Annotated in this window: 397 protein-coding genes, 7 tRNA genes, 6 pseudogenes and 2 riboswitches (2 of these 412 only partly in view); of the genes and pseudogenes, 193 read left to right on the top strand and 217 right to left on the bottom strand. The window is 65.2% G+C overall.

What is annotated here, in order from left to right; translation table 11 throughout:
• The 4 genes from AB4Z44_RS15890 to AB4Z44_RS15905 form a co-directional block, all read left to right on the top strand.
• On the top strand, positions 1-99 hold the end of the coding sequence (locus AB4Z44_RS15890; protein ID WP_404710662.1) for a YbgF trimerization domain-containing protein. 918 nt of this gene lie to the left of the window's left edge; 99 of the gene's 1,017 nt are visible here — the last part of the coding sequence; the start codon falls outside the window, past its left edge; it ends in the stop codon at positions 97-99.
• 19 nt (positions 100-118) lie between these two features.
• Entirely contained in the window at positions 119-1,072 is a 954-nt protein-coding gene (gene tilS, locus AB4Z44_RS15895; protein ID WP_404710663.1) for a tRNA lysidine(34) synthetase TilS, read from the top strand.
• 72 nt (positions 1,073-1,144) lie between these two features.
• Positions 1,145-3,091, top strand: coding sequence for an ATP-dependent zinc metalloprotease FtsH (gene ftsH, locus AB4Z44_RS15900; protein WP_404710664.1), 1,947 nt, complete (start codon positions 1,145-1,147; stop codon positions 3,089-3,091).
• A 66-nt stretch (positions 3,092-3,157) separates the two neighbouring features.
• Positions 3,158-3,490 (top strand): (2Fe-2S) ferredoxin domain-containing protein, encoded by a 333-nt coding sequence (locus tag AB4Z44_RS15905; protein WP_404710665.1) that lies wholly within the window; start codon positions 3,158-3,160, stop codon positions 3,488-3,490.
• Between the two features lie 339 nt (positions 3,491-3,829).
• On the opposite strand, the gene AB4Z44_RS15910 is transcribed toward AB4Z44_RS15905, so the two are convergent.
• From AB4Z44_RS15910 to AB4Z44_RS15920, 3 genes are all read right to left on the bottom strand, one after another.
• Positions 3,830-7,096 carry a TonB-dependent receptor domain-containing protein gene (locus AB4Z44_RS15910; RefSeq protein ID WP_404710666.1) on the bottom strand — a complete coding sequence of 1,089 codons (3,267 nt, stop codon included), beginning with the start codon at positions 7,094-7,096 and terminating at the stop codon, positions 3,830-3,832.
• 748 nt (positions 7,097-7,844) lie between these two features.
• Positions 7,845-8,057 carry a hypothetical protein gene (locus tag AB4Z44_RS15915; protein ID WP_404710667.1) on the bottom strand — a complete coding sequence of 71 codons (213 nt, stop codon included), beginning with the start codon at positions 8,055-8,057 and terminating at the stop codon, positions 7,845-7,847.
• Between the two features lie 154 nt (positions 8,058-8,211).
• Complete coding sequence (locus tag AB4Z44_RS15920; protein ID WP_404710668.1) at positions 8,212-8,403, bottom strand: hypothetical protein; 192 nt, start codon at positions 8,401-8,403, stop codon at positions 8,212-8,214.
• 262 nt (positions 8,404-8,665) lie between these two features.
• Here AB4Z44_RS15920 and AB4Z44_RS15925 point away from each other — a divergent pair, with 262 nt between their 5' ends.
• Complete coding sequence (locus AB4Z44_RS15925) at positions 8,666-10,102, top strand: MarR family transcriptional regulator (protein ID WP_404710669.1); 1,437 nt, start codon at positions 8,666-8,668, stop codon at positions 10,100-10,102.
• Positions 10,103-10,156: 54 nt separating this feature from the next.
• Here AB4Z44_RS15925 and AB4Z44_RS15930 read toward each other — a convergent pair whose 3' ends face one another.
• Positions 10,157-11,806 carry an ATP-binding protein gene (locus AB4Z44_RS15930; RefSeq protein ID WP_404710670.1) on the bottom strand — a complete coding sequence of 550 codons (1,650 nt, stop codon included), beginning with the start codon at positions 11,804-11,806 and terminating at the stop codon, positions 10,157-10,159.
• 199 nt (positions 11,807-12,005) lie between these two features.
• Between AB4Z44_RS15930 and AB4Z44_RS15935 the strand changes: the two genes are divergently transcribed.
• The gene (locus AB4Z44_RS15935) at positions 12,006-13,466 is read left to right on the top strand and encodes an MDR family MFS transporter (RefSeq protein ID WP_404710671.1); all 1,461 of its coding nucleotides are present in this window, start codon (positions 12,006-12,008) and stop codon (positions 13,464-13,466) included.
• Between the two features lie 39 nt (positions 13,467-13,505).
• On the opposite strand, the gene rpoZ is transcribed toward AB4Z44_RS15935, so the two are convergent.
• Positions 13,506-13,847: a DNA-directed RNA polymerase subunit omega gene (gene rpoZ / locus AB4Z44_RS15940; RefSeq protein ID WP_404710672.1), complete on the bottom strand. Its 342-nt coding sequence runs from the start codon at positions 13,845-13,847 to the stop codon at positions 13,506-13,508.
• A gap of 64 nt (positions 13,848-13,911) precedes the next feature.
• Between rpoZ and AB4Z44_RS15945 the strand changes: the two genes are divergently transcribed.
• Positions 13,912-15,078 carry a phosphatidylserine/phosphatidylglycerophosphate/cardiolipin synthase family protein gene (locus AB4Z44_RS15945; protein ID WP_404710673.1) on the top strand — a complete coding sequence of 389 codons (1,167 nt, stop codon included), beginning with the start codon at positions 13,912-13,914 and terminating at the stop codon, positions 15,076-15,078.
• Between the two features lie 29 nt (positions 15,079-15,107).
• On the opposite strand, the gene AB4Z44_RS15950 is transcribed toward AB4Z44_RS15945, so the two are convergent.
• Together AB4Z44_RS15950 and AB4Z44_RS15955 are read right to left on the bottom strand one after the other, a co-directional pair.
• Entirely contained in the window at positions 15,108-15,731 is a 624-nt protein-coding gene (locus AB4Z44_RS15950) for a class I SAM-dependent methyltransferase (protein ID WP_404710674.1), read from the bottom strand.
• A gap of 151 nt (positions 15,732-15,882) precedes the next feature.
• Positions 15,883-18,180: a CDC48 family AAA ATPase gene (locus AB4Z44_RS15955; protein WP_404710675.1), complete on the bottom strand. Its 2,298-nt coding sequence runs from the start codon at positions 18,178-18,180 to the stop codon at positions 15,883-15,885.
• 291 nt (positions 18,181-18,471) lie between these two features.
• Here AB4Z44_RS15955 and AB4Z44_RS15960 point away from each other — a divergent pair, with 291 nt between their 5' ends.
• Positions 18,472-19,353 (top strand): LysR substrate-binding domain-containing protein, encoded by an 882-nt coding sequence (locus AB4Z44_RS15960; protein ID WP_404710676.1) that lies wholly within the window; start codon positions 18,472-18,474, stop codon positions 19,351-19,353.
• Positions 19,354-19,389: 36 nt separating this feature from the next.
• On the opposite strand, the gene AB4Z44_RS15965 is transcribed toward AB4Z44_RS15960, so the two are convergent.
• Complete coding sequence (locus AB4Z44_RS15965; protein ID WP_404710677.1) at positions 19,390-19,842, bottom strand: peptidylprolyl isomerase; 453 nt, start codon at positions 19,840-19,842, stop codon at positions 19,390-19,392.
• A gap of 69 nt (positions 19,843-19,911) precedes the next feature.
• Positions 19,912-20,931, bottom strand: coding sequence for an LLM class flavin-dependent oxidoreductase (locus AB4Z44_RS15970; RefSeq protein WP_404710678.1), 1,020 nt, complete (start codon positions 20,929-20,931; stop codon positions 19,912-19,914).
• 87 nt (positions 20,932-21,018) lie between these two features.
• Here AB4Z44_RS15970 and mgtE point away from each other — a divergent pair, with 87 nt between their 5' ends.
• Positions 21,019-22,434 carry a magnesium transporter gene (mgtE, locus tag AB4Z44_RS15975; RefSeq protein ID WP_404710679.1) on the top strand — a complete coding sequence of 472 codons (1,416 nt, stop codon included), beginning with the start codon at positions 21,019-21,021 and terminating at the stop codon, positions 22,432-22,434.
• A 31-nt stretch (positions 22,435-22,465) separates the two neighbouring features.
• Positions 22,466-22,861 carry a DUF1489 family protein gene (locus tag AB4Z44_RS15980; RefSeq protein WP_404714252.1) on the top strand — a complete coding sequence of 132 codons (396 nt, stop codon included), beginning with the start codon at positions 22,466-22,468 and terminating at the stop codon, positions 22,859-22,861.
• Positions 22,862-22,867: 6 nt separating this feature from the next.
• Here AB4Z44_RS15980 and AB4Z44_RS15985 read toward each other — a convergent pair whose 3' ends face one another.
• The 6 genes and pseudogenes from AB4Z44_RS15985 to AB4Z44_RS16010 form a co-directional block, all read right to left on the bottom strand.
• Positions 22,868-23,566, bottom strand: coding sequence for a head GIN domain-containing protein (locus AB4Z44_RS15985; protein ID WP_404710680.1), 699 nt, complete (start codon positions 23,564-23,566; stop codon positions 22,868-22,870).
• A gap of 23 nt (positions 23,567-23,589) precedes the next feature.
• Positions 23,590-24,297 (bottom strand): GIN domain-containing protein, encoded by a 708-nt coding sequence (locus AB4Z44_RS15990; protein WP_404710681.1) that lies wholly within the window; start codon positions 24,295-24,297, stop codon positions 23,590-23,592.
• Positions 24,298-24,567: 270 nt separating this feature from the next.
• Positions 24,568-25,089 (bottom strand): CarD family transcriptional regulator, encoded by a 522-nt coding sequence (locus AB4Z44_RS15995; protein ID WP_404710682.1) that lies wholly within the window; start codon positions 25,087-25,089, stop codon positions 24,568-24,570.
• 215 nt (positions 25,090-25,304) lie between these two features.
• Positions 25,305-25,643, bottom strand: a complete 339-nt coding sequence (gene fdxA / locus AB4Z44_RS16000) for a ferredoxin FdxA (protein WP_404710683.1) — start codon at positions 25,641-25,643, stop codon at positions 25,305-25,307.
• 74 nt (positions 25,644-25,717) lie between these two features.
• Positions 25,718-25,978 carry an RNA-binding S4 domain-containing protein gene (locus AB4Z44_RS16005; protein WP_404710684.1) on the bottom strand — a complete coding sequence of 87 codons (261 nt, stop codon included), beginning with the start codon at positions 25,976-25,978 and terminating at the stop codon, positions 25,718-25,720.
• A 10-nt stretch (positions 25,979-25,988) separates the two neighbouring features.
• Positions 25,989-28,540, bottom strand: a pseudogene (locus AB4Z44_RS16010) (helicase-related protein).
• Positions 28,541-28,740: 200 nt separating this feature from the next.
• On the opposite strand from AB4Z44_RS16010, the gene AB4Z44_RS16015 reads away from it, so the two are divergent.
• The 4 genes from AB4Z44_RS16015 (at position 28,741) to AB4Z44_RS16030 (ending at position 33,106) form a co-directional block, all read left to right on the top strand.
• On the top strand, positions 28,741-30,207 hold the full coding sequence (locus AB4Z44_RS16015; protein ID WP_404710685.1) for a M23 family metallopeptidase: 1,467 nt from the start codon (positions 28,741-28,743) through the stop codon (positions 30,205-30,207).
• Between the two features lie 48 nt (positions 30,208-30,255).
• Positions 30,256-32,079 carry an ABCB family ABC transporter ATP-binding protein/permease gene (locus AB4Z44_RS16020; protein ID WP_404710686.1) on the top strand — a complete coding sequence of 608 codons (1,824 nt, stop codon included), beginning with the start codon at positions 30,256-30,258 and terminating at the stop codon, positions 32,077-32,079.
• A 44-nt stretch (positions 32,080-32,123) separates the two neighbouring features.
• A tRNA-Glu gene (locus tag AB4Z44_RS16025) sits at positions 32,124-32,199 on the top strand.
• 664 nt (positions 32,200-32,863) lie between these two features.
• The gene (locus AB4Z44_RS16030; RefSeq protein ID WP_404710687.1) at positions 32,864-33,106 is read left to right on the top strand and encodes a hypothetical protein; all 243 of its coding nucleotides are present in this window, start codon (positions 32,864-32,866) and stop codon (positions 33,104-33,106) included.
• Between the two features lie 394 nt (positions 33,107-33,500).
• Here AB4Z44_RS16030 and AB4Z44_RS16035 read toward each other — a convergent pair whose 3' ends face one another.
• The 5 genes from AB4Z44_RS16035 to AB4Z44_RS16055 are packed head-to-tail and all read right to left on the bottom strand — an operon-like array spanning position 33,501 to position 39,768.
• Positions 33,501-33,779, bottom strand: coding sequence for a helix-turn-helix domain-containing protein (locus AB4Z44_RS16035; RefSeq protein WP_404710688.1), 279 nt, complete (start codon positions 33,777-33,779; stop codon positions 33,501-33,503).
• 12 nt (positions 33,780-33,791) lie between these two features.
• Positions 33,792-35,006, bottom strand: a complete 1,215-nt coding sequence (locus AB4Z44_RS16040) for a hypothetical protein (protein WP_404710689.1) — start codon at positions 35,004-35,006, stop codon at positions 33,792-33,794.
• Positions 35,000-35,794, bottom strand: coding sequence for a hypothetical protein (locus AB4Z44_RS16045; RefSeq protein WP_404710690.1), 795 nt, complete (start codon positions 35,792-35,794; stop codon positions 35,000-35,002). Before AB4Z44_RS16045 ends, AB4Z44_RS16040 begins: the two co-directional genes overlap by 7 nt.
• Positions 35,787-37,919, bottom strand: a complete 2,133-nt coding sequence (locus AB4Z44_RS16050) for an HlyD family efflux transporter periplasmic adaptor subunit (RefSeq protein WP_404710691.1) — start codon at positions 37,917-37,919, stop codon at positions 35,787-35,789. The genes AB4Z44_RS16045 and AB4Z44_RS16050 overlap by 8 nt, the downstream gene beginning before the upstream one ends.
• Before the next feature lie 28 nt (positions 37,920-37,947).
• Positions 37,948-39,768: an efflux RND transporter periplasmic adaptor subunit gene (locus AB4Z44_RS16055; RefSeq protein WP_404710692.1), complete on the bottom strand. Its 1,821-nt coding sequence runs from the start codon at positions 39,766-39,768 to the stop codon at positions 37,948-37,950.
• Between the two features lie 366 nt (positions 39,769-40,134).
• Here AB4Z44_RS16055 and AB4Z44_RS16060 point away from each other — a divergent pair, with 366 nt between their 5' ends.
• Complete coding sequence (locus AB4Z44_RS16060) at positions 40,135-40,890, top strand: efflux RND transporter periplasmic adaptor subunit (RefSeq protein ID WP_404710693.1); 756 nt, start codon at positions 40,135-40,137, stop codon at positions 40,888-40,890.
• A gap of 66 nt (positions 40,891-40,956) precedes the next feature.
• On the opposite strand, the gene AB4Z44_RS16065 is transcribed toward AB4Z44_RS16060, so the two are convergent.
• Complete coding sequence (locus AB4Z44_RS16065) at positions 40,957-60,270, bottom strand: Ig-like domain-containing protein (RefSeq protein ID WP_404710694.1); 19,314 nt, start codon at positions 60,268-60,270, stop codon at positions 40,957-40,959.
• A 407-nt stretch (positions 60,271-60,677) separates the two neighbouring features.
• Between AB4Z44_RS16065 and AB4Z44_RS16070 the strand changes: the two genes are divergently transcribed.
• Positions 60,678-69,626, top strand: a complete 8,949-nt coding sequence (locus AB4Z44_RS16070; RefSeq protein WP_404710695.1) for a YDG domain-containing protein — start codon at positions 60,678-60,680, stop codon at positions 69,624-69,626.
• 20 nt (positions 69,627-69,646) lie between these two features.
• Positions 69,647-71,416, top strand: a complete 1,770-nt coding sequence (locus tag AB4Z44_RS16075; RefSeq protein WP_404710696.1) for a ShlB/FhaC/HecB family hemolysin secretion/activation protein — start codon at positions 69,647-69,649, stop codon at positions 71,414-71,416.
• A 428-nt stretch (positions 71,417-71,844) separates the two neighbouring features.
• Here the strand turns inward: AB4Z44_RS16075 and AB4Z44_RS16080 are convergent, their stop codons facing one another.
• The gene (locus tag AB4Z44_RS16080; protein ID WP_404710697.1) at positions 71,845-73,536 is read right to left on the bottom strand and encodes a SulP family inorganic anion transporter; all 1,692 of its coding nucleotides are present in this window, start codon (positions 73,534-73,536) and stop codon (positions 71,845-71,847) included.
• Positions 73,526-73,861: a helix-turn-helix domain-containing protein gene (locus tag AB4Z44_RS16085; protein ID WP_404710698.1), complete on the bottom strand. Its 336-nt coding sequence runs from the start codon at positions 73,859-73,861 to the stop codon at positions 73,526-73,528. Before AB4Z44_RS16085 ends, AB4Z44_RS16080 begins: the two co-directional genes overlap by 11 nt.
• 125 nt (positions 73,862-73,986) lie before the next feature.
• On the opposite strand from AB4Z44_RS16085, the gene AB4Z44_RS16090 reads away from it, so the two are divergent.
• The gene (locus AB4Z44_RS16090; RefSeq protein ID WP_404710699.1) at positions 73,987-75,570 is read left to right on the top strand and encodes a phosphoenolpyruvate carboxykinase; all 1,584 of its coding nucleotides are present in this window, start codon (positions 73,987-73,989) and stop codon (positions 75,568-75,570) included.
• A gap of 4 nt (positions 75,571-75,574) precedes the next feature.
• Positions 75,575-76,582, top strand: a complete 1,008-nt coding sequence (locus tag AB4Z44_RS16095; protein ID WP_404710700.1) for a fused MFS/spermidine synthase — start codon at positions 75,575-75,577, stop codon at positions 76,580-76,582.
• A 248-nt stretch (positions 76,583-76,830) separates the two neighbouring features.
• Here the strand turns inward: AB4Z44_RS16095 and AB4Z44_RS16100 are convergent, their stop codons facing one another.
• From AB4Z44_RS16100 to AB4Z44_RS16130, 7 genes are all read right to left on the bottom strand, one after another.
• Positions 76,831-77,226: a DUF6118 family protein gene (locus AB4Z44_RS16100; RefSeq protein ID WP_404710701.1), complete on the bottom strand. Its 396-nt coding sequence runs from the start codon at positions 77,224-77,226 to the stop codon at positions 76,831-76,833.
• Between the two features lie 164 nt (positions 77,227-77,390).
• Positions 77,391-78,026 (bottom strand): hypothetical protein, encoded by a 636-nt coding sequence (locus tag AB4Z44_RS16105; RefSeq protein ID WP_404710702.1) that lies wholly within the window; start codon positions 78,024-78,026, stop codon positions 77,391-77,393.
• A gap of 131 nt (positions 78,027-78,157) precedes the next feature.
• Positions 78,158-78,685, bottom strand: coding sequence for a BLUF domain-containing protein (locus tag AB4Z44_RS16110; protein WP_404710703.1), 528 nt, complete (start codon positions 78,683-78,685; stop codon positions 78,158-78,160).
• Between the two features lie 149 nt (positions 78,686-78,834).
• Positions 78,835-80,022, bottom strand: coding sequence for an MFS transporter (locus AB4Z44_RS16115; protein ID WP_404710704.1), 1,188 nt, complete (start codon positions 80,020-80,022; stop codon positions 78,835-78,837).
• A 140-nt stretch (positions 80,023-80,162) separates the two neighbouring features.
• Positions 80,163-80,825, bottom strand: a complete 663-nt coding sequence (locus AB4Z44_RS16120; protein ID WP_404710705.1) for an FABP family protein — start codon at positions 80,823-80,825, stop codon at positions 80,163-80,165.
• Between the two features lie 28 nt (positions 80,826-80,853).
• Entirely contained in the window at positions 80,854-81,291 is a 438-nt protein-coding gene (locus AB4Z44_RS16125) for an RrF2 family transcriptional regulator (protein ID WP_404710706.1), read from the bottom strand.
• Positions 81,292-81,342: 51 nt separating this feature from the next.
• Entirely contained in the window at positions 81,343-82,074 is a 732-nt protein-coding gene (locus AB4Z44_RS16130) for an SDR family oxidoreductase (RefSeq protein ID WP_404710707.1), read from the bottom strand.
• Positions 82,075-82,485: 411 nt separating this feature from the next.
• Here AB4Z44_RS16130 and ctrA point away from each other — a divergent pair, with 411 nt between their 5' ends.
• The 4 genes from ctrA to AB4Z44_RS16150 all read left to right on the top strand — a co-directional run bounded on the left by ctrA (position 82,486) and on the right by AB4Z44_RS16150 (position 85,144).
• The gene (gene ctrA, locus AB4Z44_RS16135; RefSeq protein WP_404710708.1) at positions 82,486-83,187 is read left to right on the top strand and encodes a response regulator transcription factor CtrA; all 702 of its coding nucleotides are present in this window, start codon (positions 82,486-82,488) and stop codon (positions 83,185-83,187) included.
• 157 nt (positions 83,188-83,344) lie between these two features.
• The gene (locus AB4Z44_RS16140; RefSeq protein ID WP_404710709.1) at positions 83,345-83,776 is read left to right on the top strand and encodes a DUF3574 domain-containing protein; all 432 of its coding nucleotides are present in this window, start codon (positions 83,345-83,347) and stop codon (positions 83,774-83,776) included.
• 47 nt (positions 83,777-83,823) lie between these two features.
• Entirely contained in the window at positions 83,824-84,534 is a 711-nt protein-coding gene (locus tag AB4Z44_RS16145) for an NTP transferase domain-containing protein (protein ID WP_404710710.1), read from the top strand.
• Positions 84,535-84,943: 409 nt separating this feature from the next.
• Positions 84,944-85,144: a PspC domain-containing protein gene (locus tag AB4Z44_RS16150; protein ID WP_404710711.1), complete on the top strand. Its 201-nt coding sequence runs from the start codon at positions 84,944-84,946 to the stop codon at positions 85,142-85,144.
• Positions 85,145-85,154: 10 nt separating this feature from the next.
• Here the strand turns inward: AB4Z44_RS16150 and AB4Z44_RS16155 are convergent, their stop codons facing one another.
• From AB4Z44_RS16155 to AB4Z44_RS16170, 4 genes are all read right to left on the bottom strand, one after another.
• Positions 85,155-86,426 (bottom strand): dipeptidase, encoded by a 1,272-nt coding sequence (locus AB4Z44_RS16155; protein WP_404710712.1) that lies wholly within the window; start codon positions 86,424-86,426, stop codon positions 85,155-85,157.
• A 77-nt stretch (positions 86,427-86,503) separates the two neighbouring features.
• Complete coding sequence (locus tag AB4Z44_RS16160; RefSeq protein WP_404710713.1) at positions 86,504-87,511, bottom strand: glycosyltransferase family 4 protein; 1,008 nt, start codon at positions 87,509-87,511, stop codon at positions 86,504-86,506.
• Positions 87,512-87,519: 8 nt separating this feature from the next.
• Positions 87,520-89,175, bottom strand: coding sequence for an alpha-amylase family glycosyl hydrolase (locus AB4Z44_RS16165; protein ID WP_404710714.1), 1,656 nt, complete (start codon positions 89,173-89,175; stop codon positions 87,520-87,522).
• Positions 89,172-90,293, bottom strand: coding sequence for a glycosidase (locus tag AB4Z44_RS16170; RefSeq protein WP_404710715.1), 1,122 nt, complete (start codon positions 90,291-90,293; stop codon positions 89,172-89,174). The genes AB4Z44_RS16165 and AB4Z44_RS16170 overlap by 4 nt, the downstream gene beginning before the upstream one ends.
• 81 nt (positions 90,294-90,374) lie before the next feature.
• Between AB4Z44_RS16170 and AB4Z44_RS16175 the strand changes: the two genes are divergently transcribed.
• From AB4Z44_RS16175 to AB4Z44_RS16185, 3 genes are all read left to right on the top strand, one after another.
• Entirely contained in the window at positions 90,375-90,578 is a 204-nt protein-coding gene (locus AB4Z44_RS16175; protein WP_404710716.1) for a DUF2945 domain-containing protein, read from the top strand.
• Positions 90,579-90,670: 92 nt separating this feature from the next.
• Positions 90,671-90,943, top strand: a complete 273-nt coding sequence (locus AB4Z44_RS16180; RefSeq protein ID WP_404710717.1) for an SWIB/MDM2 domain-containing protein — start codon at positions 90,671-90,673, stop codon at positions 90,941-90,943.
• A 282-nt stretch (positions 90,944-91,225) separates the two neighbouring features.
• On the top strand, positions 91,226-91,678 hold the full coding sequence (locus tag AB4Z44_RS16185) for a MucR family transcriptional regulator (protein ID WP_404710718.1): 453 nt from the start codon (positions 91,226-91,228) through the stop codon (positions 91,676-91,678).
• 58 nt (positions 91,679-91,736) lie between these two features.
• Here AB4Z44_RS16185 and AB4Z44_RS16190 read toward each other — a convergent pair whose 3' ends face one another.
• Together AB4Z44_RS16190 and AB4Z44_RS16195 are read right to left on the bottom strand one after the other, a co-directional pair.
• Complete coding sequence (locus AB4Z44_RS16190; protein ID WP_404710719.1) at positions 91,737-92,363, bottom strand: flavin reductase family protein; 627 nt, start codon at positions 92,361-92,363, stop codon at positions 91,737-91,739.
• Entirely contained in the window at positions 92,360-94,264 is a 1,905-nt protein-coding gene (locus AB4Z44_RS16195) for a prolyl oligopeptidase family serine peptidase (RefSeq protein ID WP_404710720.1), read from the bottom strand. Before AB4Z44_RS16195 ends, AB4Z44_RS16190 begins: the two co-directional genes overlap by 4 nt.
• 101 nt (positions 94,265-94,365) lie before the next feature.
• On the opposite strand from AB4Z44_RS16195, the gene AB4Z44_RS16200 reads away from it, so the two are divergent.
• Together AB4Z44_RS16200 and AB4Z44_RS16205 are read left to right on the top strand one after the other, a co-directional pair.
• Positions 94,366-94,743, top strand: coding sequence for an MmcQ/YjbR family DNA-binding protein (locus tag AB4Z44_RS16200; RefSeq protein WP_404710721.1), 378 nt, complete (start codon positions 94,366-94,368; stop codon positions 94,741-94,743).
• Positions 94,744-94,900: 157 nt separating this feature from the next.
• Positions 94,901-96,139 (top strand): TCR/Tet family MFS transporter, encoded by a 1,239-nt coding sequence (locus tag AB4Z44_RS16205; RefSeq protein ID WP_404710722.1) that lies wholly within the window; start codon positions 94,901-94,903, stop codon positions 96,137-96,139.
• Here AB4Z44_RS16205 and AB4Z44_RS16210 read toward each other — a convergent pair.
• Positions 96,112-96,873 carry a competence/damage-inducible protein A gene (locus AB4Z44_RS16210; protein ID WP_404710723.1) on the bottom strand — a complete coding sequence of 254 codons (762 nt, stop codon included), beginning with the start codon at positions 96,871-96,873 and terminating at the stop codon, positions 96,112-96,114. The genes AB4Z44_RS16205 and AB4Z44_RS16210 overlap by 28 nt on opposite strands.
• Positions 96,874-96,935: 62 nt before the next feature.
• Between AB4Z44_RS16210 and map the strand changes: the two genes are divergently transcribed.
• On the top strand, positions 96,936-97,766 hold the full coding sequence (gene map / locus AB4Z44_RS16215; RefSeq protein ID WP_404710724.1) for a type I methionyl aminopeptidase: 831 nt from the start codon (positions 96,936-96,938) through the stop codon (positions 97,764-97,766).
• Positions 97,767-98,279: 513 nt separating this feature from the next.
• Here map and rpsI read toward each other — a convergent pair.
• The 3 genes from rpsI to AB4Z44_RS16230 all read right to left on the bottom strand — a co-directional run bounded on the left by rpsI (position 98,280) and on the right by AB4Z44_RS16230 (position 100,505).
• Positions 98,280-98,834 (bottom strand): 30S ribosomal protein S9, encoded by a 555-nt coding sequence (gene rpsI / locus AB4Z44_RS16220; RefSeq protein ID WP_404710725.1) that lies wholly within the window; start codon positions 98,832-98,834, stop codon positions 98,280-98,282.
• A complete protein-coding gene (gene rplM, locus AB4Z44_RS16225) occupies positions 98,834-99,313 on the bottom strand; it encodes a 50S ribosomal protein L13 (RefSeq protein ID WP_404710726.1) in 480 nt (159 codons plus the stop codon). Before rplM ends, rpsI begins: the two co-directional genes overlap by 1 nt.
• Positions 99,314-99,479: 166 nt before the next feature.
• Complete coding sequence (locus AB4Z44_RS16230; RefSeq protein WP_404710727.1) at positions 99,480-100,505, bottom strand: COX15/CtaA family protein; 1,026 nt, start codon at positions 100,503-100,505, stop codon at positions 99,480-99,482.
• A 111-nt stretch (positions 100,506-100,616) separates the two neighbouring features.
• On the opposite strand from AB4Z44_RS16230, the gene AB4Z44_RS16235 reads away from it, so the two are divergent.
• Positions 100,617-102,224 carry a M20/M25/M40 family metallo-hydrolase gene (locus AB4Z44_RS16235; protein WP_404710728.1) on the top strand — a complete coding sequence of 536 codons (1,608 nt, stop codon included), beginning with the start codon at positions 100,617-100,619 and terminating at the stop codon, positions 102,222-102,224.
• Positions 102,225-102,267: 43 nt separating this feature from the next.
• Positions 102,268-103,185 carry a M14 family metallocarboxypeptidase gene (locus tag AB4Z44_RS16240; protein WP_404710729.1) on the top strand — a complete coding sequence of 306 codons (918 nt, stop codon included), beginning with the start codon at positions 102,268-102,270 and terminating at the stop codon, positions 103,183-103,185.
• Between the two features lie 26 nt (positions 103,186-103,211).
• Here the strand turns inward: AB4Z44_RS16240 and AB4Z44_RS16245 are convergent, their stop codons facing one another.
• A complete protein-coding gene (locus AB4Z44_RS16245) occupies positions 103,212-103,724 on the bottom strand; it encodes a TetR/AcrR family transcriptional regulator (RefSeq protein ID WP_404710730.1) in 513 nt (170 codons plus the stop codon).
• A gap of 162 nt (positions 103,725-103,886) precedes the next feature.
• On the opposite strand from AB4Z44_RS16245, the gene AB4Z44_RS16250 reads away from it, so the two are divergent.
• The 3 genes from AB4Z44_RS16250 (at position 103,887) to AB4Z44_RS16260 (ending at position 107,005) form a co-directional block, all read left to right on the top strand.
• A complete protein-coding gene (locus AB4Z44_RS16250) occupies positions 103,887-104,810 on the top strand; it encodes an SDR family oxidoreductase (protein ID WP_404710731.1) in 924 nt (307 codons plus the stop codon).
• Positions 104,811-104,834: 24 nt separating this feature from the next.
• Positions 104,835-105,956: a metallophosphoesterase gene (locus AB4Z44_RS16255; protein ID WP_404710732.1), complete on the top strand. Its 1,122-nt coding sequence runs from the start codon at positions 104,835-104,837 to the stop codon at positions 105,954-105,956.
• A 182-nt stretch (positions 105,957-106,138) separates the two neighbouring features.
• On the top strand, positions 106,139-107,005 hold the full coding sequence (locus AB4Z44_RS16260) for an OmpA family protein (RefSeq protein ID WP_404714253.1): 867 nt from the start codon (positions 106,139-106,141) through the stop codon (positions 107,003-107,005).
• 72 nt (positions 107,006-107,077) lie between these two features.
• On the opposite strand, the gene AB4Z44_RS16265 is transcribed toward AB4Z44_RS16260, so the two are convergent.
• Positions 107,078-107,863 carry a UTRA domain-containing protein gene (locus AB4Z44_RS16265; RefSeq protein WP_404710733.1) on the bottom strand — a complete coding sequence of 262 codons (786 nt, stop codon included), beginning with the start codon at positions 107,861-107,863 and terminating at the stop codon, positions 107,078-107,080.
• A 190-nt stretch (positions 107,864-108,053) separates the two neighbouring features.
• On the opposite strand from AB4Z44_RS16265, the gene AB4Z44_RS16270 reads away from it, so the two are divergent.
• From AB4Z44_RS16270 to AB4Z44_RS16300, 7 genes and pseudogenes are all read left to right on the top strand, one after another.
• Positions 108,054-110,255, top strand: coding sequence for a TonB-dependent receptor (locus tag AB4Z44_RS16270; protein WP_404710734.1), 2,202 nt, complete (start codon positions 108,054-108,056; stop codon positions 110,253-110,255).
• Positions 110,256-110,277: 22 nt separating this feature from the next.
• A complete protein-coding gene (locus AB4Z44_RS16275) occupies positions 110,278-111,726 on the top strand; it encodes a PepSY domain-containing protein (protein ID WP_404710735.1) in 1,449 nt (482 codons plus the stop codon).
• 17 nt (positions 111,727-111,743) lie between these two features.
• On the top strand, positions 111,744-112,061 hold the full coding sequence (locus AB4Z44_RS16280) for a DUF3088 family protein (RefSeq protein ID WP_404710736.1): 318 nt from the start codon (positions 111,744-111,746) through the stop codon (positions 112,059-112,061).
• Positions 112,062-112,177: 116 nt separating this feature from the next.
• Positions 112,178-112,639 carry a Fur family transcriptional regulator gene (locus AB4Z44_RS16285; RefSeq protein ID WP_404710737.1) on the top strand — a complete coding sequence of 154 codons (462 nt, stop codon included), beginning with the start codon at positions 112,178-112,180 and terminating at the stop codon, positions 112,637-112,639.
• 117 nt (positions 112,640-112,756) lie between these two features.
• Positions 112,757-114,676 (top strand): 1-deoxy-D-xylulose-5-phosphate synthase, encoded by a 1,920-nt coding sequence (dxs, locus tag AB4Z44_RS16290; RefSeq protein ID WP_404710738.1) that lies wholly within the window; start codon positions 112,757-112,759, stop codon positions 114,674-114,676.
• Positions 114,673-115,101 (top strand): DUF2141 domain-containing protein, encoded by a 429-nt coding sequence (locus tag AB4Z44_RS16295; protein ID WP_404710739.1) that lies wholly within the window; start codon positions 114,673-114,675, stop codon positions 115,099-115,101. Before dxs ends, AB4Z44_RS16295 begins: the two co-directional genes overlap by 4 nt.
• 7 nt (positions 115,102-115,108) lie before the next feature.
• A pseudogene (locus AB4Z44_RS16300) lies at positions 115,109-117,678 on the top strand (MMPL family transporter).
• A 117-nt stretch (positions 117,679-117,795) separates the two neighbouring features.
• On the opposite strand, the gene AB4Z44_RS16305 reads toward AB4Z44_RS16300, so the two are convergent.
• On the bottom strand, positions 117,796-119,013 hold the full coding sequence (locus AB4Z44_RS16305; protein ID WP_404710740.1) for an argininosuccinate synthase: 1,218 nt from the start codon (positions 119,011-119,013) through the stop codon (positions 117,796-117,798).
• A 172-nt stretch (positions 119,014-119,185) separates the two neighbouring features.
• On the opposite strand from AB4Z44_RS16305, the gene AB4Z44_RS16310 reads away from it, so the two are divergent.
• On the top strand, positions 119,186-119,590 hold the full coding sequence (locus tag AB4Z44_RS16310; protein WP_404710741.1) for an EF-hand domain-containing protein: 405 nt from the start codon (positions 119,186-119,188) through the stop codon (positions 119,588-119,590).
• 34 nt (positions 119,591-119,624) lie between these two features.
• The gene (locus AB4Z44_RS16315; protein WP_404710742.1) at positions 119,625-120,455 is read left to right on the top strand and encodes an EF-hand domain-containing protein; all 831 of its coding nucleotides are present in this window, start codon (positions 119,625-119,627) and stop codon (positions 120,453-120,455) included.
• Positions 120,456-120,649: 194 nt separating this feature from the next.
• Here AB4Z44_RS16315 and AB4Z44_RS16320 read toward each other — a convergent pair whose 3' ends face one another.
• The 4 genes from AB4Z44_RS16320 to AB4Z44_RS16335 all read right to left on the bottom strand — a co-directional run bounded on the left by AB4Z44_RS16320 (position 120,650) and on the right by AB4Z44_RS16335 (position 125,206).
• The gene (locus AB4Z44_RS16320) at positions 120,650-121,894 is read right to left on the bottom strand and encodes a class I SAM-dependent methyltransferase (RefSeq protein WP_404710743.1); all 1,245 of its coding nucleotides are present in this window, start codon (positions 121,892-121,894) and stop codon (positions 120,650-120,652) included.
• Positions 121,895-121,915: 21 nt separating this feature from the next.
• Entirely contained in the window at positions 121,916-123,103 is a 1,188-nt protein-coding gene (gene rlmN / locus AB4Z44_RS16325; RefSeq protein WP_404714254.1) for a 23S rRNA (adenine(2503)-C(2))-methyltransferase RlmN, read from the bottom strand.
• 134 nt (positions 123,104-123,237) lie between these two features.
• Positions 123,238-124,866 (bottom strand): cisplatin damage response ATP-dependent DNA ligase, encoded by a 1,629-nt coding sequence (locus tag AB4Z44_RS16330; RefSeq protein WP_404710744.1) that lies wholly within the window; start codon positions 124,864-124,866, stop codon positions 123,238-123,240.
• A 37-nt stretch (positions 124,867-124,903) separates the two neighbouring features.
• Entirely contained in the window at positions 124,904-125,206 is a 303-nt protein-coding gene (locus AB4Z44_RS16335) for an acylphosphatase (protein WP_404710745.1), read from the bottom strand.
• Here AB4Z44_RS16335 and AB4Z44_RS16340 point away from each other — a divergent pair.
• The 5 genes from AB4Z44_RS16340 (at position 125,205) to AB4Z44_RS16360 (ending at position 131,065) form a co-directional block, all read left to right on the top strand.
• Positions 125,205-126,104, top strand: coding sequence for an aldose 1-epimerase family protein (locus tag AB4Z44_RS16340; RefSeq protein ID WP_404710746.1), 900 nt, complete (start codon positions 125,205-125,207; stop codon positions 126,102-126,104). The two genes, AB4Z44_RS16335 and AB4Z44_RS16340, sit on opposite strands and share 2 nt — an antisense overlap.
• Positions 126,105-127,154 carry a type III polyketide synthase gene (locus tag AB4Z44_RS16345; RefSeq protein ID WP_404710747.1) on the top strand — a complete coding sequence of 350 codons (1,050 nt, stop codon included), beginning with the start codon at positions 126,105-126,107 and terminating at the stop codon, positions 127,152-127,154.
• On the top strand, positions 127,154-127,849 hold the full coding sequence (locus AB4Z44_RS16350; protein WP_404714255.1) for a methyltransferase domain-containing protein: 696 nt from the start codon (positions 127,154-127,156) through the stop codon (positions 127,847-127,849). Before AB4Z44_RS16345 ends, AB4Z44_RS16350 begins: the two co-directional genes overlap by 1 nt.
• Positions 127,828-128,895: an NAD(P)/FAD-dependent oxidoreductase gene (locus AB4Z44_RS16355; RefSeq protein ID WP_404710748.1), complete on the top strand. Its 1,068-nt coding sequence runs from the start codon at positions 127,828-127,830 to the stop codon at positions 128,893-128,895. Before AB4Z44_RS16350 ends, AB4Z44_RS16355 begins: the two co-directional genes overlap by 22 nt.
• Positions 128,896-128,971: 76 nt before the next feature.
• Positions 128,972-131,065 carry a PBP1A family penicillin-binding protein gene (locus AB4Z44_RS16360; protein WP_404710749.1) on the top strand — a complete coding sequence of 698 codons (2,094 nt, stop codon included), beginning with the start codon at positions 128,972-128,974 and terminating at the stop codon, positions 131,063-131,065.
• A 33-nt stretch (positions 131,066-131,098) separates the two neighbouring features.
• On the opposite strand, the gene AB4Z44_RS16365 is transcribed toward AB4Z44_RS16360, so the two are convergent.
• From AB4Z44_RS16365 to AB4Z44_RS16375, 3 genes are read right to left on the bottom strand one after another with little or no spacing between them, the layout of a single operon-like run.
• A complete protein-coding gene (locus AB4Z44_RS16365; RefSeq protein WP_404710750.1) occupies positions 131,099-131,812 on the bottom strand; it encodes a M48 family metallopeptidase in 714 nt (237 codons plus the stop codon).
• Positions 131,793-132,233 (bottom strand): YcgN family cysteine cluster protein, encoded by a 441-nt coding sequence (locus AB4Z44_RS16370; RefSeq protein ID WP_404710751.1) that lies wholly within the window; start codon positions 132,231-132,233, stop codon positions 131,793-131,795. The genes AB4Z44_RS16365 and AB4Z44_RS16370 overlap by 20 nt, the downstream gene beginning before the upstream one ends.
• Positions 132,221-132,826, bottom strand: coding sequence for an SCO family protein (locus tag AB4Z44_RS16375; RefSeq protein WP_404710752.1), 606 nt, complete (start codon positions 132,824-132,826; stop codon positions 132,221-132,223). Before AB4Z44_RS16375 ends, AB4Z44_RS16370 begins: the two co-directional genes overlap by 13 nt.
• Positions 132,827-132,903: 77 nt before the next feature.
• Here AB4Z44_RS16375 and AB4Z44_RS16380 point away from each other — a divergent pair, with 77 nt between their 5' ends.
• On the top strand, positions 132,904-133,515 hold the full coding sequence (locus AB4Z44_RS16380) for an ankyrin repeat domain-containing protein (protein ID WP_404710753.1): 612 nt from the start codon (positions 132,904-132,906) through the stop codon (positions 133,513-133,515).
• Positions 133,516-133,521: 6 nt separating this feature from the next.
• On the opposite strand, the gene AB4Z44_RS16385 is transcribed toward AB4Z44_RS16380, so the two are convergent.
• Complete coding sequence (locus AB4Z44_RS16385; protein WP_404710754.1) at positions 133,522-134,004, bottom strand: MmcB family DNA repair protein; 483 nt, start codon at positions 134,002-134,004, stop codon at positions 133,522-133,524.
• Positions 134,005-134,094: 90 nt separating this feature from the next.
• Here AB4Z44_RS16385 and AB4Z44_RS16390 point away from each other — a divergent pair, with 90 nt between their 5' ends.
• Entirely contained in the window at positions 134,095-135,837 is a 1,743-nt protein-coding gene (locus AB4Z44_RS16390) for a DUF885 domain-containing protein (protein WP_404710755.1), read from the top strand.
• 10 nt (positions 135,838-135,847) lie between these two features.
• Here AB4Z44_RS16390 and AB4Z44_RS16395 read toward each other — a convergent pair whose 3' ends face one another.
• The 3 genes from AB4Z44_RS16395 to ppc all read right to left on the bottom strand — a co-directional run bounded on the left by AB4Z44_RS16395 (position 135,848) and on the right by ppc (position 143,414).
• On the bottom strand, positions 135,848-138,766 hold the full coding sequence (locus AB4Z44_RS16395; protein WP_404710756.1) for a PAS domain S-box protein: 2,919 nt from the start codon (positions 138,764-138,766) through the stop codon (positions 135,848-135,850).
• Positions 138,767-138,834: 68 nt separating this feature from the next.
• A complete protein-coding gene (locus AB4Z44_RS16400) occupies positions 138,835-140,652 on the bottom strand; it encodes a diguanylate cyclase (protein ID WP_404710757.1) in 1,818 nt (605 codons plus the stop codon).
• An 89-nt stretch (positions 140,653-140,741) separates the two neighbouring features.
• A complete protein-coding gene (ppc, locus tag AB4Z44_RS16405; protein WP_404710758.1) occupies positions 140,742-143,414 on the bottom strand; it encodes a phosphoenolpyruvate carboxylase in 2,673 nt (890 codons plus the stop codon).
• 136 nt (positions 143,415-143,550) lie between these two features.
• Here ppc and AB4Z44_RS16410 point away from each other — a divergent pair, with 136 nt between their 5' ends.
• A complete protein-coding gene (locus tag AB4Z44_RS16410) occupies positions 143,551-144,978 on the top strand; it encodes a phospholipase D-like domain-containing protein (protein WP_404710759.1) in 1,428 nt (475 codons plus the stop codon).
• On the opposite strand, the gene rutA is transcribed toward AB4Z44_RS16410, so the two are convergent.
• The 4 genes from rutA to rutB form a co-directional block, all read right to left on the bottom strand.
• Complete coding sequence (gene rutA, locus AB4Z44_RS16415) at positions 144,970-146,037, bottom strand: pyrimidine utilization protein A (RefSeq protein ID WP_404710760.1); 1,068 nt, start codon at positions 146,035-146,037, stop codon at positions 144,970-144,972. The two genes, AB4Z44_RS16410 and rutA, sit on opposite strands and share 9 nt — an antisense overlap.
• Positions 146,038-146,042: 5 nt before the next feature.
• Complete coding sequence (gene rutD, locus AB4Z44_RS16420) at positions 146,043-146,828, bottom strand: pyrimidine utilization protein D (RefSeq protein ID WP_404710761.1); 786 nt, start codon at positions 146,826-146,828, stop codon at positions 146,043-146,045.
• A 152-nt stretch (positions 146,829-146,980) separates the two neighbouring features.
• Positions 146,981-147,364 (bottom strand): pyrimidine utilization protein C, encoded by a 384-nt coding sequence (rutC, locus tag AB4Z44_RS16425; protein WP_404710762.1) that lies wholly within the window; start codon positions 147,362-147,364, stop codon positions 146,981-146,983.
• 4 nt (positions 147,365-147,368) lie between these two features.
• Positions 147,369-148,091, bottom strand: coding sequence for a pyrimidine utilization protein B (gene rutB / locus AB4Z44_RS16430; RefSeq protein ID WP_404714256.1), 723 nt, complete (start codon positions 148,089-148,091; stop codon positions 147,369-147,371).
• 119 nt (positions 148,092-148,210) lie between these two features.
• On the opposite strand from rutB, the gene AB4Z44_RS16435 reads away from it, so the two are divergent.
• From AB4Z44_RS16435 to recN, 3 genes are all read left to right on the top strand, one after another.
• Complete coding sequence (locus AB4Z44_RS16435; protein WP_404710763.1) at positions 148,211-149,251, top strand: aldo/keto reductase; 1,041 nt, start codon at positions 148,211-148,213, stop codon at positions 149,249-149,251.
• A gap of 65 nt (positions 149,252-149,316) precedes the next feature.
• Positions 149,317-150,120: an outer membrane protein assembly factor BamD gene (locus AB4Z44_RS16440; protein ID WP_404710764.1), complete on the top strand. Its 804-nt coding sequence runs from the start codon at positions 149,317-149,319 to the stop codon at positions 150,118-150,120.
• Between the two features lie 53 nt (positions 150,121-150,173).
• A complete protein-coding gene (gene recN, locus AB4Z44_RS16445) occupies positions 150,174-151,835 on the top strand; it encodes a DNA repair protein RecN (RefSeq protein WP_404714257.1) in 1,662 nt (553 codons plus the stop codon).
• 15 nt (positions 151,836-151,850) lie between these two features.
• On the opposite strand, the gene AB4Z44_RS16450 is transcribed toward recN, so the two are convergent.
• The 3 genes from AB4Z44_RS16450 to rpmG form a co-directional block, all read right to left on the bottom strand.
• A complete protein-coding gene (locus AB4Z44_RS16450) occupies positions 151,851-153,650 on the bottom strand; it encodes an ABC transporter ATP-binding protein (protein ID WP_404710765.1) in 1,800 nt (599 codons plus the stop codon).
• Between the two features lie 82 nt (positions 153,651-153,732).
• On the bottom strand, positions 153,733-155,532 hold the full coding sequence (locus AB4Z44_RS16455) for an ABC transporter ATP-binding protein (RefSeq protein ID WP_404710766.1): 1,800 nt from the start codon (positions 155,530-155,532) through the stop codon (positions 153,733-153,735).
• A 272-nt stretch (positions 155,533-155,804) separates the two neighbouring features.
• Positions 155,805-155,972, bottom strand: a complete 168-nt coding sequence (rpmG, locus tag AB4Z44_RS16460) for a 50S ribosomal protein L33 (protein ID WP_404710767.1) — start codon at positions 155,970-155,972, stop codon at positions 155,805-155,807.
• 250 nt (positions 155,973-156,222) lie between these two features.
• Here rpmG and AB4Z44_RS16465 point away from each other — a divergent pair, with 250 nt between their 5' ends.
• Both AB4Z44_RS16465 and AB4Z44_RS16470 read left to right on the top strand, forming a co-directional pair.
• A complete protein-coding gene (locus AB4Z44_RS16465) occupies positions 156,223-156,723 on the top strand; it encodes a Dps family protein (protein WP_404710768.1) in 501 nt (166 codons plus the stop codon).
• A gap of 81 nt (positions 156,724-156,804) precedes the next feature.
• Positions 156,805-157,095 (top strand): hypothetical protein, encoded by a 291-nt coding sequence (locus tag AB4Z44_RS16470; protein WP_404710769.1) that lies wholly within the window; start codon positions 156,805-156,807, stop codon positions 157,093-157,095.
• Positions 157,096-157,184: 89 nt separating this feature from the next.
• Here AB4Z44_RS16470 and AB4Z44_RS16475 read toward each other — a convergent pair whose 3' ends face one another.
• Together AB4Z44_RS16475 and AB4Z44_RS16480 are read right to left on the bottom strand one after the other, a co-directional pair.
• Positions 157,185-157,412, bottom strand: coding sequence for a hypothetical protein (locus AB4Z44_RS16475; RefSeq protein ID WP_404710770.1), 228 nt, complete (start codon positions 157,410-157,412; stop codon positions 157,185-157,187).
• Positions 157,412-157,639 carry a hypothetical protein gene (locus AB4Z44_RS16480; RefSeq protein WP_404710771.1) on the bottom strand — a complete coding sequence of 76 codons (228 nt, stop codon included), beginning with the start codon at positions 157,637-157,639 and terminating at the stop codon, positions 157,412-157,414. Before AB4Z44_RS16480 ends, AB4Z44_RS16475 begins: the two co-directional genes overlap by 1 nt.
• 162 nt (positions 157,640-157,801) lie before the next feature.
• Here AB4Z44_RS16480 and AB4Z44_RS16485 point away from each other — a divergent pair, with 162 nt between their 5' ends.
• Positions 157,802-159,094: a homoserine dehydrogenase gene (locus tag AB4Z44_RS16485; protein WP_404710772.1), complete on the top strand. Its 1,293-nt coding sequence runs from the start codon at positions 157,802-157,804 to the stop codon at positions 159,092-159,094.
• A gap of 22 nt (positions 159,095-159,116) precedes the next feature.
• Here AB4Z44_RS16485 and AB4Z44_RS16490 read toward each other — a convergent pair whose 3' ends face one another.
• Complete coding sequence (locus AB4Z44_RS16490) at positions 159,117-159,584, bottom strand: hypothetical protein (protein WP_404710773.1); 468 nt, start codon at positions 159,582-159,584, stop codon at positions 159,117-159,119.
• Positions 159,585-159,594: 10 nt separating this feature from the next.
• Entirely contained in the window at positions 159,595-160,032 is a 438-nt protein-coding gene (locus AB4Z44_RS16495) for a hypothetical protein (RefSeq protein WP_404710774.1), read from the bottom strand.
• A 278-nt stretch (positions 160,033-160,310) separates the two neighbouring features.
• Between AB4Z44_RS16495 and glpX the strand changes: the two genes are divergently transcribed.
• The 8 genes from glpX (at position 160,311) to AB4Z44_RS16535 (ending at position 169,040) form a co-directional block, all read left to right on the top strand.
• The gene (gene glpX / locus AB4Z44_RS16500) at positions 160,311-161,279 is read left to right on the top strand and encodes a class II fructose-bisphosphatase (protein ID WP_404710775.1); all 969 of its coding nucleotides are present in this window, start codon (positions 160,311-160,313) and stop codon (positions 161,277-161,279) included.
• A 118-nt stretch (positions 161,280-161,397) separates the two neighbouring features.
• On the top strand, positions 161,398-162,381 hold the full coding sequence (gene hpnA, locus AB4Z44_RS16505) for a hopanoid-associated sugar epimerase (RefSeq protein WP_404714258.1): 984 nt from the start codon (positions 161,398-161,400) through the stop codon (positions 162,379-162,381).
• Complete coding sequence (locus AB4Z44_RS16510; RefSeq protein WP_404710776.1) at positions 162,378-163,511, top strand: glycosyltransferase; 1,134 nt, start codon at positions 162,378-162,380, stop codon at positions 163,509-163,511. The genes hpnA and AB4Z44_RS16510 overlap by 4 nt, the downstream gene beginning before the upstream one ends.
• Positions 163,508-164,344: a squalene synthase HpnC gene (gene hpnC / locus AB4Z44_RS16515; protein ID WP_404710777.1), complete on the top strand. Its 837-nt coding sequence runs from the start codon at positions 163,508-163,510 to the stop codon at positions 164,342-164,344. Before AB4Z44_RS16510 ends, hpnC begins: the two co-directional genes overlap by 4 nt.
• Positions 164,341-165,171 carry a presqualene diphosphate synthase HpnD gene (hpnD, locus tag AB4Z44_RS16520; protein ID WP_404710778.1) on the top strand — a complete coding sequence of 277 codons (831 nt, stop codon included), beginning with the start codon at positions 164,341-164,343 and terminating at the stop codon, positions 165,169-165,171. The genes hpnC and hpnD overlap by 4 nt, the downstream gene beginning before the upstream one ends.
• On the top strand, positions 165,168-166,397 hold the full coding sequence (hpnE, locus tag AB4Z44_RS16525) for a hydroxysqualene dehydroxylase HpnE (protein ID WP_404710779.1): 1,230 nt from the start codon (positions 165,168-165,170) through the stop codon (positions 166,395-166,397). Before hpnD ends, hpnE begins: the two co-directional genes overlap by 4 nt.
• 55 nt (positions 166,398-166,452) lie before the next feature.
• Positions 166,453-168,381 (top strand): squalene--hopene cyclase, encoded by a 1,929-nt coding sequence (shc, locus tag AB4Z44_RS16530; protein ID WP_404710780.1) that lies wholly within the window; start codon positions 166,453-166,455, stop codon positions 168,379-168,381.
• Entirely contained in the window at positions 168,378-169,040 is a 663-nt protein-coding gene (locus AB4Z44_RS16535; RefSeq protein WP_404710781.1) for a hypothetical protein, read from the top strand. The genes shc and AB4Z44_RS16535 overlap by 4 nt, the downstream gene beginning before the upstream one ends.
• Before the next feature lie 46 nt (positions 169,041-169,086).
• Here AB4Z44_RS16535 and AB4Z44_RS16540 read toward each other — a convergent pair whose 3' ends face one another.
• From AB4Z44_RS16540 to ispH, 4 genes are read right to left on the bottom strand one after another with little or no spacing between them, the layout of a single operon-like run.
• On the bottom strand, positions 169,087-170,094 hold the full coding sequence (locus AB4Z44_RS16540) for a L,D-transpeptidase (RefSeq protein WP_404710782.1): 1,008 nt from the start codon (positions 170,092-170,094) through the stop codon (positions 169,087-169,089).
• A complete protein-coding gene (locus AB4Z44_RS16545) occupies positions 170,063-171,589 on the bottom strand; it encodes a M20/M25/M40 family metallo-hydrolase (protein ID WP_404710783.1) in 1,527 nt (508 codons plus the stop codon). The genes AB4Z44_RS16540 and AB4Z44_RS16545 overlap by 32 nt, the downstream gene beginning before the upstream one ends.
• A gap of 43 nt (positions 171,590-171,632) precedes the next feature.
• A complete protein-coding gene (gene hpnH, locus AB4Z44_RS16550; RefSeq protein ID WP_404710784.1) occupies positions 171,633-172,769 on the bottom strand; it encodes an adenosyl-hopene transferase HpnH in 1,137 nt (378 codons plus the stop codon).
• 9 nt (positions 172,770-172,778) lie between these two features.
• The gene (ispH, locus tag AB4Z44_RS16555; RefSeq protein WP_404710785.1) at positions 172,779-173,741 is read right to left on the bottom strand and encodes a 4-hydroxy-3-methylbut-2-enyl diphosphate reductase; all 963 of its coding nucleotides are present in this window, start codon (positions 173,739-173,741) and stop codon (positions 172,779-172,781) included.
• Positions 173,742-173,944: 203 nt separating this feature from the next.
• Here ispH and AB4Z44_RS16560 point away from each other — a divergent pair, with 203 nt between their 5' ends.
• Entirely contained in the window at positions 173,945-174,520 is a 576-nt protein-coding gene (locus AB4Z44_RS16560) for an ABC transporter substrate-binding protein (protein WP_404710786.1), read from the top strand.
• A 21-nt stretch (positions 174,521-174,541) separates the two neighbouring features.
• Here AB4Z44_RS16560 and AB4Z44_RS16565 read toward each other — a convergent pair.
• Positions 174,542-174,627, bottom strand: a tRNA-Tyr gene (locus tag AB4Z44_RS16565).
• Positions 174,628-174,778: 151 nt separating this feature from the next.
• Between AB4Z44_RS16565 and nhaA the strand changes: the two genes are divergently transcribed.
• Positions 174,779-175,951 carry a Na+/H+ antiporter NhaA gene (nhaA, locus tag AB4Z44_RS16570; RefSeq protein ID WP_404710787.1) on the top strand — a complete coding sequence of 391 codons (1,173 nt, stop codon included), beginning with the start codon at positions 174,779-174,781 and terminating at the stop codon, positions 175,949-175,951.
• Between the two features lies 1 nt (position 175,952).
• Here the strand turns inward: nhaA and AB4Z44_RS16575 are convergent, their stop codons facing one another.
• The 3 genes from AB4Z44_RS16575 to AB4Z44_RS16585 form a co-directional block, all read right to left on the bottom strand.
• The gene (locus tag AB4Z44_RS16575) at positions 175,953-176,294 is read right to left on the bottom strand and encodes a GatB/YqeY domain-containing protein (protein ID WP_404710788.1); all 342 of its coding nucleotides are present in this window, start codon (positions 176,292-176,294) and stop codon (positions 175,953-175,955) included.
• An 18-nt stretch (positions 176,295-176,312) separates the two neighbouring features.
• Positions 176,313-177,320: a phosphotransferase enzyme family protein gene (locus AB4Z44_RS16580; protein WP_404710789.1), complete on the bottom strand. Its 1,008-nt coding sequence runs from the start codon at positions 177,318-177,320 to the stop codon at positions 176,313-176,315.
• Between the two features lie 96 nt (positions 177,321-177,416).
• Entirely contained in the window at positions 177,417-178,907 is a 1,491-nt protein-coding gene (locus AB4Z44_RS16585; RefSeq protein WP_404710790.1) for a hypothetical protein, read from the bottom strand.
• 279 nt (positions 178,908-179,186) lie between these two features.
• On the opposite strand from AB4Z44_RS16585, the gene AB4Z44_RS16590 reads away from it, so the two are divergent.
• The gene (locus AB4Z44_RS16590; protein ID WP_404710791.1) at positions 179,187-181,604 is read left to right on the top strand and encodes a TonB-dependent receptor; all 2,418 of its coding nucleotides are present in this window, start codon (positions 179,187-179,189) and stop codon (positions 181,602-181,604) included.
• Between the two features lie 64 nt (positions 181,605-181,668).
• On the opposite strand, the gene AB4Z44_RS16595 is transcribed toward AB4Z44_RS16590, so the two are convergent.
• Positions 181,669-182,520: a diacylglycerol/lipid kinase family protein gene (locus AB4Z44_RS16595; protein WP_404710792.1), complete on the bottom strand. Its 852-nt coding sequence runs from the start codon at positions 182,518-182,520 to the stop codon at positions 181,669-181,671.
• Positions 182,521-182,657: 137 nt separating this feature from the next.
• Between AB4Z44_RS16595 and AB4Z44_RS16600 the strand changes: the two genes are divergently transcribed.
• A complete protein-coding gene (locus tag AB4Z44_RS16600) occupies positions 182,658-182,873 on the top strand; it encodes a hypothetical protein (RefSeq protein WP_404710793.1) in 216 nt (71 codons plus the stop codon).
• A 22-nt stretch (positions 182,874-182,895) separates the two neighbouring features.
• Here AB4Z44_RS16600 and AB4Z44_RS16605 read toward each other — a convergent pair whose 3' ends face one another.
• The 5 genes from AB4Z44_RS16605 to AB4Z44_RS16625 form a co-directional block, all read right to left on the bottom strand.
• On the bottom strand, positions 182,896-183,750 hold the full coding sequence (locus AB4Z44_RS16605; RefSeq protein WP_404710794.1) for a class I mannose-6-phosphate isomerase: 855 nt from the start codon (positions 183,748-183,750) through the stop codon (positions 182,896-182,898).
• A 139-nt stretch (positions 183,751-183,889) separates the two neighbouring features.
• A complete protein-coding gene (locus AB4Z44_RS16610) occupies positions 183,890-184,438 on the bottom strand; it encodes a hypothetical protein (RefSeq protein ID WP_404710795.1) in 549 nt (182 codons plus the stop codon).
• 181 nt (positions 184,439-184,619) lie between these two features.
• Positions 184,620-186,320: a heparinase II/III family protein gene (locus tag AB4Z44_RS16615; RefSeq protein WP_404710796.1), complete on the bottom strand. Its 1,701-nt coding sequence runs from the start codon at positions 186,318-186,320 to the stop codon at positions 184,620-184,622.
• A complete protein-coding gene (rpe, locus tag AB4Z44_RS16620) occupies positions 186,320-186,985 on the bottom strand; it encodes a ribulose-phosphate 3-epimerase (RefSeq protein WP_404710797.1) in 666 nt (221 codons plus the stop codon). Before rpe ends, AB4Z44_RS16615 begins: the two co-directional genes overlap by 1 nt.
• Positions 186,986-187,045: 60 nt before the next feature.
• Positions 187,046-188,323, bottom strand: coding sequence for an RsmB/NOP family class I SAM-dependent RNA methyltransferase (locus AB4Z44_RS16625; protein ID WP_404710798.1), 1,278 nt, complete (start codon positions 188,321-188,323; stop codon positions 187,046-187,048).
• Between the two features lie 52 nt (positions 188,324-188,375).
• On the opposite strand from AB4Z44_RS16625, the gene AB4Z44_RS16630 reads away from it, so the two are divergent.
• Positions 188,376-188,543, top strand: coding sequence for a DUF1674 domain-containing protein (locus AB4Z44_RS16630; RefSeq protein ID WP_404710799.1), 168 nt, complete (start codon positions 188,376-188,378; stop codon positions 188,541-188,543).
• Between the two features lie 118 nt (positions 188,544-188,661).
• Here AB4Z44_RS16630 and AB4Z44_RS16635 read toward each other — a convergent pair whose 3' ends face one another.
• Together AB4Z44_RS16635 and tsaD are read right to left on the bottom strand one after the other, a co-directional pair.
• A complete protein-coding gene (locus tag AB4Z44_RS16635) occupies positions 188,662-189,639 on the bottom strand; it encodes an NAD(P)H-dependent glycerol-3-phosphate dehydrogenase (RefSeq protein ID WP_404710800.1) in 978 nt (325 codons plus the stop codon).
• Complete coding sequence (gene tsaD / locus AB4Z44_RS16640; protein WP_404710801.1) at positions 189,636-190,667, bottom strand: tRNA (adenosine(37)-N6)-threonylcarbamoyltransferase complex transferase subunit TsaD; 1,032 nt, start codon at positions 190,665-190,667, stop codon at positions 189,636-189,638. The genes AB4Z44_RS16635 and tsaD overlap by 4 nt, the downstream gene beginning before the upstream one ends.
• A gap of 765 nt (positions 190,668-191,432) precedes the next feature.
• On the opposite strand from tsaD, the gene AB4Z44_RS16645 reads away from it, so the two are divergent.
• From AB4Z44_RS16645 to AB4Z44_RS16685, 9 genes are all read left to right on the top strand, one after another.
• Positions 191,433-192,329 carry a DUF5681 domain-containing protein gene (locus tag AB4Z44_RS16645; RefSeq protein WP_404710802.1) on the top strand — a complete coding sequence of 299 codons (897 nt, stop codon included), beginning with the start codon at positions 191,433-191,435 and terminating at the stop codon, positions 192,327-192,329.
• Between the two features lie 330 nt (positions 192,330-192,659).
• The gene (locus tag AB4Z44_RS16650; RefSeq protein WP_404710803.1) at positions 192,660-193,856 is read left to right on the top strand and encodes an AAA family ATPase; all 1,197 of its coding nucleotides are present in this window, start codon (positions 192,660-192,662) and stop codon (positions 193,854-193,856) included.
• 13 nt (positions 193,857-193,869) lie between these two features.
• Positions 193,870-196,386, top strand: coding sequence for a S8 family peptidase (locus tag AB4Z44_RS16655; RefSeq protein WP_404710804.1), 2,517 nt, complete (start codon positions 193,870-193,872; stop codon positions 196,384-196,386).
• Between the two features lie 269 nt (positions 196,387-196,655).
• Positions 196,656-197,345: a hypothetical protein gene (locus AB4Z44_RS16660; protein ID WP_404710805.1), complete on the top strand. Its 690-nt coding sequence runs from the start codon at positions 196,656-196,658 to the stop codon at positions 197,343-197,345.
• A gap of 108 nt (positions 197,346-197,453) precedes the next feature.
• A complete protein-coding gene (locus AB4Z44_RS16665) occupies positions 197,454-197,906 on the top strand; it encodes a tRNA (cytidine(34)-2'-O)-methyltransferase (protein ID WP_404710806.1) in 453 nt (150 codons plus the stop codon).
• Positions 197,907-197,953: 47 nt separating this feature from the next.
• On the top strand, positions 197,954-198,871 hold the full coding sequence (hemC, locus tag AB4Z44_RS16670; RefSeq protein WP_404710807.1) for a hydroxymethylbilane synthase: 918 nt from the start codon (positions 197,954-197,956) through the stop codon (positions 198,869-198,871).
• A 115-nt stretch (positions 198,872-198,986) separates the two neighbouring features.
• Positions 198,987-199,667: a uroporphyrinogen-III synthase gene (locus tag AB4Z44_RS16675; RefSeq protein WP_404710808.1), complete on the top strand. Its 681-nt coding sequence runs from the start codon at positions 198,987-198,989 to the stop codon at positions 199,665-199,667.
• A complete protein-coding gene (locus AB4Z44_RS16680; protein ID WP_404710809.1) occupies positions 199,664-200,590 on the top strand; it encodes an EamA family transporter in 927 nt (308 codons plus the stop codon). The genes AB4Z44_RS16675 and AB4Z44_RS16680 overlap by 4 nt, the downstream gene beginning before the upstream one ends.
• A gap of 67 nt (positions 200,591-200,657) precedes the next feature.
• The gene (locus AB4Z44_RS16685) at positions 200,658-201,500 is read left to right on the top strand and encodes a COG4223 family protein (RefSeq protein WP_404710810.1); all 843 of its coding nucleotides are present in this window, start codon (positions 200,658-200,660) and stop codon (positions 201,498-201,500) included.
• A gap of 5 nt (positions 201,501-201,505) precedes the next feature.
• Here AB4Z44_RS16685 and AB4Z44_RS16690 read toward each other — a convergent pair whose 3' ends face one another.
• Complete coding sequence (locus tag AB4Z44_RS16690) at positions 201,506-201,895, bottom strand: glycine zipper 2TM domain-containing protein (protein WP_404710811.1); 390 nt, start codon at positions 201,893-201,895, stop codon at positions 201,506-201,508.
• 107 nt (positions 201,896-202,002) lie between these two features.
• A riboswitch (TPP riboswitch) is annotated at positions 202,003-202,110 on the top strand.
• A 38-nt stretch (positions 202,111-202,148) separates the two neighbouring features.
• On the opposite strand from AB4Z44_RS16690, the gene thiC reads away from it, so the two are divergent.
• The 6 genes from thiC to AB4Z44_RS16720 all read left to right on the top strand — a co-directional run bounded on the left by thiC (position 202,149) and on the right by AB4Z44_RS16720 (position 207,304).
• A complete protein-coding gene (gene thiC / locus AB4Z44_RS16695; protein WP_404710812.1) occupies positions 202,149-203,996 on the top strand; it encodes a phosphomethylpyrimidine synthase ThiC in 1,848 nt (615 codons plus the stop codon).
• 87 nt (positions 203,997-204,083) lie between these two features.
• Positions 204,084-204,257 (top strand): hypothetical protein, encoded by a 174-nt coding sequence (locus AB4Z44_RS16700; protein WP_404710813.1) that lies wholly within the window; start codon positions 204,084-204,086, stop codon positions 204,255-204,257.
• Positions 204,258-204,947: a Fic family protein gene (locus AB4Z44_RS16705; protein ID WP_404710814.1), complete on the top strand. Its 690-nt coding sequence runs from the start codon at positions 204,258-204,260 to the stop codon at positions 204,945-204,947. It abuts the gene before it with no gap.
• A 90-nt stretch (positions 204,948-205,037) separates the two neighbouring features.
• The gene (locus AB4Z44_RS16710) at positions 205,038-206,105 is read left to right on the top strand and encodes an NAD(P)H-dependent flavin oxidoreductase (protein WP_404710815.1); all 1,068 of its coding nucleotides are present in this window, start codon (positions 205,038-205,040) and stop codon (positions 206,103-206,105) included.
• Between the two features lie 10 nt (positions 206,106-206,115).
• The gene (gloB, locus tag AB4Z44_RS16715; RefSeq protein ID WP_404710816.1) at positions 206,116-206,844 is read left to right on the top strand and encodes a hydroxyacylglutathione hydrolase; all 729 of its coding nucleotides are present in this window, start codon (positions 206,116-206,118) and stop codon (positions 206,842-206,844) included.
• A gap of 52 nt (positions 206,845-206,896) precedes the next feature.
• A complete protein-coding gene (locus AB4Z44_RS16720) occupies positions 206,897-207,304 on the top strand; it encodes a hypothetical protein (RefSeq protein ID WP_404710817.1) in 408 nt (135 codons plus the stop codon).
• Between the two features lie 100 nt (positions 207,305-207,404).
• On the opposite strand, the gene AB4Z44_RS16725 is transcribed toward AB4Z44_RS16720, so the two are convergent.
• The 7 genes from AB4Z44_RS16725 to AB4Z44_RS16755 all read right to left on the bottom strand — a co-directional run bounded on the left by AB4Z44_RS16725 (position 207,405) and on the right by AB4Z44_RS16755 (position 213,149).
• Positions 207,405-209,108: an AMP-dependent synthetase/ligase gene (locus tag AB4Z44_RS16725; RefSeq protein WP_404714259.1), complete on the bottom strand. Its 1,704-nt coding sequence runs from the start codon at positions 209,106-209,108 to the stop codon at positions 207,405-207,407.
• A 224-nt stretch (positions 209,109-209,332) separates the two neighbouring features.
• A complete protein-coding gene (locus tag AB4Z44_RS16730; protein WP_404710818.1) occupies positions 209,333-209,986 on the bottom strand; it encodes a glutathione S-transferase family protein in 654 nt (217 codons plus the stop codon).
• Positions 209,987-209,990: 4 nt separating this feature from the next.
• Positions 209,991-210,470 (bottom strand): VOC family protein, encoded by a 480-nt coding sequence (locus AB4Z44_RS16735; protein ID WP_404710819.1) that lies wholly within the window; start codon positions 210,468-210,470, stop codon positions 209,991-209,993.
• Between the two features lie 114 nt (positions 210,471-210,584).
• Positions 210,585-211,364 (bottom strand): VOC family protein, encoded by a 780-nt coding sequence (locus tag AB4Z44_RS16740; RefSeq protein WP_404710820.1) that lies wholly within the window; start codon positions 211,362-211,364, stop codon positions 210,585-210,587.
• 28 nt (positions 211,365-211,392) lie between these two features.
• Complete coding sequence (locus AB4Z44_RS16745; RefSeq protein WP_404710821.1) at positions 211,393-211,803, bottom strand: DoxX family protein; 411 nt, start codon at positions 211,801-211,803, stop codon at positions 211,393-211,395.
• Between the two features lie 157 nt (positions 211,804-211,960).
• The gene (locus AB4Z44_RS16750; protein WP_404710822.1) at positions 211,961-212,326 is read right to left on the bottom strand and encodes a DUF1428 domain-containing protein; all 366 of its coding nucleotides are present in this window, start codon (positions 212,324-212,326) and stop codon (positions 211,961-211,963) included.
• Positions 212,327-212,489: 163 nt separating this feature from the next.
• On the bottom strand, positions 212,490-213,149 hold the full coding sequence (locus AB4Z44_RS16755) for a glutathione S-transferase family protein (protein WP_404710823.1): 660 nt from the start codon (positions 213,147-213,149) through the stop codon (positions 212,490-212,492).
• Between the two features lie 67 nt (positions 213,150-213,216).
• On the opposite strand from AB4Z44_RS16755, the gene AB4Z44_RS16760 reads away from it, so the two are divergent.
• Both AB4Z44_RS16760 and cobS read left to right on the top strand, forming a co-directional pair.
• The gene (locus AB4Z44_RS16760; RefSeq protein ID WP_404710824.1) at positions 213,217-213,909 is read left to right on the top strand and encodes a winged helix-turn-helix transcriptional regulator; all 693 of its coding nucleotides are present in this window, start codon (positions 213,217-213,219) and stop codon (positions 213,907-213,909) included.
• 71 nt (positions 213,910-213,980) lie between these two features.
• The gene (gene cobS, locus AB4Z44_RS16765; RefSeq protein WP_404710825.1) at positions 213,981-214,985 is read left to right on the top strand and encodes a cobaltochelatase subunit CobS; all 1,005 of its coding nucleotides are present in this window, start codon (positions 213,981-213,983) and stop codon (positions 214,983-214,985) included.
• Positions 214,986-215,114: 129 nt separating this feature from the next.
• On the opposite strand, the gene AB4Z44_RS16770 is transcribed toward cobS, so the two are convergent.
• The gene (locus tag AB4Z44_RS16770) at positions 215,115-215,798 is read right to left on the bottom strand and encodes a PEPxxWA-CTERM sorting domain-containing protein (RefSeq protein WP_404710826.1); all 684 of its coding nucleotides are present in this window, start codon (positions 215,796-215,798) and stop codon (positions 215,115-215,117) included.
• 252 nt (positions 215,799-216,050) lie between these two features.
• Here AB4Z44_RS16770 and cobT point away from each other — a divergent pair, with 252 nt between their 5' ends.
• Positions 216,051-217,883 carry a cobaltochelatase subunit CobT gene (gene cobT / locus AB4Z44_RS16775; protein ID WP_404710827.1) on the top strand — a complete coding sequence of 611 codons (1,833 nt, stop codon included), beginning with the start codon at positions 216,051-216,053 and terminating at the stop codon, positions 217,881-217,883.
• A gap of 56 nt (positions 217,884-217,939) precedes the next feature.
• Here the strand turns inward: cobT and AB4Z44_RS16780 are convergent, their stop codons facing one another.
• Together AB4Z44_RS16780 and rpmB are read right to left on the bottom strand one after the other, a co-directional pair.
• A complete protein-coding gene (locus tag AB4Z44_RS16780; protein WP_404710828.1) occupies positions 217,940-218,236 on the bottom strand; it encodes a glycine zipper 2TM domain-containing protein in 297 nt (98 codons plus the stop codon).
• 200 nt (positions 218,237-218,436) lie between these two features.
• Positions 218,437-218,730, bottom strand: coding sequence for a 50S ribosomal protein L28 (gene rpmB / locus AB4Z44_RS16785; protein WP_404710829.1), 294 nt, complete (start codon positions 218,728-218,730; stop codon positions 218,437-218,439).
• Positions 218,731-218,873: 143 nt separating this feature from the next.
• Here rpmB and AB4Z44_RS16790 point away from each other — a divergent pair, with 143 nt between their 5' ends.
• Genes AB4Z44_RS16790 through AB4Z44_RS16800 form a run of 3 tightly spaced genes read left to right on the top strand, consistent with a single transcriptional unit; the run spans position 218,874 to position 219,806 of the window.
• Positions 218,874-219,137, top strand: coding sequence for a hypothetical protein (locus tag AB4Z44_RS16790; protein WP_404710830.1), 264 nt, complete (start codon positions 218,874-218,876; stop codon positions 219,135-219,137).
• A gap of 1 nt (position 219,138) precedes the next feature.
• The gene (locus AB4Z44_RS16795; RefSeq protein ID WP_404710831.1) at positions 219,139-219,327 is read left to right on the top strand and encodes a YqaE/Pmp3 family membrane protein; all 189 of its coding nucleotides are present in this window, start codon (positions 219,139-219,141) and stop codon (positions 219,325-219,327) included.
• Between the two features lie 26 nt (positions 219,328-219,353).
• Positions 219,354-219,806: a nucleoside deaminase gene (locus AB4Z44_RS16800; RefSeq protein ID WP_404710832.1), complete on the top strand. Its 453-nt coding sequence runs from the start codon at positions 219,354-219,356 to the stop codon at positions 219,804-219,806.
• A 180-nt stretch (positions 219,807-219,986) separates the two neighbouring features.
• Here AB4Z44_RS16800 and AB4Z44_RS16805 read toward each other — a convergent pair whose 3' ends face one another.
• From AB4Z44_RS16805 to AB4Z44_RS16830, 6 genes are all read right to left on the bottom strand, one after another.
• Entirely contained in the window at positions 219,987-221,480 is a 1,494-nt protein-coding gene (locus AB4Z44_RS16805) for an OprO/OprP family phosphate-selective porin (protein ID WP_404710833.1), read from the bottom strand.
• 65 nt (positions 221,481-221,545) lie between these two features.
• Positions 221,546-222,517, bottom strand: a complete 972-nt coding sequence (locus tag AB4Z44_RS16810; protein ID WP_404714260.1) for a sulfate ABC transporter substrate-binding protein — start codon at positions 222,515-222,517, stop codon at positions 221,546-221,548.
• A gap of 344 nt (positions 222,518-222,861) precedes the next feature.
• Positions 222,862-223,251, bottom strand: a complete 390-nt coding sequence (locus tag AB4Z44_RS16815) for a response regulator (RefSeq protein ID WP_404710834.1) — start codon at positions 223,249-223,251, stop codon at positions 222,862-222,864.
• Positions 223,252-223,275: 24 nt separating this feature from the next.
• On the bottom strand, positions 223,276-225,597 hold the full coding sequence (locus tag AB4Z44_RS16820) for an ATP-binding protein (RefSeq protein ID WP_404710835.1): 2,322 nt from the start codon (positions 225,595-225,597) through the stop codon (positions 223,276-223,278).
• A gap of 317 nt (positions 225,598-225,914) precedes the next feature.
• On the bottom strand, positions 225,915-226,169 hold the full coding sequence (locus AB4Z44_RS16825; RefSeq protein WP_404710836.1) for a hypothetical protein: 255 nt from the start codon (positions 226,167-226,169) through the stop codon (positions 225,915-225,917).
• A gap of 145 nt (positions 226,170-226,314) precedes the next feature.
• The gene (locus tag AB4Z44_RS16830) at positions 226,315-227,097 is read right to left on the bottom strand and encodes an EAL domain-containing protein (RefSeq protein WP_404710837.1); all 783 of its coding nucleotides are present in this window, start codon (positions 227,095-227,097) and stop codon (positions 226,315-226,317) included.
• Between the two features lie 445 nt (positions 227,098-227,542).
• Here AB4Z44_RS16830 and AB4Z44_RS16835 point away from each other — a divergent pair, with 445 nt between their 5' ends.
• A complete protein-coding gene (locus tag AB4Z44_RS16835; protein WP_404710838.1) occupies positions 227,543-228,406 on the top strand; it encodes a methylenetetrahydrofolate reductase in 864 nt (287 codons plus the stop codon).
• 123 nt (positions 228,407-228,529) lie between these two features.
• Positions 228,530-229,681, top strand: a complete 1,152-nt coding sequence (locus AB4Z44_RS16840) for an epoxyalkane--coenzyme M transferase (protein WP_404710839.1) — start codon at positions 228,530-228,532, stop codon at positions 229,679-229,681.
• A gap of 114 nt (positions 229,682-229,795) precedes the next feature.
• Here AB4Z44_RS16840 and AB4Z44_RS16845 read toward each other — a convergent pair whose 3' ends face one another.
• Together AB4Z44_RS16845 and AB4Z44_RS16850 are read right to left on the bottom strand one after the other, a co-directional pair.
• A complete protein-coding gene (locus tag AB4Z44_RS16845) occupies positions 229,796-231,613 on the bottom strand; it encodes a DUF885 domain-containing protein (RefSeq protein WP_404710840.1) in 1,818 nt (605 codons plus the stop codon).
• A gap of 122 nt (positions 231,614-231,735) precedes the next feature.
• Positions 231,736-233,148, bottom strand: coding sequence for an aminomethyl transferase family protein (locus AB4Z44_RS16850; protein WP_404710841.1), 1,413 nt, complete (start codon positions 233,146-233,148; stop codon positions 231,736-231,738).
• Positions 233,149-233,385: 237 nt separating this feature from the next.
• On the opposite strand from AB4Z44_RS16850, the gene purU reads away from it, so the two are divergent.
• The 3 genes and pseudogenes from purU to AB4Z44_RS16865 all read left to right on the top strand — a co-directional run.
• Positions 233,386-234,243 (top strand): formyltetrahydrofolate deformylase, encoded by an 858-nt coding sequence (purU, locus tag AB4Z44_RS16855; protein ID WP_404710842.1) that lies wholly within the window; start codon positions 233,386-233,388, stop codon positions 234,241-234,243.
• A gap of 128 nt (positions 234,244-234,371) precedes the next feature.
• Positions 234,372-235,355 (top strand): annotated as a pseudogene (locus AB4Z44_RS16860) (gallate dioxygenase); the annotation flags it as partial.
• Positions 235,356-235,425: 70 nt separating this feature from the next.
• Positions 235,426-235,518 (top strand): annotated as a pseudogene (locus AB4Z44_RS16865) (hypothetical protein); the annotation flags it as partial.
• 288 nt (positions 235,519-235,806) lie between these two features.
• On the opposite strand, the gene AB4Z44_RS16870 reads toward AB4Z44_RS16865, so the two are convergent.
• From AB4Z44_RS16870 to AB4Z44_RS16885, 4 genes are all read right to left on the bottom strand, one after another.
• The gene (locus AB4Z44_RS16870; protein WP_404710843.1) at positions 235,807-236,190 is read right to left on the bottom strand and encodes a response regulator; all 384 of its coding nucleotides are present in this window, start codon (positions 236,188-236,190) and stop codon (positions 235,807-235,809) included.
• Positions 236,191-236,282: 92 nt separating this feature from the next.
• Complete coding sequence (locus AB4Z44_RS16875; protein ID WP_404710844.1) at positions 236,283-237,527, bottom strand: EAL domain-containing protein; 1,245 nt, start codon at positions 237,525-237,527, stop codon at positions 236,283-236,285.
• Between the two features lie 136 nt (positions 237,528-237,663).
• Positions 237,664-239,739 carry a nuclear transport factor 2 family protein gene (locus AB4Z44_RS16880; RefSeq protein ID WP_404710845.1) on the bottom strand — a complete coding sequence of 692 codons (2,076 nt, stop codon included), beginning with the start codon at positions 239,737-239,739 and terminating at the stop codon, positions 237,664-237,666.
• A gap of 213 nt (positions 239,740-239,952) precedes the next feature.
• On the bottom strand, positions 239,953-241,011 hold the full coding sequence (locus AB4Z44_RS16885) for a purine nucleoside permease (protein ID WP_404710846.1): 1,059 nt from the start codon (positions 241,009-241,011) through the stop codon (positions 239,953-239,955).
• A gap of 244 nt (positions 241,012-241,255) precedes the next feature.
• Here AB4Z44_RS16885 and AB4Z44_RS16890 point away from each other — a divergent pair, with 244 nt between their 5' ends.
• Together AB4Z44_RS16890 and AB4Z44_RS16895 are read left to right on the top strand one after the other, a co-directional pair.
• Positions 241,256-242,164, top strand: coding sequence for a 5'-methylthioadenosine/S-adenosylhomocysteine nucleosidase (locus tag AB4Z44_RS16890; protein ID WP_404710847.1), 909 nt, complete (start codon positions 241,256-241,258; stop codon positions 242,162-242,164).
• 61 nt (positions 242,165-242,225) lie between these two features.
• Positions 242,226-242,492, top strand: a complete 267-nt coding sequence (locus AB4Z44_RS16895) for a hypothetical protein (protein WP_404710848.1) — start codon at positions 242,226-242,228, stop codon at positions 242,490-242,492.
• 10 nt (positions 242,493-242,502) lie between these two features.
• Here AB4Z44_RS16895 and AB4Z44_RS16900 read toward each other — a convergent pair.
• The 9 genes from AB4Z44_RS16900 to AB4Z44_RS16940 all read right to left on the bottom strand — a co-directional run bounded on the left by AB4Z44_RS16900 (position 242,503) and on the right by AB4Z44_RS16940 (position 248,945).
• Positions 242,503-242,578: transfer RNA gene (locus AB4Z44_RS16900), tRNA-Thr, on the bottom strand.
• A gap of 36 nt (positions 242,579-242,614) precedes the next feature.
• On the bottom strand, positions 242,615-242,968 hold the full coding sequence (locus AB4Z44_RS16905) for a HesB/IscA family protein (RefSeq protein WP_404710849.1): 354 nt from the start codon (positions 242,966-242,968) through the stop codon (positions 242,615-242,617).
• The gene (locus tag AB4Z44_RS16910; RefSeq protein ID WP_404710850.1) at positions 242,968-243,435 is read right to left on the bottom strand and encodes an SUF system Fe-S cluster assembly protein; all 468 of its coding nucleotides are present in this window, start codon (positions 243,433-243,435) and stop codon (positions 242,968-242,970) included. Before AB4Z44_RS16910 ends, AB4Z44_RS16905 begins: the two co-directional genes overlap by 1 nt.
• Entirely contained in the window at positions 243,432-244,646 is a 1,215-nt protein-coding gene (locus AB4Z44_RS16915) for a cysteine desulfurase (RefSeq protein WP_404710851.1), read from the bottom strand. The genes AB4Z44_RS16910 and AB4Z44_RS16915 overlap by 4 nt, the downstream gene beginning before the upstream one ends.
• 109 nt (positions 244,647-244,755) lie before the next feature.
• Positions 244,756-245,838 (bottom strand): SufB/SufD family protein, encoded by a 1,083-nt coding sequence (locus AB4Z44_RS16920; RefSeq protein ID WP_404710852.1) that lies wholly within the window; start codon positions 245,836-245,838, stop codon positions 244,756-244,758.
• A 142-nt stretch (positions 245,839-245,980) separates the two neighbouring features.
• Entirely contained in the window at positions 245,981-246,724 is a 744-nt protein-coding gene (gene sufC / locus AB4Z44_RS16925; protein ID WP_404710853.1) for a Fe-S cluster assembly ATPase SufC, read from the bottom strand.
• A complete protein-coding gene (locus AB4Z44_RS16930) occupies positions 246,725-247,033 on the bottom strand; it encodes a hypothetical protein (RefSeq protein WP_404710854.1) in 309 nt (102 codons plus the stop codon). It lies immediately after the preceding gene.
• Positions 247,030-248,502 (bottom strand): Fe-S cluster assembly protein SufB, encoded by a 1,473-nt coding sequence (gene sufB / locus AB4Z44_RS16935; RefSeq protein WP_404710855.1) that lies wholly within the window; start codon positions 248,500-248,502, stop codon positions 247,030-247,032. The genes AB4Z44_RS16930 and sufB overlap by 4 nt, the downstream gene beginning before the upstream one ends.
• The gene (locus tag AB4Z44_RS16940) at positions 248,502-248,945 is read right to left on the bottom strand and encodes an SUF system Fe-S cluster assembly regulator (RefSeq protein WP_404710856.1); all 444 of its coding nucleotides are present in this window, start codon (positions 248,943-248,945) and stop codon (positions 248,502-248,504) included. Before AB4Z44_RS16940 ends, sufB begins: the two co-directional genes overlap by 1 nt.
• A gap of 216 nt (positions 248,946-249,161) precedes the next feature.
• Between AB4Z44_RS16940 and AB4Z44_RS16945 the strand changes: the two genes are divergently transcribed.
• The 5 genes from AB4Z44_RS16945 to acnA all read left to right on the top strand — a co-directional run bounded on the left by AB4Z44_RS16945 (position 249,162) and on the right by acnA (position 255,476).
• Positions 249,162-250,196: a quinone-dependent dihydroorotate dehydrogenase gene (locus tag AB4Z44_RS16945; protein WP_404710857.1), complete on the top strand. Its 1,035-nt coding sequence runs from the start codon at positions 249,162-249,164 to the stop codon at positions 250,194-250,196.
• Positions 250,197-250,239: 43 nt separating this feature from the next.
• Positions 250,240-250,446: a hypothetical protein gene (locus tag AB4Z44_RS16950; RefSeq protein WP_404710858.1), complete on the top strand. Its 207-nt coding sequence runs from the start codon at positions 250,240-250,242 to the stop codon at positions 250,444-250,446.
• A 58-nt stretch (positions 250,447-250,504) separates the two neighbouring features.
• Positions 250,505-252,244, top strand: a complete 1,740-nt coding sequence (gene ggt / locus AB4Z44_RS16955) for a gamma-glutamyltransferase (protein ID WP_404710859.1) — start codon at positions 250,505-250,507, stop codon at positions 252,242-252,244.
• 78 nt (positions 252,245-252,322) lie between these two features.
• The gene (locus AB4Z44_RS16960) at positions 252,323-252,559 is read left to right on the top strand and encodes a hypothetical protein (protein ID WP_404710860.1); all 237 of its coding nucleotides are present in this window, start codon (positions 252,323-252,325) and stop codon (positions 252,557-252,559) included.
• Positions 252,560-252,791: 232 nt separating this feature from the next.
• Complete coding sequence (gene acnA, locus AB4Z44_RS16965) at positions 252,792-255,476, top strand: aconitate hydratase AcnA (RefSeq protein WP_404710861.1); 2,685 nt, start codon at positions 252,792-252,794, stop codon at positions 255,474-255,476.
• Positions 255,477-255,754: 278 nt separating this feature from the next.
• Here the strand turns inward: acnA and AB4Z44_RS16970 are convergent, their stop codons facing one another.
• Complete coding sequence (locus AB4Z44_RS16970; RefSeq protein ID WP_404710862.1) at positions 255,755-257,635, bottom strand: TonB-dependent receptor plug domain-containing protein; 1,881 nt, start codon at positions 257,633-257,635, stop codon at positions 255,755-255,757.
• A gap of 76 nt (positions 257,636-257,711) precedes the next feature.
• Positions 257,712-257,924, bottom strand: a riboswitch (cobalamin riboswitch).
• Positions 257,925-258,138: 214 nt separating this feature from the next.
• Here AB4Z44_RS16970 and AB4Z44_RS16975 point away from each other — a divergent pair.
• The gene (locus tag AB4Z44_RS16975; protein ID WP_404710863.1) at positions 258,139-259,422 is read left to right on the top strand and encodes a spinster family MFS transporter; all 1,284 of its coding nucleotides are present in this window, start codon (positions 258,139-258,141) and stop codon (positions 259,420-259,422) included.
• 39 nt (positions 259,423-259,461) lie between these two features.
• A tRNA-Gly gene (locus AB4Z44_RS16980) sits at positions 259,462-259,535 on the top strand.
• Between the two features lie 492 nt (positions 259,536-260,027).
• On the opposite strand, the gene AB4Z44_RS16985 is transcribed toward AB4Z44_RS16980, so the two are convergent.
• The 3 genes from AB4Z44_RS16985 to AB4Z44_RS16995 all read right to left on the bottom strand — a co-directional run bounded on the left by AB4Z44_RS16985 (position 260,028) and on the right by AB4Z44_RS16995 (position 261,008).
• The gene (locus AB4Z44_RS16985) at positions 260,028-260,447 is read right to left on the bottom strand and encodes a DUF805 domain-containing protein (RefSeq protein WP_404714261.1); all 420 of its coding nucleotides are present in this window, start codon (positions 260,445-260,447) and stop codon (positions 260,028-260,030) included.
• A 12-nt stretch (positions 260,448-260,459) separates the two neighbouring features.
• Entirely contained in the window at positions 260,460-260,612 is a 153-nt protein-coding gene (locus AB4Z44_RS16990) for a hypothetical protein (RefSeq protein WP_404710864.1), read from the bottom strand.
• A gap of 75 nt (positions 260,613-260,687) precedes the next feature.
• The gene (locus tag AB4Z44_RS16995; RefSeq protein WP_404710865.1) at positions 260,688-261,008 is read right to left on the bottom strand and encodes a hypothetical protein; all 321 of its coding nucleotides are present in this window, start codon (positions 261,006-261,008) and stop codon (positions 260,688-260,690) included.
• Positions 261,009-261,824: 816 nt separating this feature from the next.
• Here AB4Z44_RS16995 and AB4Z44_RS17000 point away from each other — a divergent pair.
• From AB4Z44_RS17000 to AB4Z44_RS17010, 3 genes are all read left to right on the top strand, one after another.
• Positions 261,825-262,493 (top strand): CPBP family intramembrane glutamic endopeptidase, encoded by a 669-nt coding sequence (locus AB4Z44_RS17000; protein ID WP_404710866.1) that lies wholly within the window; start codon positions 261,825-261,827, stop codon positions 262,491-262,493.
• A 91-nt stretch (positions 262,494-262,584) separates the two neighbouring features.
• Positions 262,585-263,457: a hypothetical protein gene (locus AB4Z44_RS17005; protein WP_404710867.1), complete on the top strand. Its 873-nt coding sequence runs from the start codon at positions 262,585-262,587 to the stop codon at positions 263,455-263,457.
• 66 nt (positions 263,458-263,523) lie between these two features.
• Entirely contained in the window at positions 263,524-264,201 is a 678-nt protein-coding gene (locus tag AB4Z44_RS17010) for an HAD family hydrolase (RefSeq protein WP_404710868.1), read from the top strand.
• Positions 264,202-264,352: 151 nt separating this feature from the next.
• Here the strand turns inward: AB4Z44_RS17010 and AB4Z44_RS17015 are convergent, their stop codons facing one another.
• Complete coding sequence (locus AB4Z44_RS17015; protein WP_404710869.1) at positions 264,353-264,859, bottom strand: hypothetical protein; 507 nt, start codon at positions 264,857-264,859, stop codon at positions 264,353-264,355.
• A 103-nt stretch (positions 264,860-264,962) separates the two neighbouring features.
• Here AB4Z44_RS17015 and rlmB point away from each other — a divergent pair, with 103 nt between their 5' ends.
• Positions 264,963-265,709: a 23S rRNA (guanosine(2251)-2'-O)-methyltransferase RlmB gene (gene rlmB, locus AB4Z44_RS17020; RefSeq protein WP_404710870.1), complete on the top strand. Its 747-nt coding sequence runs from the start codon at positions 264,963-264,965 to the stop codon at positions 265,707-265,709.
• A 99-nt stretch (positions 265,710-265,808) separates the two neighbouring features.
• Here the strand turns inward: rlmB and AB4Z44_RS17025 are convergent, their stop codons facing one another.
• Positions 265,809-266,126 carry a 2Fe-2S iron-sulfur cluster-binding protein gene (locus AB4Z44_RS17025; protein WP_404710871.1) on the bottom strand — a complete coding sequence of 106 codons (318 nt, stop codon included), beginning with the start codon at positions 266,124-266,126 and terminating at the stop codon, positions 265,809-265,811.
• 78 nt (positions 266,127-266,204) lie between these two features.
• Between AB4Z44_RS17025 and AB4Z44_RS17030 the strand changes: the two genes are divergently transcribed.
• Entirely contained in the window at positions 266,205-266,849 is a 645-nt protein-coding gene (locus AB4Z44_RS17030; RefSeq protein WP_404710872.1) for a DNA-3-methyladenine glycosylase family protein, read from the top strand.
• Between the two features lie 33 nt (positions 266,850-266,882).
• Here AB4Z44_RS17030 and AB4Z44_RS17035 read toward each other — a convergent pair whose 3' ends face one another.
• Positions 266,883-267,140 carry a hypothetical protein gene (locus AB4Z44_RS17035; RefSeq protein WP_404710873.1) on the bottom strand — a complete coding sequence of 86 codons (258 nt, stop codon included), beginning with the start codon at positions 267,138-267,140 and terminating at the stop codon, positions 266,883-266,885.
• A 119-nt stretch (positions 267,141-267,259) separates the two neighbouring features.
• Between AB4Z44_RS17035 and AB4Z44_RS17040 the strand changes: the two genes are divergently transcribed.
• Positions 267,260-268,735, top strand: coding sequence for a S10 family peptidase (locus AB4Z44_RS17040; RefSeq protein WP_404710874.1), 1,476 nt, complete (start codon positions 267,260-267,262; stop codon positions 268,733-268,735).
• A gap of 39 nt (positions 268,736-268,774) precedes the next feature.
• Here the strand turns inward: AB4Z44_RS17040 and ppa are convergent, their stop codons facing one another.
• Positions 268,775-269,317, bottom strand: coding sequence for an inorganic diphosphatase (ppa, locus tag AB4Z44_RS17045; RefSeq protein WP_404710875.1), 543 nt, complete (start codon positions 269,315-269,317; stop codon positions 268,775-268,777).
• 64 nt (positions 269,318-269,381) lie between these two features.
• A complete protein-coding gene (locus AB4Z44_RS17050; protein ID WP_404710876.1) occupies positions 269,382-269,888 on the bottom strand; it encodes a MarR family winged helix-turn-helix transcriptional regulator in 507 nt (168 codons plus the stop codon).
• Between the two features lie 67 nt (positions 269,889-269,955).
• Here AB4Z44_RS17050 and AB4Z44_RS17055 point away from each other — a divergent pair, with 67 nt between their 5' ends.
• From AB4Z44_RS17055 to AB4Z44_RS17065, 3 genes are all read left to right on the top strand, one after another.
• Positions 269,956-271,056 carry a branched-chain amino acid aminotransferase gene (locus AB4Z44_RS17055; protein WP_404710877.1) on the top strand — a complete coding sequence of 367 codons (1,101 nt, stop codon included), beginning with the start codon at positions 269,956-269,958 and terminating at the stop codon, positions 271,054-271,056.
• 60 nt (positions 271,057-271,116) lie between these two features.
• Positions 271,117-271,191, top strand: a tRNA-Gln gene (locus tag AB4Z44_RS17060).
• 371 nt (positions 271,192-271,562) lie between these two features.
• Complete coding sequence (locus tag AB4Z44_RS17065) at positions 271,563-272,585, top strand: amidohydrolase family protein (RefSeq protein WP_404710878.1); 1,023 nt, start codon at positions 271,563-271,565, stop codon at positions 272,583-272,585.
• Between the two features lie 151 nt (positions 272,586-272,736).
• Here the strand turns inward: AB4Z44_RS17065 and AB4Z44_RS17070 are convergent, their stop codons facing one another.
• Entirely contained in the window at positions 272,737-273,384 is a 648-nt protein-coding gene (locus tag AB4Z44_RS17070; protein WP_404710879.1) for a GntR family transcriptional regulator, read from the bottom strand.
• A 289-nt stretch (positions 273,385-273,673) separates the two neighbouring features.
• Here AB4Z44_RS17070 and AB4Z44_RS17075 point away from each other — a divergent pair, with 289 nt between their 5' ends.
• From AB4Z44_RS17075 to AB4Z44_RS17085, 3 genes are read left to right on the top strand one after another with little or no spacing between them, the layout of a single operon-like run.
• Positions 273,674-276,604: a TonB-dependent receptor plug domain-containing protein gene (locus AB4Z44_RS17075; protein WP_404710880.1), complete on the top strand. Its 2,931-nt coding sequence runs from the start codon at positions 273,674-273,676 to the stop codon at positions 276,602-276,604.
• 36 nt (positions 276,605-276,640) lie between these two features.
• Positions 276,641-278,023, top strand: a complete 1,383-nt coding sequence (locus AB4Z44_RS17080) for an MFS transporter (protein WP_404710881.1) — start codon at positions 276,641-276,643, stop codon at positions 278,021-278,023.
• 2 nt (positions 278,024-278,025) lie between these two features.
• Complete coding sequence (locus AB4Z44_RS17085; protein WP_404710882.1) at positions 278,026-279,363, top strand: MFS transporter; 1,338 nt, start codon at positions 278,026-278,028, stop codon at positions 279,361-279,363.
• A gap of 145 nt (positions 279,364-279,508) precedes the next feature.
• Here AB4Z44_RS17085 and AB4Z44_RS17090 read toward each other — a convergent pair whose 3' ends face one another.
• The 7 genes from AB4Z44_RS17090 to AB4Z44_RS17120 form a co-directional block, all read right to left on the bottom strand.
• Positions 279,509-280,708 carry an MmgE/PrpD family protein gene (locus tag AB4Z44_RS17090; protein ID WP_404710883.1) on the bottom strand — a complete coding sequence of 400 codons (1,200 nt, stop codon included), beginning with the start codon at positions 280,706-280,708 and terminating at the stop codon, positions 279,509-279,511.
• Between the two features lie 65 nt (positions 280,709-280,773).
• Positions 280,774-281,868: a M24 family metallopeptidase gene (locus AB4Z44_RS17095; RefSeq protein ID WP_404710884.1), complete on the bottom strand. Its 1,095-nt coding sequence runs from the start codon at positions 281,866-281,868 to the stop codon at positions 280,774-280,776.
• A gap of 13 nt (positions 281,869-281,881) precedes the next feature.
• Positions 281,882-283,039, bottom strand: coding sequence for a M24 family metallopeptidase (locus AB4Z44_RS17100; RefSeq protein WP_404710885.1), 1,158 nt, complete (start codon positions 283,037-283,039; stop codon positions 281,882-281,884).
• Positions 283,036-284,799 (bottom strand): hydantoinase B/oxoprolinase family protein, encoded by a 1,764-nt coding sequence (locus AB4Z44_RS17105; protein WP_404710886.1) that lies wholly within the window; start codon positions 284,797-284,799, stop codon positions 283,036-283,038. Before AB4Z44_RS17105 ends, AB4Z44_RS17100 begins: the two co-directional genes overlap by 4 nt.
• A complete protein-coding gene (locus AB4Z44_RS17110; protein ID WP_404710887.1) occupies positions 284,796-286,844 on the bottom strand; it encodes a hydantoinase/oxoprolinase family protein in 2,049 nt (682 codons plus the stop codon). Before AB4Z44_RS17110 ends, AB4Z44_RS17105 begins: the two co-directional genes overlap by 4 nt.
• A 456-nt stretch (positions 286,845-287,300) precedes the next feature.
• A complete protein-coding gene (locus AB4Z44_RS17115) occupies positions 287,301-287,765 on the bottom strand; it encodes a hypothetical protein (protein WP_404714262.1) in 465 nt (154 codons plus the stop codon).
• A complete protein-coding gene (locus AB4Z44_RS17120; protein WP_404710888.1) occupies positions 287,765-288,220 on the bottom strand; it encodes a globin domain-containing protein in 456 nt (151 codons plus the stop codon). The genes AB4Z44_RS17115 and AB4Z44_RS17120 overlap by 1 nt, the downstream gene beginning before the upstream one ends.
• A 273-nt stretch (positions 288,221-288,493) precedes the next feature.
• On the opposite strand from AB4Z44_RS17120, the pseudogene AB4Z44_RS17125 reads away from it, so the two are divergent.
• Positions 288,494-288,909, top strand: a pseudogene (locus AB4Z44_RS17125) (RrF2 family transcriptional regulator).
• 243 nt (positions 288,910-289,152) lie between these two features.
• Here AB4Z44_RS17125 and AB4Z44_RS17130 read toward each other — a convergent pair.
• Positions 289,153-289,755 carry an outer membrane protein gene (locus AB4Z44_RS17130; RefSeq protein ID WP_404710889.1) on the bottom strand — a complete coding sequence of 201 codons (603 nt, stop codon included), beginning with the start codon at positions 289,753-289,755 and terminating at the stop codon, positions 289,153-289,155.
• Between the two features lie 170 nt (positions 289,756-289,925).
• Here AB4Z44_RS17130 and AB4Z44_RS17135 point away from each other — a divergent pair, with 170 nt between their 5' ends.
• From AB4Z44_RS17135 to AB4Z44_RS17155, 5 genes are all read left to right on the top strand, one after another.
• Positions 289,926-291,266 carry an MATE family efflux transporter gene (locus AB4Z44_RS17135; RefSeq protein WP_404710890.1) on the top strand — a complete coding sequence of 447 codons (1,341 nt, stop codon included), beginning with the start codon at positions 289,926-289,928 and terminating at the stop codon, positions 291,264-291,266.
• 276 nt (positions 291,267-291,542) lie between these two features.
• Positions 291,543-291,695 carry a hypothetical protein gene (locus AB4Z44_RS17140; protein WP_404710891.1) on the top strand — a complete coding sequence of 51 codons (153 nt, stop codon included), beginning with the start codon at positions 291,543-291,545 and terminating at the stop codon, positions 291,693-291,695.
• Positions 291,692-292,966, top strand: a complete 1,275-nt coding sequence (locus AB4Z44_RS17145; protein ID WP_404710892.1) for an efflux RND transporter periplasmic adaptor subunit — start codon at positions 291,692-291,694, stop codon at positions 292,964-292,966. Before AB4Z44_RS17140 ends, AB4Z44_RS17145 begins: the two co-directional genes overlap by 4 nt.
• Before the next feature lie 69 nt (positions 292,967-293,035).
• Complete coding sequence (locus AB4Z44_RS17150; RefSeq protein WP_404710893.1) at positions 293,036-296,212, top strand: efflux RND transporter permease subunit; 3,177 nt, start codon at positions 293,036-293,038, stop codon at positions 296,210-296,212.
• An 11-nt stretch (positions 296,213-296,223) separates the two neighbouring features.
• Positions 296,224-297,630 carry an efflux transporter outer membrane subunit gene (locus AB4Z44_RS17155; RefSeq protein WP_404710894.1) on the top strand — a complete coding sequence of 469 codons (1,407 nt, stop codon included), beginning with the start codon at positions 296,224-296,226 and terminating at the stop codon, positions 297,628-297,630.
• A 29-nt stretch (positions 297,631-297,659) separates the two neighbouring features.
• On the opposite strand, the gene AB4Z44_RS17160 is transcribed toward AB4Z44_RS17155, so the two are convergent.
• Complete coding sequence (locus tag AB4Z44_RS17160; protein WP_404710895.1) at positions 297,660-298,829, bottom strand: N-acetyltransferase; 1,170 nt, start codon at positions 298,827-298,829, stop codon at positions 297,660-297,662.
• Between the two features lie 186 nt (positions 298,830-299,015).
• Positions 299,016-299,726 carry a sterol desaturase family protein gene (locus AB4Z44_RS17165; RefSeq protein ID WP_404714263.1) on the bottom strand — a complete coding sequence of 237 codons (711 nt, stop codon included), beginning with the start codon at positions 299,724-299,726 and terminating at the stop codon, positions 299,016-299,018.
• A gap of 261 nt (positions 299,727-299,987) precedes the next feature.
• Between AB4Z44_RS17165 and AB4Z44_RS17170 the strand changes: the two genes are divergently transcribed.
• Entirely contained in the window at positions 299,988-301,277 is a 1,290-nt protein-coding gene (locus AB4Z44_RS17170; RefSeq protein ID WP_404710896.1) for a spinster family MFS transporter, read from the top strand.
• A 114-nt stretch (positions 301,278-301,391) separates the two neighbouring features.
• On the opposite strand, the gene AB4Z44_RS17175 is transcribed toward AB4Z44_RS17170, so the two are convergent.
• Together AB4Z44_RS17175 and AB4Z44_RS17180 are read right to left on the bottom strand one after the other, a co-directional pair.
• Positions 301,392-301,850, bottom strand: a complete 459-nt coding sequence (locus AB4Z44_RS17175; protein ID WP_404710897.1) for a VOC family protein — start codon at positions 301,848-301,850, stop codon at positions 301,392-301,394.
• Between the two features lie 50 nt (positions 301,851-301,900).
• Positions 301,901-302,257: a hypothetical protein gene (locus AB4Z44_RS17180; RefSeq protein WP_404710898.1), complete on the bottom strand. Its 357-nt coding sequence runs from the start codon at positions 302,255-302,257 to the stop codon at positions 301,901-301,903.
• Positions 302,258-302,442: 185 nt separating this feature from the next.
• Between AB4Z44_RS17180 and AB4Z44_RS17185 the strand changes: the two genes are divergently transcribed.
• The 6 genes from AB4Z44_RS17185 (at position 302,443) to AB4Z44_RS17210 (ending at position 308,462) form a co-directional block, all read left to right on the top strand.
• Complete coding sequence (locus AB4Z44_RS17185) at positions 302,443-302,823, top strand: VOC family protein (protein WP_404710899.1); 381 nt, start codon at positions 302,443-302,445, stop codon at positions 302,821-302,823.
• A 38-nt stretch (positions 302,824-302,861) separates the two neighbouring features.
• A complete protein-coding gene (hpnI, locus tag AB4Z44_RS17190) occupies positions 302,862-303,989 on the top strand; it encodes a bacteriohopanetetrol glucosamine biosynthesis glycosyltransferase HpnI (RefSeq protein ID WP_404710900.1) in 1,128 nt (375 codons plus the stop codon).
• Positions 303,986-305,431: a hopanoid biosynthesis associated radical SAM protein HpnJ gene (gene hpnJ / locus AB4Z44_RS17195; protein ID WP_404710901.1), complete on the top strand. Its 1,446-nt coding sequence runs from the start codon at positions 303,986-303,988 to the stop codon at positions 305,429-305,431. Before hpnI ends, hpnJ begins: the two co-directional genes overlap by 4 nt.
• 194 nt (positions 305,432-305,625) lie before the next feature.
• Positions 305,626-306,483 (top strand): hopanoid biosynthesis-associated protein HpnK, encoded by an 858-nt coding sequence (gene hpnK / locus AB4Z44_RS17200; protein ID WP_404714264.1) that lies wholly within the window; start codon positions 305,626-305,628, stop codon positions 306,481-306,483.
• Complete coding sequence (locus AB4Z44_RS17205) at positions 306,480-307,370, top strand: ferritin-like domain-containing protein (RefSeq protein WP_404710902.1); 891 nt, start codon at positions 306,480-306,482, stop codon at positions 307,368-307,370. The genes hpnK and AB4Z44_RS17205 overlap by 4 nt, the downstream gene beginning before the upstream one ends.
• Before the next feature lie 60 nt (positions 307,371-307,430).
• Complete coding sequence (locus AB4Z44_RS17210; RefSeq protein ID WP_404710903.1) at positions 307,431-308,462, top strand: lysylphosphatidylglycerol synthase domain-containing protein; 1,032 nt, start codon at positions 307,431-307,433, stop codon at positions 308,460-308,462.
• Between the two features lie 103 nt (positions 308,463-308,565).
• Here AB4Z44_RS17210 and AB4Z44_RS17215 read toward each other — a convergent pair whose 3' ends face one another.
• The 8 genes from AB4Z44_RS17215 to rpiA form a co-directional block, all read right to left on the bottom strand.
• Positions 308,566-309,315, bottom strand: coding sequence for an HAD-IIB family hydrolase (locus AB4Z44_RS17215; protein ID WP_404710904.1), 750 nt, complete (start codon positions 309,313-309,315; stop codon positions 308,566-308,568).
• Positions 309,312-310,127, bottom strand: coding sequence for a Cof-type HAD-IIB family hydrolase (locus tag AB4Z44_RS17220; protein ID WP_404710905.1), 816 nt, complete (start codon positions 310,125-310,127; stop codon positions 309,312-309,314). Before AB4Z44_RS17220 ends, AB4Z44_RS17215 begins: the two co-directional genes overlap by 4 nt.
• Complete coding sequence (gene zwf, locus AB4Z44_RS17225; RefSeq protein ID WP_404710906.1) at positions 310,124-311,578, bottom strand: glucose-6-phosphate dehydrogenase; 1,455 nt, start codon at positions 311,576-311,578, stop codon at positions 310,124-310,126. Before zwf ends, AB4Z44_RS17220 begins: the two co-directional genes overlap by 4 nt.
• 10 nt (positions 311,579-311,588) lie before the next feature.
• On the bottom strand, positions 311,589-312,575 hold the full coding sequence (gnd, locus tag AB4Z44_RS17230; protein ID WP_404710907.1) for a phosphogluconate dehydrogenase (NAD(+)-dependent, decarboxylating): 987 nt from the start codon (positions 312,573-312,575) through the stop codon (positions 311,589-311,591).
• 16 nt (positions 312,576-312,591) lie between these two features.
• Positions 312,592-314,262, bottom strand: coding sequence for a hypothetical protein (locus AB4Z44_RS17235; protein WP_404710908.1), 1,671 nt, complete (start codon positions 314,260-314,262; stop codon positions 312,592-312,594).
• Positions 314,262-315,395: a transaldolase gene (gene tal / locus AB4Z44_RS17240; protein WP_404710909.1), complete on the bottom strand. Its 1,134-nt coding sequence runs from the start codon at positions 315,393-315,395 to the stop codon at positions 314,262-314,264. The genes AB4Z44_RS17235 and tal overlap by 1 nt, the downstream gene beginning before the upstream one ends.
• A 5-nt stretch (positions 315,396-315,400) precedes the next feature.
• Positions 315,401-317,476, bottom strand: coding sequence for a transketolase (gene tkt / locus AB4Z44_RS17245; protein WP_404710910.1), 2,076 nt, complete (start codon positions 317,474-317,476; stop codon positions 315,401-315,403).
• Between the two features lie 103 nt (positions 317,477-317,579).
• The gene (gene rpiA, locus AB4Z44_RS17250) at positions 317,580-318,272 is read right to left on the bottom strand and encodes a ribose-5-phosphate isomerase RpiA (protein WP_404710911.1); all 693 of its coding nucleotides are present in this window, start codon (positions 318,270-318,272) and stop codon (positions 317,580-317,582) included.
• Between the two features lie 155 nt (positions 318,273-318,427).
• Between rpiA and arfB the strand changes: the two genes are divergently transcribed.
• The gene (arfB, locus tag AB4Z44_RS17255; RefSeq protein ID WP_404710912.1) at positions 318,428-318,853 is read left to right on the top strand and encodes an alternative ribosome rescue aminoacyl-tRNA hydrolase ArfB; all 426 of its coding nucleotides are present in this window, start codon (positions 318,428-318,430) and stop codon (positions 318,851-318,853) included.
• Positions 318,854-318,983: 130 nt separating this feature from the next.
• On the opposite strand, the gene AB4Z44_RS17260 is transcribed toward arfB, so the two are convergent.
• The 3 genes from AB4Z44_RS17260 to AB4Z44_RS17270 are packed head-to-tail and all read right to left on the bottom strand — an operon-like array spanning position 318,984 to position 323,100.
• Complete coding sequence (locus AB4Z44_RS17260; RefSeq protein ID WP_404710913.1) at positions 318,984-320,516, bottom strand: DHA2 family efflux MFS transporter permease subunit; 1,533 nt, start codon at positions 320,514-320,516, stop codon at positions 318,984-318,986.
• A 3-nt stretch (positions 320,517-320,519) separates the two neighbouring features.
• On the bottom strand, positions 320,520-321,668 hold the full coding sequence (locus tag AB4Z44_RS17265; protein WP_404710914.1) for an HlyD family efflux transporter periplasmic adaptor subunit: 1,149 nt from the start codon (positions 321,666-321,668) through the stop codon (positions 320,520-320,522).
• 19 nt (positions 321,669-321,687) lie between these two features.
• Positions 321,688-323,100 carry an efflux transporter outer membrane subunit gene (locus tag AB4Z44_RS17270; protein WP_404710915.1) on the bottom strand — a complete coding sequence of 471 codons (1,413 nt, stop codon included), beginning with the start codon at positions 323,098-323,100 and terminating at the stop codon, positions 321,688-321,690.
• A 165-nt stretch (positions 323,101-323,265) separates the two neighbouring features.
• Between AB4Z44_RS17270 and AB4Z44_RS17275 the strand changes: the two genes are divergently transcribed.
• Genes AB4Z44_RS17275 through AB4Z44_RS17285 form a run of 3 tightly spaced genes read left to right on the top strand, consistent with a single transcriptional unit; the run spans position 323,266 to position 325,681 of the window.
• A complete protein-coding gene (locus tag AB4Z44_RS17275) occupies positions 323,266-323,832 on the top strand; it encodes a TetR/AcrR family transcriptional regulator (protein WP_404710916.1) in 567 nt (188 codons plus the stop codon).
• Complete coding sequence (locus AB4Z44_RS17280; RefSeq protein ID WP_404710917.1) at positions 323,829-324,899, top strand: CDP-alcohol phosphatidyltransferase family protein; 1,071 nt, start codon at positions 323,829-323,831, stop codon at positions 324,897-324,899. The genes AB4Z44_RS17275 and AB4Z44_RS17280 overlap by 4 nt, the downstream gene beginning before the upstream one ends.
• Positions 324,896-325,681 carry a nucleotidyltransferase family protein gene (locus AB4Z44_RS17285; RefSeq protein ID WP_404710918.1) on the top strand — a complete coding sequence of 262 codons (786 nt, stop codon included), beginning with the start codon at positions 324,896-324,898 and terminating at the stop codon, positions 325,679-325,681. The genes AB4Z44_RS17280 and AB4Z44_RS17285 overlap by 4 nt, the downstream gene beginning before the upstream one ends.
• Positions 325,682-325,687: 6 nt before the next feature.
• Here AB4Z44_RS17285 and AB4Z44_RS17290 read toward each other — a convergent pair whose 3' ends face one another.
• The gene (locus tag AB4Z44_RS17290; RefSeq protein ID WP_404710919.1) at positions 325,688-330,337 is read right to left on the bottom strand and encodes an NAD-glutamate dehydrogenase; all 4,650 of its coding nucleotides are present in this window, start codon (positions 330,335-330,337) and stop codon (positions 325,688-325,690) included.
• Positions 330,338-330,791: 454 nt separating this feature from the next.
• On the opposite strand from AB4Z44_RS17290, the gene AB4Z44_RS17295 reads away from it, so the two are divergent.
• Positions 330,792-330,867, top strand: a tRNA-Thr gene (locus AB4Z44_RS17295).
• Positions 330,868-331,409: 542 nt separating this feature from the next.
• Here the strand turns inward: AB4Z44_RS17295 and AB4Z44_RS17300 are convergent.
• Entirely contained in the window at positions 331,410-331,982 is a 573-nt protein-coding gene (locus tag AB4Z44_RS17300) for an HdeD family acid-resistance protein (RefSeq protein ID WP_404710920.1), read from the bottom strand.
• Positions 331,983-332,143: 161 nt separating this feature from the next.
• Here AB4Z44_RS17300 and AB4Z44_RS17305 point away from each other — a divergent pair, with 161 nt between their 5' ends.
• The 9 genes from AB4Z44_RS17305 (at position 332,144) to AB4Z44_RS17345 (ending at position 343,153) form a co-directional block, all read left to right on the top strand.
• Positions 332,144-333,766, top strand: coding sequence for an oleate hydratase (locus tag AB4Z44_RS17305; protein WP_404710921.1), 1,623 nt, complete (start codon positions 332,144-332,146; stop codon positions 333,764-333,766).
• Positions 333,767-333,955: 189 nt separating this feature from the next.
• Positions 333,956-335,347, top strand: a complete 1,392-nt coding sequence (locus tag AB4Z44_RS17310; protein WP_404710922.1) for an NAD-dependent succinate-semialdehyde dehydrogenase — start codon at positions 333,956-333,958, stop codon at positions 335,345-335,347.
• 25 nt (positions 335,348-335,372) lie between these two features.
• Entirely contained in the window at positions 335,373-336,440 is a 1,068-nt protein-coding gene (gene adhP / locus AB4Z44_RS17315) for an alcohol dehydrogenase AdhP (RefSeq protein WP_404710923.1), read from the top strand.
• Between the two features lie 121 nt (positions 336,441-336,561).
• A complete protein-coding gene (locus AB4Z44_RS17320) occupies positions 336,562-337,020 on the top strand; it encodes a MarR family winged helix-turn-helix transcriptional regulator (RefSeq protein ID WP_404710924.1) in 459 nt (152 codons plus the stop codon).
• A complete protein-coding gene (locus tag AB4Z44_RS17325) occupies positions 337,017-339,068 on the top strand; it encodes an FUSC family protein (RefSeq protein ID WP_404710925.1) in 2,052 nt (683 codons plus the stop codon). Before AB4Z44_RS17320 ends, AB4Z44_RS17325 begins: the two co-directional genes overlap by 4 nt.
• Positions 339,065-339,280, top strand: coding sequence for a DUF1656 domain-containing protein (locus AB4Z44_RS17330; protein WP_404710926.1), 216 nt, complete (start codon positions 339,065-339,067; stop codon positions 339,278-339,280). The genes AB4Z44_RS17325 and AB4Z44_RS17330 overlap by 4 nt, the downstream gene beginning before the upstream one ends.
• Positions 339,277-340,197: an efflux RND transporter periplasmic adaptor subunit gene (locus tag AB4Z44_RS17335; protein ID WP_404710927.1), complete on the top strand. Its 921-nt coding sequence runs from the start codon at positions 339,277-339,279 to the stop codon at positions 340,195-340,197. Before AB4Z44_RS17330 ends, AB4Z44_RS17335 begins: the two co-directional genes overlap by 4 nt.
• A 14-nt stretch (positions 340,198-340,211) precedes the next feature.
• The gene (locus AB4Z44_RS17340) at positions 340,212-341,639 is read left to right on the top strand and encodes a TolC family protein (RefSeq protein ID WP_404710928.1); all 1,428 of its coding nucleotides are present in this window, start codon (positions 340,212-340,214) and stop codon (positions 341,637-341,639) included.
• A complete protein-coding gene (locus tag AB4Z44_RS17345) occupies positions 341,636-343,153 on the top strand; it encodes an acetyl-CoA hydrolase/transferase family protein (protein ID WP_404710929.1) in 1,518 nt (505 codons plus the stop codon). The genes AB4Z44_RS17340 and AB4Z44_RS17345 overlap by 4 nt, the downstream gene beginning before the upstream one ends.
• 327 nt (positions 343,154-343,480) lie before the next feature.
• Here the strand turns inward: AB4Z44_RS17345 and AB4Z44_RS17350 are convergent, their stop codons facing one another.
• Complete coding sequence (locus AB4Z44_RS17350; protein WP_404710930.1) at positions 343,481-344,686, bottom strand: MFS transporter; 1,206 nt, start codon at positions 344,684-344,686, stop codon at positions 343,481-343,483.
• A 7-nt stretch (positions 344,687-344,693) separates the two neighbouring features.
• Positions 344,694-345,728: an aldo/keto reductase gene (locus AB4Z44_RS17355; protein ID WP_404710931.1), complete on the bottom strand. Its 1,035-nt coding sequence runs from the start codon at positions 345,726-345,728 to the stop codon at positions 344,694-344,696.
• An 87-nt stretch (positions 345,729-345,815) separates the two neighbouring features.
• Between AB4Z44_RS17355 and AB4Z44_RS17360 the strand changes: the two genes are divergently transcribed.
• Complete coding sequence (locus tag AB4Z44_RS17360; RefSeq protein ID WP_404710932.1) at positions 345,816-346,721, top strand: LysR family transcriptional regulator; 906 nt, start codon at positions 345,816-345,818, stop codon at positions 346,719-346,721.
• A gap of 144 nt (positions 346,722-346,865) precedes the next feature.
• Here the strand turns inward: AB4Z44_RS17360 and AB4Z44_RS17365 are convergent, their stop codons facing one another.
• The 6 genes from AB4Z44_RS17365 to AB4Z44_RS17390 all read right to left on the bottom strand — a co-directional run bounded on the left by AB4Z44_RS17365 (position 346,866) and on the right by AB4Z44_RS17390 (position 352,218).
• On the bottom strand, positions 346,866-347,429 hold the full coding sequence (locus AB4Z44_RS17365; RefSeq protein WP_404710933.1) for a fasciclin domain-containing protein: 564 nt from the start codon (positions 347,427-347,429) through the stop codon (positions 346,866-346,868).
• Positions 347,430-347,606: 177 nt separating this feature from the next.
• Positions 347,607-347,858 (bottom strand): hypothetical protein, encoded by a 252-nt coding sequence (locus AB4Z44_RS17370; RefSeq protein ID WP_404710934.1) that lies wholly within the window; start codon positions 347,856-347,858, stop codon positions 347,607-347,609.
• A gap of 67 nt (positions 347,859-347,925) precedes the next feature.
• Complete coding sequence (locus AB4Z44_RS17375; protein WP_404710935.1) at positions 347,926-348,078, bottom strand: hypothetical protein; 153 nt, start codon at positions 348,076-348,078, stop codon at positions 347,926-347,928.
• Between the two features lie 276 nt (positions 348,079-348,354).
• Positions 348,355-348,900, bottom strand: a complete 546-nt coding sequence (locus AB4Z44_RS17380; RefSeq protein WP_404710936.1) for a SixA phosphatase family protein — start codon at positions 348,898-348,900, stop codon at positions 348,355-348,357.
• A gap of 3 nt (positions 348,901-348,903) precedes the next feature.
• Positions 348,904-351,633 (bottom strand): ATP-dependent DNA helicase, encoded by a 2,730-nt coding sequence (locus AB4Z44_RS17385; protein ID WP_404710937.1) that lies wholly within the window; start codon positions 351,631-351,633, stop codon positions 348,904-348,906.
• Between the two features lie 18 nt (positions 351,634-351,651).
• Positions 351,652-352,218, bottom strand: coding sequence for a hypothetical protein (locus tag AB4Z44_RS17390; protein ID WP_404710938.1), 567 nt, complete (start codon positions 352,216-352,218; stop codon positions 351,652-351,654).
• A 97-nt stretch (positions 352,219-352,315) separates the two neighbouring features.
• Here AB4Z44_RS17390 and AB4Z44_RS17395 point away from each other — a divergent pair, with 97 nt between their 5' ends.
• Both AB4Z44_RS17395 and AB4Z44_RS17400 read left to right on the top strand, forming a co-directional pair.
• On the top strand, positions 352,316-353,905 hold the full coding sequence (locus AB4Z44_RS17395) for a lysine--tRNA ligase (RefSeq protein WP_404710939.1): 1,590 nt from the start codon (positions 352,316-352,318) through the stop codon (positions 353,903-353,905).
• A gap of 58 nt (positions 353,906-353,963) precedes the next feature.
• Positions 353,964-354,644, top strand: a complete 681-nt coding sequence (locus AB4Z44_RS17400) for a hypothetical protein (RefSeq protein ID WP_404710940.1) — start codon at positions 353,964-353,966, stop codon at positions 354,642-354,644.
• Positions 354,645-354,746: 102 nt separating this feature from the next.
• Here AB4Z44_RS17400 and AB4Z44_RS17405 read toward each other — a convergent pair whose 3' ends face one another.
• The 3 genes from AB4Z44_RS17405 to AB4Z44_RS17415 form a co-directional block, all read right to left on the bottom strand.
• On the bottom strand, positions 354,747-355,220 hold the full coding sequence (locus tag AB4Z44_RS17405; RefSeq protein WP_404710941.1) for an RcnB family protein: 474 nt from the start codon (positions 355,218-355,220) through the stop codon (positions 354,747-354,749).
• Positions 355,221-355,352: 132 nt separating this feature from the next.
• Entirely contained in the window at positions 355,353-356,291 is a 939-nt protein-coding gene (locus AB4Z44_RS17410; protein WP_404710942.1) for an RcnB family protein, read from the bottom strand.
• A 128-nt stretch (positions 356,292-356,419) separates the two neighbouring features.
• Complete coding sequence (locus tag AB4Z44_RS17415; protein ID WP_404710943.1) at positions 356,420-356,974, bottom strand: (2Fe-2S)-binding protein; 555 nt, start codon at positions 356,972-356,974, stop codon at positions 356,420-356,422.
• 140 nt (positions 356,975-357,114) lie between these two features.
• Between AB4Z44_RS17415 and rpsU the strand changes: the two genes are divergently transcribed.
• Together rpsU and AB4Z44_RS17425 are read left to right on the top strand one after the other, a co-directional pair.
• A complete protein-coding gene (gene rpsU, locus AB4Z44_RS17420; RefSeq protein ID WP_223797934.1) occupies positions 357,115-357,321 on the top strand; it encodes a 30S ribosomal protein S21 in 207 nt (68 codons plus the stop codon).
• 14 nt (positions 357,322-357,335) lie between these two features.
• Entirely contained in the window at positions 357,336-357,893 is a 558-nt protein-coding gene (locus AB4Z44_RS17425; RefSeq protein ID WP_404710944.1) for an FKBP-type peptidyl-prolyl cis-trans isomerase, read from the top strand.
• 26 nt (positions 357,894-357,919) lie between these two features.
• Here the strand turns inward: AB4Z44_RS17425 and AB4Z44_RS17430 are convergent, their stop codons facing one another.
• From AB4Z44_RS17430 to AB4Z44_RS17440, 3 genes are read right to left on the bottom strand one after another with little or no spacing between them, the layout of a single operon-like run.
• Positions 357,920-358,192 carry a hypothetical protein gene (locus AB4Z44_RS17430; protein WP_404710945.1) on the bottom strand — a complete coding sequence of 91 codons (273 nt, stop codon included), beginning with the start codon at positions 358,190-358,192 and terminating at the stop codon, positions 357,920-357,922.
• 2 nt (positions 358,193-358,194) lie between these two features.
• Entirely contained in the window at positions 358,195-359,700 is a 1,506-nt protein-coding gene (locus tag AB4Z44_RS17435; RefSeq protein WP_404710946.1) for a DUF4139 domain-containing protein, read from the bottom strand.
• Positions 359,700-361,112 carry a DUF4139 domain-containing protein gene (locus AB4Z44_RS17440; protein ID WP_404710947.1) on the bottom strand — a complete coding sequence of 471 codons (1,413 nt, stop codon included), beginning with the start codon at positions 361,110-361,112 and terminating at the stop codon, positions 359,700-359,702. Before AB4Z44_RS17440 ends, AB4Z44_RS17435 begins: the two co-directional genes overlap by 1 nt.
• A 143-nt stretch (positions 361,113-361,255) precedes the next feature.
• Here AB4Z44_RS17440 and AB4Z44_RS17445 point away from each other — a divergent pair, with 143 nt between their 5' ends.
• Complete coding sequence (locus AB4Z44_RS17445) at positions 361,256-362,479, top strand: rhodanese-like domain-containing protein (protein ID WP_404714265.1); 1,224 nt, start codon at positions 361,256-361,258, stop codon at positions 362,477-362,479.
• Between the two features lie 44 nt (positions 362,480-362,523).
• Here AB4Z44_RS17445 and AB4Z44_RS17450 read toward each other — a convergent pair whose 3' ends face one another.
• The 5 genes from AB4Z44_RS17450 to AB4Z44_RS17470 form a co-directional block, all read right to left on the bottom strand.
• Complete coding sequence (locus AB4Z44_RS17450; RefSeq protein WP_404710948.1) at positions 362,524-363,873, bottom strand: LLM class flavin-dependent oxidoreductase; 1,350 nt, start codon at positions 363,871-363,873, stop codon at positions 362,524-362,526.
• A 30-nt stretch (positions 363,874-363,903) separates the two neighbouring features.
• Positions 363,904-364,842 (bottom strand): aliphatic sulfonate ABC transporter substrate-binding protein, encoded by a 939-nt coding sequence (locus tag AB4Z44_RS17455; RefSeq protein WP_404710949.1) that lies wholly within the window; start codon positions 364,840-364,842, stop codon positions 363,904-363,906.
• An 8-nt stretch (positions 364,843-364,850) separates the two neighbouring features.
• Positions 364,851-365,534 (bottom strand): peroxiredoxin-like family protein, encoded by a 684-nt coding sequence (locus tag AB4Z44_RS17460; RefSeq protein WP_404710950.1) that lies wholly within the window; start codon positions 365,532-365,534, stop codon positions 364,851-364,853.
• 111 nt (positions 365,535-365,645) lie between these two features.
• Positions 365,646-366,497, bottom strand: a complete 852-nt coding sequence (locus AB4Z44_RS17465) for a LysR substrate-binding domain-containing protein (RefSeq protein ID WP_404714266.1) — start codon at positions 366,495-366,497, stop codon at positions 365,646-365,648.
• Between the two features lie 392 nt (positions 366,498-366,889).
• Positions 366,890-367,747, bottom strand: a complete 858-nt coding sequence (locus tag AB4Z44_RS17470) for an SMP-30/gluconolactonase/LRE family protein (protein ID WP_404710951.1) — start codon at positions 367,745-367,747, stop codon at positions 366,890-366,892.
• A gap of 89 nt (positions 367,748-367,836) precedes the next feature.
• Between AB4Z44_RS17470 and AB4Z44_RS17475 the strand changes: the two genes are divergently transcribed.
• The 11 genes from AB4Z44_RS17475 (at position 367,837) to AB4Z44_RS17525 (ending at position 379,595) form a co-directional block, all read left to right on the top strand.
• On the top strand, positions 367,837-368,766 hold the full coding sequence (locus AB4Z44_RS17475; protein WP_404710952.1) for a Gfo/Idh/MocA family protein: 930 nt from the start codon (positions 367,837-367,839) through the stop codon (positions 368,764-368,766).
• A 261-nt stretch (positions 368,767-369,027) separates the two neighbouring features.
• A complete protein-coding gene (locus AB4Z44_RS17480) occupies positions 369,028-369,417 on the top strand; it encodes a hypothetical protein (RefSeq protein ID WP_404710953.1) in 390 nt (129 codons plus the stop codon).
• A 117-nt stretch (positions 369,418-369,534) separates the two neighbouring features.
• Positions 369,535-370,932, top strand: coding sequence for a hypothetical protein (locus AB4Z44_RS17485; RefSeq protein ID WP_404710954.1), 1,398 nt, complete (start codon positions 369,535-369,537; stop codon positions 370,930-370,932).
• A gap of 115 nt (positions 370,933-371,047) precedes the next feature.
• Positions 371,048-371,788 carry a sulfotransferase domain-containing protein gene (locus AB4Z44_RS17490; RefSeq protein ID WP_404710955.1) on the top strand — a complete coding sequence of 247 codons (741 nt, stop codon included), beginning with the start codon at positions 371,048-371,050 and terminating at the stop codon, positions 371,786-371,788.
• Between the two features lie 43 nt (positions 371,789-371,831).
• Complete coding sequence (locus tag AB4Z44_RS17495) at positions 371,832-373,493, top strand: hypothetical protein (RefSeq protein WP_404710956.1); 1,662 nt, start codon at positions 371,832-371,834, stop codon at positions 373,491-373,493.
• A 196-nt stretch (positions 373,494-373,689) separates the two neighbouring features.
• Positions 373,690-374,751 carry a GDP-mannose 4,6-dehydratase gene (gmd, locus tag AB4Z44_RS17500; protein ID WP_404710957.1) on the top strand — a complete coding sequence of 354 codons (1,062 nt, stop codon included), beginning with the start codon at positions 373,690-373,692 and terminating at the stop codon, positions 374,749-374,751.
• On the top strand, positions 374,741-375,703 hold the full coding sequence (locus AB4Z44_RS17505) for a GDP-L-fucose synthase family protein (protein ID WP_404710958.1): 963 nt from the start codon (positions 374,741-374,743) through the stop codon (positions 375,701-375,703). Before gmd ends, AB4Z44_RS17505 begins: the two co-directional genes overlap by 11 nt.
• A gap of 76 nt (positions 375,704-375,779) precedes the next feature.
• Positions 375,780-376,694, top strand: coding sequence for a WcbI family polysaccharide biosynthesis putative acetyltransferase (locus tag AB4Z44_RS17510; protein WP_404710959.1), 915 nt, complete (start codon positions 375,780-375,782; stop codon positions 376,692-376,694).
• 170 nt (positions 376,695-376,864) lie between these two features.
• Positions 376,865-377,329: a WcbI family polysaccharide biosynthesis putative acetyltransferase gene (locus AB4Z44_RS17515; protein WP_404710960.1), complete on the top strand. Its 465-nt coding sequence runs from the start codon at positions 376,865-376,867 to the stop codon at positions 377,327-377,329.
• A complete protein-coding gene (locus tag AB4Z44_RS17520; protein ID WP_404710961.1) occupies positions 377,326-377,838 on the top strand; it encodes a hypothetical protein in 513 nt (170 codons plus the stop codon). The genes AB4Z44_RS17515 and AB4Z44_RS17520 overlap by 4 nt, the downstream gene beginning before the upstream one ends.
• A gap of 74 nt (positions 377,839-377,912) precedes the next feature.
• A complete protein-coding gene (locus tag AB4Z44_RS17525) occupies positions 377,913-379,595 on the top strand; it encodes an acyltransferase (protein WP_404710962.1) in 1,683 nt (560 codons plus the stop codon).
• Between the two features lie 17 nt (positions 379,596-379,612).
• On the opposite strand, the gene AB4Z44_RS17530 is transcribed toward AB4Z44_RS17525, so the two are convergent.
• From AB4Z44_RS17530 to AB4Z44_RS17550, 5 genes are all read right to left on the bottom strand, one after another.
• Positions 379,613-381,952: a glycosyltransferase gene (locus tag AB4Z44_RS17530; protein WP_404710963.1), complete on the bottom strand. Its 2,340-nt coding sequence runs from the start codon at positions 381,950-381,952 to the stop codon at positions 379,613-379,615.
• A 103-nt stretch (positions 381,953-382,055) separates the two neighbouring features.
• The gene (locus tag AB4Z44_RS17535; RefSeq protein ID WP_404710964.1) at positions 382,056-383,003 is read right to left on the bottom strand and encodes a phosphoglycerate dehydrogenase; all 948 of its coding nucleotides are present in this window, start codon (positions 383,001-383,003) and stop codon (positions 382,056-382,058) included.
• 2 nt (positions 383,004-383,005) lie between these two features.
• Positions 383,006-383,710: an acylneuraminate cytidylyltransferase family protein gene (locus tag AB4Z44_RS17540; protein ID WP_404710965.1), complete on the bottom strand. Its 705-nt coding sequence runs from the start codon at positions 383,708-383,710 to the stop codon at positions 383,006-383,008.
• The gene (locus AB4Z44_RS17545; protein ID WP_404710966.1) at positions 383,707-384,690 is read right to left on the bottom strand and encodes a glycosyltransferase family 2 protein; all 984 of its coding nucleotides are present in this window, start codon (positions 384,688-384,690) and stop codon (positions 383,707-383,709) included. The genes AB4Z44_RS17540 and AB4Z44_RS17545 overlap by 4 nt, the downstream gene beginning before the upstream one ends.
• An 85-nt stretch (positions 384,691-384,775) precedes the next feature.
• Positions 384,776-385,300: a hypothetical protein gene (locus AB4Z44_RS17550; RefSeq protein WP_404710967.1), complete on the bottom strand. Its 525-nt coding sequence runs from the start codon at positions 385,298-385,300 to the stop codon at positions 384,776-384,778.
• Positions 385,301-385,365: 65 nt separating this feature from the next.
• Here AB4Z44_RS17550 and AB4Z44_RS17555 point away from each other — a divergent pair, with 65 nt between their 5' ends.
• Genes AB4Z44_RS17555 through AB4Z44_RS17565 form a run of 3 tightly spaced genes read left to right on the top strand, consistent with a single transcriptional unit; the run spans position 385,366 to position 389,241 of the window.
• Entirely contained in the window at positions 385,366-387,480 is a 2,115-nt protein-coding gene (locus AB4Z44_RS17555) for a hypothetical protein (RefSeq protein ID WP_404710968.1), read from the top strand.
• A 5-nt stretch (positions 387,481-387,485) separates the two neighbouring features.
• A complete protein-coding gene (locus tag AB4Z44_RS17560) occupies positions 387,486-388,397 on the top strand; it encodes a hypothetical protein (protein WP_404710969.1) in 912 nt (303 codons plus the stop codon).
• A gap of 7 nt (positions 388,398-388,404) precedes the next feature.
• Positions 388,405-389,241 (top strand): FkbM family methyltransferase, encoded by an 837-nt coding sequence (locus tag AB4Z44_RS17565; RefSeq protein ID WP_404710970.1) that lies wholly within the window; start codon positions 388,405-388,407, stop codon positions 389,239-389,241.
• Here the strand turns inward: AB4Z44_RS17565 and AB4Z44_RS17570 are convergent.
• The 4 genes from AB4Z44_RS17570 to AB4Z44_RS17585 form a co-directional block, all read right to left on the bottom strand.
• Positions 389,238-390,401 carry a glycosyltransferase gene (locus tag AB4Z44_RS17570; RefSeq protein WP_404710971.1) on the bottom strand — a complete coding sequence of 388 codons (1,164 nt, stop codon included), beginning with the start codon at positions 390,399-390,401 and terminating at the stop codon, positions 389,238-389,240. The genes AB4Z44_RS17565 and AB4Z44_RS17570 overlap by 4 nt on opposite strands.
• 54 nt (positions 390,402-390,455) lie before the next feature.
• Positions 390,456-392,258 carry a glycosyltransferase gene (locus AB4Z44_RS17575; RefSeq protein ID WP_404710972.1) on the bottom strand — a complete coding sequence of 601 codons (1,803 nt, stop codon included), beginning with the start codon at positions 392,256-392,258 and terminating at the stop codon, positions 390,456-390,458.
• A gap of 88 nt (positions 392,259-392,346) precedes the next feature.
• Entirely contained in the window at positions 392,347-393,417 is a 1,071-nt protein-coding gene (locus tag AB4Z44_RS17580) for a glycosyltransferase (RefSeq protein ID WP_404710973.1), read from the bottom strand.
• A gap of 54 nt (positions 393,418-393,471) precedes the next feature.
• Positions 393,472-394,656 (bottom strand): hypothetical protein, encoded by a 1,185-nt coding sequence (locus AB4Z44_RS17585; RefSeq protein WP_404710974.1) that lies wholly within the window; start codon positions 394,654-394,656, stop codon positions 393,472-393,474.
• Positions 394,657-394,837: 181 nt separating this feature from the next.
• Here AB4Z44_RS17585 and AB4Z44_RS17590 point away from each other — a divergent pair, with 181 nt between their 5' ends.
• Positions 394,838-395,542: a hypothetical protein gene (locus AB4Z44_RS17590; RefSeq protein WP_404710975.1), complete on the top strand. Its 705-nt coding sequence runs from the start codon at positions 394,838-394,840 to the stop codon at positions 395,540-395,542.
• 5 nt (positions 395,543-395,547) lie between these two features.
• Here AB4Z44_RS17590 and AB4Z44_RS17595 read toward each other — a convergent pair whose 3' ends face one another.
• Together AB4Z44_RS17595 and AB4Z44_RS17600 are read right to left on the bottom strand one after the other, a co-directional pair.
• Positions 395,548-395,763 carry a DUF5818 domain-containing protein gene (locus AB4Z44_RS17595; protein ID WP_404710976.1) on the bottom strand — a complete coding sequence of 72 codons (216 nt, stop codon included), beginning with the start codon at positions 395,761-395,763 and terminating at the stop codon, positions 395,548-395,550.
• A gap of 85 nt (positions 395,764-395,848) precedes the next feature.
• Entirely contained in the window at positions 395,849-396,301 is a 453-nt protein-coding gene (locus AB4Z44_RS17600) for a hypothetical protein (RefSeq protein ID WP_404710977.1), read from the bottom strand.
• 120 nt (positions 396,302-396,421) lie between these two features.
• Here AB4Z44_RS17600 and dnaN point away from each other — a divergent pair, with 120 nt between their 5' ends.
• From dnaN to AB4Z44_RS17615, 3 genes are all read left to right on the top strand, one after another.
• Positions 396,422-397,531 (top strand): DNA polymerase III subunit beta, encoded by a 1,110-nt coding sequence (gene dnaN / locus AB4Z44_RS17605; protein WP_404710978.1) that lies wholly within the window; start codon positions 396,422-396,424, stop codon positions 397,529-397,531.
• A 34-nt stretch (positions 397,532-397,565) separates the two neighbouring features.
• Complete coding sequence (recF, locus tag AB4Z44_RS17610) at positions 397,566-398,642, top strand: DNA replication/repair protein RecF (protein ID WP_404710979.1); 1,077 nt, start codon at positions 397,566-397,568, stop codon at positions 398,640-398,642.
• Positions 398,643-398,733: 91 nt separating this feature from the next.
• On the top strand, positions 398,734-399,519 hold the full coding sequence (locus AB4Z44_RS17615) for an OmpA family protein (protein ID WP_404710980.1): 786 nt from the start codon (positions 398,734-398,736) through the stop codon (positions 399,517-399,519).
• A 50-nt stretch (positions 399,520-399,569) separates the two neighbouring features.
• On the opposite strand, the gene AB4Z44_RS17620 is transcribed toward AB4Z44_RS17615, so the two are convergent.
• Positions 399,570-400,976, bottom strand: coding sequence for a M20/M25/M40 family metallo-hydrolase (locus tag AB4Z44_RS17620; protein WP_404710981.1), 1,407 nt, complete (start codon positions 400,974-400,976; stop codon positions 399,570-399,572).
• Positions 400,977-401,110: 134 nt separating this feature from the next.
• On the opposite strand from AB4Z44_RS17620, the gene gyrB reads away from it, so the two are divergent.
• The 6 genes and pseudogenes from gyrB to AB4Z44_RS17650 all read left to right on the top strand — a co-directional run bounded on the left by gyrB (position 401,111) and on the right by AB4Z44_RS17650 (position 409,360).
• Positions 401,111-403,576, top strand: coding sequence for a DNA topoisomerase (ATP-hydrolyzing) subunit B (gyrB, locus tag AB4Z44_RS17625; RefSeq protein ID WP_404710982.1), 2,466 nt, complete (start codon positions 401,111-401,113; stop codon positions 403,574-403,576).
• Between the two features lie 47 nt (positions 403,577-403,623).
• Positions 403,624-405,735, top strand: coding sequence for a prolyl oligopeptidase family serine peptidase (locus tag AB4Z44_RS17630; protein ID WP_404710983.1), 2,112 nt, complete (start codon positions 403,624-403,626; stop codon positions 405,733-405,735).
• A 103-nt stretch (positions 405,736-405,838) separates the two neighbouring features.
• Positions 405,839-406,936, top strand: a complete 1,098-nt coding sequence (locus tag AB4Z44_RS17635) for an ABC transporter permease (RefSeq protein WP_404710984.1) — start codon at positions 405,839-405,841, stop codon at positions 406,934-406,936.
• Positions 406,933-407,829 (top strand): annotated as a pseudogene (locus tag AB4Z44_RS17640) (ABC transporter ATP-binding protein). Before AB4Z44_RS17635 ends, AB4Z44_RS17640 begins: the two are co-directional and overlap by 4 nt.
• On the top strand, positions 407,829-408,767 hold the full coding sequence (locus tag AB4Z44_RS17645) for an MlaD family protein (RefSeq protein WP_404710985.1): 939 nt from the start codon (positions 407,829-407,831) through the stop codon (positions 408,765-408,767). The pseudogene AB4Z44_RS17640 and the gene AB4Z44_RS17645 overlap by 1 nt, the downstream one beginning before the upstream one ends.
• The gene (locus tag AB4Z44_RS17650; protein ID WP_404710986.1) at positions 408,764-409,360 is read left to right on the top strand and encodes an ABC-type transport auxiliary lipoprotein family protein; all 597 of its coding nucleotides are present in this window, start codon (positions 408,764-408,766) and stop codon (positions 409,358-409,360) included. The genes AB4Z44_RS17645 and AB4Z44_RS17650 overlap by 4 nt, the downstream gene beginning before the upstream one ends.
• Here AB4Z44_RS17650 and pepN read toward each other — a convergent pair.
• The 11 genes from pepN to AB4Z44_RS17705 form a co-directional block, all read right to left on the bottom strand.
• Complete coding sequence (gene pepN, locus AB4Z44_RS17655) at positions 409,357-411,957, bottom strand: aminopeptidase N (protein WP_404710987.1); 2,601 nt, start codon at positions 411,955-411,957, stop codon at positions 409,357-409,359. The genes AB4Z44_RS17650 and pepN overlap by 4 nt on opposite strands.
• A gap of 39 nt (positions 411,958-411,996) precedes the next feature.
• Positions 411,997-412,914: a DMT family transporter gene (locus tag AB4Z44_RS17660; RefSeq protein ID WP_404710988.1), complete on the bottom strand. Its 918-nt coding sequence runs from the start codon at positions 412,912-412,914 to the stop codon at positions 411,997-411,999.
• A 7-nt stretch (positions 412,915-412,921) separates the two neighbouring features.
• Positions 412,922-413,917 carry a threonine aldolase family protein gene (locus tag AB4Z44_RS17665; protein ID WP_404710989.1) on the bottom strand — a complete coding sequence of 332 codons (996 nt, stop codon included), beginning with the start codon at positions 413,915-413,917 and terminating at the stop codon, positions 412,922-412,924.
• An 85-nt stretch (positions 413,918-414,002) separates the two neighbouring features.
• On the bottom strand, positions 414,003-414,332 hold the full coding sequence (locus tag AB4Z44_RS17670) for a DUF1491 family protein (protein WP_404710990.1): 330 nt from the start codon (positions 414,330-414,332) through the stop codon (positions 414,003-414,005).
• A 1-nt stretch (position 414,333) separates the two neighbouring features.
• Positions 414,334-414,801: a PTS sugar transporter subunit IIA gene (locus tag AB4Z44_RS17675; RefSeq protein ID WP_404710991.1), complete on the bottom strand. Its 468-nt coding sequence runs from the start codon at positions 414,799-414,801 to the stop codon at positions 414,334-414,336.
• 65 nt (positions 414,802-414,866) lie between these two features.
• Complete coding sequence (gene hpf / locus AB4Z44_RS17680) at positions 414,867-415,448, bottom strand: ribosome hibernation-promoting factor, HPF/YfiA family (protein ID WP_404710992.1); 582 nt, start codon at positions 415,446-415,448, stop codon at positions 414,867-414,869.
• 65 nt (positions 415,449-415,513) lie between these two features.
• Positions 415,514-416,218 carry a DNA polymerase III subunit epsilon gene (gene dnaQ / locus AB4Z44_RS17685; RefSeq protein ID WP_404710993.1) on the bottom strand — a complete coding sequence of 235 codons (705 nt, stop codon included), beginning with the start codon at positions 416,216-416,218 and terminating at the stop codon, positions 415,514-415,516.
• The gene (coaE, locus tag AB4Z44_RS17690; RefSeq protein ID WP_404710994.1) at positions 416,211-416,822 is read right to left on the bottom strand and encodes a dephospho-CoA kinase; all 612 of its coding nucleotides are present in this window, start codon (positions 416,820-416,822) and stop codon (positions 416,211-416,213) included. The genes dnaQ and coaE overlap by 8 nt, the downstream gene beginning before the upstream one ends.
• Positions 416,819-417,670: a shikimate dehydrogenase family protein gene (locus AB4Z44_RS17695; protein WP_404710995.1), complete on the bottom strand. Its 852-nt coding sequence runs from the start codon at positions 417,668-417,670 to the stop codon at positions 416,819-416,821. Before AB4Z44_RS17695 ends, coaE begins: the two co-directional genes overlap by 4 nt.
• Entirely contained in the window at positions 417,667-418,215 is a 549-nt protein-coding gene (locus AB4Z44_RS17700; protein WP_404714267.1) for a Maf family protein, read from the bottom strand. The genes AB4Z44_RS17695 and AB4Z44_RS17700 overlap by 4 nt, the downstream gene beginning before the upstream one ends.
• A 41-nt stretch (positions 418,216-418,256) precedes the next feature.
• Positions 418,257-419,078, bottom strand: a complete 822-nt coding sequence (locus AB4Z44_RS17705; protein ID WP_404714268.1) for a pyruvate, water dikinase regulatory protein — start codon at positions 419,076-419,078, stop codon at positions 418,257-418,259.
• A 309-nt stretch (positions 419,079-419,387) separates the two neighbouring features.
• On the opposite strand from AB4Z44_RS17705, the gene hemE reads away from it, so the two are divergent.
• The 5 genes from hemE (at position 419,388) to AB4Z44_RS17730 (ending at position 423,356) form a co-directional block, all read left to right on the top strand.
• Positions 419,388-420,440 carry a uroporphyrinogen decarboxylase gene (gene hemE / locus AB4Z44_RS17710; RefSeq protein WP_404710996.1) on the top strand — a complete coding sequence of 351 codons (1,053 nt, stop codon included), beginning with the start codon at positions 419,388-419,390 and terminating at the stop codon, positions 420,438-420,440.
• Complete coding sequence (locus AB4Z44_RS17715; protein WP_404710997.1) at positions 420,437-420,907, top strand: CopD family protein; 471 nt, start codon at positions 420,437-420,439, stop codon at positions 420,905-420,907. Before hemE ends, AB4Z44_RS17715 begins: the two co-directional genes overlap by 4 nt.
• Before the next feature lie 217 nt (positions 420,908-421,124).
• The gene (gene rho / locus AB4Z44_RS17720) at positions 421,125-422,381 is read left to right on the top strand and encodes a transcription termination factor Rho (RefSeq protein WP_404710998.1); all 1,257 of its coding nucleotides are present in this window, start codon (positions 421,125-421,127) and stop codon (positions 422,379-422,381) included.
• 6 nt (positions 422,382-422,387) lie between these two features.
• The gene (locus AB4Z44_RS17725) at positions 422,388-422,702 is read left to right on the top strand and encodes an antibiotic biosynthesis monooxygenase family protein (RefSeq protein ID WP_404710999.1); all 315 of its coding nucleotides are present in this window, start codon (positions 422,388-422,390) and stop codon (positions 422,700-422,702) included.
• 9 nt (positions 422,703-422,711) lie between these two features.
• On the top strand, positions 422,712-423,356 hold the full coding sequence (locus AB4Z44_RS17730; protein ID WP_404711000.1) for a TerC family protein: 645 nt from the start codon (positions 422,712-422,714) through the stop codon (positions 423,354-423,356).
• Positions 423,357-423,383: 27 nt separating this feature from the next.
• Here the strand turns inward: AB4Z44_RS17730 and AB4Z44_RS17735 are convergent, their stop codons facing one another.
• The 3 genes from AB4Z44_RS17735 to AB4Z44_RS17745 are packed head-to-tail and all read right to left on the bottom strand — an operon-like array spanning position 423,384 to position 425,514.
• Positions 423,384-424,361 carry a quinone oxidoreductase family protein gene (locus AB4Z44_RS17735; protein ID WP_404711001.1) on the bottom strand — a complete coding sequence of 326 codons (978 nt, stop codon included), beginning with the start codon at positions 424,359-424,361 and terminating at the stop codon, positions 423,384-423,386.
• On the bottom strand, positions 424,358-425,056 hold the full coding sequence (locus AB4Z44_RS17740; RefSeq protein ID WP_404711002.1) for a dienelactone hydrolase family protein: 699 nt from the start codon (positions 425,054-425,056) through the stop codon (positions 424,358-424,360). Before AB4Z44_RS17740 ends, AB4Z44_RS17735 begins: the two co-directional genes overlap by 4 nt.
• Positions 425,044-425,514: a methylated-DNA--[protein]-cysteine S-methyltransferase gene (locus tag AB4Z44_RS17745; protein WP_404711003.1), complete on the bottom strand. Its 471-nt coding sequence runs from the start codon at positions 425,512-425,514 to the stop codon at positions 425,044-425,046. The genes AB4Z44_RS17740 and AB4Z44_RS17745 overlap by 13 nt, the downstream gene beginning before the upstream one ends.
• Before the next feature lie 66 nt (positions 425,515-425,580).
• Between AB4Z44_RS17745 and AB4Z44_RS17750 the strand changes: the two genes are divergently transcribed.
• The 7 genes from AB4Z44_RS17750 (at position 425,581) to AB4Z44_RS17780 (ending at position 431,983) form a co-directional block, all read left to right on the top strand.
• The gene (locus AB4Z44_RS17750; protein WP_404711004.1) at positions 425,581-425,820 is read left to right on the top strand and encodes a DUF6489 family protein; all 240 of its coding nucleotides are present in this window, start codon (positions 425,581-425,583) and stop codon (positions 425,818-425,820) included.
• Between the two features lie 11 nt (positions 425,821-425,831).
• Positions 425,832-427,115, top strand: a complete 1,284-nt coding sequence (gene mnmE, locus AB4Z44_RS17755; RefSeq protein ID WP_404711005.1) for a tRNA uridine-5-carboxymethylaminomethyl(34) synthesis GTPase MnmE — start codon at positions 425,832-425,834, stop codon at positions 427,113-427,115.
• 73 nt (positions 427,116-427,188) lie between these two features.
• Positions 427,189-429,009 carry a tRNA uridine-5-carboxymethylaminomethyl(34) synthesis enzyme MnmG gene (gene mnmG, locus AB4Z44_RS17760; protein ID WP_404711006.1) on the top strand — a complete coding sequence of 607 codons (1,821 nt, stop codon included), beginning with the start codon at positions 427,189-427,191 and terminating at the stop codon, positions 429,007-429,009.
• Positions 429,006-429,626 carry a 16S rRNA (guanine(527)-N(7))-methyltransferase RsmG gene (gene rsmG / locus AB4Z44_RS17765; RefSeq protein WP_404711007.1) on the top strand — a complete coding sequence of 207 codons (621 nt, stop codon included), beginning with the start codon at positions 429,006-429,008 and terminating at the stop codon, positions 429,624-429,626. The genes mnmG and rsmG overlap by 4 nt, the downstream gene beginning before the upstream one ends.
• Positions 429,626-430,405 carry a ParA family protein gene (locus tag AB4Z44_RS17770; RefSeq protein ID WP_404711008.1) on the top strand — a complete coding sequence of 260 codons (780 nt, stop codon included), beginning with the start codon at positions 429,626-429,628 and terminating at the stop codon, positions 430,403-430,405. The genes rsmG and AB4Z44_RS17770 overlap by 1 nt, the downstream gene beginning before the upstream one ends.
• The gene (locus AB4Z44_RS17775) at positions 430,402-431,277 is read left to right on the top strand and encodes a ParB/RepB/Spo0J family partition protein (protein WP_404711009.1); all 876 of its coding nucleotides are present in this window, start codon (positions 430,402-430,404) and stop codon (positions 431,275-431,277) included. Before AB4Z44_RS17770 ends, AB4Z44_RS17775 begins: the two co-directional genes overlap by 4 nt.
• Positions 431,278-431,299: 22 nt before the next feature.
• Entirely contained in the window at positions 431,300-431,983 is a 684-nt protein-coding gene (locus AB4Z44_RS17780; protein ID WP_404711010.1) for an alpha/beta fold hydrolase, read from the top strand.
• A 29-nt stretch (positions 431,984-432,012) separates the two neighbouring features.
• On the opposite strand, the gene AB4Z44_RS17785 is transcribed toward AB4Z44_RS17780, so the two are convergent.
• From AB4Z44_RS17785 to infA, 10 genes are all read right to left on the bottom strand, one after another.
• Positions 432,013-432,915, bottom strand: coding sequence for an FAD:protein FMN transferase (locus AB4Z44_RS17785; protein ID WP_404711011.1), 903 nt, complete (start codon positions 432,913-432,915; stop codon positions 432,013-432,015).
• A 77-nt stretch (positions 432,916-432,992) separates the two neighbouring features.
• The gene (locus AB4Z44_RS17790; protein WP_404711012.1) at positions 432,993-433,859 is read right to left on the bottom strand and encodes a DUF4198 domain-containing protein; all 867 of its coding nucleotides are present in this window, start codon (positions 433,857-433,859) and stop codon (positions 432,993-432,995) included.
• Positions 433,860-433,870: 11 nt separating this feature from the next.
• A complete protein-coding gene (locus AB4Z44_RS17795; protein WP_404711013.1) occupies positions 433,871-434,350 on the bottom strand; it encodes a DUF2271 domain-containing protein in 480 nt (159 codons plus the stop codon).
• Positions 434,351-434,363: 13 nt separating this feature from the next.
• Complete coding sequence (locus tag AB4Z44_RS17800; protein WP_404711014.1) at positions 434,364-435,017, bottom strand: PepSY-associated TM helix domain-containing protein; 654 nt, start codon at positions 435,015-435,017, stop codon at positions 434,364-434,366.
• Positions 435,014-435,685, bottom strand: a complete 672-nt coding sequence (locus tag AB4Z44_RS17805; RefSeq protein ID WP_404711015.1) for a Fe2+-dependent dioxygenase — start codon at positions 435,683-435,685, stop codon at positions 435,014-435,016. Before AB4Z44_RS17805 ends, AB4Z44_RS17800 begins: the two co-directional genes overlap by 4 nt.
• A 99-nt stretch (positions 435,686-435,784) precedes the next feature.
• Positions 435,785-435,860, bottom strand: a tRNA-Phe gene (locus AB4Z44_RS17810).
• Between the two features lie 45 nt (positions 435,861-435,905).
• Positions 435,906-436,118 (bottom strand): DNA gyrase inhibitor YacG, encoded by a 213-nt coding sequence (locus AB4Z44_RS17815; RefSeq protein ID WP_404711016.1) that lies wholly within the window; start codon positions 436,116-436,118, stop codon positions 435,906-435,908.
• Positions 436,096-437,097 (bottom strand): ribonuclease, encoded by a 1,002-nt coding sequence (locus AB4Z44_RS17820; protein ID WP_404711017.1) that lies wholly within the window; start codon positions 437,095-437,097, stop codon positions 436,096-436,098. Before AB4Z44_RS17820 ends, AB4Z44_RS17815 begins: the two co-directional genes overlap by 23 nt.
• Positions 437,090-437,662: a Maf family protein gene (locus AB4Z44_RS17825; RefSeq protein ID WP_404711018.1), complete on the bottom strand. Its 573-nt coding sequence runs from the start codon at positions 437,660-437,662 to the stop codon at positions 437,090-437,092. Before AB4Z44_RS17825 ends, AB4Z44_RS17820 begins: the two co-directional genes overlap by 8 nt.
• Positions 437,663-437,725: 63 nt before the next feature.
• Positions 437,726-437,944, bottom strand: a complete 219-nt coding sequence (infA, locus tag AB4Z44_RS17830) for a translation initiation factor IF-1 (RefSeq protein WP_404711019.1) — start codon at positions 437,942-437,944, stop codon at positions 437,726-437,728.
• 153 nt (positions 437,945-438,097) lie between these two features.
• On the opposite strand from infA, the gene pdeM reads away from it, so the two are divergent.
• The gene (pdeM, locus tag AB4Z44_RS17835) at positions 438,098-438,760 is read left to right on the top strand and encodes a ligase-associated DNA damage response endonuclease PdeM (protein WP_404711020.1); all 663 of its coding nucleotides are present in this window, start codon (positions 438,098-438,100) and stop codon (positions 438,758-438,760) included.
• Between the two features lie 17 nt (positions 438,761-438,777).
• Here pdeM and msrA read toward each other — a convergent pair whose 3' ends face one another.
• The 3 genes from msrA to pabB form a co-directional block, all read right to left on the bottom strand.
• Entirely contained in the window at positions 438,778-439,476 is a 699-nt protein-coding gene (gene msrA / locus AB4Z44_RS17840) for a peptide-methionine (S)-S-oxide reductase MsrA (protein ID WP_404711021.1), read from the bottom strand.
• 87 nt (positions 439,477-439,563) lie between these two features.
• Positions 439,564-440,766 carry a pyridoxal phosphate-dependent aminotransferase gene (locus tag AB4Z44_RS17845; protein ID WP_404711022.1) on the bottom strand — a complete coding sequence of 401 codons (1,203 nt, stop codon included), beginning with the start codon at positions 440,764-440,766 and terminating at the stop codon, positions 439,564-439,566.
• A 62-nt stretch (positions 440,767-440,828) separates the two neighbouring features.
• The gene (pabB, locus tag AB4Z44_RS17850) at positions 440,829-442,592 is read right to left on the bottom strand and encodes an aminodeoxychorismate synthase component I (protein ID WP_404711023.1); all 1,764 of its coding nucleotides are present in this window, start codon (positions 442,590-442,592) and stop codon (positions 440,829-440,831) included.
• Positions 442,593-442,687: 95 nt separating this feature from the next.
• On the opposite strand from pabB, the gene AB4Z44_RS17855 reads away from it, so the two are divergent.
• The 3 genes from AB4Z44_RS17855 to AB4Z44_RS17865 all read left to right on the top strand — a co-directional run bounded on the left by AB4Z44_RS17855 (position 442,688) and on the right by AB4Z44_RS17865 (position 445,360).
• Positions 442,688-443,359 (top strand): MBL fold metallo-hydrolase, encoded by a 672-nt coding sequence (locus AB4Z44_RS17855; RefSeq protein WP_404711024.1) that lies wholly within the window; start codon positions 442,688-442,690, stop codon positions 443,357-443,359.
• Between the two features lie 79 nt (positions 443,360-443,438).
• Positions 443,439-444,653, top strand: coding sequence for a toxic anion resistance protein (locus AB4Z44_RS17860; RefSeq protein WP_404711025.1), 1,215 nt, complete (start codon positions 443,439-443,441; stop codon positions 444,651-444,653).
• A complete protein-coding gene (locus AB4Z44_RS17865) occupies positions 444,653-445,360 on the top strand; it encodes a hypothetical protein (protein ID WP_404711026.1) in 708 nt (235 codons plus the stop codon). The genes AB4Z44_RS17860 and AB4Z44_RS17865 overlap by 1 nt, the downstream gene beginning before the upstream one ends.
• A gap of 148 nt (positions 445,361-445,508) precedes the next feature.
• Here the strand turns inward: AB4Z44_RS17865 and AB4Z44_RS17870 are convergent, their stop codons facing one another.
• From AB4Z44_RS17870 to AB4Z44_RS17890, 5 genes are all read right to left on the bottom strand, one after another.
• The gene (locus AB4Z44_RS17870) at positions 445,509-446,306 is read right to left on the bottom strand and encodes a CmcJ/NvfI family oxidoreductase (RefSeq protein ID WP_404711027.1); all 798 of its coding nucleotides are present in this window, start codon (positions 446,304-446,306) and stop codon (positions 445,509-445,511) included.
• Positions 446,307-446,388: 82 nt separating this feature from the next.
• The gene (gene holA, locus AB4Z44_RS17875) at positions 446,389-447,414 is read right to left on the bottom strand and encodes a DNA polymerase III subunit delta (protein ID WP_404711028.1); all 1,026 of its coding nucleotides are present in this window, start codon (positions 447,412-447,414) and stop codon (positions 446,389-446,391) included.
• On the bottom strand, positions 447,411-447,929 hold the full coding sequence (gene lptE / locus AB4Z44_RS17880; RefSeq protein WP_404711029.1) for an LPS assembly lipoprotein LptE: 519 nt from the start codon (positions 447,927-447,929) through the stop codon (positions 447,411-447,413). The genes holA and lptE overlap by 4 nt, the downstream gene beginning before the upstream one ends.
• Complete coding sequence (gene leuS / locus AB4Z44_RS17885) at positions 447,926-450,529, bottom strand: leucine--tRNA ligase (RefSeq protein ID WP_404711030.1); 2,604 nt, start codon at positions 450,527-450,529, stop codon at positions 447,926-447,928. The genes lptE and leuS overlap by 4 nt, the downstream gene beginning before the upstream one ends.
• 10 nt (positions 450,530-450,539) lie before the next feature.
• Entirely contained in the window at positions 450,540-450,974 is a 435-nt protein-coding gene (locus AB4Z44_RS17890) for a DUF3576 domain-containing protein (RefSeq protein ID WP_404711031.1), read from the bottom strand.
• Between the two features lie 194 nt (positions 450,975-451,168).
• Here AB4Z44_RS17890 and AB4Z44_RS17895 point away from each other — a divergent pair, with 194 nt between their 5' ends.
• A complete protein-coding gene (locus AB4Z44_RS17895; protein ID WP_404711032.1) occupies positions 451,169-451,906 on the top strand; it encodes a hypothetical protein in 738 nt (245 codons plus the stop codon).
• A 56-nt stretch (positions 451,907-451,962) separates the two neighbouring features.
• Here the strand turns inward: AB4Z44_RS17895 and AB4Z44_RS17900 are convergent, their stop codons facing one another.
• Positions 451,963-452,556 carry a thiamine phosphate synthase gene (locus tag AB4Z44_RS17900; protein ID WP_404711033.1) on the bottom strand — a complete coding sequence of 198 codons (594 nt, stop codon included), beginning with the start codon at positions 452,554-452,556 and terminating at the stop codon, positions 451,963-451,965.
• 22 nt (positions 452,557-452,578) lie between these two features.
• On the opposite strand from AB4Z44_RS17900, the gene AB4Z44_RS17905 reads away from it, so the two are divergent.
• The gene (locus tag AB4Z44_RS17905) at positions 452,579-453,256 is read left to right on the top strand and encodes a YggS family pyridoxal phosphate-dependent enzyme (protein WP_404714269.1); all 678 of its coding nucleotides are present in this window, start codon (positions 452,579-452,581) and stop codon (positions 453,254-453,256) included.
• Complete coding sequence (locus AB4Z44_RS17910) at positions 453,253-453,933, top strand: HAD family hydrolase (protein ID WP_404711034.1); 681 nt, start codon at positions 453,253-453,255, stop codon at positions 453,931-453,933. Before AB4Z44_RS17905 ends, AB4Z44_RS17910 begins: the two co-directional genes overlap by 4 nt.
• Here AB4Z44_RS17910 and AB4Z44_RS17915 read toward each other — a convergent pair.
• From AB4Z44_RS17915 to AB4Z44_RS17935, 5 genes are all read right to left on the bottom strand, one after another.
• Positions 453,897-454,367, bottom strand: a complete 471-nt coding sequence (locus AB4Z44_RS17915) for a L,D-transpeptidase (RefSeq protein WP_404714270.1) — start codon at positions 454,365-454,367, stop codon at positions 453,897-453,899. The two genes, AB4Z44_RS17910 and AB4Z44_RS17915, sit on opposite strands and share 37 nt — an antisense overlap.
• Positions 454,368-454,396: 29 nt before the next feature.
• Complete coding sequence (gene ribA, locus AB4Z44_RS17920; RefSeq protein ID WP_404711035.1) at positions 454,397-455,458, bottom strand: GTP cyclohydrolase II; 1,062 nt, start codon at positions 455,456-455,458, stop codon at positions 454,397-454,399.
• Positions 455,455-456,258, bottom strand: coding sequence for an exodeoxyribonuclease III (locus AB4Z44_RS17925; protein WP_404711036.1), 804 nt, complete (start codon positions 456,256-456,258; stop codon positions 455,455-455,457). The genes ribA and AB4Z44_RS17925 overlap by 4 nt, the downstream gene beginning before the upstream one ends.
• 234 nt (positions 456,259-456,492) lie before the next feature.
• On the bottom strand, positions 456,493-457,098 hold the full coding sequence (locus AB4Z44_RS17930; RefSeq protein ID WP_404711037.1) for an outer membrane lipoprotein carrier protein LolA: 606 nt from the start codon (positions 457,096-457,098) through the stop codon (positions 456,493-456,495).
• Positions 457,099-457,141: 43 nt separating this feature from the next.
• On the bottom strand, positions 457,142-457,316 hold the 3' portion of the coding sequence (locus tag AB4Z44_RS17935) for a hypothetical protein (protein ID WP_404711038.1). 140 nt of this gene lie beyond the right edge of the window; the window shows 175 of its 315 coding nt (coding positions 141-315); its start codon lies beyond the right edge, outside the window — the gene reads right to left on this strand; its stop codon occupies positions 457,142-457,144.

A 457,316-nucleotide genomic window follows, 5' to 3' on the forward strand; every position in this document is an offset into this window, starting at 1 on the left:
CGGGTCTATACCGAAATCGACGACGCTTATGGCGACAAGGTGCAGGATAATCTGAAGCCGCGCATCGCCGCCGCGCGGAAGGAAGCGAAGTGCAAATGAGCCGACGGCCGCGCCGTTCGTGCTAGGGGGACGCCAGCTCGTCCGTTTTCGCGCGGCGCTCGACTTGCTTGCGCCGGCCGGCCGGATCGCCCTTGCCGTGTCGGGGGGGCCAGACAGCCTGGCGCTGCTGCTGCTCGCGCATGCCGCGCGGCCCGCAATGATCGTCGCGGCGACAGTCGATCACCGGCTGCGGCTCGAATCGCGCGAGGAAGCCCGCATGGTGGCCCACTTGTGCGAGAAGTTGCGGATCCGCCATGCGATTCTCGACGTCGACGTCGCCGACGATCCCGCCGGATTGCAGGCCGCCGCCCGCATGGCGCGCTATGCCGCACTCACGCGCTTCGCGCAGAATGAAGGCGCGATCTTCCTCGCAACCGCGCACCACCTCGACGACCAGGCCGAGACGCTGCTGATGCGACTGGCTCGCGGATCGGGCGTTGCCGGCCTTTCCGGCGTGCGGCGCGCCCGGCCGCTGGACGACGCGCCCGGCATCACCTTGATCCGCCCGCTGCTCGACTGGCGCAAGGCCGAGCTCGAGGAGATCGTTGCCGAGGCGCGGTTGCGGCCGGTGCGCGATCCATCCAACCACAATCCCCGCTTCGATCGCACGCGTGCGCGGGAATGGCTGGCGCAGGGCTGGCCGAAGCCTGAGCAACTCGCCGCCGTCGCCAATCGGCTCGCCGATGCCGAGGAAGCACTGGCCTGGACGACCCGGGCATTGGCAGTCGACCGGCTCCGGATCGACCAGCGGATTGCGACGCTCGACACGTCCGGGCTGCCGCATGAATATCGCCGCCGGCTGGTGCTCGCGGTCTTCGCCGGTCTCGTGCCCGGCGTGATCCCGCGCGGCGAAGCGCTGGATCACCTGATCGGTGCGCTCGACCAGGGCGAGATCGCGACCCTGGGGGGATTGCGTGCGCATCCCGGGCCGCCCTGGCAATTCTCGCTCGAAGGGCCGCGCCGATCAGTCTGATTGGCCCTGTTCCATTGCCATTAACGATCCAGCCCCTACATTCCCGAATCAGAAAGGCTGGGCTGCACCGCAATGAAGGACGACAAGGAGCCGCAAGGCAATCCGTTGATGAAGAACCTGGCGATCTGGTTGGGCATATTGCTCGCCATCGTCCTGTTCATCTCGCTGTTCGAAGGCGGCAGCACCAAGTCTGCGGGCGAGAGCGTCGCATATTCGGATTTCCTCCAGGCGGTCGATGCGGGATCGGTCAAGGAGGCGGATATCGGCCCCGGCATGATCGTCGGCAAATACGCCAATGGTGGCGCTTTCAAGACCTATGCGCCGCCGAACGACACCACGCTGATCCCTCGCCTCACCGCCAAGAACGTGACCTTCCGCGCGCGGCCTGAGGAGCAGGCGAGCCTGTGGCAATATATCCTGGTCCAGGCGATGCCGTTCCTGATCATCGTCGGCATCGGCTATCTGGTGATGCGCCAGATGCAGAAGAATGCCGGTTCGGGCGCGATGGGCTTCGGCAAGAGCCGCGCCAAGATGCTGACCGAGAAGCAAGGCCGCGTCACGTTCGACGACGTCGCCGGCATCGACGAAGCGCGCGAGGAATTGCAGGAGATCGTCGATTTCCTGAAGGACCCGTCCAAATTCGCCCGCCTCGGCGGCAAGATCCCAAAGGGCGCGTTGCTGGTCGGCTCGCCCGGCACCGGCAAGACTTTGCTCGCCCGCGCGATCGCGGGTGAGGCGAAGGTGCCGTTCTTCACGATTTCGGGTTCGGACTTCGTCGAGATGTTCGTCGGCGTCGGCGCGAGCCGCGTGCGCGACATGTTCGAGCAGGCCAAGAAATCCGCGCCCTGCATCGTCTTCATCGACGAAATCGACGCGGTCGGCCGCCATCGCGGCGCAGGCCTCGGCAATGGCAATGACGAGCGCGAGCAGACGCTCAACCAGCTGCTGGTCGAGATGGACGGCTTCGAGGCGAACGAAGGCATCATCATTATCGCCGCCACCAACCGCCCCGACGTGCTCGATCCCGCCTTGCTGCGTCCGGGCCGTTTCGATCGCCAGGTGGTTGTCCCGCGCCCCGACATCGAGGGCCGCGAGAAAATTCTGGCCGTCCATATGAAGAAGCTTCCGCTCGCGCCGGACGTCGATCCGCGCACGATCGCCCGCGGCACGCCGGGTTTCTCGGGCGCCGATCTCGCCAACCTCGCCAACGAGGCCGCTCTGCTGGCTGCACGCAAGGGCAAGCGCCTGATCGCGATGCGCGAGTTCGAGGAGGCCAAGGACAAGGTGATGATGGGCGCCGAACGCAAGTCCATGGTCATGACCGAGGACGAGAAGCGCGCGACCGCCTATCACGAGGCCGGCCATGCGCTCGTATCGCTGCATGTTCCCGGCTGCGATCCGCTCCACAAGGTGACGATCATCCCGCGCGGTCGTGCCTTGGGCGTGACGTGGAACCTGCCCGAGCGTGATCGTTACTCGATGACGATGAAGCAGATGAAGGCGCGCCTTGCGCTCTGCTTCGGCGGGCGCATTGCCGAGCAGCTCATCTATGGTCCGGAGGAATTGAACACCGGCGCGTCCAACGACATCCAGCAGGCGACCAACATGGCTCGCTCGATGGTGATGGAATATGGGATGAGCGAGAAGCTCGGCTGGCTGCGCTACCGCGACAATCAGGACGAGGTGTTCCTCGGCCATTCGGTCTCGCGCAACCAGCATATGAGCGAGGATACCGCCCGCCTGATCGACAGCGAGGTTCGCCGTCTGGTCGAAGAGGGTGAAGGCCGCGCACGCCAGGTCCTGTCCGACAATCTCGACGAATTGCATCGGCTGGCGACCGCTCTGCTCGAATTCGAGACGCTGAACGGCGAAGAAGCCAAGAAGGCGATCAAGGGCGAGGATATCGGCCGCGAGGATCCCAAGGATCGGCAGCCGCGCTCGCTCGCGCTCGGCGGATCCTCAATCCCCAAGAGCCGCCGCCCCGGCGGCTGGGGCGAGCCGACACCCGCCGGCGCCTGACACTGCATATGGCCCCGCCGATTACGGCGGGGCCATTTTCTTTCCGATTCCCGAGAGACCGCGATCGTGGCCAAGCAAATGGTCAAGGCCGATTGGCAGGCTGCCATCATCGTCTGCGCCAAATGCACCCGCCGGATCGGCGGCGGCTTCGGGGAAAAGGAGCGCACCTCGCTGATCAAGGCGCTGCGCAAGCTCGGCAATCGCAAGAAAGGCCGCAAGGCGAATTTGGGGCTGGTCGAGACCGGGTGCCTGAAGATCTGTCCGAAGAATGCCGTCGTCGCCATCAACGGCGCCCGCCCTCGAGACTGGATCATCATCCCGCGGGGCACCAGCACATCCGATGCCGCCGCTATGCTCGGCCTGTCGCCGCAAGAAGCGAAGGCGGAGCACCAGGCGTAGCTCCGTTCGACCGCTGACCCGCCTGAGGTGCGCAAAGGGGCCCCCCGGGGCTCGGAGCATGAACCTTCCGAACGATGGGCCGGTATCGACACGGTTCCACGACCGCGCCCACTTCGGCCATGTCGGTCACGGATTCCCTCATCAGGCCGATGCGCCCGAGGCAACGGAAATGAGTGTCGGCCCTGATGAGCGCGGCACCGGCGGCCAATAGCTACGACCGATGCGGTGACCGCCGGGCTTAATCAGCGATTCCCTTACCACGGCTGAACCCCGCAAAGCCCATTCGACAAAAAAAGGCGGCCCATCGGGGCCGCCCTTCAGGTTGGTCTTGAGGTTAGATTAGAACTTCGCGTTCACACCGAAGTAGAAGCGGCGGCCGATCGCGTCGTAATTGGCCGTATTGATGCCGGCGCCAGTGCCACCAGGCAAGGCGGGGGCGACAGCAACCGTATTGAAGTTGCCCGACACGGGTGCCTTGTCGAACAGATTGTCCACACCCGCCCGGACCGTGAAGGTCGAGGTCAGAGCATAGCTGCCGCTGAGCTGGAACACGTCGTAGGCCTTGTAGCCGGTGTTCGTCGTGCCCGAAGCGATGCTCGGCAGATGCTGCCATTGCAGGCCGATACGTGCACCCTCGAGCGAGTAGCTGAGCGTGGTGAACAGCTTCCAGCGATACTGGCCGTTCGCGCTCAGGCCCGAATCAGGTGCCGCGAACGTGCCCGCATATTCCTTGAACGGAGTCTGCGAAGCCGTCGGAACGCCCGAATAGAAAGGCGAGGACTTGAACGTGAACAGATAGTTCATCACCGTGTTGAAGCCGAGATTGCCGGGCAAGCCGACTGTCTCCTTCAGCGGGATGTTCCAATCGACCTGCGCGTCGAGGCCCTTGGTCTTGAACGCGCCTGTGTTGGTGTAGGCCAATTGGACGGCGCCGATGCCGCCGCCGGTACCACGCTGGAAGTTGTTACAGTAGAAGGTGTTCGGATCGAACGTCGGGTTGAACGCCTTGTCGAGGCAGAGCTGCTGGAGCGTCTGTCCGGACTGGAGCCCGATCGCGTTCTTTACCGAGATGCTATAGAAATCGAGCGACAGACGGAGACGCCGCGCAAGCGGTGTATCGAATGGCGACGAGATCACTGCACCGACCGTGAAGGTGCGCGCATCTTCCGGCTTCAGGTTCGGATTGCCGACGAAGTAGGGGAAGGCGAAGCCGGGCGCGGTGGACGTGCTGGTCGAACCAGCGGACGGGGCCTGATAGAGCGGATCGCTCGGCGCCAAGCCGTTACCGTAGAAGGTCACCGAGTTCGCGGGCTGACCCGGAATGTTGGTCTTGTCCATCAGCAGCTTGCAGAGCGCCTTCACGGCATTGCCGTTCGCATTTGCCGGATTGGCCGAATAGCTGAACGGGTTACCGGTCGAGCAGGCGTCACCGCCGGTCAGAAGACCGAAATTCTGGGTGAACGAATAGAGTTCGCCCAGGTTCGGTGCGCGCTGCGCCTTGTTGTAGGTCGCACGGAAGCGAAGGAAATCGGTCGCTTCCCAGCTGCCTTCCACCTTCCAGGTGGTGGAACCGCCTGTAATGTTGGAATCCGCGTAACGGATACCGGCATCGAGCTCGAGCAGCTTGATGAAGGGCAGGTCCCTCAGCAGCGGGATCGAGATTTCGCCATAGGCTTCCTTGCTCGACGTCTTCGCGCGGATATTGTTCGCAGGATAGATGCCGAGCGCCTGATCCTGGAACGATTCGCCCGACGTCTTCAGCGTGTCTTCGAGGAAGGTGTACTGGTTGCGGCGATAGGTCGCACCGGCCGAAGCGCGCAGATCACCCGCCCACAGGGTGATCAGCTTGCCCTGGACGTTGGCTTCCCAGATCGTCTGGTGCATCGTCGCCTGTTCCTTCAGGTCGGCGTTGATGGCAGCGATACAGTCGGCTGACGGCGTGGCGCCGGTGAACGGATTGAGGCCGGTGGTGCAGGTGGCCGAGCTGGCCCCGAAGCCGCCGCCGGTCGCATTGCCCTTGGTGCTGAAACCGGCGCCGAAATTCGGTGCTGACATCACCGCACGCAGGCGTTCGAGCGAAGCCACGCCCGTCGTCAGCGCGTTGGTGACCGATTCACCTTGCGAACCCGTGATATCCCAGGTCCAGTCGGTGCCCGGGATTTTCCCGTTCAGGCCGGCGACCATGTTGTAGGTATAGACGTCGCTATACACGCGACGGTTGCCGAGACCCGGAACATAGCCGGTGACCGACCAGGGATCCGCCGCAGCGGAAACGACAGTAGGCAACTTGGTGACGGGGTCCGTAACGGTTTTGGTACGTAAGTTGAGCAGAGTCACGAGGTTCGCAGGCAGGTAGCTGGGATCGTTGGCGTACCGCGGAATGACGACATTCCAGCCGCCGACGATCGGGCCGGGCTGCTGAACCGTGTCGGTGTGGGATTTGTTGAAGATGCCCTGCGCGAAAACGCTGATCCAGTCGTTAACTTCGTAGGTACCGCGCGTGTAAAAGTTGAAGCGCCTCAGCGGCAGGTTGACATAATCGTCGGGGAAATTCTGCCAAAGGCCGCCATATTCGTCCTTTTTCGTGATATAACCATCGATCAGGTTGGACGGGAAGTTGGAAACGCCCGAGTTGTTCGCAACCGAGCCGCCGCCGAACGTGAATGGCGTGTTGCCCAGGAAGTAGAGGGTGCCGGTGGCGGACACATTGGTTCCCGCCGGACGATTCGGGAACATGTTGTTCAGCGCAGCTTGATAGGCCGGGTTGGCGCCGGTCTGCGAAATGCCCGAATAGATCGGGAAGAAGTAGTTGCCCTGGATCGTCGGGTCGTTCCACTGCTTCTTGAACCAGGGACGGTCGATGCGCAGCGACTTGCCGCGATTGTTGGTCTCCAGCGCCATGCTGATATTGCCGCGGCCTTCGGCAAAATCGGTGCCCATGATGCCGCTGACTTTATATTCCTTGGCATCGCCGCGCTGCGAGATGCCGTACTGACCGTCGAGTTGGAGGCCCTTGACGTTCTTCTTCAGGATGAAGTTGACGACGCCGCCGACAGCATCGGCACCGTAGGTCGAGGACGCACCGCCGGAGATGATTTCGACGCGCTCGATCGCAGCCGAGGGGATGGTGTTGATATCGACCGCCATGCTGGCGTTGGCCGGCGTCGCGCGACGGCCGTCGATCAGGACGAGGTTGCGGTTCGAACCGATACCACGCAGCGAGACCGTCGCCGAACCCGGCGTGTTGGTCGGGGTCGCCTGAATGTCGCCGCCCAGCGTCGGCGTCTTTTCCGGCGTGAACTCGGGCAGCTTGTTGAGATTGGTTTCAACCGCCGACGTACCGGAATTCTGGAACAGATCCTGGTTGACCGTCGTGATCGGGCTGTTCGAGGTGAAGTCCGGCCGCGCGATACGCGATCCGGTAACGACGATTTCGTCGGCCTTGGGCGCGGGTGCTGCGGCATCGCCTCCGACAGGAGCCGGTGCAGCTTCCTGCGCAAGCGCAGCGGACGCGAACACGAACGCGCTCAGCCCCGCCGTACCGGCGAGCAGCGCCAATCGGATCTTGCGGGCAACTGCAACGTTGTCCCCTTTACGTAATTCCATTGAGATCTCCTCTCTGAGTTTATGCAGATGACTGTCCAGTCGACGTTAATTGTCGATCTTGCGCGTAGAATCCTGCGCCGAAGCGCATAGTTTTAAGCTATTGGCGAAGCCCCCTTCCCCAAGATGCACAAGACATTCACGCGCTCGTCCAAGCGCGAGCGATCAACATCTTTACATGGCTGATATACCCATGAAGCGCACGGATCGAAGGGCCCCGTTGACTACAACGAGACACATGCGGTGCTGATTAATCTTCAGGGGTTACGCACGGTATCGTGCAACACTCATTCCTGGCTCCTCCCGTTTTGACGGTGCTTCCGAATGCCCCTCGGAAGCCCGCTTTTGTTAGCTTCCTATGCTTGTTGATTGACTATGTCTAGTCGATCGCCGGCATGAAAAATGAGGTGGACTGGTACAAGTCATTGTTTTTACGCTAAAATAATTGTGGATGTTCCAAATCTGCAAAAATCGAGGCTGCGTGTTGCTCTTTTGACACGCTCTGGCGGGACCGAATCAATCAAGCCCGCGCCCATCTGGATCGCGATGCCGCCCGAACGGCACGCTTATACGTAAGTAAATTACCCGATTTTTGATCGATGGCTTCGCCGAACGACCGCGATGATCGCTGCCGGAATCGGACAAACGAATTGAGTTTGCGGAGTTTGAAGCACGCTCGCGCCAGGGTCCACAACGCGTCGAAGATGTTGCGCGCGGTATGGACAAGCCGCGCGCAATGCCCGCTCGCCGATTATTCGACGCGGTCGACGCGTACCCCGGCCTGGTGATTGACGTCCATCAGATAACCGCCGAGCGCACCCTTGCGAATGCGGACCTCGTCCCCCGGGCGCGGCGGTGCGAAGGAAGGCACGCTTTCGGTCATCTTCCACGACTGGCCATTATCCAGCGTCACAAGCCAATGACCGATGCCATTATCGGTCGCCGCGGTTGCATGTGCGATCATCTGCGTGACTTCGCGCGTACGCTCGGTCCTGGTCTTGCGGGGCTTCGGGTCCCCGAATGCGGGCTGCCGCGCAAGCGGGGCAACCGCTGGAGGAGGGAGCGGCGCAGCCACCACGCCCGCGGCGGGGGCGGGCTCGAATCCGCGCGGCGGACCGCTACGCGGCCGCGCCGCCCCCCTGCGCCTGGGCGTCGTAGCAGGCGAGCCGCGCCGACTTCTTGTCGATCGTTGCGCATGCAAGGACCGCGTTCAACCGCGCCGAATCGCTGTCCTGCGCCGGAGCCCGTGTCGCCAGCATCCCGCCGCACAGCATGACCGCAGCCGCCAACGTCGATCGCCTTGCCATCATTCCCACTCTCCGCTCCGTCCCTGTTTGTTCAATCCCTGCATCACCGACTCGCAGCCGACGCGCGAGCGTGGTAGCTAACATGTTTATCAAGGCCCAGTGAGGATCGCTGGTTGCGTATGTCCGAAGTCTGCGACCAAATGCAGAAAGGGGATTGAATGGCCGAAGGAGATGCGATCACGCCACTTCCGGCGAGCCCCCTGTCAGCCGCGTCACGCTGATCGCCGCCGCGTTCGACATGCTCGAAGAAAAAGGATTCGAGCGATTGAGCCTGCGCCGGCTCGCGGAACAGCTGGCGATCAATTCGGCGTCGATCCGCCGCCATTTCGTCCGCCGCCGCGATCTGATCGAGGCGATGGCCATGGCGATGCTCAAACATGTCGAGACGCCGCTGCCAGCCAATGCCGGCTGGTGCGATGTGCTGCGCCATCGGGCGGTCATGGTACGGCGCGCGATGCTATCGCACCGGGACGGTTCGCTTGTAATGGCGCGCGGCGCGCCGCAATCATGGGATGATGCCGGCAGCGCCGCCTTGCTCGCAGCCGGTTTTACCGAAGCGCAGGCCGAAAGCGCGCTTGAACTGATCGACCGCTTCGTTTTGGGCTGGGTGTTGAGCGAGCAGGTCCGCGGACCAGTGCCATGCGATGCCGATGCGCGCTTCGTGGCCCGTATCGACACGATCCTTGCGGCCGTCGCCCCGAAAGAGGCAGCAGCACTGCTGACCAGGCCGGCCCAACCGCACTTTCTTACCTTGCGGCTATGGAAGGTTCTGCACGCCGCGCGCGAGAGCGCCGACATCGCTTATTCGCGCACGATCAAGCTGATCGAACTCGATCGGCAAATCCTGCTCTTGCTCGAATCGCACGGCGATCTCGTCCCGGCGGAGGTTTCCGCCTCGATGGGCGTCGACAAGGCCCAGGTCAGCCGATCGGTCAAACGCCTGGAGGAGTTGGGGATGATCCGCCGCGACGGCGTGCGCAGTCCGCTCGCACTCACGCCGGCCGGCCACAACCTGACCGAACGGATGATGCGGTTGGCGGAACTCCGCAATCGCGAGCTGACCTTCGGGATCAACGACGAACAGCTGGTCGGCTTCTTCGCAGTGCTCGAGCATCTGATGGCGCGCGCCGTGCTGCTGCTCGATCAGGAGCGCAAGCTGATGGCCGCCAACCGGCCCGAAGTCTCGCTCGGCTATGACGATCTCGAAGACGAAGACGTTTCCAATGGCAACATGGTGGTTGAGCGCGCGCGCATCCTGCCGCCGATGATAACCTTGTCTTCTTATGCGATGCGCAGCGCGGCGCTTGCCTTCAAGCGGTTGACCGGGCTTTCGAATTTCGAATCCTGGGTATTGAACGAGATTGCGCGCGATCCGCCGATGGAATGGAACCGGCTGGTCCAGACGGTCAACCGCGACCAGAGCCAGGCCGGCCGCACCGTCAAGCGCCTGATGGAAATGGGCCTCGTCGAGCGCAACGGGCCGCCGGAACGCCGCCACGGCACCTTCCTGCCGACCGCCGAGGGAGCCCGGCTGCACTCGCTGCTCGAACATGCCGGCCGCCAGCGTAGCGAATTTCTGGTGCAAAACCTGTCCGAGGCGCAACTCGATAGCTTCTTCGTCGTGTTCGATATCATCGCCCACAATGCCGAGGCGCAGTTGAACCGCGAGCGGGCGCTGGACGAGGTCGAACGCGCGGCCTGACACCTCGAATGCAGTAGCGACCATTGGCATGTAGAATGCGCGATGCCGCGAACCTTACGCCCCCGCCTCGATCTCCATCAGCTGCGCGATGCTGACGGCAAGATCGGCCTGGCGGAACGGCTTTTCGAGGCGGGGCAGGTCGGGCGTGATCCCGATCGCATCCGAATAGCCCGAGACGATGAGCACGCGCATGTCAGGCCAGCGGATACGGGTTGCCGCCGCAAGTTCGGTTCCTGTCATCTGCGGCATCAGATGATCGGTTACGAGCAGATCGATCGGTCCACGCGTCGCGAGCATCGTCAGCGCCTCCGCGCCCGACGAAGCCTCATGCACGACAAAGCCGAGCTCGATCAGCATATCCGCCGTACTGGCGCGAACGAGCGGCTCGTCATCTACCACCAGCGCGATCCCACTGCGCGGCGTAGCCGCCTCGCGCACGATCGGCGTGGCGATCAGCAGTTCGGCGGTGGCAGGCAGCCAAACATGGATCGCGGTGCCGATCCCTTCGCTGCTGTCGATCAGCAGCGAACCGCCTAGTTGCAAAGCCAGCCCGTGAACCATCGAAAGACCGAGCCCCGTCCCCTGCCCCACGCCCTTGGTCGAAAAGAAGGGCTCGATCGCGCGCTCAACCGTTTTCGCATTCATGCCGATGCCGGTGTCGACTACGCCGATCCGCACATATTCGCCCGGAATGAGCCCGGCGCGATGCGCGCCGGACACCACCTCATGATGCGCTTCGAGCCGCAGCCGGCCGCCATCCGGCATCGCGTCGCGCGCATTCACGACCAGGTTGATCAGCGCCATTTCGACCTGATTCTGCTCACCGCGCGCGAGCGGCAGCCCTTCGGCAATATCGAGACTGAGTTCGATGCGCGGGCCGATCGTGCTGCCGATCAACGGGCTCAATTCCAGCATGATCGCCGCCAGATCGATTGCGGTCGGCGTCAGGGGCTGCCGGCGCGCGAAGGCGAGCAGCCGCTGGACTAGCGCGCGCGCCCGTTCGGCCGATTGCAGCGCACCGCTTATCAGCCGCTGCTCGCGCGCGTCGCCGGTTCCGCGCCGCGCGAGCATGTCGAGCCCGCCGAGGATGGGCACCAGCAGATTGTTGAAATCATGCGCCACGCCGCCCGTCAGCTGGCCCATCGCCTCCAGTTTCTGCGATTGGCGTAGCACCTCCTGCGCCTTCATCAGATCCTGCGTCCGCTCGACCACGCGCGCTTCGAACGTCGCTGCCAATTCGCGTAGGCGCCCTTCGCTTTCGCGCAGGCTTTCGATGAGCCGCGCATTCTCGATCGCCACCGCGGCCGATCGCGCCAGCGCCTCGACCTTGGCAATCGTAACCGCATCATGGTCGCGGTTTTCGGCCCAATAAGCACCGAGCGCGGCGATCGGTGCCGGCGCCCCGATCGGCGTCATGATCAGGCTGCGCACGAAGGTTTCCCGATAGAGCTCGTAGGGGATGCGCTCATCCTGCGCGATATCGGGAACGATCGCCGTCTCGCGATGGAGCATCGCCCAGCCGGAAACACAGGTCGCCATCGGAAAGCGCGCGCCTTGCCAGAGCGGGAGGATCGCATCCTCGGCCGCGTAAAAGCATGTGTCGCCATCGCGAACGACGACCGCGATGCCATCGGCGCCGACCACCTCGCGTGCGGTCTGGCGCAGGATATCGACGATGTCCTCAAGCGACCGCGCGCTCGCCATGCGTTCGCTTGCGGCCGCCAGGCGCATCCATGGAATCGAGGGATCTTTTTGATGCATCATCCCGCTCATTCTCGCCGCGCGCCCAATCGCCGGAAGGGCAATATCAGGTAAATGCCCGCGCAGGCGACTATTCTCGACCCGCGCCTTATCGGCCAGACCGCAGGTTTCGCGTCGCTAGACGATCGTCTAGCGCACGCCCATGCGCGCCGACATCCAACTCAACCGACCCGCGATTCTCGCCTCGATCATGCTCACGAGCTTCATGATCGCGATCGAAGCAACGATCGTGTCGACCGCGATGCCACAGATCGTAAGCCACCTCGGCAATCTCAAACTCTATTCGTGGATCTTCGCATCGTTCCTGCTGACCCAGACGGCGACGACGGTCGTGTTCGGCAAGCTCGCCGATCTCTACGGCCGCAAGCATATCGTTCTGATCGGCATCGCGATCTTCCTGCTTGGGTCGCTGGCGTGCGGCTTCGCCTGGTCGATGCCGGCTCTGATCGTCTTCCGCGCGCTGCAGGGGCTGGGCGCGGGCGCGATGATGCCGATCACCGCAACCCTGATCGGCGATCTCTACCCCGCGGCCGAGCGCGGCAAGGTCCAGGGTTGGCTCGCCAGCGTCTGGGGCATCTCGTCGGTGCTGGGTCCGCTCGCAGGCGCGCTCGTTATCAAGCATCTGAGTTGGGCGTGGGTGTTCTGGATCAACGTACCGCTCTGCCTGGCGGCGGCGGCCGGCTTCATCATCTATCTGCGCGAGGACCTGGAGCACCAGCAGCGTAGCGTCGACGTCACTGGCGCGCTGCTGTTCACGATCGCGATTACCGGGCTGATGCTGGCACTGACCGAGATCGGATCGACCCACCGGACCACCATGATGTGCGGCCTGATCGCCTTCGTGGTCGCCGGCATCCTATTCGCGGTGCAGGAGAAGCGCGCGAGCGATCCGATGGTCTCGCTCAAGGTGTGGGCGCATCGCCCGATCGCGGTGAGCAACGCCGTCTCGCTGTTCTCGGGCATGACGACGATCGGGCTGACCACCTTCCTGCCGATGTATGTCCAGGCGGTGCTCGGTCGCTCGGCTGTGATTGCGGGGCTGACCCTGACGGTGATGGTGCTCGGCTGGCCGATCACCGCCACCTATGCCGCGCGCAATCTGGTGCGCTTCGGGCTGCGGCCGATCCTGATCACGGGCTGCCTGCTCATGCCGATTGGCGCCTCGCTCTTCCTGTTCCTCCACGCCGGCGGCAGCCCCTGGCTGGCGGGGACCGCGTCCTTGATCATGGGGTTCGGGATGGGCTGTCTCAGCACCGCGGGCATGGTGATCGTACAGAATGCGGTCGGCTGGACCGAACGCGGCGCGGCGACCGCCTCGCAGATGTTCGCCCGCAGTCTCGGCAGCACGGTCGGCGCGGCGTTGCTGGGCGGCGTGCTCAATATCAGCCTCGCAGCGCACGGATCGACCGTCAAATCGGATCAGATCCGCGATCTGCTCGACAAGGTCGGCGGTGGCGGGGGCATGGACGCGGTCCGCACGACGCTCGATAGAGCGCTTCACATCACCTTCTGGGGCGTGTTCGTGCTGGCCTTGCTGACCTTCGTGGCCTCGCTGGCGATACCGGCCGTGCGGATCGATACCGCGGGGACCAGAGAAGATTAGACGATCGCCATCCCGACACGTGCCGGGATGGCGCCTCGCTCATTCGTAATCGGGGCCGAGATTCTGGGTGCGTGGCGGGGCGGCGGCGGTAAGGCGCAACGCCTCCGCCGACTGGGCCAGCGAACCGATCGCGTCGGGCATGTCCTCCTCGTCGACCTGCACGCGCTGCAGGCCCGAGATGACCGCCTCGTTCAGTTCTGCGGGAAGGACCAGTTCTTCGGCGATCTCGCGCAGCGCGACCACCGGATTTTTATCACGATCGCGATCGATCAGGAGTTCGGCACCGCCGGAAATCTGGCGCGCACGCTGCGCTGCCAGCAAAACCAGATCGAACCGGTTGGGGATCTTGTCGACGCAATCCTCGACGGTAACGCGCGCCATATTGAACGCTCCGCTTGACCAAGCATTTGGTGGGGAAGAAGGGTGCGTCAGATAAGGTGAGGATGTGGAAAAGTCAACGAAGCCGATTACGAGCCGCACCTTCACCGTCGAAGGCAATCATCTCCAGATCCTGGCCGAAGGAAAGGAACGGTTGGCGACGCTGATCGACCTGATCGATGGCGCGCAATCGAGCCTGCGGCTGCTCTACTACATCTACGCCGCCGACGAAGCCGGCCAGAAAGTGCGCGACGCGCTCGACCGCGCATTGAAGCGTGGGGTTACGGTGGCGTTAATCGTCGACGGGTTCGGCAGTTCGGCGCCACCCGAATTCTTTGCCGGCATCCACGCCGACGGCGCCGATGTCTGTCGCTTCCTGCCCAAGCTCGGGCGCCGCTACCTGCTCCGCAATCATCAGAAGCTGGCGCTCGCCGACGAGCGGGTCGCGATCATCGGCGGCTTCAACATCGAAAACGACTATTTCGATGACAAGGATGGGTGGCGCGATCTCGGCTTGCGCATCGAGGGACGCGCGGCCGCGCGCCTGGTCGGCTATTTCGATGCGCTCAAACGCTGGACGCACCGCGACGGCGCGCGCCTGCGCGATCTGCGGCGCGCGCTATCGCATTGGAGCCAGAGCGATGGCGGCGGCAAGGCCTGCTGGCTGCTTGGCGGCCCGATGCGACGGCTGAGCCCCTGGGCCAAAGCAATTCGCGGCGAGATCGCCAAAGCCACGCGGATCGACATGATCGCCGCTTACTTCGCACCGACCCCGCATATGCTTCGCGCGATCGAGCGCGTCGGCAAACGCGGTGGCGAGGCCCGGATCGTCACCGCGGCCAAATCCGACAACAACGCCACGATCGCGGCGGCACGGCACACCTATCACCGGCTGTTGCGCAGGAGGGTCAGCATATTCGAATATCAGCGCACCAAGCTGCACACGAAGTTGTTCGTGATCGACGATGCCGTCCATATCGGATCGGCCAATTTCGACGTGCGCAGCCTGTTCCTCAACCTGGAGGTGATGCTGCGGATCGAGGATAAGGCCTTCGCGGATTATATGCGCGCTTATGTCGATCACGAGATCGCGGGTTCGCGGGCGATCACGCGCGCGGCGCACGAAAAAGCGACATGGTGGGACCGCGTCCGCTGGAGCTGGGCCTACTGGCTTGTGGCAGTGGTGGACGGAAAGGTCACGCGCCGCCTGAGCTTTGGGGTGGACCGACCATAAAGCTGTTCCCGGCAAAGCCGGGGAGACTGTCAGTCCTTCCAGGCCCAGTAGAGCTGGGCCGGGGGGATGTTGATCAGTTCGAAACCGTGATCGATCCGCTCGAAGCTCATCGCCAGGAAATCGCGGACCTTGGGCGAAAATTGATAGACCAGGAAGGCGCCGCCGGGGCGGAGCGCGGCGTTGGTTTCAGCCGAAATCTTGGGGCCGAGGCCGGGGGGCAGGGTCGAGAAAGGCAGGCCCGAGAGGACGTAATCGGCATGCTCATGGCCGTGATCGGCGATGATCTGGCGAACGTCGGCCGCCGAGCCAAGGACCGGGAAAAAGCGGGGATCGACGAACTGGCGGCCGAGATAGTCGATGAACTCGCGATTGGTATCGATCGCGATATAGCTCGCGTCCGGACCCATCTTATCGAGAATCGCCTGGCAGAAGGTGCCCACGCCCGGGCCATATTCGACGAACAGCTTCGTATTCGCCCAATCGGTACGCGACAGCATGTGCTCGATCAGCTTGCCCGATGAGGGGATGATCGATCCAACCATGACCGGATGACGGACGAATTCGCGGAAGAACATGCCGAGCGGGCCAGGTCCGGTGCTGCCGCGGCGGCAATTCTCGCGCTTGAGCACCTGCTCGCCGGATGGTGAAGTCATGCGTCCCGAACCCCTGTGAAACCTATACGTCTTGAAATGTTCGCAAATGCGCAACGATTGCGCAAGCCGCACGGGCCCATCGCCCAGCCTCCCTCCGCAATGACGCGGAGGGAGGCTACGACGAAACGTTCTACAGGCACGACAGTCCGGATCAGCTTCCCTTGGGTCCGCGCGGATTCAGCATGCCCGGCGCGATGAATCCGATCGGATCGATCGCCAGTGCATCCTGTTTCAACCGCGCCGACATCTGCTCATATTCGCGTTCCATCTCCTGCGTCACGCTGGCACGGGTCTCGTCGAGCGCGCGCTCGAAGTCGGCCGCGGTCACCTGCGTCGCTTCAAGGCTGCCGCGCAACGCGAACAGGCCCGCGCGCCGTACCAGGTCCTCCAGGTCGGCGCCGGTGAAACGCGGCGTACGCTCGGCCAAGCTGCCGAGATCCACATCGTCGGCGAGCGGCATCGATTCGGTGTGGATACCCAGGATCCGCCTGCGCCCACCCTCGTCGGGCACGGAGACGTAGATCAACTCGTCGAACCGCCCCGGCCGCAGCAGGGCGGGATCGACCAGGTTGGGGCGGTTGGTCGCGCCGATCACCACCACCGATTGCAGTTCCTCGAGCCCATCCATTTCCGACAGGATCGTATTGACGACGCGCTCGGTCACCTGCGGTTCGCCCAGCCCGCCACCGCGGGCGGGGACAAGGCTGTCGAGCTCGTCGATGAAGATCACGCACGGCGCCACCTGACGGGCGCGGGCGAACAGCCGGGCGATCTGCTGCTCGCTCTCGCCATACCATTTTGACAGCAGGTCTGACGATTTGGTGGCGATGAAATTCGCCTCCGCCTCGCGCGCAACCGCCTTGGCGAGCAAAGTCTTGCCCGTGCCGGGCGGGCCGTAGAGCAAAAAGCCCTTGGCCGGGCGGATGCCCAGCCGACGGAACGCCTCGGGCTGCTTGAGCGGCAGCTCGACGCCCTCGCGCAGGCGTTCCCGCGCGTCGTCGAGGCCCCCGACATCGTCCCAGCCCACATTGGGTGCCTGCACCATCACCTCGCGCATGGCGCTCGGCTGGACGCGCTTCAGCGCCTCTATGAAATTCTCACGGCTGACATGGAGCGTATCGAGCACTTCGGGCGGGATCGTCTTTTCCTGCAGATCCAGCTTCGGCATGATCTGACGCACGGCCTCGATCGCCGCCTCGCGCGCCAGAGCGGCAAGATCGGCGCCGACGAAACCATAAGTCTGGCGGGCCAGCTCGTCGAGATCGACCGTGTCGCCGATCGGCATGCCGCGCGTATGGATGCCCAAGATCTCACGCCGGCCGCGCTCGTCCGGCACGCCGATCACGATTTCCCGATCGAACCTGCCCGGGCGGCGCAGCGCTTCGTCGATCGCCTCGGGGCGATTGGTCGCGGCGATGATGACCGTATTCTGGCGCGGCTCGAGCCCATCCATCAGGGTCAGCAACTGGGCGACGAGGCGCTTCTCCGCCTCGCCCGTCGTCTGGCCGCGCTTGGGCGCGATCGAATCGATCTCGTCGATGAAAATAATCGAAGGCGCATCGGCCGCCGCCTGCTCGAACACTTCGCGCAGGCGCTTCTCGCTCTCGCCATAGGCCGAGCCCATAATTTCCGGACCGTTGATCAGGAAGAAGTGGGCATGGCTCTCGTTGGCGACCGCACGTGCCAGCCGGGTCTTGCCGGTGCCGGGCGGCCCGTAGAGCAGCACGCCCTTCGGCGGATCGACGCCGAGCCGCTGGAACAGCTCCGGATAACGAAGCGGCAGCTCGACCATCTCCCGCACCTGATCGACCGTCGCGCCGAGCCCGCCGATATCGTCATAGGTAACGTCGGCGCGCCGGCCGCCATCCTCGACCGGCGCCTGATATTCGGCGCGCAGTTCGACCTCGGTATCCTGATCGATATGGACGATGCCGCGCGGCGTGGTGGAAACCACGGTCAGCCGGATCTCCTGCAACGAAAATGCCGGCGCATTGAGCATCGTGCGCAACGCCGGAGGCATGTTACCATGCTCGATCCGCTGCTGGCCGGTGGTGGCGACGACATCGCCTTCGGTCAGCGGACGCATGCCGAAGCTGCGCTTCAGCGCCTCACCCGATCCCTGCAGCCTTAGATTCTGCTGCGCCGGCGCCAGCACGACACGCTGCGCCGGCGTGCTTGCCGCCTTGCGCACGTCGACGAAGTCGCCCGAACCTACGCCGGCATTGGCGCGCTGGAGGCCATCCAGCCGCAGGATCTCGAGCCCCTCATCCTCGCCATAGGGCAAAACCGCGCGTGCCGGGGTCGATCGCTTTCCGACAATCTCAACGACGTCGCCCTCGGTCAGCCCCAAGGCCGCCATCGAAGCGCGTGACAACCGTGCCAGCCCACGCCCGGAATCCTCGGGCCTTGCGTTAGCAACCTGGAGCTTGCGCCCCTCACTATCAGCCATTCCTCGCTCTCCTCGCGTCACGAGATAGGAGCGGTTTTGCGGGTTACGAGGGGGGCGGCAGCAGCATGGCCTCCAAACGCATCCAGACAAAAAAAGGGCCGATCTTTCGACCGGCCCTGAAGTCTAGGAGAGGATGCCTGAAAGGCACGCTCTTTATGTCGTTTTGGATGATATTGTGCAAGTGCGAAGAACTTTGGCGCGGTTGCGAATTGCGCAATTAGCATCTATAAGCGGAACGGTTATCCTCCAGTGCGTTCCGGCCCTCCCCGACCGGACCAGAAGGAGAAGTAGGTGCGTCGCCTGCCGCCCCTTACCGCCGTTGAGGCATTCGTCCAGGTTGCCCGTCTTGGTTCTGTCAAGGCGGCCGCCGAGCAACTCGCCCTGTCTTCGCCAGCGTTAAGCCGGCGGATCCAGGCGTTGGAACGTTTCGTGGGCCGTTCGCTGTTCGAGCGTCGCCATCAGGCGATGATGCTGAACAGCGATGGCGAGCAATTGTTGGCGCGCGTCGCGCCCGCGCTCGACGCTCTCGCTGTTGCAATCGACGCAACGCTAGGGGAGACCGAGCTGCTCCGCCTTCGGCTGAACGTCCCGCCACTTTTTGCATCGCAGCGGCTGATCAACCGCCTGCCGGAATTGCGCGCGCGCCACCCTTCCCTCCACATCGATCTCGATACCCAGCCGCATCCATTGGCCCGCTTGGGCGAGGGGCTCGACGCCGCAATCGTGATAACGCGGGAGGTGGACCCCGCTTTCTACAGCCGCCGGATCGCCCAGAGCCGCATCGCTGCGATCGGATCGCCACAGCTCCGCGAAGGCCCGGACGCGATCCGCACGCCATCGGACATCCGCAACGCCACGATCTTCGTCCACCGCGATATGCCGGAATTGTTCAACATCTGGCGAGAGGCGATCGGCGAGCCCGATCTCGAGCCGGCCGCGGTCGACCATTTCGATTCGGGGCCTTTAATTCTCGACGCCGCCGCGCAGGGGTTGGGCGTCGCCTTCATGCTGGACGAGCATGTGCTCGACAGTTCGGGCACGCGATTGGTGAAGCTGTTCGATCGCGATGTCGATTCGAGCTACAGCTATTGGTTCGCCGCCCGGCGCACCGCGCTTTCGAGCCGATCGGTGCGGATATTCCACGACTGGTTGTTCGAGTCGGTGGCTTCGTAGAAATCCTCCCCAGCAAGGCTGGGGAGGATCTTTTGATCAGGCCACCGTCGCCTTGACGATCTTCCCCGGCGTGCGCGGCGGCTCGCCCTTGGGCAGCGCGTCCACGAACTCCATGCCTGACGTCACTTCGCCCCACACCGTATATTGGCGATCAAGGAAGGTCGCGTCGTCGAAGCAGATGAAGAACTGGCTGTTGGCGCTGTTCGGATTGGACGAGCGCGCCATCGAGCAAACGCCACGGACGTGGGGCTCGGACGAGAATTCGGCCTTGAGGTCGGGCTTCTTCGACCCGCCCATGCCGGTGCCTGTCGGATCGCCGCCCTGCGCCATGAAGCCGGGGATGACGCGGTGGAACACCACGCCGTCATAGAAGCCTTCGTTCGCCAGCTCGACGATCCGGGCAACGTGACCGGGTGCGAGATCGGGGCGCAACTTGATGACGACGTCGCCGCCGCTGTCGAGATTGAGAGTCAGCGTATCATCGGCCATGTATCTTCTCCTGCAGAAATGGAATTCCCGCTCGTCCTTGGCGAGCCGGGATAGGATTGGGGAGCGCCCTTAAGCAGCCTGACCCACGCGCGCCAGCCCATATTCCTCGGCGACCAACTCGTAAGAGCGCCGCCGCGAGCCATGATCATGGAGGATATTGACCAGCATCAGTTCGTCCGCGCGGTACTCCTCGGCCACCGCATTAAGCCCGCGCCGCACTTCAGCGGGGGTACCGACCACGGTTCGCCGGTTCCGGCGCGATGCATGCGGGTTGGTCGCGGCCCATGCCAGCGCCTCCTCGACGCTCGGCACCGCGATCGGCGTTCCGGCGACGAGATGCGCAAACATCATCCTGGCGGGCGCGGCGAGGCGCTCGGCCTCTTCGCTCGTCTCGGCGGCGATCGTCCAGGTCGCGACCATCACCCGCGGTTCGGGCCAGCGCGCCGACGGGCGGAAGGCATGGCGATAGGCGCGCGCCAGACCCGACCCATCCGAATTAATGAAATCGGCAAAGCAATAAGGCAGCCCGCGTTCAGCCGCCCAGTGCGCCGAATTGGGCGAAGAGCCGAGCAGCCACAATTCGGGCGAGCCCTGCCCGCCGCTGGGCAACGTATCCTGCAACACGGCGAAGGCATGGTCTTCAGGGAGGCTGTGATCCAGATAGCCGCTCAATTCGGCCAGCCCGACCGGGAAGTCATGCGGCATCAGCCGGCTGCGATCACGCTGAAGCGCGAAGGCGGTGCGCTGATCGCTTCCCGGCGCGCGGCCAACGCCGAGATCGATCCGGCCCGGCGCGAGTGCGGCAAGCATGCGGAACGTCTCGGCCACCTTGAAGGGCGAATAATGCGGCAGCATGATCCCGCCCGATCCGACCCGGATCCGCTTCGTGGCCAGCGCCACCGGGCCGATCAGCGCCTCGGGCGCGACCCCGGCGAGCGCTGGCGATGCATGATGCTCGGCCAGCCAGTAGCGCTCATAACCCAGTGCGTCGCAGGCGCGCGCCAGATCGAGCGTGTTCATGAGCGCTTGCGTCGCCGTCGATCCTTGCGCGATCGGCGACTGATCCAGGACGGAAAGCGTATAAGGCATCGCCTGCCATATGGGCGCGCGGAAGGGGCTGACAAGCGCCTGCGCCCCGCCTAAGCCGCCCCGGCGGGCGCAATCGGGAGAGACCATATGAGCGAAACGGAGACCGAGATCGCCGTTCCGCTTCCCGAAGACGTCCGCGACCCGACCCATGATGCGGACGACCGGCTGACGCACGAGTTCGTGCGGCTGGTGGTCGATCATGTCGAGGCGGGCGAGCTCGATGAAGCCCGCGCCGAGGTCGAGCGGCTCCACCCCGCTGATATCGCCGACTTGCTCGAGCTGGCGCCCGCCGACAGCCGCATGGCGCTGGCCGCCGCGCTCGCCGACCTGCTCGACGGCGACGTCCTCGCGGAGATGAACGACTGGGTCCGCGACGAGGTCATGGAAGCCTTGTCCGCGCAGCAGGTCGCCGACCTGACCTCCGAACTCGATACCGACGATGCCGTCGCGATCATCGGCGACATGGACGATGCCGATCAGCGCGCCGTCCTCCATGCGATGGAGCCCGAAGATCGCGCCGCGATCGAGGAAGCGCTTTCCTATCCGGAGGAATCGGCCGGCCGCCTGATGCAGCGCGACCTGATCGCGGTGCCCGAGCATTGGTCGGTGGGAGACGTGCGCGCTTACCTGCAGGGCAATGACGATCTCACCACCGATTTCTGGGAGGTGTTCGTCGTCGATGTCGCGCACAAGCCCGTCGGTACCTGCAAGGTCAGCTGGCTGATGCGCGCGGCAGACGCAACGCCGGTCAGAGACATCATGCAGGATGAGCAGACGCTGATCCCGGCCGAAATGGATCAGGAGGAGGTCGCGCTCCGCTTCCAGAAATATGCGCTCATTTCGGCCGCCGTGGTCGACAAGGCCGGGCGCCTCGTCGGCATGATCACGGTCGACGACATCGTCCACATCATCCAGGAGGAAGCCGGCGAAGACGCTCTGTTGCTCTCCGGCGCGGGCGACGGCGACATCAATGAGCCGATCCACCTGACGGTGCGGACCCGATTGATCTGGCTGGTGGTCAATCTCGGCACCGCGATCGTGGCGTCGTCGGTGGTGGGGGTGTTCCAGGGCGAGATTGCGCGCTTCGCCCTGCTCGCGGTGCTGATGCCGATCGTATCGGGCATGGGAGGTAATGCCGGCACCCAGACCTTGGCGGTCGTGGTGCGCGCGCTCGCGACCAACCAGCTCACGAGTTCCAACACGTTGCGCATGATCGGTCGCGAATTCCGCATCGCACTCGCCAACGGATTTTCACTCGGCCTGCTGATCGGGCTCGGCACCTTCCTGATCTATCATAATTCCAATCTCGCGATCGTGATCGGCATGGCGATGATCATCAACAATATGGTTGCAGGGCTGGCCGGCGTGCTGATCCCGCTCTGCCTCGATCGTGCCAAAGTCGATCCGGCAGTGTCGTCGGCGGTATTCGTGACGATGGCGACCGACGTGATGGGCTTCTTCACCTTCCTCGGGCTGGCCTCATTGTTCGGGCTGGGGGCATAGCGGCGCAGCGGATGCGTCCCATATTGGCGTGATGCTCCATATCACCAAGGTCGCCGTCGGCTGCACCGATGCCGACATGCTTGCCGAACGCCTGAGCAGCCGTGCGATCGGCGGCGAAAGCTGGGTGCCGACCCGCTATCGCCCGACCCGGCACGAGGAATTGATCGGCGGTTCGCTCTACTGGATCGTCAAACACCAACTGATCGCGCGCAGCCGCATCGTCGGCTTCGACGAGGTCGAGGGGCGCTGCCATATCCGCATCGACGCCGATCTCGTGCCGGTCCGTATCAGGCCCCGCCGCGCGCACCAGGGCTGGCGCTATCTCGCTGCCGATGATGCGCCGGGCGACCTGAATGGCGCAGTGGACGATCTGGCCGCCCTGCCGCCCGGTTTGATGAGCGAGCTGGCAGCGCTGCGGTTGATCTGAGCCGCCTTAACGGCAGCTCACATCGCCCGGCCCGTGCTTGCTGATCTGGCACCGCGCACCGCCGTGGATGGCGATGTCGCCGGGCCCCGACAGGGCGCCGTTGACCACCCCGGTCGCGCCGAGCGCAACATCGCCAGGGCCGGTAAGATTGACTGTGGCATCGCGCACCGTAAGCCCGCTCGCGCGAACGTCGCCGGGGCCACGCAGGGTGATATGCGCGGTCGCGGCGCGGCCCTTGACGGTGAGGTCGCCGGGTCCATCGAGCGTAAGGGTGGCATCGCCGGTATCGATCGCATCGATCGTCAGATCGCCGGGCCCGCGCAACGTGGCGTTGAAGTCGCGCGTACGGATCTGGTCGATCGTCAGGTCGCCGGGCCCCGACAGGGTCGCCGCGGTCAGCATCGGCACGGTCACGTCGATGAATGCGCGCTCACGATGCCAATTCCAGGCCGACCACCAGCTGCCCGGCTTGCTGCGAATGACGAGTTCGCCATTCACCACGTCCACGATCAGCCGGTCGAGCGCGTCCTGCGGCCCCTGCGCGCGCGCCGAGGGCGCGGCACCCGTATGGACGTGAACCGTGAACGGCACATTGCTCTGGATCCGGGAGAAGCCTCCGATGGGGAAGTTCCGCGCGGCAGCCTCGGCACTGGTCGCGCCGAACATGGTGGCGGACGCGAGAATGACAAACAGAAAGCGCGACATGGTCTCTCTCCTCATAATTCAGATCAGCCGCAGTGGACGCTGCCCCAGCCGCTCTTGTGGACAATGCATTTGGGCTGACCGAGCACGCTGACCGAGCCGAGCCCGCTCAATTTCACCTCAACCGGCCCGTTGACGCGCGCGACGACGCTGCCGGTACCCGACATGTCGATCAGCGCGGCGCGCGCGGCGAGGCCGCCTGCCTTGATCGAACCTACGCCGCTGAGATGGACCACGAGCCGATCGGTCCCACCCGTCGCTTCGAGCGTCCCGGTGCCGCCGACATCGAGCGAGGTCTGGCCGGCCTTGAGCGCGCCGACCTTCAGCGTCCCAGCACCACCGACCCGGCCGGCAAAGCCCGGCCCTTCCGCGCGATCGACGTCGACCGTGCCCGCGCCCGTCACCGCCGCACCAGCCACGCGCGGCATCGTCACGAAGATGTGCAGATGCTCGTCATGAACATCGTGCGGCTCCTGCCCCGGCAGCCACCGGATGACGAGCGTGCCGTCACGGACCTGCAGATCGAGACGATTGACCAGATCGGCGTCGCCGTCGGCATGCACCGCAAAGGCGCCACCCGTACGAACCTGAACCGCTGCGGCCGCGGCGAGATCGACCTTGTCGAAACCGGCAATCTTCCAGTCACGAACCGCGGCGGGGGCGGAGGTGGCGGTCAGACCGAGGCCGGCACATCCTGCCAGCACGGCAAGGCGAAGCCTGTTGGGAAGGGTCATCGGGGCACGACTCCTACTGTGTTGCTCTAGCAATACAGTTCCGATTCGCGGAGCGCAAGCGCTTTTTGACTACAGATGTGGTCGACACGCGAGCCGTGCCCACCCATGTCGTCACCGCAGCGAAGGCTGGGGTCTCGGGAGAGTAGAGCGCGCTCATGTCCTCCTGAGATCCCAGCTTCCGCTGGGATGACGGTTTTTGGGTCACCGGACGCGCCCGAAACAAAAAGGGCGGCCGAAGCCGCCCTTTCCGCACCCGAATCGCTTGCGCGATCAGGCCTTGTTGTGGATCGCCGCCGCAGCGCGGAGGATGTCGAGGATCTTCACCTGCGCGGTGGGCTCGTCGACCGCTTCCATCGCCGCCAGTTCGCGGGCGAGACGGCTGCAGGCCGCTTCGAAAATCTGCCGTTCGGAATAGCTCTGCTCGGGCTGATCGTCGGCCCGGAAGAGATCGCGCACCACTTCGGCGATCGAGACGAGATCGCCCGAATTGATCTTGGCTTCATATTCCTGCGCACGGCGCGACCACATCGTGCGCTTGATCTTCGGCTTGCCCTTCAGCGTCGTCAGCGCCTCGTTCATGGTGAGGTTCGACGCCAGCTTGCGCATGCCGACCAATTCGGCCTTGTTGGTGGGCACGCGGAGCGTCATGCGCTCCTTTTCGAATCGAAGGACATAGAGTTCGAGCTTGGTGCCGGCAATTTCCTGGCTTTGCAGTTCGACCACGCGTCCGACCCCGTGCTTGGGATAAACAACATAATCGCCGACGACGAAGCTCAGCGCCTTTGCAGCCATTTAGAGACCTTCCTGCTCAAGCGGACCGCGGGCCCCGGCGAGTCCGCAACTGAAGGGCGGCTCGGCGGCAGCAATAAGGCGGCCGGATACGGTTCCGTTACCGCGGGCGCCCGGACGACGACCGCTTCTTGTCGACGCTTGTAACAGAATTACAACGCTTATGCCAGCTTTCCGTGCAAGTTTCCGGGCTTAGCGGCTGCCGCTCACGGATTCTCTCAGTCGCCCCGGCCGGGTTCGGGCGAGAATTCATTTTCATATTTGTCCGGCACGCCCTTCCACGCGTCGGCATCCGCCGGCGCTTCGCGCTTGCGCGTGATGTTGGGCCATTGCGCCGAGAAGGTGGTGTTCACCTCGAGCCATTTTTCGAGCCCGTTCTCGGTATCGGGCAAAATCGCCTCGGCCGGGCATTCGGGCTCGCACACACCGCAATCGATGCATTCGCTCGGATTGATGACGAGCATATTGTCGCCTTCGTAGAAGCAGTCGACCGGACAGACCTCAACGCAATCCATATACTTGCAGCGGATGCAGGCATCGGTAACGACGTAGGTCATCTGTGGTAAGCTCCTCGCCCGGACCACCCGGGCCTATTCGGCGTGCGCCGCATATGGCGCAGTCGAGGCATCCGTCAACCGGTGGGCGCCGAAAGGTCGGTATAGCAGGCCCGCGCCTCGGGCGCCGGGCCGCGCCGCTCAGGGAGTGCCTCGACTCGCAGCACGCGCACATGATCGTTGAGGGGGAAGGTGAGCACCGTGCCGACCTTGACCTCCGCGGAGGCGCGCGTCGTCGGCTTGCCATCGACACGCAGATGGCCCTGCTCGATCAGTTGCTGGGCGAGGCCGCGTGTCTTCACCAGTCGCACGAAGCACAGAAATTTGTCGATCCTCAATCGGCCGACCTCAGTGGCGAAGCGCCGCAAGCGCGCCGAAGGCATTGCCCGGCCTGAGCCGCGTCTCGGCGGGCTTGGGCGCCGGGCGCTTGCCCTTCCACACCCAGACTTGCTCGGCGTTCCGGAAGCCGAGTGCCAGCATCAATTGAGTGAAGCTGGGGCTGGCCAGCCCCAACGATGTCGCCAGGCCAGGATCCGGCGCAAACGGCGCGCGCGCGGCCCCGCCCTCGGTGCGCACATCGTGCGCGTTGCGCGCCAGCCGCTCGACCTGATCGACCCGCAGCATCTGCGCGCCCAACGGCCGGAAGCCCGCCATGATGAAGGCCGCGCAGGCCTGCGCGTCGGCGGGTGTCGCGACCGAGACCGCGCCGATCGGCGGCAAGAGCGGCATCACCTGCCCATCCTGCGCGGCCGCCAGCGCGACCCGCCAGCGCGCGGGCTCGGGCTTGATCAAAGCGGGGACATAAAGATCGAGCGTGCCGAGCCGTACCCCCAAACGGTTGACCGCGGGGCGAAGATCGCGACCCAATCCTTCCAGCACATTTTCCAGCACCCGCCGCTCGACCACGCCGCCAGCCTCGCCGAGCGGGGCGAGAAAGGCGCGGACCGGGCCCGGCTGGGCCGAATCGCGCGCCGCCGCCATGATATCGGCGAGCGGGCTGAGATGGCGCGCGACGCCATGGTCGAGCCAGGTCTGCAACCGTACCACCACCGCCTGGCGTTCGGCCGGCGACAGCGCATCCAGCGCCCTGTGAAGCTCGATCCGCGGGCTCAGCAACGTCTTGCCCTTGCTGAGCCGCGCGACGACATCGCCGCGCCAGAACAAGGCGACCGGCCGACCCGGGTCGGTCGCGAGGCTGAATGCCGCGTCCTCATCACCGGTCAAAGCCAAAGCGCGCCGGGTCAATTCCTCGCCCAGCCGCCGGTCGGCCGCCGCCATCAGCCGCTTCATGTCGCCGTGGCGCGCAGACGCGTCGGCCTTGAAGCGGAAACCGATCAATTGCCCGATCGCCTCGCCATCGACGGTGACGGTGCCGTCCTCCGCCACCTTCATCGGCAGGATATCCGCGCCGCGCGCGCCGAGATCGCGCATCAGCACCGACGTGCGCCGATCGACGAAGCGCTGCGTCAGCCGCTGGTGGAGCGCGTCCGACAATTTTTCTTCGAGGACACGCGTGCGTTCGGCCCAATGGGCGGGCTCGGCCAGCCAATCGGGCCGGTGCGCGATATAGGCCCAGGTCCGCACCGCCGCGAGCCGGCCGGCAAGCGTCTCGACATCGCCCTGGACCGAGTCGAGCTGCGCCAGCTCGGCCGCGAACCAGGCAACCGGCAGATGGCCCTTATCCTCCGACAGATGCTGGAAGATGCGCCCGACCAGCCGCGAATGCGGCTCGGCCCCGGTCTTGCGGAAATCGGGGAGCCCACAGGCATCCCACAGGCGACCGACCATCCTTTGGCCTTTGGTCCGTTCGCGCACCCAGGTATCGTCGGCCAACCGCTTGAGCACCGCCAGGTCGATCGCCTGGGGGGCCGCACGAAGCGCGGGCGAAGTCGGCTTGCGCTCTAGGTCGCCGATCAGCGTATCGATCGAAGCGAGGCTGGGCTTGCCCTCCCGCCAATAGAGATGATCGAGCGGGGGAAGACATGCTCCTCGATCGCGAGCACCTCGTCATCCTCGAACTGAGCCTTCTGCCCTTCGAGGCTGAGCGTCCCGAACGTGCCGTCGCGCTGGTGCCGCCCGGCGCGGCCGGCGATCTGCGCCATTTCCGAAATGGTCAGCCGGCGCGATTTACGCCCGTCGAACTTGCGCAGCGAGGCGAAGGCGACATGCGCCACATCCATGTTGAGGCCCATGCCGATCGCGTCGGTCGCGACCAGATAATCCACCTCGCCTGCCTGGAACATCGCGACCTGCGCGTTGCGGGTGCGCGGGCTCAACGAGCCCATCACCACCGCCGCCCCGCCGCGCAGACGACGCAACATTTCTGCCACGGCATAGACCTCCTCGGCCGAGAAGGCGACGATCACCGATCGTTTGGGCAAACGCGACGGCTTGGCCGGGCCGGCATAAGTGAGCGTCGAGAAACGCGGCCGGGTGATGATCTGGGCCTTGGGGACGAGTTCGCGCAGCATCGGCCGCAGCGTCTCGGAGCCGAGGATCATCGTCTCCTCGCGACCGCGTGCGCGCAGCAGCCGATCGGTGAAGACATGGCCGCGCTCGGGATCGGCGCCCAATTGCGCCTCGTCGAGCCCGACGAACGCAAAATCGCGCGCGCCGATGGCACCCGCCTCGCGCCCGCCGCCGAGCGGCATGCTTTCGGCGGTGGTGAGGAAGTAGCGCGCCTTGTCCGGCACGATCTTCTCCTCGCCCGTCACCAGCGCGACCGACGCCGCCCCCTTGATCGCGACCACCCGATCATAGACTTCGCGCGCCAGCAGCCGCAGCGGAAAGCCGATGAGACCGGAGGAATGGCCACACATGCGCTCGACCGCGAGATGGGTCTTGCCCGTGTTGGTCGGCCCAAGCACCGCGATCAGCGGTTCGGCTGCGAAACGCGTCATGTCAGGACCCAAGATGGCGCAAGCGGGGACAAAAGCAAGCGCGGTTCTATGACTCGACTCACCCGAAAAACGATTCGGCTCATCGCAGTTCGTGGCGCCAAATATGTGGATTAGTTTGACTTTAACCTGTCTTATCCACAGTCCTCCGGCCCGGCCGACTTGATGAGATCGGCAGCGAGGGAGCCTGCCCAGGGGGTTCGATGTATTTGCGTGACACAGGGGGATTTACCGAGAGCGGTGGCGCGGTAGCGCTGACGCTGCCGCGCAAGCCCCGCCTGATCGATCGCGCGACGATCCGCCGTGGGCTGGAGCATGCCCAGTCGATCGATCTGGTCGTCGATCTCGGCGCGCGCATCGGCAGCCGCGAATGGTGGCGCGGGCTCGCCACCTGCACCGCGCTCTGCGCCTCCGCCATCGCCGCTGCACCCGGCTTTCACCCCTTGCTCGGCCCGGTGGCCGCACCGATGGGCGGCACTCAGGCCGAAGAGATGCGCGTCTCGGCCATCGCCCCGACGGCTTATGGCGCCGATACCGGCAAGAAGGTGGCGCCGACCGCTTTGGTCGAGCGGCTCGCGGATACGCCCGAGCGTCCGCAGATCAGCCTCACCGCTGCATTGGGGAGCGGCGACGGCTTTGGCCGCACGCTCACCCGCGCCGGGGTCGGCGCGGACGAAGCAAGACAAGTGACGAATCTCGTTGCCGATGCCACCCGGCTCGGCGACATCAAATCGGGCACCAAACTCGACATCACGCTAGGCCGGCGCCCCAACAAGGATGTTGCGCGGCCGCTCGATCACCTCGCCTTCCGCGCCAAATTCGAGCTCGCGCTCGAGATCAATCGGATCGACGGGCGCCTTCAGCTCAAGGAGATCCCGATCGCGGTCGATGATACACCCTTGCGCGTGACCGGCCGGGTCGGATCGAGCCTGCTCTCCGCCGCGCGCGCGGCCGGCGCGCCGGCAAAGGCGATCGAGACCTATCTGCGTGCGATGGCGCAGCATGTGGCGATCGGCGCAATCAAAGCGAACGACCGCTTCGATCTGATCATCGAGCATCGCCGCGCCGCCACCGGCGAGACCGAGACGGGCGGGCTGTTGCTGGGCGGACTCGAGCAGGGCAGGAAGACGCTGCGGTTGCTCAAGTGGACGCAGGACGGACGCGAGCAATGGTTCGACGCGGCGGGCACCGGCGAATTGCATGGCAACATGAAGATGCCGGTCCAGGGCGCTCACCAGACCTCCAGCTTCGGCATGCGCTTCCACCCGATTCTCGGCTATAGCCGGATGCACCAGGGCATCGATTATGGCGCCCCGATGGGTGCGCCGATCGTGGCGGCGACCGACGGCACGGTCAGCTTCTCGGGCTGGCATGGCGGGCACGGCAATTACGTCCAGATCCGGCACGCCGGCAACATGGGCACCGGCTATGCGCATATGAGCCGGATCATCGCGCATATCGGCGAGCATGTCCGCGCGGGGCAGTTGATCGGCTACGTCGGATCGACCGGGCTCTCGACGGGCCCTCACCTCCATTTCGAGGTGTTCAAGGATAACAAGGCGATCAACCCCGCCGGCGTGAAATTCGCGCAGGCGGCGCAATTGGGCGGCTCGGAGCTGTCACGTTTCAAGGCGACCCTGGCGCGGCTGTTGGCAGTTCACGCCTCATAGCGATCCGAAAGGTAGCGGATCGCCGCAACCGCACTATGTTGTCGGGCAATGCCTCCGACCGCCACCGAAAAAACCCCCAATCCCGAAAATGGCTTTGCGGCCCTGCGCCGCTTCCTGCCTTACCTGTGGCCCGCCGACCGGCCGGCACTGCGCCTGCGCGTGGTGGCCGCGATGCTGCTGGTGGTCGCGGCAAAGGTCGTCGTCCTCTACGCGCCGTTCGCCTACAAGGCGGTGATCGATCATATGGCGCCGGGCCACCAGGATACGGTGGCGCTCGCGCTGGCTCTGGTCGTCGCCTATATCGGCGCGCGCTTCGCCACGACCTTCTTCGACAATCTGCGCAACGCGATCTTCGAGCGCGTGGGGCAGGAGGCCGCACGCCGCCTGTCGATGGAGGTGTTCGCACATCTCCATCGCCTGTCGCTGCGCTTCCATCTCGAGCGCCGCACCGGCGCGCTGACGCGCGTGATCGAGCGCGGCACCAAGAGCATCGATACGATGCTCTATTTCCTGCTGTTCAATATCGTGCCGACGATCTTCGAACTGCTGGCGGTTTGCGTGATCTTCTTCGCCAAGTTCGGCCCGGGGCTGGTGGTGGCGACCGCGGTGATGGTGGTGATCTACATCGCCTTCACCCAGCGCATGACCAACTGGCGCATCTCGCTCCGGCGCATCTGGACGCAAAGCGACAGCGAGGCGACGCAAAAAGCTGTCGATTCGCTGCTCAATTACGAGACGGTCAAATATTTCGGCGCCGAGAGCGTCGAGCAGCGCCGCTATGGCGAGAGCGTCCGCCTGCTGGTCGATACCACCACCAAGGTCGAGACCAGCCTCGCCTGGATGAATATCGGCCAGGCCTTCATCACCAATGTCATGATGGCCGGCGCGATGGCGTACAGCGTGTGGGGATGGAGCGTAGGGCGCTTCACCGTCGGCGACGTCGTGTTCGTGAACACGATGCTCGCGCAGCTTTTCCGCCCGCTCGATTTCCTCGGCATGGTCTACCGCGAGATCCGCCAGGGGCTGATCGACATGGAGGCGATGTTCAACCTCGTCGATACGAACGAGGAAGTGACCGACATCGCTGACGCTCCCGCGCTCGTCCCCATGGGCGGCGGCGTGCGCTTCGAGCATGTCGATTTCGCGTACGATCCCGAGCGGCAGATCCTGCACGATGTCGATTTCACCTTGCCCGCCGGCGGCACGCTTGCGGTGGTGGGCCATTCGGGCGCCGGCAAGTCGACGATCGCGCGGCTGCTATTCCGCTTCTACGACGTGACCGGCGGCCGCATCCTGATCGACGGCCAGGATATCGCCCGCGTCAGCCAGACTTCGCTGCGGCGGGCGATCGGGATCGTCCCGCAGGATACGGTGCTGTTCAACGACACGATCGGCTACAATATCGCTTATGGCCGCGACGGCGCGGGCCATGACGAGGTGGTGGCGGCCGCACGCGGTGCGGCGATCCACGATTTCATCGAGAGCCTGCCCGATGGCTACAATACGCGCGTAGGCGAGCGTGGCCTGAAGCTTTCCGGCGGCGAGAAGCAACGCGTCGCGATCGCGCGTACCCTGCTCAAGGATCCGCAGCTGCTGATCCTCGACGAGGCCACCTCTGCGCTCGACAGCCGGACCGAGGCCGAGATCCAGGAGACGCTGCGCCGTGTCGCCGAACGCCGATCGACGATCATCGTCGCGCACCGGCTCTCGACCATCGTCCATGCCGACGAGATCGTGGTGCTCGAGCAGGGCCGCATCGTCGAGCGCGGGACGCACGCTCAGCTGATCGCGCGCGCCGGCCTCTATGCCGACATGTGGGCAAGACAGGCATCGGAGGCGGAAGAGGCACAGGAAGAAGCAGAGGCGGCTTGACGCCGCCCGGCGCGTCCCATAATGGCCCCGCTTCCGCGAGCATTGGCCCCTTCGTCTAGCGGTCTAGGACGTCGCCCTCTCACGGCGAAAACACGGGTTCGAGTCCCGTAGGGGTCACCAGATTGAAAACATTGAATTTTTTTCAATCTGGTGACAATATCGTGGGGGAACTCCTCTTCCGTTCCGTCGCGTGGCCAAGTCATCGTGACGCTCAGGTGGTGAATGTCCGAAGCTGGGGGATAGGCGAAATGGCAGCTTTCAACGCTGACCGTCAGAAACTGCTCGTTCGGGTGACCCTTAGCCTGCCATTACCGAGATAGGTGATCACGCATTGCGGGCCGGGATCGCAAACGGCATGAAGCCGGGCCATGTTGTCCGGCTCGACATGCTTCCACCGATTTCCGTCCTCCACTCGAATGTCGCTCATGTTGCGGAAGGGCGCTCGCAGGAGAGCTTGCGGGCGATCGGACGGAATTCTGAACGCGGCCGACCAGCCAGCTTCGTCCTTATCATGCCACCGGAACATGACGTCATGTGATGATCTGCTGATGACCCCCGTCGACAGATCGTCGCAACCGGCGACGCACAAGCCGGCAAGCATGGAAGCCCAAACGCCAATGGAGTTTCTCGCCCGCATTCAGGCATGATGCGAGCGAGCAAGAACGACCGCAAGTGGGCGCGAGCGGACCGACAACTCCTGCCATCCGCTCCGCCGGCCCGGAAGGTCCGGCCGTGGGCGGTTAGCTGCCGTTGCGCCGAAGCACCGCGTCGCTAAGCCATCAGCATGATCTGCAATATCGTCGACAGGCGCACTAGGCCATATCGCTGGCGCGAGGTGAACGCGATCATCGAAGCAACCTCGCATGACAACGCCTGCAAGGATGCAGACCAGCAGCCGCCGACGGATGACGACCTTACCTATGACCAGCGCGAGAATGTCACGCTGGCGGAGGCCGTCGCGTGGGCTAACGCAGAGTCATCCGCGGTGACGTTGTACCTTTACGACAAGGGTGCGGGAACAACCTGAGGAAGGTCCGCAAGTGGGCGAGAGCCGACAGGCCGCCCTCTCGCCGACCAACAGCGGACAGCGACCTTATCGGCACCCCGCAGTCACCGCCGTGCCTTCAGCATCAACACCGTGCACCTGGAACACGTTCTTCGCGAGATCGAGACCTATAGTCGTGACGTTCCCTATCGTGGCTCTCCCTTCCGGCTCTCTGCAGATCATTCTGAGGGAGGGTTGGAGAGCCGTCCACGTCATCAATGTCGGACACTCAGGACGCCGTTTTGCCTTTTCAACTTCCGCCGTTCATTCATGTAGGTTCAGCGGCCGCTTCAACGACCTGAATGAGACGCGCGAATGGTTTGGAACCGTGAAAAGCGCTCTTACGGCAAACACATAAGTCGCTCCCAAGAGGCGATTATAAGTTGGTCCGCGCTTCGGCTTTCTGACGCACCTTCCGCGGCGAGTCGTCATAGGCCCGCCGGAAAGCGCGCCGCATCCGCTCGAGATCGCCAAAACCGGTTTCGTTCGCGATTGTATCGATTAGAAGGCGGCCCTGCGAAATCAACAACCGCGCTGCCTCGAGACGAAGTTTCTCGGCCGCACGCGTCGGAGAAACACCGGTCTTCTCTCCGAATACGCGCGTGAACTGACGCGGGCTGAGGCACGCAGCTAAACTTCTAGAATAGATCTGCAACCCGTCGCCGAATCATTCGCCCGGTCCGGCAAACGATAGCGCCCGATCAAGTTCATGATCTTGGCGGATCGTGTTCAGACGTATCCGCCGATTGTGTTTTTCCGCTGCATTCTGCGCCAATCGTCGGAGTATAAAAGCAATCAACCCATTCGCCTTCGGGCCAACAAATCGAACCACACTGCTCACAGCCTGAGCCATTCCCAAGAAGCGTACGAAAAGCTCATCGTCGAGCGCTACGATCGCCTCATACGATCCCGGATCTCCTTGCCGTGCGCTGCGTCCAAACAATTGCCGATCGATGCGGGCAGACTCGTGAAATTCGGTAAGGATGACGTGAAGACCGCCGGCCGCACGCGCCGACGCCGTGAGCTTGATGTCGGTGCCTCGGCCAGCCATGTTGGTCGCCACCGTAACTCGTCCAGAATTGCCAGCCGTCGCGATCACCGCTGCCTCGTCGCTATCCTGTCGGGCGTTGAGCACGACATGGTCGATTTGGTACTCGGCCAGAACTTGGCTCAACTCTTCTGAAGCCCCGACCGAACGCGTGCCCACCAGCACAGGCCGCCCCAAGTCCTGCGACTGATAACGGGCTGCATGCGCCACCGCGCGCCATTTCTCGTCGGCGCCTTCGAGCAGGACTGTGCCAAGATTCTGCCGGCGCAGCGGATAATTGGTATCGATCCGCATCGTGCGCATCCCCAGTGTCGAGCCGATCTCCCCTGCAGCCTCCTGGATCGTGCCGGTCATGCCCGCGAGATGGAGATAGCGACTGAAGAAGCGCTGATAGGTAATGCGCGCGATCGTTTGACGTTGCGCGGTCGGCGGGCAGCCCTCCTTGACCTCGACCATTTGGTGTAGCCCGTTTTCCCATGATCGATCTGGCATGACGCGGCCGGTATATTCGTCGATGATCGCGACCTTCTCGTCCGCGACGATATAATTGACGTCGCGTTTGTATAGGTGGAGCGCCATCAGCGCCTGGACGATCAGTTCGTTGCGCGCACGCCGCGCGATCCAGATGCCGGGCAGGCCTTTCGCAGCTTCGGTCAGTTTCTCCTCGCCGGCGGGCAAGAGCTGAATGTCCCGGGTGCGCGGTACGAGCTTGAAGTCGAGATTGCGGGTCAGGGTACTCGCGATCTCGAGCGCGCGCGCGCGCAATTCGGCCTGCCCCGCCGTATCCTCGCTCGCCGACAGGATCAGCGGTGTGCGCGCCTCGTCGATCAGCACGCTGTCGGCCTCATCGATGATCGCGAAGTGGAGTCCGCGCAGCAGCAGATCGTTGCCGCTGCCCCCCGCCCCCTCAGGCTGCGGAGCAGCCGCCGTGCCGCGCCGCGTTTCTGTCCGGTCGAAAGCTGATCGCGCAGATAATCGAACACCAGATCCTTGTTGGTGCAATAGGTGACGTCGCACCGGTAAGCGCCACGCCGCTCGTCGGGCTCCAGCCCCTCCGCCACCAGCCCGACCGATAGGCCGAGCAGCGCATAGACCGGTCGCAATTCGCAGGCATCGCGATCGGCCAGATAATCGTTGACAGTCACGACATGGACCGGCGTGCCCGCGAGTGCCGCCGCCGCCGCGGGCAGCATGGCGGTGATCGTCTTGCCCTCCCCCGTTTCCATTTCGGCCAGCCGGCCGGCGAGCATCGCCAGGCCGCCGATCACCTGCACGCGATGATGGCAGAACCCCATCACCCGGTGCGTCGCCTCACGCGTCAACGCGAAAGCCTCGACGACATTGTCATCCGACAGGCCGTCGATCATCAATCGTGCGCGGCAGCGCGTGACCGCATCGGCAAAATCGATCTCGGCGATATCGGCGAGCCGATCCGCCTCGGCCAGCACGCGATCAGCCAGCGCGGCCAGTGGCCTGTGCCCGATTCCAGCCATCCCCGACGATCTGGCGATAAGGCCGGTCACGAAGCCGTCGAGCGCCGAGGGCGGCGCGGATCGGTCGCGCTTTTCGGCATAAGGCGCGGCGTTACTGCCGCCGCTGCGCAGGATGTCCGTATCAAGCATTGAGGCGCGCCAGCAGCAACTGGCGGAAGCGACGGAAAATCTGTTCGGCCGGCGGCTCCCAGCGGTGCGTGAAGCGGACATAGACGCGGCTGCCGAGCGCGCTCGTCGGCGCATCGGCGGGCAGGCGCAGATCGAGCTGGAACAGCCGCTTGATCGCGCGCGTGCGCTGCGGATCCTGCGGATCGACCGCGACTGCGCCGCCGCCCTGCACGCCCAGCGCGCGGCTCGGCAGTTCGGTGTCGGCCGCCGGCACTTCGCGGATAACCGACGCATCGTAAGCGATGCGCGGATCGCTCGCCATCAGCACGCGCACCTTGCCGCCGCTATCGCGCACCAGCCCGATATCGTCCTGATCGACTGTCGCGCGCACGATCAGCGAGGCGGGCGGCACGACGAAGGCGAGGATCTCCCCCTGTCTGGCATAGCCACCGGAAAGCTCTTCGGGTTTGGCCCTGATCAGCAAGCCATCGACATTCGCGCGCGTCGTCAGGCCATCGGCGCGATCGAGCTGGCGGGCGAGGCTGGCGCGTGCCTGCGCCAGTTCGATCTCGGTCAGCCGTTCATGGACGCGGTCGGTCTCGCGATCGATCGCCTCCTGCACCTCCAGTTCCTCGACGCGCCCGCGCAGGCGGCCGATCTCGGCGGTCAACTCGGGATCATGCGCCTGAGTCAGCACCGTATTGCGCTGCACCGCGCTCCCGTCGGGCAATGCCAGCCGATCGATGAAGCCGTCGGCCCCCGCCCGCACGATGGCACTTTCGGGGAGCCACACCACCCCCTCGGCGCGGGTGTGCAAGGGCATCGGCACGACGATGAGGAAGAGGGCAGCTCCGCCGACGATCAAGGCTACCCGCCGGATCGTCTGCGGGCGCGACCGGCCATATTTGGGGTTGGTCGCCAGATTGCGGATCGCGCGCCAGATCGGCAGGACGACGCCCGAGGCGATCGACCACAAGGCCATCACCACGCCGACGATCAGATATTCGTTGGCGATGTAGAGCGCGATGCCGATCATCACGATCTGGCGATAGAAGAACGAGGCCGGCGCATAGGCCGCCAGCCAGAAACGCTCCCACTCGCTCTCTGCCGGAGAGACCAGAGCCGGCACCGACAGGATGTAGCGATCGACCAGATAGCCCCAGTAACTATTCGCGCGCGCCGCCAGGTTCGGCACCTCGATCACGTCGGTCAGGATATAATAACCGTCGTAGCGCAGCAGCGGATTGCCGTTGAATAACAGGGTCGAGACGCTGGCGACGACGGTGATGTTGAAGGCGATCGCGCGGACGTTCCCGGGCTCGACCAGCAGCCACACATCGAGCGCGATCGCGGCGATGAACAATTCGGTGAGCATCCCCGCCGCACCGACCAGCGCGCGCTGCCATTTGTCGCGCAACTGGATCGAGGCCGACGCATCGACATAAGGCGAGGGGAAGAAGACGAGCAGCATCAGCCCGAGCTCATGAACCGCCCCGCCCAGCACCTTGACAGCATAGCCATGGCCGAGTTCGTGGACGAGCTTTATACCGAGGAATGCGATCGTCAGCAGCGGCAGGTTGCTGGCAGCAAGGATATGATCCGAACTGGCCGCCGTGAGGTCGGTCCAGTGGCTGCCCGCGAGTAGCAAGGCTTGGCCGATGACGATCAGCCAGATGAGCGCGCCGAAGCGGGTGAACAGCCAACGCACCCATTTGTTCGTCCGGTCGAGGAAGGCATCCGGATCCCAGATCGGGAATTTGAGCGACATCGGATTGGTGAGCATCTGCAGCACCTTGCTGCGGCGCTTCTGCTCGATCCGGGTTACCAGTTCGCGCGCATCTGGGGGCATATTGGTCTGCAGCAATTCTGAATTGTGCAGCCGTGCGAGCAGCCGGATGACGTCGTCCTGCGTCGGCGCGGCATCACCCATGCGCTGCGCGGTCTCCAGCCACAGAGCATGGAGATCGCGACGCCCGTCCATCAGCGACACGATCTGATAGGCGGCGGCGCCAAGCCGGTGCGTCTGATTGTTGAGATCGTCCTGCAGGACGTACCAGATCTTCTTCTGGTAACGGTGGATGCGCACCTGGACGTGGCCGCGCAGCGCCGGCTGCAGCCTTGCGACGCGATACCAGGATGAGCTCATGAAGGATTGGATCATCGCCCCGCCGCCCTCAGGGGAGCCATTTCCACAGCGAGATCCGGATCCAGTCGATCGCGCTGCGCGTCCAGATCCAGAGCAACGGCCGATAGCCGACGTCGACCCGCGCCACCCCCTCCATGCCGGGACGCAGGCGGTTGTCGGCGTTGGCGAGCGTGCCTTCGACCCGGAAATAGTTGCGCCCGTCCTCCGATGTCGCCAGCGGCGTGATCTTGGCAACGGTGATCGGCAGCGCTTCTGAGGGCATGCCGGCAAGGACAACCCGGCCGGTCGCGCCGACCTTGATGTAGCGGATGTCGCGCTCGTCGACCTGGACGATCACACGATAGCGATCGAGCGGCGCGATCGTGAACAGGGTCTTGCCCTTCTCGACCGGCGATCCGAGCACCTGACTGAGATCGCCCGAAACGACGATACCGGTGAACGGCGCGGTTACCCGCGTGCGCGCCAACCGGTCCTGCGCGAGCGACAATTGGGCATCGGCCTGCTCGATCTGGGCCGACAGGATCGTCAGCCCCGATCGATCGTGCCGCGCCAGCGCATCCGAATATCTGGCAACGAGCGTCTCGCGCTCGCTCGTCCAGCGCGCCTGTTCAAGCGTCGCATCGCGATCGTCGAGCCGCGCCAGCATATCGCCGGCATGGACGATGTCGCCCGCCCGCACCGGCGCGCTCGCAATGAAGCCATCGAACGGCGCGACCAGATTGCGCTGGATCTTGCCCTCGATCAGCGATCGCGATCCGATCCTGAAATGGCCGGGTACGATCAGCGAGAGCAGCAGCAACGATCCGATCGCGGCTGCCACCAGCTTGAAGGTCGGATGGTTGGGCCCGAACAGCCGGTTGCGATAATCGTTGAACAAGGCCGCCGACCGGCCGGCGATCCAGCGCTCGCTCTGGATATGTAGTTCCAGCACCGGGCCAATCAGGGCGGCAGCGGTTTCCAGCATCCGGAGTTCCTGCTCGCTGAAGCCGGTGGCGGCCTCCCGCTCGAGCGTGATCGCGCCCGCCGACGTCTCACGCCCCGGCAGGATCACCGATGCCACCGATCCCGCGCCTGAACGCTTGATCAATTCCTTGTGTGCGATGATCACGGCACCGTCCCCGGCCGCGACCACGGGCTCGGCGATCGTCCGCTTCTGGTGCAGCGCCTCGTCCATCGCGTTCTCGATCGCCGAGACGAGCTGGCTGCGGCGATCGAACGCGGCCGCATGCGACAAGGCGGTCAGCTGCAGATGATCGCGCCGCCGCGTGCCGATGGCGACACGGCTGCACGCGAAATGCGTGGCGAGTTCGTTGGCGAGCGCCAGCGCATAGCCATCGAGCCGCGCCTGCTCACCGCCGACCGCGATCAGTTCGAGCGCCTCCGCGAGGCGAACGCTTTCCGCCTGATTGTCTTGCGCGACGCGGCGCCATTCCATCGCCTCGATCCAACCCGCCCCCCAATGAAGCTGCTGCGCGATCTTGGGATGGCCAGCCTGCGCGGCAGCGCGCTCGTCGATCGCGAGGACGATCGCACCGAGCGGGAATTGCCGTTCGGCGGCGCCGATCGGCTGGGCGAAAATGATGTGCGGGCGAACGCGAACGGTCCCGTCCTCGGGCGCCGCACTTTCGTCGATGATGATCGTCGTGCGTTCGTTGAGCGCGCGTTCGGCCGCTGCGGCCAGCGCGGTCATGTTGGGAGGGATGGTCGGCCAGGCGGCAAAGGGTTGATAGGCCGAGGTTTTCGATTGCTGCAGGACGAGCAGGCCGGCATGCGCGCCGGCGATCAGTTCGCACTGCAGACGAAGCCAGGTGACATAGAGTGCCTCCGGCCCCGTATCGGCGAGCCGCAAGGACAGCGCAAAGTCCGTGCTTTGCCCTGCAATCCCGACAGTCGCACTTGTGGCCTTTTCCGCCCCCGACATATGGCCTGATCAATCCCCCGCAACATCGTTGCCCATCCTGTCAGCCCCCGACAAGAGAAACGATTCGTTCGTCACGTCAAAAAAAGGTGGCCCCGAATCTTTCCGGATGCAACTTGGTATTTATCGAGGGGTCACTAATTGGGCGGGGTCATGGCGGGTTCGAAGAATAAGTTGTTCGCAACAGGATTTCGTTGGGGTGGCGTACTGATCGGCAGCGGGTGTTTCATTTGCGTTGCATTACAGGCCGATGCTGCAAATCCTGTTCCGATCCGGCGGCCGCTGCCGGCACCAGTGGTGCCCGCGGCCGCCGGTGGGCGCACGTTCGATTGCATAATCGAGGCTTTTCAGATCGTTAAGCTTGCCAGCCCGGTCGTCGGCGTGGTCGGCAAAATGTATGTCGAACGCGGCGATGTCGTCCACAGGGGCCAGATCGTCGGCAAGCTCGAGGATAGGGTCGAGGCCGCCAACCTTGCGCTGGCGAAGGCCAAAGCGCTCGACGAGTATAATTCGGGCGCGATTCGGGCGCATCTCGATTTCCTGCGGTCGCGCCAGGCGCGGACCGAGCAACTGGCGCAGCGCAATTTCGTCACCAAGGCGGCGCGCGACGAAGCCATATCGGACACGCATGTGGCAGAACAGCAACTGGCCGGGGCCGATCTCAGCCGGCGCGTGGCGCAGATCGAGGTAAGGCATGCGCAGAGCCTGCTCGATCAGAAATTGCTGCGCAGCCCGGTCGACGGGGTCGTCACCGAAATCCTGCTGCGCCCCGGTGAATATCGCAACGAGCAATCGCCGATCCTGACCATCGCGCAGGTCAATCCGCTGCGCGTCGAGGTGTTCGTGCCGACGCGCTATTACGGCCAGATCATGCCGAAGATGGCGGCCACGGTGATGCCCGAAGCCCCCGTCGGCGGCACCCATCCGGCAACCGTGTCGATCGTCGATCGCGTGATCGATGCCGCCAGCGGTACGTTCGGTGTGCGCCTGCTGATGCCCAATGGCGCACGCGAGGTGCCCGCCGGGCTGAAGTGCAAGGTGCGGTTCGGGTAGGCGCGTCATGCCGGAACGCAGACGCCGGTTTCGGGGCGCCTTGCGTTCCTGGGGCGATTGGCATCGTCAGCTCACATCGACGCGCCTGATCATCCCGTAATTATTGATCACCAGCAGCTTGTTATTGGCATCGAATGCGAGGCCATTGACCCCGTTGTTGATGCCCTGGGCCGTCAGATCGACCTGCTTGATGAGCTTGCCAGTCTTGTCGAGCAGCGCGACGCTATTGTTATAATTCGATCCGAACCACAGATTGCCCGTGACCGGATCGATCGCCAGCGCGGCCTCGTCGAACCCGTACGGAGCCGCGAACGCCGCAATCTGCGCCCCCGTCGTCGGGTTCAACTCGACGATGCGCGCAAGGTTGCGCGATACCACGAACAGGTGGCCGCTGGCCGGATCGTACAGCCCGGCGTTCAGATCGTAATTATCCGCCAGGGTGAGCGTCGCGATGACCGCACCCGTGGCGGGGTTGATCGCCACCACCTGATCCTTCGGATAGGCATAGCCGTTGAACAGCAGCAGACTGCCTTTCGCCACCGCCGTCCCGCCCAGCGTGAGCGCCGCCGGTGCCACCTGCAGCCCGCCATATTGGGCATAGGTGTTGCCGAACGTAGCGGTCGGCAGTGCGATGGTCTTCACCGTGGCGCCGGTCGCAAGGTTGATCTGCTCGAGCGCCGCCTGGCCGTTCGTGCCCGATATCACCCATGTCGTGCCCGCACCCGTGTCCGTCGCGACATCGCCGAGATAGCCGAGGCCCGGATTTGCCTCGTTGAGCACTGCTGCCGCACTGGTACCGCCCGCCGTCGTCACCGTCAGCGAGCCGGTGCCATGCACCGGTTCGGCGATGTTCACCCGCATATTGTCGTCGGTATAACCATAGACATCCGGCCCGTCGTTCGTCGTCGTATCAACCACGGTCGCATTGCCGATATGATAGGTCGACGCCGCCTCGACGAACCCGGCGCCGGACAGGATCGTCGTGCCGCCGCTATTGGCGATTGCCGTCACCACCGGCACGATTTGCAGCACCGGCATCGCACTCGATCCGAATACCTGCAGCCCGAATATGCCGTTGGCCCAATTGCCGATCGCGAGCGTCGCGCTCGTGCCGTCCGCCTTCGCCGTGGCCGGTAGCAGGACCACCTGATGCTGGACCGCGTCAGAACCGATATAGGTCACGACCACCGGCGTCGCTGTCGTCAACCCGGTGCCGGTGAGCGTCACTGTCTGGCCGGGATTGGCGGACGCCTTTGAGGCATCCGCCGGCGTCCCGGTTGCCGCGATGCTGGTAATGCCGGTCAGACCAACGCTGTAGGATGCGCTCGTTCCGCCACTCGTGGTGACGCTGATCGCGCCGGTCGAGACCGCTCCGAACGGCACGCGCAAGGACACGGCCCCGTTGACGATATAGCCGTTCCGGTAATCCTGATAGACGTCGGCGCCGCTGCTGACGCCCGGATCGGCAATGCTCGTCGCGCCGAAGTGGTAGACGCTGTCATTGCCCTCGACGAAGCCATAGCCCGCGAGAACCACCGTCGCGGTGCCGTCGTTATTGCTCGACACGCTTGTCACGCCGGTGACGACCGGCACGATCTGCAGGGCGACGCTGCTGTTGGTCGTGTCCCCCACCACGCGCACCGTGCCAGTGATCGCATTGAGGGGCACCACCACCGTACCCGATTTGCCGTCCGCCGCGACCGTCGCCGGATTGACGATCACTTCGCTCTTCGTGCCGTTGGCATCGATCGTCTGGAACAGGATCGACGTCGTGGTGGTAAGATTGGTGCCCTTGAGGGTGATCGTCTGGCCCGGATTGGCCGAAGCCTTGCTCGTATCGGCCGCGGCTCCGCTGGTGGCAGCTGCAGTCAGGCCGGTGAAGGTGCGCTGGAACACGGCACTCGTCCCGCCCGCCGTGGTCACGCTGATCGGCCCGGTCGCAGCGCCATTCGGTACCGTCACGACCATCTGGGTGGTGCCGTAATAGTAATAATAGCCGTTTTGCGGGCTGAGCGTCGCGCCACCGATATGGGCGCTCTGTGCCCCATACTCAAATCCTGTTCCGGTCAGGGTCAGCGTATTGCCAACGTACGTCGAGAGACCGTTGGTAGCGACGTCACTCAAGGTTGGCACGACCTGCAGGAACAGGCCCGCCTGCTCGCGCGCCAGCCTGACCGTGCCGGTCACGGCATTGGCCGGCACCACCACGGTCAGGCTCTTGCCGTCGCTCGTCACGCTCGCCACCTGCAAGGTCGTCTGGTTGAGCGAACCATCGCTATATTCGAACACCACCTGATCATTCGCCGTAAGCCCAGTGCCGGTCAACGTGATCGTCTGCCCTGTGTTGGCCGATGCCACCCCGCTCTTCGCGGGCGTGCCCGAAGCCGCGGTCGCCGTGATACCCGTCAGCGATGTCGCCCCCTGGGCGCGCCGATCGAGGGTCAGCTGATAACTGCCGGTATAGCTGCCATTACCGCTGCCGGTGCCGGTGCCGGCCTTTGTCGGGTCGTAGCCAAAATTGTAGTAACCGCTGACGCCCAGATAATATGTGCCTGCGGCCGGAGCGCTCCACAGGTGCGATGACGTATCGCCATAGCTGAAATATTGGCTCGAAAGTTCCGTTCCGGCTGCGTCAAAGATACGCAAGTGACTATAATTGCTCGAATTGAGTGTCAGATTGAGCTGATCGCCCGCGCCGAGCACGACCTTGTACAGATCGATGTCCAGCGCGCCCTGCGTGCCGTCGCCGACCGACGCGCTGACCGTCTGCTTCTGATTGAGACCGATCGCGAGCGCCGTTGCAGTAGCGATCGTGTCACCGACGTCGCTTGCCGGATTCAGGGCGGTCAGCACGGCCGAAGCTCCGACCCCCGTCTTGATCGCGGCGCTGCCGCCCTTCGTGCTGATCGTGACCGCCCCCGCGCCCACGCCGGTCGGCACCGTCACCGTCAGAATCTGCTGATCGAGATAAGAGCTGCCGATGCTATTATCGGTATTGTCGAACAGGGTTTTGACCCCGAATGCGCCCACCGCGATCCCGTCGATCTTGATCTGCAACTCGGCCGGGTTGAGACCGGTGCCTTCTAGCTCGATCACATTGCCTGCCGCGATCGTGCCGCCGACGCCACGCAGCAGCGGCACCACCTGCAAATTGTACGCACTGTCGCTGCCGAGCACATGAACCAGCCCGGTCTTCGCGAGTGCCGGCACGATTACCGTCAACGTCGTACCATTGTTGCCGACCTGACCGGTGCGCGTCAGCACACCCGACACACCGGCATCGTCGGTAGCGCTGAACTGCACCAGAGTATTCGAGGTAAAGCCCTGACCGACAAGGGTGATTGCCTGCCCCGCATTGGCCGAGGCCTGCGCCCCGTCGGCTGCGGCCCCGGCTGCCGCGCTCGCCTGGATGCCGCCAAACAGGACAGGTGGCTGCGCCCCGAACACCGGCCCCGACACTTCGGCATAACCACCGTCGGTGGTGATCCGCACCGGCCCTTCGAGCGTCAGTCCGGTCGTCACCCGGTAATCGCTGTTGGCATTGCCGCTGACCTGGTTGTTCGACTGGTTGCCATAAAGCTCCGGTATGGCCACGCCCCCGACCGTGATCGTGCTCGCACCCGCCATGAAACCTGACCCGATCAGGTCATACGTGCCCGTCTCGCTCGTGCCGGGCCGCCCGTTGGTAATCGCGGTCAGGGTCGGCACGATTTGCAGACGCTTGCCCGCACTCGCGTTGAAGGTCTGCACCTCGTTGGTCGAATAATTGGCGAACGCATCGCGCATCAGCACAGTACCGTCGGCCGAGACTTCGAACTTGTCGGACCCGTTCAGTCCGTCCCAGCTGTCGAGCACGTAAAGATCGAAGGTCAGCGTATAGGTCAGGCCCGCGGGCAGTCCGGTCAGATTGAGTTTCTGTTCGCCATTGCTGAAGCGGCCCGAAAACTGGCTGAACACGCCTGCTGCAGCATTGTCGGTGGTCGCGTTGCTCCAGTTGGCCTTGGCCCCGCCCTCGAAATTATCCTGGAAGACGGTCGTACCACCCTTCGACACCGATACATTGTCGATGCCCCAGCTTTCATTGCCGACACCTTCCAGCCCGTCATCGGCAAAACGAAGCACCGAACTCGACGCGGTCGGCGTGAAGGTGAGCGTCACCTTGCGGTAGATCGCGTCGGCATAGCTGGAATAGCCCAGATTCTTGTTGCCGATGTTGACGACCTGGATGTTGCCGGTCGCCGCCACACCCGGCACCACCACCTGCAGCATCGTACCGTCAGCGCTGATCAGGCTGGGGGTTACCGCCGCCGACCCCAAATTGCCCAGAGCGTCGCGCGTCTGGAACACCACTTCGGTTCCGATACCGAAATTGCTGCCGGTGAGCGTGATCGTCTGCCCGACATTGGCCGAGGCCGTGCCCGCCTGCAGCGCCACACCGTCGGTTGCGGTCGCGGTGACTGATGCCAGTACCGGCTTCACGATCGCCGGATCATAGCCCAGATCGAGTTTCGCCATCTCGCCGTTGGACGTGGTGGCGATCAGCGTGTTGGTCGCATCGAAAGCGAGGCCATTGACTCCGTTGCCGAACCCTTGCTTCGAAAGATCGACCTGCCTCAGCACCTTGCCGGTCCGGTCGAGCAGGGCGATCACGCTCGTATAGTTCGAACCGAACCACAGATTGCCACTGACCGGATCGATCGCCAGCGCGGCTTCGTCCGCGCTGAAGGGGATCGCGAAGGTCGATATCTCCGCACCGGTCGCCGGGTTGAGCTCGACGATATGCGCGCCGCCATTGCGCGCCACCACGAACAGGTGGCCGCTGGTCGGATCGAACAGACCGGCACTCAAATCGTAATTGTCGGCGAGGTTGAGCGTCGCGATCACCGCACCGGTGGCCGGATTGATCGCAATGACCTGATCCTTCGGATAGGCATAACCGTTGAACAGCAACAGGCTGCCCTTTGCCACCGCGGTTCCGCCCAGCGTCAGCGCCGTCGGTGCCACCTGCAGCCCGCTATATTGGGCATAGGTGTTGCTGAACGTAGCGTTGGGCAAGGCGATCGTCTTGATCGTCGCGCCGGTGGCGAGATTGATCTGCTCGAGCGCCGCCTGGCCGTTGGTGCCCGACACCACCCATGTCGTGCCCGCGCCGGTGTCGATCGCGACGTCGCCGAGATAGCCGAGCCCCGGATCGGCCACATTGAGCAAGGCTGCCGCGCTCGTGCCGCCCGCCGTCGTGACAGTCACCGTGCCGGTGCCGTGCACCGGTTCTGTCAGATTCGCACCCGCATTGTCGTAGTAATTCTGATAATAATTGCCGTTATAGGCGCCGGTGTAGCCGCCGGTGACATTCGGACCGTCATTGATCTGCGCATCCACCACGCTCGCATTGGCGATCTTGTAGGTCGTCGCCCCCTCGACGAAACCGCCGCCATTCAGGCTCAGCGTATTACCGCTGCTGTTGACCGAACTGATCACCGGTACGATCTGGAGCACCGGCAACGCGCTCGATCCGAACACCTGCAGGCCGAATGCCCCATTGGCGAAGCCGGGTATCGTCAGGGTCGCGCTCGTCCCGTCGGCCTTCGCGGCGCTCGGGAACAGCGTCGTCCATATCTGTACGCCCTGGCTATCGAGATAGCTCAGCACGACCGGCGTCGAGGTGGTCAGCCCGGTGCCGGTGAGGGTCACCGCCTGTCCGGGATTGGCCGACGCCTTCGCCCCATCGGCTGGCGTCCCGCTCAGCGCCACGCCGGTGATGCCCGTCAAACCCGCCGTATAGGCCGCACTCGTCCCGCCCCCGGTGGTGACGCTGATCGCACCTGCCGAAATCGCGCCCAGCGGCACGCGCAGCGACACCGCGCCATTGCTGATATAGCCGTTGCCATAGTCCTGATAAACATCCGGGCCCGCATTGATGCCCGGATCGGTGACGCTCATCGCACCGAAGTGATAGACGCTGTCATTGCCCTCGACGAAGCCATAGCCCGAAAGGACGATGGTGGCAGTGCCGTCGCTGCTGATATTCGTCACGCTTTCGATACCGGTGACGACCGGCACGATCTGCAGGGCGATGCTGCTGTTGGTGGTATCCCCCACCACGCGCACCGTGCCGCTGATCGCCTCGAGCGGCACCACCACCTGGGCCGATTTGCCATCGGCCGCGACGATCGCCGGATTGACGATCACATCGCTCTTCGTGCCGCCGGCATCGATCGTCTGGAACAGGATCGCCGTCGTGGTGGTGAGGTTGGTGCCCTTGAGCGTGATCGTCTGGCCCGGATTGGCCGAGGCCTTGCCCGTATCGGTCGCACTACCGCTGGTGGCACTTGCGGTGAGCCCGGTGAAGGTGCGCTGGAACGTGGCGCTGGTGCCGCCCGCCGTCGTCACACTGATCGGGCCGGTCGGGGCCCCGTTCGGCACGGTCACGCTGGCCTGCGTGTTGCTGTAATAATAATTTTGCACGCCGAACGACAAACTGCCGAGTTGGATGCTTTCGGCGGCAGGCGCGAAGCCGCTGCCGGTCAAGATCAGCGTATTACCGGCATAGCGGCTGCCGGTGTTGATGCTGATATCGCCCAGCGTCGGCACGATTTGCAGGAACAGGCCGGTCTGCTCGCGCGCCAGCCGGACCGTGCCGGTCGCCGCTGCAACCGGCACCACCACTGTCAGGCTCTTGCCGTCGCTCGCCACGCTGGCCGGCGCAACGGCCGTCTGGGTCAGTGTACCGCTATTGTCATATTCGAACAACACCTGGTCATTCGCGGTGAGCCCGGTGCCGGTAAGCGTGATCGTCTGTCCGGTATTGGCCGAGGGCACCCCGCTCTTCGCCGGCGTGCCCGATGTCGCGGTGGCCGTGATCCCGGTCAGCGATGTGGCACCCTGCGCGCGGCGTTCGAGCGTCAGCTGGTAATTGCCGGTAAAGGCACCATTGCTACCGCTCCCCGCCGTTAGTGGATTGTAGCTGAGATTGTAGTAGCCGCTGACACCGACGTAATAAGTACCTGCAGCGGGCGCGAACCAAGGATGCTGCGACGTATCGCCATAACCGATATACTGGCTCGACAACTCCTTGCCGGTCGCGTCGAATATGCGCAGGTGGCTGTTGGGCCCGTTGAGCGTCAGGTTCAGCTGATCGCCCACGCCGAGCACGACCTTGTACAGATCGACGTCGAGCGTGCCCTGCGTGCCGTCGCCGACCGATGCGCTGACCGACTGCTTCTGATTGAGACCGATCGTCAGGGCGATTGCTGTCGTGATCGTGTCACCGACATCGCTCGCCGGGGCGAGCGCAGTCAGCGCCGCCGACGTCACGCCGGTTTTGATCGCGCTGCTGCCGCCCTTCGTGCTGACCGTGATCGCGCCCGCGCTCACGCCGGTCGGCACCGTCACCGTCAGGATCTGCTGATCGCTATAGCTGACGCCATTGTCGGTGTTGTCGAACAGGGTTTTAACCCCAAACGCCCCGACCCCGATCCCGTCGATCTTGATCTGCAACTCGGCCGGATTGAGCCCGGTGCCATCAAGCTCGATCACATTGCCCGCAGCTATCGTGCCACCGACGCCGCGCAGCAACGGTACGACCTGCAGATTCCAGGCGCTGGTGCTGCCGAGCACATGCACCAACCCGGTCTTCGCCAGCGCCGGCACGATCACCGTCAAGGTCGTGCCATTGTTGCCGACCTGGCCGGTGCGCGTGAGCACACCCGAGGCGCCGGTATCGTCGGTGGCGCTGAACTGCACCAGCGTGTTCGAGGTGAAGCCCTGGCCGACAAGGGTGATCGCCTGCCCCGCATTGGCCGAGGCCTGCGCCGGATCGGCCGCGGCCCCACCCGTCGCACTGGCCTGAATGCCGGTGAACGCCACCGCCGGCTGCGCCCCGAACACCGGGCCCGACAGTTCGGCGTAGCCGCCATCGGTGGTGATCCGCACCGGCCCCTCGAGCGTCAGCCCGGTCGTCACCCGGTAATCGCTGTTGGCGTTGCCGCTCACATAATTGTTCGGCTGGTTGGTCAGCGTTTGGGGTGTCGCGACCCCACCGACCGTGACCGTGCTCGCGCCCGCCATGAAGCCTGAGCCAATCAGATCGTAGGTGCTCAGTTCGCTCGTACCGGGTCGCCCGTTGGTAATCGCGGTCAGGGTCGGTACGATTTGCAGACGCTTCGCCGCGCTGGCGTTGAAGGTTTGCACCTCGTTGGTCGAATAATTGGCGAAGGCGTCGCGCATCAACAAATTGCCGTCGGCCGATACTTCGAACTTGTCCGGCCCGTTCTGCCCGTCCCAGCTGTCGAGCACATACAGATCGAAGGTCAGCGTATAGGTCTGGCCCGCGGTCAATCCGGTCAGATTGAGTTTCTGTTCGCCATTGCTGAAGCGGCCCGAAAACTGGCTGAACACGCCTGCTGCAGCATTGTCGGTGGTCGCGTTGCTCCAGTTGGCCTTGGCCCCGCCCTCGAAATTATCCTGGAAGACGGTCGTACCACCCTTCGACACCGATACATTGTCGATGCCCCAGCTTTCATTGCCGACACCTTCCAGCCCGTCATCGGCAAAACGAAGCACCGAACTCGACGCGGTCGGCGTGAAGGTGAGCGTCACCTTGCGGTAGATCGCATCGGTATAGCTGGAATAGCCCAGATTCTTGTTGCCGATGTTGACGACCTGGATGTTACCGGTCGTCGCCAGCGACGGCACCACCACCTGCATCACCGTCCCGTCGGCATTGATCGCGTTGGGCGCGACCGCCACCGAGCCGGGCGTGCCGTCATTGGCGCGCGTCTGGAACACCACCTGCGTGCCCGAGCCGAAATTGCTGCCAGTAAGCGTGATCGTCTGCCCGACATTGGCCGAGGCCGTACCCGTCTGCAGCGCGACGCCATCGGTCGCGGTCGCGGCGACCGATGCCAGCACGGGCTTCACCATCGCCGGATCATAGCCCAGATCCAGCTTCGCCATCTCGCCGTTGGACGTGGTGGCGATCAGCTTGTTGGTCGCATCGAAGGCGAGGCCGTTGACGCCGACCTTGAAGCCCTGTGCCGCAAGATCGACCTGCCTCAGCACCTTGCCGGTCCGGTCGAGCAGAGCGATCGTGCTCGTATAGTTCGAACCGAACCACAGATTGCCGCTGACCGGATCGATCGCCAGCGCGGCTTCGTCCGTGCTGAAGGGGGGTGCGAACGTCGAGATCTGCGCGCCGGTCGCCGGGTTGATCTCAATGATGCGCGCGCCGCCATTGCGCGCCACCACGAACAGGTGGCCGCTGGTCGGATCGAACAGACCGGCGCTCAGATCGTAATTGTCGGCGAGGTTGAGCGTCGCGATCACCGCGCCGGTGGCCGGATTGATCGCGATGACCTGATCGTTCGGATAGGCATAGCCGTTGAACAGCAGCAGGCTACCCTTCGCAACAGCGGTACTGCCGAGCGTCAGCGCCGTCGGTGCCACCTGCAGCCCGCTATATTGGGCATAGGTGTTGCTGAACGTAGCGTTGGGCAAGGCGATCGTCTTGATCGTCGCGCCGGTGGCGAGATTGATCTGCTCGAGCGCCGCCTGGCCGTTGGTGCCCGACACCACCCATGTCGTGCCGGCATTTGCATCGGTCGCCACGTCACCGAGATAACCGAGCCCCGGATCGGCCACGTTGAGCAAGGCCGCCGCGCTCGTGCCGCCCGCCGTCGTCACGGTCACCGTGCCGGTGCCGTGCACCGGTTCGGTCAGGTTCGCGCGGGCATTGTCGTAGTAATTCTGATAATAATTGCCGTTGTAGGCATAACCGCCGGTGACATCCGGCCCGTCATTCGCCGTTGAATCGATCACGCTGGCGTTGGCGATCTTGTAGGTCGATGCGCCCTCGACGAAGCCGCCGCCGGACAATTGCAATGTACTGCTACTGCTGTTGGCTGCCGTCACCACCGGCACGATCTGCAGGGTCGGGAAGGCGCTCGATCCGAACACCTGCAGACCGAATGCACCATTGGCATAGCCCGGCACTGTCAGCGTCGCGCTCGTTCCGTCGGCCTTCGCGACACTCGGGGTCAGCACGACCCAGCGCTGGGTGCCGCCGCTGTCGAGATAGCTTAGCACGACCGGCGTCGACGTGGTCAGCCCCGTGCCGGTCAGCGTCACCGTCTGGCCCGGATTGGCCGATGCCTTCGACGCGTCCGCCGGCGTCCCGCTCAGCGCCACGCCGGTGATTCCGCTCAGCCCGGACGTATAGGCCGCGCTGGTGCCGCCACCTGTCGTCACGCTGATCGCGCCGGCCGATACAGCCCCGAGCGGCACGCGCAGCGACACTGCGCCGTTCGGCGTATAAGCGGGATAATAACCCTGATAGACGTCGGGACCGGAATTGGCGCTGGTATCGGCGATCACGCTCGATCCGACCGTGTAGCTCGAACCATTGGCCTCGACGAAGCCATAGCCCGACAGAACGATCGTCGCGGTGCCGTCATTGTTGCTCGAGACGCTCTGGATGCCGGTGACGACCGGCACGATCTGGAGCAGGAAGGTGCCGTCATCATACGGCGTCTTCGTGCTGCCGACCTGCGAATAGATCTGGGTATCGCCGGTCACCGCATCGAGCGGCACCGTGAAGGTCGCGATGCCCTTGCTCGCATCGTACGAGGTCACCTGGACATTGCGCGTCGACATCGTGCCGTTGGCGTCGACGATATGGAAGGTCGCGTAGGCGATCGACGGATCGAACGGCACCGGGATGCTGATCTGCTGGCCCGGATTGGCCGACGGCGCCTGCGTGATCGCGGGCGCGCCGCTGGCGGCCTTGATGTTGCTCGCCGGGCGGATCGTGAAATCGAGCGTGACCGGCGCGGTCGCGACATTGCCCGAATGATCGACGATCGCCGATCCATCGATGGTGAGTTTATAGACTCCGGGCAGCAGATAGGAATTCGGCCGCACCGACACGATCTGGCCGTTGGCGCGCGTATCCACGCTGAACGCGACCGTCGTGTCGTCGGCAGTGCCGGGCTTGCCGTCGGCACCGATATTGACGAGCTTGATCTTCGCCGGATCGAGCTTGGTCAGATCGAGCGTGCTGTCGAACGTGAAATCGACCGACTTGACGAAGAACAGTTTCGCATTTTCGGCGACGCTGCTCTTCTGCAGCACCGGCGGGAACGTATCCTTGACGATATCGATCGTGATCGGATCGGTGAGCGTGGCATTGCCGCCGGTATCGGTGGCGCGCAATTGCACGGTCATCGTCTTGCCGCCCGACGCAATCGTCGGCGCGAGCGTCGAGAAACTGAACGGATAGGAGGGATCGTTGGCGACGACCTGCCCGTTCACGAACAGCTCGACATTGCGCACCTGGACATCGTCGGTGACGGTCGGTGTCACATGGATGACGTCGCCCTCGACCACCTGGATCCCGGCCTTGGTGGAATCGCGATCGAGCGCCGCGACATTGGCCGAGACCGCGGGCGCCTTGCCCTTGGTATCGAAGCCCAGATAATTGACGACCTGCAGGCCTGCATCATCGGCGACGAAGGCGATACCGTTGGCGATCGCGATATCGTTGGGCGTGCCCGGCATGGTGATGCGGGTGATGAAATTGCCGGTGTTGGTGGGATCGGAGACGTTGAGGACGTCGAGTACCGGCCTGCCGGTCAATCGACCGACGGCTATGCCGAGGCCCGAACCATTGAGCGCCATCGCGCCACCCGCGATACCGGCTTTCTGAACGTCAGCGGACAGTTTCAGATGATCGAGATCGCTGGCGTTGACCGTCTGGTAACCACCTGCAAAATCGTTCTCAGTCTCGACATAGACCTCGCCGCCGCCCGCCGCGATCCTTCCCGCACCATAAGTAATCGGGAAGCTGCCATCGGCATTGCCGCTGGCCGGCAGATCAAGCTTGCCACGCGCGGTCAGTGTCTCGCCGGTCAGCGAGAAAGCCCGGAGAGTGTGGTTGGTGTCGAAAGCGAACAGCGTGTCGCCGTCGAAGGTGAGATCGGTGAGCGTTGAGCCGCCGGAACCGGAAAGGTCAACTTGCTGCAGAATGTCGCCAGTGAGAACATTGACAGTATAAATGCTCGACCCAGCGGCGACATAGGCTATACCATCGTGCAGACCCACGCGCGTGACTGAATCTGCAAATACCACCGTCTGCGTGAACTTTGGCGCTACTGGATCGGAGATATCGACCAGACTGAGACCCGCGTCACCGCCAACGACTGCCACTCCTCGGTCGATATCAACGGCGATGTCTGTTGCGTTGCCGGGCAAGGCGGTCTGAGAAAGTATCTGCGGCGTGGCCGGTTTTGAAACATCAACAACAGCCATTCCAGCGGAACCTTCCGCGATATACGCAGTAAGTTTCGTGGGATCTTTCGCCGATCCAGCGATTGCGATGGAAAGTGCCGCTCCCTTTAACGTCGTAGAAGAGATGGTACCGGTCGTCGAAGCAAGCGCGGTATTGCCGACCAAATTGGCCTGCAAAGCGGCCAAATCGGTCATTCCCTTTACGATGTTATCGGAAATATTAGGATTAAGCCCCAACGTTTGAACGACCAAATCGGGTAAACCATCCGCATCTATGTTATTCAATGACGACAGAGATGTCATCAAGATGGGGTTGGCGCCGCCCAGAACCGCCGAGACATCAATTTGCTGACCAGATGCCGGCGTAACAAACGACATCTCTCCATACGTCATTTGCGTTTGGTCAAATAACTGCACTCGCAGCGTTGCATTTGTCGGAAGAAATGGGCTAAATACTCCAGTATTTTCTTTCCCAGATAAGATTAGATTTCCATTTGAATCGGTTATTTTATAATATAAATTATCGGTTCCCGGACTTTGAGCGATTACTTCTTGCGAAACTGCATTATAAACAGTCGAAAAATTATCAGATATTTCTTGGAAGTCTGAAACAGTTTCGCTGAGAAAATTTGCGAGCGAATCAGAATATTTTTGCGTTGCAGAACCATAATTTGAAAGAAGTTGTTTATTGTCTTCATTATCAAAAAATGAATCATCAAAAATCTGACTTGAAGATACCTGAAGCTGCTTTCCCGTATTTTGATCTATATATGGCTTTCCATCGATATCAAAAGCTAAAATTAAGTTTCCAATACCCGTCCAAATGAGTGAGTCACTTGTTCCAGATAAATCTTTTAATCTTGTACCAATGAGCGCCCCCTCCGCATCTGCAAGATAATCGTTTGCCGATTCAAGTGAATCCAGTTGGGATTGCATCTTTGTTACTAGATCATTTATACTTGTATTTTCTCCATTTATGTTCAGAACTGTAGCCAGATCTGAGCGCAGTTTATCGACATTTTCTTTCATGCCAGCGCCACTCCCGGTGGCGCAGGCATACAAATTTACTAGATCCTTCCCGATTTCCATTCCACCAAAAAACGATCCAAATACACTCGATAATTTTTCACCAGCCTCCGCCAGACCCTTAGCGGCGCTACTTAATAAAGACGATGCATTTTTAGCGATGTAGGAATCAATTTCGGTTTGAATGGCAAATGAATTGCCCTTACTTAGAAGGGTTGTTGCCAAAGGAGACGCTTTAAAAGCAGGTGCACTTTCTGGCCCGAATTTTTCTAAAACCTTACTGGTTCCGGTGAATATTTTTTCGGCAAGATCATTTAGCTTCCCAAGGCCTTCCAGAGTATCGGCTTTATATTCATCCCAATGCTGATAAATATCGATCCCAAGCTTGCCGACGCCATATACTCCGGCGACTACCGCACCGGCGAGCGCGATAGGTCCGGACGCAGCGCCTCCAGCCGCCAACACGAGGATTGGAAGCGCTGTTGATGAAGTATCAAGTAATAGTTGACCAAGTATTGGACCACAGTCGGTCAATATGGGAGCAATTTTATCAAATAATTTTGCTACAATCCCCGCCGGCGTCACGCCATGCCACCCCGGCGCGGTCACCCCTTGTCCCGGATCGCTGGTCACCGTCTTGCCATCGGCCGATACCGTCGCGGTACCGTCGATCACCAGCTTGCCCGTCGTGTGATCGAACGACAGAATGTAGGTCTTCTGCCCCGGTGCCAGCCCGAACACGTTGGGCATCGTCAGGGTCGCTGGCGTCGTGAACACGGAAGCCCCCGGCGCCTGGATCGTGATGTCGAACGTATGCTGCATCAGCCCGTCGGGCAGCATGTCCTTCACGAGAGCCGCCGGCACCGTGCTGATGCCCACCTGGGCGTTGTCGAGTGGGTTGCCGTTAGCGTCGAGGATGCTGCCTGGCTGGATGGTGAGCTGGATCTGCTGGCGCTGTTCGTCGGTGATCGGCACGCGCGTCGCCGCCGACGCGCCCTGCTGCGCGGTGATCGTCGTCACGTCGGTCGCGCTGACATTCTGCAGGATATTGGACTGGACGCGCGGCAGATAGGCGACCGGATAGGTGGCATTGTCCGCCTGCTCGGCGTCCGTGCCCATCGATCCCATCAAGGTATTGGTGATGCCGGGCCGGATGGTGGTGTCCATCACCATCGACGGGAAGAAATAGCCCGCAGGCGCATTGGTGGCGGTGGTGCCGTCGACCTCGACCTTGACGTCGCCGGTCGGCACGTTGGTCAGCGTGAAATTGCCCTTGGCGTCGGTATAGACCGCCTGATCCTCATGGCCGAGGATGAAGACCTTCACATGCGCGATCGGTAGCAGATAGACGTCGTCGGCAGTGTGGAGCCGCTGATCGGGGCCGGCGCGGACGTCGTCGAACGTCATCGGCTGGAGATCGGTGCCGGGATCGAGGATCGTGCCGGTCAGAATCGTGTTGGCGACGGTCGAGGTGCTGACGCTGACGAAACTGGAGGTCAGCGTGGATCCGGCGGTGCCGTTGTTCGCCGCGTCGAGGAAGGTGCCGTCGGTGTCGCCGCGGATCTTCGATCCATCGACATGGAGCGTGATCGTCGAGGAACCGGGCAGCGGATTGGTGAAGAACAGATAGGCATATTTATGATCGTCGGAGAGGACGACCTTCGATTGCACGACATTGCCGGCTGAATTGGTCGCGTAGAAATCGTCGCTGTTGAGCGACGCCGCATTGATCGCGCGCGAGAAGGTGATTTTCGGACGATAGGTGACGCCGATATCGGCCGCGCCATCGACCGGCGTCAGGCTGGTGATGGTGAGCGGCACCAGGCTCGCCAGCGAGACGTTGAGCGTTTTGGTGGTGACGTTGCCCGCCAGATCGGTCGCCGAAAGCTTGACGACATGATTGCCGACCGCAGCCTTCGACAGATCGAGCGCCTGGGTGAAATTGCCCCCGGCATCGTAGCTGATCGGATTGGCGATCCCGCCATCGAGCGTATAGCTCAACCCCGCAAGCGTGCCGCCGCCGGTTTTGGCGGTACCGATCAGATAGGACCCGGTCGCGTCGAGCGCGGCGCCATCGACGATGCTGCCGGTCGCCAGCGTGATCGTCGGCGCTTTGGTCAGCAGGGTCAGCCCGAAAGTGACCGGGTTGATCGCGTTGCCCGCCGCATCGACCGCTTTGAAGACGAGCGTGTGCGCACCATCGGCGGTACCGTCGACCTTGAGCCCGGTCGGGACCGAGAAGGCGCCGGTCTTCGCATCGAACGTAACCGCCATGGCGGTGCCGCCGTCGATCGACACGGTCAGGCCGGCGACACCCGACAATTGATCGCTGATCGTCCCCGTGACGGTGAGCGACTTGTTGGTGGTGAGCCCGCTCGTCTGATCGATCACCAGCTTCGGCGGCTGCTTGTCCTCCGCCAGATTGAACGACTGGAGCGCCCAGTCGCCGACCTTCTTGCCCAGCGCCTGGCCATCCTGGTTCGAGAATTCGAAGTGGATGCCGCCATAGATACGGCTCTCGCCCGCTTCCTGCACCGCCTGGGTGAAGCTGGTGAAGCTGCGCGTGACGTTGGGCAGGCTGGTCGATTGCGTCGAGAAGCTGACATTGTCGCCGAACGCGGCGATCAGCACCTCGGCAGCGGCCGCGCTGAAGGTCGAGTGGCCGGACACATATTCGGGGTGCGCCGGATCGATCAGCAAGGGCTGCCAACTGGTGTCTTCGGTGATGGCGGCGTTGCCGATCTTCGAGGCATTGTTGATCGCAGTATCGGGGCGCCACGCGCCGTAGGTGAATTTAGCGTCCCACGCCGCGATGGCGGCGTCCGCCACCGCGACGCCGAGTTCGGCGAACAGCTTCACGTTCTGGGCCAAGCTGTCGCCCTTCGCTACCGCCACCTCGGTCGCGATCTCGGCCCACGCCCCAGGCGGGGTATAGGTGCCGACGCCGTCGGCCCAGAAGCGCGCGATCTGGGTCTGATCGGCAGTGCGCGTCGTGCTGTTGGCGGCGCCCAGCGATTTGGTCTTGTTGATCGCATCCGCATAAGCCTGGCTATCCATCGCCGGCGGGCCGCCGGGGCGGAACTGATCGGGGCTGGTCAGCGAGAAGGGCGTCAGTGTCGCCCATTGCGGGTTGGTCGCAATGTCGTAGACCGGCCCGGTCGGGCGCCATTTGCCGGTATCGGTGCTACCCGGATAGGTGACGAACTTGTCGAAGCCGTCGGTCGATCGGATCGCGATCACCTTGTCGGCGATCGCCTTGCCCAGCACCATGCCATCGATCTTCGCCTGCCCATCGGGGATGCCGTTGAGCGATTGCGCATAGAGCGCATCCAGCGAGGCCTGCTGGCCCGGATAGAGATAGGTCAGGATATCGTAGGCAGCCGCCGCGATCGCCGCGTCGGCCGAAGCGCCGGTCGGCGCGGTCATGCTGACGAGATAGCCGGGCACGCCGTTGATGGCGTTGATCACATCATAGGCGGCGATGCCTTCCATCGCCAGCGCGCGCGACGCGAATTCGGGCAGCGAACCATCGTTGGCAACCGCCTTGAGCGCGATCCGGACCCACTGGACCGACATATCCGCCGTGACCGTCGCATCGAGGCGCGTCACGGTCAGCGCGCTTGCCTTGCTGTTGCCGGCGGAGTCCGTGGCGGTCACCGTGAGCACATTGTCGCCCACCGCCAGTGCCACACCGTTGAACTGGAACACACCCTGATTGTTGGCGACGGTGGTGGCGCCGCCGAGGGTCAGCGTCGCGCCGGCATCGGCCGTGCCGGTGATGGTGACCGCCGCCGATTTGGTCTGGTGGCCCGATGTCCCGACCTTGTCGATCGCCGAGAGATCGAAGGCAGGCGCGGCCGGCCCGGCGCTGTCGAGGGTGAAGGCGATATCCTGCGTGGTGGTGCCGCCGCCGCTGTCGGTGACGATTAGGTGGAGGATATGCGCGCCATCGGCGAGCGTGCCGCCGGCAACCGCATTGAGCTTCGCCCGATCGAGCGTGAACGCGCCGCTGGAAAGCGTCGACAGCACATTGGTGTAGGTATTTGTCGCCGCTCCGTCGAAACCCGCCTTGAAGCCGGTGACGGTGGTGCTGCCTTTTGGCGCGATCGTGCCCGAGATGGTCGGATCGCTGGTGACCTTGTCGGTCGCGCTGCTGCCCGTGTCGTGCGCGAGCGCCGAGGTGATGACGACCCCGTTGACGACGCGCGTGATGGTGAGGCCGAAGGTCGCGCTGTTGCCGGCGGCGTCGGTCGCGGTCGCGGTGAAGGCGTTGGCGCCTTCGGTCAGCGCGATATTGGCGAACGAGAATTTGCCCTGCGCATCCGCGGTGGTGCCGAGGCTGCCGAGCGTCACCGTCGCGTTCGCGCTCGTGGTGCCGGCCAGCGTCACGGTGGCGAGGCTGGTCGCATGATCGCCGACCGTGCCGTCGTCGGACGCGGTATCGAGATCGAATCCCGGCGCGGTCGGTGCGATCGTATCGAGCGTGAAGCTCAAATCGAACGTCGAACTGATGCCGGCATGATTGGTGGCGACGAAGTGCAGGACATGCGCGCCATCCGCCAGCGTGCCGCCGGCAAGCGCACTCATCGCGCTCTTGCTGATCTGGAAATGGCCGTCGCTGCCGACCATCGTCAGGATATCGATATAGCCGGCGGTCGCGGTCGCATCGAGGCCCGCACGCAACGTCGCGATCCCCTGCCCGCCCGGGCTGTCGATCGCGGTGCCGGCAATGGCGGGATTGTTGGTGAGCCCGTCGGTGGCGCTGACGCCCGAATCGACTGCGAGCGCGCCGGTGATCTGCACACCTTCGAGGTGGAGCGGCTTCGTCTTGAAATGGCTGTCGGTCGTCGGATCGATCGTCTTGCCGTTGACGCGCACCGTCGTCGGCAGCGACGTGGCCTCGATCAGGCTGGCCGCATCCATCGCCCCGCCGACGAAGATCTGCTGGATCTGGCTGCCCGTGGCCGAGAAGACGTCGTCGCCATCCTCATAGGAGCCATTCTTCGGATCGACGCCGACCCGGATCGTAGATCCGGTCACGCTGCCCGTCACGCGCACGCTCGCCAGCACGCCCTGGCCGAACGTATCGGCATTGGCGCCGGTCCCGCCGATCTTCGCATCCTGCCCGAGATCCGCACCGATCGCGATCGACGCATTGTTCAGGCTGCCGCCGACCGCGAGGCTGTTGAGTACGGCTGCAGCCAGCTGGCCGTCGAAATCGCCGCTGGTGACGAACTGGCTGGCCGCGCCGACGATATTGCCGCGCCAGCCCTGCGCCACCGAACGCGCCGAGATCTGGCCGACGCCGCCCTTCACATACCAGGTGCCCGCACCGAGCGCGCCGTCGATCGAGGCGCTGGTGAGGACGCGGCCCGCCGCACCGACCCCGGACAGATTGAGCGAGGCGTCGAAATCCCCCGCGCTCTGGAGCAGGCCGATCGAGGCGCCGCTGACCCCGTTGGCGATGCCCGCCGTCGCCTCCCAATCCTGGACCGAGAGCGTACCGATCGAGGCCGGCGTGCTGATCGTCGCGTCCTTGACCGTGCCGAACACCAGTTTGGCGATCGCGCCGGTGCCACCGACGGTGATCGCGGCGTTCGAGACATTGCCCAGCACCGACGAGCCGAGCGCGCCCGAGACCGACAGATTGCCGCCGAGATCGACCTTCGCGCCGGTGATCGCCTTGATCGAGCCCTGCACGTCGATCGCCCCGAGCCCGAAGCGCCCGTCGCCATCCGTCGAGGTCAGGAGCGTCAGGGTCGAGGTCGCGGCGGTCCCGGTGACGGTGAGGATCGGGTTGTGGCCGGGATCACCCTGGGTCAGCTGCCAATGGCCGGCGCCGGTCAGGACGATCTGGAGCGAGGTGCCGTCGGCATCCTTGATCGTGCCCGGATTCTGATCGCTTGCGAGCACCGTTCCGAACGGCGTGTCGCTGAGCAGAACGCGCGGCTCGAACTGTTCGAGCACCATCGTCGAGACCTGCGCGCGCAACTGCGCCCGCCGCTCCCGTCGCGTCTTGCCCCGCTGAACCGAAACATCGCCCGTACGCGCACCGCCCCATGGCCAAGCCATTCGATTCGCCCCTCACCCGTTACAGGGGGGACCACAAGCAGCCACAATTCGACGAAACAGGAAGCCCCCCGACCCCTGCAACATTTCGTAACGTTTCAGATAAACGGCGGCAAGATTGTTCATCTATCGTAAACTTTTTTTTCGACCCACTTTGGGAGTCAATGGAACTTTTCGTGTAATTTAGCCAAAATCATATAGTTAGCATCGGCTTGGCGGGCTTTGCCGGTCAAGTTGGCAATTTGCCATTTTCTTTCAGCACGTTAATCTTGGCGCGGGGAAAAGGGGGGTTCCGCGCCGGGATTCGGTTGCGCGCCCGCCACACGGGGGGCGACAAGGTGTCCGAGCGTAACAGCGGCGGCTTGCTTTCTTTGACTGCATTGCGGCGGCGGACTGCCAGTTCTGCATCTATGCTGGCGCTTGTCGCCGGCCTTGGACTGTCGGTCTCGGCCGCGACTCCACTCCGGGCGCAGACTGCTGCGCTTCAACTTCCGACCGGCGGCAAGTTCGCGGCCGGCAGCGGTAGCATCAGCCAGTCCGGCGCCGGCATGCAGGTCAACCAATCGACCACGCGCGCGATCATCAACTGGAACAGCTTCTCGATCGGCAGCGCCGCCGCCGTCACGATCAACAATGGAGCGGGCGCGACGCTCAACCGCGTTACCGGCGGCGTCAGCAGCGAATTGCTGGGCACGCTCAGCGCGACCGGCAGCGTCTATCTGATCAATCCATCGGGCATTCTGATCGGCAAGGATGCGAAGGTGAATGTCGGCGGGAGCTTCCTCGCCTCCACGCTGGCGCTGACCGACGATTCCTTCATGACCGGGGGATCGTTCCTCTTCTCGGGCAATTCATCGGCGCAGATCGTCAATCTCGGCACGATCTCCGCGCAAGGCGGCGACGTCTTCCTGATCGCGCGACAGGTCACCAATCAGGGCGCGATCGCGGCGGCGCAGGGCACGGTGGGGCTCGCGACCGGATCGTCGGTGCTGTTGAAGGACAGCGGCAGCGATCAACGCGTCTACGTCCAGATCGGCGGCGGCGATCTCACCAACAGCGGCACGATCAGCGCGGCACAAGCCGAATTGCGATCGGCAGACGGCAATATCTATGCGCTTGCCGGCAACGACGGCGGCGCGATCAGCGCCACCGGGACCGAATATCGCGACGGGCATATCTGGCTCACGAGCGAAACCGGTTCGATCAAGGCCGAAGCGACCCTGACAGCGCGCGGAACCGGCGGAGCGGGCGGCCAGATCGAAACCTCCGCTCAGTCGCTCGATCTCGGCAGGGCGAAGATCGACGCGGGGGTCGGCGGCACATGGACGCTCGATCCCGACAGCCTCACCATTGATGCCGCGCTGGCGGGCACGATCCAGACCAGCCTGGCCGTGGGCAGCAACGTCCTGCAGTTGACCAGAGTAACCGGGACCGGCGGCACCGGCGACCTGACCGTCGCCAGCAACATCGCATGGAACACCGGCGCCAACCTGACGCTGAGCGCCTATCGTGACATCATCGTCGGCAATGGCGTCACGATCGCCAACGGGTCGACCGGCCATGTCGTTGCCGGCAGCCTCAACCTGCTCGCCGACAATAGCGGCACCGGCACCGGCACGGTGGTCTTCCAGGGCAGCGGCATCGTCGATTTCCGCAACAGTTCGGGCATCGTACGCATCGGCTATAACCCGCTCGATGGCGCCTCCCACGCGACCGTCAACGCGACGCGCTACACGAGCAGCGTCGGTTATACGGGTGGCAGTGCTGGTTATACCGCACAGGTCCTGGCCGGCAGTAACGGCGCGACCCTGTCGGCATCGATGCTGGTCAACAGCCTGACCGACCTGCAGAATGTCCATAACGACTTGTCCGGCAATTATCTGCTGGGCGCGCTGGTGCTGGATGCAAGCACATCGGCGACGCTGGATGGCGGTGCCGGCTTCACTCCGATCGGCAGTGCGGCGACACCCTTCACCGGCACGTTTCACGGTGGCGGCAGGGCGATCGACCAACTCACCATAAACCGGCCGCTGGCCGATAATGTCGGCCTGTTCGGCAACCTCGGCGCGACGGCGGTTGTCGACAATCTTTCCCTGACCAACGCCAGCATCACCGGTGGCAACTTCGTCGGCGGCATCGCCGGGCGCAGTCGCGGCACGATCAGTGGCGGGCTGGTCAGCGGCACGGTCGCGGGCGCTTTCTTTGTCGGCGGCGTGGTCGGCAGCCTCGATACGGCGGCGGCCAGTATCACCAACCTGATCGGCGCAGTCGACGTAACCGCCACGAACTTCGTCGGCGGTATCGCGGGCAGCAGCGACGGTACGATCAGCGGGACGCAGCAGAGCGGCGCGATCGCCGGCGACAGTTTCGTCGGCGGTATCGCCGGCCAGAGCTATGGCAGCCTCTCGGCGGTCACCAACACCGGCATCATCACCGGCGATGCGGCCAGCGTCAGCCTCGGGGGTATCGTCGGCGTCAATACCGGCTCGCTCACCAAGGCATCGAGCTCGGGTGCGGTCAGCGGCAGCTATGCGATCGGTGGCCTTGCCGGCGAGAATGACGGCACGATCACCCTGTCGAACGCGACCGCCACCGTCACCGGTGCCGCGATCGGCAACAGCGCGGGTGGTCTGGTCGGCCTCAACGCCAATGGCGCGACGATCAGCCAGTCCTTCAGCAACGGCATCACCACCAGCGCGGCGAGCTTCACCAGCATCGGCGGTCTCGTCGGCGAAAATGACGGCACGATCAGCTTATCCTACAGCGCCAACGCCGTTCAGGCAGGATCGGACAACGTCAAGATCGGCGGTCTCGCGGGCAGCAATCTCGGTCAGATCAGCCAGTCCTACAATATGGCCACGATCGCGACCGGATCGGGCGCGGCGCGCGCCGGCGGGGTCGCCGGCGACAATAGCGGCACGATCACCGCGGCGTTCAGCACGGCAGCGATGACGCCCGGCAGTGGCGCCACCCTCGTCGGCGGCCTCGTCGGTACCAATAGCGGCACGGTCTCGACCTCGTCCTTCTGGGACAAGGCGGCGTCGGGGCAGGCCAATGGCACCGGGGGAGGCACCGCCATCGCAGCAGGCCAGGGGCTCACCACCGCGCAGGCGCAGGACAAAGCGACGCTCGCGACCTTGGGCTTCAACGCCGCGGACACGACCTTCGCGATCCTCGACGGCAAATCCTATCCCTATCTGCTGTGGCGCTATCCGACCGCGCCGCAGGTGATCGCCGGCACCGCCTTCCGCGATTCCGCCGGCACGCTCGCGTCGGCCGGCAGCGCCGTCGGCATCGCGGTCAACGGCAATCTGCAGCTGCACGGGCTGACCTCGCAGAGCGGCTATTATTATTTCCTGCTCGACAGCGGCACGATCGCGGCAGGATCGCAGATCTTCGCCGAGCTGGTCGGCAATACGGTCAAGGCCAATGCGGCCGAAACGCTGACGGGCGGGACGGCGACGGGCCTGAACCTGCTCGCCAATACGGTCACGCTGGTCGGCAATGGCGGGACGACGGCGCTGTCGCAGCTCGCCACCGCTGCCGGCTCGCTCTCGGGCGCGGATCTCCTTTACTCGACCACCGGCACCAGCGTTACGCTGGGAGCCGGCCGCTCGCTCGCAATAACGGGCGGGACCAGCGCGATCGAGTTCGATCGCAGCGTCATCACCAGCGGCACCGGCACCATCGCCGCGAGCACCGCCGGCGCGATCAAGATCGACAGCGGCATCACGCTCTCGAGCGCCGCCAGCGGCAATGCGATCACGCTTTCGACCGGCACGAGCTTCGTCAATCAGGGCGGCGTTTCGGCGCTGTCGGCCGCCGGCGGGCGCTGGCTGGTCTATTCGGCCAATCCGGCGGCGGACAATGCCGGCGGCCTGACCCCGGGCTTCCTGCAATATGCAGCCGCCCCGGGCACGACGCCTGCGGCCAGCGGCAACGCCTTCCTCTACGCGCTGGCGCCGGTGGTCACGATCGGCCTGACCGGAACAGTCGAGAAGACCTACGACACCAGCGACAGCGCGACGCTGACGGGCGCGAACCTCTCGATTTCGGGCCAGGTCAACAGCGATACGGTGACGCCGGCCATCACCGGCACCACCCGCTACGACAGCAAGACGGCCGCCGACACCAAAACGGTGACCGCAAGCGGATTGCAGATCACGGTCACGCACGGCGCCCTGCCCGTCTACGGCTATCAGCTCGCCTCGACGATGGCCTCGGCGACGATCGGCAAGATCGATCAGGCGACCTTGACCGCCGGCCTGACCGGATCGGTCGTCAAGATCTATGACAGCACGAAGACCGCGACGCTCACCGCCGACAATTACACGCTCGGCGGTGTGATCGGCACCGATACGGTTACGCTCAACGATCCGGCCAGCGGGCTTTACGATACGAAGAATGCCGGCAGCGGCAAGACCGTCAGCGTCGCCGGTCTCGCACTCGGCGGCACCGATGCCGCCAACTACAGGCTCGCCGCAAGCTCGCTCTCGGCAAAGATAGGCCAGATCGACACACGCACGCTCGTCGCCACGCTCATCGGCAGCGCCACCAAGACCTATGACGGCACCAAGACCGCGACGCTCTCGGCCGGCAACTATAATCTGGCGGGCGTTCTGGCCGACGACACCGTCGCAATCGTCAATACCACCGGCACCTACGACACCAGGGACGCCGGCAGCGGCAAGACCGTGACCATCGCCCAGGTCGTTCTTGGCGGGGCGGATGCCAGCAACTACCACATGGCCCCGGATTTCCTGTCGATCAGCGGCAAGATCGGGCAGATCGATCAGGCCACCTTGACCGCCGGCCTGACCGGCACCGTCACCAAAACCTACGACACGACCAAAACCGCGACACTTGCGGCGGGTAATTATACGCTCGGCGGCGTAATCGGCACCGACACGGTCACGCTCAACGATCCGACGAACGGCCTCTACGACACGAAGAATGCCGGCAGCGGCAAGACCGTCAGCGTCAGCGGCCTCGCGCTCGGCGGCACCGATGCCGCCAATTACAAGCTGGCATCGGACACGCTGTCGGCAAAGGTCGGCCAGATCGATCAGGCGACGCTCACCGCGGGCCTGTCCGGCACCGTCACCAAAACCTACGACGGATCGAAGACCGCGACGCTGGCCACCGGCAATTACACGCTCGGCGGCGTGATCGGCACCGACGCCGTCACCCTCAACGATCCGGCGAGCGGCCTCTACGACACGAAGAATGCCGGCAGCGGCAAGACAATCAGCGTCGCCGGGCTCGCGCTCGGTGGCACCGACGCGGGTAACTACAAGCTCGCGTCGGACACGCTGTCGGCGATGATCGGCAGGATCGATCAGGCGACGCTCGCCGCCAGCCTTACCGGGACTGTCACCAAGACCTACGACACGACCAAAACCGCGACGCTCACCGCTGCCAATTACACGCTTGGCGGGGTGATCGGCACCGATGCGGTGACCGTGACCACCACCGCCGGTCTCTACGACACGAAGAATGCTGGGAGCAGCAAGACCGTCAGCGTCGCCGACCTGACGCTCGGCGGCACCGATGCCTCCAATTACAAGCTCGCTTCGACCTCCGTTTCGGCGATGATCGGCCAGATCGATCAGGCGACCCTGACCGCCGGTCTGGCCGGATCGGTCACCAAAACCTATGACGGCAACAAGACGGCAACGCTCACAGCCGGCAATTACACGCTCGGCGGCGTGATCGGCACCGACACCGTTTCGCTTAACGATCCGGCAAGCGGCCTCTACGACAGCAAGAATGCCGGGACCGGCAAGACCGTCAGCGTCGCCGGCCTCGCGCTGAACGGCACCGATGCCGCCAACTACAAGCTCGCCTCGGACACGCTGTCGGCGATGATTGGCAAGATCGATCAGGCGACCTTGACGCCGGGCCTCACCGGCACCGTCACGAAGACCTATGACGGCACGAAGACCGCAACGCTCGCAGCCGACAATTACACACTTGGCGGCGTGATCGGCGGCGATGCGGTCGCGATCACCGCCACCGGTGGCCTCTACCTCACCAAAACGGCTGGCAGCGGCAAGACCGTTACCGTCACCGATCTTGCGATCGGTGGCGCGGATGCCGCCAATTACAAATTGTCCACGATATCGCTCTCGGCGACGATCGGCCGGATCGATCAGGCCACCCTTACCGCAGGCCTGACCGGCACCGTCACCAAAGCTTACGACGCGAGCAAAACCGCCACGCTCGCCGCCGGCAATTACACATTGGGCGGCGTGATCGGTACCGACGCCGTCACACTGAACGATCCGACGAACGGGCTCTACGACAGCAAGAATGCCGGCACCGGCAAGACCGTCAGCGTCTCGGGGCTCGCCCTGAACGGCACCGATGCCGCCAACTACAAGCTCGCATCGGACACGCTGTCGGCGAAGATCGGCCAGATCGATCAGGCGACGCTCACCGCCGCCCTCACCGGCACCGTCACCAAAACCTACGACGGCAGCAAGACCGCGACGCTTGCAGCGGGCAATTACACGCTCGGCGGCGTCATCGGCGAAGACGCGGTCACCCTCAATGATCCGACCGCCGGGCTTTACGACACGAAGAATGCCGGCACCGGCAAGACCGTCAGTGTCGCCGGCCTCGCCCTGAACGGCACCGATGCCGCCAATTACAAGCTGGCATCGGACACGTTATCGGCAAAGATCGGCCAGATCGATCAGGCGACGCTCACCGCCGCCCTCACCGGCAGCGTCACCAAAACCTATGATGGCGGAAAGGCGGCGACGCTCACGGCGGGTAATTACACGCTAGGCGGCGTAATCGGCACCGATGCGGTTGCGGTCACCACCACTGCCGGCCTCTACGACACGAAGAACGCCGGGTCGGGCAAGACCGTCAGCGTCAGCGATATCGCGCTCGGCGGGGCCGATGCGGCGAATTACAAGCTCGCTTCGACCTCGCTTTCGGCAAAGGTCGGCCAGATCGATCAGGCAACGCTCACCGCCGGCCTCACCGGCACCGTCACCAAAACCTATGACGGCGGAAAGACCGCCAGCCTTGCAGCGGGCAATTATACGCTCGGCGGCGTGATCGGCACCGATGCCGTCGCGCTCAACGATCCGGCAAGCGGGCTCTACGACACGAAGAATGCCGGCAGCGGCAAAACCGTCAGCGTCGCCGGGCTCGCGCTCGGCGGCACCGACGCAGGTAACTACAAGCTCGCTTCGACCTCGCTTTCGGCAATGGTCGGCCAGATCGATCAGGCGACGCTCACCGCCGGCCTCACCGGCACCGTCACCAAAACCTACGACACGACCAGGACCGCCACGCTCGCAGCGGGCAATTATACGCTCGGCGGCGTGATCGGCACCGACGCGGTCACCATCACCACCACTGCCGGCCTCTACGACACGAAGGATGCCGGCACCGGCAAGACCGTTAGCGTCACGAACCTGATGCTCGGCGGCGGCGATGCCGGCAATTACAAGCTGGCTGCGACCTCGCTTTCGGCAAAGATCGGCCAGATCGATCAGGCCACGCTCACCGCGGGCCTCACCGGCACGGTCGACAAGACCTATGATGGCACGAAGACCGCCACGCTGGCGGCGGGCAATTACACGCTCGCAGGCGTGCTCGGCACCGATGTTGTCGCGCTAAGCGATCCGGCCGCCGGTCTCTACGACAGCAAGGATGCCGGCACCGGCAAGGCGGTCAGCGTCGCCGGCCTCGCGCTGAACGGCGGCGATGCCGCCAATTACAAACTGGCCTCCTCCTCGCTCTCGGCGGCGATCGGTCAGATCGATCAGGCCACGCTCACGGCGGGCCTCACCGGCACTATCGGCAAGACCTATGACGGCACCACCGCCGCCGCGCTCGCCGCCGGCAATTACACGCTGGCCGGCGTGGTCGGCACCGACACGGTCACCCTCAACGATCCGGCCGCCGGGCTCTACGACACGAAGAATGCCGGCACCGGCAAGACCGTCAGCGTCACCGGGCTCGCACTCGGCGGCAGCGATGCGGCCAATTACAAGCTCACCGCGACCTCGCTCTCGGCCGCGATCGGCACGATCGGCCAGGTGACGCTCACCGCCGGCCTGACCGGTGCCGTCACGAAGACCTATGACGGCACCACCGCCGCCACGCTCGCCGCCGGCAATTATGCGCTGACCGGCGCGATCGCGAGCGACACCGTCGCGATCGCCACCACGGCAGGCAGCTACGACAGCAAGAATGCCGGCACGGGCAAGACCGTCAGCGTCACCGGGCTGACGCTAAGCGGGGCGGACGCCGCCAACTACCAGCTGGCATCGACGTCGGCGTCGGCGAAGATCGGCACGATCAACCAGGCGACGCTTACCGCCGGCCTGACCGGCACCGTCGGCAAGACCTATGACGGCACCACCACCGCCACGCTCGCCGCCGGCAATTACACGCTGGCCGGCGCGATCGCGGGCGACACGATCACGGTCGCCGGCACCTCGGCCAGCTACGACAGCAAGAATGCCGGCAGCGGCAAGACCGTCAGCGCCACCGGGCTGGCGCTGGGCGGTGCCGATGCGGCCAATTACCAGCTTGGCGCGACCACGGCATCGGCGAAGATCGGCACGATCGATCAGGCACTGCTGACCGTCGGCCTGACCGGCATGGTGACCAAAACCTATGACAGCACCACCGTCGCGACGCTGGCGGCGGGCAACTACACGATCGGCGGTGCGGTGGCGGGCGATACGGTCAACGTCGCCACCACGACCGGCAGCTACGATACGAAGGATGCCGGCAGCGGCAAGACCGTGAGTGTCGCCGCGCTCGCGCTCGGCGGCGCGGACGCCGCCAATTACAAGCTGGCGTCGTCGTCGGTGTCGGCGGCGATCGGCCTCATCAACCGCGCTGCACTGACGGTGACGGTCAACGATGCATCGCGCCTGCCCAACACCGGCAACCCGGCCTTTACCGTGCGGTATAGCGGCTTTGCCGGCACCGATGGCGCGACATCGCTTGGTGGCACGCTCGCCTACGCGACCACGGCAACGCAGCTCAGTCCACCCGGGACCTACGGCGTCACGGCCAGCGGCCAGACGTCGATCAATTACACGATCGCCTATGTCCCCGGCACGCTGACCATCCTGCCCACGACGCAGCAGAACAGCCAGGACAGCTCGACGCCGATCAATTTCGTGACCAACTTCATCTACAACAATCCCGATCCCGCCTATCGAACGGAGCCGGATACCGGGCCTTCCTATGTCTCGGGAGGTGCGCCTGCCGACAGGACACCTAAAGCGGGTGGTGACTGGTCTTCTGCCCCCACCGGCGCCTCCCAGGGCACCGATCTCGACGCGAGCGGCCCTGCCCCGCTCGCCGCCCCGCAACGCTAAAGCCCGCAAGGAGCATATCGGTGAGACAGCTTCCTTTCGCGAGCCGGACCGCTTTGGGCCTCCTGGCCGCCTGCGCCGTGACGACGCCGCTATCGGCGCAGAATTTCGATCGCATCGCGCCCAAGCCGGTGCCGACCACCCCGGCCCCTACGGCCGGCACTCCCGCCTTGCCCGACGCGACGGCCGCACAGCATGGCGGCGCGATCGTGGTCCCGTCGCTCCACGGTCTGGTCTTCGTGCCGGGCCGCGAGGCGGTGAAGCCAAACGGGGTAAGCGGCGACGGCATCAGTGCGGCCGGGCTCGATCCGCTCGCCGATCCCGCCTTCCGCACGACGGCAGGCGCATATCTCGGCAAGCCGCTGAGCTTCGATGGCCTGCATGCGATCACCCAGGCGGTGGTCGCGGCCTATGCCGCGCAGGGCCGGCCTTTGGTCAGGGCGATCGTGCCGCAGCAGAATGTCGACAGCGGCACGATCCAGATCGTGGTGATGGAATATCGCGTCGGCACGCTTTCGGTCGAGGGCAATCGCTGGTTCACCGCGCAGCAGATCGAGGCGCCGTTCGATCTTCATCATGGCGATATCGTCGAGGCGCAACAGGTCAGCGACGCGCTCGACGAGGTCAATGCCAATCCGTTCCGGCGGGTCGAGCTGGTCTATCGACCGAGCGCCGAGGTCGGCTACACCGATCTGGTGCTGGAAACGCGCGATCGTTTTCCGTTCCGTCCCTATGCCGGCTACGAGAATTCGGGGCCGAAGGTCACCGGGCGCGATCGCTGGATCATCGGCTTCAACTGGGGCAAGGCGTTCGGCGCCGACCAACAGCTCTCCTACCAGTTCACCACCAGCAGCAATTTCTGGACCGGCCACAAGAACGACAACGGCACCGATCGCGCCAATTTCGTGGGGCATTCGCTGATCTGGTCGACCCGGCTGGCATGGGGCGATCACATCACCGCGTTCGGCGTCTATGAGCGCAGCGTGCCCAATATCGGCGCCGATTTCGGGCTAGTCGGCAAGGCCGGCCAGGCGAGCATCCGCTACGATCATGCCTTCAGCCGGATCGGCGCGATCAAGCAGGATCTGCAGATCGGCTTCGATTTCAAAAGCACCAACAACAATCTCGATTTCGGCGGCCAGCGCGTCTCGCACGCGCAGACCGAGATCGATCAGTTCCTCGCAACCTACACCGCAGTGCGGCCCGATGCCTGGGGATCGACCGGCCTGACGGCGACCCTTACCTACAGCCCCGGCGGCATATCGGGCGCCAACCATGACGCCGATTTCCAGCCGACCCTCACCAAGGCGGGTCGCCTCGGCGCGAAGGCCAATTATCTCTATTTCCGCGCCGAACTCGATCGCCAGACTGCACTGCCGCTCAACGCGACCTGGTCGTTGCGACTGATCGGGCAGGTCAGCAACCGACCGCTGCTCGAGACCGAGCAATTGAGCGTCGGCGGGGTCGATTTGCTGCGCGGCTATGAACCCAATGCGATCAACGGCGATCAGGGCATCGTCATCGCCAACGAACTGCGCACCCCCGATCTGATCGGCAAGGGCGACGCCCATTTGCGCTTGGTGGCCTTCCTCGATTACGCCAGTCTGTCGAACAAGGAACCCGACACCGGCCAGTCGACCCACGTCCGCGCGACCAGCGCCGGCGTCGGTCTGCGCTTCAACCGGGCGTCCCATCTGACAGTCAAGGCCGATTACGGCTGGCAGCTGCAGCATCTGCCCGATCAGAAGAAGCTATCAAATTTAGCTTCAATAAGCATTGTAGCAGGCTATTGAGAACACTCGCCGGGTTAAGCTCCCGATTTATACGTTGCTCAAAATATCGGTTTTCGATTGGCTCGGGCGCTCCAAGCTTCGGACATTGCTTCAGGTCATCCCCTAGCGCCGAAAATGACCGTTTGCGGCCCGGCAATTTTTGTTCAGCCGAGGGCAATTAGCGAACTTCGCCAAGCTAACCGCCGCAGCCGAAAAGACCCATAACCGGACAGTCGCGAGACAATCCGCGCGACCCTGGAGCGGACATCCGTTCATCGTGCGTCACCGGGCTTGCAATAGAATGGACGGTCCGCGCTAAACGGCGAGGTTTGGGACGATGCTGCCGTTCCGACCGGATCGCAAAATGTCAGTTTCTCAAAGGAGCTGACATTCTCGCTCTTACCACGCCAAACTCCCAGGCGGGCATTCGGCTCTTGGTATAGGACCGATCACACCGGTATCTCGGCCTGCTTTACGATCGAGTCTGCGATCCGGAGCGCTTCTGCAAAGTCGGCGGCGTAGATCAAGTGTTCATCTCTCGGCCCCATTTTGGCGCGAGTAAGCATGGCTCGGGGCTGGTCGGCAGCGCCCGAAGCGATGACCCGCACACCTGTCGCCCGTGCCTGATGCACGAACTCGACGAAGCCCGCGACACCGCTCGCATCAAGGAACGGCACGCGTCGCATCCTGAGGATGATTACGTGCGGGTTCTGACCGATCCGTCGCAGCGCATCGAGCAATTCGCCCGCGACGCCGAAGAAAAAGGGGCCGTCGATGCGGATCACCTCGACGCCAGGCGGGAGCGCGTCGCGCTGGCCGATCTCTTCGGCTTCGTCGTCGCCTTCGCTCACCAGATGCCCCTGAGCGTCGACGCGCACGGTTCCGCTCATCCGCGCCATGAACAGCAGCGAGGCAACGGTCACGCCGACCCCGATCGCAACCGTCAGATCAACCAGCGCGGTGAGGCCGAACGTCAGCAGCAGAACTGCGCGATCACCGTTGAGCATGCGCAACAGCGCAAAGAACCGCCGGTACTCGCTCATGCCCCATGCCACCATGAACAGGATCGCGGCGAGCGCTGCCATCGGGATGTAGGCCATCAGGCCGCCAGCGGCGAGCATGAACACCAGCAGGAACGCGGCGTGCAGCATTCCCGCGACCGGCGTCACCGCACCCGACTTGACGTTGGTTGCGGTGCGCGCAATCGCGCCGGTCGCCGGCAGCCCGCCGAACAGCGCGGATGCGATGTTCGCGATGCCCTGGCCGACAAGCTCCTGATTCGAGCGGTGCTTCGACCCGATCATGCCGTCGGCGACCACCGCCGAGAGCAGCGCCTCGATCCCGGCGAGGAACGCGATGGTGAACGCGGAGGGCAGCACCGCCTGCACCTTGGCCAGCGACAGCGTCGGCAGCGCTGGCACGGGTAGCCCATTGGGTAAATGCGGGAAACGCGATCCGATCGTATCGACCGGTAGATGCAGCAGTGCGACGCAGAGCGCGGCCAATATCACGGCCACAAGATATCCAGGCAGCCGCGGCGCCACTCGGCGCAACGCCAATATCACCGCAAGCGAGCCCAGCCCGACCGTGAGCGTCCAGGGCTGGATCGTCCCGATGGCGCTCAGATAAGCCTGCCACTTGGGCACGAAGTCTGTCGGAACCTTGTCGATCGCCAGTCCGAGAAAGTCCTTCACCTGGCTCGACGCGATGATGACCGCAATTCCCGCCGTAAAGCCGGTGACGACGGGATGCGGGATGAACTTCACGAACTGCCCGAACCGGGCATAGCCGGCGATGACCAGAATCACCCCAGCCATCAGCGTCGCAAGCACCAGCCCGTCATAGCCGTGCGTCGCGATGACGTTGAATACGACGACGACGAACGCGCCGGTGGGTCCGCCGACCTGGACGCGCGACCCGCCGAGCGCAGAGATCAGGAAGCCGGCGATCACCGCCGTGATCAGGCCCTTGTCGGGCGAGGCGCCGCTGGCGATCCCGAGCGCCATCGCGAGCGGCAGCGCGACAACAGCGACGGTCAGTCCCGCGATGGCGTCCCTGCTGAAACGGTCGAAGCCATAGCCTTCGCGGACCGTGGTAATCAGCTTGGGGGTGAAGGCCGTCAGGCGCGCATCATGCAGCATTGTCGTCGTCACTCGCATCGGGCTTGCGATCGAACAGCACCGTCACGTTGGTTCGCGGGCCCCGGCCCCTGCCGGCCGCGGTTTCGCGCAGCCGCACGCCGCGGCCGAGCCCACTGCTCGCGGCGTTCTCGCCGAGCAGCTCGATTCCCGCCGCTTCGAGCGCAGAGACCACTTTCACGAGCGTATCAACCACGCCACGCACTTGTCCGCCCGATGCCTCCATCCGCTGGATCGTCGGAAGCGAAACGCCGGCGAGCTCGGCGAGCTGGCGCTGGTCGAGCCCGAGAAGTGCACGTGCGGCACGCAGCTGTTGCGAGGTGATCATCGCGCCACTCTGATGTATAAGACATCAAATTGCAATCTTAACAATGCTTATGCCCGTATGATATGGCAATTCTCCTATAGCAACCATGGATGGGAGATCGCTTCTCCCGCGCGACAGGAGAGACGATGGCATCCGACAGCACGGGCGAAGGGGACGGAACGAACTTCGCAAATCTCGGTGTGGCCGAACTGGTCGAGCACGCCATGCAGCGTGGCGAGGGATTGCTCTCGCGCGACGGCGCGCTGGTAGTCGCGACGGGCAAGCACACCGGCCGATCCGCGCGCGACAAGTTCATCGTTCGGGATGCCGAGACCGAGACGAGCGTCTGGTGGGGGACGACCAACACCCCAATGACACCCGAGCATTTCGCGGCGCTCCGCGACGACTTCATGGTGCATCTGAAGCGAACGCCGGCGCTGTTCGTGCAGGACCTGTTCGGCGGATCGCAGCGCGAGCATCGCATCAAGGTGCGCGTCTATACCGAGCTCGCCTGGCACAGCCTGTTCGCGCGCACATTGCTCGTCCGTCCTGGCGCGGACGAACTTCCCGGGTTCGTCCCGGACTATACGATCATCGACTTCCCGAGCTTCCAGGCCGACCCCGAGCGGCACGGCTGTCGCAGTGAGACGGTGATCGCGGTCAATTTCACCGACAAGCTGATCCTGATCGGCGGCACCGCTTATGCCGGAGAAATGAAGAAGTCGGTGTTCAGCATCCTCAACTATCTGCTTCCCCAGGCCGGCGTGATGCCGATGCACTGCTCGGCGAACATTGGCCGCGGCGGCGACACCGCGATCTTCTTCGGCCTCTCGGGAACCGGCAAGACCACGCTTTCGGCCGATCCCGGCCGCACGCTTATCGGCGACGACGAACATGGCTGGTCGGACACCGCGGTATTCAACTTCGAGGGTGGCTGCTACGCCAAGACGATCCGGCTTTCTGAGGAGGCGGAGCCGGCGATCTATGCCACGACGCGGCGCTTCGGCACCGTGCTCGAAAATGTCGTGATCGATCCGACGACCCGCGCGATCGACCTCGACGACGACAGCTTGGCCGAGAACAGCCGCGCTTCCTATCCGATCGACTTCATCCCCAACGCATCGCGCGACAATCTGGGGGAAGTGCCACGGAATGTCGTCTTCCTGACCGCGGACGCCTATGGCGTGCTTCCGCCGATCGCCAAGCTCACGCCGGAGCAGGCGATGTATCATTTCCTGTCGGGCTACACTGCGCGGGTCGCGGGAACCGAGATTGGCGTGACCGAACCGAGCGCCACTTTCTCGACCTGCTTCGGCGCGCCCTTCATGCCCCGCCATCCCTCGGTTTATGGCAATCTGCTCAAGGAGCGCATCGCGCTCGGCCGGGCCAAGTGCTGGCTGGTCAATACCGGCTGGACCGGCGGCCCCTATGGCACCGGCGAACGCATGCCGATCAAGGTGACGCGCGCGCTGCTCGGCGCGGCGCTCGCAGGCGAGCTGGACTTCGTCACGTGCAGGACCGATCCGGTATTCGGCTTTGCGGTCCCCGTAGCCGCGCCCGGGGTTGACGATACGATCCTCGACCCGCGCGAGACCTGGTCCGACAAGCAGGCTTATGACGCTGCGGCGGCGAAGCTCGCACGGCTGTTCGTCGACAATTTCCGGCAGTTCGAGGACGCCGTCGATGCCGCGGTCACTGCATCGGGGCCGCGACCGCTTGCACATGCCTGACGGCATGACCTACCCATTCGACGGAATTGCGATGGCTGAGGCGTCGCGCGTCGGCGATTCCGGATCAGCCGCGTCGGTGCTGCGTCGATCGCAAAGCGACGCGGATGCGGCGCAGTGGCGCCGCGATCACGCCGAGTTGAACCTGTTGCTTGATGCCGCGGCAGCGCTCGACCACGGACGGTTGGCAGTCGTCGAGTGTTTGCGCGAGCATCGCGTGACGCCGACGGACTTTCCCCTTGTGCTCGACGCGCCGTTCGGCATCGACGGGCCGACGCTGGTTGAGCTGGGTGACTTGCGCGCGCTGCTGCTCAGCCCAGCGATGACGCAGAGCGCGATGCGCATCAGCGACCCGGACCGGCTGATCGTCGACTACACGCGCGTCATGATGGGGTTCCTGCTACTGCGCTCAGCGCCCCGGCGCATCGAGATGATCGGACTCGGTGGCGGATCGCTGGCCAAATTCTGTCGTCGCCATCTTCCCACCGCGGCCGTCACCGTTGTCGAGATCGACTCGCGCGTCATTGCGCTGCGCGACCGTTTCGGCGTCCCGCGCGACGACGGTCACTTTCGCGTGATCAACGCCGACGGCGCCGATTTCGTGCGCGAGGATCACGGCCGTCCAGACGTCATCCTGGTCGATGGCTTCGACGCGCGCGGCCAGGCACAGCGCCTGACTTCGCTCGCATTCTACGAGGCCTGCCGCGACCGGCTCGACGACGAGGGCGTGCTGGTCGTCAATCTCTGCGACAATCTGGTTGCCCGCCGGATCGCAAAATCCCGCCTGCGGCGCGTGTTCGGGTCGGGAATTGTCATCGTACCGATCGAGCACGAACAAAACCGGCAGGTCTTCGCATCGAAACATCCCGCCTTTCCGCCGCGTGCCGACCAGCTTCTCGCCGCCGCCGCCGCACTCGGCTCGCGCGACGGCGTCGATTTCCGCAGCCTTGCCAGGCGCCTGGCGAAGCGGCGCAACGCGGTTCGAGCGGAAATTGATCCCATCGAGTCGACTTGATCACTTCGCGTCAATCGGATCGGAAGTTTCACAGCGCTTCTGGATTTGACGAACGCTTGGGCACGCGTAGAACTTAGGCAGTTGGCTCCCATATGACGCCAACGACCGCAGCTGTTGCAACGGTGCCGACCACGATGTTGGTCGCCTTGTCCGTGAATTGATCCGCCGTCGGAACGAATGTCGGCTTTTGGGATCGCAGGATGGTGGCCTGAACGGCCGAGATTGGGGCGCATTCTCGACCGATCGCCTTACTTTGCGATGGGAGCGCCGACCTCAATCCGGCATTTCACGCTATCCTGGGATTTTGCCGCCCGGCTGCGACAATCCTCCAGCACCTCTGCATTATCTTTCACGAGCCGAGCCGCGTCGTCCAACGCGCGCAACCGCGCCGGATCGGCAAGCTGTAACAGCCGCATCCCGGCGTCCCATTCGCCACGCAGGAGCAAGTCTGCCGCCCCCTGCTCCGGCCAGTGCCAACTCCCGAACGCAAATCCCACCACCAGCGCTGTGATCGCCGCCCCGATGATCCAGTGCTTCTGCGCCTCGGCCTTCATCGCGGATGCCACCACGCCGTTGAGCGATTGGATCGCCGCGCCAAGCTCCCGATTGGCGTTACCCCAAGCCTGATGATCGGCCGCGCGCACGCGCTCGCCAGCCTCTGGCTGGCGGGGTCTCCGCTAGATCGTCGATTTAGTTTCCCGGGCCAGAGCCTCGGTCCTGAACCTGGGATAGGCAGCCGTCGAGGATGGCACTGAACTGGCGGCTTTCGGGCGATCGCGAGCTGCGAAGGGTCACAAACGGTTAAGAGTCATCGCAAGCTATCGTCCGGATACGACGGGGCCGAGGTGCGTGCGGACATCACCACGCCGGTCACATCGATTGCATTGTGGAGAAGGAAGGCGAGTTCGCCGTTCTGGCGGAAGAGAGGAATATTCCTTGTCTGCCAATAACGTTCAACGAACGTACCGTGATCGTCACGAATATCGTACCTCTGAATCGCCATTGCGTGGGGTTCGCGTGAATCTCCGGCGATTTTTAGGGATGCAAATAAATTTGCCACTCCGGAGGCTGTCATATCCGTGGGATTATCAGGAAAGATGTCGAACAGGCGCTGGCCCGAGATCCTGCCACCCTGAGTCATCGTTGCGATTTCATATGCGCCATTGACTTCGATTATATGTAAACCAGGGCGCGGATCGATGATGAGGCACGGCGCATCGACTTTCCGCATCTCTGCTTCAAAAATGCGCTCTTCCTGCTTTGCCGTCTCAGACCAACGCGGCGAGGACAGAGCTCCCGTCGCCGAAGCGTCGAGCAAGGCCAATTCGCGCTGCGCATCAGCGAGGAGGCGGCCGAAGTGCTGCCGTTCAGACAGAGGCAAATCGCCATCGTGCAAAATTTCGCGGAATTGCAATATGTTACGAGTAAGAATAAATCTCTTCATCGCGCCGCTCCGCGAATAATCTTATCGTAGTAAAACGGAAACGGATAGGTCTTAACAGCACTTATTGACCGCAGCTTCAGCGGGCGACGATGCAGCCTCTTAAGCCTATCATCGCAGGGTCCGGGTCGCGACTAAAAAGTAGAGGGCTGTTTTCCGGCGGGTATGATCGTTTTGATAAAGCTGATCAGCTCCACAGCCTTACGTGGCGACATGGATCCGTGGCACCGCATAATCGCCGGCTCGATCTGCCGACTCGTGAAACTATCCGGTCCGAAGCACGCCATGCTCCAATGGCGAAAGCTGCGTCCTTCCAAGCCGTTGGGTCCATCCTCGTCGATTTCAACGTGCCGCGCGTCGGCCCTGATACTTCGCATCACGCCGGTGAGAGATCCAATCGGGCCCTCAAGAATTTGAGCGAAAAACACGGGTGTCGCAATCAGGACCCCCGTAAGATCGCATTCCGAGTTTCGCGCAAGCGACGTGTACTGAATATCAGCAAGCTCCTTGGCCAAACCAGAGGCCGGGACCGTACTACGGCTAACGTACAACAGAGATGAAACCACATCGCTCAATTGGAGATCCCTTTCTTCTGATACCATACGGGAGCTTACGGATGTTGGAGCGCTTGCTGAAGCCTCGTTGTAGCGTTGCAGCCGCATTATGCGGTCTCCAAACTGTAATGCCGAAGCGATCGGCGCGCGTCACGGGCCCAAGGAGGCAGCTTTCGGATAGTCGTCCCATGGAATCGGACGGCTGAACGTAAGCGTTTATCCGGTAGGGGCGCATCCGATGCCGGAGCGGGGGCCCGTCAGAGGGCGGCGCGTCGGCGTGCATCCCACAGCGTCATCGCCCAGACACCGAGCCCGGACAGCGCCAGCACGGCGCCGACCGGGCCGGTCGAACTCCAGCCGAGCCCGGCATCGATCGCCAGCCCGCCGGCGAATGGCCCGATCGCGTTGGCGGTGTTGAACGCCGAATGGTTGAGCGCGGCGGCGAGCGCCTGGGCATCGCCGGCCACGTCCATCAATCGGGTCTGGAGCACGCTGCCGAGCGATCCGCCGATGCCGATCGCGAAGACATCGAGCGTGATCCATAATGGATGCGGTGCCGCCAGCGGAAAAAACGCCAAAACCACCGCCGAGAAGAGCAGCAATCCGCCGCCCGTCGGCATCAGCGCTCGATCGGCGAGCCAGGGCACGATCACGTTGCCGAGCGTCATGCCGATCCCGAACACGCACAACACCACCGGCACGAAGCCGGGCGAAACATGGGTCACCTCGACCAGCGTGGTGGCGAGATAGGCATAGACCGAAAACAATCCCCCGAAACCGATCGCGCCAATCGCCAGCGTCAGCCAAACCTGTCCTCGCTTGAGCGCGCCAAGCTCTCGCAACGGGCTGGCGTTCGACGCGGCCCTGTCGCGCGGGGCAAACAGCGCGATCAGGATCATGGTGAGCAGCGCCAGCATCGCCACGATCGCGAAGCCCGATCGCCATCCGATCGCCTGCCCGATCCAGCTTGCCGCCGGAACGCCCAGCACGGTGGCGATCGTCAGCCCCAGCATCACCCGGCCGATCGCTGTGGTCCGCCTGTTGGCAGGCACCAGCGAAGCCGCGACCAGCGCCGCCAGCCCGAAATAGGCGCCGTGCGGCAGGCCGGAAAGGAACCGGAAGGCGAGCATCCAGCCATAAGTCGGCGCCAGGGCCGACAGGCCGTTGCCGAGCGCAAACAACGCCATCAGCGCGAACAATTGCGTCCGTCGCGCGATCCTGGCGCCGATCACCGCCATCAACGGCGCACCGATCACCACGCCGAGGGCGTAGGCCGAAATGACATGGCCCGCAGTCGGCTCGTCGATGCCCAGGCCTTTGGCAAAATAAGGAAGCAGGCTCATCGTCGCGAATTCGGTCGTGCCGATCGCGAAGCCGCCCATCGCCAGCGCGAACATGACGAGGCCGGGATGATGCACGCGCGGTGGCGCGGCGATGTCGCTCATGGTGGCTTTCGGCTGTTGCTGCACCGCAGCATCTAAGGCCGCGGCGCCGATGTGCAAGTCAGTCGGTGCCCATTACGTGCCGCGCGAACCGGGCAGGCTGCTCGTATGACATCGCCGGATCGCTCGCGACCGGCCACTCGTCATCCGGATGCGGCCGCCTTGCGTTTCGCCAGGATCGCCGCCAGCGGGTTGAGCTTGGGCTCCGCGACCTTTCTCAGGGTGTTCTCGTCGCGATGCGAGAACGGCACATCCCGGCCGTGCACCATCAGGACGGTATCGGTGATATAGCTCCAGCTGCCGTCGGGATTATATACGATCTCGATCTGGTAGCTGTCGGTGCGAAACGCATATTCGAGGAAGGCGGTCGAACAGACGCCATAGCCGGTCTCGCCGCGTTTGGCCGATACGGTGAAGCGATCTGCATCGGGCGCCGCCTGGCCGGAAGCGAGCGCCACCTGCCCGCGCGGAATCGCGACCGTCTGCATGACCAGCCCGGTCGCGGGCTCCCACAGCCAATAGCCGACCTGATCATGGAAGGTGATATCCTCTTCCTCGGTCGTGATGTGGATATGGTAACGCAGCCCGTAGAGGAGTTGCGGGCCGTTCGCCTGTGGATCGATCGGATCGAAATCGATCCGCTCGATGAACGTGCGGCGCTCGGGACCGTCCGCCTTGGGGTTCAGATCGACGCCCTTGCGCGCGCGCCAATGCCCCGCCAGCCGCCGCAGCGGGCCGAGATTGGCAAGCGTATCGGGATCGACATCGCTCGGCTCGGTGAAGACATCTTCGGGAAAGGTCGTCATCAAAAACACCCCCTTGCTTGCCGTACCCTCAGGCGTAAGGCGCCGCGCCCTCCGCCCCCTTCTCTGCCGCCGCAGCAAGCGTCGTCCCTTCCAGCACCTTCGCCATGCTCTCGCGCGCGGATGCGAGCACGCGTCGCAGGGTGCAGGTCTCGACATTGCAGTCGGGGCAAGGCCGATAGAAGTTCACGCTTGCACACGGAAACAGCGCGAGCGGCCCCTCACTTGCGCGAATGATCCGGGCGAAGCTGATCTGTTCGGCCGGCAGCGCCAGACGATAGCCGCCGAGCTTGCCGCGCGCGCTATCGACCAAGCCTTCGCGCTTCAGGTCGTTGAGGATCGCCTCGAGGAACTTGCGCGAAACCCCGGTCGATTGCGCGATATTGCCGATGGAGACCGGATCATCATGCTCCACCGTCGCGAGGTGGAGCAGCGCCTTTAGCGCATAACGGCTTCGTTGCGATAACATGACGCGGCCATGTAGGCGCGAAGATCACGAAGCGCCATCGTACGAACGCCCCTATCCGCGCCCTAAATAAGGCTGCGCGATCGGCAGGATCGTCGCAGTGAGCAGATTGGCCTCGAACGGCATCGATGCCATCAGCGCAATCACCTGCGCGGTGGTATCCGCCTCCATCAGCATCGGCCCGGGGGTGCGTGCGGCGGAGTCGGCGGCGAGGTCGCTCATCGTCAATCCCGGATGGACGATCGACGCGGTGATACCGAATTCGCGCCCGTCGAGCGCGAGGCTGCGGGTCATCCCCTCCATCCCATATTTGGAGGTCGCATAGGCGATCGTCTCTGCCCGCGGCATCTGGGCCGAGAGGCTGCCGATATTGATGATCTTCCCGCGCCCGCGCGGTTTCATCACGCGCATCGCTTCACGCGCGCAGAGGAACGCGGCGGTAAGGTTGAGCGCGATCAACTGGTTCCACTCGTCCAGCCCGAGATCGAGCGTCGCCCGGTGCGAAACCATGCCGGCATTGTTGACGAGGATATCGACCTCGCCGAACGCCTCGGCATCGGCGTAGAGGCCAAGCACCTCATCCTCCCTGGTCACATCAGTCGGGCGAGCCAGCACCTCGGCACCCAGCCCGCGCAATTCATCGGCCAGCGCATCGAGCCGATCGGCACGCCGTGCGGCCAGCACCAGCTTCGCCCCCTCACGCGCGAAGCGGCGCGCGACGCCTGCGCCGATGCCCGAACTCGCGCCGGTGATCAGCGCCATTCGCCCGTTCAAGCTGCCCGTCACCGCTCTCGCTCTCCTTGTTCGAGACCCGCATAGCCGTGCGCCCGCGACGCTGCAATTCGCGGCAGCCATGTTGCTGATGGTTAGCGGCCGGCGGCCCGATGCCGCATCGGTGGCCGGATCCGGCAAGGAACCGTCGGGCCGCCACGCCGAGAGGCGACTCGTCTTTACGATTCTGCGTCCGGCGACAAAGATTGGGGTCCGCCCGCAATCCATTCGGTTTGGCGCGAAAAAATTCGGCGGCGCCCCTTTGAGCCATACTTGCGTACGCAAAAAATGTTCACATTAGGGGAATTCCTGAGAGGCATTTAAATCCGCGTTAACCTTTCACCTTCATCTACGTATACGTTAACCACTCATCTTCAGGATTCGGGCGGGGCGACCGATCCAGTACGGAAAAACAGGGGTTTGATCATGCGTGTTTTGTTGATCGAAGACGATCCCACGACCGCCCGCAGTATCGAGTTGATGCTGTCGGCCGAAGGCATCAATGTCTACACGACCGACCTTGGCGAGGAGGGTTTGGACCTCGGCAAGCTGTACGATTACGATCTGATCGCGCTCGATCTCAACCTGCCCGACATGACCGGCTATGACGTGCTCAAGAAGTTGCGCACCAGCCGGGTACAGACACCGGTGCTGATCCTGTCCGGCATTTCGGAGATGGACGCCAAGGTCCGGGCGCTCGGCTTCGGCGCCGACGACTACGTCACCAAGCCGTTCCACCGCGAGGAACTGATCGCGCGCATCCACGCCATCGTCCGCCGTTCGAAGGGCCATTCGCAGTCGGTGATCAAGACCGGCAAGCTTTCGGTCAATCTCGATGCCAAGACGGTCGAGGTCGACAGCGCCCGCGTCCATCTGACCGGCAAGGAATATGCGATGCTGGAGCTGCTGTCGCTCCGCAAGGGCACGACGCTGACCAAGGAGATGTTCCTGAACCATCTCTATGGCGGCATGGACGAACCCGAACTCAAGATCATCGACGTATTCATCTGCAAGCTGCGCAAGAAGCTCAGCCTCGCCTGCGGCGGCGAAAATTATATCGAGACGGTGTGGGGCCGCGGCTATGTCCTGCGCGAACCGAACGAAGCAACGCTGGCCGAGGTCGCCTGAAGAGTTCTCTCCCTGTAACCTAAGATGCCTGCCGCCGTCCTGCTCCCCTCGCAGGACGGCGGTTTTGTGTCTGCTGCCGGATCCGGCCGGTCGCCTTGCCACGCAGCGGGCAATCCATCACCTTGGGGCCCATGCGGAGCTCGCGGGGAGCGGTGGAATGGGTTTACTCAAATGCGCGGGCGGCTTGCTGCTCGCGTCTCTCTGTCTGGCGAGCCCGGTGGCGGCCGGCGTTGCCTCGCCTGCCAGACGCTTCGCCTGCGCCTCGCCCGATGAAGCCTTCATCCGCACGACGCTCTATTTCGGGCTCGGCCAGCGGCTGGGCTGGATCAGCGCGCGCCAATGGCGATCTTTCCTGCGCCACGAGGTGACCGTCCGCTTCCCGCAAGGCTTCACTGTGCTCGACGCGCAGGGCCAGTGGCGCGGCGAGAGCGGCATGATCATGCGCGAACGATCTAAGGTGCTGTTGATCATCCATCGCGACACGCCCGAATCATGGAACGACATCCACGCGCTGATCGCGCTGTATCGCGCGCGTTACGATCAGGAATTGGTTCTGCAGGAAGACGCCGAGGTCTGCGCGACGTTCTAGCGGTGAGTGACTTCCGATGACAGACCTGTACCGCTAGGGCCTTTACGATGAAGGCGATCATCCTAGCAGCCGGCCAGGGCACGCGGCTGCTCCCGTTCACGCGCGACCATCCCAAGTGCCTCGTGCCGGTCGGCGGCAAGGCGATTCTCGATCACCAGCTCGATGCGCTCGCCGCCGCGGGCGTCGAGGATGTGCTGGTGGTCGGCGGCTACCTGATCAAACGGCTGGAACAGCATCTTTCGCAATTGCCCGCGCGGACGCGGCCGGGGCTGATCTGCAACCCCTTCTGGTCGGTCGCGAACAGCATAGGCAGCGTCTGGACCGCGCGCTGGCATCTGGCCGGCCCATTCCTCCTGATGAACGGCGATACGATCCTGGCGACGGACCTGATCGGCGACGCGCTCCGCGCGGCGCAGCCGGGGGTCAACCTGGTGGTCGAGCGTGCGACGACATTCGCGCTCGACGATATGCGGGTCGCGGTGTCGGACGGGCGGATCAGCCGCGTCGGCAAGGATCTGGACGACGCGGCGTCCGGGCATCGCTCGCTCGGGATGATCATCGCGACCGGGGGTGGCGGTGCCGAATATGCGGATGCGCTCGATGCGGTGATCTGCGCACAGGGTGGCGCGCAGCGCTTCCACCACGCGGTGATCGATCATCTCGCGGTGAACGGCCAGGTCAGCGCGATCGAAACAGGATCGCCGACCTGGATCGAGATCGACCGACCCGAGGATATCGAGCGGTGGCAGGCGCGCTGAAGCGGCGGTGAACCGCGGAGATGATATTGTCGGATTGAACGCTTTTGAGTGTGCGTAACCGGACAGTCCGAACGTTGGCCACTCGCGCGATCAAAAATCCGCCACTCTACGGCGAAATTCCCGATCTCTTGGTAAATCTCACAGCCGAAACGACCAGCCTACCCTTGATCCGCCTCGTAACGGCATTTGGCACGCTCCCTGCATTTCTTTGAGCATCGCCGGAATGGTCCGGTGACCAAAAATCAGGGAACTTCAAAATGGCCAATCTTTCGTCTTCGCTGCTGACCCAGGTCGGTGTCGGCTTCGTCTCTTTCCTCATCAGCGCGGCGTGCATCGTTTCGGCTGCCGGCCCCGTCCGCCTGGTTGGTTGATCGCATTGCGTTCCCCACATCAGGAGAGGATCGGGACCATGCGGATCCGGGACTATCAAGACAGGGCGCCGGGCAGTGGCAAGCTGCTCGGCACCTGCGCCGCCCTCGAGGATCGCACCGGTGTGCCGGCGATCGCCTGGCGGATCGGCGTGATCGCCGCTCTGTTCTGCGTTTCTTTCAAACTGACGATCGTGGCCTACTGCCTGACCGCGCTCGTCCTGCGGCTGTCGCGGCGCTGATCCGGTCGGGCTATTTGGCCTGATCGAGCGCCGCGATGGTGGCGGTAGCCGGCAACTCGTTCTTCATCGACGCCGCGACCTTTTCCGCCGCTTCCATCACGCGCAGCACGTTGCCGCCCGCCAGCTTGGCGGCATCGGCGTCGCTCCAGCCACGCCGCAGCATCTCGCCGATCAAAGCCGGATAGGTCGAAACGTCGCCCAGCCCCTCGGGCAGTTCGTTGCCGACACCGTCGAAATCCGATCCGATGCCGACATGATCGACACCCGCCACCTTGGCGATATGATCGATATGATCGGCCACCATCGCCAGCGTGACCTTGGGCGCGGGATGCGCCTTGTCCCACGCCGCCATCGCCGCCGCCGCGCGCTCGGGCTGGCCGATATAGAGGCCGCCGAACGGTGGCGCGTTGTAGCGCCCCTTCTCGGCATTGCGATCGGCCGACCAGCGACGATAATCGTCCGAGACATAGGCCAGCGCGTAATTGACCATCACGACGCCGCCATTCCTGGCAACCATCTTCAACACCTCGTCCGAGACGTCGCGCGGCGTATCGTCGAGGGCGCGGGCGGACGAGTGCGAGAAGATCACCGGCGCCTTCGAGACGCGCAGCGCATCCTTCATCACATTCTCGTTCACATGGGCCAGATCGACCAGCATGCCGATCCGGTTGAGCTCATGCACCACGGCCTTGCCGAACGGCGTGAGCCCGCCATGTTTGGGATTGTCGGTGGCGCTGTCCGCCCAGTCGATCGTCTTGCTGTGGGTGAGTGTCAGATAGCCGGCGCCGAGGATCTTGTAGGCGCGCAGCACGGCGAAACGCTCGTCGATCTGACCGCCGCCCTCGACCCCCATCATCGACGCGATCTTGCCGGCCTTATGGATACGCCGCACATCGGCTGCGGTGGTGGCGAGTTCGAACGTATCGGGATAGCGCGCGACGATATTGCGGATGAGATCGATCTCCTCCAGCGTCTCGATCACCTGATCTTCCTCGGGCTGGTTGGCCGAGACGTAGACCGACCAGAATTGTCCACCGACCATGCCCTTGCGCAGCATGGCGATGTCGGTGTTGTAGCCTTTTTTCGCGAGCTCCTTCGTCAGGTCGAGCGTCCAGCGCCCCTCGCCCTCCTTGCCGCGCAGCGTTTCGGCCCAATCGTTGTGGCCATCGATCAGCGGCGTCGCCTTCAGAATCTTCGCGACACGCGCTTCGATCGTATCGGGCGGCGTGGCGGCGAACGCCGAGGTGGAGAGAAAGGCGGCGGCGAGGAGGATTTTGCGCATTGCAGCACGATAGCCGCACGCGACGGGGCCGCAACAATTTCCTGACGACTAATCCTTCTCTCGTCAGACGAGGATCTTCATGCGAGGATCCTCCGGTACAAATCCATATATCGCTCCGCCATCCGCTCGACCGTGAAACGCGCCTCCACCGCACGACGGCACGCCGCGCGATCGATCTCGCCGATCCGTCCGATCGCCTCGACCGCTTCGTCGAATGTCTCGACCAGGAAGCCGGTGACGCCATGATCAATCAGTTCGGGCATCGATCCGCGATTGTAAGCGATTACCGGCGTGCCGCAGGCCATCGCCTCGATCACCGAAAGTCCGAACGGCTCCTCGAAGCCGATCAGGTGGAGCAGGGCCTTGGCGCCGCCCAGCGCCTGCGTGCGCCGCGCACCGCCGACCGGGCCGAGATAAATGATCTGATCGCCATCGATATGCGGCTCGACCTCGCGCGCATGATAGCCCTCATCCTGGATGATTCCCGCCATCACCAGCCGGTCGCCGGTCGCCTGCGCCGCCTTGATCGCGTCCGCGGCCCCCTTGTCCGGGTGGATGCGGCCAAAGAAGAGCAGATCGTCGCTGCCGACAGGATCGAACGGGAAATCCTCGATCGGGATGCCGTGGTGGATGGTGTCGGCATAAGCGAGGCTCGGGTGGCGATCGGCATCGCTGATCGCGACATAATGGACGATATCGTCATAGCGCTTGAACACCGGCACGATCCGCTCGGACGAGAAACCGTGGATCGTGGTGACGAGCGGCGTCTGGACCAGCCGCGAAAACGTCAGCGGCACGAAATCCGCCTGGTTGTGGATGATGTCGAACTCGCCGGCATGTTCGAACACATGGCTGACGTGCAGCATCTCCATCACCTTGGCATCGAGGCTGCGATCCTCCGAATAGCCCGCCGGCACGACCGCAGCGAGCGTGCCGGCCGTCTCGCTGTCGGCGGTGGCGAACAAAGTAACGTCGACACCCTTCGCGATGAGCGCCTCGGTGAGGAGCGAGGTGACCAATTCCCACGGGCCATAATGGCGCGGCGGCGTGCGCCAGGAGATCGGGGCGAGCATGGCAATGCGCATATGTGGGGTCAGTCCTGTGCGTGGAGGATGAGGCCCTCGTTGGGGCCTATAACCTTCAGAGTTGGAGAATATGGATCCCCACCTTCGCGGGGATGACGCAGTGTGGAGAAAAGTGGCTGGAACGTTCCGTCGAGGGCAGGCATTCGCTGCATCTCGCCACCCAAATTCAAAACTATTGCGACCCGCTCGTTGCTATTCACTCGTTCGTAGGCGAGCACATCACCCTCGGCCTCGATCAAGCGCACGTCACCGATCGAAAGCACCTCGTGAGCCCGCCGGAGCCGCAGCAGTTCGCGATACAGCGCCAGCATCGAGCCCGCATCCTCGCGCTCCACCGCGACATTCCGGGTCGGCCAGTCAGAATTGAGCGGCAACCACGGTTCACCGGTGGTGAAACCGGCATTCGCGGACGTATCCCACGGCATCGGCGTGCGCACCGGATCGCGGCCGAAACCGAGCCCCGGCTCGCGCAGTTCGCGCGGATCCTGCACTTTGGCTGGCGGGATCTCGACCGGACCAATCCCCAGTTCATCGCCATAATAAAGGGTCGGGGTGCCGCGCAGGGTCAACAGGAGCATCGCCGCCACCCGCGCCTGTGCCACGCCCACCCGCGCGGCGATGCGCGGGCGATCATGGTTGCCGAGCACCCAATTGGGCCAGCCGCCAGGGGGCAAGGCCGCCTCATAGTCCGCGATCATCCGGTGAAGCGCGCGCGCGTCCCACGGCGCCTCGATCAGCTGGAAGTTAAAGGGCAGATGCACGCCCTCCCGATCCTTGCCGTAATACGCCATCAGCCGTTCGATCGGCAGGTAGATCTCCCCCACCAGCACGCGTTCGCGCCCCTTTGCGCTATAGGCATCCGCCAGCGCGCGCATCTCGGCGGCGATGGCGAACACCTCGGGCTGGTCGGTCGAGTGGAGCTGGAGCACCTTATGCATGTCGGCCATGCCGGGATGCCAGTGCGGATTGGCCGGATTGTCCGGAAAATCCGCCGCCTTGATCATGTGCCACAGGATATCGACGCGGAAACCATCGACCCCCTTGTCGAACCAGAAGCGCATCGCATCCAGCATCGCCGCCTTGAGGCCGGGATTGCGCCAGTTGAGATCGGGCTGCTCTACTAGCATGGCGTGGTAATAATATTGGCCGGTGGCGGCATCCCATTGCCACGCCGATCCGCCGAAATCGCTGATCCAGTTGTTGGGCGGGCCGCCATCGGGCGCGGGATCGCGCCATATATACCAGTCGCGCTTCGGGTTATCGCGCGATGCCCGGCTTTCGAGAAACCAGGGATGCCGATCCGACGAATGGTTTGGCACGAAATCGAGCAGCAACCGCAAACCCCGATCGTGCGCGGCGGCGAGCAGGCGATCGAAATCGGCCATCGTACCGAACATCGGATGGACGCCGATATAATCGGACACGTCGTAGCCAAAATCGACCATCGGCGACGGATAGATCGGCGAGATCCATAGCGCATCGACACCGAGTGCGACCAGATGGTCGAGCCGGCGCTCGATGCCCGCGAGATCGCCGATCCCGTCCCCGTTCGTGTCCTGAAACGAGCGGGGATAGATCTGGTAGATCACCCCGGCCTGCCACCATGCGGGATCGGCGATCCCTGTCGCCCGCTCGGGACGAACGGCATTCGGGGCGGACGTCATGAGAAACGCGTCTTCGGAATATGCGTGATCCGGCAGGCCAGATCCGCCTCGCCGCTCGCGATCACATAATGATCGCCTGCATCCGCCACCCCGGTCGTGAACACCACCTCGGTCGGCAAATACAGCTGGTGCGCGATCGGGGCGGTCAGTGCCGGGTTGGCTTCCATCAGCGGCACTTCGTCCTCCAGGCGCAACACGCGCCAGGGTTCGTCGCGATCGAGCAACGCCCAGAAGCTGCGATAGACACCCACTTTCGCGCGCGTCTCGACGCCATGGTAGATCATCAGCCAGCCCGCTTCGGTCAGGATCGGCTGGCTGCCGCCGCCCAGCTTCGTCGAGGCGATCGATCCCTTGCGCGGACGCAGAAAAGGATAGTCGACCGGCCTCCAGTGGAGTGCGTCCGGCGATTGGGCGAGGTTGATGGACGGGCCGCCGAGATGTGGATCATCGGCAGGATAAGCGAAATAAAGCTCACCCAACGGACGGGTGAGCGCCATGAATTTATTGCCGACCTTGCCCTCGAACAGGATCATGTCCTTGTTCTGGTGATCGAGCACCACGCCCTGCAGCGTGTAATCGAGCCCGTTGGTGGAGGTGTGGAGGGTGGTGCAATGCCGCTCGGCCGAGACCGCGCAGGTGGTCATGTACCAGATGTCGCCGACCTCGGTGATACGCGCATCCTCGATCCCATAATGTTCGAATGGAGCGGTCGGCGCGATCGCCTTTTCGTAATGGACCGCGACGATGCTGCGCCCGTCGGCATCGAGCTCGACCGGGAGCAGCCAGGAGAGCGACGTCAGGGCAAGCTGGCGGTACGCGCTGCCGCTGACGTCGAACTGGCGCGGATCGCTCATGTTGACCCCAGCCAGCAGATGCGCGTCGAGCACATAGCCCGCTTCGGTCCAGCGGATCGCGCGGACATGATCCCCCGCGATCGGCTCCTTCAACGCCTCCGCCACCCGCACCATCAGCAGCAGGTTGCCGTTCGGCAAACGCGTGAGCCCCGGATTGAAAGCCCCCAGCACGTAGGTCGGCGCGTCGAGCGAGGCCCTGAGCGGCGAGCGCGCGAGATCGACATCGTCGGGGGTGAAGATCAGGTAATCGTCCGTCTGGTTCATTCCGTCCCCGCAATGCCGCTTCGCCGCAACCAATTCCCGTCGGCGCGATTGGGTCCCTGCACGATACGAAGGAGATGGGACATGAGCGCGCTGCACAAGGGTGACAAGGTCAGCTGGAAGAGCCATGGCGGAACTGCGCACGGTGTGGTCGAGGCGAAACTGACCAGCCCGACCCGCATCAAAAGCCACAAGGTGGCGGCCTCTAACGCCAATCCGGAGTATCTTGTCCGCACGAAGGAGGGCAAAAAGGCCGCTCACAAGCCCTCAGCCCTTGCCAAGGACTGATTTCCCCTCTCTGTTGGGCCTTGCCAAACGCAGGTGCTAGCGGAATAGCGGCACACGCCTTGGAGAGGGGGCGACTTAGGAGGATATCAAATATGGCAAAAGCAGCAACAACAGCACCAAAAACCGGTGGCATCCACGCTCCCGTCAAGCCTTCAGCCGAACTGAGCGCAATTGTTGGCGCCGGCCCGATGCCGCGCAGCGAGATCGTCAGCAAGCTGTGGGACTATATCAAGAAGAACGGTCTGCAGGACAGCAAGGACAAGCGCCAGATCAACGCGGACGACAAGCTGGAGAAGATCTTCGGCAAGAAGAGCGTCAGCATGTTCGAGATGAACAAGCACGTCTCGGCGCACGTTACCAAGTAAGCAACTCTCGTTCGGGCGGTGACGGCTTGAAGGCCGCGCCGCCCGAATTGCATCGGGCGCGCCCAACGAGCGCAGCGACGCCGCCCCACCCATAATCGATACGGTAACCTGTTAGCGGACGGTGGTGCTGGCCGGGAGACGGGTGCGTCCCGTTACCAATATTTCGCACCGCGAACATTTTGATGGCTCGGCACGGCGCGGCGCGGGTTTTGGTTAGAAAAAGCTCGCACCTCCTGAAACAATCTGCTATTCATTTCGGACCTATTGTCCAAGAGGACATCTATGTCTGAAGATAACGATAACGAACTTTTGTCGCTGACCACAGAGATCGTGGCGGCGCATGTGGCCCATAATCGGGTGGCAGTTGGAGAATTACCCGATCTGATCGGGAAGGTTCATGCTGCATTGGCGGGACTTGGCAGCGTCCCGGAGCCGGTGGCACCGGCCGAACAAAAACCGGCGGTTTCGGTCCGGTCTTCGGTCAAGGCAGATCACATCGTCTGTCTCGAAGACGGCAAGAAACTGACGATGCTCAAGCGCTATTTGCAAACCAACTATGGCATGTCGCCCCAGCAATATCGCGCCAAGTGGAAGCTGCCGGCCGACTACCCGATGGTCGCGCCCAACTATGCCGAAAAGCGCCGCACACTTGCCAAGGCGATCGGCCTCGGCCGCAAGAAGGCACCGGAGGCTCCGCCACCCAAGCCGACGCGGCGCCGCACCGCCAAGGCGTAAGGCACCAACCTCGTCATTCCTGCGGGGGCGGGGATGACGGGATCGGCGTTCCTCAGGCCTAAGCCGGCCGGCGCATCTGGAATTTGGCCGCTTCGGTAATTTCGAAATAATCCGCCGGCCCGCCGCCGCGCGTGATCGGTCGCGCCGCCGCAGTCTGATAAACGCCATCGACGATCACATTTTCGTCGAGATGGATCGCCACCACCTCCCCGATCACGAACCAATTGTTCATGTCGACGCCGGCGGCCGTGCGCAGCCGGACGATATCGCTGACGCGGCATTCGAAGGCGGCCGGGCTTTCGAGCACCAGGGGGGCTGCGACCACCTGTCCCTCGATCGCGGCAATTCCCGCCAGCTCGATCTCGTCGACATGCGGCGGCACCATCGCGCTGGTCGCGTTCATCCGCTCGGCAAGGCGACGCGTCGCGAGGTTCCAGGTGAACACGCCGGTGGCCTCGACATTGGCGAGCGTGTCCTTGCGCCCCTCGCTCGAGAACCCGATCGTCGGTGGGCGATAGGCGAGTGCGTTGAAGAAGCTGTAGGGGGCGAGATTGGCAATGCCGTCCGCCGATCGGGTCCCGATCCAGCCGATCGGGCGCGGTGCCACGATCGCGTTGAAGGGATCGTGCGCGAGGCGGTGCCCTTCGGCGGGCCGATAGCTATGCTTGCCCTCGAACGGTGTCATGGGCGGTGCACTCCCAGCCATTTGTCGAACCAGCCGATCATGCGGGTCTCCCGATCGAGCAGATGCTCGGGTTTGCGGATGCCATGGCCCTCATCCTGATAGATGACGAGTTCGGTCGGAACCCCCATCGCCTTCAGGGCATGCCAATATTCGAGGCTCTGCGCGGGCGGACATTCGACATCGCGTTCGCCGACATAGAGCAACGTCGGCGTCTTCGCGCCCTTGACGTAGCGGATCGGCGACAATTTGTCGTAGATCGCAGGGTCGTCATAAGCCGAGGCGCCGAAGAAGGGGATCATCCACTGATCGATCCCGTTCTGGCCATAATAAGAGATCCAGTTGGCGATGCCCGCCCCCGCCACCGCACCCTTGAAGCGGTTTGTCGCGGTGACCGCCCACATCGTCATGAACCCGCCATAGCTGTGGCCGTAGATACCGAGCCGTGCATCGTCGATCGGCGCCTTTTTCTCGACCGCGTCGATCCCGGCGAGGATGTCGCGCAGATCGCCGCCGCCGAAATCGCGGACGTTGGCCATGGTGAAGGCCTCGCCCTGGCCAAAGCTGCCGCGCGGATTGGGGAGGAATATCCAATAGCCATTGCGGCTGAGCAGATCGGGCTCGTCGCCCCACGGGAAGCGGGGGGTGCTGGCCGAGGATGGCCCGCCATGGACGATCGTGATCATCGGTTGTTTCGATGTCGCCACCGCGCCCGCGGGCCGCAGCAGCCAGCCCTGCACATTCAGCGCGTCATTGGTCCAATGGATGTCCTGCGCCGCGACACCCGATAGCAAAGCGTCGTTGTCATGCGTGATCGGGCGCCCCTTGCCGAGCGGGCCGAAGGCGATGCGCGGCGCGCTGGTGAAGCTTTCGACCACATACGCGGCCTTCGAGGCAGTGCGATCGGGCGCAACGACGACTTCGGTCCGGCCTCCCATCGTATCGGGCGCGACCGATGCGACCACTTTGCCGGTAGCGGGATCGATCGTCGCCACTCCGGTCGATCCGCCCTGCGTCACGCCGGCGATCAACCGCGGCCCGTTCCAGATCAGCGAGGTGAAGGTCGCCTTGTAGCCCGGCGTCAGATTGACCGCTTCGCTGCCGCCCAGGCCGACCGTGTAGATGTCGCCACCCGAGACCGGATAGTCGCTCATGAGCCCGCCGATGAACGCGACCGTCCGCCCATCGGGCGAGATGCGCGGCCAGTTCATCTGCATTTTCGGCGCGGCGATGACGCGCATCGCGCCATCGATCGGGAAGGCGCGCAGGCTCGCCACCCACCATCGATTGTCGCCATTGCCCTCGGCCGCGGTGCCGACGAAGCCCTTGCCGTCGGGGGTCCAATCATATTCGTAGACGAAGGTCCCTGCCGGCGAGATCAGCCGATACTCCCCGCCGGATGTCGGCACGATCGCGATCCGCTTGCTGTCTTCCTTGTCGCCGATCACCCCCACCTGGCGCGCGCCCGGCTGGGTCGCCCCAGTCTCCTTGGTCGCGTCAGGCGTGGCGAGGAAGGCGATCGTACCGCCGTCGGGCGACCAGCGCGGCGCGGCGGCAAGCCCCTTGAGGCTCGCGACCTTGCGATTCTGCCCGTCCGCCAGCACGTAGAGGGTGGCGACGCCCCCGCCGCTCGCGACATAGGCAAGGCTCCTGCCATCGGGCGACCACGCCGGACCAGCATAGTTGCAGGACGTGCAAGGATCGTAACGCGCGGTTATCCGGCCTGCGGTATCGCGGATGACGAGCACGCCATGTCGCGCGACCGGCGCGCCTTTCACCTGCTCGCTATCGATCGTCGCGATCCGCTTCCCCGCAGGATCGAGCGCGATGCCGGCATATCTGACCAGAACCGGGGCGGGAGGCGCTGCCGCAAGCGCGGCGGCAGCGACGAAGGTGAGGTGCATAGGATACTCGCACAGGGACAATTGCCTTCCTTGCAACCGACCGGCAACACAGGCAACCCGAGAAGATTGCTGGGCCCCGCCCGCCGGTTTACGCTGCCCTCATGGACGGGGGTGACGAAGACAGCGAAGCCATCGCCACGCTGCGGGGCCATCTGGCGGCGATGCCGGGCGCGGCCGGCACGCTTTTGCCTTCGGCGCGTGGGGTCACGCTCTACAAGGTGATGGGCAAGATGTTCGCGATCCTGTTCACCCGCCCGAGCGACGGCGTGATCCTGAAATGCGATCCCTACCGCGCGGAGATGCTGCGCGAACAATATAAGGGCGTCGGCCACCGCAGCCATCTCGACCCGCGCCACTGGATCGCGATCGATCTCCATGCCGATGTGCCGGTGGACGAGATCGAAGATCTGGCGCGGCATTCCTACGATCTGGTTTGTGCCGGGCTCACGCGGAAGCAGCGAGCGGAATTGGCCGGTTAGAGCAGGTAACGCGAGATCAGCCCGGCCGACCTTTCCCAATCAAAGCCAAGCCCGGATCTGCGACCTCGACCGAGCAGCACCTCGACAGTTAGCTCCGATCCAGCGACATGACGGGATGAGGGGAATCGATGGCCAGTGTCATGAAGGGGAGCCGGGCATGAGCGCCGCCCACAATCGCAACGCGATACGCTTCGTCGTGCTGACGGTGCTGATCGATGCGATCGGCTTCGGGATCATCATGCCGGTGCTGCCGAGCGTGGTGATGCGGTTGGGCCATATCGGGCTCGCGCAGGCGACCGAGATCGGCGGCTGGCTCGGCATGGTCTATGCCGCTGTGCAGTTCGTGACCGGGCCGCTGGTCGGCAATCTCGGCGATCGTTTCGGGCGGCGGCCGGTGCTGCTCGGATCGCTCGCGGGGTTCGCGGTCGATTATGCCTTGATGGGGTTCGCGCCGACGCTCGGCTGGCTGTTCCTGGGACGTGCGCTCGCGGGTTTCTTCGGCGCTTCCTACGGCCCAGCCGGTGCCGCGCTGGCGGACGTGTCCACGCCCGAGGATCGCGCGAAACTGTTCGGGATGATCGGCGCAGCGTTCGGGGTGGGCTTCATCGTCGGCCCGGCGCTGGGCGGGTTGCTGGGCGAGTTCGGCGACAAGGCGCCGTTCCACGCCGCCGCCGTGCTCGCGGCCTGCAATCTGATCCTGGGGCTCGTCGCCTTCCCCGAGACACTGAGTGCCGACAAGCGCCGGCCCTTCCAATGGCGCCGTGCCAATCCGGTCGGCGCGCTGATGGCGCTCGCGAAATTGCCCGGGCTGTTGCCGGTCGCGTTCGCGCTCTTCTGGTGGAACCTCGCGGGCATGGTCTACCCCGTCGCCTGGTCGTGGTTCACGATCGCCGCCTTCGACTGGTCGCCAGGCCAGATCGGCGCCTCGCTCACCTGGGTCGGCGCGATCATGGCGCTGAGCCAGATCTTCGTCGTCGGCCGGCTGGTCAAACGCTTCGGCGAACGCCGCGCTGCCGAGATCGGGATTCTCGTCGCGACGCTCGGTTTCGTCATCGACGCGATCGTACCCAAAGGCTGGATGCTCTATCCGGCGATGCTGGTGATCGCTTTCCAGGCGGCGGTGATGCCGGCGATGAGCGGGCTGATGTCCCGCCGCGTGCCGCCGACCCAGCAGGGTGAGTTGCAGGGCTTCACCGGCAGCGTCGCGGCGATCGGATCGATCATCGCGCCCGCACTCTACAATCCGGCTCTGGCCTGGTTCACCGGCCCCGCCGCGCCATTTCGCTTTCCGGGAATCGTATTCGCTCTGTCGACGGTGATGGGGATGATCGCGTTGTTCACGCTGATCGTGCTGCGGCCGGCCCCGGCTCAGATCCCGCCCGCAACCGGTTCGTAACCCATATCGATCAGCCGGGTCGCGAGATCGTCCTCGCATGCCTTCAGCCGATCGACATCGGTCGAGCGGATCACGAAATTGGCGCCCGTCTGCCCGTCGCGGAAGAAGGGGTAGGAGCCGATCTGGCAGCCGTCATGCGCGCGTTCGGTCGCGGCGAGCATGTCGGCCACCTCGCTTTCGGGCACGTTGCAGCCGATCGTCGCCGATACGACCGGGCGGCCGCCCTCGAGCGTGCCGGTGAGGCTGTCGAGCATCATCGCGGCGATATGCGGCACGCCCGCCAGGATCATGATGTTGCCGATATGGATGCCGGGCGCGCCCGACATGGGATTCTCGATCAGGCCGGCACCTTGGGGCACGCGCGCCATCCGCAGTCGCGCCTCGGTGACGCCGCCGCGGGCGGCGTAATGCGCCTCGAGAATCGCGCGCGCGCCTTCGTGGATCACAACCGGAAGGCCCAACGCGGCGGCGACCGCATCGACCGTGATATCGTCGTGCGTCGGGCCGATGCCGCCGGTTGTGAAGAGATAGTCGTTCGCCGCCCGTAGCGCGTTCACCGCATCGCCGATCGCTGCCATATCGTCCGCGACGACGCGGACTTCGCGCAGGCGGATGCCCTGGATGTTGAGCCATAGCGCGATCTGCGCGACATTCTTGTCCTGCGTGCGGCCGGAGAGGATTTCGTCTCCGATGACCAACAGGGCTGCGGTCCAGATGCGTTCGGGTTCGGCCATGCGCCCCCATAGCCGCGCGCCGGGCTCTCGCAAAGCGGCACGCAAATCGCTATATCGCCGGGATGACACAGTATCAGACGATCGTGGCGGGTGATCCCGTCTCCCGCACCGGCGCCATCAAGCTGTACGGCCCCGAGGGCTTCGAGGGCATGCGACGCGCCGGCCGGCTGGCGGCCGAGATACTCGACGCCCTCGGCCCGCATATCGTCCCCGGCGCCACCACGGAAGAGATCGACCGCATCGTCTATGACATGACAATCGCGGGCGGGGCGGTGCCGGCGACGCTCGGCTATCGCGGTTATACGCATAGCTGCTGCATCAGCGTGAACCATGTCGTCTGCCACGGCATTCCGGGCCCTAAGACGATCCGCGACGGTGATATCGTCAATGTCGACGTCACACCGCTGCTCGATGGCTGGCATGGCGATTCCAACCGCACCTACCTCGCCGGCAACGTCGCGCTAAAGGCGAAGAAGCTGGTCGAGGTGACATACGAGTGCATGATGCTCGGCATCGAAGCCGCCAGGCCGGGCAACCGGCTGGGCGATATCGGCCATGCGATCCAGTCGCATGCCGAGAAATTTCGCTACGGCGTGGTGCGCGATTTCTGCGGGCATGGCGTCGGCCGCCTGTTCCATGATGCGCCCGAGGTGGTCCATGTCGGCCGCCCCGGCACCGGGCCCGAGCTGAAGCCGGGCATGTTCTTCACGATCGAGCCGATGATCAATATCGGCCGCCCCGACGTGAAGGTGCTCGACGACGGCTGGACCGCGGTCACGCGCGACCGTTCGCTCTCGGCGCAGTTCGAACATTCAATCGGGATCACCGAGACGGGCGCGGAGATTTTCACCAAGAGCCCGGCCGGGCTGGATTTGCCGCACGCGGCTTCATGAAGCGCTCCCATCATCTCGAATTCGGCCTGTGCTTTCTGGCCCTGGCACTGTTCGGCCTCGGGCAGTGGCTCTTCAGGGCGCACGATCCTTTCAAGTTGTTCTTTGCAATTTGCTGTGGCGTGCTGAGCGCTCGACAGCTGTGGGTATACCGTTCGCTCAAAGCAGAGAGTCGGGAGTGACGATCGGTGCTGGCGTCGCGCTTGTTCTGATCGCCGGGCTCTATATCGGCTTCGAATTGGGCGCTCTTCATCTGCTTAAGCACGGATTTCGCTGGATTACCGATAGGATGGACGGCCGGTAGCGTAGGATGAGATGGGGTTAGGCCCCCACCGTCATTCCCGCGAAGGCGGGAATCCATATGCTCTGAAGCTCAAGAATCACTCGGAACGTTGGGGTATATGGATCCCCGCCTGCGCGGGGATGACGAGTAATTTGATCACCCGCGGCAAACAAAAAGGCGGTCCCGGCATCCCGGAACCGCCCTTTTCGTACCTCGCAAGAGGCGCGTAGCGCTTAGCGCTTCGAGAACTGGAAGCTACGACGTGCCTTGGCACGGCCATACTTCTTACGCTCGACCGTACGGCTGTCGCGGGTCAGGAAGCCTGCCGCCTTCACCGGCGCGCGCAGGATCGGCTCATACTTGGTGAGCGCCTGGGCGATGCCGTGCTTGACCGCGCCGGCCTGGCCCGAAAGGCCGCCGCCGGTGACCGTGGCGATCACGTCGTACGCACCATCACGCTCGGCAACGCCGAACGGCTGGTTGATGACGAGACGCAAGGTCGGACGTGCGAAATAGACTTCCTGATCGCGGCCATTGACCGTGATCTTGCCGCTGCCGGGCTTGATCCAGACGCGGGCGACCGCATCCTTACGACGGCCGGTGGCATAAGCGCGGCCCTGCTTGTCGATCTGCTGCTCGCGCAGCGGAGTCGTCGGCAGAACGGGCGCCACATATTGCGGAGCGTCATCGCCCACATCGGTGGTGATGGCGGGAGCCGCGGCCTGGACCGGCGCTGCCTGGCCGGTGAGCGCCGCGAGATCGGCGAGAGACTGGCGATTGTCGGACATTATGCGCCCACCTTGTTCTTGCGGTTCAGCCCGGCGATATCCATCGGCTCGGGGTTCTGCGCAGCGTGATCATGCTCTGCGCCCTTGAAGATGCGCAGGTTGCGCATCTGCTGGCGGCCGAGCGGGCCGCGCGGGACCATCCGCTCGACGGCCTTTTCCAGCACGCGCTCGGGGAAATGCCCCTCGAGCACCTTGGCGGCCGTTACGCCCTTGATGCCGCCGGCATAACCGGTGTGCTTGTAATAGATCTTCTGCCCGAGCTTCTTGCCGGTGAAGCGCACCTTGTCCGCGTTGATGACGATGACATTGTCACCGCAATCGATGAACGGGGTGAAGCTCGGCTTGTGCTTGCCGCGCAGGATGTTGGCGATGATCGAGGCCACGCGGCCGACGACCAGTCCATCGGCATCGATCAGATGCCATTTCTTCTCCACCGTGGCCGGCGTGGCCACCTTGGTGGTCTTGGTGAGCGCCCTCATGGACATGACCCTTGATTAGATGGGCGGTCCCGACGGGCCTGCCCTGAAAACAATCGCGCCGCCCATTTGCAGGGGCGGCGCCGACGGCGGGCAATTGCGTCAGGGAGCCCAGAAAGTCAAGAAAAACAGCCCTAAATTCGTGAGGTATCATATTACCGCATGAATTTCAGGCCCGGCTGCGCCCGATCGCGTGCGCCGCCCACACCATCGCGGCGAGCAGCAAGGCGGCCACCGCCTGATGCGTGACGGCCACGTGAAGGTCGACTCCGGACAGCAAGGTGGCGATGCCGAGCCCGATCTGAACCGCGACCAGCAGCACGAGGGTCACAGCGGCGCGCCCCTCCCCGGCCCGCCATGCGCGCATCGCGAGCAGCACCGCTGCAAGCGCCACAACCCACGCCCACCAGCGATGGGTGAATTGCACGACGATCGGGTTCGAAACGAGATTGTGGACCAGCCCCTGCCCGCTCGACCATCCGCCTTGCGGGAAGAGATCGTCCCCCATCATCGGCCACGACGCGAAGGCATAACCGGCGCGCAGGCCGGCGGTGAAAGCGCCCAGGATCAACTGGATCACCAATGCGAGGATCGCCAGCGCCGGCCCCGACTTCAGCCGCGCGCGCCGCCCGCCGAGCGCCAACAGATCGAGCGCGGTCCAGATCAGCACGCTGTAGATCAGCAACGCCGCGATCAGATGAGTGGCGAGCCGGATATGGCTCACCTCGGTGCGATATTGCAGGCCCGAGGCGACCATCCACCAGCCGATCACACCTTGCAGCCCGCCGAGCGCGAGGATCAGTAAAGTCCGCCAGCCATAGCCAGTGGGAATCCAGCGCCGCCACCAGAAGACCAACAGCACGAGACCCAGCACCGTGCCGATCCCGCGCGCCAGCAGCCGGTGCAGATATTCCCAGAAATAGATGTGCTTGAAGCCGTCGAGCGTCATATGCGCGTTGAAGGCCGCATATTGCGGGATCGCCTTGTAGCCGGCGAATTCGGCCTGCCACTCGGCTTCGTTCAACGGCGGGATGACGCCGCGAATCGGTTTCCACTCGGTAATCGACAGCCCCGATTCGGTCAGGCGCGTGATCCCGCCGACGACCACGATCGCGAAGACGAGGGCCGCCACCACGAACAACCAGAAACCCAACGCGTAAGGGCGGGGGCGCGCGAATTTGGGACGGCCTAACATCGGGCCGCTATGGCCCCGCCCGGCGCGAGGTTCAACTTTCGGGCAGGTGCTTGCGAAATCGTCGCGGCGCAGCATAGCTTCGCTTCAACTCGTCGCGAAAGATCCCCGCCCATGCGTCTCGCCCGCTTTGCTGCTCTCGTCTTTGCCTGTTCGACCGCGGTCACCGCCGCCCCGCCGGTCGATCCCGACATGCTCGCGAAGATCAGCGATCAGGGCTTCAACCATGGCGAGGTGATCGAGACAGCCGCTTACCTTGCCGACCAGATCGGCGGGCGGATGACCAACTCGCCCGCGATGCGGAAGGCCGAAAGCTGGACGCAGGACCGCTTCCGCAGTTGGGGCCTCGCCAACGTCCACAAGGAGGGCTTCGAATTCGGGCGCGGCTGGTGGATCGAAGCGGCGAGCGTACAGATGGTGGCGCCGCGCCCGATCATGCTGCGATCGATCCCGGTCGCCTGGACCCCGCCGACCGCGGGCGCGCTGACCGCGCCGATCATCGTCGCCCCGCTGCGGCGCGAGCGCGATTTCGCGCTGTGGCATGGCAAGCTCGCCGGCAAGATCGTGCTCGTCACCTTGCCGACCGATCCGAAGGACGCGACCACGCCCTCCTTCCGCCGCGCCAGCGACGAGGATCTCCGGAAGCTCAACGATTATCGCCAGCCGAGCTTCGACCCCGGCGCAGCCGACCGGACGCTCAAGCGACGCAAATTCGCCGAACAGCTCGATCAGTTCCTCAAGGCCGAGGGCGCGGTCGCCTGGGCGCGCATGTCATACCGGGAAAACAGCCTCGTGACCGGCGAAGGCAGCCTGTACAAGGTCGGGCACACGCCGGCCCTGCCCGGGGTGGAGCTCGCGGCTGAGGATTATCGCCGGCTCGCGCGGCTCGCCAAGATCGGTCCGGTGACGCTGCGCATCGACAGCAACGTCCATTATGACGACAGCGACACCAAGGCCTACAATATCATTGCCGAAATCCCCGGCAGCGATCCCAAGGCCGGCTATGTCATGGCCGGCGCGCATCTCGATAGCTGGGTGGCCGGCGATGGTGCTGCCGACAATGGCGCCGGATCGTCGATGATCATGGAGGCGGCGCGCATCCTGGCGCGCTCCGGGGTCAAGCCGAAGCGTACGATCCGCTTCGTGCTGTGGGCGGGCGAGGAGGAAGGGCTGCTGGGCTCCGCCGCCTATATCGCACAGCATTTTGTCACGCGACCGCCCGAAACCGACCCCGACAAGCTGGCGTTTCTTACCCCCTCTTCGATCGAGACCTGGCCGGTGACACCTTTGCCGGGCTTCAAGGACCTTGCCGCCTATTTCAACATCGACAATGGATCGGGCAAATTGCGCGGCCTCTATGCCGAGGGCAATTTCGGCGTCGTGCCGATCTTCAAGGAATGGCTCGCCCCCTTCGCCAGCATGGGCGCCAATACGGTGGTGGCCGAACCGACCGGCGGCACCGATCATGTGCTGATGCAGCGGATCGGCCTGCCCGGCTTCCAGTTCATCCAGGACGATCTCGACTACAGCTCGACCGTGCACCATTCGAACGTCGACACGTTCGATCATCTGCGCGCCGCCGATATGCGGCAGGGATCGGTGATCCTCGCCACGTTGCTGCTCGACGCCGCCAATGCGGAGAAGCCGCTGCCGAGGCTCCAGCTGCCGACGCTACCCAGGCCGACCAATCCGTTTCAGTATGACGATCCGGACCAGAATTGAGGCAGGGTCGCCGGATTTCCGGCGATCGGCTAACGTAAGCGATATGACCGACATCCCATACCCCGTGGGCGTTCCGGGCCAGCCTTGGGGCAACGCCGAACGAGATCGATGGCGCGCGCTGCAGATACGGCAACGCCGCTATGACGAGGACGTCGTGCCGCGTATCCATGCGCTGGCCGATCGCTTCGAGAAGGTCGCTTATGGCCGGCTCGATTATGGCGGCGAAATCTATGCGCTGCTGGCCTTGCGCAACAGCGTCTTCGATCCGGCGCTGCCAACCGCGCTGATAACCGGCGGCGTGCATGGCTACGAAACCAGCGGCGTCCTGGGCGTGCTGGAATTCCTCGAGACGCGCGCAGCCGATTATGCCGGGCGGATCAATCTGCTGGCCGTGCCGTGCGTCAGTCCCTGGGGCTATGAGCGCATCCATCGCTGGAATTACGATGCGATCGATCCCAACCGGAATTTCCGCGCCGATGGCCCGGCGGGCGAGGCGGTCGCGCTGATCGAGCTCGTGCGTTCGGCAGGGACCGACTTCCTTCTCCACATCGATCTGCACGAGACGACCGACAGCGACGAAAGCGAGTTCCGCCCCGCGCTCGCCGCGCGCGACGGCAAGGCGTACGAACCGGGGGAGATTCCCGACGGCTTCTATCTGGTCGACGACAGCGAAAATCCGCAGCCTGCGTTCCAGCAGGCGATCATCGCCGCAGTCGAACAGGTGACCCACATCGCCCCGCCGGACGCGAAAGGCGAGATCATCGGCTCGCCCGTCGTCGCACATGGCGTAATCGAATATCCACTGACGGCGTTGGCGCTCTGCACATCGATCACCGGCGCGCATTACACCGCGACGACCGAAGTCTATCCGGACAGCGTACGCACCACTTCCGCCGAATGCGTCGATGCGCAGGTGGCGGCGGTATGTGCGGCGCTGGATTATGCGCTCGCGCATCGCTGACATGGGTTTGATGCCGGAAGAGGCTGCTAGCCCACCACATCCCGCAACGCCGCGAAGGCCGCTTTGCCGAATATCTCCGGCCCCGCATCGGCCCCCGCCAGCCAGGCTTCGGTCGCCAGCTTGAGGATCCCGATCGCGGCCGCAGCGGTAACGCGGCAGGCGATGTCCGTTTCGGGAAGCCCTTTGCGATCCGCCAGCGCCTTCGCCAACACGCGTTCGACCTTCTCATATTTGGCCTGATCGCCGGCGCTGAGCGCAGGCGTATCGTGGATGAGTTTGGCCAGCGCTCGCGTTTCCGCCGACTGGAACCGCGTCGCCAGATCGACCAGCGCATTTTCGACCATGTCGAGCAAAGGCTCTTCGGCCGGCCGCCGCCCGATCGCCTGGGCGATCAGGTCGGGGAAATCGGCCTTGGTCGAAAAGACGATCTCTTCCTTGGAGGCGAAATAATGAAACAGGCTGCGGCGCGAGACGTCCGCCGCGGTGGCGATATCGTCCAGCGTCGTTTCCTCGAAGCCGCGCTCGAGGAACAAGCGCATGGCTTCGGCCTGGATGCGGGCATGCGTCTCCTCCCGCTTGCGCCCACGCAGACCTGCCGACAGTGGTTTTTTGTTTTCTTGCACTGCTTGTATAATTGCACCGAGTGCATATTAACGCAATCGGTCCCCTCCGGTGGCCCATCGACGCGAAGGATAGCGAATATGACGGCCTGGACCACCCGGGATATTCCCGATCAATCGGGCAAGCTCGCGATCGTCACCGGCGCGACCGGCGGGCTTGGGCTGGAGACAGCGCTGGCGCTCGCGGGTGCCGGTGCGGACGTGATCCTCGCCGGCCGCAACCCGGCCAAGGGACGCGCCGCCGAAGCACTGATCCGCAGTCGCCATGCCAAGGCGAATGTGCGGTTCGAACTGATCGATCTTGCAAATCTCGCATCGGTGGCAGCGTTTGCGGGGCGGATGCTGGCGGCAAGCCGGCGGATCGATATCCTCGTCAACAATGCGGGCGTCATGGCCTTGCCGAAGCGCGAGACGACCGTCGACGGGTTCGAGATGCAGTTCGGCACCAATTACCTGTCGCACTTCGCACTGACCGGGCGGCTGCTACCGCTGCTCAGCGTAGCGAAGGCGCGGGTCGTGCAGCTTTCCAGCATCGCGCACCGCGGCGGTACGATCCGGCTCGACGATCTGAACTACGTTCAGGGCTACAAGCCGTTCAAGGTCTATGCACAAACCAAGCTCGCCATGCTGATGTTCGCGCTCGAACTCGACCGGCGGAGCGGCGCGAACGGCTGGGGCCTGACCAGCGTGGCGGCACATCCTGGCGTGGCGAGCACCGATCTGATCGCGAATGGTCAAGGCGCGGGGAGCGGCGGCCTGGTGGGATGGATCAGCACGCTGGCGGTCGGCGTGATCGGCCAATCGGCGGCTGCGGGCGCGCTGCCCCAATTGATGGCGGCGACCATGCCTGGCGTGCGGGGCGGCCAGTATTTCGGGCCGCGGGGCTGGAAGGAATTGAAGGGACCTCCTGGGCCGGGCAAGATCGAACCGCAGGCGCTTGATGCCAACGTCGCCGCGAGGCTCTGGGCCGCATCCGAAACGCTGACGGGCGTGGCTTTCGGCTAACCTCTGCCGGAAGAATCAGGCGCGATGTTCCATTTCATATTCACCTTGCCGTGGCTGTACGTCGTCAGCCGCACGATCGTGCCGTTGCCGTGGGCGATGACGGTCAAGATCGCGGTCGCGCTCGTTCTCCTGATCGCCTCCCAATTCCATTTCTGGAGCCGCCTCTCCTCCGGTTCGGTGTTCGCGCCGGAATTTCCGCGGCCGGTCGTGATCCTGTTCAATTGGGCCTTCGGTGCGATCGTCCTGCTGGCCGCGTTTCAGATCACGCTCGATCTGGCCGGGTTGCTCGCCATGATCGGGGGAATCGGAGGAGCCGGCGCATGGATCGGGGCGCGCTATGCCATCGCCATCGCCGCCTTCGCTCTATCCGCCTGGGGCGTACGGCAAGCCATCGGCATTCCCCGATTGAAGGATGTGGCGGTCGCGATCCCGAACCTGCCCGCGGCATTCGACGGCTACAGGCTCATTCAGCTGACCGATCTGCACATCAGCCGCATGTTTCCGGCAAGCTGGACCCGCGCCGTGGTCGACGCCACCAATCGGCTGGGCGCGGACCTGATCGTCGTGACGGGCGACGTCATCGACGGCAACGTCGCCACCCGCCGGGCCGACGTCGAATCCTTGCGCGATCTGCGGGCCCCCGACGGCGTCTATCTGAGCCCCGGCAACCATGAATATCTGTCAGGCTACGATACTTGGATGGCGCATTTCGCCGGGCTCGGCATGAGCCTGCTGCCCAATGCCCACGCGGTCATCGCGCGCGGGGCCGACAGGCTCGTCCTGGCCGGCGTCACCGATCCGTCCGCGCGCGGGGTCAACCGTCCGCTCCCCGACCTCGGCAAGGCGCTGGCCGGCGCCCCGCCGCACGCCCCGATCCTGCTGCTCGATCACGAGCCGCGGCGGGCGCGAGAAGCTGCCGAGCGCGGCGTGGCGCTCCAACTGTCGGGACACACCCATGGTGGGATGATCGTCGGGCTCGACCGGATCGTTGCGCGCGCCAATGGCGGCTTCGTGTCTGGCCGCTATGCGGTCGGCGGCATGACGCTCTACGTCAATAACGGCACCGGCATCTGGCCCGGTTTCGCCCTGCGGTTGGGCCGCCCGTCCGAATTGACGCGCATCACCCTGTGCAGGATCGATGATTAGCCCCCACCGGAAGCGCCGATTCTTACGTAGAGGCGCAGTGTATCGATCGCACGATCTGCAACGGTTCGTCGCACGACACACTCTCATCACCCGCTCGACACCCTGACCGGCCGGCTATTCATCCAGCGGACAGGTTGTTCTGGACAGGCTTGGGCATTGGGATAGTCTCAGAGGAGTGCTCGATGCGTGTCATATCCACAAGATCAGGCGTTCATTTGCTGCTCGCCACGCTGACGATCGCTGCATCGGGCAGCGTTTACGCACAGCAGCAGGCCCCATCCGACCCCGGCATCGTCGTCGAGGGCGCGCAAACCCCGGGACCGGAGATCAAGGGCGTCATATCGGCGCGCCATGGCGACCGGCTGAAAGTCACCAGCACGGATGGCACCAACACGATCGTCGCCATCAACGATGCCACCCGCATCAAGGCATCGGCAGGCTTTTTCGGCGGCAGTCGCAAGCTGGCCGAGGATTCGCTGCTGAACGGACTGCCGGTGACCGTCAAAACGGTTCAGTTTGGTGGCGGGCAGGCGGGGGGCGATCTCGTTGCGAGCCAGATCAGTTTCCGCAACACCGACCTCAAGACCGCCGCGATGATCCGCAACGGCACATCGCAGCGCTTCGAGGAGCAGACCGCAGCAACGGAAGCTCTGCGCGGCCGCGTAGGCGATATCGACAAATATAACATCAAGGGCACGACCAACGTGCACTTCGACGTCGGCAAGACGGATTTGTCTGTGGAGGACAAGGCCCAGCTCTGCAGCACGGCAACCAGCGCGCAGAGCACGGAGAACGCTTTGCTTCTGGTGGTGGGGTATACCGATTCGACCGGCGGCGACGATTTCAACCAGACGCTGAGCGAGAAGCGGGCCGCCAAGGTCATCAACTATCTCCAGCAGGCTTGCGGCTGGAAGCCCTATCGCGTGCTCACCCCGACCGGGATGGCCAAGGCCGACCCGCTGGCAAGCAACGACACGCCCGAAGGCAAGGCACAGAATCGCCGCGTGGCGGTGAATATCCTGGTCAGCAAGGCGGCCGACGGCCTCTAACTTTGCGCTGCCGGGAGCGGGTTGGCCGCTCCCGGCCCGATCTGTCAGCAATCCAGCGCGAGAGCGAACGCTTCACCAGGAGGGCTTGAAGTTGCCCTCCACCCGATGATCGTCGCCAGGATGCCAGAGCCGCACGAACGTCACCGGGACGTCTCCATTCCAGGTCCGGCGCTCGATGATCAGGCAGGCTTCGCCAACATTGATCGCAAGATGGCGGGCAATGACTTCATCAGCCCCACGGGCACTTATGCTGTGGCGGGCGTTCGTCCACGGGACGTGCGCAAGGAGCCAGGCACCCGGGCTGACCGTCTCCAGCGGCTGGCACGCGATCTGGGGCGCCGCATCGACGTTGACCAGGCGCTCCTCCAGCTGGAACGGGCGGTCATCGGCATTGTGCAGGCATAGCATGCGGACGAGCGGCACCGAGTCCGGAACGTCGAGCGACGCACGGACGTGGGACGGACCGCGGACCATTTCGCATTCCAGCAATTTGTAGCTGTAACGGCGCCCGCTCTGGCGGATACTGTCCGCAGCGTCCCAGATCTCCATCACCGGCCGTTCGCGCGCGCGCGCGGTCACGACCGTTCCGACCTTGGTACGTCGCTGGAGCAAGCCCTCCGTGGCCAAACTCTGGACAGCCTTGTTCACGGTCATGCGGGATGTGTTGTAGTGCTCGGTAAGAACCATCTCGGCAGGGATTCGGGTGCCCGCGGGCCAATCCCCATTAAGGATCGCCAGCGCGATCGAACGCCGGATCTGCAGCCAGAGCGGACCGTCGCCATCGAGCGGCGGTATGTCCTCGGGATGCTTGCATCCGGAGGGACAGCCTGTGGCGAGGCGACCGAGAGCAATGTTCAAACGACCTCCTCGCGCCGATCGACGCCCTCATGCCGTGTCCTGCCGACATACACCATTTCCGCACACCTGCGCCAAGCCGGAAGAGTGCGACGATTTCTCGCTTGACGACGTGTCCAGGAACGGCAACCTATATTTGACTATACAAAATAATGGCAGGGGTAGGACGCGGCTCGAACAAGGGGAGACGATCATGTCCAACAGACTTTCGCGCTTTCGCATTCATTCGTCTCTCGTCGTTGCGGGGGCTCTGTTCGCGGGCGCGGCGCACGCGCAGGGGGTGCCTGTGCCGGACGCTTCCGCCCCATCCGATACCGCACAGTCCGAGGGCGACGTCATCACGGTGACCGGCTGGCGCCTGCGCCAGCTCGACGTTGCCGCGCCGACCGCCAGCCGCCTCAACCTCTCGGTGCGCCAGACGCCGGCGACGATCGACCAGATCACGTCGGCGGAAATCCTGACGCGCGGTTTCCGCACGGTCGAGGAGGCCACCGACAGCCTCCCCGGCGTGATCTCCGGCGGATCGCCGGGCGACCCCGCATTGTTCTCGCTGCGCGGTTTCAGCGGCGACGAGGTCACCATCCTGCACAACGGCATCTATGTCGGGCCGGGGGACATGGTGAACCGCCCGGGCAACACCTTCAACATCGCCAGCATCGACGTGCTGCAGGGCCCGGCCTCGGTCCTCTACGGCCAGGGCGCGGTCGGGGGCGCGGTCAACATCGTCGGCAAGCATCCCGATTTTACCCGCGACAGCTTCCAGGCGCTCGGCTCCTACGGCACGTTCGAAACCGTGAGCACCGGCTTCGGCGGCAACAAGGTGCTCGGCGACAGCTGGGCGGTGCAGGGCGACGCCAGTTATCACCGCACCGGCGGCTACGTCCACGATGCCCCATCGGACTCGCTCAATCTGACCGGCGCCATCGCCTACAAGCCGACTGATGCGCTGTCGGTCGAGCTCAGCATGGATTTCCTCAAGGACAATCTGTCGCCTTACTACGGAACGCCGCTGGTGCCCGCGTCGTACGGCACCGATCCGATCAAGGGGGTGCTGTCGACCACGGACGGACTCGTCGTCGACAAACGCATGCGCGATATCAGCTACAACGTCGCCGATCATAAGACCCATTCGACCCAATATTGGCCGAAGCTGGTGCTCAACTGGTCGCCGAACAGCTGGATGACCGTCAGCAACACGGCTTACTATTTCCATGCCGATCGCCGCTGGATCAATGCCGAGCAATATGTCTTCAACAGCACGACCAAGCTGATCGATCGCGACCGCTTCTTCGTGTTCCACCGTCAGGACATCGAAGGCGACCAGCTGTCGGTGAGCTTCAACACGCCCGTGTTCGGTCTCGAGAACAAGGCGGTGCTCGGCGCCGACTACAGCCACCTCAACTTCCGCCGCGCCCGCGGCTTCCCCGACGGCGACAGCGTCGATCCCCTCAACCCCAATCCGGGCCTGTTCGGCCCGATCCAGGAGCGGGTCAGCCCGACGCGCTGGGATACCGGCTCGATCTTCGGCGAGGACGTGCTGACGATCGCCAAGGGACTGCATCTCGTCACCGGCGTGCGCGCCGAGCGCATCTACCTGACACGCGAAAATTACAACGTCGACGGCAGCTTCAACGCGGCGACGAGTTTCAACCGGACCTACAAACTGTTCAATTGGCGTGCCGGCCTGACCTACGATCTGGCCAAATCGACCACCGCCTATGTTTCCTATTCGACCGGCAAGGATCCGGTGAATTCCAACATCTTCCTCGTCAATGCGGGTGAGAATTTCCCGCTTTCGAGCGCGCGCCAGTTCGAAGCAGGGCTCAAGACCGATCTGGCCGGCGGCCGCGGCTCGCTGACGCTCGCGCTCTACGACATCAAGCGCAAGAATTTGCTGACCCAGATCGCGATCGACGTCGTCAGCAACGTCGGCGAGCAGACCTCGCGCGGGATTGAGTTTTCGGGCCAATACAAGGTCACGCACAACTGGACGGTGATCGGCAGCGCCACATACACCGACGCCAAATATCGGAACTTCGTCGATCCGAACTATGGGGTGAACGCGTCGGGCAACCGGCCGGCCAACGTGCCCGACTTCACCGGCAATGTGTGGACGGCATTCCAGCACGTGGCCGGGCTTCCGCTCGAAATCGGCGGCGGCGTGAAATATGTCGGCAATCGCTTCGGCAATACGTCGAACACGCTGCGGTTGAAGGATTATGCCACCGGCATCGTCTATGCGACCTACTCGATCCAGAAAGGCATCGACCTGACGCTGCGGGTCAACAACGTCTGGAACAAGGACTTCGTGCAGTGGGCCGACATCTTCTACCCGGCACAGGTGCAGCTCGGCGAGCCGCGGCGCATCGAGGGAAGCGTGCTTGTCCACTTCTAGGCGACGACGAAATGGCGCGGTCGTGCGCACGCTGGTCTGGTTTCACCGCTGGCTCGGGATCGCGACCTGCGTCATCTTCGCGCTCTGGTTCGCGAGCGGCGCGGTCCTGCTGCTCGTGCCCTTCCCGTCGCTGGCGAAATCCGACGCCCAGAAGCTCGGCCAGCTGGTCGATGTCGCCGCCGTCCGGATAGCGCCGGACCGCGCGCTGGCACTGACCGGCGGCTCTGGCCTTCGCTTGCGGCAGCGTGCCGGCGTGCCGGTCTATATCGCCGGCGGGACGAACGGCTTCGTTACGATCGACGCGCGTACCGGCCGGCGGCTCAGCCTGCTCAGCCCCGCAGGCGCCGCCGCGATGCTCGCCGATCGCGCGGGTGGCCCGATAACGAGCGTCGAAGGACCGATCACCTATGATCAATGGGTCGTTCACGATGGCTTCGACGCATTGCGCCCATTCTACCGCGTGTCGATCGGCGATGGCCGTGGCACCCGCATCTACGTCTCGGCGCAAACCGGCGAGATCGTGCAGCGCACGACCACGCGGGAACGCGCGTGGAACTGGGTCGGCGCAGTGCTGCACTGGGTCTATTTCACGCCGCTCAGGGCGAGTTTCTCGGCGTGGGACCGGACCGTGTGGATCCTGTCGTTCGTCGCCATGCTCGTTGCCGGCGCAGGCATGATCGTCGGCATCGTCCGCACCGTGGCGGTGCGCAGGGCACGCCGCCCGGGCCTCACCTATTTCAAGCCGCAGTGGATGCGCTGGCACCATCTGACCGGGCTCTTCGTCGGCATCTTCGTGATGACATGGATCCTCAGCGGGTGGCTGTCGATGGACCATGGACGCCTTTTCTCGCGCGGGCGGGCGACGCCGGCGGAGCTGGCGAATTATGCCGGGCTGACCGACCAGGGGATGACAGCCGCGACGCCGCTGGCGGCGTTGCAGCGCCTGCCGGCCAGTCATGAAATACGCCTGACCGCTGCTGCGGGAACGCCGCTTCTGTCCGTCGTCGGGCGCGACGGCCTTTCGCGGCTATGGACCAATGCCGGCGCACCTTTGACCTCGCAACAGGCCGCATCCCTGTATGCTGTCGCCGTGCAAAGAGCCTGGCCGCGCCCGGCAATGCCCGTCGCGACCCCGGTAGCGCCGGACGATCTCTACGTGCTGGCGGAGGGGATGCCCGCCTCGGCAGTGCGGTTCGAGGGCGGCCCGGATCAGCCCGATATCTATATCGATCGCGCCGACGGCCAGATCCTGACGGTGATGAGCACCAGCCGGGCGGCGTATGCGTGGATCTATTATGGGCTGCACAGCTTCAACTTCCCCGGCCTCGCGCGGCATCAGATCGTGCGCGATGCGATCGTCCTGGCATTGATGCTCGCCGGATTTCTCTTCAGCGTGACCGGCGTCGTGCTGGGTTGGCAGCGCCTGCGTAAAACGATCGCGCCACGCATCCCGAAGGAGGTTCTGCGGTGACCGACAGACTGTTCCTTATGAAACCGGGCTTCACCAACGCCGGCATGGGCCCTTTCTATTGCGGGGATTCGGTGAGTGTCGAAGGGTTCCTGAGCTTTTTCCCCGAACTTCGCGCGAAGGTGGACGTGGCCTATGTCGAATTTCCGCGCCCCCGGTTGCCGATCGCCGACCTGCTCGGCGAAGAGAACCAGTCCATCCCGGTTCTGGTTCTTGCCGGAAAGCCAAGCAGTGATCGGGTGAGCGTCAAGCAGGCCAACGGGGTATCGTTCATCACCAACGAGCGCGATATCCGGCGATATCTTTCGGCAAAGTTCGATCTGCCGGAGGCGGGCTAGAGCCTCTCGCCCTATGCCACTTTCCGTCATTCGGCTCGGTGCCTGCAATCATCCAGGCGCCGCGCCTTCGGGTGGCGGCGCTTGTACCGGCGCCCCCACGGGACTAGATCCCCAGGATGGCACACACGCATACGATGCACGAAGGCACCGCGCTGACCAGCGAGGCCAAGGCCGCGCTGGAGGCGTCGGGCGAGCAGTGGACACCGATGCGCGCCACCGTGTTCGACGCGCTTGCCGGCTTCGATCGCCCCGCATCGGCCTACGATATCGCCGATCGGATCAGCCGTAGCGAGGATCGCCGGGTCGCCGCCAACAGCGTCTATCGCATCCTCGATCTGTTCGTGGCCAAGAACCTCGCCCAACGGGTCGAAACCGCCAATGCCTATGTCGTCAACGCGCATCCCGCCTGCCACCACGACTGCATCTTCCTGGTGTGCGAGCAATGCGGGCAGACGACCCATATCGACGATGACGCGCTGACCGAGCGCGTTCGCGCATCCGCACGCGGTGCGGGCTTCACCCCGGTCCGTCCGGTGATCGAGGTAAAAGGGCGCTGTGCCAATTGCGTTTCGGCCTGATCCGCGACGTCTGTTCAGCATAGCGCAACCGATCCGGTCCGACCTGTTGCCGCCGTGCTGCTTTACGCGATGCAGCAAAGCCGCCTAGACGGGAAAAAGGAGGAGATTCCCCGCTTTATGTCTGACCGTCCGTCTACCCCGTTGCTCGATACGATCTCCACGCCGAAGGTATTGCGCACCCTCAAGGAAGCCCAGCTCCGCCAGGTCGCGGACGAGCTGCGCGCGGAGATGATTTCGGCAGTGTCGGTGACGGGCGGCCATCTCGGCGCCGGGCTGGGCGTAGTCGAGCTGACCGTGGCGCTCCATTATGTGTTCAACACGCCCGACGACGTGCTGATCTGGGACGTCGGCCACCAGGCTTATCCGCACAAGATCCTGACCGGCCGCCGCGATCGTATTCGCACCCTGCGTACAGGTGGCGGCCTCTCGGGCTTCACCAAGCGGTCCGAGAGCGAATATGATCCGTTCGGGGCGGCGCACAGCTCGACCTCGATCTCCGCCGCCTTGGGCTTCGCCGTCGCCAACAAGCTGGCGGACAAGCCCGGCAAGGCTATCGCCGTGATCGGCGACGGCGCGATGTCGGCCGGCATGGCATATGAGGCGATGAACAATGCCGAGGCCGCGGGCAACCGACTGGTCGTTATCCTCAACGACAACGACATGTCGATCGCGCCGCCCGTCGGTGGGCTGTCGGCCTACCTGGCATGGCTGGTCTCGTCCAAGCCGTTCCTGTCGCTGCGCGATCTGGCCAAACGCTTCGCGCGCCATCTGCCGCGCCCGCTGCAGGATGCGGCGCGCAAGAGCGACGAATTCGCGCGCGGCATGGCGATGGGCGGCACGCTCTTCGAACAGCTCGGTTTCTATTATGTCGGCCCGATCGACGGCCATAATCTCGAGCACCTGATCCCGGTGCTGGAGAATGTGCGCGACGCGAGCGAGGGTCCGTGCCTGATCCACGTCGTGACCAAGAAGGGCAAGGGCTATGGCCCGGCCGAGGCTTCGGCCGACAAATATCATGGCGTGCAGAAGTTCGACGTCGTCTCGGGCGTGCAGGCCAAGGCGCCGCCGGGGCCGCCCGCTTACCAGAACGTGTTCGCGGCGCAGCTGATCAAGGAGGCCGAGGCCGACGATCGCGTCTGCGCGATCACCGCGGCGATGCCGTCGGGCACCGGGCTCGACAAGTTCCAGAAGGCGTTCCCAGACCGGACGTTCGACGTCGGTATCGCCGAGCAGCATGCGGTGACCTTCGCTGCCGGCCTTGCAGCGCAGGGGATGCGGCCCTTCTGCGCGATCTATTCGACCTTCCTGCAGCGCGCCTACGATCAGATCGTCCATGACGTCGCGATCCAGAATCTGCCGGTGCGCTTCGCGATGGATCGGGCAGGCCTGGTCGGCGCGGATGGTGCGACCCATGCCGGCTCGTTCGACATCGCCTATCTCGCCACCTTGCCCAATTTCGTGGTGATGGCGGCGGCCGACGAGGCCGAACTGACCCACATGGTCCATACCATGACGCTGTATGACGACGGCCCGAGCGCGGTGCGCTATCCGAGAGGATCGGGCACCGGCGTCGCTATTCCGGAGGTTCCGCAGCAGCTCGAGATCGGCAAGGGCCGGCTGGTGCGCGAAGGCAAGAAGGTCGCGATCCTGTCGCTCGGCACGCGGCTGGCCGACGCGCTCAAGGCGGCCGATCAGCTCGACGCGATGGGGCTCTCCACCTCGGTCGCCGATCTGCGCTTCGCCAAGCCGCTCGACGAGGAACTGATCCGTCATCTGCTGTCGACGCACGAAGTGGCGATCACGGTCGAGGAAGGTGCTGTCGGCGGGTTCGGCGCGCATGTGCTGACGCTCGCCTCCGATCAGGGCCTGATCGACAGCGGGCTGAAGCTGCGGACCTTACGTCTGCCCGATCGCTTCCAGGATCACGACAAGCCCGAAAATCAATATGCCGAGGCCGGGCTCGACGCCGATGCGATGGTCGCGACCGTGCTGGCCGCGCTGCGGCGCAATTCGGTCGGGCTGGGCGTCGCCGGGTGACATTATCGATCCTGGCGGCGACATTGCTGTTGCAGGCGCAGAGCGCGGTTGCTGCCGGCAATGGCGTGATCGAGGTGGTGGTTTCGGGTATCCGTTCGAACCAGGGCCTGATCCATGTCGATGTCTGCCCCGAGGCACGCTTCCTCAATTCGTGCCCTTATACGACCGAAGTGCCCGCGCAGGCCGGTACGATGACCGTGACCCTGCGCGGCGTGCCGCCCGGCCGCTACGCGGTGCAGGCGTTCCACGACGCCAACGCCAATCACGATCTCGACCAGAATTTCATCGGCATCCCGAAAGAAGGGATCGGCTTTTCCAACGATGCGATGGCGCATCTGATGAAGCCGAAATGGAAGGTCGCCGCGTTCGATCACGGCACCGAAGCACAGCGCATCCCGGTGACGCTGCGCTATTTCCTGGGGTGAGGCAGGCATGATCGGCCGCGTCGTCGCGTTTGCCACCCATCGTCCGCTGCTGATCCTCGTCGCGGCGCTGGCGCTGACGATCGCCGCGATTGGCTTTGCCGCCGGGCGGTTCGCGATGACGACCGATGCGGTCGCGCTCATCTCGCCCGACGTGCCGTGGCGGTTGGCCGAGCGGAAGATGGACGCCGCCTTCCCCGCCAACGGCGACACGATCCTCGTCGTGGTCGATGGCCGGACGCCCGAACTGGCCGAAGCGGGTGCAGCGGCGCTGGCAGCGAAGCTTGCCCCGACACCAGGCATTATCATCGGGTCACCCGCCCCGATGGCGGCGATTATCTGGCGCGCGAAGGCTTGCTGCTGGGATCGACCAAGGATGTCGAGAATGCTGCCCAACGCATGATCGAGGCGCAGCCCTTCCTAGGGCCGCTCGCGAGCGATCCGAGCCTGCGCGGCATTGCCGGCGCGGTCGGCACGATGCTGGAGGGGGTGTCGCGCGGGGATGCCAAGCTCACGCAGATCGACAAGCCGATGACCGCCTTGGCCGATGCGCTGGCGTCGCAGCGCGCGGGCAAGCCGACCTTCTTCTCGTGGCAGGCGTTGCTCGGTGACAAGACAGCCCCCACCCGACGGCTGATTCTCGTCAAGCCGGTGCTTGATTACACCTCGCTGATGCCGGGCGAAGCGAGCGGCAACGCGATCCGCGCGGCGGCCGCCGCGCTCACGCTCGATGCGGCGCATGGCGTCAGCGTGCGGCTGACCGGATCGGTGCCCTTGTCCGACGAGGAGTTTGCAAGCCTCGCCGATCATGCCTGGCTGGTCGGCGCGGTCATGATCGCGGCGATGCTGCTGACCTTGCGGCTGGCGACCCGATCGTGGCGAATCGTCGCAGCGATCCTGGTCACCACTATCGCCGGGCTTGCCATTACCAGCGCGCTCGGGCTGGCGATGGTCGGGCGCTTCAACCTGATCTCGGTCGCTTTCATTCCGCTGTTCGTCGGGCTCGGCGTCGATTTCGGCATTCAGCTCGGCGTGCGTTTCCAGCATGAGCGGCTGACGCTCGATCCTCCCGCGGCAATCCGCGCGGCGGCGGTCGCGCTCGGGCCATCGCTCTTGCTCGCCGCTGGCGCGGTCTGCCTGGGTTTCCTCGCTTTCCTGCCGACCGATTATGTCGGTGTCGCGGAGCTCGGGCTGATCGCCGGTGTCGGCATGATCGTAGCGCTGGCGATGAGTGCGACCATGCTCCCTGCGTTGCTGGTACTGCTCCCTTCCGGCCGCCCGAGTGCTGAGATCGGATCGGTGGCAATGGCCCCGCTCGATGCTTTGCTGCTGCGCCGGCGCAAGGCCGTTCTCGGCTGGTTCGCGGTCTCGATGGTCGCGAGCATCGCGATCCTCCCGCTGGTGCAGTTCGATTTCAACCCGATGCACCTGCGCAATCCGCGCTTCGAGGCGATGGCGACGCTCAACGATCTGATGCGCGATCCGGATCGCAATCCGAACGTGATCGACATCCTCGCGCCCGATATGGCCGCCGCGCAGCGCCTCGCCGCACGGCTGGAGAAACTGCCCGAGGTCGGCGGCGTCATCACCGCCGCCACCTTCGTACCGACCGATCAGGCACCAAAGCTCGCCGCGATCGGGAACGCCCAGATCCTGCTCGATCTGACGCTCAACCCGATCCTGCCCGCGGCCGCACCGAGCGATGCCGAATTGATTGCGGCGCTGCGAAAAACGGCCGCCTCGCTCCGGAACGCGGCATCGTCGCCCACCGATCCCGCAGCGATCCATGCCAAGCGGCTTGCGGCCGAATTCGAGGTCCTCGCAGCCGGCAGCCCGGCTGAGCGTGCGCGGGCACAGGCGCTGCTGGTCCAGCCACTCGGTGTGATGCTCGATCAGCTTCGCGCCGCCATCGCGGCCCAGCCGGTGACCCTCGCCAATCTGCCCGCCGACATCCGCGCCGATTGGATCGCACCCGACGGCAAGGCCAAGGTCGAGGTGCTGCCACACGCAGGCACCACCGATAATGCCGCCCTCGCTGGCTTCACCCATGCCGTGACCGCGATCGCCCCCGACGCCACCGGCACCGCCGTATCGATGCAGGGCGCCGCCACGACGATCGCGCGCGCCTTCGTTATCGCCGGCATCCTCGCCTTCGCGGTGGTGAGCCTGCTGTTGCTGGCGGTGCTGCGCAACGTGAAGGAGGTGGCCTTCACTCTCGCGCCAGTGATCCTCTCGATCTTCCTGACGCTCGGCACCTGCGTGCTGATCCGCCAGCCGATCAACTTCGCCAATATCATCGCCTTCCCTTTGCTGTTCGGGGTCGGCGTGGCGTTCCACATCTATTTCGTGATGGCGTGGCGGGCAGGCGCGTCGAACCTGCTTCAGTCGGCACTCGCCCGCGCAATCTTCTTCTCGGCGCTGGCGACGGGAAGCGCGTTCGGCTCGCTCTGGCTATCGCGCCATCCCGGCACGGCGAGCATGGGCAAGATCCTCATGATCTCGCTGATCTGGACCTTGGTGTGCGCGCTGATCTTCGAGCCGGCTCTGTTGGGGCCGGCGCGGAAGATGGAGCGCGGCTGACCCCCTCTCCCATTTTGGGAGAGGGGTGGGGTGAGGGTGCGAGGGCGAAGCCCGAGCATGCCACCTCGAGGTTGGTCACCCTCACCCAACCCTCTCCCAGAGGGAGAGGGCTTACCCTCAGCGCCCGTCGCGGCGCCCAAGCAACCGCAGGCGCAGCGCATTCAGCTTGATGAAGCCCGCCGCATCGCGCTGATCATACGCACCCTGATCGTCCTCGAAGGTCACGACCTTCTCGGAATAGAGCGTGTTCGGTGATTTGCGGCCGGTGACGATCACCGAGCCTTTGTACAGCTTGAGGCGCACCGTGCCGGTGACCTTGGTCTGGCTGTGGTCGATCGCGGCCTGCAGCATCTCGCGCTCGGGCGAGAACCAGAAACCATTATAGATCAGCTCGGCATAGCGCGGCGCGAGCTCGTCCTTGAGGTGCGCGGCACCACGGTCGAGCGTGATTTGCTCGATCCCGCGATGGGCAAGGTGATAGATCGCGCCGCCCGGCGTCTCGTACATGCCGCGGCTCTTCATGCCAACGAAGCGGTTCTCGACCAAGTCGAGCCGGCCGATGCCGTGGATCTTGCCGTACTCGTTGAGCTTGGCAAGCAGGGCTGCCGGGCCATAGCCCTCGCCGTTGATCGCGACCGCGTCACCCTTCTCGAAATCGATCGTGATGATCTCGGGGGTGTTCGGCGCATCCTCGGGATTGTCGGTGCGCGAATAGACGTAATCGGGCACCTCCTCCCACGGATCCTCGAGCACCTTGCCCTCGGATGAAGTGTGCAGAAGATTGGCGTCGGTCGAGAACGGGCTTTCGCCGCGCTTGTCCTTGGGCACGGGGATCTGGTGCGCCTCGGCATATTCGATCAGCCGGGTACGGCTGGTGAGATCCCATTCGCGCCACGGCGCGATCACGCGGATATCGGGCGCGAGCGCATAATAGCCGAGTTCGAAGCGGACCTGATCGTTGCCCTTGCCGGTCGCGCCATGGCTGACCGCGTCGGCGCCGACCATTTTGGCGATCTCGATCTGGCGCTTGGCGATCAGCGGCCGTGCGATCGAGGTGCCGAGCAGATACAGCCCTTCATAGAGCGCATTGCCGCGCATCATCGGCATCACGTAATCGCGCACGAATTCGTCGCGCAGATCGTCGATGAAGATATGCTCGTCCTTGACGCCCATGAGCTTGGCCTTGGCGCGCGCCGGTTCCAGCTCCTCGCCCTGGCCGAGATCGGCGGTGAAGGTGACGACCTCGCAATTGTAGGTCTCCTTCAGCCATTTCAGGATGACGCTCGTATCGAGCCCACCCGAATAGGCCAGCACCACGCGCTTGACGTCGCTCATTCCCGCACTCCGATGTCTTGATCGGGCGCGCCATTGCCACACCAAGCGCGCGGGTCCAACCCCGATAGACTCATGTCAGTAGCGAAATATCGCTGCCAACTCGAACTACGGAAGCAACATCGGCCGGCCAAAGGGGCGAACGTGCGGGATCCCGCACCCACGGGAGAGTCGAATGAGGACCCAATTTTTCGTGAGCGCGGGCCTGATGGCGATCGCGGCATGCGTACCCGCCCTGGCGCAGCGCATGCAGGAGCCGGTGACGCGCGACCAATATATCGCGTCGCAGAAGGAGCGCTTCACCAGGATGGACGCCAATGGCGACGGCGTCGTCACCAAGGACGAGATCAGCGCGCAAATGGCCAAACGGATGGGCAATGCCCCGCCGTCCGAGATGATCGATGCCCTGTTCAAGCGGATCGACACCGACGGCGATGGCAAGGCCACGCTCGCCGAGGCGACCGCGGCGGCCGGCGCGCAATTCGATGCGTGGGACACGAACAAGGACGGCACGCTGACGCCCGAAGAGCGGCGCGCCGGGCAGATGGGCATGATGCAGGGCATGCAACGGCCGCAGTGACGCGGCGAGAGCGAAGGACAGGATTATGCGGACAATGCAGTTTCTCGCCGGCGCCGGTCTTGTGGTGCTGATCGCCTGCGCGCCGGCCATGGCGCAGGACATGCCGCCACCTCCGGGCGGGCCCGGCACGGGCAGCCCTGGCATGCCTCATTCCGGCATGGGCGGCCCCGGCATGCACGAAGCCCCTGCCCCGATCACGCGCGCGGCGGTGGAGAAGATGGTCGCCGATCACTTCGCGTTGCTCGATGCCAACAAGGACGGCGTCGTCACCCGCGCCGAACTCGACGCCTTCCGCGACAAGCGCCGCAGCGAGATCAGGACCGCCATGGAAGCGCGGATGAAGGAGCATCAGGCGAGGGCGTTCGATCGGCTCGATACCAATCATGACGGCACGATCTCCCGCGAGGAATTCGCCGCCGCCACGGCGCCTCGCGCGAGCGCACCCGGCGAGGGCGTACCCCCGCCTCCCTGGGCCATGGCTGGACCTGACGGGCCCGGACCGGTGGGTCACGGACCGATGGGTCACGATCGCATGGAGCATCACGCCATGCTTGATCACATGCATGGGCCCATGGGCGGCCCGGAGATGATGATGGGTGCGCGCTGGTTCGATCTGGTGGTCGACGATCATGGCGGCAAGGTCACGCTGGCCGAGGCGAAGACGGGCGCGCTGACCCTGTTCGACCGGCTGGACGTCAACCATGACGGCACGATCACCCCGGATGAGCGACGCATGGCTTTCCGCGGCATGCGCTGGCACGGCGGCTTCGGCCGCGACCGGCAAACGCCGGCGAAGGGGCGAGGTGGACGAAGTCCTCTTTCCTTCGCCGGTGAGGACTTCGCCTTTGTTTTCTCCAAATGCTGACTTTTTCGACCTCCACCGGACAAAGCGCGCAGACGGCACGGTCTGGTCGGGTTCTGAAACAAGTTCAGGGCGACCGGTGGATTGATCGGATCGTTGCCCGCGACCGCCAGAATGCGGCCGCGCTAGAGTCTTTCCGACTTAAGTAGACCCGAGTAACCGTCGAGCTTGTCGAGACAATCCAACTCGGATGCACTCTAACCCTGGCTTACCGCGCCATCCTGTAGCGCCCGTTCCGCCGCAACCATATAATCGCGCGTGATCGGCAGAGCGCGCCGGTTGCGCACATATTGCAGCTGGTAATTGACCATATGCCCGTGCGTGAAACCGGTTGCCGAACCGGCAAGGTAGAATTCCCACATGCGGTAGAAACGCGCGTCGTACATCGTCTCGATCTCTGCCCGGTTCGCCTGCGTGCGCCGCAACCATTGCTCCAGCGTATAGGCATAATGCAGCCGCAGCGTCTCGACGTCGCTGCACAGGATGTTCGCCTGTTCGGCCGCGCGCGCGATTTCCGACAGGCTCGGCACATAGCCGCCAGGAAAGATATATTTGGTGGTCCAGGCGTCGGTCGGTCGCGGGGTCCCGATCCGGCCGATCGTATGGAGCAGCATCACCCCGTCCTCGGCCAGGAGCGAGCGGCATTTGGCGAAGAAGCTATGGAAATGCGCGGGGCCGACATGCTCGAACATGCCGACCGAGACGATCCGATCGAACGTGCCGGTCATCTTGCGATAGTCGATCAACTCGAACCGCACCTTGTCGGCGACACCGAGATCGGCCGCGCGCTTGCGGGCGAGCGCCAATTGCTCTTCCGACAGGGTGATGCCCAGCACTTCGGCGCCGGTCTTGGCATGGATGTAGAGCGCCATCCCGCCCCAGCCGCAGCCGATGTCGAGCACTTTGTGGCCGGGCCGCAGATCGAGCTTGGCGACGATATGCGCCTTCTTGTCGAGCTGGGCCTGTTCCAGGCTGTTGGCCGGATCGGTGAAATAGGCGCAGCTATATTGCCGGTCGCGGTCCAGGAAGAGATCGTAGAGCCTGGCCGACAGATCGTAATGATGCGCGACGTTGCGCTTCGAACGACGCTCCTGGTTGAACGTGCGCAGCCAGCCGAATGGATCGCCGGGAAAGCGTACCCGCGACTCCAGCCTCGTGTCGTTGCCGCCCTTTTCGAACCGGGTATTCCAGGTGACGATGTTCAGGAGGTCGTAAATATCCCCCCGTTCCACCACCAGCCGCCCGTCCATATAGGCCTCGCCCGCGGCGAGCGACGGGTTGAGGATGATCTTGCGCGGCGTGCCCGCATCGGTGAAGCGGACCGTGACGGGATTCAGATGGGATGATGGCGTGCCGTAGGAATAATGCTTGCCCGCGGCATCGATCGCAGCCAGTTCGCCTTCCCGGATGAGCTTGGTGAAGACCCGGTTAAACAGCTTCATCCGTCATATACCCTTTAGTCATTAATCCACCGCAACCGCCGCAAGCGCCGCCGCCTCGCGATCGCGATCGGCGCGCTTCTTCTTTTCGGCCGACGTTTTGAGCTGCCCGCACGCGGCATCGATGTCACGCCCACGCGGCGTGCGCACCGGTGCCGATATTCCGCCTTCGAACACGATGTTCGAGAAGCGCCGGATCCGATCCGGATCGGAACACAGATAGGGCGCCCCCGGCCACGGATTGAACGGAATGAGATTCACCTTGGCGGGCAGCTTGTACTTGCGCAGCAACCGGACGAGCTCGCGTGCGTCGTCGTCGCTGTCATTCTTGTCCTTCAGCATCACATATTCGAACGTGATGCGGCGCGCATTGTTGGCACCAGGATAAGCCGCACACGCCTCGAGCAACGCTTCGATGCCGTATTTCTTGTTGATCGGCACCAGTTCGTCACGAACGTCCTTGGTCACGCCATGGAGCGAGACAGCAAGATTGACGCCGATCTCCACCCCCGCGCGCTCCATCATCGGAACGATGCCCGAAGTGGACAAGGTGATGCGGCGCTTGCTGAGTGCAAGGCCATCGCCGTCCATCACCAGCTTCAGCGCATCGCGGACATTATCGAAATTGTAGAGCGGCTCCCCCATACCCATCATCACGATGTTGGTGAGCAGCCGGCCCTCGGGCTGGCTCGGCCATTCGGACAAAGCGTCGCGCGCCAGCATCACCTGGCCGACAATCTCGCCCGCGGTGAGGTTACGCACAAGCCGCATCGTGCCGGTGTGGCAGAAGCTGCAGGTGAGCGTGCATCCGACCTGACTCGATACGCACAGCGTGCCGCGATCGGCGTCAGGGATGAACACCATCTCATAATCATGGCCGTCGTCGGACTTGAGGAGCCATTTGCGCGTGCCGTCGGTCGATTGCTGCGCCTCGACCACGCCGGGACGGCCGATCACGAAGCGTTCGGCCAGCCACGGATGCATCGTCTTGGCGATGTCGGTCATCGCGGCGAATTCGGTCGCGCCGCGATTGTAGATCCAGTGCCACAATTGCTTGGCGCGCAGCTTCGCCTGCTTGGCATCCAGTCCGGCGCCCGCAAGCGTCTCGCGCAACTGATCGCGCGTCAGGCCGATCAGGTCGATCCGCCCATCAGCGCGCACCGGCACGTCCCGGGGCACGGGCACCGGATCGATATGGCCGGGAATGGGCATGGACACGTTCATCATCCGTAAATTAGGTGGGTAAGGCTGCCTTTTTCAAGCATCGCGCGCAGCCATACAGGCAGCGATCGCATCGGCGGCGGTGCGCGCCATCCATCATCGCAGTCACGAGCGCAACGGAATTGTCATTCGGAGCGGTCGGGCACGGCCGCCATCCGCTGCAGGGTCGCGATCAGATCGGCCTCGTGCGCCGGCTTGTCGCGGCGGATGCGCGCGATGCGCGGGAAGCGCATCGCCAGCCCCGATTTGTGGCGCTTCGAGGCATGGATCGAATCGAACGCGACCTCTAGCACCAACGTTTTCTCGACCTCGCGCACCGGGCCGAAGCGCTGGACGGTATGGGTGCGCACGAACTGATCGAGCCACTTCAGTTCCTCGTCGGTGAAGCCCGAATAAGCCTTGCCGACGGGGAGCAATTCGCCGCCCTCCTCGGGCGGGGCGGTCCAGCAGCCGAACGTGTAATCCGAATAAAAGCTCGATCGTTTGCCGTGGCCGCGCTGGGCATACATCATCACGCAATCGGCATTGAGCGGATCGCGCTTCCACTTGTACCACAAGCCCACGCGACGCCCGGCAACGTAAGGCGCATCGCGCCGCTTGAGCATGACGCCCTCGATCGCCGCATCGCGCGCGCCGATCCGAATCTCGCCCAGCGCCTCGAAATCCTTGGCGTCGATCACCGCCGACAGATCGAAGCGGGCCGGATCGAGCCGGGCGGCGAAGGCATCGAGCCGGGCCCGCCGATCGCTCCAGCCGAGCGCGCGCAGGTCCTCCGTGCCGTCGAACAGGATGTCGTAGAGGCGGACGAAGGCCGGGAAGTCCGCCTGCATCTTGGCCGACACCTGCTTGCGGCCGAGCCGTTGCTGGAGCGCGTTGAAGCTGGCCGCGCCTTCATGCTCGATCCCGCCGCCCTGCGCCTCGCCCTTCACCAGCAATTCGCCGTCGAGCACGCCCTCGGTCGCGAAAGCGGCCGCCACATCCGGGAAGCTGCCGGTGATATCGTCGCCGGCGCGGCTGTAGAGCCGGGTCTGCCCGCCGGCATGGACGAGCTGGACGCGAATTCCGTCCCATTTCCACTCCGCCGCATAATCGGCCAGATCGACCACGCCGTCTTCGAGCGGATGGGCGAGCATGAACGGGCGGAAGACCGGCGTATTGGCCGATGTCGGCCGTTCGCCTTTTCCTTCCGCCCAGTCGAACAGCGCCAGATAAGGCGGCCTCAGCCCGTGCCAGACCTCTTCGACATCGTCGACGTCGAGCCCGAACGCCTGCGCCAGCCCGGTCTTGGCGAGCCGTGCCGAAATGCCGACGCGCAGCCCGCCGGTCGCGAGCTTGAGCAAGGCGAAACGGCCCGACGCATCGAGCTGATCGAGCATCGCCGCCAGTGCACGCGGCGCCTCGGCGCGGCCGAGCGTGGTCAGGCGATCGACGATGGTGGAGAGGCGCAGCGCGCCCGTATCGACTTCGGCCGGCATTCCCGGCGGTTTCGGCCAGAGCAAGGAGACGGTCTCGGCCAGATCGCCGACGTAATCGCGGCTCATCGCAAACAGCACCGGGTCGACCCGCTCCGCCACCAGCGCGCCGATCGCCGATGCCTTGACCCCGGGAAGGTCGATCGCGCCGGTCAACGCCGCCATCGCCCAGCCGCGATCGGGATCGGGCGTCGCGCGAACATAATCGGCGATCAGCTTCAGCTTGGCGTTGCGCGAGCGGGTGTAGACGAGGCGCTCGAGCAGCTGGGAGAATTCGCGCATGGTGGCAGAATAACAGAAAGCCGGCCGGATTGTGCCCTCAGGCGTCGGGGCGGCGCCCAAAGGCCGTAAAAGTCGCTATCTCGCCTCTTCGGCCGTCACGCGATCGAACTCGCGCCAGGTCCGGGCCGGCATGGCATGCGATGATCAATTGCTCGACCGCAGTGCCCTCGCCGATTGCGAAGGCCTCGACGCTGCCGTCACGACAATTCCGCACCCAGCCGGTCAGGCTAAGCCGCGACGCGGTCGCGATCGTCCAGTCGCGGAAGAAGACGCCCTGAACGCGTCCTTCGATGCGGATACGGCGTGCGATCGTCATGGAGCCCGTGTAGACATGCGTCATGGCCGATCCCACCCCGCTCGTCAGCATCGCCGGCGCAAGCCTGTCCGCCGAGATCAATCCGCTCGGCGCCGAACTCCACAGCCTGCGCGATGGCGAAGGCCGCGACCTGCTGTGGGATGGCGACCCTGCCTTCTGGACCGGGCGCGCGCCGATCCTCTTTCCGGTGGTGGGCGCGGTCGCGGGTGGCGTGATCCGGGTCGACGGCCGCGGATATCCCATGGCCAAGCACGGCTTTGCGCGGCGGAAGACATGGACATTGGTGGAGCATGATGCTGCCGCTGCCACCTTCCGCCTCCTGCCCGACGAAGAGACACGTTCGGCCTATCCGTTCGACTTTCGGCTCGAACTGCGCTTCGTGATCGACGACAAGGGCTTGTCGCTGTCGGCGACGCTTACCAATCCTGGTCAAGCGCCGTTGCCGGCGAGCTTCGGCTTCCATCCGGCCTTGCGCTGGCCGCTGCCGGGCGGCGCGCCACGCGATCGGCACATCGTGCGCTTCGCCGAACCCGAACCCGATCCGATCCGCCGGATCGATCGCGACGGCCTCCTCCGCCCAGCGCCCGAGCCTAGCCCGGTCGAGGGCCGCGCCATTCTGGTGCGCGATGCGATGTTCGAGGATGACGCGATGATCTTCGATTCGCTCTCCTCACGCGCACTCAGCTTCGGTGCCGCCGGAGGGACGATCCTCGACATTGCCTTCCCGAACATGCCCTTCCTGGGCATCTGGACCAAGCCGGGTGCACCCTATCTGTGTATCGAGCCGTGGCACGGGATCGCCGATCCGGAAGACTTCGCCGGTGAATATCGAGACAAACCCGGTGTCATCGAAGTCGCCCCCGGCCGCGATCATATCTTTGCCATGCGGATCGATATCGGAAGCGCGACGTTGCTGGGCTGAATGCCCTCCCAAATCGCCCATATCAACCGCATCGGCACGGCCGTGCCGGATCACGACGTTCACCAGATCTTTCAGGATTGGGCATCGTCACGTCTTCCCGCAGGCCGCGACGCGGCGTTGTTCTTGCGCATGGCGCAGCGGTGCGGGATCGAACATCGCTGGTCGGTGCTGCCGCCTTCGGTACGAAAGGCGCGCCAGATGACCGAATTCTATGCCGGCACCATGCCGAGCACGGCTGCCCGCATGGCGATCTACGCGCGCGAAGCGCCCGTGCTGGCCCTCGCGGCGATCGGAGCGTTGGGGGATCTCGGCACGATCAGCCACCTGGTCGTGGCAAGTTGTACCGGCTTCGTCGCACCGGGGATCGACCAGATCATCGCGCGCGAGCTCGGCCTCGATGGCAGCGTCGAGCGGACGTTGGTGGGGTTCATGGGCTGCTACGCCGCCGTCGCGGCGCTGCGCGTGGCGCATCACATCGTCCGGTCGGAGCCCGCTGCCCGGGTCCTGGTCGTAACGGTCGAACTGTCTACCCTTCATCTTCAGGGAACGTGCGAGATCGAAGCCCTGCTGGCGCAGCTCCAGTTCGGCGACGGCGCCGCGGCCGCGATCGTCAGTGGGGAAAAGACCGGGCTGGCGCTCGATCGCTTCGTCGCGGCGACCTTGCCCGACAGCGCCGATCTGATCCGCTGGACGATCGGCGACGAGGGCTTCCGCATGCACCTGTCGGGCGCCGTTCCGAACCGGATCGCCGAAGCGCTCGGCGATCCCGCGACACGCGCTGCGCTGATCGGCGATAAAGTGATCGACGGCTGGGCGGTCCATACCGGCGGACGATCCGTACTCGACGCCGTCGAGCGCGCGATCGACCTTCCGCCCGAAGCGTTGGGGCATTCGCGGGCCGTGCTGGCCGACAACGGGAACATGTCGTCGGCGACCCTCATGTTCGTGCTGGAACGCTTCCTGAAGGGTCCGCCGATCGAGAACGGGATCGCGCTCGCCTTTGGGCCCGGTCTCGCGGCAGAGGGCTTCCGCTTCCGGGGCACGGCGTGATCTCGCTCGACCAGCGCGCATCCGGGCCCGAACGGATGGATGCCGAGGACCTCGACCCCGAAGTCTATGCCCGGGTGCTGGCCGATCTGGCGCAGGTCAATGCGCTGACGCTGGCGCGGCGACCGACGATCAACTTCATCGCCCGCGCCCTCGGCGACCGACGCAGTTTCCGCTTGCTGGACGTCGGGTTCGGCCATGGCGACATGCTGCGGACCATCGCCCGTTGGGCCCGCAGGCGCGGCATCGCGGCGGATCTGGTGGGCGTCGACCTCAATCCCCATTCCGCGCCAGCGGCTTATGCGGCCACCCCGCCCGATTGGGCGATCGATTATCGCACCGGCGATTATGCGGCTTTCGCCGGCGAAGGCTTCGACCTGATCGTCTCCAGCATCGTCGCCCACCATATGAGCGATGATCAATTGCGCACCTTCCTGCGCTTCATGGAGGCCGAAGCCGCGCTCGGCTGGCTGGTCAACGATCTCCACCGGCATCGTTTCGCTCATATCGGCTTCCCGATCCTCGCCCGCCTGATGCGCTGGCACGAGATCGTGCGCAGCGATGGCCAGCTTTCGATCGCACGCAGCTTCCGCGCCGCCGAATGGCGCGCCATTCTGGCCGAAGCCGGGATCGCGCCCGATGCGGCGCATATCGTCCGGCGCTTTCCGTTTCGCCTGTGCGTCGAACGGATCCGCTGATCGTCGGCGGCGGGCCGGCCGGGTCCGCTGCGGCGATCGCGCTCGCGCTGGGCGGTGCCAGCCCGTTGCTGATCGAGCGCCATGCCGAACCGCGCGACACCGTCTGCGGCGGGTTTCTCGGCTGGGATGCGCTGGCGGCGCTGCAAAGGCTGGGAATGGATCCCTGGGCGCTGGGCGCACAGCCGATCCGATCCGTTCGTATTATCGCGGGTCATCGGGTGATCGAACGCCCGCTGCCCGCCTTGGCCGCCGGCCTCTCACGCCACACGCTCGATCGCGCCTTGCTGGAGCGCACGGCCGCGCTCGGCGTCGAGATCAGGCGAGGCGTCGCGGTACGACGCATCGAGGGCGACATGCTCCATCTGGCCGACAGCCAAACGCTGATAGCCGAGGCGATCTTCCTGGCCACCGGCAAACATGCCCTGCGCGGCAGCCCGCGCGAGGATGTGCCGCGCGAAACCCGGCTCGGTCTGCGCAGCACGCTGCCGGATTGTCCCGATCTGGCAGGCTGGATCGAGTTGCATCTGATCGACGGCGGCTATGTCGGGCTGCTCAGGCAAGAGGATGGCCGTATCAATCTCTCGCTGTCGATAGCCGCCGATCGCCTGAGCCGGGCCGGCGGGACGCCCGATGCCCTGATGACGATGCTGGCCGATGAAGCCCCGCGCCTTGCCGAGCGGGTCGGCGGTGCCGCCGATTGGACGGCGGTGGCGGCGGTTCCTTATGGCTGGCGCGCGAGGACCACCGCCCCGGGTCTGTTTCGGCTGGGCGATCAGGCGGCGGTAATCGCCTCGGTCGTCGGCGACGGCATCGCTATCGCTCTGGCGAGCGGCCGCGCCGCCGCCGGAGCGTGGCTTCAAGGCGGCGCGGCCGCGGCTCCCGCCTTCCAGCGGGGTTTCGCGGCGCGAGCCCATCGCCCGATCGCCATCGCCGAACTCGCCCGCACCGCCGCCGAACGGCCACGGATCGCGGCGGCGGTGCTGGCCATATTGCAGATACCGGGAATGGTGGGCGCGGTTGCACGGCTTACCCGGATCGGCCCCTGATAGCTCTCGTTTCGTCGTGCACCGGTGTGGTGGGCTTGTAGTACAGCGACGAAGCGGATAATCCCGGCCCCGGTCCATGCCCTCACCCTCCAGAAAATTCGCGCCCAGCCGGGCCAAACGCATCGGAAGCCTCGTGCTGCGTATCGTCCTGTTCGGCGGGCTCGCCGCTTTGGCCGCGTTGATTGTCGCCGTGCTCGTGACGATGGCGTCGCTCCCGGCATTCTCCAGCCTGATGCAAAAGCCTGCCGGGCAGACGGTGCGCGTTCATGCCGCTGACGGGTCCGTGCTGGTCACGCTGGGGCCGAGCTATGGCGATTGGCTGCCCTACGATCGCATCCCGCAGGTGATGCGCGATTCGATCGTCGCGGTCGAGGATCGCCGTTTCTACAGTCACCCTGGCGTCGATCCGATCGGGGTCGCGCGCATGTTCTATGTCGCCAAGCGGCTGCATGACGAGGGCCGTCGCCTGCAGGGCGGATCGACGATCACCCAACAGCTCGCGCGCAACATCTTCCTGACCAACGCCTACAGCTATGGCCGGAAGGTTCGGGAGATCATCCTCGCGCTGGCGATGGAGCGCAAATTCTCCAAGCAGCAGATTCTCGAGCTCTATCTCAACCGGGTCTATTTCGGCGGTGGCGCTTATGGCGTCGATGCCGCGAGCCGCAAATTCTTCGGCCACCCCGGCAGCCAGATGAACCTTGCCGAGGCCGCGATCGTCGCCGGTCTGGTCAAGGCGCCCTCGCATTACTCGCCATCGGCCGACGCCGTCGCCGCGATCGATCGCGCGAAGGTGGTGCTGGAGGTGATGCAGGACGCCGATATGCTCACCCCGGGGCAGGCCGCGCAGGCGCACCTCGAGCGGGTCGTGTTCGCGCCCGAGCCCAAGCAGAACAGCGTGCGCTACTTCACCGATTGGGCACTCGCCCAGCTCGATCAGCTGGTCGACGAGCAGAATGCGCCGATCGATGTGTGGACCACGCTCGATCTGAGGATGCAGAAGGCGGCCGACAACGCGATTCGCCACGCGACACCCAGCGGTTTGCAAGGTGCGCTCGTCTCGATGGAGAATGACGGGGCGGTGCGCGCGATGGTCGGCGGCACCGATTATGTCACCTCGATCTACAATCGCGCGGTCCAGTCGCAACGCCAGCCGGGCTCCGCTTTCAAACTGTTCGTCTATCTGTCGGCGATGGAGGCCGGCATGAAGCCGTCCGATCCGGTGGTGGACCAGCCGATCACGATCGACGGCTGGAGCCCGCGCAACTCCTCGCGGCGCTTTTTGGGCCAGATCGATATCCGCAACGCCTTCGCATTCTCGATCAATACGGTCGCGGCGCAGGTCGGGCAGAAGGTCGGCTTCGATACCGTCGCCAACATGGCGCACCGCTTCGGCATCAGCACGCCGATCAACACCCACCCGTCGATGGTATTGGGCACTTCGGACGTGAAGCTGATCGATATGACGCGCGCCTTCGCCGCCATCTCGAACAACGGCGTGGCGGTGACGCCCTATGGCATCATCAAGGTCAGCACGACCGACGGCAATGTCCTCTACGAACATCAGGCCGAGCAGCCGCGCGTGCTGGTGGCGCCCTATGTCGCGGCGGAGATGACCGATATGCTGCAGACCGCTGTCAACACCGGCACGGCGCGCGCAGCGCAGATCGGCCGGCCTGTCGCGGGCAAGACCGGCACCACCTCATCTAACAAGGATGGCTGGTTCCTGGGCTTCTCCTCGGGCCTCACCACCGGGGTGTGGATGGGCCGCGACGATGCCAAGCCGATCCCGGGCCTCCAAGGCGGCCGCAATCCGGCGCAGGCCTTCTCGGCTTATATGCAAGCCGCGTTGCGCACGCGGCCGGTGCAGAATTTCGACACGCAGGTGACCCTGCCCGAATGGCAGATCGAACCGGACGAGGAAGCCTATTACGGCGATCCCGACCAGCAGTTTGGCAATGAACAGACGCCGCCGCAAACCGACGAGGGCGCGCCGCCACCACAGGGCCATGACGATGCGATCGCGGTGCCCGACGAGACCGCTCCGCAGCCCGCCGGCCCACCCCGACGCGGACCGTCGGATCGCCGCCCGCCGGCGAATGACGACGTGGTCAACAGCGTGCTGCGCGATTTACGGGCCCAAGGCCAGCAAGCGAGACCGCCGCGGTAGAATCTGCACCGCGGGCGGGGCTCGGAATGCGGACTATTCGCTTCGCCCCACGTTATGGATTTGCGCGCCATTGGCCCTGAGCCAAGCTCGCTCGGCCTTGGGATCGCGGCCCAGTAGCTTCGCGACCACGTCATGAAATTCCGGCCCGTGGTGCATGTGCAGGCGATGCGCCACCTCGTGCGCCACGGTCGCCTCGCGCACGGCGGGCGGCATCAGAATCAAACGCCAGCTATAAGCGATGTCGCCGTTGCTCGAGCAGCTGCCCCAGCGCGTGCGCGGATCACCGACCCGCACCCGGCCGATCGTCACGCCCGCACGCGCGCCGAACATCCGCGTCTCGATCTCCAGGATGCGCGCCGCTTCGGCACGCATCCAGCGCAGCGCGCGTCCGGCGGCCAGCGCCTCGGGCCCGCCGACAACCATGCGATCGTCCTCAATCCGGATCGTGCGCGGACCGGGCGTCCACCGCAAGGTCAGCATCCTGCCCTCGTACGGGAAGCTGGCGCCGGGCGCGAAGACCTGCGGGGCGGGCAACGCGGCCAGTGCCGCCTCGATCCAGCTTCGCTGGCTTTCCGCCCACGCCATCGCTTGCTTGAGCCCGGCGCGGCGCGGCAGGGTCAACCTGACACTGCCGTCGCGCGGATCGACTGCGATCCGCATGCGCCGCGCCTGCGCCGATCGTTTGACCATGAGCGCGCGCGTGCGGCCGCCGCCGGTGAAGACCGGCTCAGAGGGTGCGGTCGACAATGTGATATTCCAGCTCGCCGGCCTCATCCTCGGACACGGTCCAGCCGCGCACCGAGACGCCGGCTTCGTGCACCGTTTCCCGGCTGCCGCTGATCAGGTGATGCCATTCGGGCAAGGGCTCGCCGTGCGCGACCAGCCGATAGGCGCAGGTCGTGGGCAGCCATTCGAGCTCGTCGAGCTTGGCGGGCGTCAGCTGGATGCAATCGGGGACGTAGCGCTTGCGATGCTTGTAGTCGCTGCATTGCCCGCTCTTGCGGTCGAGCAGACGGCAGGCGACGTTGGTCGGGAAAATCTCCCCCGTCTCCTCGTCCTCCAGTTTGTGCAGGCAGCATTTGCCGCAGCCGTCGCACAAGGCCTCCCACTCGCCACGATCGAGCTGGGCCAGGGATTTCTCCTCCCAGAAGCGGCTCATTTCACCCATTTCTCGATCGCCGCGACGACCTGATCCTTGTCGGCATCGACCGGGAGCATCGCGATCGGCTTGCCGTCGGGCCCGAACAGCAACGCCTCGCGCGAATGGTTCATCAGATAGCCGGTGCCGCCATCGCTGGCCGGTGCCTTCTGGTAGAAGATCGCATAATCCTTGGCGACCTTGGCAATCTCGGCCGGGCTGCCCGTGAGCCCCATCAGCCGGGGCGAGAAGGCGGCAACATAGGTCTTCAGCACCGCGGGCGTATCGCGTTCGGGATCGACTGTGACGAAGATCGGCTGGACCTTAGCCGCCGTCGCCGGATCCTTCGCCTCGAGCGCCTTGAGCGCTTGCCCCAGCACCTGCATGTCGAGCGGGCAGATATCCGGGCAGAAGGTGTAACCGAAATAGAGGATCGGGTAGCGTCCGGCGAGGCTGGCGCTGTCGAACCTTTTACCGTCCTGATCGGTCAGCACGAAATGCCCGCCGATCGCCGCACCGGCCAGCGGTGGCTGCTCGACCGGCCCATGGCAGGCGGCAGGGGCCAGCAGCAGAAGCGGCGCCCACAGCGAGAGAAAGGCTTTGTTCATGGTGCGCTTAGCCATGCTTTGCTATTGGCTCGCTGACAAGACGCGCCCCTGGGAGGCGCTGCAGCGATACATGTGATCACAGGGAGCAAGATATGGGTTCGGTGCGTGGCATTTCCAGGACGATGGCAGCTGCCGCGTTTGCGGCGCTCGCTTTCGCCGCGCCGGCACCTGCGCAGTTTTCGGACAGCTATAATTTCATCAAGGCGGTGCGCGATGCGGACGGCGCCAAGGCGATGGAGTTTCTCAACAAGCCCGGCGCGCCCGCGCTCAACACGCGCGACCCCAACACCGGCGAGACCGCGCTCCACATCGTCGTAAAGCGTCATGACCAGACCTGGCTCACCTATCTGCTGTCGCTCGGCGCGCAGACCGAACTCAAGGATCGCAACGGCAACACCGCGCTGATGACGGCCGCGCAATTGTCCGATTCCGATTCGGCGCGCGTGCTGCTGCAATATGGCGCCAAGGTGAATACGACCAATACCGGCGGCGAGACGCCTTTGATCATCGCGGTCCAGCGGCGCGATCTCGCCTCGATCCGCACGCTGATCCAGAATGGCGCCGATCCCAAGATCGCCGACCATGTCACCGGCAAGAATGCGCGCGATTATGCGACTGAGGATTCGCGCGGTGCCGCCGCGCTCAAGATTCTCGACGACGCCAAGCCAAAGCCCGCGACCGTGATGGGGCCTACCAAGCCGTAAATGAATTCAGTCGAGACCGGCCAGCCCGGGATCGAGCGAGCCCAGTACCCGCTGCGCCGCGCGCCGCGCGAAGCGCAGCGTCTCGGCCTTGCGCCGTGCTCCTGCGAGCGGACGAGTCGCGGGTGAGCGCAACAGTTCCGCATCGTAGCGATCGGCGACGATCAAACCGGCGATATCGGGGCGGAAATAGGCTTCCTCGAACGGATCGAGGTTGAAGCCCGCCGGCACCGCCCAGCAGAAGCGATCGCAATAATCGAGATAGTCCTGCCACTTCATGTCGCCGCGCAGATCGGCGCGCGAGCATTTGATCTCGACGATGGTGACGCAGCCCTTGGCATCCAGCGCCATGATATCGGCACGCCGGCCGTTGCCGAGCGGCACCTCGCACAGTGAAACGCAATCCTGACGCCACAGCAGCCGCGCGACACCCCGCGCGACGTCGGCCGCGATCAGGGGGGCATTATCGAAGCAATTGGGCTGGCTCGCCATCCCGCGAGACTAGAACAGGAGAGGAACACAAGGAAGCGATTCCTTGCCGCAAGCGATTGGCTTAGGCTGGCGGCGCCATTCCAGGAGAAAATGATGCGCCGTCCGGCCATGTTGCTTTTGATCGCGTCGCTCGCCGCTCCGGCCTGGGCAGCCTCCCCCGCGGACAAGGCGTTCAAGGCACTGATCGATCAGGAATGGGCATGGCGCGAAAAGCAGGGTGCCGGCGGCGAGGGTGACGAACGGATCCGCGCCCATCTGCCCGACGTAACACCAGCGGCTCAAGCCGGACGCCTCGCCTATCTGCAGGGCATCCGGCGCCAGCTCGACGCGATCAGGCCGGCTTCGCTTTCGGACGATGGGCAGGTCGATTATGCGATCTACCGCTACGAACTCGACACGCGGATCGCGCAGCTCACCTTCCGTAACTGGGAGATGCCCGCCAATTCGGACAGCAGCTTCTGGAGCGAGCTCGGCTACACTGCCCGCGCGACCTACAAGACCGAAAGCGATTATCGCCACTGGATCGCCCAGCTTCACGAAGTCCCGCGTTATTTCGACGATCAGATCGCCAATATGCGCGCCGGCGAGGCACGCGGCTTCACCCCGCCCAAGGTGACGCTGACAGGGCGCGAACAATCGGTGGCGGTGGTACTCGACGCCAAGACGCCCGAAGACAGTTCGCTCTATACGCCGTTCAAGACGATGCCCGCATCGATCCCGGCGGCAACACAGGCCGCACTCCGCGCCGAAGCACGCAAGGCGATCGTAGAGGAGGTCTTGCCCGCCTATCGCCACCTGCTCGCCTTCTTGCGCGACGATTATATCCCGCACGCCCGCGCGTCGCTTGCCGCCGAGGCGCTACCCGGCGGCAAAGCCTGGTATGCGGCCCAGATCCGCGAATATGCGACCGTCGAGCAGACGCCCGATCAGATCCACGCGATCGGGCTGGCCGAGGTCGCGAAAATCCGGGCCGAGATGGATACGGTGATGAGGGAGAGCGGGTTCAAGGGTGACTTCCCGGCCTTCCTCGCCTTCCTGCGCACCGATCCGCGCTTCTACGCCAAGTCACCCGACGAACTGCTCAAGGATGCCGCCTGGATCGCCAAGCAGGTCGACGGCAAGGTCGGCGCCTGGATCGGCCATCTTCCCCGCCGCCGCTTCGCGATCGTCCCCGTGCCCGCCGATATCGCGCCTTTCTATACCGCCGGGCGCGGCGGGCCGGGCCAATATCTGGTCAACACCTATGACCTGCCCTCGCGCCCATTGTTCCAGCTTCCCGCCCTGACCCTGCACGAATCCGCCCCCGGTCACGCGATGCAGATCCCGCTCGCGGCCGAGAACAAGGATCAGCCGGCGTTCCGCCGCAATCTCTATATCTCGGCGTTCGGCGAGGGCTGGGCGCTCTATTGCGAGCGGCTGGGCGATGAGATGGGGATCTACCAGACACCCTACGAACAATTCGGCATGCTATCCTACCAGATGTGGCGCACGGCGCGGCTCGTGGTCGATACCGGGGTTCATTCCAAGGGTTGGAGCCGCGATCGGGCGATCGCCTTCCTCCACGACAACACTGCCTTGTCGCAACACGAAATCGAGACCGAGGTCGATCGCTATATCAGCTGGCCGGGCCAGGCTCTGTCCTACTATCTCGGCGAGATGGCGATCCGGCATGCACGAGCGCGCGCCGAAGCCGCGCTCGGACCGAAGTTCAATATCCGGGCGTTTCACGACATGGTGCTGGCGCTGGGATCGGTGCCGTTGCCGGTGCTGGATGCACGGGTCACGAAGTTCATCACGGAGGGCGGAAAAGGGCCCTATCCGGAGGAAGAATAGCCTCTCCCGGCTATGCCTTCGCCAGCAACCGCACCGCCTTGCGCTGAAGCTCGTCGCGCCGGAACGGCTTCTGGACGATCCGATCGGCGCTTACGTTCGCGATCGCGGTCAGATCGGCATAGCCGGTCACGAACAGAGCCGGCAGATCGGGCCAGCGCGCACCCACCGCGGCCACCAACTCTGCCCCGTTCATCCCCGGCATCGCGAAATCGACCACCATCAGGTCGAACGCGCCATCCTCGCGTTCGACCAGCTCCAGCGCCGCGCCGCCGCTGTCGCGCTCGATCACGTCGGCGCCCATCGCGCGCAGCATGTTGGCGGTCACCTCGCGCACCGGCTGATCGTCGTCGACCAGCAGGATGCGCTTGCCGCTGGCGTCGGCGGCGCGGGCGCGATCGTGCGGCTGATCGACCGGCCGGGGCATGCTGCGCCGTTCGACCGCGCGCGGCAGATAGACGCGCACGGTGGTGCCGACGCCCAATTCGGTTTCGATCGCGACCCCGCCACCCGATTGCTTGGCGAAGCCGAAGACCTGCGCCAGCCCCAGCCCCGATCCCTTGCCGACCTCCTTGGTGGTGAAAAAGGGCTCGAAGGCCTTGGCGCGCACTTCGGGGGTCATGCCGGTGCCGCTGTCGGCGACAGCGATCATGACATATTCGCCCGGCGCCGGCTCCTCGGGGTAGGCCGGCTCGCCCAGTACGACATTGCCGGTCGCGACCGTCAGCGCGCCGCCCACCGCCATCGCATCACGGGCATTGATCGCGAGGTTGAGAATGATCAGCTCGATCTGGGTGGGGTCGACCATCGCCGGCCACAATTCGGACTGGAGATCGATTTCCATGCGCACCGATCCGCCCATCGAGCTCTGCATGAGATCGCGCATGCCGGCGACGGTATCGTTGAGGTCGACCGGCCGTGCCTCAAGCCGCTGGCGGCGTGAGAAAGCGAGCAATTGCGCGGTCAGGGTCGCGCCGCGCTCAGCGGCCGCACGGATGTAGGAAAGACGCTTGATCGACCGCTCGTCGAGCGGGCCGTCGGGTGCGACCCGGGCGATCATGTCGATATTGCCGAGCACGACCGTCAGCAGATTGTTGAAGTCATGGGCGACGCCCGAGGTAAGCTGCCCGATCGCCTCGAGCCGCTGCATCTGGCGCAAGGTCGCTTCGACCCGCTCGCGCTCCTCGATCTGGGTGGAAAGCTGGCGGTTGGTGGCGGCCAACTCCCCGGTGCGCTCGGCGATACCGCGCTCGAGTTGCTCGGACACGCGATGGACCTCGGTGATATCGACGTCGCACCCGACATAGCCGACGAACCGGCCCTCGGCATGGCGCGGGCGCGCCTCGCTATGCAGCCAGCGCGTCACGCCGCGCCGGTCGATCACCCGTACATCGCGGCTGAACGGAGCGCGAATGGCGAAGGCGTTATCGAAATCGGAGCAGAAGCTCTCGACGTCGTCAGGATGCAGAATCGCCTGCCAGCCGCCACCAAGCAACTCGCGCGCCGGCACCCCGAACGTTTCCTCATGCCATTGGTTGGCAAAGACCAGTTGGCCGGTCTCGTCGCACAACCAGATCAGCGCCGGGGCCGAATCGGCGATAGTGCGGAAACGCTGCTCGCTTTCACGCAAGGCCTCCTGGGCGAGCTTGCGCGCGGTGATATCGAGTGCGGTGCCGATCGCGCGGACGCAGACGCCCTCGGCATCGAACAGACCACGCCCCTTGGCGGCGACCCAGCGGACGCGGCCATCCTCCTTGCCGACCGTGCGATATTCGACATCGTAGGTGGCGCGTATCGCCGGATCGAGCGCCGCGGCGAAGGCGCGGGTCGTGGCGTCCCGATCATCGGGATGAAGCCCGTCGTAAAATTCCTGGATCGTCGAGTTCACTGTCGGCGACATGCCGAACATCGCCTTGGTCTGGTCGTCCCAGGCAAGCGTATCGTTGACCAGATCATAATCCCACGTGCCGATCTCGGCAACCTCGATCGCCAGCCGCAGAGCATTCTCGCTGAGCGCAAGCCTTTCCTGCGTCCGCACGCGTTCGGTCACGTCTATGCCTTCGACGAAGATGCCCGAGACCTGACCATCCTCATCGAACACCGGCTGATAGACGAAATCGAGCAGGAACTGTCCGTCGCTGCCGTCCGAATGCCGCAGGGCGACGGGCACCGAATGGCCGCGATAGGGCGCACCGCTTTCAGCGACGCGATCGAGCAGCGCGATGAAACCCTGCTCGGCAATTTCCGGGAGAGCCTCGGCGATCGGCATGCCGACGACGGCACGATTGTCGGTAAGCTGCTGATAGCCGGCATTGGCGAGCTCGATCACGTGACCCGGTTCACGCAGCAGCGCCATGAAGCTCGGCGCCTGTTCGAACATCTGCGACAGGCGCTCACGCTCGGCAGTCGCCGCGCGGGTAGCGCGCACCCGATCGCTGGTCTCGTAAGCGATCGCCAGCACGCCGCCGATCGATCCATCGGCTTCGCGCACCGCGGAGAAACTGATGTCGAAGAAGGTTTCGGTCGGCACGCCGCCGCGGATCGCCATCAAGCTCTGGTCGCGCCGCGACATCGCCTCGCCGGTGGTGAAGGCCTGGGTCAGCGGAGGCCCCATCTGATGCCAGATATGCGCCCAGCGGTCGCGTGCTCGGGCACCCAGCGAGGCGGGATGGCGATCGCCGATCGCACCGGCATAAGCGTCATTGTAGAGCGCGATATGTTCCAGACCCCAGAAGAGGATCATCGGCACCGGCGCCTCGAGCAGCAAGCTGACCGCGCAACGCAGGCTGGACGGCCAGGCTTCGATCGGGCCGAGTGGCGTAGCCGACCAGTCGCGCGCCGCGATCAACACCCCGACGGCACTGCCGGCCGGCAATGGCGGCACGGCGCAGGGGTCGACCTTCGGTTCCTGACCCGTCTCGCCCCCACTCATGGCGCCAACTTATCCTCTGTTCGCCTCAGGCGGAAGACGTGGAAATAACGAACTTTCCCAAGCCCGGGTCAGGCGGCGAGCTGAACCCGGTTACGCCCCGCTCCCTTGGCGGCATACAGTGCGGCATCGGCGACGGCGAGCAGCTGCGCCGAGTCTCGCTGATCCTCGCGGGCAGCGATGCCGATGCTGACGGTCACGGCGGGCAGATCGCGATCGCCGATGCGCGGCATTTCGATCGCCAGGCGGACCCGCTCGGCGACCATCCGCGCATCCTCGGCCGTAGCGCCAGGCATGAGGATACCGAACTCCTCCCCGCCCAGACGCCCGACCAGATCTCCACCGCGCACCGCGGCTACGGCGCGCGCCGCGATCAGCTGCAGCACCTTGTCACCGACCGGATGGCCGTGGCGATCATTGACCCGCTTGAAATGATCGACATCGAACATCGCCACCGCGAGCGGCCAGCCAAATTCGGCCGCGCCCGCCGTCTCGCGATCGAGCTGGCGCATGAAGGCGCGACGGTTGGCGATGCCGGTCAACTCATCGGTCGAGGCTAGCTGGGTCGCCTCACGCGCGCGCTGCTCGGCTCGGCGCTTGGCGGTCATGACATGCTGCTCGAGCCGCTTGCGATCGTCGATATCGCGCAGCGTACCGGTCGCCCCCAACACCACTCCGTCCGGATCACGCAGGCCCTGGAAATACACCTCCATCCAGCGCACACCGGCGGCGGTTCCGAACTGCACGACCTGGCGGGCGCCCGTATCCCCGCCCGCCAGCATCGATTGCAGGCGATCGTCGAGCTCCGTCCGGTCGGTCGCCCCGACGCGATCGAGCCAGCCGGTGCCAAGACTATCGGCGAGCGCGAAGCCGGTCAGCGCCTCCCACGCGGGATTGAGATAGGCCCAGCGGCCGTTGCGATCGACGCGGAAGATCACCTCGCCGATATTCTCGACCACCGCCTTGAAGCGATCGCCCATCTGGCGCGCCTGTTCGGCGCGCAGATCATGCTCGGTCAGCATCGCCGCGACGGGCAAGGCCGTAAGGAAGCAACAGGCGACGAACAGCTGAAGCAGCAAGGACCGGGTTGCCGGATCCGGCGAGGCCGCCAAGATCGGGCCATAACCGAGCTCGGACGCATAGCCAGCGATGACCGCGACGATGCCGACCGCAGCCACTGCGCCCAAGGCCCGCAGCCGGAATGTCGCGAACAGGACCATCGGCGTGATGAGAAAGAGCAAAGGCAGCGCGCTCCAGATAAAGATCGCCGCCGTGACCATAGCGACCGATCCAAGCACGAGGATCAGTTCGGCGATTGGCTGCGCCGCCATCCTGCGCATGCGGCGGCGATCGCGGATTTGCGCCAAGATCACGACCACCGGCGCGATGACGAGCTGGCTCAATACGCCCGTGACATACCATTGGCCGAAGCCGGCGGCGAAATCGGTCCGGTCCAGCATGGCCAGCGCGAAGCCGCCTATCGACGCCGAGACCAATGTCGATACCACCGCCGCGAAGACCAGGGCGAGCACGTCGCTCACCCGATCGAACAACTCGCCCGGCCGGCACAGGCGCCGCAGCACCAATAACGCGAGCAGCCCTTCGACGAGATTGGCGACACAGAACAGCACGGTGATCATCGCGGGGTCGCCACGCCCGAGATGGAAGGCCAGGCTACCGACCAACCCGCCAGCGACGATCGCGCCCATATCCCGCCACGAGCGCCTCCGCGCGATCAGGATACCCAGCAGCAGCGCATTGCACGGCCAGATCGCCTGCAGCCCGCTGGAGCGGCGAGCCAACTCGCTCAATATGGCGACCAGCAAGAACAGGACCCCGGTCCCGCCGGCCAGCCGAAGCCGGCGGCGGAGTGCCCTCCAATCTCCCATTCTCACCCCCGGGGAGCCCCCCCAAATCCAATGGATTGGCTCTGCCCGTAATGATTTAAATCTTGCTTAACAGCACGTTGAACAATTGATCAGCCGCTGTTGCGCAGCGCGGTGGCGATGGCGTTGATCGAGAGTTGGATCCCATCGGCGACGCGCGGATCGGTCTCGCCACCGCGATAGCGACGGATAAGCTCGATCTGGAGCAGGTTGAGCGGCTCGATATAGGGAAGGCGCAACCGCACCGACGCATCGAGCTGCGGATTGTTTTCGAGCAGCCGCGACTCGCCTGTGGCGGCGAGCACCCCCTCGCAGGTCTGGTACCAGCCCGCGCGGATGCGATCGAAGATCGCGTTGCCCGCGTCCCGATCCTCGACCAGCGCCAGATAGCGCTCGGCGATCGCCATGTCCGATTTGGCGAGCACCATCTCCAGATTGGCGATCGTCGCCTGGAAGAAGGGCCAGCCTTGCACCATCGCGCGCAGCAGGCCCTTGTCGGCGAACGCATCGAGCGCATGGCCGACCCCGTACCAGCCGGGCAGCATCACCCGCGTCTGCGCCCACGAGAACACCCATGGGATCGCGCGCAGGTCCTCGATCCGATCGGATTTGGTCCGGCTGGCGGGGCGCGACCCGATCTTAAGCCCCGAAATCTCCGCGATCGGGGTGAATTGGCGGAAGAAGCGGCGGAAGCCTTCGGTATCGTAGACCAGCCCGCGATAGGATTTGAACGCCGTCGCCGACAATTCCACCATCGCGTCGACAAAACGCGCGCGATCCGCATCCTCGACCTCGGGCGCCTCGAGGCCGGCGAGCAAGGTGGCGGCGGTGATCGCCTCAAGGTTGATCTTGGCCGCGTCCACCGTGCCATATTTGGCGGCGATGACCTCTCCCTGTTCGGTGATGCGGATGCGGCCCTGGACGGTGCCGGTCGGCTGCGCGCGGATCGCGGCGAAGGACGAACCGCCTCCGCGCCCGACCGCGCCGCCGCGGCCATGGAACAGTTGCATCGCGGCGCCGGCTTGCTCGAACACCGGCTTCAGCGCCCGGCTCGCCTGATGCAGGCTCCAGACCGAAGTGAGATAACCGCCATCCTTATTCGAGTCCGAGTAGCCGACCATGACCTCCTGATAACCGCGCGCGGTGGTGATCGCGGCGATCTCGGGCAAAGCGAAATAGGCAGTCATCACGTCGGGGCCGCGTTCGAGATCCTCGATCGTCTCGAACAGGGGCACGACCATGATCTCGCACGAAGGCGGATTGCCCGGCCGGTACAGGCCGGCCTCCTTGAGCAGGATCATCACCTCCAGCATGTCGGATACCGTCGCCGCCTTGGAGATGATGTAGGCGGTGATCACTTCGCGACCATATCGGGCGTGCGCCGTCGCCGCGGCCCGCGCGATCGCAAGTTCCGATTGGGTCTCTTCGGAATATTCGGCGAAAGCGCTGGCCAGCGGGCGCGCGTTGGACAGTTCACGCCGCAGCAGCGCGACGCGATCCTCTTCGGCCAGCCCAAGATAATCGGGCTCGACGCCGGCCACCTTGAGCAGATCGGCGATCACGCGCTCGTGGACATCGGCGTTCTGGCGCAGATCGAGCGTGGCGAGGTGGAAGCCGAACGTCTCGACCGCGCGGATCAGGCGCCCGAGCGCGCCGCCCGACGCAAGCGCCCCGCCGCCGCCCTCCGCCAGCCCCTTGGCGAGCGTGGCGAGATCACGCCGGAAGTCGCGCGGGCTCGCGTAAGGATCGGCGACATGATCGGCCGGGCGCGGCGGAGCCTTGCCGACGATATCGCGATAGGTGGCGGCGAGGCGCGCATAGATGCCGGTGAGCGCGCGGCGATAGGGTTCGTCGGCCCGCGCCGGCGAAGCATCCTTGCCTGCTTCGGCCAGCGCACCGATCTCGTCGCTGACGGGAGCGAATTCGCTGGAGATCGAAAGCTCGGCGCCGAGCGCATGGATCCGGGCGAGATAATGGCCCAAGACCGTCTCGGCCGCGCGCCCGGTCGCATATTTGAGTGCCTCGGCGACGACGAACGGATTGCCGTCGCGATCGCCACCGATCCAGCTGCCCGCACGCAGGAAGCTTTTCGGACGCGCGCCCAGCACCCGTTCCCAGCGCGCGTAGAGCGCGGGCAATACGGGCAGGAAGATATCGCTGAGATAGGACAAAGCGGTCTCGATCTCGTCCTTCACGAACAGCCGTTCGCGCCGCAGCGGACGCGTCTGCCAGAGCAGGGCGATCTGGCGGTAGATCGCCTCGTCGACCAGATCGCCTTCCGGCGTCTCGACATTGCTGCCGTCGCGCCGCTCCATCAATTCGGCGATGCGATTGCGGTGATCGATCATGCTCTTGCGCCGCACTTCGGTCGGGTGCGCGGTCAGCACGGGCACGATCAGGCCATGATCGAGCAGGTCCATCACCTGCGCGCGATCGACGCCCTCCTTGTCGAGCTGCGCGATCGCCGCTGCGACATCGGCACCCGGCTCGGCGGCGACGCCCTGCCGATCCTCGACCAGATTGGCGAGCATCGAGAAGAGCATGAAACCGCGCGTGAAAGCGATCACGTCGTCCAGCCCGAGCGCAGCCAGCCCGGCATCCGTTTCGCCGACGCTGGCGCCGCGCGCGCGATCGACCGAGGCGGAGCGGACATATTCGATCCGCCGGAACATCGCCTCCCCGTCGTAAGCGCGGATCACGTCCCCGAGCAGCCTCCCCAGGAAGCGCATGTCGGAGTGTTGGGCGACGGGTGGAGGAGTGGCCATATGCCGATGCTGCGCTGCAACGAAGAGTCGGTCAACCGCTCTTCGACGGGAGCGCCGCTCCGAAAGTCGTTCGATCATTTCGAAGGGGCGGAAGAGCGGTTTCCCTGCCGCCGTCCTGTCTCTACGAAGAGTGGCGATGCACAGTCTGCTCGCCCAACTCGCCCCCAGCTATGGCCAGATCTACTACATCATCGAATGGGTGGTACGGATCGCCGCGCTGGCGGTTTTACCGTGGCGGCGGTCACCGGCGGCCGTGCGGAGCTGGCTGCTGCTGATCTTCTTCCTGCCCGTTCCCGGCATCGTCCTGTTCTTCCTGATCGGTCGACCGCGCTTCCCGAGCTGGCGGCGCGAGCGCTTCGCAAAAATACACCCCTTCATCGCCGAAACCACGCGCCGCCTGACCGCAGAAGCCCCCGTTTCGCTCGCACCGACCGAATGGGAGATCGCCGATCTGACCGCACGGCTCGGCCGCCTCCCGGCCGTGGGTGGCAACCAGATCGAACTGATCGACGATTATGACGGGGTGATCGACCGGCTGATCGAGGATATCGATGGTGCGCAGCTCCACGTCCGTCTGCTGGCATACATCTTCGCCGACGACGATGTCGGCTGCCGGGTAATCGATGCGCTCGCCCGCGCCGTACAGCGCGGGGTCGAAACCCACGTCATCCTCGATCCGGTCGGATCGCGACCGTGGGTGCGCGGTACCATGCGGCGATTGGCCGAGGCGAAGGTCGAGACGCGCGCGGCCCTGCCCTTCCGCCTGCTGCGCGGCCGCACGCGACGCGACATGCGCAACCATCGCAAATTGTTCCTGATCGACGGACGCATCGGCTATGCCGGCTCGCAGAACATCGTCGCGCGCGATTTCCGGCCCGGCGTGGTCAACCGCGAGCTTGTCGCGCGCACGACCGGGCCGATCGTGGCCGAGATGGAGAGTGTTTTCATCGGCGACTGGTTTCTCGAAACCGAAGAGATGCTCGATAGCGCGCCGGCGATCGCCGCTCCGACGGGATCGGCGGTCGCCCAGTTGCTGCCGAGCGGCGCCGATTTCGCGCTGCATGGCTTCGAGACCTTGCTCGTCTGGCAAATCCACGAGGCACGCCGGCGCGCGATCATCGTGACCCCCTACCTGATCCCCGACGACGATCTGCTCGCCGCGATGCGAACCGCCGTGGTGCGTGGGGTCGAGATCGATCTGGTGGTGTCGAAGGTGGTCGACCAGCGCTTGGTGAACCTCGCCCAATCCTCCTATTATCTTGAATTGATGCGGTGCGGGGTGCGCATCTTCCGCTATCCCGACGAACTCCTCCACGCGAAGAATGTGAGCATCGACGGGCGGCTCGGCATCGCCGGATCGAGCAATGTCGACATCCGCTCATTCCAGCTCAACGAGGAAGTGAGCCTGCTTCTGTTCGATCCCGACAGTATCGCCCGGCTGGAAGAGATCCAGCGCGGCTATCTGGCCCGCGGCGAACGGCTCGATCTCGACCGTTGGCAGCAGCGCGGGCGACTGCGCCGCATCGGCGAGGCGACAGCGCGATTGGTCAGCCCGCTACTTTGAGGCTGACCGGCTCTTCATCAGCGGCTGGATGCGCGTTCCGAACATCTCCACGCCCTCGATGAAATCGTCGAAGGTGAGCAGCACGCCGCCGGTGTTCGGCACCTCGGCCATCTCGTCAAGCATCCGCGCCACGCTCTCGTAGCTGCCGACGAGCGTACCCATGTTGATGTTCACGGCGCCCTCGGGTGCAGCCAGCTGGCGGACATTGGTGGTAGTATTATACTTGTCGGCGGCGCCCTGGTTCATCAGCCACGCGATCGCTTCCATATCGACGCCGTCATTGTAGCTCCGCCACTTGGCCATCGCCGCCTCGTCGGTCTCGTCCGCAATCACCATCACGAGCACGAATACCGATACATCGCGCCCGGTCTTGGCGGTGGCGGAGGCGAGGCGTTCGTTGTTGAACGCAAAGGCCTTGGGCGTGTTGACCCCCTTGCCCAGGCAGAAGGCATAATCCGCCCACTTGGCCGAGAAGGCCAAACCATCGTCGGACGAGCCGGCGCAGATGATCTTCATGTCGCCGCCAGGCTTGGGCCGCACCAGGCAATCGTCCATCTGGTAATAGGTGCCCTTGAAATCGCTTCGTCCGGTCTCCCACAACTCGCGCAATATGCCGGCATATTCGTCGAGCATCTGGTAGCGGTTGCGGAAATGCTCGTCGCCGGGCCACAGCCCCATCTGGCTATATTCGGGCTTCTGCCAGCCGGTGATCAGATTGAGCCCGAAGCGCCCATGGCTGATCGAATCGATCGTGTTGCACATCCGTGCCGCGAAGGCCGGCGGGATGATCAATGTCGGGCAGGTGGCGTAGATCTTGATCTTCTCGGTGACGGCGGCGAGGCCCGCCATCAGGGTGAAGCTCTCCAGCCCATATTCCCAGAATTCGGTCGCCCCGCCGAAGCCGCGCAGCTTGATCATCGAGAGCAGGAAATCGAGCCCGTATTTCTCGGCGCGCAGCGCGATCTCCTTGTTGAGATCGAACGACGGCAGATATTGCGGCGCGTTCTTCGAGATCAGCCAGCCATTGTTGTTGATGGGGACGAAGACACCGACCTGCATATCATTCAGCTCCGCAGAAATTTGATCACGGGGGCGGCGAAACCGGCGGGATCGGTGACGTTGCAGGCATGCCCGCCCCACGCCATCATCGCCAGCGTCGCGCCTGGGATATGCGCGGCAAGATGCTCCGAACAGAAAGCCGGCACGAGCATGTCGTCCCCCGCCGCCAAGGCAAGCGTCGGCACGGTGATGGCGCCGAGCTGCGCATCGATATCAAAGGCCCGCAACGCGGCGATCCGGCTTTCGACCGTCGCGATCGCCGGGAAATGCGCGACATGGGCTGCGGCTTCGGCATCGATCGCGAGGCTGTGGCGCGAGATCCAGGCGGCCGGGTAGAGGAAGATCGGCTGTGCGGCGACATAGGCCTCGACCCCGCTGTCGCGCAGCAGGTGCAACCGCGCGGCGAAACAGCGCGCGAAATGCGGATCGAGCTTCGACCAGCCGTTGACGACGATCAATTTGTCGAGCCGCTCGGGTGCCTTGAGCGCGAGCGCGAGGCCGGCGACGCCGCCGGCGGCGTGGCCGATCACGCTGGCCTTTGCGGCACCGATCGCGTCGATCAGGATCAGAAGGTCGTCGACCCACGCCTCGACGGTGACGGGTTCGGACAAAGTGCGATCGCTGCGCCCGGTCCCGCGGTGATCGTAGAGCACCACCTGGTGATCGCGGGTCAATACATCGAGGTTGGGTTTCCAGTAATTGCCCGAGCCGCCGAGCCCGGGCGACATGATCACCACCGGCGCACCGGCGGGCCCGTGGAGTTCATAGTAAAGACCCGAGGCGAGCGGCACCTAAAGATTCTCCCGGCACGGGGAGGGGGACCGCGACGCGCAGCGGCGTGGTGGAGCCCCCCCGGCAAGGGATTCGCTTGCGGTGGGCCCCCTCCACCATTTCTGCGAAATGGTCCCCCTCCCCGTGCCGGGGAGGATCTTCAGGTCACCCCTCATCCGATGTGCGCCACCGAGGCGATCTCGACCAGGCAATCCGGCTTCACCAGTTCGCACTTGATGCAGTAGCGCGCCGGCTTCGCGCCCGGAAAATATTCGGCATAGACCTGATTGAAGGCGGCATAATCGACCAGATCCTTCAGGAAGATATGGTTCATCGCCACATCCTCCAGCGTCGCGCCCGCCGCCTCCAGCGTGACCTTGATGACGTCGAGCACATGCCGCGTCTGCGCCGCCACGTCACCGACATGGAGCACCACCCCACCCTCGCCCAGCGCCAGCACGCCAGAGACATAGACCGTGTCCCCCGCCTTCGCGGCGGCCGAATAAGGCGCGATCGGGGTCGGGAATTGCGGCGGGTTGATCGGTTCGAACGGCATTTACCTACTCCCTGGGAATCTGCCCGAAGCTGCCGCAGAAATCGGCCACGGTCGAAACCCAGCCGAAGAATTTCTCGACATTGTAGACCGTCGCCGCCTGCATGAAATCGGGGCCGAGATGGTGGGTCGCATCCTCCAGCATCACCCCGAAATATTCGAGGTGGAAACCGTCGCGCAGCGTGCTTTCGACGCAGACGTTCGTGGCGATGCCGACGAAGACGAGGTTGCGGATACCGCGCGCGCGGAGCGTCGAATCGAGCTGCGAGTTGAAGAAGGCCGAATAGCGCGTCTTGTGGAGGCGAATGTCGCCCGGCTGCGGCTTGAGCGCATCGACCAGTTCATAATCCCAGCCGCCGCGCGCCAGCAGTTGCCCCTTGAGATCGGGCCGCGCACGCATCGTCTTGAGCGCATTGGACTTGTGCCAATTGGGCGATCCTGGCCCGCCCGCCTCGACATAATCCGGATCCCAGCCATTCTGCAGGTAGATCACCTGCACGCCCGCCGCGCGCGCGGTTTCGAGCACCTTGGCGATCTGACCGATCGCGCCGGCAGCTCCTTCGATGTCGAACCCCGCCAGATCGACATAGCCGCCGGGCGAAGCATAGGCATTCTGCATGTCGATCACGACGACCGCGGTCTGATCGGCGGCGACCCTGAGCGGCTCGGGCCGGGCAGGCAGGGTCACCATGCGCGGCGTGGAAGCGGGGGCAGTTTCGACAGGCTGCATGAAGGCGATGGTGATCGCTTCGTCCTGCAAGAGCAAGCCGTCGCCTGATCGCGCTGGCGGGTCGTTGCATCCGCGATTAGATAGGGCACAACCGAATCCCCGCCCTGGAGAGGCTTCCCATGCGCTATAATCGTCTCGGCCGTACCGGCCTGCTCGTGTCCGAACTGTGCCTCGGCACGATGACCTTCGGCGAGAGCGAGGGCCGCTTCAAGGATATCGCAGGACTGGGCCAGGGGGCCGCCGACGAGATCGTCAAGGCGTCGTTCGATGCGGGCATCAACTTCTTCGACACCGCCAACGTCTATTCGCTCGGCAAGTCCGAGCAGATTCTCGGCCAGTCGCTGCGCAATCTCGGGCTCAAGCGCGACGAGGTGGTGGTCGCGACCAAGGCGATGGGCACGATGGGCGATGCGCCCAACAGCAAGGGCGCGTCGCGCTTCCACATCATGGCGGCGGTCGAGGCGAGCCTCGAACGGCTCCAGCTTGACCATATCGATCTCTACCAGATCCACGGCTTTGACGTGCTGACGCCGATCGAGGAGACGGTGCGCGCGCTCGACAATCTCGTGAGCCGGGGGCTGGTGCGCTATGTCGGCGTCTCCAACTGGTCGGCCTGGGCGATCATGAAGGCGCTGGGGATTTCGGAGCGGCTGAACCTCGCCCGGTTCGAGAGCCTGCAGGCTTATTACACCGTCGCCGGGCGCGATCTGGAGCGCGAACTGGTGCCGATGATGCAGTCCGAACAGGTCGGCCTGATGGTGTGGAGCCCGCTCGCCGGCGGATTGCTGTCAGGGAAATATAGCCGCGCGGGCGAGGGCCAGGGCCGTCGCGCCAATTTCGACTTTCCCCCGGTCGACAAGGATCGCGCATTCGACCTGATCGATCTGATGCGCCCGATGGCGGAGAGCCGCGGCGTCACGGTGGCGCAGATCGCGCTGTCGTGGCTGCTCCACCAGCCGGTCGTCAGCAGCGTGATCATCGGCGCCAAAAGGCTCGACCAGCTCACCGACAATATCGCGGCGTGCGACGTCAGCCTGACCGGCGACGAGCTCGCGCAATTGGGCGACGCGAGCAAGCTGCCGCCCGAATATCCCGGCTGGATGCTGCAGATGCAGGGCAGCTATCGGGCCGGCGCGGTGCAGAAGCCGCGGGTGGGGTGAAGCCTGTTTCGCCCCACCGCATTACGCTTTGCGCCGTTCCGCCTCCTCGGCTAAGGCCGCGCGCTATGCGCTTTTCCCGGGTTCGCTCCTCCGTTCTTCTCGCCGCCATCGCTCTGGCTCTTCCGCTGGCCGGATGTTCGAGCGTCAGCGGCGCCAAGAAGGGAAAGGAGAATAATCGCTACGTCGCACGCGACGTCGACACGCTCTACAATGCCGCCAAGGACCGGCTCGACCAGCGCCGTTTCGCCGAAGCCGCCGCTCTGTTCGACGAGGTCGAGCGCCAGCATCCTTATTCGGTGTGGGCGCGCCGCGCACAGCTGATGAGCGCGTTCAGCTATTACATGTCGCATAATTATCCCGATTCGATCCAGGCGGCGCAGCGCTTCCTGTCGATCCACCCGGGCAACAAGGATGCCCCCTACGCGCTCTATCTCGTCGCAGTCGATTATTACGAGCAGATCGGCGACGTGAACCGCGACCAGAAGATCAGCCTGCAGGCGCTGGATGCGATGGGCGAGGTGATCCGCCGTTATCCCGATTCGCGCTACGCCACCGATGCACGCCTCAAGACCGATCTGATCAACGATCACCTTGCCGGCAAGGAAATGGAGGTCGGGCGCTTCTATCAGCGTCGCCACGATTGGCTCGCCTCGGTCATCCGCTTCCGCAAGGTGATCGATACCTATCAGACAACCAGCCATGTGCCCGAGGCGCTGATGCGGCTGACCGAAAGCTATCTGGAACTGGGCATACTCGACGAAGCGCGCCGCTCGACCGCGGTGCTGGGCGCCAATTATCCCGGCAGCGACTGGTACAAGCATGCCTACGAGCTGATCCAGAAGAAGGATCCCGATCTCAAGCCGAGCTGATCGGCTTCCACGCGGGGATGACGAAGTAAAACGGGTCGCCTAGAGAGCAGATGATGCTCACCGCGCTCGCCATTCGCGACGTCGTTCTGATCGAGGCGCTCGATCTGGAATTCGGCCCCGGCCTCGGCGCGCTTACGGGCGAGACCGGGGCGGGCAAATCGATCCTGCTCGATGCGCTCGGCCTTGCGCTCGGCGCGCGCGCGGATGCCGGCCTCGTCCGCCAGGGCGCCATGCACGCGGGGGTTACCGCGAGTTTCGATCTGCCGCCCGATCACGCCGCCTTTGCCATTCTTGCCGAAGGCGGGCTCGATGCGGATCCGGGCGAACCCCTCGTGATCCGCCGGCAGGTCCGCGCCGATGGTGGCAGCCGGGCCTATGTCAACAATCAGGCGGCCTCGGCCGGGCTGCTGCGGCTGCTCGGTACGAGCCTCGTCGAGATCCATGGTCAGCATGACGATCGCGGGCTGCTCAATCCGCGTGGGCATCGCGCCTTGCTCGATGCGTTCGGCCGACTGGACACGGCATCGGTCGCCGCGCTCCATGAACGCTGGCGCGATGCCGAAAGCCGGCTCGACCAGGCCGCGACCGAACTGGAGGAAGCCGATCGCGATCGCGAGTGGCTCGAGCATGCAGTCGCCGAACTGACTGCGTTCGCGCCTGAGCCCGGCGAGGAAGCGATGCTGGCCGAGGCGCGCGCGACGATGCAGAAGGGCGCGCGGCTGGCGGGGGAACTGGCGGCGGTGACCGAGCAACTCGAAGGATCGGAAGGCGCGCTCGCGCTGCTCCGGCAGGCCGCGCGGCGGCTCGACCGGCTGGCATCCGAACATGATACGCTGGCACAGGCGCTGGCGGCGATCGATCGTGCGGTCAACGAGGCATCGGAGGCCGAGGATCGGCTCGCCGAAGCAGGCGAGGCCTTCGCCTTCGACCCGGCCAGGCTGGAAGCGATGGAAACGCGCCTGTTCGATCTGCGCGCGCTCGCCCGCAAGCATCGCGTCGAGCCGGACGCGCTCGCCGCGCTGGCGCAGGAGCTGGCGGGCCGGCTAGGGCGAATCGAGGCCGGCGGTGCCGGCCTTGCGGCGCTGGAGAAACAGGCCGCTGCGGCGCGAGCATCTTACGATGCAGCGGCCGCCGCCCTGTCTTCCTCGCGCCAAGCCGCCGCAAGGCGGCTCGACGCCGCGGTCGCCATTGAACTCGCACCGCTCAAACTCGACACTGCCCGCTTCCGCACCGTGATCGAGGCGCTGCCCGAGGCCCAATGGGGTCCGGCCGGGCGCGATCGGGTCGAGTTCGAGATCTCGACCAACCCCGGCGCGCCGTTTGCACCGTTGGTCAAGATCGCCAGCGGCGGCGAATTGTCGCGCTTCATCCTCGCGCTCAAGGTCGCGCTGGCAGAGGAAGGCGGCGCCGGGACGATGATCTTCGACGAGGTCGATCGCGGCGTCGGCGGCGCGGTGGCGGCGGCGATCGGCGATCGACTCGCACGGCTGGCCGCGCGGGCGCAGATCCTGGTCGTCACCCACAGCCCACAGGTCGCAGCGCGTGCCGCGCGCCATTGGCTGATCGCCAAGCGTTCCGACGGCATCGTCGCGCGCACCGGCGTCCACGTGCTCGATCAGGGGGCGCGCCGCGAGGAGATTGCGCGGATGCTGTCGGGAGCGGAGGTTACCGATGAGGCGCGGGCACAGGCAGCGCGACTCCTGGGGGTGGGCTGAACCGCCTATCAGGCGCTACGACCCGCGCGTGTCGGGCGCGGTTTCGCTCGGCAATTGCGACTGGTCGAGCTGCCAGTAATGGCCTTTCCGTGCGATCAGGTCTTCGTGGGTGCCCTGCTCGACGACGTTGCCGTTCTCCATATAGACGATCAGGTCCGCGTCGCGGATCGTCGAGAGGCGGTGCGCAATCACGAAGCTGGTGCGACCGGTGCGCAGCAGCGCCATCGCGCGCTGCACCAGCACTTCGGTGCGCGTGTCGACCGAGCTCGTCGCCTCGTCGAGGATCAGCACCACCGGCTTGGCAATGAACGCACGCGCGATCGTCAGCAGCTGGCGCTGGCCCAGACTGAGCCCGCTGCCATTTTCGTCGAGCACCGTGTCATAGCCCTGCGGCAGCGCCCGGACGAAATCGTCGACGTGGCAGGCGCGCGCCGCCTCCATGATCTCCGCTTCGGTCGCATCGGTCCGGCCATAGGCGATATTATCGCGGACGCTGCCCCCGAACAGCCAGGCATCCTGCAATACCATGCCGAAATGGCGGCGCAGCCCCTCGCGCGCCATGGTGGCGATGTCGATACCGTCGAAGCGGATCGTGCCGCCATCGATCTCGTAGAAGCGCATCAGCAGGTTGACGAGCGTCGTCTTGCCCGCACCGGTGGGACCGACGATCGCGATGGTCTGGCCGGGCAGCGCTTCCAGGCTGACATCCTCGAACAGCGGCCGCGCCGGATCGTAGCGGAAGCGAACATGCTCGAACCTGATATGACCGCGCGGCCTGGCGACGTCCGCGGGTTGCGCCGGCTCGGGGCTCAGCTCGGGGGCATCGAGCAGTTCGAAGATCCGCTCGGCCGAGGCCGCCGCCGACTGGACGATCGCCGCCATTCCCGAAATCTGTGACATCGGCTGGTTGAGCTGACGGACATATTGGATGAAGGATTGCAGCGCGCCGATCGTCATCGCTCCGCTCGCCACGCGCAAGCCTCCGCCGATCACGACCGAGATATAGGCAAGGTTGCCGACCGCCATGATCGCGGGCTGGATCACGCCCGCCAGGAACTGCGCGCGGAAGGCATTGTCGCTGAGGGAACGATTGCTTTTCTCGAATTCCGCCCGGGCGCGCTGCTGATGGCCGAACACCTTCATCAGGCTGTGCCCGGTGTAATTCTCCTCGACCTCGCCGTTGAGTACTCCTGTCCAGCGCCATTGCTCTATGAAATGCGGCTGCGCGCGTCCGGCGAGCAATCGCGCCAGCCCGAACGACAGGCCGAGACTGAGCGCCGCGGCGAGCGTGAGCAGCGGCGAGAGAATCAGCATCATCACCACCACGCCGACCAGATGGAGCAGCGACATCAGGAGCTGGCTCAGGAGCTGCTGGAGCCCCTGCGTGACATTGTCGATATCGTTCGTGACGCGGCTCAGCACCTCGCCGTGCGGCTGGCGATCGAACCATGGCAGCGGCAGCCGGCCGAGCTTCTCCTCGGCCTCGCGCCGCATCGCACGACTGAGCGTCTGGACAAGGCCATTGATCAGCCACGCCTGTTGCCAATTGAGCGCCGCGGCAGCGGCCTGGAGCGCGCCGATGATCAGCAGCATCCGCCCCAGCGTCCCGAAATCGATCGCCCGCCGGACGTTCACCGCATTGACGATCAGGTCGGTCGCATGGCCGAGCATCCAGGGCCCGAGCGAGCTCGCGGTCACGCTGATCACGGTGCACAGCAATGCAAGCCAGAGCCGCAACCGCGCCGTGCCGAACATACCGGCGAGGCGGCGCAGCGTCGCGCCGGTATTGCGCGCCTTGCCGACCGCGATCGGCATCGGCCCGCCGCGTCCCCCGGCGCCGGCATGCGCGGCCCCGTGAAGGGCGCGGGCCCGCGCGACTGGGAGAGATCGGCCGAGCTCAAGCCGCCGCCTCGCTGGCGCGCTGGGACTCGACGATCTCGCGATAGGCGGCGGAGCTCGCCACCAGCTCGTCATGCGTGCCAGAGCCCACGATCTCCCCTTTGTCGAGAACGAGGATGCGATTGGCGTGGCGCAGCGAATTGACGCGCTGGCCGACGATCAGCACCGCTGCACCCGGCGCCATCTCGCGCGCGAGCGCGGCGCGCAGGCGCGCGTCGGTGGCATAATCGAGCGCCGAGGAACTGTCGTCGAACAGGTAGATTGGCGGACGGCGAACGATCGCGCGTGCGATGGCGAGCCGCTGGCGCTGGCCACCCGAAAAATTGTCGCCGCCTTGCGCCACCGGCGCTGCGAGCCCCTCCGGCAGGGCCACGACGAAATCCTTCGCCTGCGCCGTCTCGAGCGCATGCCAGAGCTGCCCGTCGTCCGCGTCGGGCTGGCCGTAGCGCAAATTGTCGGCGATCGTGCCCGAGAACAGGAAGGTCTCCTGCGGCACCAGCCCGATCAGGCTCCACAACATGTCGAGCGGGAGCGACCGAACGTCCACGCCACCGACCAGCACGCTCCCCGACGTCGCGTCGAACAGGCGCGGGATGAGATTGATCAGCGTGCTCTTGCCCGAGCCCGTGCCACCGATCACCGCTACGGTCTCGCCGGGAGCGATACGAAAGCTGACGTCGCGCACCACGGGCTGCGTGGTGCCCGGATAGTGAAAGCTGACGTCGCGGAATTCGATCTCGCCGCGTTCGCGGGCGGATGCGGGAAGCGCGACGGGATGCTCAGGCTCGGCCACGGAGGACGGCGTCGCCAATATCTCGGCGATCCGCCGGCCGCTCACCAGCGCGCGCGGGGCCACGGTGAACAGCATCGAGGCGATCATCACCGCGATGAGGATCTGAACGATATAGGTGAGGAAGGCGACCAGCGATCCCACCTGCATCTCGCCCAGCGCGATGCGGTGCGCGGCGAACCAGACCATCGCCACGCTGGTGATCTGCATGATGAGGTTGGCTGCGGGGATTTGCAGCGCCATCAGCCGGCCGACGCGCAGCGTGGTGTCGGTCAGCGCATCGTTGCCCTCGCCGAACCGCGCGCGCTCCGAAGCGTCACGGACGAAGGCGCGGATCACCCGCAGCCCGGTGATCTGCTCGCGCAGGATAAGATTGAGCCGGTCGATCTGGCCCTGCATCCGCGTGAAGAGGGGGAGAGTGCGCGCGGTAACGATACCGATGATCAGCGCCAGCAGCGGCACGCTGATGCACAAGAGCAGCGAGAGATGAGCGTCCTGACGCACAGCCATCACCACGCCGCCGATCGCCATGATCGGCGCGGTCATTACCATGGTCAGCACCATCACCAGCACGGTCTGGAGCTGCTGCACATCATTGGTGGTGCGCGTGATCAGCGTAGGCGCCCCGAAGCTGCGCACCTCGGTCAGCGAGAAGAGTTGCACGCGCTCAAATATCGCCGAGCGAAGGTCGCGGCCGATCCCCATCGCGATGCGCGCGCCGAACCATGCGGTGCCGATCGAAAACAGGATTTGGCAGACCGCTACCCCGATCATGACCGCGATCATGTGGAGGATGTAGAGCGTATCATCGCGCAGCACGCCCCGGTCGATCACGTCGGCGCTCAGCGTCGGGAGGCTCAGCGCCGCGATCGCCTGTCCCACCTGACAGGCCAGCAACAGCAGCAGGATCGGACCATAGGGTGCAAGCAATGCGCGCCATGACACGAACGCGCGGGATCTGGATTGGCCGGCGCTGGAATAAGAAGCGCTGTGTCGGCCGCTGGTCACATCGACTCCACCAACCGGGCCGGGTGCCCGCTCGGAAGCGCTATCGGTTTTCCCATGGTCTCGCCAGTGCATGCCGCCATATCCGTCACGGCTGGCAACGATGACGGCTGTTCCCCGTCTCGACTGGAAGGGGCGCCGCGCAGCCTTTGCTCGATCAGCTGGGGACAAGCGGGAAAGGCACGCGCCCAAACGCAGATCGCCCCGGCAAATGCCAGGGCGACAGCAGATAGCACAACGAGCGATCAGCGGCGCGGATCACCCGCGCCGGCGAATCACTTGATCTTGGCTTCCTTGAACGCGACGTGCTTGCGCACGACGGGGTCGTACTTGTTGAAGCTCAGCTTCTCGGTCTGGTTGCGCGGATTCTTCTTCGTGACGTAGAAGAAGCCGGTGTCGGCCGAGCTGACGAGCTTGATCTTGACGGTGGTCGGCTTCGCCATGACCGCAAATCCCTTGTCTCATGATATGGCCGGCCGATCATGGCGCGAGCCCCAAAAAATAAAGCGGCGTCGCCGCCGCTCGATCGGCGGGCGTTCTGCCGCCGGCAGAGCGAAAAGTCAAGTGTGCGAACTACCAATGGCACTGAGCGACATCGGTGATCAGGCTGATCAAGAAAATCAGGCTGACTTGTGCCACCAAAAGCGCAATTGACCGTTAGCGAAACGAATCCCTTCCTTCAGGAGAAAGCCCATGGCGGATACCCCCGCGCCCAAGCTCGCCACGCCCACCGATCTCCCCTCGAACGAATTGTCGAACGTGGCCGACGCGCTCAACGCCTCGCTGGCGGATTGCTTCGCGCTCTACCTCAAGACCAAGAATTTCCACTGGCATGTCTCGGGCCCGCATTTCCGCGATTACCATCTGCTGATGGACGACCAGGCGGCACAGATTTACGGCATCACCGATGCGATCGCCGAGCGCGTCCGCAAGACCGGCAACGTCACGCTCCGCTCCATCGGCGACATCTCGCGCCACCAGTCGATCAAGGACAATAACGAGGAGTTCGTCAGCGCCGCCGACATGCTGGCCGAGCTGCGCGACGACAATCTCAAGCTGGTCGAAGGCTTCCGCAAGGTGAAGGAGCTGGCCGAGGAGGCCAAGGACAATGCCACCAGCGGTATCGTCGACGAATGGACCGATCAGGCGGAGGAGCGCGCCTGGTTCCTGTTCGAGGCCAGCCGCAAGGCCTGAGCTTGAGGATAGACGAACGAGCCCGCCCGTCCCGAACCTTGGGATGGGCGGAGGCGTTTGGATCGGTAGCCCGAGGATAATATGACCGAAGACGAAGCCCCGCCGACACCGCTGCCGCCCGCGGCGGAGCCGCCTTATCCGGCCCATCCCGCGCCGGCCGCCAACAATGACGAACCCGCCGCTACGCCCGAGGATGTCGCTCCAGCCGCCGGTGCCGGGCTGGGTCCGCTCGGCATGACCTTGATCGGGGGAGCGGTCGCGGCCGTCGGGCTCGCCATTGCTATGCCATTCTTGCGCCGGCGCATGAAAAAAGCAGCGAAGCCGGGGCGCACGCCACGCAAACGGACGAAAGCGCCCAAAAGCGAGGCTTGAACGATACGTCACCTCGGCGAAGGCCGGGGGCTCGGGAGAGACGACGCTCTTATCCCCGAGATCCCAGCCTCCGCCGAGGTGTAGAAATCCTAACGGCTACCGTGTTTCGGCGCGTCGGCACCGATCGCTGGGCTGGGGCTCGCCTTCGGCTCCTCATCCGCACCACCGCCGGCAGTCGAATCCGAATCGATGTCCTCCGGCGCTCCACCGCCGCCCGCCCCGGCACCCGAGCCCCTGACGCTGCCGTCAGGAGCCACGGACGCCGGCGCGCCGCGATTGTCCGCGCCGGGATCGCCATCGCGCGTGGTCGCGCTCATCAGCTGGGCAGATCGCTGCTATTGCCGGGGCGCGGCTCGCTCTGGCCGGCGAGGTCGGGGCCCATGCTGCCGCTTGCACCCGCGCCGCCCATATGGCCGATGCCCGGATCGATCCTGCCGCCGCGCGCCTTGGCATATTGACCGCTCTTGGCATAATCCTCCGCCTCCTGGGCAGTCATCTTATGCTCTTCGGCCAGCTCGACCGGGTCGATTTTCTGATCGCTCATCGTCACTCTCCTCAAACGCTACGCCAGCTAAAACAAACCGATAGCAACAAGCGTTCCGGCCGATGCGACAGCCCGCCGGACGATCGCGGCGATATGCACAGCCTTGCAACGCCTTCGCGAGGCTCTAGGAGCGACAGCCAATCGAGAAAGGAACGAGAGCAAATGGCGGAAAAGCTGCGTATCGCGCTGGCCGGGCTCGGCACCGTCGGCGGCGGCGTGGTCAAGCTGCTGGCGGACAATGCCGATCTGATCGAACGGCGCGCCGGGCGCGGGATCGAGATCGTCGCCGTGTCCGCGCGCGATCGCAGCCGGGATCGCGGCATCGATCTGTCGCGCTTCGCCTGGGTGGACGACACCGCCGCTCTGGCCGCGCGCGACGACGTCGATGCTGTGGTCGAACTGATCGGCGGTTCGGACGGCCCCGCCCTCACGCTCGCGCGCGCGACGCTCGGCCGGGGCAAGGCCCTGGTCACCGCCAACAAGGCGATGCTGGCACATCATGGGCTCGAACTGGCCAATGCCGCGGAGGCCGCCAACACCGCGCTCAAATATGAGGCTGCGGTCGCGGGTGGCATCCCGGTAATCAAGGGGCTACGCGAGGGCGCCGCCGCCAACGTGATCCAGCATGTCTACGGCATCCTCAACGGCACCTGTAATTATATCCTGACGACGATGGAGAGCGCCGGGCGCGACTTCGCCGACGTGCTCCATGAGGCGCAGGCTTTGGGCTATGCCGAGGCTGACCCAAGCTTCGACATCGATGGCATCGACGCCGCGCACAAGCTGTCGCTCCTCTCGAGCCTGGCCTTCGGCGCCGAGATCGACTTCGACGGCATCGCGATCACCGGCATCCGCCATGTCATCGCCGCCGATATCGCCGAGGCGGCCGCGCTCGGCTACCGTATCCGTCTGGTCGGGCTGGGCGAGGCGAACGCCAAGGGGCTGTTCCAGCGCGTCCATCCCTGCCTGGTGCCGCTCGATCACCCGCTTGCGCATGTCACCGGATCGCTCAATGCGGTGGTAGCGGAGGGCAATTATGTCGGTCGCCTGCTGTTCCAGGGGCGCGGCGCGGGCGAAGGGCCGACCGCGAGCGCGGTGGTCGCCGACCTGATCGATGTCGCGCGCGGCGAATATGGCCCCGCTTTCGGCATGCCGGTGCGCAATCTGGCCAAGCTCGGCGTGGCGCCGGCGGGCGAGCGGCGCGGGCGCGCCTACCTGCGCTTCACCGTCGCCGACAGGCCGGGCGTGCTCGCCGAGCTGACCGCGGCGATGCGCGATGCCGGCGTCTCGATCGAAAGCCTGATCCAGCGCGGCGTCGGCACCGACGGCAGCGTACTGATCGTGATGGTGACGCACGAGGGGCCCGAGCGCAGCGTGACGCACGCGCTGGAGAAGCTGGAAGGGTCACCCAGCCTGACCGGCAAACCGATGCTGCTCCATATTCTGGGGGCTTGAGGCGCCGCCTGCGCCCGGTCGCTCAAGGGTGATGCGGAGCGCTGGCGTCCGCCGCGTCGGATGCCCCTTCCGGGTCGACCAGGGCGCGCACGATCTGCACGCCGGCCAGCGCCGCGCCGACGATGCTGATGCCGCCGACGCAATGCTCCCCCTGATCCTGCGTCCCGCAGCTGCCCGTGCGGACCGGCGACGCATCGGCCGGCGCGGGCTCGTTGAGCGCAGTGCGCGCATGATCGGGCGGGCCGCGTTCGTCGGGAAGCGGCAGGCGATCGGCCGATCCGCCGCGCCCGCCGACGCCGCATACGACGACCTCGTTACCCTTGGGCCGAACGCACGGCTGGGGAAGCGGCACGGCGGCGAAATTGCGCCTGTAATTGGCCATCGCCTGTTGTGCGGCCGTGACCTTCACGACCACCGGCGCGGGCGGCCCGGCCGGCTCCGCCGACGCCGGGCCCGATAGGAGCAACAGGGTCGCCAGCTTCACGCGCATCGGCAGCTTCTCAGAAGGGCAAGGGCTGGAGATCAGGCTCCACCCAGGCGCGGCGCGCGTCAACCGCAAACAGTCGTCCGCGCGACCAATAGGCAAGCGGCCAGTCCGACGCGCCCAACATGCTTTTCATTAGCGCGTCGACCGCCTCATGCAGCGGCTCGTCGGCCGGACGGGTGGCCATGAAAGCGCGCGCCGCGCGGAGCGACGCCTGGGTGATCGTCTCGTGATAGCCGGCCGTGTCGCTGTTCACGCCGCCGACCGACTCGTTGTACGCCCGGATCAGCCCGGGCATCGCGTGTGGCAAATCGCGGCCGGGTGCATTCCGCATCAGCCAAAGCGTGGTCGCGAAATGCGCGGCATGCGTCCATTCCGCCTTGGGCAAGGTGCAGCCTAGAAAATCACGGGACAACCTCGCGATTGCGGCATCGGATTCATAGTAAGTCGTCATCATCGTCTCCGGAGAAAGGCCCGGCGGAGGCGCGCGACCGCATCCGCCGGCAAGGCGGGCATGTCGCGGCGAATCGGGGTGGAAGAGCGGCTAGACCGGTTCCGGATCCGCGCGGACTCCCGCGGCGTGTCGACGCTGCGATTGTTGCAAGGCGGCTATCCGGATCATAGCCGCGACGGATGCTCAAATCGGCCGCCCTGGTCAAGCGCACCCATTCTCGACAATGTCATCCGGCCGCCCTATCGACATTTCCTCCAGGTGGGGGCGAGGATTAGAGCATGGCAGTGAAGGCTTCGAAGGCACTCGATCGCGTGCTGGTGCTTGAGATGGTCCGAGTGACCGAAGCTGCGGCCATCGCCGCTTCCAAACTGGTCGGGCGGGGTGACGAGAAGGCGGCGGATGCCGCAGCGGTCGAAGCGATGCGCGGCGCCTTCAACGAACTCGATTTCGACGGCACCGTCGTGATCGGCGAGGGCGAACGCGACGAGGCCCCGATGCTCTATATCGGCGAGAAGGTCGGCAAGTGCAGCCCGGGTGCGCCGAAGATCGACATCGCGCTCGATCCGCTCGAGGGCACGACGCTCACCGCCAAGGCGAGCCCCAATGCGCTCGCCGTGCTGGCGATCGCCGAGGAAGGCGGCCTGCTCAACGCGCCCGACGTCTATATGGAAAAGCTCGCGATCGGCCCCGGCTATGAGCGCGGCATCGTCAGCCTGACCAAGACCCCGACCGAGAATGTCTGTGCGATCGCCAAGGCCAAGGGCGTCCGCCCCGACCAGATCATCGCCTGCGTGCTCGATCGCCCGCGCCACGACAAGATGATCGCAGAGCTGCGGGCGACCGGGTGCGGCGTGATGCTGATCCCCGATGGCGATGTCGCGGGCGTGATCGCGGTGACCGATCCCGATACGACGATCGACATCTACATGGGTTCGGGCGGCGCCCCCGAGGGCGTGCTGGCGGCGGCGGCGCTGGCCTGCGTCGGCGGCTATTTCGAAGGTAAGTTGCTGTTCCGCAACGATGACGAGCGCGCGCGCGCCAAGAAATGGGGCGTGACCGATCTCGATCGAATCTATCAGCTCGAGGATCTGGTGAAGGGCGACGCGATCTTCGCCGCAACCGGCGTCACCGACGGTTCGCTGCTGAAGGGCGTGAAACGCCGCAAGGGCATGATGACGACCGAGAGCATCGTCATGCGCGCCAGTTCCGGCACCGTCCGCCGCGTTTCCGGCGAGCATCGCCGCTAAGGCTTGCCTATCGGCTGTTCCCCGGCGAAAGCCGGCGCGATGCGATTGATTGCGCCTGTATCACCTGCGGGTCCCGGTTTCGGCCGGGCGCTGCGCTGACGTGACCGATACCAAAGGCATGATCCTCGTAACCGGCGTGTCCGGGTTCGTCGGCTCGGCCGTCGCACGTGCCTTTGCCGACGCAGGGTACCGGATACGCGGCCTCGCGCGGGCAAGCAGCGACACAACCAACCTTGCCGATTTTCCCGGCGAGATCCGGACTGGCGACATGCGCGACCAGGCGAGCGTCGAGCATGCGCTGGCGGGGGCCGACTTCCTCGCCCATGTCGCCGCCGATTACCGGCTATGGGCGCGCGATCCCGAGGAGATCGTGCGCAACAACCGCGCCGGCACGCTCGCGGTGATGCGGGCGGCACTGGCGGCGGGCACGAAGCGGATCGTCTATACGAGCAGCGTCGCCACCATCGCCCCCGATCCCGCCGGCCCGGCGACCGAGAACCGCCCCCTCACCGAGGCCGGGGCGATCGGCGCTTATAAACGCAGCAAGGTCGTCGCCGAACGGCTGGTCGAGCAGATGGTGGCCGAGCAGGGCCTGCCCGCGGTGATCGTCAACCCATCCACCCCGATCGGCCCGCGCGACGTGAAGCCTACGCCGACCGGGCGCATTTTGGTCGAGGCCGCGACCGGCCGCATGCCCGCCTTCGTCGATACCGGGCTCAACCTCGTCCATGTCGACGATGTCGCACAGGGGCATCTGCTCGCGCTGGAAAAGGGCCAGATCGGGCGCCGTTACATTTTGGGCGGCGAGGATGTGAGCCTTGCCACTTTGCTCGCCGATATCGCCGCCCTGGTGGGCCGCAAGCCACCACGGATCAGCCTGCCGATCGCACCGCTGGTGCCGCTTGCATGGATATCCGAAGCGATCGCGCAAATCACCGGCCGCGAACCGATGCTGACGCGCGATGCGCTCAAGATGGCGCATCACCACATGTTTTTCAGTTCGGATCGCGCCAAAGCCGAATTGGGCTATGCGCCGCGCGCATACCAGGCAGCGGTGGCCGAAGCGCTCGACTGGTTTCGTGCCAAGGGCATGCTCGCATGATCCTGATCGCCGGCCTGTCGCTCATCATCTGGGTCTATCTGCTCCTTGCACACGGCCGTTTCTGGCTTGCGCGCGATACCGACGAAGCGCTGGTCGACGCCCCCGCGATCTGGCCCGCCATCACCGCGATCGTTCCCGCACGCGACGAGGCGGTGGTGATCGGGCAATCGATCGGTTCCTTGCTGGCACAGGATTATCCCGGCCTCTTCCGGATCGTCCTGGTCGACGATGGCAGCAGCGACGGCACCGCCGCGATCGCCCGCGCCGCCGCCGGACACAGCGAGCGGCTCGACATCATCGGCGGAAGCACCCCGCCCGCAGGCTGGACCGGCAAGCTCTGGGCACTCGAACAGGGCACGCGTCATGCCGGCGAAGCGCCCGCCTATCTCTGGCTGACCGATGCCGACATCGTCCACGCGCCCGACACGCTACGCAGCCTCGCGGCGCGGTCCGAGGCCGAGGGGCTGACCCTCAACTCGCTGATGGCGCGGCTCGAAACCGGCGGATTCGCCGAACGCGCCTTGATCCCGGCCTTCGTCTTCTTCTTCCAGATGCTCTACCCGTTTGCGCGCGTGAACGATGTGCACGATCGCCGCACCGCTGCTGCCGCCGGCGGCTGCCTGTTGGTGCAGCGCGAGGCGTTCGTCCGCGCCGGCGGCCATGCGCGCATCGCGCATGCCATCATCGACGATTGCGCGATGGGACGGGTGATGAAGGAGCAGGGGCCGATCCGTCTTAGCCTCACCCGCCGTTCGCAGAGCATCCGGCCTTATGGGGGCTGGCGCGAGATCGGAGCGATGATCGCGCGATCGGCTTATGCCCAGCTCAATTATTCGCCGTTGCTGCTGATCGGCACGCTTTTCGGCATGGCATTGGTCTATCTGGCTCCCCCGGCGATCGGCTTGTTCGGCCACGGGCTGGCGCAGGGCCTCGCGCTCGCTACATGGGCGATGATGACGATCGCCTTCCAGCCGATGCTGCGCTTCTACCGGCGCTCGCCTTTGTGGGGCGTCGTGCTGCCCGTGATCGCGGCTTTCTATGCCGGCGCGACCTTCGCCTCGGCATGGCGCCACTGGCAGGGCAAAGGCGGCATGTGGAAAGGCCGTGCGCAGGCGGGTCTCGGCGCATGAGCGCGGCCGCCGAGCTCGCCTCGGGCAAGGGGCACAAAGACGAGAATTTTCCCGTCGCTTCGCATCTGATCCGCCCGCGCCATCGAGCGCCGATCATGGCCTTCTACCATTTCGCCCGCGCCGCCGACGATATCGCCGACAATGAAAGCGCGTCGGCCGACGAGAAACTCGCCGGGCTGGAGGCGATGCGCCGGACGCTGCTCGGCCAGGCCGACAGCGAACCCACCGCCGAAGGACTGCGCGCCGCGCTCACCGAATGCCGGCTCGATCCGACCCATCCGCTCAATCTGCTCGAAGCGTTCCGGCGCGACGTCACCAAGACCCGCTACCAGAGCTGGGACGCGCTGATCGATTATTGCCGTTACTCGGCGATGCCGGTCGGGCGCTTCGTGCTCGACGTCCATGGCGAGGATCGCGCGCTGTGGCCGGCCAATGACGCGCTCTGTGCCGCGCTTCAGATCATCAACCACCTGCAGGATTGCGGCGACGATTATCGCACGATCGATCGCGTCTATCTGCCGCAGGACATGCTCGCCGGATATGGCGCGCGCACCGAGGATATCGGTGCCGCCAGCGCCTCTCCCGCGCTTCGTAGCGTCATCGTCGACATGGCATCGCGCTGCGAGCAATTGCTGGCGCAATCCGCCGCCTTCGCCCGCAGCATCAGGGACGGTCGGCTGGCGCTCGAAGTGGCGGTGATCCAGCGGCTCGCGATCGATCTCAGCGCGCGGTTACGCACCCGCGATCCGCTGTCCGAACGGATCGTTCACCGCAAGACGGAGGCGCTGGGGCTTGCCTTGCGCGCCGTGATCGGGCGATGGCTCGGCCGATGAGCGCCCCCGCCGCCCCAGCCCAAGCTGCGTCGCGCAGTTCGTTCTACGCGGGCATGCGCGTGCTGCCCAAGCGCGAGCGCGAAGCGATGTATGCGATCTACGGCTTCTGCCGCATCGTCGACGACATCGCCGACGACCAGCAGGGCGACCGCGCGCTACGCGCGGCCCAGCTCGACCAGTGGCGCGCCGATCTCGCGGAGCTTTATGCTGGCGGCAATGGCGGGCAAGCCGCCTTCCTCGCCGCGGCGATCGAGCGGTTCGGGCTGGCACGCGCCGATTTCGAGGCGGTGATCGACGGCATGGCAATGGACGTCGCGCGCGATATCCGCTGGCCGAGCCATGCCGAGCTCGATCTCTATTGCGATCGCGTGGCGAGCGCGGTTGGACGGCTGTCGGTGCGCGTGTTCGGAATGGAGGAACGGCCCGGGCTCGCTCTGGCGCATCATCTCGGCCGCGCGCTCCAGCTCACGAACATCCTGCGTGACATCGACGAGGATGCGGCGATCGGGCGAGTCTATCTGCCGCGCGAGGCGATCGAGGCGGCGGGAATCCGTACCGGCGATATCGCGACGGTGATCAACGATCCGCGCATCGATCAGGTCGCGCAGGGGCTGGCGGCGGAGGCGCGCGTTCATTTCGATCAGTCGGCGAAGATCCTGAAGGGCCGCCCGCGCGGCCATCTGATCGCCCCGCGACTGATGGCGGGCGCTTATGCCGAATTGCTGCGGCGAATGGTCCGGGCGGGCTGGAAGCCGCCGCGCCGGCGGGTGCGCCACAACCGGATCAAGCTGCTGTGGATGCTGTTGCGGCTGCGGCTCGGCGGGTGAGACGCGCGCATGTGATCGGTGCGGGGCTGGCCGGGCTCAGCGCCGCGATCCGGCTGACCGAGGCGGGTTTTCGGGTCACCCTCTCCGAAGCAGCCGGCCAGGCGGGCGGACGCTGCCGCTCCTATCGCGATCCCCAGCTTGGCATGGAGATCGACAACGGCAACCATCTGGTGCTGAGCGGCAATCGTGCGGTCAACGCCTATCTCGCGACGATCGGCGCAAGCGCGCGGCTGAGCGGGCCGAAGGAGGCCTATTTCCCGTTCGTCGATCTGCGTGACGGAACGCGCTGGACCTTGCGGCCCAATGCCGGCCGGCTCCCGTGGTGGATCCTGTCGACCGCGCGCCGCGTGCCGGATACACGGGCGCGCGACTATCTCGCCTTCGCCCGGCTCGCCGGTGCGCAGCGGATCGGTGACATCATCCCGGCGCAAGGGGTGCTTTGGGATCGCCTGATTGCGCCGCTGATGATCTCTGCTTTGAACACGCCTGCCGCCGACGGATCGGCCGAACTGGCAGGCGCGATCGTCCGCGAAACGCTGGCCAAGGGCGGCCACGCCTGCATGCCGCGCATCGCCGAGCCGAGCCTTGCGGCGGCGTTCGTCGAACCGGCTTTGGCATGGCTCGATCTGCATGGCGCCGAAATCCGCCTCGGCCGGCGCCTGCGCGCACTGGAACGCTCGGCCGGGCGGATCGCCAAAATGGTCTTCGCCGATGGCGAGGAATTGGCCGACGGCCCGGTGGTGCTCGCCGTTCCGAGCTGGGTGGCGGCCGATCTGCTCCCCGGCCTGACCGCACCGACCGAGCATCACGCGATCCTCAACGCTCATTTCCGCGTCTCCGCGCCCGCGCGTGACCCGATCGTCGGCGTCATCGGCGGCACCGCGGAATGGATCTTCGCCTTTCCCGATCGGATTTCCACCACGACCAGCGCGGCCGATCCTCTCGACGGCGAGGATCGCGAGGTGCTCTCGCGCAGGATCTGGGCCGATGTCATGCAGGTTCATGGCATCGAAAGCCCAATGCCCGCATGGCAGATCGTCCGCGAAAAGCGCGCGACCTTCGCCGCGACGCCGGAGCAGGATCGCCTGCGCCCGGGCGCGAAGACGGCGTTCGCCAATTTGTGGCTTGCCGGAGACTGGACGCAGACCGGCCTGCCCGCCACGATAGAGGGGGCGATCCGATCGGGAGAGACGGCCGCGCGCCTCGCCAGGGACTTTGTGAAGTGAATCGATTCGCTATTTCGAACGCCACCGAAAGCCCTCTCCCGATGGGAGATGGGTGATGGTGGCTATGCTCGACGTCGAAGCCGAGATCGCCCGCGCCTCCTCCGCGCTCGGCTCCGCCCAGCGCGGCGACGGCCATTGGGTGTTCGAACTCGAAGCCGACGCAACCATCCCGGCCGAATATATCCTGCTGCGCCACTATCTCGGCGAGCCCGACGATCTCGATCTCGAAGCCGGAATCGGCCGTTACCTCCGCCGCATTCAGGCGCCGCATGGCGGGTGGAGCCTCTATCATGAGGGCGGGTTCGATCTCTCCGCGACGGTGAAGGCTTATTACGCGCTCAAGATGATCGGCGACCCGATCGATGCGCCGCATATGGTCCGCGCGCGCGAGGCGGTGCTGGCGCATGGCGGAGCCGGATCGGTCAACGTCTTCACGCGGATCCAGCTCGCTCTGTTCGGGGCGGGGCCGTGGAAAGCGGTACCGAACATGCCGCCCGAGATCATCCTGCTGCCGCGGCGCTTCCCGATCCACCTGTCGAAGATGTCCTATTGGGCACGCACCGTGATCGTGCCTTTGCTGGTGCTGATGGCGCACAAGCCGGTCGCGCGGAATCGGCGCGGGGTGAAGGTGGATGAACTCTACGTCCCCGGCCGGGCGAAGTTCACCCGTGCGTCGAAGGGCAAGTTCCTGTGGACGCACGGCTTCAATGCGCTCGACAAGGGGCTGAAGACGTTCGACGGGCTGTGGCCGAAGAAATTGCGCGCACGCGCCATCAAGGCTTGCGTCGATTTCGTGGTCGAGCGGCTCAATGGCGAGGACGGGCTCGGCGCGATCTATCCGGCGATGGCGAACAGCGTGATGATGTTCGATTGCCTGGGCTATCCGGAAGATCATCCTCACCGCGCGATCGCGCGGGCGTCGGTGGAGAAACTGCTCGTCCGCCGCAGCGATGGCGAGATCTACTGCCAGCCCTGCGTCTCGCCGGTCTGGGATACCGCGCTGGCGGCACAGGCGATGCTGGAGGTGCGCGGCGACGTCGCGGAGGGCATGGCGGCGACCGCGATGGACTGGCTCAAGCCGCTCCAGGTGCTCGACGTGAAGGGCGATTGGGCCGACGAGCGACCGAACGTCCGCCCCGGCGGCTGGGCCTTCCAGTATCGCAACGATCATTATCCCGATCTCGACGACACCGCCGTCGTCGTCATGGCGATGGACCAGGCGCAACGTCGCGGCGAGGCGTCGGGCCTCGACGAGGCGATCGCCCGCGGGCGCGAATGGGTGCTCGGGCTGCAATCGAAGGATGGCGGCTGGGGCGCGTTCGATGCCGACAACGCTTATTATTATCTGAACGACATCCCGTTCGCCGATCATGGCGCGCTGCTCGATCCACCGACCGCCGACGTCACCGCGCGCTGCGTCTCGATGCTCGCCCAATTGGGCCATCCCGAGGACAGGCCGGCGATCGAGCGCGGGCTCGCCTGGCTCGAGCGCGACCAGCATCCCGAGGGCAGCTGGTGGGGCCGCTGGGGGGTCAATTACATCTACGGCACGTGGTCGGTGCTGTGCGCTCTCAATGCCGCTGGCGTGCCGCCCGAAGCGCCGACGATGCGGCGTGCGGTCGCGTGGCTGGAGACGATCCAGAATGAAGACGGCGGCTGGGGCGAAAGCTGCGACAGCTATGATCTCGATCGCAAGGGGCATGAGCCGGCCCCCTCGATCGCATCGCAGACCGGCTGGGCCTTGCTGGCCTTGATGGCCGCGGGCGAGGTGGACGGCACGGCGGTCGAGCGCGGCGTCGCCTGGTTGCAGGCACATCAGGAAAAAGACGGCCTGTGGGGACAGGAGCATTATACCGGCGGCGGTTTCCCGCGCGTCTTCTACCTGCGCTACCACGGCTACCCCAAATATTTCCCGCTGTGGGCGCTCGCCCGCTACCGCAACCTCAAGCGCGGCAATCTGCGCCGCACGACGGAGGGAATGTGAAGCCCGTCATCGTCGCGACCGGCTTCACCCGCGAGGCGCGCACGATCGTGGATAAAGGTGTCGTCGCGATCACCGGCGGCGGGGTAGCCGCCAATCTGGAGAAGGCCCTGATCGCGGCGACGGCGCATGGTGCGGCCGGCATCGTCAGCTATGGCCTCACCGGCGGCCTCGCCGATGGCCTGAAGATCGGCGACTGGATCATCGCCGATCGCCTGGCAGGCGCGATCGAGATCGAAACCGACGCTGCCTGGCGTGCGGCGCTCCACAGGCGGCTGCCCAAAGCGCGGATCGGCGCTTTCTTCGCCGATGGCCGCATGATCGACACCGTCGCGGAGAAACGCGCGCTCGGCATTCGCCACGATGCGCTGGCAGTCGACATGGAGAGCCATGTCGCGGCCAAGGTCGCGCGGGCGCTCGATATTCCCTTCGCGATCGTCCGCATCGTTTCGGACGAGGTGGGCCATCTGCTGCCGCATGCGATCACCGTCAGCATGCGCCCGGACGGGGGGCTGCACACGGCCGCGATGGTGAAGAGCCTCGCCGGCAACCCGGGCCAGATCGGCGACGTGACCAAGACCATGGCGAATTTCATGCGCGGCTTTGCCGGTTTGAAGGCCGGCGCGCGGCTGCTTCATCCGAGGATGGCGTTTCCGGATTGAGGTTCGGGTCGCGCCAACCAAATGTCCCGGGATGGTCGGGTGCGGACTATGGCTGCGGAACGACCGCATCGAAGATCGTGATCTTCTGCCCCATCGCGCCACCGCCGACGCTCGACTGGGTGACGAGGATCGATGCACCGGGCTTCAACGCGGCTTTCAGCGCCGCGTAGAAGGGCCGCGGCAGACGCACGCGGTTGATCGTCGCTTCGTCGAGCTCACGGCCGGCATCTTCGGCATGCCCCGGCAGCCCGACATAGACCCAGCGCGGCTTGCCGTCCTTGCCGGTCATGAGCGTGATGACATGACTGCCGGGATCATCATCGTCGATCTGCGCCACGCTGCGCCCGATCTCCTTGCCGTTACGCAGGGCGACGATCGTTTGATCACGCTTCGAGATGATGATCGTCAGCGGGCCTGCCGGCGCGAGATCGGGATTCCAGCGATACTGGCTCGCATCCAACTGCAGCTGGGTCGCGGTCTCCTTCGCCCCGAATGTGGGCGCGAGCAGACTCGCTTCGGTCGTGCGGACGTGATTGATCGCGTCGCCTTCGATCACCACGGTCGCACCCAGCGAGGTGATATTGAACAAGGCCCTGGCGAAACCGATCGGCAGATGCACGCAGCCATGGCTTTCGGGATAACCCGGCAGGCCACCGGCATGGAGTGCGACGCCATCCCATGTCAGCCGTTGCTGAAACGGCATCGGCGCGCTGTTGTAGACGTTCGACTTGTGATCGGCGTCCTTCTGCAGGATCGTGAACACGCCCGTCGGCGTCGCATACCCTTCGCGACCGGACGAGATGGTCGAAACGCCGATGCGTACGCCGTTGCGATAAACCGTGGCGCGCTGTTTCGAGAGGTCGACATAGATCAGGATCGGGCCGAGCGGCGCGACGCTCGGCGCCCACACCCACTCGCCCGGCTTGAGCTGTTCGGCCACGCGCGCCAGCTCCGGTGGCGAACTGGCCTTGGCGCCCTGCGCATAGGCCGGCGCAGCGGCCGCCAGCAGCAGGAGCGCGGCGCTACCAGTCCAGATCGGCGAGCAAACCCGCATAGACTTCGATCCCATCCCACAAATTGCCGATCCGCAGATTCTCGTTCCGCGCATGCTGGTTATCGTCATAATTGGCGACGCTGATGCCGACCATCGGCGCCTTGAGCTGGTTGACCGCCTCATCGATCGAGGAGCTGCCACCCATCAGCGGGAGCTTGATCACCGGATAGCCGACCGTGCGTCCGACCGAGCCGGCCACCGCGACCGCCGATGGCGTATCGAGCGGGGTCTTCGTGGCAGCCGACGAGCCCGGATCCCAGACGAGCCGCAGGACCTTCGGATGCGCCATGCGGATCGCCGCGTCGGGCGCATCGCGCACGATCGTCCAGCCCTTGGTGGCGAGATAATCCTCGGTGATCCGCTGGACCAGCTTCGGGTCTTCGCCCGGCGCCATCCTGATATCGACCGACAAAGTACCGTCAGTCGCGATCGCGTTGGCGGCGCTCGGGCCCTCATCGCCGGCGTGGATCGCGCGCACGTTGAGGGTCGGCGCCAGATAGCCCTCGGCGAGGCGCGCCGGCCCGATATTGCGGCCGAGCGCCAGCGCCTGCTTCAGATCGCCCTCGACCGGCGGCAACGCATCCAGCGCCGCGCGATCGGCCGCGCTGATCGGGGTCACGTCGTCGTAGATTCCGGGGATCAGGATATGGCCCTGCTCGTCGCGCAGGCTCATCACCAGATCGGCCAGCATAACCGTCGGGCTCGGCGCCCAGCTGCCATAATGGCCGTCATGGAGCGGCTTGGCCGGGCCGTAGACCGTCGCCGAGAAGCCGATGATGCCGCGATTGCCGCCGTTGATCTGTTGCTTGCCCGATTGGTGCATCGGGCCATCGCCCATGATCAAAAGATCAGTCCGCAGGAGATCGCGATTCTGGCCGATGATCGCGCCGAAATGCGGCGATCCCGCTTCCTCCTCGCCCTCGTACAGCAATTTGATGTTGACCGATGGCTTGATGCCTTGGGCCTTGAGCGCATCGAATGCGCTGATCAGAACCTGGATCGAGGCCTTGTCGTCGCCGGCGCCGCGCGCATAGATCCGCCAATCGGGATCGAGCTTCGTCGCTGCGGTCGCGGGATCGACCGGCGCCGTAGCAGGTGGCGCGGTGCGCAGGGTCGGCTGGAAGGGCGGATTGAGCCAGCCCTGCTGGTTGATCGGCTGGCCGTCATAATGGGCGTAGAACAGCACCGTCCGCTTGGCGCCGGGCACCTTGAGTTCGGCGAATATCGATCCCGGCGTGCCAGGTGCCGCGCGCAGCAAACGGGTGGTGAAGCCCCGCGCCTCGAGCAGGCCCTGGATATAGGCCGCGTTGGCATCGACATCGGCAAGCTTGCTCGCGACGTTCGGCATCGCGAGCAATTTCGTGAAATCGGCGTAGATCTGCTGCTCGTGCGCCTGCCGCCAAGCGCGGACCTTGTCACGCGGCGAGACTGTGTTCGCCTGCACCGATCCCGCAAGCAGGGCGACCGCAACCGCAGCCATGACGAGACGGCGCATTCTCATTCTCCCAATTCCCCGCGGACGGGGTGGGAGCCGGCCCTCAGTGGACCTCGACCCGGTTCCCCGCCTTCTTCATCCGCCCAAGCTGCTGATCGACGTTGAGCGAAAACACGTCCTTGGCACGGCGCTGATTTTCCAGGCTGATGTCCTGTGCCATCGGCCCGTCGGTGCGCACGCCCTTCATGAACACCATCGCCGCCTTGATCGGGTGGCGAACGGTGTCCGACACCGCGGTCGCCTCGAAGCCCGAATGGACCATGCAATCCTGGCACTTCTCGTAATTGCCGACGCCGTATTGATCCCATTCGGTGCTGTCCATCAGCTCCTGGTAGGTGTCGACATAGCCTTCGCCGAGCAAATAGCAGGGCTTCTGCCAGCCGAAGACGGTACGGGTCGGGTTGCCCCACGGCGTGCAGGCATAGGCCTCGTTGCCGGCGAGGAAGTTGAGGAAGGCGGTCGACTGGCTGAACGGCCACTTCTTGCCGCCATTGCCGCGGCTGAGGATGCCGCGGAACAGTTCCTTGGTGCGGGTACGGTTGAGGAAGCTTTCCTGATCGGGCGCACGCTCATAGCTGTAGCCGGGCGAAACGGTAATGCCGTCGATGCCGAGCGCGGTGACGCTGTCGAAGAAGCGTGCCGAGCGCTCCGGATCGGCATCGTTGAACAGGGTGCAGTTGATCGAAACGCGGAAACCCCGGGACTTAGCGAGCTTGATCGCCTCGACCGCGACCTCATAGACGCCGTCCTGGCTGACCGCCTTGTCATGCATACCGAGATCGCCATCGAGATGGATCGACCAGGTGAAGCCGTCATGCGGCTTGTAATCGTCGATCTTCTTCTTGAGCAGCAAGGCGTTGGTGCAGAGGATGACGTATTTCTTGCGATCGAGGAAGCCGCGCACGATCTTCGGCATGTCGCGATGGAGCAGAGGCTCGCCGCCCGCGATCGAGATGACCGGCGCGCCGCATTCGTCGATCGCCGCCATGCACTGATCGTAGGACAGGCGCTGGTTGAGAATCGAATCGGGATAGTCGATCTTGCCGCAGCCCTTGCAGGCGAGATTGCAGCGAAACAGAGGCTCGAGCATCAGCACGAGCGGGTAGCGCTTGACCCCCGACAGCTCCTTGCCGACGATATAGGCGCCGATCCGCGCCACCTGACTCATTGGTATGCCCATGAAATTTCCCTAGGCCGCCTGGTTGCGCGGCGGCAAGCGATTGAGGGCGGGAGGCAGCCGGAACTGGAGCTTCTCCTCGATCCCGTCGAGTGTTTCTACCGTGACGTCGTGAATGGCGCGGATCGCATCGATCACGCTCTGCACCAGTTCCTCGGGCGCAGACGCACCCGCCGTGAGCCCGATCGTCTGGATGCCTTCCAGCCAGGCCGGATCGATCGCCGCCCCGTCGGCGACCAGATAGGCGGTGCGCCCCATCTCGTCGCCGATCTCGCGCAGCCGGTTCGAATTGGAGCTGTTGGGCGATCCCACCACCAGCAGCAATTCGGCCTGCTGGCATAGATCGCGGACCGCATTCTGGCGGTTCTGCGTCGCATAGCAGATATCGGCCGTCCCAGGGCCGGTGACGTCGCTGAAGCGTTCCTTGAGCGCATCGATCACGTTGCGCGTGTCATCGACCGACAAGGTGGTCTGGGTGATGTACGCGACCGGCTCGCTGTCGGGCAGATCGAGCGCGGCGACATCCTCGACCGTCGCCACCAGATGGATCGGTCCGTCGATCTGGCCGAGCGTGCCCTCGACCTCGGGATGGCCCGCATGGCCGATCAGGACGAGGTGGCGGCCCGATGCGACATAACGCCGGCCCTGCGCATGCACCTTGCTGACCAGCGGACAGGTGGCATCGAGCACGGGCAGGCCGCGATCCACCGCCGCCTGCTGCACCGCACGCGAAACGCCATGCGCGCTGAACACCGTCGCGGCGCCGGTCGGCACCTCATCGAGTTCCTCGACGAAAATCGCACCCTTGGCCTTCAGCGTATCGACGACATGGCGGTTATGGACGATTTCGTGCCGGACGTAGACCGGCGCGCCGACCCGCTCCAGCGCGCGATCGACCGTATCGATCGCGCGCACGACGCCGGCGCAGAAGCCGCGCGGTTGCGCCAGGATCAATCGGATCGGCTGTGCATTCATGATATTAGGGTAGCCTCCCTGCCATGTTCCATCTTCGCATTTGCGGAATATGTTCCGCAAGACAATTATACCGATCGGTATAGCAATCAGATTTTAGACGGTGCCCAGCGGTGAAACCCTTACCCGCCGGCCGCCGTTCAGGCCCCATTCGCCTTGGTTGGGCGAACTGCCGCTGAACGAAAAGAGATAGAGGTTCCTGACGCATGCATTTCAAGATCGCCGCTGCCGTTTTTGCCGGCGCTGTGTTGTCTGCGCCCGCATGGGCCGATCCGGCGGCCGATCGGCTGCAAGCCTATGACGATCAGGTGATCGCGATCATGAAGGCCAAACTGCCGCTCGCCACGCGCGTCACGCGCTTCGAAAGCGTCGTTGCGGCCTATTATGACATGCCGACGATCGCGTCTCTGGTGGTCGGGCCGGCCTGGGCCAGCACCTCGGCCGCCGACAAGAATGCCGCAATCGCAGCGCTCACGCGCCATTCCGCGGTCAGCCTTGCCCGCAATTTCGGATCCTACGGCGGCGAACGCTTCACGATCGATCCCAATGTCACCGCGCGCGGCGCCAGCCGGGTGGTCAAGGTGACGATCTCGTCGGGCAGCAGCACCAACGTGCTGCTCTACCAGATGCGCGACAGTGGCGGCTGGCGCATCGTCGATGTGGTGTCCGACGGAGTGAGTCAGCTGGCGGTGCAGCGGTCGGATCTGGCGAGCACGGTCGCAAGCGGGGGGGCTGCCGGTTTGGCGAAGCGGCTGGGAGAGGTCGACGCCAAAGCGAAGTGAAGCCATTTCTGCTTGGGCGGATGGTGGACAGGGCTGGATTCGAACCAGCGTACGCTTGCACGGGCAGATTTACAGTCTGCTGCCTTTAACCACTCGGCCACCTGTCCAAAGGCGCCTCCCGATCGGGAGGCGCGTCTTTGGCGAAGCGGGGCGAGGCTGTCAATGCGGGGAAAGCGCGGTCGCGCGGAACCGGATTGCGTTGAATTGTTACGCCATGCCGGCTTAGGGATGCCATCTCGATCGCCGCTGGAGCCGCTTATGTCCAAACCCGCGCGCCGCGGCGCTTCCTCGACGCTGCGCGGCCTGCTGAAAAGCGAAGCGGGCGGCGGCATATTGCTGATGATCGCCGCCGCTCTGGGTCTGGCCGTCGCCAACAGCCCGGCGAGCGACACCTATTTCCACACGCTGGAGGCCCATGTCGGGCCACTGTCTCTGCTTCACTGGACCAACGACGCCCTGATGGCGATCTTCTTCCTGCTCGTCGGGCTGGAGATCAAGCGCGAGTGGCTCGACGGCAATCTCGCGACCTGGGCCGATCGGCGCCTGCCAGTGATCGCGGCGGCAGCGGGGATGATCCTGCCGGCCATCGTGTATCTCTCGATCGCTTCGGCGCAGCCCGGGCTGGCATATGGCTGGGCGGTTCCGGCGGCGACCGACATCGCGTTCGCGATCGGGGTACTCGCCTTGTTGGGGAGGCGCGCGCCGGCTTCGCTCAAACTGTTCCTGACGACGGTGGCGATCGTCGACGATATGGGCGCGGTCGCGATCATCGCGATCGGCTACACGACGGGGCTGAACTTCGTCGCGCTGGGCGGCGCCGGACTCATCCTCCTCGCGATGATCGGGCTCAACAAGGCGGGCGTAATGCGCCTGTGGCCCTATTTGCTGCTGGCCACGGCGCTGTGGGTCGCGGTCTTCCTGTCCGGCGTCCACGCGACCGTTGCCGGCGTGCTCGCCGCGCTGACCATCCCGATCGTCCCCAGCCCCGGCCGGCCCGATAGGCCCGACTGCCCGCTGCATCGGCTCGAGCATGGGCTGCAACCTTGGGTCGCCTACGGGATCGTTCCGGTATTCGGCTTCGCCAATGCCGGTGTCGCGCTCGGCGGACTGCGACTGGCGGACGTGCTGGCGCCGCTGCCGCTGGCGATCGCGGCCGGCCTGTTCGCGGGCAAGCAGATCGGTATTTTCGCGAGCATGCGTCTGGCGGTCGCACTCAGGCTGGCGGCCCGGCCGAGCAGGGCGAACTGGGTGCAGATCTATGGCGTCGCCTTGCTCTGCGGGATCGGCTTCACGATGAGCCTGTTCATCGGTGGCCTCGCCTTCACCGATCCGCTGCTGCTGGCCGAGGTCAAGGTCGGGGTGCTCGGCGGTTCGATCGCCTCGGCGATCGCCGGATACCTCGTGCTCCGGTTCGCGCCACGTCGGCGATAACCTACCCGCCTATGTAGCGGGTCACGATGCCGCCCTCGACCCGCAGCATTTCGGCGCGATCGTCGCAGCCGAGCCGTTGCATCTCGTCGGCCGCTTTTGCGCGGTCCCCGGCCTCGCGGAGCAACAAGGCCTGCAATTCGGCATCCGACAGGGCCATGCGCGGCATCTCGGTCGCGCCATCGCCACCATTGCCGCGCTGTTCGGCAATCGGAACCGCCTCGGCATTGTCGATCGCCGCGAGCAGGTTTCGAATCGCCTGGGTCTCGGCCGCATGCTTCGCCTGCATCGCGATCTTGAGGTCCGCGCGCAGCCGCGCTTTCATCATCTTGGCCGGATCGGTCATCGAGCGTTTCTATAGCGGCTATAGCCAATCGGGCCTATCGTCGAGAACGCACTCCCACGCCGCCAGCCATGCCATCAGGCGCGCGACATAGGGCTTGCCGAACGAGGCCGTGCCCCAACGATGATCACGCCCGTCCAGGTGGAGCGAGGCCATCCACAGGCGCTGCACCAACAGGAAGACCGGCAATGCCGCGCGATCGACCGGCGCGATCGAGCGAACCGCCTCATACCCCGCCAGATAGGCCCGGATCAGCGCGGAAGCCTCAGCGCCCGGCATGCGCGCGAGCGTCACGCCCCGCGCGAAGGCGGCGATATCGTTGGCGCGCCACCCCCAGCCGCAGCAATCGAAATCGATGACCGTCGCGCCACCATCGGTGAAATGAATGTTGGAACTATTGAGATCGCCATGCGCGAAGCCCTGGCTGAGCCCGGGGTCGATCCGGGCCAGCAGTCCATCGACAAGGCGATCGAGCAGCATCCTGTCCTTCGCTTCCACGGCCCGCGCGATTACCGCATGGGGCACCTCGATCATCGCCAGGCGATCCAGTATCGGTCGATCGGGATGCCGCGTCATGCCATCGGCCGCATTGTGCAGCGCGGCCGCGGCCCGGCCATAACGGGCTGCATTGGCAGCACCGTCCACGTCGCTGAAATTCAGATCGTCTCCCGGCGCGTCTTCGAACAGCACCGCAGGCCGGACAAGATCGCCGCAGCGGATCGCAATCACGAACCCGCCGCCATCGCGTCGCGCGACCGGCCGCGCCACCGCCGCACCGGCCGCCGCGAGCGCCTCGATGATCGCCATTTCGGCCGCCGCGGCGCGCTCGTCGCGCCAGCCCGCCTGATAGACGCGCAGATAAAAGCGCCGCCCGCCTGCCTCCGCCCGGTAGGTATCGTTGATGAAGCTGCGATGGAGCATCGCTCGCTCGATCGGCGGCACGGCGAAGCGCCCCGCGATCGCGCGCGCCAGATCCGTCGGATCGAGCAACGCGTGCGCCGCCTTCACCGCGATCAGGCCATTGTCCATCCGCCTGCTCCCAAAAGAAAACGGCCCCGGCATCGCGCCGGGGCCGCCTCTTAGGCAAAACGTCTGACGATTGTCAGCCGGCCCTCTGCTTTTGGCTTAGAAGCGCAGCTGGCCGAACAGGCCGAACTCGTCGTAGGTGCCCTCGCCACCGGTGATCAGGCCAGCGGCATTGGCACCGCCGATCGTGCCGTTCTGGGTGCCGAAGGTGCCGTTCTTGACCTTGTCACGCTTGTAGACGAGCGCGAGGTCGACGATCTTGACCGGCTCCCACTGGAGACCGACATTGAAATAATCGTCCTTCAGCTCGGGCGTGGCGTTGCCGATTTCCTTGCTGGGGCGCAGATGGTCGTAACGACCGAACAGGCTCCAGGTCTTGTAGAAATTGACGTTGCCATAGACCGAGAAGCCGTCGGCCTTGTCCTCGACGTTCGACGCCACGTTGTTCCAGTTCTTCGCCCAGAAATATTCGGCGCCGATGTTGAACATGGCATTCTTGTAGCCGGCCATCGCGTCGAAGCGAGTCGCGGTGCGCAGATCGCCGCCGTTCGGCAGGACGGCATCCTGCGTATCGTTGCCACGCTTGCCGCTATAGCCGCCGACGCCGGCATAGAAGCCCTTATACTGGGTCGAGATCCGGCCTTCGACGTCGACCGACTTGGTCACCTTGACGTTGCGATAGCCGCCGCCGTCGATCACCGAGACCTGATAGCTCAGCAGGCCGCCGGCAAGATCGCCGAGGACGTGGATACCCCAGTCGGCCGAGGTGCCGAAATTGGTGCGGTCGATCAGCGTATTCTCGATGTGACGATAGCCATAGAGACCCTCGTCATAGGGAACCCACGGCATATCGGCCGCACCGATGCGGATGATGAAGGCCGGGTTGAGCTTCGCCTGCAGATAGGCCTTCTTGATGTAGAAGCCCTTGCCGACCAGAGCCGGCAGGTTCGAGCCGGCGGGCGAGCCGGTCGAGGTGAAGTTGGTGTTGCTCGTCTGGCCGACGACGTTCGAGGCGTCCATCGTCAGGTTTGCCGAGAAGATCGGGCTGAACGTGTGATCGATACCCAGATACATGCGCTTGATGTTCAAGCCGACGCCGTTGAGCGAGCCGGCGCCGGTCGCCTTCGCACCGTTCGACTTGGTGTCGAGCGTCGAGAAGTTGAAATACATGCGGCCCGAAACGCTGGTCGAATCCCACCACTTGCCCTTCGAATAGGAGGCAAGCTGCGACTTGACCTCGGCCGGGACGGCCTTGGTGGCGGTGGTCTGGGCGGTAGCGGCAGCGACCTTGGCGTCGGCCGCGGCGGTCTGCGCAGCAGCAGCCTGGGTCGATGCGGTGACAGCCGCGGTCTGCGCGCTGTTGATGCTCGCCACGCTCTCGCGCGACGTGGCTTCCTGGACGGCGATACGGCCGCTCAGATCTTCGACCTGTTCCTTCAGCGCCTTGATCTCCTCGAGGAGCTGGGCGTTGGCGGACGAAGCCGCGGCGGGCTTCTTGTGATGGACGGGCTTCTTGGCGGAAGCCGGCGCGCTGATGAGCGCGAGCCCACCGAGGGCAACCCCGGCGAGCAGGTGGTGACGGACGATCATGCGGAATTTCCCCTTCCGAGCGGCCCTGAGGGGCCTGCGGGGATTCGCCTAGGCGCGTGGTGTGACACTTATGTGAAATGATGTGGCACGCCCGCTACGCTTGCCACGGAATTCGCCATCCCAGCCGTTTATCACGGAACAGAAAGGGCGTTTGTTACAAATCATTGCTGACGTTTCAAATATGGCATGACAACCGCCCAATGTAACAAAGCTGTCGCATCGCGAACCTAGCGGATTGCCCGAACGGGACACGCGGGGTCCCCCAAAAAGGGCAATATCATGCGACATTTCACAGGCTTACGCCTGCAATTCCTGCTGGGCGGCGCACTTCTGGCGAGCTTTGCCGCCACGTCCGCAGCGGCGGCCGATGCGCCGATCGAGGGGGATTCGGGCTCGCTCGACGAAATCGTCGTCACCGCGACCAAGCGCGAGACCAATCTCCAGAAAACCCCGATCGCGATCAACGTGCTCAGCAGCGCCGCGCTGACCGATCGCCACGTCCAGAGCCTGTACGATCTGGCCGACGGCGCGATTCCGAGCCTGCGCGTCGCCACGTTCGAAGCGCGCCAGACCGCGCTGACGATCGGCATTCGCGGCATCGTCCCGCTCGACGCCAACCAGCCCGCGCGCGAACAGGGCGTCGGCATCTATGTCGACGGCGTCTATCTCGGCCGCCAGCACGGCCTGAATGCCGCGTTGTTCGACGTCGAGCGGATCGAGGTGCTCAAGGGGCCGCAGGGCACATTGTTCGGCCGGAACACCGAGGGCGGCGCGCTCAGCATCGTCGCCAAGGCGCCGAGCGGCGAATTCGCTTTCCGCGGTACCGCCGGCATTGCCAACTACGGTGGCTATAACGGCGACGTGCACGTCGATCTGCCGGCATGGCACGATATCGCGATCAAGGCCGACGGCGTCGTTCAATATCAGGGCGCCACGACCAAGAACCCGCTCGCCGGCCAGACCGGCTGGAACTATTTCGACCGCCGCGGGCTGCGCGTCGCCGCCCGCTATAGCGGCATCGACCGGCTGACCGTCGATCTGTCCTACGACAATGGCTATGATTCGAATTCAGCTTTCTACAGCCAGCTGCTGAACACCAATCCCAACCGCTGCGTTGCCGGGGTCGCCACCGCGGCCTGCACCCTGCCCGGCACCGCGCCGGCCACACTCACCGGCGCGGTCAAGCCGCTGTCGCCGCTCGTCCAGGTCAACGGCTCCGGCCGCATGTCCGTCGCCGACATCGGCGTGCCGCAGCAGCCGAGCGTCGACAAGACCCACGGCTACACCGCCAAGCTCGCCTACAAGCTCTCGCCCGCGATCGAGCTGCGCTCGATCACCGCGTGGCGCGGCGTCAGCTCGCGCCAATGGGACAATAGCGGCGGCGCGCACCGCCCGCCGCTCGTCACCGCAGGCTGCACCGGCAATGCCTGCAATTTCAGCCGCTACAGCCTTGCCGATCTGTTCCAGACCCAGTTCAGCCAGGAATTCCAGGCGGTCGGCAGCGTCGGGCCGGTCGATTACGTCGGCGGCCTCTATTATTTCAACGAGCATGTCAGTGATGACGCCGCCACCCCAAACTCCGTCGCGTTCAACTCCACGCTGACCTCGGTCACCGTGCTGGATCCGTGCACCGGTTCGGCCGGATTCGGTTCGGCTTACGGCTGCCGCTCGATCGACCGCGCCAGCCGCGCCAATGCCAAGAGCTATGCGGTGTTCGGGCAGGCGACCTATAATCTCGATGCGCTGCACTTCACTCTGGGCGGCCGCAACACCTGGGATCGCCGCAACGGCGCCTTGTTCGTCGTCAACAACATCGCGCGGCCCTATACCTACGAGCAGAACACCAGCCGCTTCGATCCGCTTGCGATCATCGCCTGGGATGCGGCGCAGGGCGTCAACCTCTACGCCAAATTCTCGACCGGCTATCGCTCGGGCGGTGCCAGTTCGCGCTCGGTGACCTATCGTTCGTTCGGGCCGGAGAAGGTGAAAGCCTATGAGATCGGGGCGAAGACCGAGTTCCTCGATCATCGCGTCCGCCTCAACCTGGCCGGCTACATGATGGACCGCACCGGCAGCCAGATCGACTTCAGTTCGGTGTCGTTCGATCAGATCACCGGTTCGAACCGCAACACGGTCGAAACGATCAATGCCCCCGGCACCACGAAGATTCGCGGTATCGAGGCGGATTTGACGGTCAATCCGCTCGAGGGGCTGACGCTCACCGGCAGCTATGCCTACACCTACACCAAGATCCCGCCGGTACTGAACCCGTTCACCAACGTGATCCAGAACGCCTATATCGTGTTCACCCCGCGCAACGCGGCGAGCGGTGCGATCGATTATACGGTACCGGTCAAGGGCGATACCAAGCTCAAGCTCCACCTCGACGGCAATTATGCCCAGGCGACCCAGACCTTCGACCAGTTCGCGACCAAGAACGACGCGTCGTTCATCGTCAACGGCCGCCTCTCGCTGGCGGATATCGATATGCTGAAGGGCGGCGCCAAGCTGACCCTGTCGGTGTGGACGCGCAACCTGTTCAACGAAGCGCATGTCTATCGCCGCGATCCGTCGAACAGCCTGGGCGCCCTGCCCGCGGCCGGCAGCACGGCATCGAGCATCGCCAACGTGCTGGGCGACTATGGCAATTTCAACGCACCGCGCACATTCGGTGGGGAAGCAACGGTCCGCTTCTGATCGAGCCACGCATCAAGAGTAACCGCCGGGCGCAAGCCCGGTGGTTACCCGGAGCGGGATAAGTTCATACGAAGCGTATCGGATCTGCCTCCATGCCGATCGTCACCGGCAGGTACGCCACCACGTCGCCATCGCCTTGCAGCGGCACGGTGGGCGGCCCGCTGATCACCAGTTCGCGGCAGGTAAAGCTATGGGCATCCGCGAGATCGGGAACGCGATTGCGGAACATCGCCCACACGAACCGCAGGAACGCCCGGCGCGTCGCGACCGGCAGCGCGACGACATGCAATGACGGATCGGCTCCTGTGGCGTCCGGCGCAAAGCTCCATGGGCCGGCAAAATACGGTCCCTTGGCGATATAGACCGCCTCGCATTCGGTGACAGCGCCGTCATGGTGCAGCACCAGCTTCGGCCGCGGCCAGCGCGCCAATACCCGCAGGAAGGCCGCGACATAAGCGTAGCGGCCGAGCCGTGCCTTCATCGCCGACGACACTCCGGCGACGGCATGACTGTCCGGCCCGGCGCTGGCGCAGGCGAGCAGGGGCAACCCGGCGATGCTGGCGAAATGGCGGACATTCGGCAGGCCTTCGAGCAAGCGGCGCGCAAATGCCTCGGGTTTGGCCGGGCAGCGATATTCCATCGCGACGAGATTGACCGTGCCGCCCGGATACACGCTGACGGCGACCGGCCTGTCGAGCTTGCGGGCGGCATCGACGACGTAGCGCAACGTTCCGTCCCCGCCGACCGCGCAGACATGGTCTGCCCTCGGGTCGATCGCCAGCGGTGCGTAGCCGCTATCGGTCAGCAGGACCTCCGTCCCCCGCGCCTCCAGCGTCCGGCACAAAGCCGCTGCCCGTGCACGCAACCGCGCGCCGGGCGTGGGGGTGAGGAAAAGCTGAATGAAGCGATGTGGCATTCGGCGGCAGATAGGGGGAAACACCTGTCGCGCAAAGCACATTTCACACGGCGTATGTTGGCCCAACGCCTCGGGCTGGGTAGATGTCAATTCGGACCGGGCCGGGCTAAGCCCGAAGCATGTGGGAGCGACCTGCCGTGGCCGACGATTCCAAGATCACCCCTATACGGCGAACGGAGCCGCGCCTCGGCAAAGCGGCCACGGTTTCGATCAGGATCGGGGAGCGGGCCACCTTCGATGCCGGCATTAGCAGCACCGGCTTGCTCGCGGTCGCCGCGCTCGTATCGGGCATCCTGCTGTCGAGCGCGGTGATCGTTCTGGCAGCCGGACGGAGAAAGCCCCCACTCCGCTGAACTCGCTCTTCCGACGAACCTTTTACTCCCAGATCGACGCGATCACGCCACTCTTCGGATAGGCCACCAGCAGGTCCGCGCCCTCATCGAGGGTGAGCGCCGATTCGCCCTCGGCCATCCAGGCCTCGCCCGCCTGCCAGGTCTGGCCGTCGATCGTGCCGGTGCCGGTGATCGGCACCAGCCACATCGGCCGACCGTCGCCTTTGAGCGTGCCCGATCCCGCCTTGGTCCAGCGTTCGAGCACGAACGCCGGGCCATCGGCGAGGATCGCACGCCCCTCCGCGATCTCGTGCGCCTTGTACGGTGCGACATAGGGGACGGGGTTGCTGACCGCGACGCCATCCTTGAGGTGCAGTTCACGCGAACTACCGTAATCATAGAGGCGGTAGGTGAGATCCACATTCTGCTGGACCTCGATCACGGTCAGCCCCGGCCCGATCGCATGGACCGTGCCGGCGGGCGTATAATAGGAATCGTCCTTCTTGACCGCCTTCCAGTCGAGCAATTGCTCGATCGAGCCATCGAGCGCCGATTCGCGCAGTTGCTCCTTGGTCATCACCTGGAGCGTGCCGATCGCGATCGAGGCATGCGGCTCGGCATCGAGCACCACCCATGCCTCGTCCTTGCCGCGGGGATAGCCGCGCGCCTGCGCGTCCTTGTCGTCGGGGTGGACCTGGACCGACAATTTGTCGCTGGTGAACAGATATTTGATCAGTAGCTCAGGCCCGCCGGTGGTGCCGTCCTTCTCGCCCGGCACTTCGAACCAGACCTCGCCGACCGGCTCGCCGCCGGGGGCGACGTCGGGGAAACCGGGCCAGAGCGTGTCGCGGCCCCACGGCTTCTCGACGCGTTTGGTGGTGAGACGAATGGCGGACATCACAATCTCCGGAATAGCGCGGAAGGCACCCTTGCCGCCGAACGTCGGGAAAGGCGATGGCGTTCCTGCCCGAAGCGAAACGATTTGGAGTAAAATGCCCTGCACCTCCCCGAGCATGCCCGGGGAGGATCCTTGGAGGTCAGTTCGCGAGCGTCGTATCGACCTTGTCGACCCACTCCGGGTAGAAGCAGGGCTGCCGGTTCGACCAGCCGGGCGCGGTCGCGGCGGCTTCGCTGATCGACTGGAGCAGGGTCCGGCGCTTTTCCGGGTGCAGATGCGGCAGCGCCGCCGCTGCGCAGAAGGCGCCGGGAAGCCACGGCCGCACGCCGCCGCCGACGAGGCGTTCGTAGAGGAAGCGGTAGGCGGCGAAATTGCTCAGCCGCCCCTGCCCCAGATCGAACGCCGAGATCGTCACCAGCGGCGCGAAGAAGGGTTCCATCTGATCGAGCCCGCTATCGTCGGGCAGATGTTCGCGAATGTGATCGAGCCGGCAGTAGATGCGGGCCTGCGCCTTGATGCTGGCAGCTTCCACCACATCGCGCGACCAGCGCGCCATCGCATCGGTGCGGCCGAGCCCGACATCCAGCGCGCGTCGGATATAACGCTGGGTTGCTGCGGGAAAACCCGCAAACTCCTTCATTTCGGCCAGTGCCATCGCTCCGTCGGCCGGCCTCATCTGCACGCCCATACTCGCTCGCCCTCCACCCCAGAGACGCCCGAAACTAAGCACGGCATACTTGCCGAGAGCTTAACCCTGGCATTCGCTCGAATACGGAAGGAATCATAGTTCGTGCTGCAATGCAACATAGCAATCGCGCAACAAACTCATGAAATATGTGGATATGTTCGGCGGCAGCCAGGAGCGCCGGTCAGCCGACCTTCCGCAGCGACCACGGCATCGTAACGCCTTCGGGCGGCACCTCGCCCGCCACCACCAGAGCATGCGCCGGGCGCGGTCGGCCGGCGGGATCGACCCACAGGCTCGGCTCGATCTGCAGCGTTCCGCCGCGGGTGCGAAACTGCCACGCCGGCCCTTCCTCGACCCGCAGCAACGCGCCCTGCCCATCGGCGGTCAGCACCGTCTCGATGCCCGGCGCGAGATGAAACCGGATCGCGAACCCCAGCGCGCCGCCGGGCCGCCTGCGCGCCGCGGGCTCGAGCCGGTCCTCGCCCTCCAGCATGCGCCCGTTGGCTTCCAGCAACAGCCGGCGGCGGTGGACCAGCCCGAAGCGGCGGACATAGCCGTCATGGCTGCTTTCGATCCGCGTGCCCGCCTCGCTCGTCCCGCGGGTCAGCGATACTTCGGTGACGCCGCGCCCGAGCGTGCCATCGTCGTTGAGCGACGTCGAATTGGTATCGGCCAGCACCAGCGTCGAGTGCGCCGCGGTGGTGCGCAAGCCCTCGGCCAGTTCCTTGGGCTGACCGCGCCCGCCACCGCAATTGACGATCAGCCGCTGCGGACCGTCCGACATCTCGAAAGCCAGGGTCGAGGCGCAGCCGCCCTTGGTGAGCGCGGCGCCCGGCGGGGGGCCGGCATCCATCACCAGCACGACCTGTCCCCCGGTCAACCGCTGATAGCCCCAGTCGCGGGCATCGTCATGGGGCCCGGTCCGCACGCCCGCGGCCGCCACCGCCGCCGCAACGCGGCCCCCGGAGGTCGGACGACCGCCCTGCCAGCTCGAAAGGCCGCCGTCGCCCATCGTCGCGCTCATCAGGATCGGCACGCCGCTGTTGAGCGCGCGCGCCACAGCGCCCGATGGCGGCCGCGCCCGCACCTCGTAGACCGAACGCAGCTGCGCCAGCAACTCGATCAGCGCCAGTTGCTCGGCCGGCACGCGCGAGCACAGCCCGCCATCGTCATGCATCGCCAGCGCCAGCGCCTTGGCGATCCCGCCCTCGCCCTGCCCCGCGCGCGCATCGCCGCCGGGAATCAGCAGGCCTGCCGCGATCACCCCCGACCAGGCCGCGACCCGCGGCAGGCCCTGTGCCGCGCCGTCCGCGGTGCGATCGAGGTGGCGGGCACCCCGGGCCAATGCGTGGAGCACCTCCTTGCGATACTCCACGTCGTAGGTGTCGAGGATGAAGGGGGCATAGGCCGCCCAGAACAGGATGCGCCGCCCCCACAGATCGGGGCGCCAGGCGGGCTCGCTGACGATGCGGGCGTGGCGATCGAGCCAGCGCCGCATCAGATCCTGCGCCACCGGCGCGCCGTCGCGTCGCGCGGTTGCAGCCGCCAGATCGCGCAGCCAGGCGAAGCTGTGGAGGTAATCGGCGAATGCGGGCGAGAAGCCGCCGCGCCCGAGCGCCTCGATCGCGACCGATTCGCCGCTGTGGAGCATCCGCCCCTCAAGCAGGGCACGCCCCGCGCGCGGGCTCCCCGGAATCGGATCGGCCGGCACGTCGAGCAACTGCACCGGATAGCGCCCGCGCAGCCGCAGGCCGTGCAGGGGCGTGCGCCACGACAGGCGATTGAGTCCGTTCGCCAGACGCTCGGCCAGACTGGAGCCGCGTGCGCCCCCCGCCCGCAACTTCTGCGTCTTGTCGTCGCCCGCGCCGGGCTCGTCGCTCATCAGGCGTGGCCGCGCAGCGCCGCGATATTGGCGGCATATTGCGAGGGACCGCCCTTGAAGGTCGCCGTACCCGCCACCAGCGCATCGGCGCCCGCCGCGATCGCCTTCGCCGCCGTCACCGGATCGATCCCGCCATCGACCTCGAGGTCGATCGGCCGCCCGGTCGCGTCGATCCGAGCGCGGATCGCCTCGATCTTGCGGAGCTGGCTGTCGATGAAATGCTGCCCGCCGAAACCCGGATTGACGCTCATCACCAGCACCAGATCGACCAGATCGATCAGGTAATCGAGCACGCTCTCCGGCGTCCCCGGGTTGAGCACCACGCCCGCGCGCTTGCCGAGCGACTTGATGTGCTGGAGCGTGCGGTGGATATGCGGGCCGGCCTCGGGATGGACCGTCAGCGTGTCCGCGCCGGCCTCGGCAAAGGCATCGAGATAGAGGTCGATCGGCGAGATCATCAGGTGGACGTCGAGCAGCTTCTGCGTGTGCGGGCGGATCGCCTTCACCACCGCCGGGCCGATCGTGATGTTGGGGACGTAATGGCCGTCCATCACGTCGACATGGATCCAGTCGGCCCCCGCCTTGTCGACCGCCGCGACCTCCTCGCCCAGCTTGGCGAAATCGGCGGACAGGATCGAGGGGGCGATGCGGACGGGGCGGGCCATGGTCTCCGTCCTAGAGCAGCTTGCGACGCTGGGGAATCCGGTTTCGGAGACGCTGCGGCATCACCCAGCCCGCCGGAACCGCGCGACAAAGAAGCCGTCCGCATCGGCCGTCACCCCGGGCAGGACCCGCACGCGGCCGGCCTCGTCGGGCGCGAAACCCGCGGGCAACTCCGCCGCCGCGACCGGATCCGCGACGAAGCCAGCATGGCTGGCGAGGAACGCGTCGGCCACAGCCTCGCCCTCCTCGGGCTCGAGCGAGCAGACCGAATAGACCAGCCGCCCGCCGGGCTTCACCCAGCTCGCCGCGCGCGCCAGCATCGCGCGCTGCTTCTCGGCCAGCCCCGCGATCGCGCGCGGGCGGACGCGGTGGAGGACGTCGGGATGGCGGCGGAAGATGCCCGTCGCCGAGCAGGGCGCGTCGAGCAGCACCGCATCGGCGGGTCCGGCGGGCGTGAAGGTCAGCGCATCGCCGACCAGCAGCTTCGCCTTGAGCCCGGTCCGCCTGAGGTTCTCGCCGACGCGCTTGAGCCGCGAGTCGGACAGATCGATCGCCGTGACGTCCCAGCCGGCCGCGGCAAGCTGCATCGTCTTGCCCCCCGGCGCGGCGCACAGATCGAGCGCATGCCCGGACCCCGCGCCCAGCAAGCGGGCCGGCAGCGACGCCGACAGGTCCTGTACCCACCACGCTCCCTCGGCGAAGCCGGGCAGTTCGGTGACCCGCGCCGCGGCGAGCCGGACATGGCCGGGCGCGAGGCTCTCGCCGCCAAGGGTCTCGGCCCATGCGGCCGTCGCCGCGGGATCGCGCAGCGTCAGGTCGAGCGGCGGCGGCACGGCGATCATCCGCGCCGCGGCCTCGACCATCGCCTCGCCCCAGGTCCGCGCCCAGCGCTCGCCGACTTCGCCCGGCAGCGAGGGCGGATCGGGCATGGTCACGCCCTTGCGCATCAGCGCCCCGAACACGCCATGGACCAGCCGCTTCGGCCCGCCATCGACGAGCGGCAGCACGGTCGCGATGGCGGCATGCGGCGGGGTGCCGAGCCGGATCGCCTGCACCAGCGCGATCCGCAGCACGAAGCGCGCCTTGGCGTCGTCGGGCAGCGGCTTCGCGGTCGCGCTGTCGATCAGCGCATCGAGATCGGTGAGGTGGCGCAGCACCTCGGCCACGATCGCGTGCGCCAGCGCGCGATCCTCGGCCCGCTCCAAGCCTTGTGCCGCACGATCGAGCGCGCTCTCCAGCGGCAGCCCGCGCCGCAGCACCGCGTCGAGCAGCTTCAGCGCCGCCGCACGCGCGGGCACGCCGACCACAGACCGCTCGGGGGCCTTCTCGGTCTCACTCATCTTGTCTGAACCATCATCGCGGCCCATGTGGACGCGTGGAGGCCCTGCCGCAATGACCACCGAACCATCCCGCCGCCCGCCGCACCTGAAGCCCCCCGCGCACCTCTCGCCCAACACTCCCGTGCCCGCGCCCTCGGCCGAGCCGCCCAAGCCCGAGGACGGCCTGTCGCCGACCCGCTATGGCGACTGGGAGCGCAAGGGCATCGCGGTCGACTTTTAGGTTTCGTTTCAACCACTTGTTTCGTCACCCCGGGCTTGACCCGGGGTCCCGCTGCCTTTCTGCGGAACGGAAGAAGCGGGACCCCGGCTCAAGGCCGGGATGACGGGTGTGGGAATACTCACAACGCCTCGCTCCTGAGCGGGCGGGCGAGCAGGGTGCCGATCACGTCGGCCACCCGGCTGGTGCCCGAGAGCAGTTCCGCCACCGCCTCCGAGATCGGCATCTCGACGCCCACCGCGCGCGCCGCCTGAACCAGCACCGGCGCGGTGAAGGCGCCCTCGGCCACCGTCCGCCGATCGGCCAGCAACGCCTGCGCCGCCGCCCCGCGCCCGAGCCCCAGCCCGAGCGAGAAGTTGCGCGATTGTTCGGACGAGCAGGTCAGCACCAGATCGCCCAACCCCGACAGCCCCGCCAAAGTCTCGGCCTTGGCCCCGCGCGCCAGCCCGAACCGCGTCATCTCGGCAAAGCCGCGCGCGATCAGCGCCGCCCGCGCATTGCGCCCGAGCCCCGCCCCTTCGACCACCCCGCACGCGATCGCGAGCACGTTCTTGACCGCCCCGCCGATCTCGGCGCCGACCACGTCGGTCGATCGATAGGGGCGGAACGCGGGTTGTGCGATCCGCTCGGCCAGCCGCCCGGCGACATCCTCGTCGGCGCAGGCGAGGGTCACCGCGGTCGGCAGCCCCTGCGCCACCTCGCTCGCGAAGGTCGGCCCGGACAGCACCGCCACCGGCGCCTCGGGACACACTTCAGCCGCCGCCTCGGACATCAAGGCCATCGTCCCCGCCTCGATCCCCTTCGCGCACAGCAGCAACGGCGTCGTCCCCACCGGCGTCCGCGCGAGGATGCCGCGCATATGCTGGGCGGGCGTCACCACCAGCAACGCCTCGCACCCCGCCAGATCGGCGAGCGAGGCGGTCGCCCGCACGCCGGCGGCCAGATCGACGCCGGGCAGATAGAGCGGGTTGGCGTGGGCATCGTTGATCGCCTCGGCCACTTCGGGCTCGTGCGCCCACAGCAGCACGTCGCCCCCTTGCGCCGCCACCTGCGCCAGGGCCGTGCCCCACGCGCCCGCGCCGATCACCCCGATCGTCATGCCTTCACTCCCGCGCCGCGCGCTTTCTCCGCCGTCGGATCGAGCGGCCAGCGCGCGCGCGCCGGCACGTCGAGCGGATCGGTCAGCCCGGCGGCGAAGCGCTCGGCCCCGGCCCAGGCGATCATCGCGGCATTGTCGGTGCACAGCCAGCCCGGCGGGGCGACGAAGGGCAGATCATGCTGCGCCGCCAGCGCGGTCAGCGCGCCGCGCACCGCCGCATTGGCCGCGACCCCACCCGCCACCACCAGAGCGGTCGGCCGATCGGCACGGCGCAGCGCCAGCCGGGTGCGATCGATCAGGCAATCGACCACCGCCTGCTGGAACGAGGCGGCGATATCCTCGGCGCTATGGATGCCGGCCTCATGCGCGCGCAGGACGGCGCTCTTGAGCCCGGCGAAGGAGAAATGCGGCTCGCCCGATCCCACCAAAGGCCGCGGCAACGGCACCGCGCGCGGATCGCCGAGCGCCGCCGCCCGCTCGACCGCCGGCCCGCCGGGAAAGCCCAAGCCCAGCACCTTGGCGCTCTTGTCGAACGCCTCGCCCGCGGCATCGTCGATCGTCGTCGCCAGCCGGCGATAGTCACCGACGCCGCGCACCTCGAGCAACTGGCAATGCCCGCCCGAGACGAGCAGCAGCAGATAGGGGTAGGCCAGATCGGGATCGGCCAGCCGCGGCGAGAGCGCATGCCCCTCCAGATGGTTGACCGCGACCATCGGCTTGCCCGCCGCGAGCGCCAGCGCCTTGGCGGTGACGAGCCCGACCATCACCCCGCCGATCAGCCCCGGCCCCGCCGTCGCCGCGATCGCATCGACGTCACGCAGGCTCACCCCCGCATCCGCCATCGCACCTTCGACCAGCGGCATCAGCGCCTCGACATGCGCCCGCGCCGCAATCTCGGGCACGACGCCGCCATAGGGCGTATGCGCCGCCTCCTGCCCCGCCAGCCGATGCGCCAGGATGCGCCGATCGCCGGTGACGAGCGCGGCGGCGGTTTCATCGCACGAGGATTCGAGACCGAGGATCAGCATGGGCCGAGCGCCTTACCCCCACGACGCGGGCACGTCATCCCTCGGCCGGCTTCCCTGTTTTTCCCTGTTATTGCGCCCGGAACAGGGAAAATCGGTGTTTTTGGTTGGTGGCGGGGGCCCCGATCGGGCTGATCGCCGAGGGAAGAGGCGGCGTTTTCCCTGTCCGTCCGAACAGGGAACAAAATACCGGCAAAGTCACCCAAACAGCGCAGCAAGATGTCGATAAATCCGCATTGTTCGGGGGAAGACGGGGAGTATAAAAGATCATCGTCAAAGCTGTGTCCTCCACCTCCTCATTATAACATTCAAGATCCTCCCCGGCACGGGGAGGGGGACCATGCGTAGCATGGTGGAGGGGGCCCACCGCGAGCGATTTATTTCACCCAAAAAAGAAGAAAGTGGTTCGCGCAGAGGCGCGGAGCCGCGGAGATTTCCGTCATCCCCGCGAAGGGCACCCCACAAAGTACTACTTTGTGGGGACCCGGAAGGCGGGGATCCATAAACTCCGAACCTTTGAGAATATGGATCCCCGCCTTCGCGGGGATGACGGATCACCCTGAAGTCATCACGCTCCAGCTTCGCTGAACTGCGCTGTGCGCCCCGTCACCCGTCACCCCGGGCGAAGACCCGGGGTCCCGCTTCTATGCAGAACAAGCGGGACCCCGCATCACGTGCGGGGTGACGATCGAAGAATGAGCGCGGCGAACCGCACCCTCCCCGCACCTCTGCGCGAACCCCTGATTTTCCGTCTTCCCGGAGGGCAAGATGACCCCCACCCCCGCCTACGAGGTCGGCCGCAACCGCCCGCCGGTCGAGCATCGCTTCCAGCCCGGCCGATCGGGCAACCCGCGCGGCCGCCCGCGCAGGCCGAAGCGCGATTATCGCGGCACCTATGGCGCGTCCTGGCTCGACGATGTCGTGCTCGACGAGGTCTATCGCCATGTGCCGATCGAGGCGGACGGCCGCATCGTCTACCTCACCACGCTCCAGGCCGCCGTCCGCGCGATCGGGGCGGCGGCGGCGCAGGGGAGCCGGCTCCACGCCCGCCTCCTGTTCGAGCTGACCGACCGCATCGAGACCCGCCGCGCCGCCCAGCGCACCGCGATCCTCAGGGACGCGCTCGACGCCAAGACCGGCTGGGCCGAGCTCTGCGCGCTGGCCGAGCAGCAGGACCAGCCCCTCCCCGAGCCGCCCCACCCCCACCCCGACACGCTCCACATCGACCCGCGCACCGGCCTGGTCGCGACCGACGAAGTGCTGTGGGAGGGCACAGTGCCCGAGGCCGAACCGGCAGAACCGACCCAACCCGAAGCCGACCCCGCCGCGACGCCGACGCCCGCCTGTGCCCTGAACCCAGCCTCGGCCGAAGCCCCCACCGACACACCGGCGGAGCCCACTCCTCAAACGACCGGCGCGCCCGACGCGGAGCCCGACGAAACACCCCCACTGCGCCCCACCGTGCGCGCCCTCCCACCCGGCATCGCCTTCACCACGCTCCGCACCGTGCTGGCCCACAACCGCCGCTGGTACCGCACGACGACCGAACGCCTCGCCCATATCGAACCGGAACCGCTGCCGCCCCCGCCGCCGGAAAGGCCATGGTCCGATTATAGCGAGGAGGAGAAAGCGGAGGTCATGCGGAAGCTGGACGAGATGTATTGATGGCGGACGATCTTATCCATCGCGAGAGCATCAGCCACGAGGATCTGGTCGCGATCAGATGCGTACGGGCAAGATACTAACCTTCATCGTCGCCACAGTATTGCTCGACGAGTTGCGCGTGCTGCTAACCGCGGCCGGCGCGAGCCGACTCGTGATCGCGCGGGCACATGAGTGGGACGGCTACCCGAGTGGCGAGGGCACGTTATCCTCGGCATTCCCCGCCGCTTCCGCACCCCGCCCGTCAAAAAACACGGTAAATGCACTTTTCGGTTGAATTTATGCATTTATCAGTCGATACAATGCGTCAAATCATAGGGCTATGCACGCAACGTGGAACATCTTGCAGTAATTCAGTCACTTTGCCGGGTGGGACTTGCGAGCGGAGACGAAAAGTTTCGCAAGCAAGTCGAGCGCTTACGTGACCGCTTAAAAAAGGGCGGAGACGGAGAAGCGGCCGAAACAATCGAGTTGCTACTCCAAGCCGGTGAGAGGATCGCGACGCTTCAGCCGAGTCGGGTTGAGTTGTCGCGGAGCATGGTCGGAGACCAGCTTAGTTCATTGACAAACCCGCCTTTTGACAAGGAAAGCGGCGCGCCGCTCGCCCAGTTGATCTTCGATGCAGCGCTGACCAACCTTCCGCCCGTGCTGACCGATGAGTTGGAACAGGCGCTTGCTGCCATGCTGCGTGAATGGGCCGATTACGACAGTCTGCGAAGGCTTGGAATCGCGCCCACACACAGCGCGTTGATATTTGGAGCGCCGGGCACCGGCAAGACTGTTACCGCAATGCACATAGCAGCCCAACTCGGCTTGCCGGTGGTGCTGGCCCGCCTCGACGGCATAATGAGTTCGTTCTTAGGCACGACGGCTCGCAACATCGGCACCCTGTTCGAGTTCGCCAACCGCTATCGCTGCGTCCTGCTGCTGGATGAATTCGACGCACTGGCGAAGCTGCGCGACGACCCTCAGGAGGTTGGGGAAATCAAGCGTGTAGTGAACAGTCTTCTGCAGTGTCTCGACGTGCGGGCGCCCTTAGGACTCACGGTTGCCGTGACTAATCATCCAAATTTGCTCGACCCAGCAATCTGGCGACGCTTTGAAGTAAAGATCGAAATGCCCTTTCCGCCCGCTACCGCGCGCGAGCGACTGATCGCGGAATTCCTTTCACCGTTGAAGGTTCAAGATAGCGCCCTGCATTTGCTGGCTTGGGCTTCCGATGGCGCCAGCGGAGCGGACATCCGCGGGATGGCTCATGCAATAAAGCGCTACTACGTTTTGGAGAGGGCCGACTCTGACGACCTGCATCTCGATGCGAACGAAGTCCTCGCCGCTTTACAGCGCTATCAGATTACAAGCGCCGACCTCCGGGACCGGCCAAGGCTTGCAGTACTAAGGGAAGAACCTCGCATAATAGCGAAGTCGCTGCTGGGGAACGTTGGCGGAATATTTACTCAGGTTTCGGTGGCACAGCTTCTTGGCAGAGATCAGGGAACGATCAGCCGATGGATGAAGGAGGAGCCGGCATAACCGGCTGTGGCAAATGGCTAACAATCCCGTCCAGATCGTATTGAACGATAACGACTACGTGGTGCCGCCGGAACCGGGAAAGGGTGGGCCGCCGCACGACTTCTTTGCCGGCCGAGATGAAGAGTTCGCTAAACACAAAGCCAAGCTGGCGGGCAGCATCCAGCGCTTAGCCAGCCAACTGGATGCTGAGATAACGGGCAGAGCAGGTTATGTGCGAGTCAAGCTGCGCGATCGCGCCTTGGCGAAGTCTCATCGGCCCGTCCGGGCGCTGTTCAGGCCCGATCTTTTCCCTAGCGTAGGCGCCGCCGGGCTAGGCGAAATTTACTACTTTGCTGAAGCGAATAAGCTGGCCGACTTGGTGAATGTCGTTTCAGAAGCCGAGCCGCAAACTAACTGGGTGGAGAAAGAAGATGGAAGCTTCGAAGCGCGTCCGTCGGTAATCCGCTCGGAGGTGGGAGCAGTAGAGGACATCTCAATCCCAGATCCAGTTGCTAAGCGACGGTTTGACGCCCAGACTGCAGTTGCTTGGCTTTCCGATGCGCGCACCGGTGGCTACTATCTCCTTGAACTATTTGAGAATCCGCGCGACGCCGAACGCCGCGACCCTCAAATGGCCGCGGTTCCTGGAGAGCGGTCGTTATCCGGCAGCCTTGAAGCGCTGCTGAGAAACCTTGGCCGCGGTATCGTGGCGTGGCGCCTTCCGGAAGCTGGCGGAGAGACACCGATCGCGCTCAAGCTCACCGCACGCCAAGCGCCGGCGCTGCTATCCGCCACTCGGCCGCCCGACACGATATCAAGTGAAATCGACGTGGATCTTAACCGCCATGAAGAGGCGCTTAATCGACTAGTGCAGCATCCGTCGGTTCGCCGCATTTCTTTGCCCTTACGAGTGGAACTATCGGAAGCTGAAGGAATGCCGAGCGACAGAGTGGGTGCACTCCCAGCGCGAATGCCTAATATACGCTATCCGAAGGTCGGCGTAATAGACTCGGGCCTTGGTCCTGCGCTTGAACAATGGATTCTTGGGCGGCACGACTACCTCGATGAGGATGAGGTCGACCGCGAGCACGGATCATTTGTCGGTGGATTAATCGTCGGTGCGGCCGGCATGAACCCCGAGCTACCCGGGCTGGAGGCCGATGGCTGCGAGTTAGTCGACCTCGCTCTTTATCCCAAAGGTGAGTTTCTCGACAGCTACCGCAATGGTTTCGACGACTTCTTGGCAGAGATGGATCAAGCGATCGGAGAAGCAGTTCGAAACCACGGTATCCGTGTCGTCAATCTAAGTATCAACGCGGTTTCGCCAGTCGAAGCTGACAACTACAGCTATTATGCTGCACGCCTCGATAAAATTGCGGATAAGCACGACGTAGTAATTGTAAACTCTGCTGGCAACCTTTCGGGAAACTCCCTACGGGCCCCTTGGCCAAAACGACCAAGTGATGCCGTCCGATATTTTGCCGCGCGAACTGATCCGGATACGATATTCAAGCCAACCGAAAGCGTGCGATGCATCTCGGTAGGAGCGATCAATCCGCCGGGCTGCAATCTCCATCGCGAAGGATTACCCACGACATACACCCGGCGAGGCCCTGGCCTCCGCGTTGGGTGCAAGCCAGATGTGGCGCACTTTGGCGGCAACGATGGATCCGGGCCGTCGGCTAACCACCTCCTAGCCTCGCTATCACCGGAAGGTGACGTACTGACAAATTGCGGAACGAGCTTCGCGGCACCGCTGGTTTCAAAGGCGCTTGCATCGCTTGAGAGCGTGATCGAAGGGTATCTGCCCGCCCACGCACTCCGCGCACTCCTGATCCACAATTGCGTCAATCCGTCCGCATTGACCGCGCGTGGGCTTTCTACGTTATCGCGCCAGTTTGTCGGGTTTGGAATGCCCGTGCTCACGAGCGAAATGCTGGTCACGGATGACCATTCAATTACCTTGGTGTTTCAAAGTGTGATACCTAACGATGTCGTAAGGCCGAAGGTGTTGCGCTTCGACTTCGACTGGCCTCAAGCCTTGGTCGACCCGGCAACCGGATCTTGTAGGGGCGACGCTACGGCCACGCTGGTATATCAGCCTCCAATCGACGGGGCATTTGGCGCGGAATTCGTCCGGGTGAACCTCGACGCCAAGCTTCAGCAGCGCCAGCGCGCCACACGCAAAGACGGCTCGCCGAGCTATCGGGATCGTTTCGACCAGTCGTTCTTACCCAAGACGGCGGGACAGCCCGTTCCGGAAAAGGAACTGATCAATCAAGGCCTAAAGTGGTGGCCGACGAAGCGCTATCATGCGCGCCTTAGCGAAGCAGGGGTTGGTGAGAGTTCACAGTGGAGGCTGGAAGTATCCGCGACGCGACGCGCGGAAACACGGTTTCCTGCGACGGGCGTGCCCTTCACTCTGGTTGTCACAATACGCGATCCAGAGGGTATCGCCCCCATCTTCCAGCAGATGAAGCGGACGTTGCAGGCGGGTCGAGTCCAGTTAAGCGAATTGACGACCCATCAGCGGATACAGGCGAGGCGCTAAATTCGGGCAGCAGCATTCCTCTTTAGCATCGACTACATCATATTTGGCGGCGTTCTTGTTTTCACGAGCGCATCTGGCAGGGGAGAGGCGTGAGTTTAGCAAACCCACCCCGCCGCCTCATTCCCGAACCATTCAGGCACACCCCCGCAGGAGCACGCCCTTCAGGCCGTTGCCGAGTCCCGGAGTCAGCTTCATTGAACGGCCTTGTCAGGCGCTTCTCATTCGAATGGGCCACGCCATCGCGCCGGCTCGCGGCATTCGGGGCCGCCATGCTGGTCGAGCTCGTGCTGCTGCTCGTCCTGCTCGGGCTGACGCCGCATTTCGGCCCGAAGCCCGATCGCAAGAGCCTGACGGTGCTGAGCATCACGCCCGAGCCGGTGGCGCATCCGAAGACCGAGCCCGTCGTGCCGCAGCCGAAGCGGGCGGCGACGCAGCCCAGCCATAGCCAGCCACCGGCGCCGGTGACGATGCCGACGGTGACCGCCCCGCCGCCGCCAATCGTCCAGACGCCGCAGCCGGCGCCCGTCCCGACACCGCCGCCGACCCCGGCACCGGCCGCGCCCGCCGCCCCCAAGGCGGTCTACGGGCCGCCCGCGCCGGGGCCCGATCCCAACGATTCGGCCATCGTCGGCACCGCGCCCAATGGCGAGCCGCTTTATGCCGCCGCCTGGTTCCGCGAGCCCTATCCGGACGAGCTGCGCGGCTATCTCTCGACCGCGCAGGGGCCGGGCTGGGCGATGATCGCCTGCCGCACGGCGCCGGAGTGGCGGGTCGAGGATTGCGTCGGGCTGGGGGAATCGCCCGAAGGATCGAATATCGAGCGATCGGTGCTCGCCGCCGCGTGGCAGTTCAAGGTGCGGCCGCCGCGTTACAAGGGCCGGTCGCTGGTGGGATCGTGGGTGCGGATCCGGATCACCTATGGGGAGCGGGTGGAGGGCTTGGGGCCTTCGCGGCGATAGGCGGCCCGGTCGCGCCGTGCGCGTTTCCGTGCGGCGGCGATCCGGATTCCGCGCCGCGGGATCGGCCGCGGGCTTGCATGGCGCCGTCGCCGGCGCCAATCAGCCGCGATGCGCATCGCTTTGTTCGAGCCCGAAATCGCCGGCAATGTCGGCGCCGTCCTGCGGCTCGGCGCCTGCATGGGCGCGGCGGTGGACCTGATCGAGCCGATGGGGTTCGCCTGGGACGACAAGCGCGTGCGCCGCACCGCGATGGATTATATCGATCATGTCGCGATCGCGCGCCACGCCGGCTTCGATGCGTTCCGCGCGACGATCGGCGCGAGCCGGCTGGTGCTGTTCACCACCAAGGCGCGGCAATCGCCCTACACGTTCGCCTTCCGGCCCGACGATATCCTGCTGTTCGGCAAGGAGAGCGCGGGCGTGCCGGCGGCGGTGGCCGATGCCTGCGACGAGAAATTGCGCATCCCGATGCGGCCGCAGGTGCGATCGATGAACCTGGCGACATCGGCCGCGCTCGCGCTGGGCGAGGCGCTGCGCCAGACCGCGACCTTGCCGGCGTGACCGGCCCGGCTTGGCATTTGGCGCCGCGCGGCTAAGACGCGCGCATCATGACACGTCACCTTCGTCTCGGCACCCGGGGCTCCCCGCTCGCGCTCTGGCAGGCCAGCATGGTCGCCGATGCGATCCGCCTGGCGCATGGGCTCGGGCCCGAGGCGATCGAGATCGTGCCCATCCGCACCACCGGCGACAAGGTGCAGGATCGCGCGCTGGCCGAGGTCGGCGGCAAGGCGGTGTGGACCAAGGAGCTCGATCGCGCCTTGCTCGACGGCGAGATCGATCTGGCGGTCCATTCGATGAAGGATGTCGAGACGATCCGCCCGGCGGCCATCGTCATCGCCGCGATCCCGCCGCGCGCCGACGTGCGCGACCGGCTGATCGGGGCGGAGAGCCTTGCCGCCCTGCCGGCCAACCCGCGGGTCGGCACCTCCTCCCCGCGCCGCGCCGCGCAGGTGCGCCGCGCGCGGCCCGATGCGGCGATCCTGCTGTTCCGGGGCAATGTCGATACGCGGCTGCGGAAGCTGGCCGAGGGCGAGGCGGATGCCACCCTGCTCGCCGCGGCCGGGCTCGACCGGCTGGGGCGCGAGGGCGTCGGCAGCGCGATCGCGGTCGAGGCGATGCTGCCCGCTCCGGCGCAGGGCGCAGTCGGGGTGGAGGCGCGCGCGGACGACGCCGAGCTGCTCGCGCTGCTCGCGGCGATCGACCATCCGGTGACGAGCGCGTGCGTGCGGGCCGAGCGCGCGTTCCTCGCGGCGCTGGGGGCGGATTGCCGCTCGCCGGTGGCGGCGCTGGCCGAGATGGCGACGCGCGATGCGATCCACCTGCGCGCCGAGATATTGAGCGAGGATGGCGCATTGTGCGAGGCGGGGGCGGTGACGTTCGCGCTGGACGATGGCGAAGGGCCCGCACGGCTGGCGCGCATCCTGCTGGAGCGCGCGCCGCCGGGCTTGCGCGCGTTGTTCGGGTGACCTCCTCCCAATCCCGTCATGCTGAACGCGTTCCAGGATCCACCAGGCAATTGGCACGGACGGTGCGGCACGCATGGTGGACCCTGAAACGAGTTCAGGGTGACGATCTCTTGTTATGAAGGCTGAGGCCGAAGCGCGCCGGGTGCTGGTGTTGCGGCCGGGGCCCGGCGATGCCGCGACGGTCGCGCGCGCCGCGGCGATGGGCTTCGCCGCCACCGCAGCCCCCCTGTTCACCATCGGCCCCGTCGCCTGGACGCCATCCGCGGCGCGCCACGACGCGCTGATGCTCACCAGCGCCAATGCGCTGCGCCATGCCGGCGACGCGCTGGCCCGCTACCGGCCCCTGCCCGCTTATGCGGTCGGCGCGGCGACCGCCGCCGCCGCGCGCGCCGCCGGCTTCGCCGACATCCGCATCGGCACCAGCGACGCCCCCGCCTTGCTCGCGCAAATGGCCGCCGACGGGATCGCCCGCCCGCTCCACCTCGCCGGGCGCGAGCATCGCGATGCGGGCCACCCGGCGCTCACGATCACGCGCCGCATCGTCTACGCCGCCGATCCGGTCGTCGAACTGCCCGAAGCGGCCCGCGCGGCGCTGGCCGACGGCGCGATCGCCTTGCTCCATTCGCCCCGGGCCGCGGCTTTGTTCGCCGGGCTGATCGCCAATCCGTCCGCGATCCGCATCGCCGCGATCAGCCACGCCACCGCGCAGGCGGCGGGGCCGGGCTGGGCAGCGGTCGCGATCGCCGCCTCCCCCACCGACACGGCCTTGCTCCAGGCGGCCGCCGCGCTGGCATGATCATCGCCACCCCGATCTGGCTGCCGGCCGCCCTGCTCGCGGGGCTGTTCCAGGCGTGGCGCACCGCGCTCCAGCAGCGCCTGCGCGGCAAACTTTCGGTCAGCGGCGCCGGGCTGATCCGCTATGCCTATGGCGCGCCCTTCGCGATCCTGTTCGCGGGCCTCTATCTCGGCATTGCCGGCATCGCCGTTCCCCGCCTCTCGCCGGCCTATCTGGGGCTCGCGGCGGCGGCCGGCCTCGCCCAGATCCTCGGCACCGCCTTGCTGATCCTGTCCTTCGGGCATCGCGGCTTCGTCGTCGGCACCGCTTTCTCCAAGACCGAGGCGCTGATGGCGGCACTCGCCGCGGCCGTCTTCTTCGGCGAGGGGCTGCCCTGGCTCGCCTGGGTGGGGATCGGCACCGGCGTGGCGGGCATCCTGATCCTCTCGCTGTTCGGCCAGGCGACGAGCGCGCGCGATCTGGCGCGCGCCGCGGTGCAGCCGGCCGCTCTGTGCGGGCTCGGCGCGGCGGCGCTGTTCGCGCTCACCGGCCTGCTGGTGAAGCGCGCGACCGGCCATCTCGCGCTCGCCGACGAGCCCGCCACCGCTCTGATCACCCTCGTGATCGTGATGCTGATGCAGACCGCGATGCACGGCAGCTACGTGGCCTTGCGCGAGCCCGCGACGCTCCGCGCCATGGCCGAGAACTGGCGCAATTCGGGGCTGGTGGGGCTGCTGGCGGCGTGCGGATCGGCCTGCTGGTTCACCGGCTTCGCGACCGCGCCGGTGGCGCTGGTGCGCGTCGTCGGCCAGATCGAGGTGATCTTCACGATCGGCTTCGCGCATCTCTACCTGAAGGAGGTGCTGAAGCCGCACGAGGTGGCCGGGCTGGTACTGGTCGCGCTCGGCGTCATCCTCGCGCTGATCGGCGCGGGCATCGGCTAGGGCCGATCCGGCCAGCCTCTACTCATAACGAAGCGGCGCGGCTAAGAAGGGTGCAGAAGGGGAGCCGATGAAGGACGATCTCTACGGAACGCGGCCGAAGCGCGGCATGGCCGGACCGCTGATCGCCATGCTCGTCGCGTTCGCGCTCGGCATCGCGCTCACCGCTTATGCGGTCAGCCGGTGGGACAAGATCGCGATCTGGCTCCATCCGGCGATCGTCAAACCCGTGCCGGTTCCCACGCCGGTCGCGGCCGCAAGACCGCTCGCGTCCCAGCCCGCGCCGGCGGGGACGCCCGGCCTCCCCGACACCGAACTGACCGACCGGGTCGACACGATCGAGGCGCGGATCGATGCGATCGACCAGCGCGCGCGCACCGCCAGCGGCGATGCCGATCGTGCCGAGGCGATGCTGACCGCCTTCGCGGCGCGGCGCGCGCTCGATCGCGGCCAGCCGCTCGGTTACCTCGAAGGGCTGTTGCGCCAGCATTTCGGATCGACCGACGCGCCCTCGGTCGCGCTGATTATCGCCAGCGCCCAGCGCCCCGTCACCCTCAACCAGCTCCAGGACGGTTTCGATACCCTCCGCCCCGCGCTCGCGACCGCCGCGCCCAACGAAAGCTGGTGGACGGGCGTGCGCCGCGAGATGGGCAACCTGTTCGTCGTCCGCCATGCCTCCGCACCCTCGAATGTGCCGAGCGACCGGCTGGCGCGCGCCGATCACGCGCTCGCGCAGGGCCAGGTCGATGTCGCCGCCACCGAAGTCGCGCGCCTGCCCGGATCGGCACGCGCGAGCGAATGGCTCGCGTCGGCGCGCCGCTACGTGCTGGCGCGGGGCGCGCTCGACAAGGTGGAGACCGCCGCCTTGCTCAAGGCGCCGGCCTCACCGATGGCGGCCCCCGCCGGCCGATAAGCGGCTCAGCGGCAGCGGACATTGTCCTTGTCGATGCTGGTGCCGACCGCCGCGCCGCCGGCCGCGCCGAGCAGGGTGCCCAGCGTTTTCGATCCGCCCGGCGCGATGATATTGCCGAGCAGGCCGCCCGCGATGCCGCCGACGATCAGGCCCGTGCTGCCGTCCGAACGCTTGCAATAATAGCGCCCGTCGCGGCCCTGATAGACCATGTCGTTGCGGCGCAGCCGGTGCTCGCGATAGCGCGGATCGTCGCGATAATATTGATCGGCATAATAAGGCTCGCCCGGGGGCGGCCCATAATGCGACGGGCCGCCATAGCCGTAGCCGTCGCCCATGCAGGCGCTCAGCGGCAGCAGCAGCGCTGCGCTCATGGCGAGATTGCGAATCGAGGGCATCTTTCTCTCCTTGGTCGGATCGGCGGGGCCGACGGACATCCGGTGAACGCAGACCGGCCGGCGTGCGTTCCGCGCCGCTTGCCCGGGTCGACCGACGCGCCTAGGATGGCGCCTCCCCGGGGGACCGCGCGTGCGGTTGAGAGGCGGCAATCGGCCGCGACCCGTCGAACCTGATCCGGCTAACACCGGCGGAGGGAAGGGAGTTCCTGGCCCAAGGGAACGCCCGTCCCTCCCTCAAGAGGACTGAGCGCATATGGCCGATATCCCCGCCCGCACCGAGCTTGCCGTCACCACCGGCCCGATCCGGGGCAGCCGCAAGATCCATGTCGGCCCCTACAAGGTGGCGATGCGCGAGATTTCGCTGGAGCCGTCCTCGGGCGAGGCACCCGTGCGCGTCTACGATACGTCGGGCCCCTACACCGATCCCAATGCCCGCATCGACATCATGGCAGGCCTGCCCGAGCTGCGCCGCGACTGGATTCGCGAGCGCGGCGATGTCGAGGAGGTGCTCCAGCGCGAGGTTCGCCCTGAGGATAACGGCCAGCTCGGCCCCGATCGCTCGGGCGGCGTCCAGGCGTTCCCCAACGTGCGCCGCACGGTGCTGCGCGCGAAGCCGGGCATGAACGTCAGCCAGATGCATTATGCCCGCAAGGGCATCATCACCCCCGAGATGGAATATGTGGCGGAGCGCGAGAATCTCGGCCGTGCCCGCCTCGCCGAATATGTTCGCGACGGGCAGGATTGGGGCGCCTCGATCCCCGATTACGTCACGCCGGAATTCGTGCGCGAGGAGGTGGCGCGCGGCCGCGCGATCATCCCCAACAATATCAACCACCCCGAATCCGAGCCGATGGCGATCGGCCGCAACTTCCTGGTCAAGATCAACGCCAATATCGGCAACAGCGCGGTCGCCTCCAACGTCGCGCAGGAGGTCGACAAGATGGTCTGGTCGATCCGCTGGGGCGCGGACACGGTGATGGACCTCTCCACCGGGCGCAACATCCACGACACGCGCGAATGGATCGTGCGAAACTCACCCGTTCCGATCGGCACGGTGCCGATCTACCAGGCGCTGGAGAAGGTCGGCGGCATCGCCGAGGACCTGACCTGGGAAATCTTCCGCGACACCTTGATCGAGCAGGCCGAGCAGGGCGTCGACTATTTCACGATCCATGCCGGCGTGCGCCTGCCCTACATCCCGATGACCGCCAAGCGGGTCACGGGCATCGTCAGCCGCGGCGGATCGATCATGGCGAAATGGTGCCTGTCGCACCACAAGGAGAGCTTCCTCTACGAGCGTTTCGACGAGATCACCGAGATCATGAAGGCGTACGACATCGCCTATTCATTGGGCGACGGCCTGCGCCCCGGATCGATCGCCGACGCCAATGACGAGGCGCAGTTCGCCGAACTTTATACGCTGGGCGAGCTGACCAAGCGCGCCTGGGCGCAGGACGTCCAGGTGATGATCGAGGGCCCCGGCCATGTGCCGATGCACAAGATCAAGCAGAATATGGAAAAGCAGCTCGAGGCGTGCGGCGAGGCCCCCTTCTACACGCTCGGGCCGCTCACCACCGATATCGCGCCGGGCTACGATCATATCACCAGCGGCATCGGCGCCGCGATGATCGGCTGGTACGGCACGGCGATGCTCTGCTACGTGACGCCCAAGGAGCATCTCGGCCTGCCCGATCGCGACGACGTCAAGGTCGGCGTGGTCACCTACAAGCTCGCCGCCCACGCCGCCGATCTCGCCAAGGGCCACCCGGCGGCGAAGGTGCGCGACGATGCGCTGTCCCGCGCGCGCTTCGAATTCCGCTGGCGCGATCAGTTCAACCTCAGCCTCGATCCCGACACGGCCGAGCAATATCACGACCAGACGCTCCCGGCCGAAGGCGCCAAGACCGCGCATTTCTGTTCGATGTGCGGGCCCAAATTCTGCAGCATGAAGATCACGCAGGAGGTCCGCGATTTCGCGGCCAAGCAGAATGCGCCGGCGGATACGTTCATCGCGGCCGGGAATGCCGAGGAGGGCATGGCCGAGATGAGCGAGATCTTCCGCGAGAAGGGTGGGGAGATTTATCTTCCGGCGGCGGAGTGATGAGAACATATCCTGAACCATTTTGTCGCAATGCCGTTGACGGAAGAGGATGCCGGGCCAAAATGGCATGCTTGGCGAGGAGCGTTTATGAGTGAGCAGTTGAAAGAATTGATGGAGGCGGCGCGTCGAAAGTCGATGTCGGTTGAGGAAAAGGAAGCCCAGCGCCGCAGCTTCGCTTACGGAAATGCGCATATCGAAAACGCGCGCGTGACGAGAGAGATGGTGGCTGCAGCCGCGGAGAAAATCGGGAAACGCGGCTAAATGGGCGACGAGCAACAGCGACATAGTATCGCTGCGGAGCCGTCGCTGGTGACCGATGCGGATGAGGTTGCGCGTCGGGAATCCGAGAACGCCGTCGCTCAATTCGATCGGATGCTCGATATGGTGGACGAGATAGCGAGAGGGTCCCGGCCCTTTCGCTTGCGGACCTCCATGATCCTTGAGTTGCACAGAATCGCCTTGGACGGACTTTCCGCTTACGCTGGAAATTTCAGACCGAGCGATATTGAGATTGGCGAGAGTAAGCACACTCCGCCAAAGGCGCATCTCGTCCCCGGGTTAATCGACGAGATGTGTGACTATGTAATGGATCAGGCCGACAAGTCTGAGCCTCTCCATTTGTGTGCCTATGTGATGTGGCGACTAAACTGGATACATCCATTTACCGACGGAAATGGAAGAACATCAAGAGCCTTGGCTTATTATGTTCTGTGCGGTAGACTTGGATATTTACTGCCGGGCAGTGAGACCGTGCCCGAACAAATTGCTGCAGATCGCACGCCATATTACGAGGCGCTAGAAGATGCTGATCGTCATTGGGCGGAAAAGCGGCTTGACCTATCTGCCTTGGAACAACTGCTTGATCGATGCTTAGCGACCCAATTACTGTCGGCCTATAACGATGCCAAAAACCCCGCCGCCGGATCACCAAGAGATCGAAAATTGCATTGAAGGAACGAGGGCGGGCACAGGTGCGGGGCATTGCTGCCCGGTAAAGAAATAGTCATTTCTGCGATACCATGCAGGTCGGGAGGCGAGATCGTGGCAGGTTGGCGCAGCCGGCGGCTGATCGAGCGGTTCGGGATCACCACGCCGATCGTGCAGGCACCGATGGCGGCTGCCGGCGGCGAGGCGCTGGCGATCGCGGCGATGCGCGGCGGGGCGCTCGGCTCCCTGCCCTGCGCGAGTATCTCGCCCGATCAGGTGCGCGCGCAGGTGGCGGCGGTGCGGATCGCCGTGAGCGGGCCGATCAATCTCAACTTCTTCTGCCACGTCATGCCCGATGCGGTCGACGACGCGGCGTGGCGAGCGGCGCTGCAGCCTTATTATGACGAATATCGGGTCGGGCCGCCGGCCGTTCCGCCGGTCGCGCGGCGGCCGTTCGACGACTTTTATTGCGCGGCGGTCGAGGACACAAAGCCCGAGGTGGTGAGCTTCCATTTCGGCCTCCCGCCCGAACCCCTGCTCGATCGCGTGCGCGCGACCGGCGCCCTGATCCTGTCGAGCGCGACCAGCCCGGCCGAGGCGCGCTGGCTCGCCGAACGCGGGGTCGATGCGGTGATCGCGCAGGGGTGGGAGGCGGGCGGGCATGCCGCGCGCTTCCTGCCGGCCGATCCGGCGAGCCATATGGGGACGATCGCGCTCGTGCCGCAGATCGTCGATGCGATCGATCGGCCGGTGATCGCCGCGGGCGGAATCGCCGACGGGCGCGGCGTGGCGGCGGCGTTGCTACTGGGGGCGGGGGCAGTGCAGATCGGCACGGCCTATCTCGCCTGCCCGGAAAGTCTGATCGGGCCGGTCCATCGCCAATTGCTCACAGGCGAAGCGGCCGAGGAAACGGTCTTCACCAATGTCTTCACGGGCCGGCTGGCACGCGGCTTCGTGACGCGATTGGTGCGCGAGCGCGGGCCGATCAGCCCGGTCGCCCCACCCTTCCCGCATGCCGGCGATGCGCTGGCCGAATTGCGCAAGGCCGATCCCGCCGCCTTCGCCAATATGTGGGCCGGGCAGGCGGCGCGGCTCGCCCACGCCGAAGGTGCCGAGGCGCTGACCCGGCGGCTCGCGGCGGACGCGCTGGCTCTGCTCGACGGCGGATCGGCTCCGGCGTAAGGCGCTGCGCATGATCGAAGTCATCCGCATCCCCGCGCTCCAGGACAATTATATCTGGATGGCGCACGATCCCGACAGCGGCGAGACCGTCGTGATCGATCCGGCCGAGGCCGCGCCCGTACTGGCCGAAGCCGAGAAACGCGGCTGGACGATCGGCCAGATCTGGAACACCCACTGGCATGGCGATCATATCGGCGGGAATGCCGCGATCAAGGCAGCGACCGGCGCGACCGTGAGCGCACCCGCGGCCGAGGCCGCCAAGATCGCCACGCTCGATGTCGCGGTCGGCGAGGGCGACACGGTGCATATCGGCAAGTTCGCGGCGCGCGTGATCGAGGTGCCGGCGCATACCGCCGGCCATGTCGCTTATTATCTGCCCGAGGCAGGGATCGCCTTCGTCGGCGATACCTTGTTCGCGATGGGCTGCGGCCGGCTGTTCGAGGGGACGGCGGCGCAGATGTGGCGCAACATGGAGCGGCTCGCCGCACTCCCGCCCGAAACGAAAATCTATTGCGCGCACGAATATACCCAGTCGAACGGACGCTATGCGCGGGTGGCCGAGCCCGACAACGACGCGATCGCCGCGCGCATGCGCGACGTCGATGCCGCCCGTGCGCGCGGCGAGGCGACGGTGCCGACCACGATCGCGCTGGAACGCGCGACCAACCCCTTCATGCGCGCGGGCAGCGCGGAAGAGCTCGGCCGGCGGCGCGCCGAAAAGGACGCGTTCCGCGGCTGAACTGCGGCACGGAACCGTGCTACAGGTGTTTGAAACGGCAAAGGAGTCGGCCATGCGCCTGCGAACCGCCATCATGTCCGTCGTCTGGCTCGCTGGATTGGCGTCGGTCCCGATCGCCGCGCGCGACAGGCCGGGCCAGGACCCCGAGGCGGAACTGGCCAGGATGCTCGCCGGCCGGACGGCGGGGCCGCCCGCCGAATGCATATCGCGCTACCCCACCATGTCGTCGACCACGATCGAGCGCACCGGGATCGTCTATAAGATCGGCAACACGCTCTATGTCAGCCGCTTCGAAGGCGGTTGTCCCCAACTCAGCAGCTTCCGCGTGCTGGTGATCAAGACGCCGAGCAACCAGCTCTGCCGCGGCGACGTGGCCGACGTCATCGAGACCCCGCCCGCGGGATCGTGGGTGGGGAGTTGTACGTTCGGGAAGTTCGTGCCCTATACCAAGGCGAAGTAGGCCGATCGTCACCCTGAACTTGTTTCAGGGTCCACCGTGTATGCAGCCCTGTCCGAGAGGATGCTTGGTGGATGCTGAAACAAGTTCAGCATGACGGGCCTCACCGCCCGTATAGCGCGTCGAGCCTCTCCCCATAGCGCTCGCGCAACACATGCCGCCGCACCTTCAGCGACGGCGTCAGCGATCCATTCTCGATCGTGAAGGGCTCGTCGGCGATCAGCACCCGGCGCACCTTCTCGATCACCGACAGGCCAGCATTGACCCGATCGACCGCCGCCAGCACCGCGCGATCGAGATCCGCCCCCGCGGGCAGCGACGCCGCCCATTCCTTGTCGGGCACGACCAGCCCGACCAGATAAGGCCGCCGGTCTCCCACCACCATCGCCTGCGCGATTTCGGGCTCGAGCGTCAGGATGCCCTCGACCCGCTGGGGCGAGACATTGTCGCCCTTGTCGTTGACGATCAGGTCCTTCTTGCGATCGGTGATGTGGAGCCGGCCGCCATCGTCGATCAGGCCGATGTCGCCGGTGCGGAGCCAGCCGTCGATCAGCACGCGCGCGCTTTCGGCCTCATTCTCCCAATAGCCGTGCATCACATTCTCGCCGCGGACGAGGATCTCGCCATCTTCGGCGATGCGCACCTCGGTATCGGGAAGCGGCGGGCCAACCGATTCCATCGTGATGCCGGCGGCCGGGCGATTGACCGAGACGATCGGCCCCGATTCGGTCTGGCCATAGCCCTGCAGCAGGGTCAGCCCGAGCGCGCGGAAGAAGCGGCCGACCTCGGGGTTGAGCGGGGCGCCGCCCGAGACGAGCGCCTTCATCCGCCCGCCGAAGCGCTTGCGCACCGATTTGCGGATCGTCCGCTCGAGGAGGAAATCGAGCGGACGATCGATCAGGCGCTTCGGCCGCGCGTCGAGCTCGAGCGCGCGAGCCAGCAGCCAGAGCGGGAAACGCCCCTGTTTCTCGATCCCCTTCATGATCCGCGCGCGCAGCAGCTCGAACAGGCGCGGCACGACGATCATGATCGTCGGGCGGGTCTCCTCGATATTGGCGCCGAGCTTCTCCAGCCCCTCGGCATAATAGACCTGCGCGCCGAGGGCGATCGGGAGGTAGAGCCCGGCCGAATGCTCGTAGGAATGGCTCATCGGCAGGAAACTGAGGAAGACCGCATCGCCGGGCGGGAAATCGCCGCCGATGATCGCGGTCGCGCCGGCCGCATTGTGCAGGATCGCGCCATGGTGCTGGCGCACGCCGCGCGGCGCGCCGCCCGTGCCGCTGGTGTAGATCAGACAGGCGAGATCGCCGCGCCCGAAGGTCGCCGCTTTGGCACAGGCTTCGACATCGGCGGGATGCGATGCGAGCAAGGCATGCCAGTCATGGACGCGCAACGCGCCGATGGCTTCGCGTGCCAGCGGCTCGATGCCGATGACGAGATCGCAACTGCCGGATTCGACCAATGCCGGCAGCAGCGGCGTGGCGAGTTTGGCAGTCGAAACGATCGCGGCCCTGGCGCCGCTATTCTCGACGATATGGCTATGATCGCGCTGGGTATTGCTGGTGTAGGCTGGCACCGTCACGCAGCCCGCTGCCATGATCGCCAGATCGGCTATCGCCCATTCGGGCCGGTTCTCCGACACCAGCATCACCCGGTCGCCCGGCTGGAGCCCGAGATCGCGCAGCGCCGCGGCGAGGCCCGCGACATCGCGCGCGATCGCATCCCAGCCGATCGGCTGCCACGCGCCGTCGGCCTTGTGCCACAGAAACGGCGCCCCGCCTTTGGCGCGGGCGCGCGTGAAGAACATTTCGACCAGATTGGAAAAATGTTCGAGCTGCAAGCGTCTCTCCCTAGATCCTCCCCATGCAGAGCATGGGGAGGGGGACCATCGCGCAGCGATGGTGGAGGGGCGTCGCCGCTTGCGCTGCGTCCAGCCGAGGGCCCCCTCCACCACGCCGCTTCGCGTCGCGGTCCCCCTCCCCGTTCCGGGGAGGATCTTCTGCGTATAGGCGAACGGCTGGAAGAAACAGATCAATCGCGATCGGGCGCGCCCAGCGGGAAGTAAGTGCGGTACGGACGCGCCTCATCCACGGCACGGGCGATCGAGGGCCGGGCGAGCAGCCGCGCGCGATAGGCCTTGAGCGTCGGGAACGCGTCCGGAATCGGGTGCGCCCAATCGGCGTAGAAGAGCGATGGCGCGGCCGCGCAATCGGCGAGCGAAAAAGCGTCGGTTGCCCATTCGTGCCCGGCCAGGCGATGATCGAGCCAGGCATAAGCCCGATCGAGCATGGCGCGCGCCTGATCGACCCCGTACGGATCGCGCGACTCTTCGGGGCGCAACTGATTACCGACGATCTGCTGCATGGGATGCATGACATAATTGTCGAACAGGCGATCGAGCATCCGCACCTCGATCGCCGCCGCCGGATCGGCCGGGATCAGCGCGACCGGGCCCGGGCGATGGACGGCCAGATATTCGATGATGCTCGTCGCCTCCCAGATCGACCGATCGCCATCGATCAGCAGCGGGAATTTGCCGAGTGGCGAATGCGCCATCAACGTGGCGCCGTTATCCGGATGATCGGGGCCGAGCATCCGGAATTCGAACGGGATCGCATTCTCGTAGAGCGCGATTTCGGCCTTCTGCGTGTAGGACGAGAAGGGATGGCCGAAGAGCTGGACCATCGGCTCAATCCCCGCGGAATGCAGCTTCGAGGGTGGCGATGTCGATCTTGTGCATCGTCATCATGGCCTCCATCGCGCGCTTGGAAGCCGCCTTGTCGGTGCTCGTCATCATGTCGAGCAGGGCCTGCGGCGTGATCTGCCACGACAGGCCGAACCGGTCCTTGCACCAGCCGCACGCCAATTCCTGGCCGCCGTTCGAGACGATCGCATTCCAGTAACGATCGGTCTCTTCCTGATCCTTCGTATGGACCATGAAGGACACCGCCTCGTCGAACTTGAACATCGGCCCGCCATTGAGGCCGAGGAATTTCATGCCGAGCACGGTGAACTCCACCGTCAGGACATTGCCGGCCTGGCCGTTGGGGTAGTCGGCCGGCGCGCGATGGACCGCATCGACCGAGGAATTGGGGAAGGTGGCGGCGTAGAAATTGGCGGCGTCCTCGGCGGTGCCGTCATACCACAGGCAGGGGGCTATTCGGGTCATTATCTCTCTCCTTTGTGCCAAGTGACATACACCTGGCCCGTTCGTGTCGAGCGTAGTCGAGACACGTTTGCTCTTGGCACGTCCCTCGACTTCGCTCGGGACGAACGGCGTTTGCTAAGGCCGCGCGACGAAGCCCACGCCCGCACCCTGCGGATCGCGGCAGATCGCGACGCGATCGCCACCGGGCACCTCATGCGGGCCGTTCAGCACCTGGCCGCCGCCGGCCTTCACCTTCTCCAGCGCCGCATCGACATGGGCCACGCGGAAATAATGGAGCCAGTGCGGCGGCTGTTCGGCGGTCGCCCCGCCCATCGCCGCGCCGAGGCGATCCTCTTCATGCTTGAGGAATTTATAATCGCCCATCGGGCCCATCGACATCGTGCCCGCATGCTCCCAGCCGAAGATCTTCCGATAGAAATCGACCGCGGGATCGAGATCGGCGGCGCGCAGTTCGTTCCACGTGCAATGGCCGAGCAGGGTCGAGCTGAACGCCCGGCTCTCGCCGCCGCCCTCCGGCGGGATCGGCGTCATGATGTAGAAGGGCGCCCCCTGCGGATCGGCGAGCATCGCGAAGCGTCCGATGCCGGGAATGTCGGCGGGCGCGAGCCAGACCTTGCCGCCTTCCGCCTCGATCGCGGCCGCGGTCGCATCGACATCGTCGACCCCGATATACATCAGCCAGGTCGGCTTCGCGCCATGATCGAGCATATGCTGGTTCAGCGGCAGCAGGCCGGCCAGCGCGCTATCGGGCGAAGATATGCTGCGATAATCCCCATGCGCCCCGCCCATAGGGGCGATCGTCCAGCCGGTGATCGGCTCGTAAAATGCCTTGGCACCATCGGGATCGGTGGTCATCAATTCGTACCAGATCAGGCTTCCGTGCAATGCGGACATCGTCCTTCTCCTTTGGTGTGATTGGTTTTCAGGCGTCGATGATCGGTAGCAAGGCGCGCACCCGGGCATCGCGCAGCCACAGGCCGAGCCACAATGCGATGCCGAGATAGACGCCGAACAATATGTGGCTGAAGAGCGGGCTGCCGATCCGCACATGGGTGGCGACCGCGCCGCCGAGATAGCCGGTCATCAGGATCGCGCCGAGCGGGGCGGTGCGCGGCCAGGCGTAGAGCGCGGTCGGCACGAGCGCGAGGATGCCGAGCAGGTGGAGCGTCGCCGGATCGACCGGCCAGCCGAGCGCCGCGGTCGTCTCGGTCACCTGCGGCGGCATCACGAACTTCATCACGCCGTCCATGACGAAGAACAGGATGACGAGCCCGCTCAGCACCCAGCCGGCGCGGGCCGCATTCTTGCCCGGCGCATTCGATAAACTGGCCATGTTCCTCTCCCCACGTTGAATTGGATCAGGTCGACCACCCAGAATCGTCACCCCGGGCTTGACCCGGGGTCCCGCTTCTCCCGTACCGCCGGAAAGGCAGCGGGACCCCGGCTCGAGGCCGGGGTGACGGAAAAGGAAGGCGCTCGGTTGCAGCCCATTACGCGGCGTTCATGTCGACGATCGTCTCGAACCCGCCATAGATGATGCGCTTGCCGTCGAACGGCGCGTCGGGCGCCTGCTTCATGCGCTCGTCCTCCATCGCCTTGCCCCAGCCGGCGTTGCGCGCCTCCTTCGACGGCCAGACGATCCACGAGAAGACCAACCCCTCGCCGCCGGCCTTGTCGCCCTGCACCGCGCGCCACATGTCGGTCATCTTGCCCTCGGGCACGTCGTCGCCGAACGCCTCGACGACCTGGAGCGCGCCGTGATCGAGGAAGATCTGCGCGGATCTGGTCGCAACCTCGCGATACGCCTCGCGCCGGCCGGGCAGGACGGGCGCGAGGAAGCCATCGATATAGGTCATCACTCTTCTCCTGTATTTTGCCCTAATTCGTCATCCCCGCGCAGGCGGGGATCCATATTCTCCGGCGTTTCGAGTTATATACGCAGCTTCAGAGCATATGGATTAGCTTCGCTGGACTGCGTCTCCCGCCTTCGCCGGAATGACGAGACGGTTCGACGAACGGTCAGGCCGCTTTGGCGTCCGCGTAGACGGCGAGGTGATCGGCCATCGCCTTGACGTGCGCCGGGCGCGCCTCGCCGCGCGCGACAAAATCGGTCAATTTGGGGAAATCGGCGAGCAAATCGGTTTCGCGCAGGCCGCCCAGCACGCTGATCATCATCAGATCGCCGACGGTGAAGGTCTCGCCGTCGAGCCATGGCTTGTCGCCGAGCGCGGCCTCGAGATCGGCGAGCCGGCTCTTGATGTCTGCCACCACCCGATCGTGCCGCATCGGCGACCATGGGCAGTCCGCCTCGAACAGGGTGACGACCGCATGCTGCATCACCATCGGCTCGACCGAGTTGAGCGCCGCGATCACCCACTGGATCGCGCGCAAACGGCCATTGGTATCGGTCGGGAGCAGATGGCTTCCCTGCTCGGCGATGCGGATCGCGATCGCGCCCGATTCGAAGATCTCGACCTCGTCGTCGCGATAGGTCGGGATCTGGCCGAACGGCTGGAAATGACGGTGCGCCGCGCTCTTCGCATAAGGCCCGTCGATCAGATCGACCGCATAAGCCTGCCCCTCCTCCTCGAACGCCCAGCGGGCGCGCAGATCGCGGACATAGCCCCGCGCGAATTCGGGAACCCAGCGAAAGGTGGTGATGGTCGGAAGCCCGGACATGGCATTCTCTCCCTCATGCGAATCACTTGCTTGCTGTTGATGCGCGCCGGAGTTACAAAAGACAACCATGACGTTAGAAAAAGTAACCGATCCTGCCGAAATTCCCAAACGCTGGTATGACGATGCCTGCGGGATGGCCTTCGCGCTCGAGCTGATCGGCGAGCGCTGGGCGCCTTTGATCCTGCGCGAACTGATGTACGGCCCGCGCCGCTTCAGCGAGATCAGGCGCGGTGTACCCGGGATCAGTGCCAATGTTTTGACACAGCGGCTCGAGGGGCTGGAGGCGGGCGGCGTGCTGATCCGCCGCAAGCTGCCGCCGCCGGCTTCGGTCCAGGTCTACGAGCTCACGCCATGGGGCTATGAGAGCGAGGCGGCGATGTCGGCGCTCGGCCGCTGGGCGGTGCGATCGCCGCTCCACGATCCGCGCCTGCCGCTGAGCGGGGCGTCGCTGATGATGTCGTTCCGCACGATGCTCGATCCGCCGCGCGCGGAGGGACTCGATCTGCGGATCGGCTTCCGCATCGGCGAGGATGCGTTCGACACGCATCTCCATGACAACCGCTTCGACGTCGCGCGCGCCGAGCCGGGCATGGTCGACCTGATGTTCAGGACCAACGAAGCGCGCAATATCGCCGCCGCAGTCTATGCGAAGCAGCCGCTCGCCATGCTGCAGGAGGCGGGCGCGCTCCGGATCGAGGGCGATCAGGCGATGGCCGAACGGTTCGTGACCCTGTTCCCGCTGCCACCCAAGGTCGGCTGATCGGTTGCAGCGCGCGCGCCAAGCCTCTACCGACTCAGCACTCCCAAGGATTGCGATAGCCGAGACAGAAGATGGTCGATCTGCCCAACATCCAACCCGACAGCCGCACCGATACGGTGATGGATGCGCCCGATCAGATGCGGAAGGTGCGCGACCTGTTCGGCATCGATTCGGACATGGAGGTGCCGGCCTTCTCCGAAGCCGATGAGCGCGTGCCCGATCTCGATCCGGCCTATGTGTTCGATCCGGACACGACGCTCGCAATCTGCGCGGGTTTCGCGTTCAACCGCCGCGTGATGATCCAGGGCTATCACGGCACCGGCAAGTCATCGCATATCGAGCAGGTGGCGGCGCGGCTCAACTGGCCGACGATCCGGATCAACCTCGACGCGCATATCAGCCGCATCGATCTGGTCGGCCGCGACGCGATCGTGCTGCGCGACGGCCAGCAGGTCACCGAATTCCGCGAAGGCCTGCTGCCCTGGGCGTTGCAGACGCCGTCGGCTTTGGTGTTCGACGAATATGATGCCGGCCGCCCCGACGTGATGTTCGTGATCCAGCGCGTGCTGGAGACCGAGGGCAAGCTGACGTTGCTGGACCAGAACCGCGTGATCCGGCCCAACCCCTGGTTCCGCCTGTTCGCGACCGCCAACACGGTCGGCCTGGGCGATACGACCGGGCTCTATCACGGCACCCAGCAGATCAATCAGGGCCAGATGGATCGCTGGAACATCGTGATGACGCTCAACTATCTGCCGGCCGCTACGGAAGCGCAGATCGTGCTCGCCAAATCGGGCGAATATGACAAGCCCGACGGCAAGAAGACGGTCGACGCCATGGTCAAGGTCGCCGATCTCACCCGCCAGGGCTTCATGGCGGGCGATATCTCGACCGTGATGAGCCCGCGCACCGTGATCAGCTGGGCGCAGAACGCCCTGATCTTCGGCGATATCGGCTTCGCCTTCCGCCTGTCGTTCCTCAACAAGTGCGACGAGGCCGAGCGGCCGCTGGTGGCGGAATATTATCAGCGCGTCTTCGGCAAGGATCTGCCGGAGAGCGTGGTGGGGAAGGCGTAAAGCCCGCTTCCCCACCCGTCACCCTGACGAATAAGGAAACCCCGAAACGCAAAAGGGCGGTGGCCCCCCAGCCACCGCCCTTCCGCCCCAAGCGCCTCGTGTCAAAGGCACTCGCTCAGAGAGCTATGCTCAGGCGAAGGTAAGGCTCAGCTTGCGACGGCGCATCGCCGCGCCCATCGCGCCGAAACCGACCAGCATCATCGCCCAGCTCGCCGGCTCGGGCACTGCGCCACCGATGGTGAGATTGTCGAATTCGAAGCCGCCACCGGTCTGGTGGAACGCGATCGTGTCGAACGGGGTCGAGCTCAGGAAATTGACGAAGGCGAACTTCTCGCCGCCATCCTGGCCGTTGTTCGGGTTGCCGTAATAAGCGCTGCTCAAGGCACCGATCGTGTTGACGAGGTTGAACGAGCCGAGGCTGGTCGTGCCGTTCAGCAGTTCGATCGTGTTGTTGCTGTCGAGCGCGGCCGCCCACAGCCCGAAATAGGTCACGGCCGAGCTGAGCTTGATCGTCGCGTCGCCATGAACGACGCCATATTGCTCGGAGCCGAACGCACCGCCGTAGAAATAGCCGACGCCGCCATAGCTGGCGCTGTTGCCGAGCTCGAAGCCGGTCAGCGTGCCGGTGACCGGCGATCCGCCGAACGTGGTGGTGACCGTCGGCAGCGCCAGCGTGCCGTTGCCGCTGCTCGTGTTGCTCGAATAGGACGAGAAGTCTTCGACGTAGGTCGGCGGGGTCATCGTCGTCGCCTGGACGCCGGCTGCCTCGACGTTAACCGTAACGGCGGCCTCGGCGGTCCCCCCGAATGCCATCGCGGTAACCATAAGCGAAAGTACAGTGCTGCCCCACGTCATATCTCTGCTCCCGATAAATTCTGTTGAAATCACGGATTTCGATTTCGTTAAGGGCCGCGTAACAGCGATGTTCATCCGGCAGCAAACTTATTGATAGTTAAGACAATGTCGTTAACTATCAATGATAGTTAACGGTCGCGACGGCGGCGCGCGGGCTGCGGCGCCAACCAAACTATGGCGATAGCGCGCGATCCGATCTAACCAGCCTCCATGGCTGCCCAATCCCCCCTCGACGCCCTGCGTGCGGTGCTGGCCGGCACGGCACGCGCGCTCGCGCATGAGCCCGAACTCGATCTCAGCTTCACCGCGGACGCGCCCTCGGCCTCGCTCAAGCAGCTGCGCGTGCCGATGCCGGGCCGTAACCTGCCGCGCGAGCAGGTGGCGGAGGCGCGCGGCTTCGCCGACGGCTTCGCGCTGCGCCAGCGCCACCACGACGCCACGCTTCACGGCCGCGCCGCCCCGGCCGACGCATCGGCACGCGCAGTGTTCGACGCGGTCGAGCAGGCGCGCGTCGAGGCGATCGGCGCGCGATCGATGGCCGGCGTGCGCGCCAACCTGTCGCATTCGCTCGAGATGCGGCTGCGTTCCGATCCGCTGACCCGCGCACGCACCCGGGCCGAGGTGCCGCTCGCGTCCGCGCTCGGGCTGATCGTGCGCGAACGGCTGACCGGCGACGCTCCCCCGATGATCGCGCAGCCGGGCATGGCGTTGATTCGCGACTGGATCGAGGAGAAAGCAGGCAGCGATCTCGATGCGCTCGGCCTCGCGCTCGACGATCAGCGGAGTTTCGCCCGGCTCGCGACCAAGTTGCTCGAGGATCTCGAACTGATCGAGATCCAGCCCGAAGCGACCGAACCCGAGGAGGACGAGGGCGGCGAAGGCGAGGAGCAGCAGGAAGGCGAGCAGGACGGCGAGACCGACGAGGACCAGCCCGGCGGCCAGAGCGATTCGCAGATGGAGGTCCGTTCCGAGACCAGCGCGGACAGCGACACCGAGGGCGAGACGCGCGAGTCCGAGGACGGCGATTTCGAGGGCGACGGCGAGGAAGGCGACGATGGCGACGACGGGGTCCAGCCCGCACGCCCGAACCGGCCGATGGCCGATACGCCCGGCTTCCTCGACTACAAGGCCTATACGACCCGGTTCGACGAGGTGGTCGAGGCCGCCGAGCTGTGCGACGAAGAGGAGCTGACGCGGCTGCGCGCCTATCTCGACCAGCAGCTCACCCATCTCCAGGGGGCGGTCACCAAGCTGGCCAACCGCCTCCAGCGCCGGCTGATGGCGCAGCAGAGCCGGTCATGGGATTTCGACCAGGAGGAAGGGCTGCTCGACGCCGCGCGGCTGGCGCGCGTGGTGGTGAGCCCGGGCCATTCGCTGTCCTACAAGATCGAGCGCGAAACCGATTTCCGCGACACCGTCGTCACCCTGCTGATCGACAATTCGGGGTCGATGCGCGGTCGCCCGATCTCGATCGCCGCGATCTCGGCCGACATCATGGCACGCACGCTCGAGCGGTGCGGGGTCAAGGTCGAGATATTGGGCTTCACCACGCGCGCCTGGAAAGGCGGGCAATCGCGCGAGGCGTGGCTGCAGGCCGGGCGGCCGCCGACGCCGGGGCGGCTCAACGATCTGCGCCACATCGTCTACAAGCGCGCCGACGAGCCCTATCGCCGCGCGCGCAAGCATCTCGGCCTGATGATGCGCGAGGGGCTGCTCAAGGAGAATATCGACGGCGAGGCGCTGTTATGGGCCCACACCCGACTGATCGGGCGGCCGGAAGAGCGCAAGATTTTGATGGTGATCTCGGACGGTGCGCCGGTCGACGATTCGACCCTGTCGGTGAATTCCGGATCCTATCTGGAAAAGCATCTGCGCCAGGTGATCGCATGGATCGAGAATCGCTCGCCGGTCGAGCTGATCGCGATCGGCATCGGCCATGACGTGACGCGCTATTACCAGAAGGCGGTGACGATCATGGACGCCGAGCAACTGGGGGGCACGATGGTCGAACAACTCGCCGGGCTGTTCGATCTGGAGCAATAGCCGCCCGGTCCCGACCCGGAAACGTTCGGCATGACGAAGCGGGCACGGTTGCGCCCTCAGCAGTCGCGATCGATCGCCCGTCCCGCCAGTGCGCCGACGCCGGCGCCGACGACCGTACCGGCACCGCGATCCCCGCGGCCGGCGGCGGCATTGCCGATCAGGCCGCCTGCGATCGCGCCGAGAATCGTCCCGCCCGTTCCGCGGTCGCACCGGCGATTCGGGCGGTCGTTGCGACGATCGCGCGGGGGCGCCCGCCCGTAACCGGCACGATCGTAATAGCGGCCATCGTCGAAAGCGGGGGGGCGGCGGAGGCGGTGCCGTCCAGCCGCGATCGCCATAAGGAGGCGCGCCATAATGCTGGGCGCTCACCACCGTCGGCGCAAGGGTCGCCATGCCGATCAGGGCGGCGACACCGAGCTTGAGCGTCCGGGCCAACATCGCAAACTCCTCATACACATGAGCTTGAGGCCCATGGATGAGGATTTACGCGCATTGCCCTGAGACCAGCCTGAATGAGGCTGTTAGCCGCCGTTCACCACGGCGGCGGAGCAGATCAGGCTGCAGCCGTCTCGGCAGCCTTCTGGACCTTGCGCTTCAGACGACGCGCGCGGAGCGAGAGATCCTCGCTGCGGGTCTTCAGCAGCCAATTGTCCAGACCGCCGACATGCTCGACCGAGCGCAGGCCGTGCGTCGAGACGCGCAGCTTGACGCTTTCGCCGAGCGAGTCGGAAATCAAGGTCACGTTCTGCAGGTTGGGCAGAAAGGTCCGCTTGGTCTTGTTGTTGGCGTGGGAAACATTGTGACCCACCTGACGGCCCTTGCCGGTCAGCTCGCAAATACGCGACATGCGCTAAAATCCTGAATTCGGTTGTCCGGAAAGAGGGCGCCGATAACGGTACCCCGGAGATTCGTCAAGTTGCGAACCCGACCCACGTGCAACCGGAAAGCCACACGCACGTTACGCGGCTACAACAAAGGGAGTCGGATTTTATGCGTGCGATCGTTTCGATCTTCGTGATCGTCGTCGTCGTGGCCATCATTGCCGTAGCCACCGGCTTCGTCAACCTGCACGGCACGACCGGATCGTTGCCACAGGTATCGGTACAGGGCGGCGCGCTGCCCGCCGTAAAGGCGGATGTGGGCAGCATCGACGTCGGTACGAAGAATACCAGCGTCGACGTGCCCAAGGTGGACGTGGGCACCGTGGAGAAGAAGGTCGAGGTTCCGACCGTCGCGGTCCACAAGCCGAACTGAGATGATCCGGCAGGCCAGCCCGGGCGCGATCGTCGCCGCAATCCTGTTGCCGCCGCTGGGCATATTCCTGGCGCGCGGCCTGGGACCGGAATTCTGGATCGGAACCGTGCTGACACTGTTCGGCTGGCTGCCGGGCGTCGTGTTCGCACTCGTGACGATCCTGCGGCCACGGGCGATCGCTACCGCCTAGCGCTTGCGATGGTGTAGGGCAGCGGGATGGCCTTTCCGCTGCCCGCCCCCATGCGCCTCGCGCTCGATCTCTCCGCCGCGGCGGCCGAGGTGGGCGAGGTGCCGGTCGGCGCGGTGGTGACGCGCCACGGCGAAGTCATCGCCACGTCGGCCAATATGATGATCAAAAGCACCGATCCCACCGCCCATGCCGAGATGGTCGCGATCCGGCGTGCCGCCGAGGCGATCGGCCAGCCACGTCTCGACGGCTGCGATCTGTGGGTGACGCTCGAGCCCTGCGCGATGTGCGCCGGCGCGATCGCGCTCGCGCGGCTGCAGCGGCTTTATTACGCGGCGGAAGATCCGAAGGGCGGCGCGGTCGCGCATGGCCCGCGGCTGTTCGGACAGCCGACCTGCCATCATCGGCCGGAGGTTTATGCGGGGATCGGCGAGGCCGAAGCGGCTGGACAGTTACGGGCGTTCTTTGCGGTGAGGCGCTGAATCTCCCCTCCCGCTTGCGGGAGGGGCGTAAGAAAAGGGTGCCGCCTGGGGCAAGCAGGCGGCACCCCCACCACGCGTCAGACGCGTAGTTTCCTCCTTGTCCAGGGGAGGAAGCGAGCTCCGAGCATTCTCAAGTCAGGTGGAGCACCTGACGGCTCGGAGAATGCGTAAGACAAAGAGCTAGAAATCGAACTGCATGCGCATCGCATAAGCATCGCCCTTGCCGGTGGTGCCATTGAGCGTCGCCGGCGCCACCGCGAGCGGCGAGTTGGTGCCCTTGAAGCGGATATAGTTGAAGAAATAGCGCAGGTTCGAATTGAGGTACCAATTGATGCCGGCGGTATAGGTCTGCGCCTTGTGCGGCGTGGCCGACAGATCGAGATCGGTCAGGTTGAGCTGGTCGTAGCGTACCGCCAGTTCGAACGCGCCCCAATGGCCGTGGCCATAATCGAAATCGTTGAACGGCTTCACCCGATCGACGACCCCGCCCTTGAAGTTGCGCAATTCGCCGGTGATGAAGAAGGTCGCGAAGCCGTAATAACCCGAGAAGTCGAGATCGGGCACGAAGCCGTAGCGATCGACATGCAGGTGATCATATTCGCCCTGCACCGAGAATGGCCCGAACACGCCCGCCGCCTCGCCGCCAATGAAGGTCGCCGAGCGGACGCCGCGGGTCTGGCTGCCGATCGGGCCGGTCGTGATCGGCCCGAGCGCGACCGATTCGATATTGCCGCCGTCGACGCGTGTGTTGGGACGATCGGCGAGCGTGATCGCCTTCCCGGCGAAGTTGCTGACATGATAGGCGGAGGTGCCGAGGTGGAGCACGCGGCCGGTATCGTTGATCGGCTCCCACGTGACGCGGCCGTTGACGCCATAGACCTCACCCGGCGTCTGCGTGTTGCGCTGGACCGCCTCGCCCGCGCCGAAGATGCCGACCGTCGCGATCAGCTTGGGCGTCGGTGCGAAGGCGACCGTCGCGCCGACGCGGCGTTCCGCCCCGACCGCGCCGAACGCATTGTTCGCCATGCCGCGCTCGAGGAAGGTGTTGAGCGCATCGGTCGTGTTGGCCTCGAGCCCGTAGGGCGCCTTTTGCTGGCCGATCGTGAAGGTCAGCTTGGGGATGCCGGTATATTGGATATAGGCGTCGAGCAGGTTGACCGTGTTCTTCACATATTCGGCTTCGATCCGATATTTGAACACGCGGAAGGCGGTGCCGTCGAAACCGAAGCGGGCGCGGCGGATATCGGTGCCGTTGTTATAGTCGTAGCCGCCGGCGCGCTCGTGATAGGCGGCATAATCGATCTGGAACGTGCCGCGCGGGTGGAAGCTGAACGAGTCGGTCACGTCGGCGAAGGTCGGCGCGACACCCGGCTGGACGCCCTTGGCGGCGCGCACCTCGACCTTCTGAACGCGGGTCGCGGTCTCGGCGGCCTGCGTCTCGAGCTCCTTGTTGCGCGCTTCGAGCGCGTTGACCTTGGCCTCCAGCTCGTTGAGCCGATCGAGCACCGCATCGCCGGTCCTGGTAGGCGCGGTGGCAGGACCATTGTCCGCGGGTACCAGCGTATCGAGGCCCGACGACGCCGCAGTCGCAGCAGGCGGTGTCGATGTCTGGGCGAAAAGCGGCGTGGCAAAGGCGAGCGCCGAGGCGCCGCCAAGCAAAAGCTGGCGAATCATTGTTTTCCCCTTCGAGTCTTCAGGCGGTGGCCGGGCGGCTCATGCGGTCGCCCGGCCGCGCGCCGTCACTTCTTCGCGTCTTCGAACACCTGATCGAACAGCCCGCCATCGTTAAAGTGGGCTGCCTGGGCACGCTTCCAACCGCCGAAATTGCGGTCGATCGTCAGCAGCGGCACGCTCGGGAACTGCGCCTTGTACTTGGCGGCGACGTTGGGATCGCGCGGGCGGTAATAATTGCGCGCGATGATATCCTGGCCCTCGGGCGTGTAGAGGAATTTGAGATACGCCTCGGCGACCTTGCGCGTGCCCTTCTTGTCGACCACCTTGTCGACCACGGCGACCGGCGGTTCGGCGAGGATCGAGATCGACGGCACGACGATCTCGAACTTGCCCTTGCCAAGCTGGTTGACCGCGAGGAATGCCTCATTCTCCCACGCGAGCAGGACATCGCCCTGGCCGCGCTGGACGAAGGTGGTGGTCGCGCCGCGCGCGCCGCTGTCGAGGATGGGCACGTTGCGGAACAATTTGGTCATGTAATCGCGCGCGCCCTGGACGGTGCCCGTCTTGCGCTGCGCATAGCCCCACGCCGCCAGATAGTTCCAGCGCGCGCCGCCGCTGGTCTTGGGGTTGGGCGTGATCACCTGGACGCCCGGCTTGATCAGATCGTCCCAATCCTTGATCGCCTTGGGATTGCCCTTGCGAACGAGGAAGACGATCGTCGAATAATAAGGCGTCGAATTCTGCGGCAGCCGCGCCTGCCAATTGGCCGGCAGCGCCTTCGCCCGGTCGGCGATCGCATCGATATCGGCGGCGAGCGCGAGCGTGACGACATCGGCCTGAAGCCCGTCGATCACCGAGCGCGACTGCGCGCCGGAGCCGCCATGGCTCTGCTTGATGACGACGGTGTCGCCGGTCTGCGCTTTCCACTGCTTCGCGAAGGCCGCGTCGACGTCGCGATAAAGCTCGCGCGTCGGATCGTAGGAAACGTTCAACAGCTCGACGTTTGCCGCCGACGCCGCGACGCTGGTGATCGCCATTGCCCCGGCCACCAGCGCACCCAAACCCCTGGACACGAATCGCACCCTTATTCTCCTATTCCCATCAGAGTGATAGGAAATATAACATTACAAAGGCGAAAGCCCAGGGAAATCGTGCGCGCGCGGCCAAGCTTTCCTGCGGGGGCAGGAAAGGTGGGGTTTAGGGAGGGGGCCGGTTCGTTTTGGCTGGATGACGGCAGCCGCTCGCTTCATCCACCCGTCACCCCGAACTTGTTTCAGGGTCCACCATGCGTGCCGCACTGTCCGTGCAACTTGCCTGGTGGATGCTGAAACACGTTCAGCATGACGAAAAATGCCTTCTCGGCGAGAGGGCCAAAAAGGTTTTAGTTCAGCAGCATCGATGTGCTGCCGCGCGCGATCAGGCGGCCGATCGCGTCGAACAGTTTGTTCATCGCAACCGGCTTCAGGATCACCTCGTCGGCGCCCTGATCGATACAGTCGCGGCAGATATCGAGCGCAGTATCGGCGGTCACCACGATCACCGGCACCGCGGCCTTGGCATCGGCGCGCGCGCGGATGTGGCGGATCGCGGTAAGGCCATCCATCCCGGGCATGCGCAGATCCATCAGCACGATATCATATTCGCGCTCCTCGATCATGCGCAGGCCGGTCTCGGCATCCTCCGCCTCGTCCATGCTGGCACCCGCGACCGTCAGCATGTCGCGCACGACCCGCCAATTCATCGCATCATCCTCGACAAACAGGATGTTCACTTCAGCAGGCTCCAAGGATGCGCGTCAGGCGGCGATATCATGGCTGGCGGCCTCCCGGTGATAAATCAATTCGAGTGCATTCAAAAGTTCAGGCGCCGCGATCGGTTTGGCGATGAGTTGGGCACCGAGCGCGCCCAATGCTTCGATGACGGCAGCATCGGGCGTGGGCCACAGGATCGAAAGACGCGCGCGTTGCGCATTCGCGGCTTGGGCCAGCCGGCCGACCACCGCCAGATCGAGCTTGAGCGAGGCGGCATCGGCCAGGATGTGATCGATCGCACCATCCGCGATCAGCGGCAGCGCCTCGTCGAGCTCCATCACGACCTGCAGCTGGCGGACGCGCGGCGTGAGCAAGGCGCGGAAGATGCCCTGGCTCAGCGGGTTGGCCTCGATCAGCATCAGCCGGGCACGCGCGAGGCTATCGATGTCGCTGCGTTCCTCGACCTCGATTTCGACCGGCACGACCGACCTCTCGAGCGGGATATCGATCGTGAAGATCGATCCGGCACCAAGCGTACTCGTCACGTCGATATCGCCGCCCATCGCACGCGCGAGATTGCGGCAGATGGTGAGCCCCAACCCGGTGCCACCGTGGCGGCGCGTGGTGCCGCCGTCGACCTGGCGGAAGGATTCGAAAATCTCCTCCAGCCGATCGGGCGGGATGCCGATGCCGGTGTCGAGTATCTCGATCTGGAGATGCTCGGCCGCACCGCGCTCGACCGCCTTCGCCGACAGCCGCACCTTGCCGCGATCGGTGAACTTGATCGCGTTCGACATGAGATTGAATACGATCTGCCGCAACCGCACCTCGTCGGCAATGATTGCGGCCGGCGCCCCCTCGAGATCGAGAACGATCGCGATCTGCTTGGTCTTCGCCTGCCCTTCCCAGACGGTGGCGGCATCCTCCAGCAAGCGCTTCAGGTTCATCTCGGCGGGATGGATCCGCAATTCTCCGGTCTCCATCTTGGCGACGTCGAGGATATCGTCGACCAAGGCCCGCATCGTCTGCCCGGCACCATGGACCAGCTCGATCCGCGAACGCACCACCGCATCGGTGGTCTTGTCCGCCAGCAGCACCTGCGTCATGCCCAGAATACCGTTCAGCGGCGTCCGGATTTCGTGGCTGGTGGTGGCGAGGAATTCGGTCTTGGCGGCGAGCGCCTTGGCCAGATCATCGTTGGTCGTGCGCAAGGTGGCGTTCGCCGCGCGCACCTGATCGCGGCTGCGCCGAATTGAGATGATGCCGATCACCAGCAGAACGAGCACGATCACGGTCGCAAGCAAGAGCAGCACGAACAGGCGCACGCGGGCGTTGGCGGCATTGGCCTGCGCCTGGGCCTCGCTCGCCTGGAGCTGGTTGATCTTGACGTTCTGATTGGCGAAATCGAAGCGCGCGCCGAGCAAGGCCGCACTTGCCGATGCGGTCAGCGCGCGGCGCTGGTCGTCGAGCTTCTTGAAGGCCTCGAGATGCTGCAACGCCTTCGATTCTTCACCGCGGGCGCGGAATATATCGTAGGCGGTCTGGTGAAAATCCTGCAGCGGCATGCTCGCGCTGACCGCGTCGGCATCGGCGAAGGTCTTGTCGATCAGCGAAGCGGCGCGATCGAGCTGATGCTGGCGGAACGCGATCAGCGCCGCCGTCCCGTAAAGCGCCGGCCGCCATTGTGCCGCGGGCTGGGTCCGCGCGAGCGCGAAGCCGCGATCGAGCGTCTCGGACGCCGCGCGATAATTGCCCGCCTTGGCCTGTGCCTGCGCCAGATTCTGGAGGATGCGGGTCTGGAGCACCGGGCTGTCGAGCTTGACGGCGGCATCGAGCGCGCGGCGATAGGCTGCCTCCGCCTGGGGAAAGCGCCCGAGCTCGAAAAGTGCATTGCCCTGATTATTGTAGGCCGACAGGAGCAGCCCGGGTTCGGCCGAATAGGCATCGATCGATTGCTGGCCATAGCGCAGCGCGTTGTCGAAATCGCCCGCCTCGAAATACATGGCCGAGATATGCTGGAGCGCGACCGCCTGCCCGCGTGGCTGCTTCACGATGCGGAAGATGTTGTAGGCGCGCTGATAATCCTCGAGCGCACGCTGGATATGCCCGGTCATCACCGCGGCGTTGCCGTGCGCGGTCACGAGCTCGCCAAGCAGCGCCGAATCGGGAAAATCCCTGCGTACGCGGGGGAGCGCATTCTCCAACGTCACGAGCGCATCGCGTGGCCGGTTGAGGCTGATCAGTGCTGCGGCCTGTAGCCAATCGGCCATGCCCAGGCCGTAAAGACGATCGCGCGAATCGGGCTTCGCGGCCATTTCCGCTTGAAGCGCCTGCCCTTGCTTCAAGGCAGCGTCGGGATTCGCCATCAGTTGCGCCCTGGCAACGGCGACCCGTTTGTCGATCTGTGCATTTTGCGCCGCAAGGGGCGAAAGGGCGATGATCAATCCCAAAAAGGCCAAAAGGCGCCTGATCATCGTCATCCTGCCTGCACGGGGACCGTATCTAGCCAAAAAAGGTTAACGCTTTTTTGCGATTCGGCCGTTCAGGCATTATCGGCGGGCTTTGCGCTTGCGCCAACCCATCCGTTGAAAAAGAAAAGAACCACACCTCACGGTTGGTTCTGTAATTTCAGATCCATGAGCGAACGGCGGCCGCACGGAACGGCCGCCGTTTCGACTAAAGCTTACTGAGCCTTCCAGGGGCGAATCTCATCGAACTGGGTGCTCCAAGGACGGATTTCGTCGAACTGGGTGCTCCAGGGACGAATCTCATCGAACTGAGCCTTCCACGGGCGGATTTCGTCGAACTGCGCCTTCCACGGGCGGATCTCATCGAAACTGGCCTTCTTGGCAGGCGCCGCCGCCATCGCAGGCATCGCGCCGAGACCGATCGTTGCAACCGCTACGCCGAGCACCAGATTCTTCACCACCTTGAACATCAACGCCTCCGTGTGCGCGCATGCCAAAGGGCCGCGCTCATCACGTAGATAGCGCGTAAGAATGGTTACTGCAAGTTAAGATTAATTCATTATTAACCAAATCTGGTGCGGATTACTCGATAAGTGACCGCGTCACTTGTCAACGTTAACCTTTTTCGGTCCGCTTTCCTAACCAATTGAATCCTGTAGGGATACGGTCGACGGCGCCGTTCTCCCGTGCGTCGAGGAATGCCCGAAGCTCGCCCAACAGCATCGGCATCGCGAGCAGAAATCCCTGCACGACATCGCAGCCCATAACCTTGAGCAGTGCCATTGCTGCCGGCGAATCAACACCTTCGGCGGTGACCTCCATATCCAGCGCGTGCGCCAGATCGATTGTCGAGCGCACCAGCAACGGATCGCGATGGCTACTCGACAGCCCCGAAATGAACATCCGGTCGATTTTCAACTCGTGCGCGGGCAATTGCTTGAGATACGCAAGACTTGATAGTCCCGCGCCGTAATCATCGATCGCGATCTTGATTCCTGCATCGGCAAATAGATGAAGATTGCGCAGAGCACCGTGCGGGTCCGCAATCATGGCAGTCTCGGTAATCTCGAACCCGATCGGTCCCGCAGCTTCGCGCACCGTCGCCAGCGCCCAATCGGCGAAGTCGCGGTCGGCCAGAACCTTGGCCGACAGGTTGACGTTGAATGCCAGCGCGTGGCCGCACGCCGCCAGACTCTTCTGTTCGCGGATCGTCTGACGAATCACCCATTCGGTGATACGCCGCATCTCGCCGCGTTCTTCGGCGAGACCGATGAAATCATTGGGGCCCACCAATCCACGCGTCGGATGCTGCCAGCGCACCAGGGTCTCGACCGCCGTGATCTCGCCGGTGCGCGCGCGCATCTTCGGCTGATGGACGATGAACAGCTCGTTGCGCACGATCGCCGCATCGAGATCCTCCGCCAGACTGGATGCGGTTGCGGGCGTGCCCGGTGCGCCGGGCAGCCGCGCGATCGTGCGCCATGCCCCCTTCCAGATCGTCTTGAAATTGTCGCGCCAGCGGTTGCCAAGGCGCGCACCGATCCACCCGCCAACAGCCAGCGCAGCCAGCTCGGCGACGATCAGCAGGAGGATTAGGATCCAGAAGTTGATGGTCGGCACCTCGTCAGTTGCACACGGAGCTGTAAAAAAGGCGTTAAGCTTCTTTTGACGAGCGAGGGCAACGGAAATCCGCTTCCACCAGAATGGAAATCGGTACCACTCGGGAAAATCACGGTGGTCGGACGCGCCTCACGCGCCGCTGCTGGATCAGCGGCGCGAGTGTCGCTAAGGGAAGAATCGGACGCAACACATACAATCTTCGACATGAAGAGGAGGCCTTGAAGTGAGCACGACGACGCAGACCACGGCAGCCGCGAAGGACCTGCTGGGCCTCTATTCGGTCGAGGTTACCGGACGCGACAAGAAGGGCATCGAGGCGGCGCAGCAAATGGCGCCCAAGGGCACCGAGGTATTCGTCGCCAATCTGCCAAACGACAATATGGACCGGCTGGTCGCCGCCTGCACCGTGCTCGGCAAGGCCGGGCTCACCCCGGTGCCGCACATGGTCGCGCGCAATACCGCCAGCAAGGAAGAACTCGACGATACGCTTGCGCGCCTGGTCGGCGAGGCCGGTATCACCCGCGCGCTGATTCTCGGCGGTGACCGCGATACGCCGGTCGGTCCGTTCGACGCCTCGATCCAGCTGATCCAGACCGGCCTGTTCGAAAAGCACGGCCTCAAGAAGGTCGCGATCGGCATCCATCCCGAAACCCATCCGCGCGTGCCCGACGAGATCATGCACGCCGCGCAGCCGATCAAGGTACGCGAAGCCGAATCGCGCGGGCTCGAAGTCTATCTGGTCAGCCAGTTCGCATTCGAATCGCAGCCCTTCATCGACATGGCACGCCGCCTGCGCGCCGCCGGCCTGACCAACCCGATTCGCCCCGGTGTCGCCGGCCCGACCAGCACTGCCAAGCTGATCAAGTTCGCGCTGATGTGCGGTGTCGGCGCGTCGCTGCGCGCGCTGCGCGAAAAGGAGAATCTGGCGGGCAACATGCTCTCGGGCGAGACGCCGGAAGCGCTGATCGCCGAATTGGCCGCGGCGCAGGCGGCCGAGCCGAGCCTCGGCTTCGACAGCATCCACTTCTTCACGTTCGGCGCGCTCGACAAGTCGGTCGAGCTGGCGGAGCAGCTCAAGCGCGCCTGATCGCTCGCTTGGGTGACCGAAAAGGAGGGCGGGGCGTGCCGAGCGTCCCGCCCTTTTTCGTCGCTTGCTCCCGATCGGCGACGCGGCCTATCCCGGCATCATAACGATAGCCGGAGAGGGCCCATGAAACGCAGCGTCGACCGCATCCTCACCACGCATGTCGGCAGCATCCCGCGCCCGCCCGAATTGCTCGAACTCGGCGGCACCGCCACAGGCGAGCCGGTCGACCAGGCCGAATATGACCGGCGGCTGGCGGCGGCGATCGCCGATGTGGTGCGCCGGCAGGTCGAGGTGGGCATCGACGTCGTCAACGATGGCGAGTTCGGCAAATCGAGTTGGGCGAGCTACATCCTCGAACGGATCACCGGCTTCGAACATCGTCCGAACGACCGGCGCGTCCCCGAATGGATCGGCGCCGATGCCGAACGCTTCCCCGAGCATATGAAGATCGCTTTCCCGGGCGCGATCGACGGCATGCCCGTCGATGCCTGCATCGGCCCGATCGAATATCGCGGGCAGGATGCGATCGGCCGCGCGATCGCGGATCTCAAGGCCGCGATCGCCATCACCCCGCCGCTGGAAGCCTTCATGACCGCGGTGGCACCGGCCAGCTCGGCCTATGACGGCATCGACGAATATTATGCGAACGAGCGCGATTATGTCTTCGCGATCGCCGATGCGCTGCGCGAGGAATATCTGGCGATCCACGAAGCGGGCCTCGTGATCCAGGTCGACGATGCGGTGCTTGCCAACATGTACGACGCGCTCGTCCGCAAGAGCCCCGAAAAATACCGGCAATGGGCCGAACTGCGGATCGACGCGCTCAATTACGCGCTCGAGGGCATTCCGGAGGATCGGGTGCGCTATCATATCTGCTTCGGCAGCTGGCACGTGCCGCACACCTCCGACGCGCCGCTCGAGAAGATCGTCGACCTGATCCTGCGCGTGAATGCCGGCGCTTATTCGATCGAAGCGGCGAATCCGCGCCACGAGCACGAATGGCGCGTGTGGGAGCGGGTGAAACTGCCGAACGACCGCATCCTCATTCCCGGGGTGGTCACGCACCACACGGTGACGGTCGAGCATCCGCAATTGGTGGCGGACCGGCTCGTCCGATTCGCAAGGCTGGTCGGGCGCGAGAATCTGATCGCGGGCAGCGATTGCGGCTTCGCCCAGGTCGACTGGGTCCAGCGTACGCACCCCAAGATCATGTGGGCGAAATATGAATTGCTGGTCGAAGGCGCGCGGATCGCGAGCAAGCTGTTGTGGGGGTGACCACTATTCGTCACCCCGGGCTTGACCCGGGGTCCCGCTTCTTCTGTTTTGCCGAATGGTAGCGGGACCCCGGCTCAAGGCCGGGGTGACAAATGATTTTGATTGGGGACGGGGCTACGCCTTCCGCGCCGCGATATGCCGGTCGAGCACGCGCGCCAGCACCGTCATCGGCACATTGCCGCCCATCACGACCGCGTCGTTGAACGCCTTGAAATCATAACGCGGGCCGAGCGCCGCCTTCACGCGATCGCGCTCGCGGTTGATGATCGTGTGGCCGACCTTGTAGCCGCAGGCCTGCCCCGGCCACGAACAATAGCGATCGATCTCGCCGGTGACCTCGTCGAGTGACGAGCCGTTGGCATCGGCCAGCCACTGGATCGCCTGACGCCGCGTCCAGCGCTTGGCATGGATGCCGGTATCGACCACCAGCCGCCCCGCGCGGAAGGCGAGGCTCTGGAGGTAGCCGAGCCGCTCGATCGGATGGGCGTCATAGGCGCCGAGCTCGTCGGCCAGTTGCTCGGCATAGAGTCCCCAGCCCTCGTTATAGGCGTTGAAGCGCAGCAGGGTGCGCGCGAGCGGCTGGGTGAAGACATATTGGCCCTGCCAGCCATGACCGGGGATCGCCTCGTGATAGGCGAGGTCGGGCAGCGAGTAGGTGGTCCAGCGATGCGGGGTGAGCAGGTTGATCCACAGCCGTGCCGGCACCTTGCCGTCGATGCTGCCCGCGCCGCCATAGGCGCCCGCCGCCCCGGGCTCCTCGGCGAGCGGCAGGCGCTTGACCTCGACATCGCCACGCACGAGCGTGTTGAACGCGCGCGGCATCTGCGTCCTGATATGGTCGATGCGGTCGCGCAGCAGCGCGACGATCCGGTCGCGGCCGGTATCGTCATCGGGGAAGGTGAAGCGCGGATCCTTGCCGAGTGCGGCCAGCCGCGCGCCGACCGGTCCGCCTGCATAGCCGAGCCCCTTCAGGATGACGTCCATCCGCCCCTGCAGATCGGCCATCTGATCGAGCCCCATGCGGTGGACCTCGTCGGGGCTGAGCCGGGTGGTCGTGCCCGCGCGCAAAGCCCAGGCATAATAAGCCTCGCCCTGCGGCAGCTTCCACACGCCGGCATCGGCAGTGGCCTGCGCGCGGTGGCGTTCCATCTCGGCAATCTGGCGTGCAAGCGCGGGCGCGACCTTGTCCCGGGCGATCGCGGCCGCGCGCGCGGCATAATCGCCGGGCATGTCCTTGGTGCGCCGCACGAGCGAGGTGACGAGACCCCAGCGCGCGACATCCCCCGACGCCGTGCCGCGCAATTGGCCAAGCGCCGTATCGAGCAGGAAATCCGGGGCGGTCACGCGTTGCCCGCGCGCCGATTCGAGCCGGCCGGTCTCGCCGTCGAGCTGTCCGGCATAAGCCTCCATCCGCGCGAGATAGGCGTCGGCATCGGCCGGCGTCGCGATCAGGTGGTTGCTGTCGAGCAATTTGGGCGTGTCGAGGAAGGCGCCGACATTCTGGACCACGACGTACGGCGAGTTGCGATAGCCGCCGATCGCGACATCGCCGTACGGAAAGGCGAACCCGTCGAGCGCCAACCCATAGGCCTCCTGCACCACCTCGACATGGGTGCGTACCTCGCCGCTCAGCCGATCGAGCGGGACCGCCCGCAACTGCTGGAGCGCATCGCGCAGATGCCCCGCGACCGCCTGCTGCCCCGATGCACTCTTGTCGCCCAGCTGCGATTTGAGCGCGACGCGCGCGCCCTTGTCGAGCCCGAGCTGGGTCGCGTCGGCCGGATGATCGGCCAGCAGGCGTTCGGCGACGCGATCGAGGATGGCGAGCGCCTGCGCGTCGGCGGGGCCGGGCGTTTCGGCAGCGGCCGGAAAGACCGCGAGGGCGGCAACGCCGACGGTTGCGGTCAGCAGGTCCCGGCGTGTCATGTCCATTCGCTTCGCCCTTTCGACTCGACTGGCCGGCGCTTAACCACCGCGGCCGCATAAAAGAAAAGGGGCGGATGTCGCCATCCGCCCCTTCCTTACCGGTTCGGCGAGAGCCGAAGATCGAACGCTTAGGCGGCGTTGACCTTCAGGCGCCAGCCGCCCTCATACTCCTCGCGAGCGACCTTGGAGTAGGGGATCGGGCTGACGATCGCCGGGACGTCGATCTGCTGGTGCGGCTCGACCGTGGTCTTCTTGGTGCCGCCATTCTCTTCGCCCCACACGACCTTCACGTCGTCGCCGATCTTGATGTCGGGGTTGACGGTGGCGAGGCTGAGCGCCGCCTTCTCGTTCCAGCTGTAGCCGGTGAACATCGAGACGCCGACCGTGTCGCCGTTCGCGTTGACGACCGCATCGTAGTTCGAGTTGGCATAGTTGGCGAGCGGCAGATCGAAGAACTTGTAGGTCTTGCCATGCTCGGCGGTGAACAGCGAGCTGTAGATCTTGCCCATCGTCGCGCCGTCCCAGGCCAGCGTCACCTTGTGGCGCTGCGTGCTCTTGTCGAGCGCTTCCAGGGCCTCGCGGCCGTGGAAATCATGGTCGAACTTGACGAACGGGCCGTAGCCGATCTCGTACGGGTTGACGTAATAGTCTTCGATATTCTCGGAGACGAACGAGCCGCCGAGCGCGCCGGTGGCTTCGTACGAGGTGGCGGGCAGCCACTCGCGATAGGCCTTCAGCTTCTCGCCGGTGTAGATGGCGGGGAGCGGCGAGGGGATCCAGCCCGACTCGAGCGTGTTCGACGGATAGGCGCGCGAACCGACCGGGATCAGGCCGAATTCCTTGCCGGCCTCGAGGATCGCGGCGCGAATCTCTTCGGCTTCCTCGTACGGACCCCAGATTTCGAGGCCCGGCGCGCCGGCCATGCCGTGGCGGAGCGTGCGCACCGTCTTGCCGGCAATGTTCATGGTCGCCATGTTGAAGAAGCGGAGCTGCTCGACGGGGCCGCCGTTGAGCTTCTCGATCACGTTCCAGGCCTGCGGGCCCTGGATCTGGAAGCGCCAGCTGATGCGCTTCACCGGCTTGCCCATCGGGCGGCCCGGCGAACGATCGTCATAGACCAGATCGACGTCGTAGCCGCCGGTCTCGGCATGGAACTTCAGCCAGTTGGCGGCCGGCGCGCGGCCGACATAGACGAGCTCTTCCGGCGCGAGATAGAAGAGGATGCCGTCGCCGATCACATGGCCGTAGGGCGTGGTCGGGACATATTGCTTGGCCTGGTTGACCTTGAAGTTGGCCATCGAGTTGATCGCGGTGTCGCTGCAGAGCTTCAGCGCGTCCTTGCCGCGGATGTAGACGTCGACCATGTGGTGGGTCTGGTCGAACAGGACGGCGCTATGCTGCCATGCCCATTGCTCGTCGCGCCAGTTGGAAAATTCGCCGGCGACGACGGGATAGATGTACGCACCGACCTGCGAATTGCGCAGCATGTGGACCGGGTTACCGGCGGCCTGAAGCACTTCCTCAAGATTCGTAGCAGCCATGATCTAGGCATCCTCCAGATAGTGTCACCAACCCCCCCGAAGCCTGTGCTGCCGGTGAGAGAATAACGGCCCGGGTCCTATTGGGTTCGCGGACAACTTGCAAGGCGCTGGCGACCGAAATATGTATGTGTTGCGTACAATTTCATGAATGCGTGACGGGGGGCTGGAAGCCCGCTATGCGCATCGCCTATGTGAAGAATCGCGCACGCGAAGTTTCAGTGCGCAGAGAGGGAGCCCGTGGATAACATTTTCATCCTTACCCTGTCGTGCGAGGACAAGCCCGGAATCGTCGCGGCCGTCGCCGGCGCGCTGGCCGATGCCGGTGGCAACATCAACGACGCACAGCAGTTCGACGCGCCCCAGTCGGGCCTCTTCTTCATGCGCGTGGTCTTCACGATGGACGCCGACAAGATCGAGGCGTTCAAGACCGGCTTCGTGTCGGTCGCCGATACGTTCGGCCTGAAGTGGGAGATTCTCGCCAAGGGGCATCGCCGCAAGGTTCTGCTGATGGTCTCCAAGTTCGATCACTGCCTGATCGACCTGCTCTATCGCAACCGCATCGGCGAGCTCGAGATGGACGTGGTCGCGATCGTCTCGAACCATCCCAAGGAATCGATCCGCGCCGACATGATCGGCAACGACATCCCGTTCCATTATTTCCCGATGGAGAAGGGCAAGAAGGCCGAGCAGGAGGCCGAGATCAAGCGCGTGGTCAACGAGACCGGCGCCGAGCTGATCGTGCTGGCGCGCTACATGCAGATCCTGTCGGACGATCTCGCGACCTTCCTGTCGGGCCGCTGCATCAACATCCACCACAGCTTCCTGCCGGGCTTCAAGGGCGCCAAGCCCTATCACCAGGCGCACACGCGCGGCGTGAAGATGATCGGTGCGACCGGCCATTACGTCACCGCCGATCTCGACGAAGGTCCGATCATCAGCCAGGACGTCGAACATATCAGCCACGCCGATACGCCCGAAGACCTGGTTTGCAAGGGCCGCGACATCGAGCGTCGCGTGCTCGCGCGCGCGGTGCGCTGGCATCTCGAGGGCCGCGTGTTCGTCGCGGGCAATCGGACAGTCGTGTTCCGGGATTAAACGTATATCACCCACCTTCCGCTACCCCGCACAAGACGGGCTGCGGAAGGTGGGCGCTTCGGCAAATCGACATCCGGCGCCTGCCGGAATCAGAATGGAGAAGGATTCCCATGGCACGCATCGTCGGCATGATCGCCACCTCGCATACGCCCACGATCGGCTTCGCCTTCGACGGCAAGAAGCAGCAGGATCCGGTGTGGAAGCCGATCTTCGACGCCTATGAGCCGATCAAGGCGTGGCTCGCCGAGGTGAAGCCCGACGTGCTGTTCATGACGTACAACGATCATGTCACGTCCTTCTTCTTCGATCATTATTCGGCCTTCTGCCTCGGCATCGGCGAGGACTATGCGGTCGCCGACGAAGGCGGCGGCGTGCGCGGCCTGCCGCCGATCAAGGGGCATTCGGCGCTCGCCCGCCATATCGGCGAGCATCTCGTCGCGAACGAGTTCGACATGTCCTTCTTCCAGGGCAAACCGCTCGACCATGGCTGCTTCTCACCCTTGTCGGTGCTGCTCGACCAGGACGGCGAAACATGGTCGCTGCCGATCATCCCGCTGCAGATGGGCGTGCTGCAATTCCCGGTGCCGTCGGCCAAGCGCTGCTGGAAGCTCGGCCAGGAACTGCGCACCGCGATCGAGAGCTACCCCGAGGATCTGAAGGTCGCGGTGCTCACCACCGGCGGCCTGTCGCATCAGGTCCATGGCGAACGTTCGGGCTTCAATAACCCGCCATGGGACGCGAAGTTCATGGAGCTGCTGGAGAAGGATCCGGTGGCGCTGACGCACATGACGCACGCCGATCATGCGACTTTGGGCGGCATGGAAAGCTCCGAGGTCATCATGTGGCTGGTGGGGCGCGGCATGCTGTCGGCCTCGGTCAAGTCGCTCCACCGCAGCTATTACCTGCCGTCGATGACCGCGATCGCGACGATGGTGCTGGAGAACCAGGCCGAGCCCCTGTCCGAACGCGAGGCCGCCGCGGCGCGCGCAAAGGCGGCGGAACAGCTGGCCGGTGCCGAGGCGCTCGAGGGCACCTATCCGTTCACGCTCGAACGCTCGGTCAAGCATTACAAGCTCAACAAATTCCTCCACGATCTCGTCATCCCCGCGCATCGCGAGGCGTTCCTCGCCGATCCGGAAGCCCTGTTCGAAGTCATGGGGCCTGCCCGAGAACGAGCGCGCGATGATCCGAAACCGCGACTGGATCGGGCTCAACCGCTATGGCGCGATCTTCTTCGTGCTGGAGAAACTCGCGGCGGTGGTCGGCACACCCAATCCGGCGATCTACGCCAATTTCAACGGCATGAGCCTGCCCGACTTCCTCGCGACCCGTAACAGCCAGGTCGTCTATGGCGTCGGCGGCAAGGACACCCACGACAAGGTCGACGCCACGGTCAACTGAGGTGCATTAAATCCTCCCCATGCGCAGCATGGGGAGGGGGACCAATTCTCAGAATTGGTGGAGGGGCCGCCGTCAAAGACGGCGGTCTGCGATCGCCGCCCCTCCACCACCAGCCTGCGGCTGGCGGTCCCCCTCCCCGAGCTTCGCTCAGGGAGGATTTAGTCAGAGAATCACATGCCCCTCATTATCGATCGCCTCGCCCAGCGCATCGAACAGGGCATTCATCGCCACCGGCTTCTGCAGCACCTGATCGGCGCCCGCCGCGAGGCTGCGTTCGCGCAGATCGATCGCGGTATCGGCGGTGATGACGATGATGGGGATCGTAGCCTTGGCATCGGCGCGCGCGCGAATGCAGCGGATCGCCGATAACCCGTCCATTCCCGGCATGCGCAGATCCATCAGCACGACGTCGTAATGCGATTCGTCGATCATGCGCAGCCCGGTCTCGGCATCCTCCGCCTCGGCCATATCGACGCCAGCGATCGTCAGCATGTCCTTGACCACGCGCCAATTCATCGGGTCGTCTTCGACGAAAAGCACTTGCATAGATCCGGCAACTCCCGAGCCGAGCTCTAGCGGGCCTTGGTTAAGGCTTAATTGTCATCCCTATCGATCAGTCATGCATGATTTCGGAATATTCAGCGAAGTGCGCCACGCTCCGCGCGGCGGCGCACTCGGTCACGAAGCGCCTGCGCTACGACCGGTCCCTCGTCGCGCACCTTACGCTTGACGAAATCGACCAACGCCCCCAGCTCCAGCGGGCGGGCAAGATAGAAGCCCTGCACCAGATCGCAGCCCATCACCTGCAGCAAGGCCAGCGCCTCGGGTGTCTCCACCCCCTCCGCCGTGACCTCCATCTCCAGCGCATGCGCCAGATCGATCGTCGAGCGCACCAGCAACGGATCGCGCTGCCCGCTGGCGAGCCGCGAGATGAAGATCTTGTCGATCTTGAGCTCCTGCACGGGCAGCCGTTGGAGATAAGCGAGCGACGAGAAGCCCGATCCGTAATCGTCGATCGACAGCCGGATGCCGGCGGCCGAGAACGCCTCGAGATTGGCGAGCGCGCCTTCTGGATCGTGCATCATCGCGGTTTCGGTGATCTCGAACCCGATCGTGCCGTTGGCGGCGGCGATCCGCGCCAGCGCCATGTCGCGAAACTGACGATCGGCCACCAGCACGCCCGAAATATTGATGTCGATCGCCAGATCGACCCCGATCCGCGCGAGCAGCGCCTGATCGGCGATGGCATGGCCGAGCACCCATTCGGTAAGCGCGGCGATATTACCCGATTCCTCCGCCAGGGAAATGAACTGGTCGGGCGGGATCATCCCGAGCGTCGGGTGAGGCCAGCGGAGCAGTGCCTCGGCCGACGCGACCTCACCGCTGCGGCTCCGGATCTTGGGCTGATAATGGAGCGTCAGCGCGTCATCGCGGATCGCCTGTTGCAGATCGCGCATCAGATGCAACCCATCGAGCGCCGGGCGGAAATCCTCTTCGTCGGCCAGGAGATAGGGCGCCCGCGCCTCGCGCGCCTGCTCGAGTGCCTGTTCGGCCATCTCGACCAGCTCGTCCGAAATCGGCAGATCGCCCGCATCGATCGCGCCGATCGTAACCGTGCGGCGGAAGACATAGCCTGCGATCGTCGTCTCGGCGGCGAGATCGGCCGAGAGCTGCATCAACAGATGCTCGGCTTCGGCCGCGGTTTCGCACGAGAAACTCAACTCTACCGCATTTCGCCCGGGCCAGGCCGCGCTCGGCACGGGCAACAAAGCACGGATGTCGGTTGCCAATCCTTCGAGCAGCCCAACCGCGCGCGAATAGCCGATCGTCCGCTTGAGCGCGGCGAACCGGTCGATCGCGACGATGGCGAAGATTGCGCGCACGTGCTGGTCCAGGGCTCCCGACGCGCCGCTTCGCATGCGACGCAAGGAACGGCCCTATCGTGAAGGTATTCCCGCGACGTTAACGCGTCTCATCCGAACGGTCGGCGATATGCTCGATTCATCGATCCTGGTGGCGCTAATGCCCGATTTCGACGCCGTCAGCCTGAGGCCCGCGCGGCGGTAGCTGATAGCCGTTGCGGGTCATGCTCGCTTCGGGCCGTTTCTCGCACGGGACGCAATCGGGCCAGTAGAGCGGGGGCGTGCGGCCGCTCACCGGATTGCGATAATCGAACCACATCGGCACGATGCCCGGCCAAGTGATGGTGGTGCCGACCCCGCCGCGGAAACCTTCCTCGCGCCGGCCGAGATCGGTGATCGGGATATCGGGCGGATAACGCTGCATCAGCGGGCTCGCGGGCGGGCGTTCGCCCGCGGGCGGCTCTTTGGCGCCAGACCAGCTTTCCTGCCAGCTCGGCATCACGAAATAGGGTTCGTCGATCGTGAGCGACCACATCCGCCAGGCGCCATCCTCCCACACCACCTGATCGTTGGGATACATGCCGGTCTGGATCGTGCCGGCGCGATTGGGCTTGCCTCCGGCCTTGTCATATTTGCCGGTATTGGGGTGGAACAGATAGGTGCGCAGCGTGCTCGATCGCCCGTCGTGCGACACCAGCACCACCGGCTGGATGCGCCAGTGAAAGGCGATGAAGGCGCGCTTGACCGTCTTCGGATCCTTGGCCGCGCCATAGGTGGCGGTCGCCGCCCCCGCGATCCGGTCGCGCCCGAAATAATATCCGGCGAACGGCGACTGCTTGTTGCCCTTGATCGCGAAGATCCGCGCCATTTCGGGCCACTGGCTGTCGTCGAGATAATAACCGTAGGCGGCCGAGACGTTCTCGGTGCCGTCGAAGGCGTAGGAGCGCATGTAGCGGCGGCGCAGATCCGTCAGGCGCGCTGGCGGCAGCGCGCCTGGGGCGATCGCACCGGTCAGCGGCCGTGCGGCGAAGAGCGTCCGGCCGGGCGCCGCGACCGCCTTGCCGGTGACGGGATTGGGCCCGAGAAACGGCGGCAGCGCAGCCAGCTTCGGGCCGCCGATCCCGCCTTCGCCCCAACCGGCCTTGTAATCGGCCTTCACCAGCGGCTGGATACGCAGCTCGCGGATTTTCCAGACCCCGCCGTCGCGCACGAAGCGATTGCGGAACACGCCGATCTCCCAACCCGCCTCGCCCTTGTCTGCTGCGCCCAGGAGGCCGAGTTCGGTGCCGCGCGCAAGGGCTTCGCCGCCGCCGGCTGAGACCCTCACGATCGCGTCGAAGATCAGCCGATCGTTGAGATCGCCATGGCCGAGCCCGGGCGGCCCCATCCGTTCGAGCGCCTTGCGAATGCCGGCCGGCCCCTTGAACGTGCCGACCCCGGCAATCTCGATCACGCCGTTCGCGGCGAACAGATCGACGACATCGTCCCACATCCGGCGCTGGACGTAATAACCATAAGCATGCTGCAGATTGCGGACATCGTCCTCCGCATTCAGCGCCGCGATGCGCCTGCCGAGCGCAGCCAGCGTCGCTCCGCTCTTCGGCGCCGCGCCCGATGCCGCCGGGATCGGCGTGCCGACCGTCTCTGGGGTGAAGTGGAAGGGTATGATCGGCAGGTCCTGCTGGCCGACATTGCTCCACCCGTCCGCATACGTGCCTTCATATTGCGGATAATAATGGAGCGTCGCGATCGTCCAGCGCCCGCCTTCGCGGACATAGTCGTTCTCGAAAATGCCGCCTTCCATCCAGGTCCTGCCCTTGCCGTCGCCGGTAAGCGCCATGTTGCCCCAGCGCGCCTTGGCGGCAGTGCCATCGGGGGAGAGATTGACCAGGGCATTCTCGGTCAGCACGGTGTTGAGCGCGCCGGGGGTGAGGCCGGCCGGGCCGCCGCGTTCCTCCAGCCACCTGCAAATCGCCGCACGGCCGACGATTTCCCGATCGCCCCACAGGATGCGGCCGCGCGTACCGAACAGATCCGCCATCTCGCCCCACAGGCCGAACTGGGCATATTGCGCGTAGGAGCGCTGCAGATCCTTGACCGCGCGCACCAATTCCAGGCTGCCGACATCGCGCGCAAGGCGATCGATCGAATCGGGCTGTGCGGGGGGTGCCGGCTGCGCCCCCGTCGCGACCAGCAAGGCCGCCAGCATCCCCACGAGCGTGCGCGCGATCATCCGCCATCCTCTCACGATGTATTTGATCGTCCGCTTCGCGCGGCACGGCACGCTTTGGCAACCGGCCGTTCGGCCAGAGCCGCTCCGGCCTCAAGTGAGAGCCTGTTCAGGCAAATCGCGGCCACCAACGCCGTTCGTGTCGAGCGAAGTCGAGACACGTTAGCGCGGAACATCCCTCGACTGCGCTCGGGACGAACGGGTCAGCGTACGGCTCTAATGCGCCGCATGCCCCGCGATCGTGTCGCGATAAAGGGGCCAGTTGCCGCTGATCGTGTCGACGACGCGTGATCCGACCATGAACGCCGCGTCGAGCGAGGCCTGCATCGCCGACAGGCCCTTCAATTCGGCGGTCAGGCTCGTCGCCGCGTCGGGGCCGCCGGGCGGCGGCATCGTATAATTGCTGGCGGTGCGCAGCACGAGCAGGCGTTTGGGATCGGCTTTCCCCATCCGGCCGAGCGTCGCCAGCGCATTGGCGACTCCCGTATCCTCCATGCCCGTCATCACGAACGGCTCGCCATTATCAGTCCAGTAGGCGACCCATTTCTCGGCATGCGCGGTGAGCAAGGCGCCATGCCAGAAGGTCTGCCCGGTCGCCTCGGCGCCTTTCAGCACGGCCGGCGGCGTCTGCGCGGCCGGGAAGCCCGGATAGGTGGCGCGGATCGTCTTCAGCGCATCGCGGTCGGGCAAGGCGACATCCTTGGTCAGCGCGAACGCCCAGTCGCGCAGCGGCTTGTCGAGCGCATACAGATTATACTGCGGATCGCCGCGCGGCGCCTGATAGGGTTGGGCGCGATCGCGCGGGAAGGTGCCGGTGGGCCAACCCGCGGGCGCCTCGCGCGGATCGACCCCATAGCTGTAATCGGTATCGACGACATCGCCGATCCACGCCGCCGATCCGACCGATCCCGCCTTGGGATCGACCCCGGCGATCGCCGCGACCATCCAGTAAGCGTGGCGCAGATCGAAGCGCGGATCGAGCCCGAGCGCCATCGTCGATACCGCTGCGCGATTGGTGCCCATGCCGGTCGACAGCAGCAGCATATGCCGTTTCGGATCGTAGCGCAGATGGCGATAGCCGGCCGGGAACGGCATCACCTGCGGTGCCACCCCCGCCCACGCCTGATATTCGCCGGGCCGATCGCCGATATCCTTGCCGATCTCGAACGCGGTGACGACCACGATGCGAACTTCGATCGGACGCGCCGCGGCGGGCGCCAGGCCCGCGAGGAGCGCGATCAGGCCCAGAAGTGAGAAGCGCCGAAAGAATCCCAAAATTGCCCCCACCCCCGTCTTGTCATGCTGAACTCGTTTCAGCATCCACTAGGCGGCTTGCACGGACGGTGCGGCACGCACGGTGGACCTCGAACACGTTCCGGATGACAATGGGGAGGCTATCATATTGCTGCAGCTGCGCAAGCGGATGGCCGCTCGCTTTCAAGAGTAGACGGGGGGCTCGCATTGCGTCACCTTGGCCCGGCTTCGCTGCGGCGCAGTATGACTTTTGGGGACCCCTGTGATGCGCCTGCTTGCCCTGTTCGCCTTGCTGTTGCTCACGCCATTCCACGCCCTCGCGCAGAGCAAGCTCGACACGGCGCCACGCACCGCGATCATCTCGGCGTTCGAGCCCGAATGGATCGCGCTTGGCCGTACGGTCACGGGCAAGCAGGAATGGAGCGTCAACGGCGTCCGCTTCATCGCAGGCACGATGGCGGGCAAGCCGGTGCTCCTGTTCCTGAGCGGTGTCAGCATGGTCAATGCGGCGATGACGACCCAGCTCGCGCTCGATCGCTTCACGATCCGGCGGATCGTCTTTTCGGGTGTCGCCGGCGGAGTCGATCCGGGGCTCGATGTCGGCGATGTCGTCGTGCCCGATCGCTGGGGCCAATATCTGGAATCGGTCTTCGCGCGCGCCGACGGCAAGGGCTACGCCCCGACCGAAGGCCTGCTCGATCAACCGGCCTTCACCCCGCACGGCATGATCTATCCGCGGTCGGTGCTGGTCCGCCGTGACGGTACCCTGCAGCCCGAGCGCCGGTTCTGGTTCGACGCCGATCCGGGCCTGCTCGCCGTCGCCCGCAAGGTCGCGAGGACAACGGCGCTCGCGCGCTGCCGCGAAACGCTCTGTTTCGCCAGGCAGCCCAAGGTGGTGGTTGGCGGCAACGGCATATCCGGCCCGGTGTTCATGGATAATGCCGAATTTCGCCAATATGCCTTCGCCGCCTTCAAGGCGCAGGCGACGGACATGGAGACGGCGGCGGTGGCGCAGGTCGCTTACGCGAACAGCATTCCCTACATCGCCTTTCGCAGCCTCTCCGATCTGGCAGGCGGCGATCCCGGCAAGAATCAGGCGCACGCTTTCTACCGCATCGCCTCCGACAATTCGGCGGATGTGGTCACCCGCTTCATCGACGCGCTCGATCCCTGACTGACGGATTGTCAAACGCCGCCGGCCGCGCGATGGGCGACGGAGCGGAGGATTTGCGACCATGACTGTCGACGAACTGAAGAATGCGGCCGAACTTGCCGACAGCCTGTCGCGCTCCCGCCACAAGAAGGTCCGGCTGGTTCTCACCAGCGCCGGCATCCTGATCGACGGCGAACTGATCCGGGCCGACGACGTGGTGATCCAGCGCTATCGCGCCGAGCAGCCCTGGGGCGCGCTCGATGTCGCCTCACTCGAGACGCTGGTCCGCGATGTCGACAGCAAGCTCGTCTACGACTGGACCAATGCGGGGCCGGCCAAGGAGCCCTGAGCGGGAATGATGGTGCCGGCTACAGGGATCGAACCCGTGGCCCCCTGATTACAAATCAGGTGCTCTACCATCTGAGCTAAGCCGGCACGCATTCGCCCCATGCGTCAGGGGCGTGAAAAATGCTAGACGGTGAAGCTCTCGCCGCAGCCGCAACTGCCCTTGGCGTTGGGATTGTTGAAGACGAAGCCGGCGGTGAAGTCGTCTTCCTCCCACGCCATGGTCGAGCCGACCAGATAGAGGATCGAGCCGCCATCGACATAGAAGTCGCCGCCGGGGGTGACGATCTTCTCGTCGAACGGATCGACCTCGGTCACGTAATCGACCGAATAAGCGAGGCCCGAGCAGCCGCGGCGCGGGGTCGAGAGCTTGACCCCGACCGCACCCTCCGGCGCGCGCGCCATCAGATCGGCGATGCGCGCCTCGGCCGACGGCGTCAGGTTGAGCGCTGCGGGACGGATGCGGGTGGTGGTGGCCATTACAGCATCCCTAGTTCGAGCTTGGCTTCGTCGGACATCTTCTGCGGGTCCCACGGCGGATCCCAGACGAGATTGACCTCGGCGACGCCGACGCCGGGCACCGATCCGACGCGCAACTCCACCTCGCCCGGCATCGATTCCGCGACCGGGCAATGCGGGGTGGTCAGCGTCATCGTCACCGCGACGTGGCTGTTTTCGGACACCTCGACCCCGTAGATCAGGCCGAGATCGTAGATGTTGACCGGGATTTCGGGGTCGTAAATCTCCTTGAGCGCATCGATCACGCTCTCATAGAGATCGCCGCCGATTTCGCCCGTCGATGGCGCGGGCTGGGGCTTGAGGAAGCCGTCGAGATAATCGCGCGGACGCTCCTCGTTCGCTTCGACCGCATCCTCGACGCGCGCGCGCGGCGGCAAGGGCGGAGCCTCGCTCAGTTCCTCGATCTGGATTTCGCGCTCTTCACTCATCCGAAAATCCGCCTCACCCGCTCGATACCCTTCACCAAAGCCGCCACATCGGCCGGCCCGTTATAGACCCCGAAGCTCGCTCGCGCCGTCGCCGGTACGCCCAGCACCTCCATCAGGGGCTGCGCGCAATGGTGGCCGGCGCGGATCGCGACCTGGCCCTCATCCAATATGGTGCCGACATCGTGGGGATGCACCCCCTCGACCGCGAAGCTGACGATCCCGGCCGCATCCTCGGGTCCGAACAGGGTGACGCTGTTGAGATCGCGCAACGCATCGCGCGTCTGGCGGACGAGCGCGGTCTCGTGCGCGTGGATCGCGTCGAGCCCGATCGCATCGACATAATCGATCGCGGCATGCAGCCCGAGCGCGCCGACGATATGCGGCGTCCCCGCCTCGAAGCGCGTCGGCGGCGGGGCATAGGTGGTGCGCGCGAAGGTCACCCGATCGATCATCGATCCACCACCCTGATAAGGCGGCATCGCGTCGAGCAGTTCGGGCCGCGCCCACAGCACGCCGATCCCGGTCGGGCCGTACAATTTGTGGCCCGAGAAGACGTAGAAATCCGCGCCGAGCGCGGCCACGTCGACCGCGAGACGCGGGATCGCCTGACAGCCGTCGACGAGGAGTTTCGCGCCGACCGCGTGCGCCAGATCGGCCGCGCGCCGCACGTCGAGCACCGAGCCGAGCACGTTCGAGACATGCGCGAGCGCCACCAGTTTGTGCTGCGGCGTCAGCATCGCCTCGACTGCGTCGAGATCGATCTTGCCGTCGGCGGTGAGCGGGGCGACGTCGATCTCGATCGCCACCCGGTCGCGCAGCAGCTGCCACGGCACGATATTGCTATGATGCTCGAGCTGGCTGAGCAGGATGCGATCGCCGGGCTTGAGGAAGGTCACGCCCCAGCTTTGCGCGACGAGGTTGATCGCCTCGGTCGCGCCGCGGACATAGACGATCTCATTGGGCGATCCCGCGCCGATGAACTTCGCCACCCGCGCGCGCGCCGCCTCGTAAGCGAGCGTCATGTCGGCCGAGCGCTGATAGACCCCACGATGGACGGTGGCATAGGTCTCGCCGTAGGCGCGCGTGATGGCGTCGATCACCGGCTGCGGCTTCTGCGCAGTCGCGGCGGTGTCGAGATAGGCCCAGCCCTCCGGGATCGCCGGGAAATCGGTAACCAGATCGAGCGGGCGGGCGTCCAATATCGTGCTCATTTTTCGTCACCCTGAACGTGTTTCAGGGTCCACCAGGCGTGCCGCACTGACTTCGCCTGTGGCCCGGTGGATGCTGAAACAAGTTCAGCATGACGGGGAAGGACACTGCTCATGCGGCGCTCCCCAACCACGTCGCGGCCTCATCGAGGAAAACCTCGCGCACCGCCTCCTCGCCGATCCGCTCGAGCGCATCGGCGACGAAGGCGCGGGTCAGCAGAGCGCGCGCCTGTTCGGGCGGCACGCCGCGCTGGGCGAGGTAGAAGAGTGCCTGCGCGTCGAGCTCGCCCACCGTGGCGCCATGCGCGCACTTCACGTCATCGGCGAAGATTTCGAGCTCGGGCTTCAAATTCACGGTCGCGCTGCGTTTGAGCAACAGCCCGCGCAGCGATTGCTCGCCATCGGTGCGTTGCGCGTCGCGCGCGACCTCGACCCGCGCGGCGAGGCTCGCGGCGGCCTGGTCGTCGGCGACCGCGCGCCAGACCTGCCGGCTGGTGCCGCCGGGCGCGGCATGGCGCAGCACGACCGCCGCATCGTGGCGCTGCTTGCCGCGCGCGAGCAGGGTGCCGCCATGCTCGGCAAAGGCGCCTTCGCCGTCGAGGATGATCGCGGCGTCGAGCCGGCTGTCCGCCCGGCCGGCGCCGAGCAAGGTGGTGACCAGGCTCGCTCCCTCCGCGAGATGTGCCTCGTCGCGCAGCGAAACGAAGCCGCCGCGCTGGATCGCGCGGATCGCGCGCATCACCCGCGCACCTTGCGCGAGCGAGAGGATCGTCAGGCGGTTGGCCCAGCCCTCGCCGGCATAGGTTTCGACGAAGCTCGCCTGCGCGCCTTCGGCGAGCGCGATGCGCGCGGGCACATGGCTGGCGCCGCCGGTGCCGACATGGAGAATCTCGATCGTGCCGGTGGGCGCATGATCGCGACCGAGTTCGAGCGTCCAGCCGTCGCCGGTCACCAGGCTGCCGAGCGGATGATCGCTCTGCGCGCCGACCGGACCAATCGTGATCGGCCCCGGATCGCTCAGGCCCGCTTCGTAGCGCCCGTCGACGAACAGCAAGCGCGGTCCGCCGCAGCCGATCCACAGATCATGGACGTCGATCACGCCGCCGCGATGCCCGGCCTCGGCCAGCGCGGGGAGCGCGGACAGGTCCGACCAGCGCCAATCCTCCTGACGGGTGGTGGGGAGCGTGAGGGTCATAGATCCTCCCCGGCACGGGGAGGGGGACCGCCGGCGCAGCCGGTGGTGGAGGGGCGGTCCGGCTGGGCGCAGCGCAAGTGGCTCCGCCCCTCCACCACGCCGCTACGCGACGCGGTCCCCCTCCCCGTTCCGGGGAGGAGATTCATGCCGCCATCTCGCGATAGCCTTCGCGTTCCAGCTCCAGCGCCAGCTCGGGGCCGCCCGAGCGCACGATCCGGCCGCCGGCCAGCACATGGACGAAATCGGGCTGCACATAATCGAGCAGCCGCTGGTAATGCGTGATCAGCAGCACCGCTTTGTCGGGCTGGCGCATGATCGTGTTGATGCCGTTGCCGACCGCCTTGAGCGCATCGATGTCGAGCCCGCTGTCGGTTTCGTCGAGAATGGCGAGCTTGGGGGCGATGATCCCCATCTGCACCATCTCGGCGCGCTTCTTCTCGCCGCCCGAAAAGCCGACATTCACCGCGCGCTTGAGCATTTCGGGATCGAGCCCGAGCGCCGCCGCCTGCGCGCGCGCCAGCTTGATGAAATCGCCGCCCGACAAAGGCTCCTCGCCGCGCGCGCGGCGCTGCGCATTGAGCGCCTCGCGCAGGAATTGCAGGTTGGAGACGCCGGGAATCTCGACCGGATATTGGAAGCCCAGGAACAGGCCGGCGGCCGCGCGCTCGTGCGGCGCGAGTGCGAGCAGATCCTGGCCGTCGAACGTCACCGATCCTTCGGTCACTTCGTAGTTCGGGCGGCCCGACAGGACATAGCCGAGCGTCGACTTGCCCGCGCCGTTGGGGCCCATGATCGCATGGATCTCACCCGCGCCGATGCTGAGCGAGAGGCCCTTGAGGATCGGCTTGCCGTCGATTTCGGCATGGAGGTTTTCAATCGTCAACATTCAGGATCGTCCTGCTCGCCGGTTCGCCGCGAATTCGCGCAGGATACCGGGCTTGGTCTTGTCTATGCAGCTCTTCATATCGTCGCCGGCCGTGGCGCCATCCTTCAGGCAGCGCGCCGCCGTCGTGCACAGCTTCGCGTCGATCTTCGTATCGCCGCTCGACTGGTTCATTCCGCACGCGAGCTTGCCGTCGGCGCCGCGTGACAGCCACACCGAGGTCGACTCCAATCGATGCGCCATCACGGTGATCTCATCGGTCGGCACGTCGGGAGCGGAGGCCTGCGCCAGCATGATCAGCGCCGCGATCATCCGACGCTTCCCTCAAGGCTGATCCCCAGCAACTTCTGCGCCTCGACCGCAAACTCCATCGGCAGCTGCTGCAGCACCTCTTTCGCGAACCCATTGACGATCAAAGCCACCGCGGCCTCCTGATCGAGCCCGCGCTGCATCGCGTAGAAAAGCTGGTCGTCGCTGATCTTGCTGGTCGTCGCCTCATGCTCGATCTGCGCGCTGGGGTTGCGCACCTCGATATAGGGCACGGTGTGCGCACCGCATTCGGAGCCGAGCAGCAGCGAATCGCACTGCGTGTGGTTACGGACATTCTCGGCCGTCGGGCCGACCCGGACAAGGCCGCGATAGGTGTTGTCCGATTTGCCCGCCGAAATGCCCTTCGATACGATCGTCGATCGGCTGCCCTTGCCGAGATGGATCATCTTGGTGCCGGTATCGGCCTGCTGGCGATTGTTGGTGACCGCGACCGAATAAAATTCGCCGACGCTGTTCTCGCCCGCCAGCACGCAGCTCGGATATTTCCAGGTGATCGCGCTGCCCGTCTCGACCTGGGTCCAGCTCACCTTGCTGTTCTTGCCCTGGCAGAGCGCGCGCTTGGTGACGAAATTGTAGATGCCGCCCAGGCCATTGGCGTCGCCCGGATACCAGTTCTGCACGGTCGAATATTTGATCTCGGCATCGTCGAGCGCGACCAGTTCGACCACCGCGGCGTGAAGCTGGTTCTCGTCGCGCATCGGCGCGGTGCAGCCTTCGAGATAGGAGACGTAGGCGCCCTTGTCGGCGACGATCAAAGTCCGCTCGAACTGCCCGGTGTTGGCGGCATTGATGCGGAAATAGGTGCTGAGCTCCATCGGGCAGCGCACACCCTCGGGCACATAGACGAAGGTGCCGTCGGAGAAGACCGCCGCATTCAGGGCCGCGAAGTAATTGTCGTGGATCGGCACGACCTTGCCGAGCCATTTGCGCACCAGATCGGGAAATTCCTTCAGCGCCTCGCTGATCGAGCGGAAGATGACGCCGGCGCGCTCGAGTTCGGCGCGGAAGGTGGTCGCGACCGAGACGCTGTCGAACACCGCGTCCACCGCTACGCGGCGCTGCGGCGTCTCGCCCTCGACCCCGGCGAGCAGTTTCTGCTCCTCGATCGGGATGCCGAGCTTTTCATAGACGCGCAGGATCTCGGGATCGACCTCGTCGAGCGAGCCGAGCTTGGGCTTCTCCTTGGGCGCGGCGTAATAATAAGCGTCCTGATAATCGATCGGCGGGATATCGAGCTTGGCCCAATCGGGGCTCTCCATCGTCAGCCAGTGGCGATAGGCCTTGAGGCGATAGTCGAGCATCCACGCAGGCTCGCCCTTCTTGGCCGAGATGAAGCGGACCGTGTCCTCGCTCAGCCCCTTGGGGGCGAATTCCTGCTCGATGTCGCTGGTGAAGCCCCATTCATAGGTCTTCTCGGCGGCGGCATAGGCTTCGGCGTTCTTGGTCGCCATTACGAAAGCACCTCAATAACGTTCGTCTCGCGCACAATCGGCGCCGGCATGGCGAGCTGGGCGAGACTGACTCCGCCCAGCGCACCCTTGAGCGCGTCGTTGACGGCGCCCCAATGCGGTTTGACGCGGCAATCGGTTTCCAGCGCGCAATCGTGGCGGCCCTGTTCGACGCAGGCGGTCATCGCGATCGGTCCTTCGACCGCCTCGACGATATCGGCCAGGCTGATATTCTCAGGGCTGCGCGCCAGATGGAAGCCGCCACCCGTGCCGCGCGAGGAGACGATCAGCCCTGCCCCGGCCAGCCGCCCAACCAGCTTCTGCACGGTCGGCAGCGGCACGCCGGTCTGCTCGGCCAAACAGGTGGCGTTGAGCCGCGCCGATCCCGCCCGCGCGGCGGCGGCGAGCATCACGACGGCATAATCGGCAAGGTTGGACAGGCGCATCGTTCGCAATCGGACTGAATCAGTAGGATTGCCAAATGGGCGCGAAGTCGGGCGGGGTCAAGGCATTCGCTGCGGCCCGTCGCATACTCTGCACCGTCATTCCCGCGAAGGCGGGAATCCATAAGCTCCAGCCCTTGAGAACATAGAGTCCCGCCTTCGCGGAATGACGAAGAAAGGTGGGATGACGGAACCCCAAGACCGCGCCATAGCATCCCGATGCGCCTCTTCCCCCTGATCCGCCCGTTGCTCTTCGCCTTCGAGGCCGAACGCGCGCACCGGCTGACGATCGAAGCGCTCAAGGCATTGCCGACACGTACCCCGCAGCACGACCCGATTCTCGCCAACACTATCGCCGGTCTCGATTTCCCCTCGCCGGTCGGGCTCGCCGCCGGGGTCGACAAGGATGCCGAGGTCCCCGACGCCTTCCTCTCGCTCGGCTTCGGCTTCGTCGAGGTGGGCACGCTCACCCCGCTGCCGCAGGCGGGCAATCCGCGCCCGCGGCTGTTCCGGCTGGTCGAGGATCAGGCGGTGATCAACCGCATGGGCTTCAACAATGGCGGGCAGGCCGCCGCGCATGAGCGACTGGCCAAACGACGCCGGCTGGGGATCGTCGGGGTCAATGTCGGCGCCAACAAGGACGCCGCCGATCGGATCGCGGACTATGCGACCGGCATCTCCCGCATGCGTGACGTCGCGGATTATCTGACGATCAACATCTCGTCTCCCAACACGCCGGGCCTGCGCGCGCTGCAGGAGGCGGCGGCGCTCGACGCCTTGCTGGCGGCGGCAATGGCGGCGCGGGGCGAGGATGGGCCACCAATCTTCCTCAAGGTCGCGCCCGATCTGGCGGCGGCCGACGTGGACGCGATCGCACGCGTCGCGATCGACCGGAAAGTCGATGCGCTGATCGTCTCGAACACCACGATCTCGCGTCCGCCGCTGCGCAGCCAACATGCCGGCGAGAGCGGCGGGCTTTCGGGCGCGCCGCTCAAATCGCTGGCGCTCGAACGGCTGCGCGATTTCCGGCGCGCGACCGGCGGCCTGCTGCCGCTGATCGCCGCGGGCGGCATTGCGAGCGGCGCGGATGCCATTGCGCGCATCACGGCGGGGGCCAGTCTGGTCCAATTGTACAGCGCGATGGTTTTTTTCGGCCCCGGCCTGCCGCGGCGGATCGAATCCGAGCTTGCGGCGTTGCTGCGATCACATGGCCACCAGAGTATCCGTACGGCCATAGGCACGGATAAAGATTGATCGCTCGCCGCAACGGACGGGCGACTGCTCTGGAGAGGGCGCCATGAGGTCCAAGACGTTCGAAGTGCCCGGAGTCCTGGCCCTCCTCCTCCTGCTCGCCACCAATTACGGGCTGGGTTACGGACTCGGCATCAACCTTACCGGATCGGTGATCGGGGCTATCCTGCTGGCATTCATCGTGCCGTGCCTGACGATGATCGGCGTGGTGTTGATCGCGGCGAGCGGCACGGCGGGAAATCAGGCCCAATAAGCCTTCGGCGGCGGAACGCGTCTTGTCGGCGCGGCGATAGCCTCTATCGTGCAGTGCGATGAACGCGCGGCTCCTGTTCCCCCTCCTCGCCCTCCTGCTGCCGATCGAGGCAGCCTCCGCCAAAAGCCCGAAATCGGAACGACCGCCGCAAGGCATGGTCAGCGCCGCCGATCCGCGCGCGGCGGCGGCGGGCGCGGAAATATTGCGCGAGGGCGGCAGCGCCACCGATGCCGCGATCGCGATCATGGCGGCGCTCAACGTGGTCGAGCCGCTCCATTCGGGGCTCGGCGGTGGCGGCTTCATGGTCCACAGCGACGCCAAGGGGCATCTGACCACGTATGACGGGCGCGAGGCGGCCCCGGCAGCCGCGACGCCTTACTGGTTCTATGTCGATGGCAAGCCGCTCAGCCATGGCGCCGCAGTGCCGGGCGGGCGCAGCGTCGGCGTACCGGGCAATCTGCGGATGGAGGCGCTCGCGCACAAGGCGCATGGCCGCCTGCCCTGGGCCAGGCTGTTCCAGCCGGCGATCCGCCTCGCGCGCAATGGCTTTGCGATCACGCCCCGGCTTTACAATTTCCTCGGCAGCTATCGCCTGCCGGTCAACGACTGGGGCAGGGCCTATCTGTATGATGCCGCCGGCAAGGCCAAGCCGGTCGGCACGATCCTCAAGAATCCCGAACTCGCCGCGCAACTCGAGGCGATCGCCACCAAGGGGCCGGATTATTTCTACACCGGCGCGCAGGCCGAGAAGCTGGTCGCGACGGTCAACGGCGCCGCACGCAACCCGTCGAAGATGACGCTTGCCGATGTCGCCGCTTATCGCGCCAAGCCGCGCGATCCGGTGTGCGGCACCTATCGCATCTATCGCATCTGCGGGATGGGTCCGCCGTCTTCGGGCGGGGTGATCGTGCTGCAGATCCTGAAGCAGCTCGAACGCTTCGACATGGCGAAGCTGGGCAAGGATTCGCCGGTCGCCTGGCACCTCTTCGCCGAAAGCTCGCGGCTCGCCTACGCCGATCGCGATGCCTATCTCGCCGACCCCGATCATGTCGCCGTGCCGACCGCAGGCCTGATCGATCCGGCCTATATCAAGGCGCGCTCGGCCCTGATCTCGCCCACGAGCACGATGGCATCGGCACTGCCGGGCACGCCGGCTGGTGCGCCGGCCCGTCCGCGCGCGACCCCGGTCGACGAGCATGGCACCACCGATCTGGTCGTGGTCGATGCACGGGGCAATGTCGCCGAGGTGACCACGACGATCGAGTCGGTCGCGGGATCGGGCCTGTCGATCGACGGCGCCTTCCTCAACAACGAGCTCACCGATTTCGATATCGTGCCGGTGCAGGACGGCTATTTCACCGCCAACCGGGTCGAGGGCGGCAAACGCCCGCGCAGTTCGATGTCGCCGACGATCGTCTATGGGCCCAACGGCAAGGTGCGGATCGCGCTCGGCGCGGCCGGGGGATCGACGATCATCGCGCAGGTGGCCAAAGCGCTGGTCGGCGTGCTCGACTGGCATCTGAGCGCACAGGACGCGATCGCCCTCGGGCTGGTCTATGCGCCCGGCCCGGTCATCGCGGAGAAGGATACCCAGGCCGAGGCGATGGTGCCGGCGCTCGAAGCCCTGGGCCACAAGATGATCGTCGCGCCAATGGGGCTGAAGGCGAACGCGATCGAAATGGTCGGCGGCAGGCTCGACGGCGGCGCCGATCCGCGCAGCGAAGGCGTGGTGATGGACCAGAACGGCAGCGCCCATCCGATCACGCGCACGATCCGCAAGAACGCGCCTTCGGAGTAGGAGCCGAAAAAGGCCCGGTCCGGAACTTTCCCGCTCGCCCGAAGGTTTGCGCGCCGATATCCCAACAGGAGAACGGCCATGGCAGACATCGAAACGACGAATACGCCCGCGGGCGGCACGACCATCATCGAACGCAAGTCGAGCGGCGGCACCATCCTGATCGCGATCGTCCTTCTGATCGCGGTCGCGATCGGCGGCTTCTATCTGTTCAGCCGCCAGTCGTCGCAAAATGCCAAGGACGATGCGATCAGCGGCGCCGCGAAGAGCGTCAGCTCGGCCGCGGACAAGGTCGGCGACGCCGCATCGGGCCACTGATCCTGACTTAAAAATCCTCCCGGCACGGGGAGGGGGACCATTTCGAAGAAATGGTGGAGGGGGCCCACCTCACGCCAGGCGTTGGTTTCAAGGTGGGCCCCCTCCACCATTCGGCTTCGCCGAACGGTCCCCCTCCCCGTGCCGGGGAGGATTTTTGGCTACATGCTTCCCCCATCCCCCCTCGCTTGCTAGGGCGCGCGCAAACACCGCACTGCAGCAAGGGAAGCCGCCAATGACCGCCGTCGGCCACGACACGCTCGCCACCCGTACCACGCTCGACGTGAACGGCCGGAAGATTGCGTATTACAGTCTCGCCAAGGCGGCCGAGACTCTGGGCGACATTTCGCGCCTGCCTTTCTCGATGAAGGTCTTGCTCGAGAATCTGCTGCGCTTCGAGGATGGCAGCACGGTCACCGTCGACGACCTCAAGGCGATGGTGCAATGGCTCACCGATCGCACGTCCGAGCGCGAAATCCAGTATCGCCCGGCGCGCGTGCTGATGCAGGATTTCACCGGCGTGCCCTGCGTCGTCGATCTGGCGGCGATGCGCGACGCGATGGGTGCGCTCGGCGGCGACGCGCAGAAGATCAACCCGCTCGTGCCGGTCCATCTCGTCATCGATCACTCGGTGATGGTCGACGAGTTCGGCACGCCGCAGGCCGCCGCCAACAATGTCGAGATCGAATATGAGCGCAACATGGAACGCTACGAGTTCCTGCGCTGGGGCTCGAAGGCGCTCGACAATTTCAAAGTGGTGCCGCCGGGCACCGGCATCTGCCACCAGGTCAATCTCGAGCATATCGCGCAGACCGTGTGGGTGTCGAAGGACGCCGACGGCAACGAGGTCGCCTATCCCGACACCTGCGTCGGCACCGACAGCCACACGACGATGGTCAACGGCCTCGGCGTGCTCGGCTGGGGCGTCGGCGGGATCGAGGCCGAGGCGGCGATGCTCGGCCAGCCGGTCTCGATGCTGATCCCCGAAGTCGTCGGCTTCAAGCTCACCGGCACGCTCGGCGAGGGCATCACCGCCACCGATCTGGTGCTGACCGTCACCCAGATGCTGCGCCAGAAGGGCGTGGTCGGCCGCTTCGTCGAATTCTATGGCCCCGGCCTCGACGCGCTGAGCCTCGCCGACCGCGCGACCATCGCCAACATGGCGCCCGAATATGGCGCGACCTGCGGCTTCTTCCCGGTCGATACCGCGACACTCAACTATCTGCGCCTCACCGGGCGCGACGACGCCCAGATCGAACTGGTCGAGGCCTATACCAAGGCGCAGGGCTTCTGGCGCGATGCCAATGCCGCCGATCCGGTCTTCACCGATACGCTCGCGCTCGACATGGCGACCGTCCAGCCGAGCCTCGCCGGCCCCAAGCGCCCGCAGGACAAGGTGCTGCTCTCCAACGTCGACGACAATTTCAACAACGAGCTGGTCACCGGCTACAAGAAGACCGGTGATTCCGATCGGCGCGTCACGGTCGAGGGCGGCGCATTCGACGTCGGCCATGGCGACGTCGTGATCGCCGCGATCACGAGCTGCACCAACACCTCCAACCCGTCGGTGCTGGTCGCCGCCGGCCTCGTCGCCCGCAAGGCGCGTGCGCTCGGGCTCAAGCCCAAGCCGTGGGTCAAGACCAGCCTCGCACCCGGATCACAGGTCGTCACCGATTATCTCAACAAGGCCAAGCTCAGCGAAGACCTCGACGCGATGGGCTTCAACCTCGTCGGCTATGGCTGCACCACCTGCATCGGCAATTCGGGCCCGCTGCCCGCGCCGATCAGCAAGGCGATCAACGAGCATGATCTCGTCGCCGCCTCGGTGCTGTCGGGCAACCGCAACTTCGAAGGCCGCGTCTCGCCCGACGTGCGCGCCAACTTCCTCGCCTCGCCGCCGCTCGTGGTCGCCTATGCGCTCAAGGGCACGGTGCGCGACGACATCATCACCACCCCGATCGGCATCTCGTCCGAGGGCAAGCCGGTGATGCTCAAGGATATCTGGCCGACCAACCAGGAAATCTCCGACATGATCTCGTCGGTGATCGACAGCGAGATGTACCGCACCCGCTACGCCAACGTGTTCGAAGGCGATCGCAAGTGGCGCGGCATCACGATCGAGGGTTCGGATACATACACCTGGAACCCGGGCTCGACCTACGTCCAGAACCCGCCTTATTTCGAGGGCATCTCGATGACCCCGCCGCCGGTGAACGACATCATCGATGCCCGCCCGATGGCGATCCTGGGCAATTCGATCACGACCGACCACATTTCGCCGGCCGGCTCGATCAAGGCCGACAGCCCGGCGGGCCGCTATCTCAACGACCATCAGGTCACGCGCGCCAACTTCAACTCCTACGGCGCGCGCCGCGGCAATCATGAGGTGATGATGCGCGGCACCTTCGCCAACATCCGCATCCGCAACGAGATGGTGCCGGGCGTCGAAGGCGGCATGACCAAGTACATCCCGACCGGCGAGACGCTCGCGATCTACGACGCGGCCGAGAAGTACAAGGCCGACGGCACGCCGCTCGTCGTCATCGCCGGCAAGGAATATGGCACCGGATCGTCGCGCGACTGGGCCGCGAAGGGCACCACTTTGCTCGGCGTCCGCGCCGTGATCGCCGAGAGCTTCGAGCGTATCCACCGTTCGAACCTGGTCGGCATGGGCGTGCTGCCGCTGCAGTTCGCCGAAGGCACCGACCGCAAGACGCTCGGCCTCGACGGCACCGAATTGTTCACGATCGAGAATGTCGCGGGCCTGCGCCCGCGCCAGATGGTGACGGTGCACGTCACCCGCGCCGACGGATCGAAGTTCACCTTCGAGGCGCGCTGCCGCATCGATACGGTCAACGAGCTCGATTACTTCCTCAACGGCGGCATCCTGCCCTACGTGCTGCGCAAGCTGGCGGCGTAATTTCAAATCCTCCCCGGAACGGGGAGGGGAACCATCGCGCAGCGATGGTGGAGGGGGCCCACATCGAGGCAAGTGCTTCGGTTGAGGTGGGCCCCCTCCACCACGCCGCTACGCGTCGCGGTCCCCCTCCCCGTTCCGGGAGGATTTTGACTAGAGCAGCGAGCGTCAAATATGACCCGTTCGTCCCGAGCGAAGTCGAGGGACGTTCCGGGAGCAAGCGTGTCTCGACTTCGCTCGACACGAACGGACTGTTCGCGCCAGATTTAACGCTTCAGGCGCTAAAACTTCGCCCGCACGCCGCCGTAAAAGCTCCGCCCGAGGGTGCCGTAGCGGTAGGCCGTCTCGTAGGTCTCGTCGGTCAGATTCTCGACCCGGCCGAACAGCGCCAGCCCGTGGCCTACCGGCATCTCCGCGCGCAGATCGACTAAGGTGTAGCCGTCCAGCCGGATCGTATTGGCCGCATCCTCGAAACTGTGGCTCACCCGCGTGACCGCCGCCGTCGTCGCCAGCCCGAACGGCCAGGCATAGGTCGCGCTCGCATACGCCGTGTTGCGCGGGCGGCGGATCAGGTCGTTGCCGAAGGTCGCACCCGGCGAACGATCTTCCGCATCGGTCCAGGTGTAATTCGCATCGATCGTTACCGGCCCGAACTTTGCCGCCGCAGCAGCCTCGATCCCCTTCGCCAAAGCACGATCGACATTCTGATAATAGCCGAACGGCCGATCCGCGCGCGGGGGATCGAAGGCGAATTCGACGAGGTTGCGCGTCCGCCGATCGAACCACGTCGCGGACAGCGTGAGATGGCCATCCAATAGTCCCTGCTCGATCCCGGCATCCCAGCCATGCGCCTGTTCGGGCCGGAGATCGCGATTCCCGTATTCGCTGAACAATTGATAGAGGGTCGGCGCCTTGAAGCCCTCGCTATAGGTGGCGCGCAGCCGCGTCTGGCCGATCGTCCAGACGCCGCCGCCGGAGAACAGGGTCTTGCCGCCGAAGGTCTGGTGATCGTCGTGGCGAAGCCCGCCGGTCAGGGTCAGCCCCTCGACGACGGTGCCGACGATCTGCCCATAGACGCTGTCGATCGACACCGATCCGTCGTCGGGCACGGTCTGGAACTGGGGCGAGATGGCGCGGAAGCGCGAATGCTCGTGCTCGGCGCCGAACGTCGCATCCCAGCCCTGCGCGATCGCCAGGGTGCCCTGATATTCGATATGCTCGTTGCGTCCGTGCCCATCGAACGTTCTGGTCGATCCCACCTGCGAGGGATCGTAATTGTCGCGATCGATCTGGTCGCGCGTGTAGGCGATGCGATTGCGCAGCCGCCCGTCGAACAAAGCGACGTTCACCCCCGCATAACCGGTCCAGTTGGTCGACAGGCTGTAATCGGGCGTATCGGGCGGGCCGAAGCTCGAATCGAGATCGACCCGGCCGTGACTCCAATAGCCGCGCAGATCGATCGCGATATCGGGCGTGAGGCGCGCCTCCAGCCGGCCGCTGCCGCCGACATGCCGATAGCCGTCGCGCTCCTGCCCGCCGAAGGCCGGCGCGATCGCGGAGATGCCGTCGGTGCGCATCGCATTGCCGGCGATGCGCCAGGTGATCGCATCGCTCGTTCCACCGATGGCGGCGCGCCCGCTTGCAAGCCCACGCGATCCACCCTCGGCCTCGGCCGATCCGGCGAGCGGACTGGTCGGCACGTCGGTGACGATATTGACCACGCCGCCGATCGCCTGGCTGCCCCAGAGCGTCGACTGCGGCCCGCGCAATATTTCGATCCGATCGGCATCGCCGACGAACAGATCGCCGAAGTCGTAGCCGCCGCCGGGCGAGGAAGGGTCGTTCAATTTGACCCCGTCGATCACGACCACGGTCTGGTCGCTCTCGGCGCCGCGGATGCGCACGCCGGTGGTGGTGCCATAGCCGCCGGTCCGCGACATCGTGACGCCCGGCGTGCGGGCGATCAGATCCGATACCGTCAGCGCCTGCGACGCCTCGATCGCGGCATGATCGAGCACCGTGATCGACGATGCGACGCGATCGAGCGCCAGCGGCGTGCGCAAGGCGGTCACGATGATCGTGGTATCGGGCGCTGGTGCCTCCTGCGCGAGCGCAGGCGCCGCGAGCGCGGTCGTCAGAAGCAGGTAAAGTCGTGCGGGCATGATTCATCCTTCGCAAGTTGACGTCATTGCCATCTCGCGAAGGAAACCTTCGACCGCGCGGCGCACCCTGGCCGATCGGTGGACAGCCGCGACGGGCAGGTCTCCTGGCTCGCGGGTCATCGCGCACGTGCCGCCTTCTCGGGGTGCGAACCCCAATGGCATGATGGCACGTGCGCTCACCGCTCACAGTTGCAGGGGCAGCGCGGGATTTGGGGCATTTGCAGATCGCCCCTTCACCCGCTTCCCTTTTCATCCCCGTCTCCGGGGAACCTGTCGCGAGGCTTCGTTAGGACAGGGCCGCGGTCGGTTCAATCACGCGCGCAGAGACCGAAGCACGTGACAAGGCTTGCCCGGCTGTGACACAGAGACGGCCAGGGCAGGCCCAAACGACCCGCCATCGGCAGGAGCAGGATCATCGCGCGCTTATCGACCGCCGCCACGAACGACGAAGCTTCCGCCGAACCGATCCGGACGACGGTGATAGGCGCGGCGGGCTGAGCGACATGGGATCATCGCAGACCAGGGGGACCGCGCTCTACACGCTGGGCTTCCTCACGCTCATCTCGACCTTCAACTATCTCGATCGCTCGCTGCTCGGCATGGCGCTGCCGCTGATCAAGAGCGAAATGCACGTGTCGGACACGACTTTGGGCCTCGTCACCGGCTTCGCCTTCGTCTTCTTCTATTCGCTGCTGGGCGTGCCGATCGCCTGGGCGGCCGATCGCTACAGCCGGCGCAACATCATCGCCGCCGGCTTCGCCTTGTGGAGCCTGATGACCGCGGCGAGCGGCTTCTGTTCGAACATCTGGCAGATCGCCTTGACGCGCCTGCTGATGGGCGCGGGCGAGGCCGCCGGCCCGGCGCCGTCCAATGCGATGATATCGGATCTGTTCACGCCCGCACGGCGGCCGCTGGCGCTGTCGATCTACTGGCTGGCTTTCTCGATCGGCAGCCTGTTCCTCGTCCCCCTGCTCGGCTGGGTGGCGCAGCATCATGGCTGGCGCGCGATGTTCATCGCCGGCGGCATCCCCGGCGTGCTGCTCGCTCTGGTCTTCCTGCTGACCGTGCGCGAGCCGGCGCGCGGCGGCACCGAGGCGAAAGCGTTGCCCACGGCCAAGGCGGGCATGCTCGAATCGATCGCCTATCTGCTGCGCTCACCCTCCTATCTGATGATGGGCGGCTGCGCGGCCTGCATGGGCGCCAACCTCTATGCCGCCGGCACCTGGTCGACCACGTTCCTGATGCGCGTGCACCATATGTCGATCGGCGAGGTCGCCGCGACCACCGGGCCGATCCGCGGCATCGTCAGCCTGATCGGCATCTTCGGCGGCGGGCTGCTGATCGATCGGCTGGGGCGGCGCAACCTCAACTGGCGGCTGTGGGTCCCCGCCATCGCCTGCCTGCTGGCGGCGCCGACCGAGATGATGTTCCTGCTCGGCGACAGCAAGCTCGTATGGATGACCGGCTTCGGGCTGAGTTCGGCGTTCGTGCTGATGCACCAGGCGCCCGTCTTCGCGCTCGGCATGGCGGTGGCGCCGGTGCGGATGCGCGCAATGGCGAGCGCGATCTTCCTGTTCTGCTCGGCGATGATCGGCCAGGCGCTGGGGCCGTTGCTGGTCGGCTGGCTCAACGACATCCTCGCCGCCAGCTATGGCGAACAGGCGATCCGCTATTCGCTGCTGATCAATGTCGTGACCGCGATCATCGGTGGAATCCTGCTCCTGCTCGCGCGCCGCTGGCTGACGAACGACATCGCGCGGACCGAGCGGGGTGACGCGCACGGTTGACGGGAGAGCTCTCCTTGTAGCAGGGAGCGCGACGGACATGCGGGTATAGCTCAATGGTAGAGCGGTAGCCTTCCAAGCTTCATACGCGGGTTCGATTCCCGCTACCCGCTCCATTCGCCACTGGGCGCATGCCGCTCCACTCTAATCCGCGAGCATTTACGGCGATTTCTGGTGGCAATCAGACACTCCGCGTCACTGGATGCTAAGGTTTTTGGCTGGGGTCGTATGCTTCGTTTCCGACAAACCCCATCGGCCCTGAATGGGCCTTACGCAGCGCGGCGAGAAGGCAGTCAACCTTCTCGTATTTTGCGGATCGAGAGGGGCGAAGGTGGATTTCCCCGCCCTTGCTTACGAGCCACTGCCGGGGGGTGTGGCATTTCGCCGAGATCGCATCCAGCTGGGGTTGGCTCAGGGCGTTTGGGGCCATCCCGCCGGCGGCAAGTACGATTAGCAACATGCCCAAGGTGCTTTCTCCCACGGACGAATAGGTTGGCATTCACCAGCAATGTCCGCAAGTGGGGCGGCAGCGGTCATCCCGGCGAAATCGCACCGGATTGGCTTGGGTTGGTGGTGAGCGGACGCTTGCAGGAAGAGGGCACCTCGTTTCAGAGGGTCGTTCCATAGCGATTTGGCAATGGATCACTCGGGCCGGCAAGCAACACGATCAACCAGACCGTGGAAATGATGTAAAATAGATTGCTCAAGAATATTGAGAAGAAAACTGCCATATCAGGTTGAGAGCCGATCCCGATTGATGCAAACAACCTAGGCATTTGAACCGTCGAGTAGACAACGAACGGAATTGGCATCAATCCCCAGAAGCCTGACTTGCCCCGATCGTGTAAGCGACGAACTACGGCCGCAGCATAGAGTGTGATCGCCAAGCCAAATGTGACTGCTAGGAAGCGCAGCATCGAACCTGCTGGCATGAACTCGGGATGCGGCCCTTGGATTGAAATTGAGTACTGACCCGGCCCGCTGGTGACAGTTGCCTGATCGGGATGCTGCGCGGCAAACTGCTGCATCTCGTGCAAAGATCAACTCATCATCGGGCCGAAGATGGTAGCTCCGGCCACCATGATAATGATGAGAGCGACAGCGGCATAGGGCCAAAAGCTTGCGCGGTCTTCTCGCCCGCCGAAATCGAAAAGCTTCTTAAAATGCTCAAAAAGCGAAACGCTAGCTGGCATGCCCGATCCCCGGCTCCTCGAAGGGTTATTGCCGTCAGCCGTTCGATGGTCAACCCAACGTCCGCTAGTGGGGCGTTAGCCGTCATCCGAGAATGCGCTGCCTTGAACGCCGAATGCGGTGATCTCACGACCATCATTGCCAGCGCTCGCCGCATAGTCGAGTAGACCGACAGCGTCGCAGACGAGCGGCCTTCCATCGGCCCATGAAAGCCGCAGCTTGTTCGTATTTGGAAGCTCGCGCCCATCTAAAACCGTGGCGTGGTCATTCGGAATGTAAACTTCGTTGGGTCGAAATATTCCGAACGCGATTGCCATTCCTGCATCCCAGCCGGTGAAAGCCACCGCACCAATGACGGTAGCTCCAACCTCGACGATAAACGGCTTCGCTGGTGGCATGGAGCAAACATATCGATCTCGTGAACGTCCGCAATCGGGATCATTGCAACCGGGCCGGAAGGGCATAGTCTGAGGCGGTTGCTGACAGGCTGCTATCACGGCCGCAAGCGGGCCGGCAACTTTCGGGCGGCTGGCGAGTCCGAGCGGCGCATGCAACGGCGATAAATGGGTGGTTAGGCGACGGTCAGCTTTGGGGCGCGTTGCCGCTAGAAGCAGACCTGCCATTCCATCGGCGGCCTATGACGAGTAGCACTATAGGCGTGATGTAAACCCACGCGGCCAATACGGCCCAGACCCCTATGCCTTCCGGCGTGCTGTTAGAGCCGAACTCTGGCCAAAGCGGTGGCTCCAGAAGCAAAAAGGCAAAAATTATGAACGGCGCAGCCGTTACTATCCAAGCGGCCGCAGCGAGGCGGAACAGCCAAATCCGGATTTGCGAAGGCCCATTAATCATGAGCAGAGAATGTCCGCTATGAGCATTGCAGTCCAGCACCTTAAGCGTCCGCAACTGTGGCGATAGCGGCCCCTCGGCATGGCGGGGCAGCGGGCAGTGAGAACGGCAGGAACGACTTTTCGTGGAGTAGCCCGATCAGTCCGGCCAACCACCGAACTACGCTAACGCCGATTCCATTTACCCGCTCAAACAATAGCGCGAAGCATGTATGTTAATGGATGAGGGGTCTACCCGCTACAGTCTCATACCATCGGCTGGTTTCGTTGGCGAAACAGTTTGCGCTGGACCAGGGCTGTGCGCGCGATCATCCTGCACTCCATTCCGCGACGCATATGCGCGCTGCCAGCCGGGGGGCGATGACGATGAGTGTGGAGCAATCGACTGTCCGCAAGGGATGGACGGCAGCCGGCCTTGCCGTGGCGTTGTTCGGCATTCCCGCCGTCACGCTCGCCTATCGGCTCCTGATCGGGGAAACGGCGAACACCGGGCAGCTTCTGCTGCGCGAGGGCGCGATCTTCGCAATGCTCGGGTTGCTGCTTCTGATCATCCGGCGTGGCGAAAGGCTGCCTTTCTCGTCGATCGGGCTGCACGCGAGCGGCTTCGGGCGATCATTGCTGTGGGGCCTGCTCGCATTCCTGTTGCTCGGCCTCGCCACGGCGCTCGCGCTCGGCCTGCTCCACGTGTTCGGGCTGCATTATGGCGGCGGCCATGCAGCGTTCGTCCCGCCCTTGTGGGCCACCTGTCTGGTCGTCCTGCGCGCTGGGATCGTCGAGGAGGTCTGCTATCGGGGCTATGCGATCGAGCGGCTCCAGGCGCTCACCGGCAGCCGCTGGATCGCCGGCCTGGTTTCCCTCATTGCGTTTGCATCGTTCCATTATCGGCAAGGCATTGCCGGCATCCTCGTCGCCCTGATCCTCGGCGCGGTATTGACCGGCTTCTATCTCTGGCGGCGAAATCTGGCGGCGAACATGACCGGCCACTTCCTGATCGATTTCGTACCCAACGTCGTGCTGCCGGCGATTGGCGGATGACGCCCGAACGCCCGTGACAGAACAGCCGGGATCGGCATAATACGGGCGAGCGATCGGCAAAATGCCGGCACTTTGGCGATGGGAGATGGAGATGGCCTTGGGATTGGTACGCGCGCTCGGACGGCGCATTCCGCTTGCCGGCGCGGCACTTGCCATGAGCCTGATTGCAGCGGCGCCCGCCCTCGCGCAGGGCGCCTGCACCAAGGCCGATCTCACCGCCGCCACCGACGGCTATCTCAAGGCGCAGACCAGCGGCGACGCGACCGGCATGCCGCTCGGCGGCTGGGTCCATTATAACGAGCAGGGCGACGAGGCGAGCATGCTCACCGGCACCTTCTCCAAGCCGATGAAGATCGATTTCCACCGCAGCATCTTCGATCTGCAATCGTGCCAGTCCTTCACCGAAGTGGTCGTCACCGATCCGGCGCATCCTTATGTGCTCGGCACGATCCTCACCTTGCGCGGCGGCGCGGTGAACAATATCGACATGATCGTCACCGACAAAGGCGACTGGCTGTTCAACGCCGCCAACACGCTCAAATATTCGAAGGCGGAGAATTGGGGCGAGATCCCCGCGGCCGATCGCGACAGCCGCGCGACCTTGCTCGCCGCTGCCAACGCCTATCTCGATTCGTTCAGCGACAAGACCAAGGTGGTGCCGTGGGGGAGCCCATGCGCGCGGCTGGAGGGCGGGCTCTATACCGCCAAGGGCGCGCCGGGCGTCGCGGCGCCTGAGGATACGTGCAATGTCGGTGTACCGAGCAACATCAAGCTCACCGACCGCTCCTACGTCGTCGACGAGTCGCTCGGCGCGGTGGCGGTGCTGCTGACCTTCGGCCCGAGCGCGCTGCCCGATATCCACACCTTCCGCATCGAGAAGGGCAAGATCCGCTACGTCCACACGATCACGGTGTGCAAGGTCGACAATTGCGGGTTCAAGCTGCCACCCGAACTGCAGAAATAGGACTCACAATCCTCCCCGACACGGGGAGGATTTCAGGTCGCGCTCGCTTCCTCTAGGGCGCTTCCCATGACCCAAGCCCTCGCCATCTACGACATGGACCGGACGGTCACGCGGACCGGCACCTACACGCCCTTCCTCCTTCACGCGGCGAAGGCGCTCGCGCCATGGCGGCTGGCGTTCGCCCCTGTCGTCCCGTTCGTGATGGCGGCTTACGCGGCGAAGCTGATCGACCGGCGGCGCCTCAAGGAGATCAACCAGCGGCTGCTGATCGGCGGTCGCATCCCGCGCCGGAAGCTGGCGCCGGTGACCGAGGATTTCGCCGATCTGATCCTCAAGACCAACATCCATCCCGGTGCGCTTCGCCAGATCGCCGAGGACAAGGCGGCCGGACGCCGGCTCATCCTGGCGACGGCCTCCTACCGTTTCTACGTCGAGCCGATCGCGCGGCGACTGGGCTTCGACGATGTGATCGCCACCGGCAGCGTCGCCGGGCTGGACGACATCATCCATGCGCGCATCGACGGCGAGAACAATTACGGTCCGGCCAAGCTGCGGCTGATCGAGGCGTGGCTGAAGGCCGAGCAGATCGATCGCGCGGCCGTCCATATCCGTTTCTATTCGGACCATGCTTCCGATGCGCCGGTTCTGGAGTGGGCCGATGAGCCGTTCGCGGTGAATCCCAGCGCGGGGCTCAAGCGGCTCGCCGCGCAGCGCGGCTGGCGCGTGGTCGACTGGGGCTTCTGACGGAAAGACGCCCCGCCGCCGGAAGGCGACAGGGCGAGGCGGACCGTACGGCAGTGGAGAGAACGCCGGTCGCGGCTGCCAATCGCGTGTGAGGACTGTAGCGTACATGAACGATCGTTACGAAAGCGGCTTTATCTGTGGCTCAGGCAGCTCACTGTGGCATATCCGCAACATATTCGTCTTCGGAATGATCGTCGCCGACGTCGCTATCACGTAGAAAGGCGCGGCACCCGCTCTCGGCGGGGCTTCCGCGCCAGCGGCGGCAGTCGCGGCGATCCTCGATCCCATTCTGCTCGGCCCAGCGATAGCCCGTCGCAAAGGCGTCGTCCGAGCCAGCCTGGCCCTGATCGTCCGCATCCGCCGGAGCGGGATCGCGCCAGCGGGGCTGCACCGGCGCCGCATCGGCATATCGCGTCGGCATCGCGCTATCCTGCGATACCGGCGTCGGGTTGCTTGCCGGCATCGCGGGTAAAGGCGGCGTATAATAGGCAGGCTCGGCTATGCCGGAGGCCGACGGATCCTGTGCGATCGCAGCGGCAGCGGCGCGAGGCCGTGTCGGCGTTCCGGCCGGGGCCAGCGGCGTGGTCGGCGGCAACATCATGACCACGACGCCGACGAAAGCGAGCGCCCCGACACCGATCCGAATCTCGCGTGTCATGTCCATGACGCGCTTAACGCAGAGCAGGCCTCGCAGTGCCCTCGCGGATCGTCTATTCGCGCTGACTCACGTTCCCGTTCCCTTTCAGTCGAGCTTTACGATCATGCGTCGAGGCCAGCGCCCTTCCGTTGCACCGTCCAACCGCCCCCGTATCTGGGGCCGGCATCCCGTCACCGCCGCGCTCGCCAATCCGGAGCGGACGATCCGCCGCGTGTGGGGAACCCGCGAGGCGCTCGCCGCCTTCGGTGGCTTTCCGGCGCATATTCCGGTGACCTTCGCCGAGGTGACCGATCTCGGCCGGCTGGTGCCGAACGACGCGCCGCACCAGGGCATCGTCATCGAAGTCGATCCGCTGCCCGACATGTGGCTGGGCGATCTGCTGGAGAAGGACGCGGATGCGAGCCGTCCGCTCGTCATCCTCGATCAGGTGACCGATCCGCACAATGTCGGCGCGATCCTGCGCTCGTGTGCGGCGTTCGACGCGATCGGCCTGATCACGCAGGATCGCCATGCGCCGCCCGAATCGGGCACGATCGCGCGCGCCGCATCGGGCGCTCTGGAGATCGTGCCGTGGGTGCGCGTGGTGAATCTCGCCCGCGCGCTCGACGAGATCGCCGAGGCCGGCTTCTGGCGCGTCGGCCTGACCGGCGCGGTCGAGCTGAAGCTCGCCGACGCCATCAGCGGTACCGCGCGGATCGCTCTGGTGCTCGGTGCCGAGGGCGAGGGCATGCGCCAGAATACCGAGGCGCATTGCGACCAGCTCGCCAAACTGCCGATCAGCCCGAAGGTCGAGAGCCTCAACGTCTCGAACGCCGCCGCCATCGCGCTGTACGCGGTAGCGACGCGGTAGGCTTCCTCAGGATTTGCCCCGTTCGTCCCGAGCGAAGTCGAGGGACGTTGCGCAACGTGTCTCGACTTCGCTCGACACGAACGGCCGTCGTCGCCCGGATCAATCCTCGGCGGCGATCTTCACCTTCAGCCCGTCGAGCGAAGCGTCGAACGGGAGCTGGCAGGACAGGCGCGAATATTCGTTGCGGTCGTCCGAGCTGTCGAGCAGGTCGTTCTCGTCCTCGCCCATCGGCGGCAGCTGGCCGATGAAGGCCGGATCGACATGGACGTGGCAGGTCGCGCAGCTGCAGCAGCCGCCGCACAAGGCCAGCAATTCGTCGATGCCGGCGTCGCGGATCACTTCCATGACCGACAGGCCGGATTCGCCCTCGATCTCGCGCTCCTCGCCTTCGCGGGTGACGACGATCAGCTTGGGCATTATCGGTAACCTTTCGGAGAGATGGAAACGGGGCCTCTATGTCGCGCCCGCTCCGCCGACGCAACCGGAGCGATACGAATGGGCCTGACCGCCGATCAATTGAGGACGAGTCTCGACGCGCTTGTGGCCATCGAGCCCGCTTTCGCCGCTGGGATCGCCCGCCACGGCTACCCCGAACCGCGGATCCGTGCGCGCGGCCACGCCACCTTGCTGCGCACGATCATCGGCCAGCAGGTGAGCGTGCAGGCCGCCAGCGCGATCTGGGCGCGGATGGAGGCTGCGGTCGGGCCCGGGCTCGATCCGGCCGCGCTGGCCGCGGCGCCGGACGAATTGCTGCGGAGCGCGGGCCTGTCGCGGCAGAAGAGTTCGTACGTGAAGAGCCTGGCCGAACTGGTGGCGAGCGGCGCGATCGATTTCGATGCGCTGCCGGCCGGCGACGAGGAAGCGATCGCCGAACTGACCCGCATCAAGGGGATCGGGCGCTGGTCGGCGGAGATCTACCTCCTGTTCGCGGAGGGGCGCGGCGACATCTGGCCGGCGGGCGATCTGGCGGTGCAGGAAGAGGTGGGCCAATTGCTGGGCCACACCGAGCGGCCGTCGGAGAAACTGGTGCGCCAGCTCGCCGAACCATGGAGCCCGCATCGCGGCGCGGCGGCCGTGTTTACGTGGCATCACTACGGAAAGAGGATCGCGGCCGGAAAGGCGGAGAAGATGCCGCTGTAGAAGCTCCCCGGGCAGGCCCGGGGAGGAGATGGGTCAATGATGCCCCTGATCGGCCAGTTGCGCCTCGGCCTCGGCATCGTAGCCCGACGAGGGCGCCGGATCCTTGCCCTTGCCCGGCTGGGTGTTCGACGGTGCGTCCGAGGTCGGGAAGCTTTCGTCGAGCGCGACGTCGAGCTTCGCATCCTCGTCGCTCGGGTCGCGCTTCAGCTCTTTCACATCCTCCGCGTCGATCGCGGTGCGAACTTCGGGCGGCTCGGGCGTCACGGCCTTGTCGTTGGTCTGCGCGTCCATCGGATGATCTCCTTGAGGTTCGCTTATAACGCGCCGGCAATGATGCCCGTTCCGGCTTGCCGCCGCCGGCGCAGTCGAACATGATGCGCGCAACAAGATTACCGAAAGGGTGAATAAAGATGCGTTTGGCCCTCGTGGCTGCCCTGGCGCTGGCAGCCCCCGTTTGCGCCGCCGATCCCGATCCGGCCGACAAGAAAGCCGCCTCCGAGATCAACCTGCCGCCGTTCCCCGCCGACAAGACGATCCGCCAGAGCGCCGTCGTCGCCGGCAAGCCGCTCGCCTACGACGTCACCGTCGGGTCGATCCCGGTGTGGGATGCCAAGGGCAAGAAGATCGGCGAGGTCGTCTTCACGGCCTACACCGTGCCGGGCCGTGCCCCCGGCAGCCGTCCGGTCACGTTCGGTTTCAACGGCGGGCCGGGCGCGGCATCGGCCTTCCTCAATCTCGGCGCGATCGGCCCCAAGCGGATCCAGTTCGGCGCGCAGGGCGATGCGCCGTCGGATGCGGCGGTGGCACGCGACAATCCCAATAGCTGGCTCGATTTCACCGATCTGGTGTTCATCGATCCGGTCGGCACCGGCTTCTCGCGCAGCCTGGAGGATGACGCCGGCACGAAGCGCGATTTCTACACCGCCAAGGCCGATATCGAATATCTCAGCCGGATCGTGTTCGACTGGCTCAGCAAGAATGGCCGGCTGACCAGCCCCAAATATCTGATCGGCGAGAGCTATGGCGGCTATCGCGTGCCGCGTCTGGCCTATTTCCTGCAGAGCCAGCTCGGGGTCGGGCTGAACGGGATCACGATGGTCTCGCCCTACCTCAACCCGCAGGCGATCGACGATGACGAGAATGCGCTGTCGCCGCTGCCTTACATGGTGGCGTTGCCGTCGATGACGGCTGCGTGGCTGGAGCGGCAGGGCAAGCTGACCGGGCCCGAGGCGCTGGCCGACGTCGAGGCCTATGATCGCGGCGAATTCGCGACCGATCTGTTCCGCGGCCATTCCGATCCCGCCTCGATCGAGCGACTGACGACCAAGGTCTCGGCGCTGACCGGGCTCGACCCCCTGGTCGTCCGCCGCAGCGAGGGGCGGGTCACGATCGGCACTTTCCTGCGTGAGATCCACCGCAGCGAGAGCAAGATCGGATCGGTCTACGATTCGAACGTGACCGCGTTCGACCCCTTCCCGGGTTCGGCCGACAACAGATCGGGCGATCCGATCCTCAACGCGATCATGGCGCCGACCACCAGCGCGATGGTCGATCTGGTCACCAACCAGGTCGGCTGGAAGCTACAGGCGCGCTACAACCTTCTATCCTATGCCGTGAACAGCGATTGGGTGCGCGATAACAGCGATGCGCCGGTGGCGGACCTGCGCCGCGCCATCGCTGCCGATCCCAAGATGGGGGTGATCATCGCCCACGGCATGGACGATCTGTCCTGCCCTTATTTCGCGAGCCGGCTGATCATCGATCAGATGCCGGCATTCGGAAAGAACATCGCGCTCAAGCTCTATGCCGGCGGTCACATGTTCTACAGCCGCTCGACGAGCGGCGCGCAGTTCCGCAAGGATGCGATGGCAATGTACGTGAGGTAATAAAAATCCTCCCCGCGAAATCGCGGGGAGGATTTTGAATTATGCCGCGGCCTTGGCTTCCTTGGCGGCCTCGATCGCGCGCATCACGATCTCGCGCGCTTCGTCGGCATCGCCCCAATTGCCGATGCGGACCCACTTTTCGGACTCGAGATCCTTATAGTGGGTGAAGAAATGCTCGATCTGCTGGAGCACGATCGAGGGCAGATCGTGGCGCTCGCCGACATCGGTATAATAAGGGAAGGTCGTATCGACCGGCACGCAGACGAGCTTCTCGTCGCCGCCGGCTTCGTCTTCCAGCTTGAGCACCGCGATCGGGCGGGCGCGGACGACACAGCCGGGAATGAAGGGCGAGCGCGCGATGACGAGCGCGTCGAGCGGATCGCCATCGGGCGAAAGCGTGTGCGGCACGAAGCCGTAATTGGCGGGATAGCGCATCGGCGTGTGCAGGATGCGATCGACGAACAGAGCGCCCGATTTCTTGTCGAATTCGTACTTTACCGGCTCGCCGCCGCTCGGCACCTCGATCACGACGTTGAGCTCGTAGGGCGGGTTCTTCCCAACGGGAATCATTTCGATGTTCATGAGCCGCGCAGGTAAGCGGTGGCCCCAAGCCACGCAACCCTTTTTGCTGCGGGTGCGAAGCGTTTCAGCCTCGCGGCGTCAGCGCTTCCAGGTCGGCCACCCGTGTACGCTCCTCGGGCGGGATGATCGCCTCCATCACGCGCCAGAAGCCGGTCACGGCCTCCTGCCCCGCCTGCGCGTACGCGGCCGAGAGTTGTTCGCGCAGCGCATCGAACAGATCGCGCTCCAGCTTCGCGCCGGCCGGGGTCAGCCGCAGCAATCGCTGGCGCCGGTCCTCGCGCCCGGTGCGCGTTTCGATCATGCCGCGCTCGGCCAGTTCGCCCAGAACGCGGCCGAGCGATTGTTTGGTGATGCCCAAGGTGCGCAGCAACGTGCTGATCGTGAGATCGGGCTGGCGCGCGATGAAATAGAGCGCACGGTGGTGGGCGCGGCCAAGCCCTTGTTCGGCAAGGCATTCGTCGGTGCCGCGGTAAAGGTGGCTGTAGCCGAAATAGAGCAGTTCGACGCCGCGCCGGATCTCGGCCTCGCGCAGGAAGAGGGGGAAGCAGACGGGACAGCCATATTGACCCATTCTGCCATGCACCCTACCGAACGGCAACCCGCAGATGGGCAATTTGGGGACCTAACGAGTTACGATCATGGGAAGTGATGCCAGCCTGAACTTCGTCCTGGAAGACCATCCGTCGCCGACGTCCGCCGCCGATCGCGCGGCTTTGATCGCCGATCCGGGCTTCGGCCGGGTGTTCACCGATCATATGGTCACGATCCGCTATAGCGACAGCCGGGGCTGGCACGATGCGCGCATTCACCCGCGCCGTCCGCTTGTGCTCGATCCCGCAACCGCGGTGCTCCATTATGCCCAGGAGATCTTCGAGGGCATGAAGGCGTATCGGACGCAGGATGGCGGCGCCTCTTTGTTCCGCGCCGATGCCAATGCCCAGCGGTTCCGCGAATTGGCCTACCGCATGGCGATGGCCGAGATCCCCGAGGACTTGTTTCTCGAGGCGTGCCGCCAGCTCGTCTCGATCGATCGCGACTGGATCCCGTCGAGCGAGGGCGGCGCGCTCTATCTGCGCCCGTTCCAGATCGCGAGCGAGGTGTTCCTGGGCGTGAAGCCCGCGTCCGAATATCTGTTCATGGTGATCGCCTCGTCGGTCGGCGCCTATTTCCGCGGCGGCGCGCCTTCGGTCACCCTGTGGGTATCCGAACATTATAATCGCGCCGGGCCGGGCGGCACCGGCGCCGCCAAGTGCGGCGGGAACTATGCCGCCAGCCTGCTGCCGCAGAAGGAAGCGATCGCCGAAGGCTGCGATCAGGTGATCTTCCTCGACACGATCGAGAAGCGCTGGATCGAGGAATTGGGCGGCATGAACGTCTTCTTCGTGATGGACGACGGATCGATGATCACGCCTCCCCTCGGCGGCACGATCCTGCCCGGCATTACGCGCGACAGCCTGCTCACGCTGGCGCGGGATCGCGGGCTGACGGTGCGCGAGGAGCGCTACAGCATCGAGCAATGGCGCGACGACGCCGCAAGCGGCAGGCTGCGCGAGGCGTTCGCCTGCGGCACCGCCGCGGTCGTGACACCGATCGGCCGCGTGCGCGGCCGCGGCGGGCTCGATATCACGATCGGCAATGGCGGCCCCGGCATCCAGACCGAATCCCTGCGCACCGCGCTGGTCGAAATCCAGCGCGGCCTCGCCCCCGATCCGCACGGCTGGGTCGAACGGCTCTTCTGATCCCTCTCTGAAGGGCTTCCATCGCGGGAACGGCTGGCTATAAGGCCGCTCCCGCGTCGATGGGGCGTCGCCAAGCGGTAAGGCACCGGTTTTTGGTACCGGCATTCGGAGGTTCGAATCCTCCCGCCCCAGCCAACTTTCCCCCAAGCAACTGCGCAGCTTAGGTTTTTCCGACGGTGCCGGAACGTGGCTGGGGTTTTGCTACGGAACCCTGCTACAGAGCCGGGGTCATTGGGCATGGGAGCGATCCCGAATACGGCCAGGCGCGGGGGGCATCTATCACTTCCATCGGGTGGTCCCGGCGGAGCTGCAAGAGCGGCTCGCCCGCCGCGAATTGACATGCAGCCTCGATACGCAAAGCAGCGGCGCGGACGCTGTCGCGCTGCCTCTACCTGCGATCGGAGGAACTGTTCGGCACTCTGAATGCGGGACGGCGTTTCTCGTCAGGCAAGCCCGCGTTGATCAAGCATGCCAATCGGTATACAGAAGTATGCTGGAGATGGCTGATGCATATCATCGATTCGCATTTTCACTGGTGGCCGCGGGCGGTTTTCGAGGATCTGTGCAAGCGCAGGGACTATCCGCGCGCCGAACGCAATGCGCGTGGCGGTTACAATTATTGGCGCAAGGAGGGGGAACCCTGGTTCGTGCTCGGGCCCGAATGGTTCGACCTGGATTCGCAGCTCGCGCATATGGACGGGCTCGGCCACAGGGTCGACGTGGTCTGCTCCACGGGCCCCTTCTCGCTTCATTATTCCGATCTTCCCGCCCATGAGGGCATGGACGCCGCCGAGATCTGGAATTCCGAAATGGCGCGCGTCCAGCGCGAGCATCCCGATCGGATCTGGGCGAGCGCGGTGGTGCCTCTCGTCGATACCGAGGTCGCGATCGCCACGCTGGATCGCGCGATCCAGCATCACGGGCTGATGGGGGTCAACGTGCCGGGCAGCGTCGGCAACGATCCGCGCATCGATGCCGAGCGGCTGGAGCCTTTCTATGCGCGCTGTGCCGAACTCGGTGTGCCGATCTTCCTCCATCCGACCGACGCGATCTTTCCCGACATGCTGGAGGGTTATAACGGCGCGCTTCATCTGAGCCTCGGCCGCGTGATCGAGGTCAGCGTTGCGGCGATGCGGCTGGTCTATTCGGGGATCATGGAGCGCTATCCCGACCTCAAGGTGTTCATGTCGCACACCGGCGGTGCGCTGCCCTATCAGGCCGGGCGGATGGACAAGAACGGCAAGGGCGCGAAGCTGCCGCAGCCGCCGAGCACCTATATCAAGCGCATGTATACCGACACCGTCTCGCCGCACATGCTGGGCATGAAGTTCGCGGTCGAGTTCTACGGGGTGGATCACATCCTTTACGGCAGCGACTATCCCTGCTGGATGCCCGAACATGCGCTGCAATTGTTCGACGAGATCGGGCTCAGCGAAGCTGATCAGCGCAAGATTCTCTATGACAATGCGCGGCGGGTCCTGAATCTGAAGACGCCCGAAGAGCGGGCGCTGGCGATCGCGGCGGAGTAGCGGGTAACGCCTTGGCTGGTTGGGCGTGTCCGCTCGCGTCATCCACCCGTCACCCTGAACTTGTTTCAGGGTCCACCGGGAGTGCCGCACCGTCCGTGCGGATGCCTGGTGGATGCTGAAACAAGTTCAGCATGACGAGCACTTTCGCCCCCTAAGCCAAAATATCCTCGCTCAACGAGCGCTCGATCCGATACTCCCGCGCGCGCCGCAGATGCTCCTGCGCCGCGATCTCCGCCGCCTTGGCGTCGCGGTTGAGGATCGCGCGGAGGATCACCTTGCGCTCCTCGATCGATCGTGCACGCCGTTCGGGATCGCGCATATTGCCGCGCCGGCTGCTGCCCTGGGCGGCGCGCGATGCTTCGATGATCCGATAGAGGCGCGGGTTGCGCGCGGCGCGGAACACCAGATCGTCGAACTGATAGCTGATCTCGATCGCGCGATCGCCGTCGCCGGCGTTATTGGCTTCCTCGATCTGGCGCAGGATCGATCCGAGCATCATCACCTCGGGCTCGAGCGCGCGCTCGGCGGCGAGCCGCGTTGCGAGGCCCTCGATCACCTCGCGGATCAGATAGGCGTCGAGAATGTCGTTGAGCGAGGGCTTGGTCACGGTGAGCCCGCGCCCGGGCACGTCCGCGATCAGGCCTTCCAGTTCGAGCTTCTTGAGCGCTTCACGCACAGGCGTGCGGCTGACCCCGAACCGCGCGGCGACTTCGGTTTCGCGCAGCCGCGTCCCCGCCTCGAGCGTACCCTGCATGATCTCCTCGCGCAGGGCGGCATGGAGCCCCTCCGCAAGCGACATATCGGTCGGCAGGGTGAAGGACTGCGCGGTAGCCAGATCAAATCTCCATCACGATTTCAGACGCATCATGCATCCGGCAGCATACAGTAGCGCTGTAGCTCCGTACATCCCCGGGGACAGCCCGTTCGAACCGAAGTGGTGCTTGACATCAGAACACTGATGTATACAAAGGGATACCGAACACTCTCCGCTCAGAGAGTGAAGCATGGGTGAGGATGGGGTCGCGGTCTGCTGCGGCCGTGGTGCGTCGCGGGTAGCAAGCCCGGGCGCCGAACCGAGGGGATGCTGAATGATCGGGTTCTTGAATAAAGCCGCGGCGAGGGCAGCAACATCGAGTGCCGCCATGGCAGCCGCGTTGCTGGCCGGCGCCCCCGCTATCGCCCAGACCGCCAGTCCGGTCGCCACGCCGGACTCCGCGACGCCCGCCCCGCTCGCAACCGGCGCACCGGCGACGGCCGATGCTTCCACCACGCCCGACGCGGAAATCGTCGTTACGGGCTCGCGCATCCAGCGGTCCGGCTACAACTCGCCGACCCCGGTCGCGGTGGTGAACCAGGATCGCGTCGAGAAGCTCGGCGCGACCAACATCGGCGACGCGCTCTTCCAGGTTCCCGCCTTCCGCGCCGGCACCAGCCCGACCACCTCGGGCCTGACCGCGGGCACGATCGGCGCGCACATCGCCGATCTGCGCGGCCTGGGAGCGACCCGTACGCTGGTGATGATCGACGGCCAGCGCGTCGTCCCGTCCACCTCGGTGAACACGGTCGACCTCAACCTGATTCCCAGCGTCCTCGTCCAGCGGACCGACGTCGTCACCGGCGGTGCATCGGCGGCCTATGGCTCCGATGCGGTCGCGGGCGTGGTCAACATCATCATGGACAACAAGTTCGAAGGGCTGAAGGGCAACGTCCAATACGGCGTATCGCGCTATGGCGACGGCAAGGATTACCAGGCCTCGCTCGCCTACGGGACCAGCTTCGGCGGCGGCCGCGGCCACTTCGTGATCGGCGGCGAATATGAGGATTCGAAGGCGGTCGGCGATTGCTACACGCGCCCATGGTGCGCCGAGGAGCGCCAGAACCTCACCAATTCGACCCCGGGCGTCAACGGCATTCCGGCGCAGATCCTGGCGACCAACGTCCACACCTCGACCCAGACGCGCGGCGGCCTGATCACCTCGGGCCCGCTCAAGGGCATCCAGTTCAATCCGGACGGATCGCCCACCCAGTTCGTCTACGGCACACTCGTCGGCGGCCTGTTCATGCTCGGCGGATCGGGCGCGGGCCAGAATGCCTATGTCACCGGCGTCGATATCAAGGTGCCGGTAGAGCGGATCAGCACCTACACCCACGCATCTTACGAGTTCAACGACTGGCTGACCGGCTATGTCGAGGGCAATTTCGCGCGGGTCGACGGCAGGAATATCGGCGGTGCGTCGCGCAACCCCGGCACCGGCCAGACGGCGATCGTGATCAAGACCGACAATCCGTTCATCCCGGCCGGGCTGCGGACGATCATCAACAATTACAACACCGCCAACCCGGCGGCGCCGATCACCTCGTTCCCGATCGGGCGCGAAGGCTATGACATCGGTTTCAGCCGCGGCCGCGATCTGACCAACACCTATCGCGGCGTCGTCGGGTTCGACGCGAAGATCGGCAGCCACTGGCGCGCAGGCGTCTACTACCAATATGGCGAGAGCGATTTCCACGAGACGATCGAGAACAACCAGGTCAAGCCGAACTTCTTCTATGCGGTCGATGCGACGACCGGGCCCAACGGTCTGCCGGTTTGCCGCGCGACCCTGAGTGCCGATCCGGCGGTGCGCGCCGCCGCCGCCGGCTGCCAGCCGCTCAACCTGTTCGGCCAGTATAATTTCAGCAATGAAGCCAAGGCCTATGCCTATCAGACCAGCTTCACGCGCCGGCGCTATGACCAGAGCGTCCTGTCGGGCAACATTCAGGGCGAACCCTTCTCGACTTGGGCGGGCCCGGTTTCAATCGCCGTCGGCGTCGAGCACCGGTCCGAGACCGCGCACGGATCGACCGATGCGCTGTCCCAGCAGCTCTTTTTTACCACCGGCAACGGCACCGCGCTGAACGGGCACATCACGGTGACCGAAGGCTATGCCGAGACCATCGTCCCGCTACTGCGCGACGTCTTCCTGGCCAAGAATCTCGAACTCAATGCCGCTGTGCGGCGCACCCATTATTCGACCAGCGGCAGCGTGACCACCTGGAAGGTCGGCGGCGTCTACGAACCGACCGACTGGCTGCGTCTGCGGACCACCGAATCGCGTGACATCCGCGCGCCCAACATGACCGAATTGTTCGTGCCGCTGGTCGCCAACCAGAACACGATCATCGATACGGCGACCCACACCACCGCGGTGCTGCCCTTCCTGTCGGGCGGCAATCCCAACCTGACGCCGGAAAAGGCCAAGACCTTCACCGCGGGCTTCGTCCTGCAGCCGCGCGGGATCTTCACCGGTTTCCACTTCTCGTTCGATTATTACAACATCAAGGTGAACAACGCGATCTCGACGCTGTCTACGCAGAATGTCGTCACCCAATGCAACAACGGCCAGACCGATTACTGCCAATATGTGACGCGCGGATCCGACGGTTTGATCACGTTGATCAGTACGCCTTACCTCAATCTCAACCAGCTCAAGACCAACGGCTTCGACATCGTCGCCGATTACAACCTGCCGCTGCGTCGCCTGTCGCCCGGTCTGCCCGGCACCTTGAGCTTCAACTTCACGACGACCCATATCGCGCACCTGACCACGGTGCAGAAGACCGGGGCACTCGATGTGGCGGGCGTCACTGGCTGCTCGGTGACCTCGTTCATCGAATGCACCCCGCATTGGACCTATGACGGCATCGTCAGCTACGCCGTCGGGCGGATGTCGCTGACCGCGCACGGCCATTATGTGCCGAAGAGCGTCTACGACCCGACCCTGGTCGGCCCCGGGGATCCGGGCTACAGCCCCTCGCTCGCCAATTCGATCGATCCGAACCGCGTCGCGGGCGCTTTCTACCTGTCGCTGATGGCGACCTACAATGTCCTCGACCGCGGCAAGCAGCACCTGCAGCTCTATTTCGGCGTCGATAACGTCGCCGACAAGAACCCGCCCCTGATGCCCGGTCGTGCCAACAACACCTTCTTCGATCCGGTCGGCCGCTACTATAAGATGGGCGCCCGCTTTCAATATTGAGCGGTCGGCCGACCGGCCGCCGCGACAGGAGAGACTATGGCGTCTGCGCCAGGACCGAGCTTCGACGTCGACGCCTTTCTCGACTCCCGACGGATCGGATCGCTGCACATCAGGGTGGTGATCATCCTGGCGCTGATCATGCTGGTGGACGGCTACGACATCTTCGTCGTCGGTTCGGTTCTGCCGGCGATTGCCGACGACTGGGGAATCAAACCTAACCTGCTGGCCGGCGTGTTCATTGCCCAGCAGGCGGGCTTGCTCACCGGGGTCACCGTCACCGGGCCGTTCGCCGATCGCAACGGCCGCAAGACCACCCTGCTCGCCTGCCTGGCCTGCTTCGGGATTTCGACCTTTTTCGTCTCGTTCGTGCGCACGCCGTTCGAGCTGATCGCGCTGCGCTTCGTCTCGGCGATCTTCTTTTCGGGCGCCTTGCCCAATTGCGTGGCGATGGTGTCGGAGATCGCCCCGAAGCGCATGCGCGCCGGGCTGATCAGCGTGGTCTTCTGCGGCTATACCGGGGCTTCGTTCATCCTCGCCTGGGTGCTGGCCTTCGTGCTCGAGCCGTTCGGCTGGCGCGGCGCCTTCATCCTCGGCGGGGCGATGCCGTTGATCCTGCTGCCGATCGTCTGGTTCTTCCTGCCCGAATCGATCCGCTTCCGGGCGGGCCGCAATCCGGCCGATCCGCGCATCGGCGGCCTGCTGCGACAGATCGACCCATCTCTCCGCTTCCGTGGCGACGAGCGCTTCGTGCTCGAAACCAAACCGCGCAAGGAGAAGACGCGGCCGGTGACCGGCCTGTTTCGGGACGGGCTGCTGCGCATCACCCTGCTGGTGTGGGCCGGCTATCTGCTCGCTTTCCTCGTCAACCAACTGATGAGCAGCTGGGACACGACGATCTTCCACCATGTCGCCAAGCTTTCGTACAAGCATATCGCCTTGCTCGGGGCCTGCCGCACCACGGCGGGCGTGATCGGCACCGCGACCGCAGGCTTCGTGATGGACCGCTTCGGCGCGACGCGCAGCCTGTCCTTCTTCTTCCTGCTCGCCTCCGTGCTGATCGGGGGAATAGCGTTCAGCGATCTCGGCGGGACGAGCGGCCTGATCCTGTTCACCCTGACCGGCTATGCGATGAACAGCGCACTGGGCGGGCTCAACGCGATCGCTGCGATCACCTATCCGCCGCAGATGCGCGTCACCGGCGTGGCCTGGGGATCGGGCATCGGCCGGATCGGCGGCATGCTCGGGCCCGTCGCCGGTGCCTTCCTGCTGTCGGGCACGCCGAACACGACCACCATCTATCTGCTCACCGCTGTGCCCGAGGCGTTGGCGGGGATCGCGATCCTCGCGATGATCTGGGTGCGGCGGAGCGCGGCGGCCAGGGCTGCGACACCGGCGGGCGCGGTCGAGGCGATTTCCTGACCGTGGCCAGTACGGATTTCGACGTCGAGGCGTTCCTCGACAGCCGGCGCTTCGGGAAGGCGCATCTCGGGCTGATCGCCCTGCTCGTGCTGACGATGCTGATCGACAGCTACGACATCTTCATCGTCGGCGCGATCCTGCCCCCGCTCGCGGCCGACATGCACGTCGCCCCGCAGGCGCTGACGGGGGTGTTCGTGCTCCAGCAATTCGGGCTGCTGATCGGCACCTTGCTGATCGGGCCCTTGTCGGATCGCTTCGGCCGCCGCACGACCTTGCTCGCCTGCGTCGGCAGCTTCGCATTCCTGACTTTGCTGACCAGCCTCGCGCGCACGCCGACCGAATTGCTCGGCTTCCGCTTCGCCTCGAGCCTGTTCTTCGCCGGCGTGATCCCCAACGCGATCGCGCTTTCGTCCGAACTGGCCCCGGCGCGGCTGCGCGCCGGTATCGTCAGCGTCGTATTCTGCGGCTTCACCGGCGGCCATTTCATCGAGGCTTTCGTCCAGGCCTACATGCTCGAGCCGCTGGGCTGGCAGAGCGCCTTCTGGGTCGGTGGCGGTCTGGGCGCGGTCACGTTCGTGCTGCTGTGGCTCTATCTGCCCGAATTGATCCGCTTTCGCGCACGGCGAAACCAGCATGATCCACGCATCGCAGAGGCGTTGCTGGGGATTGATCCGACGCTCGATCTGGCGCACAGCCCGCGCTTCGTGCTGCAGGATCAGGCGGTGGCGAAAGACCAGCAGCCGATCGTCGAGCTGTTCCGGCCGGGCCTTCTCCTGACCACGCTTTTGCTATGGGCGGGTTTCCTGACGATCTTCATCGTCAACCACCTGGCCGGCGCATGGAATACGACCGTGCTGCACGGCCAGGGCGGTCTTTCGCTCCAGCATATCGCCGCCGGCGTCACCTGCGGCACGGTGACCGGGATCATCGGCACGCTCAGCAGCGGCTTCATCCTCGATCGCTTCGGCGCGCGCGCGTCGTTGTCGGTGTTCGTGGTCGGCGCAGCGGTAGCGATAGCAGCGCTGGGCTGGATCGATCTGGGATCGAGCCAATTCCTGATCGCAAGCGCCTTGTCGGGCTATTTCCTCAACAGCGCGCTGGGCGCGATCAACGCCTTTGCGGCTCTCGTCTATCCGTCGCGGATCCGCGCGACCGGGGTGGCGTGGGCGGCGGGCGCGGGCCGTGCGGGCGGAATGATCGGGCCGGCGATCGGCGGCTTCCTGCTGGCGCAGCATGCGAGCCTGACGACGATCTATTGCTGGGCGGCAGCGCCGTTGCTGCTGGCTTTCGTGGCAGTGGTGCTGATCCCGAAGCGCCCGCAGACGAAAGGGGCTAGCTAAACGCGTTTGCTTTCTTCGTCATGCTGAACTCGTTTCAGCATCCACCAAGCAACTTGCGTGGACGGCGCGGCACGCCCGGTGGCCCCTGAAACGAGTCCAGAGTGACGTGTGGATGACGCGAGCGGTTCCGCAGCCTGCGGCGGTTTCAGGAAAGGGCCAGCGTCAGCAAATCTCCCGGGCGCACGTCTTTCCTGATCGAGTCTTGCAGCGCCTCGAAATGCGTAGCCGGCAAGCCCAACCCAAGCGCTAGCGAAGCGGCCTTTGCCGCCAATTCCGTCCATCCAAACGGATGGTCAGCACCGCCCTCGGGCGACAAGACCTCGCACGTCCGCGCCTCCGCGCCGACGATCGTCACGCGCGCACCCCATTGCCTCGGATAGAGCGCGTCCAGCGCCGCATCCTCGGTCACGACCACCCGCGTCAGGAAATCCGCGATCGCCGGATCGTTGCAGGGCGGCGTGTGCACGGCATCGAACATCCGCTCGGGCGCATGGACCGCCAGCGCCATCTGATAGGCCGCCGAGAGCATCGACCCGATCCGCTCGGCCGGCATGGTCGTCCCGCCGACCATGGCGCGATAGACGCCGGGAAGCGCGATCTCGATCCGGTCAGTCGGCCCCACCGGCCGGTCGGCGTGCAGGCGCATGAACGCCTGAATCGCCGACAGGCCCTGTCGCGCGGTGGGGAATGTCTTGCATTCGATCTGGTGGATTTTCGGCACCGCGCCTGGTGCCAGCAGCGCCGGATCCACCGTCACGCCGGAAGCGTTGGCCCAGCCGTCGATCACCGACGCCGGTGCTGTAAAACCCGCTTCGGCCGCTTGCGCCGCCGCGACCCCGTCGGCGGCGGCATGGCCGAGCTGGAGCCAGCGTGGCAAGCCCCGGTCGAGCCACCAGGGGCTGCGTCCGATCGCCAGCGCGAGCGCGCTCAGCATCGCCTGGCGATCGAGCCTGGCGAGACTGCCCGCTACCGCCGCGGCGCCGATCGGCGCCGCCGCAAGCGTCGGCCAGATCCCGCGATAGAGGATCGTCGCGCCACCGATCGCGGCGGCAAAGCCGACCATCGCCTCATAGCCGGCGACGATCGCCCTGAGCAGCGCATCGCTGTCGCAATCGCGTTCGGCGGCGGCCAGCAATGCAACCGGCACGATCACCGATCCGGCGGTGACGCACCCGGCCAGCGCAATATCGTCGACCTCGGTCGCACGCACCGTCGCGACGAGTGCCCGGATCCGCCCCGGCGCATCGACCGCGAGCTTCGCCAGAGGTGCGGCCTCGGGCAAAGCCCGCCCGATCCGCGCCGCGACCAACGTATCGAACAGGCGCAGACGCGCGGCATCGCGCACCGGTCCCGGAACCGGTGCGCGCGCCGCCAGCGCGTCCGCCAGCGAAGTCAGGGCGTCGGCGGGGGTCAGTTGGGGACGATCCGCGTCGCGCCCTCCGCACCGACCTTGACCGTCGCGGTTGCGATCGAGGCCGACGCGCCCTTGGCATAGGTTTTGAGCGAAAGCAGACTGCCTTCGACCAGCAGCGCATCATTGCCCGGTTCGATCACCGGTGCCTCGTCGAGCGACAGGCCGACGCCCGCGCCGAGGCCGTAAGACAGAGCGCTGTCGCGCGCGGCCTCGGGCAAAACCGCCAGTGCCGCTTCGGCCACCGCGCCCGCGGTCGCACCAACCCTTGCCGTGGCAACCATGGCATCAACAGCCTTGGTCGCCGCCGTTCCGGCCACGCCGTTCGCGGATTCGGCCCAATAGCCATGCTGATCGATCGCGATCCACAGCAGGAGCTGGTCATGCCGCGCTTCGCTGACCCGCTCGAACGGGCGCAGCTCGGTGCCCTTGCTGTTGACCAGCCCGCGGAAATCGCGCGCGCGCTCGATCCGGGCGATGCGTTCGGCCTCGACCAGCGCCTCGGCATTGCTCGCGCCCGCTTCCCACGCCGCAACCCCGGCCTCGACCGCATGCGCCGCGATCGTCAGGCTGTTCCGGACCGCCAGCACTTCGCGCGGGCGCTTGGGCGCCAGCACCGCTGCATAGGTTTCGGCGAAATCGACCCGGTCATAGCCTGACAGGCTCTCGACCACCTCGGCATAAGCACCGACGCTCATCTGATCATAGCCGACGATACCCAGCCGGCCACCCGGCACCCCATCCTCGGCCAGCGTCTTGGCGATCACCGCACCAAGCCGGCCCGGCACCGATCGCATATCCTCCACCCAGGTCTGCATCCGCGCGAAATATTGCTCGCGCCCGCCGCCCGGGCTGAACATGGTCGGCTCGCCCTCGCGCCGCACCAGCACCGCGCCGCCCATCGGCCACCCCGAAAGGTACGCGAGCTGGCCGGTCGTGTGATAGCTTTGCGACCATATTACCAAAGCATCGAGCCCGGCTTCGGCCATCGCCTTCTGCACCATGCGGGTGCGCTCTTCGAACTCGTCGCGCGGGAAGAGCGAGCGGTCCCACCACGTATAGCCCCGTTCCAGAACGGGCGTCATCGCAATCATGTCGCGCGCTCCTTTAGAGAATCGAACCCAGCTCGCCCATGCGGCTGGTCAGCGGCTTCGCGCCCTCGTCGGTGATGATGACCGGCTCTCCGCACATGAAGTAGCCGGTGTCGGGAATGTACTGGTTGGGGTGCATTACGAAGACCGAACCCTTGACCAGCACATGGCCGCTGAAGGTTGCGATTTCGGGATCCATCGATCCCAGCGACATGCTGTGGCCGCGCGTCCGCATGTAGGGCGGCACGGTATATTTCTCGTAGCCGGCCTTCGAGATCGGCGCGTTGATCGCGGCGACCACGTCGGAGACCGGCACGCCGGGTTTGGCCGCCTTCATGCCCGCACGCAGCGCCTCGTCGAGCATGCCGAACTTCTCCTGCTGGAGCGCGGTCGGCACGCCGAACACCGCGGTGCGGCAGATCTGGATATATTCGCCCTCCACCGCCGGCGTGATTTCGCCGAGGATGATGTCACCGTCGGCGAGCAACCGGTTGGTCGGCATATGGACCGAGCGGTTGTGCTGCGAGGCCGACATGAGCTGGAAATTGTCCTCGGCGCCGAGGCTGCGGACATAGGATTCCAAGTTACCGGCAACGACATGCTCGTACATGCCCGGCCGACTGTTCGCGAGCAGGTGATCATAACCCTTCTCGGCGATATCGACCGCGTGGCGCGTGCATTTCAGCGACCATTCGTCGCGCTCGCGCGCGAGATCGCTCAACGCCTGATCGGCGTCGGCGGGCTTCTGGCCCAGCGTCTCCGGCCAGCCTTCATGGATATCGCGCGGCATCTGCAGGCCACCCGCAACCGCGATCTTGGCGGCGGACAGACCACGGCGCTTCAACTCGCTCGCGACGGTCGCCATGAACGCCTTGGGCTCGCACGCGACGATGTCGCCCACCACCGAACGCTCGCTCGCGCGCTCCTCGTCCCAGCACGGCGTCACGATCAACGACGGTTCGCCATCGATCGGCAGGATCACCGCGATATGCGGCCCCATCTGCTTGAAGCCGGTGAGCCACCAGGCCGGGTTCATGCCGATGAAGCTGTGGCGGCCATTGCCGTAGGCGATCAGCACTTCGTGCCCGGCTTCGCGCATCGCATCGCGGACCTTGCCGGTCCTCGTCGCGTAGCAAGAGAGGCGAAGCGGGTCGTCCGCCGCGAAAAGGGTCATTCGGCCGTCTCCCTGGATGTGTTTTCGTTGCGCAACGCGGCGGTTGCCTGGGCGTCGATGGCGTCGTTCGTGATCACCACGCCGTAATCGTCGCGGGCGGTCTGGACCGTGATGAAGCCCTGGCGCACGTCCGAAAGAACCTGTTCGGCGCTGCGCCTGTGCGGATCGCCCCAGCCGCCGCCGCCGGCGGTGCGGTAGATCACCTCGGATCCCGGGCCGCTGGTGAAGCCGCCGCTGGTCGAGACGCGGAATTCCTGCTCGCCCGGCGCCTTGATCAATGTCTCGGCCGTGCGGCCGGGCTTGCCGCCCCACAGCCCCCATGGCGGGCAGGTGACGCGGCCGCCCGAGGCGCTCGCCGAATTCCATGTTCCCGCCACCAGAGCGCGCGCATGCGTCTGGATTCCCAGGCCGCCGCGATGTTCGCCGGCGCCCCCGGAATCGGTTCGCAGCGACCGCTCCAGCACCATCAGCGGCGTCTTGAGTTCGATCGTCTCGATCGGCGAATTGCGGACGTCGCCCTGGCAGACCGACATCGACACATCCTGCCCGTCTTCACCGGGACGGCCGCCCCAGCCACCGGATTCGATGCTCATCGCGACGAAGCGCTTCCCGTTCTTCGGATTGATGCCCGAGAAGGAGAAGGCCGCGCCGAGCGAACCCGAGTGCGCCGCAGGAATGCGATCGGGCAAAGCCTTGGCGAAGCAGCGCCAGATCACGTCGACCACGGTCGGCAGCGCCCAGCTCCAGCCGGCCATGAAGGCGGGGAAGCGCGCCATCATCATGTTGCCTTCGGGGATCGTCACCTTGAGCGCCGCAAACGCGCCTTCGTTGAGCGGCTCGTTCGGCCCGGTCAGCGCCTTGTAGGCGATGAAGGCGCCGGCATAGGTGCGGGCATTGTTGCCGCGATCGCGCTGGGGCGAGCAGCCGGAGAGATCGATCTCCATATCGCTGCCCGAGACGGTGACTTTCACCTTGATGTCGTACGGCGCCTCGCCGGCACGGCTGTCGAGCGTCGCCTCGGCCTCGTAGACGCCATCGGGGATCGCCTCGACCGCGGCGCGCGCCTTGGTCTCGGCCTCGGCATAGAGCGCGACGATCGCGCGCTGGACGATGTCGTTGCCGTAGCGGCCGAGCAGTTCGTCGAAGCGGCGTTCGCCCAGCCGGCAGGCAGCGAGTTGCGAGCGCATGTCGCCCATCGAGCTATCGGGGAAGCGGATATTGTCGCGGATGAAGCGCAGCATCTTCTCATCCGGCACATCGGCTTCGTAGATCTTCACATGATCGAACTGGAGGCCCTCGCTCCACGGATCGTAGGCGCTGCCGCCGCCGAAGCCGGTCGACTGGCCGCCGACATCGACCCAGTGGGCGCGCACCACCGCGAACGCGACCAGTTCGCCTTTGTGGAAGACCGGCGTGTAGAGCACCATATTGTTGAGGTGCTGCCCGGCGGTCGCCTGATGGTTGTGCAGGATCACGTCGCCCGGCACGAACCCGTTTTTGCCGAAGCGCTCGACGCCCGAGCTGACGACGATGCCGAGATCGGCGACGAAGTGCGACACGCCGCCGATATTCTGCGAGATCAGTTTGCCGTCGGGATCGAGCAAGGCGGTGCAATAATCGCGCACCTCGTAGATCATCATATTGTAGGAGGTGCGCTGCAGATCGACGCTCATCTCGTCCGAGATGGCGGGAAGCGCGTTGCGGATCACCTCGAGCGTGACGGGATCCAGCGCCTTGAGCGCTTCGGGCATGTCGGTCATCGTGCGGCCACCGTGATGATCAGTTCGCCGGTTTCGGCGGGGACGAGGCTGTCGCCTTCGAACAGGAGGGTCGTGGAGGCATATTCCTCGATCACGCACGGCCCATCGATGCGGATGCCGGGCGCGAGCCGTTCGCGGCTGTAGACCGCGCAGGCGACCGGGGTGTCCGGATCGTCGAGATAGACTTCGCGCGTACCGATCTGCGCGTCGGCGCCGTCGCCGCCGACATGCGGGAATTCGATCTTCGGGCGCGTGCCGACCGCGGTGAGGCGGACATTGACCAGTTCGAGCGGCTCGTTGGCGGCGGCATGGCCGAAGCGGCGATCATGCACCTCGTTGAAGCGCGCGAGCACGGCAGCGACGTTACCGCTCTCGATCTCGGCGCGCTCGATCGGGATCTGCAGCCAGAATTCCTGCCCCATGTAACGCAGGTCCATCCACCAGATCTCGCTGCGTGCAGCCTCGTCGACCCCGGCCTCGTCGAGCGCGTGGAGGCCCGACACGCCGAGCTCGGCATAGATGGAGAGCAGCGCCTGGAAATCGGCGTCGAGCAACGGCTGGTAGACCGTGCGGACATAATCGTGGCGCACATCGGTCATCAGCATGCCGAGCGCGGAGAAATGCGCGGGCAGATTGGGGATGATGACCGTCGGGATATGCAGGTCGCGCGCGATCGCCAGCGCGTGCGGCGGGCCGGCGCCGCCGGTGGCGAGCATCGCGAAATCGCGCGGATCGTACCCGCGCTCGACCGAGATGCCGCGCACCGCGAGGCTCATCTTGGCGACCGCGATCTGGAGGATGCCGTGCGCCACCTGCGTCGCGGTCATGTCGAGCCGATCGCCGAGGCGGCTGCTCATGCCGGCGGTGGCGCCTTCGGCATCGAGCGGCATTTCGCCACCGAGGAAGCTTTTCGCGCCGATCCGGCCTAGGACGACGTTCGCATCGGTCACGGTCGGCTCGGTGCCGCCGCGCGAATAGCAGATCGGGCCGGGGACCGAGCTCGCGCTCTGCGGCCCCAGCTTGAGCGCGCCGATCTGGTCGATCCAGGCGATGCTGCCCCCGCCCGCGCCGACCTCGATGATATCGACCACCGGGAACGTAACCGGATGGCCGCTGGCGTAACCGCCGACATAATAGCCTTGCGCGATCGAGACCTCGCCCGCCTTGATCAGGCTGGTCTTGGCGGTCGTGCCGCCCATGTCGAACGAGATGACGTCGTCGAAGCCGAGGCGCTTGCCGATCTCGGCGGCCGCGATCACGCCGCCGACCGGGCCCGATTCCATCATCGCCACCGGCAGCGCCTTGGCGGTCTTGGGCGACATCACGCCGCCGTTCGATTGCATTATCAGGAAGCGCCCGCCGAAGCCCTCGCGCTGGAGGCGCTCCTCCATCCGGCCGACATAAGCGCTCGTCTTGGGGCCGATGTAAGCGTTCATCACCGTCGTCGAGATGCGCTCATATTCGCGATATTCGCGCACGATCTCGTTCGATGCGGTGACGTAGATGTCTGGGCCGAGTGCGGCGCGCAGCCGGCCCGCCGCCTTGTTCTCGTGCGCCGGCACCGCATAAGAATGGAGGAAGCAGATCGCGACCGCCTTGGCGCCGCTCTCGCGCACCGCATCGACGATGCGATCGATCTCGGCATCGGTCAGCGCGATATGGACGTCGCCATTGGCGAGCATCCTTTCCTCGGCCTCGAACGTGCGCGAGCGCGGGACGAGCGGATCGGGCCGATGGAACAGGAAATTATAGGCTTCGGGCCGGTTCTGACGTCCGATCTTGTAGACGTCGCGCGTACCCTTCGAGACGATCAAGGCGGTCTCGGCGCCGGTCTGTTCGATCGCGATGTTGATCGCGACGGTCGATCCGTGGACCAGGGTCTCGGCATCTTCCGGCTTCAGTTCGGCCTTGGCGAGGCAATCCCACACGCCCTGCGAAAATTCGGCCGGCGTGGTCAGCTGCTTCGACTGCGTGACCTTGCCTGTCGCCGAATTGAACGCGACCAGATCGGTAAACGTCCCACCGATGTCGACCGCAATCTCCACCCCATATCCCCTCGACGTTGTTATCTGCATTCTATTGTATACAACTGCGCGCAAGTCAACGTCCTTCGAACGCGTCGGGGAAGCTGGAGCGCGATTCTAGCGATCGTCGTGAAACCATGCCGCAACGGCCCTGGTGGCGGTCGACAGTCGGCCTTCTGGACCTCGTTGCGAGCGACGTTGACGCATGACGGCAAGCAAGGCTGCGTGCCTGCAGCACTGCTACCGCCGTTTTGCCAGGCTTGAAGGAACGCCGCAGCGCTCTGCTATAGCGAGCGGATCGAGCAGCACCTCGCGAAAGCAAAAAAACGCAGTTTTGCTGGGGGCGCAGAAATCTGGCTAAGAATCCGCCCGCCCCAGCCAATTTAAGCCGCGATGTTGCGGCGACCTCTCGCCGCTGAAGGGGAAGGACCGCCGCGACACCGTCAGGCGCGGTCCATCAGAGGAAGCGGGTTCCCGCTAGATCAGGCCATGGCTTCCTGCCACCGCAGACGCAACGGTGATGATCGCTATACCAAGGGCCAGCCGGTGCATGGCCTCCGCGCGTAAGAAATCCGCCGCCGGGTTTGCCGAATCCTCCATGCGTCGATGCAGGAACAAGGGTTCCACCACGAAGAGCATGACCGCAAAACCGAGCCAGAGCAGCGCCATTGCGTCCATCCACCAGAACGCGGGATCGATGAAACGCGACCACAGGTCGGCACGCCACGTCATCCACAGGCCGCTCGCGCCGGCCAGGAGGGTCCAGAGGCGCGCCTGCCCCGCGAACGCCCCCTCGAAAGCATGGAATGCCGCAAGCCGCTCGGCAGGGGCGTGGCGCCTGCGAATGGCAGGCATCACCACCGTCGTCACGAAGCCCACTCCGCCGATCCACATCGTCATCGCGACGACATGGACGACGCGCGCGATCGTGAAATCGTCGATCATGCCGGCGACAGGCTCCGCTCTTCGTAGAGAACGGCTTCCTCCCCGATGAGGACGTCGGCGAGGAACCAATAGGCCTCGCCCCAGGCGGCGAGAACCGCTTCATTCACGCCATCGCCGAGCACATCCTTGATCGCCGGAAGCAGAGCGTCGGCCACTGCCGGATAATGCTCCGGCTTGATGCGCCTCTCGACGTGGCGGGCCGCCATGCGAGCGATTGCCGGCTTGAGGGCGTCCACCTTGTCCGCATTTTGCGCGAACGCCAGGATTGCCGCTGCGAGCCGCTTGGGTTGTTCGCCGGACATCTGCGCGGATTGATCGAACAGGGCCTTGATGTCGGGATCGACAAACAGGCGCTCGTACATACGCGTCGTGATCGCGACGCCGTGCTGCTGAATGGCTGGCGCGGTCGATTTCACGATCGCCATCGTCTCGGGCGACATCGTTCTCGTCATGGCTAATCCCTTATTGGTTCGAAATGATGATCGTTCGCCTCGCGGCTATGCTGCGAAGCGGATGGCGTCTGCGTGCTTCGGGTACGGAGCAGCGAAAACTCTGCGATGTCCGGTGCAAAGATGCTCGATGTTCCCTTGCGCCACGCGCGCCATACACCGCTCCGAAACCTGTATCGCTGACACATGTATTCGGCGGTGGGGGCAGGACATATTGGGACATGTACGCATAGCCGGATCCGGGCCAACCTGATGAACGTCGCGACGATGCGACTGATGCGCCAGACCGACTACGCGTTGCGCGTGCTGCTCTATCTCGGCGAGCATCCGGATCGGCATTGCTCAATCCCGGAGATGGCGCGCGCGCATGCGATATCGCACAACCACCTCTCGAAAGTCGTTCACGACCTGATAAAGCCGGATATCTCCAGAGCGTGCGAGGCCGCGCCGGTGGCGTGCGGCTGGCCATGCCGGCGGACGAAATCATTCTCGGTTCCGTCGTGCGGATGATGGAACGCGAACTCGATCTGGTCGATTGCGCGCACTGCGTGATCGATCAAAGGTGCGGGGTGAAAGGCGTCCTCGCTCTGGCGTTGCAATCTTTTTTCGACGTCCTGGATGGCCACCGGCTGACCGACGTCGTGTCATCCAGGCCGGCCGTCACTCCGGTATCCCGGTTCACGACCGATTGACGCGCCTGATCCAGGAGACGGGCGCGACGACCGCTCGATGGAAGAGGCGGCGTTCATGGCGGCCGCGCTTCATAGGCCGGAGCGCTGACCTGCAGCGGTATCGCGCGTCATAGGCTCCGCGAGGGCAATCTTTCACGGACCATAGGACCGCGTTTCGCCTGCAGTGGAATGGCTCGCAGACCCATCGCGAAGGGCGGCGCCTGCCCGAAAGCCGGCGCCGGTCCTCACGTCCTGGGTTGCGTCTTAGAAGTGGTAGGCGACTCCCACCAGGCCCTGCTGGCGATGAAAGCGCGTGTCGCTCCCGCCAAGATCGCTGTAGCGATATTCGATCCGCGCCGAGACCTTGTCGGTCAGGTAACGCTCGGCACCCACGCCGGCGAGCCAGCCGTCATAGGTCCGGACGTCGCGATTGATGCCACTCGCATTCGCCAGCGTCACGCGGGCGTCGACATTCTCATAACCGCCGCGGACATAGAGCAACGTCCTGTCGTTCACGAGATAACCGGCACGCGCCGAGACGTCGAAGGCATGTCGCGGATCGATCGAGGTGAAGCCACCGGGGCGCCGGTCGGTACGATTGTCGTTCGTGCCGATATCGAAGCCGGCCTCGCCGCCGAGGACAAATTTGCTGTTGATACGGTGATCATAGCCGACGAACGCACCACCGTTGAAGCTGTCTCGGCTATTGTCGACACCGATCTGGCCGAGGCGGCTTTCGACGTTGCCGTAGCTGTCATGATTGTAGCCAGCCTGGGCGCCGACATAAGGGCCATCGAAGGTCTCGGCGGCGAGCGGCGCCGACAGGGCAAGCGCCGCAACGCCGGCGGCGACGAATAGGGTCTTCATTTCACATTCTCCTGGCCGACCGCGTTGAACGAAGGTTGCGGCTGGCCGGACGGTCACATCGGTACGGCCGCGGCTTGATTCACGCCGAGTTTTCCGATCAGCGTCATCGCGATAAATGCCTGCGAGCGCCGCTTGAAACCTGCGCCGTGCCGCCTAGTCAGGTGTGCGGCATGCGCTATGGGCCGGTCATGCAGCCGCTCACCCGCCTTGCCGTGTTCGCCCAGGCCTGGCCGATCGTCATCGGTCAGGCGCTGGTTCCGCTCGTCGGCATCGTCGATGTCGTCGTGATCGGGCGTGCAAGCGATGCGGCAGCCTTGGCCGGAGTCGCCATCGGATCGGCGATCATCAACCTGATCTTCTGGACGTTCGGCTTCCTGCGCATGGGGGTGACCGGTTTGACCGCGCAGGCGCGTGGCGCGGGCGACCAGGCCGAGGTCGCAGCAGCGCTTGTACGAACCTTGCTTCTCGGGCTCGCGATCGGCGCGGTGCTATTGCTCTTGTCACCGGCGATCGTTCCGCTCGCGCTGAGAATGATGAGCGTTCCGCCATCGGCCGAAGGCGCCGCCCGCGCCTTCGTTGCCGCGCGCTTCTTCGGCGCGCCGGGCGCGCTGGGTTTCTATGCGATCCATGGCTGGTTGATCGGGCTCGGCCGCACGCGGCTCGCGCTCGGTTGCCAACTCGCCATGAACGGCGTCAATCTGGCGCTGGATGTGCTGTTCGTCGGCGGCTTCGGCCTGGGCGCGCTGGGCGTCGGGATCGGCACGGCGATCGCCGAATGGAGTGCGCTCGCCGCGGGCTTGTTCGTTGCCGGGCGCCTGCTCGGCTGGCGGGCGATGCTCGCCATGCCGCGCGCGGCCTTGTTCGCGCGGGCGCAGATGCGGCGGCTGATCGACGTGAATATCGACATCATGATCCGCACGCTCGGCCTGCTGATCATGTTCACCTGGTTCTCGCGCGCGGGCGCGCGGCTCGGCACGGTGCCGCTCGCGGCCAACCATGTGCTGATGCAGTTCGTCAGCGTCAGCGCCTATGTGCTCGACGGTTTCGCATTCACCGCCGAGGCGCGGGTCGGCGCCGCCGTCGGCGCGGGCTCGAGACCGGCTTTCCTGCGCGCGATGCGCCTGACCGGCGAATTTTCGCTGGCGGGCGGAATCCTCTTCTCGGGCCTGATCGTCATGCTCGGATCGAGCCTGATCGATTTCGTCACCCGCGATCCGGCAGTGCGGACGCAGGCGGTCGCGCTTCTGCCTTATTGCGCATTGGTGCCCTTGCTCGGTTTCCCGAGCTGGCTGCTCGACGGCATCTTCATCGGCGCCACGCGCGGGCGCGTGCTCCGCAATGCCGCGATCATCGCGACATCGGCCTACCTTCTCACCGATTTCCTGTGCCGCCGGCTGGGCGAGGACGGTGTCTGGATCGCCTTGCTGGCGAGCTATGTCTATCGCGCGATCACGCTTGGTATATGCCTGCCCGGCCTGGTCCGGCGGGTGGGGCGATCATTGCCCGTCTGAGGTTCCGCGATGCAGGCCGCATTCAACGCGCTCGGGGGCGTGCGATAACCGCCCGGCAGCGCGCGGTGGATTTCACGGCCCGACCACCATTGCTTGCCATCGCGATATATATTCTATAACGAGCGGTACGAAACTCCTTGACGCAGCGCGTCATGATTTCTATACCAATCGGTATGGAACGGGGCGGGCTTCGGCTGGCAGATCCTCTGTTCAAAACATTTCAACAATCGAGCCCCGCTGCGCGCCGATATGCCTGCGGGAACGAGGAGCTGTGCAATGGAAAACCCCGATCTGTCCGATCGGACGGTCAGCGGTTTCGCGACCATGCCGCCGGGCCTGACCTTGGGTCTGTCGCTCGGCTTCTTTGAATTTTTGCAGCGCAGCATCGCCCGGGCACGCGATGCGCAGCGGGGAAGGACTTCGCGATGAACATGATTTCGCAGATCGATGCCGATGGCGCGCCGCGCCACCAGCGGGCGATCGCCGGCTTCCGCCGGCTCGGCACCGGCCGCAAGGTCGCGCTGATCGCCACCCCGATCGCTCTGGTTGCCGCAGCGTACGGACTGGCGGGCCGGCAGGCTCCGGCAACCGCCGCACCGTCGCTGCCCAACGTCACCGTCGCGGTACCGCTGCAGCGCGATGTCGCCGAGTGGGACGGCTATATCGGCCGCTTCGAGGCGAGCAAATCGGTCGAGGTGCGCCCGCGCGTCTCGGGCCAGGTGACCGCGATCCACTTCACCGACGGCGAGATCGTGCGGAAGGGCCAGTTGCTCTTCACGATCGACCCCCGCCCCTTCACCGCCGCTCTGGCCGAGGCGCAGGCCAGCCTGGCCAGCGCCAGGAGCGATCTGGCGCTGGCCAGGACCGATCTCGACCGCGCCAAGCGGTTGCTCGCGACGCAGGCGGTCGCCCAGAGCGAAGTCGACCGGCTCCAGGCGCGTCAGCAGGCTGCCGTCGCGGCCGTTGCCGGTGCCGAAGCCCGCGTTCGCGCGCGCGCACTCGACGTCGAATTCACCCAGGTGCGTGCGCCGATCGCCGGCCGTGTCTCGGATCGCCGGATCGATGCCGGCAATCTGGTCGCTGCGGGCGAGGGCACCGGCAGCACCCTGCTGACCACGATCAACGCGCTCGATCCGATCTATTTCACCTTCAACGGCTCGGAGCAGCTCTTCCTCAAGGCGCGCCGCGCGCAACAGGCGGGCGACAAGAGCTCGTCGGTCGAGATCAAGCTGCAGGACGAGGGCGAGTATAAGTGGAAGGGCAAGCTCGATTTTACCGATAACGGGCTCGATCCGCATTCGGGCACGATCCGCGGCCGCGCCACGCTCGCCAATCCGGGCCTGTTCCTGACCCCCGGCATGTTCGGCAACATGCGGCTATCGAGCGGCGGCACCGAAAAGGCATTGCTGATCCCCGATACCGCCATCCAGACCGATCAGGCGCGCAAGGTCGTCCTCGTGGCCGGCGGCGACGGCACCGTCACCGCCAAGCCGGTCGAGCTCGGCCCGGTCATCAGCGGGTTGCGCATCGTTCGTTCGGGCCTTGCCGCCAATGATCGCGTGATCATCAGCGGCAGCCAGATGGCGGTGCCCGGTGCGAAGGTGCAGGCCCAGACCGGCCAGATCGCGCCCGATGCCGCGCCGCAGACCGAATCCGTTTCTATCCCGATGGCCAGCGCCGCTTCCCTTGTAGCGCGCTGACCCGCCGCCGCGCCCGCGCCCCCCGGGCGCGGCGGCCCTTATGACCATACTCTGGCGAGGAGAAGCCGCATGCGGTTCTCACGTTTCTTCATCACGCGTCCGATCTTCGCCGCCGTCGTCGCGGTGATCATCACGATCATCGGTGCGATTTCCTATTTCGCGCTGCCCGTCTCGCAATATCCGGACATCGTGCCCCCCACGGTGACGGTGTCGGCGACCTATCCGGGTGCGTCGGCCGAAACCGTGGCGGAAACGGTCGCCGCGCCGATCGAGCAGGAGATCAACGGCGTCGACAACATGCTCTACCAATCGTCGCAATCGACCGGCGATGGGCGTGTGGTCGTGACGGTGACCTTCAAGCAGGGCACCAATCTCAATTCGGCGCAGGTGCTGGTGCAGAACCGCGTCGCGATCGCGATCCCGCGCCTGCCCGAAGAGGTGCAGCGCTTGGGCGTCGTCACCAAGAAGACCACGCCGGACTTCCTGCTGGTCGTGAACCTGATCTCGCCCGACAAGTCGCTCGATCGTGCCTATCTCTCCAACTATGCGCTGACGCGCCTCAAGGATCCGCTCAGCCGGATCGCCGGCGTCGGCGACGTGCAGCTGTTCGGCTCGCGTGACCTCAGCATGCGCGTCTGGCTCGATCCGGGCAAAGCGGCGGCGCTCAACCTCACCGCCGGCGATATCGTCGCCGCGTTGCGCGCACAGAACGTGCAGGTGTCGGCAGGTATCCTCGGCCAGCCGCCGGCGAATGGCGATGCGTTCCAGCTCAACGTCGAGACGCAGGGCCGCCTGACCGATCCGAAGCAGTTCGAGAATGTCGTGATCCGCACCGATGCCAGTGGTCGCCAGGTGCGCCTGTCGGATGTCGGCCGGGTCGAGCTCGGCGCCGACGATTACGGGACCTCGGCTTACCTGAGCGACAAGGAATTGGTGATCATGCCGGTGTTCCAGAGCCCGGGTTCGAACGCGCTGGCCGCAGCCGAATCGGTCAAGGCGGCGATGGAACAGGCGTCGAAGAGCTTCCCCAAGGGGCTCGAATACCGGATCGTCTACAACCCGACCGAGTTCATCCAGAAGTCGATCGACGCGGTGGTCCACACCCTGTTCGAAGCGATCATCCTGGTCGCGCTCGTCATCATCATCTTCCTGCAGAAGTGGCGCGCCGCGATCATCCCGGTGGTGGCGATCCCGGTCTCGCTGATCGGTACCTTCACGATGCTCGCCGCCGCGGGCTACTCGATCAACAACCTGTCGCTGTTCGGGCTGGTGCTGGCGATCGGCATCGTCGTCGACGATGCGATCGTCGTGGTCGAAAATGTCGAGCGCAATCTCGAACATGGCCTGTCCCCGCTCGAAGCGGCGATGATGTCGATGGACGAGGTGTCGGGCGCCTTGGTCGGCATCGTGCTGGTCTTGTGCGCGGTGTTCCTGCCGACCCTGTTCATGAACGGGCTTTCGGGCGCTTTCTACCAGCAGTTCGCGGTCACCATCTCGACCGCGACCGTCATCTCGCTGCTGGTCTCGCTCACCCTGTCGCCGGCGCTGGCCGCGATCCTGCTCAAGCCCGGCGAGAAATCGGTGCGGCAGGGGCGTGTGCGCGAACTGCTGACGACGGCCGGTGACAAGTTCAACCAGGGCTTCGCCTGGATGAGCGACCGCTATGCGCACCTCACCGCCAAGCTCGTCCGCCGGCCGAAATCGATGATGGTGGCCTATGTCGGCCTGATCGCCGCGACGCTCGCCATGTTCTGGGCGACGCCGACCGGCTTCATTCCGGCACAGGATCAGGGCTACTTCCTGACCGTCATCGCGCTCCCGCCCGGATCGTCGACCGCGCGTACCGATGCGGTGATGAAGAAGGTCGCCGAGCGCGTGCTCAAGATCCCCGGCGTCAAGGCGACCGTCATGCTCTCGGGCTTCGACGGCCCGTCCGAGACGCGCGCCGCCAGCTCGGCTGCGGCTTACTGGGTGCTCGACGATTTCGAGGAGCGCGCGAAGCACGGCCAGGATCTCCAGAGCCTGATGGCCAAGGCGCGCGCCGCCACGGCCGACATCAGCGAGGCTCGGCTGCTCGTCATCACCCCGCCGCTCATCCGCGGCATCGGCTCGGCCGGCGGCTTCCGGCTGATGGTGCAGGACCGTGACGGTCATGGCTATCCCGCGCTCGAAAAGGCCGCCAACACGCTGATCGCCGAAGCGAACAAGACCAAGGGGCTGGCCGGTGTCTACACCTTCTTCGAAACCGCCACGCCGCGCGTCTATGCCGATATCGATCGCGACAAGGCCGAGCTGATCGGCGTGCCGACGTCGCGCGTGTTCGAGACGCTTGAGGTCTATCTCGGCTCGGCCTTCGTCAACGACTTCAACCTGCTCGGCCGCACCTTCCACGTGACCGCCCAGGCCGACTGGCCGTTCCGTCGCACCACCGCCGACATAGCGGCGTTGCAGACGCGGTCGGACTCGGGCGCGATGGTGCCGCTCGGCGCGGTCGCGACCTTCCACGACAAGACCGGGCCGTATCGCGTGACGCGCTACAATCTGGCGCCGGCCGTGGGCATCGATGGCGATACGGCACCCGGCACCTCGTCCGGTACCGCGCTCACCACGATGGAGAAGCTCGCCGATGCGAGCCTGCCGCGTGGCTATACCCACGAATGGACCGGCATCGCCTATCAGCAACGGGCCGCCGGCAGCACCGCGATGCTCGTCTTCGCGCTGGCGGTGTTGTTCGTCTTCCTCGTGCTGGCGGCGCAATATGAGAGCCTGACCCTCCCGCTCGCGATCATCCTGATCGTGCCGATGTGTCTGCTCGCCGCCATGGCCGGCGTGAACCTGCGCGGCATGGACAATAACGTGCTGACACAGATCGGGCTGGTCGTGCTGATTGCGCTTGCCGCCAAGAACGCGATCCTCGTGGTCGAGTTCGCCAAGCAGGCGGAGGACCATCATGGCCTCTCGCCGGCAGACGCGGCGGTCTCGGCGGCGCGGACCCGGCTGCGGCCGATCCTGATGACGAGCTTCGCCTTTATCCTCGGCACGTTGCCGCTGGTGATCGCCAAGGGTGCCGGTGCGGAGCTCCGTCAGGCGCTGGGCACGGCGGTGTTCTTCGGGATGGCGGGGGTGACCGGCTTCGGCCTGCTCTTCACGCCGACCTTCTACGTCGTTTGCCGCGCGCTCGGCGATCGCTTCGCGCGCCGCCGGGCCGAGCCCGGCACCGAGGCTGCGCTGCAGCCCGCTGAATAAGGACAGGTTCGATGAAACAGATGTTTCTGGCCGCCGCTTCATTGCTGACGCTCTCGGCCTGCGCGGTGGGGCCGAATTATGCCGCGCCCAAGCCGCCGGCGAGCGCTTCGGAGATGTTCGTCGCGGCCAAATCCGCCGCGCTCGTCACCAACGCGCCCGCGCAGAACGATTGGTGGCGGCTCTATCAGGATCCGGTGCTGGACAAGCTGATCGCCGACGCGCTCGCCTCCAACACCGATATCCGCGTCGCGGTGGCGCATGTCGCCAAAGCGCGCGCACTGCTGCGTGAAGCGGGTGCCGATCGCCAGCCGCAGGTCGGCTTCAGCGGATCGACCCAATATGGCCGGCTGCCAGCCAGCCAGCGCCCGGCGGGGGTCAATCGTGAGAACTGGAACGTCGATGCCGGGCTGAACGTGTCGTACGAAGTCGATCTGTTCGGTCGCGTCAGCCGCAACATCGAAGCGTCGCGTGCCGACGTCGAGGGTGCGAAGGCCGATGCCGATGCGGTCCGCGTCATGGTCGTCGCGGAAACGGTGCGCGCTTATGCCGATGTCGCGTCGACCGCGGCGCGGCTCGATGTGGCCCATCACATCGTCGCGTTGCTCGATCGCTCCCTGTCGCTGACGCGGCAACGCTTCGAGGTCGGCCAGGGCGCGGCACTCGACGTCGCCCGCATTGCAGCCTTGCGCGAACAGCGTCAGGCCAATGTGCCGGCGTTGCAGGCCGATCATGATGCGGCGGTGTTCCGGCTGGCCCTGCTCACCGGCCGCGCCCCAGCCGATCTGCCGGCCGAAGCGGCAGCGCGGACCGACATGCTCCACCTCGATCAGCCGATCCCGGTGGGCGACGGAGCCACCCTGCTGGCCCGCCGTCCCGACATCCGCGCCGCCGAGCGACGGCTGGCCGGTTCGACCGCGCGGATCGGGGTCGCGACCGCCGATCTCTATCCGCACATCACGCTCGGCGCCTCGGGCGGATCGACCGGCTTCGGCTTCGGTAATTTCCTCGGCGCGGGGCCGATCGGCTGGCTGGCCGGGCCGCTGATCAACTGGTCGCTCAACCAGAGCGCCGCGCGAGCGCGCATCGCCGGTGCGAAGGCCGATACGCAGGCCGATCTGGCCACCTTCGACGGCACCGTGCTCGGCGCGCTGCAGGAGACCGAGACCGCGCTATCGGCCTACCAGCACGCGATGGAACGCGCGCAGGCGTTGCAACATGCCCGCGACGAGGCGTTGCGCGCCGCCGGCATCGCGCGCGATCGCCAGCGCGAGGGCGCGATCGACGGGCTCGAACTGCTCGATACCGAACGGACCCTGGCGGATACCGAGGCCGATCTCGCTACAGCAAAGGCCAATATCGCCGAACGCCAGATCGACCTGTTCAAGGCGCTCGGCGGCGGCTGGCAGGAAAAGGCGTAAAAAATCCCCCCGTTCCGGGGAGGATTATTTCAAATCGCCTTCTCGTAGATCCGGTAGGTCTTGTTGATCTTGCTCTCGATCGTCTCGGCGATCGCGTTCATCCCCTGATTGTCCTCGAGGATCCAGCCGATCTCGCCGCGGGTCGCGTGATATTTGGTGATCGACGCGCGGCGGATATATTCGATCATCATGAAGGCGAGCTGGCTGGCGAGGCGCGAGGCCTGCAGCCGTTTGACCACCCCCATCAGCGGCACGCGCATCTTCTTGACCTTGGGGATGCCGGTGAAGCCGCCATTGAGGCGCCACAGCAACTTGATGAAGCCGAACGGGAACAGATTGCCGTTCAGATCGGCCTGCATCTCGTTGAGATCGGGCCAGGTCATCATGAACGCCACCGGCTCGCCATCATATTCGGCGATCCGCACCAGATCGTTGAAGATGATCGGCTTCATCTTCTTGCCGGCGAACGCGATCTCGCTCGCGGTGAAGGGGACGAAGCCCCAATTGTCGCTCCAGGCATCGTTGAGGATGGCGAGGATCACCGCGGCTTCCTCGTCGAACTTCTTCTTGTTGACCTCGCGGATGCGGATGCGCGCATTCTTCTCGCCCGACTGGACGATCCGCTCGATCAGGGGCGGGAAGTTCTTCGTGATGTCGAGATCCCAGGTGTGGAGATCCTTGACGCCCTTGTAACCCCAGCTTTCGACCCACGCCTCGTATTTCGGATCGTCATAGCCCATCATGACGGTCGGGGCATGATCGTGGCCCTTGATCAGCAGGCCGGGCTCTTCCCAGATCGACATCGAGATCGGGCCCATCGAACGCGTCACGCCCTTGGAACGCAGCCACTCTTCGGCCTGCGCGATCAGCAGATCGGCGACGCCCTTGTCCTCGGCATCGAGATAGCCCCAATTGCCCATGTCGCTGCCGCCGCCCTGCACCTCGGGCATGCCGGTCCACATATGATCGATCGAGGCCGAGATGCGCCCGACCACCTTCCCGCCGCGCTCGGCAAGGTAGAGTTGCGCGATCGCATGTTCGAAAAAGGGGTTCTTGCCCGGCGTGATCAGGCCGTAGGCCTCGTCCTTGAGCGGCGGGATCCAGGCCGGATTGTCCTTGTAGAGCCGGAACGGCAGATCGACGAAGGCCTTGCGATCCGCTTTGGTAAGGACGGGCCTGAGGGTCACCGATGCTGCCATGCCGCTTTTTTCCCATCAAAAATTCGCGGCGGAGGCATGCGCGGATGAACGCGTCGGGTAAAGGGCCGATGCGGTCGGGTGTTGATTATATTCACGATTGGGGCAGCCCCCTCCGCTCGTGCTGAGCGCAGTCGAAGCACGTCTGCGGAACGTCCTTCGACTGCGCTCAGGACGAACGGTTTCGAATCAGCCCTGCCGGATCCGCGACGCCGGATGTCCCGTCGCCACCCCGCCCGAAAGCTCCGCTACCTTGGGATAGAGCTTCGCCACCTCGGGCGTGTAGCCGAGGTTGAAGACGGTCGGGCTTTTCTTGCGCTGCGAGACCTTCTCGTAGCTCGTCCCGAACAGGCGATCCCAGAAGAAATTGGTGATGCCGAAATTGCCGGTCTCGTCGTGGAAATGATGGGCCATGTGACGCTGCTTCATCATCACCAGCATCGGATTCTTCGGCGTGTAGGCCAGATGCTGGATGCAATGGCAGAATTCGTAGAAGCAGGTCATCAGCAGGCCCGACGCCAGCCCAGCCGCGGCGCCGCCGATGCCGCCGATCGCGTAACCGATCGGCGCCGTCGCGAGCACGATCGCGGGCAGCGTGGTGTGGAGCGCACCGAACAGGATCTCGAGGCGGTTCGGATCCTGGTGGTGATCGTAATGGATCCGCTTCCAGGTGGCGGCGAGCATCGGCACCTTGAACATCCAGCGGCTGTGCAGCACCCAGCGATGCAGGCAATACCAGACGAGCGGATAAAGGATGACCGCCACCGCGGCCGATGCGATCGTCGCGATCAGACCGGCCGGACGCGCGATCCAGACGCCGATCGAGACGACCGACAGCAGAAGATAGGCGATCACGGCAGGATACTGAAAATAGGCGACCACCAATTGCTTCATGGTCATGCGATCGAGATGATGCTCGCGCCGCCAGAAGGATGGTTTGATCGAAACACTGCTCACGCTCGGCAAATCCTTGAACAAGCTGACGGGTTCCCGCGGCCCCGTTCGGCCGCGACCCTCTTACTTCAGCCGACACTGCCGCGGCAATGCGGCGCTTTTGGGACGAGAAGATGCCCGTGAACGGCCGATACGAATGGCAGTGGCTTTTCGCGCTGCGAGCGGACATTTGGGGTGCATAACGAAGAACGACAAGGGAGGGCTTGGATGGCCGACGGATCGCGCGGACGCAGTGCGTCACCCGGATGGGCCCTGTTCCTGCTGACGGGCATATCGATCTGCGGCTTCATCGATCGCATCATCATGCAGGTGCTGGTCGAGCCGATGAAGGCGGAATTCCATCTGAGCGATCTCGATATCGGCTTGTTGGTCGGGCTCGCCTTCGCTTTCTTCAACGTGGTGCTGGGCCTGTCGATCGCGCGGCTCGCGGAGCGCCGGCGGCGGGTGTCGCTGGTCTGGTTCGGTACCATCTTGTGGTCGATCGCGACCAGCCTGTGCGGCGCGGCGAGCAGCTTCGGCGCGTTGCTGGCGGCGCGGGTCGGCGTCGGGGTGGGCGAGGCGATAGGGCTTCCGTCGACATCCTCGCTGCTGTCCGATTTCTTCCGCCCGGAGAAGCGCACCACCGCGATGTCGGTGTTGATGCTCGCTCCTCCTATCGGCGCCTTCCTCGGCTCGGCGGGCGGAGCGATGGTCGCGCAGGCTTATGGCTGGCGCTACGCATTCTACGTCGCCGCGATCCCGGGATTCATTCTCGCCTTGCTACTGGCGCTGACGGTGCGCGAACCCGAGCGCGGGGTATACGACCGGGTCGCGGCGGACCCGCAGGCGGTGCCGCCGCTCTCGGCCGTATTCGCACGGATCTGGCAACGACGCTCGCTCACCCATCTGCTGCTGGGCTCGACGATCGCATCGATGACCGGCTTTGCGGTCAACGCCTTCCTTGCCGCCTTCCTGCTCCGCCGGTTCGGTTTCTCGCTGCGTGACGCGGGCGTGATCTCGGGGCTGATCGCAAGCCTGCCGGCCTCGCTGAGCGTGTTCGGATCGGGTTGGCTCGCGGACCGCTGGGGCCGGCGCGACGCACGATATTACGGCTGGATTCCCGGCATCTCGCTGCTGATCGCCGCGCCGCTCTATGCGCTGGCGGTGACGCGCGACAATGCGACCATGGCGATCACCCTGCTGACGCTGAGCGCGATCGTCCAATATTGCTATCTCGGGCCCACCGCGGGCGTGTTCCAGAACATGATGCACCCGCGCATGCGCGCCTCGTCCGCCGCCTTCAACAGCCTCGTTTATTCGTTGATCGGCGGCGCGCTCGGGCCGCTGCTGATCGGCGGATTGAGCACTTGGCTGGGGGGCGGCGCGTCACCCGCGGCGGCCGGGATCGGGCTGGCGCATGCGATGGCGGCGATGACGATCTTCTATGTGTGGGGTGCCGTGCATTATCTGCTGGCGACCCGCTATCTTCGGGCGGATCTGGCGGCGCCGATCGATTAGGTCCACCATATCGTCACCCCGGGCGCAGACCCGGGGTCCCGCTTCTTATACGTCGCGGGAGAAAGAGCGGGATCCCGGGTCAAGCCCGGGATGACGGAAAAGGATTTGCTCCCCCTACTTCGCTGCCGGCTCCCACAATTCGATCTTGGTGCCGTCGGGATCGACGATCCACGCGAACTTGCCGCTGGGATCGCGGTCGTCGCGCTTCAGGATCGGGACACCCTTGGCCTTCAGCCGATCGCAAAAGGCGGAGAGATCGTCGACCGCGAAATCGAGCATGAACTCGCGGACCGAGGGATCGAAATAATGGGTCGCTTGCTTGAAGGCGTTGAGGGTCAGCACCGGCGGATGCTTCGGCGCGTCATAGGGCATTGCCGCACCGCCCCAATCCTCGATCTTGATCCCAAGCACATCGCGATACCAGGCCATCAACGCCTTGGGATCCTTGCTCCTGACGAAGATACCGCCGACGCCGGTTATGTGACCAGCGGGCTCGGCTGCCGGCGCGACGGTGGCGAGCGACACGCTCAGCAACAGGACCGGGATCGGGGTCAGTTTGCAGACGAACATCATGGTGCACGCTCCCGTCAGGACATTAGCCCGGTGCGGGACAGCCCACACCGCTATTGCGGCACGCCCAGCCCGAACATCGAAGCCGTGCTCAACCCGCCGCTGGAGGATGAACCGAGGTCGCTCCGGCCGCCCACGCCCGACACGTCGTTGACGAGCCGCTTCGCGGCCTCGGCCTGGACGCGGTCATATTCCGCCCATTGGGCCGCAGTGTAGCAGGTCGTCTGCGCGATGCGCCGCCCGGTGACCTGGTTGGTCCGACAGATCTTCTTGGGTTTGGCCGGTGCGGCAACCGGTGCCGCCGCAATTGCGGCGGCCGGCGAAGCGATGGTCGGAGCGCTCGCGTCTTGCGCCAAAGCCGGTGCGGCAACGAGCAGCCACGGGGCCGCGCATATCAGAAAACGGGTCATGGGCTCCCTCCTCTTGCGGTCTGACTCGCCGCCGTCTGCACCTTTACTAGAAGGCCGCGCCATAATCATTACATTATATTGGTAAGTCGCCGCGCAACAAAGACCGGCATTGACTGCGCGCGAGGCGAGGAGAGATATCCGCACGCCTGCCGAGTAGCGGGCAAGTTTCCGTCGAGGAGATTCGCATGCCCGTCGAAGGAATTGGCGGAATATTCTTCCGCGCGAAGGATCCGGCCGCGCTCACCGCCTGGTACAAGGATAATCTCGGGGTCGGCGCCGGCTGCGGAGCGGAAGAGGGCTTCGAAGCCGATGAATGGACCTGGACGACCAAAGGTGGCCCGGTCGTGTTCGCGCCCTTCGCGGCGGACAGCGATTATTTCCCGATGGAAAAGGCGTTCATGCTCAACCTGCGCGTCAGCGATCTGGATGGCGTCATCGCCAGATTGCGCGCGGCGGAGATCGAGGTGATCACCAACCCCGAATGGGATGGCGCCGGCATGGGGCGCTTCGCGCGGGTCTACGACCCCGAAGGCAATGCGATCGAATTGTGGGAGCCGGCCGAATAGCTTCAATCGCGGCGTAACACCCCCTAAGACATCGCGCGATGACGACCGTGGCGATCCTGCTTCTGCTGCTCGCGTGGGCGGGCATCGGCTACACAGTATTTGCCGCGCTGATTGTCGGCCGCTTCGATGCCGCGCCGCAGCCGCCGGCCGTCGCGGCCGAGCCGGTGACATTGCTCAAGCCGCTCTACGGCGCCGAGCCAAAGCTGACCGAGAATCTGGCAAGCTTCCTCGATCAGGAATGGGATGCGCCGATCGAGATGGTCGCGGGCGTGCAGCGTGCGGACGATCCGGCGATCGCGGTCGCACGCTCGCTTGGACCGGCCGTCCGCCCGGTCGTCGATCCCACCCCGCATGGCGCCAACGCCAAGGTCGGCAATCTCATCAACATGATGGCGGCGGCGCGCCACGATCTGATCGTGCTGAGCGACAGCGATATGGCGGCGCCGCGCGATTATCTCGCGCGTGTGGCGGCGGCGCTCGCGCAGCCGGGGGTGGGGGCGGTGTCGCTGCTCTATCGCGGGCGCGGCGATGCGGGATTCTGGTCGGATCTCGCCGGGATGGCGATCAGCTATCATTTCCTGCCGTCGGTGCTGGTCGCCCGGCTCGGCGGCAAGCACGAGCCGTGCATGGGATCGACCATCGCGCTCCGGCGCGACACGCTCGATCGGATCGGCGGCTTTGCCCGCTTCGCCGATACGCTCGCCGACGATGCCGCGATCGGCGCGGCGGTCAATGCGATCGGCCTCCACGTCGCCTGCCCCCGGCTGGTCGTGACGCATGGCTGCGTCGAGGCCAGCTTGCGCGATCTGATGCGGCATGAATTGCGCTGGGCAGCGACGGTCAAAGGGGTCGATCCGCGCGGCTATATCGGGCTTGGCGTGACGTATCCGGTGGCGTGGGCAATGCTTGCCTTGCCGTTCGCGCCGGTTCAGGCACTGGTCACGCTGACGGCGGCAATCGCGGCGCGGCTGTTTCTGATGGCGCGGGTGGACCGGCTGGCGGGGTCCCGAAGCGGGCAGAAACGCTGGCTGGTGTTGCGCGATTGCCTGTCTTTCGCGGTCTTTATACTGTCATTCTCCGTCCGATCGGTTGATTGGCGGGGGGTGCGCCTTAATATGGATAGGGACGGCCGGACGATCCGTACCCAGGGAGTTGAGAATTTATGATGCGTTCGCTTTTCATGCAGGCGCCCTCCTTCGATGGCTATGACGGGGGTGCCGGCGCGCGCTATCAGATGAAGCGGGAGGTCAAATCCTTCTGGTACCCGACCTGGCTGGCGCAGCCGGCGGCGATGATCCCGGGATCGCGCCTGATCGACGCGCCTGCGCACGATCAGAGCTGGGACGATATCAAGCACGAGGTCGACGACAAGGAACTGATCGTCCTCCACACCTCGACGCCTTCGTTCCGGCAGGACATCCACACCGCCGAACTGATCCGCGCCCGCAACCCCAGGGCTTTGATCGGACTCATCGGTGCGAAGGTGGCGGTCGAAGCGCAAAAGAGTCTCGAGGCTTCGTCGGCGGTCGATTTCGTCTGCCGCAACGAATTCGATTTCACGATCGTCGAGATTGCCGAGGGCAAGCCGCTCGCCGAGGTCGAGGGCATTTCCTATCGCGCGCCCGACGGGCAGATCGTCCACAATCAGGATCGCCCGATCCTGACCGACATGGACCAGCTTCCGTTCGTCTCGCCGATCTACAAGCGCGATCTCACCATCGAGAAATATTTCGGGGGCTATCTCAAGCACCCCTATGTCAGCTTCTACACCGGACGGGGCTGCAAGAGCCGCTGCACCTTCTGCCTGTGGCCGCAGACCGTGGGCGGGCACAATTATCGCGTCCGCTCGATTCCGCACGTGATCGAGGAGGTCAAATACGTCCTCAGGGAGATGCCCGAGGTCAAGGAGATCTTCTTCGACGACGATACGCTGACCGACAACCTGCCCCGCGTCGAGGCGCTGGCGGTGGAACTCGGCAAGCTCGGCTTCGGCAAACCCGGCTTCGGAGTCGCGTGGAGCTGCAACGCCAAGGCCAACGTGCCGAGGAAGACGCTCGAAGTGATGAAGGCGGGTGGCTGCCGGCTGTTGCTGGTCGGCTATGAGAGCGGCAACCAGCAGATCCTGCACAACATCAAGAAGGGCCTGCGCGTCGACGTCGCCAAGCAGTTCACCAAGGATTGCCACGAGCTGGGCATCGTCATCCACGGCACCTTCATCCTCGGCCTGCCCGGCGAGACGCTGGAGACGATCGAGGAGACCATCCGCTACGCGATCGAGATCAACCCGCACACGATCCAGGTGAGCCTGGCGGCGCCCTATCCGGGCACCTTCCTGTACAAGCAGGCGATGGAGAATGGCTGGTTCGACGGCACCGATCATCTGCTGACCGATGGCGGCACGCAGATCGCGCAGCTTTCCTATCCCCACCTTTCGTCCGAGGTGATCTTCGACAAGGTGGAGGAGATGTACAAGCGCTTCTACTTCCGTCCGCGCAAGATCGGCGCGATCGTGGGCGAGATGGTGCGCGACTTCGACATGATGAAGCGCCGCCTGCGCGAGGGCGTCGAGTTCTTCAGCTTCCTGCGCCACCGGAAAGAGGCGGCTTAGTGACATCAATTCCTCCCCGGACCGGGGAGGGGGACGAAGCACGTCGCCATGCCGGGGGCATGGCGAAAGGGCTAAGCCGGCTGCAAGGCAGCCGCGGGTCGCAGAGCGGTGGAGGGGGCGGCGGTGCAACCGCCGCTCGCGCGGCGGCCCCTCCACCAGCCTTCGGCTGGTCCCCCTCCCCGGTCCGGGGAGGAATTCGGCGGCTCATCGTCACGGCTGATGATTTCGGTGCTGCGCTCGTGGTCAACGAGGCGGTCGAGCAGGCGCACACAAACGGCATCCTCACCGCCGCCAGCCTGATGGTCGCGGGAGAGGCCGTCGATGACGCGGTCGAACGCGCCAAGCGCCTTCCGAACCTCGGCGTCGGCCTCCATCTCGTGCTGGTCGACGGCCGGCCGATGCTACCGCCCACCAAAGTGCCCGATCTGGTCGACGAAGACGGCCGCTTCCGATCGAACATGGCGATGGCGGGGGTGCGCTTCTTCTTCTCGCCGTGCGTGCGCAAGCAGCTCGCCGCCGAGATCGAGGCGCAGTTCGCGGCCTTCGCGCAGACCGGGCTGCCGCTCGATCATGTCAATGCGCACAAGCATTTCCATCTCCACCCGACCATCGCCGGGCTGATCCTCAAGATCGGTGCGCGCTACGGGCTCACAGCCGCGCGGGCGCCGGTCGAGCCGGCTTCGGTGATCGATGCGATCGAGCCGGTCGAGCGCGGGATCGCCGGCCGGGTCGCGGCGCCATGGGCGCAGGCCACCAAGACGCGACTGCAGAAGGCGGGGCTGACCGTGCCCGATCAGGTGTTCGGCCTCGCCTGGAGCGGCGCGATGACGGCGCCCCGCCTGCGCGCGCTGGTTGCAACCCTGCCGGTCGGCCTGTCCGAAATCTATTTCCACCCGGCCACCGCCGACGAGTTCAGCGGGCATGCAGATGGCTACCGTTACCGCGACGAACTCGCCGCGCTCATCGACATCGGGGTGCGTAACGAATTAATGGCACAAGGTGTCCGGTTAGGGCGTTTCGCCGATTTCGAGGGAGAAAGGGCAAGAGCATGAGCAAGATGGAACGGATCGCGGCAGCCCCGCCGGCTCCCGACGTGCCGGTCAAACCGGGCAGCAAGGATCATCTGGACCTGCTCTGCCATACATTGCTCGACACCCACGATCCCTACCGGCCGGCTCTGATCGAGTGGCCGAAGCTCGACGACGAAACCCGCAACAAGATCGTCTCGCTTCCGATCTGGGACATTGCGGTCGCCACCGAAGGGCGCGCCGGCATGAACGTGCGCACCTATGGCGAGGGGATCGCGGATCCCTTGCTCAAGGCCGCGGTCGACATGAATGCGTTCGAGGAGAGCCGTCACAAGCTCGTCCTCGCCGATATGGTCGCCGCCTACGGGATCGAGCTCGCGCCCGAGCCCGAATATAAGCGCCCGCGCGATCCCGAATTCGCCTTCATGCGCACCGGCTATTCCGAATGCATCGACAGCTTCTTCGGCTTCGGCCTGTTCAAGCTCGCCAAGGATTTGGGCTTCTTCCCCGAGGAACTGGTCGACACGTTCGAGCCGGTGATGCGCGAGGAAGGGCGCCATATCCTGTTCTTCGTCAATTGGGTCGCCTGGTGGCGGCGCAATATGCCGTGGTGGCGCCGCCCCCTGTTCGAGGCGAAGGTGATCGCGGTCTGGATCGCGCTGATCCTCGAGCGGATCGACATGGCCAAGGGCATGGGCGAGGATAATACCAAGGCGCAGGAGAATAATTTCACCCTCAACGGATCGAAGGAACTGGGGGTCGAGGTGACCTTCCCTGAACTCGCGCGCATCTGCCTGGCCGAGAATGACCGCCGGCTGGCGCCCTACGATAAGCGCCTGATCCGGCCGCGTTTCGTGCCCGCATGTATCCGGCTGGCATTGCGCTTCGCGGGAAAACCGAAGAAAGGCTGACCGCCTTTCGCCGCTCGTCCTGAGTGAAGTCGAAGGACGCGGAGTGGATCTGAAACGCACATGCCTGTCGACGTCGTCCCAAGCGAGCGGCCGGCCGCATCGGGCATGAGTGCGAAGCTGCGGTGGCCTTTGGTCATCGCCACCGTCATCGGGCTTGCCGCGGCCTTGTGGGCCTTGGGGCGCGAGGGCTTCGGGCAGGTGCTGGCCAGCGCCGTACGGACCGGGCCGGGCGGCTTCGCCCTGCTCTGCCTCGTCACGATCGCGACCTTCCTGCCGCTCGGCGGGGCGTGGCTGTCGGCGATAGCGGACATGCCGTGGCGCCGGATCGGGCGTTTCGCGTGGGCGCGTGCCACCCGCGATGCGGCCAACGATCTGCTGCCCTTCTCGCAACTCGGTGCCTTGGTGGTCGGCGCACGGACCCTGATGGCGGGCGGGATCGACCAGAGTCGCATCTATGCCGGCATGATCGTCGATCTCACCACCGAGATGGCGGCCCAGTTGCTGTTCACCCTGTTCGCCTTGTGGGCGTTCGGGGCGGCGCTCGCGGGGCCGCACAATGCCGCCCACTTGCTGCCGATCCTGTGGGCGGGGCTCGGCATCACGACCGCCCTGATGTGTGCTTTCCTGTTCCTTCAGCGCCCGGCCTTGCGCTTTGCCGCGTTCCTGGCGACGCGGATGCTCCCCAGCGCGAGCCTGCTGGCCGAAGGCGTCGGCCTGCAACTGGCCCTCTCTTATGGGCGACGTAAGCGCGTGCTGGTATCGTTCCTGCTCAACCTGGCAGCGTGGGGCGCCACGGCATTCTGGTCATGGTTGGCGCTGCATCTGATGGGGACCGAGACCAGCATATGGCGTGCGGCCGCGCTCGAAAGCGCGATCTTCGCACTGCGCAGCGCCGCATTCCTCGTACCCGGGGCGCTCGGTGTGCAGGAGGCGGGCTATGCCCTGCTCGCGCCTTTGGTGGGGATCGACCCGGCCGCGGCGCTGGCCTTGTCGTTGGTGCGCCGCGCGCGCGATATCGTCGTGGGGGTGCCGACCTTGCTGATATGGCAGGCGGGTGAGGTGCGGGGACGCCGACCCTTCCCGTCACCCTGAACTTGTTTCAGGGTCCACCGTGCGTGCCGCACTGTCCGTGCGGATGCCCGGTGGATGCTGAAACAAGTTCAGCATGACGAGAAAAGCGAAAAGGCGGACCGGGTTACGGCTTGAGGCAGGCCACCACACCCGTGATCACCGACTTGGTCTCCGCCACATCGCGCACCCGCACCGTATCGAGCCCAAGCGTCTTGGCCGGATAATCATTCCCGCCCGGGAAGATCGCATCGCCCAGGAACATGATCTCGTCGAGTGCGACACCGACCGTCTCGCTCAGCCGCTTCAGCCCATAAGCCTTGTCGATCCCCTCGCGCGTGATGTCGATCGAGGTCGCACCGCCGATATTGATCGCGAAGCCCGGCAGCATCGGCTGGAGCAATTCGCGGATATGCTTGCGCTTGGCGTGATCGGGATCCCACTTGTCCTTGGCCTCGAGCGGGGCTTCCTGGCCGAGCGCCGAGAAGGTGATCTGCGAGCCGCGATCCTCGATCTGCTCGCCCCAGATCTGGTCGGTGGCATAGCCGGCCTGCTTGACCGCTTCGGTCAGCGCGGTGCGGATGCACTGGCTCTCATCGGGCGTGAACAGATCGCCATAGACGCGGGTCCAGTCGCCATTCTCGAAGCGGTAGAGCTTGGTGCCGGTGGTCGGCTGGATGATGAAATTCTCGAGCTTGGCGCCGGCCGGCATGCGGCTGACCACCTGCTTTTCGAATTGCGGCCAATCGCCGCCGGAGATGATGTCGACCATCGCGACATCGAGCAACTGACGCAGCAGATCGGCCATCTCATCGTCGAGTGGCTGCTTCGAGAGTGCGAGCGTCCCGTCGAGATCGAAGGCAACCAGCTTCTTCATGCGTCTTTCCCCATCATCGGCAGCAGGATCGTGTCGATGGCGTGCGCGACGCCATCTTCGTCATTGCTGGTAGTCGTATAGCGCGCCTGCGAGCGCACCTCGGCCGGCGCCTGGCCCATCGCGATCGCGATCCCGGCGCGTGCGAACATCGGCAGATCGTTGGGCATATCGCCCAGCACCGCGACATTCTCCAGCGCCACGTCTTGGGCTGCGGCCAGCGAGGCGATGCCGTCGCCCTTGTTGGCCCGGATGTGGGTGACATCCAGATAATAGGTCTGCGACTGGTTGATCGTCGCCTGCATCCCGAATTTCGCCTGCGCGCGCGCCGTCAGATCGCGCAACATCGGCTCATCGTCGCTGACGAAGGTGAGCTTGTCGACGCGGGCGTAAAGCGGTGACATGTCGGTCGTGTGGATCGGCTCCTGCGCCGAAGCGATGCGCTCATGATCGACATGGAGCCCCTCCAGCACCGCGGCGTGCCACACGCCATCGGCGAAGATCCACGGGACGGCATCGGCGCCCGCCACCAGATCGAACATGCCGCTCACCACGTCTTCAGGCACCAGATGGCGTTCGGTGATCGTGCCGTCGGTCTTGAACAGCAGGCCGCCGTTGAACGCCGCCATCGGCTCGGTCAGTCCCAATGCCTCCGCCAACGGGTAGAGCCCCGAAGGCGGCCGGGCGCTGATCAGCGTGAAGGGCATGCCGGTGGCGCGCAGCCGGCCGACCGCCGCGATCGTGCCGGGGGTCAGCTGCTTGGCCTTGTTGACCAAGGTGCCGTCGATATCGGAGATGACGAGACGCAGGTTCATCCCAGCTGGTGCCATTCGCGGCCGTCACGCGCGAGCAGTTCGTCCGCGCCGGCCGGGCCGGCACTACCCGGCTTGTAGGGTTCCGGCCCGCCCTTCGCCCATGCATCGAGGATCGGCTGGATCGCCGCCCAGCCCGCCTCGATCTGGTCGGCGCGCTGGAACAAGGTCTGGTCGCCCATCAGCATATCGTAGAGCAGGGTCTCATAGCCGGTGCGGCCACCGATCTTGAAGTGATCGGCATAAGCGAAATCGAGGCTGACCGTGGTCGCCTGGATCGCGGGGCCCGGCTTCTTGACCATGAAGCCCAGATCGACGCCTTCGTTGGGCTGCAGCTGGAACACCAGCCGGTTGGGCGGCAGATCATCGACCGGCGTGTCGCGAAACAGCGCCATCGGCACCGGCTTGAAGGTGATGACGATCTCGGTATCGCGCGCCGCCAGCGCCTTGCCGGTCCGCAGGTAGAAGGGCACGCCCGCCCAGCGCCAGGTATCGACGTACAGCTTCAGCGCGGCAAAGGTTTCGGTGCGGCTGTCGGCGGCGACATCGTCGGTCTTGGCATAGGCCTTGATCTTGCGATCGTCGACCTTGCCCGCCTGATATTGGCCGCGGACCGCGTCGGTCTTGGCCTCGTCCTCGGTCGGCTTGCGGATCGCGCGCAGCGTCTTGGCTTTCTCGCTGCGGATGGCGTCGGCGCCGAAATCGTTGGGCGGCTCCATCGCGATCATCGCGAGCAACTGGAACAGGTGGTTCGGCACCATATCGCGCAACGCACCGGTCGCGTCGTAAAAGGCGCCGCGCGTGCCGACGTCGACCGTCTCGGCGGCGGTGATCTGGACATTATCGATGTAGCGGCTGTTCCACACCGCCTCGAGCCAGGCATTGGCGAAGCGCGCGACCATGATGTTCTGGACCGTTTCCTTGCCGAGGAAATGGTCGATCCGGTAGACCTGCGCCTCGTCGACGACCTTCAGGATCCGCGCGTTGAGCGCCTGCGCCGAGGCGAGATCGTGGCCGAACGGTTTCTCGATCAGCACGCGACGGAAGCGGCTCCCCGTTTCTTCCATCAGCCCGGCCTGCGCCAGACTTTCGACGATCGGCCCGAAGAATTGCGGGGCGACTGCCAGATAGAAAGCGGCATTGCCCTCGCCGAGCTTGTCTTTGACCGCGTCGAAGATCGCCGGCTGGGTGAAATCGCCGGCCAAGTAGGTGATGCGCGAGCGCAGACTGTCCCAACATGCGCCCTTGGGCGCGAACTCGTCGAGCAGTTCGCGCAGCATCGCGTCGTCGCCTTCGCGCGATCCGATGCCGATGATCTGGAGATCGTTCCCGATCAGCCCATCGTTGCACAGGTTGGCGATCGCCGGAACGAGCAAGCGGCGGGTCAGATCGCCGCTCCCACCGAAGATGACGAGCGTGGCGGGCGGGGTCGGCTTGCTCGCCACGGCCTTCACGATACGAGCCTCACTGCGGCATCTCGACATGCCCGCCGAAGCCGAAGCGCATGGCCGAGAGGATCTTGTCGCCGAACGTATGCTCGACGCGGCTGCGATAGCGGGCGAACAGCGCGGCCGTCAGCACATGCGCGGGCACCGCTTCCTCCATCGCCGCTTCGATCGTCCAATGGCCCTCGCCCGAATCGGCGACGTTGCCGGAGAAGGATTCGAGCATCTGGTCCTTGGCGAGCGCCATCGCCGTCAGATCGAGCAGCCATGAGGACACGACCGATCCGCGGCGCCACACCTCGGCGATGTCGGTGAGGTTGAGATCGAAGCGCTCGTCCTCGGGCAGCTTGTCCGACTTCTTCGATTTGAGGATGTCGAAGCCCTCGGCATAAGCCTGCATCAGGCCATATTCGATACCGTTGTGGACCATCTTGACGAAGTGGCCCGCGCCCGCGGGACCGGCATGGATATAGCCTTGTTCCGCGCGCGGATCCTCGCCTTCCTGCTCCATGCGGTTGGGGGTGCGCGGGATATTGCCGATGCCGGGCGCCAGTGCAGCCAGGATCGGATCGATATGATCGACCGCTTCCTTGGTGCCGCCGACCATCATGCAATAGCCGCGCTCCAGCCCCCAGACGCCGCCCGACGTGCCGACGTCGACATAATCGATGCCCTTTTCCCTGAGCAGCTTCGCGCGGCGGATATCGTCCTTGTAGAAGCTGTTGCCGCCATCGATGATGATGTCGCCGGGCTCGGCGGTTTCGGCGAGCGCCTTGATCGTTTCTTCGGTCGGATCGCCCGCAGGCAGCATCACCCAGAAGATGGCCGGCTTTTCGAGCTTGCCCTTGATCTCCTCGAGACCCGAGACAGGGATGAAGCCTTCCTTGGCGAAGTCGGCGACCGCTTCGGCCTTGCGATCGAACACCACCGCTTCGTGGCCGGCCCGCTGAAGCCGGCGCACAATATTTCCGCCCATTCGGCCGAGGCCGATCATCGCAATCCGCATTGTCTTGGGCTCCCGCTCAGTCTGCCAGCGCGTCTTCGATCAAGGTTTCGAGCGCGGCGAGGTTTCCGTCCTTCAGATGCACGCGCAGCGTGCGCTGCCCGCGCGACGCCAGCACATCGAGATCGCCGCGCGCCTGGGCCAGCTGAACGATGCCGAAGCTCGCCTTGCGGCCCGGAATGGCGACGTCGGGATCCGGCGTCCGCGTGATTTCGAGGAACACGCCCGATTTGGGGCCGCCCTTATAGGCCTGCCCGGTCGAGTGGAGGAAGCGCGGGCCGAAGCCGGCGATCGTGGCAACCGCTTTCGCTTCGACGACCGCCTTGCGCATCCGCGACACGATCGCCTCATGCTCGGCATTGCGCTCGAGATAGACGAGGAAGCCGACATAATCCCCCGCGGTGGCGCTGGCGAAATGGTCGCGCAGGATCTCCACCGGATCGGTCGCGGCAAAAGTATGATCGCCGGGCGCCGAGAAAGCGAGCGTCGCATCCTCATGGAATGGGGTTTCCGGTGCGAGGCTGCCCGAACTCTCATACGCGTCGATCAGCTCGCGCGTCTTGATCTTGGCGTCTTCCACGTCGGGCTGGTCGAACGGATCGATCCCGATCACCGCGCCGGCGATCGCCGTGCCGATTTCCCAGCGGAAGAATTCCTGCCCGATCAGATCCTTCGACGCGAGCGTGATGCGCACCACCGGCTGGCCGGCGGCGACCAGCGCATCGGCCTGCTTCACGACTTCGGCGTCGTCATCGCCATCGAGCGTCAGCAGCGCGAACAGGCGATCGGTGCCATAATCCTCGGCCGGCACCAGCGGCTCGACGTCGACGGGGACGATGCCCTTGCCCTGCTTGCCGGTGGATTCGGCGAGAAGCTGTTCGAGCCAGGCCCCGATCGGCTCCAGGCTCGGCGAGGTCATGATCGTGAGCTTGTCGCGGCCCGAGACCGCGGCTTCGCCCATGATCGCGCCGAGCTTCACGCCCGGATTGTCGGCCGGGGCGACATCGCCGCCGCACGCGGCCGCCATCGGCGCGATCCTGGCGAAGAAGGCCTCGACATCGATCCCCATCATCGCCGCCGGCACCATGCCGAACACCGACAATACCGAATAACGCCCGCCAATCGCCGGATCGCCGAGGAAGATCGCACTGTAACGATGCTCCTTGGCGAGCTTTTCGAGCTTCGATCCCGGATCGGTCACCGCGACGAAGCGGCTGCCATCCTCGCCCGCCAGATCCCAGAAATAAGCGCGCAGCAGTTCGGGCTCCATCGTCGAGCCCGATTTCGACGCGACGAGGAAGAGCGCTTCTTTCGGATCGATCTTGCCGGCGATGGTCGAGACCTGCCCCGGATCGGTCGAATCGAGCGCATGAACGGTCGGCGAGCCTGGCGCCGCGTCGATGATCTCCGACAGGACTTCGGGCCCGAGGCTCGACCCGCCCATGCCGAGCAGGACGACATCCTTATGCCCCCTGGCCCGCTCGCCCAGCGCCTTGAGCGCGGCGAAATCGACCTGCTTGCCCAAGCCGGCCGCGAGCCAGCCGACCCATTTGGCTTCGTCGCCGCCGGTCCATAACGAGGCGTCGGCGTCCCACAGACGCTGCGGCCAATTCTCCGCAGCAGCCCTGGCAAGGCATGCATCGACGGCGGTCTGCAGCGTTTGCGGGAGCTGCGCCTCGAAGCCGTTCATCAGGCTGCCACCAGCTTGGCGCGCTTGGCTTCGATCGCGCCAAGCAACGTATCAGCCGCGTCGGAGAAGAGCTTCACGCCATCCTCGACCAGCTTGACGGTCACGCCGGGCAGGTCGAGACCGAGGCGATCGGCTTCGGCCAGGACATGCTTCGCCCCATCCACATCGGCCGCGAGCGTCTGCGCAAGCGTGCCATGGTCGCGGAACGCGTCCATCGTCTTGGGCGGGATCGTGTCGACCGTGTCGGGGCCGATCAGGCTGTCGACATAGAGCGTGTCGGGATAGGCCGGGTCCTTGACCCCGGTCGAGGCCCACAGCAGCCGTTGCGGCTGCGCGCCCTTCGCTTCGAGCGCCTTCCAGCGATCGGATGCGACGAATTCCAGATACCATTGATACGCCATCTTGGCGTTAGCGATCGCGACCTTGCCACGCACCGCCTTGAGCGCTTCGGCTTCGCCATCGCCGGCCTTCAGCCGCTCGTCGATCTTCTTGTCGATCTGCGCGTCGATGCGGCTGACGAAGAAGCTGGCGACGCTGGCGATCGTATCGATCGACTCGCCCTTGGCGACACGCGCCTCCAGCCCTTCGACATAGGCCATCGCCACCGCGATATAGGCGTCGAGCGAAAAGAGTAGGGTGACGTTGATGCTGAGCCCGTCCTCGATCAGCTGGCGGATCGCGGGAACGCCGGCCTGGGTGCCGGGCACCTTGATCATCAGATTGGGGCGATCGACCATGCCGTGCAGCCGCCGGGCTTCGGTGATCGTGCCGGGCGTATCCAGCGCGAGATAAGGCGAGACTTCCAGGCTGACATAGCCGTCCTTCCCGCCGAGCCGGTCATAAACCGGGCGAAGCGTGTTGCAGGCCGCCTGAATGTCCGACACCGCCAGTGCCTCATAGGCATCGACGACCGAAGCATCGGGATGCTTGCGAACGAAATCGGAGAACTGGGCGTCATAGGCTTCGCCCTGGCCCATCGCCTTCTCGAAGATCGACGGGTTGGAGGTGACGCCGGTGAGCCCGTCCTCCTCGACCAGCTTCTTGAGGCCTCCCTGTTCGAGGAAGGAACGGTCGACGAAATCGAGCCACGGCGCCTGGCCCAATTCCTGGAGCTGCTTCAACAAGCTGGTCATGAGATTCAGGCCTTTCCGATCAATTCGTGGGCGACCTTGACGATATTATCGACGGTGAAACCGAACTTGTCCTGGAGCTTGGAGGCCGGCGCCGATGCCCCGAAGGTCGACATGGTGATCGTACGGCCGTGAGCGCCGATATAGCGATCCCAGCCGATCTCGCCGCCTTGCTCGACCGCGATCCGCGCCTCGACGCCAGGGGTAAGGACCGAGTCCTTGTAGGCATCGTCCTGCAGTTCGAAGAGATACCAGCTCGGCATCGACACGACCCGCGCCTTCACGCCGGCTTCGGTGAGCTTCTCGTAGGCGCCGACCACGAGGCTGACCTCGCTGCCGGTGCCGATCAGGATCACGTCGGGATCCTCGGCGCTGGCGAGCACATATGCGCCCTTGGCCAGCCCCGCGGCGCTCGCATATTTGCCGCGGTCGAGCGTGGGCAGCGCCTGACGCGAGAAGACCAGAGCCGTCGGGCGATTGCCTTCCTTGATCGCCTCGCGCCATGCCTGGGCGGTTTCGTTGGCGTCGCACGGGCGGATCATGTTGAGCCCCGGCGTCGCGCGCAGGATCGCGAGCTGCTCGATCGGCTGGTGGGTCGGGCCGTCCTCCCCGACGCCGATCGAATCGTGCGTGAAGACGAAGGTGACGGCCAGCTCCATCAGCGCCGCCAGGCGGACCGGCGGACGCATATAATCGAGGAAGACGAAGAAGGTCGCCGAGTAAGGGCGCAGGTGCGACAGCGCCATGCCGTTGACGATCGCGCCCATGCCATGCTCGCGCACGCCGAAGTGCAGGTTGCGGCCGTCATAGCTGCCGGGCTGGAAGGAGCCCGAACTGTCGATCAGGGTCTTGGTGGACGGTGCGAGATCCGCCGAGCCGCCGACCAGCCAGGGCAGCTTGGGCGCTATCGCGTTCAGCACCTTGCCGCCGGCATCGCGTGAGGCCATGCCCTTGGCGTCGGCCGGGAAAGTCGGGATGTCGGCATCCCAGCCTTCGGGCAGCTGGTCCGACAGCATCGCGTCGAGTTCCTTGGCGAGCGCGGGCTCGGCCACGCGGTAGCGCTCGAGCATTGTTTCCCACTCTGCGCGCAGCGGCTTGCTGCGGTCGCCAAGCAGGCTCTGGAAGCGCTCGGGCACGCCGTCCGGCACGAGGAATTCCGAATCCTCGGGCCAGCCATAGGCCTTCTTGGTGCCGCGGATGTCGTCGTGCGTCATCGCTTCGCCATGCGCCTTGGCAGTGCCCTGGATCGAGCTGCCATAGCCGATGACCGAACGGACCACGATCAGGGTCGGCTTGTCGTCGGTCGCCTTGAAGCTCTCGAGCGCGGCAGCGAAGGCCGCGGTGTCATTGGCGTCGTCGACGTGGATGACGTGCCAGCCATAGGCCTCGAACCGCAGGCCGACATCCTCGTTGAAGGCGAGATCGGTGAGTCCTTCGATCGTGACGTGGTTCGAATCGTAGATCCAGCAGAGGTTGGACAGCTTGAGATGTCCGGCGAGGCTGGCCGCCTCGCTCGCCACGCCTTCCATCATGCAGCCGTCGCCGGCGAGACAGTAGATATCATGGTCGAAGACCGTGAAGCCCTCGCGATTATAATGCGCGGCGAGCCAGCGCTCGGCGATCGCCATGCCGACCGAATTGCCGCAGCCCTGGCCGAGCGGGCCGGTGGTGGTTTCGACGCCGGTGGTGTGGCGATATTCGGGGTGGCCCGGCGTCTTCGATCCGAGCTGGCGGAAATCCTTGATGTCCTGCAGGCTGACCGCGGGCTTGCCGGTCTTGTTGCCGTCCTTGTCGATCTCTTTCACGCCCGCGAGATGCAGGAGCGAATAGATCAGCATCGACGCGTGGCCGGCCGACAGGATGAAGCGATCGCGATTGGCCCAATCGGGCGTATCCGGATCGTAACGCAGGAACTTCGTCCAGAGCGTGTAGCCGACCGGCGCCATCGCCATCGGCGTGCCGATGTGCCCCGATTTGGCGTGGGAGACGGCATCCATCGAAAGCGTGCGGATCGTGTCGATGGCGAGCCGGTCGGGCGAACCGTCCTCGTGCAGGGCGGTGGCGCTGGTGGGCTGGGTCGACATGGAGTTCCTTCCGGCAGGGAAACGATAGGGGCGGCCGATAGCCCTGAAGCGAATGCGTGCGCAACGGGCCGACCGGGCAAGGGTTGCTTGGTATGCGATCTTTTTATGGTGACGGCGCGGCGGATCGTTCAATTCTCTCGACCACGCCCTGATCGGCGACGTAAACGGCATCGACCTCGTCCACAAACAGGCCGTGACCCATTACGCCGGGGATCGCCGACAGGCGCCGGGCGAGCAGGGCAGGATCGTCGATCGGCCCGAAATCGCAATCGAAGATGATGTTGCCCTGATCGGTCAGGGTCGGGCTCGCGTCCCCGCCGCGCAGGGTCGGCAGGCCGCCGCACGCTGCCAGCACATCGGCGACATAAGCGCGGGCGAGCGGCAGCACCTCGATCGGCAGAGCTGCGTGGCCGAGTTGGGCGACCCGCTTCGACCCGTCGGCGACCACCACCATCCGGCGCGCCGCGGCGGCGACGATCTTCTCACGCAGCATCGCTCCGCCGGCGCCCTTGATCGCGCGCAGACTGGGATCGAACTCGTCGGTGCCGTCGATGGCGAGATCGATCACCGCAACCGATGCGAGATCGCGCAGCGGGATACCGACTTCGCGCGCATGGGCTTCGGTGGCGAGGCTCGTGCCGACGGCCTCGATCCGCAGGCCTTCGGCGCACAGCCGGCCGATCTCGGATATCACAAAAGCAGCGGTGCTGCCGGTCCCGAGGCCGACAAGCATTCCGTTCTGGACCTCGGCGACCGCTGCAACGGCGGCGGCCTGCTTGTCTGAGTCCCGATTCATACCCATTCGATGCGCCCTGTCTGTGTCGTGGGCAAGTCAAACGCGCGCGGATCGGGCAAGCCTATACCAATCCACGCGGCGGGAGACACGCGGCCTGTTCGAGCCGGCGCACGTTTTGCCGGTGCTCGAAAGCCGGTTTGCGCTATCAGGGCCCCATGGTTGCCATCCCGATCACGCGCTCGATATCGATCGACAGCGATGAGCTTACCGAAAGCTTCACCCGCGCATCGGGCCCGGGTGGTCAGCACGTGAACACGACCGATTCCGCGGTCTTGCTGCGGTTCGATATCGCCAATTCGCCGTCGCTTCCCGAGGCGGTGAAATATCGGCTGGCCGCGCTGGCGGGTACGCGCATGTCCAATGCCGGCGTCCTGACGCTCCGCAGCGAGGGCGCGCGCTCCCAATTGCTCAATCGGCAGGAGGTGCGCGAACGCCTGATCGCGTTGATCCGGGAGGCGACGATCGTACCGAAAGCGCGCCGCCCGACCAAGCCCAGCAAGGCCGCGAAAGCGAAGCGCGTCGACACCAAGGCGCGCGCCGGCGCGGTCAAACGCGGACGGGCGAAGCCTGCGGTGGATTAGACGAAATCGCCTTCACACACGCCTTACTCGTCATCCCGGCCTTGAGCCGGGATCCCGCTATTTTCCGGCGAAACAGAAGCGGGACCCCGGCTCAAAGGCCGGGGTGACGATAACCCGGTCGGTGACGAATTTAGTGCGCTCCTTCCATGCTCGCAGCGCGCTTCGGCCGGGGAACGAACCAGATCGCCACCGCAGCGATCACGAACGCCACCGCCGCAATCTGGAACAGCTGGGTGATCGCGATCACGGTCGCCTGCTGATCGATCAGCGTCGAAAGCAGGCCGCGTGCCTGCTCGGCTCCGATACCGCGCTGGGCCAGGCCGTCGGCAAAAGCTGCTGGCGGCTGGACGATATTGACCAGGTCGGCGCGGTCGATCACCGCGCGGTTCGCGAACAGGGTCGTCGCAAACGAGGTGCCGACCGCGCCCGACAAGGTGCGGACGAAATTGGACAGACCGGCCGCCGACGCGGTTTCGGCGGGATCGACCGAAGACAGGCAGATGAAGGTGATCGGCACGAAGAACAACGGCATGCCGAACCCGTTCAGGATGTGCGGGATCGCCAGCGTCCAATAACCGACGTCGGTCGACCAGTGCGTCCTGAGCGCCACCGACATGGCCAGCCACAGGGTGCCCGCCGTCACCAGCATGCGCGGATCGACCTTGCCCGAGCCCGAGAGCCGGCCGACCAGCGGCGCCATCACCACCGCGAACACGCCCTGCCAGGCGAGCACATAGCCGGCATCAGCGGCGGTATAGCCCATCGCGCCCTGCAACCATTGCGGCGTCACCACCACGGAAGAGAAGAGCGTTCCGTAGATCAAGGCGAGCGCGATCACCGCGAAGGTGAAGCCGCGATGCCGGAACACGCGCAGATTCACCACCGGCTGGTCTGCCGTGATCTCCCAGATGATGAAGAAAGCGAAACCGACCAGGGCGACGATACCCAGCGCCTGGATCTTGGCCGAACTGAACCAGTCGTTGTCGCGCCCGATATCGAGCATGATCTGGAGCGCACCGACCCATACCACCAGCAGGACCAGCCCGACAAAGTCGATCTTCACCTTGTTGGTAGGCGTCTCGACCTGGCGGAGCATCAGGATCGCGCCGGTGACGCACGCCACCGCGATCGGGATGTTGATGAAGAAGATCCAGTGCCACGACCAATTGTCGCTGATCGTGCCACCGAGCAGTGGGCCGGCAACGGGCGCGACGACGGTGGTCATCGCCCATAGGCCCATTGCGGTACCGCGCTGCTTCGGCGGAAAGACGCGCAGCAGCAGGGTCTGCGTGATCGGCATGATCGGGCCGCCGCACAGCCCCTGACCGACGCGCGCGGCGACCAGCATGCCGAGGCTCACCGATACGCCGCACAGCATCGAAAAGAGCGCGAAGCCGATCATGCAGGCGATGTAGGTGCGGACCGCGCCGAAGCGCTGGACCAGCCAGCCGGTCAGCGGGACGCAGATCGCCTCCGCGACCGAATAGGAGGTGATGACCCAGGTGCCCTGATCGGGCGCGACCGCGAGGCTGCCCGAGATATGCGGAACCGACACGTTGGCGATCGACGTATCGAGCACCACCATGAAATTCGACATCGCCATGATGCCGCCCGCTGCGATCGCTCGGCGCAGCGTGAAGGTGGGCGCCTGCGCTTCGGCCACGGGTCAGCCCCCGACGTCGATCGTGACCGACATGGACAGGCCGACGCGCAACGGATGATCGGCCAACTCTTTGGGATCGAGCGCGATGCGGGTTGGCAGGCGCTGGATCACCTTGATCCAGTTGCCGGTCGCATTCTGCGCCGGGATCAGGGCGAAGGCCGAGCCGGTACCGCCGGCAAGGCCGATGACCTTCCCGTGATACACGACACCGCTGCCATAGAGATCGGAGGTCAGCCGCGCCGGCTGGCCGATCTTGACGTTGCGCAGCTGGCCTTCCTTGAAATTGGCATCGACGTACATGGCGGTGAGCGGCACCACCGTCATGATCGCATTGCCGGGTGCGACCCGCTGGCCGACCTGCACGCTGCGCTGCGCGATGACGCCGTCGAACGGCGCGCGAATGACGGTGCGTTCGAGATCGAGCTTGGCCGCGGCGAGCCGCGCGCGTGCGCCGGCGACATCGGGATTGTCGTTGATCGATCCGCTGACCAACGCCTGGTTCGCCTGGTAATTCTGCTGGGCGGAGCCCTGGCTGGCGCGCGCCTGCGCGATCGATGCCTGGGCGACGATCATCTGGCCCTTGGCGGCGGCATAGGCATTGCGGGCAGCGGTCAGTTCATCGCCCGAAACGGCACCTTCCTTGGCCAGCGCCTGGCGGCGTTCGAGATCGATCTTCGCCTTGTCGAAGGCGGCCTGTGCCACCTCGGCCTCGGCCTGGGCGCGGGCAACATCGCTGCCGCGCGCGGCGACCTGCAATTCGAGCGCGCTGCCGGTGGCGCTGGTCTGGCGATATTGGCGTTCGGCCGCGGCGAGATCGGCCTCGGCGCGCATCGCGACGATCCGCGCGTCGGACGGGTCGATCGTAACGAGGATATCGCCCTTCTTCACCGCCTGCGTGTTGGCGACGCGTACGCTCTCGACCGCACCCGCCACCAATGGCGTCACCAGCGCAGTATCGGCCCCGACATAGGCATTGTCGGTCGACACGTGCCGCACGCCGATCACGAAATGGTAGAGCGTTGCCAGCAGGCCGACGCCCACGACCACCACCACCAGGATGGTGAGCCAGCGGCGGCGGCGTTGTTGCATCAGGACACGCTTTTCGGCCTCGGCGGCCTGCGCGGCGGGTGCGGGATCGGGCTGATCGGCCATCTGTTCTTCCTAAGCGAAATCAGGCGCCGGCGAAGCCACCACCCAACGCGCGCACCAAAGCGACATCGAGGGTGAAGGCCCGGGCGGAAAGGTCGGCATCACGGCGGCGGGCGACGATCAGCGCCTGCTCCGTGACGAGCACGTCGAGATAGGTGGAGAGTCCGCCTTTGTAGCGCAACCGCGCGATGCGGAACGCTTCCTCGCTATCGGCGAGCGAGGCGCGGACTTCGCGCGCCTGCGCCGACAATGCGTTGCGGCTGGCGACCGCGTCGGCGACCTGCTGCAGCGCCTGGATGAGCGTGCGGTCATAATCGGCAACGGCGGAATCGTAATCCGCGCGCGACACGCGATAATCGCCGTCGCGCTTGCCGCCGTCATAGATCGGCAGCGAAATGGCCGGGCCGGCCGTGGCGTAGACGATCCTGCCGCTCACCAGATTGGGGATGTTCATCGCCTGGAAGCCGAGCAGCGCCGACAGACTGATATCCGGATAATAAGCCGCCTTCGCCGCCTTGATCCGTTCGCCGGCCGCCTCGACCCGGGCGCGCGCCGCGACGATATCCGGACGGCGCCCGACCAGATCGATCCCGGCCGAGGACGGCAAGGCGAGCGGGGCGAGGCCGGCGAGCTTCGGCCGCTCGATCGCCAGGCCGCGATCGGGGCCGGCGCCCATCAACGCGGCGAGTTGGTTGCGCGCGATCGCGATCTGCTCGTCCAGCGCGGCGAGATCGGCGCGCGCCGAGGGCACCTGGGCGGCGGCCTGGCGGCGCTGCCCTTCATTATCGAGCCCGTTGCGCACGCGATCGGTCACGAGGCCGGCCGTGTCCATCTGGATCCGCAACGCCTGATCGGCGGTGTCGCGCTCGGCGTAGAGGCGGGCGAGATCGGCATAAGCCTGCGCGATCGCGGAGGCGAGCGTGATGCGCGCCTCCGCGGCCTCGACACGCGCAGCATCGCGATCCTGCAGCGCGGCGCGCAACGCTGCGCGGTTCTTGCCCCACAGATCGAGATCGAAGCCGCCACGCAGCGACACTGCCTCGATATTCGGCCAGCCGTTCAGGCTGAACGTATCGGGCAGTCCGCTGCTCGTGATCTGCTTGATGCCGGTGGCGCTGCCCGATCCGTTCAGTGTCGGCCCCGTCTTCGCCCCGGCGGCGCGTGCCAGCCCCTCGGCCCGCGCAAGACGAGCCGCGGCGGTGGCGATGTCGGGTGATCCGGCAAGCCCCTCCTCGATCAGCGTATCGAGTTGCGGGTCGTTATAGCGCTTCCACCAGCCGTCGCCCGGCCAGGCGCCATTTTCCGCAGGAAGGCTGCGCGTGGCAGCGAGGCTCGCGGCCGTGCGCGGCGCGGGAGCCTTGCCCAGATCGGGCGCGCATGCCGCCAATGGCAACAGCGCGCCGAACGCGATCAGGGAGGCGAAACGGGGCTGCATTTGAATCGGGGAACCTGTACCGTTGCGTACGCGAAGCCGGAAGTGGGCGTGGGGTCGCCCCTTGTCAACCGAAAAGCGTACTATATAGTATCACATATGGATTTGAGTTGTAACCCTGGCCGACGCGAGGCGCGCAAAGCGGATCGCCGTCGCGCAATCCTCGAGGTGGCCGAACGTTCCTTCCTCGATCGCGGTTTCGCCGACACATCGATGTCGACGATCGCCGCCGAACTGGGTGGTTCCAAGACGACCCTGTGGAGCTATTTCCCGTCGAAAGATGAACTATTCGCGGCCGTGCTCGACAGCAAGATCGCGCATTTTCAGGAGGAGCTGGACGGGGCGCTTATTCCGACGGGTGGCACCGAAGCCGCGTTGAGCCGCTTCGGCCGCATCCTTTTGCGCAAGATCATGGCCCCTTCGTCGCTCGCGCTCCATCGCCTGATCGTGGCGGAGGCGGAACGCTTCCCGCAGCTCGGCCGCACCTTTGCCGATCGCGGCCCCGATCGCGTGCGTGCGCGCCTGGCCCGCTATATGAGCGAGGAGATGGAAGTCGGGCGGCTGCGGGAGGGGGATGCCGCGATCGCCGCGCGCCAGTTCATCGCCCTGTGCCAGGCGGGCTGCTATCTCGACCGGCTATGGCGTCCCGGCATCGTCCAGGGCGTCGATCCCGACGCCGAAGTCGCGGCGGCGGTGCGGAGTTTCATGGCGGCGTGGGGGCCCGAACGGCCATGAGCGCCGATGGCCTCGTAGTCCTGCCGATCGGAAGCAACGACACTTTGATCTGGGGAATGACCAACGCCGAGCGGCTGCGCCGGATTTGCGTGGCGCAGGGCCTGCCCATGGGCACGGCCGTCGATGGCTCGGCGCTGCTGGTGGATCTGGGTTACGTGTTCGATCCGGCCTGGCTGCGCATCATGGCCGGGCGGCCGGGTTATGCGGTGACACGCGGCGGCGTGCCGGTGATCGCGCACGTCACGCCGGAAGCCCCCGATCCGAGCGCGTTGATCCCCATCGTGCAGGAAGAAGCCGAGATCGAAAATCACGCGCTGCGCAAACGCGAGCGGCCGTTCATGGAGCGGCTCACGCCTGCGACCGTGCCCGCGATCGAGCGCGCCTCGTACCTCGGCTCGTACAAGGGCGTGACCGACGTCCTGACCAAATATCTGTGGCCGGAATGGGCGTTCCACCTGACCCGGCTGGCCGCGCGCTGGGGGCTCTCGCCCAACCAGATCACCGCGATCGGCGCGGTCTTCTGCGTGCTCGCAACGGTCGCCTTCTGGTACGGTCTCTACTGGATCGGGCTCGCCTCGGGCCTGATCATGATGGTGCTCGATACGGTCGACGGCAAGCTCGCGCGCTGCACGATCACCTCGTCATGGTGGGGCAATATCTTCGATCACGGCATCGACCTGATCCACCCGCCTTTCTGGTGGTATGCGTGGGGGGTGGGGCTGGTCGCCTATGGGCGGCCGCTACCCGATCCGGTGTTCTGCGCCTGCATGGCGGCGATCGTCGGCGGCTATGTCGTGCAGAGGCTGATCGAGGGGGCGTTCATCGGCCTGTTCGGGATCCACATCCATGTCTGGCGGCGGTTCGACAGCCAGTTCCGTCTGATCACCGCCAGGCGTAACCCGAACATGCCGATCCTGTTCGCCTTCCTCGCGATCGGCCGGCCCGATTGGGGGCTGGAGGCGGTTGCGATCTGGACGATCGTCTCGCTGGGAGTCCATCTGGTCCAGCTCGCGCAGGCCTTCCTCATGCGATCGATCGGGCGCCCGGTCACAAGCTGGCTCGCATGACCGGCTGGACCGCGATCCTGCTCGCCGGCCAGCGGCCCGGCAGCGATCCGCTCGCTGCGCATTTCGGGCAGACTTGGAAGGCGCTGGTGCCGGTCGCAGGCGAAGCGATGCTGTCGCGCGTCGCGAAGACCCTGCTTGCGGCGCCATCGATCGAGCGGGTGGTGATCGTGGCGCAGCAGCCCGATGTCCTGTTCGTCGGCGATTGCGCGTGGATCAAGGACGAACCGCGCATCACCACCGCGCTCTCGACCTCCGGGATCGCGACCAGCATTGCTTCGATCGCGGGAACCGTCACTGCGCCATGGCCCGTGCTGCTGACGACCGCCGATCATCCTTTGCTGCGGGTCGAGATGATCGAGGCGATGATCGCCGGGATCGGTGACGCAGACGTGGCGGTCGGCGTCGTCGGGCAGAACACCCTGCTTGCCGCCTATCCGAACAACCGAAGGACATGGCTGCGTTTCCGCGGCGAGGCATGGACGGGGGCGAACCTCTTCGCCTTGCGCACCGCCGACGCCCGCAAGGCCCTGATCGCGTGGAGCGAGGTCGAACGCGATCGCAAGAAGGCGCTGAAGCTGATCCGGCATTTCGGGCCGTTGCTCGCGGTGCTGGCCCTGACGCGGCTGATCACGCTCGCCGGCGCGATGCGGATCGCCGGACGACGGCTGGGCTTCCGCGCGCAGCCGATCGCGCTGCCGTTCGCGGAAGCCGGGATCGATGTCGACAAGCCCAGCGATCACGCGCTGGTGGAACTGATCTTCGCTTCGTCCCGGCCCGGTTAGGACCCGCTACCGCGCCAGCAGTGCTCTCGCCCCCGCCGCGATCTGCGCGAGCATCGCCGCGGTCGGGTTCGGGGTCTGGCGACCGCGATCGACCAGCGCGCGGAACTGGGCGACGCGATCGTCGTGCGCCGCCAGCCACGACTGGACCAGCGCCATCGGATCGCCCCCGCCGCCTCGCGCAAGGAAATCGAGCCGCATCTGTTCGAAATCACGGACCAGCCCCGCGGCCAGCAATTGCTCCCACGCATCGGTCGGCTGGAAGCGCAACGCCGCCGTCCGCGCCCAATCGAGCCCCAGCGCCTCGCCGAGCCGGACATAAGCCTGCGTGATCGCCAGTTCGTCGCCGTTCAGTTCCGCCGCCAGCGCGGCGGTACCGATCGCGCCGTCGAGTTCGAACAGCTCGACGATCGTATCGACAATCCCCGCCGGCGCGCCATCGACCGCGATCCGCGCGCGCAATGTGCCGGCCGCCGAACGCGCCTCCTGCTTGAGCAGCGAATCCAGCCCTTCGCGCAGCCGGCTGACGCCCGGCGCCAGCCGATCGGCCAGCGCGCCTGGCGCCAGGTTGCCCGGCACCGCGCGCAGCACATCGGCGACATGGAGTCGCGCCAGTCGCCCGGTGGTGGTGAGCAGCATCAGCCGCGTCGTCTCGGGCATCGCCGCCTGCTCGATCGCCGCGAACAAGGCCTCGAGCGCGAAGATGGCATCGACCGCGAAATAGGCCGAGGCGACATGCGCCATGCTGGCCCCGCCCTCCTCCGCCAGCTCGAACGGGGCAGCGAGCCCCAGACGGTTGACGACGCGGTTGGCGACCTTGGTGGCGATGATCTCGCCCTTCAGCCGGTGCGCGTCGATCGCGGCGGCGAAGTTCGCCTGCATCGCGTGTGGGAAGGCAGCGTGGAGCAACGGCACGAACAGCGGATCGGCCGCCAGATCGCTCGCCTCGACCGCCGCCTGCAGCGCGAGCTTGCCATGGCTCAGGATCACAGCCAGTTCGGGCCGGGTCAGGCCCTGTTCCTCCTGCGCGCGGCGCAGCAGGGCGGCATTGCTCTCGATCCCGTCGACCGCGCGATCGACCCGGCCGGCCGCCTCCAGCAATTCGATCACCCGGATCTGCGACGGCACCGCCGCCGCCCCGCCGCGCTCGGCGAGCGACAGGCCGAGCGTCTGGAGGCGATTATCCTCCAGCACGATATGCGCGACATCGTCGGTCATCGACACGAGCACCGCGTTGCGCTCCTCGAGCGGCAGCCGGCCCTCGATCATCTCGCGGTTGAGCGCGATCTTGATGTTGACCTCGTTGTCCGAGCAATCGACGCCGGCCGAATTGTCGATGAAATCGGTATTGATCCGCCCGCCCTTGAGCGCGAACTCGATCCGGCCCTCCTGCGTGACGCCGAGGTTGGCGCCCTCGCCGATCACCTTCGCGCCGATCTCGCCGCCATTGACGCGGTGCGCGTCGTTGGCGGGATCGCCGACCTCGGCATTGCTCTCGGCGCTGGCCTTCACATAGGTGCCGATGCCGCCGAACCAGAGCAGGTCGCTATTCGACTTGAGAATGGCCGCGATCAGCCCCGACGGATCGAGCGTGTCGGCATCGACGCCCAGCACCGCCTTGACCTGCGGCGAGAGCGGGATCGCCTTCTGCGTGCGCGGATAGATGCCGCCGCCCTCGGAGATCAGGCCGGCATCATAATCCGCCCAGGATGAGCGCGGCAGTTCGAACAGCCGCTTGCGCTCGGCCCAGCTCTTCGCCGGATCGGGATCGGGATCGAGGAAGATGTGGCGGTGATCGAACACCGCGACGAGCTTCAGCGTCTTGGACAGCAGCATGCCGTTGCCGAACACGTCGCCCGACATATCGCCGCAGCCGACGACCTTGATCGGGTCGGTCTGCACGTCGACGCCCATTTCGAGGAAGTGGCGCTGGACCGACACCCACGCGCCACGCGCGGTGATCGCCATCGCCTTGTGGTCGTAACCATAGCTGCCGCCGCTGGCGAAGGCATCGCCCAGCCAGAAACCATGATCGATCGCGATCGCATTGGCGACGTCGGAGAAGGTGGCCGTACCCTTGTCGGCGGCGACCACGAAATAGGGGTCGTCACTGTCGCGGATGATCACGCCCTCGGGGTGGACGACGGCGCCCTCCACCAGATTGTCGGTGACCGACAGGAGCGCACGGATGAAGATGCGGTAGCTTTCGGTCCCCTCCGCCATCCATGCGTCGCGGTTCGATGACGGCGGCAATTGCTTGGGATAGAAGCCGCCTTTCGCGCCGGTCGGCACGATCACGGCATTCTTGACGACCTGCGCCTTCATCAGGCCCAATATCTCGGTACGGAAATCGTCGCGCCGATCGGACCAGCGCAGGCCTCCCCGCGCGATCGGCCCGCCGCGCAGGTGGATGCCCTCGACCCGCGGCGAATAGACCCAGATCTCGCGCCATGGCAGCGGCTTGGGCAGCGCCGGCACGCTCGCGGATTCGAGCTTGAAGGCAAGCGCCTCACGCCCGCCGGGCGCGAAGGCGTTGGTGCGCAGGATGGCCGAGACCACGCCGGCAAAGCGGCGCAGGATGCGATCATCCTCGATCGCGTTGATCCCGGCCAACGCGGCATCGAGCGCGGCCCTGGCCTCGCCATCGTCCTGCGTGCTGGCGGGATCGTGGCGCGCATCGAACAAAGCGATCAGCGCGCGCACCGCGTCGGGTGCGCGGCCGAGCGTCGCGGCGACGGTCTGCAGGCCATAAGGCAGGCCGGTCTGGCGCAGGTAGCGGAACCATGCCCGCACCAGCACGACATCGCGCGAATCGAGCCCGGCGCCAACGAACAGCGCGTTGAACGCATCGTTCTCGGCCGCCCCCTCCAGCACCGCGGCGATCGCCGTCTCGGCGACTTCGGCACGCGCGAGCAGGGCTTCGGCCGCGGCGGCATCATGCGCCTGCAGCACGAATTCGTGGATATAGCCGGCCGATCCGCCGCCGAGCGGAGTCGGGATTTCCTCCAGCACGACGAAACCGAAATTCTCGAAAACCGGCACCGCTTCGGACAAGGGGATCAGCCCGCCGAGGCGATAGGTCTTGAGCCGCAACCGAACCGCCTCGTCGATCGGGTTGCGATAGAGCGCGACCGCGCGGGCGGCCGGCCCCTCGAGCGCGGACAGGCGCTGCACGTCGGCGGCGGCGTCGGTCGGCGTCCAGCGCGCGCGATAATCGACGGGGAAGGCATCGGCCCAATCGAGCGTGAGCCGGGCGGCACGCGCCGGCGGGATCGTCTCGGCGAGCTTGAGTTCGAGTGCGGGCGCCCAGCCACGCAGCATCGTCTCCAGCGTCGCATCGAGCTTGGCGGCATCGGGGATGACCGCCGCGGGCGGCAGATCGAGCGTGTAGCGGATCAACGCAAGCTCGCCCTCACCCAGATCCAGCGCCCAGCTGGAGACCTTGGCATCGGCCGCGCGCTCCAGCATGTCGCGGATCGCCTGGCGCCGCTTGGTCGACAAAGTCTCGCGCGGCAGCCACACGAACGCGACCAGATGGCGTTCGAGCGGCCCCGCCGCCAACACCAATTTGGGCCGCGGCCGATCGGCGAGGCTCATCGCGGTCAGCGCCACCATCTCCAGGCAGGCAGGCGAGAAACTGACGATCACGTCGTGCGGCAGCGCCGACAGCGCATGGCGCAGCGCCTTGCCCGCGTGGCCCGACGGATCGAAGCCGTATTTCTCCTCGATCGCGGCCAGCCGCGCGCGCAGCACCGGCACCTTGGCCGAGGGCGAGCTCAGCGCCGCGCTGGTCCACAGCCCGGCATGGATCGAAAGCCCGGTCACCTGGCCGCCCGAGCGGACCGGCACCACCAGCAGATCGAGCGGAGCGCGGCGGTGGACGGTCGCCTGGCGATCGCTCTTCATCACCAGGGGCGCCTCGCCGCCGCCTTCGAACCAGCGGAACGCCGCCTCGCGCACGGCATCGAGCCAGAGCGGCGCCCCGGCCGGATCGCGCAATATGCCGAGTTCGGCGGAGCTGCTGCCGTCGCGTGCCTCGGTGCGTGCGCCGAGCAGGGTGAAGTGGCGTTCGAGGAACCATCGCAGCAGGGCCGCGCCTTCCCCATCGGGCAGGGTCTGCGCCGCATCGCGGAGCGACAATTGCAAGCGCGGCCAATCGTCGACCGCGCTGCGCACGTCGGCCAACACCGCGATCAGATCGGCCTCCAGCGCGCGGCGCAGCTTGGCGTCGACCCGATCGGCCTCGATATAGATCATCGATTCGCGTCGCTCGCCGCTGGCATCGTCGCCCAGCACCGCGACCAGCCGCCCTTCGCCATCGCGCCGCACCGCCAGCACGGGGTGGAGCAGGCGGTGGATGTCGATCTGGTGCGCCGCGAGCGTCGCGGCGACCGAATTGACCAGGAAGGGCATGTCGTCATTGACGACCGCCAGCCGCATGCGCCGCTGCACGCCGTCGCCGCCGGTCGATTCCAGCGCCAGCGCGGGAAGACGCGGCTGGCGCTGCGCGGCGGCGCCGGCAACGAAGGCAGCCGCGTCGGCGCGCGCGCGATCGGTGAAGCCGTCGGTTTCGCCCGGAAGGGCGCCTTCGATCAGGGCGCGCGCGATCGCCTGCTCGGCGGCTGCTGCCGCCACCGGCACAAGGGTGTCGCCGTCCATATCCTGCTCCTGCTGCGGTGCCGAACGATGCCGGTCGCCATTAAAGACCCGCCCCCATTGCGGGCGCCTATGCTCCGCCCGGCGGCGGGCGGCAACCCGTCGCGAGCACCCAAGCTGTTCATCGCCCGGCATCGCCGCGCCTGGCCCCTCGCCGCCAGCGGCGGCGCCACAGTCTCTCTCGAGAAAGGCAGCCCCATGCCGCGATGAGGATCGCGCCTTCGGCCCGCCGTCGCATGCCGCCTTGAACCATGTCGCCTTGAACCATGTGGTGCTTCAAGCGGGAGCATCGTCGGCAACCGCGCGAGCAATAGGGCCAGCGGCACGCCGGGTTTGCCGAACCCGCATATACTACAGCAGAATTGAACGGCGCACGGAAAGCCCTAAAGCCAATCGAGCCCCCGACGTGCTAGACGCTTGTCTTCACCCGATCCCGCTGGTAACGCGCCCCCGCCCCGCCGCCTTAGCTCAGCTGGTAGAGCATCGCATTCGTAATGCGAGGGTCACAGGTTCGAGTCCTGTAGGCGGCACCATCCACTCTCGAATGTCGTGGGTTTTCCCAGGCGGGAGCCGGGTTTTCAAATTCTACCCGTATTTGCGAGGCTTTGCGGACGTCTGCCTGGGCCCGTGGGGCGCGGCCTTCCATGACGAAGCGATGCGAGGCGAGCTGCCGGCCCATCGGCGATGGCGCTGACAATGTCAGGTGCCAAAGTTCGCAAGCCAGCAAAGCGCGCCAGTTCGTTGCGACGAAACCGCTCGATCCCGGTGCCCCCGGTCACCAAGCAGCATATAAGCCTTCGCAGCTTTCACGATCAGTGATGGCCGATATTGTCAGCGCTGTGCTTGTGGCGATGCCTCCGCATCGGTCTGCGTGACCCAGAACATGGTCTTGCCATTCTTCCAGCCGACGACCTCGCCGAACTCCTATTCGGGCTGGGGGCCATGACGCCCGGAACCTGATCGTAGAAGACCTTCGTTGCGCGAGATCCCTATCCGCATCGCGAGATGATCGATGCCGACCACCTGGACCCTACGCTTCCCCCTCCGTCGGGGCGGTGCGTCAGGTTACACCGGGTCAGCGCGCACTCGACGCCTTCATCGAGAGGCCGACGATCAGCAGCGCCACCCCTTGGAAAAGAAGATCGACCGCCAGGATCAGGCCGAGGATCCAGAGCGTGGCGACCGGCCATGCGAGGCCGATCACCGCCGCGACCACGATGCTCGCGATACCCGAAACCGCGACCCAACCCCGGCCGGCGACCTCGGTACCGAACGCCATCCACAGTCGCAGCAATCCCGAGACGCCCAGAGAGACGGCCAGCAGCAGAGTCAGCAGCGCCGCCGCGAACAGCGGATCGAGGAAGGCGGAAAGCCCCGCCAGCAGATAGAGCAGGCCGCTCAGCGTCCAGAGGCCGGCGCTGCCCCATTTGCGGGTGCCGAACGCATGGACGATCTGGAGCAGGCCGCCGACCAACATCATTGCGCCGACATAATAGATCGTCGCGATCGTCGCGAGGAGCAGGTTGGCCGATGCGCACAGCCCCAGCAGAACCAGCGCCGCGCCGAGTGCCATCAGCCATCCGCGCGCATGCCGCAAGCCCAAGGGGTCGCCGCCCAATTCCCACTGCGCTCGCCCCAACTCCGCCATGATAGGTTTCCTTTCCCGTGGGCGCGTCATGCCGTCGAATGGTGGGTTAGGCGCCGTTCATCGCGTCGGCACTGCGTAATTATACCGATTTGTCGGGGCGTGCCGTGGGCGCAGGGAGCGACGGAAGCCGGGGTGGGCTTGGTGCGATGTCAGGAGCAAGCATGTCTGGATCAGCGGTGCAGCCGGCCTCGGGAGATCCCGAAAGCGGTCGGCAAGGTCATTTCTATCTTGTGGGCGGCGGTATCGCCTCGCTCGCGGCGGCCGCGTTCCTGATCCGCGACGGCGACGTCCTCGGCCGCGACATCACCATCCTCGAGGAATTGGACCGGCTGGGCGGCAGCCTCGACGGCGCCGGCACGCCCGCCGATGGCTATGTGCTGCGCGGCGGCCGGATGCTCGAAAGCAAATATCTGTGCACCTGGGACCTGTTCTCGTCGATCCCGACGCTCGACGAGAGCCGGACGGTCACGCAGGAGATCTTCGCCTGGAACGAGACGATGAAGACCTCGTCCAAATCGCGCCTGTTCCGCGACGGTCACCGCGTCGATGCCCCGGCCTTCGGGCTGAGCGAGCGGCACATCCTGACCTTGGAGCGGCTCGCGATCGAGCCCGAGGCGATGCTCGGCCACACCAGCATCGCCGATCAGTTCGATCCGTCCTTCTTCGAAACCGACTTCTGGTTCATGTGGTGCACGACCTTCGCCTTCCAGCCGTGGCACAGCGCGGTCGAGTTCAAGCGCTATCTCGTGCGCTTCACCCACATGGTGGCGGGCTTCAACCGGCTGCAGGGCATCATGCGGACGGTCTACAACCAATATGATTCGATGGTCCGGCCGCTCGAGAAATGGCTGAAGGACCGCGGCGTCGATTTCGAGCTGGGCGTGGAGGTAACCGATCTCGTCGCCGGCGAGGGCCCCGAGGGCAAGCGCGTCGAACGGATCCTGTGCCGGCGCACGCATGTCCATGCGGAGATCCTGCTGCAAGAGACGGACAAGGTGATCGTGACGCTCGGCTCGATGACCGAGGGATCCAGCCTCGGCGGCATGGACCACGCAGCCGTGCTCGGCACCAGGCAGGATGGCGGCGCGTGGACCTTGTGGGACCGGATCGCCGCGGGGCGTCCCGAATTCGGCCGCCCCGCCGCCTTTGCCGATCACGTCGACGAATCCAAATGGCTGTCCTTCACGACGACCTTGCGCAGCCCGGACTTCTTCCGCCTCGTCCGCGACCTCACCGGCAACGTGCCCGGCGAGGGCGGTCTCATCACCTTCCCGCAATCGAACTGGCTCGCCTCGATCGTCCTGCCGCACCAGCCGCACTTCATCGGCCAGCCGGAGGACGTGCAGGTCTTCTGGGGTTATGGCCTCTCCGTAGACAAGCCCGGCAATTTCGTGGCCAAGCCGATGGCGGCGTGCAGCGGCCGTGAGATCATGACCGAGATCATCGGCCATCTCGGCGCGGCGGACCGGACCGCCGCGCTCCTGCAGGGGGCGACCTGCATCCCCTGCATGATGCCGTTCATCACCAGCCAGTTCCTGCGTCGCGCGCAGGGCGACCGTCCGCAGGTGATCCCCGAGGGGTGGAGCAACCTCGCCTTTACCGGCCAGTTTTGCGAGCAGCCGGACGACGTCGTGTTCACCGTCGAATATTCGGTACGGTCCGCGCAGACCGCGGCCTATCGACTGTTGGGGCTCGACCGCGATCCGCCGTCGGTCTTCAAGGGCGAGCGCGACCCGCATGTCCTCTACCGCGCGTTTCGCGCGCTGCACGACATGGACGCCTGAGGGCCTGTCGGGGCCGCCGGTCGGACACGCTACGTAACAGTCCGCATATCGCGGCCTTCTCCGGATCGGTCATTGGGCGTCGTCAGCCACGCTTCCTGCCCCCCGAAAGCCGACGGACATGACGGCGCGCCGACCTATTGCAGGCGCTGTCCGCCAATCGATCGCAATACGCCGCAAGGAAGAACCGGCATGACCTTCGCAACCACCAATCCCTATACCGGCGAGACGCTCAAGACATTCCCCACCACGACCGATGCCGAAGTCACGGCCGCGATCGGGCGCGCCGACGCCGCCTTCCGGAGCTGGCGCGAGGCCCCGTTCGCCGAGCGGGCCGGAATCATGCGCGATGCCGCCAATATCCTGCGCAAGGAGAGCGACGATTATGCCCGTTTGCTCACGCTGGAGATGGGCAAGCTGATCGGCGAGGCGCGGGCCGAGGTCGAGCTTTCGGCGGCGATCTTCGAATATTATGCGGACAATGCCGAACGGCTGCTCGCGCCGGAGAAACTGCCCGTCGCCGATCCGGCCGAGGGCGACGCCACGCTCGTCTGCGAGCCGCTCGGCGTGCTGCTCGCGATCGAGCCGTGGAATTTCCCTTACTACCAGATCGCCCGTATCATCGCGCCGCAGCTTTCAGCCGGTAACACGATACTGCTGAAGCATGCCGCCAATGTGCCGCAATGCGCCGCCGCGTTCGAGACGCTGATGGTGCGCGCCGGGCTGCCCGCGGGCGGGTTCATCAACCTCTATGCAAGCCACGACCAGGTCGAGCTGATCCTCTCCGATCCGCGCGTCCATGGCGTGGCACTCACCGGTTCCGAGGCGGCGGGCGCGAGCGTTGCGGCCATCGCCGGCAAGGCCCTCAAGAAATCGACGATGGAACTCGGCGGTGCTGACGCCTTCGTCGTGTTGAAGGATGCCGACCTGGAGAAAACCGTGAAATGGGCGGTGTTCGGCCGTCATTGGAACGGCGGGCAGGTCTGCGTCTCGTCCAAGCGGATGATCGTCGCCGATGAAATCTATGAGGCCTTCCTCGATCGTTACGCCAAGGGCGTCGCCGGGCTGCGCATGGGCGATCCATTCGATCCCGACACGACGCTCGCCCCGCTCTCGTCGCAGAAGGCCGCGGACGATCTGAAGGCCATGGTCCGCCAGGCGATCGAGCATGGCGCTACGGCGATCCCCGTCGGTCCCGAGACGCCCAACCATGGCGCCTTCGTACAGCCGGTGATCCTGACCGACATCGGCGAGGACAATCCCGCGCGCCACTGGGAATTCTTCGGCCCGGTCTCGATGCTGTTCCGTGCCAGGGACGAGGAGGATGCGATCCGTATCGCCAATGATTCCCCCTTCGGCCTCGGCGGGTCGGTGTTCACCTCCGACACCAAGCATGGCGCCGAAGTGGCGAAGAAGATCTCGACCGGCATGGTGTTCGTGAACCACCCGACGATGGTGAAGGCGGACCTGCCGTTCGGCGGGGTACGCCGCTCGGGCTACGGGCGCGAGCTACTCGGGCTCGGGATCAGGGAATTCGTCAACCACAAGCTGATCGACGTCGTCGACATCGACGCCGCATTCTGACGCATCGCTCTCGAAAGGAAAGATCATGCAGAAAACCATGAAGGCCGCCGTCGTTCGCGAATTCGGCAAGCCGCTCGTGATCGAGGAAGTGACGGTACGCATGCCGGGTCCGGGGCAGATCCTGGTCAAGATCGCGGCGACCGGCGTTTGCCACACCGATCTGCATGCCGCCGAGGGCGACTGGCCGGTCAAGCCCAATCCCCCCTTCATTCCGGGCCATGAGGGCGTGGGGCATGTCGTCGCGGTCGGATCGGGCGTCACCCATGTGAAGGAAGGCGACAGGGTCGGGGTGCCGTGGCTCTACACCGCCTGCGGCCATTGCGTGCATTGCCTGGGCGGCTGGGAGACCTTGTGCGAGGCGCAGCAGAATACCGGCTATTCGGTCAACGGCAGCTTTGCCGAATATGTGATCGCCGATCCCGATTATGTCGGCCATCTGCCCGCCAATGTCGGCTTCGTCGAGATCGCGCCGGTGCTCTGCGCGGGCGTGACGGTCTACAAGGGGCTCAAGGTCACCGACACCAAGCCGGGCGACTGGGTGGCGATCTCGGGCATCGGCGGCCTCGGCCACATGGCGGTGCAATATGCCAAGGCGATGGGGCTCAACGTCGTTGCGGTCGACATCGACGATGCCAAGCTCAAGCTTGCCGAAGAGCTGGGCGCCGCACTGACCGTCAATGCACTGCACGCCGATCCCGCCGCCTTCATCAGGAAGGAGATAGGCGGCGCGCAGGGGGTGCTCGTCACCGCCGTTTCGCCCAAGGCGTTCCAGCAGGCCATGGGCATGGTCCGGCGCGGCGGCACGGTGTCGCTCAACGGGCTGCCGCCGGGCGATTTCCCGCTGTCGATCTTCGACACCGTGCTGAACGGCATCACCGTGCGCGGCTCGATCGTCGGCACCCGGCTCGATCTGCAGGAAGCGATCGACTTCGCCGCCGCCGGCAAGGTCCACGCGACCGTACACACCGACACGCTCGACAATATCAACGATATCTTCGCCCGCATGCATCGCGGCGAGATCGAAGGCCGCATCGTGATCGACTTCGAGAACGTCGCCGCTCCCGCCCGGCAGGAGAAGCTTGCCGCTGCCTAGCCCTGACGGACGATGCGCATTCGGCGGCGGCGAACGACTGTCCCGCCGCCGAAGGGGATGGCGCTTCTTAAAGCGCTCGAAGCCCTTGCTTCGGGAGCGCAGAATCACCATTAGCCGGCTAATGGTTCAGGAACGACTTTCGGCGGAAGCCGCCTTCGCGCGCCACCTGCTGCCGCTCGCCCGCCGTTGGCGGCAGGCAGCGGACGCGGCCCTGAGCGAGCTAAGCCTGTCCGATGCGAACGGCTGGGTGCTGGTGCACGTCAGCCGGACTCCGCAGGGCATCCAGCAGGGCGCGCTGGCCGATCTGGTCGACATCAGCGACGCCTCGCTCGTCCGGCGGCTGCACCAGCTCGAGGCGGCGGGGCTCATCGCGCGCGAACAGGATCCAGGCAATCGCCGCGCCAATCACGTCCGGCTGACCGAGCAGGGCCGTGCCCTGGCGGGACGCATCGAGCAGAGCTTCGCTGCGCTGCGCGCGACCCTGCTGGCGGATGTGGACGATGAGGATCTCGCGACGGCCAACAGCGTGCTCACCCGGCTGAGCCGCAGCATCGCGCGCTTGCGGGACGCGGCGCCGTGAAGATCGAGGACGGCCAGACCGTGCTCTTCTCGGTCAAATGCTTCGTGGCGGCGATGCTGGCTTATTATGTGGCGCTCCGGATCGGACTGATCCGGCCGTATTGGGCGGTCACGACCTCCTACATCGTCGCCCAGCCCTTCGCCGGCGCGGTGCTGTCCAAGGCGGTGTTCCGGCTGATGGGGACGATCCTCGGCGCCACCGCCGCGGTCGCGCTGGTGCCGAGCTTCGTCAACGAACCGGCGGTGCTGGTCTGCGCGCTCGCTCTGTGGCTGAGCTTCTGCCTCTATCTCTCGCTGCTCGATCGCACGCCGCGCTCCTACATCTTCCTGCTGGCGGGCTATACGGCGACTATCATCGGCATACCGAGCGTCGAGGCGCCGGGCACGATCTTCACCACCGCCATCCTGCGCGTGCAGGAGATCACGATCGGTATCCTGAGCGCCGGCCTGATCCACGGGATGGTCTTTCCCCGAACGATCACGGCGCGGCTGCTCCAGCGCATCGACCATGTCCTTGACGATGCGAGCGCGTGGTCGCGGGCCTCGCTGGCGGGAATGCGCGATGCGGCGCTCGGCCGGCGGCGGCGGCGCGTGGCGCTCGACATATTGGAGCTGCACCTGCTCTCAATCCATCTGCCATTCGATACCGCCCGGCTGCTGCCGCGCGTGCGGACGGTGCGCGCGCTTCAGCACCAGATCTCGCTTCTGCTCCCGCTCGCCAGCGCGGTGGAGGACCGGCTGGCAGAGCTGCAAGCGTGCGAGGGGGGCGTGCCGCCGGCCGTGCAGGACTTGGTGGACCGGACCGGCGCCTGGATAGCGGACGGCCTTGCGCACCCCGATCGCAGCGAGACCGGCGCGGCGCTGATCGCCGAGGCGCAATCGCTTGAGCCGATCGCGTCCGCGCCGGACGAGGCTAGCCTCGTCTGGCGCGACATGCTGCAGCTCAACCTGCTCGCCCGGATCGGCGACCTGATCGCCGCGCTGCGCGATTGCCATGATCTGCGCGACCAGATCCGCTCGCCGAGCGCGCGTCCCATTTCCCCGCGCGTCGGCGAGATGCTGGCCGCAGCCGGCGAGCGCCCACTGCATCGCGATCGCGGGCTGGCGCTGCGCGATGCGTTCGGCAGCTTCGCGACGATCGCACTCGGCTCCGCCTTCTGGATCGCAACCGCGTGGCCCGACGGCGGCGGGGCGCTGGTGATCGCGGGTATCTGCTGCGCGCTGTTCGCCAATCTCGACGATCCCGGGCCCACGATCGCGCGGGTCCAGCTCGGCTCCACCTTCGGGCTCGTGATGGCGATCGTCTATGGCTATGCGATCCTGCCGCGCACGACCGACTTCGTCACGTTGGCGGCCGCGGTCGCGCCGATGCTTCTCCTGATGGGGGCGGTGATGGGCACGCCCCAGACCGCGGCGATCGGCATCGGCATCGCCATCAGCTTTCCCCAGACGGTCGGCTTCAACGCGGTCTATCAGGACAGCTATCCGGCCTCGCTCAACGGCGCGATCGCCCAGTTCATCGGCATCGCCTTCGCCACCGTCACGATGGGCCTGTTCCAGACCATCGGGACCGAGCAGAGCGCGGCCCGTCTGCTGCGCGGCGGCTGGCAGGATGTCGCGCGCCAGGCGCGCGGGCAGGTCGGCGAAGGGGCGGCGTGGATCAGCCGGATGCTCGATCGGGTCGGCCTGCTTATTCCGCGCCTCACGACCGCCGGAACGGATGACGGGGAGCCCATGCAGGACGCGCTCAAGGATCTGCGCGTCGGCATGATGACCGGGCAGCTTGGCGCGCTCGCGCCGGAAGGCACGTCGGAGGAGAAGACCGCTATCGCCGCGACGCTGGCCGGTATCGATCGGCATTTTACCAGGCTGGCCAGGTCCGGCCCCGACGCACCGGGCCCGGTCTTGCTTGGCGAGATTGATGGCACGGTTGCCGCCTTCGCCGCCGATCCCGATCCGGGCCGCCGCCGCGCAGGGCTGGTGACGCTGACGAGCCTGCGCCGCGATCTCTATCCGCGGGCCGCCGCCTATGTCGGGACGGGCGCATGATCGGCGAGGTTTCGATCGGTGGCGTCTATCTGCCGGCCCTGCTCCTGCTCGCGCTGGCGGCGCTCGTGCTGACCGGGCTGCTGACGCGGTTCTTCTCGCTGGTCGGCGTGTACCGGCTGGTGGCGTACCGGCCGCTCGTCGACCTGTGCTTGTTCATGCTCCTGCTCGGCCTTCTCGCCTTGCTCACGATGCCGTTGGGAATCCACCCATGACCCGCTTCCTCGCCCCGTTCGCACGCTGGGCCGCCACGCTGATCGTCGTCCTGTTCGCGGCGCTCGTCGCGCTCTGGCTGTGGCGCCGCTACGAGACCAATCCCTGGACGCGCGACGGCCATGTCCGCGCCGACGTGGTGCGGGTTACTCCGGATGTGGGCGGCCTCGTCACGCAGGTATTCGTGCGCGACAACGAGGCGGTGAAAGCGGGGCAATTGCTGTTCGTGGTCGATCGTCCGCGTTATGCCGCCGCGCTGGCGCAGGCCGACGCGGCTATTTCCGGCGCGCGCGCCGCGCTCGATCTCGCCCGGCGAGAGGCGAAGCGCGACCTCGCGCTCGGCGACCTCGTCGCGACCGAGACCCACGAGCAGAATGTCGCCAAGGTCGAGACGGCGAGCGCCGCACTCGCCCAGGCCGAGGCCGCCCGCGCCACCGCCGCGCTTAACGTGCGCCGCACCGAGATCCATGCCTCGGTCAACGGCACCGTCACCAATCTGGATCTCCATCCCGGCGACTATCTTGCGCCGGGCGCGCAGGCCATGGCGCTGGTCGACAGCGATTCGATCCGCATCGAGGGCTATTTCGAGGAGACCAAGCTCCGCCACATCAAGATCGGCGACAAGGCGCGCATCCGCCTTATGGGCGACGAGCATGACGTGGAGGGGCATGTCGACAGCGTCTCGGCAGGCATCGCCGACGATCAGCGCACCGACAGCCGCAACCTGCTGCCGACCGTGCAGCCCACCTTCGCCTGGGTCCGCCTTGCCCAGCGCATTCCCGTGCGGATCCATATCGATCGGATGCCGGCCGGCACCCAGCTCATCGCCGGTCGCACCGCCACCATCACCATCCTGCCCGAGCTGCCGTTGGCCCCGGTGGGGCCGGCCCCCGCCGCAGCGCGGCCGGCAGCCAAATGAGCGGCAGGCGCTCCATGCGTGCAGCGCTCGCTCCCGCGCTGCTGGCTCTGCTCGTCGCGGCGTGCACGGCCGGGCCGGATTATCACGGCCCGCAAACCGCCATCGCCAGGTCGCCGGCGGCGCACGGTCTGTTCGCCGCCGGCCATGAGGACGCGTTCGCACAAGCGCCTCTGCCCGATCATTGGTGGACTCTTTACGAGGACAAAAGGCTCGACGGTTATGTGCAGGAGGCGCTCGCTGCCAATGCCAGCCTGCGCGCGGCCGATGCCAATCTCCGCCGCGCGAGCGAGGTGGTGCGCCAGGTCGAGGCCGGGCGCACGGTGCAGACAAGGCTCGAGGCCGGCGCCTTCGCATCGCGCGTCGGCGGCTATACGCTCACCCTGCCGCTCGATCTGCCCTACAGCTACCTGATCGACGCCTCGATCGCCTATCCGCTCGATCTGGCGGGCGGCATCAAGCGGGGCATCGAGGCGGCGCGCGACGATGCCGAGGCGGTGCAGGCGGCGCGCGATCAGGTGCGCGTCACGATCGCGGCGGCGGTAGCGCGCAGCTACGCCGACATCTGCTCGGCCAACGTGTCGCTGGCGGCGACACGGCACGTGATCGACATCCAGAACAGGACGCTCGATTCGATGCAGCGCCTGGCCAAGGGCGGGCGCGGCACCTCGTTCGACATCACCCGCGCCCGCACCGCCGCCGATCGCAGTGCGGCGGCGATTCCCGCGATCCTCGCCACCCGCCAGGCCTCGCTGTTCGAGCTGGCCGCGCTGATGGGCCGCCCGCCCGCCGATTATCCGCGCGAGCTGGAAACGTGCGACGCCCCGCCGATGCTGCGCCAGCCGATCCCGATCGGCGACGGCAGCGCGCTCATCCAGCGCCGCCCCGATATCCGTGCGGCCGAGCGCCGGCTCGCCGCCGCGACCGCCGGCATCGGCATCGAAACGGCAAAGCTCTACCCGCAGGTGACGCTCACCGGATCGATGGGCTTCGCCAACGCCATCGCGGCCTTCACCGATCCCGCGAGCTTCGGCGGCCTTGCCGGGCCGATGGTCTCGTGGATCTTCCCCAACCGCAAGCTCGAGAAGGCCCGCATCGCCGCGGCGGGAGACACGGCCGAGGCAGCCTCAGCCCAATTCGATGCGGCGCTGATCGAGGCGCTGCGCCAGACCGAAACCGCGCTCACCGATTATGCCCGCGAGATCGACCGCGACCGCGCGCTCGAAAAGGCGCGCGACGACGCCGCGCATGCGACAGACCAGGCGAACCGCCTGTTCCGCTTCGGCCGCACCGACGTGTTGAGCGTGCTGACCGCCGAAGCCCAATTGGCCGAGGCCGAGGCGACGCTCGCATCCAGCCACGGAGCGCTGATCGATCGCCAGATCAACGTATTCCTCGCGCTCGGCGGCGGGTGGGAAAAGACCGGAACGGAGGCAGGAAAATGAACGAACGGATTGCTTGCGAAAAGCTTCGCGGCAGGATCATGGGCGCGGCCGACGCGGCGGCGCTCATCGCATCGGGCACGACCATCGGCATGAGCGGCTTTACCGGATCGGGCTATCCGAAGGCGGTGCCGCTTGCGCTTGCCGCACGGATCGAGGCCGAGCATGCCGCCGGCCGCCCGTTCCGCGTTCGTGTCTGGACCGGCGCCTCGACCGGCCCCGAACTGGACGGTGCGCTCGCCAAGGCCGGCGGCATCGAGTTCAGGCTACCCTACAATTCCGATCCGATCGCGCGCGAGAAGATCAATCGCGGCGAGATGGACTATTTCGACATGCATCTGAGCCAGGTCGCGCCGATGGCGTGGCAGGGCTTCCTGGGGCCGCTCGACACCGCCGTCGTGGAGGTTTCCGGGATACGCGCCGACGGCAGTCTGATCCCCTCCTCCTCCGTCGGCAACAACAAGACGTGGCTCGATCGGGCGAGCAAGGTGATCCTCGAGATCAATCGCTGGCAGAATCCCGCGCTGGAGGGGATGCACGACATCTATTACGGCACCGCGCTGCCGCCGCACCGCATCCCCATTCCGCTGGTCCGCGCCAGCGACCGGATCGGCGAGCCCTATCTGCGCTGCGACCCCGACAAGATCGTGGCGATCGTCGAGACCGATGCACCCGATCGTAACCTGCCCTTCGCCGCGCCCGACGCAAGTGCCCAGGCGATCGCCGGCCATCTGCTCGAATTTCTGCGCCATGAGGTGGCAGTCGGCCGCCTGCCCGCGACCCTGCTGCCGATCCAGTCGGGAGTCGGCAATATCGCCAACGCCGTGCTTGGCGGGCTGGTGGAAGGGCCGTTCAGCGGCCTGACTGCCTATACCGAGGTGATCCAGGACGGAATGCTCGACTTGCTCGACGCCGGCCGGCTCGACATCGCCTCGGCTACCGCCTTCTCGCTCAGCCCGGAGGCGGCGCTGCGCATCAACGAGGGCATGGCGCGTTATCGCGACCGCATGATCCTGCGCCCGCAGGAGATCAGCAACCATCCCGAGTTGATCCGCCGGTTAGGCTGCATCGCGATGAATGGGCTGATCGAGGCCGACATCTACGGCAACGTCAACTCGACCCACATCATGGGATCGCGCATTCAGAACGGCATCGGCGGCTCGGGCGATTTTGCGCGCAACGCCTACGTCTCGATCTTCATGACGCCGTCCACCGCACGCGGTGGCGCGATCTCGGCAATCGTGCCCCAGGCGAGCCACGTTGATCATATCACCCAGGACGTGCAGGTGATCGTGACCGAACAGGGGCTGGCCGATCTGCGCGGCCTCTCCCCCAAGCAGCGCGCGAGGCTCATCATCGAGAAATGCGCTCATCCCGATTACCGGCCAGCGCTTGCCGACTATTTCGCCCGGGCGCTGAAGGGCTCCTACGGGCTGCAATCGCCATCGTTGCCCGGCGAGGCCCTGTCATGGCACCAGCGTTTCCTGGAGACCGGCTCGATGCTGGAGCGGTCATAATGCCCCTCGCGGAACCGCGCTGCTCGTCCGGGGGAGCCGGCCAGCGAATGTGCCTGCCTACCAACCGCAATGCTACGTGGACGCTCGGGCCGTTCGCGTCGGCAGGGCGCAGCGTCGGCGTTCGCAACGCCCAACCTTTGCAGTTGCCAGCCGATCGGTTGAACGCCGCTGGATAGCTGACGGGCAGACCGGTCACGGCCATTCCGGCGTCCATCTGCATCCACGACATGAGCGAGTGACCGCTTGCAGGATTGTCGCTTGCACCGATGGACAGAGACAATTGGGCGCATAACTGCCACCGCATGGGTCGTGCACAAAGGCCCACTTTTAGGCAACGAGCGACGATAAGCCGGCTTTACAGCCCTCCGCGGAAACTGGCTTGGTAATCGCCGGATCGAAGCGCCGCGAAATGATGACGGCGAACAGACCGACTGCGGCCGTGACGGCGCCCGCGAAGGCGACGGCCGGGAAGCCATAGCCGCCGGCGATGACCGCACCACCGAGCGCCGCACCGATCGCGTTGCCGAGATTGAAGGCGCCGATATTGACCGCCGATGCCAGGTGCGGTGCATCGGCGGCGGCGGTCATCACCCGAACTTGCAGCGGCGGCACGAGCGCGAAGCTCGCGACGCCCCAGAGAAAGGTCAATGGTATGACCGCTATGGCCTGGCCCATGAAGGCCGCGAAAAGCGCGAGGATCACGGAAAGCGAGACGAGCGTGACGATCAGCGTCCGATCGACGGACCGATCGGCGAAGCGGCCTCCCAGCCAGTTTCCGACGGTCAGGCCGACACCGTAGAGGACGAGCATCGCTGTCACGAAGCCCAGGGAGGCGTGGGTCGCGCCCCGCAGGATCGGTGCGATATAGGTGAAGACGGTGAACATGGCGCTGGACCCGACGACCGTCAGCGCAAGCGCACCCAATACCCGACCGCGCCCCAGCACGCGAAGTTCCGCCATGGAGTCGCCACCGCCGGCGGCCGGCAGCGGTGGCAAGGTAAGGCGCAGCGCGGCCATCGTCGCAATGCCGAGCGCTGCGATCCCCCAGAAGGAGGCGCGCCAGCCGAGATGGGCGCCGGTCCAGGTCGCCAGCGGCACGCCGACGACGTTGGCGATGGTCAGCCCCATGAACATGGCCGCCACGGCGCCGGCTTTGCGTTCCGGCGGAACCAGGCTTGCGGCGACCACCGATCCCACACCGAAAAAGGCACCGTGGTTGAACGAGGTGACCAGACGGGCACCCAGCAGGATGCCATAACTGCCGGACACCGCCGCAAGCAGGTTACCGATGGTAAAAATGCCGGCGAGGGCAATCAGCAGGGTCCGGCGCGGCATGCGCGCGGTCGTCAGGGTCATTAGCGGCGCGCCGATGACCACGCCGAGCGCATAGGCACTGATCAACAACCCGGCGGTCGGAATCGAGACGCCGAGATCGCCAGCGATGACGGGCAGCAGACCCATCGGCGCGAATTCGGTGACGCCAATGCCGAAGGCGCCGATGGAGAGGGCGATCAGCCCGGGATTGAGTTTCATGATACCCTCAGACCAGGGCCGGGTTCAGCTTGGCGAACCCCTCTTGCTGGCGATACGGCGCGATAGGATAGGCCGGCAGCACGTCACTGGCCGCGTCCAGCACCGCCACCTGCTCCGGGGTCAATTCCCAACCGACCGCGCCGAGATTCTGCCGCAGTTGGTCTTCGTTGCGCGCGCCGATGATTACGGACGATACGGTTGGCCGGCGCAATAGCCAGTTGATCGCGATCTGGGGCACTGTCTTCCCCGTTTCCGCAGCGATGGCCTCGAGCGCGTCGATCACGCGATATAGCAGTTCGCTTTCGACGGGTGGCGCGAACTGTTCGGTCTCGTGGAGGCGGCTTTCCGCCGGCAACGGTCGATCGCGACCGATCTTGCCGGTCAGCCGGCCCCACCCAAGCGGACTCCAGACGAGCGCGCCGATTCCTTGGTCGACGGCAAGCGGCATCAGTTCCGCTTCGTAGGCTCGGCCGATCAGCGAATAATAAACCTGATGGGCGACGAGACGCGACCAGCCATGGCGATCGGCGACGCCCTGTGCCTTCATGAGCTGCCAGCCGGGATAGTTGGAGACTCCGGCATACCGGATCTTGCCCGTGGCGATCAGCCGATCGAGCGTTCCCATCAGCTCTTCGGTGGGTGTGGAGGCGTCGAAGGCATGAAGCTGGAGCAGATCGATATGATCGGTTCCGAGCCGGCGCAGGGCCCCCTCGACCGCACGGATGAGCCGTGGGCGGGACGTTCCCCAATCCTGCGGGCCATCGCCCACCGGCAGGCCAGCCTTGGTCGAGAGCAGCACGTCCTCGCGCCGTCCCTTGACCGCTTGGCCTAAGATCTCCTCCGCCGCACCCGCCGAATAGACATCGGCTGTGTCGAACAGGGTGACGCCAGCTTCGAGGCAGATGTCGATCAGGCGACGCGCCCCCGCGACATCCGTTCTACCCCAGGCCTCGAACAGCGCGCCCTTTCCGCCGAAGGTGCCGGTCCCGAAGCTGAGTACGGGCACGCGCAGCCCCGACGCGCCAAGTTGCCGATATTCCATTGTCCACCTTTTCACTGCTACGTTGGCGCACAGATGGAGCCCCCGCCAAAAGCGAACTAGGGGCGCCCGGCGCTGAGGATTTGTGCAGTGGACGCAAAGCTGACAGGTGGTGCGGATCGTGCCCGATCACTGGCATTGTTCACGACGGTCGTCGCGCAAGGGAGCTTCTCGGCGGCAGGGCGCGTCCTCGATCTCAGTCCGTCCGCAGTCAGCCGGGCGATCGACCGCGTGGAAGACCGGCTGGGCGTGCGCCTTCTCCTGCGGTCCACGCGCGCACTTTCCCTGACGGCGGAGGGCCAGGCCTACCTTCAGTCCGCCCGACGGATTCTGGCCGACCTCGACGATGCCGAGCAGCAGATTGCGGACCAAGGCGCCCCGCGGGGACGATTGCGGGTCAGCGCCGCTCTGTCCCACGGGCGCCTGTGCATCGTGCCGTTACTGGGCAGGTTCGCGGCGCTCTACCCGCACATCCTCATCGATATCGCGCTGAGCGACGCGCTGGTGGATATTGCCGCTGGCGAGGCCGACGTCGCCGTGCAATTCGGCCCGCTGCCGGACAGCTCGCTTACCGCGCGCAAGCTGGGAGAGACGCGGCGCGTGATCGTCGCATCGCCAGACTATCTGGCGCGGATGGGAACGCCGAAGACGCCGGCAGATCTGCACCGGCACAATTGCATGAGCTTCTCCTTCCGTCGTGCCGAGCCGATCTGGCCGTTCCAGCAAAACGGGCGGGCGTTCACCCTGGCGGTCGCGGGCGGCATCGAGGCGAACAATGGCGAGACATTGGGGCAGTTGGCGGCGGCGGGCGTGGGGATCACCCGGGTCGGCGCGTTCAGCGTCGCGCGCGAAATCGCAACGGGCGCGCTCGTGCCCCTCCTCGAGGAGTTCAATCCGGGGGATGTCGAACAGATCCACGCCGTATTTGTCGGCGGCGCGACGACGCCGGCCAGAGTCCGGGTGTTCGTCGATTTCCTGGCAGAGCAGCTGCGATAATCGCTCCGGGCTCGACGGCCGATTTCGGCACCGCACGTCCGCATCTAGCGCCTTGGCCGCGCCGGGGTCCTCCAGCGCGGCCAAGTGCGTATCAAAGTGGCCTGACCATCCGGAAGGCCGACGCCGGGCTAGCTAACGATACCATCAGGGCATGAGCACCGTGTCGACGACGTGGATCACGCCATTCGATTGCATCACGTCCTTGATCGAAACAGTCGCCATGCCGCCCTTGGCATCGGTCAGCACCAGCTTGCCGTTCATCATCGATGCGGTGAGCGGTTCACCCTGCACAGTCGTCAGCATGGCCTTGCCGCCGCCAGCCTTGATCGCTGCCATGATGTCTTTCGACGTCATGCGTCCCGCGACGACATGGTAGGTCAGGATCTTCGTGAGCATATCCTTGTTCTCGGGCTTCACGAGCGTATCGACCGTGCCGGCCGGAAGTTTGTTGAACGCCTCGTTGGTCGGCGCGAAGACGGTGAAGGGCCCGGGCCCCGACAATGTGTCCACCAGGCCGGCGGCCTTGACGGCCGCGACCAGCGTGGTGTGGTCCTTCGAGTTCACGGCGTTATCGACGATGGTCTTGTTCGAATACATGGCAGCCCCGCCGACCATCGGGTTGGCCATGGCGGACGCGGACAGGACCGGGCTCAGCGAAGCGGCCGCAATCGCGATGAAAACGGTTCGCGCGGTGATTGGCTTGAACATATATTTACTCCGAAAGGCCCCATCGCCCGTCGGAAGTTACGCAGCGCCCACGCATAAAGATTTGAGGGGAAAGAATATTTTCGCCTCCCTCCGCGGGCGCCCCAACCAAGCGGCATCATCGCAGCGGCCGAATATCAGGGATAACGTCACCCGCTCTCGCCGCCCGGCGCGGGCCGATTATCCCGGAAGCACATCATAACGATCCTTGAAGCCCTCGATCACCGATCGCGCGACATCGTCGGCCTCGGTATCGGTTTCTTCCCAATCATATGTCCAGTTGCACTCGCCTTCGGGCACGATCATCCGCGGCATGAGGGTGACGTAGCCCCACGCGACCGGAAGGCCGCGTTCATGAAGCTTATCGTCGATGGTCGCGTTCAGGATGCCCTGCAGGTCATCCAGGTTCAGGGCCTCGCGCGTGGCAGACATGTGACGGATTCTCCTTCGGCAGTCGATGCTTGCTTCGGACCGATCGCCCTCGATCATCGGCCCCGCATCAATTCGGTAGCGGCGGGGGTGCCTCGTGCAGGCGTTCGTCATCCTCGCGGCCATGGGCGCCGCCGCGCGGCGCATGGTCCGTGACCTCAAGGCGCTTGATCTCGTCGGCGGATTCCTTCTTCTCCGCGTCGCTTTTGTCTTCACCGGCCATGACGATCTCCTGTTCGATATCGGGACGACCAACGCACAAGCCTGACGATCGGTAGCACGACCGGACGCCCCCTACGGAAAACACCGGATTGGCATTTACCCCCGTTTTGGGGCTTTCTGGCATCCGATCGAACAATCCGGGGAGAGTTATGATGCAAGGTCGTCTGATGATGGTCGAGTTCGTGACCGCGGTTACGGGCCTGATGATCCTTTGCTCGGCGGTCTACGGCCTGATCCACCTGGCCTGACCGGTACGCTGCCATGGCAAACGGCCCTGTCATTCCGGGCTGTCGGGGCCAAGCGCCGGATCCAGATCGCGGGGTCGCACGAACCGGGTGAGCCGGCCCAAGCCTGGCGCGACATCAGCCCAGTGCGCAACATCGAGCGCGATCTCGGCCAGGCTTGCGGTCGGATATTTTTCCTCCACCCGATCGCGCACGACATCGTCGGCCTGATCGGGAACAAGCAGTAGCACGAGTTGCTCGAGCCCAGGATTATGCCCGACCAGCAGGAGGCTCGAGGCGCCGTCAGGCAATTCGTGGACCAGATCGAGCAGTTCTGCGGCTGAAGCGAGATAGATGCGCCGCTCCCAGGCCGGATCGAGCCCTGCACCATAGCCGGCACCGACCTCCGCGACCGTTTCGACAACACGCGCGGCGGGCGAAGCGATCACCCGATCGAAGGCGAGTTGATTGTCGCGCATATGCCGGCCTATCGCACGCGCAGCGCGGCGGCCCTTGCCGTTCAGCCGGCGATCGAAATCCCGCCTGGCCGCCAGGTCTTCGCCAGATTTGGCATGGCGCAGGAGCGTCAGCCGCTTCATCTTCTACCCCGGTTGCGTCGCGACAGCCGCCTGATGCCGCAAAGCGCCGTCGGGTGGAAGCCGGGATGCGATGTGCTGCACCGCTTCTTCAAGACTGACCCGCACAACCGCTACCCCCGGCGGGAAGGCATCGAGCAGGCGCGAAGGCGTTGCCGCTGACAAAAGCACGAAGGTGCCCGAATCGTCGGCGCGGCGAATCAGCCGGCCGAATGCCTGCGCCAGCCGCGCGCGGACGATGCGATCGTCATAGGCGTTGCCGCCGCCGGCCGCGCGGCGCGCGCTGTGCAGCACGGTCGGGCGCGGCCAAGGAACGCCCTCCATCACCACCAGCCGCAGCGATTGACCCGGCACGTCGACCCCGTCGCGCAGTGCATCGGTGCCGAGGAGCGACGCACGCGGGTCGTCACGGAAGATGTCGACCAATGTGCCGGTATCGATCGGATCGACATGCTGGGCGTAAAGCGGCAACCCTTCACGCGCGAGCCGATCGGCGATGCGGGCATGAACGCCGCGCAGCCGCTGGATCGCGGTGAACAGGCCGAGCGCGCCCCCGCCCGACGCTTCGATCAGCCGGGCATAAGCGCCCGCCAAGGCGGCCGTGTCGCCCCGCTTGATATCGGTGACGATCAGCACTTCGGCTTGCGCGGCATAATCGAATGGCGAGGTGGCCGCGAAACGCATCGGCTCGCGTTCCATATGCGTGGCGCCGCTCCGGGCATCGGCCACCCCCCAATCGCCGCCGCCGCGCAGGGTGGCCGAGGTGACGATCACGCCATGCGCGGGCTTGAGCACCGTATCGGCGAGCGGACGGGTGGGATCGAGCCAGTGGCGATGCAACCCGATATCGAATTCGCGCCCTTCGACCCGATCGACCGCGAGCCAGTCGACGAAATCGGGATCGGCCGGCCCGCCCAACCGTGACAGCAACGCAATCCATGCCGCGAGCAATTGCCCGCGATAGACGAGGCCGGACAATGCCCCCTCGACCCGCGCGCGGGCAGCGGTATCGAGCCAGTCGGGCGCGTCCTCCAACACCGCTTGCAGCCGCTGGCGCAGTCGCGCGAGCGGGCGGACGAGATTTTCGAGCGCCTCGATCGCGGGCAAGGACGCCTCGATCATCGCCGCGTCGAGTTCGGCGGCGTGGGTTTCGATGCCATAACCGGCATCGGCCGCACTCGCCCGCGCGTAGGCGGTGGTACGGACCGCTGCGAGCAACTTTTCCAGCGGCCCGAGCGGCAATTCCTCTGCCAGCCGGCCGAGCCAGCCATCCCCTACCAGCTCGCGCGCCGCGGCCGAGGCCTGCTCGATCGCGCGATGCCCCTCCTCGTCATAGGAAGCGACATCGAGCAGGCGGGCGGACAGGCCACGCCGGCGGCCGCGGGTCTGGCGCTCGGGGCCGAGAATCCAGCGGCGCAGTTCGATCGCCTCCTGCCCGGTCAGCGCGGCGGCGAAGGTCGAATTGGCGGCGTCGAACAAATGGTGGCCTTCGTCGAAGACGATCCGCGCCAGCGGCCGCCCTTCGTCCATCCGCCGTGCGCCAAGCAGCATCACCAAGGCATGGTTGGCGATGACGAGATCCGCCTTCTCCGACGCGCGGCTGGCGCGTTCGATGAAGCATTTCCGGTAATGCGGGCAGCCGGCATAGACGCATTCGCCGCGGCGATCGGTCAACGCGGTCGATCCGGCACGGCGGAACAGGGTCGGCAGCCATCCCGGCAGATCGCCGCCGATCATGTCGCCGTCGCGGCTGTACGCCGCCCAGCGCGCAACGAGATGCGCGAGAATCGCCGCGCGCCCCTGGAAGCCACCTTGCAGCGCATCCTCGAGATTGAGCAGGCAGAGATAATTTTCGCGCCCCTTGCGGATCACGACCTTCTCGCGCCGCTCCGCATCGTTCGGGAAGACGCGCACGCTTTCGGCCGCGAGCTGGCGCTGGAGCGCCTTGGTGAAGGTCGAGACCCAGACCGGCCCGTGCGCTTCGGCCGCATAAAGTGACGCCGGGGCAAGATAGCCCAGCGTTTTACCGATGCCGGTGCCGGCCTCCGCCAGCAGCAAATGTGGCCGCCCCGCCAGATCGCGCGGATCGAAGGCACGCGCGGCGGCGACGGCATAAGCGCGCTGCCCCTCGCGTGGCTCGGCATTGCGGCCAACCAGACGCGCCAGCGTATCGAGCGTCCCGGCATCGTTCAGCCGGATCGGGACGGGATCGGGTCGCTCGGCCGCCTCCTCCCATTGCGGCAGCTTCGAGAAGAGCCAGCGTTCGGCCTGTTTGGGGGTGGGGATGCGGGGCGCGACGAGCGCGGCCCACGGCCAGCGCAGCCGGCCAAGCGCCTGCGCCGTCGTCCAGGCGCCCTCACGCTCCGCCCAGGCTGCGTCCGCCAATGTGGCAAGCATCGTCTCTGCTGCGACATGCAGAAAGGCCGCGGCTGCGCCGTCGTCCTCGGGCGGTGCGACCCCGAGCGCACGTGCCAACCCGGCTGGTGTCGGCACCGCGAATCGCGCCGGATATACGAAGCTGTAAAGTTCGAGCAGATCGAGCCCCGAAATCTCGGGAAGATCGAGCCGCGCGGCGACCAGAGGCGCGTTGATCAGGATCGTCGGCGTGCCCGAAATCTGCGCGATCGCCTCGCCGCGCCCGATGACGCGGGTTTTGCCGTCGGGCGTCGCCAGCCAGATGCCGCCATGGGTCGCATGCAGCGCCGACAGAGGCGGCGGCGCGTCGCTCTCACGCATCGTCACGATCGCTTGCCGTCAGCCCCGCAGGGCCGCCACGAAGGCCGCTGCATCGGGCAGCCGATCGAAATGGATATTGCCGTCCATGTCGGCGCAAGGATCGCCCGGCACCAGGACCAAAGCGGCGGGACCATTCCCCTTGCGATCGAGTTGGCCGAGCACCCCGCCGAGGATGCGTTCATGGCCGATGTCCATCAGCGGCTGCTGCATCCAGGGCAATGTCCAGAGGACACGCCGATCGGTGACGATGATGCTGATGAACGGCGAGCGCATCACCGCGAGCAGGAACCCCGGATTCTGGCGCGCCAGCAGGGTAAATACGCCCACCACCAGCGCCGCCAGCGCGACGGAGCAACCGATCGCGAATTCATAATCGCTGGTGCTGCGCGGCGCCGGCCACCAGATCGCCCACAAGAGGATCACGAGCGGAAAGAATTGGAGGCTGCCGAACGCCACGAACGCGCCCGCGCCCGAAGGCAAAGCGCGCAGCCCGGGCCGGGCGACGTAGCGGGTCGTCTCGGCGACGCGGTTGATCCGCCGCATATAGGGGACCGGCAGGTTCGCGTCCGACGAGACTATTTCCACAAGCGGCCCTCCTCGGATCGGGCCGGCGGATAAGCGCTTTCCACGCCCCGCTTGCTCCCATAAAGGCACGCCCCTTGGTTATACGGTACGGGAACAGATGGCAAACGAGCTCCGCGATATCGCGCTCGCCTCCAAGGCGTGGCCTTTCGAAGAGGCGCGCAAGCTGCTTGCGCGCTATCCCGATGGCGCGCCGGCCAAGGGCGCCGTCCTGTTCGAGACCGGCTACGGCCCCTCGGGGCTGCCGCATATCGGCACGTTCAACGAGGTGCTGCGCACCACGATCGTGCGCCGCGCCTTCGCGATCCTGTCGGATATCCCGACCCATCTGATCGCGTTTTCGGACGACATGGACGGCCTTCGCAAGGTCCCCGACAACGTGCCCAACCAGGCGATGCTGCGCGAGCATCTCGGCAAGCCGCTGACGCGCATTCCCGATCCGTTCGGCACGCATGAAAGCTTCGCGCATCATAACAATGCGATGCTGCGCGATTTCCTCGATCGCTACGGCTTCGAATATGAATTCGCGTCCTCGACCGAATATTATGCCAGCGGCCGCTTCGACGAGGCGTTGCGCGGGGTGCTGCGGCGCTACGACGCCATCATGGGGGTGATGCTGCCGACGCTCCGCGAGGAACGCCGCGCAACCTACTCGCCCGTTTTGCCGGTCGATCCCAAGACCGGGGTCGTGTTGCAGGTGCCGGTCGAGGTGATCGATGCCGAGGCCGGCACGATTCGCTGGACCGATCCCAACGACGGCGAGGTGATGACCGGATCGGCGCTCGGCGGTGCGGCCAAGCTGCAATGGAAGGTCGATTGGGCGATGCGCTGGGTCGCACTCGGCGTCGATTACGAGATGGCGGGCAAGGATCTGATCAATTCGGTGATCCAGTCCTCCAAGATCTGCCGCATCCTCGGCGCGAAGCCGCCCGAGGGCTTCAATTACGAGATGTTCCTCGACGAGCATGGCGAGAAGATCTCGAAGTCCAAGGGCAATGGCCTCAGCCTCGAGCAATGGCTGACCTACGGTCCGCAGGAGAGCCTCGCTTATTATATCTATCGCGAGCCGAAGCGCGCCAAGCAGCTCCACATCGGCGTGATCCCGCGCGCGATCGACGATTATTGGAAGTCGGTGGCGGATTATGCGGCCCAGCCGCCCGAGCAGCAGCTCGGCAATCCGGTCCACCATATCCATGACGGCAAGGTGCCGACCGGCGTCCCGCCGGTCAGCTTCGGCCTTCTGCTCAATCTGGTCGGCGTGCTCGGCGCCAATGCCAACGCGGACCAGGTCCGCACCTATCTTGCGCGCTATCTGCCCGCAGGCGCACCGGCGGATCCCGCGCTCGATGCGCTGGTGCCCTATGCGATCGCGCTCCATCGGGACTTCATCGCCCCGACGCTGAAGCGGCGCGCGCCCGAGGGTGTGGAGATCGAGGCGTTGCGCGCGCTCGATGCCAGCCTGGCCGCGATCGGCGACGATGCCGATCCGGCCGCGGCGATCCAGAACGAGGTCTATGAGATCGGCAAGACCTTCTACGGCAAGGAACGGCTGCGCGACTGGTTCAAGGCGCTTTACGAAACCCTGCTCGGATCGGAACAGGGCCCGCGGATGGGCAGCTTCATCGCACTCTATGGGATCGACAACAGCCGACGCCTGATCGCCGACGCACTCAGCAAAACAGCCGACTGATCCGCAAAACGGATCGATTCTCCGCCATGCGCGCTTAAAGTCTCCCAAGGAGACCATAATGACCCGATTTTTCGCGACGTTCGCCTCGGTCGCGATCCTGTGCGCTGCCCCCCTCAGTGCGGCGACGCCGCGCGAAATGCTCACCCACGCCGCGTTCCAGACCACCGACAAGAACGCCGCGCTCGCCGAGGTCAAGCGGGCGATTGCGGCGGCTGCCGCCCAACTGGCAGCCAATCCTGCGGATTACGAAGCGCAGATGCAGCATGCGGCCGGTATCGGCTACCGCGCCAAGCTCACCCGCAACGCGGGCGATGCCAAGATGTCGCGCCGGCTGTTCGACGGGCTCGCTGCCGCAAATCCGCGCGACCCCGAAGCGCAGATGCTGATCGCGGGCTGGAATTTGGACGCGATCGCCGATTTGGGCTCATTGTTGGCCAGTGCGGGGCTTGGCGCCAAAAAGGGCGTCGGCACGAGCGCGCTCGATCGGGCGGTGGCGATGGGGCGCAACCGGGCATTCTTCCCCGGGATCGCGGCCCTCATGCGCATCCGTCTCGATCCCCATGATGTGGCCGGTGCGCGCTTGCTTGCCGAAAGCGCCGCTTCGCTCGATGCCCCCACGCCACTCGATCGCATCGCCAAGCGCAGCGCTGAGGCTCTGCTGATCCCGCTCCGCGCCGGCGACGGCAAGGCCGCAGCGGCACTCGCGCGCCAATTGCTGCCGTTCGGGCGGGTGAGCTGAATAGCGCACGGGCCTCTCCATCGCCCGCCCGGCCAGGCCGGACAAGAAAAGCCCGGACGGTTTCCCGCCCGGGCTTTCCCTACGCTACGCTACTGACACGCGTTAGAAGAAGAAACGGTAGTTGATGTCGCGGACGCGGCCCGTGCGCAGATCGATCAGCACCACGTCGTTGCCGTACCGCACCCAGCGCTGGCCTACGCCGACCGGGCGGAGATGGTAACGATAGGGATCGACCCAGTAACGGCGATCATAAAAGACCGGATCGAAGCGATAGCCGACCACGACCCTGCGATAGCCATAGCCGCGCGGTGCGTCCCAGCGCGGGCCGCGATAGACGTTGGGGTGCATACGGCGATGATCGCGCCAATCCTCACGATATTCCTGACGGGCTTCCCGCACGTCCCGCCTCTCGTCGCGGATCACATGCGGCGGCGCGCCGTTGCGGATCGCGCGATCCACATCCCGCTGCTCGTGGCGGATGTCACGGCGATCGTCGCGCAATTCCCTGTCCTGCGCCTGGGCCAGGCCCGGCACTAACGTCGCCGCCAGCAGGCCGGTCAGAATAAACTTACGCATACTCATACTCCTGTGCTCCGGGTGGAACCAGATGGGATGCCAATGCGGCAATCTCATCTGGTTCCCTCTCTATCGCTTTAACTATGAACCGCTCCAGAACTTCATCTTAATACTGATGAAATGTGCGACTTATCACCAGAAGAAATTCTGAATGACGTCAACGACTTCGCCGGTGTCGATATCTACCAGCAGCACATCGTTATAATAGCGGACCCAGCGATAGGGACCGTAGACGGGCGGCAGGCGATAATCCCACGGATCATTGATCCAGTAATTCGGTGCGAAGAAAAACGAGTCGAGCCGGTAACCAATGCCGAAGCTGCGATAGCCCCAGCCATAACCGCGCGGCGCAACATAGCGCGGCGCATGGAATTGCTGGCGGTTCCGATCGCGCCAGCCGCGCCAATCGTAGCGGTTGTCCCCGCGCCAGTCGTTGCGCCACGCCGGCCGGTTGGGGCCCGGGCGGCCATAGTCGCGACCGGGCTGACCACCCTGCCATCCTTGGCCGCCACCATAGCGGCCGTCATTGCCGCGATAGCCATTGGGCGGCGGTGGCGCACCACGGTGATCGCCACCGCGATAATCGCCCCGCCCCTCATTGCGACCATCGTTGCGGGGATCGTCGCGGCGGCCATCGTAGCCACCCCGGTTATCGGGCCGATCGCCGCCATTGTTGAAGCGGCGATCCTGGTAACCCTGCGGCCGCCCCTGCTGAATCGGGGGTTGCTGCTGCTGTTGCTGGAACTGCTGCTGCCCCTGCCCGCCGCGGCCCGGCTGCCCATCGGGCATGCGGTGATAGCCGTAACCCTGCCCGGCAGGGCGCTGCTGCGGAACCTGTTGCTGCTGCGGCGGCGGAGGGGCCTGGCGCGGCGCCTCCTGCCGGGGCGCGGGCATCTGCTGCTGCGGGGCCGGCTGCGAGCGGCGATCCTGGACGGGCGGCGGGGCGCCGCGGCCGCCGCGATCGCCGCCATGATTTTCACGATGGTCCTGATTGTCCTGCGCCGACGCAAGCGCAGGCACGCCGACTACGACGGCGGCGGCAACCAGGAGGCTGATACGAGCCCTGTTCATCTGGCATCACTCCTCGCCGATGAGCGAAATGCTCCGGCATGAACGCTGTTTGACCAATTCTGCGTGAGCGATGGCTGAATTCGCTCTTAAGCGTGCAGAAAGCTTATGAGCGGATCGATTATTCGCAATCAGCGCTTGGGTTCCGTCCGTGGCGGGGTGAGGGCGGGTACTGCCTCGGCCGCATCGGCCGGGTCGATATCGGGCGGCGGCGCCGCGGTGAGTGCGTCGCCGCTGCTGGTCGCCTCGATCGCACGGCGAATCGCCTTGCGGATCCGCGGATAGGTGCCGCAGCGGCAGAGATTGGTGATGCTCTGGTCGATCTGCTGATCGCTGGGATTGGGGGTATGTGCCAGCAGGGCGACCACCGCCATGATCACACCCGACTGGCAATAGCCGCATTGCGGCACGCTCTCCGCTACCCACGCCTGCTGCACCGGGTGGCTGCGATCGCTGCTCAGCCCCTCGATCGTAGTGACGAAGCTGCCTTCGATCGCACCGATCGTCACCTGGCATGAACGCCGCGCAACACCGTCGACATGCACCGTACAGGCGCCACACTGGCCAGCGCCGCAGCCATATTTGGTGCCGGTCAGATTGGACGCGTCTCTCAGCGCCCAGAGGAGCGGGGTGGCCGGGTCCATCTTGTAATGGACCGGTTCGCCATTGACGGTGAAGCGGGTCATGAAGACTCCACTATCCCGGCTTGAGGAATCACGCCAACCCTGTTAGGGGCGCCCGCTCACGACGCTGGCAGTGCCTGCGGCGACAATCACTTATTGCTGTTGATGGACGCGTCGGCGGCCTTGGAGATACGGGTTTTTTTATGCAGATCATCGTTCGCGATAACAATGTCGATCAAGCTCTTCGCGCGCTCAAGAAGAAGCTGCAGCGTGAGGGCGTCTATCGCGAGATGAAGCTGCGCCGTCATTACGAGAAGCCGTCGGAGAAGCGTGCGCGCGAGCGCGCCGCTGCGATCCGCCGCGCCCGCAAGCTGGAGCGCAAGCGCGCCGAGCGCGACCAGGCCCGCTAAGGCCTGATACTGACATGTCGAAAGTGACCGCCGTTCCGCTACGCCCGGTGAGCCGGGCGGGCGTGACCACCTTGTGGATCGGTATCGCCCTGTTCGTGCTGGTCGGCATCTATGCCGCCTGGAAGACGAGCGAGAAAGCAGTCATGACCGGCATGACGCCCGCCCAGTTCCTTGTCGCCAATGGCACCCGGGCGGGTGTGAAGACGACGCCGTCGGGCCTCGAATATGAGGTGATCGAGGCGGGCAAGGGCCCGACGCCCACAACCGGCGACGGCGTTCAGATCGATTATCGCGGTACGCTGACCAACGGCACGCAATTCGATGCGACCAAGCCGGGTCAGCCGGTGGTGATGCCGATCGGCCAAGTGATCCCCGGCTTCGGAGAAGCGCTGACCCTGATGCCGCGCGGCAGCCGCTACCGCTTCTGGATCCCGCCCGAACTGGCCTATGGCGATCACCAGGCCGGGCAGATCCCGGCCAATTCGGTGCTGGTGTTCGAAGTCACGATGCATGATTTCGGCCCGATGCCGCCGCAGATGCCGCAAGGCATGCCCCAGGGCGCGGCCCAGTAAATTCCTTCTTCCTCCCCGATCGGGGATTACAGGTGCTCGACCTCGACCACGGTCGATGTCGCTCCACTCCCCTCCATGATCGGGCGCATCGCCTGGCGCTTCGGATCGGCCAGAAAGGCCCGATGCGCGGCATCGTCCGGAAAACGAAGCAGATGCACCTCGCTCTTCCGGTCGAGCGAGCGCACGCGGAGTTCCATCTCGGCGCCATAGTGCGCCAGCAGCGGCACGACCTGCCGCTCATAATGATCGAAGGCCGCAATATCGGCCTTGGACAGATCGATCGTGACGAGGAAGCGCATCCTTATCCTTTCGGTACCGCGTAGCTGAGCACTGCTGTGCCATTGGCGGGAACGGTCGCGCGCCAGGTCTGGATACCATCGATACGCTCGAGCGGCGCGCTGGTATCGACGTAAAGTCGATCCCCGGTCCCTCCGATCGCGACCTCGGCCGGCACCGGATAGGGATTGGCGTTGCTGAGCGTCACCGTACGGACGCGATCCTGCGCGCTTTGCGTGGCGAGGATCTGATGTGAAACGCCCGCAGCGAATCGGGTGCGTTCACCCTTCGCGACATCGCCGATCGTGCCGAGACTGAGCAGCAGACGGGTATCGCCGCGCGGCTGATAGACCGCGGTCGTGCCGGCGGGCAGCGGGATGCCGAGCCCGTCTTTCTCCTCATTGCGCAGGCGCAGGACGATATCGGCGGGCTGATCGCTGACGCGGCTCCATTCCTGCAATGCGAATCGGTAGACCGTCTCGAACGCCACATGCTGCCGCACGAGCAGGGCCACCTGCTTCTGGCCGTTGGCCGCGACCGTCACCCGTTCGGGCACGCGGTAAAGCTTCAGATCGCCGAGATCTTCCGGCGGGGGCGGTGGCGGGGGAGGGGGCGGCGCCGGGGCAGCCATCATCGCCACCACCGGCGCCCGCATGATGCTGGAGCCGGTCACGACGATATCCTCGCGCAGCCCGCCTGCGAACGACGGCAGGTTCGATGTGGTCGTGCCGAGCGGATAGCAATGGAGCTCCAGCCGTGCGGCCGCCGCCATCACCTCGCGCACCGCCTGCCGCCGGACCCGCCCCGCCACCGCCTGCACATCCGCATCGGCGAAGACGCCGTGATTGCTGTTGGCGAGCGTCAGCCACGCGAACAGATCGAGCGATTTCGCGTCGGGGGCGAGGGTCGCCACATAGCTGGCGCTCCAATCGAACCCGCTCGCCAGATAGGACAAGGTCACGCGGGCGGTGGCGGCACGTGGGCTGCGGGTGGTGACGCTCAGCACCGGCCGTGCCGACAGGCCCGCGGGCACCGCGCCGTAGCGCACTTTCTCGCCGAGCCCCGAACAGCGCAGCGTCTCGATCCCACTCCCGGTCTGCAACACGACACCTTCGGCCGGGCCGGCGACGATCGTCGCCTGCTCCTCATGCACCGCGCCGCTCGCCTTGTCGGTCCGCCGCAAGGTGACCTGTCGCCCGAGCGTGCCGTCGATCAAAGCGGCGGGCGACAGCAGGTGCGCATCGCAATTCTTCTCGACCACGCCACCGGGCAGGCCGACGATCACCGCGCTGGCCGGGACGATCCCATCGGCAACGCCCTCGAACCGCAGCACCGTCTCCCCTGCCTTGAGCCGGACGGTGCGCGTCTCGGTGATGAAGGCGAACCCGTTGAGGTAACGCAGGTTCATCGCCTCCCGCGCGCCGCGCCACGGCGCGCGATAGACGGTCAGCGCGACATGATCGGGCGCGGGCGATACGGTGACATTCGCTGCCGATGCCGCGACGGCCAGCAGGACCGCCGGCGCCAGCATCAGTTGCGCGTTTCGAACGTGACGGTGACGGTCGCCGATCCGTTGGCGGGCACGGGCACCTTCCACACCGCCGTATCGGCGTCGCGCCGCTCGCTCTTCAGGCTCTCGTCGACGATGCGCGTATCGGCCCACCACCACGGCACGCCCCCCTGGATCAGGGTGACGGTCACCGGGCGGGCGCGGGCATTGCTGACGACATAGCGCATCGTCGTGCGCCAGCGGCTGGCGGACAGGCGCGTGCGCTCGGTCACCGAGGGCTGGATATTCACGTCGAACGCATCGCCGGTGCGGATCGTGAGCTCGGAGCCTTGCGGGGTATGCTCGATCCGATTCTCGCCGACGAATTGCGGTTGCCCGCGCGCGTCGCGCATATAGACCCGCACCGTGCCGGCGGGCAGCGCATCGCCGAGCCCGCCCTTGGCCGAATTGGAGAAGGTCAGCACGCTCGCGGCGCTTTCGGGCTTGTCGCTGCTCGCGAGCCAGGTGCTGCGATATTCGTAGCCGCTCGACGCCGGCGCGCCATGGACGTCGAGGAAGCTGACCTGCTTGGTCTGCTTGTCGGCGATCGTCGTGCGTTCGGGCAGCGGATAGAGGTAGAAATCGCCCAATTGCTCGCGCGCGGCGGTCTCGGTGCCGGGGCGGCGTATCGAATTGTTCACCGGCCGCGGCCGGTAGGGCATCTGATTGCCCTCATTGCCCGATCCGACCTCGCCTGCGACTAACAGGGTTTTCGCATTGACGAAGCTCGTGCCGCTGGTGTTGCGTAACGTGATCCAGCCCTGGACGTCGATCGTCCCGGCTTTCTCGTCGAACAAGGCGACGTAATCGGCATTCCAGCCGAGCCCGCCGCTCAGATAGGACAAGGTGACCGGGCGCACCCCGCTGCGGCGGCTGTCGAGACTGACCGACAAAGTCGGCCGCGCACGCAGGCTGTCGGGCACCTTGTCGAAAATCGCGCGCACCGGCAGGCCGTCGTCGCGCAGCACTTCGATCTTGCCGCCGACATCGAGCACGACACCGCCATTGACCGCCAGCACCTGCGCGCGCTCGCGCGTTTCGACGCCGGTTCCGGGATTGGTGCGCACGAGCGTGATCGTCTCGCCGACTGCCTTCTGCATCAGGCTGGTCGGGCTCAAGAGATCATAATCGAAATTCTGTTCGACCACGGCCGTGTCTGGCGCGGCGAGACCGACCGTTTCGGGCCGGATCGAAGCCGAGACATCGGCAAACGGCTGGCGGGAGCGGCCAGCCGGCAGATCGAGCTGGCGCACGTCCTGCACCAGAGCGATGTCGTTGGAATAGATGGTGACCGAAAGATCGCCCTGCGCATTGCCGCCGGTGGCCGGCGGAACGGGCTGCGCCCAGGCCGCCGAAGACAAGAGCAATCCGCCGGCGAACAAGACTTTCCGCATGCCCCACTCCCTTTGTGCGCCTTCATGCCGCAGGCGCAGCGGCGCACCAAGAATGAGCCGCGCTCATGAAGCAGGGCTTAACTCTCGATTGTGTCGTCTGAGCGAAGGCACCAGAGCGGAGCGAAAGTGAGGATATCGTGCCGCTGACAATCACCCCCGCCGAAATCCGCCGTGCCCTCCTGCTCGGCCAGGAAATCGCCATCCTCGATGTCCGCACCGAAGCCGCTTTCGCGACCGGGCATCCGTTGTTCGCCGCGAATTTGGCGCATGACCGGATCGCGCTGGAGGCGGCGGTCCGCCTGCCCCGCAAGGACGTGCGAATCGCGCTGTGCGACGATGGCGAAGGATTGGTCGACGACGCAGCGGCGACGCTCACCGCGCTCGGCTACAGCAACGTCGCCGCACTGGATGACGGGCTCGCCGGCTGGCGCGCGGCGGGATACGAACTGTTCCAGGACGTGAACTCCTATTCCAAGGCGTTCGGAGAACTGGTCGAGGCGCGGCGACATACGCCCTCGCTCCCGGCCGAGGATGTCGCGGCGCTGATCGAGGAGAAGGCCGACATCGCCATCCTCGATGCGCGCCGCCCGAACGAATATGCGACGATGAACATCCCCGGATCGCAGAGCGCACCCGGTGCCGAACTGGTGCTGCGCGCGGGCGCTGCCGCACCCGATCCCGATACGACGATCATCGTCAATTGCGCCGGACGGACCCGATCGATCATCGGCGCGCAATCCCTGATCAATGCCGGCGTGAAGAACCGCGTCGTGGCGCTCCGCAACGGAACGATCGGCTGGACCTTGGCCGGGCAGGCGCTGGAACAGGGCGCCGATCGCCATGCCGCGCCGGGCGATACGGAAGACAGCCGAGCAGCAGCCCGCGCCGTCGCCTATCGTGCCGGCGTCCGGCACATTTCGCCCGCCGACGCCACAGTGCTGGCGGAGGATCGGACCCGCACCCTCTATCGCTTCGACGTGCGGACGGCAGAGGAATATGCCGCCGGCCATATCCGCGGTTACCGCCATTATCCCGGCGGGCAACTGGTGCAGGAAACCGATATGGCCGCCCCGGTGCGCGACGCGCGAATCCTGCTCGCCGACGATCTCGGCTCGCGCGCAGACATGACCGCATCGTGGCTCGCGCAGATGGGGTGGGAGGTGTTCGTTCTCGATGGCGGCTTCGACGGCCCGCTGGAAACCGGCGCTCAGTCCGAACTACCGCCGATTCCGGCCGCACAGCGCTACAAAAGACCGTATGAGGGCACCGACAATGCGGCGGCGGCGATGCAGGCCTATCTCGATTGGGAATATGGGCTGGTCGCGCAACTGGAGCGCGACGGCACGCACGGATTCTATGTGATCTGAACGCTCGCCCCCTCCCGCGAACGGCGGGAGGGGATCTGCGTCGCCTAGGCCGCCACCCGCTCGCGCGGTTCGACCCCGCGCACGTTCGTCGGGATCGTGAGCCCGAGATTGCCGCGTAAGGTCGTCGCCTCATAATCGGTGCGGAACAGGCCGCGTTCCTGCAGCAACGGCACGACCTCCTGCGTGAAGCGGCGGAACTGGCTCGGATGGCCGGCATGGATGTTGAGGCCGTCGAGCGCGCGGCCTTCGAACCAGCGGCCGATCTCGTTCGCCACCGTCTCGGCCGAGCCGACGAACGGGCTGGTGCGCAAGGTGCGTGCGTGATCCACCGCCTGCCGCAGCGAGAAACCGCGCTCGACCGCAAGATCGGTGATCCGTTTGGCCTGGGTGAAGAAGCTGTTCTTCGCATGCTCCAGCGCCGCCACCGGGAACGGCGCGTCGAGATCGTACTGGCGGAAATCGTGCCAGCCGAAGGCGCGGCCGAACTCAGCAAGCGATTGTTCGAACGAATGATCCTGCAGCCGGTAATGTCGCTCGATCTCCCGCGCATCGAGATCATTGTCGCCGACATAGACGGTGAAGCCCGGCAAAATTACGATCTGATCGGGATCGCGCCCCAGTCGCGCGGCCCGCCCCTTGAGGTCGCTGTAGAAGGCCTGCCCCTGCTCGATCGACTTCGCGTGGGTGAAGATGCCGTCGGCGATCGCGGCCCCCAGATCGCGCCCCTGATCGCTGTCGCCAGCCTGGAAGATCACCGGCTCGCCCTGCGGCGAGCGCTGGATGTTGAGCGGCCCCTCGACCGAGAAGAAGCGGCCCTTGTGGTTGAGCGCGTGGAGCTTGGTGGGATCGAGGAACACGCCGGTCTCGCGATCACGCACCAGCGCGCCGTCTTCGTAGGAGCGCCACAAGCCGCGGGCGACATCCAGATATTCGTGCGCCCGGCCGTAGCGCGTGTCGTAATCGTAATGCTCGTCCTTGCCGTAATTGCGCGCGGTGCCGGCGTCGCCGCTGGTCACCACGTTCCAACCTGCCCGGCCATGGCTGATGAGATCGAGCGAGGCGAGGCGGCGGGCGAGATTGTAGGGATCGTTGTACGAGGTCGTCGCCGTCCCGATCAGGCCGATATTCTTCGTCACCACCGCCAGCGCCGACAGCAGGGTCAGCGGCTCGAGCCGGTTGAGATAGTGCGGCGGCGAATCGGGGGTGATGAACTGGCTGTCGACGATGAAGACCAGATCGAACTTCGCCGCCTCGGCCTGCTTCACGATATCGATATACCAATCGATGTTGACGCTGGCATCGACCGGGATTTCGGGATCGAGCCAGCGATTATATTCGCCCGGGCCGCCGACCCCGGTGGGGACCAGGCCCAGCTTCAACTGACGCTTCGTCATGATCGCAACTCCTTGCCGTATATGGAAATCTCAGGAAAAGCTGGAATCGAAGCCGGGCGTCACGTCGATCCGGTGCTGGATCAGCCCGGCGCGCAGATAGCGATCGGCGGTCTTCTGCTGATCGGCGATCAGGGTTGCGTCGATCGGGGCGGGCAGGCGCCGCGTGCGCGCGGTGACCGTCTGCCAGATATCGAGCGGGACGCCGGTCTCCTTGGCCAGCAGCGCAGCGTAAGCCGCGCCGTTCTTGGCTGCCCAATCCCATCCGGCATAAAGCCGGCGATGATAATCGGCGAGCAGTGGCCGTTTATCCGCAATCGCCCCATCGCGGCCGAACATCAGCGCATACGATGGGACGAGACCGTCGGTACCGGTCACCAGGCGGGCGCCTTGCTTGACCGCCATCGTCGCATTGGGATCCCAGATCGCCCAGCCATCGACCGATCCGCCCTGAAGTGCCGCCTGCCCGTCCTGCGGCGAGAGGAACGCGATCTTGACCGCATCGAGCGGCTTGCCCTGCGCCTCCAGCGCCGCGAGGATCAGATTGTGCGAAATCGATCCGCGCGGGGTCGCGATACGCTTGCCGGCGATCTGATCGATCGTGTGGATCGGCGAATCGCTGCGCACGACGATCACTGGTCCCGGCCCCTCGTAACGCTGCGCGCCGATCGCCTTGATCTTTGCGCCCGTACCGATCGCGAAAATGAACGCCGCATCACCGCCGATGCCGGTATCGATCGCGCCGGCATTGAGCGCCTCGAGCAAGGGCGCGGCATTGGGGAAGGCGGACCATTCAATTCGGTAGGGCAGCGCGTCGAGCGCATGCGTCGCCTCCAGCACCACCTTCGATCCACCACGCTGATCGCCGACCAGCAGGGTCTGGTTCTGCCCCGAAGGTGGTTTCGAGCAGGCGGCGAGCAGGCTTGCCGCGCCGGCACTGAGGAAATGACGACGGTGAAGCTGGAACGACATCGGGATCCTCAATTCGCTGCGGAGAGGCGTTCGGGTGCAGTCTGGAACTCGCGCAGCGCCGCGAGGATCTCGGGCGCCTCGACCCGATCGAGCCAATCGGGGCTGACCGCGACGAAGCGGACGATGCGATCACGATCGACGATCAGCACGCTGGTCTGCGGCAATTCCCAGCTGCCGGTGCCGGTGATTTCGCCGATCCAGCCGGCCGGCGGCAGCATGAAGGTTTCGATCGGGGTGAAGGTGAGGCCGAGCCGGTTTGCCAACCGATTGTCGGGATCGCTTGCGACGACGAGGCGAAGGTCATGCCGTTCGCGGATCGCGTCGAGCCGTTCGGGAATCTGCGGGCTGATCGCGACCACCGGCACACCGGCTGCCGCCGTCAGATGCCGGTCATAATAAGGCAGCGCGAGATTGTCGGCCGGGCAACCGGCATAACGGAAAAAGATCAGGATCGCCGGCCCGTCCGCTACGATTCCGTCCAGCGTGATCGCCTCGCCTCGACTCCCGACCAGATCGAACGGGTCGAGCCGATCGCCAGGCTTGACCACGGCTTCGGCATCGAAAGCGGCGAGCAGCGCCCGGCGCTGCGCGGCATTGGCCGCAAGCTGCTCGGCCGGCCAGCTCAGCTCGCGCTCTTGCTGAAGCCGGCGGAATTGGGTGTTGAGACTGTCGTCATATTCGCCATCGGCCATCGGGCGATCCTTCCGCGTCCGATCGGCACCACACCGATCAGCGAGGCGCAAAGGGTAGAAAGTCACGGCCAGCACGACCAACGAGATCGGTGCGAAACCGATTGCGATTGCTCATAGGACCGCGGTCGGAAGCCCGGCCACCACCTCGCGCGTCAGATCGAGCAGGCGCGAAGTCGCGCGATCGGTGGCCTCACCCCGGCGGATGATCGCGGCCACCTTCGGAAGCGACGGCAATGCGCTGCCCGACAGGGGTTCGGCGCGCGGCAGAAACAGAGGCGTGCGGCAGGTCAACCCGAGGCCGGCCTCCACTGCCGCGCGCAAAGTCGACAGATTGGGCGTCTCGATCGCGATCCGCCAGGCGCGACCCGAAGCATCGAGCGCGGCGATCGCCGCTTCGCGGAAGCGACACGGTTTCTCCAGCACGGCAAGGGGGATCACGTCGCGTGCCGCCAGATCCTCACGGCCATACCAGGCCATCGGCGCGAGCGAGACCGCGTCGGCGGCATCGAAACCCGCATAGCCGATGACGATATCGAGCTGATCACGATCGAGCAGCCCGAGCAGCTCGGCCGTACCCGCCACCCGCGCATAGACCTGCGATTCGGGGTGGAGTTCGGCGAAGCGGGCGAGCACGCCGCCGAGCAAAGCCTCGGCAAAGTCCTGGACCATCCCGATCCTGACCGGGCCGGCGAACTGGCCCGAGCCGACCGCGCTTACTGCTTCATCGTGGAGGGCCAGCACCCGGCGGGCATAATCCAGCATCAGATCGCCGGCCGGCGTGAGCGAGAGCCGGCGGCCATCGCGAATGAACAGAGGCTGTTGGACGAGCTCTTCGAGCCTCCGGATCTGGAGGCTGAGCGCAGACTGGGTGACGAACACCTGATCCGCCGCCTGGAGCATCGATCCGGCGTCGACGATCGCAACGAAGCTGCGCAGGATATTGGTCGGGAGATTGACGGGCATCTGGTTACTCGCGGGAGAGCGGCCGGGGATGAGGCGGAGTGGGGCGCGATCGCGGGTGCGCGATCGGCTGACCGGGTGCTGGAAGCCGTCGTCGGACGGCATGAGAGTGGCGAAGGCTGTGCCCATGTAAATATCCTACTTCATAGATAGGATATTACCAGCCACCAAAAACTTGGCCAGTCCCAAGAATCTCCAGAGGTGCTCTCGGGAGGCGCGATCCACACAAACAACAAATGCGACATTCGATCGCATATCATTGGTACGTCACGGCCTGCGCGGACCATGCAATGGGCATCCGACCGGCGGCCCGCGCCCACACCATACGCGAAGCCGCGCCGGACCGGCTTCGCGTAGTGGAGGCCGGCGGACCGTGGTGGATCCCGCCGAACCGACTAACCGCCGAACTTCAGCGTCGGGAGGCCACGCACGCCCGGATCGACCTCGAACAGCGCGCCGTCATGCTCGCCGTCGAGCCCATCGGCCGCCGAGGTGATGAACATCCGGTCGAGGTTCGGGCCGGCAAAGGTGCAACTCGTCACCTGAAGCGCGGGAACATGGATCGCGCGGTCGATGCTGCCATCGGCGAGGAAACGCGTGACCCGCGATCCGCCCCAATGCGCGATCCACAATCCGCCCTCGGCATCCATCGTCATGCCGTCGGGCGAGCCCCATTCGTCGGGGAATCGCAGGAAAACCTCGCGCGCGCCCAGGGACCCGTCGGAATGGAGCACCATGCGGTAAACCAGCCCTTCGGCGCTGTCGGTATGGTAGATGGTCCGGCCGTCGTCACTGATCGCGGGGCCGTTCGCGATCCGGTAGCCTTGATCCACCGGAGCAATCGAGAGATCGGAATCGAGCCGGTAGAGCGATCCGATCGGCTCGGCGCCTTCATAACACATGGTGCCGGCAAAGATGCGGCCGGCCCGATCCGCCTTGGCGTCGTTCATCCGCACCTTGGGCGACAAGGGCTCCGGCGTGACGATCTTGCGAATCTGGAACGGATCGAGCGTGAGTTCGGCGAAGCCGCTCGCTAAGCCGGCGATGAAACCGGGCCGATCGGCGCGCTCGATCACCCAGCCGATCAGCTCGGGCATCACCACGCTGGTCACCGCATCGTCTGCCAGCGAAAGCCGGTTGACGCGCCGATCGAGGATATCCACCCAATAGAGCGCATCCTCGCTTGCCACCCAGAGCGGCCCCTCACCCAGCGTGTCGCGGCGATCGCGTTCGATGATACGGAGATCGGACATGGGCTGGCAGGTATCGGCCCCCCTTATCCTTTGCAACAAAGCCCGTGGCGAATACGAAGCGTGAAGATATCCTGCGAAGGCCACCTTTCATGACCCATCCCATCCGGCTCGGCATCGTGGGCCTCGGCAAGATCGCGCGCGATCAGCATCTTCCGGCGATCGCAGCCGATCCCCGCTTCCGGTTGATGGCGGTCGCCGACCCCAAGGCCGCGCTCGACTCCGTCCCATCCTATAGCAGCCTGACCGAGATGCTGGCAGCACAACCCGATCTCGACGCCATATCGTTCTGCACCCCGCCTGCCGGCCGCCATGCCATCGCGCTGGAGGCAATTCTCGCGGGCAAGCATGTCATGCTCGAAAAGCCGCCGGCCGCGACCGTCACCGCCGCCGAACACTTGATCGCCGTCGCCGCGATGCAGCGCGTGACCCTCTTCACGACGTGGCATTCGCGCGAGGCGGCCGCGGTCGAACAGGCGCGCGCGTGGCTGGCCGAGGCGACGATCACGGCGGTCCGGGTCGATTGGCGCGAGGATATCAGGCGCTGGCATCCCGGCCAGAACTGGATCCTGGAGGCGGGGGGATTCGGCGTATTCGATCCGGGCATCAATGGCCTGTCGATCCTGACTCGCATCTTGCCGCGCCCGATCGTCCTGGACGCCGCGCATTTCGTCGTGCCGCAGGCGCGCCACGCGCCGATCGCTGCCGCGCTGACGATGCAGAGCTGCGGCGTACCGATTCGCGCGCGCTTCGACTTCCGCAACGAAGGCGATGAATGCTGGACCATCACGGTTGAGACCGCCGAAGGCTGTCTGGCACTGACCGAGGGCGGCGCCCGGCTGTCGATCGATAGGACTCGGATTTCCGTCGATACGGCGAACCGGGAATATGCCCGGCTTTACGATCGGTTCGCTATGCTGATCGCATGTCGCGAAAGCGACGTGGATCTGGCACCGATCCAGCTCGTCGCCGACGCGTTTCTCGTCGCGGAGACCGTATCCGGAGAAGCCATAACTTTCTAAGAGGGCCGATACCTCGAACTTAGGCTATCGTTTACGAGAATCTGATATATTGCGACTCGGGGATTGAGCCGGAGTGATGTCCACCGGCTCACGATTGGGGGCAGACTAGTGGTGGGTTCGGCAAGACCGAAATACGCCTCGCTTCGTTATGCGAAGCTTGGACGAATCGACGAAAATGGGCAGCTTCCGGCGGGATGGGGCCCCGAGAATCTAACCGATCTCGAAATAACAGACATCGATCTTCGTCCGCAGATGCTGGGCGTGAGCTGCAGCTTCAAGATCGATCCTGCGCTGCCGGGTGAGTTTGCCGGATTGGCACTCGGCGATTATGCGTCGATCGAGCAGGATGAGCCATTCGCGCTGTCGACCCAGATCGAACTGCGCGACGCCGTCGGCATCAGCCAGGTCTATCTCCTCATTCGCGAATGGGTGAGTGGCGGCGAATATGTCGGGCAGGCGACGCGCCTGGTCGAACTTACGCCCGAAGCCACGCCCACTTTGGTGGTGCGTGCCGGCCGATCCACCGGCCATGTCGTGCAACCCGCACTGGCGCTTCGGCGTCCGCAGGGCACTGCCGCCGAGGGCACTATTACGATTCGCAAGTTGATCTTCGGCAGCTTATACCAACATCCGGATTGGCTGACCGGCTGATTGCGGCCGAGCATAGATGAAACGGCCAAGAAGCACAGGCCAGCGACGGGGGAGAGACTTGGTCGAGAAGAGGCGATGAACGACGGGAGCCCGTCCGATTGGAGACCCGACGTAGCGATGACGATAGAGGGTGATCGGTCCGCAGGGCCGGAACCCCATCGCGCATCTCCTGTCGCATCGTCCGATGACCATATCGACCAGGACGGTCTTTTCGGGGCGGTCGTCTGCCCGCTGATCCGCCCCGAGCTCAAGGCGGCGCTCGCCAATATGGAATTGTGGGAGCACAAGCTGCCGCCCGGCGAGGCCTTCCCCGGGCACCCTGATCTGCCGCGGCCACTCCTCGTTTTTTCGTTCAATTGCGGCGAGGATGCCGACATCCGCGCCCAGTTGACCGACACATTCCGGCGCTGCCGCAACGTGCAGGCTGCCTTTTCGGATCTGATCGTCCATTTCTGCGATCTGCCGCCGGAAAAGGATCTCTATATCCGCAAGCCGAAGGGACGGGCGCCCAAGTTCGGCAACAAGTCCGGCCCCAACTGGCAATTCTACGAATCGATGCGCATGATGCGCGACAAAGCGCAATTCGTGCTGTTGATGGAGGTCGATTGCCAGCCGCTGCACCCCGGCTGGCTTCGCCCGCTCGCGCAGACCTGCCAGCGCAATCCCGACGCTTGGGTGATAGGTGCACATTATAGCGGCGCCTCGCCGCTTCCTTGGCATGTGGCGCGCCACATCAACGGGAATGCACTCTACCAGGTCGGGAGCGATTCCTTCTGGGCTTTCATCAACGATACGTTGTGGCCGTGGATGCACGATTATATCGCCACCTACGACCCCGATCTCGCTTACGATTGTGCGTGGGAGATGTTCCTCAATCGCGACGAGATGGCGTACGGCGGCCACTATGATTGGATCGTCTCGCGCGACATCCTCCATCGCTTCAAACTGACCGACACGATCGTCAATATCGGCGGCCATGCCGAACAATCGGGCTGGTATGCGTGGACGCGCGAAGACCTGCTCCGCCGTTTCACAGGAGCGACCGTGGTGCACGGTCCCGTCACCGAATCCATCCGCCATGTGCGCGGTAGGCTGGCCGTTGGCAAAGCCGAGAGCGACGGAATTGCCGAACATGGCCCGAATTGGTTACAATTTCTGAACGATGCCGCGGAGCGGCGATACAAAAGATCGATCTGGGTTCCGGTTGACGGTTTCAGGCCTGGTGAAAGAATATCGGTGCATGCGGCGATAGATGCGGGCCCTGAGCATTCGGCGCTCCTCGAAATTCACGATGCGAGCGGGCGGTCACTGGTCCATGCTTGGCTTGCGCCGGCCGATAGTTGGATCGATCCCAGACTTGAAATGGACTTGACCGATCGTCATGGTTTCCTGACGTTGACCATATCCATTCCCAATACTGCCCCGGCACCCGGCTACGTTAAGGTACGAGACTTGGTGGTGACGCTGTCGGACGGGCACGGTGCATCAAATAGCCTTCATGATTTTTTCTGGTAGGAATGGCGCCCGATCTACTCTGTCGCGTTAGCTTTTGAGGACCTTGATGCGTTTCCGCCCGATCATTCCCAGTCACACGCTAACGCCGCCACCGGCTACCTCGGACGATCCGAGCGTGTTTGCATTTTCGCTCGCGAAAGCCGGAAGTACCCTGCTGTATGATATCCTTCAGGCGCTAACGCCTTATGTCGGCCTGACCTATTATTCGGTCGAGGACTCGCTATTTGCCGACAATGTGAGCCCAAATCGGCGCCCTGGTACGGTCGGCACGCCGTTCGCGCCGACCGGCTACTGTTTCGGAGGCTTCAGGCAATATCCGGCTTATCCAATCCCGATCCTGGGCTCTAGCAAGGCGGCGTTCCTGGTGCGTGATCCGCGCGACATGGCGGTTTCGCTCTATTTTTCGATGACGCGCAGCCATGTCATCCCCGACGGGGAAAAGGACGAAGGCGCACGCGGCGAATTTCTCGGCGCCCGTCGTTTTCTCAATTCACAGACGATCGACGAGTTCGCGGTCCACGGTGCCATCATCCAATATACCCGCATGTTCGAGGGTTATATCGCGCAGGGCTTTCTGTGGCGGCCGAACGTCGCGATCTACCGGTACGAAGATGTCATCTTCGACAAAGAAGCGTGGATCGAGGATCTGTGCGAATGGTATGGCTGGCAGATTCCCCGCGAACTGCGGAAATCCGTGGTCGAACGCTTCGATATCCGTCCAGATGACGAGCGACCCGACGATCATGTGCGCCAGGTAACGCCCGGCAACTACCTGAAGCACCTCGAAAAGGGTACGGTTTCCAGGATGAACAACCTCCTTGGTGAATATATGCGGATGTTCGGATATGAGGGATGACCGTGACGCCGGGATGTGGGGAGACAATCGTTCGGGCTGACGCATGAGTTCGCCCCTCGTTGCTGCACTCACCCGGCTCAGCGCGGCTTGGCGCGATCATCCGGTCATCGTCACCGTCAGCCGAAACCCGGTCGAAGAGTTGTTCGCCCACGTCTTCGGCGCCGCCCGGGCGTTCAATCTTTTGGTAGCCGTCGATCGCAGTGCTATCCTGCACTCGGCCGCGTCCGGCGCAATTGCCGGGCCTTTGCCGCTTGCGGTTCTCGGTAACGAACTGGGCGAGAGTGTGATCTTGCGGGTCGTCGACCCTGCCGCGCTCGCCATGGTCGAAAGCGAGTGTCCCGCTTTGATCGAACGCTGCCAGGCAGTCTGGCTCGAAATGGGGCTGGCGCAGGATATCGCGAGCAGCCGTGTCGCGCTTGAGGCGCACGGCTTTCGTCACGCGCTCGCGGTTGCGCCCCATCCCGGCACCCTGCTTGGCCGCGCCACGATCCCGCGCGAGCCGGCACCGGATTATAGCGGCCGCGCCCGGGGCCAGCTGCGCAAGCTTATCCTGCTCGATAACAACCTGACGGGCGATCGCGGCCATTACCTTTCGGTCGCAACGCGAATTGCCGCTGGCGCGCGTGACGCCGGGGTTGATATGGTCTGGGCGACGCATACCCGCTTCGATCCCGCCGCCGCGCCGGAGGACGTGAAGGTCGAACCGGTCTTTCCGCGCTCAATCTTCGACGTGGCGCTGGAAAACCATGAATTGACCGATTTCAGCGGGGAAATCCTCACGGGCTGGCGTCAGCTGGTCGAATCGCATTCCGAACCGACCACGCATTTCATCGTCCCGACGCTCGACGGCCATTTCGTACGCGCAGCGCATCGGCTGATGCGCGAGGATCTGGGACTCCCGGGTGTGATCCATCTGTGCACGCCCTATGAGACGCGCCATATGCCCGCGCGCAACGCCGGACGCGAGGTCGATTGGTACCTGCGCGAGATGACGCAGATGGCGGCGTTCGGATCACGCCTGTTTCTATGGACGGAAACCGAGGCGCTGGCCTCGCTCTATCGGGCGCGCCTGTCGGGCGACATCCGCTCGCTGCCTCTGCCCGCCGCAGCCCTGCCCCAGGAGACATCCGCCGCCAAAGCCGACGGTCCGATCATCTGCACCTTCATCGGCGAGGCGCGTGTCGACAAAGGGTTTCTCGCACTGCCGGCGATCGCCGAAGCGATGCTCGGTGCCTGTGCGGCGGGTGAAATCGAGATCCGCGTGCTTCATTCCGAGCCATTTGGCGGCTTCAGCGCCGAAATGAAGTTGGCCCGCACCGAATTGTCGAGCCGCAGCGGAATCGTCCTGCGTGAGGGCATGCTTAGCGACCATGCCTATCTGCAAGCGCTGCTGGAATCGGACGCGGTACTGCTGCCCTATCATACCGATTATTACCGCGCCCGGGGATCCGGCATCCTTACCGAAGCCCTGTCATGTGGCCGCATCGTCGTAGGCTCCGCGGCCACGGTGGTGGAGGAATATCGTGACGACGGCACCGTGTTTCTCTGCCGGACACCGTCCGACTGGGCCGCGGCTGCGCAGGCGATCGTCCACAATGCAGTAGCGTTTAGGTCTGCCGCCGAAAGCCGCGCCGCACTTTTCAGGGCTCGCTTTGCACCGAGATCGTTCATCGACCGTCTAGCGTTCCGAGCGCGCTTCCCTTAGACCCGTGTTCGCAGATGCGGAATCTATCTGCGATCCGGGGGTGGAATGGTGATGGGAACAGCCCCTTTGCCGGCTGAACCGGCGCGCGCGATGGGGGAATTCTGTGTGAAGCCAGATTGGTCGAGCGTCTTCACAATCCATTAAGGCTGATTTGCAAGAGCCCGCTCATCAGCCGCGAACGGGGGGTAGAATCGAAATGGGTAAGACAGCGCTTGTCACGGGTGCCACCGGTCAGGATGGCGCCTATCTGTGTGAGTTGCTTCTGTCGAAGGGGTACACGGTCCATGGCGTGAAGCGGCGTTCTTCGTCGTTCAACACCGGCCGCGTCGAGCATCTCTACCAGGATCCGCACGAGAGCGATCCGAAGTATATCCTCCATTTCGGCGACATGACGGACAGCACCAACCTGATCCGCATCATGCAGGAAACCAAACCGGACGAAATCTACAACCTCGCCGCGCAATCGCACGTACAGGTGAGCTTCGAGACGGCGGAATATACCGCCAACGCCGACGCAGTCGGCACGCTGCGCCTGCTTGAAGCGATCCGCATCCTCGGCATGGAGAAAAGCACCCGCTTCTACCAGGCATCGACCTCCGAACTGTACGGCCTCGTGCAGGAAGTGCCGCAGACCGAGCGGACGCCGTTCTATCCGCGCAGCCCCTACGCGGTCGCAAAAATGTATGCCTATTGGATCGTGGTAAATTACCGCGAAGCCTATGGCATGCATGCCTCGAACGGCATCCTTTTCAACCATGAGAGCCCACGCCGCGGCGAGACCTTCCTGACCCGCAAGGTGACGCGCGCCGCCGCCGCGATCCGGCTCGGCTTCCAGGACAAGCTCTATCTCGGCAACCTCAATTCACAGCGCGACTGGGGCCATGCGCGTGAGTATGTCGAGGGCATGTGGCGCATGCTGCAGCAGGACACCGCCGACGATTATGTGCTGGCGACCGGCGTCACCACGCGCATCCGCGATTTCGTGACCAAGGCGTTCGGCGAGGTCGGCTACGATCTCGAATGGGAGGGCGAAGGCGCCGACGAGAAGGGCCGCGACAAGGATACTGGCAAGATCCTGGTCGAGGTCGATCCGCGCTATTACCGCCTCACCGAGGTCGATCTGCTGATCGGCGACGCTACCAAGGCAAAGGAAAAGCTCGGCTGGGTTCCCAAGATCACCTGGCAGGAATTGTGCGGCGAAATGGTCCGCGAGGATCTGATCGCGGTCGCCAAGGAGAAGCGCGGCGATGGCTTTTGAGGTCCCGTTCAGCCTGAAGGGCAAGCGCGTCTGGGTCGCGGGGCACCGCGGCATGGTCGGCTCCGCAATCGTGCGCCGTCTGGCTTCAGAAGATTGCGAGATCCTGACGGTCGGCCGCGATCGCGCGGATTTGCGCGATCAGGCCGCGACCCGGTCATGGTTGGAAGAGACGCGGCCGGAGGTGATCTTCCTGGCCGCGGCGAAGGTAGGGGGGATCGTCGCCAACGATACGCTGCCGGCCGACTTCCTCTACGAAAACCTGATGATCGAGGCGAACATCATCGAGGGTGCGCATCGTATCGACACCGAGAAGCTGATCTTCCTCGGTTCGAGCTGCATCTACCCCAAGTTCGCGCCGCAGCCGATCCAGGAGGATGCGCTCCTTACCGGACCGCTCGAGCCCACCAACGAATGGTATGCGATCGCCAAGATCGCCGGCATCAAATTGTGCCAGGCCTATCGCCGCCAGCACGGCCGCGACTTCATATCGGGCATGCCAACCAATCTGTATGGGCTGTTCGATAATTTCGACCTGACCAGCAGCCACGTGCTGCCGGCGCTGATCCGCAAGGCCCATGAGGCGAAACTGCGCGGCGACAAGGAATTGGTGATCTGGGGCACCGGCACCCCGCGCCGCGAATTCCTCTATGCCGACGATTGCGCCGACGCGATCGTCCACCTCGCCAAGAATTATTCGGGCGACGAGCACGTCAATGTCGGCTCGGGTACCGACGTCACGATCTACGAACTGGCCGAAATCGTGAAGGACGTCGTGGGCTTCGAGGGCGAGATCGTGCGCGATCTTTCTAAGCCCGACGGCACACCGCGCAAGCTGATGAGCGGAGATCGCCTCCGTGAGCTCGGCTGGCAGCCGCAGGTCAATCTTCGCGAGGGCATCGCGCGGGCTTATGCCTGGTTCCTGGAAAACCGCGTCGAAGCCGTAGCCGCCTGATCGAGGAGCGCCGGTGCCCAGATATGTCGAGTTGCCGAAAACGCTTTTCCGTTCGCGGAAATCGGCTCCGTTTCGTGTGCTCGTCATCAGCAATTGTCAGTCCGAATATCTGGCGCCGTTTATCGAACTCGCGCTGGCGGACTGCGCATGTGATTATCTGCCGTGCCACGAAGTGAGCACTGCAGAACAACATGCGGGAATCGAACGCCATCTCGAGGAATCGAAGGAAAGCTATCAGTTGATCATCGCGATCCCGCTGGGGTCGGTATGGCGCTCGATGTCGAAGGATGCGCTGATCAGCCGCTTCGGGCGCGATCGTCTTTTCTTCATCATGAACGTCTATTTTTCGGGGACGCATCCCGACCTCACCATGGTCGGCGATATTCGCTCGCGATTGCGGACCCCAATGGGCGATCCGCATAGCCGCATCGCGCTCGGCGGATGGATGGCGGGGCTGGGTGAGGACGAAATTCTCGGCCTGTTCAATCCGGCCATGGTCGAAAAGCTGGGCTTCCTATCGCAGATCGAGCAGGCGACCGTAGAACTGCGCACGCGCGAGCAGGATTGCGATACCAAATATACCGACGAACTGGTCCATCTCGCTAAAGTCGCTTTCAGTTTTTACACGAACAACCATCCCACGCCGAACGTGCTGGCAAGTTACGTCAACCACATCCGCTATCATCTGGTCGTACGACGGCAGGCGCGATCGAGCGATTTGCCGATGAATGCGATGCTGGCCACAGAGACGCTGGCCAAATATGGCATCTGGCCGGTCTATCCCGAACTCAAGAGCGTCCTGGCCGGCAATTTCCCGGTCAGCACGCTCTTTCTTCTACCCGATACGCATCTGGGATCGGACCTGATCTCACGGGAAACCTACGTGCGGCACTCGATCGCGGTTTATGAGGAAGCCGGGCGCGAAAAGGTCGCCGGCTTCCGCCAAGCCCAGGAATGCCACACATTGGTAGCCGGAGCCTTGGCGAAATGATGCTGCACGCGACGACGCGCCGCGAATGCGGCTGGGCCCCGATCACGTCCGCCAGCCGCGCATGGATACCCCCCATCAAGGGGGGCATAGTCGCGCACGGGCATCGGCCCGCCGCCGCGTTTGCGGCGCAGCCCGCCGAACGCCTGCCTGCCTGATCGGAGCCGACCCGCATGTCTCGTCACGTCGAACTCTTTACAAGCGCTCTCTTCCGATCGCGAAGCCAGCGACCGTTCAGGACGCTCGTCATCGGCAATTGTCAGTCGCGGTATCTCGCAAGCCTGTTCGAGATCGCCTTGGCCGATTGCGCCTGCGATTATATTGCCTGCCACGAAATCACGACCGACCACCAGCGCGCGGCGATCGAAGCCTATCTCGACGAGCATCGGCACATATACCGGCTGATCCTCACCATTCCGCTCGGGCCGGAATGGCATGCGATCGGGCGCGATGCCCTGATCGCGCGGTTCGGCGCCGATCGGCTCTTCTTTCTTCTCAATCTCTATTTCAGCGGCACGCATCCGGATCAGACCGGCCTCGGCGAGTTGGGTACCCGAACGATGAGCCCGATGGGCGGCCCGCACAGCAAGGTCGCTCTGGGCGGGTGGATGGCGGGGCTGCCCCTGCCGAAATCGTGACGCTGTTCACGCCCGAGAATATGGAGAGGTTCGGCTTCTTCAGGATGTTCGAGGAGAGCGAGCGCGAGCTGCGCCACCGCGAAACGGTGTGCGACACCAATTTCACCGACCAGTTGATCCAGGTCGCGAAGACCGGTTTCAGTTTTTACACCTTCAATCACCCGACGCCCAACGTGTTCGCCTATTTTGTCGGCCATGTCCGCAACCTGCTGACCGCGCGCGGCCAGGCGCGCTCGTCCGACCTGCCCATGAACGCGATGCTGTCGACCGAGAATTTGGGCTCTTACGGCGTCTGGCCGGTCTATCCGGAACTGAAGGAAATGCTGAATCCGAACTTCCCGGTTAGCCGCCACTTCATTCTTCCCGAGGGTAGCGGCGGCGAAGTGATTTCACGCGACGTTTTCGTGCAACGGTCGATCACCATGTACGAACGCGCCGGCCGCGAGAAGATCGCGCCGCTGCGGCAGGCGATCGACGCCAAGGCGATGGTCGATCTCGTTTTGGCCTGACATCCCGGCCGATCGCGGGTGTCCGCGGCGGTGATCCGCGGATATTATCGACCATGGACCTCACAGGAGAGATCATGACGCGATTTGTTTCGACCGCGTGGGTGGAGCGCGGATCGGCCGAGTTCGAGGCCGGCGCCGCCTTGCGGGTTCACGCCACCGCACGCCGCGCCACGCCCGAACAGCCGCTGCACATCTACGTCCTTGCGGGCTACGACAAGCTCGAAGAGCCGTATCTGGCGCATCTGCGCGCGGCCCATATTCACCTGTACGACGCGACGACCGTCATGGCCGACGTGACGGAGGAATATCTGGCGCTCAACGAATTCGCCAACCCTTATAACGTCAAATGCTTCCTGCGCTGGTTCGTGATCGAACGCATGTGCCCGGGCGAACGGTTGATCCACATCGATCTGGACCTGTTTTTTCGCCCGGATCTGAACGAGGTGAGCCGGATCCTGGCCGAGTGTGAAGGTACGCTCGGCAGCCCGTGCATCACCATTGCCACCCCCGAATGGCTTCGCGTATATCGCGTGATGGTAGATCGGCTGATTTCGGATCGACCGGCGCTGGAAGCCGAACTCGATTTCGGGGGCACGACGCATCGCCGCAACATCGCCAGCGATCAGGATCTCACGCAGGCGCTCGAACGGCGCAAAGGCATATTGCCGCAAACGCTGCGCGGCATCGGAAACTGGGCCATCCTCAACAACCCGCTCTGGGGGCCGCAGGTGCTCGGCCGGCCGACGACTTACACCTCGGACGACGACTTCGGCGGCAAGCCCGTTCTGTTCTGGCATCTTCAGAACAATTTCGCGGACTATCTCGCCCGCCTCGCGCTGATCCAGACCTTCCCTTATCCGCGACAGGAGGACGCCAAGGTCCGGCTGGCCTATCCCGATTTCCATCTGTCGCGATCGCCGGAGAATCTGGCATTCTATCTGCTCAAGGTACAGGGCGGCTATGTACGGTTGCAGCAGCGCTGGCGCGACGAGACGGCAATGACGCTGCCGAACACCGGCAATCAATTCGAACTGCTTTTCACGCGCGCCTGGGTGGCCCAGGCCTTCATCGTCGAAGGCCGTTTTCGCGAAATCTTCTCGGACGATTGGTGGTGGGACGAAACCGCGTTCGTGAAAGCGAGTCCCAGCGAAATAGCGGAGAAACAGAACGAGACTGCTGCCGCCCCTACTTTGCCGGCCAACGTGTTCGTCAGCGGCGACGTGTCCGGCAACACGATCATCATCGAACCATCGGATCGGCATGTCGCGCTGGCGATCGAGGTGCGCGGCACGGGCAATACCGTGATCGTTCGGCGCGATTGCGCGCTTGAAGCGATGCTGGTCGCCTGCGGCGGCGCCCATATCGAGATTGGCGAGCAGACCGAAATGAATGGCGTGCATATCCACGCCGATGAGGGATCGCGCTGCACTATCGGCGCGCGGTGCCGCTTCTCGCGCGACGTCCGAATCCAGCTTGCCGATGCCTACCAAGTCTTCGATGCTGAAACCGGACAGCGGATCAACGCCCCTCGCCCAATCCATATCGAAGACGACGTGTGGATCGGTGAATATGTGCAAGTCTCGAAAGGCTGCATCATTGGAAGCGGCAGCGCGGTAAAGGCGGCGTCCGTCCTGGACGGCGACTATCCCGGTGGAGCCTTGATCGCGGGCAACCCGGCCAAGGTCGTTCACGCCAAGATTAAATGGAAAACCCTAGATGGAGCGGCGCGAGCGCTTTCCGATCCGCAGCATCGTTAATACCGCAGGATATTGAATCATTCCGCCGTCAGGCCAAGCACGATCCGGTAATTGGAAAACCATTCCCGCGCCGTGGCACCATACATGCTGTCCCACGGCTTAGGCCGATCAAGAAAATGAAGGATCACCGCTTCGCCGGGCGGCACGTCATCGCCGCTGCGGTCGGTCGACAGCATATAGTTGAAAGCATCGGGCAGGACGCAGGTGCGGCGGTTGAAGGCGCGGTTGAGGGCGCATTGATCGTGATAGACGAGCTCGATCGCGGGATCCTGAGCGTGGTCGATCGCCGCGTCGAGCAGAGTCAGTAGCCCCGGATCGGCAAGGTTCAGCCTTAATACCCCGCTGTTGAAATAGGGGCTTTGCAAGCCATGCAGTGCCGACGCGTAGCGGACCTCCGCCCGATCCGAATTGGCGCAGGCCATAAGCGGCTGCGGCATCGGCAGATCGAACAAGGCATCGAGTCCGGACCGGACGAGCGTATCGGCATCGATATAGAGTGCTTCGCCCTCGGTATGCCGCGCAGCCAGAAAACGCGCGAAGAAGATGCGGTAATAGGCCGACGAGGCGAGCGAGCGCCCGCCGGTGAACAGGCCGTAGCTGGTACGCAGATCCTGCTGCGACGGCACTACCGAAGCGGCGTCGACCAATTCGACCGCGATACCGAGCCGACGCGCGAGCCGCGCCACCTTGGGCCGGGCGCCGTTGATCGCGCTCCCCTCAAGCACCAATGCGAAACGCGCGCGTTGCGCCACGCGCGGGTTGTTGACGCAGAGTGAGGTCAGCGAGACGAGCGCGGGCAGTAGGTAATCCTCGTCAGCGCAATAGAAGATCGTCGGTCCGCCGTGCGCTGCAGGACCGGTTGCCGGAGCCCGCTTGATCGCGATCCGATCGAGACGTTCGGAGGCGAGCGGCACATCACCCAGCCGTCCTATGACTCCGGTGTCGCCCGCAGCGGCAAGGTCCTCCGCTAATGCCAACAACGCACGCAACGGGGCCGGTGCCAGCGGCCGCGGCAACGCTAGCAGAGCATTCAGCAGCAGAGTCTCGCGGTCCAACGCGCGCGCCGCACGCACGACGAGAGCATGGAATTCGTCGAACGAATCCTCCTCCGCCAGTCCGTCGAGCCCCGCGGCGAACACGTCACCCCATCGCCCAAGCTCGGCCAGGATGCGCATCGCCGCGCGCCGGAACAGCGGCGGATAATGGCCATCGACCACTTCGAGCGCGACCAGATCGGCGGCCTCGGCATGCATGCCGTTGAACGCCATCGCGTCGATCCGCGCGAGGCGGACATTGTCGCGCGGATCGGGCACTTCGGACAAGCGTGCCTGGTAGATCGAAAGCGCGTCGTGCCAGCGATGTTCGGCGAGCGCGGTGTTCAGTTCGACCAGCGCAAGCTCGACGCTATCGGCATCCTGCTCGCGCAGAATCTCGATGATGGCATCGCGATCGGCAAGATCGTCGCGCGCGCCCATCATATAGGCCAGGCGGACGCCGATCTCCTCGGGCACGTCGCCGAACGTATCGCGATGGCTCGCCAACAGGCGACGCGCGCCGACCGCATCTTCGCTTTCGACCGCGACATAGAGATCGAGCAACGACTGGTGTTGGATATCGAATTCGTCGCGCCAGGCGAGCAGGCTCTGCAGCAGCGCCGGCTGGCCCGATCCGGCATAATGGCGTGCGAGCAGCAGATAGGTTTCGAAATCGTCGCGGTGCGTACGCCAATGCTGGTCCAGATAGGGAAGCGCCTGCTCGACCTGGCCCTGCTCGAGCAGATGTTTGCCGACGACACGCGCGATGACCGGGGGCACGAGGCTGGATGACAGCAACTGATCGAGTGCCGCCTGGCGGATTGCCGGATCGGTGCCGCGCTCGACCAGCCGGCACAGCCCGAGCGGCTGCACCCAGCCGGTCGACCAAAGATGCTGGAGCAGGCGCGCGCCCAGTTCGGGATCATCCCAGTCCCACAGCCGGTGCGCAACCTGTTCGAGCATGCCGACATGCTGTTGCGAGAGTTGCTGGAGGCCCGCGCGCAGGATCGGCGTCACCACATTGCCCAGCATTTCGACCGGGGCATGCTGTTCCAGCAGCAACAGGATCAGCTCGTAGCGTGGCCAGATCAGATCCGGCTCTTCGGCCATGGCGGTGCGGAAATAGGCCATTGCCGCCGCGCCGTCGCGCCGGTCACGCGCGATCCGCCCCAATGCGAAGGCGGCCCAGCCTTCATAGGCACCGCGCCGGAAAAGCTCCTGATAGCCCCGTTCGGCAAATTCGAGATCGCCCGTTTCATAGGCGTGCTCGCTCGCGCGGAGGATATCGTCGTCTTTACCGGAAAGGATCTGTTCGAATGCCATGGTCCTGCCAACAAGACGTCGCCGCGCAGCGTTCGGTACAGCGATGTGCGGACCGTATCATGCTTGCGGGGCTCAAAAAGCCCGTAAACGTTGCCGGCGTAGGCTAGGCAGCGACTGGTTCCCCGACACCCAGCATCGCAAACAATTTGTCGATCGCCAGATGCGTTACCCGCACCACCGCATCGCTCGTGTTCGAACCATTATGCGATCCGAAGATGCAGCGATCGAAGGCGCGCAGCGGCGAATCCTCGGGCATCGGCTCGATCTCGAACACGTCGAGAGCGGCACTGTGAACGTGACCCGATTGCAGGCCCTCGATCAGCGCCTGCTCGTCGAACACGGGCCCGCGCGCGACATTGACGATACGCACGCCGGGCTTGGCCAGCGCCAGCGTCTCGCGGTTCAGCATCTTGCGGGTGCTGGCATTGAGCGGGCAGGTGAAGACCATGAAATCGGCCTCGCCCAGCCGCTCAGGCCAGTTCGCCGTCTCGTAAGGATGCTCGTCGCTCGGGGTGAACATCGGATCATAAGCGATGATGTTCATGTCCGACGCGGCCAGCCGGCGGCCGACATTCTTGCCGATGTCCCCCGCGCCGACCAACGCGACCGTCTTGCCCGCAAGCGAGATGCCCGATGGCTTCGGCCACGCGTGGTTCACCCGGATCTCACGATCGATCAGGAAGGTCTGCCGGGCGAGGCCGATGACGTAGCACATCGCGACGTCGGCGACTTCGCGCCCGAATACCTGCGGCGTGTGCGCGACCGGCAGGCCGAGCTGCTTGGCCGCTTCGAAATCGACCGCGTCGGTACCGACGCCCCATTTGATCAGGCCGCGCAGCTTGCCGGCGACGCCAGCGGCGAGCACCCGGGCGCTCGCAGGGTCGTCGCCCGCGATCCAGCCGTCACAGGCGGGCAGGAGCTCGATCAGTTCGTCCTCGCTCAGAACCTGGACAACCTTGGGCGCGACCAATTCGATGCCCGCATCCTCGAAACGACTGCGAAACTGATCGATCAGGACCAGCATCGGGGGGCAGGTAACGAGAACTCGCATACTCAGGCGTTCCGATCACGATAGAGGGCGACCGCCTCGGCCAGCGCCCATTCTTCGGGACCGTCGATGTCGATCGATTCGAGCTTCGGCGTTTCGAACAAGACCGGCTTCTTGCCGATGCGGGCGTTGGTGCTCGCGAAGCTTTCGGCGCTGAAGATGTAGAAGTTCGAATTCTCCTCGAACCACGGCTCCAGATCCTGCGTGCGGATCAGATTATCGGGATCGTGGTTCACCGCCGAGGCATCCTGACGGTAAAAGCGTGTCTGAATGCGGTTGACCGCGAACAGCGAGTCATGCTCGCCGGTTGCGATCGCGTCGTCATAGGCCGCCAGCGCGCGCTTGACCGTATCACCGCGCAGCAATGGGTTGGTCGTGTGCGTCATCAGGTAGCGGTCAGCCGGTACGTTCGCGATATCGTCCGCCAGCACCAGATTCATGCTGACGAAATCGCCACAAATTTCCGGCTTGCGATCGCGCACCAATACCTTGCCGGCATGGCCGTCGACCAGGCCGTTCTCGGCCAGGATCTCTCTCGCGTCAGTATTGATTACGATCAGATCAATTTCGGGGAGCGCAACCAGTTCGTCCAGCATCCACCAGAAGAGCGCCTTTTTGCCGGCCAGCTCCCGGAAATTCTTGGAGGTCACGCGGGCGCTATGCGCCTTCATCGGAAAGAGGGCGACGGTGCGCCGAGGTTCGTTGCTCACGCGGCGGCTTTAAGCTGCGCCGGGGCCGCGCGTCCAGACGGACCATGCGGCAAAATTTCGGCCGGCGCGGACGCCGCCTGCGCCCCGCGTGGGGCCGGGTAGAAATATTCCTCGCGCCGCGCCTTCGAGATTTTCCGATGAAGCGCGTTGCCCTGGTAGGTGCCCCAATATTGCATCGCGCGGAACATCACGATTTCGCGCCACGTCTTGAGCAGGCGATTCTCGCGAATCGCGACACCCAGGTCGTGGATCACGCCGCTGACGAACCAGCGCGCCGTGTCGAACAACGACACCTGTACCTCGGGCATGATGTGCTGGAGCGCGATCGCCTCGCGCTCGTAGCGGATACGCACCCGGCGCCAGGTTTCATCATGGATGTGGATCACCGGTGCTTCGGCGACATAGCCCATCGCATGCCCGGCATGGACGAGGCGCTTGGCCAGTTCCATATCCTCGAGCCCCGTGAGCATCTCGTCGAAGCGATGCTTCGCCCAAACATCGCGCGCCAGCGCCGAATTGGCATTGTTGCAGAAGATATTGCGGTTCGGGACGTTGCTGGTCGCCGGGAAGAACTTCTCGAACAACTGCTGTTCGGAAAACTTCGTGAGATCGTGCCCGATCTGGCGGCCGTAGGAGTAAGCGCAGGCCCCCTCCATCACCGGTGCGATCAGATTGTCGAGCCATTGCTCGCCGACCGGAATGCAATGGCCGCTGACGAACACCAGCACCTTGCCCCCGGCGGCCTCGCAGCCGACGTTGAGCGAACGCCCGAAGGAAAAATCCTCCTTCTTGATAAAGACGATCCGTGCCCCGTGGCGGCGCGCGATTTCGACCGTACCATCGGTCGAGCCCGAGTCCACCAGGACGACCTCATGCGAGAAACGGCCAGCCTGGCGCTTCAATTCCTCGAACACCCGCGGCAACCACTCCGCTTCGTTCAAGGTTCGAATGACGATAGTCGCGTCGACTGCTGTGCTCACGTTATGCCCCCCACAGAACACGCCCGCTCACGCTTCGCGGGTGCAGCATGGATATAATGGATTCACCCAAATGGGTAAAGAACGGTCAAACGAGACACGCGAACAAAGCGGCCGGCCCGACAGAAAAAACGCGAATCGGGTAGCATTCACAGCGAAAAGAAGGCTGCGCTGCGCTGCAGCATAGCACGCGACGGGGACAGAAGGGCAGCCTGCTACCCAATCGTGCCATAGTGGACGTCGATCCGTCGCCAATTGCCCCCCCCTCGGCATAGCTCATCCGTGAACCGGCTACCGGCGAATGGTAAACAAACCGTTCCTGCCCGACCAGTTCGAAGCTCCATGCCTCGGGGCCGATATCGATCGCAATCGCAACGACCTGCCCCTGTTCGAGCTCGACCGACACATGCGTATATTCCTCATGCCAGTCCTCACCCACCTGGTAATTCAGGATCAACTGGCCGGGATCGGTGCGGAGCGCGACCATGACGCGATCGCCCTGATCGCTGGCGAGGGCGAGATACTCCTCCCCGGTCACTTGCGCTGTCGCGACGACACGGCCAAACCCGGCGAGCGGCTGGCTAAATGACATGAGCTTGCGATGATCGACCAATCGACACCTTATCCATGCCCGCTGCGTGCGGGTGCACGGGCCACGCCCGCAATATCAGATCAGCCTTGGCTGACAATCGCAGCGCCTTGCGCGTGAATCGCGGTCCGTCGCTGATCGTCGTCGGCAACGGGCCGTCGCTGCGCGACGTGGATCCCGAGCGCTTTGCCGGGATCGATACGATCGGCATGAATGCCGCGTATCGCGCATGGGAGCGGCACGACTGGTGGCCGACTTATTATGCCTGCGCCGATCATCGCCTGGCGCTGTCCCATATCGATTTCTTCCGCGATGCCGCGGCGAGCCGGCGCTTCCGGCGGATGCTGCTTCCCGCCACGGTGCTGCATGACGCCCCGGAACTGGCGCACGATCCGGACGTCGAGTTCATAGATCAATATCTGCCCTACTGGTACGAACAACTGGGTGCGCCCGCGGGGCTCGCGCGGCGCCAAAGCCCTTTCTTCGAATCGACCCGGCCGTCGCTTGTCACGACCGGCGCGGTCAGCATCCGCTGGGGGGCGTCGCTGGGTTATGCACGGATCGGGCTGATCGGGATCGACTGCCGCTATGTCGCGCTGCCGGCATGGCAGACCGAAAGCGATACGGACCTGTCGTTGCGCATGGCCGAAACGCCGGAAGACAATCCCAACTACTTCTTCGCGGACTATCAGCGCGAGGGCGATCTGTTCAACGTGCCGCAGCCGGGCGAGCATGGCAGCAATCTTCATCTCGCCGCGATTGCGACGGTGCGCGACGATTTCCGCATTCAGCACATGCCCGTCACACTGACCAACCTGAGCGAGGGGTCGGAGTTGTCGCGCCAGGGAGCGTTGCCTTACCAGAGGCTCGACGCCTTCCTCGGCGCCAGCGGGATCGGGCTGGTCACGCTCGATCATCGGGCGCGATGGACCTTGGATCGGGCGCGCGCGCAATTGGCGGCCATGGGCAATCCGGATCTGCTGCCCACCGCGACGCCGCAAGACCATGACGCCCCGGGCCTGCTCATGCTGGTGCCGGACGAAGCCGAGGCCGGGGAGATCGCGACGCTCGATCGCTATTTTTCCGGCCACTTCCATCTACCGTACCTGTTCGATGGCCTGCGTATCGTCCGATGCGATCCAGATCTGCCGCGAGATGAGATCTTGGAACGTTACGCCGCCGATCGGGCAGGCTTCGGCCTGACGCTTGACGCACGGGCATTGCCGCTCCGTTTCGGCTGGCTTGAGGTGCTGACCGAGCTGTGCCGGACCCACGGCGGAGCGGGTGCGATCGGTTCAGCCACGCTCGTCAACCTCAGGATGCCGGATGGCGAGGCGATCGATACGGCGGCGATCGTCGACATCGGACGCCATACCGCCGAAACCCTGGACGACGTCCGCGCCGACTTTCCGGCCGCCGTGCTGGCCTTGAACGCCCTCTGGATCCGGGCGGAGGAGCCGGAGATCGAAGCCGACACGTGGCATCGTGACTGCGACCGGCTGAACATCGTCGAGCCGCCGGCGGGGCCAACAGCGGCCGATCCCTGGTTTCTCGGTGCCGGCCTGTTTGCTCGGGTCGCGATCGGGCTTGCCCCAATGGGGGGCGCGTTCCGACCGGGCGACGAGATCGATGTCGAGGTGCACTACGCCGCCGTCGGCGGATGGCTGGCGATCGAGGTCCAGGCTGCGGATACCAGCTCCACGCTGGGCAAATCCGAGCCGTTCGAAGCGCAGGGTGTCGGTCATCATTCATTCCGGATCGCGTTACCATCGCTGTCGCAGGCGCTCCGTATCCGCGTCGCACTAGCCGAACCCGCGCTGCCCGACGGCTTCGATCCGATCGTGCGGCTCGATCGGATCGCGGTCTCGCTTCTTCGCGGGGACATGCAGATCGGACGGGCACGGCTGGAACGGCTGCGCGAGAAATCGGACTTCGACAATCTCGACGCCGCTGCGATCATCGAGCATTTCGGCCAGAGCCGCGCCTTCCTCGCCAATGGCGAATCGAGCTTCCGCCATGAGATTGCCCTTTCGATCGGCTATGGCGAAACCGCGCGCTGCTCCGCGCGCTATGGCGAGGGCAACCTGATCGTCGCGCTGGGGGGACGGATGGCCGTGATCGAAAACCCGGACCCGGAAAGCGAGGCCGGGATCATCCGCGTCGTGAGCGAGTTCGCCCGTACCAGCGCCGCTGCGCAGGATTGATGGCGATGCGCTACCAGCCTCTCCTCGAATGGCCCGACGCCGGGGCACAGGCCTTCCATATCGTCCGATCGGGCCTCGACGGCGATCTTCCGGGCGAACTGCGTGAGACGGCCGAACGCGGCAATCACCTGCTGGCGGTCATGCCCGCTGGCCGCGCGCCTCTCCAACTCCGCGCGCAACTCGGCAGCATCGGCAGCGATCGGATCGCGATCCTCGCATTGTCGCTGAGCGGCGCGGTGCTGGCGAGCGCGCGGTTCGACCTCGGGCGGATCGAAACCATGAGCGCGGCGGATTGCGACGCCGAATGCCGATCGACCGAAGGCGGTGTCGAGATCGACGTCGCCTTCGCCGCCGCCGCCCAGCCTCGCTTCCTGGCCATCGCACTGCTGCGCGATGGCGCGCTCGCTTATGAGGGCGACCCTGCGCGAGGGATCGGGCTGCATATGATCGCGATCGGATATGATGCGACCGAGGCTCCGGCCGAACCGGCGCCAACCGAACAAGCGCCCGCACCTGCGATAGAGCCGCCCACCGCTACCACAGCGCCCGATCGGGCGTTCCACGCGCTAAGCCAATGGCTGGATCTGGTGCGCGGCGAGGCCGGTCATAGCTATGCCTGGCGCTCCGGACAGCGGCGTCGTGGCGCGCTCGTGCTGGTCCGTGAGGCTCACACCGTTCAGCTTCGCATCGAAAGCGTTTCGGCTGCCGACGACGGCGTCGAACTGCGCGTGCCGGCCGGTTCGTGCGGTTTCGAAGCGGTCGTCGCGACCTTGACCCACCAACTCGAACAATCGGTCGACGTTCTCGACGATGGCGAAACGCGTGCAATGGCTCGCTCCGCCATCGCCGATCTCGACCGCTTCGTTGCGCCTCTCTTCTCCGATAGCGCCGAGGCGATGCTCGTGGCCGAGAGGTAAAGCCCCAATGGCGAAGGACAAGGAGGAAAAGCGCAAACCAAAGGGTGGCGGCGGACCGCCGCCCGAGCGCGAGGATGTGCTGGCCATCTGGCACGCACTCGGCATGTCGCGCACGGGCGAGCCGCTCGATCCCGACTGGCTTCGTTTCATGGCGTTCGCGCTTCCACAGGCACGTCGATCGCACGCGCAGCTATTCCAGGATCTATGGGTGATCTGGGAGACAGGACATCTGGAAGGCGGCTGCTTCGTCGAGTTCGGCGCCTGCGACGGCGTATTCCTGAGCAACAGCCTGTTGCTCGAACGCGCCTTCGCTTGGCGAGGCGTCGTGGCTGAGCCCAATCCGGTCTATCACGAGGCGCTCGCGGCGAACCGCCATTGCGTGGTGGACACGCGCTGCGTCTGGTCGCGATCGGGCGCGACCGCGAAGTTCCGTGCGGTCAAGGAACCCGAATATTCGGCGATGGCCGATGTCGATCCCGACGATCATCATGAGCGAGCGGGTCGGCGTGATCGCTTCGAGCTGGTCGAGGTCGAGACGGTCTCGCTCGTCGACCTCCTCGTCGAGGCAAAACTGCCCAAAAGGATCGACTATCTCTCGCTGGACACCGAGGGATCCGAATATGAGATTCTCGAGACGTTCGATTTCGACGCGTTCGATGTCCGGCTGATCACGGTCGAGCATAATTATACGAAACGCCGGGGCGACATTGAGGCTTTGCTGGTGCGCAAGGGCTTTCGCCGCCGCTTCCCCGGGATGACGCGCTGGGATGATTGGTATGTCTCGGAACGGCTGCCGACACCCGAGCCAGCGAAACGGAGCGGGAAGCGCGCGAAGCGCGCCTAATCGGTGATGAATCGGACCAGGTCAGCCCAGCTGTTGCCGGCAAGATAGCCTTCGCGGAAAGCGCCGATATTGGCGCGCAGCGCCGCATGATCGGCGGCTGCAGCATGGATTGCGGCAATGATTCCCTCGACGCTTTCCTCGGCCACCCTGCCGACGCCATGCCGGGTGACCAGATCGGCTAGCCAGGTTCCGGCAATCACGACCACTGGGGTCGAGAGCAGAAGCGCATCGATCAGCAGGCCTGAGGTGCGCTCCCTGAACTCACCGCCATAGGGAAGCACGATCAGATCGGCGTCGGCGAGCAGCGCGCGAAATGCCGCGTCATCAAGCATGCCGCCCACCACCTCGACCCCCGCGCGCTGCAAGTCCGCAATCGATCCGAGCAAGCCAGGCGGCGTACTGGGGCGGGCGAGCGCGCGCACGGCGCAGGCATAAGATTGCGACGTCCCGGTCTGGAGACGGATCGCGACATCGGCCGTAAGCGCAAACCCTTTCTCCTCACGCATCCCGCCGGGAAACAATATCCGCAAGGGGGCATGCGTCGGGGTTCCGACAGGCACCGGCGGCGGCAATTCCTGATCGCCGAACGTGGTGCTGGGATGCGGCGTGACCGGCAATTGCACCCCGAAACGGGCCGCAAATCGGGCAGCGAATTGCTCGCTGGGGGCCGACATCCTGAGGTGCGGATGGTGATTGGCGACGAAGCCTCGCCAGCCGGCGTAATAATCGTCCGAAGTGAAATCGAAGAAGGGCGTGTAGAACAGATTGACCAAAAAGCGGTGCCGATCGAAACCGTCGAGGACGTTCGATATGCATTGGGCGTGTTCGAGGCTGCCGACATAGAGAAACCAGCGAAACTCGCGTCCGTCGACAGCGTCCCTGCGGCGCAATTGTTCGCTGAGCTCGGCTTCGAATCCGGTCAGATCGGCGACCGCCGCGCCCATCGGGCATTTGCCGATCGCCCACGAATGGCGTGAAAGCGCCGGCTGGAGGCGGAAAGACAGATCGAGATCGAACGGGTCGCACGCCGCGTGGCCCAGCACCGAAAAACTCAATCCCTGCCGGGTCGCGGCGAGGGCCAGTCGCGAATCATAGGCAAGATAATGACCGAAATGATCGATCGCATCGGGATCGATCATCACCAGTTCGGTGAGCGACATCGTCTGTTCCGATCGACGGTGCCGCGGGAGGATGCCCGCGGCAACCGCAGCCTATCATAGCAGAACGAGGCTCACAGCCTTGATCTTGAGGCCGATCGCGGCGTCCTGCCCCTTCGCCTCCGCCAGCAAGCTCCCTTCGTAGACCATCCCGGTATTGCGCGCGGTCAGGTAGACTGAAACCTGTTGCGGCTTGTCGCTGGTCTGGAGCAGCGCCACCGTTTGGAAGCTGAACGGGCCGTCCGGCACCCATTCACGCAGGCATAGATAGACGTTTTTCAATGCCTTCGGATCGGTAACGGTGAGATCGATCTGCAGCCTGAGCGTCTGGCCGGCCGCGCAACCGACGAAGTCGGTCAGCCGGAAGCCGAAAAAATTGCCTCCGTCCGCCGGTCCGGTCGCCCGCGCGATGATCGTCCCGCCGGTTTCCTTGACCTCGCACGAGGTGGTATTTTCCGGATGGACCGGCACCGTAAACTTCGGCTGGGCCACCACAGAGCCGGTCTTCGTTCCCGTCTCCACTTTTTCTTTCTGCCCCGGCTTGGCCGAATCCTTCGGCTTGATCTTCACGGTTATGGGTTGTTCTGGGAGCGATGCCAATACCGGAGATGTACAGCAATTTATCAGCTGATTCCATGAATTCTGCGAGAGATAGGCCATTGCCGCCGCCGGCAGGCGGCTGCGATACCGCTTGCGATCGGCGTTGAACAAGCGAATCGCGCGCTGAATCTCGGCAGTCGACATGTTGTTCGTAACGATGCCGACATCGAGCGCTTCGCAGACCGAGGCGAGCCAAGTGCCGCGACGCACGATCGGTACCACGCCCGACAACAGGCAATCGACCAGCACGCCGCTGGTGCGGAACGAGAACATGTCGGCTTCGTAGGGGATCACCGCGACATGCGCGGCATCGAAATATTTGAGCCACGGCTCGTCCTCGATGAAACCCTCGATGAAGGTCGCATCCTTGCGCTTGCCGAAATGATTGCCGTGCTTCTTCTTGAGCTCGCCGTTGGAATCGCGGAACACGAACGAGGTGTTGGGCAGCGTTTCGCCGATCAGCCAGCCGATGAAACGATCGACCGCCTGGCCGCCCTTGCCATCCGAACCGAGCGCCGGGAACAGTACCTTGAGGTCGCCGCCATCCTTGGGAAGGAACGCGCTCCTGACCAGCCGGTCGGCGGAGACGAAATCATCCGCCAGCGGCCACGGATTCGGGATCGCTTCGAAATGCAGCCCGGCACCCTTGTCGATCATCGTCTGTTCGACAAACGAGCAGGCGAGATATTCGACATGCGGCACGAACTTGATCGCGCCGAGCGTGGCGAACGTCTCATCGACCCGCGGATCGAGATAATTGTAGAAGCCATTGACGACGTAGACGATGTTTTCGATCGGGCGCTGCCGCGCCAGCTCGACCGCCTGTCGCGCGCTGCCGCAATAGACGAACACCACGAAGATCGGATCCTCGATCGGTCCTTGCCAGTTTGCCAGCGCCTCGGACACTTCGGTCTGGAACAGCTTTATCGCCTCGACCGGCTGTTCGCGCGCCGCGCGCTGCGCCAGCGCATAGAAACCCGAGGGCTGCGAGAAAGCCGGGATGATATTCTCGCTCGCCGCCCATTTCTTGCTCGCGAGCGAGATGTAGGGATAGCCGGCACGATTGGCCGTCACCCGCATCCGCTCTTCGTACAACCGATAATGGCCGATCGCCGATTGGAGATCGGGGTTGGCCGAAACGAAGACGAGCCGGCCGCCCTTGCTCGACGGATAAGGCGTGCTGCCATAATCCGCAGTGAATTCGGTCAGCGGCTCGCGCCGGGCGTAGGAGAAAAAATCGCGGCCCGCATCGTCGCTCACGGGCATCCGCCGCACGGTGGCCCTGGACGACCCGGCGCTGGTAAGTTTCAACAAAGGAAGCCCCCTTCTTTATCGGCGCCTGGCCGGCTCAGACGTTTGCCCGCAGCATATATTTGAAAAAATCGAGATATTCGGTAGCGACGAGATCCCACAACCGCTCGCGGCGGACCGCCACCGGCGGATATTTGGAATTCACCACCACCCGCGCCGCCGAAAGATCGTCGTTGCGCATATAGGTCGCGTTCGTGCCGGCGATCTCCACATATGGTTCGATCTTGCTGACGATCGGCCACGTGCCCGACGCCAGCGCCTGTAGCAGCGGCAGGCCGAACCCCTCATATTTGGAGGCCGAGACGAAATAGGCCAATTCGAGCATCAGCTTGTGCATCTCCACGTCGCTCGGCTGCGGCACGATCTGGAACATGGCCGCATATTCGTCGCGAAAGGCATTGAGTTCGGCATCCGCCGCCTCGCCGCCTGCGATCACGACATTGTAGTCGGCCTTCATCGCGTCCTTGAACAACGGGTAGAGCACCGGGAAATTCTTGTAGAGCCCGCGCGACCCGACATGGAGCATCTGGCGCTTCTTCTTCGGCAAAGGCCCCTTCACGGGCTCATTGCCGTGGTAGATTACACGATCGACCGCCGCCGGCCGACCGTAAAGCTCATGATAACGCTCGCGCGAATAGCGCGTGATAAAGATCAGGCCGGTGGCATGCGCCGCCGCCAGCCGCTTCAAGTGAAGCACATGCGCGGTGGTCGGGCGCAGGCGGAACAGATCGAGATCCTCATGCGCGAAATCGTGGAATACCACCGCATAGGGCAGATCCTTGAGCAAGGGTTCGCCATAATAGGTGTTGACCAGCAGATCGTAGGATTTGCCCGCGGCGAGAACCTCCTTCTCGCGCAGCTTCTCCGCCTCTTCTCCGGCATGATTGGAGCTGTCCGATGGCGGCACCGAGAGGCTGATCGTCGAGAAACGTGGCGAGAAGGACTTCACCGCCGCGGAGAGGTGAACATTGCTCTCGCCGTTGGGATAGAGCGCAAGCGTGATGTCATGGCCCATCGCGTCGAACTGCCGCAGGAGCTCGGTCCAGACCTTCGAAACGCCGCCCTTGCGCTGCAGCGAGAAGGTCCGACCATCGACTAATATTTTCATTACCCAACCCCCTTGGGTGTCAACAAAAGCTCTGGTTTTCGCGTCACTTCCGCGTCAAGCGAGCGATTTGTAAAATGTCGTGGTGCCCGATCGCACCGCGATGCCTTTCGTCTTGGCTATCTCGAGCCGCAGTCCGATTTGCCGATCGACCGTATCGTTATAATCGACGAAGTCGCGGTCCGCGAAGAACGCTGGATGGATCCCGGAAACTGATGCCATCTCTTCGGTATATTGGAATTCGCCGGCATGCGCCCAGAAGGACTTATCCTTCGGGCCGCGACCGGTGAAACCATGCATCTGGACCCGATCGGACAAGCTGAACGCCAATGGGAGCATGAAATTATTGACCACGCTCTCGCCGGGGAAAAAGCGGAAATCCTTCTCGTAATCGAAGCCGAATTCGGTCCGTCCCGCGGGCATGGCGAGCACGCGATCGGTCAGTTCCGGATATTTGTGAAGCAGGAAGACCGCGAACTTGTCGAACGTGAAGAACAGCGCGTCCGGATTGTAGGCCATGTACTGCAGCAGATCGGACAGGAAGCGGAATGCATATTTGGTGCAGCTGAAGTGGAAATGCGCATCCGATCCGATCACGATGGCGGGCCGGTTCTCGCTCATGAAGGCGCGCGATTTCAGGATCGAATTGCAGATGATGTTGCAATCGCCGGCATAGCTCTTGCCGATCGTCTCGGCGAGCGACGGTCCGGTACCGAAGATGTTGACGGTCTTGCCTTTGCCGATCCTAGCCTTGGCCGCGACGTACCGTTGCCGCGAGGCTTCGACGAGCGGCTTGGTGTCGCCCCCCGTCAACCAGAACAGCAAGCTCGTCTTATAGAAAGCGTCCTGCCGGTCCACGTCGGGCGCGCCGACAAAGTAATAATGCCCGGCACCCTTTTCGGCGCCTTTGACCTTGACTGTGCCGGTCAACGGCACTGCTTCCAGCTTGTCGCCGTCCGCCAGCATCTGTTCGGTGACGAGATAGAGATCGACCTTCTCGTTGGCGAGAAAGGCGGCGCTGTCGCCGCATTCGACGACCTTGACCCTGTCCCAATGCTGCATTGCAGCCGGCGAGAAAAGCAGGGCATCGGGATTCCAGGCGGGCCTCGACGGCGCCTTGGCCGATTTCGGCCGGGCACGAACCGGCAATATCACTTCGGAAAAGATGCCCCCGAAAAACCATCCGTGCATAGCGCGATGCGCCGAAACGCTATCGACATCCGCCACCGGCGGCCACACCATTGCCCGCATATTTTTCGACCACCCCCAGCCTGTTCGTCGGGAACTCGTAGGAAGCCCCCCACCCGAGTCAATCGCCTCCCACCGCAAAAATGGTGCACTGCAAACAAATCTATCGGTTGTAAGATTGTTGTCGCGATAGCGTGTGAAGAGTTACCATTTATTAACCATTGTGGGGTAACCAATGTCGGCGCACAAATTGATCGACAAGAAGCGCGCTAATATTGACGCTGTGCTACCGAATTGCGCAGGCGATATCGTCGAGGTCGGGACTGCGCGTCCTGCGCCTGGGCTCCCATACGGCGAAAGCTCCACTCATGATTTGAATCGGTTGGCGATCGCGCTTGGGCGGCGCTTCACGTCGATCGACCTCGCGCCCGAACGCGGGGAACTTGTCGAGCCGCCGGCCCTGTTCATTCAGGGCGACGGTACCGCGGTAATGATGGCATGGCAGGCACCGATCTTCCTACTTTATCTCGATAATTTCGACGTGATCAATGATCCCGTTCACGAAGAGAATTTGCGCGGCCGGATCGGGGATTTCTACGAGCGCCACGATTTGAGGCTTACCAACCAGCAATCGGCCTATGCGCATTTTGCCCAAGCGCGCGCGGCATTGCCGAAAGTCTCGCTCAATGGCTTCATCTGCCTGGACGACACGATTTTCGATTATTGGCGCAATCGCTGGTGGGGTAAGGGCGCGATGGCGGTTCCTTATCTGCTGGGAATGGGTTGCGTCATCATCGCTCTGGGTGATCGTGGCGTGCTGCTACAGAAGGTGACGCCGAACGAACTGATGCCAGCCTCGATCCACCCGGAAAAGCTGCTCGATGACGCGTCATTCGCCGAATTGCCCATGAGCATGGAGTTCCCGAGACAACGCCAATAGGGCGCTCATATCGGTCCGATCGCATCGACCTCGATCAGTTCGGCCGCGAAGCGCCGCCCCGAAAGTTGGACGGGGCCGTTGACCAGATGGTGCGGGATCGCATCGAGTTCGAGCCAGGTTTCGCTGCCGTCTGCGCGCCGCAACGCGTAGCAGCCCGCTTTCTCGATCAGATGCCCCCGCTCACTGCAGGGTGTCGGCTTGGGACTTGGACGCTGCATCATTGGATCGCTCCCGAGTTTCCCCAGTGCCATCCCCTCCGGACGCGAATGCTAGCGTCTCTCTCGAGGCGTGTCGATATTTACCATTTTACGGAAGACAGCCAATGATCGCCGCGTCGATAGCGCTCGGTGCGCCGGCCAGGGGATAATCGTCGCGGAAGCGCCGGCCGCGCATATCGACGCCCAGGACGCGCAACCGATCGGCGCGGCGCATCGCAGCGATGATCCGCGCATCTTCCCGCGCGTCGGCCCCGCCCGATCCCATCAGCGCGAATCTGCGCTCGCCGATTTCCAGCCTTAAAGGTGTCCCAGGTCGCGGGGGCCTGCTCGTCGCGACATAGAAGCGCGGCGCTCCGCCGCCGCGCGCCCGCGTGATCGCGACGAAAGGCCGATCGCGGCTTGGCCTGCCGCCGGTCGGTTCAGCCATTGCGAAACACCGCCCCGGCGGCTCGCGAAACGCGCCCCATCGATCGAACTGGCCGAGGGCGGTACGGCCCTGGACCGACGGCGCGGCACCAAGCCCGGCCAGCAGAATGAGCATCGCGCACCGCATGCCGCGACCGTTCCCCAGCCACACTCGCTTGGCAAGGCGGCAAAAGCGCTGGCGGCGGCGGCCCGCAGCGCTATAACATTCCTCCAACGCGGTTTTGGGGCAGGATTAATGAAGGCGACGATCGAACGGGCGACCCTCTTGAAGAGCCTGGGCCATGTCCAATCGGTGGTCGAGCGGCGGAACACCATTCCGATCCTGTCCAACGTGCTGATCGAGGCGACGGCGGACGGGCTGCGGCTGATGGCGACCGACCTCGATCTCCAGATCGTCGAGACGATTGCGGCGCAGGTCGAGACGACCGGCGCCACCACCGTTTCGGCACACACCTTGTTCGATATCGCGCGCAAGCTGCCCGAGGGATCGCAGGTTTCGCTGACCGCATCCGACGGCAAGATGCAGGTCGTCGCCGGGCGCGCGCGCTTCAATCTGCAGACGCTGCCGCGCGAGGATTTCCCGGTGATCGCCGAGGGCGAACTGCCGACGCGGTTCGATCTGCCCGCCGAGACGCTCAAGCAGATCATCGACAAGACGCGCTTCGCCATCTCGACCGAGGAGACGCGTTATTATCTGAACGGCATCTTCCTCCACGTCTCGGACGATGCGACCCCGGTGCTGAAGGCCGCCGCCACCGACGGCCACCGCCTCGCCCGCGTCACCGTGCCGCGCCCCGATGGCGCCGAAGGTATGCCCGATGTTATCATCCCGCGGAAATGCGTCGGCGAGCTGCGCAAATTGCTCGACGAGGTGGATGGTTCGGTCGATGTCTCCTTGTCGCCGACCAAAGTCCGCTTCGGAATGGGCACCGCGATCCTGACCTCGAAGCTGATCGACGGCACCTTCCCCGATTATTCGCGCGTCATCCCGACCGCGAACGACAAATTGCTCAAGATCGATCCGCGCAGCTTCGAAGAGGGCGTCGATCGCGTCGCCACCATCGCCAGCGAGAAAACCCGTGCGGTGAAGATGAGCCTCGATCGCGACAAGATCACGCTTTCCGTGACCAGCCCGGAGAACGGGACCGCGGCGGAGGAGGTTCCGGGCGACTATACCGCGCTGCCCTTCGATATCGGCTTCAACGCCCGCTATCTTCTCGACATCCTTGGCCAAATCGATGGCGACACGGTCGAGGTCCACCTGGCGGACGCCGCGGCGCCGACCCTGATCCGCGAGAATGACAAGGCCGCGGCGCTGTATGTACTGATGCCGATGCGGGTGTGACCGACCGGATCGAAGTGGTACTTCGGTCCTGTCCATGCCCGTCATCACCCGTCTCGCGCTCACCGATTTCAGGAACCATACCGACGCGTTGATCGCGCCGCAGCCGGGGCTCGTCATCCTCACGGGCGAGAATGGGGCGGGCAAGACCAACATCCTCGAGGCCGTCTCGCTGCTCTCGCCGGGACGCGGGCTGCGCGGCGCCACATTGTCGGCCATGGCCCGCAACGACGGGCCGGGAGGGTTTGCGATCGGCGCGCGGCTGGGCGATGTCGATATCGGCACGGGCACGCTCGCGGCGGCGCCCGAGCGGCGGCAGGTTCGGATCAATGGGGCGGATGCGTCGGCCGCGGCGCTGGGCGAATGGCTGGCTCTGCTATGGCTGACACCTGCCATGGACCGCTTGTTCGCCGAAGGTGCGAGCGGACGACGCCGGTTCCTCGACCGGCTGGTCCTGGCGCGTGAGCCGGGCCACGCCGCGCATGCCAGCCGCTACGAGGCGGCGATGCGTGCGCGCAACAAGCTGCTGTCCGAACCCGAGGGCGCCGATCCCGCCTGGCTCGCCGCGCTCGAGTCAGGGATGGCGGAGCATGGCGCAGCCCTCGCCGAGGCGCGCGCGCGAACCGTCGCCGCGCTGGCCGAGCGGCTCGCGACCCAACCGACAGGGCCGTTCGCACGCGCCGGGCTGGCCCTGACCGGCTGGCTGCCGACGAGCGATGTCCAGGCCGCGCTTGCCGCCGAATTGCGGGCATCGCGGGGCCGCGACGGCGCTGCCGGCCGCACTTTGGTTGGGCCGCACCGCACCGACCTGGCCGTCACCCATCTCGACAAGGCCATGCCTGCCGAACTCTGCTCGACCGGCGAACAAAAGGCGTTGCTGCTCGGGCTGATCCTGGCGCATGCCGACGGCGTCGCCGAGCAAAGGGGCGAGCGGCCGATCCTGCTGCTCGACGAGGTGGCAGCGCACCTCGATCCGCAGCGCCGCGCCGCGCTGCTCGACCGCCTCGATCGCGCCGGCGGCCAGACATGGATGACCGGAACCGAGCCTGGCCTATTCGACGAGGCGCCGGCTTCGGCCACACGCCTCACGCTTTCCGAGGGCGCGATCGCCTGACCTGAACCTGGCCTGCCTGCCGCACTCAGCGGCGGTTCAACGGCGCGGCGGCACACATCGTCGCGGGCGTGGGCTGAAAAGGAGACGGTTCGTGACGAAACCACGCACTTTGATTGCGATTGCCCTGGTAAGCATCGCCACACTACCGCTGGCATCGCCCGCCATGGCGCAGCGCTGGGAGCCCGGCCGCTGGGATTGGGCAGGCGGGCGCGACGACGATCGCCAACCCTATGAACTGGTCGGCCCCGGCGTAAGGATGTTGCTGCCTGAATTGCGCGAAACCCGCCGCGGACGCGCCTTCGTGCTGCGCAATTTCGATCGCCGGCATGACGGCTTCATCGGCCCGCGTGAAGCGCAGGCTGCGAACGACGCCTTCCTCGGGGCGATCGGCCCGGATCGGACGCGCTTCAGCTGGACGATCGTCGATCGGGGCCCGATCGCGGGTCCGCCCGGGCGGCACCATTGGGATCGGGCGGCGATGCGTAGCTATGGTTTCCGCGATACGCGCGAGGGCGCACGGCTTACGCTGCAGGAGGATGTGCTGTTCCGCACCGACAGCGCCGATCTGCGCCCCGGCGCGATCGACAAGTTGCAGGCGCTCGCCGATTATCTGAATGACAATCCCGGCGTCCGGGTGGCGATCGACGGCTTTACCGACAGCCGCGGCAGCGATGCGCACAATCAAGCCTTGTCCGATCGGCGCGCCGCCAGCGTGCGGGCGGCCTTCGCTCAGATGGGCGTCACTTCAGCGCGCTTTCGGGTGCGCGGGCATGGTGAGGCCGACCCTGTCGCACCGAATACCAGCCCCGAGAATATGCGTCGCAATCGTCGCGTCGAGATCACCTTGCTCGGCCAGCGCGCGAGCGCCTTCGGCTGAATTGTCGAAGTGTGAAGGGGCGGCAACCTTGCGCCGCCGCCCCCGATTTTTCACCCTGCGTAGGCCTTGATCAGTTCCTGCAGCAGATCGCGCCCGGTGTAGACCGAGGCGACGCGCGCGCGCTCGTTGAGGCCGTGCGTGCCGTTGCCGTCGGGATCGCCGTAAGTGCCCGGCGGGCCATAGACCGGGATACCGACGGCTTCCAGGAAGATGCCGTCGGTCGCCCCGGTCGACATCGCGGGGATCAGCGGCACGCCCGGATAATATTTGGCGACGAGTTTCTCCGCCGGGCCGACCACCTTGGGATCGAGCGGCGGCGGTGAGGCGAGCGGGCCGCGCTCTTTCTCGAGCTTCACCGTCATGCGCGGATCGTTGATCGCTTTGGTCAGCGCCGCGGCGGTCTCTTCCGAGCTCTCGCCGGGGAAGACGCGGCAATTGACGTTGGCGCCCGCACGCTGCGGTAGCGCATTGTTGGCATGGCCGCCGTCAAGCAAGGTCGCGACGCAGGTGGTGCGCAGCATCGAATGGAGGCTCTTGTCCTTGTTGAGGATCGCCTCGGCCGCCTTGTCATTCGGATCCTTCGCGATCGCGATCATCGCTTCGCCCGTGGCATCATGGCGTGCCGCCCCCGCCTTGGCGAAATAGGCCCGCGTCGTGTCGGTCATCTTGAGCGGGAATTCGTAGTCGCGGATCTTCACCAGCGCATCCGCCAGTTCGTAGATCGCATTGTCGCGGATCGGTGCCGAACTGTGGCCGCCGACATTGGTCGCCTCGATCCGGTAATTCTGCGCCGATTTCTCGCCGACATGGAGGTTCATCACGACCGGCTTGCCGTCCGGCCCCGCGCGGCCGCCACCGCCCTCGTTGAGCGCGAATTCTGCGTCGATCAGGTCGCGCTTGTTCTTGGCGAGCCATTCGGCGCCGTTGAACGCCCAGCTCGTCTCCTCGCCGCAGGTCAGTGCCAGCTTGATCGTGCGCTTGGGCTTATAGCCCTCTTTCCTGAAGCGCATCATCGCGTCGATCCAGATCGCGTCCATCGCCTTCATGTCGCTGGTGCCGCGACCGTAGAAATAGCCATTCTCTTCGATCAGCTTGTACGGGTCGCGCGTCCAGTCCTCGCGCTTGGCGACGACGACATCGATATGGCCGAGCAGCAGCAGCGGCTTGAGTGTCTTCGACGTGCCCGGCAGGACCACGACGAGTCCACCTTCCTTGGGGTGCTCGGGTGTCGAGAACAAAGTGATCTGATCGGCGCTGTACCCGGCATCCTTCAGATGGCCGGCGACCTTTTCGGCAAGCGCCGTGCAACTGCCGGTGGTGATGCTCGTGTCGGTTTCGACCAGCTCCTGATACAGCGCGCGAAACGCGACCTGATCCGGGCGCAGGGCCGGCGCCTGCGCGCTCAGCGACTGGCAGAGCGCCATCATTCCTACTGCCAGCGCCCAACGTGCCTTCATATCATGCCCCTTCGCGACTCTTGCTGCGACGCAATATGAGCATGCCGCGGAGGTGGAGGGAAGGCCCCGCTTCGGCTGGCGCCAGGATAGCCATTTCGCTTGGGTTTCGGGGTGTGTTTCCCTATATGCTCGCTATGGCAACTACCCCCGAAGAAAACGAATATGGCGCCTCCTCGATCAAGGTGCTGAAGGGCCTCGACGCCGTCCGCAAGCGGCCGGGCATGTATATCGGCGATACCGACGACGGATCGGGCCTCCACCATATGGTGTTCGAGGTTTCGGACAATGCGATCGACGAAGCGCTCGCCGGCCATTGCGACAAGATCCTGATCACGCTCAATGCGGACGGATCGGTCTCGGTCGAGGATAATGGCCGCGGCATCCCGACCGGCATCCACGCCGAGGAAGGCGTTTCGGCCGCGGAGGTCATCATGACCCAGCTTCACGCCGGCGGTAAGTTCGACAACACCAACGACAAGAATGCGTACAAGGTCTCGGGCGGCCTCCACGGCGTCGGCGTGAGCGTCGTCAACGCGCTCAGCGACTATCTCGATCTCACGATCTGGCGAGACGGTTTCGAGCATTACATGCGGTTTCGGCACGGCGATGCCGAGGCCCCGCTCAAGGTGGTCGGCCCGTGCGGCGAGAAGCGCGGCACGAAGGTGACCTTCATGCCGTCGGCCGAGACCTTCAAGATCACCGAATTCGATTTCGACAAGCTGGAGCATCGCTTCCGGGAGCTTGCTTTCCTCAATTCGGGCGTGCGACTGTTCCTGATCGACGCACGCCATGCCGAGCGTCGCGAAATCGAACTGTTTTACGAAGGCGGCATCGGTGCCTTCGTACGCTATCTCGATCGCACCAAGGCACCGCTCTTTCCCGACCCGATTTCGGTCAGCGGGCAGCGCGACGATGTCGGCATCGAGGTCGCGCTCGAGTGGAACGACAGTTATTACGAGCAGGTCCTCTGCTTCACCAACAACATCCCGCAGCGCGACGGCGGCACCCACCTCGCGGCATTCCGCGCGGCGCTGACGCGGACGCTCAACAATTATGCCGAGAAATCCGGCATGATGAAGCGCGAGAAGGTCAGCCTCACCGGCGACGATATGCGCGAGGGGCTGACCGCAATCGTATCGGTCAAGCTGCCCGATCCGAAGTTCGGATCGCAGACCAAGGACAAGCTCGTCTCGTCCGAGGTGCGCCAGCCGCTCGAAAGCCTGATGGCCGACAAGATGGCGGAGTGGCTCGAGGAAAATCCGGGCCACGCCAAATCGATCATCCAGAAGACGATCGACGCCGCCGCCGCGCGCGAAGCCGCCCGCAAGGCGCGCGAAGCGAGCCGCAAGAGCGTGATGAGCATCGCCTCGCTCCCCGGCAAGCTCGCCGATTGCCAGGAGCGCGATCCGGCCAAGTCCGAACTCTATCTGGTCGAGGGTGACTCGGCCGGCGGTTCGGCGAAGCAGGGCCGCGATCGCAACACCCAGGCGATCCTGCCGCTCAAGGGCAAGATCCTCAACGTCGAGCGCGCGCGCTTCGATCGCATGCTATCGTCGAAGGAGGTCGGCACGCTGATCCAGGCGATCGGCACCGGCATCGGCCGCGACGACTTCAACATCGACAAACTGCGCTATCACAAGATCGTGATCATGACCGACGCAGACGTCGACGGCGCGCATATCCGCACCCTGCTGCTCACCTTCTTCTATCGGCACATGCCCGAGATCATCGAGAGAGGGCACCTCTTCATCGCGCAGCCGCCTTTGTTCAAGGTGACCAAGAGCCGGTCGGAAACCTACCTCAAGGATCAGCCGGCGCTCGACGCCTACCTGCTCGACAATGGTCTGGCGGCGGTAATGCTCGACGGGCCGGACGGGCAGCGTTCGGGCAACGATCTGCGCGAACTGGTCGAGCATGCCCAGCGCATGGCGCGGCTGATGGCCTATGTGCCGAAGCGCTACGACAGCCGTGTGATCGAAGCGCTGGCCTTGGGCGGTGCGCTCGATCCCGCGCTGACAGATCGTCGGGCGGTGTCCGGCACGGTCGCCGGCTGGCTCGGCCGCGCCGATCCGGAAGCGAAGTGGGAGGTCGAGGCGACGTCGGAGGGCGGTTATCATGCCAAGCGTTTCTGGCGCGGCGTGACCGATCATCACATCGTCGACGCAGCTTTCATCCAGTCGACCGAAGCGCGTCGGCTCCACACGCTCGCGACCGAGCAGGCTCCGAGCTACGTCAACGTCGCCCGCATCGTCCCCATCGGCAAAGCCGAGGTCGAAGAGAGCGAGGATGGCGAGGAAACCCCGATCGTCGACAGCAAGACGGCCAAGCGTATCTCGCGCCCGTCCGAATTGCTCGATGCAGTGCTTGCCGCCGGCCGCAAGGGCACGGCGATCGCGCGCTACAAGGGTCTCGGCGAGATGAATGCCGAGCAATTGTGGGAAACCACGCTCGATCCCAACAATCGCGCGATGCTCCAGGTCGAGGTTACGCAAGCCGATGTCGCCGACGAGATCTTCACCCGGCTGATGGGCGACGTAGTCGAGCCGCGTCGCGAGTTCATCCAGGACAATGCGCTCTCCGTCGCCAACCTTGACGTCTAGGGCCTGAACTCCCCATGCGTTGCCATAGGCGATGCATGGGGGACGGCATGATCAAGCGGCGGATCGCGGCAGCACTTCTTCTGGCGAGCGCTGGATCGCCGGCACTCGCGCTGCGGCCGATGGGGCCGGACGATCTCATGCGGATCGCGACGGTCAGCGATCCGCAGATCGATCCGTCGGGCCAATGGGTCGCATATTCGGTCGGCACGATCGACGTCGCCGCCGACAAGCAGGTTCGTCACCTGTGGATGTCGTCATGGGACGGCAAGCGCCAGGTCCAGCTCACCGGCCGAGATGGCGAAAGCGAGAGCAGCCCGCGTTTCTCCCCCGACGGCCGCTGGATCGCCTTCGTATCCTCGCGCGGGGACGAGCATGAGGAAGACCAGCTGTGGCTGATGGACCGCAGCGGCGGCGAGGGGACCAGACTGCCCGGCATAACCGGATCCGTCGTCGATCTCGCCTGGGCGCCCGATTCGAAGTCGGTCGCGCTGATCGTCGAGGATCCCGATCCCAATGAGGCCGCCAATGCCGCTGCGCAGGCCGAAGTGCCGTCCGCGACCAAGCCCGGCGCGGGTGCGGCGCCGACGCCCGAACCGGTAGCGCCGACCGCGGTTGCCGAGACCAAAGGCGACAAGAAGAAGCCCAAGCCGATCGTGATCGACCGCTTCCAGTTCAAGCAGGATATCGAGGGCTATCTCGGCAAGCAGCGCAAGCGGCTGTGGATCTACGATCTCGCCTCGCACAAGGCGCGGCGGGTCACGACCGGCGATTACGACGAGGCGTTGCCGGCCTGGTCGCCGGATGGAAAGAGTATCGCTTTCACCTCGAAGCGCGCGCCCGATCCCGACCGCACCTACGATAGCAATCTTCAGCTCGTGACGGTCGGCGCGGCGCCGGCCGAGCCGCGTGCGCTCACCAGCTTCAAGGGCGCCGACAATGACGACGAGTGGGAAAGCTACCCGGCATGGAGCCCCGACGGGAAGAACATCGCCTACCTGCAGGGCGGCCCGATCGCGCTTTTCTCCTACGGCGTACGCACGTTGGCGGTCGTGTCGGTGGCGGGCGGTGCTCCGCGCATCCTGACCGGCTCACTCGATCGCAACGTCAGCAACCCCTTCTGGTCGAAGGAGGGGCGCAGCATCGGCTTCACGGTGGAGGATGACGGCGCGCAGCGGCTGGCCGAAGTGGCGGCAAGCGGCGGCCCGGTGAAGGCGCTGGCGGGCGATCCGATGACGACGATCAGCGCGCCGATATCGGCAGTTGGCCGGGTCGCCTTTCTGACCGGCACCGACAAGGCGCCTAACGAAGTCTATGTCCTCGACGCCGGCAAGCCGCGCCAGCTGACCCATCAGAATGACGCCTGGCTCAAGGAGATCGCGCTCGCGCCGATCGCCCGCACCAGCTTTCGCAGCAAGGACGGCACCGAAGTCCACGGCTTCCTGATTACCCCGCCCGATGCGAAACCGGGCACCCCGCCGCTTCCCACCGTCCTGTTCAACCATGGGGGCCCGCAATCGCAATTCACCGCGGCGAGCGGCGGGTGGGCGATGTGGCAGATCTTCGCCGGCGCCGGCTATGCCGTCGTCTCGTCGAACCCGCGCGGCGGCACCGGGCGGGGCGAAGCCTATGCCAAGGCGCTCTACGCCGATTGGGGCGGCCCGGCCGTGCCGGACGCGCTGGCGGCCGTCGACGATGCGGTCGCGCATGGCATTGCCGACCCGAAGAAGCTCGTCGTCGGCGGGTGGAGCTATGGCGGCATGCTCACCAACTATCTGATCGCTTCCGACACGCGTTTCCGTGCGGCGGTGAGCGGCGCCTCGATTGCCAACGTGCTCGCCGGCTACGGCACCGATCAATATATCCGCGACTATGAAATGGAGCTCGGGAAGCCGTGGGAGCACATGGATGTCTGGCTGCGCATCTCCTACCCGTTCTACCATAACGACCGGATCGTCACGCCGACCATGTTCATGGTGGGAGACAAGGATTTCAACGTGCCGCTGCCCAACAGCGAGCAGATGTATCAGGCGCTGAAGAGCCGCGGGATCGATACGCGGCTGATCATCTATCCGGGCCAGTTTCACGGCTTCAAGCGACCGAGCTTCCTCAAGGACCGGATGCAGCGCTGGCTCGCCTGGTATGCCGATCATCTGAAATAAAGCGTGCGGCGGATCGAGCCGGGTGCGGAACATTCCTGGTCACAGAACGTCTCCGACGAGCTATGGCCGTTGCTCTTTCCTTTGCGGGGAATAATCTCGCCGTATGACTGCGCCGGCCGACTTCAATATCGATGACGGCACGTTGCGGTTCAGCGGCACGCTGACCCTCGCCCGCATCGGCGACCTGTCGCAACGGCTCGATGCGCTCGGCGAAACGCCCGACAAGATCGATCTGTCCCAGGTCGAACGCATGGATACCGTCGGCGCCTGGCTGGTGCATCGCATCGCGCGCGATCATGATGCCGAGGTAGAGGGCGCGAGCGCGGAGGAAAGCCATCTGCTCGAGCAGGTCGCCGCCGCCGATCAGCCGCTCAAGATCCGGCCGGAAAACATGTCTTCCTTCAGCCGCGTGCTCGAACGGATGGGCACCGCCACGATCCGCGCCGGCCAGACGTTGATCGAGCTGATCGGCTTCTTCGGCGCCGTGCTGATATCGCTTGGCGATCTTGCGTTGCACCCACGCAGGCTTCGCTGGAACGCGGTAGTCCGCCAGTTCGAGGTGGTCGGTATCGACGCCCTCGGGATCATCGGCCTGATGAGCTTCCTGATCGGCATCGTCATCGCCCAGCAGGGCGCGATCCAGCTCCGTCAGTTCGGTGCCGAGGTGTTTACGATCAACCTGGTCGGGCGGCTCACGCTGCGCGAGCTGGGTGTGCTGATGACGGCGATCATGGTCGCCGGGCGATCGGGATCGGCTTTCGCCGCGCAGATCGGATCGATGAAGCTCGCCGAAGAGGTCGATGCGATGCGCACGATCGGCGTCTCGCCGATGGAAGCCCTGGTCGTGCCGCGCGTCATAGCGGCCTTCTGGATGATGCCGATGCTGGCTTTCTATGCGGCGATGGTCGGCTTGCTGGGTGGCGGCCTGTTCTGCTGGTTCAGCCTCGATATTCCGCCGATCACATTCGTCAGCCGCATCCGCGAGGTCGTGCCGATGACCGACATTTGGCAAGGCCTGCTGAAGGCACCGGTGTTCGGGATGATCATCGCGATTGCCGGCTGCTACCAGGGCATGCAGGTCGAAGGAAATGCCGAGGCGGTCGGCCTGCGCACCACTGCCGCCGTCGTCCAGTCGATCTTCCTGGTGATCGTGCTCGATGCGTTCTTCGCGGTCTTCTTCGCATCGGTGGGCTGGATATGAGCGTCGCCAAAGAGCAGGATGACGAGGACGTCATCTGCGTTCGCGGGCTGACCAACAGCTTCGGCGAGCAGAAGGTGCACGAGAATCTCGACCTCGATGTGCACCGTGGCGAGATATTGGGCGTGGTCGGCGGATCGGGGACCGGCAAATCGGTGCTGATGCGGTCGATCATCGGCCTGCAGACCCCTGACACCGGCACGGTGACCGTGTTCGGCGAGGAGCTGATCGGCCGTCCTGACATCGAGACGCGCGATGTGCGGCGACGCTGGGGTGTCCTGTTTCAGGGCGGCGCGCTCTTCTCGACGCTGACGGTTGCCGAGAACGTACAGGTGCCGTTGCGCGAATATTTCCCGCACATCGATCCGCAATTGCTCGACGAAATCGCCGCGTACAAGGTTGCGATGACCGGGCTGCCTGCCGAGGCCGGGCCCAAATATCCCTCCGAACTTTCGGGCGGCATGCGCAAGCGCGCGGGCCTTGCGCGAAGCTTATCGCTCGATCCCGAATTGCTGTTCCTGGACGAGCCGACCGCCGGATTGGATCCGATCAGCGCGGCCGCGTTCGATGAGCTGATCAAGAGCCTCAAGGAAACGCTGGGCCTCACCGTCTTCCTGATCACCCACGATCTCGATACGTTGCACGCCATCTGCGATCGCGTCGCGGTGCTGGCCGACAAGCATGTCGTGGCGGTCGGAACGATCCCGGAACTATTGGCGTTGGATCATCCGTGGATTTAGGAATATTTCAACGGGCCGCGCGGACGGGCTGCTCAGGATGCATCCGATCGCGAGGCGAGCGAAGATTCGGCCGAAAGCCTGAAACGACGGCGTGCGGCACTGCAATCGGCCGGCGGCGATTCGGCAACAGGGGACGCTAAGGCGGTGACAAGCTGATGGAAAACCGCTCGAATCACGTTCTGGTCGGGGGCGTCGTCCTGGCCCTCATCGCCATGGTCCTCGCCTTCACCGTATGGATGGCGGCGGCGGGTGGCACCGACGACAAGAAATTCGACATCCTGTTCAAGACTTCGGTCGATGGCCTTGCCAAGGGATCTTCGGTCACCTTCTCGGGCGTTCCCGTCGGGAAGGTGGAGGATATCACCTTGTTGCCCGATCAGCCCGAACTGATCCGCGTACGGATACAGGTGAAGAAGAACACCCCCGTGCTGCAGGGCACCAGCGCGACCATCGCCGGGGTCGGCTTTACCGGCGTGAGCCAGATCAACCTCGATGGCGCCGTCAAGGGCGCGCCCTCGATCGATCAGCCGGGCCCCTGGGGCTTTCCGCTGATTCCACCGAAGACAGGCGGCCTGGGCGCCCTGCTCAACAACGCACCGCAGTTGCTGGAGCGGCTGACGACGCTGACCGAGCGGCTGACCGATCTGCTCAATCCGCAGAACCAGAAGTCGATCGGCAATATCCTGGCACATGTCGATACGCTGAGCGGCAAGCTGGCCGATCGTGGCGACGAGATCGCCGCGACCTTCGCCGAGGCGCACAAGGCGATCGATCAGGCCGGCAACGCGGCCGAGAAGATCGGCAATCTGGCCGACCATACCGATGCCAGGATCGGGCCGGTGCTCGCCAACCTCAACGACGCGCTCGCATCGGCCAAGCATACGATGGCCAATATCGACAGCACGGTCGACGACGCGAAGCCGGCGCTGAAGGGCCTCTCGACCCAGACGGTGCCCGCGATCAACCAGTTGGTGCGCGATCTCAGCGATACTGCCAGTTCGCTCTCCGCGCTGTCGGGCAAGCTCGATAGCGGCGGCGCCGGTGGCCTGATCGGCGGCACGCGCCTGCCCGACTACAAGCCGAGGAAGAAATGACGAAACCGCCTCTCTCCCTGCTGGCTGTCGCGGCCGCGCTGTCGCTTGCCGGCTGCGTCAATCTCTCCCCCAAGCCGCCGGCAAACCTGATGGCGCTGTCGGCGACGACCCCGCTCGCCGCCGGCCCGACCCGGATCACCGACGACAAGGCGGCGATCTCGATCGCGCCGCTGACGGCGATTTCCTCGCTTGCCAATACCCGCGTGCTGGTGACCAACGGCCCGACCGCGATGGCCTATCTCAAGGGGGGTGCATGGACCGCGCCGCCAGCCGGCCTGTTCCGCAGCCTGCTCGCCGAGACGATCACCGTGCGGACCGGACGCGTCGTGCCCGAGCCGCGGCAGCAGGCGGTGCAGCCCAACACCCGCCTGTTCGGCCAGCTCTCCGCCTTCGGCCTTGATGGGCCGGGTTTTGCAGCGGTGGTAACGTTTGACGCGTCGATCGCCCGTACCGGCAGCGACAAGCTCGAGGCCCGCCGCTTCAGCGCGCGGGTGCCGGTGACTTCGGAAGATCCGATGACGGTCAGCACAGCGATCAACCAGGCGGCGAACCAAGTCGCCGCCGAGGTGGCGGATTGGGTCGGGAAGCCCTAATTCAGGCTCTTCGAAACCTGCTCCAGCACGTCCTTGCTCAGCCCGGGCGTCGCGAGGATCCGCTCGAGTTCCGCCCGCATCGCCGCCGCACGCTTCGGTTCGAACCGGCGCCAGCGGCCGAGCGAAGGCACCAACCGTGCCGCGCTCTGTGGATTGCGGGGGTCGACCGCGAGGATCATGTCCGCCAGGAAACGGTAGCCGCCACCCGCCAGATCGTGGAACGCACGCTGGTTGACCGCGAAGGCGTTGACCAGGGAGCGTAGTCGGTTCGGATTGGCGATGGTGAAATCGGGATGGCGCGAGAGCTTCTCCACCGCCGCGGGCGTATCGGCGCGGGTGGAAAGCGCCTGCGCGGTGAACCATTTGTCGAGCACCAGCGGATCCTGCCGATAGCGCTGATAGAATTCGTCGAGCGCGGTCTCGCGCTCGGCCGCCGTGCCGTTGGCGAGGACGCCGAGCGCGCCCTGCCGGTCGGTCATATTGTCCGCTGCAGCGAATTGCTCATAGGCCAGCCGGGCGGTGTCTTGCGCGCCGCTCGCCGCGAGATAGCCGAGCGCCACCGTGTGCATGCGGCGTGCACCCTTGGCGGTGGGCGTGTATTCGAAGCGGTTGGCGCGCGAACGGGCATAAGCATCGCGCCAATCATCCTCCAGCGTCGTGCCGATGTCGGCACGCAGCGCCTCACGCACCGCGGCGATCTTCTCCGGATCGACCTCTGCCAATTGATCGCCGATCAAAGCCTCGCTCGGCAGCAACACCGCTTCGGCGATGAAGGCGGCGTCGAGCGCAGGATCGGTGAGCGTATCGCGGATCGCCTCGATCACCGGACCATGATCGTTACCGCCCTTGGCCACACCAGCAATGAGCGTATCGAGCATCAACTGCTGCATCGCTTCGTAGCGCGCGAACGGATCATTGTCGTGCGCCGAGAGGAACGCGAGTTCGCTCGCGCTGCGATTGCTCTGCAGCACGATCGGCGCCGAAAAGCCGCGGTTGATCGACAGGATCGGACGCTCGGTGAGTCCGTCGAAGAGCACTTCGCCTTCGGACGCGTCGAGCGTGATGAGTTGCTCGGGGCCCATCGGATTGCCGCTGCGCTCGCCCAGAAGCGCCACGCGCAGCGGAATCACCATCGGCTGCTTGTCCGGCTGGCCCGGGGTCGGCGGGATCGTCTGGCTGAGCTTGAGCCGCGCGCGGCCGCCGGGCACGTCATGCTCGAGCGATGCCGTGACCCGCGGCGTGCCCGCCTGGGTATACCAGAGGCGGAACTGGGTGAGGTCCGCTCCGGTCGCATCCTCCAGCGCCACCACGAAATCCTCGCATGTCGCCGCATGGCCATCGTGCCGCTCGAAATAGAGATCGGTGCCGGCCCGAAAGCCTTCGGGCCCAAGCAAGGCGTGGAGCATGCGGATGACCTCGGCGCCCTTGTTGTAGACCGTCGCGGTATAGAAGTTCGAAATCTCGATATAGGATTCGGGCCGGATCGGGTGGGCGAGCGGGCCGGCATCTTCGGGGAATTGCGCCGCACGGAGCGCGCGGACATCCTCGATCCGTTTGACCGCCGGCGATCCCTGATCGGCCGAGAATTGCTGATCGCGAAAGACCGTGAAGCCCTCTTTCAGCGAGAGCTGGAACCAGTCGCGGCAGGTGACGCGGTTACCCGACCAATTATGGAAATATTCGTGCGCCACCACGCCCGCGACCGCATCGAAATCGGCATCGGTCGCCGTATCGGGATCGGCAAGAATGTAACGCGAATTGAAGATGTTGAGGCCTTTATTCTCCATCGCACCGAAGTTGAAATCGGAGACGGCGACGATGTTGAAGATGGCCAGATCATATTCGCGGCCATAGACGCGCTCGTCCCACGCCATCGACGCCTTGAGCGCGGCCATGGCATGATCGGTCTTGGGCAGATCGCCCGCGCGCACCCAGATGCCGAGATCGATGTCGCGTCCCGACCGCGTCGTGAAGACCTGGCAGTTGGCGACCAGATCGCCCGCCACCATCGCGAACAGATAGCAGGGCTTGGGGAAGGGATCGCGCCACAGCGCATAATGTTTGCCGGCCGCCAGATCGCCGGTATCGACGGGATCGCCGTTCGCCAGCAGGATCGGAAAACGGGCTTTGTCGGCTTCCATCCGCACCGTGTAACGGCTCAGCACATCGGGCCGGTCGGGAAAGAAGGTGATGCGCCGGAAACCCTCGGCTTCGCACTGCGTGCAGAGCAGGCCGTTGGATTCATAGAGGCCCATCAAAGCCGAGTTGGCGGCGGGCGAAATCTCCACTTCGGTTTCGATCAGATGGTCGGTGCCGGACAGGTCGATTACCAGAGCCGGTCCGTCCATCCGCCAGCTATCGTGCAATTCCTCGCCGTCGATCAGCACCCCGATCGGGATCAGGCCATCGCCATCGAGGTGGAGCGCACGTCTATGCTCGCCGTTGCGCCGAACGGTCAGCCGCGCCTTGACCCGCGTGTGGGCAGGATCGAGCGACACGTCGAGTGCGATTTCGGGCACCAGCCAGTCGGGCGGGCGATAATCCTCGCGCCGGATGGCGGCGGGCGGCGTGACGGCGGCAGCATTGGCGTCGAGCATTGGAAGTATCTACCTGTGGAACAGCAACGGTGGAAGCGTTCAGCGTGCGCTACGTGCACGCATTGCGACGACCAGCCCGGCGATGGTGAGCAAAGCCCCGGCGGCGGCGGTCGCGGTCCAGTGATACCCTTCGAACAAGGTCGAAAGCAGCATCGCGATCACCGGCACGAGCACGGCGATATACCCCGCCCGTGCGGGGCCGATCTGCCGGATCAGGGCGAAATAGAGCGAGAAGGTCACCGCCGATCCCATCAACGCGAGATAGAACAAGCCCGCTATATAGGCTGGCGCGAACGAGAAGACCGGCGGGCCAACCGAAATCCACGCCCACGCCGCATCGAAGGCGGTGCCATAGACCATGCCCCAGGCGAGCAGGGTTGGCGGCGGCAGCGCGGCGGCGCGTCTGGTTGCCTGAAGCACATTGGCAATAGAGGCCGCCGACAAGCCGATCAGGCTGAACGCGACGCCGGTGAAGATGCGATGCGAGTTGTTCGCCGACTGGCCCATTTCGTGGGCGAACAGCAAGGCGATCCCCGCGATCGCGATGCCCGACCCCAGCAGGAACCGGCGCGACACCGATTGCCCCAGGAAGAGCCGCGCGAGCAGGGCATTGGGGACTATCAATAGCGCGGAGACCAAAGCCACCAGCCCCGAAGCGATCCGATCCTCGGCCGCATAGACGAAGGTGTAATTGAGCGTGAATTGGGTGATGCCGAAGATCAGCGCCAGCGGATGCGCATGCGCCGGCAGCGTGATCCGCACCCGCATCCACGTCGCAGTGATGAACATCGCGATGCTGGCCAGTGCGAAGCGATAGACGACCGACCAGGCGCCGGGGGCATAATGAAGCTGCGACCCGATCACGAACCAGGTCGATCCCCACACCATCGTGCAGACGATGAAGGGGATTGCGACGCGCCTTTGTGCGCGCGCCGGCAAGGGCGCGTCGAACGTCACGGCGTCATCACAGCGCGGCGATAGCCTGCGCCAGCGCCGTCACTTCCCGCTCGGGGCTGGCCCAGTGGGTAACCAGCCTGATCTCACCTTCGGCCCAATCGTAGAAATCGAAACCCTGCCCGCGCAAGCTTGCCGCCTCGGCGGGCGTCATGCGCAGAAACAGCTCGTTCGCCTGTACCGGGTGGATCAGCCGCTCGCCCGCCGCGCCGGCGAGGGTCGCAGCGGCGCGATTGGCGGCGCGCGCCGTAGCGAGCCAGAGATCGTCCTTCAGCATCGCGTGGACCTGCGCCGCGAGATAGCGACCCTTCGACAGCAGATGCCCGGCCCGTTTGCGGCGGCGTTTGGTGGCATCGGCCAAAGCGGGATCGAAGAAGACCAGGACCTCGGCCGACAGCCCGCCATTCTTGACGAAACCGAAGCTCAGCACATCGACGCCGACCGTGAGTTCGGCAGGCGTGCAGCCCAGATGCACGATCGCATTGGCGAAGCGCGCTCCATCCATATGGAAGCCCCAGCCACGCGCCCTGGCGAGCGCGCCGAGCGCGACGACCTCGTCGGGGGTGTAGACGCAGCCATATTCGGTCGCGTTGGTGATCGACAAGGCGTGCGGCTGGACGCGATGGACATCGTTGGCAATTACGTCTGCCACCGCCGCGGCGCTCTCTGTCGTCAGCTTTGCGCCCGGCCCGTCGCCAAGCAGCAATTTGGCACCATGCGTGTAGAATTCGGGCGCACCGCATTCGTCATTCTGGATATGCGCATCGCGATGGCAGATCACGCCGCCATAAGGCGGAGTCAGCGCCGCCAGCGCGAGCGAATTCGCGGCGGTTCCGGTCGCCACCCACAAGGCCGCGACCTCGCGCCCAAACAGATCGGACATCGCCCGGTCGAGTCCCCGACTGAGCGAATCGCCGTCATAGGCCGTATCGACCTGATCGGCCGCCTGCATCGCGGCGAACACAGCCGGATGCACCGGCGCGGCATTGTCGGAGAAGAAGCGCATGCGAAACGACTTGGGGCAGTGCCGCTGTCCAAGTCAATCGACCGATCGTCACGCTGATCCCTGTTTCGGGGCGACGGTCGGGGAACTATCCGGCTGCGACCTCATTCACGATTGCAGCGGCATGCGCCGCATCCAGTTCGATTACCCACAGATCGGGATCGTTCCGTCGCCGTCGAGCGATGTAGTCTCCGCGCGCCGCCGGATCCTCCGGACCAACCGGCGTCCATGCATAGCTGCCCCGGGAATTGAGTGTGCGTTCGAGTAATTGCCCCGCGACACCCCGCTCCGCCAGCTGGATCAGCAGGGACCCCGCCGTGGCATCGCCCCGCGCCAATACCATCGCACTGCCGCCAGCCGCCTCGACGCGGCGGATCAGAGCCGAGACGAGCAGACCGGCGGCGAGCCGGCCCGTCATGTCAGGCCGCGTCGCGAGCGTCGGATTGGGCGAACAGCGCGTAGAGCGCGTCGGTGGAGCCTGCGCCGCGCAGTTTGGCAACGAATGCCTTGTCGCGCAGCCGCCGGCTGACGCGCGCCAGCGCCTTCAGATGCTCCACCCCCGAATTGGGCGGCGAGAGCAACAGGAAAACCAGATCGACCGGCAGATCGTCGATCGCCTGGAAATCGACCGGTGCCGACAACCGGGCGAACACGCCGACGACCCGATCGAGTCCGTCGATCTTGCCGTGCGGAATCGCGACGCCACCACCGAAGCCAGTCGAACCGAGACGCTCACGCTCGACCAGCCGCTCCACGATCACGCGCGGATCCATGCCGGTCAACCGGCCAGCACCGTTGGCCAATTGCTGAAACAATGTCTTCTTGTTGGGTGCCACGAGGCCCGCGAGCACGGCTTCGGGCCCGAGCAAATCGGAAAGATCGTCCATCACACCAGAATCACATATCCATGAACGGGTGAGCCTAAGCCCACCCGGTTTCGCACCATCGAAAATCAGGCAGCGCGTTGCGGCTCCACCCAACCGATAGTGCCGTCGCCCCGACGATATACCATATTGAACGAGCCTGTGCCCGAATTCTTGAAGAGCAAGGCATTGGTGTTGCGCAGATCGAGCATCATCACCGCGTCGGACACGCTCGCCTCGGGCACGTCGACCCGGGTTTCGGCGATTACCGGCGGGTGGTCGCCGAGCATCTCGTCTTCCTCGGGAGCCTGCTGGAAGACGGTGTAACCCGCATCCGCCTCGATCTCGCCCGTATCCGCGCCGTTGGCCACACCGTGACAATTCTTGAGACGGCGCATGTAGCGGCGCAGCTGGGTCTCGATCCGATCGGCCGCCTGATCGAAGGCCGGATGCGCTTCATTGCCCTGGCCCGCCCCCTTCAGGATCACGCCCTGCATGACGTGCGCGACGATATCGCAGGAGAAGGCACCATGCGGGCCATGGCCGAAGGTCACATGGGCGGAGATGCTACGCGAAAAATATTTCTCGGCGAGGCCCTGAAGCCGCTCCTCGACGTGCGTGCGCAGTGCATCACCCGTATCGACCTGGTGACCGGAGACCCGGATATCCATGTTTCTTCTCCTTTTCGGCGCCGTTGGGGATCAAACCGACCCCCAAGCGAGACGCGATGCCGCGGTCAAGCCGCAGGGAATTGAGCCCAGAGCGGATCGACCAGCTTTTGAATAAACGTTGCGTGGCGCGCCAGTTCCTCAGGGCTTGCCGCATGAGGGCGCGGCGGACGCACGGGTCGTGGCGCGCGCGCCATGCTCATGGCACTCTCCGCCAATTGCATGCCCGCCGCGGGCGTCTCCGCGAGGATGAGCCCGATCTGCCGTCCGCCGCATAATTCGACATAGACCTGCGCCAGCAGCTCGGCGTCGAGCAAGGCGCCATGCTTGATGCGCTGGCTGCGATCGATGCCATAGCGGGTGCAAAGCGCGTCGAGGCTGTGCTTCGCGCCCGGATGACGGGTTCGCGCCATGGCGAGCGTATCGACCATCCGGGCCAGCGAGATCGGGACATGGCCGCATTGCGACAGCTCCCAGTTGAGAAAGGCGAAATCGAAGGTCGCATTATGTGCGACGAGCGGGCTGTCGCCGAGAAATTCGATCAGATCGTCCACGACAGCGTGAAAACACGGCTTGTCGGACAGGAAGGTCATGGACAGGCCGTGCACCGCCTCGGCCTCGCGCGGCATATCGCGCTCGGGATTGATGTAGGCGTGGAAGGATCGTCCGGTCTGGACGCGGTTGAAAATCTCGACACAGCCTATTTCGACCAGCCTGTGGCCATCCTGTGGGCTGAGGCCCGTCGTCTCGGTATCGAACACGATCTCACGCATCGGCGGAGTATCGGACTGCGCGCGCCGAGAGGCAAGCGACGATCCCCGCGACTTTGGCACGAGTCCGCAGAATCGTGCTCCCTGTCGGGATGACGAAATCGGCACGCGCGCGCTTTTCGGGATCGGGGGTCTGCAGCGCGCGAATCCGCGCCAGTTTGGCCGGATCCATCCCCGGCCGAGCCAGAACCCGCTTCGCCTGCTGCCAGGGTGCGGCGGAAACCACCGCAATCGCATCGACCCGACGCCAGCCGCCTTTCTCGAACAGGAGGGGGATATCGACCACGACCAGCCGCCGGCCACGATGGCGGCGAAGAAACGCGCGCCGCGCTCGTTCCACCGCGGGATGAATGAGCCGCTCGAGTCGGTGCAAAGCCGCCTTGTCGTGGAGAACCGCCTGGCCGAGCCGCGCACGATCGACTCCATCGGCGTCGGTCGTCCCGGGAAAGAGCGCCTCGATCGCCGCAAGCAATTTGCCGGCCGGGCCCTGCAGACGCCGGACCTCGGCATCGGCATCGAACACCGGCACGCCGGCACGCACGAACATCTTTGCGACGGTCGATTTACCCATGCCGATCGACCCGGTCAGGCCGAGCACAATCGTCATGCCGTCAGCAGCGCCCGCAAATCGGCGTCGGCATCGGCCGGCGGTGTGGCGCCGAAGAAATGCTCGAACGCGATCCGTGCCTGGCCGACCAGCATGCGCAGGCCATCGACGACCGGATGACCGCGTTCGCGCGCGGCCGCGAGCAAGGGCGTCTCCAGCGGCGCATAAACCGCATCGTAGACGATTGCGCCCGGGGGCACGTTGGAGAAATCGATCGCCAGCGGCGGTTGCCCGGTCATACCGAGCGAGGTCGCGTTGACGACCAGATCGAGGCGTTCGTCGGTGTCGCCCCAATCAAAGGTCAGCGGCTCGGCCAGCGCCGACAAAGGCCCGACATGCGCGTGGCTACGATCGAATTCATTGGCGAGCAGCTCAGCCTTGGCGGAATCGCGCGCGATGAAGACCAGGGTGAAACCCTCATCCCACAAGGCATGCGCGATCGCGCGCGCCGCACCACCGGTGCCGATGATGCGCGCCGTCCGGAGCAGGTGACGCTCGGCAAGCCAAGGCTTGAGGGGTTCGAGGAAACCGGGGGCATCGCTATTATGCCCGATCAGCACATCGCCTTCACGCACCACGATATTTGCCGCGCCGATCCGCTCGGCCAACGGATCGAGCCGGTCGATCAGGGGGAGCACCAGCTGCTTGTGGGGAATCGTGACGTTGCAGCCGCGCCATGCCGGATCGCCACGCCGTTCGGTCAAATAGGCCGCGAGATCGGCGGGTGCGACCAGCCGACGCGCATAATCCCCTGACAAACCCAGCCGGTCGAGCCAGAATTTGTGGATCAGCGGCGATTTGGACTGCGCGATCGGATCGCCGATCACCTCGGCATAAGGTGCGGTCATGCCGCGATCACTCCCCGGACCCTCAACCAGTCGAGCAAGGGCAGCAGCGGCAGGCCGAGAATGGTGAAATGGCTGCCCTCGATCCTGGTGAAGAGCTGCGCACCCAGCCCCTCGATCCGGTAGCCGCCGACACAGCCGCCGATCGCCGGCCATTCGGCATCGAGATAGGATGCGAGGAAAGCGTCGGAAAAATCGCGCATCGTCAGCTTGGCGGTATCGACGTGCCGCCAGATCGGCTGGCCGCGCAACGCCACGACTGCGGCGCTGCTCAAGCGATGCGTCGCGCCGGCGAAGCTGCGCAATTGGGTGGCGGCTTCCTCACGGCTCGTCGTCTTGTCGATCAGGCGCCCATCCGGTGCAGTGACGGTCGAATCGCATCCCAGCACGAGACTATCGGGAAAGCGATGCGACACTTTGATGGCTTTCATCTCCGCTAGCGCATCCGCCAGATCGCGCCCGTTCAAGCCGGCCAGCGAGGCTTTGACCGCATCCTCGTCGACGCCGGCCGAGACGGGGGTGAAGGGCACGCTCGCCGCCGTCAGCATCGCGCGCCGCGATGCCGATTGCGATGCCAGGATCAATTCGCTCACGCTCTGGTCTCGCTCTGGCGCCCTAGCAGCAGGTTGATGATCGCTGCCGCCGTCTCTTCGATCGAGCGCCTGGTGACGTCGATCACCGGCCAGCCCTTGTCGGCGAACATCCGCCGCGCAAACGCCAATTCCTGCGCGACCGCGTCCTGATCGACATAGGCCGTTTCCGCCACCTGATTGAGAGAGAGCAGCCGGTTACGGCGGATCTGGATCAGCCGATCGGGGCTGGTGGTAAGCCCGATCACGAGCGGCTTCTTCAGTTCGTAGAGGATCGGCGGCGGCGGGCTTTCGATCACGAGCGGGATATTGGCCACCTTGTAGCCGCGATTGGCGAGATAGATCGAAGTTGGCGTCTTGGACGAACGCGAAACCCCCGCCAGCACGATATCGGCCTCCTCCCAATCCTCGGGCGCGATGCCGTCGTCATGCGCGATCGTGAACTGGATCGCGTCGACGCGGGCGAAATAAGCCGCGTCGAGCACGTGCTGGCGCCCGGGCTTGGCCTTGGCCTCCTGTCCGAGCAGCCGCTGGAGCGCGTCGGTCACCGGATCGAGTGCCGCGACGTGGGGCAGACCGGCAATGCGGCACCGTTCTTCGAGCGTGCGGCGCACATCCGAATTGACGAGCGTGTAGATGATCAAGCCAGGCCGCTGGATGATCTCGGCCAGCACCCGGTTGAGATGCCCTTCGGAACGCACCATCGGCCAGAAATGCTTGATCGTCTCGACCGCGTCGAACTGGGCGATACCCGCCTTGACGATCGCCTCCAGCGTCTCGCCGGTCGAATCCGACAGCAGATGGAGGTGAAGCCGCATCAGGCGCGGCCCGTATTGCAAGTGCGAAGGCTGTGGATAAACATGGGGGTAGCGCTAGCGGAATGCAGTGCGTAGCTGCAAGGTGAACCAGCGATCCTCGCTCCGCCGCCTCTAACGACACTTTAATCCACAGGGGATTACCAAAATGGACCTGCCTGTGGATATCGGGGGAAGTATGCGGGACTCGCGGCAAACCGCCACGTTTTGGGGAGTCAAGCTGTTGGCAATTTTCCCCCTGCCCGATAATTCCCGCTATCGGGCCGCCAACTGACTCCTACAGACTCTCCTAAATTCAATTTATAGAAAGTAGAGATGCCCTCAGCCCTGCCCATTTCGGACGAAAAACCCGTCGATCGGCCCCTTTTCGCGGTGCTGAAAGGCGAGCGTCGCGATCCACCGCCGGTTTGGCTGATGCGTCAGGCCGGACGCTATCTGCCCGAATATCGCGCGCTCCGGGCGGACAAAGGCGGGTTCCTCGACCTCGTTCATGATAGCGAGGCTGCGGCGGAGGTGACGCTCCAACCGATCCGGCGCTTCGGCTTCGACGGCGCGATCCTCTTCTCCGACATTCTCGTCATCCCGCACGCGCTTGGGCAGGATTTGAGCTTCGAAGTCGGCGAGGGCCCGCGTCTTTCCCCTCCGCTGATCGATGGGGTCATGAAGGGGCTGGAACGGGTGCCCGAGCGCCTGGACCCGGTCTACCGCACCGTGGGGCTGGTTGCCGCGCAATTGCCGCCTGAGACCACCTTCCTGGGCTTTGCCGGCTCGCCGTGGACGGTATCGACCTACATGGTCGCGGGGCAGGGCTCGAAGGAGCAGGCGGCCGCGCGGCGGCTGGCTTATGGCGATCCCGCCGCATTCGGCGCGATGATCGATGCGGTCGTGACGATGACGGTCGATTATCTTGCCGGTCAGATCGCGGCAGGCGTGGATGCCGTCCAGCTGTTCGACAGCTGGGCCGGCAGCCTGTCACCTGCGCAGTTCGAACGCTGGGTGATCGAGCCGACCGCACGGATCGTCAGCCAGCTGCGCATGCGCTGCCCCGGCGTGCCGATCATCGGTTTTCCCAAGGGCGCGGGCGGCAAGCTACCCGCTTATGCGCGCGAGACCGGGGTGGATGCGATCGGCGTCGACGAGACGGTCGATCCGGTCTGGGCGAATCTCCATCTGCCCAAGGATTTGCCGGTGCAGGGCAATCTCGATCCGCTCGCGCTGATTGCGGGTGGCGAAGCGCTTGATAGCGCGGTAGCGCGTATCCGGGCGGCATTTTGCGACAGGCCGCATATTTTCAACCTGGGTCATGGCATTTTGCCCGACACGCCGATCGTGCATGTCGAGCATTTGCTTTCTATATTGCGCGCATGACGCTGACCGCGCTGGGAAACCTGCTGACCGTGACGTACCTCTGGATCAAGGCCGGCCACGTCATTTTCGTGATCTTCTGGATCGCGGGCCTGTTCATGCTGCCGCGTTTCTACGTCTATCATCAGGAAAGCGCGCCGGGATCGGCCGAGGAGCGCCGCTGGATCGATCGCGAGCGCAAGCTGCGCAATATCATCATCACGCCGGCGATGATTCTGGTGTGGATCTTCGGGCTGACGCTCGCCTGGCAGATCGGCTTGTTCAGCGGTTCGCCCGGGCTGGGCTGGCTTCACCTGAAGCTGCTGCTGGTCGTCGGCCTGTCTGGCTATCATGGCTGGATGGTGAGCTACGGCAAGAAACTGGCACGCGGCGAGCGGCCGACAAGCGGTAAAGCCTTGCGCCTGATGAACGAAATTCCGGGCATTGCGACCGCGGCGATCGTCGTGTTGGTCATCGTCAAACCGTTCTGAGGTCTCGATCTCTCTCCCTTTGCGCGGGAGAAGGCAGTTCATTCACCTTGACGCGCCGTAGCGTCGGCACCATCTCGCGCTTGACGATTGGGCCGGCGCCTTTTACCGGCTGTCACGTCCTCGGGCCCGCATCTCCTGCGAGCGCCCGTCATCCAACAGCTCGAACAGCCGCTTTCATTACGCGCCGTTCCCACCCTCAGCACCACCGGACGCCCATATGCACCTCAAAGACCTTAAAAAGAAAAGCCCGGCCGAACTGGTCGCCATGGCGGAGGAGGCTGGCGTCGAAGGCGCGTCGACGATGCGCAAGCAGGACCTGCTGTTCGGTATCCTCAAGGCCGAGGCCGAGAATGGCGAGCAGATCATGGGCATGGGCACGATCGAGGTGCTGCCCGACGGATTCGGTTTCCTACGGTCGCCCGAAGCCAATTATCTCGCCGGCCCGGACGATATCTACGTCTCGCCCAACCAGGTCCGCAAGTTCGGACTGCGCACCGGCGATACGGTCGAAGGCGAGATCCGCGACCCCAAAGATGGCGAACGCTATTTCGCGCTGACCAAGCTCATGCAGGTCAATTTCGACGATCCGGCCGCAGTGCGCCATCGCGTCAATTTTGACAATCTCACGCCGCTTTATCCCGAATCGAAGCTCACGCTTGATCCGGCGGACCCGACGGTCAAGGACAAGTCGGCGCGCGTGATCGATCTCATCTCGCCGCAGGGCAAGGGCCAGCGTACCCTGATCGTCGCTCCGCCGCGCGTCGGCAAGACGGTGATGCTGCAGAACATGGCGAAGGCCATCACCGACAACCATCCCGAAGTCTTCCTGATCGTGCTGCTGATCGACGAGCGGCCCGAGGAAGTGACCGACATGCAGCGTTCGGTGAAGGGCGAGGTCGTCTCCTCGACCTTCGACGAACCCGCCACCCGCCACGTCGCGGTCGCCGAGATGGTGATCGAGAAGGCCAAGCGTCTGGTCGAGCACAAGAAGGACGTCGTGATCCTGCTCGATTCGATCACGCGTCTCGGCCGTGCCTACAACACCGTCGTGCCGTCGTCGGGCAAGGTCCTGACCGGCGGTGTCGATGCGAACGCCTTGCAGCGGCCGAAGCGCTTCTTCGGTGCGGCACGTAACATCGAGGAGGGCGGATCGCTCTCGATCATCGCCACCGCTTTGATCGACACCGGCAGCCGTATGGACGAAGTGATCTTCGAGGAATTCAAGGGCACCGGCAACTCCGAAATCGTGCTCGACCGCAAGGTCGCCGACAAGCGCATCTTCCCGGCGATGGACGTCGGCAAATCGGGGACCCGCAAGGAAGAGTTGCTGCTCGACAAGGGCAAGCTCGCCAAGATGTGGGTGCTGCGCCGCATCCTCATGCAGATGGGCACCACCGACGCGATGGAGTTCCTGCTCGACAAGATGAAGGATTCGAAGACCAACGAAGACTTCTTCGATTCGATGAATCAATAAGCCAGCATGATCGTCGAACACGCTTTGCTGAGCGTGCGCGATGGCCAGTCGGCTGCATTCGAGGCGGCGATGCGGCAGGCGATTCCGCTTATCGCCGCATCATCGGGATTTCTGGGGATCGAGGTTCGCCCTGCGGTCGAGGCTGCGGGTCTTTATCTGCTGCTGGTGCGGTGGGACGATGTGTCCAGCCATCGGGAAGGCTTCCGGACATCCGATCGCTACCAGGAATGGCGCGCGTTGCTCCACGGTTTCTACGAGCCGATGCCCCGGGTCGACTATTTCGGGCCGTCCCTCATCGACAGTCCCGCCCCATCCGAATAACACACTTGCATGATCGAGCTCTGGCAGCACATCGTTACCGATTTCTCGAACCTCGGCTCGCCCGAGGCGCTGGCAGCATTCCTGCAGGTGCTGATGATCGATGTCATGCTGGCAGGCGACAATGCGATCGTCGTCGGTGCGCTCGCCGCGGGGCTCGACCCCAAGCAGCGCAAGAACGTCATCCTGATCGGCATTCTTGCTGCGCTCGTGCTGCGCATCATTTTCGCACTCGCGGTAACGCAACTCCTTCAAGTCGTGGGACTTACTTTCGCCGGCGGGCTGCTGTTGCTGTGGGTCGCATGGAAGATGTGGCGCGAGCTGCGCGGCGGCGATCAGAATCACGGAGGCGAGCTCAGGCCGGCGAAAAGCTTTGCAGCTGCGGCTTGGGCGGTCGCGGTAGCCGACGTTTCGATGAGTCTCGACAATGTCCTCGCGGTGGCGGGCGCGGCACGCGAGCATCCCGGCATCCTCATCATCGGCCTGTTATTGTCGGTGATCCTGATGGGCGTAGCCGCCAATCTGCTCGCGCGGGTGATCGAGCGCTATAAGTGGATCGCCTATGTCGGGCTGGTGGTCATCCTCTATGTCGCGGTGAAGATGGTTTACGAGGGGGTCGTCCACCACGACACAGGGTTGCTGACGCTGTTCAGGTAATCCTCCGCTGAGGGAGGCTGACAGCAATTACGGGATCAACACCGTCGATCCGGTGGTCTCCCGGGCCTCCAGCGCCCGGTGTGCATCCGCCGCGCGATCCAGTGGGAAAGTCTGGCCGATTTCGACTTCGAGCGTGCCGTTCTTCAGCATCGCGAATAGTCGCGCAGCCGCTGCCTCGCGCTCGGCGGGCGTCGCGATGTAATGGAACAGGGTAGGACGGGTAAGGAAGAGCGATCCGGCGCGGCTCAGCGCGAGTGGCTCGACCGGTGGCACCGCGCCGCTGGCATTGCCGTAGCTTACCATCAGGCCACGCGATCGCAGCGCGGCGATCGAGGCCGACCAACTCGCCTTGCCGACACCATCGAACACCGTGTTGACGCCATGGCCGCCGGTCAGCGCTTTCACCTTTTCAGCAAGCTCGTCGAATGGGCAGGACAGGGCCTCGTCGGCGCCGAGCGCCTTGGCCTTCGCGGCTTTGTCGGGCGAACCGGCATGCGCGATCACCTTAGCGCCTACCGCCTTCAGCCAAGGCACCAGGAGCGAGCCGACCCCGCCGGCAGCCGCGTGGACCAGGATGGTCTGGCCCGGCCGTACCTTGCCGCATTCGCCGACGAGCATATCGGCGGTAAGACCCTTGAGCATCACTGCCGCGGCGGTCTCGGTGCTGACGTCATCGGGTAGCTTCATCAGCATACCGGCCGGGATGCTGCGCAAAGTGGCATAAGCACCCAGTGGGCCTCCCGCATAAGCGACGCGATCACCAGGTTTCACCGCTGTCACGCCCTCACCGACCGCCTCGATGACGCCCGCCGCCTCGCCACCCAACCCGCCGGGCAGATCCGACGGATAGAGACCCGAACGATAATACGTGTCGATGAAGTTGAGCCCGACCGCTTCATGCCGGACGACCGCTTCACCCGCCGCTGGCAGCGGCGTGGCTATATCCTCGCGCACCAGTACATCGGGGCCGCCGGTTTCGCGGAAGACGATGCGATAATCGCTCATGCCAGCGCCTCGGCGAAAAAGGCTTCGGTGCGGCCATCGGCCAGTTCGGCGGCGGCATCGTCCCGTCTCTTGCCCGACGTCGTGGCGAAACCGTGATCGACGCCCGCATATTCATGGATCGTCGCATGTTTATTGCCATCGAGTGCGGCGTGGATCGCGGCACGCTTCTCGGCAGTGATGAAATGATCGTCCTCGGCGAAATGGAGCATCAGCGGTTTGGCGATCGCATGCGACTCGCCGAGCATCGTATCGATCCCGCCACCATAATAACCGACGCTGGCATCGACATCGGTGCGTGTCGCCGTGAGAAACGCAACGCGGCCGCCGAGGCAGAAGCCTACCACGCCGACCTTGCCGCCGCCCATCAGCTTGCGTGCAGCGCGGATCGTGGCTTCAACATCCTCGATCCCCTTGCCTATATCGAATTGCTGCATTGCAACAAAGGCATCCTGCATGTCCGCCGGCACGTCGGGATCGACGTCGTAACCCGGCTTGAAACGCCAGAACATGTCGGGCGCCAGTGCGAGATAGCCCTTGGCCGCCCAATCATCGACTTTCTTGCGAATACCGGGATTCACGCCGAAGATTTCCTGGATGACGATGATCGCCGCCTTCGGCGTGCCGGCGGGCTTGGCCGTATAGGCGTCGAAGCTGCCGCTGGCGTCGAGTGCCTCGATCGGAGTCATAAGTCCCATAGCATTTTCTCCTTCGATTCATGTGCGAGCAGCCAGCTCTTGGTGACGAGGCCACGCCCGCCCGAATAGTGACCAGGGCCGTTCGACGCGACGATACGATGACAGGGCACGATGATCGGCAACGGATTGCGTGCGCAGGCCTGGCCGATCGCGCGAGCACCCGATCCGACCCGATCGGCGAGCGCGCCGTAGGTCATCGTCTCGCCAGCTGAAATGCTGCAGATCGCGTCGCGCAACACCGCACCGCGTGCGGTGGGTGCGGGTGCTAGCGGCAGATCGAAGCTCTCGCGATTTCCGGCAAAATAGGCGATCAGTTGCGCCTGCGCATCATCGAGCAAAGCAGCGTCGCCGGCGATGTCCGGTTCCGGAATTGCATCGATATGAAGCATCACCAGCCGATTTGCTGCACTGGTGAAGCGCACTGGTCCGACAGGGGTTTCGATCGTACGCTGCGGCATGGACGCTCCCTGACGCTTCCTCTACCAATTGTTTGGCCTCTGGCTCAACGGCGCGAAAGGCGGCTGATGAAGATCACTATGGATATCGAATGCACGCCCGAAGAAGCCCGCCGTTTGATGGGGCTGCCGGATATGGGCCCGATCCACGACATCTATCTGGAAAAGCTCAAGGAAACGATGAGCGAGGGGCTGACTCCGGAAACGGTCGACCGCATGATCCGCACCTGGACCCCGATGGGGGAGGCGGGGATGAACGCCTGGCGCCAGATGATCGAGCAGCTCACCGGCACGTCGCGAAAGAATTAGGCCTCGCTGCCATGGCGCGGGATACGATCTTCGCGCTCTCGAGCGGCGCGCTTCCGGCCGCGATCGCGGTGATTCGCCTGAGCGGGCCTGCGACCGCCGGTGCGGTGCAAGCGCTGGCAGGGGTGTTGCCAAAACCGCGCCGCGCTGTGGTGCGGACATTGGTGGACGCGGAAGGGGCAGCGCTCGATCGCGTGTTGCTGCTGTGGCTTCCGGGACCGGGCACGGCGACGGGCGAGGATATGGCCGAGCTTCATCTTCACGGCGGCCGTGCGGTAGCTGCGGCCGTGCAGGGGGCGCTGGGTGGCTTGCCCGGCCTTCGCCCGGCGGAGCCGGGGGAGTTCACGCGCCGCGCTTTTGCCAACGGCCGGATCGATCTGGCTGAGGCCGAGGGGCTTGCCGATCTGATCGCAGCGGAGAGCGAGGGGCAGCGGCGGCAAGCAATTCGTCTTGCCGAAGGTGGGCTTGGCCGGCTGATCGATGGTTGGCGCGATCGGCTGCTGGGGCTGGCGGCGCATGTCGAGGCAGCGATCGAATTCGGCGAGGAAGAAGGGGATGTCCCGGCGCTTGGCACGGCTTCCCATGATGCGCTCGATCGTCTCGCGCTCGATATGCGGACCGCCCTCGACCAGCCGCCGGCCGAGCGATTGCGCGATGGACTGCGCGTGGTGCTGGCGGGTCCCGTCAACGCTGGTAAATCTAGTTTGATCAATGCCTTAGCCGGGCGTGATGTCGCCATTGCGACGCCCATTGAGGGTACGACCCGCGATATTATCGAAGCCCCGGTGATGATCGACGGACTACCATTGATTCTGGTCGATAGTGCCGGGTTGCGCGAAAGTGTCGATCCGGTCGAGCAGGCCGGGATCGCGCGCGCACGCGACGCGATCGAAACGGCCGATATCATCCTATGGCTGGGACCAGCCGCGGAAGCGCCGAGCGAGGCCATCATTGTCCATCCCCGGGCCGATCTGCCCGATCGCGCGGCGATGCCGGCGGGGAGCATGATTGCGGTGTCCACGGTGACGGGCCAGGGGCTGGCGGGTCTGCGCGCGATGATGATAGACCGCGCGCGAACCTTGTTGGCCCCAACGGATCGCGTGGCATTGAACGAACGTCATAGAGGGATCATCGCTGAGGCGATGGCCGAACTTACCGCAGCCGGGCGCAACGCGGACGCCGTCATCGTCGCCGAACATCTCCGTATTGCAAGAACCGCGCTCGACCGCATCGCTGGCCGGGCGGGTGTGGAGGACATGCTCAACTCGTTGTTCGGTCGTTTCTGCATCGGCAAGTGATGTTCCACGTGGAACATTGAGCGGGAACGAGAGAAGCCTTTCGCCGACCTGCTTCACCCACTATGGCGCGCCTATGGCGCAATTCGATGTCATCGTTGTGGGCGGCGGGCACGCCGGGTGTGAAGCCGCGACCGCAGCGGCGCGCCGTGGCGCGCGTGTGGCGCTCGTGACCAACGACCCCGGGCAGATCGGAGCGATGTCGTGCAATCCGGCGATTGGCGGGGTCGGCAAGGGTCACCTCGTTCGCGAGATCGATATATTCGATGGCGTGATGGCGCGGGCGGCCGATCATGCCGCGATCCATTACCGCATGCTCAATCAGAGCAAGGGCTCGGCGGTACATGGGCCCCGCGTCCAGGCTGATCGGCGCCGCTACAAGGAGGTGGTCCAGAGCCTGCTCGGTGACCAGCCCAATCTTCAGATCGTGGCCGGAGAGGCGAGCGCTCTGCACATCGCGAGTGGCCGCGTTGCCGGGCTGACGCTGGCCGATGGTTCGCAAATGATCGCGGCGGCGGTTATCCTTGCGACAGGGACGTTTCTGGGCGGAACGCTTTATTGCGGGCTGGAGGCCAAGGTCGGCGGCCGCGCTGACGAGCCGGCCTCGATTCCCCTCGCGCGGCAATTGCGCGCACTGTCGTTGCCGATGGCGCGTCTGAAGACCGGCACACCGCCACGTCTCGACGGCCGCACGATCGATTGGGCCCAGCTGGAGCGCCAGCCGTCGGATGACGACGGCTGGACCTTTTCTGCACTTGGCGCGGGCCGGGTTGCGCCGCAGCTCGCTTGCGCGATGACGCGCACCAACCTGCGCACGCACGATATCATCCGGTCGGCGCTCGATCGCTCGCCGCTCTTTTCAGGCGCGATCGAAGGGCAGGGGCCACGCTATTGCCCCTCGATCGAGGACAAGGTCGTCCGCTTCGGCGATCGCGACGGCCATCAGATCTTTCTCGAGCCCGAGGGGCTGGATGATCCGCTCGTCTATCCCAACGGCATCTCCACTTCGCTCCCGGTTGACGCCCAGGAAGCGATGGTGCGCAGTATCGCGGGTCTGGAACGGGCCGAGATTGTCCGTCCCGGCTACGCGGTCGAATATGATCATATCGATCCACGCAGCCTGACCGAGCACCTCGAACTGCGGGCCATACCTGGCCTCTATTGTGCAGGGCAAATCAACGGCACGACCGGCTATGAGGAGGCTGCGGCGCAGGGTCTGGTGGCTGGGCTCAACGCCGCAGCCGCAGTGCTCGGGATCGAGCCGGTGCGGTTCGATCGCGCCGATTCCTATATCGGGGTGATGGTCGACGATCTGATCCTGCAAGGGGTCACCGAACCCTACCGTATGCTGACCGCGCGGGCCGAATATCGGCTGCGGCTGCGTGCGGACAATGCGGCCACGCGCCTGGGTGGTATGGCACTGGCGAGTGGTGCGGTTGGAGCCGAGCGCGGCGAGTGGCTCGAACGCCGTCTGAGCGATGTCGAGACCGCTACCGCATTGATGAAGACGCCGCTCGCCGCCGGACAGGTTGGTGGTCTTGGCGCGCCAAGACCGCTCGGCGACTGGGTGCGGCAGCTGGATATGACCCCCGATCGCGCTATCGCGCTCGTGCCAGCCCTGTCGGCGCATGAAGCGATCCTGCGGGAGGTGGTCGATGATGCGCGCTACGCGCCGTATTTGGAGCGGCAGCGGGCCGAGGTTGCCCGGCTGAAGCATGACGCCAACGTAAGCCTCGCACGGATTGACTCCTATGCGGCGATTGGCGGGCTTTCGAACGAAATGGTCGAGCGACTCGAAGCGGCGCGCCCGGCCGATTTGGCTGCAGCCGGGCGCGTGCGGGGTGTAACGCCGGCGGCCTTGGCGGCCGTACTGGTCGCGGTGCGGCGCGCGGCATGACCGAGGAGGAAGCGCGTGCCTGGCTGGCTGCGCGTAATGTTCCACGTGGAACATTGGATCGGCTGGCTCAATTCGCCGATCTTGTCCGACGGGAAGGAGCCAACCAAAATCTGATATCGGCATCGACGATGGATCAGATGTGGGCGCGGCATATCGTCGACTCGGCGCAATTGCTCGACTCGGCCGGGGAGGGTGACTGGCTCGACCTTGGTTCGGGCGCCGGCTTTCCCGGCTTGGTCATCGCGCTTGTCGGTGAACGCCCGATCACCCTGGTCGAGTCGCGGGCCAAGCGGATCGCCTTCTTGCGGCAGGCGGTTGATGTGCTCGGCGTGGCGAATCGGGTTGCGGTGTTCGGCGGCCGTGCGGAAATTCTTCCCGATCGCAAATATGGCGTGATCACCGCCCGTGCTTTTGCGCCGTTGCCCCGATTGCTGGCGATCGCCCACCGATTTTCGACGCCAAAGACGACGTGGGTGCTTCCCAAGGGAAGAAGTGCGGCGCTGGAACTGGAAGAGGTGGCCGGATCGTGGCAGGGTAGCTTCGGGATCGTGCCGAGCGTGACCGATTCCGAGGCGGCGATCATCGTCGCGCGCGACGTTCGCCCGGGGAGATCCTGATGATCCGCATCGCCATTGCCAATCAGAAGGGTGGGGTGGGCAAGACGACCACCGCGATCAACCTTGCTACGGCGCTTGCCGCGAGCGGCTTTCGCGTACTGCTGATCGATTCGGATCCTCAAGGCAATGCCTCGACCGGACTCGGAATCGAGCGCGACGCCCGCGGCCGATCGACGTATCAGGTGCTGATCGGCGAGTGTTCTGTCGATGAAGCCGCTTTGTCGACGCGTGTCCCCAAACTCGATCTTCTCCCCGCAACCCAAGATCTCGCCGCCGCCGAAGTCGAACTCGCCGATCTCGATGATCGCGTTCGTCGGCTTGAGATCGCCCTCGACGCGGCCCCGCCCCGCTGGGATATCTGCCTGATCGATTGCCCGCCGTCGCTCGGTCTTCTCACGATCAACGCGCTCGTCGCTGCCAAGAGTTTGCTGGTGCCGTTGCAGTGCGAATTCTTCGCTTTGGAAGGAATGAGCCAGTTGCTTCGTACGGTCGAACTCGTGCGGGGACGCTTCAACCCGGGGCTCGCGATTCTCGGCGTCGCATTGACCATGTTCGATCGGCGCAACCGTCTGTCCGAGCAGGTATCGGACGATGTCCGTGCGGTCGTCGGTAAGCTCGTGTTCGATACGGTGATACCGCGCAATGTTCGCCTGTCGGAAGCCCCCAGCCATGGATTGCCCGCCTTGATCTACGACCATCGTTGCCCTGGGTCCGAAGCCTATATCGCACTCGCCCGCGAAGTGATTGCCCGCCTGCCCGCACCGGCGGTGGCCGCGTGAGCGAAGTCAAACGCGGGCTCGGGCGCGGTCTTTCCTCGCTTCTGGGAGAGGCGGCGCGCGAGCAGCCGATCGGTGCGGAAGCGGCGCGCGCGGCCGGCGTCCAGACGCTCCCTGTTGGGCAGATCGTGCCGAACCCCGATCAGCCGCGTCGCCACTTCGATGAAGATGCGCTCGACGAACTCGCCGCCTCACTGAAAGTGAGCGGGCTGATCCAGCCGATCGTGGTGCGGCCCAAAGGCAATGTCTACCAGATCGTGGCAGGCGAGCGGCGGTGGCGGGCGGCGCAACGTGCGCAACTGCACGACGTTCCGGTGTTGATCCGGACGCTGACCGATGCCGAGACCGTCGAGCTTGCGATCGTCGAGAACGTTCAGCGGCAAGATCTCAATGCAATAGAGGAATCAGAGGCTTATCAAAGACTTATAAAGGAATACGGGCATACGCAGGAGGCGCTCGGCAAGATTGTCGGCAAATCGCGCAGCCATATCGCCAATTTGCTGCGCCTCCTCGACCTGCCACCCTTCGTGCGCGGAGCGGTGGCCGACGGGCGGCTCACCATGGGCCACGCTCGCGCGCTGATCACGGCCGCCGATCCCGAGACCCTGGCGCGCGAGGTGATCGCACGCAGCCTCTCGGTGCGCGAGACCGAGGAACTGGCGCGCGGCCCCAAGGCCAAGCGCGAGCGGCAGGTGGCGGTCGAGCCCAAAGGAGCGGATGCCGACATCGCCCTGCTGCAGCGGATGCTCCGCGATCAACTGGGACTCAGCGTCGCGATCCAGCACGGCACTAGGGGCGGTGTCGTTACTATCGCCTACGCCACGCTCGACCAGCTCGACATGGTCTGCCAGCGCCTGAGCGGCGAGGCGATCTAATCAAGAAGAAGGGGAGCGGGATATGGCAACCTATGTGCTCGTGCATGGCGCCTGGGGCGGCGGCTGGGTTTATCGCGATATCGCCGATCGGCTACGCGGCGTGGGCCACACGGTGTTCGTGGCGCAGCTGACGGGGCTCGGCGAGCGGCTCCATCTGGTCGATCCGGGTATCACGCTCTCAACGCATATCGACGATGTGGTCGGCACGATCGACAGCGAGAAGCTCGACGAAATCATTCTCGTCGGCCATTCCTATGGTGGGATGGTGATCACCGGCGTGGCGGGCGCGCGCGCGGCCAAAATCCGAACGCTCGTCTATCTCGATGCCTTCCTCCCGACGGACGGGCAGGCGCTGTGGGACGTCGCCGATGAGGGAACGCGCGCTTTCTACATCGATGCGCAGCGCGACACGCCCGGTTTGGTCCAACCTCGCTTCGGCCCGCCGGGAACTCCGCCCCGCGGCCTCACCGGGCATCCGCTGCTGACCCTGCTCGAGCCGGTGAAGCTCGGGCCGGAGGCGGATGCGATCGCCAACCGGACCTATATCTACGCCACCGTCGGCACACCGACGATCTTCACCCAATTCTACGATCGGGTGAAATCCGATCCGGCCTGGCGCGTGCATGAGATCGCGACCGGGCATGTCGTGATGGCGGACGATCCGGATGGGCTGACCAGGTTGTTGCTGGACGAGGCCGAACGCTAGATCGGTCGGCACCGGCCTCGCTGGTCCGATCAGAGCAGATCGTGCAGCGCAGGCGTCAATACCTCGCGCAGGCCCGCCGCGTCCCTCGTCACGATTCGCGCTGCAAGGCCTTCCCGGGCCGCCAATGCCAGCCCGGCCTCCTGCCCCAGCACGGTCAACGCGCTTGCCCAGGCGTCGGCCTGCATCGCGGAGGCATGGAAGACGCTGACCGAGACCACGTCGCGCATCGCCGGCCGACCGGTCGCGGAATCGAGATTGTGGGCGCCGCGCACATAGTCGCCCGAAGTCGCGACCGCCCATTCGTGTAAGGCCGCGCGAAAGCGAGGAAGGGCGCTGGAACCGGGATGTTCCAAGTCGACCCACCATGGCTCGCCATCGGGTTTCAGGCCGCGCCCGGCGAGCTCGCCGCCGATCTCGACGAGGCAGTGGCGGACGCCATGGTGGGCGAGCAGCGCGGCCGTCGCGTCGACCGCATAGCCTTTGGCAATTCCGGACAGATCGAGCCGAAGACCGCCGGGCTGGCGGAGCCGGCTGGTGGCGACATCGAAATTGGTCCGCTCCCATCCCGAGCAGCCACGGGCGCGCGCGACCGCATCGTTGCTGGGCGGAGCAGTCCCGGCCACCGGACCAAAGCCCCAAAGATCGACCAGCGCGCCGATCGTCGGATCGAACGCGCCGCCCGATCGCGCGGCGATAGCCAGACCGATCCGCATCACGGTTGCGAAATCGGCGGGAAGAACCGCCCACAGCCCCGCAGGTGCCCGATTGAACCCGCACAGCACCGAATCGGGGCGCCAGTGGCTCATCTGCCATTCGAGCCCGTCGAGACGCCCCTGCACGGCCCTGCGAAGCAATTCGAGATCCAGTCCGGTCGGTCTGGCGAGGCGGATGTGCCAATGGGTGCCCATCGTCTCGCCCGTAAGGTCGATCACCTCTGCTTTCGTATCGTGCCCCGCGAAGGCGGAGCGCGACAGCGGCGGAACGGCGATCCGGGGTTTGAATGACAGGGTCAGGGGGTCAGGACCTCGAGTGTCGCGCCGTAGCTCATCCGCCGTTGGGTCGCCCGGGGCTCGGTCGGATTCGCGTCGGTCAGGGTGGCGCCCATCCAGTAAAGTCCGGCAGTCGGCCACTTGATCTGCACCACGCCATCCTTGTCTGCGACCAACTCCATCGCATTCTCGGCATTGCGATAGCGCGTGCCGCCCAGCACGACCTGAACATGAAGGCCGGCGGCTGGCTTGCCGTCGACGAGGAAGCGGAAGCGCGCCGGCTCGCCGGTGACCAGTTCGTCGGGATGCGTGATCGGATCGAATTCGAGCCCCTTGCCAGTCGGCGCGAAAATCTGTCGGGTAGGCTCCCCAAGCGTGACGAACACCTCGTTGCGGCTCGACATCTGGGTGAGCTTCACGTCAGTCGCGTCGGCCGGGATATCGGCAACCGTGAGGGGCTTTGGCGGTGCGCCGGCGGGAGCACCCGGGCCACCTGCGCCCGGCGGTGGGCCACCACGGCCGCCGACGCGCTTTTCCTCACCGTTGATCTTGAAGCTGCCCATCACGTTGGCGGACTGTGTCCCGATCTTCCACGTCCCCGGCTTGTCGAGCTGAACGTCGAACACCGCGCGGCGGCGGAGCACCGTCCCGTTCTGGATCCTGCCCGGCGTGCCGTCGGGCGCCCACACCTTCATTTGGTCGAGGTTGCCGGGCCGGTGATCGGCAAAGAAGAGATCGCCGGAATTGGCGGCGTCGATGCTCACCCAGCCCTCATTGCCCGAGAAGACTGTCGCCGATGGCAGGATCCAGTTCTTCTCCGCCAGAGCGGGTGCAGCGGCGGTCAGTATCACGCCTGCGATCAGGCCGGTCTTGATAACGCGGATCATGATGCGGTCCTTCAGCGAGGGGAGACGGCGATGATGCCGAGTTCGGTCTTGCCGCGCACCGAGGCGGCCTTGGCCGGCACCGTGATCGGCAGCGAGACGACCTCGCGCCCGCCCGCCTCGCGCGCCGATTCGACATAAAGCGTGTAGGCACCGGGCTTGACCGAATTGGGCAGCGGAATCTGGTAGGTGCCGGGCGTGCGGGTCGCTCCGCTGACGCCATCGGCCGGAATCTTCATCGTCCGCCCCGCCTTGCGCCACCAGGTGCGCATGTCGGCAAGCCACTTGGTGCCGGGCTCCGCACCCGCCTTCTTCACATCGTACCAGACGAGCAAAGTCTGCGGCGCGCCGCCGGCGGCGGGCTCGATCCAGGCGGCGAGGTAGGGCCGATGATATTCGGCCACGTCGAGCCGGGGCAGGGTGATGCTGATCGTGCCGGCGGCCGAGGCGGGGCCGGCGATCAATCCGGCGATGAGCAATGGCGCGGTCTTCATGGATAGCGGCCCTTCAATGGATGAACAGGATGGCGAGAATGACGGGAACGATCAGCCCGAGCCCGACCAGCGGCCAGGTCGAGGGGCGATGGCGCGCATGGAGTTGGAGCAGGAGCAGCCCGGTGGCGGTGAAGATGATGCAGGCGACCGCGAAGGCATCGATGAACCAGAACCAGGTCGAGCCCGAATTGCGGCCTTTGTGGAGATCGTTGAGGTAGGATATCCAGCCGCGATTGGTGACTTCGCTCTCGATCTTGCCATCGGCGCGAGCGATGCTGACCCAGGCGTCGCCGCCCGGGCGCGGCACCGCGACATAGGCTTCGTCCTCGGACCATTCGACGCTGCGACCGCCGGTGTTGAGGTGGATCAGTGCCTTGACCCGCGACACCACCGGCACAGGCAGAGAAGGCGCCTTCTCTTCGGCCGCCTTGGCCAGCAACGGCAGCAAGGCGGCATCGAGCCGCGCGCTACGATGCGTGACGGTGGGCTTGGCGCTGATCAATTCGGCGTGGTTGAGCGTCAGGCCCGTGATCGCGAACAGCAGCATGCCCATCAGCGACACGGCCGCGCTCATCCAGTGCCAGGTATGGAGTTGCTTGAGCCACCAGGCGCGCAATTTCCTCTTCGGCGGTCGCGGCGCGACGCTCACCTTCGTAGCTTCGCTCAAAGGTCCGCCCACCGCCGCAGCAAATTGTGATAGAGTCCCGTCAGCCGCACGACCGCGGGCGCCTGGGCGCCTGCGATCACCGACAATTCCTGAACCGACCGGTCGAGATCGAGCAGCATCGCGCGGGCTTGGCCGTCGCGCACCATCGACTGGATCCAGAAAAAGCTCGCGATCCGCGTGCCCCGCGTGACCGGCGTCACCCGATGCACCGTGGTGGCAGGGTAGAGAACCATGTCACCCGCCGGCAGCTTCACCGGCGGCTGGCCCTCGGCAACGAGTTCGCCGCCGTCATACTCGTCCGGATCGTTGAGGAAGAGCGTGGCGGAGAGATCGGTGCGGACGCGCAGGTCGGTCCCTGGGCGAATCCGGATCGCGCTGTCGATATGATCGCCGAAGCCGTCGCCGGTCTGATAGCGATTGAACAAGGGCGGGTAGACGCGGAGCGGCAGCGCCGCCGCGACGAACAAGGGCGATCGCGAGAGCGCGCCGAGTACCACCTCGCCAAGCGCGCGCGCATCGGCGCTATTTTCGGGCAGCTGGCAATTGCGCTTGGCACCGGCCGACTGGTGGCCCGAGGTGGCATTGCCATCGGTCCATTCGGCCGCGGACAGCCGTGTGCGCATGATTTCCAGCTGGTCGTGCGCGAGCACGCCGGGAATGACGATCATGCAAAACGCCTATCGTCGCTTCTAATGCGAATCAATCGCAGAATGCGACGAAAGCCAAACGTGGAGCTCCAGCTGCATGTTTCGAACCATCGGGAAGGATGGTGCCCAGGGACGGAATTGAACCGCCGACACCGTGATTTTCAGTCACGTGCTCTACCAACTGAGCTACCTGGGCACATGCGGGAGCGGTTGGGAAGGGGGCCTATAGAGGCGTGGTTGCTTAGCTGTCCAGCCCGCTATCGTTCAAATCTTTGGCATCCTCGTCCTCGACCGGCGCGCCGGGGATCCGATAGCCCTCCGAAAGCCACTCGATCAGGTCGCGGTCGCGGCAGCCCTGGCTGCAGAAGGGGCGGTGCGCGGCGACTGTAGGCTGCCCGCAATAGGGACAGGTCGTGCCGCGCGATGCGCGATCAGGATTGGGAGCGGCTGGCATGTCCCCCAGATATGGCGAGCCGGGCATCCTCCCGCAAGCCAACCGTCGCGCCAATGCGCGTCGTCAGCATATCGAGCCAGTCCTGTCGTGATTCGATTCGGGCGATGACGGCGGGATGCGCCTGGATCGTCAGCGCGCCATGGCCGGTCGCGCGTTCGGCCTGTCGGAGCAAAGCAAGCGCTGCCGCCAGAAGGGGATCGGCGGCAAGCCGATCGGGCAGTGACGGCCGGACTTTGCGGCGCACGATCTGCAGGAAGCCGAAGCCGTTGACCCCGGTGCGCTCGAACGGCTGGGGCAGCACTGCATCGAGCGCGGCCGCAGCAGCCTGGCGCTCGGCCTTGCCGGTCAATGTCGGCAGATCGATGCCGATCGATCCGGCGATGGCGAAACGGCGGATGGTTTCACCCGCCAGTCGCGCGCCTGCGATCGCCAGATCGGCCGCACTGCCCGCGCCGTCGACGTCGATCAGGGTCATCGCCGGGGTGAGCGAAATACGCAGCATGGCCTGCGGGCGTGCAACGATGCCGCTGGCGGCCTCTTCGAGCGCTTCCGACCATCCATTTTGCTCGAGCAGGTCAGGCCCGCGACTGATATGCCGTACCGAAACCCCGCTTGCCGTGATCCGCGCGAGCAGATCGGGCCCGGCCGCCGGCCTTGCGCCGTGTGGGGCGATGCGCGCGCGCGGCGGCTTGACGCCGGTGCCCTCGGGCAGGGCTTCGCGGCTGATCTCCACCAGCAAAGCCGAACCTTCGGTCAGGCCGGCGGGAACGGGGGTAAGCTGCGCCGTCGCGCCATCGGCCAGGGTGACGAGCCCGCGGCCCGAGGCGTCGGCCTTGCGGGTCAGGCGCGCCGTGACGATGGCGCCGGCGCGAGGGCCGCGTTCATTGTCGCGTTCGACCGCCATCTCGACGATATCGCCGCGCTCGACCAGCGCGGCGCGCGCCTCGCCGATACCGGCCTCGTAGAGCCACTCAGCCAAAAGCCAGCCCGGCAGCGATCAGCAGGGCGCGCGTTTCGAACAGGGGCAGCCCCACGACGCCCGAATGGCTGCCGGCCAATTGGCGCACGAACGCTTCCGCCCGCCCCTGGATGGCATAGCCGCCCGCCTTGCCGACGCCCTCGCCGCACGCGGCATAAGCCTCGATCGTGGCCGCCGAGAGAGGGCCGAAGGTGACGATGGTGGTCGACAGCCGATGACGCGCCGTGCCGGCCGCATCGATCACCGTCACCGCGCTCAGCACGCGATGACGCCGGCCCGACAGCAGCTTAAGGCAAGCCCGCACCTGGCCGGCATCTTCGGCCTTGGGCAGGATACGGCGCCCGGCCGCGACGACCGTATCCGCGGCGAGGATGATCGATCCGGGATGGCGCGGCGCCACCGCCGCGGCTTTCTCGGCTGCGATACGCTCGGCATAGCGCGGCGGCAATTCGCCTGGGCGCGGTGTCTCGTCGATATGGGCGGGGTCGACCGCTGCGACCGCGACGCCGAGACGGGCCAGCAGATCGAGCCGGCGCGGGCTGGCGGAAGCGAGGATCAGGCGCATGGGTCTCTGAATATCGTGATTCCCGAACGAGCGGGAATCGTAAGGCCCGGGAGCCGAAACCGCTTATTTGAAACGGTAGGTGATCCGACCCTTGGTCAAATCATAAGGAGTCAGTTCGACCAGTACCTCGTCGCCGACCAGCACGCGGATGCAATTCTTGCGCATCTTGCCGGCGGTATGACCCAGTATTTCATGGTCGTTCTCGAGCTTCACGCGGAACATGGCGTTGGGCAGGAGCTCCACCACCTGACCGCGCATTTCCAGCAGTTCTTCTTTCGCCAAGCGAAGTCCTCAAATATTGAATGTCGAAAAGGCGCGCCGCCTTAGCCGCTGACGGGCGAAAAGGAAAGGCGCGCCAGTATGATATATGGGAAGCCTGCCATCGCGTCGCCACAGCCGGTTGCGTGGATCGAGTCCAGCGCCTTATAGCGGGGCATGGTTCGCTTTTCGTTCTGTGGTGTCGAGCTCGCGGTCGTGGGGGCAGGCGCGCTTTATTGGCCTGCGCGGGAGGCCCTGCTGGTCGCCGATCTCCACCTCGAGAAAGCGAGCTGGTATGCGCGCGGCGGGCAGATGCTGCCGCCTTACAATTCGATCGCGACGCTGACCGAGCTGGCATCGCTTCAAGCCAGCACGCAGGCGCGCGAGATCTGGTGCCTGGGCGATAGCTTCCACGACAAGGCCGGCTGCGAAAGGCTGGGGCTGGAGGCGCGCGAGCGGCTGACCGCGCTGACTCATGCGACCCGCTGGACCTGGATCACCGGCAATCACGATGCGGGGCTGATCGATCATTGCGGCGGCGTGATCGCCGAAGAGGCGGTGATCGATGGACTGGTGCTACGGCACGAGGCCGATCCCAGGGACATACGCCCCGAATTATCTGGCCATTTCCATCCGAAATTGCGCCTGCGCTTCCGCGGGCGGCATGTCGCGCGGCGCTGCTTCGTCGCGAGCGGCACCAAGCTGATATTGCCGGCGTTCGGCGCGCTGACCGGCGGCATGGACGCCGACGATCCCGCGATCGTGCGGATCGTCGGCCGGCCGGCGCAGGCGTTGGTGGCGGTCGAGGATCGGCTGCTACGGTTCCCGTTGGCGGCGTAATCCCGAGCCGTTCGAACTCAACCGTTCACCAGCACCGGCTTTTCACGCCACGATTGCGGGTAGAGTTGCTTGAGCGCCTTCACCTTCGGGATGTCGTTATAGACGATATAGGGCGCGGTCGGGTGAAGGGTCAGGTAATCCTGATGATAGCCCTCGGCCGGATAAAAGGGCTGTGCCTTCTCGATCTTCGTCACGATCGGCTGCTGCCAGATCTTCGCCGCGCGGAGTTGCGCGAGATAGGCGTTGGCCACCTTGAGTTGGGCCGCACTGTTCGGGAAGAGCGCCGAGCGATATTGCGTGCCCTGGTCGGGGCCCTGACGGTTGAGCTGGGTCGGATCGGCGACCACCGAGAAATAGATGCGCAGGAGATCGGCGTAGGAAACGACGCGCGGATCGAACGTGACGCGCACCGATTCGGCATGGCCGGTATCACCCTGCGACACGCGCTCATAATGGGCGGTATCGCTCGAACCGCCGGTGAAGCCCGACACGGCCGATGTAACGCCCTTCACATGCTGGAACACGCCCTGCACGCCCCAGAAGCAGCCGCCCGCGAAAACGGCGGTTTCGGACGTGGCAGTGGAGGGCACGGAAACGGCCGGAACGGGGGCGAGAATGTTGGTCTCGGCCGCGAGCGACTGGGTTCCGGATACCATGGCGACGGCGATGCCGAGCGAAGCGGCGCCGATCAACAGACGTGAAAAGACGGTTTGCATCGACCTACTCCAAAGAACTGGAGCAAATATAATGCGTTTCGCCTGAATGGCGAGTGACGGGGGATTTCCCGTCACTCGCCGGGGATATTATCGCAGCGCCGAGCAGGCGGTCTGGATGCGCTCGCAAGCCTGGGTCAGCAGTTCCTCCGATGTCGCGTAGCTCACGCGGAAGGCCGGCGAGAGACCGAAAGCGGCGCCATGGACCGCGGCGACGCGCGCGTCGTCGAGGAAATAGTTCACCAGATCCTCGTCGGTCGCCATCACGCGGCCATCGGGCAGTGCCTTGCCGATCAGGCCCGACACGTCGGGATAGACGTAGAACGCGCCGTCGGGCCGCGGGCAGTGGATGCCATTGACCTGGTTGAGCATCGACACGACCAGGTCGCGCCGCCGCTCGAACGCGTCGTTACGTTCCTTCAGGAAGTCCTGTGGGCCGTTGAGCGCCGCGGTCGCCGCCGCCTGCGCGATCGAGCAGGGATTCGAGGTCGACTGCGACTGGAGCTTCATCATCGCCTTGATCACAGGCAAAGGCCCGCCGGCAAAGCCGATGCGCCAGCCGGTCATGGCATAGGCCTTGGAGCAGCCGTTCACCGTCAGGGTGCGCTCGTACAGTTCGGGTACGACCTGCGCGATCGTGGTGAACTTGAAGCCGCCGTACGTGATATGCTCGTACATATCGTCGGCCATCACCCACACATGCGGGTGGCGCAGCAGCACTTCGCCCAGCGCCTTGAGCTCATCCTCGGAATAGGCCGCCCCCGTCGGGTTGGACGGCGAGTTGAGGATCAGCCACTTGGTCGCGGGCGTGATCGCCGCATCGAGCTGCTCCGGGCTGATCTTGTAGCCCTGGTTAGCGCCCGCCGACACGATCACGGGGGTGCCGCCGCAAAATTGGACGATATCGGGATAGGACACCCAGTAAGGCGCCGGGATGATCACCTCGTCGCCGGCCTCGACCGTCGCGACGAGCGCATTGAAGAGCGTGTGCTTGCCGCCGACGTTGATGCTGATCTGCTGGGTCGTATAGTCCAGCCCATTGTCGCGCTTGAACTTGGCGACCACGGCGGCCTTCAGCTCGGCGGTGCCGTCGACGTTGGTGTATTTCGTCTTGCCGGCGCGAATCGCCTCGATCGCGGCCTCCTTGACGAAATCGGGCGTATCGAAATCGGGCTCGCCCGCGCCGAGGCCGATCACGTCGATCCCCTGGGCTTTGAGCTCGAGCGTGCGGGTGGTCATCGCCAGCGTGGGCGAAGGGCTTATGCGGCCGAGCGCGGCCGAAATCAGGCTCATGGGGATCACTCTCTTGGCTGAGGCGCGGGCGCTATAGCCCGGTCGTTTCGGCGGGGGCAACCTTAGATCAGTCGCGCCGCGATCAACCCGCGCAGTGCGTTGCCGATATAGAAGCCGTCGCGCAGGTCGCTGGCGGTCAGATCGCCTTCGATGGCCTCGCCCGAGGCGAGCAGCGTCTCGCGCAGGATGCCGGGCAACAGTCCGCGTGCAAGCGGCGGCGTCAGCAATTGACCCTCGCGCGGCACGAACAGGTTGGTGAAACTGCCCTCGGTCAGGAAGCCGTCAGGCCGTTCGAACAGGATCTCGAAACTGCCCGCCGCGTGACGTGCTTCGTCGTAAAAGGCGCGAGCGGTGGTCTTGTGCTTCAGCCGGAAATCGGCCGGATCGACCGGCAACGGTACGATCCGGACCGCGACGGGCGTGGCCGGCTCCGGTGGCATCGGCCGCGCCTCGATCGAGATCGCACCGCTCGGACTCAGCAGCAGCCGCACCCGGCTCGCGTCGAGCAGACGGAAGGTGGCGGCATGGAGCTCATTGCGCACTTCGTGGCGATCGAACCGGAAGCCGAAGGCGCGGGCGCTTCGGCCGAGTCGCGCGATATGGCGTTCGAGCTCGACGATCCCGTCGAGCGGATCGAAGCGCATCGTCTCGATCAGGTCGAACGGGCGTTGGCCGGCGGTCACGAACGCGCCCTTGGCGAGGCATTCGCGCCATTCGCCGTCAGCGGTCGAATCCGCCACCACCGCCGACCCCAGCCCGATCCGCGCTTCATCCGCGCCCTCCTCCAGCACCAGGGTGCGGATCGCGACGTTGAACACTGCCGACCCATCGGGGCCGAGATGTCCGATCGCGCCGGTATAAGGGCCGCGCGCATCGGCCTCGACCGCGTCAATGATCTCCATCGCGCGGATCTTGGGCGCGCCGGTGATCGATCCGCACGGGAAAAGCGCCTCGATCACGTCGATCGCGTCGCGGCCCGGTGCCAGTTCGGCCTCGACCTCGGACACCATCTGCTGGATCGTCGGATAGCGCTCGACCGCGAACAGTTCGGGCACCACCACGCTGCCGGCGCGCGCGACCCGAGAGATGTCGTTGCGCAGCAGATCGACGATCATCAGATTTTCCGCGCGCTCCTTGGGGTCGGCGGCGAGGCGCGCGGCATAGGCATCGTCTTCGGCCGGGGTGCGGCCGCGCGGGGCAGTGCCCTTCATCGGCCGCGCCGCAATGCGCGAGCCTTCGATCCTGAAAAAGAGTTCGGGCGAGAGCGACAGCAGCCAATGCCGCCCGTCATGGACGATTCCGCCCCACCCCGCGCCGCTCTGGGCGCGCATGCGGGCGTAAAGCGCGAGCGGCGAACCCATCGTCGCCACCGTCGCGCGGAAACTCAGATTGGCCTGATAGATGTCACCGGCGGCGATCAGCGTCTTGGTTCGATCCAGCGCCACCTCATAATCGGCGCGGGTGATCAGTGGACGGGGTTGGCCCGCCCAGCCGCCGGCCGGGTCGGGCAGCATCGCCTCCAGCGCGCCGGCGGGGAGTGTTTCGGCCCGCTCGAACAGGCCGAACCATAACAGCCACGGCGCGTCCGGCTCCGAGGAAATGGCGAGCGGCGTCAGCTTGGCATCGAGCGCGTGGCCCGCCTCATAGCCGATCCATCCGGCGGCATGATGGCCTTCGTCGAGCGCGCCGCGCAGCCGTGCCAGCGCCGCACGCACCTCTTCGGGTGTGCGGGCGCTGACGATCTCCACCGGATCGCGGTAGAGCGTCTGCGCGCCGCCCTCACGGGCATCGTCGAGCAGGACGAAGGGGGCATCGGTCGGAAGCATCGTCCGCTGCCTCTGCCCCCTGGCGCGCCGTGCGGCAATGCAGAAGGTCGCGGCCGGCGCTTGTGCCGGGGCCGCATCCGCGCCATCTCCGCCTCATGGCCACCCCCGATCTTCCGCTGCGCGCCGCGATCATTCCGGTCACGCCCTTCCAGCAGAATTGCACGCTCGTCTGGTGCACGAAGACGATGCGCGGTGCCTTCATCGATGCCGGCGGCGAACTGCCGCGGCTCAAGGCGGCGGCGGAGCAGGCCGGCGTGACGATCGAGAAACTGCTCGTGACGCACGGCCATGCCGATCATTGCGGCGGGGTCGGCTTCCTTGCCGAGGATCTTGGCGTGCCGATCGAGGGCCCGCACGAGGAGGATCGCTTCTGGATCGCTGGCCTCAAGGAGGACGGCCCACGCTTCGGGATCGAGGCGCGCCCGTTCGAGCCCGATCGTTGGCTGGTGGATGGCGATACGGTCACGGTCGGCGAACTGACCTTCGACGTGATCCACTGCCCCGGCCACACGCCGGGCCATGTCGTTTTCCACCATGCGGCTTCGCAGCTCGCGTTCGTCGGCGACGTGATCTTCCAGGGGTCGATCGGCCGCACCGATTTCCCGCGCGGCAACCATCAGCAATTGCTCGACGCGATCACGCAGAAATTGTGGCCGCTGGGCGACGATACTCAGTTCGTCTGTGGTCATGGGCCGATGTCGAGCTTCGGCCATGAGCGGCAGACCAATCCGTTTGTGGCGGACAAGGTAATCGGGCGCGGGGCTTAGGATAGGCTTCTCAGCCGTATCACTTGAATAAAACACCACTTGCCCCTTATCTTGGGGACGCCTCGGGTGGAGATGAATTTTGGCGACGACCGCGACCGATACGAAGACAGACGATCTGGTCCTGACCCCGCCGACGCCGGTGCAGGCGATCGCGCCCGCCAAGGCGGCCGGGTTGGTGCCGATCGAGGAAGGCAAGAAATCCGAAATCGCCGAGCGCGTCAGCGTGTTCGTGGATCAACTCGCCGAACTTGATGCCAATTCGCCCGAATTCGGCAAGCGCGTCGATACGATTTCCAATCTCGGCGCGAAGGAGATCCGCGAGGCGGCGGGCCAGTCGAACCGGTTCCTCGATCGACCGGTGCGCGCGATGGACGGGGATAGCGGGGTCGGTGCCGATCTCGCCCAGCTCCGCCGCACGATCGAGGAACTCGATCCGGTCAAGAAGGGCAATCTGCTCGCGCCGCGCAAATTGTTCGGGATCATCCCGTTCGGCAACAAGCTGAAGAATTATTTCGACAGCTATAAGAGCTCGCAGAGCCACATTTCCGCGATCTTGGTCTCGCTCGCCAACGGCAAGGATGAGCTGCTCAAGGACAATGCCGCGATCGATACCGAGCGGCAGGCCCTGTGGGCCGCGATGAGCCGGCTCGAGCAGATGATTCATTATGCCCAGACCGCCGATACGATGCTGGAGAACAAGGCGAACGATCTCGACACGAGCGATCCGGCCAAGGCCAAGGCGATCCGCGAGACCGCCTTGTTCTATGTGCGCCAGCGCCATCAGGATCTGCTGACGCAGATGGCGGTGACGGTGCAGGGCTATCTGGCGCTCGATCTGGTCAAGAAGAACAATGTCGAGCTGATGAAGGGGGTCGATCGCGCATCGACCACCACCGTCGCCGCGCTGCGCACCGCAGTGACGGTGGCCCAGGCTTTGGTCGGGCAGAAACTGGTGCTCGAACAGATCACCCAGCTCAACACCACCACCGCCAACATCATCGATTCGACCGGCCAGATGCTGCGCGACCAGACCGCGCAGATCCACCAGCAGGCAGCCTCCTCGACCATCCCGCTCGAAACGCTGCAGCGTGCTTTCCAGAATATCTACGATACGATGGACGCGGTCGATCGCTTCAAGCTGGAGGCGCTCAGCTCGATGAAGACCACGGTCAACAGCCTGTCCAGCGAGGTCGAGAAATCGCGCGGCTATATCGCTCGGGCCGAAGGCGCGGCGCAGGCCCGGCTCACATCCGGCGCCGCTACCCCCGCCGAAGATCCATTCAAGGCGCTCTGATGGTCAATTCCGATCGTGTCGTCGCCGATGCCGAGGCGTTGCTCCAGCGCGTCTCGCCCGAAGGCCGCCGGCTGGCCCAGCGCCAGCGCGAGCGGCGCAACCGTGCGATGGTGCGCGCCGTCATGCGAATCATCGGTGCGACGCTGGCGATCATGTTGGCCGCCGGGATTGTCGGCGCTTTCGTCCCGATCGGCCAGATGGGCTTCCTGGCCGCCCTGATCCTGATCGTGATCTCATGGGTCGTGATCCTCGCGATGAGCCACGAGCCGGCCGAGACGGTTCAGAGCCTGGCTGCGACCAGCGATGTCGCGCTTTTGCCGCAGAAGACCGAGGCGTGGCTTCAACGTCAACGCCCGGCTTTGCCCGCCCCGGCGCAGCGGCTGGCCGATGGGATCGGCCTCAAACTCGAACAGCTCGGCCCGCAGCTGGTTGGGCTCGATCCACGCGAACCCGCAGCGGCCGAGGTCCGGAAATTGCTGAGCGTAGAGCTGCCCGAGTTGATCGACGGGTACACCCGCGTGCCGCAGAATCTCCGCCGGGTGGAACGCGACGGCTACCCCTCGCCCGACAAGCAATTGGCGGAGGCGCTGGGCGTGATCGACGGGCAATTGGCCGAGATGAGCAGCAATCTCGCGAGCGGCGATCTCCACCGCCTGGCGACCCAGCAGCGCTATCTGGAGCTGAAGTACAAAGACGAGACGGAATAAGATCCCTCCTGAGCGAAGCTCGGGGAGGGGGACCGCCAGCCGTAGGCTGGTGGAGGAGGGGCGGCGGTGTAACCGCCGTCTTCGACGGCGGCCCCGCCACTATCGCTATGCGATGGTTCCCCTCCCCAGCTTTGCTGGGGAGGATTTCTCACTCAAACCAGAACGCGATGCCGCGCGCCTCGATCGACGCCCGCGGATGGGTTCCTTCCGGCGCAGTGGGATCGTTAAACGCGCTGTGCGGCACATTGTGGGCGAAGGCGCGGTCGCTGTCGTTGGTTTTGAACACCAGCGCCTCGTCAGGCGACATATCGCGGAAGTAGAACCAGCGGTGCGCCGGATTGTGAAGCACGCACAGCCCCTCGAACGACCATTCCGGTGCGCCCGGCTTGTCGAACACCGCGTCGGCCGCAACCAGATCGGGGGCCGCGACGCTGCGCGCGTCGCAAACCGCCAGCGGCACGTCTTGCGGCGCGCCCGAGAAGCTACGCCAGACATTGTAGTGACAGAAGCGGCGGACGGTCTTGCCCTCGGGCGTCGAACGCGCGGCGAACGCTTCGGCGGTGGGATCGCTGATATCGATATGAATGAAGCGTGCGGGGCGTGAGTTGTCGAGCTTGCCCGATTTGGCCGATTGTTCACTGAAACGAAGCACGCCCGGGCTGGTCACGACCACTGCATCCGCGCCCGACAATTTCAGGATCAGGTCATGCACCTCCTGCCGGTAGGTGGCACCGCCGGCTCCGGCGGTGAAATCCGCGACGGCACTCTTGTGCGGCACGAGCTGGTAGCCGTCACGATCGAGGGTGGGGGTGTCGGCCGCGTCGCGCATGTCGGTGATCGGCATCAGTCGCGGATCGAGCTCGAGCACGTCGCGGCTCGCATCATTGGCATGATAGCGCGGACGGATACCCATCGGCGCGAGATAATTGATAACGGCTTCGACCATTTCCTGGCTCCCTCTCCGAGAGAGCTTGTAACGTTTGTTATGGTTTGGTGTCGATGGGATCGCGCGCGGTTCGTCGCGGCTTTTACCGCCGCCGCTCGGCTGCTCGCGCTATCGTCAGCAGTTCCTCTTCCACAAGCGCGTGCCCCGGATAGCCCGGCGCCTTCACCTGCCGCTCGGCCTCGGCCAGCCGCTGGACGGCGGTGGCGAGACGGTCCGGGGTCCAGCGCGATAGCTCTTGAGCGATCTGGTCGCGCTCCTTCCAGAAGATGGCGCGGCCCGCGGTTTCCATGACGCGATCGATGCTCTCGCCCAGCGCCATCTGGCTGCGCAATTGCGCCAGTTGAAGCGCGCGACGGCCGAGCGCGCGGATGACGGTGATGCCCTCGACCCCCTCGCTCGCCAGCCGGGCGAGTTCGGCATCGGCCAGCGCGGGCTGGCCGGCGAAGACCGCGTGCGACAGCCGCGAGAGATCGCCTTCTTCGGTCGCGGCACCCAGCGCGTCGAGCGCCTCTTGCTCGACCGACCTTGGCCGATCGGGCGCGGCATCCAGATAGAGGGCAAGTTTCTCAAGCTCGCCACCGATCAATGCGCGATCGCCCCCGGTGGCCGCGGCGAGACGGCGGGCGATGTCGTTGCGTAGTTGCAGGCCCAGTTCACGGCCAAGCGAGACAACGAGCTGATCGGCATCGCGCCCTTCGGGCAGGTAGGACGCATGCGCCAGTGCCGCCTTGTGGCCCTGGACGAGCTTGAGCAGCTTCGAATCCTTGCGCAGCGCCCCGGCGATCGCGGCGACCGGATTGCCCGCGGCCGGCGCATCGAGGAGCGCGGCGACGGCATCGGTTGCGTCGTCGGCTACCGGATCGAGCCGGATCCAGCGTTTGCCCCCGAACAGGGATATCGAAGCAGCCTCGTCCGCCAGCCGCGCAGGATCGCCCTTGAGGGTCTGGCCGGTCAGGTCGATCCGCTCGGCATCGGCGCCGAGTGCCACACCCAACCGCATCGCGAGCGCCTGCGAGGCAGCCTCGTCGGGGCCGTAAAGCAGATAGAAACGGATGGCAGGATCGGCGCTGTCGAGCGCGCGGCGGAGCGCGGCCTCGGCCGGCTTCATTGTGCGGCTTGCGGCGGCTTGCCGTTGTGCGCAGCATAGAGCGCGACGCGCGCGACGATCTGATCGGCCAGCTCTTCGGTCAGCCGTTCGAGCGCACTTTGTTCGGCGGCGATCACGGCATATTCGGAGGTGACCACGTCGATGCCGGCATCCGATCCGGCGGTGGCGTCGAGTACGACCGTACCCTTATCCTGCTCGACCAGGCGATAGCGCGCGCGCAAGGTGCGCCGCTCGCGGGTCACGCTATTGTCGGTGCGGACGCCGAAGCCGGTTATCTGATCGTCAAGCTCGACTTCGAGCCGGTAGCGTGAGGGCGCTTTGCCCGCTGCGCCGATCCGGTCGTTCAACGCATTGCGCACCAGCCAGCCCGATTGCCCGGCGATCGGCGCGACCTCGACCGTCGCGAGCGCATTGGCGACCACCCCATTGCTGCCACCGGCATAGAGCGGATGGAGCCCGCAGCCCCCCAAAGCGAGCGAGGCACCCAGCGCCAGGGGGGCGAGCCACCGCGTCATGCGACGATATTGACCAGCCGATCGGGGACGACAATCACCTTCTTCGGCGTGGCGCCGTCGAGCACGCGCGCGATCTTGTCCGATGCCAGCGCCATTGCCTCCAACGCCGCCTTGTCGGCCCCCTTCGGAGCAGACAACGTGTCGCGCAGCTTGCCGTTGACCTGGACCGCGATCGTCACCTCGTCCTCGACCAGCATCGCCGGATCGACGTCGGGCCATGGCGCATCGGCGATCAGGCCCACGCCACCGGCGCGCGCCCAGGCTTCCTCGGCGATATGCGGCACCATCGGCGCCGCGAGCTGGATCAGGGTGCGCGATGCCTCGTCGCGTGCCGCCGATGGCGCCGCCTTCTCGATCGCGCCGACCAGTTCGTAGAGCTTGGCCACCGCCTTATTGAACGACAAGGCCTCGATGTCGGCGGCAACGCCGGCGATCGTCTGGTGCAGCTTGCGGGTCAGTGCAGCGTCGGCGCCATCGGCGCCGCTCGCCGCCGTCGCGCGCCACAGCCGCTGGACGAAGCGGCCCGCGCCTTCGATCCCGGCGACGCTCCACGGCAGATCGCGCTCGGGCGGGCTGTCGGAGAGCATGAACCAGCGCACCGCGTCGGCGCCGTAATGGTCGACGATCGGGCCCGGATCGACCGTATTCTTCTTCGATTTCGACATCTTCTCGACGCGGCCGACCTTCACCTGCGGGCCGCCATCCTTCAGGAAGGCGCCCTCGCTGCGGCGGTCGATCTCGTCGGTGCCGAACCAGATGATCCGGCCATTCTCGCCTTCGTCGAAATAGGTTTCGTGCGTCACCATCCCCTGCGTGAAGAGGCCGGTAAAGGGCTCGGCGATGTCGAGCTGGCCGACGCGCTGGAGCGCACGCGTCCAGAAGCGGGCGTAAAGCAGATGCAGGATCGCATGCTCCACCCCGCCGATATATTGGCCGACCGGCAGCCATTGCTCGGCGATCGCGCGGTCGAACGGTCTGTCGGCCGGCGCGCTGGCGAAGCGGATGAAATACCAGCTCGAATTGATGAACGTATCGAGCGTGTCGGTCTCGCGCCGCGCGGTCGCGCCGCACCTGGGGCAGTCGACATGCTTCCAGGTTGGGTGCCGCTCAAGCGGGTTACCGGGAACGTCGAAGGTCACATCCTCGGGCAGCACGACCGGCAGCTGGTCCTTGGGAACCGCGACCGGGCCGCAGGCCTCGCAATGGATGATCGGGATCGGGGTGCCCCAGTAACGCTGGCGGCTCACGCCCCAGTCGCGCAGCCGATAGACGGTCGTGCCCTGGCCCCAACCTTCGGCCTCGGCGCGGTCGATCACCGCGCTCTTGGCGGCTTCGGATGCCATGCCGTCGAGGAAGCGCGAATTGACGATCACGCCCGGATCGCTGTCCGCCTCGGCGCCGATCGGATCGCTCGCCTGCTCGACCGATTTGGCGACGACGCGCGTCATCGGCAGCATATATTTGCGCGCGAACTCGTAATCGCGCTGGTCGTGCGCCGGCACGCCGAACACGGCGCCGGTGCCATAATCCATCAGCACGAAGTTCGCGATGAAGACGGGCAGCTTCCATTCCGGATCGAGCGGATGGATCGCGGAGAGCCCGGTGTCGAAGCCCTTCTTTTCGGCGGTCTCGATCTCGGCGGCGGCGGTGCCGGTCTTGCGGCAATCCTCGATGAAATCGGCCAGCCCCGCCGTCGTGGACAGCAACGCCTGCGCCAGCGGATGATCGACCGACACGGCCACGAAGGACGCGCCGAAGATCGTGTCCGGGCGCGTGGTGTAGACTTCGACCGAATCGATGCCCGGCGCGGCGACGCTCGGCGAATCGTCGATGATCGCGCCGCCGATCTCGGTCGGCCCGACGCCCAATGCTGCGCCCGCGACGGCGGGGCTCAGCGCGAAGCGGAAGCGCAAGCCCTTGGAACGACCGATCCAGTTGGCCTGCATCAGCTTCACCTTGTCGGGCCACTGATCGAGCGTATCCAGCCCGTCGAGCAGTTCGTCGGCGAAGTCGGTGATCTTCAGGAACCATTGGGAGAGCTTGCGCCGCTCGACCAGCGCCCCCGAACGCCAGCCGCGTCCGTCGATCACCTGCTCGTTGGCAAGCACGGTCATATCGACCGGATCCCAATTGACCGCGCTTTCCTTGCGATAGACCAGCCCGGCTTCGTACAGGTCCAGGAACAGAGCCTGCTCCTGCCCGTAATAATCGGGCTCGCACGTCGCAAGCTCGCGCGACCAGTCGAGCGCAAAACCCAGCCGCTTCAGCTGCGCCTTCATCGCCTCGATATTCGAGCGGGTCCACGCGCCCGGGTGGACGCCTTTCTCCATCGCCGCATTCTCGGCAGGCATGCCGAACGCGTCCCACCCCATCGGGTGGAGCACTTCATGGCCGGTCATGCGCCGATAGCGCGCGAGCACGTCGCCCATCGTGTAGTTACGCACGTGGCCCATGTGGATGCGCCCCGACGGATAGGGGAACATCTCCAGCACATAGGCCTTGGGCTTGGCGCTGCTATCGTCGGCATGGAAGGAGCCGCGCGCCTCCCATTCCCGCTGCCAGTGCGCGTCGCTGGCGCGGGGCTCGAACCGCTCGCTCATGGAAAGCCGCTCAGCCCGCGCCGTTGCGCCGTAGATCGCGCGCCTTCTGGAGGATGATCTCCTCCAGCTTCTGGTTGGTCGCGGCCTGCACCGACGTATCGACCCACTGGCCGTTCTGCAGGATCTGGCGCGCGGCCGAGACATGAAGCGCATCGGCGCGCAGCTCGGGGTCGAGGATCGACACCGAAACTTTCATCCGCTCGGTCGGGATCGACGGATTGACGTACCATTCGGTCACGATCACCCCGCCATTGCTGTCGGTCTTGCCGATCGTCATGAACGACAGGGTGTCGAGCGACGCCCTCCACAGATAAGCATTGACGCCGATCTGCGTCATCCGCGCCGGCAGCAACCGACTAGCGCTGCTCGCCCTGCCACGGTGGTGGCAGGCAGTGAGCCCGGCGCACAGCATGAGGCCGATGGCGAGGCGGGAAACACGGATCATCTATGCAAAACCTTAGGGGAGGTAAGGGGCGCCGTTATAGAAGCCATATCGCCGGTCGCAAGCCGCGTGCGGCCAGCAGATGGCGGGGCGATTGTGGACAGTTCGCCACAGCCTGTAAAGAATCCGAAACGTTAATGGAACATGCACTCGGCTTCATGGTAGTGAAAGCGAATTCGGGGTTTAGATTAAACGAGATGAGCGTGATTCGGGGCAAAATTGGCGGGTGGGGCGGCGCGGCGGCGCTCGCTGCCCTGTTGCTCGCCCCGGCGACGTCGGCCGAAGCGCGCACCAAGCGCAAGGCTCAGTCTTCGTTCGCCGACAAGCAATCCAACCTTGCCGCCAAATCGAGCACGTTCGGCGCCTTCACGCCGGCGGCGGCGGATCCGCGTATGGCCGCCGCCTTCGCCCGTAGCGGGCTCGGTACCGGGCTGGGCGCGACGCCTTTTCGGTTTACGCCGTCGATGAACAACGGCAGCCCCCGGGCGGTGACGATCGCTGTGCGGGCGCGGATGATCAGCCGTCCGGAAGCCGCCAAGGCACTCGGCCTGCCGAGCGATGGGCTGGCCTCTTCATCCTATAGCCTGGGCGCCTCGATCGGCTGGAAACGTTTCGCTTTCTCCGGCGACGTGGCCAAGATCGGCGACACGATCCTGCCGAATGGCCGCGAATCCGCCGATGTCGGCGTCAGTTTCTTCGGCAAGCGCTGGGAGACCAAGCTCGACGTCTCCGGCGAGCGGTCGCTCAACGACCGGCCTGCGGTCGGTATCGACCAGAGCTGGTCGGTTGGCCTGGGCGGTTCCTATGCGCTCACGCGTAACCTGAACGTCAGCGGCGGCGTGCGCTACAAGACGCAGATCGAGGATCCGCTCCAGCTGAACGACAATCGCCGCGACAGCCAGGCTGTCTATCTGGGCACCACGTTCAAGTTCTGATCAATTCCTCGTCCTAGCGAGGCTGGGATCTCAGGAGGATGTGAGCGGCTCTACTCTCACGAGCCCGGCTTTGGTTTGGCCCCCCCAGCCGGGGTGACGCTCGAGGGTAGAGTCAGCGCATCGATCGCCGCCCAGCCATAAGCGCCAAGCCGCTCGAGCTGTTGGAAACCGCGCGGCGTCATTCCCCCCAAAGCAATGATGGGCGTGGTCGATGGCGCGGCTGCCAGTCCGAAGCGGACCGGGCCAAGGGCTCTCTGGCCCGGATGCGAGCGGGTCAGGAATACGGGCGAGAGGAATATGAGGTCCACGCCTGCCCGGATCGCGGCGATCAATTCGCCGGTATCATGGGCCGGTGCCGTCCGCACCAGGCGGCTTGATCGCGCGACGTGGCGCGATCGGCCATGGGCGCCATCCGCCCGCCAGGCGATGGCGTCGCGGGGGCTGCCGGCCAGAATCAGCATAAGCCGGCGGCGACGGGTGATCGCTCGAACAGCTTCGAAAAGCCGTCGCCGCTCAGGCGCGGGCGTCGCGTAGTGGCGAAAGATTACGCCGGCACCCCGAGGCAGGCTCGCCAACGCCGGCCACAAGGAGTCGCCGATCCGTTCGTCGGTCATCAGCCACAGGCGCGGGAGAGGGTGGCGAAATGCCATAGTGCTCGCCTATAGCGCCGTCATGCCGCTGATCGAAACCTCCACGCCGTCCGCACAGCTCGCTGCCGTCCGCACGTCGATCGCCAAAGCGGCGGCGCTGGCCGGGCGCCCTGCCGAGGCGGTCGAATTGATCGCCATCTCCAAGACGCATGATGCCGCAGCGATTCAGCCGCTGATCGATGCCGGCCAGCGCGTGTTCGGCGAGAACCGCGTGCAGGAGGCGGAGGGTAAGTGGCCGGCGCTCAAGGAGGCGGCGCCCGATATCGCCCTCCATCTGGTTGGCCAGCTTCAGTCGAACAAGGCGGCGCAGGCGGTGGCATTATTCGATGCGATCCACTCGGTCGATCGCGAAAGCCTCGCCGATGCCCTGATCCGTGCGATCGACAGGGCCGGCGCGGCGCCGACCTGCTTCGTTCAGGTCAATATCGGGGAGGAAGAGCAGAAAGGCGGGTGCGCGATCGACACCCTGCCGGTCTTGCTGGGCCACTGCCGCACGATCGGGCTGCCGATTGCGGGGCTGATGTGCGTGCCGCCGTTGCAGGTAGAGGCCGCACCCTATTTCGCGCTGCTGGCGAAGCTGGCGCGCGATCATGGTTTGTCCGGTCTCAGCATGGGCATGTCGGGCGATTACGAGACCGCGGTGATGCTGGGCGCGACGCATGTGCGCGTCGGTACCGCTCTGTTCGGGGGGCGGTCATGAGGTTCGACGCGATCCTGTTCGATTTCGATGGCGTGCTGATCGAAAGCGAGCATGTCGGCAACCTCCAGCTTGGCGAGTATCTGACGCGGATCGGCCACCCGACCACGGCCGAACAATCGATGGCGATGTTCATGGGGCTGGCCGGCCAGGATTTCCTGACCGCGGTCGAAGGCTGGATCGGCCGATCGCTGCCGGAGGATTTCCATACGGATCGCGCGACCGGTGCGGCGCAGGCGATGGCGGAGGGATTGCCCGCCGTCGCGGGGGCGGTGGCGTTCGTGCGCGGCCTTCCGCCCGCGCTGCCGGTGGCGGTGGTTTCGTCGAGCTCGACCGAGTGGATCAACGCGCATCTTGCGCATCTCGGCCTCACCGATCGCTTCGGCGATCATGTCTATTCGGGCCGGGAGCATGTCGAACGCGGCAAGCCCGCGCCCGATCTGTACCTCTTTGGTGCGCGACAGCTCGGCGTCGATATCGCGCGCGCGGCGATCATCGAGGATTCGCCGATCGGCGCGACCGGTGCAGTGGAATCGGGAGCCTTCGTGATCGGGCTGTGCGCCGGATCGCATTGCGGCGTCGGCCATGCCGACGTGCTGCGCGGCAAGGGGGTCCAGATCGTCGCCGACAGCTTCGACGAGGTTCAGCGGATCGTGAGCGAGTCGCCCGGCGCGAAGTGAGGCAGGAGGGCGAGCAGATCGTCCCCGGCCACCGCCACGCAGCCCTCGGTGGTCGCGCGATCGCGCCAGCAGTGAAGGAAGATCGCGCTGCCGGCGCCTGGAACGGGCGGTGAGTCATTATGCCCGAGGATGATGACGATGTCGTACAGCCCATCCTCGCGCCACAGATGCTCGGCCGAACGCGGATGCGGATGGCGGATGGGCTGGTTGTAGGCGGGATCGGCCGGATCGTCCGACCAGCCGTCAGAGGACCGGATCCAGCGCCAGGGCAGGCTGACGCCGGCCGGCATCATAACGCGATCCGGCCGCAACAAAACGCCCCGCAATGGCCACGAGCCGATCGGCGTCGCCCCGTCACCTTCGCGCTTGTCGGCCGCCGATATCGTGCCCGATCGGCCGATGCTGCAGGCGATTTCGCGCCCGTCGGCGCGCATCAGACCGGCGGCCGCATCGACCTCGAACCTCACAGCAGATGCCCGGTCCGGTCGCGCTTCACGGCGAGGTAATGAGCGTTGTGCGGGTTGGGCGGCAACGCGTGCGGCACGCGCTCGATCACGGTCACCCCCGCTTCCTCCAGCCCCGCGACCTTGGCAGGATTGTTGGTGAGGAGCCTGATTCGGTCCTGTCCGAGTAGCTGGAGCATGCGCGCCGCCACGCCGAAATCGCGCGCGTCGATTGCGAAGCCCAGCCGCAGATTCGACTCGACCGTGTCATAGCCCTGATCCTGCAGCGCATAGGCGCGCAACTTGTTGATCAGCCCGATGCCGCGCCCTTCCTGCCGCAGGTAGAGCAAGATGCCCCAACCGCTCTGTTCGATCGCGTCGATCGCGGCATGGAGTTGCGGGCCGCAATCGCATTTGAGGCTGCCGAGCACGTCGCCGGTCAGGCACTCGCTGTGCAGACGCACGAGCGGCGGGCGTCCGTCGGGTGCGCCGATCAGCAAGGCCACATGTTCGCCCGCATCCTCGGGCGAGCGGAAGGCGACGATCTCGCTCTTCTCGGCGCCCGCGATCGGCAGCCGCGCGCGCGCGACGATCGCGAGGCGGTCGGCCTTTTCATAGGTCGCGACCTCCGCCGCCTCGACCGTGACGGCAGCCTTGCCACCCGTCGTCACGAAGAAAGCAGGCAGCAGGCCGGCCAGGCGGGCCAGCGCCAGCGCGGCAGTGGCGGCATCGGCCGTTTCGAGCGGAAGCGTCGGGTAAGGGCCCTTGAGCGGATTGGCGAGATCGTTCGCCGGATCCGCCAGCGCGAGCGCGGCGGGCAGGTCGAGCCAGGGCACGCGCTCGATCAAGACCGGCAGGCCCGGATTGGCGGCGTCGAACTGGTTGGTCAGCTTGAGCACGGCGGCGCGCTCCGCCGATAGCAGCAGGTCGGCCTGAGTCGGCGTATCGAATGCTGCAAGCCGCACGTCGTCGGACGTCTCGACCGCCAGGACGGTCAGCGTGCCGTTGCGTCCGCCGACCGTTACCGGCCAGCCGCGGCGCAACGCATCGATTGCGCGTGCGGGCGCGGTCGGATCGCTCACACCTCGAACTCCGTGACCAGGGGAACATGATCCGAGGGCTTGAGCCAGTTGCGACAATCCTCGTGCACCTGGTGGCGCACTGCTTTCGCCGCCACCTCGCGCGATGCCCACATATGATCGAGTCGTCGCCCGCGATCGTTTACCGTCCAGTCGGGGGAGCGATAGCTCCACCAGGTGTGGAGCCGCGCCGGCGCGGGATAGAAATGGCGGCCGAGATCGATCCAGTCGTGCGCCGCCTGCAGCCGGCCGAGCGCCTCGACCTCGACCGGCGTGTGGCTGACGACGTCGAGCAATTGCTTGTGGCTCCAGACATCCTCGGGCAGCGGCGCTATATTGAAATCGCCGACGATCAGGGTCGGCTCGTTCAGGCACTTCGACCATTCGGTCATGCGCTCGACGAAGGCGAGCTTCTGCGCGAACTTGGGATTCACCGCCGGGTCGGGAATGTCGCCGCCGGCCGGCACATAGACATTCTCGAGTCGGAAGCCGGCTTCCAGCCGCACGCCGACATGGCGCGCCTCGCCATTATCCTGCCAATCGTAACGCCAGCAATCGTCGGAGGCATCCATGAGCGGGATCTTGCTCAGGATCGCTACGCCGTGGTGCATCCGCTGGCCGTGGAGCCGCTGATGGACATAGCCCATCTGGCGGAAGGCATCGGCGGGGAAGACGTCGTCTGCCGCCTTGGTTTCCTGCAGGCAGAGGATGTCGGGCTGCTGTTCATTCAGGAACCGCTCTACGATCCCGATCCGCGCCCGCACCGAATTGATGTTCCACGAAGCGATCTTCAATGCTGTCATGCCCAGCATGTAGCGAGCGACCGGAAGCGAGGGAAGGTTGGCGCAGCGCAGGAAATTAGGCGATGGAAAAGGAAAGGCCCTCGCTCCGGGGGCGGGAGCGAGGGCCGACCTAGCGCGTGTCACGCAGGTAGGGTGGCGGGCCATGTCCCGGGCAACAGGGGGAATCCCGGGGGCGGCACCGCGACCGCAAGAGCCTATTAGGACAGTGATCCTGTCACTACCATGAATGAGCGCTCACTTGCCCCGGGTCTGTGGTCGTGGGTCGCGCCAGAGGAACGTTCGGTCGTTTACGGTGGTGTTGAACCGGGGATTGGTGAGGACGACGGTGGATCGATTCCCCTGCGCATCCAGTACCGTCCAGCCCGCCATGATCAGCCCGGCGGGCGCATTCGGGTTCTCGGAAAAGCCGATCGTGATCGTGCCGAGTTCGGGGTGCTTCGAGTCGCGGCCTTCGATCAGGATCCGTCCGGGTGGCGCGGGGATGGCATGCGCGACTCGGGACAGGCTCGACGGGTCGAGCAGGATCGCCAGCGGAGAATTGCCGATCGGCCAGCGCGAAACCTGCGCCACCTGATAGTCGATCATCGTCAGCGCCTTGCCGTCCCCGACGATCAGCAACGGCACCCCCTTCTGATACTGGAAACGAATCTTGCCCGGCCGCTTGAGGGTAAGCGTGCCGGTCAGCGTCTTCCCGTTCTGATCGGTCTGGGAAAAATCGGCTACCATCGTTTCGACCGCGCGCAGATGCGCCTGGACGCGGGTCAGCTCGTCGGCCGCGAAGGCGGGAGCGGAGATCGTGGTGGCGGCAACAAGCGCGAGCGCGGCGATACGGAATGACATGATGGGAGCCCTAGCGGCAAACGCATTGCCTGGGCGTGAATTTTCAACCGGTGGTTGATTTCCTGGTTCGTGGCCGTGGCTTGGGCTTGGCTGCTGCTCGGGCATGCGCATTTGCGATCATGTTGCGCACGATATCGTCATGCGGCGTATCGTAGCGGACCAGCACCGCCGGATAGCCTTCATAATGCGGCGTCTTCCAGAAGGTCTCGGGGTAGAGC

This window comes from Sphingomonas sp. MMS24-J13 (assembly GCF_044905095.1).
Classification (GTDB): Bacteria; Pseudomonadota; Alphaproteobacteria; order Sphingomonadales; family Sphingomonadaceae; genus Sphingomonas_I.

Excerpts from the sequence above, each read along its gene's own strand:
- ftsH (WP_404710664.1), top strand. The coding sequence starts at position 1,145 with ATGAAGGACGACAAGGAGCCGCAAGGCAATCCGTTGATGAAGAACCTG.
- AB4Z44_RS15910 (WP_404710666.1), bottom strand. The coding sequence starts at position 7,096 with ATGGAATTACGTAAAGGGGACAACGTTGCAGTTGCCCGCAAGATCCGA.
- AB4Z44_RS15915 (WP_404710667.1), bottom strand. The coding sequence starts at position 8,057 with ATGATCGCACATGCAACCGCGGCGACCGATAATGGCATCGGTCATTGG.
- AB4Z44_RS15920 (WP_404710668.1), bottom strand. The coding sequence starts at position 8,403 with ATGATGGCAAGGCGATCGACGTTGGCGGCTGCGGTCATGCTGTGCGGC.
- AB4Z44_RS15930 (WP_404710670.1), bottom strand. The coding sequence starts at position 11,806 with ATGGCGAGCGCGCGGTCGCTTGAGGACATCGTCGATATCCTGCGCCAG.
- AB4Z44_RS15935 (WP_404710671.1), top strand. The coding sequence starts at position 12,006 with ATGCGCGCCGACATCCAACTCAACCGACCCGCGATTCTCGCCTCGATC.
- rpoZ (WP_404710672.1), bottom strand. The coding sequence starts at position 13,847 with ATGGCGCGCGTTACCGTCGAGGATTGCGTCGACAAGATCCCCAACCGG.
- AB4Z44_RS15950 (WP_404710674.1), bottom strand. The coding sequence starts at position 15,731 with ATGACTTCACCATCCGGCGAGCAGGTGCTCAAGCGCGAGAATTGCCGC.
- AB4Z44_RS15955 (WP_404710675.1), bottom strand. The coding sequence starts at position 18,180 with ATGGCTGATAGTGAGGGGCGCAAGCTCCAGGTTGCTAACGCAAGGCCC.
- AB4Z44_RS15965 (WP_404710677.1), bottom strand. The coding sequence starts at position 19,842 with ATGGCCGATGATACGCTGACTCTCAATCTCGACAGCGGCGGCGACGTC.
- AB4Z44_RS15970 (WP_404710678.1), bottom strand. The coding sequence starts at position 20,931 with ATGCCTTATACGCTTTCCGTCCTGGATCAGTCGCCGATCGCGCAAGGA.
- mgtE (WP_404710679.1), top strand. The coding sequence starts at position 21,019 with ATGAGCGAAACGGAGACCGAGATCGCCGTTCCGCTTCCCGAAGACGTC.
- AB4Z44_RS15980 (WP_404714252.1), top strand. The coding sequence starts at position 22,466 with ATGCTCCATATCACCAAGGTCGCCGTCGGCTGCACCGATGCCGACATG.
- AB4Z44_RS15985 (WP_404710680.1), bottom strand. The coding sequence starts at position 23,566 with ATGTCGCGCTTTCTGTTTGTCATTCTCGCGTCCGCCACCATGTTCGGC.
- AB4Z44_RS15990 (WP_404710681.1), bottom strand. The coding sequence starts at position 24,297 with ATGACCCTTCCCAACAGGCTTCGCCTTGCCGTGCTGGCAGGATGTGCC.
- AB4Z44_RS15995 (WP_404710682.1), bottom strand. The coding sequence starts at position 25,089 with ATGGCTGCAAAGGCGCTGAGCTTCGTCGTCGGCGATTATGTTGTTTAT.
- fdxA (WP_404710683.1), bottom strand. The coding sequence starts at position 25,643 with ATGACCTACGTCGTTACCGATGCCTGCATCCGCTGCAAGTATATGGAT.
- AB4Z44_RS16015 (WP_404710685.1), top strand. The coding sequence starts at position 28,741 with ATGTATTTGCGTGACACAGGGGGATTTACCGAGAGCGGTGGCGCGGTA.
- AB4Z44_RS16020 (WP_404710686.1), top strand. The coding sequence starts at position 30,256 with ATGCCTCCGACCGCCACCGAAAAAACCCCCAATCCCGAAAATGGCTTT.
- AB4Z44_RS16030 (WP_404710687.1), top strand. The coding sequence starts at position 32,864 with ATGATCTGCAATATCGTCGACAGGCGCACTAGGCCATATCGCTGGCGC.
- AB4Z44_RS16045 (WP_404710690.1), bottom strand. The coding sequence starts at position 35,794 with ATGCTTGATACGGACATCCTGCGCAGCGGCGGCAGTAACGCCGCGCCT.
- AB4Z44_RS16050 (WP_404710691.1), bottom strand. The coding sequence starts at position 37,919 with ATGAGCTCATCCTGGTATCGCGTCGCAAGGCTGCAGCCGGCGCTGCGC.
- AB4Z44_RS16065 (WP_404710694.1), bottom strand. The coding sequence starts at position 60,270 with ATGGCTTGGCCATGGGGCGGTGCGCGTACGGGCGATGTTTCGGTTCAG.
- AB4Z44_RS16070 (WP_404710695.1), top strand. The coding sequence starts at position 60,678 with ATGCTGGCGCTTGTCGCCGGCCTTGGACTGTCGGTCTCGGCCGCGACT.
- AB4Z44_RS16080 (WP_404710697.1), bottom strand. The coding sequence starts at position 73,536 with ATGCTGCATGATGCGCGCCTGACGGCCTTCACCCCCAAGCTGATTACC.
- AB4Z44_RS16085 (WP_404710698.1), bottom strand. The coding sequence starts at position 73,861 with ATGATCACCTCGCAACAGCTGCGTGCCGCACGTGCACTTCTCGGGCTC.
- AB4Z44_RS16090 (WP_404710699.1), top strand. The coding sequence starts at position 73,987 with ATGGCATCCGACAGCACGGGCGAAGGGGACGGAACGAACTTCGCAAAT.
- AB4Z44_RS16095 (WP_404710700.1), top strand. The coding sequence starts at position 75,575 with ATGACCTACCCATTCGACGGAATTGCGATGGCTGAGGCGTCGCGCGTC.
- AB4Z44_RS16105 (WP_404710702.1), bottom strand. The coding sequence starts at position 78,026 with ATGAAGAGATTTATTCTTACTCGTAACATATTGCAATTCCGCGAAATT.
- AB4Z44_RS16110 (WP_404710703.1), bottom strand. The coding sequence starts at position 78,685 with ATGCGGCTGCAACGCTACAACGAGGCTTCAGCAAGCGCTCCAACATCC.
- AB4Z44_RS16115 (WP_404710704.1), bottom strand. The coding sequence starts at position 80,022 with ATGAGCGACATCGCCGCGCCACCGCGCGTGCATCATCCCGGCCTCGTC.
- AB4Z44_RS16120 (WP_404710705.1), bottom strand. The coding sequence starts at position 80,825 with ATGACGACCTTTCCCGAAGATGTCTTCACCGAGCCGAGCGATGTCGAT.
- AB4Z44_RS16125 (WP_404710706.1), bottom strand. The coding sequence starts at position 81,291 with ATGTTATCGCAACGAAGCCGTTATGCGCTAAAGGCGCTGCTCCACCTC.
- ctrA (WP_404710708.1), top strand. The coding sequence starts at position 82,486 with ATGCGTGTTTTGTTGATCGAAGACGATCCCACGACCGCCCGCAGTATC.
- AB4Z44_RS16140 (WP_404710709.1), top strand. The coding sequence starts at position 83,345 with ATGGGTTTACTCAAATGCGCGGGCGGCTTGCTGCTCGCGTCTCTCTGT.
- AB4Z44_RS16145 (WP_404710710.1), top strand. The coding sequence starts at position 83,824 with ATGAAGGCGATCATCCTAGCAGCCGGCCAGGGCACGCGGCTGCTCCCG.
- AB4Z44_RS16150 (WP_404710711.1), top strand. The coding sequence starts at position 84,944 with ATGCGGATCCGGGACTATCAAGACAGGGCGCCGGGCAGTGGCAAGCTG.
- AB4Z44_RS16155 (WP_404710712.1), bottom strand. The coding sequence starts at position 86,426 with ATGCGCAAAATCCTCCTCGCCGCCGCCTTTCTCTCCACCTCGGCGTTC.
- AB4Z44_RS16160 (WP_404710713.1), bottom strand. The coding sequence starts at position 87,511 with ATGCGCATTGCCATGCTCGCCCCGATCTCCTGGCGCACGCCGCCGCGC.
- AB4Z44_RS16165 (WP_404710714.1), bottom strand. The coding sequence starts at position 89,175 with ATGACGTCCGCCCCGAATGCCGTTCGTCCCGAGCGGGCGACAGGGATC.
- AB4Z44_RS16170 (WP_404710715.1), bottom strand. The coding sequence starts at position 90,293 with ATGAACCAGACGGACGATTACCTGATCTTCACCCCCGACGATGTCGAT.
- AB4Z44_RS16175 (WP_404710716.1), top strand. The coding sequence starts at position 90,375 with ATGAGCGCGCTGCACAAGGGTGACAAGGTCAGCTGGAAGAGCCATGGC.
- AB4Z44_RS16180 (WP_404710717.1), top strand. The coding sequence starts at position 90,671 with ATGGCAAAAGCAGCAACAACAGCACCAAAAACCGGTGGCATCCACGCT.
- AB4Z44_RS16185 (WP_404710718.1), top strand. The coding sequence starts at position 91,226 with ATGTCTGAAGATAACGATAACGAACTTTTGTCGCTGACCACAGAGATC.
- AB4Z44_RS16190 (WP_404710719.1), bottom strand. The coding sequence starts at position 92,363 with ATGACACCGTTCGAGGGCAAGCATAGCTATCGGCCCGCCGAAGGGCAC.
- AB4Z44_RS16195 (WP_404710720.1), bottom strand. The coding sequence starts at position 94,264 with ATGCACCTCACCTTCGTCGCTGCCGCCGCGCTTGCGGCAGCGCCTCCC.
- AB4Z44_RS16200 (WP_404710721.1), top strand. The coding sequence starts at position 94,366 with ATGGACGGGGGTGACGAAGACAGCGAAGCCATCGCCACGCTGCGGGGC.
- AB4Z44_RS16205 (WP_404710722.1), top strand. The coding sequence starts at position 94,901 with ATGAGCGCCGCCCACAATCGCAACGCGATACGCTTCGTCGTGCTGACG.
- AB4Z44_RS16210 (WP_404710723.1), bottom strand. The coding sequence starts at position 96,873 with ATGGCCGAACCCGAACGCATCTGGACCGCAGCCCTGTTGGTCATCGGA.
- map (WP_404710724.1), top strand. The coding sequence starts at position 96,936 with ATGACACAGTATCAGACGATCGTGGCGGGTGATCCCGTCTCCCGCACC.
- rpsI (WP_404710725.1), bottom strand. The coding sequence starts at position 98,834 with ATGTCCGACAATCGCCAGTCTCTCGCCGATCTCGCGGCGCTCACCGGC.
- rplM (WP_404710726.1), bottom strand. The coding sequence starts at position 99,313 with ATGAGGGCGCTCACCAAGACCACCAAGGTGGCCACGCCGGCCACGGTG.
- AB4Z44_RS16230 (WP_404710727.1), bottom strand. The coding sequence starts at position 100,505 with ATGTTAGGCCGTCCCAAATTCGCGCGCCCCCGCCCTTACGCGTTGGGT.
- AB4Z44_RS16235 (WP_404710728.1), top strand. The coding sequence starts at position 100,617 with ATGCGTCTCGCCCGCTTTGCTGCTCTCGTCTTTGCCTGTTCGACCGCG.
- AB4Z44_RS16240 (WP_404710729.1), top strand. The coding sequence starts at position 102,268 with ATGACCGACATCCCATACCCCGTGGGCGTTCCGGGCCAGCCTTGGGGC.
- AB4Z44_RS16245 (WP_404710730.1), bottom strand. The coding sequence starts at position 103,724 with ATGCGCTTGTTCCTCGAGCGCGGCTTCGAGGAAACGACGCTGGACGAT.
- AB4Z44_RS16250 (WP_404710731.1), top strand. The coding sequence starts at position 103,887 with ATGACGGCCTGGACCACCCGGGATATTCCCGATCAATCGGGCAAGCTC.
- AB4Z44_RS16255 (WP_404710732.1), top strand. The coding sequence starts at position 104,835 with ATGTTCCATTTCATATTCACCTTGCCGTGGCTGTACGTCGTCAGCCGC.
- AB4Z44_RS16260 (WP_404714253.1), top strand. The coding sequence starts at position 106,139 with ATGCGTGTCATATCCACAAGATCAGGCGTTCATTTGCTGCTCGCCACG.
- AB4Z44_RS16270 (WP_404710734.1), top strand. The coding sequence starts at position 108,054 with ATGTCCAACAGACTTTCGCGCTTTCGCATTCATTCGTCTCTCGTCGTT.
- AB4Z44_RS16280 (WP_404710736.1), top strand. The coding sequence starts at position 111,744 with ATGAAACCGGGCTTCACCAACGCCGGCATGGGCCCTTTCTATTGCGGG.
- AB4Z44_RS16285 (WP_404710737.1), top strand. The coding sequence starts at position 112,178 with ATGGCACACACGCATACGATGCACGAAGGCACCGCGCTGACCAGCGAG.
- dxs (WP_404710738.1), top strand. The coding sequence starts at position 112,757 with ATGTCTGACCGTCCGTCTACCCCGTTGCTCGATACGATCTCCACGCCG.
- AB4Z44_RS16305 (WP_404710740.1), bottom strand. The coding sequence starts at position 119,013 with ATGAGCGACGTCAAGCGCGTGGTGCTGGCCTATTCGGGTGGGCTCGAT.
- AB4Z44_RS16310 (WP_404710741.1), top strand. The coding sequence starts at position 119,186 with ATGAGGACCCAATTTTTCGTGAGCGCGGGCCTGATGGCGATCGCGGCA.
- AB4Z44_RS16315 (WP_404710742.1), top strand. The coding sequence starts at position 119,625 with ATGCAGTTTCTCGCCGGCGCCGGTCTTGTGGTGCTGATCGCCTGCGCG.
- AB4Z44_RS16320 (WP_404710743.1), bottom strand. The coding sequence starts at position 121,894 with ATGAAGCTGTTTAACCGGGTCTTCACCAAGCTCATCCGGGAAGGCGAA.
- rlmN (WP_404714254.1), bottom strand. The coding sequence starts at position 123,103 with ATGCCCATTCCCGGCCATATCGATCCGGTGCCCGTGCCCCGGGACGTG.
- AB4Z44_RS16330 (WP_404710744.1), bottom strand. The coding sequence starts at position 124,866 with ATGCGCGAATTCTCCCAGCTGCTCGAGCGCCTCGTCTACACCCGCTCG.
- AB4Z44_RS16340 (WP_404710746.1), top strand. The coding sequence starts at position 125,205 with ATGGCCGATCCCACCCCGCTCGTCAGCATCGCCGGCGCAAGCCTGTCC.
- AB4Z44_RS16335 (WP_404710745.1), bottom strand. The coding sequence starts at position 125,206 with ATGACGCATGTCTACACGGGCTCCATGACGATCGCACGCCGTATCCGC.
- AB4Z44_RS16345 (WP_404710747.1), top strand. The coding sequence starts at position 126,105 with ATGCCCTCCCAAATCGCCCATATCAACCGCATCGGCACGGCCGTGCCG.
- AB4Z44_RS16360 (WP_404710749.1), top strand. The coding sequence starts at position 128,972 with ATGCCCTCACCCTCCAGAAAATTCGCGCCCAGCCGGGCCAAACGCATC.
- AB4Z44_RS16370 (WP_404710751.1), bottom strand. The coding sequence starts at position 132,233 with ATGGGTGAAATGAGCCGCTTCTGGGAGGAGAAATCCCTGGCCCAGCTC.
- AB4Z44_RS16375 (WP_404710752.1), bottom strand. The coding sequence starts at position 132,826 with ATGGCTAAGCGCACCATGAACAAAGCCTTTCTCTCGCTGTGGGCGCCG.
- AB4Z44_RS16380 (WP_404710753.1), top strand. The coding sequence starts at position 132,904 with ATGGGTTCGGTGCGTGGCATTTCCAGGACGATGGCAGCTGCCGCGTTT.
- AB4Z44_RS16385 (WP_404710754.1), bottom strand. The coding sequence starts at position 134,004 with ATGGCGAGCCAGCCCAATTGCTTCGATAATGCCCCCCTGATCGCGGCC.
- AB4Z44_RS16390 (WP_404710755.1), top strand. The coding sequence starts at position 134,095 with ATGATGCGCCGTCCGGCCATGTTGCTTTTGATCGCGTCGCTCGCCGCT.
- AB4Z44_RS16395 (WP_404710756.1), bottom strand. The coding sequence starts at position 138,766 with ATGAGTGGGGGCGAGACGGGTCAGGAACCGAAGGTCGACCCCTGCGCC.
- AB4Z44_RS16400 (WP_404710757.1), bottom strand. The coding sequence starts at position 140,652 with ATGGGAGATTGGAGGGCACTCCGCCGCCGGCTTCGGCTGGCCGGCGGG.
- ppc (WP_404710758.1), bottom strand. The coding sequence starts at position 143,414 with ATGGCCACTCCTCCACCCGTCGCCCAACACTCCGACATGCGCTTCCTG.
- AB4Z44_RS16410 (WP_404710759.1), top strand. The coding sequence starts at position 143,551 with ATGCACAGTCTGCTCGCCCAACTCGCCCCCAGCTATGGCCAGATCTAC.
- rutA (WP_404710760.1), bottom strand. The coding sequence starts at position 146,037 with ATGCAGGTCGGTGTCTTCGTCCCCATCAACAACAATGGCTGGCTGATC.
- rutC (WP_404710762.1), bottom strand. The coding sequence starts at position 147,364 with ATGCCGTTCGAACCGATCAACCCGCCGCAATTCCCGACCCCGATCGCG.
- rutB (WP_404714256.1), bottom strand. The coding sequence starts at position 148,091 with ATGCAGCCTGTCGAAACTGCCCCCGCTTCCACGCCGCGCATGGTGACC.
- AB4Z44_RS16435 (WP_404710763.1), top strand. The coding sequence starts at position 148,211 with ATGCGCTATAATCGTCTCGGCCGTACCGGCCTGCTCGTGTCCGAACTG.
- AB4Z44_RS16440 (WP_404710764.1), top strand. The coding sequence starts at position 149,317 with ATGCGCTTTTCCCGGGTTCGCTCCTCCGTTCTTCTCGCCGCCATCGCT.
- recN (WP_404714257.1), top strand. The coding sequence starts at position 150,174 with ATGCTCACCGCGCTCGCCATTCGCGACGTCGTTCTGATCGAGGCGCTC.
- AB4Z44_RS16450 (WP_404710765.1), bottom strand. The coding sequence starts at position 153,650 with ATGCCGATCGCGGTCGGCAAGGCGCGCAATACCGGCGCGACGCTGCGC.
- rpmG (WP_404710767.1), bottom strand. The coding sequence starts at position 155,972 with ATGGCGAAGCCGACCACCGTCAAGATCAAGCTCGTCAGCTCGGCCGAC.
- AB4Z44_RS16465 (WP_404710768.1), top strand. The coding sequence starts at position 156,223 with ATGGCGGATACCCCCGCGCCCAAGCTCGCCACGCCCACCGATCTCCCC.
- AB4Z44_RS16470 (WP_404710769.1), top strand. The coding sequence starts at position 156,805 with ATGACCGAAGACGAAGCCCCGCCGACACCGCTGCCGCCCGCGGCGGAG.
- AB4Z44_RS16475 (WP_404710770.1), bottom strand. The coding sequence starts at position 157,412 with ATGAGCGCGACCACGCGCGATGGCGATCCCGGCGCGGACAATCGCGGC.
- AB4Z44_RS16480 (WP_404710771.1), bottom strand. The coding sequence starts at position 157,639 with ATGAGCGATCAGAAAATCGACCCGGTCGAGCTGGCCGAAGAGCATAAG.
- AB4Z44_RS16485 (WP_404710772.1), top strand. The coding sequence starts at position 157,802 with ATGGCGGAAAAGCTGCGTATCGCGCTGGCCGGGCTCGGCACCGTCGGC.
- AB4Z44_RS16490 (WP_404710773.1), bottom strand. The coding sequence starts at position 159,584 with ATGCGCGTGAAGCTGGCGACCCTGTTGCTCCTATCGGGCCCGGCGTCG.
- AB4Z44_RS16495 (WP_404710774.1), bottom strand. The coding sequence starts at position 160,032 with ATGACGACTTACTATGAATCCGATGCCGCAATCGCGAGGTTGTCCCGT.
- glpX (WP_404710775.1), top strand. The coding sequence starts at position 160,311 with ATGGCAGTGAAGGCTTCGAAGGCACTCGATCGCGTGCTGGTGCTTGAG.
- hpnA (WP_404714258.1), top strand. The coding sequence starts at position 161,398 with ATGATCCTCGTAACCGGCGTGTCCGGGTTCGTCGGCTCGGCCGTCGCA.
- AB4Z44_RS16510 (WP_404710776.1), top strand. The coding sequence starts at position 162,378 with ATGATCCTGATCGCCGGCCTGTCGCTCATCATCTGGGTCTATCTGCTC.
- hpnC (WP_404710777.1), top strand. The coding sequence starts at position 163,508 with ATGAGCGCGGCCGCCGAGCTCGCCTCGGGCAAGGGGCACAAAGACGAG.
- hpnD (WP_404710778.1), top strand. The coding sequence starts at position 164,341 with ATGAGCGCCCCCGCCGCCCCAGCCCAAGCTGCGTCGCGCAGTTCGTTC.
- shc (WP_404710780.1), top strand. The coding sequence starts at position 166,453 with ATGGTGGCTATGCTCGACGTCGAAGCCGAGATCGCCCGCGCCTCCTCC.
- AB4Z44_RS16540 (WP_404710782.1), bottom strand. The coding sequence starts at position 170,094 with ATGCGGGTTTGCTCGCCGATCTGGACTGGTAGCGCCGCGCTCCTGCTG.
- AB4Z44_RS16545 (WP_404710783.1), bottom strand. The coding sequence starts at position 171,589 with ATGCGCCGTCTCGTCATGGCTGCGGTTGCGGTCGCCCTGCTTGCGGGA.
- hpnH (WP_404710784.1), bottom strand. The coding sequence starts at position 172,769 with ATGGGCATACCAATGAGTCAGGTGGCGCGGATCGGCGCCTATATCGTC.
- ispH (WP_404710785.1), bottom strand. The coding sequence starts at position 173,741 with ATGAATGCACAGCCGATCCGATTGATCCTGGCGCAACCGCGCGGCTTC.
- AB4Z44_RS16560 (WP_404710786.1), top strand. The coding sequence starts at position 173,945 with ATGCATTTCAAGATCGCCGCTGCCGTTTTTGCCGGCGCTGTGTTGTCT.
- nhaA (WP_404710787.1), top strand. The coding sequence starts at position 174,779 with ATGTCCAAACCCGCGCGCCGCGGCGCTTCCTCGACGCTGCGCGGCCTG.
- AB4Z44_RS16575 (WP_404710788.1), bottom strand. The coding sequence starts at position 176,294 with ATGACCGATCCGGCCAAGATGATGAAAGCGCGGCTGCGCGCGGACCTC.
- AB4Z44_RS16580 (WP_404710789.1), bottom strand. The coding sequence starts at position 177,320 with ATGGACAATGGCCTGATCGCGGTGAAGGCGGCGCACGCGTTGCTCGAT.
- AB4Z44_RS16585 (WP_404710790.1), bottom strand. The coding sequence starts at position 178,907 with ATGATCGTCCGTCACCACCTGCTCGCCGGGGTTGCCCTCGGTGGGCTC.
- AB4Z44_RS16590 (WP_404710791.1), top strand. The coding sequence starts at position 179,187 with ATGCGACATTTCACAGGCTTACGCCTGCAATTCCTGCTGGGCGGCGCA.
- AB4Z44_RS16595 (WP_404710792.1), bottom strand. The coding sequence starts at position 182,520 with ATGCCACATCGCTTCATTCAGCTTTTCCTCACCCCCACGCCCGGCGCG.
- AB4Z44_RS16605 (WP_404710794.1), bottom strand. The coding sequence starts at position 183,750 with ATGTCCGCCATTCGTCTCACCACCAAACGCGTCGAGAAGCCGTGGGGC.
- AB4Z44_RS16610 (WP_404710795.1), bottom strand. The coding sequence starts at position 184,438 with ATGGGCGTGCAGATGAGGCCGGCCGACGGAGCGATGGCACTGGCCGAA.
- AB4Z44_RS16615 (WP_404710796.1), bottom strand. The coding sequence starts at position 186,320 with ATGAGCGACGAGCCCGGCGCGGGCGACGACAAGACGCAGAAGTTGCGG.
- rpe (WP_404710797.1), bottom strand. The coding sequence starts at position 186,985 with ATGGCCCGCCCCGTCCGCATCGCCCCCTCGATCCTGTCCGCCGATTTC.
- AB4Z44_RS16625 (WP_404710798.1), bottom strand. The coding sequence starts at position 188,323 with ATGAGTGAGACCGAGAAGGCCCCCGAGCGGTCTGTGGTCGGCGTGCCC.
- AB4Z44_RS16630 (WP_404710799.1), top strand. The coding sequence starts at position 188,376 with ATGACCACCGAACCATCCCGCCGCCCGCCGCACCTGAAGCCCCCCGCG.
- AB4Z44_RS16635 (WP_404710800.1), bottom strand. The coding sequence starts at position 189,639 with ATGACGATCGGGGTGATCGGCGCGGGCGCGTGGGGCACGGCCCTGGCG.
- tsaD (WP_404710801.1), bottom strand. The coding sequence starts at position 190,667 with ATGCTGATCCTCGGTCTCGAATCCTCGTGCGATGAAACCGCCGCCGCG.
- AB4Z44_RS16645 (WP_404710802.1), top strand. The coding sequence starts at position 191,433 with ATGACCCCCACCCCCGCCTACGAGGTCGGCCGCAACCGCCCGCCGGTC.
- AB4Z44_RS16655 (WP_404710804.1), top strand. The coding sequence starts at position 193,870 with ATGGCTAACAATCCCGTCCAGATCGTATTGAACGATAACGACTACGTG.
- AB4Z44_RS16660 (WP_404710805.1), top strand. The coding sequence starts at position 196,656 with ATGCTGGTCGAGCTCGTGCTGCTGCTCGTCCTGCTCGGGCTGACGCCG.
- AB4Z44_RS16665 (WP_404710806.1), top strand. The coding sequence starts at position 197,454 with ATGCGCATCGCTTTGTTCGAGCCCGAAATCGCCGGCAATGTCGGCGCC.
- hemC (WP_404710807.1), top strand. The coding sequence starts at position 197,954 with ATGACACGTCACCTTCGTCTCGGCACCCGGGGCTCCCCGCTCGCGCTC.
- AB4Z44_RS16675 (WP_404710808.1), top strand. The coding sequence starts at position 198,987 with ATGAAGGCTGAGGCCGAAGCGCGCCGGGTGCTGGTGTTGCGGCCGGGG.
- AB4Z44_RS16680 (WP_404710809.1), top strand. The coding sequence starts at position 199,664 with ATGATCATCGCCACCCCGATCTGGCTGCCGGCCGCCCTGCTCGCGGGG.
- AB4Z44_RS16685 (WP_404710810.1), top strand. The coding sequence starts at position 200,658 with ATGAAGGACGATCTCTACGGAACGCGGCCGAAGCGCGGCATGGCCGGA.
- AB4Z44_RS16690 (WP_404710811.1), bottom strand. The coding sequence starts at position 201,895 with ATGCCCTCGATTCGCAATCTCGCCATGAGCGCAGCGCTGCTGCTGCCG.
- thiC (WP_404710812.1), top strand. The coding sequence starts at position 202,149 with ATGGCCGATATCCCCGCCCGCACCGAGCTTGCCGTCACCACCGGCCCG.
- AB4Z44_RS16700 (WP_404710813.1), top strand. The coding sequence starts at position 204,084 with ATGAGTGAGCAGTTGAAAGAATTGATGGAGGCGGCGCGTCGAAAGTCG.
- AB4Z44_RS16705 (WP_404710814.1), top strand. The coding sequence starts at position 204,258 with ATGGGCGACGAGCAACAGCGACATAGTATCGCTGCGGAGCCGTCGCTG.
- gloB (WP_404710816.1), top strand. The coding sequence starts at position 206,116 with ATGATCGAAGTCATCCGCATCCCCGCGCTCCAGGACAATTATATCTGG.
- AB4Z44_RS16720 (WP_404710817.1), top strand. The coding sequence starts at position 206,897 with ATGCGCCTGCGAACCGCCATCATGTCCGTCGTCTGGCTCGCTGGATTG.
- AB4Z44_RS16725 (WP_404714259.1), bottom strand. The coding sequence starts at position 209,108 with ATGTTCTTCACGCGCGCCCGCGCCAAAGGCGGGGCGCCGTTTCTGTGG.
- AB4Z44_RS16730 (WP_404710818.1), bottom strand. The coding sequence starts at position 209,986 with ATGGTCCAGCTCTTCGGCCATCCCTTCTCGTCCTACACGCAGAAGGCC.
- AB4Z44_RS16735 (WP_404710819.1), bottom strand. The coding sequence starts at position 210,470 with ATGACCCGAATAGCCCCCTGCCTGTGGTATGACGGCACCGCCGAGGAC.
- AB4Z44_RS16740 (WP_404710820.1), bottom strand. The coding sequence starts at position 211,364 with ATGTCCGCATTGCACGGAAGCCTGATCTGGTACGAATTGATGACCACC.
- AB4Z44_RS16745 (WP_404710821.1), bottom strand. The coding sequence starts at position 211,803 with ATGGCCAGTTTATCGAATGCGCCGGGCAAGAATGCGGCCCGCGCCGGC.
- AB4Z44_RS16750 (WP_404710822.1), bottom strand. The coding sequence starts at position 212,326 with ATGACCTATATCGATGGCTTCCTCGCGCCCGTCCTGCCCGGCCGGCGC.
- AB4Z44_RS16755 (WP_404710823.1), bottom strand. The coding sequence starts at position 213,149 with ATGTCCGGGCTTCCGACCATCACCACCTTTCGCTGGGTTCCCGAATTC.
- AB4Z44_RS16760 (WP_404710824.1), top strand. The coding sequence starts at position 213,217 with ATGACGTTAGAAAAAGTAACCGATCCTGCCGAAATTCCCAAACGCTGG.
- cobS (WP_404710825.1), top strand. The coding sequence starts at position 213,981 with ATGGTCGATCTGCCCAACATCCAACCCGACAGCCGCACCGATACGGTG.
- AB4Z44_RS16770 (WP_404710826.1), bottom strand. The coding sequence starts at position 215,798 with ATGGCATTCGGGGGGACCGCCGAGGCCGCCGTTACGGTTAACGTCGAG.
- cobT (WP_404710827.1), top strand. The coding sequence starts at position 216,051 with ATGGCTGCCCAATCCCCCCTCGACGCCCTGCGTGCGGTGCTGGCCGGC.
- AB4Z44_RS16780 (WP_404710828.1), bottom strand. The coding sequence starts at position 218,236 with ATGGCGCGCCTCCTTATGGCGATCGCGGCTGGACGGCACCGCCTCCGC.
- rpmB (WP_404710829.1), bottom strand. The coding sequence starts at position 218,730 with ATGTCGCGTATTTGCGAGCTGACCGGCAAGGGCCGTCAGGTGGGTCAC.
- AB4Z44_RS16790 (WP_404710830.1), top strand. The coding sequence starts at position 218,874 with ATGCGTGCGATCGTTTCGATCTTCGTGATCGTCGTCGTCGTGGCCATC.
- AB4Z44_RS16795 (WP_404710831.1), top strand. The coding sequence starts at position 219,139 with ATGATCCGGCAGGCCAGCCCGGGCGCGATCGTCGCCGCAATCCTGTTG.
- AB4Z44_RS16800 (WP_404710832.1), top strand. The coding sequence starts at position 219,354 with ATGGCCTTTCCGCTGCCCGCCCCCATGCGCCTCGCGCTCGATCTCTCC.
- AB4Z44_RS16805 (WP_404710833.1), bottom strand. The coding sequence starts at position 221,480 with ATGATTCGCCAGCTTTTGCTTGGCGGCGCCTCGGCGCTCGCCTTTGCC.
- AB4Z44_RS16810 (WP_404714260.1), bottom strand. The coding sequence starts at position 222,517 with ATGGCGATCACCAGCGTCGCGGCGTCGGCGGCAAACGTCGAGCTGTTG.
- AB4Z44_RS16820 (WP_404710835.1), bottom strand. The coding sequence starts at position 225,597 with ATGGCGAATCCCGACGCTGCCTTGAAGCAAGGGCAGGCGCTTCAAGCG.
- AB4Z44_RS16825 (WP_404710836.1), bottom strand. The coding sequence starts at position 226,169 with ATGTTCAAGGTGGTGAAGAATCTGGTGCTCGGCGTAGCGGTTGCAACG.
- AB4Z44_RS16840 (WP_404710839.1), top strand. The coding sequence starts at position 228,530 with ATGAAACGCAGCGTCGACCGCATCCTCACCACGCATGTCGGCAGCATC.
- AB4Z44_RS16845 (WP_404710840.1), bottom strand. The coding sequence starts at position 231,613 with ATGGACATGACACGCCGGGACCTGCTGACCGCAACCGTCGGCGTTGCC.
- AB4Z44_RS16850 (WP_404710841.1), bottom strand. The coding sequence starts at position 233,148 with ATGGCTGCTACGAATCTTGAGGAAGTGCTTCAGGCCGCCGGTAACCCG.
- AB4Z44_RS16870 (WP_404710843.1), bottom strand. The coding sequence starts at position 236,190 with ATGCAAGTGCTTTTCGTCGAAGACGACCCGATGAATTGGCGCGTGGTC.
- AB4Z44_RS16880 (WP_404710845.1), bottom strand. The coding sequence starts at position 239,739 with ATGATCGCGCGCACGCTCGTGGGGATGCTGGCGGCCTTGCTGGTCGCG.
- AB4Z44_RS16890 (WP_404710847.1), top strand. The coding sequence starts at position 241,256 with ATGCGCCTGCTTGCCCTGTTCGCCTTGCTGTTGCTCACGCCATTCCAC.
- AB4Z44_RS16895 (WP_404710848.1), top strand. The coding sequence starts at position 242,226 with ATGACTGTCGACGAACTGAAGAATGCGGCCGAACTTGCCGACAGCCTG.
- AB4Z44_RS16905 (WP_404710849.1), bottom strand. The coding sequence starts at position 242,968 with ATGGCCACCACCACCCGCATCCGTCCCGCAGCGCTCAACCTGACGCCG.
- AB4Z44_RS16910 (WP_404710850.1), bottom strand. The coding sequence starts at position 243,435 with ATGAGTGAAGAGCGCGAAATCCAGATCGAGGAACTGAGCGAGGCTCCG.
- AB4Z44_RS16915 (WP_404710851.1), bottom strand. The coding sequence starts at position 244,646 with ATGAGCACGATATTGGACGCCCGCCCGCTCGATCTGGTTACCGATTTC.
- AB4Z44_RS16920 (WP_404710852.1), bottom strand. The coding sequence starts at position 245,838 with ATGACCCTCACGCTCCCCACCACCCGTCAGGAGGATTGGCGCTGGTCG.
- sufC (WP_404710853.1), bottom strand. The coding sequence starts at position 246,724 with ATGTTGACGATTGAAAACCTCCATGCCGAAATCGACGGCAAGCCGATC.
- AB4Z44_RS16930 (WP_404710854.1), bottom strand. The coding sequence starts at position 247,033 with ATGATCGCGGCGCTGATCATGCTGGCGCAGGCCTCCGCTCCCGACGTG.
- sufB (WP_404710855.1), bottom strand. The coding sequence starts at position 248,502 with ATGGCGACCAAGAACGCCGAAGCCTATGCCGCCGCCGAGAAGACCTAT.
- AB4Z44_RS16940 (WP_404710856.1), bottom strand. The coding sequence starts at position 248,945 with ATGCGCCTGTCCAACCTTGCCGATTATGCCGTCGTGATGCTCGCCGCC.
- AB4Z44_RS16945 (WP_404710857.1), top strand. The coding sequence starts at position 249,162 with ATGCGCCTCTTCCCCCTGATCCGCCCGTTGCTCTTCGCCTTCGAGGCC.
- AB4Z44_RS16950 (WP_404710858.1), top strand. The coding sequence starts at position 250,240 with ATGAGGTCCAAGACGTTCGAAGTGCCCGGAGTCCTGGCCCTCCTCCTC.
- ggt (WP_404710859.1), top strand. The coding sequence starts at position 250,505 with ATGAACGCGCGGCTCCTGTTCCCCCTCCTCGCCCTCCTGCTGCCGATC.
- AB4Z44_RS16960 (WP_404710860.1), top strand. The coding sequence starts at position 252,323 with ATGGCAGACATCGAAACGACGAATACGCCCGCGGGCGGCACGACCATC.
- acnA (WP_404710861.1), top strand. The coding sequence starts at position 252,792 with ATGACCGCCGTCGGCCACGACACGCTCGCCACCCGTACCACGCTCGAC.
- AB4Z44_RS16970 (WP_404710862.1), bottom strand. The coding sequence starts at position 257,635 with ATGCCCGCACGACTTTACCTGCTTCTGACGACCGCGCTCGCGGCGCCT.
- AB4Z44_RS16975 (WP_404710863.1), top strand. The coding sequence starts at position 258,139 with ATGGGATCATCGCAGACCAGGGGGACCGCGCTCTACACGCTGGGCTTC.
- AB4Z44_RS16985 (WP_404714261.1), bottom strand. The coding sequence starts at position 260,447 with ATGCAGCAGTTTGCCGCGCAGCATCCCGATCAGGCAACTGTCACCAGC.
- AB4Z44_RS16990 (WP_404710864.1), bottom strand. The coding sequence starts at position 260,612 with ATGCCAGCTAGCGTTTCGCTTTTTGAGCATTTTAAGAAGCTTTTCGAT.
- AB4Z44_RS16995 (WP_404710865.1), bottom strand. The coding sequence starts at position 261,008 with ATGCCACCAGCGAAGCCGTTTATCGTCGAGGTTGGAGCTACCGTCATT.
- AB4Z44_RS17000 (WP_404710866.1), top strand. The coding sequence starts at position 261,825 with ATGAGTGTGGAGCAATCGACTGTCCGCAAGGGATGGACGGCAGCCGGC.
- AB4Z44_RS17005 (WP_404710867.1), top strand. The coding sequence starts at position 262,585 with ATGGCCTTGGGATTGGTACGCGCGCTCGGACGGCGCATTCCGCTTGCC.
- AB4Z44_RS17010 (WP_404710868.1), top strand. The coding sequence starts at position 263,524 with ATGACCCAAGCCCTCGCCATCTACGACATGGACCGGACGGTCACGCGG.
- AB4Z44_RS17015 (WP_404710869.1), bottom strand. The coding sequence starts at position 264,859 with ATGACACGCGAGATTCGGATCGGTGTCGGGGCGCTCGCTTTCGTCGGC.
- rlmB (WP_404710870.1), top strand. The coding sequence starts at position 264,963 with ATGCGTCGAGGCCAGCGCCCTTCCGTTGCACCGTCCAACCGCCCCCGT.
- AB4Z44_RS17025 (WP_404710871.1), bottom strand. The coding sequence starts at position 266,126 with ATGCCCAAGCTGATCGTCGTCACCCGCGAAGGCGAGGAGCGCGAGATC.
- AB4Z44_RS17030 (WP_404710872.1), top strand. The coding sequence starts at position 266,205 with ATGGGCCTGACCGCCGATCAATTGAGGACGAGTCTCGACGCGCTTGTG.
- AB4Z44_RS17035 (WP_404710873.1), bottom strand. The coding sequence starts at position 267,140 with ATGGACGCGCAGACCAACGACAAGGCCGTGACGCCCGAGCCGCCCGAA.
- AB4Z44_RS17040 (WP_404710874.1), top strand. The coding sequence starts at position 267,260 with ATGCGTTTGGCCCTCGTGGCTGCCCTGGCGCTGGCAGCCCCCGTTTGC.
- ppa (WP_404710875.1), bottom strand. The coding sequence starts at position 269,317 with ATGAACATCGAAATGATTCCCGTTGGGAAGAACCCGCCCTACGAGCTC.
- AB4Z44_RS17050 (WP_404710876.1), bottom strand. The coding sequence starts at position 269,888 with ATGGGTCAATATGGCTGTCCCGTCTGCTTCCCCCTCTTCCTGCGCGAG.
- AB4Z44_RS17055 (WP_404710877.1), top strand. The coding sequence starts at position 269,956 with ATGGGAAGTGATGCCAGCCTGAACTTCGTCCTGGAAGACCATCCGTCG.
- AB4Z44_RS17065 (WP_404710878.1), top strand. The coding sequence starts at position 271,563 with ATGCATATCATCGATTCGCATTTTCACTGGTGGCCGCGGGCGGTTTTC.
- AB4Z44_RS17070 (WP_404710879.1), bottom strand. The coding sequence starts at position 273,384 with ATGTCGCTTGCGGAGGGGCTCCATGCCGCCCTGCGCGAGGAGATCATG.
- AB4Z44_RS17075 (WP_404710880.1), top strand. The coding sequence starts at position 273,674 with ATGATCGGGTTCTTGAATAAAGCCGCGGCGAGGGCAGCAACATCGAGT.
- AB4Z44_RS17080 (WP_404710881.1), top strand. The coding sequence starts at position 276,641 with ATGGCGTCTGCGCCAGGACCGAGCTTCGACGTCGACGCCTTTCTCGAC.
- AB4Z44_RS17095 (WP_404710884.1), bottom strand. The coding sequence starts at position 281,868 with ATGATTGCGATGACGCCCGTTCTGGAACGGGGCTATACGTGGTGGGAC.
- AB4Z44_RS17100 (WP_404710885.1), bottom strand. The coding sequence starts at position 283,039 with ATGACCCTTTTCGCGGCGGACGACCCGCTTCGCCTCTCTTGCTACGCG.
- AB4Z44_RS17105 (WP_404710886.1), bottom strand. The coding sequence starts at position 284,799 with ATGACCGACATGCCCGAAGCGCTCAAGGCGCTGGATCCCGTCACGCTC.
- AB4Z44_RS17120 (WP_404710888.1), bottom strand. The coding sequence starts at position 288,220 with ATGACGAGAACGATGTCGCCCGAGACGATGGCGATCGTGAAATCGACC.
- AB4Z44_RS17130 (WP_404710889.1), bottom strand. The coding sequence starts at position 289,755 with ATGAAGACCCTATTCGTCGCCGCCGGCGTTGCGGCGCTTGCCCTGTCG.
- AB4Z44_RS17135 (WP_404710890.1), top strand. The coding sequence starts at position 289,926 with ATGCGCTATGGGCCGGTCATGCAGCCGCTCACCCGCCTTGCCGTGTTC.
- AB4Z44_RS17140 (WP_404710891.1), top strand. The coding sequence starts at position 291,543 with ATGGAAAACCCCGATCTGTCCGATCGGACGGTCAGCGGTTTCGCGACC.
- AB4Z44_RS17145 (WP_404710892.1), top strand. The coding sequence starts at position 291,692 with ATGAACATGATTTCGCAGATCGATGCCGATGGCGCGCCGCGCCACCAG.
- AB4Z44_RS17150 (WP_404710893.1), top strand. The coding sequence starts at position 293,036 with ATGCGGTTCTCACGTTTCTTCATCACGCGTCCGATCTTCGCCGCCGTC.
- AB4Z44_RS17155 (WP_404710894.1), top strand. The coding sequence starts at position 296,224 with ATGAAACAGATGTTTCTGGCCGCCGCTTCATTGCTGACGCTCTCGGCC.
- AB4Z44_RS17160 (WP_404710895.1), bottom strand. The coding sequence starts at position 298,829 with ATGGCAGCATCGGTGACCCTCAGGCCCGTCCTTACCAAAGCGGATCGC.
- AB4Z44_RS17165 (WP_404714263.1), bottom strand. The coding sequence starts at position 299,726 with ATGACCATGAAGCAATTGGTGGTCGCCTATTTTCAGTATCCTGCCGTG.
- AB4Z44_RS17170 (WP_404710896.1), top strand. The coding sequence starts at position 299,988 with ATGGCCGACGGATCGCGCGGACGCAGTGCGTCACCCGGATGGGCCCTG.
- AB4Z44_RS17175 (WP_404710897.1), bottom strand. The coding sequence starts at position 301,850 with ATGATGTTCGTCTGCAAACTGACCCCGATCCCGGTCCTGTTGCTGAGC.
- AB4Z44_RS17180 (WP_404710898.1), bottom strand. The coding sequence starts at position 302,257 with ATGACCCGTTTTCTGATATGCGCGGCCCCGTGGCTGCTCGTTGCCGCA.
- AB4Z44_RS17185 (WP_404710899.1), top strand. The coding sequence starts at position 302,443 with ATGCCCGTCGAAGGAATTGGCGGAATATTCTTCCGCGCGAAGGATCCG.
- hpnI (WP_404710900.1), top strand. The coding sequence starts at position 302,862 with ATGACGACCGTGGCGATCCTGCTTCTGCTGCTCGCGTGGGCGGGCATC.
- hpnJ (WP_404710901.1), top strand. The coding sequence starts at position 303,986 with ATGATGCGTTCGCTTTTCATGCAGGCGCCCTCCTTCGATGGCTATGAC.
- AB4Z44_RS17205 (WP_404710902.1), top strand. The coding sequence starts at position 306,480 with ATGAGCAAGATGGAACGGATCGCGGCAGCCCCGCCGGCTCCCGACGTG.
- AB4Z44_RS17210 (WP_404710903.1), top strand. The coding sequence starts at position 307,431 with ATGCCTGTCGACGTCGTCCCAAGCGAGCGGCCGGCCGCATCGGGCATG.
- AB4Z44_RS17215 (WP_404710904.1), bottom strand. The coding sequence starts at position 309,315 with ATGAAGAAGCTGGTTGCCTTCGATCTCGACGGGACGCTCGCACTCTCG.
- AB4Z44_RS17220 (WP_404710905.1), bottom strand. The coding sequence starts at position 310,127 with ATGAACCTGCGTCTCGTCATCTCCGATATCGACGGCACCTTGGTCAAC.
- gnd (WP_404710907.1), bottom strand. The coding sequence starts at position 312,575 with ATGCGGATTGCGATGATCGGCCTCGGCCGAATGGGCGGAAATATTGTG.
- AB4Z44_RS17235 (WP_404710908.1), bottom strand. The coding sequence starts at position 314,262 with ATGAACGGCTTCGAGGCGCAGCTCCCGCAAACGCTGCAGACCGCCGTC.
- tal (WP_404710909.1), bottom strand. The coding sequence starts at position 315,395 with ATGACCAGCTTGTTGAAGCAGCTCCAGGAATTGGGCCAGGCGCCGTGG.
- tkt (WP_404710910.1), bottom strand. The coding sequence starts at position 317,476 with ATGTCGACCCAGCCCACCAGCGCCACCGCCCTGCACGAGGACGGTTCG.
- rpiA (WP_404710911.1), bottom strand. The coding sequence starts at position 318,272 with ATGAATCGGGACTCAGACAAGCAGGCCGCCGCCGTTGCAGCGGTCGCC.
- arfB (WP_404710912.1), top strand. The coding sequence starts at position 318,428 with ATGGTTGCCATCCCGATCACGCGCTCGATATCGATCGACAGCGATGAG.
- AB4Z44_RS17265 (WP_404710914.1), bottom strand. The coding sequence starts at position 321,668 with ATGGCCGATCAGCCCGATCCCGCACCCGCCGCGCAGGCCGCCGAGGCC.
- AB4Z44_RS17270 (WP_404710915.1), bottom strand. The coding sequence starts at position 323,100 with ATGCAGCCCCGTTTCGCCTCCCTGATCGCGTTCGGCGCGCTGTTGCCA.
- AB4Z44_RS17280 (WP_404710917.1), top strand. The coding sequence starts at position 323,829 with ATGAGCGCCGATGGCCTCGTAGTCCTGCCGATCGGAAGCAACGACACT.
- AB4Z44_RS17285 (WP_404710918.1), top strand. The coding sequence starts at position 324,896 with ATGACCGGCTGGACCGCGATCCTGCTCGCCGGCCAGCGGCCCGGCAGC.
- AB4Z44_RS17290 (WP_404710919.1), bottom strand. The coding sequence starts at position 330,337 with ATGGACGGCGACACCCTTGTGCCGGTGGCGGCAGCAGCCGCCGAGCAG.
- AB4Z44_RS17300 (WP_404710920.1), bottom strand. The coding sequence starts at position 331,982 with ATGGCGGAGTTGGGGCGAGCGCAGTGGGAATTGGGCGGCGACCCCTTG.
- AB4Z44_RS17305 (WP_404710921.1), top strand. The coding sequence starts at position 332,144 with ATGTCTGGATCAGCGGTGCAGCCGGCCTCGGGAGATCCCGAAAGCGGT.
- AB4Z44_RS17310 (WP_404710922.1), top strand. The coding sequence starts at position 333,956 with ATGACCTTCGCAACCACCAATCCCTATACCGGCGAGACGCTCAAGACA.
- adhP (WP_404710923.1), top strand. The coding sequence starts at position 335,373 with ATGCAGAAAACCATGAAGGCCGCCGTCGTTCGCGAATTCGGCAAGCCG.
- AB4Z44_RS17320 (WP_404710924.1), top strand. The coding sequence starts at position 336,562 with ATGGTTCAGGAACGACTTTCGGCGGAAGCCGCCTTCGCGCGCCACCTG.
- AB4Z44_RS17330 (WP_404710926.1), top strand. The coding sequence starts at position 339,065 with ATGATCGGCGAGGTTTCGATCGGTGGCGTCTATCTGCCGGCCCTGCTC.
- AB4Z44_RS17335 (WP_404710927.1), top strand. The coding sequence starts at position 339,277 with ATGACCCGCTTCCTCGCCCCGTTCGCACGCTGGGCCGCCACGCTGATC.
- AB4Z44_RS17340 (WP_404710928.1), top strand. The coding sequence starts at position 340,212 with ATGCGTGCAGCGCTCGCTCCCGCGCTGCTGGCTCTGCTCGTCGCGGCG.
- AB4Z44_RS17345 (WP_404710929.1), top strand. The coding sequence starts at position 341,636 with ATGAACGAACGGATTGCTTGCGAAAAGCTTCGCGGCAGGATCATGGGC.
- AB4Z44_RS17350 (WP_404710930.1), bottom strand. The coding sequence starts at position 344,686 with ATGAAACTCAATCCCGGGCTGATCGCCCTCTCCATCGGCGCCTTCGGC.
- AB4Z44_RS17355 (WP_404710931.1), bottom strand. The coding sequence starts at position 345,728 with ATGGAATATCGGCAACTTGGCGCGTCGGGGCTGCGCGTGCCCGTACTC.
- AB4Z44_RS17365 (WP_404710933.1), bottom strand. The coding sequence starts at position 347,429 with ATGTTCAAGCCAATCACCGCGCGAACCGTTTTCATCGCGATTGCGGCC.
- AB4Z44_RS17370 (WP_404710934.1), bottom strand. The coding sequence starts at position 347,858 with ATGTCTGCCACGCGCGAGGCCCTGAACCTGGATGACCTGCAGGGCATC.
- AB4Z44_RS17375 (WP_404710935.1), bottom strand. The coding sequence starts at position 348,078 with ATGGCCGGTGAAGACAAAAGCGACGCGGAGAAGAAGGAATCCGCCGAC.
- AB4Z44_RS17380 (WP_404710936.1), bottom strand. The coding sequence starts at position 348,900 with ATGAAGCGGCTGACGCTCCTGCGCCATGCCAAATCTGGCGAAGACCTG.
- AB4Z44_RS17385 (WP_404710937.1), bottom strand. The coding sequence starts at position 351,633 with ATGCGTGAGAGCGACGCGCCGCCGCCTCTGTCGGCGCTGCATGCGACC.
- AB4Z44_RS17395 (WP_404710939.1), top strand. The coding sequence starts at position 352,316 with ATGGCAAACGAGCTCCGCGATATCGCGCTCGCCTCCAAGGCGTGGCCT.
- AB4Z44_RS17400 (WP_404710940.1), top strand. The coding sequence starts at position 353,964 with ATGACCCGATTTTTCGCGACGTTCGCCTCGGTCGCGATCCTGTGCGCT.
- AB4Z44_RS17405 (WP_404710941.1), bottom strand. The coding sequence starts at position 355,220 with ATGCGTAAGTTTATTCTGACCGGCCTGCTGGCGGCGACGTTAGTGCCG.
- AB4Z44_RS17410 (WP_404710942.1), bottom strand. The coding sequence starts at position 356,291 with ATGAACAGGGCTCGTATCAGCCTCCTGGTTGCCGCCGCCGTCGTAGTC.
- AB4Z44_RS17415 (WP_404710943.1), bottom strand. The coding sequence starts at position 356,974 with ATGACCCGCTTCACCGTCAATGGCGAACCGGTCCATTACAAGATGGAC.
- rpsU (WP_223797934.1), top strand. The coding sequence starts at position 357,115 with ATGCAGATCATCGTTCGCGATAACAATGTCGATCAAGCTCTTCGCGCG.
- AB4Z44_RS17425 (WP_404710944.1), top strand. The coding sequence starts at position 357,336 with ATGTCGAAAGTGACCGCCGTTCCGCTACGCCCGGTGAGCCGGGCGGGC.
- AB4Z44_RS17430 (WP_404710945.1), bottom strand. The coding sequence starts at position 358,192 with ATGCGCTTCCTCGTCACGATCGATCTGTCCAAGGCCGATATTGCGGCC.
- AB4Z44_RS17435 (WP_404710946.1), bottom strand. The coding sequence starts at position 359,700 with ATGCTGGCGCCGGCGGTCCTGCTGGCCGTCGCGGCATCGGCAGCGAAT.
- AB4Z44_RS17440 (WP_404710947.1), bottom strand. The coding sequence starts at position 361,112 with ATGCGGAAAGTCTTGTTCGCCGGCGGATTGCTCTTGTCTTCGGCGGCC.
- AB4Z44_RS17450 (WP_404710948.1), bottom strand. The coding sequence starts at position 363,873 with ATGACGAAGCGTCAGTTGAAGCTGGGCCTGGTCCCCACCGGGGTCGGC.
- AB4Z44_RS17455 (WP_404710949.1), bottom strand. The coding sequence starts at position 364,842 with ATGTCGTTCCAGCTTCACCGTCGTCATTTCCTCAGTGCCGGCGCGGCA.
- AB4Z44_RS17460 (WP_404710950.1), bottom strand. The coding sequence starts at position 365,534 with ATGGCCGATGGCGAATATGACGACAGTCTCAACACCCAATTCCGCCGG.
- AB4Z44_RS17465 (WP_404714266.1), bottom strand. The coding sequence starts at position 366,497 with ATGCCCGTCAATCTCCCGACCAATATCCTGCGCAGCTTCGTTGCGATC.
- AB4Z44_RS17470 (WP_404710951.1), bottom strand. The coding sequence starts at position 367,747 with ATGTCCGATCTCCGTATCATCGAACGCGATCGCCGCGACACGCTGGGT.
- AB4Z44_RS17475 (WP_404710952.1), top strand. The coding sequence starts at position 367,837 with ATGACCCATCCCATCCGGCTCGGCATCGTGGGCCTCGGCAAGATCGCG.
- AB4Z44_RS17485 (WP_404710954.1), top strand. The coding sequence starts at position 369,535 with ATGACGATAGAGGGTGATCGGTCCGCAGGGCCGGAACCCCATCGCGCA.
- AB4Z44_RS17495 (WP_404710956.1), top strand. The coding sequence starts at position 371,832 with ATGAGTTCGCCCCTCGTTGCTGCACTCACCCGGCTCAGCGCGGCTTGG.
- gmd (WP_404710957.1), top strand. The coding sequence starts at position 373,690 with ATGGGTAAGACAGCGCTTGTCACGGGTGCCACCGGTCAGGATGGCGCC.
- AB4Z44_RS17505 (WP_404710958.1), top strand. The coding sequence starts at position 374,741 with ATGGCTTTTGAGGTCCCGTTCAGCCTGAAGGGCAAGCGCGTCTGGGTC.
- AB4Z44_RS17515 (WP_404710960.1), top strand. The coding sequence starts at position 376,865 with ATGTCTCGTCACGTCGAACTCTTTACAAGCGCTCTCTTCCGATCGCGA.
- AB4Z44_RS17525 (WP_404710962.1), top strand. The coding sequence starts at position 377,913 with ATGACGCGATTTGTTTCGACCGCGTGGGTGGAGCGCGGATCGGCCGAG.
- AB4Z44_RS17530 (WP_404710963.1), bottom strand. The coding sequence starts at position 381,952 with ATGGCATTCGAACAGATCCTTTCCGGTAAAGACGACGATATCCTCCGC.
- AB4Z44_RS17535 (WP_404710964.1), bottom strand. The coding sequence starts at position 383,003 with ATGCGAGTTCTCGTTACCTGCCCCCCGATGCTGGTCCTGATCGATCAG.
- AB4Z44_RS17560 (WP_404710969.1), top strand. The coding sequence starts at position 387,486 with ATGCGCTACCAGCCTCTCCTCGAATGGCCCGACGCCGGGGCACAGGCC.
- AB4Z44_RS17565 (WP_404710970.1), top strand. The coding sequence starts at position 388,405 with ATGGCGAAGGACAAGGAGGAAAAGCGCAAACCAAAGGGTGGCGGCGGA.
- AB4Z44_RS17570 (WP_404710971.1), bottom strand. The coding sequence starts at position 390,401 with ATGTCGCTCACCGAACTGGTGATGATCGATCCCGATGCGATCGATCAT.
- AB4Z44_RS17580 (WP_404710973.1), bottom strand. The coding sequence starts at position 393,417 with ATGAAAATATTAGTCGATGGTCGGACCTTCTCGCTGCAGCGCAAGGGC.
- AB4Z44_RS17585 (WP_404710974.1), bottom strand. The coding sequence starts at position 394,656 with ATGGTGTGGCCGCCGGTGGCGGATGTCGATAGCGTTTCGGCGCATCGC.
- AB4Z44_RS17590 (WP_404710975.1), top strand. The coding sequence starts at position 394,838 with ATGTCGGCGCACAAATTGATCGACAAGAAGCGCGCTAATATTGACGCT.
- AB4Z44_RS17595 (WP_404710976.1), bottom strand. The coding sequence starts at position 395,763 with ATGATGCAGCGTCCAAGTCCCAAGCCGACACCCTGCAGTGAGCGGGGG.
- AB4Z44_RS17600 (WP_404710977.1), bottom strand. The coding sequence starts at position 396,301 with ATGCTCATTCTGCTGGCCGGGCTTGGTGCCGCGCCGTCGGTCCAGGGC.
- dnaN (WP_404710978.1), top strand. The coding sequence starts at position 396,422 with ATGAAGGCGACGATCGAACGGGCGACCCTCTTGAAGAGCCTGGGCCAT.
- recF (WP_404710979.1), top strand. The coding sequence starts at position 397,566 with ATGCCCGTCATCACCCGTCTCGCGCTCACCGATTTCAGGAACCATACC.
- AB4Z44_RS17620 (WP_404710981.1), bottom strand. The coding sequence starts at position 400,976 with ATGAAGGCACGTTGGGCGCTGGCAGTAGGAATGATGGCGCTCTGCCAG.
- gyrB (WP_404710982.1), top strand. The coding sequence starts at position 401,111 with ATGGCAACTACCCCCGAAGAAAACGAATATGGCGCCTCCTCGATCAAG.
- AB4Z44_RS17630 (WP_404710983.1), top strand. The coding sequence starts at position 403,624 with ATGATCAAGCGGCGGATCGCGGCAGCACTTCTTCTGGCGAGCGCTGGA.
- AB4Z44_RS17635 (WP_404710984.1), top strand. The coding sequence starts at position 405,839 with ATGACTGCGCCGGCCGACTTCAATATCGATGACGGCACGTTGCGGTTC.
- AB4Z44_RS17645 (WP_404710985.1), top strand. The coding sequence starts at position 407,829 with ATGGAAAACCGCTCGAATCACGTTCTGGTCGGGGGCGTCGTCCTGGCC.
- AB4Z44_RS17650 (WP_404710986.1), top strand. The coding sequence starts at position 408,764 with ATGACGAAACCGCCTCTCTCCCTGCTGGCTGTCGCGGCCGCGCTGTCG.
- pepN (WP_404710987.1), bottom strand. The coding sequence starts at position 411,957 with ATGCTCGACGCCAATGCTGCCGCCGTCACGCCGCCCGCCGCCATCCGG.
- AB4Z44_RS17665 (WP_404710989.1), bottom strand. The coding sequence starts at position 413,917 with ATGCGCTTCTTCTCCGACAATGCCGCGCCGGTGCATCCGGCTGTGTTC.
- AB4Z44_RS17670 (WP_404710990.1), bottom strand. The coding sequence starts at position 414,332 with ATGACGGGCCGGCTCGCCGCCGGTCTGCTCGTCTCGGCTCTGATCCGC.
- AB4Z44_RS17675 (WP_404710991.1), bottom strand. The coding sequence starts at position 414,801 with ATGGACGATCTTTCCGATTTGCTCGGGCCCGAAGCCGTGCTCGCGGGC.
- hpf (WP_404710992.1), bottom strand. The coding sequence starts at position 415,448 with ATGGATATCCGGGTCTCCGGTCACCAGGTCGATACGGGTGATGCACTG.
- dnaQ (WP_404710993.1), bottom strand. The coding sequence starts at position 416,218 with ATGCGTGAGATCGTGTTCGATACCGAGACGACGGGCCTCAGCCCACAG.
- coaE (WP_404710994.1), bottom strand. The coding sequence starts at position 416,822 with ATGACGATTGTGCTCGGCCTGACCGGGTCGATCGGCATGGGTAAATCG.
- AB4Z44_RS17695 (WP_404710995.1), bottom strand. The coding sequence starts at position 417,670 with ATGACCGCACCTTATGCCGAGGTGATCGGCGATCCGATCGCGCAGTCC.
- AB4Z44_RS17700 (WP_404714267.1), bottom strand. The coding sequence starts at position 418,215 with ATGCTGACGGCGGCGAGCGTGCCCTTCACCCCCGTCTCGGCCGGCGTC.
- hemE (WP_404710996.1), top strand. The coding sequence starts at position 419,388 with ATGCCCTCAGCCCTGCCCATTTCGGACGAAAAACCCGTCGATCGGCCC.
- AB4Z44_RS17715 (WP_404710997.1), top strand. The coding sequence starts at position 420,437 with ATGACGCTGACCGCGCTGGGAAACCTGCTGACCGTGACGTACCTCTGG.
- rho (WP_404710998.1), top strand. The coding sequence starts at position 421,125 with ATGCACCTCAAAGACCTTAAAAAGAAAAGCCCGGCCGAACTGGTCGCC.
- AB4Z44_RS17725 (WP_404710999.1), top strand. The coding sequence starts at position 422,388 with ATGATCGTCGAACACGCTTTGCTGAGCGTGCGCGATGGCCAGTCGGCT.
- AB4Z44_RS17730 (WP_404711000.1), top strand. The coding sequence starts at position 422,712 with ATGATCGAGCTCTGGCAGCACATCGTTACCGATTTCTCGAACCTCGGC.
- AB4Z44_RS17735 (WP_404711001.1), bottom strand. The coding sequence starts at position 424,361 with ATGAGCGATTATCGCATCGTCTTCCGCGAAACCGGCGGCCCCGATGTA.
- AB4Z44_RS17740 (WP_404711002.1), bottom strand. The coding sequence starts at position 425,056 with ATGGGACTTATGACTCCGATCGAGGCACTCGACGCCAGCGGCAGCTTC.
- AB4Z44_RS17745 (WP_404711003.1), bottom strand. The coding sequence starts at position 425,514 with ATGCCGCAGCGTACGATCGAAACCCCTGTCGGACCAGTGCGCTTCACC.
- AB4Z44_RS17750 (WP_404711004.1), top strand. The coding sequence starts at position 425,581 with ATGAAGATCACTATGGATATCGAATGCACGCCCGAAGAAGCCCGCCGT.
- mnmE (WP_404711005.1), top strand. The coding sequence starts at position 425,832 with ATGGCGCGGGATACGATCTTCGCGCTCTCGAGCGGCGCGCTTCCGGCC.
- mnmG (WP_404711006.1), top strand. The coding sequence starts at position 427,189 with ATGGCGCAATTCGATGTCATCGTTGTGGGCGGCGGGCACGCCGGGTGT.
- rsmG (WP_404711007.1), top strand. The coding sequence starts at position 429,006 with ATGACCGAGGAGGAAGCGCGTGCCTGGCTGGCTGCGCGTAATGTTCCA.
- AB4Z44_RS17770 (WP_404711008.1), top strand. The coding sequence starts at position 429,626 with ATGATCCGCATCGCCATTGCCAATCAGAAGGGTGGGGTGGGCAAGACG.
- AB4Z44_RS17780 (WP_404711010.1), top strand. The coding sequence starts at position 431,300 with ATGGCAACCTATGTGCTCGTGCATGGCGCCTGGGGCGGCGGCTGGGTT.
- AB4Z44_RS17790 (WP_404711012.1), bottom strand. The coding sequence starts at position 433,859 with ATGATCCGCGTTATCAAGACCGGCCTGATCGCAGGCGTGATACTGACC.
- AB4Z44_RS17795 (WP_404711013.1), bottom strand. The coding sequence starts at position 434,350 with ATGAAGACCGCGCCATTGCTCATCGCCGGATTGATCGCCGGCCCCGCC.
- AB4Z44_RS17805 (WP_404711015.1), bottom strand. The coding sequence starts at position 435,685 with ATGATCGTCATTCCCGGCGTGCTCGCGCACGACCAGCTGGAAATCATG.
- AB4Z44_RS17815 (WP_404711016.1), bottom strand. The coding sequence starts at position 436,118 with ATGCCAGCCGCTCCCAATCCTGATCGCGCATCGCGCGGCACGACCTGT.
- AB4Z44_RS17825 (WP_404711018.1), bottom strand. The coding sequence starts at position 437,662 with ATGCGCCTGATCCTCGCTTCCGCCAGCCCGCGCCGGCTCGATCTGCTG.
- pdeM (WP_404711020.1), top strand. The coding sequence starts at position 438,098 with ATGGTTCGCTTTTCGTTCTGTGGTGTCGAGCTCGCGGTCGTGGGGGCA.
- msrA (WP_404711021.1), bottom strand. The coding sequence starts at position 439,476 with ATGCAAACCGTCTTTTCACGTCTGTTGATCGGCGCCGCTTCGCTCGGC.
- AB4Z44_RS17845 (WP_404711022.1), bottom strand. The coding sequence starts at position 440,766 with ATGAGCCTGATTTCGGCCGCGCTCGGCCGCATAAGCCCTTCGCCCACG.
- pabB (WP_404711023.1), bottom strand. The coding sequence starts at position 442,592 with ATGCTTCCGACCGATGCCCCCTTCGTCCTGCTCGACGATGCCCGTGAG.
- AB4Z44_RS17855 (WP_404711024.1), top strand. The coding sequence starts at position 442,688 with ATGGCCACCCCCGATCTTCCGCTGCGCGCCGCGATCATTCCGGTCACG.
- AB4Z44_RS17865 (WP_404711026.1), top strand. The coding sequence starts at position 444,653 with ATGGTCAATTCCGATCGTGTCGTCGCCGATGCCGAGGCGTTGCTCCAG.
- AB4Z44_RS17870 (WP_404711027.1), bottom strand. The coding sequence starts at position 446,306 with ATGGTCGAAGCCGTTATCAATTATCTCGCGCCGATGGGTATCCGTCCG.
- holA (WP_404711028.1), bottom strand. The coding sequence starts at position 447,414 with ATGAAGCCGGCCGAGGCCGCGCTCCGCCGCGCGCTCGACAGCGCCGAT.
- lptE (WP_404711029.1), bottom strand. The coding sequence starts at position 447,929 with ATGACGCGGTGGCTCGCCCCCCTGGCGCTGGGTGCCTCGCTCGCTTTG.
- leuS (WP_404711030.1), bottom strand. The coding sequence starts at position 450,529 with ATGAGCGAGCGGTTCGAGCCCCGCGCCAGCGACGCGCACTGGCAGCGG.
- AB4Z44_RS17890 (WP_404711031.1), bottom strand. The coding sequence starts at position 450,974 with ATGATCCGTGTTTCCCGCCTCGCCATCGGCCTCATGCTGTGCGCCGGG.
- AB4Z44_RS17895 (WP_404711032.1), top strand. The coding sequence starts at position 451,169 with ATGAGCGTGATTCGGGGCAAAATTGGCGGGTGGGGCGGCGCGGCGGCG.
- AB4Z44_RS17900 (WP_404711033.1), bottom strand. The coding sequence starts at position 452,556 with ATGGCATTTCGCCACCCTCTCCCGCGCCTGTGGCTGATGACCGACGAA.
- AB4Z44_RS17905 (WP_404714269.1), top strand. The coding sequence starts at position 452,579 with ATGCCGCTGATCGAAACCTCCACGCCGTCCGCACAGCTCGCTGCCGTC.
- AB4Z44_RS17910 (WP_404711034.1), top strand. The coding sequence starts at position 453,253 with ATGAGGTTCGACGCGATCCTGTTCGATTTCGATGGCGTGCTGATCGAA.
- AB4Z44_RS17915 (WP_404714270.1), bottom strand. The coding sequence starts at position 454,367 with ATGCGCGCCGACGGGCGCGAAATCGCCTGCAGCATCGGCCGATCGGGC.
- AB4Z44_RS17925 (WP_404711036.1), bottom strand. The coding sequence starts at position 456,258 with ATGACAGCATTGAAGATCGCTTCGTGGAACATCAATTCGGTGCGGGCG.
- AB4Z44_RS17930 (WP_404711037.1), bottom strand. The coding sequence starts at position 457,098 with ATGTCATTCCGTATCGCCGCGCTCGCGCTTGTTGCCGCCACCACGATC.